The following is a 403,929-nucleotide window of genomic DNA, read 5'->3' on the forward strand; positions in this document are numbered from 1 at the left end:
TGGTGAGTTCCTGATCACCAAAATCCCACTCAACGTAATCTGCAGTACCTGTGCTGGTACAGGTAGCATTAAAAGTACCTCCCGGTACAAAGCCAGCGGCATCGTAAGGGGAGGCACTTAAATCGATGGTCTCCCCTTCGATACAGCGCATACCTGCCGGCAATTCATCACGAATCACAAAATCTCGCAGTTTCGCTGCCGGAATCTGTGCTGTCAGTTCGTAACGTACCTCTTCACCGACAACCGCTGTGTCACTGCTGGTTCCACTGGCCGTGCCGTTGGAGAACTCAAGGGCTTCTTTCGGCTCTGCCTGTACTTCAATAATCCTCATCTGCGCTTCGGCATCATCGGACTGGTAGTGGCGTGCCCGACCGGCTGCAGGAGTGCCATCACCGACACCATCATTGTCCGTGTCACTATCAATTTGCGGGGAAGTCTGATTACCAAAATCGCCTTCCAAGCTGTCATAGCGAGCAAAGAAAGTATTGGTAAATAGCTGTAGTGGTGCCACTGACTGGTGTGGTTTCACACGGTAATACAGGGTTACGGAGTCACCCGGGTTAATTCGCTCAAGGGCAGTGGAATGCTCATAGGAAAAAGTAATAATAGCCGGAGTACCACCATCACTACAGTGGGTAGCTTCTGAATAGTTATTTGCACCGGAGGTAATTCCCACCAAGCCATCATCACCACTGACAGTTTCCGAACTGCCATCAGCATCATTATCCAGGCTATCGGAATCCATTGCCTGCACACACATCTGGCCGGAAGAATCCAGGGTATCAGTTACTACAACATCGTATGCAGGAGCGCGATCAACACCGCTATCCGCAGCCCGGTTGGTCACCGTGAGACGGAAGATATAAGTCTGGTCCCGGTGCCCTTCATTAGTAAAATCAACGAATTTGCTACAGCTTGTTCCTGTGCCGTAGAGATTTTCATTACAGACTTTTTTGTCGACTTCTATCGAGGGTTCAGTAACGGTGACAGATTCCGACCACTCGGTGATATCCGGAAAACCAGGGACCGTGGTTGGAACACCATCAATATTGGTCAGGGTTCCACTGGTATTGTAGTTATCTACGATAATCGTTTCAGTATCAAAAACCGCAGTAAACTGGGCGCGAGCGTAATCGATACTGTCATTTGCGTGTTGATTCGGATCAGTGTTTTCTGTATCCACTGGGTCATTCAACAAGCGGGTTGTCATATCCGCAAGGAACCAGCGATCTTTCGCTGTAATATTGGTAGTAATATCCCACTGTAAATCTGTCTCACTCAGAGAGTTATTCAGACCACCGCCCTCGACAATATCACTGCTCGAAATAACCACACAATTTGCCTGAGAGGTGGGATCAGGAAGGCTCACGTCTGAACAATTTAGCGGTGAATCCGCAATATAACCCTGGCCGTCGGGAAGATCATCGATAACATCAATGTCCTTCACTTCTATCAAAGTAAATCCCGGTGTATCGAATCCAAACCAACCACCGGCTTGAATTTCAAAACTACACTCTTCACCAATCAATACACTGCTATTTGGGAAAGCAGTTTCACTGGTCAGCTCGGTACATTCATCGGAACGGTCCTTGACCAGGTTAAAACCCATTACCCGCGCGCGCATACCATCAAGGGTGTAATTATTAGCCAGTTGCTGGTTTGGTGTCGTATCCGTTAGAGATGCAGGACTGGGGAAACTTAGCGCGGTACCATCATATAAGGTGATTTCACCTACGACATCTGCACGGAACGTCAGGTCGTCATCAGTGGCCGAGTGATTCTTTTCAACCACAAAAACGACTCGCTCTGTATCACCAGGTCCAATTTCACCCCCCAAATCACCACTATCACACAGGTACACCCTGGAGGAATCTGGCAAATAATCAGGCTGGTTCCAAAGTGGGTGTCCTGGCACTGTGCCCAGATTGGGATTTCCCAGGGCCGTACAGCTGCGGTCATTGGACAGGACCGTCATCGCCTCACCGAAGGTGACATACACGGAATAATCATCCGCGTCGTGGCCACCGTTATTGGTGATATCCACCGTCAATTCTGAAGTACCACTATCGCGAACAATATAAAGTGGATGAACCGTGCTGACGTCCAGATCTTCGGGGTCGGGAGTAACCGACTGGGCTTCTACCTGAGTAGCAGGAGTGCTTGAAGAACAGAAATCCTCGTAATCAATAGTAAGGACATTGTTTGCAAGGGCGATATTGCTATTTGGATCGGTACCGGTAGTGGAAGACTCTTCCTCTATATCCAGGTCAGCATCCAAGTCATAGAAGTCCGGCTCGATCGTAACGATGCGGAAACGAATTTGAATTTCATCCCCATACCGCATCATATGCTCTTGGTCTGAGTATACTGAGTGAACTGTACTACTCAGCAAGCGGAATTCCGGTTGGTTATTATTAAGTGGATTTGTATCCCATTGATTCCAGTTAGAACCCACACGCCATTCCAGCGTATCGACTTTGCCATCGTAGGTTGAGCTATAGTTAGCGCCGTGGCTATCAATACCGCGACGCTCGCGGGTAATTTCCGGTGTAAAGGTGGTATCAACCACATATTCGTCGGGCAGATCGCTGACAAACTGGATATCTCTTACCGAGCCACCTGTCCGGTTATTTACCGTTATAGTAACGTAACCGGAAGCACCGAGCGGTTGATTCAAGTTGGTACCGGTAATCTCCTGGGTAATAGTGAGATCAGTTAAAACCTCAACACGCATTTCCGAAGTATCAGAGCCTGGATCTGAGGCTTCTGCAGGGCTTGAAATACCGCCCACACCCGTATCACCATCAATCTCACAACCCCACTGTAAATCTGACACTGTATTAGTGCCATTGCTACAGGAAGTATTTACTTTACCTACTAAATAAATATCCAGGTTGCCACCAGACGGAACGTCAGTGCGCCCTGAGCCACTGGAAAAGTTACCATCCAGCTCAAAGTTATTAATAGAATTACTTGCGGAAACACAGCTACTGCCACCGGGCGCAACACCATTATTATTGGCAACAGCTTCAGCGGCACTTTCACTCGGACAAGCGTAATTGATATCCATGTTGGGGTTGGACATCAAATCATCAAAACGCGCATCCTGCATATCCGCGTCACCATCATTTGAGATACGAATACGCCAGATCACATCATCTTCAATATTGCCATAGACATTATTGGTGTAGTTCGTTTGCGCCGCATCAATATTACGGCCCCGCTTGTCCATGGAGGGTTCCGGCTCACGGATCGCCAACTCCATGCTGTGAGTATCTGTAGTGGTGGGGTAACTGCAGTAATCAAAAGTTGCGGTAGCATTTAAGGTGCGATTCTTAAGAACCAGCTCTTCCTCTTCGTCATCCTGACTGCGCACATTAAAGGTAATCGTCAAGGTAGTATTTTCGTCGCGCTCAGCGAGTGCCGACAGGTCATTTTGATCCCAAGTTATTGTGGTACCACTAATAGTGGGTTCACCCAGAACAAACCCAGAACTCACTGAAGTAGAGCCAGTCACATACTCGAGACCGGAGGACCCGAGGTTCTCCCTAATAACGATATTCTGAATGGACTGAGTACCTGATAGGCCACTGAAAATACTGGGCACATCAACTTCGATGGTTACCTGTCCATCACCACATAAAACGCACCAACTTTGGCCGGAGCGGTGACTGAGAATATTGAACCCTGCAGGATCATCGGTAATAGAAGGACAGCTAGATTGAGCAAATGCCTGCGGTGCAGCTAATAGGATCGCCGCACAGACCAATAAAAATCCAACAATCACAGACTTGCAGGATTTTTGCTCAACAAATTCCGACTTTATTATCACTTAACGACCGCCACTTTCTAATACAGATATTTGGAGATAAATCTGGCATTTACACCAGACACTCCACGGTGGGCGAACTTTAATTACAACCCACTTAGGTAGCCGTGAAACAAGTCATAATTAGCCAGCTAGCAAGTGGAACTTTTGTAGGGATTGCCAAGTGGTTCTCAGGCGGGCCCTCTGTGAGGGAAAATTTAGTTCAGAACAGACAAATAATAACTGAATAGGTATGACGAAAATTTCATCAGTTTGAAACGACCGGAACCCACTATTCAGTGGGCTCCGGCCAATTATCAGCCTAGGTTGGTGGGAAGAAGTCAATCGGATAAAGAATGGTAATGGTCGGCACTCCGGCCTTTTCACCAAAGTTAAATCGTTTGACCCTAGCCACAATTTTTGCATTGAGCGACGGCGAATCCACATCACTAGAATCTACACTCACGGCAGAAACCGATCCGCTGGGTTCAATAGTAATCTTCAACACCATCTTACCTTGCAGCGCGGGATTATTACGAAGCTCACGATTGTAGATACGATACAAGGTGGCTTTGTAGCGATCGAAAACAATCTGGATTTCCTCATCTGTCCGCGACGGTCCAGCACCATCACTGAGAGGACGGTCCTCGCCGGCAAAGTCACCTTCAGTACCGATAGAACTTTCCACTCGAGCAAAGGCAACGCCACCCAAGTCCGAACCAGATCCACCCACATTGCGACTCAACTCTGCCGTATTGATACCACCACTTCCCGCGGTAGATGCTGCGATGATCAGTGAGCGCTGACTGCGGTTCTCTTTTTTACCGGCTGTGCTCAGCTGGGTTTGCTGGCCGAGGCGGTTATCCAGATCATCTTGTATCAGGTCCTGGAAGTTATCCTTAAAGGCGAGAACACCGGATCGCTCAGCTTTTTTACGCGCCTGCTTTTTCTCCGCCTTGGAGGGTTTCGGGTCCTGCTTGGCTACCTTCTGCTCAGGCTTCTTCTCCGGTTTTTTCTCCTCTTTCTTAGGCTTGGCTTTTTCTGGCTCCGGCGGTGGCTTGGGCTTGGTTTTCTTCTCAATAACCAGCTTGGCCAGGCGCTCGGGAATTTCCACTATTTGAGACTCGGGCTGGGGCACCGTATACAGAGGAATCAGGTAGCCCAGCAAGGCGGCGATAAACAGTGAGGCAAAAACACAGCGGCGAAAACGCTTTTCGTCCTCGCCTTGCTTGTGCCATGGCATCACCATAGGGCGGAACTTGGGCTGCTCGAATTCCCGTGTTATCTCGAACTCGAACTTTGACTCTTCCTCCTCGCGGCGCAGCTCATCCGCGCGCTCATCCAGCGTAAATACCTCTTCCTGGCACTCGCTTATGCTGTTCTGCAAAGCACTGCGCTCATCGCGCAGCTGCTCCAGGCTCTGATTGAAACTGCGCGTCGACTGCCCGATCCGCTCGATAACCTGCGCAGAAGCATTCTCCCGATAATCTTCCGCCCAGAACATTTCTCCCGCGCCCGCTTCTTCAAGCTTGCGCAGGCGTTCGGAAATTTCGTCGAGCAACTGGTACTTGGACCCCTGGTCCTGTAATTCAGCCAGCTTCTCTTCGATCTGGTGCCGCTCATCCTCGAGCAGCTGCATGCGATGGTGAACCGCCTCAAGCGCCTCACCTACCGCCCGCTGTTGTTGAAGAAAATTACTCACAAACTTCCATTAACCCTGAGATGCTTTCTGAATAACCGCCAGTGAAACTTTGGTATAGCCAGCGTCTGTACAGCTGGACATCACCTTTTTCAGCAAACTGAACGGAATGCCTCTGTCCGCGAGAATATTGACCTCCGGTGGTTCTGGATCCTGCCCCCCCTCGACATCACCCTCACCTGAATCTTCCGAGGCCTGGGCAACACCAATTGCCTTGGCCAGCTCCGCAACCATCGCTTCCTTAATGGCCGCAATAATGGTTTCCTCACTTTCCAACACTTCGGAGGTGGCAATTACCGAGTTGGACTCCACCAGGATTTCATCATTGGTCACCATCAGGGTCACCGTCTCCCGGGGCTTGGTCTCCACCACTGAGTCCGGCAAGGTAATCACCTTGGGGGGCTCAAGCGCTTCATTGCTGGAGGTATTAGTCAGCAGGAAAAATACCAGGATCGTAAAAACATCCATCAGGGAAGTCAGGTTCATGCCTGAAGTTTTCTTGCGCTTATGGCTTCGCGCCATACGCTTCATGCGTCGGCTTTCATTTCTCACGGCGCATCTCCTATGGAAATATCAGGAAATAAAACCACCTTTTCCACCGCTTCCAGGTCACTGGGATCACTCCCCTCAACCCGCACTTCAGCTCCTCGCACAGTATCCATAATGCCCACTAAATGCTCATAGGCGATTGTGGGCTCCATCAGGATGATGGAATCGGTTTTATCCGGATAACTGGCCTTAACTTCCAACAAAAACTGAGTAAGCTTTTTAAGGTCATACACCTCTGCTGTGGGCAGCACAGCGAGAGCCTCAGCCTGCTCGGTATCTGCCCCAACGGGGGCTTCAACCGGAGCATTTTCACCCTCACCATCGATGTTCAAGTTGGGGAAGCGAGCGATAACCTTTTCACCATCACTGATTTCCACGGCCTGCTCTCGCACAACTACCTCCACCGTAACCGTGGGATCATCCGGTGCCCCACCACCGGCACCACTCGGCATATTCAGTTCGAGAATTGTCACCCGCGAAAATACCGCCGATACCAATAGAAAAGGCACCAATACCACCATCAAATTCAAGAAAGCGGTGATATCCAGCTCAGGAGCTTCTTTATCCCGCCCGTGGCGCCGCCTTCTCATTACGCAGTTTCCGCTTGCTGTGCTACTGGACTGGTTTTAGCTGGAGCAGTTTTTTCACTAGACGGCTTGGATTTTGTGGGCTCCACTTCAAAGCGACGACGGGTTGCACCATCAATCAGGTTGGATGCTTTTACAGAGACCATTTCCAGGCTGTCGATAATTTCACCGGTGAGTGAGTTCAGCAGTGCGTGAACGATCAACAATGGAATACCAGTCATCAGACCAAAGGCGGTGGTGTTCATCGCCACGGAGATACTGGCGGAGAGCAGGTCCGCTTTTTCTGCCGGGTTGGCATTGGCTACCGCGGTAAAGGCCTCGATCAGACCCATAATGGTTCCCAGAAGCCCCAGTAAAGTTGCGATATTGGAAAACAAAGCTACGTAAGGGGTGCGCTTTTCCAGCTGTGGAGTGATCTCCATCATGCTCTCTTCCATCGCGATTTCGATATCTTCACGACGGCGAACAGCCCCCTGCCGGGCCAGCCCCATAGACAGTAATTTGCTCACACTGGACTCATCCTGTTTTACCAGGTTGCGAGCGCGATCGAAGTCTCCTGAAGCTAATACCGGCTGCAGCTTATCCCACATATTGCGGTTGCTGCGGCGCTCCAAATGCAGGCGGATAAAACGCTCGATAGCCACAGCACCACCCAGTGCGGCAACCACGAGAATCGGGTACATGAAAGTACCGCCCGTCTGGAAAAACTCGATGACGTTATTGAAAAAGTCCATTACAAACCCTCTTGAGAAATACAGCTAAAACTTGGTGCTAATCCGGCGACAGCCAGAATCAATATGGCGTTAATCGCCGGACAGGCTGAGTTGATAGAACTCCAACTCACGCATGAAAACTTCCTTGTCGAGCGGTTTGAGTTTGTCGTCCATCAAACTGGAGACAAGGTCGCTTTCGACACCCACTTCGGAACTTTTCCAGGGGACAATATAGAGAGACTTAGGGGCTTCCTTGTTACCGATAATAGAAATACCCGATAACTCCTTAATTTTTGAATCCACCTTTTTATCGGTGGATTCTTTTTTCTCCTCTCCCTCAGACTGAGCCAAGGCATAAGGAAAAACCATAAAGCTGACCACGAATGGCAAAGCCCAACGAAGTTTAATCATTTACCAGCCCTCCGTTGAATATCAGCTAACCAGATAGTGACATCCCGGTCCTCTGGCTCCAATTGAACATATTGTTCGAATTGTGCCAGAGCACACTGGAGATCTTGCAGATACAGATCACACAATATGCCCAGATTTTTTATCAAAGGTAGATATTCTGGATTTTCTGCCAAAGCATTCACATATATTTTTCGCGCCTCGGCAAAGCGCCCTTGCTTTCGGTAGAGAACGGCCAGTTCATTAGTTGCCACCGGATGCTTTTCGTCCAGCGCCAATGCCTTTAAAAAAGCCTCTTCCGCTTTTGCCTCATTGCCACTTTTGTAGTGGGCAATACCCAGATTGATATAGGGTGCCGGAAGGCGCTGCTCGCGCTCCACCACTGACTGCAGAAGTTCAATAGCACTCGCATAATCCTGCTCGGCAAGATATTCCAGGGATCGCTCAAAGTCCCGACTCACACTGCCCGATACCCGCACCGAAGAATAATCAGAGATTTTTCCAGACTTGGTTTGGGTGCTGGCGCAAGCTGCTAACAACAAGGCTAAGCCCACCAGAAAAAACAAACCCATTTGTTTTTGCATAACTTTCCACTCCAAAAGGCAAATGCCTGTTATTACTGACCCGAAACTGCTGATCCCGCTGAGGGCAATTCCGGCTCTGGCGGCAGGGGTACAATAGTCTGGAGATACTCACCAGCCTCTTCCGCCCGTGCATAGCGAGCGGGCATTAAATTGGCAAGCTTGCCAATACTTTTATCAATCCAGGGGTTATAAATACCGACGCCCAGCAACTCGACATTCTTCTGGTGAACAGAAATGGCTTTTTCCTCGAAGGGATAAATCTGCTCCTCCAATGCCAACTCATACTCTTCCAGCTCCAGGGCATTCAGGTTGGTTGGACGTTCAGAGTCCTTCAGGGCCACGCTAAAGTGGAGATAAATTTCAGCCAGGTAAAAGGTTGCCGCAGCGGTCACATCAGCCACCTGATAATCAATCAGGTCAGTAAATGCACGGGTGGCTGCTTTCATACGCTTGCGCTTGAGGTTGAGGCTTTTCTCGATAGGCGTAACCAAATCCACCTGGGTGAAAGCCTCAAAATTGGGTTCAGCCAATAGCAGGGCCGCATTACCTGCGAGATAACGGGTGCGGTCGCTGCGCTGGGAACCACCGCGGGACTCAACTTTCACCAGTTCACGAAGCTCTGCCATATAAAGCTTTTGACTCCCGGACACTTTGTAGATATCGGCAATTTTCTGGCGGGTCTCCAGCGCCGGCTCCATGGGTTCGGGGAAATAATCGACGTAGCGACGCAAAACAGACAGCGCTTTAGCGCTATCTTCTGCCGCTGCATAAAGATCTGCCGCCTGGGTTAAGGCCTCACGGCGTATTTCATCGTCCTCGGATTCCCGCTCAATACGCTCAAATTCCGCAGCTGCCAACAACAGCTCACCGCTCTCCTGGTAAACCACTGCCAACTTCTTGGTGACATCTTTTGCCAGCTCATGCTCCGGGAAGTGACTGCGGAAGTTATTTAATACCGTTGCCGCTTGTACCCAATCCTTAAGCACGATCAATGATGCGGCAGCATCGTACTCCGCCGTAGCCAAAATGGTCGCACCGGGTGCAGCGCCTCGAATACGCAGGAAATGGCTCGCTGCGGTTGCATGATCCTCCTGCTTACGGGCCATATCACCCTGCTGGTAGATAGAAGCAGCCAGGTTATCTACCAGTCCCGCCCTATCCTTTGCATCCTGGGCAGTCAGCATCAAAGTTTCACCGTAAGCGATTTCTGCATCCGCAAAGGCCGCAGTATCGAAAGAAGCGTGAGCCACCAGCAGCCAGGCAGAACGTCTAATCTCCTGCTCCGCAGTGGGGAACTGCTCCAACAGTGAACGGCCATTGGCGATCGTCGGGGCATAGTCTTTTAACCCGTAAAGATCCTCCACCGCGCCGAGCATGATCTGAGGGGCTTTGGCATGCTCAGGGAATGTGGCTGCAAATGTCAGCGATGAACGGATAATTTCCCGCAATAGTGGTGCACGCTGCTCATCCGTTGCATCTTTTAAGTTATTGGCCAGATGTTCGCGATAAGCGTAAACCGCTGCGTAGCCTGCTTCGCTGGAATCCTTGTGCGCAGGATATTCATAGGCCGTGCGCTCATACTCCAGAGCTGCACCATGAAAATCCCGGTTTTCCAACATCAATCCGGCAAGCTGATAATTGATTTCCGGTGCGCGCTCAGTTTCCCGGAAGGAATCGAGATAGCTTCGATACCAGTGAATCGCCTCGCGATAATTCTCGGCCTTCTTGTCTTTTAACTTCTTATTCTGGTAAGCCGCATGGTAGTGCCCGGCGAGGTCGACCAGGTTGGTCTGCAGGAAGGCAACCACCTCTCCGTATTCATTAATATCGAAGACAGTCCAGTAATCGGCATTAAGTGCATAAGTAGTGGCGAAATCCTTCTTCGCTTCCAGCACCAGTTTGGGGAAGCCGCCTTTACTGTAGATCTCAATAACACGAATTGAGAAATCCGCAGATACTCTGTGTAACTGGTTTCGATCAACAAACGCAATATAGGATTTTGCCGCATCCTGATAGCGACGCTTCTCCAAATAATATTCACCCAGCTGGCTGTATACCCGGAATTCGTAATCTCTATTACCCTTGCGGGAGAAGTAATCGACAACCGAATCAGGGCCTTCCAGGTAAGAAAAGCTCAAGCTGACCACACGGAAAGTATCGTCAATATGCTTGCGCTCGCCCTTATTGTTTTGCTGGTCGAAGTCATATCCCTGGGAGACTTTGTAATCCAGCATGGCGATATAGTCATCCAGAGCCATTTCATACATATCCTGCTTAAACAGCGCCCAACCGCGTTTATACAGGGCAAGCTCGTAAAAACTGGATATCACACCAATATCGATAACTTTTCCGTAGGACTCTTCCCCATCGAGAAACTTCTTGCGGGTAAAATAGTATTCGCCCAACCGGAACCAGGATTCATCGATATGTCGCGAGTCCGGATAGTTGGCCACCAGCTGGCGCAATACATCCACCGCTGCATCAATCTCTCCCGCCTCTTCATAAGCCCGGGATAACTGATACATCACCTGGTCGTTGCGGTGATACAGGGGGTACTTTTGCAGCAATTTAATATAGAGATCGATGGCCTCGCGGGCATTGGCTGACATCACCTCTTCAGAATCAACGCCCGGCGCTTCAAGCGGGGTTTCATCTGCAGCTATTTCTATGCTGCCACTAGCCCGGGTTTCAAACTCCTCGTCGGACTCGACAACCCCAGGGGCCTGCGCCTCAGTCACTACCGGCTCTACCTTCGCCACCGGCGCTGACGTCTCTGGAGCATCCAGGGTATTTTCAGCCATAGCTTCTGACGCATCGACAGAGATCACCGCCCCGCCTCCAGCAGCTACTCCAGCAAGGTTATCGAATTCTGCATCTTCAGCGCGGTGTGCCTGCTTGATTTTCAGGTCGGCAATCCTGCGCATCGCCTCGGGAGTCAGCTTGGATTCAGGGGTTTCCTGCAAGTACTTCTGGTAGCTGGCCAGTGCCTTCTCCAGGCTCCCATCAATATGTTCTTCCTTAATTTCTACTTCGACATTTTGAAGACTGCCGATGGTCTTGCCGCTATTTCCCGCACAACCCCCTAGCACTATAAGTGCAGAGAGAAGACCGACGGCACGATTGGGAGATATACCAGCTCGAGATTTAGATTTGAGCAACTTACTCACGAATCACCTCCCTCTGCTGATTCTTCCTCCACCGGCTCCATCTCCGCTGGATTCTCCTCAGGGATTTGCTCTTCCAACAGCGCCTTGTGCTGCTCTACCTTGAATTCATCTTCACGCTGCTCCTGCAGCTCATTAGCGCGGTCGTAGCTGTCTGCCAGGGCGAAGCGGGCTTTAATTTGATAACTTTCCAGCTGCGCGCGACGGCGTTCCAACTCCGCAATTGCCAAGGCCTCAAGCATGGTGCCCTGGCGGGCCATCAGGGTTTTCAGTCGCCGTTGGGTTTGCTGGATACGCGCGCGCAAACGAGTAATATCGCGGTCGTAACCGGTATAGCTGTGAGTTGCCGCCTGGCGACTACGCACAAAGGAATCGTACACAGACTGGAGACTTTCGATCTCCTGGTTTAATTCCGCCAGGTGTTTGTAGGCTTCGGTCAGTCGCTGGTCGTACTCAAAGGAAAGACGCAGGTCCAATACACCTTTGAGCCGCTGAACCCGGTCCAAAGTAGTATCAGTAAAGCCTTGGGGATGCTCAGCAATTTTTCCGCTAAGTTCCAGGAGCTTCAATCGCGCTTCCTGCTCTTCGGCCGTTGCCAGGTATTCTGGGCGGCGGGAGATCAGCATCTGCTCTATACGACTGGCAAACTGATCGCGCTGCTCCATCCGCAGTTGGATACGGGCGTCGAGTTCCCGGAATTGCCTGTCCAGCTCCGGCAACAGGGGCTCGTAATAGTTAAGGCGAATACGAATAATATCTTCGTAGGCTGTCAGGCTTTTTAGCCACTCTTCATTGCGCTCATATAAATCGTTGAGGTCGCGATAGTTACGCAGAAATTCCTGATAGTCATTGGACGCCATCAGGTCGAGTAAGTAATGGGTCTCGGGGGCTTCCGGTAAATTGCGCAAGGCCACTACCCAATTCTGTACCTGGGTGGCCTCTTTGCGACGCAACGCCTCAAGGAACTTACCTTTGCGAATACTATGAATAGACTGAGTGAGGGTATCGATCTCACGCCCGAAAGCGTCTAACGCGCGGCCGTAATTAATTGCAGCAGTACTGTGGACATCCAGTTTGCCGTAGGCATAGGGCACCGCCAACATGACCTCTTGCACTGGCTCATTGGTGCCTTTGCGGTCTTGCAACAGCTTCCAGGGCACCAGTGCCCGATCATAGCGACCCGCGCGGGCCTCTACCCAGCCAGCACCCAGCAGCGCCCTGTTTGAAAAAGGGCCATCGAGGTTTACACGATCAAAATAGGGGCGCGCCAGTTCCAGCTTGCCCAGTTCCATTAAATGGGAGCCCAATAAGAGGTTGGTTTTATCGTAAAGGGCCTGCAGGGCCGCCTCTGAACTACGCTTTCTTCCCAGTGCAGTCAACTCCAGAACACCGCGTTCCTCTTCTCCCGCCTTCAGTTGGGCAATACCCAAATTGAAAGAAACAAAGCCCTCTAGCGATTCTTCACCCTTCAGGTCTTGCAGTAGTTCTACGGCCTCCTCGAATCGACCGAGCTGCATATAGACTCGAGCACGCAAAAACTGCTCATCTGCACGGACCCTCTCGGGAACCCGCCCGTCAATCATTTCCAGGGCGTGTAAGGCATTGCGCGGCTGTTGTTTGTGATAGTGAATTTTTGCCAGCCGATACGCGGCTTCATTGCGCACCGGCTGGGATACATTTCCCTGCAGTACAGCCTCAATAGCCCGCCCGGCCTCCCTGTGCATTCGATAGGACAATTCCAAGTCACCCACCGAAAACTCAGCTTGCCCCAAGTGCGCACTGAAAGGATCGAGTTCGGGCTGATCTAAGCGGTGATACTGAGCAAGTTCTGTGTCCAGTGCCACAATCGCATCAAAATAACTTTCCTGATGGGCATGAAACATTGCCGCACCGAAAAACAAGTCTTTAAGTTCTTCCTGTGGTTCAGTCGCCGCTGCAGCGGGGAGAGCAGCCAAAGAACAAAGGGATAGAGCACCAAGTGCCATCCTGGTTTGACAGGACAACACATTTACCAGGGACCTGAGCATGATTACCAGTCCTTGAAGTTTATCGTGGACTCGGTTCCCAGAACCTTAATCTCGACAAATTTAGGACCCACTGCTTTCTCCACGGTGTAGGAAGCTGTAGCCCGATACTCTTTTCCTGATGGGGTTTTACCGAGAAAACTAACCTCTAATGGATGCCCACCCACTTGCACATTGCCAGTGTATATTTTTTGTACCCCACCTTTTTGCAGGGACTCAATTTCCCGATAGGTATAGAGATGATGGGCAACTAATTTGCCATTCAATGTGACCTCAACCGACTCCAGCTCGAAGGGCTTTTCATCAGCCACCGAGACAAAAAGAGCTACCTGCGTATTAGAGGGGAATAAGAGCTTTTCCTCCAGCTGTGACAACTCAGCAGTGAGATCAATTACATCTTTCTTAACATCCTGGATCTGCTCATCCAGGCCACGGATATCATCTCTATCAATAGTCTGAGCATGCCCAGTACTGGCCAACAGAAAGAAAAGTACAATCTGAAGAATTCTGAACATGTGGCCTACCTCCGACCCAACCCTAAACTATCAATTCCTGCCAGAGAACCTGGAACAGGACCACAATAAACCCAGGCACAACAGGGCCTTGAGCTGCGGCATTGTATTGAATAGAGGGCTAATCAGATGTGAGGAAATTCAAATCTCACAAAAACTCAAAGAATGGATAAATTTTGAAAAAAACACTTCAATTAGGTAAAAGAGACCTACGACACAAAAGAGGTGAGACGTACTTCACTTGTGATCAAGAAAGCTCTCCGCTTTGGCTCTCTGGCCTGCCGATCACAAAGAACATGCAAACAATCAGGCCTACCAAGGCTAGGTAAGCATTTACTGTAAAAGCTCTATCTATACCCGTAGGTATATCTGGAGCGAAGGCGATGATTGTAGCATTCATACCCAAACCAACCGCACCCCCACCAATTTTAAACATATAGAGGATTGCGCCTGCCAAGCTGGCACGGTGAGGTTCCACCACCGTAATACCCGCAGTCGTACTGGATGGATTAAACAGCCCAATACCCACTCCCAACACGACCAAGCCCGGACACATATCCAGAAAACCCGTGTCCGAAGTCAGGTTCGAAAGCATGAACATTCCAACACTCATCCCCAAAATACCTAATGAGACCAGTAATTTTGGTCCAGCTAGCTCATAGAGGCGGCCGGAGATAATAGCAACCAGCCCAGATACAACCATTAAAGGGACCAAAGATAAACCGGCCTGAAATGCTGAGTAACCACGAAAATTCGCCAAAAATTGGGGGACATAGAGAATTGCCGATAGGAATACTACCGAGATTAGGAGTGTCGTAACACCTACCGCTAGGAACTTCCGGTTCTTTGCAATATCAGGGGGAATCAGGGCATCTTTACCAACTCGATACTCCACGATGGTAAACAGGCAGAGCAACACCAGGAATACAACGATCAGGCTGATAACCACAGGATGCTTGAAACCAATTTCCGCGGAGACATCTAGTGCAAAAAGCAAACAAAATAGCGAGGTGCATAGTAGTAGCACACCGAAGAAGTCTATTTTTTCCTCGGTGTCGCGAGGTTTATCGGGGGGCACTGCCCACCAGCAAGCAAGCATTGTTGCCAGAGTGAGGAGAATATTAACGAAGAAAATCCATCGCCAACTGAAAAAATCTGCGAGCACCCCACCCAAAACTGGTCCAGCTGCATTCGCTAACCCACAGGTGGCCATCAGGATACCACCCGCCAACCCTGACCTTTCATAGGTCAACAAGTTAAAAGTCATTGCCAAAGTGGACGGCCACATCAATGCCGCACCCACTCCCATCAATGCGCGGGATATCAATAACATCCACATATCCATTGCCAAGCCACCCAGCACGGCAAAGAAAACGAATATTCCCGCTCCAATCATAAATACTCTGCGGCGGCCATAGATATCTGCCAAGCGGCCACCGGTTATGATGAAAACACCAAAAACCAAGGCGTAGCCGTTAATGATCCACTGGGAGCTAGTTATGTCTGCATTGAATTCTCTTTCGATGGCAGGTAGTGCGGGGGCAAAAGCGGTATAGTCATTACTAATAAGGAAGGCCGCGAGAACTAATGCAGCCAACCCCAAGTACTGATCTCGTGTAATTTTGCTGCTCTGTTTAGCCATACTGCGTAATTCACTCGACACCCGAGCCGCTCAGGTAATCCTTCAGAACCTAATTAGCTTGCGATATATTTTTGTTACTCCCGCCTAGAGCCTAGACCACTCGCTAATTTACACGCCTTTTGACTAGTCAGTTTTCACTGTCGATACCAATCATCATCTGCCTTGTAACTGGCAGCTCATATCTTATGCTTAAAGGACATCCAAGCGCCGGAAAATTGAATTAGTGATTGGATAGCCTACTGAGCCCCCTAAGATCACGCTAATAGATGAGATTAGTAAATGCATAAGTTCATTGTGCTTGTCTTGGTTCTGTTGACTTCTTCTACATTCGCCCAGGGATCTACGGTGAACGACCTAAAAGATTTCCAGTGGAAAAACCGCATTCTATTACTGAATATCCCGGAAGATCCCAATAGCACAATCAATGAATTACTCAAGTTAGCGCCGCAGTTTGCAGAGAGAAACTTAATATGGTTCCTATTCTCTAAAGGCACCCTTGAGACTAACTTCCCCGGTAAAGTCACAGACAATTTTGCTAAAAATGTACGGGAAAAATATCTGCAAGGACCAGCAATGCAAGTACTTCTTATAGGAAAGGATGGGGAAGTAAAGTATAAAGCCAATAAATTCTCAGCCGTCGAAATTTTCCAACGTATCGACAGTATGCCCATGCGACGCAATGAGATGCAGCAAGGATCTGCACAGTGAACAATTATTGAACATCCACAATCTGATAGAGAATTTTTGTATCCTCCAGAATTACTGAGGAATCCCAGAGTTAGATTTCCCTCAGTTAATTACGCTTCGGCCTTTTTTGCTCACCAGACACCCTCTCCAGCTGGCAACTTTTAACAAACATAGACATCTTTGCGCTAAAGTACGCTATTAGCCTTGCGAACTTATAATCAATGGAAATCGACCTCCAATGACCAAAAGAGCCATTATCCTCGGAGCTACGGGCCTTATCGGTGGCCATCTCACAGAGCAACTGGCTGGTGAAGAAGTCTTTGATGAAGTACTTACCCTCACTCGACGCCCCAAAGCCACTGCAAGTCAAAGAATACATAATCATATTGTCGATTTTGATCGGTTGGAGGAGGCTGCTCCTCTTTTTCAGGGAAATACTCTATTTTCCTGCCTGGGAACCACTCGCAAGCAAGCCGGCAGCCTAGCCGCCCAGCACAAGGTTGACGTTGAATATCAATACAAAGCGGCCAAATTGGCAGCGGAGGCAGGAGTCAGCCATTACTTACTGGTTTCATCCAGCGGAGCCAATGCCAATAGCGCCAGTGCTTACTTACGTATGAAGGGTGAGCTGGAAGAGAAAATCAAGAAACTTCCATTTAAGCGCATCAGTATACTGCAACCCTCCCTACTCCTCGGAGATCGTGCAAATGCCCGACCCGGTGAGAAAATCGGAGGCATCCTCCTACCAGTAATTTGTATGCTGCCGGGGCTGAGACGTTATAGGCCCATTGAGGGGCGTGAAGTAGCCAAAAAAATGGTTTATTTAAGTCGACAAGAACGAACAGGGGTTGAGACCCTGCGTTTGGATGAGCTATTCAATTCTTAAGGAGCCTCTGAATAATTCCGTAATGTCTCGGCGAATCTGGGAGGCTCCTTAAACCCCAAAGGTTAAATTCGGGAGCTTAAAACAAGTAAATCGCTCCCGAATACTACGGTTATTCTTTTACTTTAATCCCTAGCCAATGCGGATATTGAGTCAAAACAATAAGGACAATTGCATCGTAGACTGCGTGCCAGATTATCACTCCCAATAAGCTTCCGGACACTTGGTAAACCACTCCTAGAACCACACCAATTCCCAAAGTCAGAAAGAAATTGGTCCACGATGAGAAATGAAGTAGCGCAAATGCAATTGCGGAAATTAATAACCCCAAAAATGACGAGCTAAGTTCTGACAACCAGGACTGCAAAAACCCCCGAAACAAAAGCTCTTCGCAAATTCCGACTACAACAGAAATCAACAGCAGCTGAAAGAAAGACAATCGTGAAAATAGCGGAATCAAGGCGATCGATTGACGCCGCATTGACTTGCCAAGGGTCGTTTCTGAGCGAGTTAACGACAACATCACACCATAGGTAGCCATTGCACCAATGATGCCAATTGTTACTTGCAACCCTACACTATCACCAATGATCACTACCTTGGGTGAAGCCAGATAAAAGCCCAGAAGGGCCAACAACAAGCAAACAACCTGAGTGCCAATTAATAAAAGAAAAACTGGTGGATTCCCTTTTGTTTGGTCAACAGCATCCATTTGTGACCGTCCTTTTTATTAGTCGTTTATCGAGGTAATCGAGTGGCTCAGTACCTAAATAGACTGCCTTAGGATTACGTACCAACTAGAAACCACATCGAAATTTAATTAGCAGAAATAGGCACAACCGCCATCGACAATAATCTAACAGAAAATGATGACAGGCATAATCCTCCGCCAACGGCCCACCTCTATCCGTTTAGTTTGACGTCAGACAGCTTATCTCCTGTGAAAAACTGCCTGACTTTATCCGAAAAGCCGGTCACAGTGCTATGCTCGACAATATCAACGGAACCGGATAACTCCGAGAGACTACCCGGTTTCCAGCCCTCTTATCAGTAGATTGTCTTGCAAAGAAACTACACAGCAACTAATTCCAACCATGACACAAGAAATCATAGGACTGGGCCAGCTGCTGAAGGATATTGAGGAGAAAAGTCAGGGGCAGGAAAAAATCTCCATCCAGCATGTTATTGAGGCTGTGGGGCTTCGATCCTTTGCCCCGTTCCTTATCCTTATCGGGTTGATCCTGTTTTCCCCTCTGAGCGGTATTCCCGGAATGTCTACCGCGATGGGCGTATTGCTACTACTGTTTGCCCTACAACTGCTGATGAAGCGCAACTATATCTGGCTTCCACAGTGGTTAATCAACCGCTCCATATCCAGCGAGAAGCTGATGGATGCCCTGCACTGGATGGAAAAGCCCGCCCGGTTTGCCGACCGCTGGATTCAGCCACGGATGGATTTTATCGTGCGCCGATATGGCACCTACGCTATTGCTGGAACCTGCATTTTTATTGCTTTGACCCTGCCAATAATGGAAGTAATCCCCTTCTCTGCCTCAACTGCTGGTCTCGCTCTCACCATTTTTGGGCTATCGCTGGCAGCTCGAGACGGACTCTTAGCGCTTATTGCTTTTATCCTAACGGCCTCCCTGGTACTAGTGGTGATCGTTGCCGTGATCTAGGGAGCCTCTGAATAACTCCGTGATACCTCTGGCTTGCAGAGCGGTTCACAATCAAGGCGCGGCTTCGCAGGAATGTCTAGACCTTTCAAGAAGTCGCAACGCGGAGTGTGAATCGCTCTGCAAGCCCCGAAGGGCGGGCCTTGAAGGCCACAGCTGCTGCGTTGCAGCTCTTGCAAAGGACCGAGCCATTCGCGGCGAGCTGCGCCTAACATCTGTAGCCTTCAAGGCCCGCAGAGGCATTATGGAGTTATTCAGAGGCTCCCTAGGAGCCCGCGAGTAACTCCGTAATATCTCTGTGGGTCTCCAGACCAAAGCTAGCTACTTACCCTCGCTTTAAAACTTGATTTTTTAATCCGAGCAAATGGGGAAAGTGCACTATGGCGAAAATTGCCAAAAGGTCGTATACCGCATGCCAAACAATCGCCCCCACCAAGCCCCCGGACATTTGGTAGAAAATGCCTAAAATAAGCCCAATCATAAAGGTAAGGAAGAAGTACACCCAGGAAACACAGTGCAGTAATGCGAATATCAGTGATGCACCCAATAAGCCGAGGAATGGCGTACTGAGCTGGGAGAGCCAAGACTGTAGAAAACCACGAAACAACAGCTCCTCACAAACACCTGCAGCCAGGGCAACCCATACCATTTGTGATGGGGACAACTTGGAAAATAGCGGAATCAATTGAGTACAGTGGAGCCGCAGCATTTTCCCAAATAGCGTCTCAGAGCGAGCTAATGTCAGTACTACCGCAAATGTGACAATAGCGCCTAACAATCCCAACAGCAGTTGCAGCCATACCGCATCACCAATAAATGAAACTTCCATTGGCACAAGGTAGAGCCCCAGAGCCGCAAGCAATAGACAGCCCAGTTGAATATCCATTAAAAAAAAGAAAACCGGCAGGCTGCGCCGTGCCGGACCAATCGCTTCCATTCCTGATTTTTCCCTTTGCCTATTGATTTCCTGAGCCTCTGACAACCTTCAAGCTCGCTCGCCCATCCGCAGAAATCATCAATTCGGCCACGCCACCCTCCCGCAGTTGTTTTTCCAGATCCAGGGCTTTTTCCTTCGGAGCAAAGTAGGCTTCAATACCGTAGCGAATCCGATAGCTATCTGATGAATTCCAAAAATTCTGGCCTGCTACCCGCCCTCGAATAAAGACTCCGCCCTGTGGTTTTTCAAGGCTGACAGAGGCGCGTTCATACAATCCGGAAGCCCCTTTCTCTAAGCCCACATAAACCACCTCTCCCTGACGCAGTCGTCCCTGCCCTTTAAACAAGGATTTATCTAAAGTGGAAAAGGCGTAATTTAATTGGGCATAGTTACCGCGAAACAATGAGCGCGGGTCTACAGGAACAGTTTTCACTGTGACAGGCTGGCCCGTCCACAGAGGCATTTGAGCCTTAATATACATTCCTAACAGTATAAAAAACTGCACGCCAATGGCGGCAACCAGGCCAATCACAACTCTACGTTTCATCGCAAACTTCCCCCCGCCTGGTGATATTTCCAATACTTGGCTGCGGCCAGCAATAAAACTGCGAAGAGAATAAACAGGAGAGCAGCACCTATATAGTCGCCAATCAAGTCAATATAGCGCAGCAGAGCCGTCAATAGGACCGCCATAACTCCGAGGAAGAAGTAGTGCGAGATACCATCGTGAATACCCCTGAAGATCAACCAGATTCCACAGGCAATCAGGACAAAGTTTGTAAAAATTTGTAACCAAACTGCGTAATCACTGGAGCCGGCATTCGTTACAAACACAAGTACTGCCGCAAAAACACCGCACACTCCCAGTCCGAATAGCAACCTCTGAGACAGCAGCGCCAACACTATCGCTAGGGCAGACATAGTCCCCACTACCGCCCACATAGAGGGTAGGTGACTCCAGGGGGCTTCTATCATCTCCTCCCAGGGATATTCAAAGCTAAAAATCAGTAAGCCAATTAAAGTAAACCGAAGGCACCAAATAGAGATTACTGCTGCGTAGTCCTTGGCTACCGCCGACGGGCGAGTTGCCAACCAATGGGCAAAGCAATACATCAGGATAAAGAGCGAGACTGCAAGAGCAAGGTTCTCTGGATAAATATCCGCACTAAATTTCCCATCCTGCAGCCGCCAAAATTCTGATAGGGAAAATTCCAGCCAAAAACCTAAGCCAAAGATAAAGGTCAGCAAGAGAATCACGCTCGCACGACCACTTAACAGAATATAGAGGGCCCCCAGCAAGAAAACTGGGAACAGGGCGGGGTAAAAACCTAAACTCGACTCCAGGAAGAACCAAAGCAAAGCCAAGAGCAAGGACTGCTCCGCAATCCATGGGCTGCGGGTAATTAAAGCAAATGGCAAACTACCCAGTGCCCACCAGAAGATACCATCTGGCATATGCTCGCCCAAATGGTATACCTGTGCGATCAAAATAATCGCCGCACCAAAAAACAGGTTGCCCAACAAGAACAAACCCTCTCCGGCCTTCCGGTCTCCAGACAGGTAAACCTTAAACGCCACTCCCTGGGTCACCAAGGTCAAAGCGATCAGTCCCCCCATTCGCAGCGCTCTGGGGATTTCCTCCCAATTGGCTCCAATCAGTGTAATCACCGCCAGCCCGATAAAGAGATAGGCCAACCCAATCAAAATACGATATCCAAGCGTTCTTTCTTGCGCCCGGTGGTAATCCACTTCATAGCGGGCACAGATCTGCTCAGCCTGAGCTTCACTGATCACACCGTCTTCAACCCAATCTCCGGCCTCGCGGGCCAGATCATGCTTAAGCAACCGAATCAATCGCATAGATGCGCCTTGTGAAAAATTACCCATACCCGATGGATGGGTATTAATACTTTGGTCCCGAGTATCCCCGATGTAACCAGCGACCTCAAATTGGTACGGATTGCAGACTAAATTATCGCCAGGCTGTCTAGATAGCAGAAAACTATCTCAGATATTTAAATTGTTAATTTCTATTATTGATTACCATTCAATAGTATAAACAGCATCAAAGTTAAGAGCCAGGCACCCAATAAGGAGCTAACCATGTCCCGCTATATCGAATCCCAACTCAAGCCGTTTAACGCCAAAGCCTACCAAAATGGCGAATTTCACGATGTAAGTGACTCTGACGTCAAAGGTAAATGGGCCGTATTCTTCTTTTACCCCGCAGACTTCACCTTCGTATGCCCCACTGAATTAGGCGATCTGGCAGACAACTATGAGGAGTTTAAGAAGCTGGGTGTAGAGATCTACTCAGTCTCCACAGACACTCACTTCACCCACAAGGCCTGGCACGATTCCTCTGACACCATCGGTAAGATCCAGTACCCGATGATCGGTGATCCTACCGGTACCATTACCCGCAACTTCGGTGTAATGATTGAGGAAGAAGGCATTGCCGACCGCGGTACTTTCGTAATCGACCCGGAAGGCCGTGTTCAAATTGTGGAAATTACTGCTGGCGGTATCGGCCGCGATGCCAGTGAGCTGCTGCGCAAGATCAAAGCTGCCCAGTACATCGCTGCTCACCCCGGTGAAGTTTGCCCAGCAAAATGGAAGGAAGGTGAGGAAACCCTGGCCCCCTCTCTCGATCTGGTAGGCAAAATTTAAGACTTCCCAAGCCCTCACAGGATTGGAACTGGCCTTGCCCGCCCTTTTGGCGGGCATTGTCGTTAATCAAATATTGCTAATCCGTGTTAATGGCTTCTTTGCTTCGCAATAAGTGACAAAAGCAAGCAACATACAACTCCTCCCAAGAGGAACACAGGAACTACAAAGATTGCGGTTTGTATTCCATAACTTTCGTCTAACCATCCCACCAAAGCATGAGCCAGAATCAAGAAAATTCCCCCCATGCCTAAGGAGAATGAAACTGTAAAAGGGGGATTCTTACTACAATGTATCAACCATTCCATGGCATAAGGAAACAAGTAGGATAGTGTCAATCCACATACTGGAAACCATAGTGGACTCACCCAGTAGCCCAGAGAAAATACGGCTGCTGTCGATAAAAAGGAGACTATCAGCCAGAAAAAAGCACTTCCCTTCAGCAGGATAAAAGTGAAGGCCACTCTCCCCAAGCAAAGCAATCCGAAAAAGATTGAAAGCAAAATATCCGCCTCAACGGCCCAGTGCCCTCCCCTAGCTTCAAGAAACAGCAACATCCTACTCGCCAATATATGTTCAGCGCCGTTGTAGGCAGAAACAATAAACCCACCACCAATTGCGATCCACCACTCTTTCGGTTCTTTATCTCGTTGGCTTGTCTCCTTATAGGCGCCAGGGTTAAAAGAACTCCCATTTTTCCTCAGTTTTCCTTTTCTTCTTATTAATCCAGACAAGATAAAAAATAATATGCTTGCTGCTATCCCCCCAAACAAATAGAAACCGCCCTCCCATCCAAAGTGAAATTTATATAACAACCCAGGTAACAAAGGAGACAATATGGAGGCCACCCCATAGGTACTATGTAATCCACAATAACCTTGACGAGTTAAGTTATCAGGCACAAAAAGGGGTATTGCCACATTAATCAAAACCATGCTCCCTCCGGCACCCAAACCAAAGAGGAAGCTGCCCAGAATAAGCAGGGTAAACGAGTACAAATATCCAGAAATACCTGAAAGTACCGACCCTACCCCCATAAACACTACGAATAATGCTAACCCAGAGATCACTCTGATTTTTTTCACCCAGAGAGCCCCTGACAAAGTCATAAGTAAGGCAGAAAAAGTGGACAGGAAGAAAAAGGTGGAGCCCTTTGTTGGGGAAACAGAAAAAAAATCTAAAATTTTTGGATAAATTGGAGCTTTATAGACCTCCACAAAGCCCAGTAAAAATAGAGCCCCATAGCATGACAGCAATCCAAACCAATAGATGTTGCGTTTCACGCAGCTCTTCTTTTGATATATTGATCACACTCTTCAATCATTCGGATTGCTTGTATAGAGTCGGCAAGAGGAAGATCCGGTGATTCAATTAAGTTTTTCTCAATACATAACTGAACAGCCTGTGCCTCATAATAAAGCCCTTCAGAATTTGGATAATTAAACCTGCCTCTTATTCTCGGTAATGGGAATTCGTACAACTTAGTCTCATTATCTGTCCTTCGATCACCAGTGATCCGCGTCACTGACACCCTAGTTGGACAATGTGCCGGGGCAAACACTTTTATCCGCCCTTCTGTGCCATAGATTTCCAACTCTTCCGCACCCTCAACCAGATGACTCCAGGAAACTACAGCTGTTGATCCACTATCGAAGTGCGCATAAATGAGTCCGGCACCATCCTCCTGGAAACCGTAGTTATCCAGCACCCCAGAGAACTCCAGGTCTGATATCCCCCTACCCAATACCATCAGCGCCGTGTGGACAGGATACACACCGGCATCCATACCAGCTCCCACCTTCCATTTTGGAGACTGCAACCCTTCATCCTTACGCAGGTCAAAGCTCAAATCTGCACGAAGCTGGCTTACCTTACCTATATTTCCAAGACTAATAATATCTCTACAGTATTTAATAGCAGGGAAGAATCTCATCCACATCCCTTCCATGCAAAACAGCTGTTTTTTATTGGCAAGCTCTTTAATCCTTACAGCATCCTCAACTGTTAACGCCAGAGGTTTTTCAATAAGAACAGGCTTACCTGCCATTAATGCTAATTCAGCATGTTGTCGGTGTAACTCGGGGATAGTTGCAATATAGACAATGTCAATATCAGGATCAGAAACAAGTTCCAGGTAACTGCCATAAGCCCTACTTGCTCCATGACTATTCGCAAACTCTCTCGCCCTATTAAAATCCCTGGAAGCTACAGCAAACACTTCTGAGGAATCCAGGTAATCGAGGACTAATGCAAAATCATTTGCTATTCTTCCACAGCCTATAAATCCCCAGCGCAGCCTTCTCAATGGTAGTTTTTTAGCGCTTTGATGACTGGTCAAGTCTAATTGCTTGGGTAAATACTCCTCCTCTGCTATTTCATCAGGATCCAATATGAGCTCTGGATGACGAGTAAGCCTTTCTTGCAGGTCATACCAAGCGCTTTCCAGATGGTTCGCCTCTATCTTATTGACCCAAATACAGTTTCCTAGAGGGGCTGGGAGAGGCGCTCGCAAAGTACCGGAGCGATGAATCGAGATCTGTTTTATTGCCGTCTTGTATACATCCAGGCTCAGCCCTTTGACGCTAGCTGCAAGACCCAGCTGTACGTAAATTCCAAATAGTAACTCAATGTCTGCCTTGGATATCAATCCCATTTTTTCAGCTACCAGCGAAGTAAACAGGCAATCAATGCCCACAGCTTCACCATGCATCAACCTAAAAGCCTCATCACGCTCCAACCAGCGGGATAACGTATGTCCAAAGTCCATTGGTCTGGATAAGTTCTCTTCTTTTAAGTCTCCCGCAATACTATCCAGCATGGCATCAATACAATTTATCAGCAGTTTATAGGATGCATCTCCCGGCAGGCCATCAGGTTCTAAAAAACTGTTTTCCAACAGAGTGGCACCCTGAGCTGACAAGGTATCGAGCACATCCTTGTTGAATACCACTCCAACCTTAATCATTTCACCAATCGCACTTTTTAATACCCGCTGTGGATTAGTTTTCAAGAAGGAGGGATCAATAATGGTATGCAAGGGACAATGAAAAGCACCAATCCCATTCTTAATATTGTGGTTCACACTGACTTTAATGCCGATAGAGGAGTCAATCATTCCCATTAGAGTCGTTGGAATACGTATCCAGGGTGTATTGCGTCGCCACACCGCACTGACAAACCCAATCGTATCGGTTACCGCCCCTCCGCCCATAGCTAAGATTGGCTCCCTGTAACGAAGAGGGTTTGCCTTCCATATCTCATCAATCATACTGATAAGACTATTAATATTTTTTGACTGTTCGCCACCCTTCATAACTATCGGGATGAACTCAACCCCCATGGACTCTTGCCACTCGGTAATACCCTTCCCATAGAGTTCCCATACCTTGTCATCAACACAACAAATAATTCTGTTCTGCGGCGGTCTTAGGAGTTCTATAAGGAATTTATTACCAGGATTAAAGGGTCCATGGTGGTACCAGATTCTTTGGTTTGTTGGAGCCTGACAAATAGTATCTGAAATTTGTACGATAGAATGATGGCTTTCATCTTCTCTTAATTGAGCCTTAATACTGGGCTCTATCCCTGCGGCTAATTCGAGAACACCACATGCATGAAGCAGTCGCGGCAGGCTCAAGTATTTCTCATCATCGCTATCTAGAATGGATTCAATAAACAGCCGCTTCAGATTGCGATAATCTCGCTCAAACAAGTAGCAATACCACATCCCTCCCTTTTCTTTTCTAGTAAGCTCAAGTGCCCGATCAAGCACATCTTCCATGGCCTGCCGAATAAAAACAGGGTCACCTCGAAGGCCTTTTCGCATCACTATGCAATTTTCGACGCCTTCACAACGGGTGGCCAGAAAAGAGAAGCTCACTCCAAGATTAGTTTTTAGCGTAAAAGACAGCTTTTTGAAGTCCTCGATATCACCGAAGCGCTTCTGCACGGTTTCATCTCGGTTCACCACTACATCAGTAATGTTGTGAAGAGCAAGGTTCCACTTTGCTATACAGAGTTCAAGTTCATGGCAACACTGGTTGAGCAGCATACCCTCGGAATTTTGCCTAAAAATGCTTTCCAGGTTGGCTTCCGGATGCGGGTTGTGATGAATGAATCCGACACTCCTGGACTTCAACTTCCATTGCTCGTTAAGCCTCTCGGCTCTATCCACGTAATTTGCGATATGCTTTTGATAGCCAACAACAACATTTACATTATTCCTGTCGGCAATCCTTTCCATTTCACGCAGTTTTTCCAGCGAGTCTGCACCTGGTTTTTCAAGGTATATATTCCTATATCCTTTATTAACTACCGATTTAAAAATCCCCTTCGCGAGTGGAGTCCTCACCGAGATAACAACCAAATTTTTAAAGGAGGGATGCGCATCAGGTATTTGCGCCACCGAGGAATAAGTTTTGAAATCGCCATACTGAGCTTTAAGTCTTGCCATCTCGTTTCGGAAAACCATCCCTTTTTCAGATGACTCGACATCACTGGAAAGCCAATACTCTTCAACAATCGCATCCACCACTACATTTCGCATATTCATTAGCTGAGACAAATGCAGCCATCCGATTGACTCCCCAGGCAGACCGACACCTACCACCGTGACATGCACCACATACTGATTCATAGCGGCAACATTTAACCTCACATCCGCTGGCACTACCCAGATCATCAGAACCGGGCTTGCACTTCTAACTTATTGCTAATGTGCGCTGATTTACGACTCAACTCTTTTTTGATGCCTGAGGGTATGGACCGCGATCAACACATCTATATGTCGTCTTTGCGGCTCAATAGACATCAGGATGCACCGATAAGGTTTCACCTAACGGCTGTCGCTTTGCCAAAGCCATTAAATAGCGGCTAAACACCCAATCAATCAAATAGCCAACAACGATTGCCAAAAGCTATCACACGCATTTACATTAATAATTTTTATCAAAGAGCATCGACCGATAGTATTGATCCCACTTCCAAACAACGACCGACAAGACAGTGATAAATAAGGAGCTATCCATGTCACGTTACATCGAATCCCAGCTGAAACCCTTTAACGCCAAGGCTTATCAAAACGGCGACTTCTTCGATATCAGCGACGCCGACGTTAAAGGCAAGTGGGCCGTATTCTTCTTCTACCCCGCAGACTTCACCTTCGTCTGCCCCACTGAGCTGGGCGATCTGGCGGACAACTATGAAGAGTTCAAGAAGTTGGGCGTTGAGATCTACTCCGTATCTACCGATACCCACTTCACCCACAAAGCCTGGCACGACTCTTCCGACACCATCGGCAAAATCCAATACCCGATGATCGGCGACCCCACCGGCACCATCACCCGCAACTTCGGTGTGATGATCGAGGAAGAAGGCATAGCCGATCGCGGCACCTTTGTAATCGACCCGGAAGGCCGTATCCAAATTGTCGAGATCACTGCCGGCGGAATCGGCCGCGATGCCAGCGAGCTGTTGCGCAAGATCAAAGCTGCCCAGTACATCGCCGCTCATCCCGGTGAAGTCTGCCCGGCCAAGTGGAAAGAAGGCGAAGAGACCTTAGCCCCCTCCCTAGATCTGGTAGGAAAGATTTAACCCAAATACCTCTGACCCGGCCCATCAAAAGGTGGGCCACAACCAAGCCTTAAATTGTTAGAGAAAGGACACACCGATGTTGGACGCAAACCTGAAAAAACAACTGGACACTTACCTGCAGAATATCGTCAAACCGATCGAGATTCGTGTGTCCACAGATAACAGTGAAAAATCCAAAGAGCTGGAGGCGCTGGTAGATGAAATCTCCGGACTCTCCAACAAAATTACTGCACAGCAGAGTCAAGCCAAGCGCACGCCGAGTATGGCCATCGCCCCTGCCGGAGAGGAACCCCGGGTTAGCTTTGCCGGTATTCCCCTGGGACATGAATTTACCTCACTCGTACTGGCACTATTGCAAGCGGGGGGCCATCCCTCAAAAGCAGACCCGGAGCTACTGGAGCAGGTACGAAACCTGAAGGGTGAATTCCACTTTGAAACCTATATCTCCCTCTCTTGCCAAAACTGCCCGGATGTTGTCCAAGCGCTGAACCTGATGGCAACCCTCAACCCAAACATCACCCACGAAATGATCGACGGTGGCCTGTTCCAGGAGGAAGTTGAAAAGCGCAATGTTATGGCTGTACCTGCGGTTTACCTCAATGGTGAACACTTCGGCCAAGGCAGGATGTCCCTCGAAGAGATTGTTGGAAAACTGGATACTGGCGCAGCCGAGCGTAAAGCTGAAGAACTGAATGAAAAAGCACCCTACGATCTTTTAGTGGTAGGGGGTGGCCCAGCGGGCGCAGCGGCTGCTATTTATGCCGCTCGCAAAGGCATTCGCACTGGCATAGTGGCAGAACGCTTCGGCGGCCAGGTAATGGATACCGTAGGCATCGAGAACTTTATCTCTGTACCTTATACCGAGGGCCCCAAGCTCGCAGCCAGCCTTGAGCAACACGTAAAAGAGTATGGTGTTGATATCATTACCGATCAACGCGCAGCCAACTTGCGACGCAACGAAATGGTAGATATCAAACTACAAAGCGGTGCTACCCTATCCAGCCGCTCTGTAGTATTGGCTACCGGTGCCCGCTGGAGAGAACTGGGGGTACCTGGCGAAGCGGAGTACCGCACCAAGGGCGTAGCCTACTGCCCCCATTGCGACGGCCCCTTCTTTAAAGGTAAGCGCGTAGCTGTTATCGGTGGCGGCAACTCGGGCATCGAAGCAGCGATCGACCTCGCCGGAATCGTCGAGCACGTCACCGTACTGGAGTTCGCCGATAAACTGCGTGCAGACGAGGTGCTGGTACGCAAGGCTCAGTTAATGGATAACATTGATATTATCGTCAATGCGCAAACCACCGAAGTCCTCGGCGACGGCAACAAAGTTAACGGCCTGGCCTATACCGATCGAGAGAGTGGTGAAAACAAGCAACTCGACCTGGCAGGCGTCTTCGTACAGATTGGCCTGGTACCCAATACGGAGTTCCTTAACGAAACCGATATAGAGATGAATCGCATGGGCGAAATCGTGATCGACGAGCGCGGCGCAACTTCAGTCCCCGGCGTCTACGCCGCCGGCGATGCGACCACTGTCCCCTACAAACAGATAGTGATCTCTATGGGTGCAGGTGCAACTGCTTCGCTGGGCGCATTTGACTACTTGATTAGGTCTTCGGTTGAATAACACCAAAGCGTTAAAAAGGGCCAGTCATTGACTGGCCCTTTTTATATTCACTTTAAGCATGGACAATATAGGAGAACAGATTTCAAGCTAAGACCTGAGCCCACATAAAATATCATGCGCCATTTATAAACCTATATTTATAATGGACACTAAATCCGCACCTTTAATTTATATATATTATTAACAAACCAAAAACAAACTGGTTAAACCCTATAAAATACCACTTGGCATCACCTATCAATTACTAATCGAAAGAAAACTTTAGAGTAAATAATAGACTCATTATCTTGGGAGCCCCCCATGAAGAAGCCAAGCCTAACGCTATTTTTATCCCTGCTACCAACCTTTGGATTACCTTTAGCCTCAAACAGTTTTGCTGTGAGCTGTGGCGACACGATTACTACCCAGGAATCCCTCACAGAAGATCTCTCTTGCGAAACCAATCCAGCCCTCACAATCGACGGCCCCGGTGGCGGGCTGAACTTAAATGGATTTACTGTTACCTGTATAGAACCATTACATGAGGGCATCTATCTAACAGGCCTAGCTGCAAGCCTATTTAATGGTGTAATAGACAATTGCAATGACTCAATAGCACTTACGGAAGATGGTGTTCATTTTGTCAGTGATATTGAGATTAATAACCTTGTAGGTGTGGGCGTACGTATTGAAAGTAACAGTAATTTTGTTACCGGCATCGTGATACCTTTTAATGGTACGCAATATGCAATAGGCATAGAAACAGCTAATCCCGCAAGCCTCAATCAGATCACTGGAAATTTTCTAGAGTTCCCGGGATTTTCAGGAATATATATAGAGGGGCGAAGCAATACAGTCACCGGAAATGAAATTCTTAACCCTGGTGATTTTGGCATAGCTCTTGATTCTGATGGAGGGAGCAACTTAATCCTACTTAACACTATAATCAGTGACAGTAAAGCGAGAATACTCAACACTCTCAATGGCGATGGAGATGTGGGAATATATGTAAGTTCAGATTCAAATCTCATATCCCAAAACAGTATATCGAACAGCACCACTGGAATCAGAATCAACAACAGTGACAGCAATACCGTAAGCAGCAATGAAGCTGACAATAACATTGACTATGGCATAGTGATCGAGGGAACTAGCGCAGAATTCAATAACATTTTATCTAATACAGCCAATGACAATGGTATATTCGACCTTTACTCCCCTGATGATCCGAACTGCACATCTTCGAACAACTGGATTGGCAATAGTTCTACCATTAATGACCCTAACTGCTTGGATTGAGGCTTTGCCAAACTAAATCCATAAAATTATCTAGTTAAGCAATAGCCGAGCGGTATATTGCTTACTTATAAAGTATAAAAAAGTAAAGAATCTCTTAGCAATCATTCGTAGCTAATACTCCCCGATAACGGATTGAGAGTGAAATCAATACTCACATCTTCATAGCCCCCAAATTACAACCATGCCAGCACTAATGGGATAAAGCTAAAACTGACTTCTACCAGAAAAAAAGTATTACGCAAAAGTTCCAGACACCCATAAACCTTACTGAAAGTAAGATTCAATATTTACAATGGGTTTTAAAATCAAAGCCATAATTTAAATTAAATATTATCGAAAACAAATAAAAAAGCTAATAATAGTAAAAGTAACTCTAGCCCAGCTTACGCACTCATCCAATCTAACCATAGAAAATGAATCACCCTCAATAACATAACAACCGCGAACAAGGAATGGAAAGTATGAAAAAACTAAAATTAGCCCTTGCCTATTTTCTTTTGCCCGCTGCTGGAATAGCAATTTCCTTCGAAAGCTATGCTGTTAGCTGTGGAGATACCATTACCTCCCAAGAAACACTGACTCAGGACTTAGTCTGTGCCACTAATCCCGCACTAACAATTACCGGTCCCTTGGGCGGACTTGATATGGATGGATTTACTGTTACGTGCTCTGCCTCAACAGACGACGGCATACTCCTAAATGGCCTATCTGCTAGTTTAACCTCTGGAGTTATCGATAACTGTAACAACTCTATTATGTTACAAGACGATGGGTCCCACTATGTTACAAGTGTTGATATAGATGATCCTGATGGAGTAGGAGTACTTATTTCAAGCGATAGTAACTTTGTCACCGGCATCCAGATACAATCTGATGGCGTAACCTCCGGAAATGGTATAGAAACTGAAGATCCCGCTAATTATAACCAAATCATCGGAAATACTATCGATAGCACCGGTGGAGATGGAATATATCTAGAGGGAATCTCAAACAATGTTACTAGCAATATAATCACAAATGCTGGTGGTGACGGTGTTGATTTCGATCCCGATGGTCGTTCAAATATCCTTATATTGAATGTTATTGATAACAGTACAGACGTTGGCATTGAGATAGATTCCAACTCTAATCTCATTTCTCAAAATGTAGTGACAAATAACGTGACAGGTATCAGGGTTGAGAGCGCTGATAACAACACCATTAGTGTAAATAGTGTAAGTGATAACAATGACTACGGAATATCTATTGAAAGTGGAAGCGCCGACGGTAATACCGTCTTATCTAACTCCTCCTTAAACAATGGGATCTTTGACCTTTACTCACCCAACGATCCAACTTGCACTGATAACACTTGGATAGGTAATACTTTTGTTACCCGTGACCCTTCATGTTTAGAATAAATTAAACCCTAAATAACTCAAAACTAAAGGCGATAATCAAGCTCTGTATCGCCTTCTCTCAATGACTATCATTTGAGCAATAGAATACCTTTTAAGTTAATTCATACATTGTTACCGGCAGTCCTCTATCAAGCTTTCTTCAGCAAGAATTTCACACCGACAATAAGTAAAACCTCCCATTAAACTAATGTCCCACTAAATCAGCACTTACCTCTCATAGCGCCTATCTAGGCCATCTATCAAACTCATACTTGTATCAACCCCATTCACAAGGAGTACGTGCCAGATTGTCGGCCAAATTCTGACGATCAGGCTAATGAGCGGTGATTGATACGACCTCAACCTTGAAATGCAATGGAAAACGACATTGGTCGTACAGTCTCATCACTAAAGGAGTTACTGATGAAGAATATTGCACCTCTAGCCGCCAGTATTGCCCTGGCAATCATTAGCCAGGGCGCTATCGCCGACACCAATACTGCAACGGTTTACCAAGAAGGTCTTGGGAACACTGCAACAGCTGATCAAAGTGATCCAACCGCCACAAACAATACCATCGATCAAACTCAGATCGGTGATAACAACACCAGCTATGCGGAGCAATCCGCTAACAGTGATGGTGGCACGATTATTCATAACCAAACTGGCGATATGAATACCGCCGAGTCCTATCAGGATAACTCTGTAGGCGCCTATATCGAGATCAATCAAGGAGACAACAATCAGTACGTCTTCACTCTCCAGTCATTTGTTGACGGTAGCACCATGTCCATTACCCAAGATGGGGATGGCCACAGTGCAACCTTAACTCAAACCAATAGTACCGATGATGTTATTGTGGTGACTCAAGCTGGGGTAAACCAAACTGCATTTGTTACCCAAACACTGACGTCAAATAGTGAAGTCTATGTAGATCAGCTCGGCGACTCCAACCTGGCGACCCACAATCAAGTCAATGGAGACTCCAACTACTCCTCCTCATATCAGGACGGTACTACCAATACCCTTAATGTGATTCAAACCAACGATGATCACGAGAGCAGTCTCTGGCAAATTGGCGACAACAATGTTGCCATTCATAACCAGACGGGTTCAGATCACTACGCACTGACTGAGCAGCTCGGAACTTCCAACTTTGCCAATATTACGGCAACAGGTATTGGTTCTTCCGCTCAAACTTACCAAAATGGTGTGGGTAACGCCCAGACAACAACACAAATTGGCGATGCGCAATCTGCTTTTGCCAATCAAACCGGAAACGCAAACGTAGGTGTGATTCTACAGTAAACGCTTCATCTCGCAGTGCTGCCCATAAATGGGCAGCACCCATGGACTCATTGGCACCGAAAGACCATCTTCCAAAGAGTTATTTCCGAAACAACTCTTGCCTTACATACATACCCCCAGTAATGGCCAAATTTTTTACCAACGTATATAGGCGATTCCGTGCTCGTCATAGGTACAATCCGCACTGTTAGTTAGTCTCTCCGTCCCAGCTATCAGGATAAGTCGCCTCTATCTGATGACGTAATATACCTTTGCCCCACGCCTAACTAAACAAAGGGTAGTCAAGACTTCCTCGCCTTTCAGCAGCCCTATTCGCCACTTATCCTAATTTTAATCCAGAAGAATAAGATTCCTCTAAGATGGCAAGCATTCAGCAGGTGAACACAGAGAGAATAGTTATGCGATATATTCAAACTAGATTTTCAAAGACAAACGCAAAGTTAAAGACGCTTTTCTTAGCCGCCGGCCTGTTTTCTACTACAGCAAGTGCTGGTGGCATTGATGGAGAGTGGAAGGCCACTATCCAAACAGATAACGACAAGATACTTCCGATTGTCCTCCATTTTGATCAGGATAACGATAAATGGACGGGCGTACTGGATAGCCCTTCACAAAATGCCTATGGCATAGAGATGTCATCCTTGGACATTAGCGGCAACAACATATCCTTCGAAATTGAAGACTTAGGACTCAGCTACGAGGGGGCGTACAACCCAGTAGTTGAGCTTATGTTCGGATCATTTACTCAAGGGAAGTCACAAACTCTTAACTTCAGAAAGATAAATACTACTAAACCGGATAACCGTCCACAAATACCAACAGGCCCCTATCCCTATACTGTTGAAGAGGTAAGTTTTAAAAGTACAATCACAAATAATATAATCTCTGGAACATTGACCAAACCAAGCTCAAGGATAAAAGCTACTGCGATCCTGATTAGTGGTTCGGGGCCACAAGACCGAGATGAAACCGCATTCGGCCATAAAGCATTTGCGGTAATTGCCGACTATTTAACCCGGCAAGGGTACGCCGTATTGCGTTATGATGAACGAGGAATTGGTGACTCTACCGGGAGTTTCTCCACGGCAACTACCGAAGATTTTGCCAATGATACCAGTGCAATTGTGGATTATCTGAACAGTCGTAACGATCTCCCCAAGGGTAAAACGGGCTTGATTGGGCACAGCGAGGGGGGGATGATAGCCCCCATGGTAGCCAGCAGTCGTGATGATATTGCGTTTACAATTCTTCTCGGCGGTCCAGGGGTTAAACTACAAGAGCTCTTTTTCGACCAGTGGCACAGGGATAGAAAACACAGCGGTGTAACTGAGAAAAACCTACAAGAGTTACGCAAGCTTGATAAAATTGTTTTTGAACAATTTGCTCATCTTCCCATTGGGGGAACTATCAGTGATGAGTTGCACCAATATCTCTATAAGACTGTTGAACTCGAAGGCTTGGAAGGAGGCAAACTGGAAGCTCAAGTTGAGGTACTTAAGAAACAGTATTCCACCCCTTGGTTTCGTTATGCATTGAACTTCAACCCTGAGCCCTATTTAGAGGGTACAAAATGTCCTATTTTGGCTCTTAACGGCTCACTGGATTTTCAAGTTGATGCGGAAATGAACTTGGGCAACATAGAAAAGGTGTTGAGTAAATCCAATCATAAGGATTATGAAATTATTGAACTCAATAAAATGAATCATCTCTTTCAAACAGCCGAAACCGGTAGCTATGCCGAGTATGCGGAAATAGAGGAAACCTTTTCCCCTATTGCCCTCGAGACGATGTCAACCTGGCTGAATGAGAGATTCTGATTTCAACTAAACTCTGTGGCCCCAGAACAAGGGGCCATTTTATTAACATGTATTAATTTATGAAGTTACTGAAGTCCCCTGCACCTACGACAAAATTCTTAGCGTATCATTTTGGCGGCTGGCTAATATTCGCCCTAGTGAACTCCATTTCTCGCGGGTTACTTACCGATGAAAATTTCGAGCAGCTCGCCATACACGCACTCACCCTGTTATTAACCTGCGGAGCTTTAACACTAATCATTCGGGAAATGATTTATCGCTTTGACCTCTTAGATAAAAACTGGAGGCATCAGTGGCCCTACTTCTTTCTATCCTCAATCTCACTTGCATTTACCTGTGCCTATATTTCAGTTATTTTTCTATTCTCATATTATAATTTAATGGGATATACCACTCCCGACTCAATTTGGCACAACGTGCTTGGCAACTGGCTTATCATGACTATTTTATTAGTAAGCTGGACCCTAATTTATGTTACAGCGGTTAATCAAGACCGTTTACTCAAAGCTGAACAGGAAGCCATTCAACTTAACCTACAGCTCAATGAGGTTAAAATGGCAGCGCTTATGGGGCAGCTTAACCCACACTTTCTATTCAATGGACTAAACAATATTCGGGCCTTAATTCTTGAGGATGCTACTAAATCAAGAACGATGCTGACAAACCTCTCTGATCTACTGAGATATACATTGATGGCACATAAACAGAAAACCGTGCCACTCAGAGATGAGCTGGAAATTGTTTGTCAATATATCGACCTCCTCAAAATACAATATGAAGATCGTTTGACTTTCAAGTTGATAACTGATCCAGAGTTGATGGGAGAACGAATCCCTCCTCTTATTATCCAACTGCTCACAGAAAATGCGATACGCCACGGAATTGAAAAGTCCAAGCATGGCGGTGAAGTAACCATAAGAGTATCCCATGAAGAGGAACACCTAGTCATCACGGTAGCTAACCCAGGGACGTTAGAGCTAAACGCACCTACAGAAACGAAGCTTAGCAAAAAGAAAAATGAAAATACCGGGTTGGGACTAGCAAATATACAAAAACGATTGACTCTTCAATATGGTAACAACACATCCTTCCAGATAAGGCAACAAGGGCAGCAAGTTATTGCCCAATGCCATATTCCTACTTCATCTTTACAGTTGGCGGTATAATAAGTGAAAGCCATTATTATTGAAGATTCCAGACTCGCTCGTAATGAATTGAGAGAGCTGTTAAAGCCTCACAAAAATATTAACTTAGTTGCAGAGGCAAAAGATTGTGAGCAGGCAGTTTCTCTGATTTCAAAAGAACAACCAGACTTACTTTTTTTAGACATTAATCTACCAGATGGGACAGGCTTCGATATACTAGAACAGCTTGAAACTGCACCCCAAGTTATTTTCACAACGGCTTATGACGAATACGCCATACAAGCATTCGAAGTCAACGCTTTAGACTATCTCCTCAAGCCGATCAACCCGGAAAAATTAAAGCGGGCCCTTAACAAAACACTAAGTAACTCTTCCTTACAGGATGATAATCACTCATCGAACTACCTAGACACCAACAACAAGATCTTTATCAAGGACGGAGAGCGTTGCTGGCTAATAGAAATAGGAAATATCCGTTATTTTGAAAACTGTGGAAATCATGCTCAAGTATTCTTTGATAACAACAAACCGTTCATTTATAAATCATTATCCAAAATTGAGCAGCGTTTAAATCCTGAGATTTTCTTTCGCGCCAACCGCCAGCAAATCATAAACCTGAATTTTATTCAGGATATTCAACCATGGGTCAACAGCGGACTACTAATAACAATGACCGATGGAAAAGAAATTGAGGCTGCAAGACGCCCCGCTACTCGCTTACGGGAGATGCTAAGTTTTTAGGTCAGCCGTATAACCTGCTGCCAGGTACCATGCTGGCAGCAGCATCTCTATTACTCACCTCGTATAAATACTCTGTTGCTAATCTGAAACATCAATTTTAGCGGCATACTTTTAATCCAGTAAAGTCTAAAGATGGACAGCTTGCCAAACTACCTGAATATCGATTCACCTTATGGAATATGTGTCCATAATAGGAGATGACACAATTCTTTACTCATTTTTAATGTCGTTTACAAGACGTCCTGAAACACACCCTAATTTATGTAGAAAGGAATCTATCAAATGTTCAAACGAGCTTCCTGTTTGGTTTTAACAGCCCTTTTATTCAGTATCACCAATTTGGTGGCGGCACAGCCAAATAACTTAGAAAAGAATAAAAAACTCGCAATGCAAGCTGTGGGGTTGTGGCTAAGCGGCAATAAGATAGATCCCAAGACAATTTTATCTCCTAACTATATAAACAACCTGGATTCTGCGACAACGGATAGCGCAGGCCCACAAAAGCGTAACCTCAAACAATTTGAAGAAGAGGTGGCTAAGTTTCACAAGGCTTTCAAAGACATCAAGGCGGTCAGTACCAAGCAAGTAGCTGAAGGAGATTTAGTCGCAACCCATGTTACAGTCAGCGCTAATCATGTCGGCTCGTTTATGGGGGAATCTCCAACCAAAAAAACAATCACCTGGGATGCCGTAGAATTCTCCAAGATTCAGGACGGCAAAATAGTCGAAGCTTGGGTCACTTGGGATAAATATGGATTCCTAAAGCAGCTTGGTGCACTGAAGTAGTCAATTGCGGAGTAATACTATCCTTGACAGCAACTCAGGATACATTCCCGAATGCGGCACTCATGCTGCTCTGACCCCAAATAATCAAGATCGTCGATATTTTGATCGGTGTCTTTTATGAGTTTAGAAACTCCATCTCGAGAACTTGGCCCACAAGAGGCCTTATTTATAGAGATGACAAGGCTCTCCTATGGTGGCTTACAATTTGTTTCTTTCATTAGAGTCTGCAAATCGTTAAGTGTTGACACTTTACGCACAGGATTAGAGTACCTACACAAACGCCACCCTCTTCTACGCGCTCGTATCCAAAGAGGGGAAAAACTTCGCTGGATTTGCGACGTTGACTTTAATGATATCCCATTAAATATAAGCCAAGTTAGTGACACTCTCAATTTAGAGGATGAGTTTAAAGTTCACGGCATAAACTGCCTGGACAGTGAAAAATATGTATACAGCATAAAGCTATACCTCAATAAAGAAGGTCTCGTAGAGTGGATTTCCGTCATCAATATACATGCAGCATTTGATGGCAGATCAGTAATGATCTATATTTTCAAATTTAGACAAATTCCTGCAATCTAACGAAACACTTAAACAAGCCAAGTCACTTCCACTACAAGAAAGCATTGCGAGCCAGCTAGAGTCAGCTGGATATTTTGGAGAAAAGGGAGTTGAACATAAGAACATTGACGATTTCATCTGGCTGGTAGAAAAGCAAGCCGCTCCCAATGAGCGCAAGTCCTGTGCAATTTCATATCTTATGTCGCCAGAAAGAACTAAAAAACTCGCTAATTGGGGCAAGAGTAACGGCATAAAAATTACTGCAATCTACTGTGCCATTGCATCTATTGCTGCACGAGCAGTACCTATTGACAAAAAATTAACAGAAGTAATTTTATCGATGGATGCCAGAGGGCTATGCTCCCCGAACATTCCCATAGGGCATATTGGAGCCTTTTCCGAAACCGCTAGCTTGAAGCTCCCCCCCAATATAGAGTCTGCCAATGTTATTGATGTTGCCAAAATGCTACAAAAGCAAATCTTTTCGGTACTGCTCAAGCAGAGGCCTATGACAAAAAATCTCAGCTCAGACTATACGATGAGCGATATAACTCATATGGCTTCAGAGATAACAGCCCAACAAAAGTCCTTTCCAGCAGGGATTATTGTATCCAACGCAGGCAGCATACCTCTTTTAGCCGATGAAATGGAGTATTTTGAAATTCAGATGCCGATGATCACTCTAACTAACGGTATTAACCCATTAATGGCTGCTACCTTTACCACTTACCGTAATTCGGTCTTTGTTTTTGGGTATTGTGAACCATTGATTAGCAGACATAGTATTGATTTATTTGTTAATGAATATATGCGTATATTAAATGGCCTTATTTCGGAATAGCATTCCATGCAAGCAATTACTTTAAGCAAACAACCCTAAAATGGAAACTCTGAAAGCAGCCATTAAAAAATTAACTCTTATACAAATAAGCACCTCACAAACCCGCTAAAAATCAACTTGCTCTTTGAAGTGCCAAGCAATTATTTATATTAGCAAAGCTACTTAATCTAGAACATATTGCTCATCCCATAAGCTGAATAAATTTCTTGCATCGGCTCTTCTGTGGCCTTGTTAATTTTCCCAATTATGGAATTTAATCCTGTACCATCAACAGTTGTTCTAAATGAATGTTTATCAGGCTGAACAATCAGAGACTGAATGCCAAATTGAGCCAGCTCCACGCGGTAGTTTTCTCCGATTCCCTCTATTGCGTGCTTGGTAGTATTATATGAGCCAAGAAAAGGTAATACGAATTCCCCCAAAATACTTGATATCTGGACAATAGCTCCACTACCACGCTGTTTCATTTGCTGCAAGACCGCATGAATTAGTTGTTACAATCCAAACACATTAATTTCAAAAACCAAGATACATAATCTAGCTGCATTACTTCCGCTAGATATCATTGCATATACTATATCAATAGAAAGGCGGAGCTTACCAGCGTCGGATTTCGAGACAAGTCACCACCACCTAGAACAATTACACTTTCTACTTAAGCTCCGCGTAAACTCCTTACTATATTTCTTATAGATTTTGTTTTATTACCATTCAGTCTTTGAAGATATAAAATAAAAGTTAATATACCTTTGGGAGTTTGTCTTTAAAAAGTCAAAACCCATAAGGAATAGATGGTTTTGGGTACAACATGGCAAGTAAGTTCAACGCCTCTTTCAAAAAGACTATTATTGCACTTGTGTATCTTGCTGTTGGTTATGCTTTTTTCGCCTACGTTTATAACAATTTTTTTACGCAAACAACCACATTCCCCCGAGAGTCGGTCACGTATGATCTTACTCACAATACCGATTATCTCCAGCAAAAAGACACGATTAATATCCTCGTCGTAGCAGGCGGAGGAGTCAGAGGCTTAATTCCTCTACATGTACTGCAGTATATTGAAGACAAATTAGGGAAGCCCCTTGATCAGGTGTTCGACGTTTTTTCAGGGGTTTCCACTGGAGCCATTATCGCAACAGGCCTCAATATTCCTGATGAAGCTATTCCCAGCAGAAACGGGCAAAAGCTATCCCATCTCGACTATCTGGTTGATATCTATGAGAACGAAGTAAATTACCTTTTCTCTCCCCCTTGGTATCACAAGTTCCTAACCGCAGGCGGTCTGTTTTCACCCTCTTACTTTGGCAGCCGATTACATGAGGTAATGGAAAAACATTATACTAAAGACCTTAACTTTACTGAACTTGAGAACTACGTAATCATTCCTTCTTTAAACTTAAAGGACGGACAGATACATCTTTTCAAGAACAAAGGTGAGACAGTTAATTATCTCCCCACCGATCGGCTTTATCAATTAATGACAGCTGCGGTAAGTGCTGAAACTGCTTTTCCGCCTGTCGTATTCAATTATTCAGAAGATGAAGGTATCCAGCATTGTGAGCCTGAATTTGCAGAATCGGAAAACGAATCCCAATGTGTGTTTGCAGATGCAGCTATAGCTATGAACAACCCGGCCAGTATGATTCTTCGAGATGTTATCAACGAATTTCCCGATAAAAATTATTACATCCTGGTATTAGGTGCTGGCAGCCCTCGACTCCTTAGCTCAACAACAAACTACGACACATTGAAAAACTGGGGACAAATAAACTGGTTTCGAGATGCATTAACAAATATGCAGCGCTCAATGGATACACACCAGCTCCATACACTGGAAATTGCAAAGTCTTTATCTGAAGAAGGGAGGATAGAATACGACTATCTAAATATCGAAATTCGAGAGCCTTTTATCGGCATATTTGAGCATAAGAAGCTCCCAAAGTTAAAGGACTATTCGGACCAACTAATCAAAGACAATCAGGCCCAAATCGATATAATTATCGACCATTTAAAAAGTGAGAGCATTAAAAAATAAAGCGAAAAATCTTGACAGAAAATTCCTAAATCAGCAACCACCCGCATAGCGGGTGGCATGGTGAAAGCCCCCAGAGGGGGCTTGTTACAATCCCGCCAATTGCATCTGCTCTTGCCGGCGTTCTTCAACCTCTTGATTCTTGATGTACTCTCGAATCATCTGCTCATCAAGCCCTACTGTACTCACGCAGTAGCCCCGAGCCCAAAAATGTCTTCCTGTGAAATTTCTCTGTACATGCTTGTACTTCCGAAATATCCGGATCGCAGATTTCCCTTTCAGAAACCCAACCGTATTGGAAACACTTAACCTGGGAGGAATCATTAACAACATATGAATGTGATCCCTCATTGCGTACCCCTCGACCAACTCAATGCCTTTTTGACGACACAAGTCTCGGAATATTGCTCCAATCTCACGTCTCAATGCCCCAAATAACGCTTTCTTTCGATACTTGGGCACAAATACCACATGGTACCTGCAATAATGTTTCACGTGAGCTTGGCACTGCCAATCTCGCATATGGCCTCCTTAAAGAACTTGCCGGTTCATGGAGGCCATATTTTTACTCTGCACGCCGGAACGGCAGAGCCTTGTCAAGTCTCACCGCCAGAGGCGGTGGTTTACCCATGTATTAATTATTTATTCGAGTAGATGCTTCAAATCTATCTTTTTGTATAAGTGAAAACTCTTCATCAGTTAATTCCCCCTGTGTTGCGGGGTAAACATTATTTTCTTTACTCTGCCCACTTACACCACCAGCAGAAGATACACCTGTATTCCCCCGACTAGCCAACCCCATCAAATCCGAGGTCACGCTCGCAGCTGCCGCACTTGATGCGCCTCCCAGAGCAGTCGAGCCCATCTGAACCGTATAACCATTTGAAGTCTGTGTAACTTTCGCTGTTCGGGTCAGCCGGCTGCCGGTCTGTTGATACTCAACCTCTACCGCTTGCGCCTCAATGCTTTCCTCTTCATCAACCTCATCAGCCATCTCATAACCCGAAGGATCGGTCCCTGCCAGCGGGTTATTCATAATATAACTGTAGGGATTCAAGCTCTGGCTATTGCCAGGACTCTGGATCACCGGATCAACACTCAAGAAACGTCCAAGGTTATAATCATAGGCCCGTCCATTCATATGGATCAACTCCACATCGTCCAGATGCTCGTGATCCGTAAAGCCCCGGGTGAAGCTACCCCGGGAGTACAGTATGGGCACCACAATCTTTTGGTTGCTCACCATGGAATTTGTCAAACGCCTAACCACCCTGCGTAAAGAGCGCGGTCTGACTCAGCAAGCCCTGGCCAACGCCATCGACTTGCACGTCAATCAGATTAAACGGTACGAGGCAGGGACAGCCCAGCCTACCCTGGACACCTTGGTCAGGCTCGCCAAGGAACTGCACACCACCCTTGATGACCTAGTGTTTGGTGAGGATCACCGCAGCCCGAGCGACGACCTGCGCTTACAGTTCGAGGCGCTGAGCCAGTTTGATGAAGAGGAACGGAAGATCGCCAAGGCATTATTGGAAAGCTTGATTCTCAAGCACAATGCCCGGCGCGCCTTTACGGATGATTTGAAGCCGACGGGAAGGCAGTAAAGAAGCTGGACCCCACCACCAAGCGACAGGTCATTCAGGTGATCGATACGTTTATCGAGAATGCCAAGCTGAAGAAACAGGCTTGATAGTCCATAACGATAAAGCCCCGACAGATTACTCTGCCGGGGCATTATATGACCTAAGGTTCAAGGCTAAGCATTCCCCTCACCTCGCTATCATCGACTAGTTCTATAACTCACGCTCATCAGGATATATTTCTTGTCGTCTGTTACAGATACAAACGCTGTACCTCCCTGCAAGTCAAATACTATCCCATCGCCAAAAACTTGAGCATAGCTCCCCTTCGTCGGACTCATAATTGACGAAGATAATATTTCTTCCACATATACCTTTGACCAAGACTGTGAAAGATTTGAACCACAATTAGTTTCATCTCTCAATCCAGTAAGATAGGAGTCAAGCTGCTCTCTAAACGTTTTTGTTTTAATAAACCCTCTAAATTTAACCCCATCCTTTTCAGATATGTTAGATATTTCACTCGCAATAAGATCAAAATGGGAATTATCAAGGGGAGCAATCAGAATTTCTGTCGTGCTTTCTGAAAAATAAAGCTTCACCTTGTCGAATTTGGATTTTGCTAAGTCATCAACTGAGATCAATTGATTATCAAGTACCGGAACCAAAGAGGAGCGATATTTAACAGTCTTTAGGTTAGAGTAACGGCCAAATGAACCTTCAGGCTTAAGCCAATCGCCACCACCAATTGATTCAGAACTGAGCTCTGACAAAACCTTACACATCCTATTCAACTTGGCATCATCAGATGACCAACTCAGAGAGCACAGAGAAATCAAAGCTAGAACAAGAGCGCCTAAATATCTCTTTTTCATAACTTAGTTACTCCTGTCTCAACAACATCATAAACAGCTTCATAGACCTTTATTTTCCCCTCTGAAGTGTTTGTCCTATCATAAACAATATCTCGCATCTGCTGTTTAAGCTGTTTTCCAGGGTCAAACTTCCCTCCACCAGGGAAATATTTCCACTGTAAATCACCATATTGTTTTGCAACAGTTTTAAGATGTTTCGTTGCCCAAGAAGACCTTAACCCTCTCATTGCCTCTTGGGTCATTGCTCCCAGCTCCAAATTGTTAGATGGGTTATTTTCTAATAAGAAGCGGTAAGAGTCTATATTCTTCCTGTCTATGTACCCTATCGAAACAAGCACCGCAAGGAGAGGGGCATTATCTTTATGATCCTCATTTTTACGAATCCACTTACTTAGAAGCTTTGCGTCTCGAGCAAAATCATCATCTAGTTCGTTAGCCAAATTTGCCAAGCCTGCGACCTCACCAACACCAATCGAAAAGTTGGCTTTTTGAAAACCAGACTGATCTAGTGATGCATCACCACTCTGCCCAATCCATGAACACCTTAAACTATTGCTCTTCAGGTTCTCTTTCAATCTACGAAGTTTTTGATCGACTCTATAATTTCATAACATCTAATCCCTTCAAGCTTATAAGCTTTATCTGTACAGACAACCTCGTAAATTAAATTCTGCTCAATAGACAAAAGCCAACCAGGTGAATCAACATAAATTACATTTTTATCTTTATGAATTATCGAACTAGATTTTTTCAACCATAACCCATCTAATTGCTTCTCGAGCTTCACCAAGTAAATGGAAGGCCTCAATAAAATTTCCTTATGAGAAACGCAAAATTCATCCAAAAATGCATTAATCTTCACATTTTTAAGCTGCTCTCCGCCAGCTATCACTGTAGAAAAATACACCTCTTGCCCACACAGTAATGGTGACAGTGCTTCGTTAACCCAACTAGGAATAGAGCGATCCCCCTCAAATCTAAACTGTGAAATAGAATTCACCTTAATTAATAATATTCGATCATCTGGAGATCTGGCACGCATTTCCTGCGAAAAAAACTAACTGAGACTAAGGATAAAAATGATATTAAATAAAAAATTTTCATTCTCTGCCTCGCCCTACTGATCTCTGCGCCTAACCCAAAGTTCAATATTACCTGCTTCATCACCAGTAAGTGTTCTCACAGTTATTCTCCCAGATCTTGCTTCCAATACTTTTATAATACCCGACTGGGTCCGTAAATAATTTGGCTTTTGATTGCTAATAATGTTGTGGTGATCTCCCGGACCGAAATTTTCATTCAACCTATTTTGAGTTCTATATGAACGACCTATATCTCTTCGTGAATATAAGGGATGGGTATGAGCAATTGCTATCATCGGGTCTGAGCTAGAGACATTTCCGTCGACCTGATCACCATCAGAGCTGAGCACTGTTGATATATATGGCTCTCCATCTGAATCTAGTCTATAAACCAGTAATTCCTCACCACTCCGATACGGCAAGCTGCGTAAATCATTTATAGCTTTTAAGTCAGCAATCCCATCAGAAACTACATCTTCACCAAAATATGCAACATGGTGGCCGTCTATTTCTGTCCAACCGTACCCACTCTTTTGTTTCGCCAGTGGAGTTCTTGAATTTTTCGCTCCGACAGACAAACTATCGCCACTCTGGCCAGAAGAGTTGTTCCGACGCGAACCCGTCGCTATCTCCGCTACAACCCCAATGCAATCAAAGAGTTAAAGAGCACTCGCACCAAGGCGAACACCAGATTATCAGGTCACAACCCCCAAGGCACTTCTTCGCTTGATTATCCGCGAGCTGCTGGAAGGCAGATTGTGAAGTATGAGGCCCGGCGCTAGACACGTACCGGATAATAATAAAAGCCCCGGCAGATTGCTCTACCGGGGCTTTCTTTCGGTTCAGTAAGATTACTATTTGAAGAAAGCCCAAGTCTTTCCTTTTTTCCGGTATATCTCTGTGCACCGGATATCCCGAGTGTGTTTCATATCTCCCTATCTGCGTGTATCTTGAATAGCACTCACAGAATTAATATACAAAACCGAGTTATATACATAGATATACCAATGAGTATATCTCGTTAGATAAAGCTGTTCACCACAAGAGACACTATCGGCAACTCCCTCAATAACTTCAAATTTTCCACTATTTATTAACTGCCGACTTATCGTCTCTGGCATCCCATCCGCAACTATCTCTAACTGCGGTCCACTGACAACCAAGTATTTTAGCTCACCTTTATCTATTGCATTATTCGCTTCTACAACAGGGTCTTTCAAAAGATATTTACGCAGTATCTCAGCTTCTTTACACGAAGAATTTTTGTCGTACGTCTTTGATTGAGACAAACTATACAACCTATCCATATCCTCATTTAAGTGAGAAATAAACTCTTTTTTATCAAATTGATTTACCACTTCGTCACTCTGAGCAAAAACAGAACTTAAGACCAAGATTACACTAAAAAAAATTTTATTAATCATTGTTTATTGCTTATATGCATTAGCTAGTCGCGATAAGTCACTTGCTTTAACGTGGCGACCTTCGCTGTAACTCATTATGGAATTTGTGGGGTTCGGCTGATGTCTGAACCCTAGGTAGTGCCCAAATTCATGTGCTGGGGTTATCGGGTAGCGCCAAAACTTATCCTTTGAGTACCTAACCACAAATACACCATCAGGTGCACCAGTAGCTATGCCAGGCGGCCCCTGAAATCTCATTCCTTGAGTAACATAATATACGGCACCACCTTCTTTGAAATCTAGCTTCATTGTATATTGATGACCACTCTCATCCACCCTAGTAACATTCCACCCTTTAGATATCCGCTCCAAAGTTTCAATAAAAACTGATTCAGGCTCATTTGGATTCAAAAGGCTTACTGGGTCGACATTTAATTCGATTAGGGTACGATTTTCTTTTGTCTCAACCCGTATATGTTCCGCAACTATACTGTTCCACTCTACCTCATTGGAGATTTCAGGTGGCTCGGAAAATGTATCACCTTCAGAAGATTTACCACTCTACCCATTACCGTTTTATCAATCGTTTTTGACTACCACCATTGATGAAGCTATATCTACCAGCATTTTTTGTGCTTTGTTAAGCCACTTTGGGTTAATTTCTTTACTGTTGGTAATAAAATCAGCCTGCACTTGAATATAGATATTCTCAGTTAATGGGAATACGTAATCAGTAGAATTCAGGTTACCCGTAAGCTTATATGAGATCCATTTGGCACCGTTAATGGTTTCGTAGACACATTGAGATGGAAGGTCAACCCCCGAATTACTTATCCTTTCCATCAATAACATCTCTAAGTCTGCATCATTGAAGATGCTGCCTTCAAAACTTGATGGAACCTTCCTCACTCTCACCTTTATATTCAATGCCCCCTGAACCCCTTGTAATAGTCCGCCACTAAAATCCCAATACTTCTTAATGGCAGTTATTGATTGGGCACCAACATCCAGCCTTTCATCAGTCAAGTTTACAAACTGTAGCGATTCTGTGGTAGGAAAGTCTTTACTTTCATTTGGTGGCAGCTTGATATGAAAGCTCTGCCTTCCAATTTTTACATTGGATTCATTCCAATTAGAGCTTTCGGCCATCACGGCTCCGCTAACTAAAGTTAAATACGCCATAAATAATTTTAAAATATTGGACACTCTGATGCTCCTTTCACTATTTTCATATTTATCCTTAGTGTAAGGTAACGTATGCGGGCTATTTTGTGATCCACCATAAGCTACATTATCTAGTTGCCCTAGTGAACCAAGAATCCTTATTGGATTCAGCTTGTTTAATCCACCGATACTTGGCACTGGGTCGTAAGGGCGGTCTTAATAACCTAAGTTTGTAACGCCAGTGTTTCTCAATATCCCACTGGTTGGCCACCTATTATTACCACCTGAGTGGAAAGCAACTCTCAGGTTAGAAAAGTTACCGCCGTTATATCTTACCGCTTTAGAGAAAATTATCCCGCCCTGACTGTGGGCGAACCAGCTTACCCCTAGATTGGATATTGCCTAAGACAGCTGATCTTAACTACAAACCAGTAGAAATATGATCTTTAGCCTCTTTTTGTCTACCATTCAACCTATTACTGTCCAGCATTCAACATTATTTATGGGTGAATTCGCTTTATGGATTCAAGTCTCCCACTAAAAGCACCTGAAACACCTCTCTCCCGAGCATTGAAAACTTCCTCCGCAATTACATATTTTCCATTTAAGAAGCTCATATCTTTCTCACTATCTTTTAGGTGAAGATAAACCCCGTTTTGATCGATGAGAAACTCTGCCGACCCTTTATCAAGGTAAATGGCTGCATCTTTACCCTCTGAAAAAAACGCCTTGGACTATAATTTTATTTCCGTGATAAGCGCCTTTATTTGCGATTAAGTTAACAATTGATACGAAGCATTTGTCATTTTGACAGAGATCACCTTTGGCTAGTGCTTTATTTGAAATGAAGAAAACAGTTAAAAAAGTTATTACATATAAACCAATTATGAGATTCTTGAAATTCATGGACTGCTCCAGGTGTTAATATCCGAACTAATTGTAGAAACATAAGTTTTAAACGGCCTGTTAGATCTATAGTCGTTATAATACGCTCTAAAACTAAAATGTTTAAGTCTACCGCCTGGTGTGGCGATATAAGCGTCGACTCCTCTTCGAACAGCTATCCCCAAGCCTTTCCTCCAACCTTGATACCCTTCGCTCCAGCGATTTGAGCCACCGGGAAAGGACTCTGAATCTCCACCTACCCTTGAGTGAGTATGGATATAGGCTTTTAACTCGTATTTCAAAGAAGGCGCTCTAATGGAGTCAAATGCAGCATTCTTTATAGTATTTTGCTGGTAAGTAGTAGCAAGGCCAACGAGAAAATACTTACTAGCTTCCTCAGAAAATATATATTTGAACAAACTTCAAGGTCATGCTTCATCGATATTGGGTTAATTACATTTGCCTCTGCCGCATCTGCTTGGGAGTCGAAGCCTCTCAATAACTCATTGTTATTCCACCCATTAATTAAATCCATATTAAAGGCTAATCGTTTTTCCTTAGAAAGCTCCGAGTAATTTGTTGTTGCTGTTGAAATGCTTGGATCATTGTGACTTTCAGCACTCTGCCCATCAGGGAACTGAATAGCTACAAAATAGCTTTTGATTCAAACAACTCTAGTAAGCCTCACCTAAATCAATTTTATTTCTATCTGCAATTTTCCACAAAAAATTGGCGAAATTCACCAACGGTTCTAGCTCCCTTTGACTAGATTTTGTGAAAGGGGAGTGGTAACGCCATATCTGTCCTTCATTTTCAAATTTGTAGGTCCAGGTTGAGCCATCTATCACCTCATAATTATCAGAAGTAGGGATAACAGAAAGCGCATCTAAATAGTTCAAAAAATCTGACAACTCTTCATTAGACAAAGCTACCCGGTAGCTTTTTGCATCAGAGCCCTCTTGATTTACAGCCTGATTTGGAAACACCTTTATAAGTAAGGTCCGCTTTTGTTCGCATTTCACAACTCTAAAAATGACATGTGAATCAAAGGATCGGCCAACCTCCATAATAAAACCATCGAGATCGCTCAATTCTTCACTGGCTATTACTTTGGCAGTCGAGAAATTCATGAGAGAAAAGACCATAACGTAGATCAACAAATCTATCGGTAGCACTCTTCTAAACCTGGACCATGAAAGCATATATCTATACAGGGGGATATAATATTTAGAATTCAAAGGTATCGACATATGGTCGCCCTCCATTAAGTATTACTTCACGCTTGTGTTCTACTGCCCTATCATAACTCCAGCCTTTTGTTGCATTTACAAATTTACTCGGATCAAACCTCTCCATTAAAGTTGAGGACCGGGCAATATACTGGATTTTTAATTTCGCCCCTAATGCATTCGCTATATCACCAGATAATTTACCATCAATCGCACTAATATAGCCGCTAAAGGTTGTTCCCCTAGGGTGGTTGTGCCACCCAATAGCCGCATTGGAATCTGAAACGGATTGCCTTCTAAACTCGCTTCTTAGGTTCTTGAACCCCCAGTGACTACCAGATTTAACGATATCAGCAGCAATCTCAAATTGATATTTCTTACCAATCCCAGCTAGGTGCTTTGTTAAAAACTCTGCGACCTCTTCATGAGAACTCCCAATCTCCTTTCTCTCAACACCACCAACAGCATTTAGCACCTCTCCCCATGCCTTCCTCTGATCCATTTCAGTCATATGTGACCAAAGGTTTATTTTTACTCCTTCCCGGCTGATCAAAGTACTTTGAGATGTCGCTCCACTCTGCCCACTTACACCACCAGCAGAAGATACACCTGTATTCCCCCGACTAGCCAACCCCATCAAATCCGAGGTCACGCTCGCAGCTGCCGCACTTGATGCGCCTCCCAGAGCAGTCGAGCCCATCTGAACCGTATAACCATTTGAAGTCTGTGTAACTTTCGCTGTTCGGGTCAGCCGGCTGCCGGTCTGTTGATACTCAACCTCTACCGCTTGCGCCTCAATGCTTTCCTCTTCATCAACCTCATCAGCCATCTCATAACCCGAAGGATCGGTCCCTGCCAGCGGGTTATTCATAATATAACTGTAGGGATTCAAGCTCTGGCTATTGCCAGGACTCTGGATCACCGGATCAACACTCAAGAAACATCCAAGGTTATAATCATAGGCCCGTCCATTCATATGGATCAACTCCACATCGTCCAGATGCTCGTGATCCGTAAAGCCCCGGGTACTGTAGGCGCTTTCCAGGGTCGCAGAATCTTTATCGAGAATATTGCCCTGTCGCGGCTTTCCAAAGGGATCGAAGCTATGGCTTTCTTTTAGGTTGCCGGTTTCATCGCCCACGGCAACAGCGGAGCCCAGTCGGTCGCGGTGGCTGAAGCCGATCTTGTGGGTAATCTCACTGTCTTTCTCAATGCTGGTGAGCACGGCAATATCGCCGATAAAGTGGCGGTATTGAGTTTCACCGCAGCCGGTAATCTTTTCGAACAGCTTGTCGATATACAGGGTGGTCTTGCCGCTAGTTTGGTTCACCTGCTTGTAGCGCATCTGGTCGGCACCATAGTAGAAATACAGATTGGCGCCGTTGCGGCTGATGTGGGTAGGTTTATTAAAGGCGTTGTACCAAACCTGCTGCGCGCCGTTTTCATGGGTGCGGTTGCCGTTTTGATCGTAGCCATAGGTCTTGGTACCACCGCTGATCAGACTCACGCTCTTCACTGCACTGGGGCCGTCACTACTGCCACCGGTGTAGCTGTAGCTGCTGGCGAAATCGTCTTTTTTCAGCAGGTTGCCGATAGCATCGTAGTCGTAATCGATACTGGGGCCATCGGTGCGGGTGCTGTAGTCCAGGCGATTGAGGGCTTGGAAAGCTTGATTCTCAAGCACAATGCCCGGCGCGCCTTTGCGGATGATTTGAAGCCGACGGGAAGGCAGTAAAGAAGCTGGACGCCACCACCAAGCGACAGGTGATTCAGGTGATCGATATGTTTATCGAGAATGCCAAGCTGAAGAAGCAGGCTTGATAGTCCATAACGATAAAGCCCCGGCAGGTTGCCCTGCCGGGGCCTTTTGGATTTCGTTTGATATAAGCTGTAAGGCTGGATCCCGAAAATTATTTTACCAACCCATCCTCCGCAACAAAAAGATATTGCCCTGTTTTGTTAAAAAGTGATTCTTTAAATCTAAACTTATCCAAAGCTTTTAGCGCCGCGCGGTTATAAAGCTGAATCGGACACGAGTTTATTATTCGACTATTACTCACTTGCCCTGATTCATCGACGTCAAACTCTACGAGCACCCATCCATTTTGAAACTCCCTTGAAACTGGCTGCCTTGGAATTCTAAATGTGGCCGACTCCACTAGCGCGTCCAATGTTAATGCCCGAAGCTCATTCATCTCAGGGAGCTGTTTGCAATCATTACTCATAGAGTCCCCCTGAGATTGACATGACACAGACAGAATAAGCCCCAGAACAGCAAGTAAAAATTTAATCACTAATAACATCCCCCTCTTCAAAATAGCTCTTTCGAAGAGGCATTTTGTAATTCTTCCGATATATGTTTTCAAACATTCTCGTAGCCCTTATCTCTTCCTGATCGTCATACCTCGGGCTTAAATTGAAGGCCCGAAGAGCTACTTGAGTATGCCCAATCTCATGCGCAATAAGGCTACCCATTGTTGAAGTTCCAAAATTATCTCCTGGCACCGTATATTCCCTCATTGCTGCCAAGTAGCCCTTAATGTTTTGCGTGTATTCAATTTCGTTAGATTCCGCGTAAGTTCGAAACGCCTTGTCAAACTGGTTAGGCGAGCCATCAGGAATCTCAATAAAGGTTAGCATCGTCTTATCCTTTATAAACTGGGAGAATACTTTTTGCCCTATGCCAAGATTTCCAAACGCATATAAAGCCTGCCTCAAAGAATCAGGCAGTGGAGTTTCAGTTGTGGTCGAATCGTGAAGCGTCTTTCCTGGGAACTCAGTTTTATGAATCACATTATTTTTCACAAACTGCTTGGAAATATCGTTAGGTTCATTACTCTGACCAAATTTAATTCAGTGAGGAGCATTTAGAACCATCGTATCTTTCAAATGCACCAAAACTTCTTTCTAAATCCTTAGAAATCGTCAAACCAACAGGGATACAAATAACCTTTTGTGGCACTCCCCAATAAAGCACTTTCCAAGAGTTATCATCTAACTGCTGAACAGCAACAAAAATTTCTTTTTGTCCAGTAACACTTTCTAAATGACTTGCTGAAAGCTTAACTGTAACCTCGTCAGCAATTTTTGCCTTGCCCTTTACAAGGGCTACAGATTCAAGCACCACATTATACTGATTAGAAATTAGAATCGAAGATTCTCTTAACTCTCCAGAATCCTCTGATAACAGCGAAGCTGACTTTGGCACTCCCGTAATTACAAATACTTCGGGAGTGCTCTCAGCTGACAAGCAAAAAGCCGAATCGAACAACAGCAGAAAACTGACCAACAACGTAAATCTATTTCCATATTTCACTATTTGGCCCCTCTCAAGGTTCTCCAGCGCCCAGGCTCCTCTGTATCAACTCGCCGATATTTATACTTTTGAGATATTCGCCCAACTTCCCAAATTTTACTCCCTCTCGCTCCAATTACGAAGCTAGGTTTAGCATAGGCTTTAACAGAGCTGTGATCACCAGGCCCTGGTTTTTGCTCCAAGCCTAGGTAATGTACATGTGCGATCGCTGAAGCACCAGCTGTTCGGATTACCCCTCCTTGAGCCGGTAAGATACCAATATCCGTAACAACGACTTGTCCTTTAGAGTTTTGTGTCATCATCAGGAACTTTTCTCCTGTCACATTAATATTTGCTAATGCTGTTGCCTTAGAAACATTTCGAAGGAATTCAATATAAGCATCAGGGGATACAACGTCATCAACACTAGATGCTTGACGAGCATTAACTCTTGCTGCGGCCTTTTTAACTTCAGAATTGTTTTTAAACCCCTTATCCATAACGGGAGCAGTTTCCCAAATACCATCTTCCACAGCCTGCAGATACTCTTCTTGAGTAAGATTCAAACCATAAGTATTTTTTTCGGGCTCGTTACTCTGCCCACTTACACCACCAGTAGAAGATACACCTGTATTCCCCCGACTAGCCAATCCCATCAAATCCGAGGTCACGCTCGCAGCCGCCGCACTTGAAGCACCCCCCAGTGCAGTCGAGCCCATCTGAACCGTATAACCATTTGAGGTCTGTGTAACTTTCGCTGTTCGGGTCAGCCGGCTGCCGGTCTGTTGATACTCAACCTCTACCGCTTGCGCCTCAATGCTTTCCTCTTCGTCAACCTCATCAGCCATCTCATAACCCGAAGGATCGGTCCCTGCCAGCGGGTTATTCATAATATAACTGTAGGGATTCAAGCTCTGGCTATTGCCAGGACTCTGGATCACCGGATCAACACTCAAGAAACGTCCAAGGTTATAATCATAGGCCCGTCCATTCATATGGATCAACTCCACATCGTCCAGATGCTCGTGATCGGTAAAGCCCCGGGTGCTATAAACGCTCTCTAAGATAGGAGTATCTTTATCAAGAATATTGCCCTGTCGCGGCTTACCGAAGGGGTCGAAGCTGTGGCTTTCCTTTAGGTTGCCGGCTTCATCACCCACGGCGGCGGCAGAACCCAGCCGATCTCGGTGGCTGAAGCCGATTTTGTGGGTGAGTTCACTGCCGTTATCTGTGCTGGTGAGCACGGCAATATCGCCGATAAAATGGCGGTATTGGGTTTCACCTCCGCCTGTAATCTTTTCGAACAGCTTATCGATATACAGGGTGGTCTTGCCGCTGGTTTGGTTCACCTGCTTGTAGCGCATCTGGTCGGCGCCGTAGTAGAAGTACAGGTTGGCGCCATTGCGGTTGATGCGGGTGGGTTTGTTAAAGGCGTTGTACCAGATCTGCTGCGCACCATTTTCATGGGTGCGGTTGCCGTTCTGGTCGTAGCCGTAGGTCTTGGTGCCGCCGTTGATCAGGCTCACGCTCTTCACTGCACTGGGGCCGCCATTGCTGCCGCCGGTGTAGCTGTAGCTGCTGGCAAAGTCGTCTTTTTTCAGCAGGTTGCCGATAGCATCGTAGTCGTAATCGATACTGGGGCCATCGGTGCGGGTGCTGTAGTCCAGGCGGTTTAAGGCATCGTAGTAGTGATTCTCTACATTGAGTGCCGGAGTTTTTGAGGGCAGCTGCACTACCTGCTCGGACAAGTTGCCGAAGCTGTCGTAGCGGTAGGCAATACCCTGGTGGTTTTGTACCAAGTTATCAAAAGTAGTGCCGGCCATCTGCCCGGTTTCTGCATGGAAGCTGCGGCCGATGGTGTAATTGCCGGCGGCGACATTGGCAAACTCCCATTCGCCCCAGGCATCCATCTGGGTGATTTCCCGGTAGGTATAACCACTGGCGGCATTGCTGGTGCGGAATTGGTAGCCGGCATTGTTATAGCCGTATTGGAGGGTGAGCCCGGAGGGATAGCTGAGCCCTTTTAGGCGGCCATAGTTGCTGTCGAAGTGATTGACCGTCACAAAGTCTTCACCATCGATGGCAGTAGTGACTTTGTAGGGGCGGCTCAGGGCGTCGTAGCTATAGCTGCGCGCATAGTTGGCATCGCTGCGGCTCTCCTGCGCGGGCAGGCCTTTGCCGTTGGCGGCGCTGTCGTAAGTCCAGCTGGCTTCCTCGGTGCCGTTGACACTGCGGCTGTCCATGCGGCCGAAGCGGTCGTAGGTAAAGCTGGTGATATCCAGGTTGCCGTCTATCTCGGTTTCCACTTCACCAAAGCCGGTATAGGTAAACGATTTGGAACCCATATTGGGATCGTCCACCCATTCCTTCTGGCCAAGGGCGTTGTACTTGGCAGTGATGCGATTGCCGCTGGCATCCTGCAATACGATGGGATTGCCGGCACCGTCGTAGGCATAACGGGTAGTGCCGCTTAGGGCATCAATGGTTTCAGTCAGTTGCTGCAGGCCGTTGTAGGTGCGACTCATCAGGCGGCCATTCACCTGAATACTGGTAGTAAATCCACTGGCCTGTTCGTGGGTGTAGGTCACATCCAGTTGTTGGCCGTTGGTCTGGTTTACCGTCTTGCGCAAGGCGCGTCCGAAGGTGTCGTAATCCGGGTAGCGAGTGCCATAACTTGTGCCGCTGCTGGCGTAGTGCGGTACCGATTCGAAGGTGGTCTGGCCCAGTGCGTTATAGGTAACGGTTCGTGCAATCCAGTCGCTACCGTCGAAGGCTTGAATTTCTGTACGGATTACACGGCCGAGCTGATCGTAATAGGTAATTCGTTCCGGCATACCAGCCTGCTGCTGGATGGTTTTAAACACCGCATCCGACGCACGACTACAGCCGGAATTACACCACTGTAGGGCAGTATAGAGATCCGGTGCGGCCTTAAGTCCAAGTGCAGAGGGCGCCGTCACATTAATAGCACGACCAAAGGCGTCGTAACTGTAACCAGTGGTCAAACCATTGGCATCAGTGACCGAATCCGGCTGACCGAACTTGGCGTTGGTCTCGGTAGTTACCGTATGGCCCAAAACATTTTTAACCGTTTTGGGGAAGTATCCATCGGCGCTAAAGGCGGTGGTCTCCACTACCCGGGTTTGCGCCTCCCCTTCTGCTGACGTGGTGACCTTGGTGAGCAGACCGTGACTGTTGTACACGGTATCCACCTGAGTCCATTTACCATTAGACGGTGTGGTTTTTACCTGCTTGGGTTTACGGGCGTTGCTATCCCACTGCAGGAAGTCCACCACTACGGATTGCTGCTCATCCGTATTTGCAGCGATAGAAACTCCATTGCGGCTTTGAATGGATTTTTTGGTGACTGTCTGCTTCGAAGGTTTATTGATCCACCAGCTGGTCTCATCCGCAGCTGCATATTGGGTATCTGTGGTGGATACGACAATATGAGAACTATTGGCTTCCTCATAGCGGTTTTCCGCTGATAGTACATTGCCCCAGGCATCAAAGCTGGTGGTTTGGTTCTGGGTGTACAAATGTGTACGGCTATTGCCAGATTTTTCTAGCGTGCGGTAAGTCGAACTCTGTTCTTTAGGCCCAACAAAATAGGGGTCATTGGCGGAGACGCTCCACGAATCCGTGAGGGCGTCCACCTCTACGGGGGATGAGTGGCCGCCCTTGGGCCAGAACTGCCATTCAAAACTGGACTCCTTAAAGGCATTGACGCTGCTGCTATCGGCAGTACGATCTCCCAGCTCCCATTGACGCTGCTTATGCAGTTTGCCCGACAGGGGGAATATCTGGTGGAAGTCAGACTGGGATTCTATATCCGCAGCCAGGTCTTCCTCAATAATGGTGTGGAAGCCCTGGAAACCGCGGCCCTTATTGTTAAATACAGCCCCCTTGTAACGATACTGCTTTTTATTCAAGCCACCAACACCATTGGACTGACGATGCTCTGCCACCACATACATGCTGGAGGTAAACTCGAAGTGATCTTCCTGTACTGAGGATGGCAGGTTATCCAAGTAGCCACCGCGCTCATAGAAGGGTTTTGTACTGGAATGGTAGCGGTCATCACGGGAAGACAAGGGGCGATAGTGCCATTCATCCCTAGACCCAAGTCCGTTTTCTATAGAAGCCAGCATATCCAGTGGCTCATAGCGCTCAGAGCCCGTTGCAGCGCCTTTATTCCGATTGATATACAACCCCGCAGATTTTCCAGACATCGCACCCGTAACATTACGGATAGTGCAATCGGTCATCGTAGTTCTACAACCGTAAGCAAATACTAAGTCGCTAAGTCCGTTGCCAAAACCGTCTACTACCACCGTTTCCACAGCAGATCCCACCAATGGGGTATTCAGCATTTGCACTGAGAAGTTGCCGCTCGCATCCTCCACAAACTTCATAGCTTTATATTGGAAAACACTATCATCGAAGAATTCAGTATTCAGCGATGCCCAGGAAAAAGCCCCATCTGGCTGCTGGTCGACCGGGTCATACAACTCTGTGCCACAACGCTCCTCTTGGTCACCATCATCAATAATTGTATGACAGGCCTCAGCAAGATAATTTCCTGGCACCAAGATTTCAGCGCGTCCATCCGCATCATAATCGAACTGCCTAAAACTGTGAGAATAGCGGGGATATTGCAAGAATGTGATGTCCCCCTTAAACTCTCCAAGCGGTAATTGACGAGTTTCAATATCTGCCCCTGCCACAGGCTGCCAATCTGTAAAGGTGCCATCTCCCCTGTTCACAGCAACCATAAAAAGTGAGGATTGCCAGCTGAGCCAGTCAGTAAGTCCATCACCATTTACATCCATAAAGTAATGAAAGTGACTCTGCTGGAAGGGAGCATCGCCACCATTAGATAACAGCGCTTTTTGTTCAAAGGCCAAACTTCCTACAGAGCTCGGCTTGGCTAAAAAAACTATTTTGGGAGTTGGTTGATCTGTAGCGAGTTGACTTTCAGCATCAATATAAAGATCAACCTCAATAAAGTCCTCGGAGCCGTTTCCATCGACATCACCAATAAATTGCACTTCACTGGTTCTAAATTCACCTATCGGCGCGCCAGCATTGAAAGTTTCAAAATCGTAAACTCTGACAGGCGCGGTAGAAAATGGCCTGCTGACTTCTCCAGAATGCAAGTACAATTGCAAGTATCCCGAACCATCGAGGCTACCGCGCTCTACAATAACATCTGGCCAGTTATCTCCATTAAAATCCCCAAAACTGCGGATTAACTCTACACCGGTTAAATCGAAGGAGATATCTGTGCTCAGCCAAGACCTGTTGCCATTACTATTTTCATAACTGATTTGTAGTTTTCCAGAATTTATTTGCCACATATCAGTTTTGCCATCCCGATCGAAATCTGAAATCAGGCAATACATCCTATGAGTCAGTGGGTTACTGCTACAAAAATCACCCGCATACTCTTCAGAGCTTCTAAATACACCTTCAGCATCATGTCGCCAAAGTGGCCAATCAACAACACCATCTCCATCGACATCACCTCTTGAATTTAAGGACAATACTCGATTTAAGTGCTGTAATTGTGGCGACAAACTACCGCTACTATTCAAATACCCCACTTTTTCCAGGGTAAAAGTGGGAGAATTCTCATTCCAGCCTAAAGTGCTGGCGGGAAAGCACTCTCCACTTGAATTACACTCTTCAATTTTATTTAGCAGGCTGCGAGCAGAGGCATCACTTAGATGATAAGAAAAGTGATAACTTCTAATAACACTACTGGAAATACGGGTATCAATACTTATTAGACGTTGGGTTGAACGCGTAAGTCCACCTGCGAGATACATCGAAGATATATCAGGGCGAGCTTCATATTCAAAATGAACCCTTCTATCTCCCTGTGAATCCCCCTCCCCAGAGTAATAGATATCCGTTAATAGGTGCTCACCTTGAGAAAAATTAGAATATTCATAGTGAATTGAATTAGAAATAATAGTACGGTCTTCTACCTTGGCTAAAGCCCAGCTGTAAATCTGGCTTTTACCACCGTGAGAGTGACGAGAATCTGAGGTTGAGCCGTAATAGGCTATCCGGCCATTCTTATACTCCACCTTAAAGTAAGTTGAAGCACCATTGATATCACCGGTTTGTGTAATTTTGGCAAAAGTATCTATCAACGACCGATAGGTAGCCCCAGACTGGCCATAAACTCCAGATACTGCGATTAAACGTTCACCATCCAAACACAGCTTATCACTATCTGAATCGTAATTTACAACCCCCTTTACCCCGTCAATTGCCAGAGATTCAGGGCACCTAGAAATTTTTGAGGTCGCATTAATAGACCACCCAACCCCAAGAAGGTTGTTGCCTGCTCGGCTGCTAAAGTTAACGCTCACACTTGGCCGTATTTCATTACGACCAGGTGGGAGTTGAATTGGAATATTGTATGACGCAGCTCCTCCGGAAACAGAGCCACTACCCTCCAATGTGCCAACCCCAGCATTATGAGACTTGGGGCTTGCTTCAATATAGGCGCTATCAAGTGGTGTAATACCTTCAACCAAGCCTTGAGCCCATTCTGGATCACTTGGATTAGTACTGCCATTAACCTCTACTTCATTAGAAGTAGTCCAAGCCCCCTGACTATTTTCCAATGTTGCACGTACTCGATATTGATAAGTCCCGCCAAGTGAGACGGAAATAAATTGAGTAAGGTTTGACCCTTTGTAAATTGTTGCCCAGCTGCCAGACTCAAACCGCTCCTCAAGTTCATAGCTATCAGCACCATCAACTGCACTCCAGTCAATTGAAAAGCTATTACCAGAAACCTCTGAGGGAACCAAAAGCTGCTCTACACCACGAATAACAACAACGGTGGATGTTCTAAAGCCACTCAGCAAGCCACCCTTTATACCGGCTACCCGATATGAATATTCCCCGGTAAGTAAACCGGAGAGATCACAAGCTGTCCCAACGATCCTGCAAGTCTCTACCCAAGCACCATTTCCCTTGCTTTGCTCTAGTATATATTCATCAGCTCCAGGCACTTCTCCCCAGGAAATTTTCAATTTCCCCGCAGACTTATCTACCTCTGTGATAGTGATACTTGCGGGGATAATGGAGACCACAGCACTTGCAGAGGTTCTCCAAGCTCCAACACTTCCACCTAGCTTGGCTCGAACCCGGTACTTATAGCTACCCGAAGTACTTAATGTCAGCTCTCTTGAGGTTTCTTGTAAATTCGCGAGGGTCGACCAACTACCGCCATTAACCTGCTGTTGAAGCTCATAATCACTGGCTGCAGCTACTGCCGCCCACTCCACTGCGAATTTTCCATCATTATCTTCTGACGGCACAGTAATTGATTCAGGAGTTAGAATAACGACTTTACTACCCGAGTTGCGGTATTCACTATGTATGCCTTCAATAACAGTTGCTACTCGATATGCATAAGTAGCTGTTTGCAACCCTGATACGGTATGGGAGTTATCAGAACCTGTATCCAGACTCACCCAGCTACCGCCATTTTTTTGCTGCTCGAGAATATAGTTGTTAGCTCCGGAGACATTATCCCAGCTAATCGAGAAACTACCATCGGTATCAACTCCCGAGGGAAATGTTATGGATCCCGGCCGCACACTGACATAAAAGCCCCCGGAATATCGCCAGGCACTATACTTACCTGCAAGCTTTGCCCTTACGGCATATTGGTATTTTCCGGTAACTTTTCCAGAGAGGGTGATTTCTGTAGCACTCCCCGTGTATATTGTTTTATAACTATCGTTATTGAGCTTTTCTCGCAGCTCATACTCTTCAACACCACTAACAGATTGCCAGCTGATGCTATAGACTCCATTGTTATCGCTTGCAGGTGTTGCGATTGATGATGGCCGGAAAATAACAGTAACGGTCTTTATACCTGTCCAACTACCACAAGAAATTGCACTAGAAAATGCACTGTCATTACAAGCTCTGGCCCGATACTGGTAAATACCATTATCACGCCCACTGATGTTTACTGATTTACTTGATGAGTTGCTGACACGGGCCCAACCACCATTATTCTTTTTCTCTTGTAACTCGTACCTGTCTACAGAACCAGAAGCGTTGCTCCACGAAATTTGGTAGGAACCCTCTTGTACCGAGGTAGGTGCAGTAAAACCACCGGGCACACCCGGTGAAAGTAAAACTTCTGTAGTGGTGGTCCCCAGGGTAACAATTCCCGTAGAGGAGGAATTAGGCTGGCCTGGCTCCGGTAAAGGCTGAGGAAGCCCTCCATCGCCAATAGTGCTATGCGCAGCAATCGAGTATTTCCAAATTCCATCAGATCGACCCGAAACAGTTACGGAGGTTTGGGTCGGCCCTACCGGCCCTACTGACGTTGTTCCCAGAAACACACCATTTTTGTACTCTCGTACAACTGGATCCTCATGACCAAGCGGCAAAATCCAACTGACAGTAAATTGCCCATCCTTATCAATTGATGGCGATGTAACTGCATTTGCGTTAACCGAAAAAAATGAAATGGCTAAAAGGATTCCCACTAGAAGCTTCATAACTCCGCCAAGACCCAATATAAATAAAATTATTTAATCGGCATCCTAAGGAAATGTTCACTTGAAGCAACTTAAAACAAATAACGAACCATCTAAAAACCTGCCTATTGTGTATTTCATATATAAGCTAGATTTAAACTTTTGCAAGATATAAAGATGAGCCTAACCACAGAAATCAATTAAAATACATATCATCAGAAAACATGAATAACTGGTACAGATAAAACAATTAAGGAGATCAACTTACTAGCGGGGCAGAAATAATCAGTACACTCTGGCAATATAAACTGCATGAAATACGATGCAAGAAAACTTAGTACTGAGGAGCAGCACCTCATACGTAAAATTGCTGTTCAGCGAGTATTTGATGGAGAATCTGCGGCGGAGGTTAGTCGTAGCTTAGGGTTGGGGAGCAGAACTATTTTCCCATGGTTAAGGACTGCTCGGGAGAAAGGTATTGAAGCGCTATCTCCAAAAATTAGACCTGGACGCGGTAGAAAACTGTCAGCTATTGAAGAAGAGGAAGTCAAGAGATGGATTATTGGTAGCGATCCAAGGCAATATGGCTTTGACTTCGGGTTGTGGACACGTCAGATCGTATCGGATTTGATTTTTGAGAGATTCAAGATTGAACTTAGCGTTTCTAGTGTCGGCACACTTCTATATCGACTGGGCCTGACGCCACAAAAGCCTCTACGAAGAGCTTACGAGAGAGATGAGAAGGTGGTGAATAAATGGGTAAAGGAAGTCTACCCAAAGATTAAATCTTATGCGAAAAAAACTGGGGCAGAAATATTTTGGCTGGACGAGGCTAGTATCAGATCAGACGATCCACTCCAAAGGACATGGGGAGAAAAAGGAAAAACTCCAGTGGTAAAAACGAGTGGTCAAAGACAGTCAATCAATGCGATCTCAGCTTTATCGAACAGAGGTGGCTTCTGGTATCATATTTATAGTGAAAAGTTCACGGCAGAAAAGTGCGTAGAATGCTTCAAAAATTTCCAGAGAAGTCAGAAAAGACCAGTGATTCTCATTGTTGATGGGCACCCAGTACACAAATCGAAAAAGGTATTGGAGTATGTCGATTCACAGGATGGCAAGCTTGAAATGGTATTCTTACCGCCATATGCACCAGACCTAAATCCAGATGAGTTGGTCTGGAATCGTATGAGAAATATAGGGACCTCAAAGAAGCCGCTGAAAAAAGGTGAGACACTAATGAGGCGTGCAAATGCAGACTTGCAGAGTCTCAAGAAAAATAGAAAACTTGTAAAATCATTTTTTCAAGAGTCGACTGTATTCTTTGCTGCTGCCTAGGTAGTAACCTCCATCCAAACATTTAAAACAATCCCAAAGAAGCTCGGATCAGATATTTTTTTTAAAAAATATTTAGGTCGATTCAGCACTATCATTAACAATTGAAATCGAAGAAAAAGCTTGATACTGGGTCAAAAAAACCTGACCAGACAGCACCTGCAGAAAACTACTCCTCTCCAAACGGTCCATCACCGGACCTTTAACTTCAGAAAGATGAAGTCGAACACCTCTATTAAGTAAGATACTGTTTATACTTTCCAGTACTTCCAAGGCACTCCAATCAATTTCATTAACGGCACTACACATCAGGATAATATGCCTGACCTGGGTATTACCTCCTAGACGGCTATAAATACGCTCTTCCAATGTACTTATATTAGAGAACATCAGACGGCCATCTACTCTAAAAGTAAGAATCTCAGAAGCAGTTTTAACTGGGTGTCGATCTATGTTGCGGAAATGCTCAGTGCCTTCGATTAATCCTACCTCTGCAATATGAGGCTTTGATGCGCGCCAAATGAATAATAATAGCGATGCACCCACTCCAAAGAGCACTCCCGACTCAACGCCAAATAATAGAGTAACAAAGATTGTCACCGCTACAGCAAGAAAATCCGCCTTGGAAAATTGCCAAGTTTTACGCAAGATAGAAAAATCTACCAATGAAAGTACTGCAACAATAATAGTGGCAGCGAGAGTAGCTTTCGGAAGAAAATATAGTGGTGACGTTAGAAAAAGAGCTGTGAATCCAATGCCCATTGCGGTAAATAGGCTGGCAAACTGTGTTTGTGCTCCCGCGTCAGCATTTACAACTGAGCGTGAGAAGCCACCACTTACCGGAAATCCACCAGAAAAACCTGCTCCAACATTCGCAAACCCTAAAGCCACCAGTTCTTGGTTGGAATCAATTCTTTGTCTACGTTTTGCGGCTAAAGTCTTTGCCACGGATATCGATTCTACATAGCCGATGATAGCAATCATTAGCGCAGGTAACGCAAGTGACTCAAATAGGGAAAGCGACAGCTTTGGCAAGGTAAATTGAGGCAGCCCCGAAGGAACACTGCCAACAAGGGCTACTCCCCATGCTTCAAGGTTAAAAGTATATGAGAAGTACACGGTTATCAGCACCGCTACTGCGGGGGATGACTTAGACAGAAGATTAGCGGTATCAGCTGTAATTCCTAATCTTTGCAATAGTTTTGCCGCACAAGCTCTAGATAGGTATAGAAATAGCACCACCCCCAAACCGACTAACAAGGTCAACTGATTATAGCCACCCAAGTTTTCAAACAAGCCAGGCAACAGCTCTAATATTGTATCTCCATGGACCGATAGCCCCAGCAATTGGGTAATCTGATTAAGTGCAATTAATAATGCAGAAGCAGTTATAAAGCCGGAGATTACTGGGTGTGATAAAAAGTTAGCGAGAAAACCTAACTTTAATATACCTAATACAGTGAGAATTACCCCGGACAAGAGCGCCAATATCGCTGCTGCAGTGAGGTAGTCTACCTCCCCGCTCGCTGTTACCTTTCCAAGAGCAGCGGCGCTCATTAAGGAGATTACCGCTACAGGTCCTACGGATAGTGTTCGACTGCTGCCTAACAGGCCATAGACTAGCAGCGGAACAATACTCGCATAGAGGCCCACCTCAGGTGGCAATCCGGCAAGCAAAGCGTAAGCAAGAGACTGGGGAATAAGGAGCACGGTAACAATTGAAGCCGCCAGTAGGTCCTGGGTTAGCAGCTGCCGATTATAGGAGTGAATAGTTGCCAGAATGGGAAACCATCTGGTGAGATGCTGCATCGCCATGATCTGTTTTCCGCTCTGGCCTTACGGCCTGAGTTCTATCAGCTTAAAAGAAGGGTTTGAATTGCAGCACCAAAAGTGCTGCATTTTAGAGCTAGGGTTCAATCGATATCAGCACCGCACCAATATCGAATCCTGCGGCCTGGGCCTGGGAGTTGAGCTGCTTTTTATCTGCCCCCATCAGGATCTTGGCACCGGCCCATACCTGGCTGGAACGATTTCCCGTCCGGCAAAACGCGTGCACTTTGTCTCCTTCCTGCAAAACATCACGAAATGCCTCGCAGTGATTCCGCATCATACGTCCGCGAGTAAAAGGTATAGCCACAAATTTAATGCCCACCGCCAATGCGGCCTGCTCCATTTCCACATAGGAGGGGTGAGTTTCACTCTCACCTTCCGGGCAATTGCATACTACAACTTGTACCCCACTCTGAGCCAATGGCACCATAATTTCACAGGCTATATGCTCAGAAACGCTCACTTGTTCATCTAATTGTTTAATATTCATTGTCACCTCAGTTCTATGCACTCAACTGAATAAATATATCGATCAATAATTTCGTCTAAAGCTGATTAAGCGGCACTTTCAAATAAACCGTACCATTCGATTCTGCCGGGGGCATTTGCCCCGCGCGAATATTCACCTGCACAGACGGTACTATCAGCCGCGGCACAGATAAAGTGGCATCGCGCTTGCGGCGCACCGCGACAAAATCTTCCTCGGCAACCCCATCGCGCAAATGAATATTCTCCCTGCGTTGCTCTCCCACACTGGTCTCACACTGATAGCCCCGCTTACCTTTAGGCGGGTAGTCGTGACACATAAACATGCGGGTTTGGTCGGGAAGGGACAAAATCTTGCGCACTGAACGATACAGCTCTGACGCATCGCCGCCGGGGAAGTCACATCGCGCACTGCCAACATCCGGCATAAATAAGGTATCGCCAACAAAAAGCGCATCGCCGATTAGCCAGGCCATATCTGCGGGGGTGTGACCGGGACTGTAAATCACTTTCGCTGCCAGCTTACCGACCTGGAAAGTTTCACCATCCTTAAAGAGATGATCAAACTGACTACCATCTGCCAGGAATTCCCGCTCAAGGTTAAATACATCGCGGAAGATTTTCTGCACCTGGCAAATGTGTTCACCGATCCCAATACGCCCACCCAATTGCTGGCGTAAAAACGGTGCCGCTGATAAGTGGTCAGCATGGGCATGGGTCTCGAGTATCCACTCGAGAGTCAGATCTTTCTCTTGAATAAATGACACCAGCTCCTCAGCACCTCGGCTACTGGTGCGACCTGAGGCTGAATCAAAATTCAGCACAGAGTCCACAATAGCGGCGGAACCCCCTTCCCTGTCGTACACCACATAACTCCAGGTTTCTGTATCCCGATCCAGGAACGGCTGCACCCGGGCACAGTGTTCTTCGTGAGCCATCTTCTGCTCTCCCGTATTCACTACACCAACAATATACAATGTGATATTATATAAAACAATATATTGTAATTGTGTAAATTGATTTAGTACCTATGCCTGATACTGAACACCTCGATCTCAACAAAATGCGCGATTCCGCTGGCCAGGCGGCAGCGATGCTGCGCTCCCTGGCCAATCAGGACCGCTTGCTACTTCTATGCCAGCTCAGCCAGGAAGAGTTAAATGTAGGCGAATTGGAAGAGCGCCTGGGTATTCATCAGCCAAGCCTGTCCCAACAATTGGGCGTCCTCCGCCGTGAAGGCCTGGTCGAAACACGCCGCGAAGGAAAAAACGTCTTCTACCGGGTTGCAGACCCTCGAGTACTCGCCCTGCTGCAAACCCTTTACCAGCTCTACTGTGCGGAGTAATCCCATGACCATCGATTGGACCGCTTTCACCCCGGGCACTGCACTCGCCGGGGGGCTACTGATTGGCCTCGCCAGTGCCGCTTTACTCGCCTTCAACGGTCGTATCGCAGGTATCTCCGGCATCATTGGCGGACTGCTTGACCAAATCCAGGGTTCCCTGTGGCGCCTGGCCTTTATCGGGGGGCTATTGATAAGCCCTCTTGCCTGGAAAATCTTTGCAACAGTGCCCGACATTGATATCCAGGCAGGTTATCCCACCTTAATTGCAGCGGGATTACTGGTGGGCCTGGGCACGCGGATGGCTTCCGGTTGCACCAGTGGCCATGGTGTTTGCGGCTTGTCCCGACTCTCCACTCGCTCGCTAACCGCCACCCTGACATTTATGGCTGGGGGCTTCGCAACCGTGTTTCTAATGCGACACCTCCTGATCAGCCAGCTGGGGCAATGATGATGAAAACCAATATCAGTGCACTTTTGGCCGGGCTCACTTTCGGCCTGGGGTTATTGCTCTCCGGTATGGCCAACCCAGAGAAAGTTCTGGGCTTCCTCGATTTAGCCGGCGCCTGGGACCCCTCTCTGGGACTGGTGATGTTTGGCGCTATCGCCGTGGGCCTGCCACTATTCCATTTCATCAGACGGCGGGGACAGTCTATCTGGAAGCAACCGCTTCACCTGCCGGCAAGTAACCAGGTTGATCGCCGATTGGTATTGGGCAGCCTTCTATTTGGCGCCGGCTGGGGATTGGCGGGGTTTTGCCCCGGACCGGCGATTGTCGCTACCGGGGCGGGACAACTTAAAGCGGTAATTTTTGTACTCGCCATGCTCACGGGTATGGGGATATTCCAACTCTTCGGGATCAAGCGTACTGCCGCAGTGGAGTAACTTGCGCCCAAGCACAACGGTGAGGCAGCCGCCGTCTATCTTGTTTGAGCAGTTCACTCAATTGCGGCAGGAAGAGAGCGGAAACAAGTGTAAGGATGCGGCTACTCCACCTAATCCCTCCATGGCTTCGACGCTACCAGCCCAAGTGGCTGGTGGGAGATAGTGTTGCCGCCCTCCTGGCCAGCATGATGCTGATCCCACAGGCCCTCGCCTATGCCGCACTTGCCGGCCTACCCCCATATCTAGGGCTCTACGCTGGGCTACTCCCATTAATAGGATACGCACTGTTTGGCTCCAGCTCAGTGCTGTCCGTCGGCCCGGTGGCCGTGCTCGCCCTAATGACCGCTTCAGCTCTCACCCCCATAGCCTCACCGGGCAGTCCCGAGTACATTTCCGGCGCCATATTATTAGCACTCTTGAGTGGAGTAATCCTGCTATTAATGGGGTTTCTTGGCCTCGGTAGCCTCGCTAACCTCTTGAGCCTTCCGGTTGTTGACGGTTTTGTCTCCGGCGCCGCGCTGCTGATTATTGCCGGGCAGTTTGCCCCCTTGCTGGGAATATCAAGCAATGGGGATACGGTTCTCGAGATATTGATCAGCACCTTTAACCACCTGCCCGAAACCGATCGGGAAGCAGCTCTGCTGGGGCTCATTGCACTGGCCAGCTTAATTGCCGCCCGACTAGGTTTGCCCTTCCTGCTCAGAAAAATCGGGGTCGGCCCAGCACGATCCAAGTTGCTTTCGCGGTTGGCGCCCATGCTTATCGTGGTGATTGCCATTGTGCTCACCGCTATTTTTCACTGGGAGAAGGAGTTACCCGTTGTGGGAGTTATTCCCGCTGGCCTACCGCACCTAAGTATCCCCTCTATTAACCCGGGGCTGATTTACAAACTGCTTTTGCCCGCCCTGATTATTGCCCTACTCGGCTTTGTCGAAAGCCTATCTATTGCTCACTCTATCGCCCAGCGGCGCGGCGAGAAGCTCAACACTAATGCGGAACTGCGGGGGCTGGGCGCCTCCAACCTTCTCAGCGCATTTTCAGGAGGGTTTGCGGTAACCGGCAGCTTTGCACGGACAGCCGTTAATGATGAGAGTGGAGCAAAAACCCCCCTCAGCGGCGTGATAGCCGCAGTGCTAATCGCCCTGCTACTTCTGTATGCCACCAAAGTCTTTACCGAACTGCCAATCTGCGTGCTAGCTGCCACCATCATTGTTGCAGCCGCAAACCTGATCAACTTCCAGGGTATGGCCCACCACTGGCGCTACGACCGCACCGATGGACTGGCTATGGCCGGCACATTTCTCGGGGTAGTGTTTTTTGGTGTGGAGACCGGGATTGCCCTGGGCGTGGGGCTCTCATTCGCCACATTGATCTGGCGAGCCAGCCGGCCACATATCGCTGTTGTGGGGCGTGTACCGGGTACTGAGCAATTCCGCAATGTACTTCGCCATACGGTGAAAACCGACTCTGAGATTTTGTTCCTGCGTATTGATGAGAACCTGTTTTTTAGCAACATCAATGCGATTGAGGAGCGACTTTTTGTAGAGATAAAGCGACATCGCAATACCCGCCATATGGTGCTGATCTTATCGTCTGTTAACCGGATCGACAGCACAGCGATAGAGCGTCTGTTACAAGTAAACCGGGATTTACAGAATCGAAATATCCAGCTGCATCTGGCTGAGGTAAAGGGGGCTGTACTGGATCGCCTGGGCCACTCCAAGTTACTGCAGGAATTGAGCGGCCGCGTGTTCCTCTCCCCCTACATCGCAGAGCTTGCTCTGCGCCACCATCAAATCTCCGATAGCGACAAACCATCCGAATAAGGTTGCGCGACTTGTAAGACAGCATCAAACACTGGCAAAATATCCAGTATTTGAGCAAAGAGCGCGATGGGCGGAAATAACCTTACCTCTGAACAGCAGGCAATTGCAGATCATGCCGGTGGTCACGCCAAGATCATTGCCGTTGCCGGCTCTGGCAAAACCACTGCTCTGTTGCACTACATAAAGAACCGCCTTGATGCAGGTATCGCCCCCGAACGACTGCTGGTATTAATGTACAACCGCAGTGCTCGGGAGGACTTCGACCGCCGCTTACGGCAGCTGACTGAAGGCTCGACACCAGCGGTACATACCTTTCACAGTGTTGGATATCGTTTATACCAACGCATGATCGCCAATGATCATATCGCTGCTGCCAACCTATCCCCCCTGCCCCAATCCACAATCCAATTACAAATCTGGAAGGCCATTGAAGAGTGCGCGCCCACTCACGAACTCGAAGAGATTAGAGCACGGAAGCAATCTGAGATTGAGGCCGCTGAATTTTTTATTGACTACACCAAAACGATTCTGTCGGGAGATCTCAGCGCATTTCAGGAACTGAAGCTCGGCGATGAATACATGTATTTTCTGCAGGTATTTCGCACTTTTGAAGCTTGGCGCCGCAGCCAAAATGCGGTTACCTACGCCGATCTGATTTATGACCCAGCCATACTGCTCAGCATGGATGAGGAAATGGCCGAGCAGTACGGCAGCTATTACGAAGATATCCTGGTGGACGAATACCAGGACATCAATGAGATACAGCACTTTTTATTGCGAGTTCTCTACGGAAAGTCTGGCAACGTCATCGCGATTGGCGACCCAGACCAAACAATTTACGAATGGCGAGGCTCCAAACCAGATTTCCTGCTCACATTTTTCGATGGGGATTTTCCCCCCTCGAATATTTATCACCTGAGCCGCACTTTCCGTTATGGCCACCAATTATCCCTGGCCGCCAACCACTTTATTGAGAACAATCGCGATCGCGCCGATATATTCTGTGTTTCAGCCAATGAAGATCAGCAAACAGAAATCGAGTTGGTAAAAACCGATAAGGAGGGGCGCTGGCTTGTAGAGCACCTGCGCCGATGTCAAAAGCAAGGTCAGTCATTCAGGGAGGTCGCCGTACTGGTGCGGCTGTGGTCTATCGCCGCTCCTATTGAACTGGCACTGCTGGCCAATAATATTCCCTACCGTTCAGCAAGCCGCAACACCGTCCTTTCGCGCCGGGAGCTGCGCCCCTTATTTTGGAGCTTAAATATTGCCTCCGGTCGATTCGCCGAACTTCCTCCCAAGCGTCGCCAGCAGGGACTTTACGAATGGCTGACCTCTCCCCATGTGCGTATTCCGCGCAAAGTCCTGGAGCCCATCTGTTCCTCTCTGGCAGCGCTGGACAAAGGCTGGGGCAAGAAGCTAATTGCCCTGCTACCTGAAAACCTGAGCAAGCCCCAGACCAAACGCTTGCGCCAACGGGCAGACCTGCTTACCCAGATCGAGAACTGGCGCGGTCACGCTGGAGAGCTACTGCGTCGCCATATCGGTGAACTGGAACTTCTCAGCGGAATCGCTGACGATGCCTTCACCCGCCAACAAGGGGAGGAGAGGCAGCAAACCATCCTCGCTTTCTGCAAATACCTTGACACACTGAAGCAGCCGCCCGCTGAAGCCCTGGCACATCTACAAGAGCTGCAACGTCAACACCGGGAGGGAGAACAAACCGAAGCGGATGCTATACAGATAACGACTATGCACCAGGCCAAAGGTTTGGAGTGGGAACAAGTGATTATCCCCACCCTCACCCAGCACAATATGCCCTATCAGCCCCAACGGGACTTCAGCACACCCGCGTCACTGGAGAGCGAACGCCGCTTAATGTACGTGGCGATGACCCGCGCCAAGTCAAAACTCTTCTTGTTGGCCCCTGCAGAAGACCCCAAAAAGAATGATCCCGAGGCTTCGCAGCCTTCATTATTTATTAATGAAATGCAGCTTCCTTTAAGTAAATTGATGGCAGACTCCCTTAAGGAGCGCCCGGAAAAAATCGACACTGATGTGCCAGTTTCACGCCAAGCGCTCCACTATTTAGAAGCTTGCGATTACAACCCCACTATCAGTGCACCCCGGGCACCAATGCGAAAACCCGAACCTGGAGAGGGACTGCGGCATCGAAAACTTGGCTATGGAAGGGTTTTAGGATGGGAGGACAAGCGTATCGAGGTTTTATTTAGCGATGGAAAAGCTCGACGGTTTGATTGGGAGACTTTGTCACAATATCTGATGTAGCAATATACAGGAACGTGCGTACCAAAAAAATTAATTCACTCCGCTGTTATCAGGTTACCTAATGCAAATATCTATCAAGAGCCTTCTTCATAATCATCTTTCCCAACTGCTTTCCATTACGACTAAAATTCCACAGGAAATATTTCACAAGCAGCTGGCACCTGACATGTTCAGCTTAGCCGAGAATGCAAAAATTGCAGCCAATTTTTCTCTTCGCGGATACTGCCCACTCGTTGATCAGAAAATTGCGACATTTGAAGAAGATGGGAATACAAAGGAAATTATTCTGAGAACTATCCAGAAAACACTAAATTATTTAGATTCTTTACCCGAAGTAACCGATCTGGACAGTAGTAGAAGAATCAATGATAAAGCGGGTTTCACAACAGTGGATCTCCCACAGCCACAATATATCCATCAATATATAATTCCAAACTTTCTATTCCATATAAGCATGGTTTATGCAATTGCACGCCACTGCGGTGTAACCCTTAGCAAAGGCGATTTTGATGGGCTCCACAGTTACCCGGCTGAATTTAGTTTTATATAAAAATCACCAAAACACTTCAGCGCCAAATTCTTCCAGCTCTTTATCATCAAAAATAATTCGCCAAACATATCCCCTCACGGCATTAACCAGAATATCACCATGAGCCGTAACTATTACTATGGTGCTAAAAATTCAGACTCAGAAAATTTCACCTCATTTAAAATAACTTGACCAAGTTCATAAAAAAAATATAAACGCGATACAATTCGACATCTACACCAAACTTTTCATGGAATAGAAGTAACCGGTATGAAAATCTCTAAACTATTATTAGTCCCCTTAGCCCTGACAATCTCTAATGCCTCTTTAGCAGAAGAGAACCCGTTCTATATCGGGTTTGGCCTAGGGTACCATGACCTTGATGGCCAGAAAACTCAGTCCGATCATTACCTTGATGGCCAGCGCTTCGGCGATCAAACAAATTCTTTAAATATTTATCTCGGGTATAAATTTAACCCGTATTTCTCTGTAGAAGCTGGATACAGCAATTTTGGCAGTGCCTATGACGAATATATCGCCTCGGTTAACTATTATGACGAGTTGGAAGAAGCGTACAAACATGCCTACATCGCGGATGACGAAACACTTGAAGTCAGCAGTTTTCTGTTGAGCGGTGTCGCTCACTACCCGGTTCTCGAAAAACTGACCTTGAATGCGAATCTTGGTATTTCCTACACCAGGGTCGACAGTGAGTTCCGACCTGTATCCACTTGGTGGTCACTCATATCTCCAGTTGAGAGGTACAGTGAAAAAGATGTGGATCTAACTTACGGCCTTGGTGTTACCTATGACTTTACCGATAAATTCTCTGGAAAGCTTCAGTGGAAGACAATCGATAACGACATCGTAGCTGTAAACGGGTTTGACTTATCAGTGGAAGCCCGCTTCTAATCCACCTTGCAAGTAGGAGGGGCTACAGAGAAAGCAGCTGCAGCTCCCTTCGCTTACTAAAGTTAAAAACAATCAAATGCCTCTGGGCCACCTAGAGGTAGCCGGGAGCCAATCGGCAACCAAGAAAATCTCGGCTTGCACTAAATACCCCCAAAATGCCTAATCTTTAGCCAACATAATGATTTTTAAGGGTTTTTTTCATTCTTTAGGTTGACTTGCACCAGGGGCATCTATAATATCCGCACCCGTAACGCGCTCGTAGCTCAGCTGGATAGAGTACCTGGCTACGAACCAGGCGGTCGGAGGTTCGAATCCTCCCGAGCGCGCCATACAAACAAAGGGCTTATGCTTAACGGCGTAAGCCCTTTTTTGTTATAGCGCGGTAGAACCCGCATGCATATATCACCGCCAGTACTACCTTTATGCCTGAGTCGGCCCCATCGCCATCAACTCCCCCAGAACTCCACCACTAGGCATCAGTCATCGGGCCGTAACACAAGAACTTCTGGGAAGTATTCCTCACCTTGAACCCATTGCTGAGAGCTATTGATGGAATTGGCGGCTCACTGCCAGAAACATAAATTGCCGGTGTTACAGATAAATTTATACAAGCAGGGGCTGAGCCAGTTCCTCCTTCCCAAGAAGAAAGCCAGCGATTGGGTAAGTACTAGGTTTTAACTGAGCTCCATTAGCAACAATTAAGTGGGCGAACCCCAGTCGACAAATAGCCAACGAAAAGCCATTATCAGGTGTAATAGAATTACGCATCAACACTCTCTGCTGAAGAGCAATAATCATACTCCCTCGCGTACAGACCATTTTAGATGTTAGATAAATTGAGGCGCGAGCTTCTCGATGATATAACCTATCCCCTCCACATCAACTCATGAATGCAAATGATGCTCTCAACACCACCACCCCATAAGCAATACACCTTATAGTGTCGACTCAATAATTCACAACTTAGCTAACATTACTATGCTAATAGAAACGTAAGATCAAAACAGCCACCATAATCCAGATTGACTGATTGCAAGCAGCCCTCTTTTACACTTGCTGGCGGGATCATAATTATCCCAAAAGGAATGACGCAGGCATAAATTACATCGCTTATAGTTAATGAGCACAGAACATGACACGTTTCCTATCTTTTCTGACATGGAAAAAAATACTTGTCGGTTATTTTTCAGTAATCTTCATCTTTGCTGCAATATATAGTGAATGTGACTCCTGTATAAATGAAAAGCTCGATTTCACAAAAAGTATCTACTTCAGCATTGTAACAATAACAACTTTGGGCTATGGAGAAATTTACCCTGTCAATGAGCTCGGTTACCTACTAACCTCCATTGAAACACTGACGGGAATTGCAACATTTGGGCTACTATTGAATGAATTTACAAAATACCAATCAAACCGACAAGAAAAATTAAGACAAGAAAAAAGAGTCGAACAATTAAAAAATGCATACCACTATTTTCGAGTTCATATGGCCGACTTTTGTGCCGCGGCTATCAGCACCATAACCCACAAAGAACAAGCCCCAGCATCCTATGACATGATGGGTTTTAGAGCATATTTGGAGAACAATAATAATAGAAATGCAAATATCCTTAAGGAAGCCCTTCCTCGAGACTACAAGTTCAGAGCAATGGTCATGACGGAATACAAAATATACGCCCGACAAATAGAATTGGCTTGCTCAACGATAAATCTCCACGATACAAGGCTATTGGACTTCTTCTATACCCATATAAGCCAGTCTGTCCGACTTGAAGCTGTGAGTGAAGCATCAGAGACCTTATCGGAAACTCTATTCAATCTAATCAATGACATTATGGCAGGAGTCGATGCAAATGGAGACAGGCGTGACCGAGACATATATATGGGTTATATCAATTCACTAGAATCGCACGTTAGCCAAGGCTAATAAACCGCCAAGAGGTTAAGGGCAAACTAGATCCAAGCCTTAATATTTATCTCAACCATAAGTCATCCTGTTCGGGGTATACAAGGGCCCCACCTAAATAACAGATACTGCCGTACATGCTATATCCAGCTTCCAAAGTTCCAATTCAAGTATTATTTATCAGTAGCAAGTAGCAATTTTTCGAATTGTACTACGATTTAAGTCGGGAGAGGTCTGCTTAATGGCCTTTCATCTTCGCTGACAATATCCACTACTTAAAACCTAAGATAATTTTTAATAGAAGATATTACTTGGAATTTAATGGGCACTAAAACCTGAACTTTCTTCCTAGTAATTTAACACTGAGTTCCTATGGCAACTTCAACTCAGATCATCAACACTTTCCCTGCACCGATTGACCTGATCAAGATGTCGCGAGAAGGATGGCTGCACCGGGGTTACCCAAAGGGCTTCCCGTGAGACGAGTGACAGAGCATAAATGGGGTCAAGTTGCGTGAAGTCTTTCGCCAGACGCCTCCTACAATTTGATAGCCTCCTTTGCAGTATTTGGCTACAACTGCCCTTAGCGCCACTCAAAACAGCCCCCAATTTTGACACTATCAACTTCCCCTTAGAGGGCAACATAACCAAGTATGCGCATCCTACTGATATCAATCCAACTACTATTTCCATTTACACCCTAGAGGTCGCACTATGAAAACAAATTTTTTAGTTATGGCAGTTGCACTTACTACTTTCAGTGCACATCTACAGGCAAATAATAATACTTCCATTGTACAGCAGACCGGTACCGGCAACATGGCAATGACGGATCAATCCGACTCAAGCACTCAGAACAGCACCATTCTACAAGTGCAAAATGGCAACAATAATTTCTCTGAAGCAATCCAATTTGGAGCTACCCTTGATAGCTCCATCAGCCATACACAAATAGGCAACGCAAATACCACTCTAAACTTAGAGCAGGAAAATGCTGAATTATCCAGTATGACTATCCTACAGAATGGTGATGGAAACACACTGTCAAATTTTCAGATTGATTCTATTGGAACGACATTATCCCAGACACTTTTTGGGATCAATAATGGAACAGCCGGCACGCAAATTCGCTCTTCTAATGACACTGCCATCTCCTTACAACAAGGCGATTCTAATACTACCTTGCTCACCCAAATAGATAGCACCAATAATTTCATGAATATGACTCAGGATGGCACTAACAATGTCGGAGTATCTATACAGATTGAAAGCTCACTGGGTACCGTTCAAATTTTACAAATCGGAGATCAAAATGAGAGTGGAATATCTCACAGCTTAAGCATTTCTGATTTTGCCAGCTCTACACAATTTGGCACTGGAAATATATTCAGCCTTGGTCAGAGTGCAGGCGGTAATAATTTTGCTATTGGAGATCAAGTTGGTGAGCTAAATACCGTGTCAGCCAATCAATCCAACAGTTCCTTTAGCCAATTAAATATAAGCCAACAAGGCATGCAAAATTCACAAACACTGTTTCAGACAGGCTCACAAATTAACTCATGGACCACCCAAAGTGGCATGGAGAACTCTGTAATGTCGAATCAGAGCGGAATGAACCACACTTTAACATCCCTTCAAAACGGGACCCTGAACAGCCTCACAGCTAGCCAAAGTGGAACCTCACAACTTGCCAATGTGACCCAGCTGGGAACAAGCAATAGCGGAACGATCAGTCAGTAGTCGCCGCAGAGCCTCAAAAGCCTCTTATAACCTCTAGAAAGCCCTACCCGCGGCTCCTGAGCCAAATCCCTTTGTGAGAAAGCAGAAACAGACAAACAGGCTTTGCGGTCACCAAACACCAAAAAAGCACTTCATATGAAAAAAATGCTTGACTCTACCTACACCAATCTATATTGTGCGCCTCCTCGACGCGCTCGTAGCTCAGCTGGATAGAGTACCTGGCTACGAACCAGGCGGTCGGAGGTTCGAATCCTCCCGAGCGCGCCACTTTCAAGGGGCTTACGTTTTTTGACGTAAGCCCCTTTTTTATTGCGACAACCTCAACACCAAAACACAGCTAGGCTTTGGATTATGGAAACAAGGAGAAGTTTTCAAGGGGTAGCGCCATGGATATCACGACTCTGAATGTACTTAAGCAGCTAGGTTTGTTAGCCGCAGTCTTTACCCTATCTACGGCCGCACTGGCCATTGAATGCGGCGACACTATATCTGAGCCCACCACTCTATCTCAGGACCTGAATTGCGAGTTGAGTATCGCCAATCCTGTAGCACTCACCATTGTAGGCCCATCAGGGAGCCTGAATATGGCGGGGTTTGAGCTTAGCTGCGTATCGCTGGACCCAACCCAAACAGATTTCTACGCAATAGACCTCCAGGGCACCGCAGCATATCTCAGCAACGGCCAACTAACCAACTGCACCAATGGTGTCATCACCTCCAGCTCAGGCTTCCACTCCATCTCCAATATGGAAATAAATAGCGCTGTAAGAAATGCAATTTTGCTATTCGGCAACGGCAATACCATCACCAACGTCGATATTACAGGTCCTGCTACTTCAACCATCTCTGATGGTATTGAGGTTTTTGGCGATTACAACACCATTAGTCGCAGTTCGGTACTAGGAGGCGGAGACGAAGGCATTGAAATCCTGGGAGACTATAACAATATCTCCTTTACTACCGTTTCTGGGTTTAGCGAGGACGGCTTCGAGATTGACGGCAACTTCACATTTGTATCTAACAGCATCATTGAGAATAACGGTGAAGCTGGAATCCTGATAAACGGTAATTTCAACAACATAGCAAGTAACAATGTGGCGGATAATGGGCAGGTGGGCATTAATCTAAGTGGCGGCTCAAGCAATTCGATTGCAAGCAACACGGTATCCAATAATGGGCTATCGATACTATCAAGCAATGGCGGTATTATCGTTACTGACTCGAATAGCTTAAACAACCGGATTACCGGGAATACCCTAAACGGCAACCAGCAATTTGACCTCGCAGATCCCTTTGACCCCGACTGCAATGAAAGAAATCTTTGGAGTGGAAACCAGTTCACTACTTCAGACCCCACATGCTTAGACTAACTACCCAAACTAGAGAAGTGGCTTGCGCTGCAAGACCGGACACCTCCAGTCTCACGAAGGCTATATCCGGGATTTAAACAGAAGCAAATAAGACTCAAGTACCAAAATTACTGTTCAAAGTTAAACCAAGTTGAATCAAGAGTCTCAATAGTTAAAAATGCATGAGGAGCTGTCAAAATCAGAAGTAAGGGACTACATGACTGATATCCTCAAAGATATACTTCAGTTCGTACAGAATGTGGGGCTTAAGAATGGCCTCTTTGTCATATTTTTCATCTTTGCGCATTACCTCCTCTTCTGGATGTACAGTGGGCGCCTGAAGGACCGACAAGTTGAAATTGACCGGCTTGCAGCAGATAATAAAGAATATAGGGACAGGTTTTTAAAGTTGATGGACAACGCCTTCTCTTATTCACCTCCCACTAGGAAAAACGCGCCCAAGAAGCCAATTAATGAAAAGGAGTTTGAGTAGTGCTCTATCTATTGCCGGCAATTGCTCTTGTCTTCATTTTCGCGAAAATATATCAGCTTCTGGAAGTAAAGAAGCATGATCAACACTTATTTGAGTTTTGTCAGCTACGGAGAGATACGATCGGCTATCTCTCCGATTCTTATACCGACCTATCAAGAAATGATTACATAGCCTTACGCAAGATCAATGATGCACTCAGCACCATCATTGCCGGATATAAAGAGCACAGAACGGTTGTGTTTAATCTCAGGTTATTTTCAGAGTATGTCAATCAGCTAAAAGCCTTTGAGAAAAAGGCCGAGAAGATATCAACCAGCAATCCAGATATACAAGAGTTACTAAACAGAGTTCATCAGTCTATATTTAATGCCTTTCTGGCATTTACCCCCTACCTAAAATCAGAACTCGCGTTCAATGTAGTGATGAAATTGATCTCTCTGGGAGTAAATGCCGGGGCCAATTCATTCAGGGCACATTTGCTAAGCCTTAAAGAAGCCAAAACCCTGCTCAATACATTTAAAAAGCATTCCTCCCCTTGCTGAGCCCCTCTTTTTCAGCCACCGAGAGCTTTTTGGCTATTTGCATGGCAAGCGCTATCAAGGGCAAATTTGATACCAGCCAGTACGCCAAGCGCTGATATCAATCCTGCTGGGAGTCAGCCAATAAGGCTGGACTCTGTGGACACTCAAGATTCTATGCGTGAAAAGTAACTAAAGGCGGAATTTTCAGTCAAGCAAAAAGCACTGAAAAATTAATGGGTTAATACAGAAATACACTTATTTTTTGAAATGTGTATTATCCTAAATTAGGACAGCACTCCATCCAGCATCAAACTATTGATATTTAACTAAATAGTCATCTTCAGCTCATATTAAACCATTCGGTCATCATCGATATATCGATAATTTCGAAAAAATCGATATACGAAATAATCATTACCAGAAAACTGAAAATAAGACGCACAGACCTAGAAATCGCACTTTTTTCTCACCGAAAGCCCTTACAACCGAGAAAAAACTACGGACCGTTCAACCCATAAAAAGTAATATCATACGTTTTTTCCGCCCCCCCTTCTTACCCGACAAAACCCGCTCTCTCCATTTAGTCAATATCAAAGATTCGGTGTCTATATCCTTGCGACGTAAATACCTTATAGGTGCAGAAATGGAACTCAGTTATTTCCTTATTATATGTACAGTGATCATCGTGATTTTCACTGCCTGCGCCTATCTGTACAACTACATCCTTACAGCAAGCGCAACATTTTATCGCTCACCAGTGCAAGAGGATGAGACTGCGATACGCAATCATCTCAATGATAAAGATACGATCAACATACTTGTCATTGACGGTGGTGGTATCCGTGGACTCATACCACTATATGTCATTAAACACTTGGAAAAAGCACTGGGGCAACCAGTTGACGAGCTTTTCGATGTGTTTAGTGGTGTCTCGACGGGCGCTGTCATTGTTACCGGGTTGAATGTCCGCTCATCTCACCTGGCTAAAAACTATGCCAATGTCGATTCAAAAACAGACTTGCTTATTAACTTATACAAGTCGAAAAGTAATTATCTGTTTTCAACGCCTTGGTATCATAAACTGCTTACGGCATCCGGTCTTTTTTCTCCAAAATATTTGGGTCGCCGCCTTCACAAAGTGATGGAGAAGCACTATACACCAGAGCTTAACTTCACCGATTTGAAAAATTATGTGATTATCCCCTCACTCAGTGTAAATACTGGTGAACTTCACCTCTTCAAAAACCGAGGAGGAGATACCAGTGAGCTTCCTACCAACAGCCTATACCAACTGGTCACAGCTGCAGTTAGTGGGGTTTCACTGTTTCCCCCAGTTGGCTTTATGGCTGACAGCAAAGAAGTGGGCCATAAATACTTTGCCGACGCAGGTATTTCTGCCAACAACCCTGCAAGTGTTGCGCTCCTGGATATCATCAAAGAGTTCCCTCACAAGAACTACTATGTGCTGATTCTTGGGTCCGGCACCTCCCCGCTAACCAGTTCGCAGGTGAAATATAAAGACCTGAAAAACTGGGGCATACTACAGTGGGCACGAGATGCTATCTCAAGTGTTCAAAGATCAATGGATGAGCAGCAATTGCACGCCCTGGAAATTGCTTCATTACTCTCCAACAATGTAAAGATCAAATATGACTACCTCAATGTAGAGGTAACTGAACCCCATGTCGGTCTATTTGAATACGACAATATCGATTCACTCAAGATTCACTCAGATCGACTCATTGAAAACAATAAACAGAAGATACAACAGGTAATTGACCAATTGGCCACTGCCAACGGATAAAAATCTCATCACAATATAAGGCGACAACTCAACAAAACGGTTGCCGCCTAATCTAAGGACAGTGGCATTCACTCTATCAGAAAATACACGCTTAGCACCCATCATCCGCTCACCCGCCTGCCAGCAAACCAACCAACAAATATTTTACTGATTTATCGTTAGTGACATTACTCTTCAGAAGCAAAATCAAACGGCGTTTAACCATGCCAAAGCTACGCTATCTAATCACAATTCTAATTACACTGACTTCTTGCCTCTTTGTGAATGTTAGAGCTGGAGAGCTTCATGATCGTGAGGCTCGAAACAGGTGTATAAAAACCTGTAAGAATAGCTACTATGACTGCATTAGAGATAATGAAAATCAAGACTGGTGCGTAGAGAAGAAGATCCACTGCGATAATATATGCTATGAGTACGAAGAAGATCGCTGGCACTGGTATCGGGATAAATCTTCCAACCATTAACCAATAAACAGATATATGTAAGCCGTCCTATAGGACATCAAAGCAACATAGGATAGCTGTGCATTAAGCGTATATTTTGCTAAGATCCAGGTCCTGCATAAATTATCTACCAATAAGAAAATATGAAACTCCTCTCTATAAACGTATCCAAAAAAGTAGATTGCGAATACAAGGGTAAAACTGTAACAACGGGGATCTTCAAGAAGCCAGTCCAAGGAAAAATTTTTGTTGGAAAGAATAATTTGGAAGGAGATGAGCAGGCAGACTTAAAAAATCATGGCGGCAAAGATATGGCCATATATGCGTTTTCTAATGACCACTACCCTTACTGGGAAGACCTGTTAGGCAGAAAGAGCCTTAAGTATGGCGCATTTGGTGAGAATTTAACGGTAGAAGGGCTTCGAGAACAAAATATCTTTGTTGGAGACCAATTCCGCATAGGCAGTTGTATCCTTGAGGTAAGTCAACCCAGAATACCCTGCTTTAAGCTAAGCATGGCCCTAGATAATGACGCTGCAGCCAAGATTCTCACTAGCAGCTTTAATTGCGGTGTATATTTTAGGGTTGTTAAGGAGGGGCATATTAAAGAAGGGGTTTCGATTTGTAAGATAGCTGAAGCTCCAAACTCAATCGACATACGATCTATGTTCAGAGCTTTTTTTGATAAGCAATTTCCCAATACCAAGCAAGTACTCCAGGCTGCAAGTCAGCTACAACCCTTATCCAAAGAGTGGAGAGAGAAAGCTGTAAAGCGGCTCTCTAAGCTCTGACAATTGAGTAATTTATCACATCAGCCTACTAACTACACTCCTTCCGAAAGTCAGCCTCCGGGAGGGCTGTGTAGTAAAAGTTAAAACCCGGCACTACCCCGGACTTAAATGTGTTAACCGTAGTTTTTTGGATAAAATTACTAACTTATTAAACAAACAAGGATTAATAGGCTTCCTCAAGTTGATATTACTGCGCGAGCTATGCTCGAACACCCCCTACTGCCATCTACCAATATATTTGCGGATAAAATGATAGGTATTATCAGGCATGCAAAAACTTAAACTGACCCTGTCAGAATTGGCCTAGGTAATAGAATTCCTGACTCAGCACTTAACGGTTTAGCGCTATCAAAAGGGTTCACTAATGTACTTGGATGCGCCCAACACACTGGAATCTTTTACTAAGATCACAGACACCAACCATTTAAAACCATACATCAAACTACAGCTTATTATATACCCTGCAAAATTTAACATAGGGCTTCGAAGATATTAACAAATAAAAAGCAACTGAAAAAATAATTACCGCCCAAGTATACTGAATAAAATATAAAATCCATAAATATATAATAAACGGCAGAACTAACACTGATAATTTCTTAACCCCAATACTGGCAATATGCAATGATGCATAAATACAAATAAGTACTGTCAAAGAAGCGCACACCAACAAAAGGGATGATGAAGTTATGGTAATCATGAGCACCCCCAGTACAGCAAAAACAGCAACCCCAAAGCATCTCGTACCAGGTTCAAGTGCTCCCATGCTAATGGGGGCGGCCATATATCCAACTATATGATAGCCAGATACGATCACCATAAGTGCTGCCCAACTATCAGCATGAGCAAGTACAACTGCCGCTATCAACCAATTAGTAAGCATCGAGCGCCTTGATAAATTATGTACAGGATCTAAAACAGCTAACCATCGCGGCATTTGCCCTACAGAGGCCATTGCAAATAGAATTCTTGACGAGGCCCCCAAATAAGTATATCCAGATGCCGAGGGACTTATCACACTGTCTGCAAGTAGTATCATCGCAAGAAAGTGCAAGCCAAGCAGTGTCGCCAAGTCCAAAAGCGGCGAGTCAAAATTAATCCCTTGCCAACCACCATTTTCCACCAGAAGATCGTTCGGCACTGAGGCCATAAAAGCATATTGCAATGCAAGATAAACAAGCGTCATTATTGTAATTGATAAAGTAACGGCCAGAGGAATATTACGCTTGGGATGTTTTATCTCACTGGCAAAGGCAACACTGATCTGGAAGCCATTGAACGAATATATTAGACCCGCCCCAATAACAGCGGAAAAAGCGCTTCCAAACCCAAACTCCTGATTAGAGTCAATTGAAAAATTTGACCCACTTGTATCACTACTAAATACAACTATAAGCAATACAACTATTGCAAAGGTGGGAGTAAATATCTTTAGAACAGTGACAACATTGTTAATCTTGGCAAGAAACCGTATTCCATAATAGTTAATCAGCAAATATACAAAAAGAATACTTAACGCGAGAACCTTCCCCCAAGGAGTCAAGGTGTGATTGTCAATTAACAAAGAGGAATCTATAGCAGATGAGAGGTATTGGGTTGTTGCCTGCGCCTCGGTCGCAACAACCATTAATGTGCCAAACCAGTTAGCAAACGCGAATGGCATTCCAAAAATACTATTGTGCGACAATGCACTGGATTGAGCGAGGGCTCCACGGACTGGGTAGAATGCAACGACACGGCTTAGGCACAAGCCAACCATCAAGACCAAAAGCGCCGCTAATACCCAAGCTCCAAAAGCCCAATTACCTGCATAGTTTGCCGTAAGCTGTGCACTAAACAACCAGCCCGAACCTATCATACAGGTGGCACTAAGCAGCGTAGCACTCAACAGAGAAACGCGTTTTTTTCCGCCTTTGGCACAACCCATATCGACCGTTTTCTAGAGTGTTATGCAGGCGTCTTCTCTATTTAATCTGATAGCTCCTGCTACTAGTATCTTTAGTTTAGCCAGCCCAGTTCATCTCAACCAAAAACAGTAAGTTATCTCTTTCTACTTCAGGTATAAGTCAAAATTAAAAATGGAGATATTGTATAGAAGCCTTTAAAGTCCCTATCGAAATTTGACATGAGCATCAACCCGCCTTTCCAAAAGCTCAGGGCTGCCTGCCGGGAGGCACGTTCAACATATGCAGCAATGAAAGTTAACGCAACTATACAGAGGGCTGAAGGAAATCCCAGCGGTTGCATCTTTCAACATCAAGGTATTCTTTCAAGATTGACGCCATACGCCCCCGCATCCGCCAGAATTTTTCTGGCACATAGTTAGTCGCAAAAGCTATAGAGGCCTTACATTCAGGAACAACTAAAAGGTAAGCCGTAGCCGCATCATCAGTCACGCCACCGTGATGCAGTACCAACCATGGCTTATCTTGCTCCCCTAGATTTATACCACCCACCCGCCAACCAAGGGAATATTTTTCCTTGTTGATTTCGCCATTGCGTAATTTCAATGGCATAGAAAGCGCTCGTAGGGCATCTGTAGACAAAAATCCATTTTCATAGGTAGCTTGAGCCATTCTTACCAGATCAGAGGGTGTTGATATAAATCCTCCACCTCCAAAAAGGAAACTCCTATCTCGCTTGGTCGTTGATTTAACATGCACACTCTCTTTACTGGTACTTGAATAATAGGCCGCTTCATTTTCGTGCCCTGCAAAAGAAGTGTCCAACTCTGTGGCTTTCATTCCCAGGTAATCCCAGATTTCGGAACTGAGATAATCAACGTACCCTTTTTGCGAAGCCTGCTCTACAACAGCGGATAGCAAGATATAACCATTCGATGAATAACGATATTCTGTTCCAGGTTCAAATAGCAGAGGGTGTTTATCAAATACGTAAAATGCATCAAGTGGGTGTTGATGATCTTTTACATTGGAAAACTCAGCTAAATCTCTTTCCGATGTATCATGTGGCACACCAGCGGTATGTGCGGCAAGTTCAGCAACACTGAATAGCCGAGTATAATGGGGCCTCTCTACATACTTACTTACCGGATATTGCAGATCGAGTTTACCTTTAGTAACTAGCCGAGCTACAGCTAATCCCGTCATCGGTTTAGCCAAACTACCAACTGAATACTGTGTACTTGAATCGGCTTCCAAACCCTTTTCAATATCAGCAAGACCTACCGCTTGGGCAAAAACCACACGATTATCCAACCCTATCGCAACGGATAAAGATGGTAAATTGTACTCCTTCTTTAATTCTGCAACCTCAGTCATAACTTTAGAAAAATTATTCTCGGCTGCTGAGGCTTCCATAGGAAACCCTACGAAGAGCACCATTAAACCAAATAGCAAATAACTTCTTAACATTTTTCTCACTTCAAATTCACTATAATAATTCTGGGAATCATAAATTCGTAAATAATAGCTGATCTACTACCTAGTAAAGCCTCCATCTTCAGCTATGAAAAGGGGGATCACACTTAATCAGTTACAGTTTAATTAGACGCAATCAATACTGAACTTGGATTCAATAGATCAATTATTTTTTATATCGACACGCACTTTAATTATACAGAGACATACTTGACCCATCTCTCATTGGAGCATCCATAAGGGGTACCCCATATAAGTTGCTAAAGTAGCACGGCTATCGCTATATCGAGGCTATCAAAATTTGGGTAAGTTCTTTGGGCATATCTAGCATCACATCATGACCACAGGGAAGGTTTATCGTCTCCCAACCAAGTTCTCTCTGGGCTCTCTCAAAGAACGGCCTACCAATTCCTGGTGCCCACCCCGACGCATAGATGTATCGGTGCCGAGCTACTTGCTTCCATAAGCCCTGTAGTTGAATCGGTTGCTCAAATGACCCCAGTGGATGGTCGACACAACGCCGATCCACCCACGCCTGATCTTGAATGTTAACCCCGAAATCTATTGCAGGACTTGGCGCTACGCGAAATCCATCACCCTGAGTTCTGGCAATATCCTGAAAACTCAACCCGACCTCTACAGGCAAAAGATCTAAGGCGTTTTGCCCATCCTCTGGAACTAAGGCATCAAGATAGACAAGGGATCGTATATGCTGGTGCACCTTATCAGCCACACCGGTTATTACCACTCCACCATAACTGTGGCCACACAAGACAATATCCGTTAACTCTTCACATGCGATAACACCCAGAATGTCTTGTATATGCGTATCCAGGTTGATTGTGCCATCTAAAAGGTGCGCCCTTTCTCCGAGCCCCGTCAGAGTTGGGCTATAAACCTCATGGCCGTACCGCCTAAGAAACGCTGATACCCGCTTCCAACACCAGCCTCCCTGCCAAGCACCGTGTACCAGAACAAATGTTGCCATAAAGACTTAACCCCACAACCAGGCACTCCACCTGTATGAATTATCGCCACTTTTAGCTTCCCCCCCCATCCCAAATGATAAACGGTTGACAGGTATAGGACGCCTGACCTAGCATTATTGATTCTAGGTCAGGCGTCCTAGGTCCTGTAATGCTAGTTAAAGAGGAAGTACAGCATGGCAAATCTATTTCAATCCTTCGATTTATCAGGTCTTCGACTTACAAACCGCATGGTTATGGCGCCGATGACGCGAAATCGAGCGGACAAAAATGGAGTCGTAACACCCATGATGGTTACGCACTACCAACAACGGGCAAGCGCTGGCCTAATTATCGCTGAATCATCTCCTATCTCTACGCAAGGTGTGGGATACCCTTACACCCCAGGTATATACACCGCTGATCAAGTTGATGGTTGGAGGAAGTTAACCCATGCAGTGCATCAAGCTGGTGGGAAAATTTTTATACAGCTGCAACATTGCGGGCGCATTTCCCATCCTGACCTGCAACCAGATAAAAAGGCTCCCGTGAGCGCATCTGCAATTAAACCAATTGGGCAAGCGGTTACCTACGAGGGGCATAAGGACTTTGCTCTTCCTCGTGCACTAGAAACTAGTGAGATTCCAAAAATCGTGGAGCAATTTGGCTTTGCTGCACAAATGGCTAAAGAGGCTGGCTTTGATGGAGTTGAAGTTCACGGCGCTAACGGGTATCTGATTGATCAATTTCTGCGTGACGGGACTAATCATCGCAGCGACCTCTATGGTGGAAATATAGGGAATCGCATGCGTCTTTTAAACGAAATAATTGATTCCGTGATGGAAGCTTGGCCTTCAAACCGTATAGGCGTGCGTCTAACACCAGAGAATAGTTTTAACTCAATGTCTGACTCTAACCCACAAGAAAATTTCGAGTATGTTTTAGGGCAGCTAAGTAACCGGAATATTGCCTACGTTCATATTCTGGAAGGCGATATGATGAAAAAAGAGAGAACCGTAAATTATCCAGCTTTACGCAAATGCTTTAAGGGTGTGTATATCGCGAATAATGGCTATAATCTCGAACTGGCCCAAAAATCCCTGAAAAGTAATAATGCCGATCTAATTGCATTTGGAACACCATTTTTAGCCAACCCTGATTTAGTTTACCGACTAAAACAAGGCATATCACTCAATCAAGCCGATCACTCAACTTTTTACGGTGGAGATGAAAAAGGCTACACTGACTACCCATTTGCCTCAACCCAAATAGAAATTCAGTAAAGTAATCGATATGGAAAAACTAGACACCCGCGACCGAATCATCGCAACAGCAGATGACTTATTTTATCAACAGGGTTTTGAGCATACCTCATTCAAGGATGTCGCTAATCTTTTAAATATTTCTCGCGGAAACTTCTACCACCATTTCAAGACTAAAGATCAAATTCTATCTGGTGTTATAGAGAGAAGATTGCAAAAAACCCAAGCAATGCTGGAAGAATGGGAAGCACAAGGGAATACATCTGAGCAACGGATAAAATGTTATATCCGTATTGTCATTACCAACTGGGATAAGATCAGAGATTTCGGCTGTCCCGTAGGTACTCTATCCAATGAACTTGCCAAGTTGAACCATGTAGGGCGAGAGGATGCCAATAAAATTTTCAGTCTGTTTCGGGAATGGCTAAAAACACAATTTACACAACTAAATCCCAACACTGATGCCGATAAACTAGCTCTACAGGTTCTCTCTTGGAGCCAGGGTGTTGCAACCTTAGCAAATGCTTTTCAGGACAAGGACTATGTTGAGTACGAAGTCAATAAAATGTGCTCTTGGGTTGACACATACAAGGCGAAAGCTTAGCGCTATTTACAAGGAACTATGAGTATATGTTTGTTATTTTATTAAAATTTTCAGAAAAAAAATCACAAGCAGCAAAATATATGACTGGCCACAGAGAGTGGTTACAGAAAGGTTTCGATGATGGAGTTTTTATACTGTCTGGAAGTATAAAACCTGGAATTGGTGGCGGTATCCTAGCATTTAACACCACTTATGAAGAATTGCTAATACGCGTCGAACAAGACCCTTTCGTATCTGAAAAAGTGGTTAGTGCCGATGTCATAGAAATTGATTCATCCAAAGCTAGTCCGCAGCTTGAATTCTTATTAAGACCCGAGGCAAACAGTTAGGTAATTGGTATGGCCGCGCAACTTATTCAAAGCCATGATGGTAAATACCGTTGTAACTGGTGCGCTTCTGCACCAGATTTCCTGGAGTACCATGACAAAGAATGGGGCTTTCCAGTTAGTGACGATTTTCGCCTATTTGAAAAGCTATGCCTGGAAGGTTTTCAGTCTGGTTTAAGCTGGCGTACAATTCTTGCCAAAAGAGAAAATTTTCGGGAAGCTTTTTATGGATTTAATTTTAATAAAATAGCCCGTTTTACCAATACAAATGTGGAAAAGCTGCTATTAAATGAGGGAATAGTCCGACACCGAGGTAAAATCGAAGCCGTTATTAATAATGCCAAATGTGCCAGGGAAATCGTAAAGAACGAAGGATCTCTTGCATCATTTCTCTGGAGATACGAACCTAAAAAAGAGATGCTTGGCAAGCCTCAGTCCATGTCTACCTCAAACGAATCGATCACACTATCGAAAGATTTGAAAAAGTTAGGCTGGAAATTTGTAGGTCCAACAACTGTCTATGCCTTTATGCAAGCAATGGGATTAATTAATGACCATCTAGAGGGATGTGTAACGCGATCTAAGGTAGAGAGTGCAAAAAATAGGTTTGTAAAACCCTGATGCTTGACTAGAACTAACCCGCACGATCATAGGTAATCTATAAAAGGGTAGAGCTTGATAGGGGATGCACCCAAGGTAAAAGATATTACCTCTGATACATCCCCTATCTTACTCACCAAGCTGCTCACATATAAAATTGTATAGTAATTTTAATCGATAGGAGGACATACGGTCCCCAGGCCTAAGTGAATAAAGGTTTAGCTCAGCGGTTTGGAAGCCTGTCAAAATCGGAACTAATCGCCCCTCTCTAAGGTCATCATCAATAATAAAATGGGGGATCAGTGCAATGCCCTTCCCCTCTAATAAAGCACAATGGAGTAATTTACTGTTATTAGAAGTCAACCTAGGTTCCAGATAAATATCGAGCCATTTACCTTTATCTTTAAACTGCCACACACTGGGTTTACCCGGTAAGGTATATACCAAACAGTGATGGTCACTTAACTCACGGGGGTGGCCTGGCTCCCCATATTGTTTAAGGTACTCAGGCGCAGCACAGGCAACTCGATGGTAACTGGTAATTTTTCGGCACAACAAGGCGCTATCAGCTAGTTCATTAGTTAGCCGTAGCACAAGATCAAACTTCTCTTCTAACACATTCACATAATGATCTCCCATTTGAATATCTAGAAGGATTTCCGGGTACCGATCCATAAACATATTCAAAATGGAACCGAACTTGGATAACCCCCAAGACATCGGGACGCCAATCCGTAACTTTCCTCTAGGGCTATCATTGGATTCACATAAGTCATCCTCTAAAGCATCCCACTTGCTGAGCATTTCAAGTGCCCGCATGTAACACCGTTCCCCGGAGCTAGTCACCTGCATATGCCGAGTACTGCGGCGCAAAAGCGTGGTTCCCAGGCGAGATTCCAATCGCTCTACCGACTTAGAAACCCAAGCTGCAGATACACCTAAACGATTTGCAGCAGTAGTAAAGCTTCCACACTCCACGACCGCACTGAAAACCCTCAAGCTCTCTAATTGATTAATTCCTGCCATATTCAATAAATTGTTGAAACTGTAATTACCTAATGTCTGATTTACACAACAATTCGTTAATTGTCAAAATATAAAAAATCTTAATAGGTAAGAAATATTTATGGCTACCAAATATCACAATCTATTCAACACCGTTGAAATCGGAAACTTACGTATTCCTAACAGGCTCGCAGTCGCACCGATGACAAGGGTCAGCGCCGGGCTGGATGGTCGCGTTGGTCCATTGATGGAGGAGTACTATGAGGGATTTGCCCATGGAGGGTTTGGGCTGATTATTACCGAGGGATTACATACTGACAGACTTTATAGTCAGGGTTACAAGTATCAACCTGGTATGGCCTGCCACGATCATGCACAGAGCTGGAAGCCGATTATCTCAAGAGTTCATAGACAAGGAGCCCGGATATATGCCCAATTGATGCATGCCGGCGCCCTTTCGCAATATAACCCTTATACCGATCAAAATGCTGGCCCCTCTATGGTTCGTCCCCAGGGAAGTCAAATGCCCTTCTACTATGGAGAAGGCCCCTATCCCATGCCGGAAGCCATGACACAGCGAGATATTGCAATGGTTGTTGAGGGCTTCGCTCAGGCTGCCCGCCTGGCACAACTTGCCGGCTTTGACGGTGTTGAGATACACGGTGCCAATGGCTACTTGTTAGACCAATTTTTAACCACCTATACCAACAAACGAAAAGACTGTTATGGAGGAGCACTCACTAACCGTTTACGTATTTACAAGGAAACACTTGAATCAGTAAGGACAGCGGTCGGAAAGGACTTTGTAGTGGGCGTTCGTTTCTCTCAGAAAAAAGTGAACGATACCAGCTATATTTGGCCTGAAGGCGAAGCTGGAGCTGCCGAAGTTTTCGAGCTAATGAAGCAATGTGGTGCCGACTATATTCATACCACCGAACCAAAAATAGACACTCCCGCCTTTGAAAACAGTAACTCATTAGCATGTCTGGCAAGGAAATATAGTACTCTACCGGTTATTGCCAACGGCGGAATTACAGGCCCAAAACTCGCAGCTCAGGTCCTAGAAAACAATGAAGCAGATATTATCTCGCTTGGTAAAACGGCCCTGGCCAATCAGGACTGGCCAAATACCATAAAACAAAATCAGACTCCAAAGAACTTTACTTTTGATATGCTTTCACCCCATGCGACACTGGAATGTGCTCGTGAGTATTTTCAAAGAAACAGCTAAATAGTTACCTGAGGACGGCGGAGGAATTTAATTACCCTTCCCCTCCTTGTAGACCAGACAATGGCTCTAAGCGAGTGAAGGGTAATCTTAAAATTAGCAACTTTAGCTTTCTGACACCTTAAATTAATTAATTTTTATTATGGAAAATATCTAATGTTTTCAGAGATAGCTCTATCAAGTCAGCCGTTTGATCACTATCTACATTCTTGACAACGCTTATAGAGCGGGCATGATCAGGGCAAAGCATTAGCATGGTACTTCCGCCAACTCCTTCACCGCTCATCAATTTAATGTTTGGATGCTCCTCGATAACTCTAATCAGCTCCGCATCCTCCTCCGGATCATACCAATTGCTTAAACTGATAAAGTCAACAATCCAACCAATACCGTAGCTAACTTCCTCACCACTTGTTAGAGTTCCTGGGCTAAAAAGCTCAGAAAGCGATTCATCACTCAGATAGCCACTATCAAGATGTGACATAGCAAACCTAACCAGGTCACTTGGTGTAGAGAGCATACCTCCGCCAGCATATTTATAGCTACTATTTACTTCTGGAGAGTTGATTAGACTTCCTCCCCAGTAAGAATAAGCTCTTTGCCTGTGGGAAATTATGGGAGAGTTTTCATCAAAAGTACTATTTTTGAGGTTCAAAGGATCAAATACTTCCTCTTGAACTAACTTCTTAAATTCAGTTCCTGATGCAGACTCCATTGCGGCAGCGAGCAATGTCCAAGCATAGGTCGAGTAATTAGAGTCTGTCCCGGGGTAGAAAAGTAAATCGTCATCCTTAAAAAGGTCTAACGCATCTATTGTGGAACTATATTCCACATTGTAAAGAAATTCTCCCAAAGATTGGTAGTGGCGAATGCCGGAAGTATGACTTGTTATCTGTCTTAAACTAATATCAGCGTGTGAATCAGGCCAAGCTTCTACCAGCGAAGAGACATAGGTGTCCAACTCAATAATCCCCTGTTCTTTCAACCTCATGAGAGCAGCTGCAGTGATAACTTTCGAAACACTGGCGATTCTCAATTTGGTTTTTCTAGTCATTGGAACATGAGATTCGAGGTCAGCAAAACCATAACCTCTTGCCCATCGAACATGCCCATTTTCCCCTACAGCCACACTAATTCCAGGCACAGACTCCTCAGAAACCGCATTTATAAAAAGACTATCCAAGTCATTCGTATGCGCTACTGAATTTTCAGCCAGAAATACCGAACATAAAGAAAGTACAGTACTTAAACTTATACGTTTGTACATATTATTAAATCCTTTTAACCTTCACATACTAAATAAAGACATTTACTAATTGACTTTATCACTCAAATATAACCCGGACAATTAAAAAATACCCATCAACTGCACTAGTTAGCTTTAAACACTCTACTCAATAATTGATATATAGGAGGTTTTACAAGAACACACATAAACAGACTTTTAATTTAAGGGATATCATTCTCCACCCATAAACAAGTAGTCGTTGGCGAAATTCGAAAGTACTACGTGACTGCAACCTGTGACAATATCTTTATCCGATCAAGATTAGAGAAACTTCAACATCCAGCACAACAATAATACCCAGAATTAAGCTGTCTTTTTAATTTATATCTAAATAACTTCAGCAATTACTTTTTCTTCAACTTCCGTTACTCTACACTTACTCAGACAACATTACCTAGAGTTAGGGCATTTAAATTCCGCTTCTCCAATACCCTAAAACAGACAAGTAATGACTAAAGTTATCGCTCCAAAACTGAAACCCAAAAAATACTCTTTATTTTTTGATAGTTTTCTGTAAATATTCATACTAGTCCTTATCCATATAGAGAATAATAATGAAGGATTATGTGATTATTGGTGGTGGTCATAACGGCCTGGTCTGCGCTTGTTATTTAGCAAAAGCAGGGAAAAAAGTAACGATCCTTGAACGCCGGTCTATAGTCGGGGGGGCAGCAGTAACTGAAGAGTTCTACCCAGGTTTTAGAAATTCTGTAGCAAGCTACACAGTAAGTTTGCTCAACCCGAAAATCATCGAAGATCTCAATCTCCGTGAACATGGCTTGGAAATCAAGTTACGGCCACAAGCTAACTTCTTTCCACTTTCAAATAGTCAAAGTCTCTCTTTCCATAAAAATATCTTGGATACACAAGCTGAGATTGCACATTTCTCAGAAAAGGACGCAGCCACCTTACCTGACTTTTATGCCATGTTGGAAACCGTTGCAGATATTTTGCGCGACGAATTACTCCGCTCCCCCCCTAATGTGGGCGGTGGCTTTGTGGATTTAGTTCGTGCTGGGGGCTTTGGCTTAAGAGCGAAAAAGTTGAGTATGTCATCTCGTCGCGATGCACTTGACCTGTTCACCAAGAGTGCTTCAAGTGTACTGGATGCCTGGTTTGAAAATGACCATGTCAAAGCTGCATTTGCTTTCGACTCTATAGTCGGAAATTATGCAGCTCCCAGCACTCCTGGCTCTGCCTACGTGCTGTTGCACCATGTATTTGGCGAGGCTAACGGTGATAAAGGCGCTTGGGGACATGCTATGGGCGGTATGGGCGCTATCACTCAAGCCATGCGAAAAGAAGCTGAGCGCCTTGGGGTCAATATTCGTACAGATGCTGAAGTCAAAGAAGTTCTGGTAGACCGCAGTCGTGCCAACGGCGTACGACTTAGCAGTGGAAAAACTATTACGGCCGACAAAGTAATCGCCAATGTTGGTCCCAAGCTGCTTTACTCCCGGATGATTGACGAACAACACCTAGAGCCAGAGTTCCGCCGCCGCGTACGTGGATTCAGGGTGGGTTCCGGTACTTTCCGTATGAATGTGGCGCTGTCTGAACTCCCAGACTTCATCTGTAAGCCTGGAACTCACCTACAACAGCATCATCAATCTGGGATAGTCATTGGTCCAACAATGACCTACTTGGAGCAGGCGTTTGTCGATGCAACTCAATACGGCTGGTCAACACACCCCATTGTAGAAATATTGATCCCCTCCACCATCGATCCTACTCTTGCTCCAGAAGGCAAACATGTCGCCAGCCTATTTTGCCAGCAATTCGCTCCAGAACTTCCGCAAGGAAAAAGCTGGGACGACTATCGTGACCAAGCTGCAAAAACAATTATCGATACCGTCACTAACTATGCCCCCAATTTTCGTGATGCGGTAATCGCCCAACAAATTCACTCACCGCTAGATTTAGAGCGCAAATTTGGCCTCATGGGAGGTGATATATTCCATGGTGCCCTAGGACTGGACCAACTATGGAGTAATCGCCCCTTTATGGGCTTTGCAGATTACCGCACGCCGATACAGGATCTGTATCTCTGTGGCTCGGGTAGCCACCCGGGAGGCGGAGTTACTGGAGTACCTGGGCATAATGCTGCTATGGAGATTCTCAGAGATAGATAAGAGTGGCCTGCAGTATGCGGGCCCTTTATCGCTTTACTACCAATTAGCTTTGATTCCAACTAGTAGCTCTAAAGATTCTGCTATTTTAAATAGTTGGAACACCTATTTCGAACACTTCACAGATTCCTCTGACGCTACAAAATATATGAGTGCCAAACAGTTATTTCCTTTGAGGATGATTGAATATCTAGTGCCCAGCGCCACAAAAACCTTTATTTTGATTATCGCCCTCTACCATTTATAGCCATCAAGGTTCTTCACGATTTTAACGGGTATCTGCCGCCGCAGCTGATTTAGAAAATAGCACTTCTATAACAGTTTATTTATCTTGTTGGTTCCTACACTTATGACCTCTATACCTCTTACATAAACATTCCATATTTAAATAATAACCAAGATCATATGCAACCATAAGCTGAGCAAGTGATAATCTTCAGCTGTGAGAAATATTGGATAAATGACATAGACCTCACTATGAACCAATTAATTTAATATTCGCATACTAAAAAATCTTAGCTTATTCACTCAATACTTTAACAAATATTAGCAACCACAAAACCCTCAACACCTAAAGCAATTAATATAATCTTTTAGACAAATATTTTCTGCTTTCCCTCGCATAAAAACTGGCGCCGGTTATTTTCTAATTAACTATCATCGAGTTGTAAACATGTACGACGGTACTATATTATGCGCCCGCACATAAATTAAGTGCGAAAACAAAAATGGCTGTACCACTACTTAAAACCTATTAATTTAGAGGGATCAGATATGAACAGAAGTCATATTTTTCTTTCATTGGTAGTGCTCTCAGGGGCATCCCATGCAGCCCCCCTTTACAACTTTGTTGAGATAGACCAAACCGCAAGTTTTATAAGCGGTCATAATGTTGCAAAACAACCGGTAGTCAATGATGCCGCGGTAAGAAAAGAATATACGTTAATGGAACGCACCGCTTCTTTAAGTGCTGTTTCGGTTACTCCAGACGGTAGGCAATATACTGCAGAAGTAGATCAAGAATCCTTATCGCTATTGGAGCAAGCGATCGCAATTATTGAATCTCATGGTTTGGATTCAAGGATTTTTTCATCAAAAGGACAGGCGCCCACCATGTTTCGTGGTGAGGAACAACTGCTCCCCACAGTTGTAATTGGTACTGACGATAGAGTTCAAATTACTAATACCGTGCAAAATCCTCACTGGTACAATGGCCGCATTGATGTAGGCTGTACCGGTACATTGATTACCGCAAAGCATGTGCTAACGGCAGGACATTGTGTTTCTGATGGCTCCGGCAACTGGTATAGTTCTCTTGATTTTACAGTGGCTCAATCTGGTAATTATGAGCCCTGGGGGAGTGAATCCTGGACAAATGCTGTGACTACCAGTGCTTGGCATAATAATTCAGATACGAACTATGACTATGCAATTATTGTGTTAGCGGAACCACCACACAATGGATATTCCGGATGGGGTGTCTATTCTGGCGGCACTCATAGTGTTACTGGATACCCAGGAGATAAGCCATTTGCTACTATGTGGACAGATTCCGGTAGCACGTCTTCAAGTACATACAGAGTGTGTTACACATTAGATACAGCTGGCGGTCAGAGTGGCAGTGGGATTAAAGACACGTCCAACAGTGTTCGCGGAATCCACACAACTGGATCATCCTCGCAAAACTGTGGAACGCGTATAACCAGCTCCGTCTATAACACTTTGCAGGATTGGATTGAGAATTACCCATAAAGTAAAATTACCTCACCCAAATTTAGGATATGGCGCCCTTGGGCGCCTTTTTTAAAAGTATGAGAACGCTAATTTCTTTAATATTTTTTCTAAGTGCATGTGGAATGATGGCAGATGATGAACCCGAATGGCAGCGAATAATGGTGAGAGGCAGCCTAAATACACCTGATCCAGTTTTACAGGAAGTGCAGCGTCTGGAAGAATTAGGAAAGGTAAAAGATGTAGTTATTCTTGAGTCCTATCCATTACAGATATGGTTTAGTTCCGATTTTGAGACAGCTGAGAAGCTGAAGTCCCTGTCAAATAAATATAGTTCATCTCGCTAGCTTTCTCTTTACCTACGCGCGAATGATAATTTTTTATAGGTTCGTGCTAATAGTAGAAGCCCGCCACAGCAGATTATAACTCCGAAACACCGAAATTAATCTAACGACCTTTCCTCCTTGTTATTCTAGTTCAGATTTTTTTCGACCATAGCAATGCTCCACGAATCAAGGAATAATGAGCTTTAAGCAGAAATCTACTCCTCAGCTAGTAATAGGTGCATATGCAAGCTCGAAACACTAACCCGAGATCGTCCGGTCAAATGGTAGTCCCTACCGGTTGCCATAGTTCTTCTAGGAGGGATAGTGGTGAAGCCGCGCAACTGACACAGGCCCCACCACTCTCATTTCCCTAATCTCCAAATGCCGAGATAACAACATCTTTATCTTGGTCATCACTCCAAAGCAGATAAGATCGATTTTTACGAATGTCAACGATTACGAAGATAAAATGATCGATGCCTTTCCTTTTCTTTATCTCGCCCATAGCAGATTTCAGCTCGTATCTCCTATTAATCAACGACATTTCCTTACATCTTAACCGGGTTAAGATCTACCAATGCTTATACGCTTCATGTAACTGACACCTTTCGCCAATTCTGAAATATCTTGAATAATTCATTCTGTGAGGAGCTTGGTGTTATAATTCAGGTGTCGTGATAATAACAAGGTGTAAAAATGGCAAAGTATATTTATCTCCCCGTAAACAGTGAAGAAATGCTAGAGTTTGCGGAGAATATGGCGAGCGCATGGAGTATTCCGAAGAACCATATTCTTGCCAACAAGGTGACATCCGGTATTGGTAAGTCTATGTACCGATGGATTGATAAATGTCTTAGTAGCCTAAAGTCTGGTGATACTCTTTATATTGTTTCTCATGGTACCGGCGCTGGCGATGGTGAGCAAATTGGTGCTCAACGCAATAACGGTAAGAATAAACAAACAAAAGTTTTCGAGAGGGGCGTAGAGTCGTGGCAGGGTGGAGAGTGGAAAACCTACACTCCCACGCAACTAGCAGCTACTTTGGTTAAAGAAGGTTTGCCTGGTAGTTTTGTGGACCTGCATCTCTGTGCTTGCGGGTCAGGTTATGACGGTGAGAGGCTAAGGCCCTGGGCACAGCGTTTACGTGAGGCGATGGCTACTACCCATAAAAGCCTAGAGGTTACTGGGTACCTTGGTTGGTTTGACGCTACTGGTAGCTCTGTCAAAATTAAGGTTAATACCAAGTATTATGATTTGAATGAGCGTGCAGTGACTTTTTCTTGATGGTTATCGATTTAAGAGTAGTATAAGCATCTACTAGAATACTCAAAATTCTCTGCGAGCTAGAAAGCGAATCGCCAACTGTGGTCGTGTCAGACTCTAATATTGAATCGGGCACGTCCAAGGTTCGGGGCATTAAATCTTATTATTTAAGACAAATTCTGGCATATCATTTTTTGATTCATAAATGTAATGCGGCTCACAATTACAAACTTAAATCAAATTCCCCTCAAAGAGTTATACTTTGAAGATTATTAGGTATTGCAATGATATCCCTCCCCCCCCCTTTGGCTTCCGCTTTAAGCACTTGACAGGCTGAGTTGAACTGATACAGCTGATTGAGATATAGCAATATACGGGGTATGGGCCTGTTAAGTTTTTTTACCTTCCATGACCCTACTAGCTAGCGGCCAGAGCGCAGCCTCAGCCGTCCGAAGGGAAGTAGCAACGTACCTGTGATTGTTAGCTGCCTTTGCGTAGTTACTCATTATATATTTCCTGTATCTCAGCATAGCCAATTACTCTTGAGCCTTCTCGAACCTGTAGATTGGCACCTACCTCTAGGCATTTTGGGTATGCTTATAGTGTAATGAGGACGCTATCATTCTCCAGCCTACTAATATTGACTTACTATCTAATCTTTAAAACTTCATGCATATAACAACTTAGTCAGCAGTATTTTGGTTCTATTAGAATTTTAACGTAAGGTGGCGCAGCCATGACAAAACGGAGCGTAGACCAAAACATCAGACGCGATAACTATTATGTATTTTTAGCTCTTCGCTTAATTATCTCTTTCAAGTTCCACACATTGACATATTTTACCCCGGCAGGATCACCAGCCTTAACCCAATACCGCCCACGAGGCCATTCGAACACATCTCCGCGTTTTACAACCACTGGCTCCGTATTAGAAAATGTTAATTCACAGCTACCAGATATAATAAAGCATATGCAATTTTCAGAAGAGCCTGAAAATTTGCTACCGGCATCATACTCGTACGGACTCACGCGAAACTCGCTTTTGCCTGGGTACAATGTACGAATTTCTTCAATGTTCTCCTTATAGACTTCACTTACAGGAAACTTTCGTATATTAATACTCATTGCTCATCTACCACACATAGCATCAGGTACATCGGCCATGACAAGCGAAGCTTGACGGGTCCGCTGGAAGCCGAAGTCCAAAACATTGTGCAACCTTTTGTTATATATTTTCAGCTATTTTCTTTATAAAAATTATTTTACTTTGCAGGGGGCTGCCTTTATTTTCATACCCACACACTTGATATTCGTGAGATATAAGAAGATGCAGCATTGAAGGAAGTCTATTCATCGATTTAACGCTAATAGACTTAAACCCTTTGTTCATCACCCACTGCTCTTGAAGCTCAAGCAGAGATTTTCCTATACCTCGGCCTCGGTAATCTGGGAGGACTGCACCAGACCAACTATAAAACTCTGTTTCGGATACTTTATAACCAATTTTTTAGCCTACTTTCTTATTACCAACTGAAGCTACCAGTAATAGGTAAAGGCGCCCCTCTAACCTCTTCTCTATTTTATCTTTGCTATTTTTAGCGTCGAACTCTGGAATATCAGAATTGATCTGTATGACATCTTCTATCGTGCCTTCGCTGAAGGAAATGTTTATGTCGCCACCCCGGTTGGTGCATAATGTTCGGCTCTGCGTTAACCAAAAGCGGAGGCCGCTTTTGGCTGGAACTTTTACACCTGACAGCATCCGATTGTTAGGGCTGCTGATTTCTTAGCTCAATTTCACCAAATGTCATATAAACAAGAGGTCCACCCGCATCAGCTCTGTAAGCTCCATTTGCTGCAGCCAAACGGCTGGCAACGGCTGAAAATTCCCATGTTTGATCTTCGGAAACATGGACCTTTTTTGAGGTAAAGAGCTTTACTCCGTGCTTTTCACCATACTCTTTAACTAAACGTGAATGTTGCTGAAGAGGTTTTAGCACTGAAGGGTGATCCCACCCCCATAGAAAGCTTCTATCTTGCGGATTGTAAGTACCTATTATTTGAACAGGAGCTACAGCGATCCGACCATCCTCAAGCAACCAAAATATAAGGCCTTTGTCTTAGTCGACATTCCATGTTTTAGCAGACCCCAGCCCCCATGTCTTATCGTGAGCATCAGTTTGAATTCTTAAACCTTCAATGCTCCCTTCAATAAACTTTTCGACCTCCACAGAGTTATCTCCTGCATGCGTGTTAATTGATATGAATAGTACAAATATAACTGATACTAAATTTTTCATAACTCTCTGATACTTGATTGCCTTAACGACTGGTTTTTGAGCTGAATTAGAGCAGCGAAAGGATTGTGATTGTCAAACGCAGAGCTAAGCAAGAATCCCAGAACTGAAAACCCAATAGTAAATTGGACCGCAAACAGCCCACCCTGCGACTACAAATTTGAAAAAACTATCCCGCCTTGGCGCTCCTATACTTGCAAGGCCCGTAAGATCTTTCTCTTGAATTGGTTTTATAAGTCTGTAGGTTTTTACCAGCAGCCATCCAACCAGAAGTGGAAGTAATGTCAATAGAATGATAGTGCCGATTGTAAGTAAAGCTTCAGGCGATGATTTTCTCATTTATCTTATCAACTATTTAGAGTATTGGGGATAAATATACCGAGCGCACGCCAGTGCGTCCGGTGCTTTTACTAGTTAGGCATAGTACTGAATCGCCTACCAAAAGGCGGCAGTAGCTACCATACCCACATAACACATGAAAACAGCAGGCCTATGACATGTACATAGCTGGACAAGCTTGTCCGGCCTGATTATGTGTAGCTTTGTTATCCATGGCTTCTAGTCTTCAACATAGATTCAAATAAAAGTATGAAAAAAGCGCCACTTATAACTGGTAAAATTATTCCGAAAATGAAAAAAATAGCAGCCAATGAGCGACTACCTGCCTTATAGCGTCTATAGCCCTCTATGAACGGATACAAGAGGAATCCTATCAGTACGCTATATATGATGAACTCCGGAACCCTCAGTAAAGCTCCGCCCCCTAACCTTTCCAGGCCGAGGAGGTAGATTACCGGATAAAGAAGACCGGCCAGTACAAAAATAACTAAAAGATAAAGCCACTTACTCAAAATTCATACCTCTTTATTGGAGCATATAACACTAAGCTTAGGGGCGGGCCACGCAGTGAGCCGCCCCAGCAGCCAAAGGCTGTGACAACAGTGCCTTGTTATGTATTTATACGCGTCTTTATTGATTTGTAGGTAAATATCACTGCACTGAGAGCAATACTGTAAATAAACGAGAAAACACCAAACACTATTACCCCGGTTATTAAACCACCCTCAAATTCAACGTTTAGGACAAATACGCTAATGATAGCCAAAACTAAACATATGAACGTGGCAAGATACGGATTGATAGAAAAGATATTTGGCCAGAACCTCTTGCATAAAGCCCAGATCAGCAATGACGGACCTAGAAACACTATCTGTAGGATGATGCCAATCGCTAAGAACATTAATTCTATCAACCTCTACCTAGATATTTAACAACTACAACGGGGGCTGCTGCGTAGTGTAGGCAGTCCCACGAAGGGCCAAAGCCCCTTAACAACCTGCTTGTATTTGTTAACTTTGACCATATTCCGATAACAGCTCTAGAGCTATAAAAGCAGGCTTTTTCCCAATGCCTTTAGAATGAGCAGACACTTCAGGGTGAACCCTAGACCAATCATCAATTTCCAATAACTCTTTATTGGCTCGATCTGTCATTACATCAAACTCGTAGAACTCTTTTTTCTTCGTTAGCCATGTGCCCATCCATTGAGTTCCATACTGCTCAAAAATATCGAAACAATTCAATAGAATTCCCTCATTCGCGGACATCCCCTTTTGGGATAACAGCAAGCTTAACCATGGGTACATACTTTCATCATTTATAAATTTGTCCGCGCACTCTTTCATTTCAAGGAACGAGAGTTCATTTTGTTGTTCAGTATTCTTGTTTCGAATTCGGCGAAGCTGTTCGATATTCATGATAAAGTTAACACTCTAAAACCGGCAGCCGGAGCGCAGACTCTCCGGCACGCGTCCTTCGCGCGTAAAGTTAAGGACCCTCTGATCAACGAAGCATTTTTCTAGAATTAAGCTACACTGCTTGAAAAATTCACTTTATTACGCTCAAACGCGTAATTTTCGCGTAATAGTCCCCTAATTTTTCATCTGAAATCCTCAATAGGCGGATTTCAGGCGCCCCCCCTAGGTAGCCAAGTATTTTCTCCCTATTAATAAGTTGGTAAAGCCTGCCAGTAAGCACAGCCTCTCAGTATTTTTTACCAGTCCCCGATAGCGGACCTTGTCATAACCAAATACCTGTTTGATGTAGCGGAAGGGGTGCTCGACCTTCGCTCTTATCTGCGCCTTGATCTTTTCCGCTTTACGGAGTGCATCACGCCCTGGAAGAGTTTTTAGCTTGCTCGGCTTCATTGCTATATACCAATCCGCCTCCCGCTCTTTCAACTCTTCACGTTTCTCCGCACCAATGTACCCAGAGTCTCCCCAGATTCTTTTCTCCTCCCCGTGGAGAACTCGCTCTGTGGTTGTGACATCATGCGAATTCGCTGCTGTTGTATCTATGCTATGTATTACTCCGAGCACATCATCAACCCCGATATGCATTTTCATCCCAAAATGCCATTGATTGCCTTTCTTTGTTTGATGCATTTCCGGATCACGTTCTTTCTTTTCATTCTTAGTTGAAGTTGGCGCAGAGATAATAGTGGCATCTACAATCGTGCCTTCACGCAGTACCATGCCATTCTCAGCAAGATGTTTGTTGATTTCATCAAAAAGAGCTGCACCTAGCTGATTGAGCTCCAGTAAGTGGCGAAAGTTAAGAATCGTTGTTTCATCGGGAATTGGGCTACTCAAAGTCAATCCAGCAAAACTACGCATGGATTCAATTTCATACAGTGCATCTTCCATAGCGGGATCACTGAGATTGTAAAATAGCTGCATGCAATGAATACGAAGCATGACACTCAATGGATATGGCTGTCGGCCACGTTTGCCTTGTGGGTAACAAGGAGTGATCTGAGCTTCTAGTCGCTGCCATGGGATGAGGATTTCCATTTGAGAAAGAAACTTCTCTCGCCGAGTTATACGGCGCTTTAGCTTATATTCTGCTTCGGCAAAGGTGACTTGGTGCATGATTCATCGTAGTCTTGATGGGTAGGTGAATATTACCAAATTGACTCAGAATTATTCAGAGGTTCCTTAATTAGTTTGTTATGAATTTCCCTCACGCAGCTCCCCGATAAAACTATCTACTAATGACTTGCGAACCGACATTGGCCAGCTCACTGAAAATGTAAAGGGTATTCGCCAGGTAACCAGAAAGCAGGTGACATATTCATCTTTACGCTTTATAAGTACTAATTTTCTATTCAAAGAATAGCTGGCGAAACACGATATTGGGTAGTTGGCCCATTGAATCGGATGTGAAAAAGAATGAATCTAACCTACTTTTTTTCGAAAGTTTAGTCTCTAGGACCTCAACCCACTGTTTTCCATTACTTCTGAATATAGCCATTGTGTTGTTTTTTGAAAGGACTTCAAACTCTACGTCCAAATTCAAAAAATTGAATGTATACCTCATACCATTTCTCATAACGCCCCGTTAAGTGGCCAAAGTAATCGTGGTAAAGTGAGCGAAAGCGAACCACGCTTACTTTGGCCCGCCACGACAGTTTGTTATGCTTGCGTTCATATTAATACTGGTAACACCCATAAAAATAAAATAAAACAGAAATTTACCGAACACAAAAGCCCCCTATAAGATGGCTTAAAACTCATTAGCTTCAGCTGATAAATTGAATGTAAGCTCCAAATTATAGAGTGAATAATAACCACCACAAACAGACTTGATATCGTCCAAAGTAACATTTCTACAGGATCAACTACAGCATCAGTTCTCGGCCAGTAATGACTATGATCATATAACCTCATGAGGCCATATACATAGACAAATGCAGTAACAACAAAACCTACAAAATATTTCATTAGGATTTAAAATTTTGGACTAGGGAACCTCTGAATAATTCTGAGTCAATTTGGTAATATTCACCTACCCATCAAGACTACGATGAATCATGCACCAAGTCACCTTTGCCGAAGCAGAATATAAGCTAAAGCGCCGTATAACTCGGCGAGAGAAGTTTCTTTCTCAAATGGAAATCCTCATCCCATGGCAGCGACTAGAAGCTCAGATCACTCCTTGTTACCCACAAGGCAAACGTGGCCGACAGCCATATCCATTGAGTGTCATGCTTCGTATTCATTGCATGCAGCTATTTTACAATCTCAGTGATCCCGCTATGGAAGATGCACTGTATGAAATTGAATCCATGCGTAGTTTTGCTGGATTGACTTTGAGTAGCCCAATTCCCGATGAAACAACGATTCTTAACTTTCGCCACTTACTGGAGCTCAATCAGCTAGGTGCAGCTCTTTTTGATGAAATCAACAAACATCTTGCTGAGAATGGCATGGTACTGCGTGAAGGCACGATTGTAGATGCCACTATTATCTCTGCGCCAACTTCAACTAAGAATGAAAAGAAAGAACGTGATCCGGAAATGCATCAAACAAAGAAAGGCAATCAATGGCATTTTGGGATGAAAATGCATATCGGGGTTGATGATGTGCTCGGAGTAATACATAGCATAGATACAACAGCAGCGAATTCGCATGATGTCACAACCACAGAGCGAGTTCTCCACGGGGAGGAGAAAAGAATCTGGGGAGACTCTGGGTACATTGGTGCGGAGAAACGTGAAGAGTTGAAAGAGCGGGAGGCGGATTGGTATATAGCAATGAAGCCGAGCAAGCTAAAAACTCTTCCAGGGCGTGATGCACTCCGTAAAGCGGAAAAGATCAAGGCGCAGATAAGAGCGAAGGTCGAGCACCCCTTCCGCTACATCAAACAGGTATTTGGTTATGACAAGGTCCGCTATCGGGGACTGGTAAAAAATACTGAGAGGCTGTGCTTACTGGCAGGCTTTACCAACTTATTAATAGGGAGAAAATACTTGGCTACCTAGGGGGGGCGCCTGAAATCCGCCTATTGAGGATTTCAGATGAAAAATTAGGGGACTATTACGCGAAAATTACGCGTTTGAGCGTAATAAAGTGAATTTTTCAAGCAGTGTAGCTTAATTCTAGAAAAATGCTTCGTTGATCAGAGGGTCCCTAGAAAGCATAACAGTTAATTCAAAAGAAGCTTCTTTATATCACCCTGCTTTATATTTCTACGCCCGATTTCCTTTCAAATCTCAATAAAATCAATAAGTTACCTTATTTTTGTGTAAATACGCAAGAATATATACAAAGCAGCGCCTTTATAATTCTGTATTTTCTCAGCTTTACATCACCTTTGGCACCCTTTAAGTATCAATGAGTTACTGAGTTTCAACTAGAAGTAGGTGCAGCTTCTGCTGGCTTTTGTTATTGAAAGTACAGCTGTACACTTTTCGATCAGCGCCAACTAATTTACATGGCCCAAAACTGATAATCTGAGGGTTATGGCTTGCTAGCCACTTGTGCCGTCTAAGCAACCCCATCACTGATATGTGTTTGCACACGGTATGCTCCATATCATCAGGCATAGCCTCCCATCCAAGCTGTAAGCCTAAACTTCACTGTGTTGTAAACACTGGTCGATCCCCTCTTCCTTGACCTTATTGATATCCTGATTTTTGTCACACGGCGTCAACAGGTTCTCCGTTGCTACCATTCTTATACGTGGCGGTAACGATTCTGCGGGGCTGACTATACAGGTTCGGAAGAGCGTGACGAATTGAAATCTAGCGATGTGGAGGGACACCTTGTATGTTAGGCGAGGAACAGAAAAACCAAAGCATAGATTCCGTCAAAAGTGGAACCTCATCTGCTGGAGCTGGATTAATCACTGACTCAGCACACAAGAGCTAGGGAGCATTGTTGGGAATATTCCTCCTTCATCAAAAGGCTAGGCATCTTCACTTAGCGTAAGCTCTGTCTTTAGCCCAATCCTGAAGGCTGCTTGAAGCAGCTGGTGGGCTCGGCGACATTCATCTGGAGGATCTGTGTATAGCAAGCCAAGCATTAAGTACACCTCTTGTGGCGCTGGCAAGGCTTGCTTACCCTCTCTTCCTGTCGGATAAGAAGGTCTGCTTGTTAAACATCTCCAAGACATCAGCACGGCCACTCCGAGTTCGCTAGCTAGTCACCTTTGGCATCCAAAAGGCATTCGAATCAGAGCGCGTATATCGCCTACCGAACAGAGGCGCAATGATTCTTCTTGGAATCCCTCTTTCAATTATTGGGTGCCTCAAGTTGCCCTACCTTCAAGCATATTCAGGCCTTTGCTTTCTGCTGCTTTTTGATCCGCACATAGATTTCTTCACGGTGGATGGGGAGTGATTTGGGGGCGCTTATGCCTATCTTCACTTGATAATAAGGGTATTTCTGGACACCCACCAAATAGAAAGTATAAACCGCCAGCCCTATTGACAAAAGGATGAAACCCTTCAGGATACTGTATATTCATACAATACAATACACGTGCCGCCGATGACTCTACCCCGAAGCACCCAGATATCTCTGGATGCAACACCTTATTATCACTGCGTTTCCCGCTGTGTACGCCGTGCATTTCTCTGTGGCAGAGATAGTAAGTCCGGAAAAGATTACGAATATCGGCGCGAGTGGATTGAAAACCGTATGTATAAATTGGCCGAGGTGTTTGCGTTAGATATTGCCGCCTATGCAGTAATGAGTAATCACTACCATATAGTGCTCTATATCGACAGAGAAGCTGCTAGCAAGTGGTCTCTCAAAAAGGTAATTACTCGCTGGCAAAAACTGTTCAAAGCTTCCAGCTTGGCTCAGCGCTATCTTCAGGGCGATACCCTCGATCACTGTGAGGTAACTAGGCTAAAAGAAGTCGTTTCTCTATGGCGGGAGCGTCTAATGGATATCAGCTGGTTTATGCGCTGCTTAAACGAATCTATCGCTCGCCAGGCCAACGCTGAGGACAACTGTACAGGCCGCTTTTGGGAGGGCCGTTTTAAGTCCCAAGCCTTACTGGACGAAAGAGCCCTTGCTGCCTGCATGGCCTATGTAGACCTCAACCCGATCCGTGCCAATATTGCCAAGACCCCTGAAGACTCCGATTACACATCGATTCAACAGCGTATTCGTGCGGTAGCCTCAGGCAAACAGCCCAAAAGTCTACTTCCGTTTGTCGGCGGTGAGCGTTTGAGTATGCCGAAAGGGCTACCTTTTCAGCTGGATCACTATTTGGAGCTAGTGGACTGGAGTGGCCGACATTTAGATCCCAGGAAACGAGGCTGTATTGCCGAAAACACACCTCCCATCCTGGAGCGGCTTGGTATCTCACCCAGGCACTGGCTCTATCTCAACCGAAATTTTGAAAGTCGCTTTAAAGGCTTGGTGGGATCAGTGAAGGTAGTACAGCAAGCCTGTAGCCACCTCAATAAACGCTGGGTACACGGTATTGGTGACTGCCGGCGCTTCCTCTCAGCTACCCCCCAAATCTAGCCCTACTCCAAACACTCGATAGCACGATTGCCGGTTTTATATCCAAAAATTGCACTACCTACAGACTGAACACAGACCCTCTGCATTCCCCCCTTTTTTTCCCTAAATTAGAGAGAAAAAGCTACCAGAGCTGGTGCTTGCCACGTAACTGACACTACCCTCCAATCTTTGGGTGTCCTGGATTACTCCGCTACTAAACCTAGCCTGATACCTACCTCCTGACTGCTAGCAAGCCCAGAAAAGATGAAATACACGACTTCAAAGCTATTCTTTCAAATTATGGGTGTCCTGGATTCTACAAATACTGGAAGAGCAGGATTCCGTTGTAGGGATAAATATTGAGTTCAGCGTGGAGTTACCATCTTGCAAGTCACCTCTCCACATTAGTGCTATTGCTTGGTTTTTTTGGGTTAAAAACAATCGTACGAGTAGCCGCTGGTAAGGTCATTTGAAATTCCAGGCTTAGTTCTATCCTTACCAGTATTGCCAAGACATTGAAGACTCTGATTAAACTTGTACTTAACAGCGCATTCGCACAGTCGTATCTAGTTAGCAACCCAAAGCTCTACTTTATTTATTGGTGGTGAGCGCTTGAAGGAAGCTAAAGCACTCCCCTTTCAGTTGGAACACTATTTCGAGCCAGTGACTTGAGTGGCCGGTATTTAGATCCTTAAAAACGAGGTAGTATTTTCGGAATCACCCCTCCTATCCGAGAGACTTGATATCTCACCTCTCCACTGGCTATGTAGCAACCGAATTTTGAAAACAGATTTAAAGTCTGTAGCTGACTGCCGGCAGCTTCCTCTCAGTGTTCCTTATAATCTGGCCTACCCCCAAAATCAGCCTTCCCCAAAACCTAAACGTCAATTTCTGGTACTCCACTTCCCCTGCCTCTATGTCAAGGATGAAGCCCCTCAGTAAATCTAGAGGTTTAACGCCCCAGCTAACCCATTCATGACTTTCATGCCATTAATAAACTTTGAAACGGTACAAGGGTTCAATTTTGTAATAATTAGCAGTATTTTTTACCAAAAATGGCTTCTAATATTAACCAAACGAGGTTAATATTCTTTCCGTCGCCGCTTAAAAAGATGTTCATGCGATAACAAATAGAAAAAAGGGAGATTTTGGATGCTTACTTCATTCGGGAAACTGGTAAGGAAGCACCGGATTGATCAACAACTAAGACTGGGTGAAATGGCTGCTGCAATTAACGTTAGTGCCCCATACCTATCAGCAGTTGAAACAGGCAGTAAAAAGGTTACATATGAATTAGTACAGAATATATCCAATTATTTAAGTTTGTCACCAGCAGAAGCATCCGAGCTTCAGGCTTCAGCCGATAGCTCCCAAACTGAGTATCGGTTTAACCTAAAAAAGCAAAGTGACATAACTCGACAGGCAGTAGCGGCATTCGCAAGGAATATCAACACCTCATCACTTGATGAGTCTGTTGCTAAACAAATTCTAGAGATTTTAGAAAATCAGCCGGAGAGCTAGAAAATATGGAACAAAGTCGGTATGAGCCAATGAGGAGAGGTGGTAGCAGAGTTCCTCCTTTAAGCACTCAAAAAATTCGTCAACACGCCAACTTATGGAGAAATCTTCTTGCCAAGGTGGGCTCTAAGCCAAACGGCAGAGTTGAAGTTGTTGACACATTAGAGTTTCATCTCCCAAAGCTCATACCGAACTTTACATATGAATGTGTACAGAGCGATACCTCATTGCTCAACGGGGCGGAGGCAATTACATATCCCGATCAGAATAGAATAGTTCTGGCCGAGCATGTATATAAGGGAGCTGCACAAGGTGTTGGAAAAGATCGCTTCACCATCGCGCACGAAATCGGACACCTTTTCTTGCATCGTCGCCTTTCTGCCTACCCTAGAAATATTAGCAACCACGTACAAACTCATCGAAAATATGAGGACTCAGAGTGGCAAGCAGATACTTTTGCAGCTGAATTCCTCATGCCGTACGAAGAAGTAAAAGCAAACTGCTCTAGCGCTAGAGACGTACAAGTCAGGTTTGACGTTTCAACAAAAGCAGCAGAATACAGATTTAGGAACACAAGAAAGTAAAAAGCCATCATAAGTTGGCGCTTATGATGGCTTTTTGTGTAACAAGGTGCGGGGTATCAGGAGTGACCCTTAACCGCCGGCATAACTTGAAACAATTGAACGTAGCAATTCAAGTGTATCACTGGTTAGCCGATTTTTCTATTCACTCCTTAAACTTTATAAGGAGGCCTATCATGGCTACCCATAGATTCAAATCTGTTCGTGTTCGGAGTTATAAGCGGTTCCGTAATGGTGTCTGGGAACTTGTCTGTGCACATATGCGCAGTCAACCTATCCGCTAATCCCATTGGGAGGGGGCAACCTCTCCCATCCAAATTACGACCGAGAAATATACCCTTTCTCGTAGAAAAATTTTTGGATTTATTCAGCAGGATCAGATATGAAACCCAGTGAGCTTAATAAAGAAGCTAGAATTGCTTTCGGAAAAACCCTCATAGATATTTCAATTGCAGTTTTTAAAGGAATAATTCTGCTATTCACAGTAATACCTATTACAATAATCTTAAACAATACCCTTTCTAGCTCCGAAGAAAAGCTAGACATCCTGCGGTTTTTTACATCAATGAATCAAGAAACTCACTTAGCCTTATTGGTGTTTATACTAATTTCATTTTGGGTTGGCCATTCATTTAGAAGGGCTGGCTTGAAGCATATCCATGAGGCTAACGTCGAGACTTAAGCTCACTATCAAATCATTTTGTATATGGTTTTAAAAGTGAGCAACCAAATGGATACCCTCCCCTAACTCTTAAAAGCTCTAATCAACTCATCGGACCAATGAACAATTAGGCTAGGGGCGCGTAACTAGCGCCCCATACTCCCTATCACCTTTTAGCAACCCCAAGACTTCAGTGAAGGTACATAACTGGAGCCAGGGTTTCCGGGAGGTAGAGGGTAACCAAGCGGCACTCTGGAAGGCTGGTAGAAGCGCTGCAGAGTGCGAGTTATTCGTCCAGGAGTGCCAGAATCTAGGCTGACTCTTCCTGTGAGAATTTCAGCCCATACTTCTCCACTATCGCCATGAATCGCTGCACGTAGATAGCCTGGACGGGCTCATAGGGTGGCATCCACTCATCGGGGCCTTTGTCACCCTTGCTTTGATTCCGGCCATCATCGACCAACCATAAATTCTCAGGGTCTTCTGCAAATTGACGCTTAAGCTCTACAGTCCAGTTGGCACCACCGTGCCCGTGATCCCAGGACAGCGGCACGATGTGTTCAACATCCAGGTCAGAGGCCAGATTGAAAGTACGGGTCCAGCCAGAGGCCTGTATCTACAGTACACTGCTTGTCATTAGTGAAGGTTACTGGAGCTAGAGAGAACTGAAGCAGCAACTCATGGCGGGTGCTCTGGCAATCTTTATCGGAGTCAGACCACTTCGGTAGCCACTCGTGGCAGTCATAGCTTCGCTCTTCTTTAGCTTCGACTTCAGAGCAACCTAATAAAACAGTGAATAAAGCGATAGGTAAAATTAAGCCTGTTGAGATCTTATTCATTATGTCTAACTCTGCAGATATATACCGAAAAAATTGCCCCCCCTCCAATCAATAGGAAAATTTCTCTTTAATTCTAAGGGCAAAACCTTCTACTGTTGGGGGCATATTCCAAATGAGCTTCCGGGTTTCATCACATTCAGTAACAGACATCAATTCACGTTTTACATAATGAACACAGTTGTTACCATTTCCAGCACCCAACTCACTGTCTGCTAACTGATAAACGGCCGGTATTGTCGCAGTAGTGGATCGGTCCTTAGCAAATGGGATCTTAATAAAGAACATCGAATCAGGGTGTCCATATTTATCTATATCCTCTTTCATGCTGTGACATGAACCAATTCTCGAGCTAAAAGACTGCCTTTTCCCCTCAAGCCCCGGTATGTCATATCTTGTAAAGCTACCAATAGTGGGGTACTTCATGTCTCCAGAAAATGAAACATGATTTATTGTAGTTCTATCATCCCTTTCTTCATCACTTAAGTCATGTTTGGACAAGCGAACCCCTCTAGCAAAATGCGTACAAGCTATATGAGGAATTTTTGTGAATGAGTCAGGCCCAAATACCTCTATACGGAACCTATGAATACGCCGTAATGAAGAATTTACTGTAATAGACATAGGTAACGCCCCTCCAATGAGCTACTAAAAGTAGGAAATTTCTACTGTGAAATGCACGAGGTGCGCATCCTATGAGAAGGAGAGAGATCCATCAATCTCACAATATTACAGGGGTAAATCTATATGAATCGTTGGCTAGAGAGAGCTTTGCCGGAACCCAGCCCGCACGCGAGACCATTATAAAGTGGGTTTCAACTGGTGAAGTTGCCGGGCGCTGGTTAGGCGATAGATTATATATTTACCGAAATGGGTTTCATTACCCTTACACAATTCGCACGGAAGAGCGCGCGGCAGTAGAGGCTGAACCAATCTCACCACTACTCGCACGCAGATAACACGGAAGAAAATAATGGCTAGACCAAAAAAACCTAGATATGTGGACGGTCTGGAGTTGCCAGAAAATCTTTATACCGACCCCAAAAAGCGGGCAAATTATTGGCGTTATTTACGCCCAGATGGTTCCAGTCTCACATTCCACGGCACAACAGCCGAAGCAATTCGTCAGGCAAAACAGGCCAACCGCCAGCGCGACCTCTATGAGCGTCAGCCAGCAACAACGGATACCGTTTGGATTGCGCGAGCAGGTAGCCTACTGGACCGCTACAGCGACTGGGTTGCCTGGATGGAGCTGAACCATCCCAAACAGGCCACAGCTGCACGCTGGAGTCAAAAGCGGCGCTATGTTGAGCGTATGTGTGAACAGCTTAATAACCCTATGCCGCACGAGCTGACGCTAACCATGGTTCGCGACTGGTGGGAATCGCAGGATTATCATCCCCTGCGAAATAGCCGCGCAGCCCTGCGAAGCTTTGTTAATTATTTAATGCTGGAAGGCTCAGTTCCAAAACTTACATTTAATCCATTTAACACCAGTGACGAAGTCCCTAAATTAATTCCAAGGCAACGACCGGAAAAAGTACGTCAACGGCTTACCCTGCAAGATTTCTGGCGCATACACGACGCAGCTGGCGAGCTGGGTTATACAGGTCTGCAAATTGCTATGGATTTATCACTGCTTACAACTATGCGCCGCGGTGATGTGAGCAGCTTACGACTGGACAAGCATGTAACCGATGCAGGGATTGATAAAGGGGTAGAGAAATCAATTAATCAACGCGGCGAAGAAAGAGCTACATATCTGCGCTGGTCTTACAATCATCACCCTGGATTACGCCAAGTAATTAACCACGCCCGACAGCTCTCCCTGCAAAATTATCGATGCCCTTTTGCGGTTTCATATCAACCAAAGAAAAGACAGCCCCGAGCGAAGCAAAATGAACATTGGTGCAGATTAATGCCAGCAAGGCTATCAAACCAATTTAAAGATGCACGAGACGCCGCAGAGGTTCGCCAGGACTTACCCAGCAGCGCCAGGCCTACATTTCACGAGGTGCGCGCCCTAGCCTCTCACCTGCTCAAGAAATCCGGTCACAGCCCGGAAGAGATTGCAGAAATATGCGCCCATACCGATGCAGAAATTACTGAGAAGTTTTATCTCGGAGGGCATGAGCGGGAATACAAAGAAGTGGGTATCAGCATCGACCCGAAATTACTGATGCGGAAGTGATTGAGAGTTTTTGTACGGGGTTTTTGTACGCTCAATCGGGAAAAGTGGCTGAAAGCCGCATGAGATATAAAGAAAGATGGTCGGAGCGGCCGGATTTGAACCGACGACCACCACACCCCCAGTGTGGTGCGCTACCAGGCTGCGCTACGCTCCGATTTTGAAAAATCGTTCACTTCGCTAAGTGATTGATTTTTAAAGACATCGTGTCTCGATGTGGCGTGAATCATACCTGAGTGCGGCTGGATTGCAAGCCCAGGTTTACAGTTTTTTATAAATTATTTTTCCCCTCCAGCAGGGCCACCACGTCCTTTAGTTCTGCGATCACTTCGGGCAGTATTTGCTGTAGCTGTACCACCTCTGCCCGCTCACTACCGGTTTCGATCTGCTGGCGGGCTCCACCAATGGTATAGCCCTCTTCGTACAGGAGCGCACGGATTTGGCGGATCATGATGACATCTTGGTGCTGGTAGTAACGGCGGTTGCCGCGACGTTTGACGGGTTTCAGCTGGGGGAACTCCTGCTCCCAATAACGCAGGACATGGGGTTTAACGGCGCATAGTTCGCTCACTTCACCAATGGTGAAATATCGCTTACCGGGGATTGCAGGTAGCTGAGCGTTATTGCTCGGTTCCAGCATGCTCTTCTACTCGCGTCTTGAGTTTTTGCCCAGGTTTGAAGGTAACTACTCTGCGGGCCGAGATGGGGATTTCCTCGCCGGTCTTGGGATTGCGACCGGGACGCTGGCTTTTATCGCGCAGGTCGAAATTGCCAAAGCCGGAGAGCTTGACCTGCTCGTTACTTTCCAACGCATTGCGGATCTCCTCGAAGAAATATTCGACGATCTCTTTCGCTTCGCGCTTGTTAAAGCCCAGCTCTTCGTACAGTTTCTCGGCGAGCCCGGCCTTGGTCAGTGCCTCTGTCATTGGATCCTACCAATTGATTCAGAGGCGTCGACTCCAGATCGGAAGCGGCCCAAACCGCGGCGGCTTTCAACCCGGTAGCAGACGCTCTCGGGGTGCAATTCAGCCTGCACCCGAGAGCATCATGCTCTACTAGCGCAGACTAGCGTTATATTTTTCTTCTAGTTTTCCGACCACCGCATCTACAGCGGCATTGATTTCGTCGTCATTAAGGGTGCGTGACGAATGCTGAAACGTCAACCCCAAAGCGACACTTTTTCTATTTAAATCAATACCTTTGCCCTGGTAGACATCAAATATCTTGAGGTCCGTCAAGGTTTCACCTGCAACTTCGACAGCAGTTTCCACCAGGCTGGCGGCAGGAACCTCTGCATCAATCAGCAGGGCCAGATCGCGGCGCACTTCCGGGAACTTGGACAGCGGACGGAATGCGGGGGTTTTGCCCTCGCCGATCGCTTCCAGGCTCAGTTCAAATACGAACGCGGGCTTGGACAGGTCCAACTTCTTCTGCAACTGCGGGTGCAGGGCTCCGATAACCCCCACTTCGCAGTCGCCGCGCATAATCTTGGCGGTTTGGCCGGGGTGCAACGCGGGGTGCTGGCCGGCGACAAAGCGGAACTCATCGGCAACACCAGTACGAGCCAACAGGGCTTCTACATCGGCTTTCACGTCGAAGAAATCCACGGCGTCTTTGCTGCCCGTCCAGTTTTCGGAGTAGCGGCTGCCGTAGGCGAGACCGGCAATCATCTGTTCCTGGTGCAACTCAGCACCCGGCACAAAGCGCAGGCCGGTTTCAAACAGACGCACGCGGTTTTGCTGGCGATTCAGGTTGTACTGCAACGCTTTACACAGGCCCGGCAATAAGGTGGTGCGCATAACCGCCAGCTCGGCGCTGATCGGGTTTTGCAGGGCCACCGGATCGGCTTCCGGATCAAACAGTGCGGCGCTGTCGCTATCGATAAAGCTGAAAGTAATCGCTTCGTAGTAACCTCGGCTCAGCAGGGTTTGCTCCAGGTTGTCCTGGGCAATGGTGCTCTCCGGGCGCGGGGCGATTTCCAGCTCGGCGGTAAAGCTTTCGCTGGGGATACGGTTATAGCCGTATACACGGGCCAGCTCTTCCAACAAGTCTGCTTCGATGGCGATATCGAAACGGAAGCTGGGGGCGAGGAAGGTCCAGCCTTCGTCGTTCTGGTCGATTTTTTCCAGGCCCAGGCGGGTGAGGATATCAACGATTTCGTCATCGGCCAGTTTGATGCCCAGACCCAACTCTACTTTCGCGCGGCGCAGGGTAATATGGCGCTCGGCGGGCATAATTTCAGTCAGCTCGCGCACGTGTACCGGGCCGGGTTCGCCGCCGACGATATCCAGCAGCAGCTGGGTAGCGCGCTCCACCGCTTTCTCTTGCAGGTGGTAGTCCACTCCGCGTTCGAAACGGTGGGAGGAGTCGGTGTGCAGGCCGTAGGAGCGAGCCTTACCGGCAATGGCCAGCGGGCTAAAGAAGGCGCTCTCCAGGAAGATATGCTGGGTGCCTGCGGTCACGGAGGAATCCAGGCCACCCATAATACCGGCCATTGCCAGAGGTTTTTCCTCATCGGCAATTACCAGGGTGCCCTCTTTTAGTTTGACTTCCTGGCCGTCCAGCAGGGTCAGCTCTTCACCGGCTTCTGCCATACGCACTTTGATGCCGCCGGAGAGTTTCTCCAGGTCGAAAGCGTGCATGGGCTGCCCCAGTTCCAGCAGAACGTAGTTGGTTACGTCCACTACCGGGTCGATACTGCGCAGGCCGCTGCGACGTAGGCGCTCTTGCATCCACAGAGGTGTTACCGCTTTGATATCGATATTGCGAATCACACGACCTACGTAGCGCGGGCAGGCGGCTTCGGCCAGCAAGGATACGGGCATGCTCTCGTCGATCTGCTGGGGTACCGGAGCAACTTCCGGGCCCTGAACGGCGCAGCGATTCAGTACGCCCACTTCGCGAGCGATACCGGCAACACCGAGGCAGTCGGAACGGTTCGGGGTGAGATCCACTTCAATGGTCTCGTCGTCCAGCTGCAAGTATTCACGCAGATCGGTACCGGTGGGTGCATCTTCTGGCAGTTCCCAGATACCGTCATTGTCTTCGCCCAGTTCCAGTTCGGTCTGTGCGCAGAGCATACCGAAGCTCTCTACACCACGGAGCTTGGCTTTCTTGATTTTAAAATCGCCCGGCAGCTTGGCGCCTACCAGGGCAAAAGGAATTTTGATTCCGGTGCGCGCATTGGGAGCACCACACACAACCTGCATTTCACCGTCGGGGTGGCCCGCCACTTTACACACGCGCAGCTTGTCCGCATCCGGGTGCTGTTCACAGGCGACAATCTCACCGACAACCACTCCGGAGAAATCGCCCGCAACTTTTTCTATACCGTCCACTTCCAGGCCGGCCATGGTGATTTGATCGGCCAGTTCCTGCGTGGTGAGTTCCGGGTTTACCCATTCCCGCAACCAGGAGTTGCTGATTTTCATAGTTGATCTCTTTCTGTATTCCGTCAGCGCAACTTGGTGCGCATTTCGCCTGGGGCTATTTCGCCTCCCAGGCCTCCACAATTCGACTGCTGTTGCGAAGGGCCATTGCCATTCGCGCTGTCACTTGGCTTAGAACTGTTTCAAGAAGCGCAGATCGTTATCGAAGAACAAGCGCAGGTCGTTTACGCCGTAGCGCAGCATGGCGAGGCGCTCGATACCGATACCGAAGGCAAAGCCGGAGTATTTTTCGCTGTCGATATCGCAGGCGGCGAAGACATTCGGGTGCACCATGCCGCAGCCGAGAATTTCCAGCCAGCCGGTGCCGGAACATACGCGGCAGCCTTCACCGGAACAGGCGGTACACTGGATGTCCGCTTCTGCGGAAGGCTCGGTGAACGGGAAGTAAGACGGACGGAAACGCACCGGTACTTCCGCTTCGAAGAAGGCTCGCAGGAATTGGTCGATGGTGCCTTTCAGGTGGGCGAAGCTGATGTTCTCGCCGATTACCAGGCCTTCTACCTGGTGGAACATGGGCGAGTGGGTGACATCGGAGTCGCAGCGGTATACGCGGCCCGGGCAGATAATTCGCAGCGGTGGAGACTTTTTCTCCATGGTGCGGATCTGCACTGAGGAGGTGTGGGTTCTCAGTACGGTGGTGGGGTCCACGTAGAAGGTGTCGTGCATCGCGCGCGCGGGGTGGTGCGCGGGAATATTCAACGCTTCGAAGTTGTAGTAGTCCTGTTCGACTTCCGGGCCGTTCTCAACAGAGAAGCCAATGCTCGCAAAGAATTCTTCCACGCGCTTTAAGGTGCGCGTGATGGGGTGGGCATTGCCCTGCTCTTCGCCGCGCCCCGGCAGAGTGACATCAATGGTCTCTTCGGCCAACTTCGCATTGATGGCGGCCTGCTCCAGCATATTGCGGCGCGCGTTAATTTTTTCCTGAACCTGCTGCTTGGCTTCGTTGATCTTGGCACCCGCCGCCGGACGCTCCTCAGCCGACAGCTTGCCAAGGCCTTTCAGCAGTGCCGTCAGCTGGCCCTTTTTGCCCAGGTAATCAACACGCACCTGATCCAGTGCGGCGAGGCCATCGGCCTTCTCCACCAGCTCCATAGCCTGCTCGGTGAGGGACTGCAAATCTTGCATCGAACTGTTCCCGTTTGAATCCAACTTCGATTAATTTTTTCTGCTTTGTTCGGCCGGTACTTTCTGTACCGGAGGGAATTTCCCCAGGCACCGCCACCGGTAAAAAATAGCGGAAACTCCATAAAAAAATAGGGAAGGGCCACTACAGCCCTTCCCTATTTTGAGTATTCAGTTTTACAACTGAAGTGACAGCTTACGCTGCCAGGGCTGCCTTAGCTTTTTCAACTACGGCAGCAAAAGCGACTTTATCGTAAACAGCCAGATCAGCCAGTACACGGCGATCCAGTGCGATGTCCGCTTTTTTCAGACCTGCGATCAGGCGGCTGTAGCTCAGGCCTTCAGCACGGGACTGGGCGTTAATACGAGTAATCCACAGAGCGCGGAAGTTACGCTTTTTAACGCGACGGTCACGGTATGCATACTGACCAGCTTTAATTACTGCCTGCTTGGCAACGCGGAATACGCGTGAACGCGCACCGTAGTAACCTTTAGCCTGCTTCAGAATCTTCTTGTGACGACGACGCGCCTCTACACCACGTTTTACACGGGCCATACTTCTATCCTCTTAAACCTTTGCGATTTGGGCCAATTACTTGGCGCGCAGCATACGATCGACCAGTCCAGCATCAGACTTGTTCATAGTCTGAGTGCCACGCAGCTGACGCTTGCGCTTGGTGGTCATCTTGGTGAGGATGTGGCTCTTGTTAGCGTGCTTGTGCTTGTAGCCCGCAGCCGTCTTCTTGAAGCGCTTGGCAGCGCCACTGTGAGTCTTTGCTTTCGGCATTTTGTACTCCAAAGTTAATATTCGCCTGTAAAACAGGCACCTTTAGTAACTGCCGACAACCGAAGTTACCGGCACTGCGAGAGTGGGGAGGCAGCCGTCGCCCAACCACTTCTCAAAGGAGATCCCGGGAATGACTTCCCCAAACCTCACTTTTTCTTTTTGAGCGGAGCAATCACCATCAGCATTTGACGACCTTCCATTTTCGGTCGCTGCTCTACGGTGCCCAGCTCTTCAAGGTCCTTTTCGATGCGCTGCATCATTTCCATGCCGAGCTCTTGGTGAGCCATTTCGCGGCCACGGAAACGCAGGGATACTTTGGCCTTGTCACCCGCTTCCAGGAAGCGGGCCAGGTTGCGCAGCTTGATCTGGTAGTCACCGACATCGGTGCCCGGGCGGAATTTCATTTCCTTGATCTGCTGCTGCTTCTGCTTCTTCTTGGCGGCATTCTTAGCTTTTTTAGCTTCGAATACGTGCTTGCCGTAGTCCATGATCTTACAGACTATCGGCGTGGAGTCCGAGGCAATTTCAACGAGATCCAAGCTAGCTTTCTGTGCAGCTTCCAGCGCTTCATCCAGGGAGACAATGCCTACCTGTTCGCCATCAGCGCCTATCAGGCGGAGTTCTGACGCTTCAATCTGATCGTTTATGCGGGCCTTTTTGGACCGTCCCTTAGTGTCTCGTTTAATAGCTATGGTCTCCCAGTTGCCAAGTTGTTATGCATTATCTTCTGTCAAACGACCGCGACGATTCACGTCTTGCTCGAGGATCTCGAGGAATGACTCATACGTCATTGTACCAAGATCTTCACCGCTACGGGTACGTACTGCCACGGTCTGACTTTCTACTTCCTTATCGCCAATTACCAATAGATAAGGAACACGCTGAAGCGTGTGCTCGCGGATTTTAAAGCCGATCTTCTCGTTTCTCAAGTCAGCTGTGGCGCGGTATTGCAGCTCACCCAAACGATCTTGCAAATTGCGACAATATTCGGCCTGGCGATCGGTGATATTCATGATCGCCACCTGCTGCGGCGCGAGCCAGGTGGGGAACGCACCTTCGTAGTGCTCAATCAGGATTCCGATAAAGCGCTCGAAGGAACCCAGGGCTGCGCGGTGCAGCATTACCGGGGACTGGCGCGAGCCATCTTCCGCTACAAACTGGGCATCCAGGCGGCCCGGCATGGAGAAGTCCACCTGAATGGTACCGCACTGCCATACACGGCCGAGGCAGTCTTTCAGGGAGAATTCGATCTTCGGTCCGTAGAAAGCGCCTTCACCCGGCAGCTCTTCCCACGGCAGGCCAGCGGCATCCAGTGCGTCGGCCAGGGCTTTTTCAGCCTTATCCCAGCTCTCATCGGAACCTACGCGCTTCTCCGGGCGAGTGGAGAGACGGTAGATAACGTCCTGGAAGCCGAAATCCTTATAAACGGAGTGCAGCAGATCCATAAAGTCAGAAACTTCTGACTGAATCTGGTCTTCGCTACAGAAGATATGGCCATCATCCTGTACAAAGCCGCGCACGCGCATCAGGCCGTGCAGGGAACCGGAGGGCTCGCTGCGATGACAGGAGCCAAACTCCGCCAGACGCAACGGCAGGTCGCGGTAGCTGCGCAGGCCCTGATTGAATACCTGTACGTGACAAGGGCAGTTCATCGGTTTAATGGCGAACTGACGCTCTTCACTGGTCAGGGTGAACATGTCATCGCCAAACTTATCGGCGTGACCAGACTTTCGCCACAGGCTGAAATCTACCAGCTGCGGAGTCTTGATTTCTTTGTAGCCGAATTCGCGCTGGCGGCGACGCATGTACTGCTCGATAGCGCTGTAAATGGTCCAGCCGTTCGGGTGCCAGAACACCATGCCGGGGGCCTCTTCCTGGATATGGAAAAGGTCAAATTTCTTCGCCAACTTGCGGTGATCGCGCTTCTCTGCCTCTTCGATGCGACGCAGGTAAGCTTTCAGTTCTTTTTTGTTGGCCCAGGCAGTGCCGTAAACACGGGTCAACATTTCATTGCTGGAATCGCCACGCCAGTAGGCACCGGCCACTTTGGTCAGTTTGAACGCTTTCAACCTGCCAGTGGAAGGTACGTGGGGACCGCGACACAGGTCTTCAAAGTCGCCCTGGCGGTAGAGAGAAATATCTTCATCACTGGGGATGCTGTCGATAATCTCAGCCTTGTACTCTTCGCCCATTTCGCGGAAATATTTCACCGCTTCTTTGCGCGGCATCAGGCGGCGGCTGACAGTGATGTCTTCTTTGGCCAGCACTTCCATACGCTCTTCGATCTTCTCGAGATCTTCCGGCGTAAACTGGCGCTCGTAGGCAAAATCGTAATAGAAGCCGTTTTCGATAACCGGGCCAATGGTGACCTGGGCTGTCGGGTACAGCTGCTTAACTGCTTGTGCCAGCAAGTGCGCTGTGGAGTGACGGATCACTTCCAGGCCTTCGGGCTGACGATCAGTAATAATTGCCAGATTTACGTCGGTATCAATAACGTAACTGGTATCGACTTCCTTGCCGTCTACAACGCCAGCAAGTGCGGCTTTTGCCAAACCTGGGCCGATATCAGCGGCTACATCGTGTACGGAAACCGGAGCAGAAAATTCTCGACGGGAACCATCGGGGAGAGTAACAACGGGCATTGTTTATCCTTTGTTCTCAGTGGCGATCCCTACCAAAGACCGCATGAAACTATCCATGAATTTTTTCATGGAACTCTTGATCGGGATGGGCAATCCATCCTTTTGAAAGGTGGTAGACCCGGGCGGATTTGAACCGCCGACCTCTGCCATGTCAAGGCAGCGCTCTAACCAACTGAGCTACGGGTCTAAAGCTCTACAGCGGGGGAACCCTGTGCTGTGAAGAGCGCGAACTTTAGCACCGCTTTTCAGTGTTTTCAACAACTTACTGAACTTTTGTGTAAAATTTTTTAAGAGCGACCAAGCACCAACAAGGCAGTGCGGGACTATCAAAATGTAGATCCAAGTCCCGCCCTTCAGCAAGGATTATTCCACACCTTTTAAGTGGGTAATCTCATCACGCAATTTTGCTGCTGCTTCAAATTCCAGGTTCTTCGCATGCTGGTACATTTGCTCTTCCAGCTCGGCAATTCGGGCCCAGCGCTGCTTATCGGTAAGGGCCTCAACATCCACCTTGTATTCGCCTTTACCCTCGGCAACTTTGCGGCGCCCTTTCTTGGGTACGCCGGGGGCCACCGCTCCCTCCAGAATATCCGCCACACTCTTGCGGATACCCTTGGGGGTAATGCCGTGCTCCTCATTAAAGGCCAACTGCTTCTCGCGGCGACGACGAGTCTCTTCGAGTGCTCGCTCCATAGAACCGGTGACTTTGTCCGCGTAGAGAATCGCCCTCCCCTCCAGGTTTCGCGCAGCCCGCCCAATGGTCTGAATCAGCGAGCGATCGGAACGGAGGAAGCCCTCTTTATCGGCATCGAAAATTGCCACCAGGGCAACTTCCGGCATATCCAGGCCTTCTCGCAGCAAGTTAATGCCAACTAGCACGTCAAACTCACCGATACGCAGGTCCCGGATAATCTCTACCCGCTCGACGGTATCAATATCGGAGTGTAAGTAGCGGACGCGGACACCACTTTCGGAGAGGTATTCAGTCAAGTCTTCCGCCATCCGCTTGGTCAATACGGTAATCAGCACCCGCTGATCGGCATCCACGCAACGGTGAATTTCAGACAGGGCATCATCTACCTGGGTCAATGCTGGGCGAACTTCCACTTCCGGGTCCACCAGGCCGGTCGGGCGAACCACCTGCTCGACCACTTGCCCTGCATTCTCCTGCTCGTAAGGGCCGGGAGTCGCAGAGACAAAGACCGTCTGGGGCGCCAAGCCCTCCCACTCCTCAAATTTAAGGGGGCGATTATCAAGCGCCGACGGCAGCCGGAAGCCATACTCCACCAAGGTTTCCTTTCGCGACCTGTCCCCGCGATACATGCCGCCAATTTGCGGCACCGTTACATGGCTTTCATCGATAAACAGCAGTGCATCGCTGGGCAAGTAATCGAACAGCGTGGGGGGCGGCTGGCCAGATTCGCGACCGGAGAGGTAGCGGGAATAGTTCTCCACCCCATTGCAGTAGCCAAGCTCCTGCATCATCTCCACATCGTAGCGGGTACGCTGATCTAGCCGCTGCGCTTCGACCAGCTTGTTGTTGCCACGCAGTTGCTCCAGGCGCCCTCGCAGCTCATCTTTGATTTCATCGATAGCACTGACGATGGTCTCTCGCGGCGTCACATAGTGACTCTTGGGAAAGATAGTGACCCGAGGCACCTTCTTGAGCTGCTCTCCAGTGAGCGGGTCAAATATAGTGATCTCTTCGATCTCTTCATCAAAAAGAGACAGGCGCACCGCTTCCAAATCAGAGTCTGCCGGGTAAATATCGATAATATCGCCGCGCACCCGGTAAGTGGCGCGACGGAAATCTGCATCGTTGCGGGTGTATTGCAGTTCAGCCAGACGCCTGAGGATAGTGCGTTGATCAACGAGATCACCGCGATCCAAATGCAGTACCATCTTCAAATACTTGTCGGGGTCACCCAAACCGTAAATTGCCGAAACTGTGGCGACCACAATCACATCGCGCCGCTCTATAAGTGCCTTGGTGGCCGAGAGGCGCATCTGCTCAATATGTTCGTTTACGGATGCATCCTTTTCGATAAAGGTGTCCGAAGAGGGAACGTAAGCTTCCGGCTGGTAGTAGTCGTAGTAAGAGACAAAATATTCCACCGCATTCTTCGGGAAAAACTCTTTAAACTCACCGTAGAGCTGAGCCGCCAGCGTTTTATTGTGAGCCATCACAATGGCCGGCCGCTGCAGGCGCTCAACAATATTCGCCATAGTGAAGGTCTTACCCGAACCGGTAACACCCAGTAGCGTTTGATGGCTCAAACCATCATCAATCCCTTCTGACAACTGCTCTATCGCCAGAGGCTGATCGCCCGCTGGCTGATACTTGGATTCCACCTTAAAAGGTCGCGACTCCATACACTTCCCCCAACCGCTTAATCATTCATGCAACACAGGATTGTAGGCTGTCGTCATACGACCCACAATTACAAGAGAATAGCGTCCTACCCTTCCTAACTCTGACCTGCGGCATTTTGCGCATGACCCCAAAAAATAATTTCCTGACAAATCAATTAGTTAAAGATGAAAAAAGGGGTTGACCTGTTCGGAAGTGCTCTATAATATACGCGCCATCTCAACGGCACAGCCGAAAAGATATTCCGCCTTAGCTCAGTTGGTAGAGCAAATGACTGTTAATCATTGGGTCGCTGGTTCGAGCCCAGCAGGCGGAGCCAAATTTCAAAGCGCAGCTTAATTTGCGCTCTATAAATTAGATTAAATTCCGCCTTAGCTCAGTTGGTAGAGCAAATGACTGTTAATCATTGGGTCGCTGGTTCGAGCCCAGCAGGCGGAGCCAAACAAAAGCCCGGATAGATTCCATCTATCCGGGCTTTTTCTTTTCTGTTCAAATGTTTTTTAATCTGCATAGAGCTAGCGGCCAGCCGTACTGGTTAGCCGCTCAAAATAACCAGCTAGCGGGAGCCAGCCTCCCCAACTAACGGCAACCTCTCTACCGTCGCTCCTCCACTTGGTTTTCGCACCTGCCCCTGCCTCGACCAGACAACATCGACCAGCCCCTGCTTGGGTGAATAGCCTTTTACTGCCCGACATAGAATCCTGCGGACCTGCTCGCAATCATGAGAGCCGCACGCATCCCTAAGATCCGAAACCAGGAGCTGCAAAGCCTCGCTATCGAGACGCTCCTCTTCGGCGCGCATAATCATTGGATGGTCCGTGCCCAGCACGTTATCCCCCAACAACAGCTCTTCGTACAATTTCTCCCCAGGGCGCAGTCCAGTGAGCTGAATTTCAATATCACCATCAGGGTTTTCTTCATCCCTTACCGTGTGCCCCATCAAACGAATCAAGCGCTCAGCCAGATCGTAGATGCGAACCGGTTCACCCATATCGAGAACAAATACATCCCCGTTGCGCCCCATACTCCCAGCCTGCAATACCAGCTGAGCCGCTTCGGGAATTGTCATAAAGTAACGGGTTACTTTTGAGTGGGTCACAGTTACCGGACCACCGGCATTGATCTGATCCGTGAACAAGGGAATTACCGAGCCGGAAGAGCCGATAACATTACCAAACCTGACCATACACACACGCATCTTGTTGAAGCGGCGACCAAAATCCTGGCAAATCAGCTCAGCAAATCTTTTAGTGGCCCCCATAACATTGGTTGGCCGGACAGCCTTATCAGTAGAGATAAGCACAAACTGCTCAACCCCACACTGCTCCGCAGCCTCAAGTACAGAGAGAGTGCCCAGAACATTATTGTCGGCACCAATAACAACGTTCTGCTCAACCAAGGGCACATGCTTGTATGCGGCCGCATGGTAAATTGTATGCACGGAGAAGCCCTGAATGATTTCCGCCATACGCTCAGTGTTACGCACATCGCCAAGCAGCGCAGTTACTTCAAACTGGACCCCGTCATCCTGATGCTGCTGTCGCAGCTCGCGCTCTATCTGATAGAGAGCATATTCAGAGGACTCAACAACAACCAACCTGGCAGGCTTCCATTGCGATATCTGCCTGCACAATTCTGACCCGATGGACCCACCAGCACCAGTAACCAAAACCACCTTGCCACTGATGGAGCCAGAAACTAGCTCCTTTTGCGGCTCAACAGGAGCGCGCCCCAGGATATTTTCATAGGTCTGCGAAACATCCTCTGCTCGCCCCACACCGTCGAGCAGCTCCTCCACTCCAGGAATGGCCTTTACCACCAGGCCTCGCTCTCTGAGCGCCTTGGTTATCTCCCTGCGGCGGCGCCTGGGCACTCCCGGCATAGCCAAAATAACTTCTGCTATATCTTTACCCGCAACCACTTCAAGAATGTCTGCGGGGTTATACACGAGCAGCCCATCAATAAATGTCTTTTGTTTGGAGGCGTTATCATCAAAAAAAGCAACGGGCTTATATAGCTGCCCATGAACCAACGCCTTATACATTTGCAGACCCGCAGTACCAGCACCATAAATGGCCACCCGGGTTTTATGAATTTCAAGCGCTGTCTGATAGTAAAGGCGGACCAACCAGCGGGACCCACCCACGGCAATAAATGCAAAGCACCAATAGATCACAGGGACAGAACGAGGAACCCCTGCAGTAGTCAAGTAGGAAAAGAGCGCCAGCATCACTGCAGAAAGGGTTACCCCTTGCAGAACCGCAATAATAGCTTTTTGCCCCATGTACCGGATAATTGTCCGGTACAAACCTAGCCGAAGAAAAATAAAACTAGTAGCGGCTAACGTTAAGCCCAGGCAGGCAAACATTCGCCACTCAAGAAATTGTGCGACACCATTGAGCCGGATTGCCATAGCCAGCAGAAAGGCCAAACTTAACATCAGCATATCAAATGCCAACATCAATACCGGCTTTTGGATTCTCTTTACGCCTCGCCAAACCCTTGTCACATGACTCCCCGGAATCTACCTACAAACAAAAAACCATCCTCTACAGAGGCTACTCAGACCTTCTCAAGTACGGCAACTGCTAATGCCGCTGAAGAGAAGAGCACCATCACGCCCAACTGCACAACGAGCGCTTTTTTTGCTCCAACCCGAATCGCATATCTTTGATAAAAGTGCTCGCGATGAGCCTCCCACCAACGCTGACCGCCCAACATTCGCTTTAATAACGTATAAGTAGCATCCAGCCAAAAAGGTGCAAATATTAGCACCGGCATCCAAAGCTCAAACGCTCCCCGTTGCCAGCCATACAAACTGAGAGCAACCACCGCCAAACCTATACCTGTTGAACCGGCATCACCCAAAAAAATCTTCGCCGAAGGCCAATTGAAGACCAAAAAAACAGACGCACATACAGCCAGCAATGCACAGAGCCAAGCTAACTCAGCATCTCCACTTAAAGCGCAAACCAACCCCAGAGAAGAAAAGCCGACAAGCGTCATTGACCCCGCCAAGCCATCCATCCCATCCATAAAGTTATAGAGGTTGATAGCCCAGGCTCCAGCCAAAATGAATATTGGGTAGAGCCACCAGTCCAACCTTCCCGGTAGCGCAATTAACAGCAAGGCTACCGCCAGAAGATGAGCTGAAAAGCGAAAATGTATAGCCACACTCCTCAAGTCATCCAGGGCGGACACAGCTAACAGTAACGCAAACGCCCCCAAAACCAGCGGGGACAAATCAAGTGGGCTAGCAACTACCGCGACCAAGCAGCCAAGCAGGAAAGCCCACCCACCTGTACGAGGAACCGGCACCGAGTGCATCGAGCGATTATTTGGCATGTCGAGCGCAAAATTGCGCATTCTTACAATAAATACCGATGTAGCGCCATAGCTTGTAACCACAGCAAGCAACAGTGGAATTACCCACTCCCAAGCCACACTACTCAACCAACTAACCCCTTATCACTTTCACGCAAGCCAATCCCTCCAGCCACTCTTAACACAGACAAATATTTGCACCGCAAGCAATTACAACTTTCTACACACCCCTAAAGGAAAACCCTAGAGGTCGTCCAAGCAGAGAACATTCGCTAACGATTAAAGGAAGATCAGAGCGGGGGACAGAACACAACAAATTACGAGGCTTTGTGACTAATGTAATCCAAGAATTACATCTTACCGGGGGAAGCAGTTGAACGGTACCAAGGGGGCTCATCTATCGCGACTCTCTTGTCTATCAACTCAAAACCCCGACCGGAGGCAACTATGGACCTGCCAGTCGGGACCCGTAAATCTTCAGAGCCGAATTATACCCCTGTTCTTGTCCAGGGTTGCTGCACCTACACCTTTAACATTCAACAACTGCTCTACAGATGTGAACGGGCCGTGCTCTTCTCGATACTCAACAATGAGTTGCGCTCGCGCCTCGCCAATACCATCCAATTTCTCAGCAAGCTCAATGGCTGAAGCGCTATTAACATTGACTGACAGCACAACTTCCTTGGCATCAACACTCTCCAACTCCTCCGCATATGTAGAGGGGTTTAGAAAGAGCGAAACAGCTAGTGCAAAAACAACAGAAAACAATCGGTAGGTCAATTTCATGGTCAACTCCCAGTGAATTATCAGTTTCACTTTGGGACTGCAATTACCTCCCCTAAGCAACGCCATGATATCAACAGGCGACTTTCTGTCGGCTCAGGCCTAATTACACATCATTACAAGCTGCGAAGCAAGATAACCATCCTAATCTGCCACTTCAGCCAGTACTGACTTTAGGGCCGCTAGGGGTTCAGAAGCCGCGGTGATGGGACGACCCACAACCAAATAGTCAGAACCTTGCGCCAAAGCTTCAGCAGGCGTCAAAGTGCGTCGCTGATCCCCGGCATCAGAGCCCGCGGGACGAATTCCCGGCGTCACCAGGGAGAAATCGGCTCCGCATTCACTTCGCAGCAGTTGAGCCTCCCGTGCGGAGCAGACTACACCGTCGAGACCGCAGGATTTAGCTTGAGAGGCCAGGTGCAACACCTGCTTTTCCAGCGGAGCAGCCACGCCAACTGCAGCCAGCTCCTCTGCAGTTGTGCTGGTAAGTACAGTAACCGCAATTAATAGAGGCTTATCTTCGCCAAATTCCCGCAGGGCCTCGGCGGCAGCCGACATCATCCGCTCACCACCACTTGCGTGAACATTAACCATCCATACCCCCAATTTCGCAGCAGCTTTAACGGCCTTTGCAACAGTATTGGGGATATCGTGAAATTTAAGATCCAGAAATACCTGGAAGCCCCGGTCAACCAGCGTTTTCACCAGGTCTGGACCAGCAGCAGTAAACAGTTCTTTACCAACTTTGACCCGACACAGCGACGGATCGAGCTGATCTGCCATTGCCAGTGCAGACTCAGCATTGTCGTAATCCAGAGCAACGATAACCGGAGAAGAAACTTTAGACTGCAAGAAAAACCTCATTCATTTCAAAAGCCGTCCCGACCAGGCCGTCAGCCCGATGTACAGGACCGTCATTACTTTACTCGCCCTCAATCCCCTTAACGGAGCGTACTGAATCCCAGTGCTTGCAGCTCGGGCACAACCAGTGCAACTGATTGCCCGAAAACCCGCAATTGCTACACCGGTAGTGAGGGCGGCTCGCTATAAGCTGGTCGATTAATGTCTTAAGTAGAGAGAGATTCTCTCTCGCCCTACCCTCTGTACTATCAATATGGAGGTCGAGAAAGCGTCCCAACCCCCTCAAAGACGGGCGCAGCGCCAGCTGCCTCCCCATAAATGCGGCCGCTGCAGCCTCGCTATCCTGCTGCTGAATACGCTCAGCCAGGGCAATCAATACACTATTAGAGGGGTGTTCTTTCAACAGGGATTCAAGATAGCGATCCAACCCCTTGCCATCCCCTAAATCCCCATAACAAGTAATCAACAGCTCAAGGATTTCAGGAATATAGTCCGGGCTCTGCTTGGGGATCCGCTGTAAAACCTTAATGGCCTCTCTTGGCTTACCAAGCAGATATTCGAGGCGACCCCACAGCAAATTTGCCCGCACTGAGCTGCGCTCATAACTCAGAGCAGAATCGATATGCTTCCTCGCACTTAGGTAATCCTTTGCCGCTATTGACTCCTCTGCCAATTCGCAACAAAAATGAGCCTGAACCGGGGCCCAGTCAGCCGAGAGGCGCTTGAACCGTCGGCCATGCAATAGGTTTACAGCGTGAATCGCTTTAGCCCACTCCCTTTCATCCCGGTAGACTTCAATCAGACGCTCCAGGCTAACAGCCTTTAACTCCTGAGAGGTCTCAACCAACTCCTGCAGCAGGCGCTCAGCTCTATCCAGCCAGCCAGCAGAAATATAGTCACAGGCAAGCTCAAGTTGAGCTTTGTTTTGACTAACCCTGGACAAGCTCGGGCGCCCGAGTAAATTTTGATGGACTCGAATCGCCTGATCGTACTCCCCTCTTCGGCGCAACAGACTACCAAGAGCCAGGTGGGTGTCAAAAGTAGCCTGACTTACTTCCAAAGAGTCAATAAATTTATCAATAGTATCGTCGTGGCGCTCACTCAATAAATAGTTTAAGCCCTGGGCGTAAGACCTCACCAGCGCATGCTCTTGCTCACTATAATCCGCCACTTTCTTTTTGGCGCTGCTTCGCCCCAGCACCCAGCCGATCGCGATTGCCGCAAGCAGGAAAAAGAAATAGGTAAAATCGAGCAAATCAGTCTCCAGAAGCCTTGCGGTGGACGGTGTGTAATTCCCGCTCCATTTTCTTCAATTGCTTCTCGAGCGACCGCACTTGGCGACGCTTGGCATAAACAGGCTGCAGACTAACGACAAAACCAAGCAACAACCCCAGCAACAAGAAACCAATCAACCAAAAGCCTACACTTCCCGCCGGCAGTTGATAGCCCACAATATTTGGCTTGATAGTCTCCGGATTGGCAACTGCGAAATAAATCCCCAAAGCGATGCAAAGCAGGGCGACGACCCCATAAACGATGCGTGTCAGCCAACGCAAAAATGACAAGGGAACCTCCACGTTCCACAAAAAACTTTATCGATTAACGACGAAGCTCACCCCGATTAATGGCAGTATCCACACTGCTGCCAGGGAGTCTAATCATACTTCGATACTTGCCTCATCGTGCATACTTCGATTCACTCTGTCGCGCAACTCTTTGCCAGGCTTGAAATGCGGGACATATTTCCCGGCGAGATCAACGGCGTCCCCAGTTTTGGGATTCCGGCCCGTACGCGGGGCTCGATAGTGAAGAGAAAAGCTACCAAAGCCGCGTATCTCTATACGCTCACCCTGGGACAGGGCATCTGACATGGTGTCGAGCACCACTTTTACCGCCAGCTCTACATCCTTAACTGGCAGCTGATCCAACCTCAACGCAATCCTTTCGATCAGTTCGGACTTGGTCATGCGCTCCGCAACCTTTGTAAGTCATTGATTATTCTGGGGTAGAGCACCAATCATCTAATAGAAAGCCGGACTGGGCAACCCCAGTCCGGCTTTCGGGTCGCTCCAAATGATCCATTTGGAGCTGTGAACACTCAAAGACAATTAGTCTTTGTTGTTCATTTGCGCCTTAATCAGGTCACCGATAGTAGCGGGCTGAACTTGTTCAGACTGCTTCTTGCTGTGATCCTTGATAGCTTGCTTCTCGTCGTCCTGGTCTTTGGCTTTGATAGACAGGCTGATCACGCGGTTCTTGCGATCCACGCTGGTGATCTTAGCTTCTACTTCTTCGCCTTCTTTCAGAACGTTGCGAGCATCTTCAACCTTGTCGCGGCTGATTTCAGAAGCACGCAGTACGCCTTCCACTTCGTCCGCCAGGGTGATTACTGCTTGCTTAGCGTCAACTTCCTTAACAGTACCTACAACGATGCTGCCGCGATCGCTGGTGGTAACGTAGTCTGAGAACGGATCGGACTCCAGCTGCTTGATGCCCAGGGAGATACGCTCACGCTCGGAATCGATACCCAGGATAACAGTCTCGATTTCGTCGCCTTTCTTGAACTTGCGAACAGCTTCTTCGCCAGCTTCGTTCCAGGAGATGTCGGACAGGTGAACCAGACCGTCGATACTGCCGTCGAGACCAATGAAGATACCGAAGTCAGTGATGGACTTGATCTTACCGGAGATCTTGTCGCCCTTAGCGAATTTACGCGCGAAGGCATCCCACGGATTTTCCTGGCACTGCTTGATACCCAGGGAGATACGACGACGCTCTTCGTCGATATCCAGGATCATCACCTCTACCTCGTCGCCAACCTGGACAACTTTGGACGGGTGAATGTTCTTGTTGGTCCAATCCATTTCGGAAACGTGTACCAGACCTTCCACACCTTCTTCCAGCTCGGCAAAGCAGCCGTAGTCGGTCAGGTTGGTTACAACCGCCTTCACGCGGCTGTTCTCTGGGTAACGCTGCTTGATGGATACCCAAGGATCTTCGCCCAACTGCTTCAGGCCAAGGGATACACGGCTGCGCTCGCGGTCGAACTTCAGTACTTTTACTTCGATCTCGTCGCCAACGTTCACGATCTCGCTCGGGTGCTTGATGCGCTTCCAAGCCATATCGGTGATGTGCAGCAGGCCGTCGATACCGCCCAGGTCTACGAAAGCACCGTAGTCGGTCAGGTTCTTCACGATACCCTTGACGCTCATGCCTTCCTGCAGGCTTTCCAGCAGAGCTTCACGCTCTTCGGAGGTGGCAGCTTCCATAACGGCGCGGCGGGAAACAACTACGTTGTTGCGCTTGGAGTCCAGCTTGATAACTTTGAACTCGAGCTCTTTACCTTCCAGGTGCGCGGTGTCGCGAACCGGACGAACGTCAACCAGAGAGCCGGGCAGGAACGCACGGATATTGGCAACATCAACAGTAAAGCCACCTTTAACCTTACCGCTGATAACACCTTTAACCACTTCGTCAGCTGCGTGAGCTGCGTCGAGGATTTTCCAGGCTTCAGCGCGCTTGGCTTTTTCGCGGGACAGACGGGTTTCACCGAAACCGTCTTCTACAGCTTCCAGGGCAACCTGTACTTCGTCGCCCACCTGCAGCTCAACTTCACCTTTATCGTTGGCGAATTGTGCAGCAGGGATAACGCCTTCAGACTTCAGGCCCGCGTGAACGGTAACCCAGTCTTTATCTACGTCGATTACAACACCAGTAACAATTGCGCCCGGTGCCATTTCAACGCTTTTCAGGCTCTCTTCAAATAGATCAGCAAAGCTCTCGCTCATTACATTACCTATAGTGCTGGGTCCAGCCGTTGGTAACTGTTAAGTCTAGTCAACCGCCAGCCGCGACCCCAACCGCGCTGCCAGCACGCGGGTCGGATTACGATAACGGCCGGGCGATTCTGGCTGATCCCGGCCGCTGTCGTTAGAAAACTATTTACTGCCCGAACTTCAGGGTGAAATACGGTCCTGAACCAAATCGAGCACTTTTCGGAGGACTTCATCGATACCCACCCCCGTACTATCCAGCTCAACCGCATCCTCAGCGGGAGCCAGGGGGGAGGCTTTTCTGTTCATGTCCTGTGCATCTCGGGCACGGATGTCCTCCAGCAGGTCGCGGAGGCTAACAGAAACCCCCTTCTCCTGCAACTGAGCGAAACGCCTGTTAGCGCGCTCCTCAGCGCTGGCGGTTAGGTAAACCTTGACCGGCGCGTCGGGAAACACGGTAGTGCCCATATCCCGACCATCGGCAACCAAGCCGGGGGCTTGACGGAAGTCCCGCTGGCGCTGCAGCAGCGCTGCCCGCACTCCGGGAATTGCCGCGACCTTGGAAGCGGCCATGCTTACCCGCTCCATACGGATATCTGCGGTGACGTCACTCTCTTCCAGCCACACCTGCAACTGACCGGCATTCACGGTAAAGCGCACATCGAGATCTTTCGCCAATTCGGTCAGCAACTTGTCATTGGAGAGGTCAACTTCCTTATTAAGTGCGGCCAAAGCTGCAGCCCGATAAAGGGCCCCGGAGTCCAACAGGGAAAATTTCAGGCGATCAGCCAAAAGCTTTGCAATGGTCCCCTTGCCCGAACCACTGGGACCATCAATGGTAACTACTGGTGGCAACCCGTTTGTATCACTCATATTATCTATACAACTCAACATCTCTGGCGGATGCGCTCAAACGAATCACAACCGCCCAAACCTGAATGTCCGTGTCACGCCAACTGCAACTTGAGACCCGCGCCCGTTGCCAGTTCGGCAAAGTTCGGGAATGAGGTCGCCACATTGGCGCAGTGAAGGATGCGGATTGTATCCTTTGCGCGCAGCGATGACACTGCAAACGCCATAGCAATACGGTGATCCCCCAAGCTATCGACGGTGCCTCCAGAAAATACCGCACCCTCTTTGCAGCCCTGGATCACGATACCGTCCGGTGTTGGCTCAGCTTTTACCCCAAGTGCAATCAAGCCATTTGCCATCGCCTGAATCCGGTCACTCTCTTTGACCCGTAACTCCTCCGCACCAGTCAGGACGGTCTCACCTTCTGCACAAGCTGCCGCAACAAACAGTGCGGGAAACTCATCAATCGCCAGGGGTACCTGATCCTCAGGGATACGAATTCCCTTCAAGGGCGCATAGCGAACGCGAATATCCGCCACCGGCTCACCGCCCACTTCACGCATATTCAGCAATTCGACATTGCCGCCCATTGCACGGAGGATATTGATAACCCCATCGCGGGTCGGATTGATCCCCACATGCTCCAGTACAACATCAGAACCGGGAGAGATAGCGGCAGCAACCATAAAGAATGCGGCTGAAGAAATATCGGCAGGCACATCGATGCGACAGGATTTCAGTGAGCCGCCGCCCGCCAACTTAGCCTGAGCACCATCCCGCTCCACCTTATAACCAAAGCCCTGCAGCATGCGCTCGGTATGATCTCTAGTGGGCGCCGGCTCAACGGTAGACGTTTGACCCTCACTATAGAGCCCAGCCAGCAATACCGCTGATTTCACCTGGGCACTGGCCATCGGCAGCGGGTAATCGATCCCTTTCAACGCACTACCACCTTTAATTAAAAGCGGCGGACGGCCTTCCGGGCCAGTCTCAATATTTGCACCCATCTCTCGCAGGGGGTTAGCCACGCGATTCATCGGGCGCTTTGACAGGGACTCATCGCCAGTGAGTGTTACGTCGAAATCCTGCCCAGCAAGCAATCCAGCCAACAGACGCATGGAGGTCCCGGAATTACCGAGATATAGCGGTCCAGGCGGTGCCTGCAAACCATTAAGGCCCACGCCATGAATTACAACCCGACCATTGTCCGGCCCCTCAATTACGACCCCCATATCACGGAAAGCCTGCAGGGTTGCCAGTGCATCCTCACCCTCCAGGAAGCCCTCAACTTCTGTAACTCCCTCGGCCAGGGAGCCCAGCATAATTGAGCGGTGTGACATCGATTTGTCCCCCGGCACCCTGAGCTTGCCATTTACAGCCTCGCCCGGCTGCACGATAAAAGTAATCTCTTGTTCTTGCATAGGTTCCGAATACGCTTGTTTTGCCAACATTTTGGTAAAGTGATCCCGTGCCGCTTTGGCGCGGGTAAAAACCCCCATCAGGGCAGCGCTATCACCGGAGGCAATAGCGTCGCGCAGGGAAGAAAGGTTGAGGCTGTATAGGTCAATGGCCTTTAAGATGGCGTCCCGATTGGCGAGCATAATATCTCGCCACATCACCGGGTCACTGGAAGCGATACGAGTGAAATCACGGAAGCCACCCGCCGCATAGCGGAAGATATTTTCGTTTTCCGCATCGTGGGCCAAAGTGTCCACAAGGCTAAAAGCGATGACATGGGGAAGATGGCTCGTAGCAGCCAGAACCTCGTCGTGCTCCTCCACTGACATTGTCAGGGGCTCAGCTCCCACGGCCTGCCATGCTCGCTCCACGAGCTGCAAATGAGCAGCCCCTGTATTCGCAAGCGGCGTCAGGATAATGCGGTGATCCCTATAGAGGTCATCTCTCACCGCGGTAACACCACTTTTTTCAGAACCAGCAATTGGGTGTCCTGGCACCAGAAAATCTGGAGCACTCCCCCACACTTTTTCTGCCGCTGCCACCACGCTACCTTTTACGCTGGCACCATCTGTCACGGTGACTCCCGCCGGCAGGTGTTCTTTCAGCTGCGCGAATACAGACTCAATCGCCAGTGTCGGCACAGCCACAAACACCAAATCGCCCGGCTCCAGCTGCGGCAATACCAGCTCGAGACTGGTGCTGGCCCGATCAACAATACCAAGCGCCCTGGCTTCATCGCAGACACTCTCTTCCAGAGCGACCCCGATAACCTCTCGGCAAGCCCTGGCAGCTTTCACTGCAAGGGCAAAACTCCCCCCAATTAAACCGATCCCAACAACCAGCAGTCGGCCAATTTGAGCTTGCGCCATCACAGCACTCCGCGAGGGTAGGAACCCAGCACTTTCAGATCTGAGGCACAGCCTCCAACCTCTTTTAGCGCCTCGGCAATTCCCTGGGTATCGCGGTGGCCGCTAAAATCGATAAAGAACACATAGGTCCAATTGCCAGACTGCGATGGCCGGGTCTCTACCCGAGTCAAATCGACACTGTAGCGACGAAACGGCTCCAGAAGATCGTGCAGAGCACCTGGCTCATTGCGCATTGATACCATCAATGAGGTCTTATCATCCCCACTCGCAGGTACTTGCTGGGTACCAATAATCAAGAAGCGGGTGGAATTATCCGGACGATCTTCTATTTTCTCCGACAGCACCTTCAGTCCGTAGAGTTCCGCTGCCATATCGCCAGCTATCGCCGCAGCATTCCACTCACCCTTAACGCGCTTAGCCGCATCCGCATTGCTGGCAACCGCCACACGCTCCACATTGGGATAATGGGCATCAAGCCACTTGCGGCACTGCGCCAGGCTCTGCGCATGGGAATAAATACGAGTGATTGACTCTGGGCGCGTTACATCTGAGATCATCAAGTGATGATGGATTCGCAGCTCCACCTCACCGCAGATACTCAGGTTGGAGTGCATAAAGTTGTCCAGGGTGTGGTTGATCACCCCTTCGGTAGAGTTTTCTACCGGCACAACACCGTAACTGACGGCACCTGCCTCTACTTCACGGAAAACTTCATCGATTGCCGCCAGCGGCCGGCTCTGGGCAGAGTTGCCGAAGTGCTTTAATGCCGCCTGCTGGGTAAAGGTACCCTCAGGGCCCAGGTAGGCCACTTTGACAGGCTCTTCCAAGGCCAGGCAGGCCGACATAATTTCGCGAAACAGTCGCGCCATTTCTTCATCAGTCAGCGGGCCATTATTGCGCTCCATAGCCTTGCGCAGCACTTGTGCTTCACGCTCCGGCCGATAATAGAGAGCATCCTCGCCAGTAGCTTTCTTAACCTCTGCAACCTCCAGGGCGCAGCGAGCCCGCTCACTAATTAAGCGAGCAATCTCTCCATCAATACTGTCGATCTGATTGCGCAGCTCCAGCAGTCGCTGGTCACCACTCACAGTTTCCTCTGCCATTCGTTTATCTACTTTCTCTAGAAATCATCAAGATTGAATTAACCACCTAAGCCTTGCGCGCTTCAAAATCCGCCATAAATGCTACAAGCGCTTCCACTGCCTCCATGGGAACGGCGTTATATAGCGACGCGCGCATACCACCCACAGAGCGGTGCCCCTTTAAGCTCAACAAACCCGCTCCTTCTGACTCAATCAAAAACTGCTTATCCAGGCGGTCGTCAGCCAACACAAAGGGCACATTCATGCGGGAGCGACTTCCCTCCTCAACCGGACTGGAGAAAAAGTCACTGCTGTCGAGGAAGTCGTACAGCATTTTGGATTTAGCATCGGCCTGCTTAGCCATCGCATCAACCCCCCCCTGACCTTTCAACCACTGGAAGACAAGACCAGACAAGTACCAAGCGAAAGTAGGTGGCGTGTTATCCATAGAGCCCGCTTCTGCAGCCACCTTCCAGCTCAAACTGCGAGGAATATTTTCCAGTGAGCGATCGAGTAAATCATCCCGAATCAAGGCTACAGCGATACCTGAGGGGCCAATGTTTTTCTGCGCGCCGGCATAGATAACGCCGAACTTTTCCACCTCAATCGGTTGAGACAAAATAGTTGAGGACATATCCGCCACTAGCGGGCACTCCACTTCCGGCACATAGCCAAACTCAACACCGCCAATCGTCTCGTTGGGGGTATAGTGGAAATAAGCCGCATCACCACTCGACTGCCAGCTGTCTGCCGCAGGTGCATAGCTGAAGTTGCGATCCTCACTGGATGCAACCACATTTACCTCACCGTAGCGGCGAGCTTCTTTAATCGCTTTGGCCGCCCAACTACCGGAGTGTATAAATTCAGCTTTGGATGAGCCGGCACCGAGAAGATTCCAGGGCACGGCACTGAATTGCCCAGTTGCCCCGCCCTGAAGAAACAACACTTTGTAGTTGCTCGGCACACTGAGCAGATCGCGGAGGTCCTGTTCGGCCCGCTCAGCTACCTCAACAAACTCTGGAGAGCGGTGGCTGACCTCCATTACAGAGCAACCGAGCCCTTGCCAATCGAGCAACTCCCTTTGCGCCCGCTCCAGTACGGGCTGCGGTAAAGCGGCAGGGCCTGCACAGAAATTAAACTTCCTCATGAGCTGATTTCCACAATACAAAAAAGGTTTCAAATACAACTAGATGTGTCTACGCACAAATTGCCATTCAGGGGGATAGATATCGCGCCTTTAGCGTTTTTCGTGGGAGCCAAAGGCAAGAAAGGCCGCGATAAACGCAGCCTTTCTTAGTGGTCTGGAGCGGTGGGTCACTCTTCCCCACCGTTTTCTTCACCGTCATCTTCGGTCTCTTCAATGCGACCGAGACCAACCAGCTTCTCGCCAGTCTTCAGGCGAATCACTCGCACCCCCTGCGTGTTGCGCCCAAGTACAGAGACTTCATCAACACGGGTACGCACCAGAGTGCCCTGGTCGGAGATCAACATCATCTCCTCACCTGGGTGCACCTGACAGGCCCCAACCAAGGCACCGTTACGTTCACTTTCCGCGATCGCAATAACACCCTGGGTACCGCGTCCCTTAGTGGGGAATTCGCTGATAGCTGTGCGCTTACCGTAACCATTCTCAGTAGCCATCATCACAGAGCCACCCTCTTCAGGGATAACCATAGCGATAACCTGCTGACCTTCCTGCATACGAATACCGCGAACACCACGGGAAACACGGCCCATAGAGCGCACATTGGACTCGGAGAAGCGCGCTGCCTTACCGGCGCTAGTAAACAGCGCTACATCGCGCTCACCATCGGTAATCGCAGTGGCTACCAGGCGATCGCCCTCCTCCAGTTCAATTGCACGCAAACCAACACTGCGGGGGCGGGCAAAAGCGGTGAGGGGGGTTTTCTTCACGGTGCCATTGGCAGTGGTGAAGAAGATAAAGTGATTTTCATCGTACTCAGACACCGGCATCATGCTACTGATACGCTCGCCCTCTTCCAGGGGCAGCATATTAACCATTGGGCGACCACGGGAGGCTCGGCCAGCGGTGGGCACTTCGTAGACTTTCAGCCAGTACACCTTGCCCTTATTGGAGAAGCACAGAAGGGTGTCATGGGAGTTGGCGATCAATAGATGCTCGACGAAGTCCTCGTCTTTTACCTGGGTCGCGGATTTACCCATACCGCCACGGCGCTGGGCCTGGTAATCGGTCAGAGGCTGGCTCTTGGCGTAACCACCGTGGGAGATAGTTACTACCTTGTCTTCCGGGGTAATCAGGTCTTCAACAGTCAGATCCTGGCGAGACGCAACGATATCGGTACGACGCTCATCGTTAAAGTCCTTTGACAGCTGCTCTAACTCTTCGCGGATCACTTCCATCAGACGCTCGAAACTACCGAGGATATGCAGATATTCAGCAATCTGCTCCAGTCGATCCTGGTATTCTGCCAGCAGCTTGTCGTGCTCCATGCCCGTCAGGCGGTGCAGGCGCAATTCGAGAATTGCCTGGGCCTGGGCCGGAGACAAGTAGTAAGCGTCGTCGCGCAAACCAAATTCTTGCGGCAGATCATCTGGACGGCAGGCATCGGCACCAGCCCGCTCCAGGAACTGCTGTACATTGCCCACAGGCCAGCCTTTAGCCAGCAACGCCTCGCGAGCATCTGCCGGCGTGGCGGAAGATTTGATCAGCTCGATTACCGGATCGATATTGGCAATGGCAATCGCCAGACCTTCCAGAATATGACCGCGCTCGCGGGCTTTGCGCAACAGGTAGACCGTACGGCGGGTAACGACTTCCTGACGGTGGCGAATAAAGTGCTCGAGCAGCTCTTTGAGATTCAATACCTTGGGCTGGCCATCGACCAGGGCTACCATATTGATACCGAATACGCTTTCCAGCTGGGTCTGGGAATAGAGGTTATTCAGAACCACATCACCCAGCTCTCCCCGCTTAAGCTCAATCACTACGCGCAAGCCGTCTTTGTCGGATTCGTCGCGCAGCTCAGAGATACCCTCGATCTTTTTCTCTTTCACCAGCTCAGCTATACGCTCGATCAAGCGCGCCTTATTCAGCTGGAAGGGGATCTCAGTAATGATGATGGTTTCGCGATTGGTCTTGTCATCGCGGATCACATCTGCTTTGGCACGCACATAAATGCGCCCACGGCCAGTGCGGTAGGCCAGCAGGATACCGGCACGGCCATTGATGATGGCGCCAGTGGGGAAGTCCGGCCCGGGGATGTACTCCATCAGGTCGTCGACGGTCAACTCGGAATTATTGATCAGAGCCAGACAAGCCTTGATCACCTCACCCAGGTTATGGGGAGGGATATTGGTGGCCATGCCCACCGCAATACCGGAGGAACCATTGACCAAGAGGTTCGGCACACGCGAAGGCAATACCTCCGGCATTTGCTCAGAACCATCGTAGTTATCGACAAAATTAACAGTTTCTTTATCGAGATCGGACAGTAGCTCGTGGGCCAACTTATCCATACGAATCTCGGTGTATCGCATGGCAGCTGGACTGTCACCATCGATAGAACCGAAGTTACCCTGGCCATCTACCAAGGTGTAACGCATAGAAAACGGCTGCGCCATACGCACAATAGTGTCGTAGACCGCTGTGTCTCCGTGCGGGTGATATTTACCGATTACATCACCAACGACACGCGCTGATTTCTTGTAAGGTTTATTCCAGTCGTTTTTAAGCTCGCTCATCGCGTAAAGCACGCGGCGGTGTACCGGCTTGAGGCCATCGCGTACATCCGGCAGTGCGCGCCCGACAATCACGCTCATGGCATAGTCGAGATAAGACTGCTTGAGTTCTTCTTCGATATTAATCGGAGAGATTTCTTTGGCTAATTCGCCCATGGCTTACGGCGTTCCTTTTATAGCGCGGGCGTACGTACTGTGCCCGGGATAAGCGGGCGATTCTACCATAGTTTGAGATGTTTGGAGCCGCAGGACTATGAGATATAAAACTGCAACCCAAACCACAGTTGTCGCCCCCTTTGACTGCGGCTACAGTAAAACACCCCCACAGCAGCCACCAGATAAGTCCTCATGCAACAAGCTGTCGATACCCTGATCCACGCACGCTGGATCATACCCGTCGTACCCGAGAAAAAAGTGTACGAAAATTGTTCGCTCGCAATAGAAAAGGGCAAAATCTCTGCCCTGGTACCCACAGCTGAGGCCTCAATTCGTTTTAGGGCAACAGATGAAGTCGACCTGGGGCAACACGCACTAATTCCAGGGTTAATTAATACTCACAACCATGCGCCCATGACGCTATTGCGCGGCTACGCTGATGACCGCCCCCTTAAAGAGTGGCTGGAGCAGCACATCTGGCCGACAGAGCAACGCTGGGTCGGTCCGCAATTTGTAGCTGACGGCAGCCGGCAAGCGATTGCCGAGATGCTGCGCTCTGGTACTACTACTTTTTCTGATCAGTACTTCTTCCCGGAAGCCGTCGCCATTGCTGCGCGGGAGAGCGGAATCAGGGCCCATATCGCCTTCCCCGTGCTGGATGCCCCAACCCCCTGGAGCCGCAATAGCGATGAGGCCCTGCACAAAGGATTGGCGTTACGCGATGATTACCGTGCGCACGATCGAATTGAGGTGGTATTTGCACCCCACGCCCCCTATACGGTGGGAGATAAAACACTGGAAAAAATTGCAGTCTGCTCTGCCGAAGCGCAGATCCCCATGCAAATGCACCTCCACGAGACCCGCGCTGAAGTTGAAAGCGCCCTGAACGCTAATGGAGAGCGGCCCACCGAACGGCTATTCCGCCTTGGGCTGCTGGGGCCGCAGACACTTTGTGTACATATGGTGGCCACTAATCAACGAGACATTGAGCTAGTGAGTTCAAGTGGCGCCCATGTTTCTCACTGCCCATCATCTAATCTCAAGCTCGCCTCAGGCTTCTGCCCAGCCTATGACATGCTGGAAGCCGGCATCAACGTATCCCTTGGCACCGATGGCGCTGCGAGCAATAACACCCAAGACCTGTTCTCCGAAGCCAACACAGCCGCACTACTGGCAAAAGCTGTTAGCGGGAACGCAACAGCCCTACCCGCGCATCAGACACTGAGCATGGCGACCATCAACGGAGCCAAAGCACTGGGAATTGAAGATATAACCGGAAGCCTGGAAGTAGGCAAAAGCGCAGACATTGCTGCTATCAATCTCGGCGGTCTAGAACAGCAGCCTTTGCATGACCCAGTGTCCCAGTTGATTTATGCCAACGGAGGACACAATGTCAGCGATGTCTGGGTTGCAGGGCGACAACTTTTAAAGGAGCGCCAGCTACAAACCTTAAACGAAACTGAGGTTATCCAGCGGGCGCAAATATGGCGTGATAGAATCAGCGGAAATTTACGCTAGATAACTGATTCCGGCCCAATCACTGAAAAATGCCGGTTACGAGCGACGGAGTTTGCAGAGAAGTTCATGAGCAATGTAGATCCCTCAGAAATCGCCAAATTTGAGCAACTTGCCAGCCGCTGGTGGGACAAGGAAGGCGAGTTCAAACCACTACACGAAATCAATCCACTACGCGCAAATTACATTGACGGGCATGCTCCGGTTGCCGGTAAGAAGCTCCTCGATGTGGGCTGTGGTGGTGGCATCCTGGCTGAAGCCATGGCGCAGAGGGGAGCCGATGTCACTGGTATCGATCTAGGGGAAGCCCCACTCAATGTCGCCAAACTCCACGCCCTCGAAAGTGGCGTCAGCGTCAATTATCGCAAAGTGGCAGTAGAGGACCTGGCAGAAGAAGCGCCCGAGAGCTTTGATATTGTTACCTGCCTGGAGATGCTTGAGCATGTACCAGACCCCTCTTCTGTCATTCGCGCCTGCGCAAAACTTGTAAAACCTGGCGGCAAGCTATTTTTCTCTACGATCAACCGCACCCCTAAAGGGTGGCTGTTTGCCGTAGTCGGAGCAGAATATGTCCTACGCTTACTGCCCAAGGGCACTCATGAATACAGCAAGTTTATCCGCCCCTCAGAAATGGGCGCCTGGCTGCGCGATGAGTCCCTGGAAGCGCACGATATAACCGGTATGACTTATAACCCGGTTACCCGAAGCTACAAATTGAACCCCCGGGATGTCGACGTCAATTATTTGATGTATGCCAGCAAACCAGAATAAGTGAACTGCAAAATGAAAGCCGTTTTATTTGACCTGGATGGTACCCTGCTTGATACAGCGCCAGATTTTATTGTTGTATTAAATCAACTGCGCCAACAGGAACAGTTACCTCCACTGCCTGACGAGACGATCCGGGGAACTGTATCCAATGGTTCCAGGGCGCTAGTCACATTGGGGTTTAACAAAGAAGAAGGTGACCCCGCCTTCCCAGGATTATTGCAAAGGTTGCTGGACCTCTACTTGGCACATCTTGCAGAGAAGACGACCACTTTCCCCGGTATCGACAATCTGCTCGACAACCTGGTTGAAAAAAACCTTCCCTGGGGGATTGTCACCAATAAACCGGAGGCCTACACCACTCCTCTGATGGAGGCTTTTACCCATCTACCGCCAGCCTCTGCAATTGTTTGCCCTGACCACGTCAGCAAATCCAAGCCGGACCCCGAGCCCCTATTTTTAGCCTGCAGCCAGATTGGCTGCGCTCCCGCTGAAGCAATTTATATCGGCGACCACAAGCGCGATATCATCGCCGGCCAAAAGGCTGGTATGCCAACTATCGCTTGCGGGTATGGTTATATTGACTCTACAGACAACCCCGCCAATTGGGGGGCAGACCACCTGGTAAATTCCGCCAATGAAATTTGGCCCCTTCTAGAACAACACTATTTTTGAAACTTGAAGCAATACCGGGCACCCAAGCCCGGTGACAGTATCGGGATATTTCATGTCAGACTTTGTTGGCGACTATCAAGCGCCCTCCGACCTATTAAAGAGCAAAATTATTCTTATCACCGGTGCCGGAGACGGCATAGGTAAAACTGCAGCAAAGACTTTTGCCGCTTACGGGGCGACAGTAATTTTGCTAGGCCGTACAACTCCCAAGTTAGAAGCAGTCTATGACGAAATCGAGGCTGCCGGTGGACCACAGCCGGCTATTTTCCCCATGGACCTGGGTACGGCAAAAATAGAGGATTTCGAGAGCCTCGCAGAAGCTATTCGCAACGAGTTTGGCCGCCTGGATGGACTCCTGCACAATGCCGGCCTGCTCGGGCAACGCACCCCTATCGGCAATTACAATTTCAACACTTGGCAACAGGTAATGCAGGTGAATGTTAATGCGGCATTTGGACTAACAAAGGCAATGCTGCCCCTGCTAGAGGAATCAGAAGCCGGCTCTGTTGTCTTTACAAGCTCCAGCGTTGGGGTTAAAGGGAGAGCCTATTGGGGGGCCTATTCAGTATCGAAGTTTGCCACTGAAGGGCTGATGCAGGTACTCGCCGATGAACTGGAAGGGGTTTCCAATACCCGGGTCAACTCCCTAAACCCAGGGGCAACCCGTACAACAATGCGAGCAACTGCCTACCCAGCAGAAAACCCTCAGTCGGTAACCTCTGCAGAAGATATTATGCCCACCTATCTCTATTTAATGGGCAGAGACAGTAACGGAGTTAGTGGGAAGCACTTCAGCGCCCAGAAGAAATAGAGACCCCGTCTCCTGGACAAGAATCCGGGCTTCGGTCTCGGGTACTTGTCCATGTAAGCCTTATTGGCATTGCACTTGATAGCTACTCACCGAAGCCCTTGTCATCACTGTCTTTTGAGTCTACCCCCTCTCCAATTGGAGGCATATGCTCGGGAGCATCGGCAAATACATCGCCTTCAAACTCCATCATGTTGGAGCCATCAAACAGCTCTATATCTTGAGCATCTCCCGAGTACTGGTTGTAGTCAACGGACTGATCATCCCGCTCACTAATAGCATAAGCTGCAGATCGATCAGACATCACAAGGCTTATTCCCTCGCAAGACATATACCCAACTACAACAGCAAACAGTGCTGCAGGTGTTAGCAACCCCTTCATTTTTCCGCCCCCGGATAATTAGCCTTATAGTTTTGCTTGTATCGGCAGGTTTTAGTCATTTTGCTGTCTCAGCATGGCACTTCCAATACCACGCCACCCAAGCCTACACAATTAACTCCATAAATTCTTTCATGTTACTTCCCCCAAATGTGTGAACATCTTCTCAAATTTATTTGTCCAGCCTAATCTTGTCAGGCAGAATGAACTCATAGTTAGCAAATAAGCCAGTGCCCAGAATCATGAAAACAGCACTTATTTTCAGCATGCTCGTATTCCTTTCCCCATCAATCTTCGCACAATCAATCACCAGCCAAATCAAGTCTTGCTCCGAGATTGAATCGCAGAATAAGCGCCTCTCATGCTATGACCAAATCGCCGCTTCTTTGGAGCAACATGCGGTTAGAGACTTCGGCCACGAACAGAAGCTTGCAAGCGAGGAAGCACCTGAAAAAATTGACGCCAAGATAACGGCTATTCAAATGGGTGCCTATAACAAGCGATTCATTACCCTTGATAACGGTCAAGTGTGGAAGCAAAATGACTCAAGCAGAGTATTTTGGAACGTTGGTGATTCTGTAATTGTTGAAAGGGCCTTGCTGGGCTCATTCTTTATGAAGCCAGCCGACGGCGGTCGAAAACTCCGCGTAAAGCGTATTAAATAAGCCTTACATCCCCCGCGGGTGCCACTCGCGCACCCACCTCACCTGCCCCCCCACCTCAATTATAGTGACTTATTAGCCACTTCCATCTCCAGCAGATTCTACACACTCTTCTATAGTGAGAAAGGAATAGGCGCCAAAAGCGCCTGAGAGACTAAACAGCGTGTAGTACTTACACAGCCAACAGAAGGTTTAAGCACTTGTCCCGAGAACATTTTTACTCAAGGGATGAAGAATGGCTGAAGGATACAGGCGAACCACTCTCTGACTCCTGCCAGGGTGCCAGCGAGCCCGACCCCCAGGTCGAGCGAGACCCTGACACGGAAGAGATTCACGCAGCGGGTGATACCCTCTCCGAGAGCGGCACCACCCCAATGCAGAGCTATCTCAAGCACCTTTACAGGCTTGAGCTATTAACTCCGGAGGAAGAGCACAGTACCACCTGTCTATTACGCGACCTGGAAGAGAAGCTCATTTCCAACCTTCAGGAAAGCGGCACCGAGTTGGTCCAGCTTCGGAGCGAAGGAGTGGAGCAGCGTGGAAGCACAGGCGCCTACGACCATGGGCTTATAATTGCCCACACTGAAATCCTTCTCACCAGCAAGTTCCTGGATAGGCGCGGCCGCAGCAGGTTAACCGGACTCCTACAGCGCTTTCAACAACAGCGGAAAAAATTGATCCAATGTAATCTGCGCCTGGTTATTGCCATCGCAAAACGCTTTCGCAACCCATCAGTTCCCTTTATCGATTTAATTCAAGAAGGCAATGTTGGATTAATGAAAGCCATTGAGCGATTCAAACCACAAATGGGATACCGCTTTTCGACCTATGCCTACTGGTGGATTCAGCAAGAAATTCAATTAGCTTTAAGGCGCAACGAAGATCTTGTCCGACAACCAGCCAATGTCCAGGATGATTTAAGAGCGATTTACAGAGCCATTGGTGAAGTACGCGCTCAGGGGCAACCTGCATCCGATGACAATCTGGCCCGCCACACAGGACTAGATATTGAGAGAATCCAGAGCTTATTAAAACTCCCAGGACCAACAGGGTCTCTCGATGACCCAGTCGCAGACGACCAGAGCAGTACCCGACTGGACTACGCACCTGCTGATGAACTTTACAATACCGATGAGCTTGTAACCAACCAGGAGCTAGCGCAACGCCTCCGTGAAGCTGTTGCCCGCCTCCCCGCACGACAAAGGACAGTCCTCAACTTGCGGTATGGATTAATTTCTGACAAGGATTGCTCTTTTCGAGTTATTGGCGAGCAATTGGGGCTTAGTCAGGAGCGCGCGCGACAACTTCATTCTGACGCACTTCGACAACTGAAGCGGCAGTGGCGTTAGAAAAGGAAGAAGTCGATGGCAAGCCTCTTTGGAGAGCTTGCCATCGAGGCCTTTCCCACTAGTCTTTAAAACAGCTCTATCAGTTAGTACCGCGAAGCTATGCGTAAACCAGTGGTTTTTAACGATAAGTGCAGTGTTTTTAAATACTGTGCCTATTTTTTTGCCGGCGGACTCTTCCTTACTCCGCCCACCCATGCAGAATCCGAATTCATTGCAAGTGCAGGTAAAGGACTTGGGAATGAGTTGATGCAGTATCGCTCTATCTCAGCCTCAGAAATGGCTGGATTTAGCTACTCCCATTTACTGCTTTCATTTAGTCTCGGCAATAATTCACTTCAATGGTGGGGGCAAGGCAGTTACTCCCATATGCGAATTGAGCATCAAAGTGAGAAACAGCAGCAAAATATTTTCGAAATTAAACCTATTTTGCGCTGGTACCCCCGGAGTGATTTGCAGGGTGGATTTGCTGAAGCAGGTGCAGGGGCATCCTACTTAAGCCAAAAGAACTTCGGTGATATCGGATTGAGCACCAAACTAAATTTTGCCCTGCACTTTGCTCTTGGGTACCGTTTTTCCAGAGGCCATGTCCTATCTTTAAGGTACAGTCATTTTTCGAACGCTAGAACCAATACACCCAACCCCGGTTTTGATTTCGCCTCTTTGAACGGGCACCTTAACTTTTAGAGGTGTAATCTTTCAATACTTTCCAGATTGCTAACGACTAAGATTACTATAAATTTAATTAAGCAGGCCCTGAAAAAAGTCTATGGTTTTTCCTGCTGAAGCTGCATAACTAAACTCTTGAGGGTTCGAGTTATTTGGCTTGTTCGCCAAATTCAAACTTGTTTCTATTAAAGATTTAATATCACCTCGCTCCACCAATCCTTCAGGAAAATAATTCTGTAAAACCTCACCCGTGCAGCCTCCAGAATAAGCGACTACCGGGCGCCCCATCGCCATTGCTTCCTTGGAATACTTTGCATTCTCATCCTTCTCGCTGGCGAGTTGAAAAACTAACTGGGAAGTCGCATATAACTCACGCATATCGCGGCGTTCACCGAGAAAAGTTACCTTGCCACCGAGATCCAATTCTTGCGCGAGCCCTTCCAGCTTTTTCAGATAGCGCAAATCATTTTCGACTAAAGTTCCTACAATCACTCCGTGAATATCATCTCTTTGTACCGCAGCCTGGGCCAACATATGTAGAAATTCTTCCTGCCCGCCATTTGCAGAGATTTCGCTAGGCATTAACCACCAGTTTTTCCCTTCCAGCTGGGGATAGCTATTCAAAAGCTTCAGTTGCCACTGGCTCGCTACCGGTTTTTCGCGATCAAACTCGCGAATATTGATACCGTGATAAATAACCTCTATCGAGTCTTCTGCAGTTTTGGGGGAGGACTTCTTCAGGTTCTCTGCAACCCCTCGGGAGCTTGCGATAATTCCATCTCCTGACAGCATACCTTTATTAAAATAACTGTTGGGAAAATCTTGATCTACGAGCGGCACCAGCTTAGGGCGACTTGTAGCTGACTCACTCTTTAAGGCGCGCCAAGCTAGAAAAGCCGTTGAGCGACCATGGGTATAGACAATATCCGGTTGCAACCTTGCGAGAATCTTACGTAGGCGGGATTTGTGCCGCAAAGACCAGATTGACTCACTGATTTTTGGAAAGCTGATAAAGTCACTACCGTGCAAACGAAACCGCGCCTCCAATGGTCCATCAGTAGAAATCACCAGGGACTCGTGGCCTTTTTTGACCAGTTCATTTGCAAACTCAAGCGCAAGAGTTGCTGTGATCCCAGGCTCTAGGCTGGGCAAAAACTGTACAACTTTCAATTTGACTTCCGTGAAACAGACCAAAAGGTCTATTTTGACTTCCTATAGGATAATTTCCCAGTAAATCATCACTAATTTACAAGTCAGTGACTTGATGCCTAAAAGCCCCTCTGGTACCTGAAGGTGTTAGTGATAGTATTTGCAAAGGCAAATTACTCAGGGACCCGACAATGCTTCAGCGACAAATAAGTTACTTTCTCGCCTTTACACTGCTTCTACTAACAATAGGAGCTTCAGCCGCTGAGAGTGATAAAGGCATCTTCTGGAAAGCAACTAAAGATAATAAAACCGTTTACTTATTAGGCTCGATTCACTTGGCAACTGAGGACTTCTACCCTCTAAGATCAAAAATTGAACAAGCCTACTCCAATAGTGATGCCATTGCCGTCGAGGCTGACATTCTCGCTGCAGAAGGCGACAGCCTGTTACAGCAGCGAATCATGATGGAGTCTATCTACCAAGGTGAACGAACTTTAAAAGACGAACTTCCACCCGCGCTATACAGCCAACTAAAGTCGTGGATGCACAAGCGTAGTATGCCCGAGGCTATGTTTATCCGGCAGCGCCCCGCCATAGCCATGATCTCTATGAGCATGATTGAGATGCAGGCCCACGGCCTCAACCCAGAACTAGGCATTGATAGGCACTTTTTACAAAAAGCAAAAAAGGATGGAAAATCCGTTCTGGAGCTGGAAGGTGTCTTGCAACAATTCAAGATGTTAAATGACCTGGACAACCCTGCGCTCCTCTTCCAGCAAACCCTTGAGCAAATTGGGGATATTTCAACCTTTTTACCCAAACTCACCAGCGCATGGAAGCGAGGAGATGAAGAAGCTTTGAATCGCCTTATTATCCTCGACGGCCTAACTGAAAACCCTGAATATAAGCCGCTCTATGACACACTTTTTTTTAATCGCAATGAAAGGATGGCTGAGAAAATTGCTCTTAAAGGGCCAAATTACCAGTCTCTGTTTGTCATTGTCGGCGCTGGCCACTTGGTGGGCGAACGCAGTGTTATCGAGTTTCTAGGCGACACTGGTTACAAATTAGAACGCCTTTAATCAACTATCCAGTAACCCTCGGCGCAGATTTTCTGCGCCGTCCCATCCCCCCTCCCCGTCCAAAGTCTTTTCTATTGCTAAACTCGAATAGCACTTTTCCCGTGACCAATGACAACTCTCAACTAGAGGCGTCCGATGAAATGCTGGGGAGCATACTGTGCCATATCAATTCTTTTTTTTAGCTTCCCGGCTATTGCTGATGAAGCCGAGACAAAAGGCGGGCTGAAAATTGTCTCTGACGATGGGGATTTCTCCGCACAACTCGGCGGAAGGATTCACTTCGATACATACATTTTTGACAAAGACCTAGAAGATCCGGTCAATACAACCGACTTCCGTCGGGTTAGATTGACAATGAAAGGCAATCTATGGAAGTGGGACTATAAGCTTGAAAGAGACTTTGCTGATGATGGAGCTGGAGGGTTGAGGGATGTCTACTTAGCAACAAAGTTCTATACGGGAAAACTAACCATCGGCAATTTTAAACCCAGCCGCTCAATCAATGAGCTGACAAGCTCCAATGACCTAGTGCTTATGGAGCGGGCATTTACCAGCGCTGCAGGTATTTATTCTGGACGTGGACGTCAACAGGGTATCGACTGGCATACGCATTGGTGCTGTTATACATTTGGTTTTACGTTATTCAATTTACGAGACCCCGGTGACCCCAGAAATTCTGGGTTTGGCGCAGCAACCCGACTGACCTGGGCCCCAATTAACGATGCCTTATCAACAGTTCACCTGGGTGTATACCGTAGCTACGAAAAAGCGAATCAAGACAGTCCCGATATCGTTGCTGAAGTTGCCTATGCGGGCCGACGAGGGCCGGAGCAGCTGATAGCAATCACACCTGGCGGATCAGATAATTTTTTTGGCGAGTTTGGTGACGATGAGTTCTTCCTTGGGGATGGTGGGGGCAGAGTCAACACTACCGGTTTCGAGCTAGCTGCGACTTACGGCCCTCTATTCGGCCAAGCGGAATATGCGTATGGTCATTTCACAGGGAAGATATACCTCTCTGAATTGACCTATGAGGAATTCTTCGGTCTTCCGCCAAGTTTTTTTTGCGATCCCATAAGCGGATGCTTTATTGGCGGGCAGGATGTTCATGCCTGGTACATTATGGGAAGCTGGGCAATTACCGGCCAACATAAACCCTACGACTCCAAGATCGGAGTATTTAAATCTATCAAGCCATCTCCTCCAGAGGGTGCCTGGGAAGTTGCCGCAAGATATACCGCTATAGAGAATCGGGATTTTCGCCAGCTACGAGCCAGTAATTTTACACTTGGGGTCAATTACTATTTCAACCCAAAAATCCGGGTAATGATGAACATCACCCTCGGCGATGACGATTTTACTGGAGATAAAACCAACCAATTCGCCATACGATTACAAGGGGTTTGGTAGGGGGGTATAAAGTGACTCAAGACAGTCCTCAAGCCACTTTATCAAACAGGCAATTAACCTACTTGCTGTGCCTTAGCTGGGTCAAAAACCTCAACTTCCGCTGAAAGTTTTATATCCCGAACCGGGTTTTCAAATCGATTTAATGCGATATTTCGCTGTTCTTTCGCTTTCTCAATATTGGCCTCCTTCACCGGGCCGTAGCCCCGGATGATATCCGGATATTGAAGTAGCTCAACTGCAGCAGCGTGATTCTGCGAATTTAATTGGCCCAGAACTTTCTTAACCAACTCTTCATATTCGCTAATCAGTGCCCTCTCCATTTTTCGCTCAGCTGTATAGCCAAAAATATCAAGCGCCGATCCGCGCAAGAACTTCAGCTTCGCCAAAACACCAAATGCCTTATACATCCAACCGCCAAATTTCATTTTGCGGGGACGCCCCAAGGCTTTATCGAAGCGCGCCAGTAAAGGGGGAGCCAAATTGAACTCCAGGGTAAAGTCACCACTGAAGTTCTCTTTTAGCGATTCGGTAAAGCGGCTATCGGTATATAGGCGAGCCACCTCGTACTCATCCTTATAGGCAAGCAATTTTGCATAATTGCGCGCAACCACCTCGGCCAACTGGACATTCCCGGGCACTTTTAAAATCTCAGCAGATTTCACCGTATCGACCAAACTGCGGTAACGCTCGGCGAGGTCCGTATTTTGATAACCTGTGAGGTGCTCCACCCGGTGAGCCACAATCGCTTCAAGAGTTTGTGGTACCTCTACTGCAACTTTTTCGTGGGTTAACAGTTTGTCCAGAGCGTTGCGATTTTCTGCCGCCAACCGCCCTGCAGCAAATCCCTGCAGATTTCCTTCCACAGCGACACCGTTTAAGCGGATCGCTTCCAGCAGGGAGGCTTCAGTTAGCGGAATCAACCCTTTCTGCCAGGCGTAGCCGAGCATAAAAATGTTGGCGGCGAGCGTATCACCCAGAGCTGCCTTGGTCAGGCGATGCGCTTCTACTGAGCTGAGCTCATTAACCGCGCCACTCACCGTATCCAATACCGCTTGCGGTGAGTGGACATCCTCACGCCCGAGAACCGTTGCCGCCGTTGGGCTCAAGTGGGTATTCACTACCGCGCGACTGTGAGATTTATCCAGTTTAACCAAACATGCTGCCACATTGCCGGCTGCAATCAGGTCACAGGCCATTAGGGCATCGGCACGACCGTCGGAAATACGTACCGCCTGCAAAGACTCGGGCGCAGCCGCAAAGCGAATATGGGAGTAAACCGCTCCGCCCTTCTGAGCCAATCCGGTCTGATCAAGGGTGCTGCACGCTTTGTCCTCGATATGTGCCGCCATCGCTAGCAAGGCGCCAATGGTCACTACACCCGTACCGCCAACGCCGGTAACCAGGAAATTATACGGCTGCTGTAAGCCCGGAAGCTGTGGCGAGGGCAACTTGGCCGCTTCAGTTCGCAACACGTCACCTACCCCGGCGCCCTTGGCAATATTGCCACCCTTCACAGTGACAAATGAGGGGCAGAAGCCGTTAACGCAGGACATATCCTGATTACAGCCGGTTTGGTTCACCCTGCGTTTATCGCCCAGCGCCGTTTCCACTTTCTCAACAGCGATACAGCTCGACTGCTGGACGCAGTCCCCACAGCCTTCACACACCAGCTCGTTGATGAAGGGGCGCCCCTCGGCTTTAGGCAATAGCCCGCGCTTGCGCTTGCGGCGCAGTTCGGTGGCACAGGTCTGGTCGTAAATAATAACGGTACAACCTTCAACCTCACGCAGCTCATCCATTACAACGGGCAAGTAATCCCGGTGACGAATTTCAACTTCACTGGGGAAGGACAGCGCACCCTTGTATTTATCCGGGTTATCCATCACCAGGACAACTTTCTGCACCCCTTCTGCCAAAACTTGGCGACAGATCATATCCGGAGCCAACTCACCATCGTGGGGCTGGCCGCCGGTCATGGCGACCGCATCATTAAACAGGATCTTGTAAGTGATATTGACCTTGGCAGCCACGGAAGCGCGAATCGCCAAAATACCGGAGTGGAAATAGGTACCATCACCCAGGTTTACAAAGACATGCTTTTCAGTAGTAAACGGCGCCTGCCCTACCCAGTTGACCCCTTCGGCACCCATTTGGGTGAAGGTATAAGTCTCCCGGTCGAGCCACTGGGCCATATAGTGACAACCAATACCTGCTAAGGCTCGGCTTCCTTCTGGCACCTTGGTGGAACGGTTGTGAGGGCAGCCGGCACAGAACATAGGCAAGCGAGACACACTTGAGCCAGTCTGCTGGGAAATACGTTCAGCCAGCGCATTGAGACGCATCAAGCGGTGCTTGCCGCCTTCATCCAACTTGTCCTCACCTAAAACAAAACCCAATACCTGGGCAATAATCGCTGGCGACAGCTCGCCATAAGCGGGCATCAGCGGCTGATCACAATCGTCCACTTTACCGAGAATACGCGGGAAATTCGGGTCCTTCACGTGGACGTTGTACAGTTCCTCTTTCAGCTGTACTTCCATCAAACTGCGTTTTTCCTCAAGCACCAGCAGCGTATCCAAGCCACGGGCAAACTCCTGGATACCCGGCACATCCAACGGGTAGGTCATACCCACTTTAAGGATTCGGATACCGAGCTGCTTGGCCTTCTGCTCATCGATACCCATATCTTCGAAGGCCTGCATCAAGTCCAGATGGGCCTTACCGGTAGTGACGATGCCGAGGCTCGCCTCAGGGTTTTCCAATACAACCTTGTTGAGTTTATTGGCGCGGGCAAAAGCCAGCGCAGCAGGGCGCTTGTAGCGCCACAGGCGCTCTTCCTGCTCGAGAGGGTTATCCTGCTTGCGAATATTCAGGCCGCCCTCGGGACGTTCAATATCCGGGTAGTGGAATTTAACCCGCTCAGGGTCCACTTCCACGGTCGCAGAGCTATCCATATTTTCTGCCAGGGTGATCATTGCCACCCAGCAGCCGCTAAAGCGGGACAGCTCCAGCCCGTAGTGACCATAATCCAACACTTCCTGCACGGTGGCGGGGTTAAGTACTGGAATATGCATATCCACAAAGGCAAATTCAGACTGCCCTGGATAGGAGGATGACTTACAGCCGTGGTCATCGCCGGCAACGATCAGTGCGCCACCTTTGGGAGAGGAGCCAGCGGCATTGGCATGGCGAAATGCATCGCAGGAGCGGTCGACACCCGGTGTCTTACCATACCAAATCCCACAGACGCCATCCACTTCTGCACCCTGGAACAAGCCCACCTGCTGGGAACCCCAAACTGCCGTAGCCGCCAACTCTTCATTGACGCCAGGCTGGAAACGGATGTTGTACTCTCCCAGCAGTTTTTTCGCCCTGGATAACTGCAGGTCGTAGCCACCTAAGGGCGACCCCCGATAACCGGAGATAAAAGTCGCGGTATTGAGGTCGCGATCCCGGTCCATTCGCATCTGGTCTATGGGTAAGCGCACAAGGGCCTGGATACCTGAAAGGAGCACACGGCCCTTGAGCATGGTGTAGCGGTCGTCCAATGAAACCTGTTTTTTTACTTGGGAATCCGCCGTACTTTGAGGACTGGTTACTTTTTCAGTCATACACCTACTTCCGGTTAATTATTCTTCTCGAAACCCGGTTCGAGTTATTAGTCATTATTCTTCCGAATAGTCCGTTTTCTGTGGTTAGATGCGCCTGTTTTTATATTTGCCGCAAAGTCCCAGAGCGGCTGAGGGCACACTGCACCTATCCCGAAACGGTTTAGTCAGGTCATACTAGTTCGTTAAGCGCAATAGAGCATTGCTTTATTCACGCAAATATGCGTAAATTTGTGATAGAAGTTTCGATTTAGATAATTTTTATAGGATAGGAGTCTTTATGAAGCGTTCGACAGACCTGGATGATTTTGACCGTAAGATTCTGCGAGCGCTGCAGGAGAACGCAGATTACTCCATGGCAGAGCTGGGCGATAAAGTCGGCCTTTCGCACACCCCCTGCTGGCGCAGAATCAAGCGATTGGAAGCCGAAGGCATTATCCGTGGCCGTGTTACCCTGCTGGACCCACGCAAACTGGATCTGGGTGTCACCGTATACTGCTACGTTACCATCCACAATCACGATGAGGAATCCCTGAACAACTTTGAATCAGCAGTTCAGGATGTCCAGGAGGTGGTCGAGTGCTATTCCACCAGCGGAGACAAAGACTATGTCCTGCGCGTTGTAGTGGATAGTGTGGAACACTATGAGCAATTACTGAAACGCTCCCTGGTACACCTGCCAAACGTGGCCTCAGTCAACTCCACCTTTGCCCTCAAGCAGGTGAAGTACACCACCCAGCTGCCACTTTAAGCCAAAAGTGTGAAAAGTAAAGCCCCTTGCTTTAACCCATGGGGCTTACTGAGAAAATTTCGGTTACTCTGCAATCTCCCGCAGCGCATTAAGTAAATGATCAAGCGTTTCCTGCAGTGACTTTCTGTCACAATCCACCGTTATTTCAGCATATTGCCGGTAAAGGGCCTGTCGCTCTTCAAATAAGTCCGCAAAAGACTGCCCGGGCGCCTTCGCAATGCCACGGCTTTCATAATTATGGATACGTCGGCGCAATTCCTCCGCTGAACACTGAAGAAACACTACCACACCCTGACTGCGTAGATTCGCCATGCCCTCTTCGCTATAGACTGCGCTTCCTCCAGTGGCAATAACATCACTGGGGAGGGTGGCCTCAGCTAATACCTCCCCTTCAATAGCGCGGAGATTAAGATAGTCACTTTCAGCCATAATTTGCTGCAAAGTCTTGCCCTCTCTGGACTGGATCAGAACATCAGTATCTGTAAACCCCAGTGCTAACTCCTTTGCCAACAACACCCCCAGCGTACTTTTACCGGCGCCGGGCATTCCAATCAGGACAATACTTTTTCTTTTTTTCATTTTATTAATACTTGCACATTCAATCGCTATGGCGGGGAAAGAATACCGAGCGCAACCAACCCAATAAGGTGTTCCCACCCAACATCATCTTATCCAATTCATCCAGATTATGCGCTTGGCGAAAGGCATCGGCAAATAATGCCTCGCGGGTAATCATTCGCCGCTTGGGATTAATTGATTTAATGGGTTTTGCCGGATTACCGGCGACAACCGTATTTGCGGGGACATCCTTGGTGACGATACTGCCGGCTCCCACTACAGAATTATCACCGATAGTGACACCTTTGCAGATGGTTGCACTATCTCCAATCCAAACATTGTTACCCAGGCGCACCGGGGAGGTACAACGGAAGGGCCGTGTGCGATTGTAGAGCCCATGCCAATCAGAATCGGAAATATACACATTGGCTGCGATCATACAGGCGTCGCCAATCTCAATAGATTGAGCCGCAGAAATACGTACCCCTGGAGAGATCAATACGAAATCCCCAATAGTAATAAATGCCTCTCCCCCCTTGTGCCCAAAAGTGGTAAAGCGAATACACTTCTCGTTGTTGGAGATTAAGTGAGGGTAATTTCCGAGCCGAACATTTCCGCCAAAAACATGGACAGAACCCGGGTCCATTACTTCCGGCTCAACCCCAACCGCATCGAATTGCGGCAGAAGGAAATACTCTGTTCGCCATTTGCGCCAACGGAGCTGCAGTCGCTTGAGCCAATAGGGCCTGTGATCCTTACGCATATTTTAATTTCTACTTATATTTTATGGGATTTATGGAGCCCTGAGTAAAAACCCAATTGCTTTTGTATTAGTGGCAGTTTAGTGTTTCGGCCACGAAAAATAGCAAGCGTTTACCCATGTCCCTAAATCTACCTATTGATATTCGAGCAATTAAAGGTTTCCTCGCCGCCCATGAAGGGGAAGCTCTCTACCACTTGGCAGCTGAAGCCAGCTCACTGGGTCCCTGTCTTGAAGTGGGCAGCTACTGCGGCAAATCATCAATTTACCTGGCCAGTGCCTGTAAGCTGACCGATAACGTCCTGTTCGCCGTGGACCACCATCGAGGATCTGAAGAGCACCAGCCCGGAGAGGAGTATCACGATCCCGAACTGTTTGATGGCCAGGCCAATTTAATGGACAGTTTTCGCACTTTCCGCGCGAATATTCGCGCGGCAGAATTGGATGACTGGGTTGTTCCCGTCGTCGCCCCCTCCGCAACAGCTGCACGCTGCTGGAATACCCCTTTGGGTCTCGTATTTATTGACGGCGGCCACTCCCTGGAAGCGGCCATGACCGATTATCGCAGCTGGTCCCGCCATATCGTGCCCGGTGGCTACCTGGCGATCCACGACATTTTCCCGGACCCCGCCGATGGCGGCCAAGCGCCCTACGATATTTACAAGCTAGCCCTGGCTTCCGCTCAATTCGAGCTCGTCGAAACTGTCGACACCCTGGGAATCCTGCGCCGCATTTAGGGGCAGGCGCACCGATGTAAATAGCTCGCTCGCTGGCGTTAATCCGGCGAGTGCATCGGCAGCCAGAAGCATGGCTCCTACAGTCCAGGTGGTTTTTTCCTCCGGCCAGATGGCCTCATCCCGGTAGACATAACCGGTCCAGTAGCCCCCATCTTTATCCTGCCAACGGTGTAAACCGCGATACAAAATTTCCGCCCGCGAACGCTGGCCAGCAGCGATTAGGGACATGGTGAGTTCGCAGGATTCAGCCACCGTCACCCAGGGCTCATCGCTGACGCAACGGCAACCCAAACCAGCCACGACAAACTCATCCCAGCGCTGCTGAAGACGCAACTGCGCTGCCTCACCAGAAAAGGCACCGGTTAATACGGGATAAAACCAGTCCATTGAAAAGCGCGCCTTGCTTTCCCAGGTGCGATCAAAGCGCTCCGGTTTATTGCGCAGCGCATCGCCCAAAGCTTCCCGGGCAAGTATCCATTGGGGGCGAGCAACCCCCAGCTGGTGGGCAATATTAATTGCGCATTCCAGACTTTTATAAATGGAAGAGCAACCAGTGATCAGGGCATCTTCCATAGGGGCGCCCTCTGAATCTACCGCCCAATGAATTTCGCCAAATTCCGTTTGCAAGCGTAATACAAACTCGATTGCACGCTCCACCATCGGCCAATAGCGCTGTAAAAACAGTGTGTCTCTACTGATCAGGAAGTACTGCCAAATTCCTGTTGCCACATAGGCAACAAAATTGGTTTCACGGCGCTCCCGGTTGTCAATATCGCCATCTTTATAAGCGGCCCACCAGCTGCCGTCCTCCAGCTGAATCTCAGCCAACCAGCAATAGGCATTTTCAGCAGCACTGAACTCTCCGGCAATGGCGAGCCCCATAGCGGCCTCAACATGATCCCAGGGGTCGGCATAGCCCCCTTTAAACCAGGGAATTGAACCATCGGGGAGCTGCTGGGAGAGAATATAGGCGGCGCTATCCAGGATAAATCCTTCAGGGAAAAGACCAGAAGCTTTTGCCGGCACAGAAATTTTACTCATGCTTCAACTCCCTCAGGCAGGGAGAGGGCCGCATCCACTTGTTGTGTCGACCCGGCAGGTTTCACAAAATAGAGAGCGATACTTTTTCCCAACAGCGGGTTCAATAGTTTTTCGAGAACCCGGGTAAAGGCTGGTTTCTTCATCAGATCCCACACCAACAGGCGGTGATAGGCAGAGACCAAACGGGAATCGGGCTTGTCCCAAAACAAACACTTTAACCACCAGTAAGGTGCATGTAACGCATGGGCCTTATGCCGGGCAAAATAGTGGTGTCCCAGCCTTTCAATATCCTCTCGCAGCTCGCGCTCGCGGAATATTCGGATATGACCACCCTCAACCTGATGGTATTCATCGCTGAGTTTCCAGCACACCCACTCGGGAAAAAATGCCGGTACTGTCGCGGCAAAAATACCGGAGGGTTTTAATACCCGGTTAATCTCAGCCAGGACAGACTTGTAATCGGGGATATGCTCAAGTACCTCTGAGCAGATAACCACATCAAAACTCCCATCGGCAAATGGTAGTTGCAAGCCATTGGCAACTCCGAACTGCAAGCGACCCTTTGAGTGCTCGGGAGAGCGGAAAGGTTCCGCTCGCTCACTGGCAGTGCGCACATCATCAAAACACAGGTCAATGCCGTAAACATCGACATCATCGGTGATCATCAAGTGGATGGAATGGCGCCCTTCACCGCACCCCAAGTCGAGGACTTTTTGGCCAGGGCGAAGATTTAAGTGCTGGGGATCTACAGTAATCATTAAGCCGCCTCCGCACTGCGCATATTCGGAGTTTCTATTTCATGACTACTGGGTTGTTCCGCCAATGTATGTCCGAGAATTTCCCGGTAATATTTCACCAAACTCTCTGCAGCGATTTTCCAGGAAAATTTATTTTCAATGCGCTGGCGACCTTTCTCACTGAGTTCTTTTCGCAGCGCTTCGCTGGATAAAACCTGGCGCAGGGCATTGGCCAAAGCTTCGTGATTTCCTGCAGGGACCACGATTCCGGCATCCCCAACCACCTCAGGCAAGGCACCCCCGTCACTGGATACTACCGGAGCACCACATGCCATTGCCTCCCCGGCAGGTAAACCAAACCCCTCATAGAGCGATGGGCAAACTACCGCTGTAGCCTTGCGGTAATTATCGACCAGTTCTTCGTTAGAAATACCGGAGACAAACTGAACCCTATCCTGAAGATCCAGATCGTGAAGCAAGCGTTCCGTAGCGCCACCTTCGCGTAATTTGCCAACCACCAACAACTCTATGTTTTCATATTCCTGGCGCAGTTCCGCCAACGCCTGTAATAAAAAGCGCAGACCTTTGAGGGGCTGATCTGCCGATGCGGTGGTCATAATTCGCAGAGACAAGCGCTTATTTTCTGCCCCTGGGTTAAATAATTCGGTATCAATACCGTTGTAAATCAGGTGAATCTGCTCGGGAGCTACGCCAAACTGCTCGATAATATCCCGCTCAGATTGCTTGGAAACTGTCACGATATGGCGAAGCTTCCGCGATACCTTAATCTGCATATTCAAAAAATTATGCCAGCGACGTACCAGCAAACGAAAACGCCAATCGGGGGCGGCATCTAATGCCAGTTGACGATCCCGGGTAATGGGGTGATGAATTGTCGCGACAACAGGCAATCCATTTTTCTCGATATCCAGCAAGCCGTAACACAGTGATTGGTTATCGTGAACAATGTCGTATTGTTTGCCGTGCTTGCGCAGGTATTTATTTACCCGACGGCCAAAGGTATAAGGCTCAGCAAAACCGCCGGTAAGCTTACTCCACCATTCAAAAAAATCCGCCCACGAGAGCAGGTGGCGAGGTTTCAAGGCCCGCGCTGGACGCTCAACTTCATAGAGGTTCAACCCTGGCATTTTGATGAGTTTTACGCGCTCATCGAGTTCTGGGTAGGGCTGGCCAGAAATAACATCCACGGAGTGACCAGCATCAACCAGTGCTTTACTCAGGTAGCGCAGGTAGATGCCCTGACCACCACTGTGTGGATTGCTGCGATACCCCAAAAGGCATATTTTTAGTGGCTGCGTCTCGCCAGCCGTTGGACCGTCTGCACAATTTCCCAAGGCGGTCATAGTTTCCCCATCTGCAATATTCTTATACCCCATAACATTATCCGCTCTCGCACAGACATTCTGCGAATGCCAACGTCTAAGAGCCGACCGTCTGGGGTGTCTCGCTGGTAAAGCGGAAGAATACACTGGCGGAGAAATGACTGCTAGGCGGAAGCGGTCCACCCTCTTGGTATCCTGGCCCAAGGATGTGTGCTCGCAAGCCAAAATAGCAACAAAAGCCCAGCAACCGCACACCGTGTCATTCGATACACTCAAGCCATGGCGACTTTAAAAGAAGGGATTAATACGAACAGGAAGTGGAAATAAGTCAATCGAAAATAAAAAAATGCCCGCCAAAAGGCGGGCCAGATTTCTCGAACACACTTTCAGGAGGAGAGTTTCAAGCACATTACGCACTTAAATTTAGGTATAGCAGAGGAAATACCCCCACTAACTCTCCTGTCGTGAAAGCCGTTCACTAAAACGGCAATCGGCGCTAAAGCACACCGCCAATGTTTATACCCGATGCAGATAACTCTGGTATTCAACATCGGTAACGCGGGCAGCTATCTCTGCTTGCTCCTGTCTTTTCAACAGAGAGAACAATTCCACAAAGCGCGGATCAAGATACTCGCGCCACAAGGGGCTCTGCTCAAAGCGCTCCAGTGCGCCACTCCAGGTATTGATCAACTTCTCACTCTCCACCTGATAAGCATCGCCTTCCACAGGTGCAGGCGCTTCCACCTGGTTCTCAATGCCATGACACACACCAGTGAGAATCGCAGCTAACACCAGATAGGGGTTAACATCCGCCCCGGCAATGCGGTGCTCGATACGCCGCGCCACAGGATCGCTGGCGGGCACACGCAAAGTTGTAGTGCGATTATCGTAGCCCCAGCAGAGATTCAGCGGTGCGTGAGAGCTCTCCTGGAAGCGGCGATAGGAGTTGCTGTGAGGTGCGAAAAACGCCATCGCGTCGTTGGCAGTCGCCAGCATTCCTGCTGCGGCGTAACGCAGTAAATCGGAGCCAGTGTCAGAACCATCATCAAAAACGTTCTTTCCATTGGCGTCGATCAAACTCATATGCACGTGCATTCCGTTACCCGCCTGATCCCCGAAAGGCTTGGCCATGGTACTCACGCGGAAGCCGTGACTGCGCGCCACCCCTTTTAACAAGCGCTTAAACAGTAATGTTTGGTCTGCTACTTTAACGGGATCGGCACTGTGCAACAGGTTGATTTCAAACTGTCCCGGCGCACACTCCGACAATACTGAATCTGCGGGAATACCCTGCGCCTCGCAAGCAGCTCGCACATCGGCAAAGAAGTGTCGCTGTGCATTGAGCTCGGACAGATCGTAAACGTCGGTGGAAGGCACCAGCTCGGCGTCGTTATCGCTAACCGGGCGCGGACGCGCCAGATGATCCACCTCATCGCGGAGCAGATAGAATTCCAGCTCGGTCGCACACACGGCGGTATAACCCAGTTTGCCGAGACGCTCTACCACGCGTTGCAACTGGCTGCGGGGATCGGCATAGAGAGAGGAGCCATCTGCCTCATGTAACTGCATATGCAGCTGGGCAGTGGACTCGCGATGCCAGGGCGCCAAGCTAATAGGCGAAACCGGCAGACAAACGCCATCGCTGTCTCCACTGGCAAATACCAGCGGGCTGTCTTCGATATCCCGCCCCCAAATATCGAGACTGACCGCGCTACGCGGCATTTGCAGACTGCCCTTGAGCAATTTCTCCGCAGCTTCTGCCGGCAACCACTTCCCTCGCGGCACGCCATTGATATCGAACATAAAGCCTTCGATCCACTTTAGGTCCGAGTGTTCTGCCAGGAATTTTTGCGACTGCTCCAGCAGATCGGGCTGGGCAGTGAATTCTTTTTCTTGAGACATAAGGTGCCTGGGGTGATCCAATCTAAACGCAGAGACGACCCGCCATCCCTTTTCCATTCAAATCATGGAAAACGGAGTACCTGATCGCCTCTGCAACAGAGTATCTTGCCGCTATGTTACGCCAGTGCTTTAGCAGTGTCGTCCAGGGCGCGGTGCGCTTTTTCTACCAGCTCATCGACCTGTTCAGTGGTCATAATCAGCGGTGGTGCGATAACCATGGCATCGCCAACGGCGCGCATCACCAAACCGTGCTTGATACTCAGGTCACGACATACCGCACCAGCGGTGCAGTCATCATCAAAACGAGCGCGGCTGGCCTTATCTTTTACCAGCTCCAAGGCGCCGACCATACCCAAACTGCGGGTTTCGCCAACGATCGGATGCTCCGCCAGTTCAGCCCAGCGCTTGGACAGGTAGGGGCCGGTTACATCGCGGACATTCTCGATAATCTTCTCGTTGCGCAGAATATTGATAGTTGCCAGACCGGCCATACAGGCAGCCGGATGCGCGGAGTAGGTGTAACCGTGGGTAAACTCGCCACCTTTGGTTTTGATCACTTCAGCGACACGATCACTCACCATGGTACCGCCCAGGGGGAAGTAGCCATTGGTTACTGCTTTGGCGAAAGTCATCAGGTCGGGCTTCATGCCGTAATAGTCGGCACCGAACCACTCACCGGTACGACCGAAACCAAAAATCACTTCATCCATCACCAGCAGGATGTCGTACTGGTCCAGCACCTTCTTGACTTCCGGCCAGTAGGTTTCCGGCGGGATAATTACGCCGCCAGCACCCTGAATTGGCTCAGCGATAAACGCCGCAACATTATCCGGGCCCAGCTCCTGGATTTTCTCATCCAGGCTGCGAGCCGCTTGGATACCAAACTCCTCCGGAGACATATCGCCGCCCTCACCAAACCAGTAGGGCTGCTGTACGTACTCAATGTAGTCGAGCGGCTGGAATTGCTTGTGCATACCGCTCATACCACCCAGGCTGGCACCGGCAATGGTAGAGCCGTGATAGCCATTCTTACGGGAAATAACGATGCGCTTCTCCGGCTTTTCCTGGATATCCCAGAAACGGCGGATGAGGCGCAGGTTAGTATCATTTGCCTCGGAACCGGAACCCGTGAAGAACACATTGTTCATATGCGCCGGGGTCACTTCAGCCAGGGCGTCGGCGAGTTCAATCGAGGGCACCGTAGTGCACTGGAAGAAGCTGTTATAGAAAGGCAGGGTATTCAGCTGCTCGTAGATCGCATTGCTGATTTCTTTACGGCTGTAGCCGAGGTTGCAACACCAGAGGCCTGACATGCCATCAAGCATTTTGTTGCCATCAATATCGGTGATGTAAGCGCCCTCGGCGCTGGTAATCACACGGGTCCCCTGCTGGCCCAAGTCATGGAAGTCAGTAAATGGGTGTAGCAGGTGCTCACGGTCGTGTTGCTGCAGCTCAGTCTTGTTCATATTTCTCTCCTGGCTTTCACAGGCCTTGCTCAGCGCCCACCAATCGGGCTCAAAAGGCCAAATCGTTACCACTAATTTGTGATCACATTCTAGTGGGGCCATCGACAGAAGCGCAAGGTCTATCTGCCCTTACCGAAAATATAAGGTCGAATCGCGCCAGTGCGAGGAGAAAAAAAGGGAACTAAATAGTCAACTGGGGGGGGGAAGGAGCCGCTACAGCAGCTCCTCTGCAGAGATAGAACCGAGCCCCTCTTCAATATCCTGCTGAATGGCTTTGCGCACCTTCAACTCATCTTTACTGGCAATAGCTTCGAGCAGATCTTGATGCCGGTCTGGCAGCTCCTGCACGCCAAAGCGCTGGAAAACCAAGTGCTGGAGGGGAGCTGTCTGTAGCCACAGGCTCTCGATAAGGGACAGGATGATATGGGGCTGCCCCAGGCGATAAAGGGTAAAGTGAAATTCCAGATTAGTGGTTACATAGCGCTCGATGTCTTTCTGAGCGAGAGCTTCTGTTACACGCTCATCCAGCTCCCGAAGTTGCGCTAATTCAGCATCCCCGACCAATGGCAGTGCCTGTTCAGCGGCCTGACACTCCAGGGCCACGCGAGCGGCACAAATCTCTGCCAGTTTTTCCGGGGTCATTGTCGGCACCCTGACCCGGCGGGTATCTGACAGCTCCAGGGCCCGCTCCGAAGTCAGGCGGCGCAACGCTTCGCGAACCGGCATTGGACTGCAATTAAGCTCCGAGGCCAGGCCCCGAATAGTAATCGCCCTACCCGGCAAAAACTTTCCCCGCAGAATGGCATCCCGCACCTGAAAATAAACCCTCTCCTGAGTTGTGCGGTACTCTTCCTGGGGACTGTTAAATTCCTGCACCATACCTATGCTGCCCTGACCTGCTCCAACATATGAGGGACTTCCTCCGCACCCACCTCAATTAAATGTTCAGCCGCCCGGCCACTTTGCCAAATTTCATAAAAATCATCTGCCACCCGGCGACTGAGATCAACCACCCGCCCCCAGTACTTCAAACGGTCTTCACGGTCGAGCTTGTAGAAATCATTGCGGTCTGGAATTTTTCCATAGGGCAAGGAGGCAACAAATTTGGGCGAAGGAGCCACAACCAGAGTGGATTGCATGGCATCTCCGCGAACCCGTCGCCAAGAGAGCCCTTTATCAAACCAGCCGGGCACCATATAGGGGAAAAAGTGCGGGTAGAGCACTAGGCCCCGGGGGTGGCGGAAGCGCAGATCAAAGTGGTAATCGGTGATACCGCCATCGCGATAATTTCCCTGTGGAGCTCCCTCCGGTGTCTGCACCCCTGTCATTACCAAAGGGATACAGCCACTGGCCAGTACAGCAGCACAGGTATTCTGCTCAGTCAGCGGAATATTTTCGGTGCTCAGGTTCTGGAAGTGAATGCCTGCCGACTCTTGCGAATGAAAAACCACCCGCTCCCAAAAAGCGCTCAGGCTGTTGCGAGATACAGCATTTGCCAGTGCCGAGGCGAGTAATGCCGGCGCCAACAGCGCCTTGTTTTCACTGGCCAGTGGCCCCCTGCCCCTGACCGCCACAAAGTGGCTGTGCCAAATGGGATTTTCCACTACCTCGCGCGCACCTTCAGCACCCAACACTGCCTGCAGCATCTTGCGACCGCCGGCAGTAATCTCCTCTGGTGAGGGTTTGTCTGAATAGGCTTGGTAGATGTAGTGATGCTCTAATCGTTCAAGTGCTGACAGCGGCTCTGCCATTGCGTAACACATGTTGCGAAAACTACCGATAGATGATCCCAAGGTGACAATTGGTTCGCTCCGCCCGTTGAAGAACTCCCCCATCAATACCCGATCCAACTGACTAATCACCAGCCACTTGGGACCGCCGGAAGCGCCGACCAGCGTCGAAAATTGCCTCTGGGACAATCCCTCTTCACGTATGCGCCGCGCAGCCGTCTCTCCGGCCAGTAGAATACAACTGGTATTTTTCACTCACTTTCTCTTTTTCTTGGCCGTCAGAATTTATCTCAGGTTTCAACTATCCCGGACTACCACTCACCCTGATTTTCCATAGACATCCAGGGCTCCTGGGGTGGGAGGGGCTCTCCACTTTGCAGCAACTCAATGGAAATCCCATCTGGGGAGCGAAGAAATGCCATATGGCCGTCTCTCGGAGGTCTATTGATGACCACCCCCTGATCCATCATGCGTTGGCACACCCCGTAAATATCATTTACCCGATATGCCAGGTGTCCGAAATTCCGCCCGCCAGTGTAGCTTTCCGGGTCCCAATTGTAAGTGAGTTCCAATGTCGGGGCCTTATTCTCCCTGGCCGCTTCAAGATCCTCGGGGGCTGCGAGATACACTAGGGTGAAACGCCCTTTATCATAATCATTTCGACTAACGATCTGCAGGCCCAGCTTTTCACAGTAAAACGCCAGAGATTCATCCAGATTGGTTACGCGAACCATGGTGTGTAAGTACTTCACCCTCTACTCCTTCTTGTTGCCAAGCTCTACAATCAGCCCATAACAAATAAATCGGCTTTTTAAAGCTAAACGCATATGTATAAAAAATTCTATCGCGAGTTCCTTCAGGCGCCCAGTGGCAGTCCCTCTTCCATGCTGCACATGGCTTGCCACTCCCACCACTACTGGCCCGATGTTACCCTTGATGCAGTACAGCAGTACTGGCGCGATTCAGCACTTCTGGCCGATGAAAAATGGGGGCCAATTTTTGAGGAGAAGATACCCTCATGGCAAGCGGCGATCGCAAAATCCCTCAACTTGCCCAGGGCAGACTTGATCGCTATAGCCCCAAATACCCATGAACTAGTGTATCGGCTACTGAGTTCATTCGACCCCAGTAAACCATTGCGCATTCTCACTACAGACGGAGAGTTCTACAGTTTTACTCGCCAATTACAACGTCTGGAAGAGCTTCCTCAAGTAGAGGTAACGAGAGTTGCCAAAGAACCCTACGCCACCCTGGCAGAAAGATTTGAAACCGAACTACATAAAAATGAATACCATCTGGCCTATGCCAGCCTGGTATTTTTTGACTCCGGTGTGGTGTTTCCCCGGCTGCTGGAGGTTGCGGCACAGAAACCGCATGGCACACAATTCGTTATCGATGGATATCACGGTTTTTTTGCCCGCCCGATCGATCTTTCAACCGTTGCAGACAAGGTTTTTTTTACGGCAGGATCATATAAGTACCTAGGCGCCGGTGAAGGCCTGTGTTTTATGACAATTCCTGCGAACTGTACACTGCGCCCTGTAAATACCGGCTGGTTCGCAGAAATGGCTGAGCTGGAGAATCGCTCGGGAGAAGTCGGATATAGCGACAATTGGCTGCGCTTTGCCGGGGCGACCATGGACTATTCAACACTCTACAAAGCCTTGGCTATTTTCGATTTATTCCATCGCGAAGGCATTACCATCGAGAAAATACACAGCTATGTTCTCAATGCGCAAACCCGATTCCTGAATAGCATGGATAACTCAGACCATCCCATCTTGAATCGCAACAACTTGATTTGTCATGATCTGGAAAAAGGTCAAGGCCACTTTTTCACATTTAACTGCTCACAACCAGAAATCTCACAGAGGGTTCAGGAAGAACTCAAGGCTCGAGCAGTTCTGTGTGATCGCCGACAACAGTTTCTCAGGCTGGGATTCGCCATCTATCACGATAAGGATGAAACTTACCAGCAGGTTTTTAACTCTTAAAGCTTCAGAGCTAAGAGGACAGAGTGATTTTTACTACCGCCGCTAGAGCATATTTCACACCTAAAAGGCACACGGGCTCAGCTGCGGTTCAGGATTCAATCTATAAAATAATGGCGCCATTTTCGTCACAATAATCAGCACTCAATGGATAAGGAAGCGTTATGAAAGCAGTAAAAATTTCAGTAATTTCCCTTCTCGCCCTGCTCGCCACAGCCTGTGGTAACGAGCGGGCTCCAGAAGACCGGGGGACCATGGTATCCATCGCTGCACGGGGAGAGGCAAGTCAGGTTCCTGATATCGCAAAAATTTCTGTCGGAGTGGTGACCGAGTCAGAGGACAGCAAACAGGCAATGCGCGATAACGCCAATCAGATGGAGTCTTTAATGGCCGCCATCAAGAAATCGGGTATCAACAAGAAAGATATTCAAACCACAGGCGTTAACCTGTCTCCGCGCTACCAGTACCAGCAAAACAAAAAACCCCGAATCACTGGTTACACCGCGCGAAATACCGTCAGCGTAAAGGTTCGCAAACTGGATGAACTCGGCAAGGTCTTGGACAATCTTACCGCCGCTGGAGCCAACCAGATCAACGGTCCGAGCTTCGAAATTGGTGAACCTGCTCCAGTTCAAGCCAAAGCCCGGGAGAAAGCCCTTGAAGACGCCCAGGAACGTGCAGAAATGTACGCCAAAGCGCTGGGTACAAAAGTGCGTCGCATTGTCAGTATTTCAGAAAATGGCAACGGCGGTATGCCACGCCCCATGTACCGCACTGAAATGGCGGCCATGAAAGACAGCGCTTCCACCCCCATTTCACCGGGAGAAACCACACTTACCGTCAATCTGGATCTGGTATACGAACTCGAGGACTAATACGGAGCAATAGCTACTCACATACGGAGGCAGGAAGGATACACGGTGCTTGGGGCCATTCGGAACTTGAATATATTCATAGTCCATTTCGGTTCTTCCCTGCTGCCCCGTAATAGCTAATATCTTGTCAGCAGTGAAACAGCACCAACAGCCTTGCTGTTTCACTGCCGTTCTTCCCTACCGGCTAACCGCTGATATCTTGCTCAAGAAACACATCGCTTGGCAGCTCGCTGGATTCTTTGTAAATAACGCCTTCTTTCATCACAAACAGAACCCGTTGCATTTCCGAAATATCTTCCAGGGGATTTCCTGCCACAGCGATAATATCGGCTATCTTGCCCTCGCTAATGCTGCCCAGTTCATCCTGTACTTGCAGTAGTTGGGCCGCGTTCCAAGTCGCTGAACGCAGTGCATCGGCCGGGCTCATTCCACCCTGCACCATCAATAAGAATTCACGAGCATTATTGCCGTGACGGGTAACACCGGTATCGGTTCCAAATGCAATTTTTACTCCGCGCTTGTGAGCGCGGCTAAAAGTATCCTGCATTAAAGGCCCCATAGTCGCGGCTTTCGGGCGCACCAGGTCCGGCAGGAAACCTTCAATCGCCGATTTTTCTGTCACCCACTCGCCAGCCATTAGAGTCGGCACAAACCAGGTGTTGTTACGGCGCATCAGGTCCATCACCTCATTATCCATATAGGTGCCGTGTTCAATGGAGTCCACTCCAGCACGAATTGCGCGGATCATTCCCTCCTTACCGTGGGCATGTACTGCAACTGTGAAACCATAGTCCTTAGCAGCCTCAACAATTGCCTCCAACTCATCCTGCATAAATTGAGGGTTCTGGCCGCTCTTTGCCACACTCAAGACTCCACCAGTCGCGGTGATCTTGATCAGGTCAGCGCCGTCCTTATAGCGTTGACGAATCGCTTTGCGCGCGCTGATAGGCCCATCAATAACACCATCCACCGGGCCAGGGTTCCCCATCAAGTCCTGCCTTAGCCCATTGGTGGGGTCAGCGTGCCCACCGGTAGTTGCGATTGTCTTTGCCGCCGTATAAATACGCGGACCTTCCACCAGGCCTTTGTTGATTGCATTACGTAAACTCACAGTCACATTGTCGTGATCACCAAGATTTCGAATCGTGGTAAATCCAGCCTGTAGAGTGCGATGAGCAGCATCCACGCCGCGCAAGGTAAAATCGGCAGTATTCCAGCTGAAAGACTCCATATAAGCACGCGGCCCAAACTCGTAAGTGAGATGGCTGTGCATATCCATCAAACCTGGCAATACCGTATATTCTCTCAAGTCGACCAAGCGCTCTCGATCGCGCTTGGCAAACCCCTTCTGTACTGACTCAACCCGCCCATCGACAATATGAATGGTGCGGTCTTCCAATAATTTTCCATTACTGCTATCAAATAATTTGCCAGCGTAAATTGCGATGCTCTCGGCCCCAGCCTGTAAACTAAAAAGCCCGGCAAATACCGACAAAGCCACGGCGGCTGCGCGGTTGACAAAGTAGCTTCGGTTGGTCTTTGTTGTCATTGTCGTCCCCAGTAGATCTCTTTTAGATTCTTAACGTCCTTTACCAAGATCGCACAATCTACGCAATTACCCAGGCGAGAGGAAGCCTCTATGAAAATCTATGAGTTCGCAGCAGCACCAAACTGTCGACGTGTTCGCATGTTTATGGCAGAAAAAGGTGTGGATATCGAATATGTAACAGTAGATATCGCTAAAGGGGAAAACCTTACAGCAGAGTATGGGAATAAGAATATTTTGAAAAAAGTTCCTTTACTGGAGCTTGAGGACGGCACACATATTTCCGAATCAGCCGCCATTCAACGATATATTGAAGAACTACATCCAGAGCCCCCTCTATTTGGCAGAAATGCAAAAGAAAAGGCTCAGGTTGAAATGTGGAATCGTCGTGCTGATTTCAACATGATGTATCACATTGCTATGAATTTTCAGCATGTAACTGGTTTCTTTAAAGACCGGATGAACGTTTATCCAGAGTTTGGGAAGGACTGCGGCAAGGAGGCCATGAAATTTATTGGCATCCTTAACGATCATTTATCAGATCATCAATACTTGGTTGAAGACTACTTCTCCGTAGCAGATATTGCCATGGTGACCTGCATGGACTTCGGAAAGATTCAGGACTTACGACCCAATACTGAAGAGCACCCCCACGTAGTCCGCTGGCGTGAACAACTTAAAGAGCGCCCCAGTTTTAAAGCTTAAACCTTATTTCCCCGCCCAAACAGGGCGGGGAAATAATTTCAGTCAGTCCTTTGCAGGAAGCACCTCAACGGGGCCAATATCCAAGGCTTCAACCTCGCCTTTAATCTTACTCAGATCCCCAACAATCACCCAGGTGAATTGATCTGGCGCAAGATACTCCTTCGCGGAAGCCTCTACTTTTTCCTTATTCAGTGCTGAAACCCGCTGTGGATATTCGGCAATATATTCCTCTGGAAGCCCCTTCTCCACCTGCCAATTAATACTGGAAAGCAATTGCCCTTTGGTCTGGAATCGAGCACTTTGCTTCAGGACTTCGTCATTCTGGTAGTCCTCAAGCTCTTTTGCAGTAATAGGACGCTCTCCTAAGTATTCCTCATACTCTTTTACCAATTCCTTAATGGCTGGAGCTGTTTTATCAGTTTGCACAGGAGCAAAGAGGATATAAGGACGCTGACCTTCTGTATCGAGGGAAACCGCGCGGGCACCATAGGACCAATGCTTGTTCTCACGAAGATTCATATTGACCCTGGACGTAAACTTTCCGGCAATAATATTTGTCATCGCATCAAAAGCTTCAGCTCCCTGCGGCTGCCAAGGCGGCATCAGCAGACCTGCCATGATATAACTCTGTTGTGCGCCGGGGCGGTCGAGCAAATAAACTCGAGCCTTTTCCGGGCGGGGCACCTTGGCAACTTCAATTTTGGGAAGCTCTGATTTAGGAGCAGTCCACTTTCCGAGAGTTTCATTCAGCAGAGGCTCTATTTCTTTTTCAGTAACATCGCCCACGATCGTCAGGGTTGCATTATCCGGTCGCACCCAGGTCTTTTGGAAATTAACCAGATCCTCACGGGTTATGGACTTAATACCCTCGGGAGTACCCGATCCCGTCAAGGGAGAGCCATAAGGGTGGTTTTCTCCAAATAGTAGCGGCGGCAGTTCACGCATAGCCAGGCCCTGAGGCTGGGCTTTTTCCTGGGCTATTGCATCCAGGCGATTGGACTTAACCCGCTCCAGGTCAGACTCTGGGAAACGAGGTTCAGTAACCACCTTCTCAAATAGCTCCAGCGATGGCTCCAGCTGCGTCTTAAGGGCACTCATGCTGATATTGTTATAATCAAGGCCGCTACCACCACCAATATTTACACCAAGCTCTTCTGAGCGAGAGCTAAATTCCAGGCTATCCAGATCACCCGCACCTTCGTTCAGCATTTGCGCCGCAACTGAAGCCAGACCTGGCTTATTTTTATCTGCGGAGGCACCACTGCGAAATTGCAGATTCATCAGTACAACGGGAGTATCATGACGTTCGGCCAGGACAACCTTTAATCCATTTTTGAGGGTAAATTCTTTTTGTTTTGGCAGTTCCAGCTCTACATTTTTGTCTACCTCGGGGAGCTTGCTGCGGTCAGCACCCTCCGCCGCTGCCGTATACTTCTGCTTCGGCTCCATAATTAAGGTGTAGGAGTCCTCTTTCAACCACTGCTCAGCCACTTCTTGAACTTCGAGAGCGGATACTTTTGCATAATCCTCCACGCCTTCTATCAAGGCTCCGGGATCGCCAAAATAAAACTCCGACTGGGCAAGGATGTCACTCTTACCACCAAAACCACCGGTTTTTTCCAACCCCTTTACCAGCCCGGCAAACTCACTCTGTTTAACCCGGCGCAGCTCATCCGCATTCACACCATTTTTTGCGAATTGCTTTAATTCTTTATTCAGTAAGTCTTCAACTTTTTCTACAGACTGCCCAGGTTTCACGTCGACGATAATCATCAACTGCCCTGCAAGCTGACGGCCATAATAAAAAGCGCTGACACTGGTGGCCACTTGCTCATCGCGAACTAAACGGCGGTAAAGAAGAGAGTTTTTTCTATTGGCGAGAAGGGAAGTCATTAATTCCAGCGCATCTTCCACTTCACTACCCACTGCAGGCACATTCCAAACCTTGTAGATTCGCGTTTGGGGCACCTGATCGTAAACCACCTCCCTCTTTTTCACCTGGGTAGGTAGTTCCCAATTCTTAATGCGCGGTTGCACTCCAGTGCTCGGGATATCACCAAAATACTTGCGTACCTTGGCCATCGCATCTTTGACCGTAACATCACCCGCAATCACCAAAACGGCATTAGCAGGCTGATAATGGTCTTCAAACCATTTTTTGACATCTTCAAGACTGGCGTTATTCAGGTCCTCCATCGAGCCAATCGGCGTCCACGAATAGGGGTGCCCTTTGGGGAAGGTGCTCTTGGCAATAATATCGAACGCTTTGCCATAAGGTGCATTCTCCCCCTGGCGCTTTTCATTCTTTACAACACCGCGCTGCTCATCCAAAACCTCCTGGGTAATTGCACCTTTAAAATGCCCCATTCGGTCGGACTCCATCCACAGCGCCATATCCAGGGCGCCTTTGGGCACGGTGACAAAATAATTGGTGCGGTCATTGCTAGTGGTGCCATTCATATCGGTGGCCCCAGAGCGCTGGAAGGGTTCGAAATATTCCCCTGGGAAGTTTTCGCTACCGTTAAACATCAAGTGCTCAAATAAATGAGCAAATCCGGTTTTACCTGGCGGCTCGTCCTTAGAGCCTACTTTGTACCAAAGATTGGTAGAAACAACGGGGGCTTTGTGGTCTTCATGCACAATCACCGTCAGGCCATTGGGCAATACTTCCCTATGGAAAGGAATCTCCAACTTGGGTGGCGGGACATACGCCTCTTTATCGGATGCAGCAGCCTTGCTACTGGCTGCTGCTTCCTTATCCACCGAAAGCGCATGAGGCGTATCATCGGTAGACTTTCCGCAAGCGGTAAGGCCAGTAATAGCGATGGCAACGCTGATAAGTAGCGGACGCAAGTCCATATTGTCACTCCCTTTTAAAAAACCGCAATTTCAGGATGGCAAGTTTAGGCCAGCTTTCCTCCAGAGTGTCAGCAAAACCTTTTACCAACCGCAATTTAGCAAATATTCCAGGCAAAAAAATGGGCACCGAAGTGCCCAAATCAATACATCACAGAGAGAAGCGAGATGACAATCGCCCAAGGAATCAGGTCACCAGCTCTACTCCTGCGCTGAAAACATTACGCTGCCACAGTACCAGACTTGTCTTCGGCCTCGCCTACAACCGTATGGTGACCAAAGCGCTCCTCGGCAACACGGTCCGCTACGTGAGCGGTGGTCTGGCCGGTTTCATCGGCACGCTCGAACACTTCTTTCATAGTGTTGCCAATCTCTTCGATATGAGCGCGCACTTCTGCAGCGTCGTAATCGCCTTTCTGCTGGTAGTAAACATCGATAATACCGCCAGCATTAATGACATAGTCCGGTGCGTACAAAATACCTTTCTCGCGAAGCACTTCAGCATGGCGCTCTTCCGCCAACTGGTTGTTGGCCGCGCCAGCAATCGCCTGAACCTTCAAACGGCTGATGGTGTCATCGTTGAGAATTGCACCCATCGCACAGGGGGCAAACAGATCTACGTCCAGGTCAAAGATTTCGTCGGCAGTTACGGCTATGGCACCAAGCTCTGTAACCGCACGATCGATATTGTCTTGGAAAATATCGGTGACAAACAGTTCCGCACCGGCATCCTTCAATAGTTTACCCAGGCGGAAACCGACGTTGCCCACGCCTTGAATAGAGACTTTTAAGCCGGTCAGGTCAGTCTTGCCCCAGCGGTGTTCTACCGCAGCTTTCAGGCCGACAAACACACCGTAAGCAGTCGAAGGGGAAGGATCACCACCATACTCGGAGCCCGCGAACAGGCCGGAGACAAACTCGGTTGTCTCACCGATAACACTCATATCCGCCACGCTCGTGCCAGAATCTTCAGCAGTGATATAACGGCCGCCCAAGGTATTAATAAATTCACCCATAGCGCGCAGTAACTCAGGGGTCTTTTCCTTGCGCGGGTCGCCAATAATTACGGATTTGCCGCCGCCCAGCTTGAGGCCGGCCATTGCGGACTTGTAAGTCATACCCCGGGAAAGACGGAGAACATCATTCAGGGCCTCGCCATCGTCGGCGTAGGGCCACATACGGCAGCCACCCAGTGAGGGACCCAAATTCGTATTGTGTACCGCGATAATGGCCTTCAAGCCACTCTTTGCATCTTGGTAAAACGCCACTTGTTCGTGTTTATCGTAGGCGGAATGGGAAAAAATACTCATTAACTGTTCCTCTCCGGAAGGCCGGTTCTACAGCTGGGGAACAACCACAGCCCTTATCTGTTTTTATCTGGAATAAGATTATATCCAGCTCCCACAGACAAAGTTTGCATATTTTGCACACATGAGCATTAGAATAGCTAAAACATCACACCAAAATATCATTTTTAGGATATTTGTTTGCCCCAGAATAACTTGGGCCGCCCAGTCATTAATCTAGGCGGCTAGCTCTACACTCTTATTTCTCCATTAATTGGCATTGAATACCGGGCCCTCTCCTACCGCTGGCGGCTCTCTTATAAATTTCCTATAACTGCCCCTCAAGAGAACACGATTCCTGTATAAATCTTCTGGCAAAGAACCTCCTTTTGAAGCCTTCCTTAATATGTCTACTTTTTCAAAAATTTTTGAAAACCTCACAACACTGACAACTAAGATCATTTCCACCGCCTAAGCGCGTTACATCCTCTGCGCATGGTCTGGTAGAATCCGCGCCCAAATCGACCCATAGAGATAAACTCGATGCTGAATGCCGACGCTCTAAAACAACTTTCGCAACTGAAAACAGATATTCGCTCCAGTAAGGAGTTTGCCGAAGGCCGGGTTCGCGGCAGTAACGGCAAGTTTGGCTTCGTTGAGTTGGATGACGGGAGGGAAGCCTTCCTGCCTCCCAATGAAATGGAGCGTGTATTTCCCGGTGACCGGGTTCGAGTAAGTCTCTCCGAAGAGAACAAGGGTAAACTCGCAGCAGAGCTCGATGCATTGATCGACAGCCAGCTCGACTACCTTGTTGGCCAGTATGTACAGCGCGGCCAGGGCCACTTTATCCAGCCCACGCAAAATGGCCTGTCCCGCTGGATTTTTCTCCCTCCCAAGGCTCGCGGCAAGGCCCAGCCGGGAGAGTTTATTGCCTGCAAAGTAAACCGCCATCCATTTAAAGACGGCAGAGCCCAGGCCAAGGTGGAAACCGTTATCGGCAAGCCCGATATGCCCGGTATCGAACACGCCTATGTTGTCGCCCAATTCAAGCTGCCTGAGCAATTTGGTGCCGCTGCACAAAAGCAGGCGGACACAATTGCGGAGAAACTGACAACAGTTACCGGTGAGCGCACCGAACTTTCCGAGCTGGGCTTCGCAACTATCGATGCGGAAACCACTCGCGATATGGACGACGCTCTGGCCGTAAGCAGCCGTGACGGGGGCTGGACCCTGCACATTGCTATTGCAGACCCATCGTCGCTAATTGATGAGAACAGCCCCCTGGATAAAGAGGCGTTTAATCGGGCCCACAGCCAGTATTTACCGGGCGAAACCCTACCCATGCTGCCCCGCAACCTGTGTGAGAACCTGTTCTCCCTGGTTCCCGGCGAGCTGCGCCCCGCCCTGGTTATCCATATCGATATCGATAACGATGGCACCATTGGTAATAGCCGCTATGAATTTGCCGCTATTCGCTCCCAGCACAAACTGAGCTATGAACAAGTCAGCCGCTTTATTGAGGGTGACGACTCCGCCGTGCCCCAGGAGCAACAGGACAGTCTGCGTAATTTGGCGGCGATCTACGAAGCGCGCGCCGCATACCGTGCCAGCCACTCACTGGCAATGGAAGATCGCCCGGACTATGAAATCCGCTTGAACGATCAGCGCAAGATCGAGCGTATCGAAAAGCAGGAACGCAATATCGCTCAGCGAATGGTCGAGGAAGCCATGCTCGCTACCAATATCAGCATGGGTGGCAAACTCGCCGAGATTGAGCAGGGCTGCTTCTCTGTTCACTTGGGCTTCCGCGAAGAGCGCATGGGAGAAGTTCGCAGCCTGCTGAAAGAACTGCTACCTGAGCATGCAGAGGCCGATCTGGGGCAACTGGAGCATTACCTTGCATTGGTTAAGCACCTGGAAAACCATGAAGAGCCGCAGATGAACAACCTGCTAGCCGTGCTCAAGCGTATGCTGCGCCCGGGCCAGCTCGATAACAAGGTAGGGGCTCACCTGGGACTGGGCCTCGAGGCCTACGCCACCGTCACCTCGCCAATTCGCAAGTACAACGACCTGCACAACCACCGCGTTCTGCGCGCTGCTGCGCAGGGAGAGAAAGCCTCCACACTGGCCGATGATAAAATTGAATCCCTGCAGGAAAGCCTGATTCGCGGTCGCCAGGCCAACCGAGCCCTGGAGCAATGGCTCTACGCTCAATTTATCGAGAAGAAAGTTGGCCAGGAATTTACAGGGAAAATTACCCTGGTAAACGGCGCAGGCATCGGCGTGCGACTCGACGACTTTGGTATTGACGGCTTTGTGCGCATGAATGGCGATAAGAAGAACCTGCCCACCTTCGATGGCAAGCACCTGGTTCTTACACACAATGAAAAACGCTTCCACCTAGAACAGGAAGTTTCAGTTAAAGTAGCGTCTGTCGATGTAGACAAACGACGCATCGCCTTTGAACTGAACGCTGAAAAAACTGAGGCTGCCGACGCGGCCCAGAAATAAATTCCTGCACATTTACCCAAGCCCGGCGCTCGCCGGGCTTTCCTGCCGGGGGCCAAAGCCCACCGCCTTTGATCGGCCAGCTAGCTTATAGCTCCGGCACCAATAGAATAAATCGAGGCCACTCATGAGCAATATTGCTGAATTGAACCCAACTCCACTGTGGGCACACTTTTCCAAGCTCTGTGAAATTCCACGCCCATCCAAGCATGAAGACCGCGTAGTGGAGCATATCGTTAACTTCGCTAAAGCACGCGGCCTAGGCGTTCAGCTGGATGAAATCGGCAATATTGTTATCAAGAAGCCGGCCACTCCTGGTATGGAAAACCGCAAGACACTGGCCCTGCAGAGCCATGTGGATATGGTGCCGCAGAAGAATGCCGACACTGAGCACGACTTTCTCACTGACTCAATCAAACCCTACGTGGATGGAGACTGGGTAACTGCGGAAGGCACCACACTCGGCGCAGACAATGGTATTGGCGTTGCCGCAATCCTGGCCCTGATGGAATCTACTGATATTCCCCACCCCGCTTTGGAAGCCCTGCTGACAATCGATGAAGAAGCGGGCATGACCGGCGCCAAGAATCTTAAGCCTGGCTATTTTGAAGCTGACCTGCTCCTCAACCTGGATACTGAAGATGAAGGCGAGCTGTATATCGGCTGCGCCGGCGGTGTCGACGTCAATGTCAGCCTGCCCTATACGCCAGAAGCAATCCTGCCCGGTGCAGAAGCAGTAAAACTCTCTGTTCGCGGCCTCCGTGGCGGGCATTCTGGCCTGGATATCGACAAAGGCCGAGGCAATGCCAACAAGATCGCAAACCGCATTATCCACGCCGCTCTAACCCAGGTCCCCGAGCTGCGTATTGCCAGCCTGGATGGCGGTAGCCTGCGCAATGCGATTCCCCGCGAATCCTTCACAACCCTGGTCGTGCCTTCAGTAGCGGTCGATAAAGTACAGGAAATTGTAAAAAGCGAAAGCGCTCAAATTGCCCGTGAACTGGACAATGAAGCGGCACTGGACATCACCCTGGAAGCTACCGAAACTCCAGCCAACACCCTGGACGCAGATAGCCAGTTGACCCTTATTCGCGCAATCCGCTGCTGCCCCAATGGCGTTGAGCGAATGAGCACTGCTCTCGAAGGCATTGCTGAATCATCCAACAATCTGGCCCGTGTTGTAACAATGGAGGAGAACGGTGAGCATCGAGTAAAAATCCAATGTCTTGTACGCAGCCTCTCTGACACTGCCCGCGACCAACACGGCCTCAATGTCGCCGCCACCTTCCAGCTGGCAGGTGCAGAAACAACACTGGACAACGACTACCCTGGCTGGACACCAAATCCCAATTCGCCGCTGCTGGCGATGATGAAGGATGTCTATAAAGATATGACTGGCGAGGAAGCTGAAGTAAAAGTCATTCACGCCGGCCTGGAGTGCGGATTGCTGGCCAAACCCTACCCCAACTGGGATATGGTTTCCTTTGGTCCAACCATTCGCCGCGCTCACTCTCCTGAAGAGAAGGTACATATCCAGAGTGTCGCCAATTTCTGGGATTACTTTATTAAAGTGGTCCAGGCAATTCCCACTCGCGACTAGCCGCCCAATCGGGCCTCGGCTTTCCCCGAGGCCCGACACCCAGCCTTTCCACTCCGCCCTCCAATTACTACACCCAACGCATCAACCACACTAAAAACTGCTTTCTAGCTATTGTTAGAGAGCCACTGGGCTATTTTAATATTTCTTAACTCCACAGGTGCCCCGGGAAAATGAAGGAGAGTTATTCACTTGGTGCAAAAGCCTCAGAGCAGAAACGCCTGCTGTTACAGAGGAAAATCTACGGGGATACAGAAGACATACATTTTCCTTCAAACTATCAAGTAGCAGAGTTTGGTTGTGGTGCAGGCGCCAATCTCTGGATTGCGCAAGAGGTATCCGCTGGTAGTTATATTGGCCTCGACATACAGTCTGCCCAGTTAAACAAAGCCGAGCAAACGGCCCAAATGTTGGGGCTTTGCAACACAGAATTTAAGCTCTGTAACGCAGAAAAATCAGGGTTAGCAGATTCATCGGTAGATGCAGCTTTTGTACGCTTGGTTTTGATACATCTTCCAAACCCAAAAACCATGCTGCAAGAAATGATTCGCGTTGTACGCCCCGGTGGCAGACTTATTATTCACGAGCCTTACGACGCAACCTATTACACTGGCCCCGACAAGTTCAACCCAATGAAATGCTTCCGTGCACGTAATACGCTGGCCTACGGCAATGGGCGCGGTTCTCCTGAAATAGCCGTTAATCTTTTTCCAGTACTATCCTCCCTAAAGATCAGCGAAGTTGTAGTTTCACCCCATGTGATCAATGCCAATGGAAAAAGTGACGGGATTAGGTGTAAAAACTTACTGGAAAATATCATTGGACTTATAGAGCCTGTATCCGCAGAGTTAATTGCACAGAGCAAAATCACCCCTGAAGAATGGAAATCTGCACAACAAGAGGCCGGTATAGTTACCGCATACACTTTCCACACACAAACGCTTTGGAAAGCTACCGCCCAAGTTATCTAGCGGTAGAGAAATTGGAGATCCAATGTTGCGCTACCTCGTTGCGGCGACAAATCCAAATGGGTTCAAATCGCTGGATATATTTCAAGAAACGATAAACTCCAGCAGCCCTGGCAGGGTGGCCGCTGACTCGCCCATGTAGTCCAACACTCATCAACTTAGGACTCACGCTCCCTTCCCGCCAAAGCTGATCGAAAGCGCCTTTTAGCAATAAAAAGAAATCATCGGCAGTCGTGCACCCACTGGGCAGCAGGTACTGAATATCGTTATTCACCAAGGTGTAGGGAATCACCACCAATGAATCTGATTTCTGTTCCCAGAATGGCAAATCATCACTGTAGGAATCTGACGTATACAGTAATCCATCAATTTCTCGTACCAATGATTTAGTATGGGAGCTTACCCGGCCTGTATACCACCCAAACGGAGGCCTAGCGGTTAACTGCTCGATTATCTTAACAGTGAGCTGAATATCGTGTTTTTCTCGACCCTTAGGAGTATCTTTATAATCAATCCACCGGTATCCATGGCCAGCAATCTCATGTCCCGCTTCAACCAGGGCTAGCGCTAAAATCGGATTAAGCTCTAACGCCTGACCGGTAGCAAAAACTGTTAAAGGTACGTTGTAAGTATTAAAGATATCGAGAAGCCGCCAGACACCAGCGCGAGAACCATACTCATACATACTCTCTACACTGAAATCCCGCCCTCCAACCCGTGCAGGCCTGCCAGGAAGTTCATGCAGGTAAGATTCAGATTGGGTATCGCCGTTTAACTTGGTGGATTCTGACCCCTCCTCTAAATTCAAGACAAACTGAATTGCAATGCGGGCCTGATCAGGCCAGCGGGGATGAGGCGGACGCCCAGCGTAACCCTCCAGATTTCTCTTGTGCATCAACCCAGCTCAAATGTCGTTACACCAAAAATTCGGTCCCGCGCAATATCTGGCATTGGCCCCAGGTACATCCTTGCGCAGCCAAAAACTTCCTCCATTCCATAGTGCTTGGCCAGCGACATAGCCGCAGGATTATTTTCCGGCACATCCAGAAAGATAGGCCCATCATCTGCAAATGAGACCAGTCGCTTCAGCAACGTATCTGCCACTTTATAGCTATTTGCAAACAGAGGACCTACTTTACATCCATTGCGGCAACGCCTGATTACACCATAGCCACAAAGACTCCCAAATTGGACATAGCCCAAACTCAGAGCCTCTGGCTGGGAAAGCCATCCTTTCAGAAATACCCGTCTACTTGCGGGAAAGCAGGTCCTGTCGTAAGCAATTATTTGATCCAAAGAAACTTCACTAAGCTGGATAACTTCATCAGGGCATTTAGTACTCACACCCTCAAAAGCAGAGAGCTCGACTCGATAACGGAGATTACGATGGGAGAAGTTAAAACCGCCGCGGGCATAGTAATCCTGCATCGCAAATACCCCATCCATACCGATGCTTGCATCAGGTCTCAACCGGGTTTTTAAGCGGTCCCGTCGGATATACCAAAGCCTGTTACCAAACCCATGACCTCTGAATTCAGGCCTAACGATAAAGAATCCCATGAAACCGAAATCATCACCGTACGCAGTAATTGCCCCTCCTCCGATCAAGTCGCCCCGAACTTCCGCCGCAATGTAAGCTTCTGGATCTGTTTTCCAGAAAATTTCTGCATCGTGCAACCCCGGATTCCAGCCTTCAAGTGCAGCCCAGTCAACCAGTAAATCCACTTCTTTACGTGTCATCTCCCGAACAGTAAATGATTCATGCATTGACTTAGACTCTTCTCGTTATCGTATTTATTCAGCTACCTGGAGCGAGGAACTTAAAGGGTTCTGAAGGACTCAACTTAGATGCCACTTCCCCACCAGTGTCCATTGGAGTATCTAATTTCATTGTCATTACTTTAGATCCCGGCTCAATAGAAACATTATCCATATCCAACCAAATTACTGATGGATTAATAACAGAGTCGAAATAGTAGCGGCTACTTTTTTGATCAATAACCGACCGCCACAATGTTGAAGCTATATTGGGTTTATCGGGATCATCCATTCCCAGCGGCACGCTGACAGCACGAATTTGGGAGAATGCGGATGCCAATGCATCGCGATACTTTTTATATTCTGGTGATGTTTTTAAAGCATAACTCGCCCGTACAAACCTGTCCGCCGCACTAATTGTACCCGGTAGAAAGTTTTGGCCTCCAATTGAATTCCAATAGGAATTGATTGCCAGTTGCTGATCATAAGGAGGAGAATTAGTCATTACCGTAAACTGCTTACCGTGATGGATCTTTAGCACACCATCAAGATATTCAAAAATAGCGGAATCACCACTGGGGTCTGAAATTGCAATATGTGTACTTGCCGGTCTCCCATTGGGAAGATCTGCGCCAACCACAGTGAATGGGTCACTCTTTAACCCCTTTACCGCAGCATCAACCGTTGCGTAGTTATCCAGGATGTATTGCAACCAGGCCCCAACAGAGATAGTCGGCTTATCCCTATCGGCAGCACTCCCATAATCTGCCTCAGCCAAGTATAAAAGGTTGCCAACGAGGCCCTTTTCATTGAGCCCATCAGTTGTAGCCGCATCGTAAATACTGATAACAATTGAGCCAAACTTCGATGTCCAAGTAATAGATTTTGGGCCCAAGCCACCATTGCGCTCCATCCCCTGAGGGAAAACCCAAAATGCCATAGCTGCATCGGTATCACTCCAGTCCATGCTACGGGCAGTAATATAGGTCTTATCACCAGTTTCATAGAGTATTCGGGTACAAGCAATCGAAGACCTGGGCTCGAGTAGGCACAGCACTACAACAACAAAAACCATAACGGAGTTTATAGCTTTAGAAAAACATGAAATCCTTTTCACTTTGCCAACCATCCCTCAAAATCATTAATTAATATGCTGGTCGTTTACAGTCACTGTAATCGGCTTTAAACAATAGAAAGTCCGGTTTCCATCATAGATGGCCAACAATGGTGAGACTGTCTTTCGTTCCAATACTTGGCAACCTTGGCGTAAAGGTCCAGAAACTGACACCGCTTTCAACAAGTACAGTTCAAATATCTTGTAATTTCAGTAAGCTTTTACAGCTAACCAACTTCACGCTAAAAGCATTCATTTTGGTATAGGCTACTCAAATAAAAACTATTTGAAAAACTGTACACCTATTAACCAAAAAGAAATAATCCCTCTTATCGAAGTAGCAATAAGGCCAATCACGGAGCCCCTAATGAACTCAATTGGCAGACTGGTAATCCTAGTCAACAACTATGAAGAAGCTATTGCCTTTTATCGTGACAAATTGGGGTTTGAAGTATTTATTGACTCTCAAGCAGCACCACATCGATTTGTTCATATTCGACTTCCGGCACAAAAAGATATGGGTATATGGTTACTTCAGGCAACTTCTGAAAGCCAGCAAAAGAAAGTGGGAGCACAAACTGCAGGGCAGCCTTGTGCCGTTATTTATACAGATAATTTTGACAGAGAATATAAAAAACTTGCAAAAAATGGCGTTCACTTCAGCAAGCCACCCACTTCTGAAGGGGGTGCAGAGTTTGCCCACTTTGAAGATCTCTACGGCAACGAATTTATTTTAGTTGAACTACAAAAAGAAACCGTAGAGTAAATTTTAACCTGTCGCTTCTGATTCCCCCATAGAGTGCGGTGTAAGCAGCGACAGATCTTCACCTTCGCTAGTCTACCCCCTTAACCGCGATGAAATAACTTCCGACAAGTAATTTAAGAAAAGAAGTACGAAGCGGCTTTTCCTCTCCCAATCAATAAATCTTTTTCTTTTCTATATTTACATCTCGTTTTGTATCACATATAAATCGAGTAACATTCAGTTGACATGCACCTATATCCAATGTCCTTCGGTTAGTATAGTGCTGGCCATCGCACAAAATTTCACCACTGAGATACACCGTAGCTAGCTACTGGCTAGCGTACTTATATATGGAAATACTCACTTACTGAAACGATTTTCACACAGAAAAAACAAAGGCAGGAGCAAACCTTGGCAGAAGGTTATATCTCCAGAATAGAGCCAATTGGAATAACAATGAGAAGAAGCTTAATTATGCTGGTGCCCGGACTGACACGAGTCACCAGCACCGCCCAACTGTCAGAGTTCACCGAGGGAATGATCGCAGCCAGTGAGCGTATGCCTCTCACTCAGATTTCTGATCCTACCGTCCCTGCCGGCATCAACCGCCTGAGGGTCAACGATAAGCAGGAGCTTGATCTGGTTGAAGCTTACTGGAACGACTTGGTTCCTAGCATTACCCAGCAGAGCCTGAAAGTCCGCTTAGCCCGAGGCTTCTCCCTAATCTGGTTCTGGCTGGCCAACCTCCATATTTGGAAAGGGGTGCTTAAACGAAAGTACCTGACATTTGGTCTAACCCTTTCAGCATTAGCCTTTATTGTTTGGTACATTGGTACCATCATTTTGTTTGTCGAAGCTGTTGAGCCCACCAGTGACAGCCCGTTTTATCCCGCAGTACAACAGCTCAAGCAAGGTGTTGAGTATATAGGGGGCTGGCGGATCTGGCTGATTGCTACTGCCGTTGTTGCCGTTATGCCGGTTGCCTTACTAGTAGATATTTCTGACTTTTGTAAGCGCTATCTCACCAATGAGCCGGCGGCCAAGGGCAAGCCTGCAGTCCGCTTTGAGATTATCCGACGGGTCAGAGAACAGCTCGAAAACAGTATTAAACTTTACGACTACGATTCCGTAACTATTGTCGGACATAGTTTTGGCAGTGTTGTTACTGTAGACCTTTTTGCCGATCTTCCGCCAATCGGTAAACCAATCCGTATCCTAACAATGGGGTCCCTAATCGAAGTTCTGGGTAAGCAGGCTCCTTGGCTGCAGAATGAAGTAGAGCAACTGTCACAAAGAAAAGATCTAATCGAGTGGATTGATATCAAGTCTCACTCAGACTGGTTTGCCAGTGGTTCTGCGGTCCCAGCACGCCACCACTGTTATGAGCGAATTATCGGGTCTTACGGTACTTTTCCGGACAAATTGGCAGCTCGAGTTCACTCCCGATATTTCGATAATCAGGAGGCTGTTCGCTTACTGCTGACTTACTTTGAAAAGCAAAATGATCCCAGTATTTCGCCAACCTCGCACGAGATTTTGGAACCGGTATAAAGGGGTACCCAGACGACCAAATCAGAAATAAATGTATCTATACCTCAGCCCCCTTCCGGCGACTGGAGAGGGCCGAGCAGGACTATTAAAATGAAAATTAAAGAGGGAGCGATCATGATAAGGCAGCCAATAGCAATCTTTGCAGTTTTAGCCTTTCTTACCATTCTAGTTAGCGGATGCTCACAAATGGCGCCGCGCTATGATGCCGCGCTATACTCCGATTTAACCACTGTCAATGTAGAGATAATGGAATTTTTCTCTTCAGTTTCCAGTGGAACCAACAAAGATTCTTACTCAAAAAGAGATGAGAGATACCATGCATTGATCGGCAAAGTAGATGCGCTGGCAATGCAATCGAAAACCCGCCCTGCGCCTGAAAGTAAACTACTCAAAAAGATTAACAACTATTTGGAATCCTCTGGCAGGAATATTAGCTTTGAGCGGGAACCCCCCAGTGTTGCGTCATTGGAGAAAATTTCAGAGAGTTTGAACATGATGCGCACGGTAGATGAAGATAAGGGCCTAAACGCAACCGCTGTTTCTCTATTCAAAAATGAAATTGTTGTTTCCATGGACCAAGCACTCACTTATGAGTCTTTTCTGAATCGCTGAGGAAATTACTATGTCTATTGACGTTAACCAACTCGTTGCAGATATCAAAGGGGCAGCTTCTGCGGTAATTAACAGTGATATTTCTGAACTCAGGGGATTTTCCGAGCGCCAGTTATCCGCAATGGCTCAGCAAACAAAAATGATTGCTAAAGCAATTGCATCTGATGAAATATCTGGCGATCTGCAAGATTACTTTCTCGACTCCCTGGAGGATATGGCCAAGAACTTCGCCAACACTTTACGTGGACTCCTGTTAGTCACCATTGAGAAAGTCTGGAATGCAGTTTTGGGAGTTCTCTGGGGAACAATTGAAGCTTGCACCGGCATTTCCTTGAAAGCTGCTATCTGATTTCTATTTAAATTGGGCTGGGGTAACTCAGCCCTCCCCCCTACACTCAATCAAGATTACTCACCAGATCACCCCCACTACCAAGGACACTATTCAGTCAGTCTGAAACAGCTCATGTTTCTGGCTCTCAGGATTTATTGAGCATTCACCAACGGGTAAAAAGAGTTTAACCCCCCTGTAAAGAATTATTCATCAAGACGCGTCAATGTACGCGCGCAAATAACTCAAGCCGCTTACCAGGCTGGTTAACACTTGCTGAATCACTACAAACTGGGGTATCCCGATGAATACTAAAAAGACCTACCTGGCAGCCGCCATTTCGGTGGCCACAATAATGAGTGCCAGTCCCGTGACCGCTGAAGACCTCAGCAACGCACAAATTGAAGAAGTAATGGTTCTGGGCTCCGGTAGCACTTTTAACAGCAGCGAAGTATCTGAGGCAATGCGCAAGCAACAGTCCTCTATCACCAGCGTTAATGCATTGATCGATAACCTCCCCGGTGTCTCAGTCAATGAAGGAGATACTTACGGCTTTGACGACTGGTCAACCAATATCAGTATTCGCGGATTTACTAACAGCTTAGATGAACAGCAAATTGGCACCACCATCGATGGTATTCCCAATGGCGGTTCGAATTACGGTGGAGGCTCAAAAGCAAACCGCTTTGTTGATCCGGGTAATATCGGTTCAGTAGAAGTATCACAGGGTACTTCAGATATCGCTTCACGTTCCCACGAAGCCCTGGGAGGCACTATTGATTATCGCACTGATGATCCTTTGGACACACAGCGCAGTCGAATAGAGCTGTCCACAGGCGAATTTGATGCACAGAGAGTATATTTTCGCTATGACACTGGTATTTTTGCCGGGAATAGCAAAGCCTGGATCTCATACTCTAACCAGGAAGCGACCGACTGGATTACTGAAACTGCTGAGAATGAACGAGAGCACATCGCGGCAAAACTAGTGACCAGCTTGGAAGCTGGTACCATCAAGGCCTACATATCCTACGACGATATCCACGAAGATAATTATCAACGAGTCTATTCGGACGCCCAATTTGAAGAGTACCCTGAAAACGATTTCCTTACCGGCAACTGGTCCGGTATTCCTTATATCGATCAACTTTATCGCCGTGGCTGGTCTACCTTGCGCGAGAACCTGCTGGCCTACACCCAGTTCGATTTTGACCTGACAGACTCATTCAATCTACAGGCCGGACTCTACTACCACAGCAACGAAGGCCGTGGGGACTGGGTGCCCCCTTTCCTGGTTGACATTACAGATGACAGCGAACAGGGCGAGTCCGAGTTCCTCGGCGGCTCAACTGCCTATGGCGGTAGCCAGTCGGGCATCATTTATTTTGTTGATGCCAATGGCAATGCCCTTACTTACGATGAAACATGTACAGCGTCAGTCACCAATATCTATGGCGATTCAGGACCAGCCTACAATCCAGATTGCTATGCAGAGGGCGCCATACCCGCGATGTCTTATCGGCACACTCATTATGAGAAAGAGCGTGCCGGACTGACTCTAGACTTTACATACGCTACCACCATCGCCGGGTTGGACAATGAGCTACGAGGCGGCCTCTGGTATGAAGACTCCACCCGTGACGAACACCGCGATTGGCACAAAATCACTGATGCAACTCAGGGTGCCAGTTTCAATTCAACACCCTACTGGGTGCAATACGACCGCAGTTATCCCTCAACCAGCACAAAGTGGTATTTACAGAACTCCCTGACCATCGACACTCTCACTTTGACACTGGGCGCCAAGCAGTTCTTTGTCGATGTTGAAAGGGAAGATCTGTTTCAGGAGTCTTCCGATGCAAGTGTTGACTCTGATTCAGATATCCTGCTCTCCGCCGGTTTGATTTGGGAAACACCCCTGGAAGGTGCAGAGCTGTTCGCAGGCTACGCTGAAAACTTTAAGGCGATTGGAGACAGCGTATTAGAGCGGCCCGATTCAGATCTCGACAATATCGAACCGGAAACCTCAGAGACCACAGAGCTAGGGCTTCGCTATACCGCCGATAATTTCTCGGCAACTGCCACCTATTTTCAAAATGATTTTGAAAACCGGATCATTTTCCTGGATAACAATACTTCCGCAGGTAATAACTATTTGATAGGTACCAATGGGACCTATTTTAATGCCGGCGGAATCGAATCTGATGGTCTGGAACTTTTCCTGGACTACGATTTATCAGAAACTCTAAATCTCTATACATCCTATACCCTGCTGGACACTACCTATATTGGCTCAGGAAACTCAGCAGTAGATGAAACTCAAGGAATAACACCAGGGAATGACGTAGTCGGGATAGCTGATCAACTCTATGTGATTGGCCTGGATTGGAATTCTGAAATATTTTACGGTGGCATCTCCAGTAAGTTTACCGGAGATCGCTTTGTCGACTTAGACAATAGCTGGACAGCTGACTCCTATGTAGTTGTCGATGCCTACCTGGGCATGAATCTGGGAGAATTTAGCCCGGCACTACGGGGAGCCAACCTGAATTTAGTGATAAATAATTTACTGGATGAGGATTACTTAGGAACTGTCGTTTCTGACGGTGCCTGGATAGGTGCTCCACGGACAGCCTCACTCTCTGCAACTATTGATTTCTAAGATTTTTTTGGCAGCCACACAATCGGCTGGAAATGCTAGCCGATTGTGCGTATGTTTAGTCAAGCAGTAGATTCAAAAATAAAGTGCAATAAATAATAAATATAGTCGAAAAATAATTTTGATTATTTGCGACAAATATAAATAATCCAAAAATATGCAAAGAGCTCTTTCAATGAACAGATTGACTACAGCAATCCTGACCCTGTTTCTTTCTACTCAATCCCTTGCCGCAGACAACCTCGTATTAGTTACTATCGACGGTTTGCGCTGGCAGGAAGTGTTCTCCGGTTATGACCCTGAACTTCTCAACCACACAGAGTTCACTGAAAATAAACAAGACCTTATCAATCACTTTCACGGCGATTCACTCATCGAAAAACGTCAAAAATTATTGCCTTTTATCTGGCAAACAGTGGCTAAAGAAGGGGTTTTAATTGGCAATCGCGACAAGGGGTCTGAAGCACAAGTTACCAATAGCTGGTGGTTTTCCTATCCCGGTTACAATGAGATTTTAACCGGCTCCGCCGACCCCAAAATCAATAGTAACGACCCAACTCCCAATGCCAATACTACCTTTCTCGAGTGGCTAAACAGCAAATCTGAGTACAAAGGCCAAATCGCTGCATTCGGCAGCTGGGGGGTATTCTCCTCGATACTTAATCGTGATCGCAGTGGTATTTACATTAACGCGGGGCTGGAAGCTGCCGATTGGCCAAAATTGAGCCAAAGAGCAGGGTTTCTCAATGATTTGCAGGGGCAACTGCCGGTTTTCTGGGAAAACGTGCGGCCCGATGCATTTACCTATGGATTTGCAAAAGAGTACTTAATTAGCAAAAAGCCCAAGGTAATGTACATTGCCCTGGGTGAAACTGACGATTTTGCCCACGATGAGGAATATCATCAGTATCTCCACTCCGCACATCGGAGCGACATGATACTCGCCAAACTCTGGCAGACACTGCAATCTCTTGATCAATACCGAGACAATACCAACCTACTCATTACCGTTGACCACGGGCGTGGCAACACCGCTGAATCCTGGCCCCACCACGCCAGTGGCCCTGCACTGACCCAATACTTCGGTAAAGAAGACCACCCCCACAAAGCGGGTATACCCGGCTCCAATGAAATCTGGATTGCCGCACTGGGCCCAGACATTAAGGCCTTGGGAGAAGTATCCAGGGGAGAAGCCATTTTTCAGGATCAGATAGCCGCAACCGCACTACAACTGCTCGGCCATAAGTCAGAAGAGTTCTCGCAGGATAGTGGCAAAGCAATAGACAGTATTCTCAAATAAACCTTTGTTCAGCCAGGCCTGACAAGTTCGACTGAACAAATTTTCACCGCCTTGGGCCAGTAATATTCTGGAGCTTGATAACAACTTAAAGAACCCATCAATTAAGTGTTAACAGGCTCTAGCTGCCCCGCCCCGGTTTCCGCATAATGCAGGCCGCACTCGCAACTGAAAACAGATGGCCTGATGTATGTGGTTTAAAAACCTCCGTATTTATCGTTTGACGAAAGAATTTTCCCTGGATGCTGAAAAATTGAACGAATTGCTGGAGCCCCATGCATTTGTTCCCTGTGGCAGTCAGGACAGCACTCGCTATGGGTGGGTGCCTCCACTAGGGCGCCACGGCAGCCAGTTGGTGCACGCAACGAATGGCTACCTAATGGTCTGTGCTAAGAAGCAAGAAAAAGTGATTCCTGCTGCGGTAGTCAATGAGAAAGTTGAAGAGCTGGCACAAGCTATTTCTGAAAAAGAAGCCAGGCAGGTAGGTCGCAAGGAGCGGCAAAACCTTAAAGACGAGATTCTCCTTGAAATGCGCCCCAAGGCATTCGCTCGCTCCCGTCTGCAATATGCCTATATTGCACCTCAGGATGGTTGGGTAGTGGTTGACGCCTCTTCTGCCTCCGCCGCCGAGGAACTGCTGGAGAACCTCCGCGAGGCTATCAGTAGCCTTGCCGTGGTACCACTCTCCGCTAAGAACCTACCACAGCAAACGATGACCCACTGGCTCAGTGCCCCTGAAGCACCGCATCAGTTTGATTTTGGCCACGAATGCGAGTTGCGCGATCCCAAAGACAGCGGCAGTGTTATCCGCTGTAAAAACCAGGACCTCTGTGCAGAGGAAATTCACAATCACTTGGTGGCGGGACTACAAGTGCACAAGCTGGGGCTGACCTGGCGTGGGGGCGTTGAATTCCTGGTAGATGATCAGTTGTCCCTAAAGCGTATCAAGTTCAGTGACGAGCTTCTGGAGAAGGCCGATAGTGCCGATGCAGAAAGTGCAGCCCAGCGATTTGATGCAGATTTTGCGGTGATGACTCTGGAGATCTCAGCCCTGACCAAAGACTTGCTCTCCGCCTTCGGTGGCGTCAACACCGAGTCGGCTAGCGTTGAGGAACTGGTCGCCAAAGCCAGCCGCCAAGAAGCGGAGGCCCTGGCCAAAGAGGTAGAAGAGGTCGTTCTTTAGGGAACTCACATTGTGATGCGTACCTGAAAGGCACGTATCAACTGCCCCCTACCCCACCAATCAGATCTCAACCATTGGGCGGCCAGGTTCGGTCCACTGGACGTGATACTTGCGCTGCTCAGGCTGGTCCACACGCGCAAAGGTATGGGCTCCAAAGAAATCACGCTGTCCTTGTAGCAGGTTCGCCGGCAGCGACTCGGTGCGGAAGGCATCGTAGTAATTGAGCGCCGATGACAGGGCCGGCACCGGAATACCATTCAGAGTGGCGCTCGCCACCGCTTGGCGCCAGTTGGCCTGGTGATCGGCAATCTGCTGGGTGAAGAAATCATCCAGTAGCAAGTTGGAAAGCTTGGAATCTCGATCGTAAGCATCGCTGATAGATTGCAGGAACACTGCTCGAATGATGCAACCTGCACGCCAAATTCTGGCAATTTCAGAGAAGTTCAACTGCCATCCCTGCTCCCGCGCAGCCAGCTTCATCAAATCGAAGCCCTGAGCGTAAACACAGATCTTTGCGCAGTAGAGAGCGTCGTGCAGCTGTGCAATCACTTCTTCCCGTTGCTCTGGAGCCACTGGTGTCAACTCAGGCCCTTGCAGTTTCTTCGCTGCGCGGGTACGCAATACCTTCCGGGTAGATAATGAACGGGCGTAAACCGCTTCGGCAATACTCGGGGCCGGACAGCCCACTTCCAGGCTGCTCATGGCTGTCCAGAGACCAGTACCTTTTTGCCCTGCTCGGTCGAGGATAACGTCTACCAGCGGTTGTTCTGTCACGGAGTCCAAGGTAGAGAGCACTTCCGCACTGATATTGATCAGATAGCTGTTCAGCGGGCCTCGATTCCACTCGCGGAATACCTCTGCAATTTCCTCTGGGGCCATACCCAGCGCCGTGCGCATCACATGGTAGGCCTCACAGATCATCTGCATATCGGCATATTCAATACCGTTATGCACCATCTTCACATAGTGGCCTGAGCCTATCGGGCCGATATAAGCCGCACAGGGCTCACCTTCGCGAACCGGATTGCCAGGCTCAAAGCGTTCAATCGGCTGGCCGCTGGCTTTATCCACTTTGGCGGCAATAGCATGCCAAACTGGCTCAATACGACTCCAAGCATAACGGTCGCCGCTGGGCATCAGGGATGGCCCAAAACGAGCACCCACTTCGCCACCGGATACTGCGGTGGTGAAGAAGATCAATTTGCCTTCATACCGTTTAGCCCGCTCCACAGAGTCAGTCCACAGGCTATTACCAGTATCAACAACGATATCGTCAGCCTTTAAGCCCGCATCGAGCAACTTGCTGCATACATCATCAACGGGGTCTCCAGCCGGAACCGAGAGAATAATCAAGTGCGGGGCTTTAACCTTCGCCAACAGCTCTGTGTAAGAGTTGCAGGCTTCAACACGCGCAGGCTGGTCTCCACGCTCTTTCTTGTCCTGCTCCAGCAGCGCATTCAGCCGGTTGTGATCCAAATCAAAGGCACAGACCCTATAGCCATTGTCGGCCAGGTTCAGGATCAGGTTCTTACCCATCACACCGGCGCCGATAAAGCCAATATCGCACTGTGAATCAGACATCAAGTTCTCCATATAAAGACAGGGGGCTTTCAAGGGCGCGGAGTATAGCAATATGAATCTGGAGCAGGGAGAGCAAAAACCAAACAAAATTGCCCAGAGGGCAGCAAATACAGCCTACAAGGTGTAGAAGCCGATAGCAGGTGGTCCGCTATGGGCAAATACTCCCGACCTGGCGCATCTTATCTTTTGGTGCCAACCGGCAATTCAATTGCCCCGACACCAGAGCTCCATAAGTTATTTCAAGTCTATGACGCTTTATAAGAAAAGCTGATAACGAACTGTAAGAGCAAGGACATATCCGCCCAATACGCTAATTGGGGAAATCGCTTCCGATGAGGCTGAGTTTCCTAACGATAACGCAGCCGGTTTCCCCATGTACCGTAAGTGGCACTATCATTACTAGCCCATAATCCTCCATCACAACTACTTAATCTGCCTATAAATCCATTTTATCGATTAAATTGAATTTTTAACTAAATCAAGGCATGTGAATTTTAATAAAGTAAAACCCATATTCTTTGGAAATTTGACTGAAAGGGATGACCTTGGACACCCTACTTAACTGAGCTTACTAACAAATGAAAGCCAACAATAAAATAAACCATAAAATACAATCAATCCATTATTTGGCCTTCCAGGATTTATCGCCGATACCTCGATACTGGAATTTCAACATTCGCTTCACTATAGCAAAGCGCAAAATAAAAGCTCTTAACCTTACTGAAAGCAAGAAGTAAGTGATGAAAATAAATTGATTTTTTTCAGCAAGATGGAACATCACGATTTATCCTATAAGTGCATGAGCAATACCATATTCATTAAAAATAGACTTATTAAAATGACAGCCGGTGAATATGCTGGAGACCTCATAAGATCATTGAATCAGCCAAATGGAAAAACTACCTTCAACAGCGCCAAAACTCCCAGCGCAGGTTCAGACAGCTAGAGGGAAATTAATAGTGTAATTTCAACAAGCTCTCATTTCACCTATACAGCCTCTAAGTCTATCCCGCCTTAATTAATAGCCCTAGATGCTAACAACACTAGCATTACGGAAACAGTTAATTTATATATCTACCAACAATAATCAATGACTATTTTTGCAACCCAAAACTCATATGCAGTACGAAAACTGGCAGCGCCCCTAAAGCCAAGACCGCTAGACTTCAGAAGACATCTATAAAATGCAAAAATAGGTTGGCAAGAAATCCTCTCACCAACCTACATATTCATTCAATCAAATCTAAACAATGAATCACAGATTTCACCGGATTAATCAAAACCCTTTACTAACACTTAAGCCAACAATACGAGGCTCTAATGTAAACACATTAGTAGTAAGACCTGAATCATCACTATTAGTGAACATATCAGTGATAGGCGCATCATCAAAAATATTCTTCACGTAGAGCTGCATATATAGATCAGAGTCAGGATTGCTGAGGCTAACTGAAGCATTGAGATTACTCCAAGCCTTCAAACGATCATACTCAGTATTATATACACGAGCATAACTTTCCGACTGACGGTAGTAATCTGCTCGTAGAGTTAAATCCCAATTCTCAATAGGAATCGTATGTTCCACTCCGAAATTAACGGTGAAACGTGGTGCGTTGGGTAACTCATTTCCACTTAAATCAGCAGCAAAACCACGCCCCCCATTTGGTGCATCGGTTAGCGGGTTGTAGGGATCAACTCCATAATTGATATCATGGCGCAATGCATCCGAGACTTCGATTTCTGGAGAGAATGAACCATACTGGGCGGAACCCGCACAAAGCGACCAAATAGCGAAAATATTAGGCGCTGCCATAACCGTTTCAACTAAATCCACAGGTGCAATACAGTTAGACGGCACCTGGATGCTAGGACGAACCAGTACCCAATCTTCATTGCCCTGAGTACGATCCATCACGTCAACAGATTCCTCTCCGTCTGCAATTCGGGTTTTTAGGTACCCTAAATTCATATCTATTCGTGTTGCATCTGTAAGCTGCCAAGCCAGCTCAAGCTCAAGCCCCATAGTTTCCGCATCAAAATTCTCATTGAGAGAAATTCTGTCAACAATTTGAGAGACTTGATAGTCGGTATAATCGTAGTAAAAGGCGCTAGCATTGAGCGATAAGCTACCATCAAAAAGAATGTTCTTACTGCCAAACTCAATTGCGTTGACAAACTCCGGCTCAAAAGAATCTTCCAGGGGCTGAAACTGTACTATTGCTGGATCAACCTCGGCTCGGGGAGGGTTAGTACCACCACCTTTGTAGCCGTGGGCAAAGGACATATAGAGCATGGTTTCATCCGTAAAAGGCAGATCCGTTCTCCAGTCCAAAACTGCACGCCCGGTGTACTCCTTCCAGTTCTGGGTAACCGGATCACCTTCCGGATAGCCTCGATGGACAAGCCCCCCTGAGATTTCACCGGAGGAGACTTCCCCCGTTACCGGATCATAAAAAGTACCTAACAACAGCTGACTGGGTACCGGAGTAGAGCGCTTGCGATCATTTGTATAGCGAAGGCCGGTAGTTAGCTTTACATCATCATTAATTTGCCAATAAGTTTCACCAAATAATGCCCAAGAATTAACTTCCACCAAATTTCGACTCAAGAAATAGTTATGTCCTTCCTCATCAATGTTTTCTATAGGATTAGGGTCAACATAAATACAATCCGCACCGACATTTACCTCTGGATCAGTACAGTTTTGAAATACTAAATTGAAATATTCATCGCGGTCGGCATTATGTAGATATTGCGCCACCATGCTAAATATATTATTGAATACGAAATAGTCATCTTGGGTTTTAAAATCTAAGTAGTTTGTACCAACTGAGAAATTCCAAGGGCCATCAAAAGATGTTTGCAATCGGAATTCTTGGCTCCACTGCTTATTATCTGATCGACTAATATCAACCGCCAACAGTCCTTCAGAGGGTCCCAACTGTGGATCAGTAAAAACTCCCCCCGGTGTAGGTTCTAAATTACCCCCATCATTAAAGATGGGATCTGAAACATAACGATTATAATCTTGGGATGAATAGTAATCGTCCTTAGCATAAGTCGACTGAGAGTAAAATGTGAGAGAGTCTGTCAGGCCCCATTCGAAGTTCAGTTGCACTAAGTCATTCTCTGCGCGAAATACCGGATCATAACTGGTTTCAATTTTACGAAGATCACGCGACTGTGTTGAATTCGCATAAGGGTCAGTAAACCAGTCAATAACCTGGCCATAGCTCGTGACAATTAACCCGGTAGCCAAAACGCTCGCAAAACCCTGGGCATTGGGTGCGCTGTAAGCGTCATCACTATAAATCGAGCTAGGCAGACAACCCTGACTAAAAAACACTGGCGTAAAGCCTGTTAGTTCAGTATCACCAATATGTGTTCGGCCTGGATCTTTTGTACAAAGTTGCTTGCCCGTGCGCGAGCGCCGATCATCTTCTTCAAAGTGCTGCCATATTAAGTTGGCACTAAAGGATTCACTGGGCTCCCACTCAAAGATTGCACGAGTAGAATATAGATCGCGGTCATTAACATCGTTACCGGTATAAGTGTTGTAGTCAAAACCATCACGCTTAGTCATGGCTCCAGAGAGACGCAACGCCATGGTCTCCCCCAATGGGATATTAAACATTCCGCTGGCGCGTTTGGTGTTATAACTGCCCACCTCCGCCTTGATCTCAGAGGCAAACTCATCTCCAGGCATAATTGGCAGCATATTAACTACGCCAGCTGTCGCATTGCGGCCATAAAGTGTACCTTGGGGGCCACGCAAGACTTCAACCCGTTGCACATCAAAGAATTCTTGCTCAAATAATCGATTGCGAATTAAAGGAGCATTGTTAAAGCTCACAGCAACCGCCGGGTCTGAAGCAGCAGAAACAGCTTTAGTGCCTATACCGCGAATAGAGAAGTTATAGGTGCTGAAGTTGGATTTAGAAAAATTGGCATTTGGGACAGCTCGTAGTAACTCTTCCCCCCGCTCAATTTTAAGGTCATCCATACTGTCACCACTGAGTGCAGATACTGCAATGGGCACATCTTGAATACTCTCTTCAATCTTCTGCGCAGTAACTGTGATCTCCTCAATCACCTGTCTTGGGTGTTTACCTTCTTCACTCTCCTGGGCACTGGAAATGGTAGGAACAACTGCAAATGCCAAAGAGGCAACAATGGAGCTGTACCAGGGAGTAATTTGGCATGAATGTCCAGATTGATAAATCGCTTGTGCAATCAATGTTTTCTTTTTGACAGGTTTCATCATCACACTACGTCTCTCTTTATTGTCGGTATTATTGGGTTATTGACCTGATATAAACCTATTTCAGGTTCAACAACATTTAAGACGCGAGAGCTAAAAGAAAGGGGGGATAAAAAATAAACTTGATTTTTTGGGGGGCTAAAGCAGAATTATTAACTAAATATTTAGAAGCTGCAACAGTTAGAACTAAAAAGCCAAACCTCTGGCGTAGCGCTAGCAGAATCACTCACCAAAAAATTTCTAGTTGAGCTTGTTGTCCCGTTAGACATCTACTCGAAAAAAGGTCACAACCTACAGCACAATATGACATATTTTGCGCCATCAAGGAGCTTCCTCTGCCACCTGCCTAACCTTGGTCAAAGCACGCTGTATTAACTCTTTAACCGAATCCTTAGAGATTCCCATTTGCTCCGCAATTGCTTGATAAGTCATTCCCTCAAAGCGATGATAGCGAAAAGCTGTACCAGCTCTTGGCGGCAATCCTAAAATAGCTTCCAGAACTCGGGTATAAGCCTGTATTCCCATCACCGTCCGTTCCGGACTAATCATGTAAGGAATATCGACTTTGTGATCAATAGAGTCATGTAACCCTCCACACCTAGACTTTTGACGCCTACCATGACTAATCAAAAGATTTCTTGCCATGGCATAAATGTAAATTCTTGGATTTTCGATTTGCCCTCCATACTTTTTGATACGAATATATAACTGAATAAAAACCTCCTGAACTAGATCATCAACATCAGATAGATTAACTCGGGAAGAAAAGTAACGTTTCAAATCCAATCCATACTCACCAACCCACTGCGTCACATCATCCTGATAAAAGTTTTCCATTTTTCTAGTAAACCATCTCGTGTGACCGACCGGTTTCCCTGAGCTTCTGGAAAATTTTGCAATACTTAGTACAACTTACAGAGGCTCTCTAGAGAGAATGAACAAAACAAACCATCGATCAATTATTTTTTGGTCAAATTATTTTTGTAGTACAAAACCAGCCTTCTTTTCAAAATCGAGTATCAACTAGCTAAACCGATATAAGTCTTTAGTTTTACTAAAGTTAACTTCCCCTAAAAACACAGAGAGTAGACAAAAAACATACGATAAACGACCACCTTCAGTGACTGGAAAAAAGTAACGCCTAAATTACAAGCATAGAGAGGTATTACTATGAACTTCAGCGCCTAAAGGCTAATCAAATCGTAGACTATTAACCTTCAAAAGGAGGGAAAATAAAAGAGGGGAAAATGGAACAAGTACTTGGATAATTGTAGATATGAAAAAGTTACATTACGAAATATAAAAATAGAATTACTTACTTCTTCCGTTTTTGTAGTAGTAAAGTAGATTTTTACACTTCCACAGAAACATTGAGAGCTTCATACTCTTTATCTTATTACAAAAAAAATTGCTATCTTTTGAATAAATCTTATGCGAACAGCTTTCAAGATGAATCATTTCTATATGCTAGAGTACTTTCCTGACTTTTTGTTCACGCCGGCATAGTCGCAACTGGGAAAGAAAATGACACTTTCGTTTATAGAGCCTGTCAAGCCACTATACAAAAAGTACAAGCGTTTTATCCGTGCTAAAGCCCTGAGAGGGCCCTAAGCAACCTTGTTTTGCACTCTCAGCCTTTGTTCAGCCCCTTCACTTTCAGTGAACGCAGACATCTCACCGTTCCAAATTCCTCGAAGCAGCAGCCTGGAGCTAAAGATCCTATCAGTACTAGGTCCTATTCACTTTACGTTAAGTTACCTAAGAGTTACGAAAGTACCCTCGACTAACGATATCCTTTAGTGCTTATGACAGATGCAGACTCAGCCTTTCAGGCCACTTCAGGTACAACTCAAGTGCCGATGGATTTTGGCAAACTGCAGGAAGTCATTTTAGTTGGACTATCTTACTCAAAAGGGTCAAAAATCATGCCAGCCGTATTCGGGACTTTACCCCCATCAGCGATAAAAACTGGAAATATTTAACTGGCAAGGCCTATGAGTATGCCACTTTTATTCATGACGTCATTTTGCCCCTCCTAGCAAGATCATATCGCCTATCTGACAGTGGACACACGTTTATAGGGCACTCTCTAGGCGGGCTATTTGGCACATATATGTTGCTTACCAGGCTAAGCGGCTTTGATAACTATATACTCAGCAGTCTATCGGTGTGGCACGATCGTGCAAGAATCTTTAATATGAAAGCTACTTTCAGCTCTAATCACCGAAAGGTGTTTATTGGAGTTGGTGCCATAGAAACTCCAGGAAAAAGCCAAACTCGCAACGACATGGTAAGGGGAGCAAGGCAGCCTCAAAAAAAATTAATCATTGAAGAAGGCTAGAGATAAGCCCCTGACTGCTCTTATTCCAGAAGCAAATCATGGCACTTCATTTCCAACTACTGCCATTTAGGACTTGGCTTGCTATACAGAACGAGAATGTAAGAGCAATAATAATATGAACTACTAGATGACAGTTTTATCAATACAAAGGTCTGTTATATCAACGATATACAACCACTAAAATTTATAAAAATCTCATAGGCGTGATGAACAAACCAAAGATAAAAAGGCTATCCTTATTGTTATAGCTGGCATTTTTTCATTGACACTATAGCCTCACTTTACCAAAGCTATTATCTAGGGATGATGAATTTCTAGTCGCCATACGATTCGCTCTCAGACACCCTACTTCAGGTAAAATATCTACATCAGAGGCGCCCCATGAATCTGAGCATAATGATTTTATATAACAACCCATAATACCTGAACACTTGCCACCCCAGGCGTAGAACCATTTTTTAGTTATTTTAGAGCAAGAGCTTAATTGCTATATAGTGAATTTAAGGAAAGCTAGCTTTCATAGAGTTGCAATATTGCCTGTCATTGATTATCAGCTTGCACGGACCCCATAAGCCCATTAGTACTGGGGTTTAAACATCCACCTACTATTTTTCGGACTTCTGTCTGACAGCCTAATCAGCAACCACCCGCATAGCGGGTGGTATGGTGAAAGCCCCCAGAGGGGGCTAGTTACAACCCTGCCAGTCGCATCTGCTCTTGGCGGCGCTCTTCAACCTCTTGATTTTTGATGTACTCTCGAATCACCCGCTCATCAAGCCCCTCTGTACTCACGCAGTAGCCCCGAGCCCAAAAGTGTCTTCCTGTGAAATTTCTCTGTACATGCTTGTACTTCCGAAATATCTGGATCGCAGATTTCCCTTTCAGAAACCCAATCGTATTGGAAACACTGAACTTCGGAGGAATCATTAACAACATATGGATGTGATCCTTCATTGCGTACCCCTCGACCAACTCAATGCCCTTTTGACGACATAAGTCTCGAAATATTGCTCCAATCTCCCGCCTTAATGTCCCAAATAACGCTTTCTTTCGATACTTGGGCACAAACACCACGTGGTACCTGCAATAATGTTTCACGTGAGCTTGGCACTGCCAATCTCGTATATGGCCTCCTTATAGAACTTGCCGGTTCATGGAGGCCATATTTTTACTCTGCACGCCGGAACGGCAGAGCCCTGTCAAGTCTCACCGCCAGAGGCGGTGGTTTACCTATGTGTTAATTAAACCGAAATCCCTAGTGAGAGGTTAATAGCTTATATTACCGATATTCACGGGGTATCTATATCGAGAAAAGCCCCATGATCTCTCGAATAAAATTTTTATCCACTTGAAAATAAGAGCCCAATCTAAAACAATAACATTCGCCTAAGTTCGACAATAAGGAAGTATCGAAACAATGAAAAATAATGCCAAAAAAGCACATCTTTTCGCTCCGCTAATAATAATGCTATCACTGAGCCCTGTCAGCGGATCAGCAAAGTCCATTAACAATGAAAAGCCGCACACCTTTACTACATGGAGCAAACAAACTGCAGAGGGCTATCAAGGCTTTATTGAGGTACCAGAAGATCGCACTAAGAAAGATAGCCGTAATATCACCCTCCAATATGTAAGGTTTCCTGCAACTGGAAAGAAAGTGGGCCCACCAATAATCTACCTGGCAGGCGGCCCTGGTGGCTCAGGAATTACGACCGTTAACTATCGCTTTGATATGTTTATGGCGTTGCGACAATTTGGTGATGTTATCGCATTAGATCAACGTGGTAGCGGCCGTTCCAATGACCTTCCCAATTGTGAATCCAAGCAAATTGTACCTTCCCTTGAACCAATCACCGATACCCAGTATATCAACTACCACCGCAAAGCCCTAAAAGAGTGCTTACACTTTTGGGAGCTTACTGGTGTAAACCTAAATGCCTATAATACTCTCGAAAATGCCCGAGATCTTGATGCCATGCGGAGCCATTTGGGTGCAGAGAAAATAGTATTGTGGGGAACATCTTATGGAAGCCATCTCTCTTTGGCAGCGATAAAGGAGATCGAAGGTTCTATTGATAAGCTAATTTTATCCAGTGCAGAGGGTTTGGACCAAACCATCAAGCTGCCCGCCCGAACAGATTACTATCTAAACCGTCTACAACAGGCAATCAATCAGCAACCCGCAGCAAAAAAAGCCTATCCAGATATTAAAGCACTTATAAGCCGAGTCCATAAAAAACTTGAGTCACAACCATTGAAAATTAAAATCCCTCAACGGGATGGCAGGGAAGTCGAATCCCTCCTACAGCGTAGGGATATGCAACAACTAGCCTCGGCATTCATTGCGGACCCTAAAAGTGTCAGCCATCTACTCAGGTTTTATCGCGATTTGGACCAAGGAGCTACATTAAGTTTCGACAAAGTGCCCAGACGTTACTTCCCCGATGAATTTCTGCAACCAGGCATACCCATATCCCTGCGCCCGATGCCTACGGCGATGGATATAGCCTCTGGAATTGATATGAAGCGTAAAGCAAAGGTTGTAGAGCAGGCACAAAAATCTCTACTGAAAGACTACCTAAATTTCTCTCTGCACTACGATAATTTAGCGCCAGAGTTGGATCTTGGGGATAAATTTCGGGAAAATCCAGTCAGCAATATTCCGGTATTACTATTTAGCGGGACCTTGGACGGAAGAACTTACCTGGAAGGTCAATATGAAGCCATTTCAGGGTTCAAAAACGCCACTAAAATAACAGTCGAAAATGCAGGGCATAATTTATTAATGGCTTCCCCTGAAGTCCAGGATGCGATAAACCTATTTATGGAAGGGCAGCCTATCCCGAATACCCATATCGTAGCCAAACTACCCAACTTAGCTCCATAACCAGTATCCGCCGATCGATAGCTGCGCTGTTAGGGTAAAAGACTCTTCCGCAGCTTTCTCCCTTTTTCGCATCCAACAAACCCTCACATTACCCTTGTCCTAGAAGCAACTGGAGGCTGGGGGATGACCAATATCACCGACGAAGTCCATCGTGGTGCCATCTGTGACCTCAGGGCGTTGCAGCAACCTGGCCTTGATACATTTAAACGTTACATTCGCGGCAGCTTACCCGGGCCCCCTTTCTGGCGACTAACGGGTATGACTCCCACCGAGGCCGGCCTTGGTAAGGCCACCTATTCTATGCCCATTACGCCTTGGCTAGCTGATGGGACAGGGATCTATTGGGGTGGTATCTATGCAATGTTTGCAGACGCCCCCTTGGCCTCCGCAATATGGACAACTTTGCCCGCTGGTAAAGTCTTGAGCACATCAGAATTAAATATGTGCTTTATTCGACCCATCACTAGCAGTACACAAAATATTGTTGGTAGAGCTACGACCGTTCATTCAGGTAACCAGGTGGGGCTCTCCAGTATTCAGATTAACGATCAGGAGGGGAGAACCCTCGCTTTCGGTAGCACTCGCTGCCTTATTGCCGACTTTCCAGTCAACCCAGATCAGGAGCTTCCAATTCCCGACCTGGGACCAACAGATACACCTGACCCTTATCTTCGCCCTCCTCCAAAAACGTTCTTTTGCGACATGGCACACTTACCGGAGCAAGTCCCTATCGAATTGCAGAGAACCACGATTAGTGAGGGGCGAACTCACCCTATCTGGATGCTCACAGGTTACCGCGCAATAGAGGTTGAAAATGGTCGCTGTATCTCGACTATGCCCTCCTCTCCCTGGTTCTCCAATGGGACCCTTTCTATATATGGTGGACTTTTGGCATGGGCCGCAGATTTCACCATGGGAGGCGCAGTCTACTCCACACTGCCTGCAGGATCTATATTCGCTACTCTGGACATGCATATCCGCTTTGCTCGCCCAGCCAAGCTCAACAGTGGCGACTTGATTCTGGAGGCACAGGTACTCCACCGCGGCCGGCAGCTGAGGGTATCCTCTTGCAACATTGATACTCCCAGTGGCAAGCGGGTGGCTATTGCTACTGGCTCAGCCCTGGTAATTCCAGGGGGTGCTCAAATGCTGAGTGACGGCAAGGAACCCGATGAAATCATCGCAACTGCCACCTCCGGCAAGCCTTGGACACCATAAAAATCTTTAGCGGTAGTTGGACCATCTTCGGGTAAAATATCCTCACAAACTATCAACCCATATGGTTGGTGAAAATTTGATCAGGCATGCCTGTAAAGGCTGCCAAAACTTTAGACTTTCACGGGGAAGAGACTATGGCCTCATTGCAAGACCAACTACTCCAAGCAGGACTTGTCGATAAAAAGAAAGCCAAACAAATCAGCAAAGATAAACGGAAGCAACAGAAAGTTGCGAAGAAGTCTTCACAACCCCAGATTGATGAAACAAAGCTAGCAGCACAAAAGGCTCAAGCAGAGAAAGCCGCTCGTGATCGCGCCCTCAATGCTGAGCGCGATGCGGCTGCACAGCAGAAAGCTATTGCCGCGCAAATCAAGCAATTGGTGGAAAAAAATCGCCAACCTTATTCTGGTGAAATTACTTATAACTTCACTTTTGACAAAAAAATCAAAACCATCTATGTCAGCGAAGAATTAAGGGATCACTTGATTGCGGGGCGCCTGATGATTGTTGTCCAGGGAGAACAATTTGAGCTGGTTCCACGGGTTATTGCCGAGAAAATTGCGGAGCGCAATAGCGATATCGTAATCAGGCCTGCTGAAAGTTCAGCAGTGGTAGATGAAGATGATCCCTATGCAGACTTTCAGATCCCCGATGATCTTATGTGGTAAGCAGTCAAATGGAAAAAGCTGTTACTCAGGCGGTAGAACAATGGCTTACTGATGTGGTTGTCGGTCTCAACCTCTGCCCTTTCGCACGCAAACCTCTGCGTGCAGGGCAAATTCGACTCAAGGTGAGTCCTGCCACAGGAGACGAGGCGCTACTCAGTGATCTATTGACGGAGTTACGTCGGCTCGATACCACTTCGGAATCTGAATTGCTTACCACCTTATTGATTATCCCTAATCACCTAGGGAAATTCAGCGACTACAACCAGTTCCTGGATTTAGCAGAGTGGTTACTGGAACGCAACGACTATGTAGGCACCTATCAATTAGCCAGCTTCCACCCAGATTATCAATTTGCTGGCACTGCAGCCGCCGATGCGGAAAACCTAACTAATCGCGCACCCTATCCTATCTTACACCTGCTGAGAGAAGAAAACCTGGAAAAAATGATTGATCTATATCCAGATCCAGAGAGTATTCCAGAAAATAATATCCGTCGTATGGGATCATTAAGCCATGAGGAAAAACTAAAGTTATTTCCCTACTTATTTCTTCAGGGCAACAAGAAATAATGAAGCCTCTGGCAGAATTATTACGATTAAGGAAGCAGATCCGAGTTATCGGTTTTGATGACGCCCCTTTTGAAAAACGAAGGGGCGCGCCGGTAAAAGTAAGCGGTATTGTCTGCACCAAAACTCGCTTTGAGGGAATGCTTTGGGGGCAGGTAAGCAAAGATGGGATAGAAGCTACAGAAACTCTTGCCACACTGCTGAAAGAAAGTAAATTCTACAGCCAGGTAAATGTCGTATTGACCGATGGAGTAGCAGTGGGTGGTTTCAATATTATTGATCTACCCAAGCTGGCCGATATCTTACAGCGCCCTTGTATCGCGTTAATGCGAAAACCACCAGACATTCAAGCCATTGATAAAGCGCTGCAAAATTTTCCTGACTATCTACTGCGTAAAGAGACCCTGATGAAAGCTGGGAGTATCCATAACTACAATAACTTCCATTTTCAAGTGCAGGGATGTGAACCGGGGATTGCCGCCCAGGTGTTAGAGCAAACCACTGACACTGGGTATGTCCCTGAAGCTCTACGTTTAGCCCATATGATTGGCGCGGCAGTAATGACCGGACAAAGTGGCAAACGCGCATAATTCCAATAGCATAACAGATCTATCATTTGTCGCGGGCAGCTATAGCTCTTCTTCTCCCGCGATAATTATTATAATGCCCACAAATCCTGATATACCCACCTTAAACCTATTGCCAAGCCCACAGGGAAAGTGGAATAGTGGTCCGTACCGCTCACCACCTCTCCACTAAGCTTTAATCCACGATAATTACGCGACTGTAATTTAGCAAGAAATCTCTTATGCCCATCTACCATATCATTACGCATGTGGCTCTTTTGTATTGTCTCCAAAGCGCCAGTGGCAATATAGACGTTTACAGGCAGTGTGTTGTTATAGCTTGCATATTTATCCTCCAAATCAAAGATCATTTCATCCTTAAACCAAAGAGAAGGACTTGTCAGGATATAAGTGGAGAACAACTTCGGATTGGTAAGTAATACCCAAGCACCAAAAGATCCACCCAATGAATGACCTGAAAGAATCCTACGTGTGGGATCCCCCCTAAAGCTCCCCTCAATAAAGGGCATTACTTCTTTTTCAATAAACTGTAAGTACTTACTGGCTCCACCAGTTGTATAACGCTTCCACCCACTATCGACTACGGGCGTGAGATCTCGAACTCGACTATACTGCCCGTTTTCTCCGTGAGCGAATGAAATAGCAACTACGATGGCTTTATCCATATCCTTAAAGTGTGTAACACCCGAGGCAACCTTAAATGTATGAGGCCCATCATTAAGGTAAATTATCGGGTAGGTCTTACTTTTATTGTCATCGTTCGAGTAACCTGATGGTAACTTCACGTACAAGTCGTATTTGCGTTTGAGAATATCAGAGTCAACTGTGTATATTTTAGATCCACTTAACTCAAAAGATTCAGAAACCTTGGTAATGAGGGGCTCTGCAATTAGTGAATTAGACAGCACCAGAATGGCTATCAGCAGAATAGCTCTAATCATATTTAACCTAGTTTAATTTTATACTCAATATTGCTTTAAGAAAAAATTCGCTACCAACAAAATGTAAGTCAGTTAAACCCTGAATATAATAAGGTGAGAGAGAAATAAAAAAGATAAAGAAAAGCTTAATTATGAATCAAACTGATTTGGTTGAGCGTACTTTATCAATTCATCTTGAATCTTTTGAACCTGTTGAGAAAATTGATTTAAAGAATCTCCTACCAGCCCCTTACTAATAGGGAGGTCAAGCCTTAATGGATCAACAGCCGCACCATTTTTATGAATCTCATAGTGCAAGTGACGCCCCTGCACACGACCTGTAGCGCCAAGGTAACCGATTACCTGCCCCTGTTTTACTCTTCCCCCTTTACTAATTCCTTTCGCGTACCCCTTAAGGTGCGCATAAATAGTCTTTATCCCGGAGCCATGGCGAATACGAATATAGTTGCCGAAACTACCAAAATAAGAAGCTCGCTCAATAATACCATCACCTGCAGCCAATATCGGCGTGCCCAAAGGGGCTCCAAAGTCCAAACCTTTATGTACTCGGGTATACCCTAGGACTGGGTGCTTGCGGCGCCCAAAATAAGATGACAACCTTGCATTCTCTAACGGAGTACGCATTAGAAACCCTCTAGAGCCTTGGCCATCAGGGTAAAAATAATCCACCCCCTGAGGTCCCTCAGTAGAAAACCGATATAAGCTTATCTTTTCTCCACTAAGAATAAGCTCAGCAAATAAAATTCTATTTAGTTTTTCCTTTCCAGTTTGGCTATTGAACAAGGTATCATAGAAAACAGAGAATTGATCACCTGCTCGAATCTGCCGTTGAAAATCTACGGAATAACTAAATATTTCATTTAGTTTTGTGAGCACAGAATTAGATAGGCCAGACTCTTTTCCACTTTGGTATAAACTGCCCGAAATTTCACCTTTAACGTAGTATTTCCTGGTATCGACAGGAGATTCAAATTGATTAGTTCTATAATTGTCTCCATCTCTAACCAACTCCAAACTCTCTGTAAAGCCAACAACCAAGGTAAGCTTATTAAGCTTTCCAGTGGTACCTATTGTTAAGTTAAATTCCTTACCAACTGGTAGGATACTGACATTGACATGTCCCGACAAAGCCTGAATTATTTTATACGCTTCTGCACGATCGACTCCACTATCCACCAATAGTGATAAAATCCCTTGGTTTTTAGCTAGTTGAACTTTTTTTGTGCGCTCTAGATATTCTTCCTCAACTCTATATGGAGGGGCCACCTCCCTACGCTGCATCCCTTCATCTTGATGTACCAAGGATAGATCATTGAGTAGGGGCAATGTAAAAGATAAATCATATTGTACCGATTTAACATTGGAATGGTTTTCCAATAACGGCCCTGCTATCGCCAGTGATTGAATCGATAAAAGAACCAGCAACAAAGCCATCCTCCAGATATCGATCAGAAAGAAAATAGTTAATCGCCTCACAGGTAACCCTACTTTTCTTAAGTAATAAATCACACTCCCCCCTTACTTCGCAAGCAAAGTGTCTGGGTTGATTCGCTTGCCTTCTTTGATAAGTTCAAAGTGAAGATGTGGCCCTGTTACACGCCCTGATATACCCACAGTTCCTATCGCCTGGCCGGCACGTACTGACTGCCCTGCCTCAACCTCCCGCTCATTTAAATGGGAGTACAGAGTTTTCGTATTATTACCATGATCAATAATTATGATTTTCCCATAATTTTTATGCTTATAATCATCAGTAGAGACTATTACAACACCACTTTCAGCTGAAACCACCGGAGTACCAATCGGTGCCGCAAAGTCAGTACCTTCATGGGGTTTTTTGCGAATTTTACTGAAATCACCAAAAGGGCTACTAATACGGGCACTCTCAACCGGAACTGTCAATTTGGTAATCTCCACTGAAGCCATTGTTAATCCCGGTTTTAACAGTAGCCCTCCGAGTATTAAAATGGTTGAAAAACTGCAGAACAACATAGCGCGTAAATAGACACCTAATTCGCCATTATTAGACCCCGCCCTTGAGGCTTCCATAATATTCAAAAGTCTGCGTCGGAAAAAAGGAGCCTGACTCGTACCACCAGAGAAAGAGAAAGCTACAACCCAGTCACTTGTTCTTTGTGAAGAGTTCCGTCGAAGAGTGTCAATCATTGCTTGTGCATAAACACGGTGCAATTCTCGCTTACATGACTTTAGAACTTCGCGATCGCACCCCAACTCTATCGCCCAACTGAATCGAGACTTCATCCAACCTAAGAAGGGATTGAAACATAGGATGCAAGTAAATATATGCACAATCAGAATCAACAAGGGGTCAAGCCTTTTCAAGTGCATAATTTCATGCTCAATGATTAGATGACGCTCCGTTTCATTCATTGATAAAATATAGGAGGGAAGCACCAATTTACGACTGAATAGCTGCATCACAAATGGTGTAATCGTTGAGTGTGTTATAAACACCTGTGTCTTACTTCCGATTAGAAAATCACTTTGAGATGAAGTAAAAAACTGGTCAAATTTAACAACAGAAAGCTTATTATTTGCTATTAAACGCAATTTCTTGCCATAGAAAAACTGACTCAATACCACTTTAGATAAGGTAAAAAACACCCCGGACAGATATATAAGCAACCAAAGAAAAGCCAGTAATTCAACAGAACTCAAAGAGGTCGATACATACTCATGCAGAACTATGTTAATTGGTGGTATAGAGGTAGCCTCATAAGCTGGCGGTAATTCAAAATTCAGATCCGGAGCAATACCCAACGTTAACTGGTCGCTCAATTGCGCAAGAAAAAATGGGGAACCGGCAGCAACCATTGCACACAACCAGAAACTTCGCCAATGGTATATCGCATTAAAGCTGTCTTTATTTCTAGCTGTTGCCAGCCAAATAACAATAAAAACCAACCCCGCCCACAATATTGAGAAGAAAGAAGTAGCTAGAAAATCCAGTGCAAATGGTAGAACTGTAGAGACTATCTCGGCCATAGCCTATTCACCATCCTTGCTGACCGGCTCAGAGTCAGGCCAGGAATCGAGTACTGCCTGAAGCTCCTCGATATCTTTATCACTCATTAACTTACTGCCGGCAAACATCGACACAGGAAAGGGACCATCAAGCTCTAATACTCTTTCAGCGAAATCTTTTGCATATGACGCCAGAGTTTCCACCTTCTCAATCGCAGGGCTATAAACATGGATTCCATGGATCTCAGATTGAGCCACAAACGACTTATCCCGCATCCGATCTAGTGTCTTTCGAGTAGAGGAGTATGACCAACCCAATTCAGGTCCCACCCGATCATGTAACTCTCTGGCACTCAGCGGTTCTTGCCTCCAAAGGGCTTTCAATAGCGCAAGTTCTGATGGGGACGGTTTTACCTTTTTCATTTTATCTTCCCGTGTGACAGTCAGGGCTAGTGTGCGACAAGCGTCGCATTCGGTCAACCACCCTGTAGGGAAACTTGTTAGGTTGTTTTTTATACAGCCAGGATCGTAAACAGTTTTTGCCGGCTGGCAAAAAGTTAAAAGCTATCGATAGACCAATCGATTTTGATCAGTTTAAGCACCAACCAATATAAGGTTTGAAAGCGCTTGCAACCAACTCAAAACCTCAGGGCTTGCTGCACCAGCGCCAAGCAAAGCCCCAATCCAAAGATATAAGTGCCTACGGCACCCAAGAAGCGCATTGGGTTAGGCTTTGCCATAGTGGAGGGAAATAAGATGCCTGCAACAAAAAGAAATCGACAGGCGGTCAGCAGAATAACAAACCACCAAACCCAGGTAGAAGACTGCCCTAAGCTCACTAAGTAAATAAGTACCATCAAAAGGGGAGCATATTCTGCTGTATTTGCATGGGCCCTTACCCATTTGTGTAGGGTATTATCGGGGTCGAAAGAATGCCCAACTAAAACCTCATACTTACCGCGCCCAACAGTAACCAAGGCGCCGAGCAGAAGGGATAATGTGTATTAGTTCAGACCAAATCTGACACATCCTCTTGAAAAAGAGGGGTTTACCGGTTTTGATGAAGGTGCCTAAACCTAAAAGCAAAACCAAGGATAAACCCCATGATCCATACTAATGATCGCATCATCAAACACAAGACCGGATTGCTAAATCTGGCAGAAGAACTCGGAAATATCTCCAAAGCATGTAAGATGCTGGGTGTATCGAGAGACACTTTCTATCGGTACAAGGAAGCCGTTTCAAGTGGTGGCGTGGACGCCCTTCTTGAGAAGAACCGGCGTGTACCCAACCACAAGAACCGTGTTGACACAGTCATTGAAGAGGCAGTGTTAACTTATGCCCTCCAAGAGCCTGCCCATGGGCAGGTTCGAGTTTCCAATGAACTGCGTAAACGCGGTGTATTTGTGTCCCCTAGTGGCGTTCGGAGTATCTGGTTACGGCATGACCTAGCTAACTTCAAATTGCGATTAAAGGCACTTGAGGCCAAGGTCGCTGAGGAGGGACTGATCCTCACGGAGTCACAGGTTCAGGCTTTGGAGAGAAAACGGCATGATGATGAAGCCTGTGGTGAAATTGATACTCAACACCCTGGTTATCTGGGCTCGCAGGATACCTTCTATGTAGGAACCTTTAAGGGCGTCGGACGTGTCTACCAACAAACCTATATCGATACCTATGCGAAGGTGGCTCATTGCAAGCTGTACACCACCAAAACGCCAATCACTGCGGCAGACCTCCTGAATGACCGTGTACTACCGTTTTATGCCTTACATGATCTACCGGTGCTGCGTATCCTAACTGATCGCGGTACAGAGTATTGTGGCAAATTGGAACAGCACGACTACCAGTTATATCTAAGTGTGAACGAAATAGAACACACCAAGACAAAAGCCAGACATCCACAAACTAACGGGATCTGTGAGCGCTTCCATAAAACTATTCTACAAGAGTTCTACCAACCTTCATTACGCCGCAAGATCTATGGATCAATAGAAGAGTTACAAAAGGATCTGGACGAGTGGCTCACATATTACAATAATGAGAGAACCCATCAGGGTAAGAAGTGTTGCGGTCGAACACCGTTAGCCACTCTTGAAGATGGAAAAAGCATCTGGAAGGAAAAGCTCGTAAACTGAATTTGACCTGACAGAGCACCTCCTGAAAAACCGGTAACTGTCAGATCAAGTCTGAACTACTACAGATAATGCCGCTAAGAGCCCAATACACAAATAGTAAACATTCATAGAAATCTCCATTTTCTATGTTATTTGTACAGGGAAGGCATTTTAAGCCTCCCCTCCCCGCCCTAGTTGTTCACACTATATAAGCATCGTTTTCAGCTACATTTTAAAGAATCACAGCAGTATCTCTGGAGCCTGCCGCGAACAATGCAACCAGAGAAAACTGTGAAAAACCTTGATCAGTAGATAAATACTCTTTACACCAAAATCTAAGTTCATCCGACCATTTAACCAAAGCTTCCTGCCTCTTCGGCTCAGCATCATATTGGGAGGCCAGTCCAGCAAAGTGACAGTGCACAACTACTTTAGAGTCATTGCTCCGATTATCATCAACTACAGATACAGTCATAGAAGCAGATACAGACTCCCAACTAATCAGGAAGTACAGAGAAGCATCACTTACATTTTCATCAAGCTTGGAAATTGCGAGTTGTAATACCTCGGAAAGGTCCTGATAAATATCATCAGTCGCCAAGGCAGTACTTTCCGATCGGTGTAACTCATGCTCCGTAGCAGCTTTATTTTCACCACCAAAGAGGCATGTCGACTTTTCTATCTGCCAAGCCAATCTCATAAACCCTCCAAATACATCAAGACTGAACAGAGAAATATTCTACGAGATTTATGAGTAGAGCACACTTCATCGTCTCCCAGCCGGCATACTCTTCTCCATATTCAAGCTCAAAGTAAGGCAATTCCCCTTGTAAACACTCCAATAATTGACCTCAAATGACAACTCTACTACTTCGCGCTGGGGCGCTCTGATACACGCATGGTAATATCGGCATGAAATACTTCCTCTCCATTAGTATCAATAACGCTCACAGGCATAACAACGTCGCCAGCCTCAATGGTTTTATACCCTGGATACTCACAAACGGCTCGCAGATTAGTCTTCGCCATCTTTAAGTACTTGACTTCCATCCCCACTGGTATCCAGCGAAAGCGTCGATCCAAAGACACATCCAAACAAACACCGCCAGCCAATTCAGCGGCGTTACACATAGCGATAGCGTGTACAGTACCGATATGATTTGTCACGATCCAACGCTTATTTAGTAAAACCTCCACTTTACCCGGTGATAACTCCAGGAAACGTGGCTTGATTGAACGAAAATACGGCGCCTTAAGTGCCACCAATTTAGATACCAGCCAGCGGCCCAATGCCGAGCCGCCAAATCGCCCCCACAGATTAAGTACCGGGCTTTTAGAAGATTGATAGTCCATCTTACTTCTCCATCCTATACATCGAACCGCCACTCTATATGGGCGGTTTTAAGCTATTTAGGCCACTATATATCAACTTCCGGTAGTCCAGGATAATCAGATCTATCAGTTTTATTGACATGGGCTATTCCAAGCGCACAAATGCCCAAGAGGAGCTTTGGTTCATAAGCGAGTGCAACTAATAGGGCTAGAGCTAATAATTTGTATTCCTTAAAAGCATATCCATTAATAGGTAAAGTAAGTATATCTGCAAGCTGAGAGGCATACTAAATGGCAATCGCTACTGCGCACCTTGAAAGATTGTTTTTGATGTCCAAAAAATTCTCTCAGGCATTTTTTTACAGAAAAGCTTAGACTGAGTAGCTAATTATATGTCAATTAATACTGAAGATTAGATGTCGAAAATTGTCAGACCAGAAAATCTTAAATTAAACTCTAACCATACTTCTCGCTGCGGTACCTGCTTTCCCCACTTCTAAGACATCTAACTTTCAATATATCCACCATAATTAAGGGTACAATATAAATTTTTCAGAAATTTAATATTGCGAAGGGTATGATCGCGACTCCCACAACGCACCAACAATATTAGATTCCCAGAATATCTACACCACTAAAGGGCTCCTGTTCATGAGTCTAATTTTATTTAGCCACAAATCTATCACTATTTTTTCGCCACACCTATATATATCGGGATATGATTTTATGCTATATCACTTACCAATTGTTACCAGCTTGGCCCTAATAGAGACCGAGAAGCTCGCAGTCTACCCGTAAAAATTAGAGCTTCTAGTTAACACAACAAATTAATTCCTATTCATGGGAGCGACTCAATCAGCCCTAGTAAGGTTATATAATGGAGAGAACCAAGCTGTGTGAATTATCGAGTAAGAATATAAGCCAGCTAAAAGATTTTTTCCCAGATGCAAATCTAGTGGAGATACCTGCACAAGGCAAGGCAAGGCAAGGCAAGGCAAGGCAAGGCAAGGCAAGGCAAGGCAAGGCAAGGCAAGGCAAGGCAAGAAGAACAGAAGTTTCTAATAGAAAATGTTATCTATATCTTGTAACCAAGGATAAAAATATCTTTTCTAAAAATGAGACAGCCCTACCGAATAGACTGTCCCATAAATTATCTCACGACAACTTTCGACGGTATTCCCTCGGCAACATACCCTTATTTCGGCGAAATGCCCTTCTAAGCTGCTCTTGAGACTTAAAACCACAGATAGTAGCTATACGCTCCTGAGTTAACGCTTGAGTTGCTAAAAGCTGGCAAACCTTTTCAATGCGAATTTTCTCAACGAATCGACCTGGAGTTACTCCCATATCCCGAGTAAAGCAGCGAGCAAAGTTTCTCGGGCTCATAGATGTCTTTTCCGCGAGACTATTAACGCATAAAGTTTTATCCAAATTACTATGAATCCATTGCACCAGCTCTAAAAAACGATCACTCTTTAACTGGCTCATAAGATAAGTGCTACTCTGTTTATGATCTCCATCTCTCTTGAGATATAAGACCATTAATTGAGCAACAGCTAAAGCAATACCCCGACCAAAATCATCCTCTACCATTGCCAAAGCCATATCAACCCCCGCACTAACACCTGCAGAAGTATATATATGATCATCTTTGACAAATACAGATTCTGAATCGACATCCACTTCTGGGAATCTCTTCAGCTGATCAATATATCTCCAATGGGTAGTGGCACGCCGACCATTTAGCAAACCTACTTTTGCGAGAATCAGAGCTCCATTGCCAATAGAGCCTATACGCTTAACTAAACCAGACTGAAGAGAAAGCCATCTACTCAAACATTCACTGATATTCAAATCATCAGCAGCATTAAGATTACCGCTCACAAGGAGAGTATGAATTCCTCTTGAATCAGTAAAACATCTATCTGAGCATATCCTTAAACCTGATGAGATTTCCTTGGTATCTCCATCTTCGGCTAAGAGTTCAACCTCATACTGATCATCACAACTAAAACCCCTATCCTTTAGCTGCTGATTTGCCAGCGAAAACACTTCTGCGGGCCCCATTACATCTAATGAGTGTGCCCCAGGGTAAAATACGATAGATACTTTCTTTTTACAGTTCATTTTAAATTGCAGAATAAGCGTAAAACTATATACCAAACTCAAAAATCACTGTGCGGATTACTAACTTATTAAAAGAAACTTCAGGAGTACTATCTTGGGTAGCCCAACCACCTCAGAGGAAGGTGAAAAAACGCCATAGCGGAAGCTGAATAAAACCTAAATAAAATCCAGATTAACTGGAAACACTACTAATAAGTTAATTCTTCACTTGATCTGAGTAATATACCAGGTGGCTACTACCCAATAGTGAGAATTGATCACACGATGATTCTTACCCCAATTAGAGACTACAGGCAAACACACTATCCATCAGCCATACTCTCATCATCCATATACATAAAAATGCTATTTAATAAGGCACCTTCAGAACCAATATCACAAACTGTTAATCCTGTATAATTAAGCAATCCTGACCCTAAGGTACCAGCTTTTTCTATTCTGTAAAGTAATAACGATATTTTTTTTCGGAATATATAGTCGTATATGAAACAGCCCTGCATCCTGCCAAATAAACTTTGATTGCGGCCAATAATTACAAAAAAGGAACACTACCCAGCCACATCAACAGAAGAGCCACTTCAAAGACCTAACGCCATTAAAGGAAAAAGATAATCATTCCTAATAAAAGGAGCTGTAAATATCTAAAGTCCTATTCATCTCAGCTAATATGAATTGATTCAAGGCAAGAAACAAAAGAAACTCACATTTATCGTCTAAAGCCTTCGCTCTATCGTATAACGACCTAAAAGCCCGCAAGAAGTGCACCGCCGTACCACTTACTTATTCGCTCATATGAGCATCAAAATATTGATGATCTCATAGAAATTTAAATAATTTATCGACTCAAATAACCTCAGGCTTAGTAAGCTCTCTAACATATTGTTACAGTCGGTTGGGTGCTGAGCCCCATAGCTGGGACTTTCGAGGGTTATTAAATATAAATAGGTTTCAGGCTACGCATGGTAATCTGCTACTTCCAGGGCGGATAAGCAATGACTACCGACAACCTTGGCAGGATAGCCAAGACTTCAGAAAGTGAGTTTTCATTATTTATGGAAAATAACACACTAAAGCTATTGCCCTTTATGTTGCCGAAAGCCCTATCTAGCAATTTAACCCGCATAGACTTATATAAGCTAAAAAGGACAGCAACTTGCCTTCATGTAAAGAAGCACTGAATATGATTTATCTCAAAATGCAATACTGCTGTAAAAACTTACGTAAATTAACGTATTCAAGCTTTCGAGTTAACCCCCTATATCACAGACAACTTATAAGCCTTTACGAAATAATACTTCATTTACTTTGATCATCATTCTTAAGCTGTTGAATAAGCGTATCACCAGACCAAAAGAATCTGACACAACCATCATAATTTTCCTTTCTTACACATCGCCCCAGGGGGTCGTATTGATACCGAATCACATCCTGAAATTTCTCTACACCTTTTTCTACTTTTAGATTTTCTATTTTTATCAACTTTTGCTGACAATTATAATGGTATCGAATCCTCTGTGCCCCCTCCCCTCCAACTTCTTCAACACGACCTGTAGAAGAGGTATAACCACGGGATATATTGCCATTATCAACGATTCTATTCTCAATAACTTCTTTGCCAGGAATCTGACTATCAAGCTTACTCGTCGAGTTAAGCTTACCCAGGAGACTATCAGCGGGGTCATAAATTAAGAAGGCAAGAAACTGATCTGAATCACTCTTACAAAAGTTATGAACATTAAAGATATTTTTATTAACCTTGCCGGAATGATTAACTCTGGCAAGTGAACAGCTACTATTCGGCAATAAATTCAAAATATTTGTAACTGTATCAGTTGGCCTTTCAAACTTACTGACAATAAAGCCTTGCACATAAACCTGAGGATCATAATTGTCCAGAGGTTTCAACCCTTCGGTTGTTTTTATCAACAAAGAATTGAAATTTCCATTTACTGAGGAGAAGGGTGAATTCTCAGATTCCACAGAATGATCAAAGATAAATTTAACATCTTCTTTTCTGGATAGTGAAGTTGCCGTAAGATTACCTAAAATATCATACTTATAACTGAGCTTACTATCATCTTGCCATTCCGCTACAATACGACCACTAGCATCATATTCCCACTTCAGACTACAGTAATTATTTTTAGCTTCGATCAGTTGCCCTAGGCAATTATATCTAAAGCTATTAACGCCCTCTAGCGTAGTTTCTTTTATTAACTGGCCCAGCAAATCACGTTCAAAGTAGATATCGGTACCAATGCCTGATTGAGAAGCAATTACTTCCGTAGAATTTACTAAGTGGCCAGCGGCATTATATGCATAGTGGGTAACACGACCATAGAAATCCTCCTCTTCTATTAATCGGTTATTGAGATCATATTTCAGCCGATAACACTCACCCTTTTCATTTATAAGGCAAATTAAATTGCCCTCTCCATCATAATGATATTCTAATTGACTGCCACTGGAACTAGTCTTGCTCTTTATTTGATGGAGTGCGTTATAAGAATAACGCGTATAATTCCCATCCTTATCTAATATTTCTGAAACTAATCCATGCTGGTTAAATCTGCACTGAATATCTGTATCTTTTTGAGCAACCTTAACATTGATCCGACCCTGATCCTCATTCTTGCAAGAAGCCTCTTTCGTCTCAGCAGGCGTTAACAATTCCGTGCGAATATCAACATCATATCTACAATCAATAGATCGTCCGAAGGGGCAACTTATTCTTAATAGCTTATTGCTGCTTCCCCACAGATAACTCGTAACATTACCTAATGAGTCACTAATAGAATTAATCATGCCAGCAGAGGTATAGTCATATTTCACTTGATTGCCGAGCGGATCTTCAGCTACCACCAGCTGTCTTTTTTTGTTGTAACTATACTGCCAACTGCTATCTGATGGATCAGTATACTTTGTGGCGAGACCTTCATTGTCATATTCAATTTGATAATTATTACCGGCCACATCTATCTTCTCTGTCAAGCGACCCTGATTGTCATATCGGAATAACTCCTCACGTATAGTCCCATCAGTACTGGGTAGCCGTACTTTTGTAACGTGACCTAGATCGCTGTATTCATACCACGTTTCTCCACCTTCAGTATCTTGATGGAACGTGAGTAATCCGCGATTATTGAAGTGAAAACGTTGCCGCCCACCTCTCGTGTCACACATCGTTGCTCCGTGACCACTTTCCTCCCAGATAAATTGATAACTGTAAGCAGCTTTTTCGCCAATAGGGTCCCCCCACTGCCGTATACAATGCGCTGAACTACCCTCAGCATCCCACTGAAAATAGAAACTATAACCAGTTTTTAAAGTTCTTTGTTTAATAAGGCCTTTGTGATAAACATACTTTTCATTATTGCCAACACTGTCTACAGCTTCAGTCAGATTATTTTCACTATCAAAGACATATTGAGCTACTACTTCAGAACTTCCCAAATTATTTTCTTTTGTCAAAGTATTTATAAGGTGACTTTCAGGAGATTCATCAAGCGAGCTAATGTATAAAATTTCACCGGAACTACTCTCGACCGATCTTAAATACTCCCCTGAGTAGTTGAATAAATAAAAGTTATCGTTATCATCCCGAATCTCAGCGAGCTTTAACGCACCAGTTTCACCAGTAGCTTTAAAATGTCTTTGTACTCCATTGGAAATTCCATATGTCGTAATGATCCAATGCTCATCGTTTACTCGCGTGAGAGTTAATCTCTCATAAATATTATGACTGCGCGAGCTATTTCCGGGAGTTGGCAAGCTAATTATTCTACCTTCAGAATCAAAGAAGAGTATGGGTTTGCCTGGACGCCAAACCAAGCGCTCGCTAAATGTATGAGTCCAGCCACAACCCAATCCGAAATTTCTTGAATTACTACTGCGATAGGTACGAGTTACCGATAAGGGTAGTGCCCCCTCCAATACCAAATCTTCTAAAGTAAACTGAACCTCTCCAGTTTTTAGATTTACAGACCTAGTTACTTCACCAGTAACATTATCGCTCTGACATATATCGGAGTTATAATTTTCACCTACTTCGCTAATGTGGTTATCAGTATCATATGAATAATCCCTGACACAATTTATCTTATAAAATTCAGACTTTACATCATGGGGCACTGTGAAAGCTTGTTCACTACCCCTTTTATTTTCTCGCAGCTCGTTACCCACTTTGACTTGCACTAAATTTCGACTATTTTTTCGGGGTGCAGCTATTTTGGGGGTTTTCTTTGCGGATACAGCAGTGCTTTTGCCTACTGTCGGATATCCTGAATTTTTAGCAAGTATTTTCCTTTGCTTTTTTGTCCTGGCAAAATCAAACATTAAATCGCCAATATTACGGAAAGCATTCACTAAGCGCTTATTCTTAGTTAAGGATGTTATAGCTACATATCCCTCAGTCAATGCCGCAAGTGCTATAGTCAAAATGATCTCAAAAGTACCACTTGCAGTTAAGTTTGTGTGCTGCAAGCTATGTTGTGTTTTGATGTAGTCCTGGGCAAAATGAAAAACTGCTCCCCGAAGAGTTGGGTCACTATAAATAACCTCAGCTATGTTGAAACTCAAGCGGAGCTGCTTTTTTGAAACAGAACTGGGATTAAAGCCTAGTACATCAATCACACCTCGATACAGGGAGGTTACACATTCATCAACTTCTTCTTCTGGAGTTTCTTCATATAAGACATAATTGATTGCTGCAGAGCTAAACTCAAATGATTGACGTGCTGGACTTACTATCTTCTCAACATCAACAGCACTCTTTGACCAAATCGATAAGCGCCACACAGAACTGTCAGTTTCTTTTACTTTCTTTTTTACAGTTGTTACACGCTTCACCCAACTCCAATCAGTTTGCTGGCTAATAAAAGCCTTATCTGCAACTTCCTGCGTAATAATTTGCTGCAAGCCCATACGAATCTTAGCAACCAACTCTGTTTGTAGATCCCCCAATGCCGAATATGGCAGTGGGGCCTCTTCAATAATCAGTTGATCCTGAGTCAATGCCAGATAAATGGCTTTATCCCGCTCATTAAGATAGCCAGGCACATTACTTAATCGCGATTGAGATGGGGGACGCTCTTGCTCAGGGTCTATATCTGGCGCAAAGGTTGTGTATAAGCCAAGGTACTGGTCATATACTAACTGAAGAGTGTTAGTATCGAACATCCTCAATAATTCAGCAGCATCAATCTTTCTAGAGGGACCTGTTTGGCATATCCATCCAGGCCTCACCGCATAACGAGAGCCCTGAGAGTTTTCGATATAGAGCTGTATCAAAAGTTAAATCCTGTCAACCGCTGACCGACAATTCTACGGTCATCAAAAAACGAATCCATTCGAGGCACCTAAACCAGGTGCCCATCTTCTACATAATCATTTCTACTTGAACGATTTTTCTTTCAAAAGACGAAGAAATACATTTCAGCCTTCTTACATCGGTATTAAAAAATCGCCTGAACCAAGAACAGTTTCTGTGTCCAAAATTTTGACAATGAGTGTGAATTTTAGTAGTGCGTGTTTCAAAGCCGGGAGCAATAAGCTCTCGATTCACATTCAAGCCTTCAATATCACAAGCAAAATGTTAAAAGTCAAAATAGCAACATCAAAAGCTATACCAATAGGAAAGCCATAATTCATCCACATTTAAAGACTTTTCAAATGATCTAAACGAAATAGTTATAATCCCTATCTAATAGCTACTAGGCCAATCCTCCAAGATACCTAACATACCACCATCTTTCGGAGTGGCTAGAAATTAGGTGAAAGCTAACTTAATTTGTATTGTTGAGATAGGAGAAAACGATTACAGGAGAGTACACTGCATATAGTGCAAGTAAATTTGACTAGGATCAAAGAAAGAAAATCACAGACAAGCGATATATAGCAGCATATTCTGACAAAAAAGTACCATTTAGCGACATTAAATATAGCTTGAAGTTATGGATGATAAACTAATCTCAAAGAGAACACTTGAACTCTATTAAATTTTTGCCGTAATTTATAGTATTCGCTCAAATGTATAATAAACACCTAATAATGATTCAGCGGTAGAACATATCACGTCTATTACAAGTATCGACATACAAATCGGCTAGATTATCCAGCCGATTTGTGATGAACTCTAATTGCTAACAGTAAAACTGCTCGATTTACCTGAATAGCTGGAAATCTTCCCAGTCCAACCACTCTTCCAGTTACCAAAGTGCTTTATTCGGTAAGTGCCTGATGGCGCATCATCTCCGATGATCCACTGTCCTTCAGCAAATGAACAGGCCATACAATCAATAGCCGTATCTCGTGTCCAAATAAAGCGTGTCTCCAAATCATCATCGGTAAGATAAGTTTCCCAACTACCGTTAACTTTACGCTGTACCTCAATGAACGTACTCTCAGTCTTCAGGTCATTTCGGGGATGGCCAGAACGGAAAGTGACAGATACAGTATCGCCAGCACTGTAACTGGTACCTACATCATCCCAGACTTGACCAAAAGACTCCCATAGGCGTTTATCATCATAAACAACTCCAATTACATTAATGATTTGGTCATCAGACAGATCTTTCGGAGTAGGCCCTGCAGTAATATCTACGCCATTGACCATAGCGTGTGTCATTTCGGTATAAATCTGTCTATAGGCTGCAAGGGTATTGGGGCCGTATATGGTATGTGCTCCCTCATAGTGCTGCCTATCAAACTCTTCAGGGGTAGTTATGTAACCGGAATAAGCATTTGCCAAACCGGCAATCACCACAGTGTTTACACCGCTTCCTTCAAAAGCTGACAAGACTTCAGCCTCAAGACGTCGGCCTGCCATAGTCGTCATTTCACCCGGCGCGGCGACCAAAGCAAGTGAGCCTATGCGAAACATTTGGAAAGGTAGGTAAGGGGTATAAAGTGCTTGACCTATTACCTCACGCTCTACAAATGTAGGTTTGGGGTACTGGCAGGGGTCATCCTGAGTATCCTCATATACGGCGGCTGCAGAGAAGGCACTCATCAGGCCAAATAGTGGATAACCATTAATCGCCGATTCGAATAGTCCCACATCTCTATCCCAATCCACCCCCTCATTTTCAACAGACATTCCCTCAAAAATACCATCAATATTGCTGGGACCGTCCCAACTTGATCCTGCAGTAAATGACCAGCCGACAGCACCTTCACAAATATCTATTTGCCTCTCACCGGTAAATTCACCTGCTACGGTATAGCCAGGGAAATAAATATGTTGATGTCGATAATCTAATCCACCTTCAAGTTTCACAGTAGCTGATTGGTAAAGAGACTGAGCTTTTGCAACTTGCTTTTCAGCAGATAAAAGTAAACTTTCATACTCAGAATTTCCGCATCCATCCCTAGGGCCACAAATATTCGGAGACGCATCACCTAAATTACTATTGGCAAATGCCGCAGTAAATTGACTTGCAGCACCCTGCTCGGCAGCCCAAGACTCCAGCAATTGACTCGCCGCCCCCTTATTATCCCCGCTAAGTTGCCGCTGCCCTGTCCCTAAAGAGACATTGTGTACTGCAAACCAATTAATAACTCCCAGTGCTTTGTTGTTAGCATCAACCAACTTGAGTTGGGTCATGGTTTTATTGGTATCGTATTGATAGTCGCTTGCATCAGTATTTTCTGAATAAGGGTCTGGGTTTCGATTGATACTGGTATCGAGCAAGATCCCCTGCTCAATAAAGATGTCACCTGGTGTTAGTCCACTGTCTGCTTCAACGATTGACTGAAAAATACCATCAACAATAGCGTCATAGTTATCTTCCGCATACCCAAGAGCACTCATATTCAACATGACATAATGATCATACCCCCCAGGACCTACATGGGTATGTGTAGCAGTCAGCATCACATTCTTTTCGGTGTACTTACTATTACCGTAGAGATTTTTTAATTTATCTACGACACCCTGCTTCACGCCCTGCGGAATACCTTGCAGATCTGCTGATACGAATACCAAACGCTCATTTTCAGAGCTATCAGAAATTATGAATGCGCGGGACCATAAACGGGTATGAATTCCCTTGGTTGTCTGCCCCGTTTCTCCATATCCTACCATTCCAACATCTGCTGCCGGGCCAGTTATATCATACTTACCAACACCAACACGCCAGTCAGATGCTTTAACAGTGGAAGAAGCTCCAATAAATACTATTAAAGCAATGACGTAACCATTAATTATTTTTTTCATTTTTTCTCCAGAATCTATACACGCAGGAGTACATTCGCCAGTTCACAGAAGTGAAGGCGTATCCTTTTCGTTGAAAATTGATACCTGAATAAGCCACTTCCGATCGACTCGGACGCGGCTCTCTAGATAGTTAGCCAATGTAATCTTGGCTTTTATTATCTCATCCTGAAAAGCGGCTTTATTATTCTAAAAAAACACATAGTAGCCATAACCTCCTTGCTGTCAGCACACTGGAACTGAGAGTACAGCTCTAGTACGCATGTTCAGAATACCCTAACTGGCTGTATTTGGTAGCACCCGCAGAGTAATTGCCCGCCATAAATCCGTTAATCTACAGTTGAAAGTAAAATTATTTTAAATATGCAAAGATTTTCTGAACTACGGCAAACCTAAATATTTACAATTTAAGCAAGTACAATCTAAAAATGAGTGTAAAGAAAGGATAGATTAGGAGATTTGAATTACATTTAGAGAGGAAATGTAAAAAACTTTCGCCACTCAAAATTAGCACTCAATCTGTTTCCAATTATATTCCATAGATTGACCACTGGTTCACAAAAAAATTAAATTAGCAATTGCTTATGCAAACACTTGCAGTAAACGTTCAAAGTTGCCTTGATGGGAAATAAGGTGGAAGTTGAATAACTTTGATAATTGACCCTTTTAGCATTTGACGCCCCTGGGTATAAATATGTGAACTTTACGTAGCTATCAATATCTGACTACTCTGCAGTAATCCATATAGATACATAAATAATGCGCTCTAAACTTCTCCCCCTCTCAATTTTTTTCACATTGACCTTCTTATCCCTACCATCCCTGGCCGGTCAAAAGTGCGATGTACAAATGACGATACAGAGCGAATGGGAAGATGGATATATGGCTTCAGTAGTTGTACGTAATACAGGTACCGAGCCAATAAGTGATTGGGAACTTTCATGGCAATGGCCTTCAGACCAAGAAGTCACGCATATATGGAATGCTACTTCGGCGCAGGATGAAAACCTGATCTCTGTAGTTGGAAAACAAGGCTTTATAGAAGTACCCATTGGCCAAGCCCAATCTTTTGGTTTTAATATTCGCTACTCGGGTGGTAAACAGAAGCCTGCTCATATTAACGCTAGTTGCAACAACACCATCAATAAACCAGATCCGACCCCACCTTCACGAGACCTGTTAGACCCCCTTTCACAATACAATTTAATTTTAGGCACTCAAACGATAAACCCTAGGTATACATTTACAGATAAGGGATCACTTGTTGAAAGTGCTGAAGCCATTTACTCAATGGGCTCTAACTTACTCAAGATTGCCCTTTCTCCGAGCCTATATAGCGAGCTAAGTAACTCTGGACTCGACTATCAATTCAAGCGAATACTGAAAGAAATACCAGAATTTCAGCAAGTCTTGGAAATGGATTTCTCCATCTACATGTTTTGGGTTGAGGACTCCGGTTCCTGGATGGATAACAAAGGAATGAGTGAAGAAGAGCTAAACTGGCAATATGACAAAATTTATTCGTTGGCTGAATATTTACTAACTGAATATAACGGCTCCGGTAAGACATTCATGATCGGGCATTGGGAAGGCGATTGGAACCTGGTTCAAAAAACTGATGGTACTAGAGATGACAGTCAGGAAACTATCCCTCCTAAGCGTTTACAGGGTCTAATTGACTGGATCAATATTCGACAAAAAGCCATTGACGATGCCAAATCAAATATCACCCACTTTGACGTTAACTTATATCACTATATTGAGGTCAATAGGGTTGAATCTGCAATGCAGGGCAAAGAACGGATAACCAATGCCGTACTTCCTCATACTAATGTAGATTTGGTGTCTTATTCAGCTTACGATCTCACTACCAAAGAAAAGCATTCAGATTTAGCCACTCTACATAGTGAGTTGACTTCGGCTCTAGAATTTATCAACTCAAATCTTCCAAAAAAATCTGGGCTGCCATTTGAAAAGCGGGTTTTCATTGGCGAATATGGTTACGGAGAGTCCTGGTTTAAGGATTGGGGAGCCCGCTCTGGCGAAGCCCAGGATTTGCTATCACGCAATGTAATAAAAACGGCGCTCCAGTGGGGTGCTCCATTTATTTTGTACTGGCAAATGTATGACAATGAATATGATAGCTGGATCAGTGAATTCACTGGCTACTGGCTGATTGACAAGGATGGTAATAAAAAGGAGATTTATAAGACTCACCAAGAGTACTATAAGGATGCGAGAGCATTCTTGGATAACTATTATATGGAAAACTCCTCCCTTCCGTCAGAAAGTGAATTTCGAGCCTATGCCTTAAAATGGTTTGAATCATCGAAAACCCCACCACAACAGCCCAAACCTGACACTCCCCCTACTGTACCGGAAGAACCCGGTGAACCTTCTGGCCAGTGTGATGTGGAATATACAGTTCAAAACGATTGGGGGAATGGTTTTATGGCAAATGTGGTTATTTATAATAAAGGAAAGACTTCTCTTGATAAATGGCAGCTACAGTGGAACTGGCAAGGTAACCAATCAATCACACACTTCTGGAATGCACAAATCGCAGAAAGTAACAGGACAATAACTGTTACTAGTGAATCATCTATTCCGGCAGGAGAGGCCCAGGCTTTTGGGTTTAATGCAGATTACTCTGGAGAAAACATCCCACCAATTATAATTGGCAACTGCACGGGTACACTCACAACTGAACCTTCACAACCTAGTCAGCCCCCCAATCAGCCCAATGAACATTCAGATAATAGCAGTGTTAAGCTATGGTTTATTGGTGATTCGATTACTTACGGCATGACAACACTCCCTTATAATTCAAACGGATTTCGTAGCCAGATCTGGGACTATCTTGCCAAAGCAGCCGATGGCAACTCAATCTTTCCTATAGATCAAGAATCTACCAGTGAGCAGCTAATTCTAAAATACAATGGAAAACAACTAGAAACGATTGGCACTATCACTGGACCAACAGGCCCTGATGATATGTCTCAACAGACCAAGAATTACTGGCACTCTGGGATACCTGGAACTACAACCAGCGATTTACTTTGCTATCTTGATCCGATAGGCCATCAAATCACCCCTGGCTACAATTTCACCAACTGCCTCAATTCCATCAAGAACTTCAATCAATTTCTCAGCGAAATGTGCAGGGAGGGCGAAACTAGTTCTGGCTGGCTCACTAATCAAGCCTGCAATTTAACGCGGGATATAACCTCTGAGGATAGCGTTGTCATACCTATACAGCTCGGGACTAACGACATCACCTTCCTTAGCATGAATAATGCGATTGATTGTAGCCTTCCTATAGAAGAAAATAGTGAATCCGCCCAGAAGCTAAATATGGTCGTTAGTAAGATAATATCATCACCCAATAATATTCAAGGCATATCAATAACAGATAGAATACAAAATTACTTTGAGAGCATAGATATTCCAACTGAGAAAATTGCATTCGTAATTTCAACTATCCCTCGTCGAAGTGATTTAGACGGACAAGATCCGAAAAATTACTGTACGGACTTTTATAATCAAAAAATCAAGAAGTCACTATCAGAGGCCTCCAATACCAAAAATATTTTCTTAGCAGACCAAGGAAATATTGTCCCAACTGGAGACCCGGTACACCCAACAACTGAGGGCCACAAGATTATGGCTTGCAACTTACTTTATGGTAAAAATCTTGGCCATTCAGATATTCCTTCTTGTATTCTTCCCAGTAACATCCCAGATAAAGGGCTATTGAAAGCAATAGATCATGTATCCAATTAGCTAGGATTTCGCTTAACGGGCCCTGATTAGAAATTTTCAGGGCGCTGCTTTTACTCACCAATAACTTTGGGAGCCTTTATAGACCCGACTTCTATAGTAGCCGGCCTAACTCTGAACCAGATTTAAGAACTGCTTCCTATATTCTGCCCAAATCACTTTCCCTGAGAAATTACTTAAATCAACTTTTTTTAATTTTGAACCCGATAGAATTGACAAAAACATTGATTCCAGTTTTTTGATTGCATCATTACAGTCTAAATAACAAAAGTTTTCGGAATAGAACTCTGGGTAGCACTGTTCATCTGGCACCAGTGGAGTCGCACCGAGAATAGCTGCTTCCATCACCGCCAACCCTTGGAATTCATGGTAAGCCGTAGAAAGGAATATATGGCTATGTCGCAGTACTTGACGATAGTCTTTAGCGCTTTCGAGATACCCGAGTACCAATAAATGGTCGGCAAACTCTTCTTGTATTTGAGCAAACTCAGCAGGGCTATTACGAAATGACTGCCCCATTAGATTAACGAGAAACTTAACATTTCTGGCTTTCAAGCCCCGTAGGATATCCAGCAATCGGTCCGCGCCTTTGTCATATTCCCAACGGGCCGCCCAACTGATAATCAAAGTATCTTGATCTATTTCGCCCCCATAAATGCTCTCTGTGCAGGAGTTCCAGGAAAAGGCCTCTTCAGTTTTCGCACTATCAAAAACGATGTCTTCTATTGGCACAGGAAGAACTCGCGACTTTTCCTCAATCTCCTCACAAATTCCGGGAGGAACACAATCAGGAAAGCGCTTGAGTAATTTCTTTACTCCTCCTAACAAGGTACTGCGGTTGTATTCAGAGTTGAACAAGACCAGATCACTGGACAAGGCCGTGTAAATATTCAACAACTGGGGTTCTACCGATCGAAACGCATCAGAGCTCACTGGGTAAGCAAATTGATTCTCATGAAAATATACAACTGTAGGCACCCCAACGATTTCGGGAACTAAACCGCGCAAGGCACTTAGATCGGTCATTGAGGTTGTAACAATAAGGTCCCAACGCTGCTTCAATATTTGCGCAGTTTCCCCTCGGCCCCAGGAAAGGCTATTACCGCGAATTCGCCAGCTAAAGTATCGCGGTGGTAAGGTTAGTACGGTCCATTGCCAATCAGAAAATGCCGCTACCAGCCCTTTACGCCAACGCTTGTGACTGTCCGCATCATAAGCGGAGAGTAATAAAACTTTCATTAAATAGTAACAAGAAGAAGCGGCACCGGGATCAAACTTAACCCCGGTAACTATTGATTGGAGGGATTAATCGAAAGAGCGCACATTCATTAATCGTGCAAACAAGCTGGAAGTATCCCAACGAGCACCACCAATAGCTTGTACCTCACTATAAAACTGATCTACCAGGGCAGTTACGGGCAGTAAAGCTCCGTTATGTTGTGCCTCTTGAAGGACTATAGCCAAATCCTTACGCATCCAGTCCACAGCAAAACCGTGGTCATACTCGCCAGCTAACATAGTTTTTGAGCGGTTTTCCATTTGCCAGCTCTGTGCCGCCCCCTTGGATATCACATTGACAACCTGCTCTCCATCGAGGCCAGCTGCCTTGGCAAAATGTAAACCTTCAGCAAGCCCCTGAACGACACCCGCGATACAAATTTGATTGACCATTTTACACAGCTGGCCGCTACCTACTGGCCCCATCAGGTTGCTTGCCCGCGCATAACAGTCGATAAGAGGTTGCACTTTATCAAAGTCTGCCTTATCTCCCCCAAACATAACCGTTAAAGCACCATTCTCAGCGCCGGCCTGGCCTCCAGAGACAGGTGCATCCAGAAAACCGATTCCCTTTTCGCTGGCTGCAACTGCCAATTCCCGAGCAACATTGGCAGAGGCTGTTGTATGATCTACAAACAAAGCCCCGTCACCCATACTCGTGAATGCCCCCTGCTCTCCTGTCACCACCTGGCGGAGATCGTTGTCATTGCCTACACAGGCAAAAACAACCTCCGCGCCCTTTGCGGCTTCAGCGGGCGTTGCAAAGCTCTCTCCATCATATTCTTGTAGCCATTGATCCGCACGGCTAACAGTGCGATTGTAAATTCGCACCATGTGGCCAGCATTAGAAAGATGCCCCGCCATGGGATATCCCATCACCCCCAAGCCAATAAATGCAACTGTTGCCATTTCCTCTACCCCCATACCATCCAAATAAGTATTACACCGAGAACCAAGCGATAAATCGCGAATGGAGCCATCCCAATGCGGCTAATAAATTGAAGGAAAAAATGAATACACAAATAAGCACTAATACAAGATAAAACGGTACCAAGCAGCAAGTCATTCCATGGAACACTTTCCAGCGCAAGTAATTCAATCGTTAACAAAATAGCGCTGAGGGCAATAACAGGAATAGACATCAGGAACGAAAAGCGCGCTGCAGCCTCTCTCTTCATGCCAAGCATCAAACCAGCAGTCATTGTGATACCAGAGCGGGAGGTGCCAGGGATTAGGGCCAACACCTGTGATAAGCCAATCAGAAGTGCTTTTTTCCAATTTAACTGGGCTAGAGATTCGACCCTGCGCCCCTTTGCATCAGCCCACCAGAGTAAAATACCAAAGCCAATAGTCGTAGCAGCGATAACACCGGCTGAACGCAGGTGAGTTTCTATGAACCCTTTGAATACCAGGCCTATCAGTCCCACAGGTATAGTGGCGAGAACAATTAACCAGGCCAGCCGCCCCTCATCGGTAAATTGTTTATCCGTAAATCCTCCTAGACCATCCCTAATCAGCACCCAAATATCTTTGCGGAAATAGAAAACTACTGCCAGTAAAGAGCCAAAATGAACAGCAACATCGAAGGCCAGCCCCTGGTCCTGCCAACCCAATACCTCAGAAGGTAAGATCAAGTGCGCGGAACTGGAGATGGGCAGAAACTCTGTCAGCCCCTGTATCAGGGCCAAAATTACAATCTGAAATGTTTCCATGTGTTATTAAGATCGGATTTTTTGTCTTTTCTTCCAAGTCACTTCATTGCGCAAATAAACAGGCTCAAGCTCTTCAGCGGTCACTGTATGACCCTGCTCCCATAGTGGTACTGCCAGCTGCGCTATATCCCGAGCGTGAATGAGACTGGCTTGATCAACGGCAGCCAATAACGCCCCTTCAAAAGCCTCATAATGTAATCCCGGGCCCGCCCCATAGATCGGAGTACAAATCTCCGATTTCTCTAAAGACAGCAGAACCTCCTCCGGGTTCTGTACCGCCTCCGGGATCAAGCTATCGCAGGGAGAGTCACTGGAGTAAACCCCCCAATATACTTGTTGCATACGAGCATCCAGCATTGCCACGACCGGTGACTGTCCCCAGTCCGGGTGCGATCGCCGAGCTCCAAGTGCTAGGGCTGCGAGGCTGGAAACCGGAACCACTGGTAGATCTGCAGCATAAGCCAACCCCTGCACACTACTAATTGCTATTCGGAGACCAGTAAATGACCCCGGCCCGCGGCTGACAGCAAGAGCATCCAGGCCTGCCAGCTTTATGCCGGCTTCTGCGAGAACGTCATCCACCATTGGCAAAAGGCGACGAGTGTGATCGCGCTCTGCCTGTACAAAACGCTCAATCAGCTGGCCATCAGATATGAGAGCAACAGAACAGGCGCCCGACGTTGTATCCAGGGCAAGTATTTTCACAGCGTTCTTAATCCTGGTCATAAAAAAGGGAGGGAATTGTGGCACGGGAGCGGAGGGGAGTCATGCCCAATATCGCAACCCGCAACTAAAAAACCCCGGACTAACCGGGGTTTATGAGGAGCCTGCCAAAGTTCACATCGTTGAGCCCATATATATGACCCTAGGCGGCCTTTTTCGGTGGCCGACCTCGACGGGCAGCACCAGCCTTCGGTGGACGGCCGCGACGGGCTGGAGCCTTCTTAGCAGCTGCTGTCGCAGTCGCTTTCTTGGGTCGTCCGACTCTTTTTGCTGGCTTAGCCGCTGAAGTTGCCTTCTTTGGACGGCCGGCTTTTTTCGCCGTCGCTGTAGCGGCCTTCTTGGGGCGTCCGGGCTTTTTCGCTGCTGTGGCCTTGGCTGCAGGTTTCTTCTTGGCCTTTTGAGTTTCGGCTTTTAATTTGGCTTTAGCCTTCTTCTCTAACTCTTTAACTTTAGCGGCAGCTTTCTTTGCAGCTGCTTTAACCTTAGCTTCAGCCTTCTTCTCAGCAGCCTTCAATTTCTTGGCATGAGCCTTTTCTTTGGTTTTTACCCAGCGTGTTTCAAATGCCTTGAGTGCGGCAGCTAACTCTTTATCTGCTTTGCTGGAGAGGCTCTTAGAGAGACTTTCCACCTTTTCTTTTGCAGCAGCTTCAGCCATATGTACGGCATCCATAGCCTTAGCTTTGGCAAGATCCATCTTTGCCGCTGCCAGCTTGGCGCGTAAATCCTTTGCCTTACTATTGGCACTGGCCAGCGAAGTTTTCGCTGTTGCCGCATTACTTTTCTGCGCTCGAGCCTTAGCCTTAGCAACACGGTCCATTTGCGCATCCAGCGATTTGGTCGCTGAATCTACCGCCTTCTGCGCTTTCACGACCGCTGGCGACGCTGCGGTCGCACTAGTTGCTCGTTTCGCGCGTGTACCTTTTTTTACTACTCTTGCCATCCCTTGTCTCCTCACTGAAAGAAGAAGTACATCCAAAAGTGTGCCGGCAGCATTGCCTTTTAGCTATCGAATAAAAACTGGAATCGGCCGTTTTTATTACTTATGCAGAGCGCCGCACCGCCTATTTCGATACAACTTTATCAAAGTTAATAAAAATACCCGGCATTGCAAGTAAAAAAGCGAAAAATGAGAAACTTTTTATAAAAAAAGTATATTTTTCTTATCAATTTTCACTTTTGGGTCCCGTTTTAGCACTTTGGTAGAAATTATTTTGTCCCATTGAGCTTAGTTTGCACAATTCCCGCAAGCGCCTCTATATGATCCTCACGCAAATTTAATGCAGGAATATATCGGTAGTCACTGCCCCCAGCATCAATAAAATTAGCGCGATTCTCTACCGAAATTTCTTCCAATGTTTCCAGGCAATCCGCAGAAAAAGCCGGGCAAATTACATCGACACTACTAACTCCTGTTTTACCCCATTCAATAAGGGTCTTATCGGTGTATGGCTGCAACCACTCTGCCTTACCAAAGCGCGATTGAAATGTGACTTGCCACTTATCCTCACTGATTTCTAGTTCATCCGCTAATAACCGTGCGGTTTCCATGCAATGGCGATAATAGGGGTCCCCCTTATCAACATTGGCTTTTGGGATACCGTGAAATGAAAGTAACAATTTTTCCGCTGGCCCTGCTTTTTCCCAGTGTTCTTTTACTGAATTGGCCAGGGATTTTATGTAGAGGGGATTTTGGTAATAATCTCGAATCAGAGAAATATCCGGAATATCGCGACTATTGCGAAAAATTTGCGCCACCTGATCATAAATTGCTGCAGTTGTGGTAGCCGAATATTGGGGATATAGGGGAAGCACTATAAAAGACTCAAAACCTTTCTTGCGCAGAGTTTCTATGGTGTTGTCGAGGCGGGGCTCACCATAAGTCATGGCATATTCAACAGCGACATCGCAACCTTTTACTTTTAAACGCTGCTGCAACAGCTCTGCTTGCTTCTGCGTATAGTAGAGAAGCGGCGATCCTTCCACTTTTGTTTCATCTGCACTGCTATTCCATATTTCCGCATAGGCAGGGGCAATACGTTGTGGACGAAAAGGCAGTACCAAGCAGTTCAATATGGTCAGCCAGATTGGCCGCGGTATCTCGACAACCCTCGTATCTGAAAGGAATTCCCGCAAAAAACTTCTTACTGCTGTAGGTGTAGGCTCAGCTGGAGTACCTAAATTCATCAAAATTATTGCCGTAGACATAAACCGCCCCGTTAGAAATCTTATCCTTTCAAGAAATCCTGCCAGTTATCGGGCAGGGAAGAGCGCATACTGCCAGGCCAATACCGCCGTGATCAACTCGCTCTATATCACTTCTGGAGATACAAAAAAGCCCCCAAGTGGGGGCTTTTAAAAAATGTTAGCGATGATCTCAGCTGAGAGCTTCCAACACTTTCTCGCGAATCTCATCCATACCGCCAACACCCATTACCTTGCTGTACTTGGGAGCCGCTTCAGGAGAGCGTGCTTCCAGCTCGCGATAGAAGCCTACCAGCGGTGCCGTCTGCTCGTGATAAACCGCCAAACGGTTGCGAACAGTTTCTTCAGTATCATCTGTACGCTGGATCAGTGCCTCGCCAGTCACATCATCGACACCCTCAGCCTTGGGCGGGTTGTATACGATGTGATAGACGCGACCAGAGTTTTCATGAACCCGGCGGCCCGAGAGACGCTTTACGATTTCTTCATCGTCAACAGCGATCTCCAGAACATGATCGATATGTACATCGGCTTCCAGAAGGGCTTCAGCCTGGGGAATGGTGCGAGGGAAACCATCGAACAGGAACCCTTTAGCGCAGTCTTCCTGGGCAATGCGCTCTTTAACTAACGCAATGATCAGGTCGTCAGAAACCAATTTTCCTGCGTCCATAACATCCTTGGCCTGTAGGCCAAGAGGGGTACCCGCCTTCACCGCAGCGCGAAGCATATCGCCGGTGGAGATCTGCGGAATGCCGAACTTCTCTGTTATGAATTGAGCCTGAGTGCCCTTGCCGGCTCCCGGCGCGCCCAAGAGAATAATTCGCATGTTCAGTAAGCCTCCAATACTATCGACGAACCAAAAGCCGCCGCGCTAAAAGAGCGCTACCTTACACTCACACCTCAGATTGGGCAAGATTGCTACCGATACCCCCACAATCCATACAAACCACAGAGTACTAAAAGGGGCTTAAAGCTCCGCTCTATGTAAGCCTGTTAAGATCCCTAGCTATCAGCACCGGGCTCCCGCTGAACTTTGGCCTTGTCCCAAAGTCTGTCCAGTTCCTCCAGCGTTGCCTCTGATACTTGCCGACCTTCACTGTGTAAACTGGACTCAACATAACCAAAACGCCGCTCAAATTTCCTGCTACACCCCCGCAAAGCTGCCTCAGGATCAACCTTCAGGTGGCGGGATGCATTCACACAAGAGAAAAGCAGATCCCCCAGCTCCTCCTTTGCATGCTCCGTATCCCCATTTGTCACGGCCTCCCGCAACTCTGCAACCTCTTCCTCAATCTTATCGAGGACACCATCAATATTGGGCCAGTCAAAACCGACACGGGAGGCGCGCTTCTGTAATTTGGCTGCACGCGTCAAAGCCGGAAGACCCACAGCTACTCCTGCCAGGGTTCCTGCATCCCCTTTGGCAGTGCGTTCGGCCTCTTTAATCGCCTCCCAATTCCTCTTTACTTCAGCTTCATCAAGAGCTTCGGCAGAGCGGTCGCCGTAGAGGGTTCCACTTGGAAAGACATGGGGATGCCTGCGCACTAGTTTGCGTACCAAAGTGTCAACAATCTGGGGGAAATCAAAGTGGTCTTTCTCACGCCCTAACTGGGCATAAAAAATGACTTGGAAGAGCAGATCTCCAAGCTCTTCGTGCAGGTGCTCAAAGTCTTCCTGCTCAATAGCCTCTGCTACCTCATAGGCCTCTTCAATCGTAGAGGGGACAATACTGGCAAAGTCCTGTTTCAGGTCCCAAGGGCAACCGCCCTCAGGGCTGCGAAGCTGAGCCATCAAGTGGAGGAGGTCCTCCACAGAGTAATTCTTTTCCACGTTATTCCTTACTCAACGTTCAGCGCAGAATTCGCCGCTTTGCCGCTGCCACATTGGGCAGTTGATTGATCCGATGTAAAACTTGGCTCAACTCTTCAAAGTTGTGGATCTCAGCAGTCACGATCATTTCTACCGTATGCTTGTTCTTATTAGAGCGGGTTTGCATAGCGGTAATATTAATTTTCTGACTGTCCAGCATCACCGTGACATCCCGCAACAGGCCCTGGCGATCGTAGGCTTCGATCATAATTTCAACGGCGTAAAGTTCGCGGGGTTTTTCCGCCCAACTTACCTGGAGTACCCTTTCAGACTCCTCAACCTGCATACGCAGCATATTTGCGCAGTCTTTACGATGTATAGAAACCCCGCGCCCAAGGGTGATATACCCCATAATTTCATCGCCTGGAACGGGGTTACAACAGCCGGCAATGTGGGTGAGCAAATTACCCACTCCGTCGATATAGACATCTGCCTTGCCTTCTCCCCGGGCAACTGGAGCCGTCAGCGATGGTACCCGAGGCACATTGTCGACCTTCACCATTCGCTGGGCTGCGTTGAGAACCTGACCCACGCCTATATCACCGGCACCCACTGCCGCATAGAGGTCCTCTAGGGAATGCATGTTGAGCTTGGCTGCCAACTTATCGAAATCGAAATCACTCAGCGCCAGCTGCTTAAATTCCCGGTCGAGAATACTGCGGCCATCGGCGATATTCTGATCCCGAGCCTGCTGCTTAAACCAGTGAATAATCTTGGCTCGGGCACGGGAGGTAGTGATATAGGCCATGCCCGAAGAGAGCCAATCGCGACTCGGCGCTTCGAGTTTTCCTGTGAGGATTTCAACCTGATTGGCTGTCTCCAACCGGTGGTTGAGCGGCACGATTCGGCCATCTACTTTAGCCCCGCGACAACGGTGACCAATTTCTGTATGGATCTTGTAGGCAAAATCTAATGGTGTTGCACCCCGAGGCAGGTCTACAACATGACCGCCGGGGGTAAATACATAAATACGTGAATCTGCCTCACTGGAGCGTAAATCATCTTGTAGTGGGTTACCTCCCACCTCTTCATGCCAGTCGAGCACCTGACGCAACCAGGATATTTTTTGCTCGTAGCTATCTTTACTCTCGCTCTTAAGATCAGTGCCCTTGTAACGCCAGTGAGCACAAACACCGTATTCCGCCTCTTCATGCATAGCAAAAGTTCGGATCTGAACCTCAAGCACCTTTCGCTCGGGGCCAATTACAGCCGTGTGCAGAGAGCGATAACCGTTTTCTTTGGGGGAGGCGATATAATCATCGAATTCATTCGGTATGTTGCGCCAGAGGTTGTGCACTATACCCAGAACCGCATAGCAATCCCTTACTGTTGGGACAAGAATACGCACTGCGCGAATATCATAAACCTGGGAGAAGCCGATATTTTTCCGGCGCATTTTCCGCCAGATACTATAGATATGCTTTGCCCGCCCGTAGACATCACCTTCAATATGGGCGCGCTCGAGTTCAGAGCGCAATAGCTCCAATACCTCGTCGATGTACTGCTGCCGAGCCAATCTTTTCTCATCCAGCAAGCGAGCAATCTGCTTGTAATCTTCCGGCTCAAGATAGCGAAAAGATAGGTCTTCCAATTCCCATTTGATATGACCAATTCCCAGGCGGTGGGCAAGGGGTGCATAAACATCGGCCACTTCACGAGCAACTCTTTGGCGTTTAGCCGGCTCTGAGTTTTTTGCAGCACGAATGGCACAAGTGCGCTCAGCGAGTTTGATCAAAGCGACTCGCACGTCGTCGACCAATGCCACCAGCATACGCCGGATATTCTCTGAATGTTCCTCTACCGCACCACTCGGGCTCTCTTCTCCGGTATCTGCGCTGCGACTGCGAATCGCAGCCATACGCAAAACACCACGAATCAACTTGGCAACTCGCTCACCAAATTCTTTTTCCACAGCTTGCAGTGGCAGGCGTTTTTCACGTACGGCACGGTACAGCACCGCCGCGACAAGTGCTTCTGAGTCTATTTGTAAGTCGGCGAGAATCTCAACCATCTCAAGGCCTGAGGCAAAACTGCTAGCGCCCTCAGCCCAGATATTTTCCGCCTCAATTGCGCGCTGTTCTGCTTCGGCACTCACCTCAGCTGCGCGCCGCAAAGTTACTATCGCAGAACCATCCAGGCCCGCGAGCTTCTGTACATGGCGCAACCAGGATTCAAGGTCGAGTTCACCTTCTCCACCAAAGGAATGATGCTTTCTTACTTGAACCATCTTTTAACAAGAGTCATTTGTGTTATTGGCATAATTTTGTCGTTACCTGGCTTAGCAGCACATTTACTCAGTGCTCATGCTGGATTAAGCGCTTCTCTATCATAGGTTTGAACTCACCAAAGTCCATGATTTTCTGTATACATTTCAATAAGCTGCGCGAAATTCAGCAGTTTTTCGTACCAATTTGAGTGGGAAGGTATAAGTCCTGTCCAGCTTGTTGACCTTTTAACCAACAGTAAACCTGCAAAACCAATGCCTATAGAAAACTAAAATTGTGATATTGGGGAATATCGAGAGAAGTGAACAGGTTGCATTTGTTACTTAAAAGTGAATTTCTCCACCTCTACATGAACACAAAACAAGGCTTTACCGAACTTTACAAACTATCAGTTTTTTTGTATTTACCGGCTTAGTTATTGCTTTTTTAACTGGCAATGCACATATAGCAGGAGGATTAGAGGCTCCCCCCAAAAAAAGGGGCAAGAGAGATGATTGTAGATTGATTGGCGAATCACTTTACAAAGCTGCGAATCTCACAAAGTTTTTGCTAGTAGATATCAGGCACAATGCTGGAGTTAAAGCACTTTATTTCCAGCATTGATCAATAAAATAAGATAAATTAGAGAATAAAAGTAAGAACTATTTTGGGGAGGCAAAAAGTCCTGAAGATAAATAACGATCTCCACGATCACAGACAATTGCAACAATCGTCGCATTTTCTAGCTGCGCAGACAGCCTTAAAGCACCGGCTACCGCCCCTCCAGAGGAAACGCCACAAAAAATACCCTCTTCCTTCGCTAGCCTGCGAGTCATATCCTCAGCTTCTCGCTGGTCCATATCCATGACCATATCCACTTGCTCAGGAACAAAAATCTTAGGTAAGTATGCCTCCGGCCAACGGCGAATCCCCGGAATACTGGAGCCTTCAGTTGGCTGCAATCCAACGATTTGAATATCGGGATTTTGCTCCTTCAAGTAACGCCCGCATCCCATAATGGTACCGGTTGTACCCATTGAGGAGACAAAGTGAGTCACCGTTCCAGAGGTCTGCTGCCAAATCTCCGGACCGGTTCCCTCATAGTGAGCCAGGGGATTATCGCTATTGGCAAACTGGTTCAGTACCAATCCTTTTTTATCCTCTTGCATTTGCAAAGCTAAGTCCCGCGCACCCTCCATACCTTCTTCAGCGCTAACCAATATCAACTCAGCGCCATAAGCTGTCATTGAAGCCTTGCGCTCCTCGGTAGCACTGTCGGGCATAATCAATATCATTTGATAGCCCTTAATCGCTGCAGCCATTGCCAGGGCAATTCCCGTATTACCGCTGGTCGCTTCAATCAGGGTATCTCCTGGAGAAATATATCCTGCAGCTTCCGCATGGTTGATCATTGAAAGTGCCGAGCGGTCTTTTACCGAACCCGCAGGGTTATTGCCTTCCAGCTTGAGCAAAACAGTATTACTGGTATCACCTGGCAGGCGCTGTAGTTTAATCAGCGGGGTATTGCCTACGCAGTCAGCAATTGTTGGATAATCCATAATGCAATAAATTCCAGAAAAATCTCGCGGGGTCCAAGTGTACAGCAAGCGGTACTATGCACTAAATACCGTCTACTTTGGTCTACTCCCTACCCAGGTTATTAAGGGAGATATACCTGAAGCGGTATTATTCAGATGGCTATGCCGCGCTATCTAATCTTGGCAAAGTGAATCTTTGAGCCTCTAAAACGCGCATATTGTGACAAAAAAGAAGCGTTTTCTGATAAGTGAATGAGTGCGCTCAGATGTACATAACGGTAAAATGAGGGAAAAATAATCGTACAAGGCCCCTCTTAACATGGCCCCAGGCAACCCTATTCTCTCAATCGAGGAACCAGAGCAACCTCGATCCTTACGAACCCTGGTATTTCGCCTTACTGTAGCACCCGCACTAATTCTGTCCTTGCTCCTCGCTCTCGTTTTCACCCTGCAGCAAATGCACGATCGTCGCCAATTACTATTAAGCCACGGTCGAGCCAGCGCCGAACAGCTAGCTGAACTAATTGAGATGAGCGGGGGCCATCCAGCTGAACTTAGAATGGAATGGCTGCGTAAAAGTTTGCTGGCGCTAATGCTGGAAAAAGATATGGTCAGATCTGTTCATGTCTACTCCACCGAACCCAACCCCAAGCTAGCCCTCAACCCCAGCACCGGACTCAGCTTGCTGGCCAGTGTCGGGCCGCGTCCACGCAGCCCCATTAGCAGGGACACCCTTAACAAGCGCGAACCCTTTATTTTTGAAGATGATGAGACCCTTCAGGTTTTACAGCCATTGAAAGGCGATATCACCACCTGCTGGATAAGTATTGAGCTACATCGCCCCTATTTCCTGGTGGGAACTTACCAAGTTTTACTCGTAGGTTTGGTGGGGTTGATTCTCTGTACCCTAGCCGCGCTGGCCTGGTCGGTCATCATGTCTGAGCGCTTTGCTCACAGCCTGATTAGAATGGGGCATACTCTGGAGGCGATTGGCAGAGGTGAGTTTGATCGACGCACCCATGAAACGGAGAATCGAGAACTCGCTCAACTGGGAAACCAAATTAACGAGATGGCTGAAAACCTGTCCAGTTACCAACAGGAATACAAAGCCAACTTGCTCCAGTCTATGGATGACCTGCGCCAATCCCTGGACAGTATGGAAGAACAAAATATTGAGCTGGACTTAGCACGTAAAAGGGCGCAGGAAGCAAGCAGGATTAAATCGACGTTCCTAGCCAATACCAGTCACGAGATTCGCACACCTTTAAATGGCATTATCGGTTTTACCAACCTGTTGTTAAAAACTGGAATTGATGAGCTACAGCAGGATTACCTGCAAACCATTTTACGTTCATCGGAAAACCTGTTGACTACCATCAACGACATCCTGGACTTTTCCCGCATTGAGTCCGGCAACCTGGTCCTTGACCATATCCCTATGGACCTTGGCTTACTACTTGAAGAGACCCTGCAAATACTGGCCCCAAACGCCTATGAGCACCATCTGGAACTGGTGCCCTTGATCGATTCTCAACTCCCTCCCACTTTAATCGGAGACCCGTTGCGAATTAAGCAAATACTTACAAACTTGATCGGTAACGCGGTGCGCAGCTCAGCAAATGGCAATATCCCTGTGCGCTTGTCAGTACATAGCATTAATAACTCAGAACTTGTACTCCGTATTTCGGTTACCGGCCTGGGTAACCGTCTTGACGAGGCTGGTCGCCGTGAAATTGAAAACATCCTCACCAGCAAGTCCCCACAGCTCACCCAACAAATCAGCGCAAATGGTTTAGGGATGTCTATAGCCCGCAGCCTAGTTGAGAGAATGAGCGGCTGCACAGGTATTGAAGAAACAGCCAATGGCGGCAGCACCTGTTGGGTGCAAATTTCCCTCCAGGCTGAACGCAATCGAGGCATGTATCCGCGTATTCAATTTCCTGGCTGCCGAATTTTACTTGCAGACCCCAACCCAGTTACACGGACCCAGGTAGCTCAGCTACTCAGCCAATGGCAAGTGGAGCCCGTAGAACTCGGCGATACCGATACTCTGCAACCGGCAATCGAGCAAATGTGGCGGCACGATGCTCTACCGGATGCGGTTATTATCGATACAGCTACTGCCAAAGGTGATTTTGATAATTTCAGTAGCAAAGTGCAGTCGCTGGTTGATACCTATCAGTGCCGCGTGATCGTACTGGGCCCACCCGCTGAATTGCGTCGCTGCTACGACCAACTGCGCACCCGCACTCTCACTTTCCTTAGCAAACCCGTCACCCGAGACAATTTGCTGCGATCCCTGAAACGAGCAGTACCACAGCAGGGACAACAGCGGGTTAGTGGCGGGGTACAGGCGCTACCGTGGCCTGCACCACCGCGCGTGCTGGCAGTGGATGACCACGCGGCAAACCGCCGACTGGTCGGCGAACTTCTGCGAGCACAAGATGTAGAAATCGTTATTGCAGCAAGCGGCGAAGAAGCTCTACAGCTCTGGCAGCAGGGAGCTTTCGACCTGGTGTTTATGGATATTCAAATGCCCGAAATGGATGGTATCGAAGCTACACGTCTGATTCGTGAGCAGGAGACCGGCCGCCGTACTCCAATCATTGCCCTTACCGCCCACGCCGGCGCCGAAGAAAAAGCACGCCTGCTGTCTGCGGGACTGGACGACTACTTAAGCAAGCCTGTTAGCGAGGCCCAGCTCTCCCATATGATCAAGCGCTGGCTTAAGATCATCACTCCCCAGGCCGCAGAAAAAGTGAAGATTGAAGAGATGCGCCTGGTAGACATTGGCGAATGCCTGACCCTCGCCAACGGGGATGCCAAGCTGGCCAGGGACATGCTGCGCATGTTGATTGACGGTCTCAGTTCAGATGAGAGAGAGCTGGAAAGGTTGTACAACCTTGGGGATTACAAGGGCATGTTCGAACTCACTCATCGCATGCACGGTGGCTGCTGCTATTGCGGAGTTTCACGCTTGAGAGAATCAACTTGCGTGTTACAAGAGGCATTGCGCACTATCCAAGGCTCCGATGCCCAAGCCTTTGACCAGCGCAAACTCAATGCTGTTCTCAGGGAGATCCGGGCCCTGCGCGAGTGGGCTTCTGAACAGGACTTGGATGCGCTCTTTGGCCTGGAGGTAGTTGCCTAGCAGGATTCAAATACGACAAATGCCAGGGCCGAGTCTTTTTCATCAGACAGGCTGAGGTGGATTCTGTCCACACCAAGTTTTTCGGCCCTCTCCTCAGCTGCGCCCGCCAGTACCACCTGCGGTGCAGCGCCCTTGCGGCGACGGACATCGATATCTTGCCAGGAAACCCCTTCACCAATCCCTGTGCCCAAGGCCTTGGCTACAGCCTCCTTCGCCGCAAATCGCTTGCACAGATATGCAGCACGGATGGGCTCAGCCATAGCATAAAAGTCCTTCCTCTCCGCACTGTTAAGAACACGCTCGACAAAGCGATCACCAAAGCGCTGCCACGCCACCTCAATACGGTCGTAGTTACAAATATCGGTTCCAATACTAACAATCATTTTTTTCCGTAAACCTGTCGAAAAAGCTCTCTGCTCTGCAAAGGCTTATCCCCCAATACTTTCCTCAACAATAATCGTGTTAGGCGCTTTGCAGGTGCTAAAGCCTCACCTGACCAGCCACCCCCATTCATAGCGCTGTCCATCCCCAATAGTTCGGCACCTGAAAAAAAACACTCTCCCAGGCTCTCATCATTGGAGCGGTGAACAGGAATTAAACCCCACTCATCATCCAGGCGATAAACCCCATCTTTACTTACAGGGTCTCCTTGCGGGCCGCAAATATTGAGGGACGGGCAGGTACCGAGCTCCAGGAGCAGTTGTAACTCAAAGCGACGAAGCGGACCTTCCAGTTCAGCGTTGGAGAGTCCCTCCAGCTGAGACAGAGATTCCAGCAGGCTCTGATAAGCTGCAAACAGCGTGTAATGCGCCTCGCCCTCGGGAAGGAGCCTTACCATCAGTTCATTGGCATAAAGGCCCGCATAAACCGCTCGGCTCTTGAGCCATAGTGGTACACCAACATTTTCGACTGGACCTAGCGTTTTAAGTGAACCCGCTCCCATCAATGTGACAAGCAACGGGGTGAAAGGCTGCAATGCTTGTTGGCGGCGCTGCTTGTCACGGCGGGCCCCACGGGCGACACAGCCCAACCGGCCGTAATCGGGAGTGAAAAGCTCCAGGATCAAACTGGAGTCTTTATAGGGCCGCGAATGGAGGATATATGCGGGTTGAGGCGGTTGAGGCGTTTTCATAGGTCCAGGGAAACTGCCCTGATGATTACTCGTCTCTGTAACCGAGACTGCGCAGAGCCCGCTCATCATCAGACCAGCCAGATTTCACCTTCACCCACAAATTGAGCATTATCTTGCTATCAAACAAGCGCTCCATATCTTCTCTAGCCTGGCTGCCAATCTGTTTGATTCGCTCGCCCTTATTTCCAATGATGATACGTTTTTGGCCCGCCCGCTCAACCAAAATAGCAGCGCTGATATGCAAGACCTTACCTTCTTGGGCAAACTCCTCTACCTCCACAGTAACTTGGTAGGGAACCTCGGCACCCAATTGACGCATAATCTTTTCGCGAACAATTTCTGCTGCGAGAAAGCGCGAGCTGCGGTCAGTCACTTGATCTTCGGGGAAGAAATGCTGCCCCTCAGGCAAGTGCTTCAGAATAACCTCTTCCAAAGTATCCAGATTTACGTTGCGCAAGGCTGATATGGGAACAATTTCAGCTTTTGGATGCTCCTCAGCCAGGGCTTGTAGCTGGGGCAGTAGATCAGCTTTATCCTCGAGCTGATCCACCTTGTTCACGGCGATAATTAATGGGCACTTAATACCGCGCAGCTTATCTGCCACCAACTGGTCTGCCTCACTCCAACGAGTGCGCTCTACAACAAACACCACTACATCCACATCCCGCGCAGCACTGGCGGCAGCTCGATTCATATAGCGGTTAATCGCTTTTTCTTGATCGGAGTGCAGACCCGGTGTATCGACAAAAATAATCTGGTTTGGACCTTCGGTTTTAATACCGAGCATATTGTGGCGGGTGGTCTGCGGCTTGCGCGAAGTAATCGCGAGTTTCTGCCCCAGCAGGTGGTTCAACAGTGTGGATTTTCCCACATTGGGGCGGCCGACAATCGCGACATAGCCACAGCGAGAAGGTTGTTCGCTCAAGAAATTTCTCCGAAAGAGTTGGAGGTCTCCGGGAATCCCCGGAGCCAGAAGCGCCCCCAGTGATACAGGAGGCTGTCATTACGATGCGGGAAATGGATCCGGCGCGTCGTTTCTATTGTAAGGTTAGTCCTGCCCGGTGAGGAGCTTATAAGCTTCCACCGCCGCAGTCTTTTCAGCATTACGGCGACTGCTGGCTTCGCCTTTTACAGGCTGCGTAAGGCCACTGACACGGCACTCCACTACAAAATGCTGTGCGTGTTCAGCGCCAGAAACATCTACGACTTTATATTCCGGCAGAGGTTTTTTTCGAGCCTGTAGCCACTCCTGCAAGCGAGTTTTGGGATCCTTCACGGTCTCTAATGATAGGCCCTGCAAGCGCAATGCAAACCACTCAAGTACCCGGGCGCGCGCAGCCTCCAAACCGGCATCTAAATAGATGGCCCCAATAAGAGCCTCTACGGCATCGGCCAGAATCGATGCCCGACGAAAGCCGCCACTTTTCATTTCACCTTCACCGAGGCGCAGGCAATCGCCAATTTCCAGCTCCCGCGCAAGTTTTGCCAGGGTTTCACCGCTAACCAATTGTGCCCTCAAGCGGCTCAATTGCCCCTCGCGCCCGTTGGGGAACTGCTCGTAAAGTGCCGCGCCGATAGTGAACCCGAGTATCGAGTCGCCGAGAAACTCCAGGCGCTCATTATTACGACTCCCATGGGATCGGTGAGTCAGAGCCAACTCAAGCAGCTCGGCCTGATCAAAATCATGGCCGAGGCGCTTGCAAAGGCGTTCCAATAAAAGATCAGTCACGTTTGCGGAATTGCTCCAGATCGATCAGCGCATCACAGCAAAGCTCCGGCTTCGCGGTGTCGAGCTGTTTATTAAACTTCATCACAACATCTACGTTGTATATCAGCGGCTGGCGCAGCTCGTAATTGATGCTCACCACTGAGCCTTTTGATCCACGAACCACCTTTACCGACTTGGTAGGTTCTCCGCGTACATTATTAACTAGGAAAAAACGGCTTAGATCATTCTTAATCTGACCGCTAGTCATATTTTCCAGGTTCGGGTTTTGCCCAAGGGATTTTAACCCTTCGCTAACGTAGCGAGCATCCACATAAGCCGGAGCCATTTTAGAAACACAAGTCAATACAAATCCGACCACCGCTATAACCAGTAACCATCCCCAGTAGCTCATACCGCGCTGCTGCTTCAGTGAAAGGTTGAGTTTACCACCCATAACTATGCCCTCTATCCTTTATAAATAACCGGGCTAACGCCCGGCTGGTTTCTTTATTGGATTGAGCCTACACGCTTAAAGCTGGGCAAACTGAGCAATTTGTCCCAGTGCATCCAAATGGCGAAAGCTTTGCCGACGATATCCTTCTCTGGGACAAAGCCCCACTCCCGGCTATCGAGGCTGTTATCGCGGTTATCGCCCATCATAAAATAATGCCCTTCCGGCACTACACCACTAAAGTTACTGTACTGCCGGGGGCGGACACTTTTCTGCATCTCGTGGCGATAGCCGTCGAGATCTTCCCACATGACTTCTGTTTGCGGGTTACTTGGCGGGATAGCCCGGATCAGTTCTTGGCGAGCCATCTCACCGTTGACATAGAGCACATTGTTCTTCAGCTCTATCTTGTCACCGGGTAATCCAATCACCCGCTTGATGTAGTAGGTATCGTTTTTGTGGGGCGGAAAGAACACCATGACATCGCCGCGCTTGGGCTCCCCCACATCCATTACCTTGGTTCGGGACACTGGCAAGCGCACACCGTAGGCGTACTTGTTGACCAGAATAAAATCCCCGACTTCCAATGTTGGAATCATTGAACCTGAAGGAATCTGGAAGGGCTCGACAATAAAAGAGCGCAGAACAAACACAATCGCCAGAATCGGGAAAAAAGACTTCGCGTACTCGACAACGATCGGATCTTCTTGCTGGTCCCCGACATTCTTCTTGCGTTGACGGGCGAAAAACAGACTGTCAACTAACCAGATTCCGCCACTAATCACAACCAACCACAGCAGAATCAGAGGTAAATTTATATCCATTACTTTTCTCTACTATCCCTTATTTTTCATCGTGGCGCAGGGCCGAAGCCCTACTGATCCACCTTCAGTACCGCCAGGAATGCCTCCTGCGGCACTTCAACACGGCCCAACTGCTTCATTCTGCGCTTACCCGCTTTCTGCTTCTCCAGCAGCTTCTTCTTACGAGTAACATCACCACCGTAACATTTGGCCGTCACGTTTTTGCGCAGCGCCTTCACCGTGGTTCTCGAAACCACCTGACCACCAATAGCCGCCTGGATCGCCACATCAAACATCTGACGGGGAATCAGCTCTTTCATCTTTTCCGCCATTGCGCGGCCTTTCTGCTGCGCATTATCGCGGTGGACAATCAGCGCCAGAGCATCCACTCGGTCACCATTAATCAGGATATCCAGTCGCACCAACTTGGCCGCTTCAAAACGGACAAAGCTGTAATCCAAAGAGGCAAAGCCGCGGCTTACGGATTTGAGGCGGTCGAAGAAGTCCATAACCACTTCGCTCATCGGCAGTTCATAGCGCAGGGACACTTGTGAACCTACGTATTGCATGTCCTTTTGAATACCGCGTTTTTCCACACACAGAGTGATGACATTGCCCAGATACTCCTGAGGTACAAGAATATTCACCTCGGCAATCGGCTCCCTCATCTCTTCGATGGAGCCTACATCGGGTAAGCGCGATGGATTATCTACCATCACTATCTCACCATCTGACTGCTCAACTTCATAAACCACGGTCGGCGCTGTGGTAATAAGATCCAGATCGTATTCCCGCTCCAGACGCTCCTGGATGATTTCCATATGCAGCATGCCGAGGAAGCCACAACGGAAACCAAAGCCCAGCGCATCGGATGTTTCTGGCTCGTAGAACAGGGAGGCATCGTTCAGCGACAGCTTCTCCAGCGCATCCCGGAAAGCCTCATAATCATCTGAACTAACCGGGAACAAGCCTGCATAAACCTGGGGCTTAACCTTCTGGAAGCCCGGCAGCATATCAATGTCATCGGCGCCCTTAGCATGGGTCAGCGTATCGCCCACAGGAGCGCCATGAATATCCTTGATCCCTGCCACCACAAAGCCCACTTCACCTGCGCGAAGTACACCGGTTTCGTGGCGCTTGGGTGTAAAGATTCCCACGCTGTCCACAACATGGGCACGACCGATAGATTTGGTGACAATCTTTTCTTTGGTTTTCAGGGTGCCCTGGACAACACGCACCAAGGAAACAACGCCCAGGTAGCTGTCAAACCATGAGTCGATAATCAGCGCCTGTAGAGGAGCATCGACATCGCCTTCCGGCGGTGGTACCAAGCGCACCAGATCTTCCAGTACATCCTCAACACCGAGGCCAGACTTAGCACTGCAACGAGTCGCTTCGGCGGCATCGATACCGATAATATCTTCAATTTCTTCGGCAACCTTTTCAGGGTCCGCCTGGGGCAAGTCCATCTTGTTCAAGACAGGGATAACTTCCAACCCCTGTTCAATGGCTGTATAGCAGTTGGCAACCGATTGGGCCTCAACGCCCTGGGCGGCATCTACCACCAGTAGCGCGCCTTCACAAGCTGCCAGAGAACGGGACACTTCATAGGAAAAATCCACGTGTCCGGGGGTATCAATAAAGTTCAGCTGATAGGTCTTACCATCGCGCGCTTCATAGTCGAGCGTCACACTCTGCGCCTTGATGGTAATCCCACGCTCGCGCTCGAGCTCCATGCTGTCCAGCACCTGTTCAGCCATCTCCCGATCGGAGAGGCCACCACAGTCCTGGATAAAGCGGTCAGCCAGGGTAGATTTCCCGTGGTCGATATGGGCAATAATGGAGAAATTGCGGATATGAGAGAGATCTGTGGCCACTGCGGAATAAAAACCCTTGCAAAATCAAATGATTAGCTGGCTATAGTGCCAACTGTGTGGCGCAAGTCTAACAGAACTCATGGACAGAGGTGAGAGCTAGGTGGCCCAATGGGCCACCAATCGCTGGAAAGCGGCTAGCTTTCGATCTTAATTGTACGGAAAGTGGACTGCCCGGCGCGGAAGAAGCGAATCGGCAATAGCTCATCCTCCGGCAGATCCTTGACGACAGTTTTGTAGTCACTAATGTCGCCAACTTCTTCAAAACCAAGTTGCGCGATGATATCGCCACTGCGCAAACCTGCTTTGGCACCGGGCTTGCCTGGAATCACTTGCTTCACCAGCACCCCAGTTTCCACATTCCAGCGCTGCTTCAGAATATCGGGAATTTCCTCAACCACGACTCCCAGGCGCCCACCCACTCCAGAGCTGGGATTGGCTGCCACTTGCCTCGCTTCATCTTCAGAACCCGGCAGGGTGCCGACAGTAACACTCAGGCGCTCGGGTTTACGATTGCGGATCAACTCCACCTGGGCCTGTGTACCCGGTCGAATCTGGCCTACAACGTGCGGCAGGTCACCAAAAACTCCTATCTTCTGACCATGGAAGCGCAAAATGATATCACCGGGCATAATTCCCGCTTGAGCTGCGGGCGACCCAGGGCTCACCTGATCGATCAGGGCGCCGGCGGGCTTACCAAGGCCCATGGCTTCCGCCATATTGCGGTCGACATTACTGATTCCCACTCCGAGCCATCCGCGATCCACCCGCCCTTTTTCTTTTAACTGGGCAACCACATCCTGGGCAAGGCTTGCGGGAATAGCGAAGGAGAGCCCGATAGAACCGCCACTGCGGGTATAGATCTGCGAGTTGATACCCACTACTTCGCCATCCAGGTTAAACAGCGGGCCTCCGGAATTTCCGGGGTTAATTGCAACATCTGTCTGGATAAAAGGAACGTAATTCTCGCGGCTCTCATTGGGGATACTGCGCCCCATCGCACTGACGATCCCGGCGCTTGCCGAGTAGTCCAAGCCGAAGGGAGAGCCAATAGCGACAACCCATTCTCCCACCTGCAGTTCTTCGGAATCCCCCCAGCGTACTGACGACAGGTCCTCCGCGTCGATCTTTAACAGGGCCAGGTCGGAGCGCACATCCTTGCCAATAACCTGCGCCTCGTATTCGCGACGATCAGTCAATGTAACGGTTACCTGGTCTGCACCATCGACCACGTGATTATTGGTTACGATATAACCGTCTTCAGAGATGATAAAGCCGGAACCCATACTCGCTACCGGACGCTGCTGGCGCTGGCGCGGCTCGAAAAGGTGGCGGAAGATATCGGGAATTTCCTGCTGAAGCTGCGGCTGGCTGCTGCGACTAGTGCGGTTGCGATCAACCGTGTTGATTTTGACGACTGCCGGAGAGTTATCTTCGATTAACTCCGTAAGTTCGGGTAGTCCGCGGGCACTGGCAGCCCCGGAAACCAACAGACACAGAACCAGTAGATATTGTGTACAACGTTTAACCATAGGTTTGTTACCCCTAGTGATCCCTTCTAATATGAAACCATTGGATTTTCGAGTCCTTTCAAGGGCGAGCCTTGGCTTGTCCAGCCCCTTAGGGACTCTCAGTAACGACTTAGTGGCGATCTAGTCACCAAAGTTCTACAACAGACTGTAAAACTGTGTAAAGAGTTAACGATGTCCGAAATGCGCCCGCGCCCAGAACGCGGTCAGTTTCACCTGCCCACTGAGCTCTACGGCCAAAGTGTTTTGGGTGCCCCTCTACTCTATTTTCCCGCACAAACCGGCACCCACCACGGCCTTATAATGGCCGGCACCCACGGAGATGAAGTCGCCGCAGTCGTCGCTCTATCCTGCGCGTTGCGGGCCCTCGCCGCCAATTCATTGAGACATCACGTAATCCTCGCTGTCAATCCGGATGGCTGCCAGCTGGGCACCAGGGCCAACGCACGCGGCGTAGATCTCAACCGCAACTTTGCCACTGCAAATTGGGATGGCAGTGGCAATGTCTACCGGTGGAACAGTGCTGCGAAAAAACGCGATGTTAGGTTAAGTACAGGTGATAGCGCCGCCTCTGAACCCGAGACCTCTGCACTTTGCCAGCTGTTTGCAAAGCTGGGACCGACCTGGACCGTTTCCATTCACGAGCCCCTTGCCTGTGTCGAGGATCCCAGCAACAGCCCTCTGGGCATGCAGCTTGCCAGTGATTTCAAGCTGCCTCTGGTTGGGGATGTGGGTTACCAGACCCCAGGATCATTCGGCACCTGGTGTGCCGAGCAAACACTGCCCTGTATTACCCTTGAATTCCCCCCAATATCAGCTGATGCGGCAAGTGAAGACTATCTGCAAGCGCTAATCGATCTGCTGACTTACGACCAATAAACTCTACCCGCCTTGAAACGCAGAGGGGGCTCCACATCGCTAGCCAGCCAGGTGGGCCCATCCAGGTCCAGAAAGCTAGCTCGACTTCCCAAGGGCCAGGCTGCGCGGATAGCCCGAGAGGTACACAGCATACATCCCAGCATAATTTCCAGGCCGAGATCAGTCGCTTCATCTGCCAGTGCCAGGGCCTCGGTAATCCCGCCAGTTTTGTCCAACTTGATATTGACCATCTCATAGCGTTTAAGCAACTTCGGCAGATCCTCCCGAGTATGGCAACTCTCGTCCGCACAAATCGTCAGCGGGTGTTCAAAGCTCTCCAAAAATTCATCTTCACTCGCTGGAAGTGGCTGCTCAAGCATCGCCACCCCCAACTTGCTTAAATCATGACATCTCTGCAACAAGGTCTCTTTTCGCCATGCCTCATTGGCATCAATCACCAACCTGGCATCCGGTGCTGCTGAGCGTACTGCCGACACCCTTTCTTGCACATGTTGGTCATCAAGTTTCAACTTGAGAACATCAGCTCCCGCAGTCACAGCAATTTTCGCAGCATTTGCCATTGCCTCGGGACTATCAACAACTAATGTCTGTACGGTAGGGAGAAAATCCGGAGCCGGGTGTGGACGCCCCGCTTTTTTAGCCTCCCAATCTGCCAGCGCACAATCCAGCGCATTTCGCGCCGCTCCGGCAGGCATACGCAGCTGTAATTGCTCTCGGGTCAACCCATCACTCACCTCTTTGAGCATCGGCTGCAGCTGGTGCAAAACAGAGGCAGCACTTTCTCCATAGCGAGCATAAGGCGTGCACTCACCGACGCCAGAGACTTCACCATCACTAAGCTCCACCACCACAACTTGAGCCTCAGTGCGCGCGCCACGAGAGATGACAAATGCAGTACGTAGAGGCCAGCGCTCATCAAAACAGCGAGCCCTCATTGGCAGAGCCTCCAGGCAATAAATGGAACTCTCAGTTTAGGTCAGGGAGATTAGGGTTAGCTGGCGAAGACGGAGGCGGCGGACTATTTCTTTTGGGAGGGCTCAATCTGCAGCAGTACTGGGGTGTAGGTGGGGTTTTGCGACTGGGACCTACTGTACCAGCGAACGCCCAAAGCACCGAAGACCAGACCGATCAAGGCCCCGATTACAGCACCGGGCTCAGCGAAGAGCGAATCCCCAATCAGTGCAACTAGCACCAGGGACATCAAGGGGACGAGGTAAACCAGCAAGGCACTACTGGTCAGGGCATTCTCGGTAATACCAATTACTGCCACATCATCGAGGTGGATTTTATCAGCAGAAAAACCGTTGAGAGCTACTTTAACGCGTTTAACGCGGGTCGAAGAAGAAAACAGATCGCCCAGCAATCCAGTCCCACAGCTGGACTTGGTAGAACAGCCATTACAGGCGCTACTCTGGGTGGTCTCCACCCAGATAGCATCGGACTCTATGGCCACCACCCGGCCACGCTCTTGAAGCACCTATATGCTCACTTAACTCTTTGCGGTAATTGAGCTGGCGACACGGCGCGCTGTAGTTTCGGGGATTTCACCCACCACTGTTACAGTGTAAGCAACGCCTTCAATTTCCAGACGGTCCATATAGGCTGTTGTAGCTCCGCGGATTGCGCGACCTTTAAAGCCCTCAAGTTCTGGACCGAGGCGTTGGACAAATACAGAGAACACTCCCAGCCCATCGCTAAACACCATCATATCGCCATCAGATAACGGCTTGACGGACACTACCCTGAAACCGTCGGGCAACCAGCCCACCTGCCAGCGGCTCTGTGAAGCCGTACACTCATTCCGATTATCGATGCGCCGGGCATTATTGGAGACCGCCTGTAGTGCGGCATCCTCTACAGGGGAGAGATCCAGTTGTACAAACTGGTAACGCTCCAGTACGCGGCCCTGGGTGCTAACCAGCATGGTCTTCAACGGCAGCCCAGTCTGTTTATCGAGACTCACTACCAAGCCCAGGCGATAGCGATCCCTCGGTCGCGCCTCAATCACAACAGCATCGCGATCCGCGATTCGCTCCTCACCCCGCAAGATAAATTGGTAGGCGCGCTGAGCCTGTTGTTGGCCCGCCGAGTTCCATGCTGTAGCACGATTTCTTGGCGAAGCACTGACATCGCAATTTCCGGCACTGCCGTGGCTAATCAACTCTCTAGGCTCACCACTGAGGTAGCGCACGCGCTCTACCTGCTCACCTTCTCGAACCGCGTGAACCACCTGCAAGGTCTCCAGGAGGCCCGCATGCTCAAAGGTCACCAGACCACTGTATTCAAGCTCAGTTACTGCTTTTGCCAGCTTGGCTAGCCAATGCTCAACCTCGTTGCTACTCACTACACCCGGGCTTACCAGGCCGCTCTGCGCTGCAGGGTTGAGATTCGCAGGATTGAGATTAACTACACCAGATGTCACCCCCTCTTGCGCCGGCACGGAACCAACAGCGCCTTCCGGGGCTGCAGTTGCTGGATCGGCCGGTACTGCGGCAGGACTTTCCACCTCAGCCGAGCCCCCATCTGTCATAGCAACTTCCACTACAGCTGGGGCTGCTGCGGGAGCAGTACTCATATCGAGATTGATGGTGATGGGGGCACTGGGTTCGACCCCAGTGTCAACCTGGGCAAATGACATGGGTGCCAACAGCGAGGAGGCCAACAGTAGCCCGTTGGCCTTGAGAATCCCGCTGAAAATTCGGCGCCCCCTGGTTTCGACTTTCGTCACACTACATTCCAACCTGTTCGCCGTAAGTGGCGCGAGCAAAGGGAACCATGCCCTGACTGCCCACATGAGCGGCTTGTTCTGAGTGCTGAATCATTACGCGATTCAGGTGGCGCATCAACTCGGGAGTCGGGGCCTGCTGAATTACGGCCTGCCCCACAACACCGGTGCGTTGTTCCGGCACAAAGCGGGGAGCCGCAGTACTCACGGAGCGTGTGGAAGGGGCGGGCACATAGAAACCGGAAGGCTGCGGTGCAGACTGAACGACCGGCTGAGCCTCCCGTTCTACCGAAGCTACCGGCTGGTTTGCCCCCTGAATAGCGCTCTGTGGAGAATCTGTCATTTGCTGCACACCCAAAATGGCAGCAAAGGCCACCGTCGCAGCAACAGCACCACGGGACAGCGGACGCCACCAGCGATTGTTGACCAAATTGCCAGTAACCGCAGATCCCCCATTGCCGTTTTGCGACAGAGGCTCTTCCTCATCGATGGCCGCAGAAATACTCGCTGCAAGGCCGATGTCGACCGGCGCGACCTGTTCGCGGCGCATAACACTCGCCGCAAGTTGGTAACGCGACCAGCGCTCACCGAACTCTTCAGAGGCCGCGCTGGCCTTCAGAAGCCGTTGCAGCTCCAGTTCGCTGACTTCGCCATCCATGAGCGCCGAGAGCGACTCGTTAAGACGTTCCTGATGATTCCCGTGGGACATAGGGGTTAACCCTCTTGTGCAATCATTTATTCGGTGCCCACAAGCACCATATTTGGTTACATGTTATGACCGGAGTCTGAGCAGTTGGTTTCCCCGACTGGGAAAATTTTCCGCAATTTTAACCCCTATCACCCAGTGTTTCCGGCTCGCCGGCCATCACGGCCTGGACTGTCCGGTCTATCGCCTCCCGTGCGCGAAATATTCTAGAGCGCACAGTTCCCACCGGGCATCCCATAACCTCGGCGATTTCCTCGTAGCTCAGTCCCTCAAGCTCTCTCAGCGTTACCGCTGAGCGCAGATCCTCTGGCAGTGCACGAATAGCGCGATGCACCGCCGCTTCCAGCTGGTCGCGAAACATCTGACTTTCAGGTGTCTCGTTATCACGCAGTAGGTCAGCGCCCGAGTAAAACTCAGCATCTTCCAGTTCAACATCGGAAGATGGCGGCCGACGACTGCGGGAAACCAGGTGATTCTTGGCGGTATTGATCGCAATCCGATACATCCAGGTGTAAAAAGCACTCTCGCCGCGAAAATTGGCAAGAGCACGATAAGCCTTAATAAAAGCTTCTTGGGTTACATCCTGTACTTCACTGTGGTCCTTAATGAACCGACTCACTACAGCAACAATTTTGTGCTGGTACTTGAGTACAAGAAGATCAAAAGCGCGTTTGTCCCCTTTTTGAACCCGTTCTACCAGCTCACGGTCACTCGTTGACGCCTGATGCGCTGTCATCCCCAACTCCCATATCCAGCCACACTGCGGGCGCCACAAAATTTGACTGCGGGGCCACCGGCGCAGGCGTTTCTTTTACTGTGTTGATGACAATGACAATAGGACATAAGTTCCACGTCAAATCGACGAATAATCAGGAGGCGCTATACTACGCGACCCTTAAACATAATTGAAATCTATGAATGCCCAGGCAAACTACGACGTTCTCGTAATTGGAAGCGGTGCAGCAGGCCTTACACTGGCCCTGCATCTCGCCTCCCAGTATCGCGTGGCCCTGCTCTCCAAACAGAGATTGCAAGATGGCTCCACCTGGTTCGCCCAGGGAGGCATCGCTGCAGTGCTGGATGAGATGGATTCGGTTGAGTCGCATATTGCAGACACATTAGACGCGGGTGCAGGACTCTGCCACCCCGCTTCAGTGCGCTTTACCGTAGAGGAGAGCACTGCTGCGATCAGCTGGTTAATCGATCAAGGGGTGGACTTCACCCGCGAGGAACAGGGTTACCACCTCACCAAAGAGGGGGGGCACAGCCACAGGCGCATTATTCATAGCGCCGATGCCACCGGCCAAGCGGTACACAGCACCCTGATCACCAAGGTGCTAAACAGCCCCAATATCGATTGTTTCGAACACCACGTTGCCATCGATCTAATTCGCCAGCCGGATCCAGATAAAGGCCGATTTCGCTGTGCCGGCGCCTACGTACTCAACAAGAGCAACGATGAGGTCGAGCTGATCCAGGCTAAAGCCGTCGTCCTGGCCACCGGGGGGGCCAGCAAGGCCTACCTTTATACCAGTAACCCGGACGGCGCCAGCGGCGATGGAATCGCAATGGCTTGGCGCGCCGGGTGCCGCGTGGCCAATATGGAGTTCAATCAATTTCACCCCACTTGCCTTTACCATCCCAAGGCCAAAGCCCTGCTGGTAACAGAGGCTTTACGCGGTGAAGGCGCTGTACTCAAGCTTCCCGACGGCAGCCGGTTTATGGACCGCTTCGACAAGCGAGGAGAGTTGGCGCCACGGGATATCGTCGCCCGCGCTATCGACCACGAAATGAAGCGGCTGGGGGCAGATTGCCTCTATTTGGACATTTCCCATAAAGATCCTCAGTTTGTACGCGATCACTTCCCAACGGTTTATAACAATTGCCTTCGATATGGCATTGATATCACCCGAGAGCCTATTCCAGTGGTGCCTGCAGCTCACTATACCTGTGGCGGCATTATGGTCGATCGCCATGGGCGTACAGATCTGGACCAGCTCTACGCCATTGGCGAAACGACATTTACCGGCTTACACGGCGCCAACCGCCTTGCCAGTAACTCGCTGTTAGAGTGTCTGGTTTATGCTCGTTCAGCAGCCCTGCATATCGATGAGCACCTGGGTATGGTACAGGCGCCCCGCCCATCTCCCGACTGGGATGCATCGCGAGTCACCGATTCCGATGAAGATGTAGTGATTTCCCATAACTGGGATGAGCTGCGCAGGTTTATGTGGGACTACGTAGGCATTGTGCGCACCCGCAAGCGACTCTTGCGCGCGCAACACCGAGTAACGTTGCTGCAGAAAGAAATTCGCGAGTTCTACGCCAATTACCGCATCAGCAGCGACCTGGTTGAACTGCGCAATCTCTCCCTGGTATCGGAATTGATTATTCGTTCGGCCCTGGATCGCCGCGAGAGCCGGGGGCTGCACTACTCCCTCGACTACCCCCAACTGCGTGAACTTGCTATGGACACGATTTTGGTGCCAGAGAACTTTGCCGGCCAACGCCAATTTATTTAACCGACCAATTTTTAGCCAACTGGGCCCGCCACGGCAACCCAGCTAACTAGCGGGAATAGCGCAGTGCCACTTGTAGCCTGCGCCAATCCTGCGGCGCCAGCATATCCTTGGCCAACACCAAACGGAGCCGGCGCCCAGCCCTGTCCCGACCATTAATCACCACCAACCAAGACCACAACACCAGCTCATTTACAAACTGGAATTCGCGACGATCTGCGCCATCAGGGTGCCAAAACCACCTTCGCTCGCGGGTCGATAAATGGCCTCTCACAGCTTTTACCTTGCGCCACTCTATTCCGGCGTAAACCACAACAAAAAGGCTCACCAGCCCAGATAATACTGAAGGCAGGTTACACAACCAGACGAGTAAGATCGCCAGAAGGGTGATCAGCAAAAGGAGCAAATGCAAAAGAAAGGAAGGCGCAACGACGCAACTTAAGCGGGCGCTGCGCTCATAAAGCGGGGGTGTCGAGCTATTCCTGGAGTCCGGTGTTGTCACGGATGATTTGCACTATACGCTTCAAGTCCGGGTCAGCCGGGTCTTCTCGACGCAAGAACCAGGCGAACAGATCCTGATCCTGCTCATCAAGCAGGCGGATATAGCGCTGCTGATCCTCTGGCTCCAGGGTCTCGTAAACATTATCCAGAAACGGCAGCAAAACCAGATCCAATTCCAACATGCCACGGCGACTGGCCCAAAACAGGCGGTTGCGATCCATACTTCTTTCCAACCAGATAAAAAGCGCAGTATACCCCCTGCCCCACCAAACTTGAAAAGGGCGCGAAGGACCCCCAAATTATGCCCCGAATACAAATGCAGGTGGCAGGATTATGGATCAGCAACAGTGGCAGGATTTTCTCAGCAACGAGGGCGCCATTTGGGAGGGCAGCAAAGCTCACTTCCCTCTCACTAGTCGCGAAGACCCTCAGAGTTTGCACCTGCTGGACCTGGGCCCAATCGGAGCTATTTCCATTACCGGACCCGACAGCCAGAAGTTCTTACAGGGGCAGCTCACCTGTGACTTGATCAACCTTCCCGATGAACACAGCACCCTGGGAGCTCACTGCAATCCTAAGGGGCGTATGATCAGTGCTTTTAGTGCACTGAAACTTTCGCAAAGTGAGTTCATCTTCCGGTTGCCAAAGGATTTGGCCCCCATCGCCCAGCAAGCGCTGGCCAAGTACGCCGTCTTTTTCAAAACAGAGCTGCACGACATCAGTGATGAAACCCACTGGTTAGGCCTGCAGGGGCGCGATGTGGCAGAGCGCACCTCCAAACTACTGGGCTTCGAGCAACCCTCTGTCGGCGAGGTGAAGCTATTTGACTTCGAAGGAGAGCGCTGCATTGCCCAATGTATTACCGACCTGCAACTAGCCATCCTGGTACCCACCAGCAAGGTCCAGCAACTGTGGCAAAAGCTATCACCAGAGTGTGAAGCTACCGGCTATGACTGCTGGCAAATGCGTCAAATTGAAGCCGGTATCCCCCAGGTGGACGCCGCCACGACAGAGATGTTTATCCCGCAGATGACCAACCTGCACCAGCTCGGTGGCGTGAGTTTTAAAAAAGGCTGCTATACCGGCCAGGAAGTAATTGCCCGTATGCAATTCCGCGGCGCCGCCAAACGTCGCCTTTACCGGGCCAGCTGCGCTTCGGGGGATCTCCCTGAATCGGGCATGGAGATCTTTGGAGATGGAAAACAAAGTATTGGCAATCTGGTGGAAGCCTGCCATAGCAAAGAAGGCATTCAGCTACTCGCCGTACTCACCATCGCCAAAGTGGCCGCAGGTGAAACCTTACACCTGAAAGATGGCCGCACTTTGGATATCGAGGAACTCCCCTATGATGCAGATGCCGATCCGCTGGCCTAAACAGAAAAATTACTTTTAATCAAAAAGGCGGCTTTTTAGTCGCCTTTTTTGTTTATGAGTTAACAACCAGAAAAAAACTCTGGAAAGCAAAAAGGTTTGCACCACTCAAAACGCAGCTTACTACCGCTACTATATTTATAGATATTCCCCTAGGCGTCAAAATTCCAGCTTAATAAAGCAGTAGAGGGAGGCAATATTGAAAGAGTTAGACCAACTAATTGTCGTTCTTGAATGCTGTATTATTCTGGCAGGCTTTGCTGCAATAGTTGGCACGCTCCAACCCAGAAAAGGCAGAAATCTTGGCAAAGGAAGAATTGTATCCCTCGCGATGATTATTTATATCAGTTTGATCAACGCATTACTGGCTGCCTTCACCCTGACTCTATCCAATTTTGATCTCGCTGATCGCACCCTGTGGTCAGTAAGCAGTTTTGCCATGAGTGTGGCTACGTCGTTTTCTATCGGCTACCTATGGATAAAGAAACGACTCAAATCTGTTTCAATTGTTGCCAAGCTTACCTATTTCCTTCTTTTCGGCATTGCCGGCTCAGTAGTTATTATCAATATCATGAATGCGCTAGGGATCGTTTTCAACAGGGAATATGGGCCGTATTTTTTATCCTTTGTTTGCAACCTATTTGTCGTCGGTTATGCATTTTCAAGACTGCTTATGCGCCCATTATGGGTAGCTGTTAAAGAAAATGAACTAGGCCGAATCGACAAGGAGAAAACGGCGGCGTCCGGCTGATTTTCAGCTAAAAGTGTGGCGCCAACCATTGGACACCTACACCTAACAACAATTATAAACCATATAGCAAGCGGGTTAAAATAAAGCTAATTGTGAGACGGGAAACAACTTACCAGCTCTCCATTTCACTCATATACTGTTATCAACTTTCCTATTTAACCTTTCTGCTTGGGACAATAGCGGAAGATGGAAAAACTGTCGGTACAAATCGATCAATTACTTGTCATTATTGAAATATCCATAGTGCTGGCAGGGTTTGCGGCAATGGTTGCCACTTTTCAGTCAAGGAGAATAGAGAGTATCTCTAGGGGTCATGTGGTGTCCCTGGCCATGATTGTCTATATCAGCCTATTCAGCGCACTGCTCGCCGCCTTTTCTTTGGCACTTTTGAACTTCCGTATCGATGCTGGCTATGTTTGGTCTACAAGCAGCTCCTTGATGGGAATAGCCACCACAGGCTTTATTGTCTATCTGTGGAAAAAAAGACACTTCAAATTTGTGTCTATTGTAATGAAAGTTACCTACTATGGGCTTTTCAGTATCGCTTCATCGGTAGTTATCGTCAGCACGCTCAACGCTACTGGCATATTTTTCGAAAGAGAGTTTGGCCCTTATTTTTTAGCCTATATCTGTAACTTATTTTTTGTCGGCTTCGCGTTTGCCCGGTTGTTAATGCGACCTCTTTGGAAGGCCGTTGAAACCAAGAAGAGGCACCCTGTGAAGGGTCGCCAATCTTAAATAGATAGGATTATTAGCCAAGCAATATATACCACCCAAGTGGAAACCCTTTTCGAATTACTCAATCCATATATTATTAATCAAACTTTAGCCACCAAGCTTATTAGGCCAAATCAATCTCCACCCATAAAATACTAATTTTTCTATTTACAATCCGGGAGAGCTGAAAATTCCGCCTTCTTTGACTCATACCACTTCTGCATTGATTCAGGATCTTTCATCAAATCCTGCATTTTTTTCATAGCTTGCAAGTGCTGTGCATCATTTTTTCGATACATCTCGATTCCGTGCATCTTGCTAAGCTCCGCCACCTCTTCAAAGTTATTCCCACGAAACTCCACATCGCAGGCGCCTCCCAACTCCTTGCAAGTCATCATTTTCATAGCAATTCCACCTTAGATTTCACAACTGATACTTTATCGGACAGATAAATAACTTCAAAAGAGCCAAAAATAGATAATAGCTCTGATTGGCTTTCAAGCCTCGATAGATTTCCATCGCAAAACACTGCCAAAGCAGAGAATTGACGCATATAACCACTAAAAAAATAGAAAGATTCTTTATCTGGAAGCCAAGAGAAGGATAACAGGAATAGAATTTTTGGCTCTCTGGATAAATACAAACCCGGATAGATAATACCTATCCGGGGCAAGCCACTAAATCTCCACAGCAATCCGCTTCAATTGATCCGCCTCTGGCAAAGCCCACTCAATAGGCTTTTCTCCACGCTGTTGCAACCAGTGATTTGCCAGGGAAAAAGGACGGGTTCCAAAGAAACCCCGGTGCGCAGATAGAGGAGAGGGATGTGGAGCACGCAACACTAAATGCTTATTGCGGTCGATAAAGCCTCCCTTCTTTTGGGCATAGCTCCCCCAAAGAACAAAGACTAGCCCTTCACGCTGTTCAGCTAGCTTGTGAATCGCCGCATCCGTAAATTGCTCCCAACCCTGCCCCTGGTGGGCGCCGGCCTTGCTGTCCTCAACAGTAAGGGTGGCATTTAGCAAAAGCACGCCCTGCTCTGCCCAAGGTTGCAGGCAACCGTGGTGTGCAGGGGGAATACCCATATCGGAGTGCAACTCTTTATAAATATTTTGCAGCGATGGAGGAATGCGTACTCCGGGCATCACAGAAAAGCACAGGCCATGGGCTTGGCCAACGCCATGGTATGGGTCCTGACCCAGGATAACGACTTTTACCTGATCAAAAGGTGTGGAGTTAAAGGCATTAAAGATCTGGCCACCGGCTGGGTAGATCTTCTTGCCGGCAGCCTTCTCCCCCTTTAAAAACTGACGCAATTGGGCCATATAGGGTTGGTCAAACTCCCCGCCCAAAACATCGTACCAAGAGGGGTGGATCTTTATTTTGTCCGGAACCGGCATTCTTAAACCTTCAATATCTTTTTAACATAGTGTTGTAACTCGGGCACAACTTCCTCCTCAAACCAGGGCCTGCGACGCAACCACAGGGTGTTGCGCGGGCTTGGATGCGGCAAGGGAAAGTATCCCGCTGGCAGTGCATCACGGTAATGTCGAACATTCTCGGTAATACTGCCATACCAGTGCGGGAGGTAATGGCGCTGGGCGTATTGTCCCACCAACAGCGACAGTTGCAAGTTGGGTAATTGTGCCATTAGGCGCTGATGCCAAGTGGCGGCACACTCTGGTCGCGGCGGCAAGTCACCGCCCTTGCCTCGACCGGGGTAACAGAAGCCCATGGGAATAATGGCAATCTGGGATTCGTCGTAAAAGGTGTCCCGGTCGATCGCCAGCCAATCTCGCAGGCGATCTCCTGAGGGATCATTCCAGGGAATACTGGTCGCGTGGACCTTGGTGCCTGGGGCTTGGCCGACGATCAATAGGCGTGCAGACGCTGCAGCCCTCAAGACTGGATTCGGCCCTAGAGGAAGTTGTTCTTCACAGAGGCGACAAGCCCGTATTTCCTCCAGCAGTGCCGGTAACTTCTCAACTACCACCTACTATATGTCCCTATTGTTTACCGTCGGGGAAAGCCAAATGTAACAACCGCGCGCGGCGATCCTGAGGATCACGGGCACGACTGATATTATTGTTATTGAAAACCACAAATACTCCCTGATTATTTACAGCAACTCCAGACCCCATTCCCCCCAATCGCGACACTTCATAGGCGTGCTCCGGGGATTCTTCAATCTCACGGTAAACCAAGCACCATTCAGCTTGCAAGCTCGGCAGAGCTCTTCTACATACCGCATATGCGTTGCTTTCAAGAGTAAAAAGAGCGCCGTCATGATAATCAAGTCCTCTCAGATTCTCCGGGTGATCCCCAAAATCCAGACCCACTACAGAAGGCAAGGAGAAAACTTGAAACTCTCCTTTATTTCCCACCTTTAACAATCCCCTGGGTTCCCGCTCTAAAGCTACCCACAAGTCATCGCCAACCTCAACTATCCCCTCCCCGCCATTATTGTATCTCAGCGAATAACCCAGGTGTTCTATTGCTGATGACCACTTGTTATTAATCCAGCGTGAACTCCCATCTGTGTCCACTTCTGCTATTCGATTGTGGCGTTCACTCAATAAAAATGTACCGTCGTCTCTACAACATATTCCACCAAAACGCATTGCGGTTTTAGGCCGCAATAAATCCATAACAAAGTGAGAAACATTATCGGCCACTCCCCTTTTGGGCGGAGGCAGGCCGCTAACTTTCAGGTATTTTTCTAATGTCGCACTCTGACCGTGTAAATTGATTCTATATATTTTTTCCGATTCTTTAGGAGAGATCGTTATTAATTGGCCACAAAAACTCAAACCAGATAGACCTACACCCGAGCTATTATCTATCCAGTAATCAGCAATATCTTTAGCCAAAAAAATCTCAGCAGCCATTCCCACGGATGCTAAAAATATGAAATTAATTGCTAGGAAAACTGTCTTGATCATTACATCCCCCTTTAAACACTACCTGACTATTCGAACCCCAATAATAGAAAGTCTCTATTGGTATTCAGTCAGATTGATCTGGTAGAGCTAGATGTAATAAGAGTGCTCTGCGATCCTGAGGGTCGTGAATACGGCTGATATTATCATTGTCAAACACAATAAAAACGCCCCGCTCTCCAATAGCCAAACCATCTCCCTTGCCGCCGGTCCGCGATACCTCGTAGCCGAGTTCAGAGGAGTTTTCATGTTCCCAGTAATCCAGGCACCACTCAGCTTTCAAGCTGGGTAACTCCCTGCGGCAAACTGCATAGGCATTAGGTTCCAGGGTCCACAAAGCCCCATCATAGTAATAGAGGCCTGCCATATTTTCCGACTCATCACGAAAATCCAACCCTTTTACTGGCGGCGGTGTAAAAATCTGTACACTTCCATTGGGACCGAGTTTTACCAGGGCACGGGGATCCCGCTCTATAGCCATCCAAAAGTCATCGCCCACCTTCTGTAGCCCTACACCGGAGAGATTGTACCCGTGCATATAGCCTTGGGCTTTAGCCGTGGCCGACCACATATTTTCTAACCAATGCCCCTTTCCCTCCATATTTATTTCGGCTATGCGGTTGTAACGTTCACTCAACAAATAGAATTTATCATCGGCACAGGTGATGGCTTCAAAATCCATCGCTGCAGCTGGGCGAGTAAGTTCCAGTAGAAAATACCATAAATTAGTAGGCCTATCTTTTTTCGGAACCCGGAGCCCAGCCAGCTTGATATAAGGCTCCAAGGTTGCACTCCTATCTCCCAATACTATCTGGTAGATCTCCCTGGATTGCTTATCCGACACCGTAACCATTTTTCCATCGCAAAAACTCAATCCAGATATACTTAACCCGGCACTATCATCCACCCAGTAGTGAGCTATTTTTTTGGCGGGAATAATTTCAGCTGCCAGCCCCATGGATGACAAGAGCGCACATACGATAGTTAAAAAAATACGCTTAATCACGATCCTTCCAATTTATCGCCAAAGTGATTTAAGAACCGGGAGATTCCCTGCGGCCAACAGACACTACCAAGCTGTAAGGTCCCAATAGCTATTGGTACACAGCATAGTTACCCCAATTGCTCTAAACAATTTTAGCGCTAGCGACTAGAAGATATTTTAAAAATGGAGGGAGTTGTTGAACGGGAGAGAACTAAAGGGATGGGATTAGCGCCGACTCCCGGAAAGTACGGCGCCAGACAGAGTCAATTATTGCAGCCTACTGACCTCATCTGGCATTGCCAGATGCAACAGCAGCGCGCGCTTGTCGTCAGGCGCCTGGGCACGGCCGACATTATTGTTGTCGAGGATAACGAAAATACCCTGCTCTCCGGCTGCCAGCCCCTCGCCCTTTCCATAGCGGGTTTCTTCATAAACCCGCTCGGGAGATTCTTCAAGGGCGCGATAATCCAGGCACCACTCGGCTTCCAGGCTAGGAAGTGCCCTGCGGCACACGGCGTGGGCGTTGCGCTCCAAGGTAAAGAGTGCGCCGTCGTGGTAATCCAATCCCGCCAAGTCCTCTGAACGGCCAGCAAAGTCCAGGCCATCTACTTGAGGCAGAGTCAGTGTGCTGGCCTCGCCATCTGCATTAAGCCTCAACAAACCACGGGGTTCGCGCTCCATGGCTACCCAGAAAGTATCGTCGGCTTTCACCAACCCCTCGCTGGAAGCATTGGTCTTCTGTAGAAAACCCTGGGACCTGGCTAATGCCGACCAGCTATGCTCTTGCCAGCGTGCATTTCCCTCAATATCTACGATGGCAATACGGTTGTAATGCTCACTGACCAGATAGACCTGGCCATCACTACAGGTAACACCTTCAAAGTCCAGATCTTCTGCCGGGCGGAACAACTCCTTGAAGCCTTCCCAAGCGCTGACAGGCTCATCCTGCTCCGGTATCCCAAGGCCGCTTAAGCGAAGATGTGATACCAGGTCGGCACTGCCATCGCGAAATTCAAGCGTGTAGATCTCTTCAGAATTCTTATCGGAGACTGCCAGCAGATCTCCAGAACAGAAACTTAAGCCGGAAATATCCAGGCCTGCACTACTATCAACCCAATAGCTGGCCAGCAACCTAGCCGGGGTAATTTCTGCGGCTATCGCCAGTGGCGACAACAGCACGGATAGAACACTGAAGAGAGTACGCTTGATCACTGCAAAACCAATTAATCGCGGAAGTTATTAAACTGCAATGGCTGTTCCAGCTCTTTACCACGTAACAAGGCGATCACCTGCTGCAAGTCATCGCGCTTCTTGCCAGTAACACGCACCTGCTCACCCTGAATGGCAGCCTGCACCTTGAGCTTTTCATCTTTGATCAGCTTAACAATCTTTTTTGACAGTTCTTTGTCAAGGCCATTTTTCAGGGTCACGTCCAATTTGACCTGCTTGCCGGATTGCTCTTTATCACCTACATCCATCGCCAGTGGATCGATATCGCATTTGATCAGTGCGCCGCGCAGCATATCCACCATCTGGTCTACCTGCATGTCCACTTCAGCGCGAACTACCAGGGAGAACTCACTCATCTCCACTTCCGCATCCACACCTTTAAAGTCGAAGCGGTTGGTAATAGTGCGATTCACCTGATCCACAGCGTTGGTGAGTTGGTGCTTATCCACTTCAGATACAATGTCAAAAGAAGGCATTAAGTTGTCTGCTCCTATTTCCAGGTTTCCGGAGTAATCTCCGCGTTGTTGTCACTATCAGCCAGCCAGATATGGCCATCCTGAATGGTGGCACTCAGGTCCATATTGCGCTCAGCCATAGCCGCCAATTGCTCAGTGGCATCAGCGGCTAAATGGTAGACGGTAAGGTTATCAAAGCGCTCCAATTGGCTGGCCTGTTTCTGCCACCAGATTGGTGCTGCACGGCGCCCGTAACTGTATACGATAACGCGCTTCGAGCGGTTGCAGGCTTTGCGAATTCGTTCCTCAGTGGGAAGTCCCACTTCGATCCAGAGATCGATTTCCCCGCTCAGGTTCTTTTGCCAGAGATCCGCCTCCTCATCGGAGGACAATCCCCGGGTAAACTCCAGCGTTTCCGCCGCATTGTGTGCAAAAGCCAGTAGGCGCACCATCATACGCTCATCTGTTTCCGAAGGATGTCGCGCCAAAGTGAGCGGATGTTCGGCGTAATAATCCCTGTCCATATCGGATATCTGGACTTTGGCCTTAAATATTGTTGCTTTTAACGCCATTTTGGCTCCATGGTGATGCCTTCTCCAGCGCCGGGAGTCAGGCGGACTATTCTTGATGGGTTCACGTGAGAATAAGGATATTCCGCATGACCTCTGCGCTCCCCAGCGGCTGGCCCTTTTGGCAGAGCTCACTGCTACTGCTGCTGGCAACCACCCTCAGCGGCTGTGGTGTCAACAATATCCCAACCTACGACGAGCAGGTTAAAGCCACCTGGGCCCAGGTTCAAAACCAATACCAGCGCCGTGCCGATCTGATTCCCAATCTGGTGCAAACCGTAAAAGCTTACGCATCCCACGAACGGGAAACCCTACAAGCCGTCACTGAGGCTAGGGCCAAAGTCAGCTCTCTCCAGGTTGACGGCAACCTTCTCAATGACCCAGCCAAGCTGCAACAGTTCGAAGCAGCACAAGGCCAGTTAACCAGCGCGCTATCCCGCCTTATGTTGGTGGTAGAGCGATACCCCGACCTCAAAGCCAACCAGAACTTCCTCACACTGCAATCTCAGTTAGAGGGCACCGAAAACCGCATCAGTGTCGCGCGCCGGGATTATATCCAGGCTGTAGAGCGCTACAACCGCGAGATTCGCACTTTTCCAGGAAGAATCTGGCATGCCGTGCTCTACAGGGATATGCCGCTTCGAGAAACTTTCGAAGCCACCAGTGAAGATGCCGACAAGGCACCTGAGGTCAACTTCCAATAGACAGGCGCCATCGACCCCAAAATGAACCGCCCCAGTCTTGCCATAACCACCCTGATCGCTCTGGTCTGTGCCTTAGCAGCCTGGGCCGATGTACAGTTTCCAGCGCTTTCCGGCCGGGTAGTAGATCAGGGAGAGTTGTTAAAGGCCGATGAGAGATACCAACTTACTGAGTTGATACAGCAGTATGAGCGCGACAGCGACAATCAGCTGGTTGTCGCCACCATCCCCGAGCTTCAGGGCATCACTATAGAGGAGTATGCCAACCAACTGGCACGCAAGTGGAAGCTAGGAAAAAAAGATAAGGACAATGGAGTGCTTTTCCTGATTGCGCCCAATGATAGAAAGGTCCGTATCGAAGTAGGTTACGGCCTGGAAGGAGCCCTAACCGATGCACTGGCGGCAAATATTATCCAAACCAAAGTACTGCCAGAGTTTCGCAATGGCGATTTTAGCGGCGGAATCAATGCAGGAGTTCGATCAATTATCGCCGCGACAAAAAATGAATATGTCGCTGAACCCGTAGAAACCAAAGAGGGACGCCGAATTGCTGTACTGGTCGGCGTATTCCTTCTGCTGGTCATGCTACACCTCTTCGGCAGTGCCGCACTGGGTTCACCTGTACAGAGCCGCATTTTTAAGCGGGGGCGCTACGGCGGCTACTATGGTGGAGGTGGATTTGGCGGAGGTCTATCCGGCGGCAGCTCTGGGGGCGGGTTTAGCGGGGGCGGCGGAGGTTTTGGCGGAGGGGGCGCATCGGGAGGATGGTAATGCTCACCAATACTTATCAACGCCAGGTAGCAGAGGCAATCAAGGAAGTAGAGTCCCGCACCGACGCTGAAGTCATGGCTGTGGTCGCCAAGGAAGCCGACAACTACCTTTATATCTCTACTCTATGGGCCGCATTCCTAACACTGTTAGTCTCCCCTCTGATCGAATTCCTGCCGTTCTGGATCAACCTCCAACAGGCGGTGATGCTTCAGTGGATTTTATTTATTGTCCTGGCAGTAATATTCCGCTGGCGCCCCATCACCATGCGCCTGGTACCAAAGAAAATAAAATTCTGGCGAGCTTCAAATTTAGCCCGCAGGCAATTTCTGGAGCAGGATTTACACGCAACCAAGGACCGACTCGGGCTACTGATATTTGTTTCAGAAGCCGAACACTATGTAGAAATACTGGCCGACAGAGGCATTGCCCAACACATCACCAATGACAACTGGCAGAGAGTAGTTGAAAATTTTGTGCAACAAATCAAGCGGGGAAAAGCTGGAGAGGCATTACTGGCATGTATTGAGCAATGCGGAGATCTACTTCACGAAGCGATACCCACCAGCACCATTAAAGATGAACTGCCGAATCATCTAGTCGTCATCAATTAAATCCCCGTATCCCCCAAAACTGGCAACACCAACTTATTCAAGTTTCAAAACGAAACTCCACGCCATACCAACCTACCCTCATATTGTGACTTGAATCATCAACTAAGCTGCCTAAAGGCATAAAACCCATAAGTAAACTCTGTACAAGAAGATGATTCCGACTAAAACCCTATTGCAGCTTTTCAGTATTACTCTTCTGTTACTGGCATCTGGATTCAGTGCCGCTCTCTGGTCTCAAGAACTACAAAAGAAAAATACGACTTCGACAATCGGGGACGGTAACTTCCCGGGCACTCGTATAGCCTCCCCTCGCCCAAAGCAAGCCACGACCCGCTTCCTGCCAGCATTGGGTAACAGTGATAAATTAACATTTCATGTCGAGCATCAGTGCAGCAACCACATTGGCGATCTCGACGCCCTCAGAATGGAATGGGCCATCAGTAACCGGCAAGTGAATTTTCCGACTTGGGACCCCAGCAGTACCAAGCCGGAGTCCGAAAAGTTACCAGCTGCCCCCACTGAGGTTGTATTCGTACCTACTATTTATGGCGGAAAAGTAATTTATACAAAGCTGACTGGGAAAATCTATATGGAAGTCAATATAGCCTTCGGTACTGATCTTGAAGTACCAGACTAAATTAACCCCCCTTCAAAAACGAATAATGTGCAACTGATCAACTCTGCTCAAGCAACACATGACTCCCAAAGCGAAATTTTATTTATCATTCAACAAAATACTTATCAGCCTGGCCCTGATATTATTCAACAGTACATTATCAACAACCAGCAAGGCTGATTTCATCAGTTTAAGTGGCGCTGAGACCGCCAACAATATTGCGGAGATCGATATACAAAAAAATATCCTAAACATTAGATTCGAGATATCAGCAAGCGATGCCAAACTATTTTGGCCAGGAATTGATGATACACCAGACATTTATCGACTGGCACAATCGGCAAAAACCCAACAATCTTTCGACTTTCAAGTACTCTCTGGAAATAAGAGCATTAAGCCCAAACTCATCTCAATTCGAGTAGCCCAGAGAAAACCTAGAATTTCCCCTTTTGCTGGGCAAACCGATCCCCGCACCGGCATAAAAATGCCGGATTTCCCGACAGATAAAAAGATTCTTTTAACTCAGCTGAAATATCCAATCGGTGGACTTTCAGTCCTGCAACTAACCCCCCCCATCGGTAGTGATAAGCTGGCATCCGTGACAATTGGCTTTACCAGTCGCCACGGGCAAACACCTATCAGCGGCTTTCACTACCTATCCCAAGCTGAACCACTCATTATCGACTGGAAAGACCCATGGAATACACATTTTAAGAACACCAATATTAGTCGGCATAATCGCTACCCTCTAATGTCTTTCCTCTACGTAGAGCCCCGCCAGATACGTCATGAGATACTCGTTCGCACCAAGGACTTACTGGAGTGGACTAATCACCCTTTCGATGCCTGGCAACCATTAACACCAGAAAGTAAGGCCTTCCTGCACCACACGGTACGCAGCTATCTAAATAATAAAAATCCAACTTCTATTGATCAGTCGCCCTCACAGCCGAATAGCATTGAGACTGTTTTTCTCCGCGCAAATAACAGCGGGTACTCACAGATTTCAGAGAATGACACTATTGAAATGGGCTCAGTGATGATTGGCTACCGGGAAAAATTTTCCATCGATGCACTGCCTCAGAGTGTTACCGTAGACTGGAATCTATTTACCGATACGATCAACTCCGTTCCCACCCTAATTCAGGACCCCACAGGCCCATTCCCCACCCATGTAATTCCCTCATTTCCTGATATTCAGTGGCACAACTACCTATACGATTACCGACCTCCAAATAGCGATCCACTTGTAATAGAACCCCCCAGCCTGGCGGTCCCTATGGCAATCCTATTTTCATTTCTTATTATTACGATAATTGTATTGACGCTATCCACAAAACACTCACTTATAGGCCGCAAGGGTTCAACTATTCTCTATACCGCCATAATAATCTCAGCTGTCGCTTTGTACCTCAATCTTCCAGAAGAATACCAGGTAAACCTCCCAGGAACCGCTAAAAAACGAGACTTGGGCCAAGTAACAGAACAGCTACTGTTAAAAGTTGCAGCCGCATTTAAAGAGCCTCTACCGATCAATCTTGAATTAAAGCTAAAAAACCTGATTACCAAGGAAGGATTCGAAAGTACCTATTCAAATCTGGCACAAATTTATCGCCCCCAAACAACGAGTGGTGGCTTGGGATCAATCAGTGCTATTACAAATCTTAAAGTCGAGTACTCCAGCCAAATTAACCTGAATGGCAACAAAGGGTTCCGGTTGATTACAAGTTGGCAGGCGGTAGTAGAGGATCGAAGCTGGGGACACTTTGAACAAAGACCGCAAGAGACCCGGGCCAATATCGCAATTATCCAGTCTGATAACCACTGGAAAATTGCTGGATTTACGCCCCTATCCGTACGGTAAGAAAAAAATAGAGAAATAGTTTGAGCCATGAAAAACAGCACACTCAAGTTGCCCGCAATGATCGCTCTATACCTCCTCATATCCAGCCTCAGCGGGCAAGCACAAGCGCACTTTCTTCTTAACTTCAATGTACGGATTTTCCATATAGAGCACACAGCCAGTGGTGCCAACCTATATATGAGAATGCCTATGCCCTATTTACTGGCAGATAAAACAAAAAAGGGTCGCGACCCCTATACTGGCAAACTCCCACAACCCGCGCCCTATACCAAAAACTCATTGGATCAAGGCGGCTTGGTCCATTATGTGGATTTTCAGCAGCTGGAGCTAGCGCCTCTAGGACTCGGTAATATTGCAGAGAGAGCCACTCTTCTCCGCAATACTGACAAGCAGATAAAAGGCGATGTAAAAGCCGTGCGCCTGTATCGGATAGGAAATGAACCAGGTTTTGCAACGCTGGAGGAGGCACAGCAGGCATTTTTGCACCAATACTTACCTGAAGATACCAATCAAAGGTTATATGTGGGTGACACCTTGGTTGATATTCAGATCTTCTACCCTCTGGAAGCTCCCCTTGGAGAATACCAACTATCCAGCTCTCTTAACCCCGGCCTCCCCAACCAGGAAGACACCGCCAACCTGGTACTGGATTACAACCCAGGTAAGACCCAGGTCTTTCGCTCACGCGGTCTTATGCAAGAGCCACTATTGATTACCCACTCCTCAATAGACGCTGTGAAGACTTTTCTGGCGGAGGGCATCGCCCATATCCTGAAGGGGCTGGACCACGTGTTGTTTGTACTCTGCTTAAGCCTCGGTGCACTCAGCCTACCCCTACTCTTGTGGCGCGCTACCGGCTTTACCATCGGTCACAGTATCACCCTCTCAGCCGGATTCTTTGGCTTTGTTCCCACTGCCAGCTGGTTCGTACCGGTGGTAGAAACCGGTATCGCCCTATCCATAATCTATATGGCCTGGATATCACTACACCGGGAAGACACTAAGATCACAGGGAGCGAAAGTACAATTTTTATCGGCACCTGTATGCTCGGCCTGCTCCATGGCCTGGGTTTTTCATTTGTATTACATGAAATACTCCAAGTTGATTCCCCGAATATCTGGCAAAGCCTCTTGGCCTTCAATCTGGGGGTAGAAGCCGGACAAGTAATCATAATTCTTGCCATATGGCCCCTTACCTATTTGGCCAGGCTGTGGAAAAAGGAATGGGAAATCCGGATACGCTATTCTGTTGCTGGACTCTGCAGCGCAATTGCTTTTATTTGGACATTAGATAGAGGATATGAACTTGTTTCAGCAATCTTCTGAACAGGAGAATGAGTTTTCTCTCTGGCTATTACACTCGAGAAAATACACCTAAAAATGTCTTGTATTCTCAAGCTCCAGAGGCAAAACTCACTCCAAAATTAACCTCCCTGTCACTACACACGCAATAGTGAATGAAAATACAAAGCGCAATAAATCAGGACGTTAAATAATTTAAGATCCAAACCCCTTGGGATGCTGCTTCCCGGCGTCATCTATTACTTCCCAAGAAGCCTTTGAGTCAACCCATAAATGATGAACCACTTTTAGGTTTTCGTTACCATCCACCAAGCTTCCTGCAGGAATGTAAGTATTTAAAGAATCATTCTCTCCGGGCAGAGTCGAACCGCAAGTAGCGCAAAAATTTGTATGCCAATCATGCCCAGGCTTAGACCAATACTTAAGGTTCTCCTTACCTTTAACCCAACTAAACTTCTCGGTAGGCACGATAGCTACAGTAATAGAGCCACTCCCTGTGGAGCGACGGCAGATTGAGCAGTGGCACATATATAAATCTGTGAGGGATTCTTGTATCTCATAAGCTATCTCTCCACAATTGCATTCACCTTTAGTCAAAAAGACACTCCTTTTTTAGTAATATAAAGATACAAAGCCCACATATCTGAGACATCTATATCACCTTGTATAGATTTTAACCGATCATAGAGCCCCAAAAGAACATCTACTCGCACTGAACAATCTCGCCAGCTAATTTTAACTCCGGTATTAGCTATCTGTTCTACAACAAATGTCTCAGGCTGAACTTCCGCTCCAAGTAGATAAAAGGTTACCAGAAAGAACTGGCTTTTGTGGTGCGCATATCTATTAGCACAAACCTTTATCTAACCTGATTTCTCTCATCATTGATTCAAGTTTTCGGCAGCAAGTGGCTAATAGAGGCTGAGTTGAGCAATATATAAAAGTGAGCACCCGCACACTTAGTGTGGTGCTCACTTTCTCACTTGGTGAAAGGATTCTATACAACTTAACAGGTTGCTGCGGGATCAACCGGGGCTTCATATATCGTAAAGACCGGAAATATCATTAAAGAATTTAAATTTAGCAATATGATGATAGATACAGAGAACTAGGCGTAGCTTAGTGTAAATTTTATTTAGGCCTAAGGATCTCAATAAACTTCGCATCTACCCACATTATTTCAAAATTCGGTGGAGTACAGCGCCGGCAGTAGAAAAGGTATTTCCCATCGGGCGTTACATATCCACCACCATCTTCCCCCTCTGTATTGATCTTATCACCGAAGTTAATAGCCGCACCCCATGAGCCATCTTGTTGGCGAAAGCTGATGTACATATCGCTATCACCATATCCACCGTCTCTTTCACTATCCCAGATAATATAGGACTCATCAGGGGCAATAAACGGGTGAGCAGTCCATTTACCTGTATTTATCTGCTTTCCAAAAGGTTTTGGCACTTCACGCTTACCATCTAACAGACGCGAATAGCGAAGAATACCATCTCCATTTGAACCTACTTCATCAAATACAAAGGTTCCATTTGCAGAAGCCGTAAGGCGCATGATACGAAAGTCTTCAAATAGTGGCCCCAGGCTTTTAGGTTCTGACCAACCATTGTCAGTGCGCTCTCTATATCGATTTCTAGAATACATTGTTTGACCATCAGGTGAGATAGAGCCACCCCAGGCCACTTCCGATTCATACCAACGATTACCCTCAAGCTTGAATGCAACTTTCGAAGACTTGCCACTTTGGTGATATCTTCTTGTAACGTAGTACTCTTTCATATCAGGCGTGAAGTAACCACCCCAATCCCGATACTCTTTCGAGGGACTAGGGGCGAATAACTTTGGAGTTAACCCAGGAGGTTCCTGTCCAAGATAGGGTCCTTCAAGAACTGTAAGTGTATCCTGACTATAACTGTTAACACTCAGGGTTAACAGTGAGAGTAGAACCATTGAAATACAAAGGTGCCTCATGACATATCCTTGCTTAAACATGAAGTAATAAGCAACCAATGTATCTATTCAGGCTTTATAACACCTGACGTCCATATGAATTTTGCCTGATTCTTGTGAGAAAAGGTGTGATCCGCCAACTATTTGTATGAAATATACTCAAAAGTGGCTCTGCACCGAGGGTTCGAACCTCCCTTTTGTCTTCCATTTATACTGACCTTGCGGCTCATCTCGTATTGCCAATCCGCCCCCCAATTACAGAGAGAGTTATCGGGACACGACAATCTTGAACCTACATAAATACACCTCAGATATTCACCTATTCGACGTAAGTTAATCTACAAGTTTGTCCAGAAGAAATAGATGAAGGTGGGAACTGTAGAGTAACGAATACTATTTTCTATTCTCAACCGTATGATCAATCTTCATTCTGGGGGATGAAGATTGAGCGATACTATAGCAACAATTACTACTGCACTTTCACAAGATAGATATCAATAAGGAGTGTGCAGCTCAATTAAATACTATATTTGATACACACTTCCTTATATATTTACCTGTTAAAGTTTAGATATCCTCAAGTATATTGATTGTCTTTAGGTGGCTCCAATTAAAATAGATCGATTTATTCTAAGTTATAGACAGTTAACACCAAGTTCTTTAACCGTTTTCAACCAGGAGTCCTGTTGATTCTTATCAGACATAATCATTGAACCAAATAAACTAACCTCTGCTTTCGAGAAGCCGCAATATTGAAGAGTAAATCGATCAAGCTGCTCTAATACTGGCTTTGCTTGTTCTTCTAAATATTCTGTAGGGGCATCCATTGTCAAAATTATTCTTGATGTTTTGCCTTTAAGAAGCTGTATCGGTTCTGCACTACCACTCTCAAATTTAAAGGTAATTCCGGGAAGAAAAGATCGATCAATCAAGCCTTTGAGCTTTCCAGGCAATCCGCCCCACCAAATAGGCGACACCACAACAATATGCTGTGCCCATTTAAGAGCCTCTTGAAATTCAGATAGACAATCCTCCAATACTTGATAATCATCGTACCCAAACTCTAAATTCGAATTGAAGTCCATTTCCGACAGGTTATATCGCCGAACATTAGCCTGTCTCTTTGCTTCAGACTCATAGACATCGCTCAACTGCTTAACAAAACTGTTCTTCTTTGGATTGCCATTTAAAAGTAGGATATTTTTCATCTCGTCATACTATTGCTTAAAGACATGATGAAAAGTCTACCGTCTCCCCTTAAGGGGAGGGTCAAGGCTTTTATGACAGGAATCTATAGACGCAATACATTGATCAACTTTATCAGCTTTATTAGAAAGTGATTCCAATTCAGCCTCAATTTTCCTTTTTACTTTCTTCAGAAAGATGCTGATTCGAGCCCAATCAACCTCTCCATTATTGTACCGAATAACATCCTTCAACTCAGCCAGAGTCACTCCAAGTGTTTTAGCTTCTGAAATCAAAGTAAGAATTTCAACATCTTCTGCCGTGTAGACTCTATATCTGCCCTGCCTTTTAGGGGGGGCAATGAGGCCTTTTTCCTCATAAAATCTTATCGCTTTTACAGTAAGATTCGCCCTTTTTGACACCTCTCCTATAAACATACAGACCTCCTACCTATGCTCAATTTCCCATTGAGATTACAGCCTATGAAAAATATTCATCACACGAAAGGACCCATCCATAAGTTTGGGTCTTCGCCAGCCCTTACGGGCACCTAGTAGAAACCCATAAGAGCTGGAACTCACTTCCTGCATTTTCATGCTTTTGGCACAAACATTACGTTGAAGAAAGTAAATACGCAATACCGCAAATTAAGAAGAAAAGGCCATCTGGTTTCCTGTGATCAATTCAGACGGGGAAACCTATCTACGTAAATAAACTACTATTAATGGCAGTAACACCCCCTATGCCGCCTCATACGCATCTAGCAGGTATGACTAGTTCTAGACTATCTCTTAATTGATTTTCAATGGCAGTGAGCAATGTCTATTCAAAGGAAGCTTAGAGACTGGTAGATTTTAATCGTAGGTACTCTACTGCATACCAAAAAGCCCTAGCTAAGTAAGTCTGGAGTTGTACCGCTCGCTTTAAGCATGTGGCCTATCCCCATGTCTTTCTGTTTCAGGTTAACAAATAGCTTTGAAGTAAAAACACCAAAGGGCATTTGAGCCACACCTGTCTCTGTACCGGTGGGCGTAACAATGGCATAGCTAGGTGTTTTGTAAGGCTTAGCCTTTTTACCTTTAGCTTGATTAATGATGGCGCTCGCTAAGAGGCTTCCTTGAACGTTTGCCGCATAGCCATGCTTGTTTTCATCCAAAGAAGAGCAATCACCTATCGCATAAAGGTTAGAATAACCCCTAACCCGCATGTATTCGTCTACTTTAATTAATCCCTTCTCATCTAACACACAGGCTAATTCCTTTTTTAGAAATTCGGTATTTGGCAGCATACCGGTACATTCATAAACCAAGTCTGCCTCGAAGATTTCCTGAGTATCTAATGAACGGTAGATAGCACCCTCCTTAATTAGCCGAGTATTGAGGTGTACGCTAACCCCCTTAGCCTCAAGCTGTTCTAGCGCCTTGTTCTGGGCTTTAGGCTTAAGATGGCCGAGCAGTACATCTTTAGAATGGACTAACGTCACGGATTTATTGGGATAAGCGCTGCTAATTTCCCCTGCTAGCTCCACGCCAACGGTACCCCCTCCTACAATCAAAACTGACTGAGATTTCGCCAGTATTTTTTGCTCATTCCGCATTTCTTGCTCACGCTCGGAAATTGTATAAGCTGATGTAGATTTAGCTATCGGCAAGGTTGGGTAGCGACTGCCTGTCGCGATAACTGCCTGCTTAAAGTGGATCTCTAATCCATTCGATGACTTTGCTATCCGGTCATCCATGGAAACCACATCTGCTTGAACAAAATCGCTCTGAATAAAGTCACGATAATATTTACGTGGATTAGCAGTCAGTAAGTTAGGCGCTATCGCATTACGTAATGTGGCAAAGGTCACTTCAAAATGGTCCTTTCGGTCAACCAATACCACCTGCATACCCTGCTTAGCTAACTTTTGGGCCACAGAAACACCAGCAAAGCCTCCACCAACGATTAACACGTCTGTCCGTTTGATCATAACTCGCCTCAATATCGTTCAGCTGTTTGGATAAAGCGCGACCGCTCGCAATGCCTCACGAACAGGTCACTTCTTGATAAGGAGATAAGGATAAAGTTAGACTTAAGCTAATGATATTAACTATAATCTAAGTTCTTGTTAGCTTTTACCTAACAAGTTGGTTTAGCTGATATCGGGTGATGATACTGCGCAGGCATGAAGTAAAAAGGTGCACGCAGATTCCCAGCTTCTGTTGGTAGAAGAAAAACAAATAACTGGTTTACGTAAAAGCTGCTCATTCAAAATGATCAGCGGTGTTGATGTTGTCCAGTTTGCAAGCACTGGCAAATGGTATCAAGTGCAGATTACTCATGTTGTCAGCACAACAAAAAAAGATGCTTCATAAAAGAAAGCCAGTTAATGGCTATTTTCAGTTTAAGATCCTCAAATATGCTGCATCAGAAACTTACCTATATTTTCTCTAAACTCACGCCACTATGACTTTGGAACAATTACGATATTTAAAGGCAATAGTTGAAGGGGGCTCGCTAAAAGCTGCTGCTCAGACACTTCACCGAACACAACCCACTATAAGCGCCGCCATCAAAAAATTAGAAGCAGACCTCAATCTACAACTGTTTGATCGAGACCAATACAGGAGCACACTCACAGCTGAAGGCAAGGCCCTGTATGAGCAATCCAAACACGTATTAGCTGAAGTCTATTCGTTTGAGAACTTAGCAAAACAGTTAGTCGCAGGAGAAGAACTGGCAGTGGGTATTGCATTTACTTCCGCTATACCAATTAGCCCGATTCTCAATACAATCCGCCAGTGTAAAGTTGAATATCCAAGAACACGCCTGGAGGTTTACTCCGAAAATGGCCTTGGGCCACTGGACCTATTGGAGGCTGGCCAGGTTTCCTTAGCTATTATTCCGTGGATAGAAACCCACGACCAGCTTGAGTCTATTCAACTGATGAATATGAAATTCGTTTCTGTGATCGCTGGCAACTCTCCCCTACTTACCCAATACGAGGAAATCCCAAGGCAGATTATGCTACACCATCCCCAGGTGATCATCAGTGGTAGGAAGTCATCCACTAAAACCTACGGGGTGCTTGAAGGGGGCGATCAATGGAGAGTTAACGACTTTCAGACTAAAAAAGATATTATTCTTCAAGGTATGGGTTGGGGCACGTTACCAGAACATATGATAAAAGCGGAGCTTGAACAGGGTTTATTGGCGCCCATAGCAGTTGAAGGAATACCAAAACCACAAGAACTGGAAGTGCGAGTGGTTAGGCAAGCTTCTAATCCAATGGGGCCAGTAGCAAGTTACCTTTGGCAATTGTTCCTAAACCTTCAGGGCCTTCATTAAAAAAACACTTACTATGTTTCTACTACAATTTTCCAGATTCTTTATGTTAAATGCATAGCTTCTAAGAACTCGAACCTGACCTACCAGCTGCCTGTATTTTTCGGGAGAAACTCTTTGGCTGAGTTTCCTCACACTAGCACATAGGTAAATAAAAGGCGCTTAAATTATCCTGTTGGGATCAATTAAGTTTGTTTCTATATCAAAGATGCGTAAAATCGATAGATCTCTATTAGTGTTTTGTTATTTTTGGTTGGGCTTGATTTGGCTTCTCACCTAAGGAGAAGTACCACAATTTCCTAAACGATCTATTTCTTCAAGAGGAGAACGGTAGCGAGATATAAGAATAAGTAAAAGGCGCTGACCCAAGGTGCTACCAACACCCGGGGCCAGCTAACCAAATTGATACCTTCAATATCAAAATGGCTATATGCATCATACGCTAGATACCCGCTCGTCTTCAATAAAGTGGTGTACATTCAGCAGCTTGAGACGTGTCCCCAAGCTCTGGGAGCGTTGCGCTCGCCTTTTCTTCTTCTATGCTTATCGTTCTCGTGCGCCCCCTCTTCTAGCCGCTTCTTTCAATACTCCCCCAAGAGAACGCTCTTTCTTGTAGCCTATATCAGTAGGAAATGAATATGTTGATATTGAAACGCCGAATAGGTGAAAACCTACGAATCGGCACCAAAGTTTCGGTTAAGGTATTAGAGGTTAAAGGCAATCAAGTGAAGGTGGGGATATATGCCCCCAAGTCGATACCCATTCATCGAGAAGAAATATATAGGCGCATCCAAAAGGAATAGATGGTGAACTTCCGAAGCCGTTGAGAAGCAAGTGTTCGGTCTTCCCAGCGGCTTTTCAATTAGTTTATGACCTTTGGAAAGGCCTCGATTAGCTAAATACTTGCACAAACTAACCAACAACAACTGTCTCTATGTGATATTTTTCAAACTCCAATACGAACTGCATTCAACTGAAACCTTTACAGATGGGGTCGTTGAAGGGCGTATTACATACTATCTGCTTGTATTTAGCATAAGCTTCTGCATTATAATTTCTGGATTGGGGATTCATAAAGCCATGAAGGTAAGTGGAATGATGAACCTCCACTTGCTCTTTCTGCTTCAACGTCTGCATGACCTCTGATACAGAAAAGTGAGGCTCCATCGCCGGGAATATCAAGCGCGTAGGAAATATAGGATCAATTTTGACGTAATGGCGAACTTGTGAACTATAAAATAAAATTGCCCCTGAAACATTACTCAAAGCTTGATGATCAGATAACCTCCATATGGCCGATGCGCCAATACTAAAACCCACTAAATTCACATGACCAAATGATACGCTGATTCTCTCTGATAATTTTTCAACGTATTTATCGAGCCCAACCTTTGATGTAAAGTGTGAATACGCCTCAACTTCATAATCGAAATTCATCAATTCTGAATTATACGGATCAACTATCTCTACACTACCAGGAAGATCAGCTGCAAATCGCTCTAACGCTTTTGTACGACCAAAAATATCTGAAACCAAAACCCAAGCCATAGTTTATTTTTTTATATAACAAGAAAGAAACGATACACCGACCAGTTATAGTTTAATCTATGCATATTTATCGAGTTCGATACAGTATGTCGTAAAACATCGACCCAACAGCTCAGTTTTATGTACTATTTTGGATATTCTTTTCAAAGCTCTGTATTCTGGCCTACTGTCAAGCAAATGACACACTATTTCTTTATGCCCCAACTCCTTAGCCCAACCGATCATTGTTTTGAATACTGAGAGTCCAAAACCCCAAAACTGTTGAGATATAACAACAGCCATCTCATAGCCGCTATCATCAGGTTGAATACCACACCACCCAGCTAATACTCCACCGATGTAAATTAGTCGAACACGGCACCCAGGCAGGGAGTCTACTTCTAACTTAAACTTGATCCACTCATTAATACTCTGGACATCAAAGTATTCATGTTTAATTAAGTGCTCCCTAAGTGAATCCTCATTGAGTACAGCTAACAGCTTATCTCGCTTCACTTGGGTTAGCTCCTTAAACTCGATTCTACTCATATTAAAGTAATTTTGACCTTCTCGTTTTGGGGTGGCTTTAAAGACAAAATAGTTTTTGCCTGCTTTGTAAGTTACCCAAGAGTAATTGCGACCGAAAGGTAGGCGCCTATTCAATGGGGAAAGTTTCTTTATTTATTTGAGAAAAAGAATACAGCCGCAGTGCAAAAAAACACACAAATAGGACGTCAACTTCATCACTTTATTAGTCGCTACGGTTTGCTCTCTTGTACTTTTCCTGGTACTCGCGGCGCTGCTTAGTAACTTCATATAATACAATTCCAGAAGTTGTTCCGAGGTTCAGACTTTCAATCATTCCAAACATTGGAATGGATACGCAGAAAGCGCTATTTTCGACTGCAAGATCACTTATACCTCTAGATTCGTTACCAAACCAAACAGCCAGTTTTGGCTGAGTGTAATCAGCCTCATGCAATATAAAGTTGTCTTTTCCTTTTACATGGGGAGAGGTGACAATCGAGATAAATCTATTTTTTGCCAAATGATCCAGGCATTCCTCGGTACTATCAAAACGCTTTACGAAGCTCCATTTGATCGCAGAGACAGATGGTTTTGAGAGTGACTTTCTTTCTCTCATTTCCTGCCATTCATTGGGCAATAGGTTGCGTGGATCAACAATATACGTTTTTTCAACGCCTAACGCATTGACGTTTCTTATGACTGTTCCAATGTTCTTCATATCCATTGGGCACTCGAGAACAGCTATCAGATTTTTACAGCGATAGGGCTTAATTTCATCAGCTCTTTTTCGGGCACCATTTTTATCAATTTCCATATTCTCGAAGACCTTAGATAATTTGTTCACTACTAACATCGCAGTCAGACACAGCCTGGACTGTGTAAATACTAACAACAATAAGCGCAGCAACCTCACAAAATATGTATAATGCTATGTTAATGGCTGCATTACTTAATTAACTATTAAGCTACACCGACGCCCATAAACCGCCTATATAATTAAACGATATTATACCTAGCGCCAAATAATACAGGGTAGTGCCGATGGACAGTTGTACCCAATACTTTTCTCCACCCATCGATTTGCAGTGATAAAACCATACAGCCCCTATGGCTATCAATGGGCCAACAACTCCCCAAAAAATCCATGTAATTATTCCAGGAATAAACTGAACATTGATAGACACTATGTTCAGTATCGTATATAAAATTGTAAATAGTACAGATTTAGTCAAAGGATACTTAATTATTTCCACTCTCTACCTAGACATTTAAACTTGAGCATAGAGCACGCTGTCTAGCCACAACATCAGAAACAGCATGCGCCAGTTATAGGAAGTTAACTCCAAATAACCCATCCGATAGCCACTCCTAAAACCAAGCAGGAAGCTCCTATTTTAACCAGTAAGTTATGCTCTGCTCTATCTTCCATTATGGCGCCCTGAATGTACAAGTTAAGCGCTTTCTCTGCTTCATCTGAAGATGGAAATTCTTTATAGAAATTCAGTAAAGCGTTTTGAACTTTGGGTACCCACAAGGATGGATTATCCTCCTCAGGAGGATAATCTAATACAGCCAAAACATAAGGTGCCTGGGGCTCTACTAGCTTTCCTATTTTCTTAGCTTCATCGTAATACTGAGATATATCCATCGTTGTATCTACGTATACCATTTCAATTAGATGATACCTTTGCAGTCGATTGTACTACCTTGTTAGCACTAAAACTTCCACCAAGCCTTCCTTTTTGGCTTGGCCAAGGTAACACTTTCAATTGGAGTGCCCTCTGGCAAACCCTGAACTTTTTTATGAAATTGTCCTGATATTGAGAAGTGGACTTCGATATCAGTTATCTCAAAATTTTCTACGTCAATTTCACCACCAAGAAATAGAGGTATCTTAATGCTGTAAATCATATATTTAGAAAGTGACTTACCTGATTCAATCAAGCTACGTACAAATTTTGCCCCCATAAAACCGCTAACAAATTCAGAGTCTTGTAATTTTGAGAGAAACTCTTCTCCATCTTTTGCGATGAACTCGACTTGGCAAAGTGTAGTACTCAAAAACTCCACTTCATTGGTTTTTACGTTTTGAATAAACGCATCGCCAAGAGCGGTAATAACTATAGGTAACTTACCCTTACCAATAAGCCATTCCCAATCGGATAGAAGGTCTCCCTGGTTAATATGAGAAAAATTTACTGTTAAATCATTTAATGTCATGAGAATATTTTTACTAGTTAGCGCTTGCGAACCGGAGTGGAGATCAAAACTACGAAGCAGCGGATCATGGCCTACTCTGTTAGATCACCACTCCCTCATTTTTCCATCATTTGCCATATAACTATTGACCAAGCTTTCAGAAAGGCTTGCAACTCTCATAACCTCCTCCTCTGTCAGTTCTCTACCTAAATTTAATTTAAGCTGAGAAAATGCCTTCGAGTCTTCACAAATCACGTTTGGCATAGACGATATTGCTGCCCATTCAATTTCGTGACCTGGTATATTTGTAGTAGCCTCATATGCATCAACTACCCATCCACACCCCAATCGAATTGCAATTAACCCACTTTCGACAGCTCTTTTATCATCTTCTGGAGTTAGATTTTTTGGGTGAATATACACCCATTGGCGAACATCCTCGACAGCCTTTTTCTTTATCGCTTTTAATGCAGCCTCTCCACCGACTTTATACTGAAGGTACTCAAGAAGCCCCTCTACACATGAATAGGCTTCTGGTTAAAGCTGATCATACTGATCATCAATAATAAATTCACATTCATCAATTAGCTCTTTGAGCTGCTTTTTATCAAAATAATTTAATTCCGAGTAATCCTTAATATCTAGGACCGATGGAAGCTCCATATATACCCCTCAAATCTAACATTTATATAATAGCTATCCAAACCACTATTATCTTTACTACGGTTTCAAATGTAAATTCACTCCTCACATTTACTTTTAATTATGAAGCCGATAAGGTAAACACAAATGGGACCATAGAGCTAAATAAAAAATGCGTTCTATATGGCCACTATCACAAGCACCAAATAAATATCTAACTCTTTGATTTTAAACTTATGACTCTAATGAACTTAGTTTCTTCATAAACTGAATTCGCTCAACTACCACCGCCAAGTCGCCGCAATATACGGCCCATGCTGAGTAATATCATAAGCAAAACGCCCATCAGAGAGTCGATCGGAATAATCAATACTGTAATACTGATACCCAAAACGCAGTGAGGTTGTCTTCCAGGCGCGCCAGTCGAATCCGGCTAGTAGATTCCACTGTAAGTCATCACCCCCAGCGCCAAAGCCTCCCAGTTCCGTGCGTACAGCAACGGTTAGGCATTCAGTAATTCCGATTGCGCCTCGCGCAGATAGTGTAGGTTCCCACCAACTCTGTTTGCCTCCAAGGCGATTCCTAAATTCGGGCCTGGGGCCTATGTTAATTCCCGCTCGTGCTTTCACTTCCTGCTTTAATCGGTTCCAGCGCAAACCCGCTCCCACATCAACAAAGTACTTTCGCCCACTATTAGCCAGGTTCCCTTCTAAAATCCGGTAACCGGCTAGGGCATTTATCCAGCCCTGGCGAGCATCCACCTCAACATCAATATCTACATCGATATCCAGCTGTGGGTTTCGCGGCGGGGTTATGGTTGCTCCCTTGTCCAACCTGAGGTGCACATAGTAGAGATCCGCCACTACCCCAAAGCGCCCTTTCCAAGCTTCCAGGCGCACAGAAAATGCAGCGTTGAGGAGCTCCAGGGTTTTGCTTAAATCCAGGTCTATATCGACACTGGTGTCAGCAACAGTGGAAGTCCCTTTAGTGCGAAGCGGGAGGAAAAGGTAGGGAGTGGCGAGGAAGCGCCAGTCATCGGGATCTTTGGAAGTTAGGCTGGCAGCCGGTGCAGGCTCCGAACTTTGCGCAGCGGCGGTACAGGAGATAAAGCTACAGAGCGTTAGCGCCAATATTTGCCTTGCGCTTTTCTCTTTCGCCTGTCCCTGTGTCATAGCAGCAACCGCTCCAAATCATTCGAGGCCCGATAGAGCACCAATGAATAAGGATAGATAGAGCTGAGGGAAGTTTCAGAGTGAGGAAATCTGCGGCATAGGGGGAGGAAATACTGCCGGGCAGGTAAAACTACCCGGCAGTGAGAAGCGATTAGTCGTTCGCTTCAGGGCGCATATGCGGGAACAGCAGTACGTCGCGAATCGACGAAGAGTTGGTAAACAGCATTACCAGACGGTCGATACCGATGCCCTCACCAGCGGTGGGCGGCAGGCCGTATTCCAGCGCGCGGATATAGTCGGCGTCGTAGTGCATGGCTTCGTCGTCACCGGCATCTTTCTCCGCAACCTGGGCTTTGAAGCGTTCAGCCTGATCTTCTGCGTCGTTCAACTCGGAGAAACCATTGGCTATCTCGCGGCCGCCTACGAAGAATTCAAAGCGGTCGGTGACAAACGGATTGTCATCGTTACGGCGAGCCAACGGAGACACTTCGGTTGGGTACTCAGTGATAAAGGTCGGCTGGTCGAGACGATGCTCTACAGTCTTCTCGAAAATCTCGATCTGTACCTTACCCAGGCCCCAGCTGTCTTTCAGCGGGATTTCCAGCTTCTCAGCTACCGCGCGGGCGGATTCGATATTGTCGATATCGGCCGCAGTCAGTTCCGGGTTGTAGTGCAGGATGGAGTCGAACACAGACAAACGCGCGAACGGCTTGGAGAAGTCGTAGCTGCTGTCCTGGTATTCCACAGTGGTGGAGCCCAGTACATCTTCACAGATACCGCGCAGCATCTTCTCGGTGAGGTCCATCAGGTCATTGTAGTCCGCGTACGCCTGGTAGAACTCAAGCATGGTGAATTCGGGGTTGTGGCGCGTGGATAGGCCCTCGTTGCGGAAGTTGCGGTTGATCTCGTAAACCCGCTCAAAACCACCCACGACCAGACGCTTCAGGTACAGCTCCGGGGCAATACGCAGGTACATATCGATATCCAGCGCATTGTGGTGGGTAACGAACGGACGCGCGCTGGCACCGCCGGGAATAACTTGCAGCATGGGCGTTTCCACTTCCATAAACTGCTGGCCGTTGAGGAAGTCGCGGATGTACTCGATCACTTTGGAGCGCACGCGGAACACTTCACGGGCTTCCGGCGTGGCGATCAGGTCCACGTAGCGCTGGCGATAACGCATTTCCTGATCGGCGATGCCGTGGAATTTTTCCGGCAGCGGGCGCAGTGCTTTGGTTAGCAGGCTGTACTCTTCACAGTTGACGTAGAGGTCGCCCTTGCCGGATTTGTGCAGCGTGCCTTTTACGCCGACAATATCACCGATATCCCAGGCACCGAAGCGCTCTTTAATATCTTTCTGTGCCGCTTTATCGGCGTATAGCTGGATGCGGTCAGACACATCCTGGATCACCATAAAGGGTCCGCGTTTAGCCAGGATTCGCCCTGCTACGCACGCCCGTTTACCCAGTTCTTCCAGCTCCTCTTTCTGTTTATCGCCAAACTCAGCTTGCAGGTCGGCAGCGAGGTTCTCGCGGCGAAAACTGTTGGGGAAAGCATTGCCCTTCTCGCGCAGAGCGGAAAGCTTGGTGCGGCGCTCGGCGATCAGTTTGTTTTCGTCTTGCTGGATATCAGTCATGGTGATCTATCAGTTTTGTGATTGATATTGCCCCTCATCGACGAGGGGCGCGGTGAGAGTGGAGACTTTAAATCAGAGGCCGGCTTTTAGGCTGGCTTCGATAAATTGGTCCAGGTCTCCGTCCAGTACTGCCTGGCAGTTGCTGGTCTGGACATTGGTGCGCAGGTCCTTGATACGCTGGTCGTCCAACACGTAAGAGCGGATCTGGCTGCCCCAACCGATGTCGGCCTTGCTGTCTTCCATGGCCTGCTTCTCTGCGTTGCGCTTGAGCATTTCCTGCTCGTACATTTTTGCGCGCAGCATTTTCCAGGCTTTATCGCGGTTCTGGTGCTGGGAGCGCTCGCTCTGGCACTGCACGACGATACCGGATTCTGTGTGGGTCAAACGCACCGCAGAATCGGTTTTGTTCACGTGCTGACCACCGGCGCCGGACGCGCGGTAGGTGTCTTCACGCACCTGGGACTTGTCGATTTCAATCTCGATATTGTCATCGATTTCCGGTGACACAAATACCGAGCTAAAAGAAGTGTGACGGCGGTTGCCGGAATCAAACGGCGATTTGCGCACCAGGCGGTGTACACCGGTTTCTGTGCGCAGCCATCCGAACGCGTGGTCGCCGGCGAAATGCACAGTGGCACTTTTGATACCGGCCACTTCCCCCGCGGAGACCTCTTCCAGGGTGGTCTTGAAGCCGTGGGCCTCACCCCAGCGCAGGTACATACGCAGGATCATTTCCGCCCAGTCCTGGGCCTCGGTACCGCCGGAGCCGGCCTGGATATCCAGATAGGCGTTGTTCTCGTCGTTCTCGCCGGAGAACATACGGCGGAATTCCAGAATCCCCAGCTGCTGCTGGAGACCTTCGATCTCAGTGGAGACCTCCCCTACGGAGTCCTCATCATTTTCCTCGACGGCCATTTCCAACAGTTCGCGGCAATCGGCGATGCCGGAGTCGAGGTTTTCGATGGTGTTGACCACCGTTTCCAGGGAGGAGCGCTCGCGCCCCAGTTCCTGTGCGCGGCTGGGGTCGTCCCAGACGCTCGGCTCAGCCAGCTCCAGCTCTACTTCGGTAAGGCGTTCTTTCTTGCTGGCGTAGTCAAAGATACCCCCTAAGAACGTCGGTGCGCTCTTCGAGGTCTTTCAATTGATTGATGAGGGGATTGATTTCCATGAACTTTCGGTGTCCGGACAAAATAAAAAGCGGCGCGCATTCTACCGCAGCGCGCGGGGGTCCTTCCAGTCAGATAGGGGCTGATATGGCGGCAAATCCTCTACTAGGCGGTCTGTCCCGAGAGCTTTTCCAGAATTGCGCAGTCTGGGGACTCATTGCCGGCGCAGCTATCGGCAAAGGCCCGCAAGGTTGCGCGCATCCCCAGCAGGGTCTGCAACTGCTCTTCGAGCTGCCCGAGCTTGTGATTGACCAGGTCTTTGGTCTCGCGGCTGTGGCGCTCCGGGTTATCCCGCAACCCCAGCAGCGCCCGGACCTCCTCAGTGGTAAAGCCACAGGCCCGCGCGCGGCGCACGAAGCAGAGGGTTTCAACATCGGCAGTGGAGTAATCCCGATAGCCATTAGCAGAGCGGCCGGGCACCACCAGGCCAATATTTTCGTAGTGGCGCAGGGCTTTTGCACTGAGCCCCGAATTCTCTGCGGCCTGGGAAATATTCACGATTACCCCACTTAATGTTTGAACTCAGGCACTGTTGTCCCGACAGGCAGCAAACTGATACTGCACTTTCTCCGCGGGGCTATATCCCAGCTCAATTGAGGCATCAAGGGCATCCATACCGATCAGGTGCATCAGGATATCTCCTGTGGGTGCGCCACATACGGCGGGGAACATCCTGTCGGTGCGGACTCCACAGCGGGACTCCTGCACCTTCACCCCATTGTCACTCAACTTGGCCTGGCTCTGCTGAAGGGTCATACCACCCCCTTCGCACTGCTTGCTGCCACTGCCGCGGTAAATCCACACCATTTCCCCTGGCCTCATAGTCGCTGCAGGAGGCGTGGGTGCGACTTCGGGCTCCGCCGCGCCGGGTGTGTTCTCAACCTCGTTCTCCATCGCTTTCTCCTCCCTCGACTGGCCGCAAGCCGCCACCGAGATAATCAGGGCCCATACCCATAAGAATGACAACCGTTTTTTCAACACAGAACATCCTCCATAAAGCGATAAATAGCCGTGTCAGGATAACGCCAACCAGGCTCCCACCGATAGCATCAAAGTACCAGAAATCCGATTAACCAAACGCACATTTTCAGACCGCTCCAACAATCGACTCAGGGCCTGGCCGCCACTGGCATAAATCAGCAGGCACAACGCCTCCAAAAGCAGCAATATCGCCAGCAAGACTGAAAGCTGGGGTATCAGAGGTTTGGCATCGTTAATAAATGGCGGTAATAACGCAATAAAAAACGCCCAGCCCTTGGGGTTGGCCACAGCTGTAACAAAACCCTGTAGTGCCAGCGCTCTTCGCGATGGTCGGCTAGCGTCGACCGTATCACCCTGATCCATCAGAGCCAGCTGCCCCCGGGAGCGCCACATCTGCACGCCTATCCAGGCCAAATAGGCGGCCCCGCAGTATTTGAACAGCTGAAATAAAGTCGGATACTGAACCATCAATACCGCAGCACCGAGTGCAGAGGTAATCGCCACCGACGCAACACCGATCAACTCTCCCACCATCATCCATAGAGTCTGACGCACGCCCAGGGTAATTCCCAGACTGAGCGATAGCATCATGCAGAGCCCCGGTGTGACCGAGGCAAAGAAGCTTGCGGGAACAAAGAGTGCCAGTGTCGATAATTCCATTGATATTCCTAGTGGTGAGTACCGCTGTGGTTGCCGTAATGACTGACCAGCATCCCCGCCAGCATCAAACCACAGCCAATTAACTCCGTGGTATTGAGCATTTCATTGAGGAATAGCCAGCCCGCCGCCAGGGCAAAAACTGCCTCCAAACTCATAATTACGGTAGCGTGAGAAGGCGCGGCGTAGCGTTGGGCCAAGAGCTGGAAAGTAAACGCCAGTGCCGTGGAGAAAATCATCATATAGGCGATAGGCCAAGCCGCATCGATCGCCGATTGCAGTGTCGCCTCTTCGGTAAATAGCGAAGCTACGGCCGACAAAAGGCCACACACCAGGAACTGGATACAGGCGAGTCGCAAAGCGTCGTAGCGTTTTACCAATCGATCCGCCGTCAATACCTGGATGGCAAAAACAAAGGCACTGGCAAATACCATTAAGTCACCCACCAGCTGGGATTCTTCACTGAAGTCCGCCAGCCAATAGAGGCCAAACAAAGCGAGACCAATTCCCATCCAGGTCCAGCGGTTGGTTTTATACCCCAGGGACAAACCGATCACCGGCACCAGCAGTAAATAAAAACCGGTAATAAATCCGGCGCGGCCGGCAGTGGTATAAAGCAGGCTCACCTGTTGCAGTGCCGCGCCGAGAAACAGCCAAAAACCCAACAGTGCGCCACCGGGCAGGCAGGCGCGCCAGGTGTGATTCACCGATTGCCCTTTGGCTTCACCGGGCTGGGCATCACGACGGGAGGACAACCAGTAAACGATGGGGATAAGGATTAAACCGCCGAGAATAAAACGCCATGCGTTAAATGCCAGCGGCTCAATATCCGCCATGGCAATCTTTTGTGGCACAAAGGCAACGCCCCAGAAGAGAGCGGCTAATAACAGTAGAACTTCGGCCTGGACTTGTTTACGTTTCACTACTTTTTACTTCCAAACAACTTGGGAGCTGTTGCAAAAAACTCCGTGTTTTTCCCAACAGCCAAATACAAAGTGCGCCCTATACCGCTTCTAACAGGCTCACCATTAATTGCAGGGATTCCCGCCCGCGAAATTCATTAACATCGAGCTTAAAAGCCAAGCGCACTCTTTCCGTGGGCTGCGGCCACTGCTCGGTGTCCACATTAAAAGCAATAGCATCCAGCGCCAGTTGCGGCGCCTGGGGCGGCGCCACCACCATTTTTAAATGGCGCTCGCCGACGATGCGCTGTTGCAGCAACAGGAATTCACCGTCGAATACCGGCTCTGGAAACGCCTGTCCCCAGGGCGCACAAGCGCGCAACATGGCTGCCGTGTGCAAAGTGTAATCCCCAGATTCCAACTCACCGTCAGAGTCGATAACCGCGTGCAGCTGGTTTTCATTCAGGCGGTTGCGCACCACCTGCTCAAAAGCCTTGCGGAAAGCCTCCAGGTTTTCCTGGGGTAAGCTCAGCCCCGCCGCCATGGCGTGGCCACCGAACTTGCTGATCAGGTCCGGATGAGCGGCAGCTACGTCACTCAGGGCATCGCGAATATGCAGCCCGGGAATCGAACGCGCAGAGCCCTTCACCAGGCCGTTATCACCCTCTGCAAATGCGATCACCGGGCGGTGGAATTTCTCTTTGATGCGGCTGGCCAAAATACCCACCACACCTTGATGCCAGTTGGCATCGTACAGACATAAACTCCAGGGAATTTTGCCCTCCAGGCGCAACTCATCCAGGGCCGCCATTGCCTCCCGCTGCATCCCCTGCTCGATCGCTTTGCGATCCCGGTTCAGGGCGTCCAGCTCGCCGGCCAGTTCCCGCGCTTCACTGGGATCGCGGGTGAGCAGGCAGCGGATACCGGTGCCGATATCGTCGAGACGACCAGCTGCATTAATTCGCGGCCCCAAAATAAAACCAATATCTGTGGTAGAGAGCCTGCGCTGGTCGCGCCCGGCAACCTCCATCAGGGCGGCAATACCGGGCCGGCAGCGGCCGGCGCGGATACGGGCGATACCCTGGTGAACCAGAATCCGGTTGTTGTGATCCAGCGGGACCAGGTCGGCCACAGTACCCAAGGCGACCAAATCCAGGTATTCGGCCATATTGGGCGGGGCGATACCGCTCTGCTCAAACCACCCACTCTGCTGTAGGGCCGTGCGCAAACGGCTGAGCAGATAAAAGATCACCCCCACCCCAGCGAGGTTCTTGCTGGGAAAGTCACAGTCCGGCTGGTTCGGGTTTACGATGGCATCCGCCTGCGGCAGCTCACTGCCGGGCAGGTGGTGATCCGTCACAATCACTTTCATACCAGCAGCTTTTGCCGCTGCCACGCCCTCGATACTGCTAATACCGTTATCTACGGTGATCAGCAGATCGGGCTGATAATCTTTGGCTACCTCGACAATTTCTGGAGTCAGCCCGTAGCCGAAGTCAAAGCGATTCGGCACCAGGTACTCCACTCCCGGCGCGCCCATTGCACCCAGGGCCAACACCCCCAAGGTGCTACTTGTGGCTCCATCCGCATCGAAATCCCCCACGATAAGGATTTTCTTTTGCCCGTGGATAGCATCCACCAGCAAGGAAACGGCAGCCTCCAGCCCTCGCATACTCTGCGGGCTCTGTAATTGAGAGAGACTGTGATCCAGCGCTTCTTCGCTGACAATCCCCCGCCCCAACAGGACACGCTGCAATATTTTTGGTGTTTCAGAAGCAAAACGGCCAGTAGACATATCCACTGGCCGTCGCTGAATTTTTGTACTCAATGTATTTCTCAGCAAACAAATAGCTAATCGGTTGCCGCTTATTGCACGACAGTGTGCCGATTAACTGCCTTCTGACAGCATCGTCGCCATATAGTCGTGTACTTGGGACAAGTTATTGGGCAATACCTTGAAGCGCTCCTCCCGCTGCCAGAGATCCTGCATATGACTCGGCAGGGGAATCTCTTTTTCTGGCAGGGCCTGGGCCACGGCATCGGGGAATTTTGCCGGGTGTGCGGTAGATAAGCAAACCATGGGCTGCTCGGTGGAGTGACGTACCTGTCGTGCGGCTTCAACCCCGATAGCTGTATGCGGATCGAGCAGATATTCGCAGGAGCTGAAGGTCTCGCCAATCACTTCAACCGTGCGCTTGTCATCCACCCGACTGGAGGAGAAAACTTCCCTCGCTTTGCCCAGGGCCGATTCACTCAAATGCATGGGCTGACTGCGATCCGCGAGCAATTCAGCAACCGTCGCACCATCGCGACCGTAGAGATCAAACAGCAATCGCTCAAAGTTGCTCGACACCATAATATCCATACTGGGAGACAAGCTGTGCACCAGTGGTTTGGGAGTGTGGTCATTGCCGCTGATGCAGCGATGCAGAATATCGTTGGCATTGGTCGCAATTACCAATTGGTCGATAGGCAATCCCATCTGCCTCGCCAGGTATCCGGCAAAAATATCGCCAAAATTACCGGTGGGTACGGAGAAATTAACGGTTTTATCCGGCGCCCCCAGGCGCAGGGCGGCATAAAAGTAGTAGACGATCTGCGCCATAATCCGCGCCCAGTTAATGGAGTTAACCGCTACCAGGCGGCGTCCATCGGGCAGGAATGATTGATCGGCAAAACTCGCTTTCACCATATTCTGGCAATCGTCAAAATTACCTTCGAGAGCGATATTAAATACGTTGTCCGACTGCACTGTGGTCATCTGGCGTCGCTGGACTTCAGACACACGGTTATGGGGGTGCAGAATAAAAATATCGATATTGTCGCAGTGGCGGCAACCTTCGATCGCGGCCGAACCGGTATCCCCAGAAGTTGCCCCCATAACCACCACTCTCTCACCGCGCTTTTTCAGCAGGTGATCAAAGAGTTGACCGAGGAACTGTAAGGCAAAATCTTTGAATGCCAGGGTGGGCCCGTGAAACAACTCGAGCACCCACTCATTGGTGTCCGTCTGCACCAGCGGGGCAATAGCCTTGTGGCGGAAGTGCTTGTAGGAACGTCCGATAATACCGCTCAGCTCTTCATCACTGAGATCATCCCCCACAAACGGCTGGATAATGCGAAAGGCCAGCTGCTCGTAATCGAGCCCCGCCATAGAGGCAATTTCCTCGCGAGAAAACTTCGGCAAAGTCTCGGGAACATAGAGGCCTCCATCGCTGGCAAGGCCTGTTAGTACAGTATCGGCGAAGGAGAGAGACGGCGCGCTGCCGCGTGTGCTGACAAATTTCACAGTATTTCTTGGCTCTTATCGCTGGCTGGGGAGTTTATTGATTGGGGCACCGAGCCCGGGATTATGTCACTCGGCGCCCGCGGGGTTTATCCGAGGCTCTCGACACGAATCCTGACGACTTCACCTTCGACCGTTTCCAACGCCTCTATTTGTGCAACCGCTTGGCGGAGGCTGGCTTCATCAGCCCGGCTGGTCAAAATCACCACCGGGACAAGTGCTTCACCTTCAACCGGTTCGTGCTGGATCAGAGCCTCGATGCTAATGCCCTGATCACTGCAAATGGTGGCTACCTGAGACATAACACCAGGCTTGTCGTGGGCGGCGATACGCAGGTAATAACTGGTAATAACATCTTCTTCCGGCAGAACCTGGGTTCCCCCTTGATCCGCAAGGGCGACACCCGCTGCCGGCACTCTGTGCTCCGGCTTGGCCTCAAGAGTGCGGGCCACATCAACAAGATCGGCGATCACTGCCGATGCCGTGGCTTCATCGCCCGCACCAGCGCCGTAATACAGGGTTGGTCCCACAGCATCGCCGCTGACCAGCACCGCATTCATAACGCCGTTTACGTTGGCGATCAGGCGGCGCTGGGGGATTAAGGTCGGGTGCACCCGCAACTCCACGCCCTTATCGGTGCGACGCGCAATCCCCAGATGCTTGATACGGTATCCCAGCTCATCGGCGTAGCGAATATCTTCACTACAGATCCGGCTGATGCCTTCGGTGTACACCTTGTCAAAAGCGAGCGGCATAGCAAATGCCAGGGAAGCCATAATCACCAGCTTGTGGGCAGCATCGATACCTTCCACATCAAAAGTGGGGTCCGCTTCCGCATATCCTAAAGCTTGGGCTTGGGCCAGAGCTTCATCAAAGCTCCGCCCTTTTTCCCGCATCTCAGTGAGGATGTAATTGCCGGTGCCATTAATAATTCCGGCGAGCCACTGCACCTGGTTGCCCACCAATCCTTCGCGCAGGGATTTAATAATAGGAATACCGCCAGCTACCGCCGCCTCATAGGCAATGGTGACATTGTGCTTTGCGGCCAGCTCAAACAGCTCGTTGCCGTGTTCGGCAATCAACGCCTTGTTAGCGGTGACAACATGCTTGCCATTTTCAATCGCTGTGCGCACCAGCTCCTTGGCTACCGTAGTACCACCGATAAGCTCCACCAAAATATCCACGTTGGGATTATTGGCGACATCGAAAATTTCCCGGGTAACGTTTATCTGGCTGGTATCACAGTGTGCGTTATCGCGGCGCGCACCTATTTGCTCAATGACCAGGGCGCGACCGCAACGGGCTGCAATTTCCCGCCCATTGCGCGCCAATACATTCACCGTTCCACTGCCGACAGTACCCAAGCCACAGATACCGATCCGCACGGCACGGGGTGCCTTTTTTACAACCACCTGAGCCTCCGCCTCCGCAGTCTCTTCCACTGTTGCGCTCACAATGTTCCTCCGCGCAACTATAGGGGCAGCGAACCAGACCGGGATCTACCCCCGATTACATAGAAAGTGCCACCACAGGAAGCCGCGCAATAAATGCAAATAAAATTGACAAAAGATCATCAACCTTACCGAGCGGAACGTAAAAAAGTCAATATAATTGCGCCATAAAGGCACCGCTTCCGGCTAGAGTAGAGTCGAAACTTCTGTCACCCAAAATCACCTCTTGAAACCAACAGCGTCCTCAGTAGATGCTATAGAAGCATCTACTAGCATCAGGTAACAGCAACCTGCGAAATTGCATCCACCGCGCCTTTGCACAAAATAGGGGCGTACTGAATCCGGACTCAGATAGTGGTCGAGTAATGAAGAAAACCCTAATCCTTTATACAGGCGGAACCCTGGGAATGCGCCGAAGCGAATCGGGCTATGTGCCTGACGCCGACCTGGAAGGCGCTCTGGGCCGCCTCTTACAAGATGTTATCGGCCAGCTTCCACAATACGATTTCCAGGCACTCGACCCACTGCTGGATAGCGCCAATATGCGACCAAAGGACTGGTATCACATTGCCAGCCTGATACGCGACAACTATAGCCAGTACTCAGGCTTTTTGGTGTTGCACGGCACCGACACCATGGCCTACACCGCCTCAGCACTGTCCTTTGCCCTACAAGGCATAGAAAAGCCCGTGGTCGTCACCGGTTCCCAGATTCCCTTGCGGGAGATGCGTAGCGACGCCTATAACAACTTAATTGCGGCGCTATTATTAAGCGGCTCCGACGATATCAGGGAGGTCTGCCTTTACTTCAACGGCAAACTTCTACGCGGCAACCGTGCAGTGAAGGTCAGTTCTGGCTCACTGGATGCTTTTAGCAGCCCCAATTACCCCTGTCTCGGGGAAGTGGGCATCCAGGTCAATATCGACCACAACGCCCTGCTGGTTCCCACCGGTGAACCGCAGTTTCAGATTCCCGCCGATGCCAATGGCGGAGTGATTTTACTGAAACTATTCCCCGGTATATCTCCCTCACTGATTGAGAAAATTTTAGAGAGCCGCCCCAAGGGCCTGATTATTGAAACATACGGCACCGGCAATGCGCCGACTGACGACAGCGCATTTACTGAGCAGCTTGAGAAGGCTTCAAAGCTCGGCACTATTTGTGTAGCAGTGTCCCAGTGTTTGGAACACCAGGTGGATCTGGGTAAATACGCTGCGGGCTCCGCACTGCTTGATGCCGGTGTTATAGGTGGTCTGGATATGACCAGCGAAGCCTGTTTTGTAAAACTCAACCACCTGTTGGCAATGGGCTATTCCGATATGGAAATTAAAACCCTTTTACAGCGCCCGCTGTGCGGTGAGTGCAACCACCCCAACTGATAGAAACTGGAACTATTGGCGAAGCCATATGGCTTCGCCTTTAAAAAAGGACCGAGTGAGCAACAGGGATTGAAGGGATAACCTCTATCCAGAAGCAAAATACCGATGAGCAACGATTTTTCGCAAAACCTCCGCCTTCTGTGCAGCTTCTACCCATCCATAGCCGAGGTGTGCCGGCGAATTGGGGTGAATCGTGCCCAGTTCAATAAATATCTCAACGGTAACACTCAACCCTCCCAATATACCCTGGGAAAGATATGTCATTTTTTTGGCGTAGAGCCCCATGAAATCGTGATGCCCCACGAGCAATTCAGCCAAATTGTTCGCGTGCGCAACGCGCCCGTCTCCGACAGCCTCCCCGCCAGGCCCTACAATCGCGATATTGATATTCTGATGCGGGAGTCCCAGGGGCGGGCTGATAAATATTTAGGCTTCTATTTCGAGTACCACTACTCCATGACCTTCTCCGACCATATTATTCGCAGCCTGCTGCATATTGAGTCGGATGGTGATGGATATTATTTTCAGCGCTTCGAGCGAATGCGCTACCCAGACAGGGATGAGTGGTATAAATCCCGCTATAAAGGCATGCTGCTCTTTCTTGCCGATCGTATTTTTTTGGTTGGCTATGAATCACTGACTCACAATGAAATCGCACAAACTATTTTATACCCTACTTATAAAAGCCGAGTCAGCTATCTATCCGGATTAAAGCTGGGAGCATCCGCCAGTGACAGGCGTGAGCCAGTCTGCACAAAAGTAGTTCTCGAATCTCTCGGTCGCAACATCAGCATAAAAAATGCACTGAAATTATGTGGTGTTTTTGGTCCTGAGTCCGAAGAGATAAACAAAAACATCCGCGAGAATATTCGCGCAACCTCTACAGAAGGGCCGCAGAGTTTCTTTGCGACACCACTCTAAAAAATACTTCCCAATTAATTACTAAATTACCCCAACACGAGGCTTGCGGGAGGTGGAGATATTACCCCACCCCACACAGGCCCATACGATGAAGAGAAGAGAAACTGATGACCAACGATTTCCACACACTCAAACCAATGCCGGTTTTTAGTGCAGGTGCAGAAACCCGCTTGGAGAAAGACTTATTGGGTGAGCGCGAAGTACCGGCCGATGTCTATTTTGGCATTCAAACTTTACGCGCTTTGGAAAATTTCCAGATTACCGGAATTACCCTGAATCACTTCCCCAATCTGGTAAAAGCACTGGCGATGGTAAAAAAAGCTGCGGCCAGCGCCAATGGACAGCTCGGCTACCTGGAGCCCAAACTGCAAGATGCCATTGCCACTGCTTGTGACGAGATTATCGATGGCAAACTGCACGATCAATTTTTGGTAGATATGATTCAGGGCGGCGCCGGTACTTCTACCAATATGAATGCCAATGAGGTGATTGCCAACCGCGCGCTGGAATTACTCGGTCACAACAAAGCCGAGTACAAAAAAGTACACCCAAACAACCATGTAAACCTGTCGCAATCTACCAATGATGTTTATCCAACCTCGATAAACCTGGCCATTCTGCTCAGCTACAGCGACCTGGTTCAGTCCATGGAGAGCTTGTGCGTTGAGTTCGACAAGAAGGCCAAAGAGTTTGCCTCAGTAATTAAAATGGGGCGCACCCAGCTGCAAGATGCGGTACCTATGACTCTGGGCCAGGAGTTTGCCGCCTTCGCCGCTACTGTGCGCGAAGATGTCGACAGAGTTAAAGAGCTGGTCGCTCTATTCAAAGAGATCAATATGGGGGGCACCGCGATCGGAACCGGCATTAATACGGACCCGGAATATCGCCAGCTGGTTGTTAACGCGCTGTCAGAGATTTCCGCCATCGACTTTGTCTGCGCAGAAAACCTGGTGGAAGCCACTTCCGACATGGGCGCCTTCGTGATGTTCTCCGGCGTAATGAAACGCATCGCCGTTAAGATCTCGAAAATTTGCAGCGATTTACGCCTGATTTCCAGCGGCCCTCGCGCTGGCCTCAATGAAATTAACCTGCCGCCGATGCAACCCGGCTCATCCATTATGCCCGGCAAGGTCAACCCGGTTATTCCCGAAGTGGTTAACCAGGTTGCCTACCAGGTGATCGGCAACGACCTCACGATTACCCTGGCTGCTGAATCCGGCCAGTTGCAGCTCAATGTAATGGAGCCAGTAATCGCCTTTAACCTGCTACAGTCCATGCGCCTGATGACCCAAGCCATGACCACGCTTGCGGATCGTTGTGTGAGCGGCATCACTGCCAACGAAGAGCACTGCCTGCAACTGGTTGAGAACAGCATCGGCCTGATTACTGCGGTAAACCCGTTTATTGGCTATGAAAATGCCACCCGCATCGCCAAGCAGGCACTAATTACCGGTGCCAGTGTGAAGCAGTTAATCCTTGATGAGGGGTTACTGAGTGAGGAGGAACTGAACGATATCCTCGCGCCGGAGAATATGACCCAGCCGAGAAAAGTAGAAATTAAAAACCCTGCTTGAAAACAAAAACCGGCGGCCTCTCGGCTGCCGGTTTTTTAGCTATCAGCCGGGCTTAAATTCCCAGCTCTTTAAGCAGGCGATCCGGTGGTAAGTAACCGGGAACAACCCGACCATCTTCCATCACGATAGTCGGCGTACCGCGCACATCGATAGCCTCGTTGCCCAGCTTGTATTGAGCTGCCACCGGGTTTGTCTTACAGACATCCAAAGGCACATTTTCACGGTTCTTAAGTGCAGTCAGCGTCTTGTTGCTGTCTTCCGCACACCATGCAGTTGCCAGCTTGCGATACCCCAGGGAATTCAGGCCACCGCGTGGGAATGCCAGGTAGCGCACTTCGATACCGCGCTTGTTCAGCTCGGGCACATCCTGGTGCAGCTTGCGGCAGTAACCGCAGTCCACATCGGTAAATACATAAACGCTTGCCTTGGTTTCACCTTTTGGGGAGAAGACAATCATATCTTCTGTATCAAGGGCGCCCATAACAGCAGCGCGGCGCGTCGCTCTACGCTGCTCGGAAAGGTTGGCAACACCGCCAGCCTTCACCTGATAGAGATCGCCGTAAACAAAGTGATTACCATCAGCAGAGACGAACAGGGTCGTGTTGCCATCATCGACATCCACTTCGTAAAGCCCCTCAATTGGACTCTCCCGCACCTCTCCATAGGTTGCTTTGGGATTACTCGCCTCAAGGCGTGTCTTGATGGTTTTTACAACGTTGGTATCGACTTCTGCCAACGCTGCAGAGCCCACCAGACTGAGTAGCGCGCCAGCGATTGCCAGCGGCTTCTTGATAAGCGTCATTACCAATTGCTCCTTAAATTCTCATTGGGCTTCGACTTAATCATCGGCCTTCAGTTCCAGCCAGTATGGCAGCTCTTTGCCGCTGCGAACCTAATTGGCACGTTTTAACATATCCAGTCACCTTGGACTACGCAAAACACCGCAAGACGTGAGCGCTTTAGCGAAATTGACTGTATCCCCGCGCCAGGGGAAGCGCGTGTCCATTTATGTCAGTTAAGGCAAGCAGACCCAATCTGGGACACCAAATAAGCTGCTCCTAACCCACATACAAAAAAGGCCGAAGCGTACGCTTCGGCCTTTTTCTGCGATCAAGGAGAGCTTAGTTGAGCTTCTCTTTGATACGTGCAGCTTTACCAGTCAGGCTGCGGAGGTAGTACAGCTTGGCCTGACGCACGTCACCGCGACGCTTAACCTTGAGGCTGTCAACCATCGGACTGTGAGTCTGGAAAGTACGCTCAACGCCAACACCGTGGGAAATTTTACGCACGGTGAAGGAGGAGTTCAGACCACGGTTGCGCTTACCGATAACCACGCCTTCGAACGCCTGCAGACGCTCACGGTTGCCCTCTTTTACTTTTACCTGAACGATTACAGTGTCGCCCGGTGCGAAGGGAGGTACTTCGCTCTTCAGCTGTTCCTGCTCCAGCTGCTGGATAATTTTGTTAGTCATTTGGATCGCTCCCAAATACAGATTGTGTAGCTTCTCAGCTAGTTCACCGAACTACTCGCGCCTCCCGGCGAATTCGGCCTCAATTTTCTTCGAGCTTCTGTTCCCGCTGGATCTCATCCAGCAACAACTTCTGCTCATCGCTCAGCTCCAACCCTTGCAATAAGTCCGGGCGTCGCTGTTGCGTGCGCGCCAATGCCTGTTTCAGGCGCCAGCGGCGTATTCTTTCATGGTTGCCGGAAAGCAAAACTTCCGGTACCGCTACTCCCCGATATTGTTCCGGTCGGGTGTAGTGTGGGCAGTCCAGCAGGCCAGAGGAGAAAGAGTCCTCAACCGCCGATTGGTTGTGTCCAAGTGCGCCGGGAATCAAGCGGGTAATAGCATCCACCATCACCATAGCAGCCAGTTCGCCACCGCTGAGGACATAGTCACCAATGGACCACTCCTCGTCGATCATAGATTCGACGATACGCTCATCCACACCTTCATAGCGCCCCGCCAACAACACCAGGTTGCCAGCTGCAGACAGCTGCTCCACTCCACCCTGATCGAGCTGTCGACCCTGGGGAGACATGTAGATACTGCGTACAGATTCACCATCTTCACCAGCCCAAGCTCGAGCAGCCTCGAGAGCCTGGTAAAGGGGCTCAGCTAACATCACCATTCCCGGTCCGCCGCCGTAAGGGCGATCGTCCACAGTCCGGTGCCTGTCACTGGTAAAGTCCCGAGGATTCCAACAGCGAACTTCTAAAAGGCCATCTTTCACAGCCCGTCCACTGACGCCATACTCGGTCAATGCGGCAAACATCTCCGGAAAAATGCTTACCAGAGCGATTCGTTTTGTCATCGCTCCTACGCCTTAAAAAGCCGGGTCCCAGTCGACGGTTATTACACCGACTTCCAGGTCAATATTGGTAATAAACTGATCAGGTAGATAGGGAATCAAGCGCTCGCGCTTATCCGCTCCACCGCGCACCACCATTACATCGTTGGCACCAGTTTCCATCATGCGAGCAACGGTACCAAAGTCGTGATCTTCGCCATCGAAATGGCTGACAACCTTCAACCCTTCGAGCTGGTGCCAGTAATACTCACCATGCTCAAGCTCAGGCATCAGTTCACGAGCTACAGCAATATCGCGCTGGCAAAGTCGAGCCGCCAAATCGCGGTCATCAATGCCTTTCACATGTACAATCAAGCCCTTGCCGTGACGCTTACCAGCGTCAATTTCGAGAGCTTCCCAACCTTTCGGCCCCTGCAAGCGCCAATTAGGGAACTGCAGGATGTTGTCCATCGGCTCGGTATAGGAGTGAACCTTGACCCAGCCGCGCACACCATAAACGGTAGTAACGCGCCCAACCGTGACCAACTCTTCGGAAGGTTTTCCGTTATCTGTCACAGGAGCACCACTTACGCGCAAATTAAGCAGATTCTTTCAGAAGCTTGCCGACGCGGTCAGAAACCTGTGCGCCACGACCCAGCCAGAAATCAACACGCTCGCGATCAACACGCAGACGCTCTTCCTGACCACGGGCAACCGGGTTGAAGAAACCAACACGCTCAATAAAACGACCGTCGCGAGATTTGCGGCTGTCGGTAACGGTCAGATGATAAAACGGGCGCTTTTTAGCACCACCACGGGCCAAACGAATGGTTACCATGTAACTTTCCTATAGGTTCAACACTAGGCAACCGCACTAAGCAGTCACCACAACAACTTTGCACCGGCAGCAGGGCCGGCAGAAAGGCGGCGTATTCTAATGTACCACCCCAGATTTGTATAGGGTCGCCAAGCCGCCCGGAGAACTGCGGTTCCCTACTTCTTTTTGAGGCCCGGTGGCAGGCCTCCGGGCATACCGCCCATACCGCCAGGCATACCACCGCCCATACCGGGCAGGCCGCCGAGGCCGCGCATCATTTTACCCATGCCCCCGCCTTTGAGCTTCTTCATCATCTTGCCCATCTGCTTGTGCTGCTTGAGCAGGCGATTCAAGTCCTGTAGCTGGGTGCCGGAACCGGCAACGATGCGGCGCTTGCGCGAACCGTTAAGAAGGTCAGGATTGCGGCGTTCGGCCGGCGTCATGGAGGAAATCAATGCGTCCATACGCTTAAATTCTTTGCCCATATCGGCCTGTTGTGCAGCCTGCGCTACACCGCCCATGCCGGGCATTTTCTCCAACAGGGAGCCAAAGCCACCCATATTTTGCATTTGCTGCAACTGATCGCGCAGGTCTTCCAGGTCAAAGCCTTTACCCTTCTGGACCTTCTTAACCAGCTTTTCGGCTTTCTCTTTATCAATCTTCTGCTCTGCTTCTTCAATCAGAGACAGAATGTCACCCATACCCAGGATACGGGAGGCGATACGATCCGGGTGGAAGGTTTCCAGGGCGTCGGTCTTTTCACCAACACCGATAAACTTGATTGGCTTACCGGTGACGTGACGCACGGAGAGAGCGGCACCACCACGGGCGTCGCCATCGGCCTTGGTGAGAATCACACCGGTCAGCGGCAGTGCATCATTAAAGGCACTTGCGGTATTTACCGCATCCTGACCGATCATTGCGTCGATCACGAACAGGGTTTCAGCCGGGTCCAACTCGCTGTGCAGCTCACGGATTTCATCCATCAGCTCGGAGTCCACATGCAGTCGACCAGCAGTATCCACAATCAGCACATCGGCAAATTGTTTGCGGGCAGCGTCCACAGCACCCTTGGCAATATCCAGCGGTTTCTGCTCAGCTGTAGAGGGGTAAAACTGTGCCCCCACTTCACCGGCCAAGGTCTCCAGCTGCTTGATAGCGGCGGGGCGGTAGACGTCCGCACTCACCACCATGACTTTTTTCTTTTCACGCTCCTGCAGGTATTTGGCCAGCTTGGCCACACTGGTGGTTTTACCTGCGCCCTGGAGGCCCGCCATCAGGATTACCGCCGGAGGTTGCACGGCGAGGTTGAGAGGCTCTGCAGCCGCACCCATCACCTTAACCAGCTCATCCTGAACAATCTTGACGAACTGCTGCCCCGGGTTGAGAGCCTTGCTAACCTTCTGTCCTACCGCAGCAGTGCGCACTTGCTGAACAAATGCCTTAACCACTGGCAGAGCGACATCCGCCTCCAACAGCGCCTTGCGCACTTCGCGCAAAGTATCGCGGATATTGTCATCCGTAAGGCGCGCTTTACCGGTAACTTTCTTTAAGGCCGCCGATAAGCGGTCACTCAGGTTATCGAACATAAATTCGTCTCGATCTCTCCGTTTACGGACTCAACCCCAGTGCGGAGGGGCGCGAAATTAGGGGGGAGCAAACTGCAACTCCCTCTCTGAGGCGCGGCAGTATAGCCCAGGTCTCGCCACAGCCGAAATATCGCAAGTCTTCCTTGTTTCAACTGGCTATGACACACTCCTGCCCTAACGCAATAATGAAGACACGGATTTACCCATGGCGGCTTTCGCCCACTGGACAGCTATCGCTCTCTACCTGGCCACAACCATAGTTGCAGGTGCGGCTCTGGCCCGAAAACAACAGCCGAATTCCAAACTGCTTCTCAGCCTTTTGGCGGGTGCACTTGTCACCCACGGAATATCCCTGGGACATGTTCTCTTTTCACCTGAAGGCTATCGCTTTGACCTGCTGGCAATGCTCTCGCTGATCTCCTGGGTAGTTAACTTTCTATTATTGATCCTGGCCGTTGGCCGGCCACTTACTCTACTTATTCTTATTTTCGCACCAGTGGGAGCCGCCACTGAATTTGCCGCATCCCATATTTGGGGCACCGTAACGCCACATCAACAGATCTCTGCCGGCATTGCGGTACACGCTCTGCTGTCTATTTCCGCCTATTCGCTTCTAACCCTGGCTACCTTACAGGCAATCTACCTCTATTACCTTAACCAGCAGCTGCACAATCACAGGCCCGTAGGCGCCACCCGCCTTCTGCCACCATTGCAGAGCATGGAATCACTGCTGTTCGGTCTGATCACTTTCGGGCAACTACTGCTCACCGCCTCCCTGCTAACCGGTTTCGTCTTTGTTGGCAACTTGTTTGAAGAGGGGCCAATACACAAAACCACCCTCTCTATGGTCGCCTGGGTTCTCTACACCATACTCCTATGGGGACACTGGAGGTTGGGCTGGAGAGGCAATACCGCTGTGCGTTGGACCTTAAGCGCTTTCGCCGCCCTACTACTTGCCTATTTTGGTAGTAAGCTGGTTATGGAAGTCATTCTCCAGCGCGGGTAATCGAATATACGACTGCAAAGCTTGCGGAGGTCGGCAATATGTTCCAATATCCCCGCTTGGAAATAAAAAGAGTTCTCCCTTGAACGAGATGCCCACGGGCCTGCTATTCGGTTTGCTGGCCCTATTGATACTGATATCCGCCTTCTTCTCCAGCTCCGAAACCAGCATGATGGCGCTTAACCGCTATCGCCTGCGGCACCAAGCCAAAAGCGGGCACCGCGGGGCAAAGCGCGCCACAGAGCTGCTCGCACGCCCGGACAAGCTGATCGGCTCAATTCTAATCGGCAACAATCTCGTTAACGTTCTTGTATCTGTAATCGCCGGCTCGGTATTCGCGCAGATATACGGAGAAATACTCACCACCATAGTCTTAACTCTTGCCCTGCTGATTTTTGCTGAGGTCACACCAAAGACTATTGCCGCTCTACACCCGGAAAAAATTGCTTTCCCCGCCTCATTTATTTTGCGCCCACTGCAGTGGCTGCTCACTCCCCTGGTGCTGTTGATTGGTGGCATATCCAACGGCCTGGCGCGCATGTTGGGAGTCGAAACAAAAGCGAATAGCGAAGCGGAACACCTGGCCCCCGAAGAACTCCGAACCGTTGTATTCGAATCAGGCGCCCTGCTTCCCAGCAAGCACAAAGGCATGTTGCTCAACGTGTTGGACCTGGACCAGGCAACCGTTGAAGACATCATGATTCCGCGCAATGAAGTCATGGGTGTTGACCTGGAAAACAGCGCCGAAGAGATCCTGCAGCAGCTAGCGGAAAGTTCCTACACTCGCCTCCCCGTATATCGCGGTGACATCAATCGAGTAGTAGGCATACTTCACCTGCGAAAAGCGGCGCAAATACTGCGCGACGGACCGGAAAATTTAACGGCAGAGCGGCTCAACTCCTTCACCGATGAACCTTACTTCGTACCCGAGGCAACACCACTCCCTACACTGCTGATGAACTTCCAGAAAACCAAGCGCCGCATGGGGCTGGTAGTTGATGAGTACGGAGAGGTAATGGGTATCGTTACCCTGGAAGATCTGCTGGAGGAAATTGTCGGCGACTTCACCGCAAGTCCAGTACCCAGCGATGACGAGGAGATAGTCGCCATAGAAGATGGCTGGTACATGATCGAGGGCGGCACTTCTATTCGCGATATTAATCGCACCCTGGGCTGGGAACTGCCCACTGACGGGCCGAAAACCTTTAACGGCCTGGCAATGGAACACCTGGAGAGCATCCCCGACGGCAATATCAGCCTGTACATCCTCAATTACCTGGTGGAAATTGAGGAGGTCTCAGACAAGATGATTACCCGGGCCAGAATCAAGCGAATCGACAAGTAACGCTACAGCCGTTAATCACTCAACCTCTTCCATCAAGCGCCTTACCGGTGCAAAGCTGGTGCGGTGTATTGGAGTGGGACCCTGCAACTGTAAAGCTTCCATATGCGCCTTGGTGGGATACCCTTTATGACCTGCAAGGCCGTAACCGGGATATTCAAAGTCCAGCACTACCATTTCCCTATCACGGGTCACCTTAGCCAAAATAGATGCCGCCCCAATTGCAGCGACACGACCATCGCCCTTTACAACGGTATCGCAAGGGTAATCCCAGTTCGGTTTTTTATTGCCATCCACCAACACAAATTCAGGCTGCACGGATAGCTGTGCAACTGCACGATGCATCGCCAGTAAACTTGCCTGCAAAATATTTAGCTGGTCAATTTCCTCAACTGTTGCACGAGCTATGGAGTAACTGAGCGCTCGCTCACAAATCTCATCAAACAACCGCTCGCGCTTTTTTTCAGTCAGCTTTTTGGAGTCGGCAAGCCCGGCAATTGGCTTGTTGGGATCAAGAATCACAGCTGCGGCAACTACATCACCAGCTAAGGGGCCGCGCCCAACCTCATCGACACCTGCAATCAAATCACCCTTGAAAGGGCAAACATAGGGGGGCAATTCTGTTTTACTACTCATAACTTATACTACTCGGCAGATTCAGGCTTAGCTTCCAGCAGCCCCACCACGGCATCAGCAGCCCGCTCAGAAGCATTGCGTCTCAACTGTTGATGCATCTCGAAAAACTCGCGCTCTAAATGATCCCCAAGAAGCGGATCTTCAAAGTACTGCATCACCGCCGCGCCAAGATTCTCCGGAATAGCATCATTCTGCAAAATTTCCGGTACCAGTTCTTTTTGGGCAAGTAAATTTGGTAGCGAAACCCATGGGGTATGCAGCATCCGCGAGACGATCATAGACGTCAATCTGCCCAGCTTGTAGGTAACGACCATGGGCTTTTTAAGCAACATCGTTTCAAGGGTTGCTGTACCCGATGCAATAAGCACACAGTCTGCCGCTGAAACGGCCCGTCTCGATTGCCCCTCAAGTAAAGTGATAGGGAGTTCAGGGTAATCTTTTAGCTGCTCTTGAATCTCATCCATACGCTGCTTGTTGGCAGCGGGAATAACAAATTTAATATCCGAATGACGCTGATAGCACCATCGGGCCGTCTGCAGAAACAACGGCCCCAGCATGCGAACCTCACCTCCACGACTGCCAGGCAAAAGGGCAATTACCCGGTCGTCTTTCTCAAAGCCCAATGCTTTGCGCTCGCCGGCGACATCCACTTGCAGGGGAATTTCATCAGCCAAAGGGTGGCCAACAAAGGTCACCGGTACTTGGTTATCTCGGTAGAAATTCGCTTCAAATGGAAGCAGGGTCAACATATGGTCGACAGCCCGCGCAATCTTTTTAATTCGACCCTGCCGCCAGGCCCAAACCGAAGGACTGACATAATGGACGGTGGGTATACCCTCAGCCTTGAGTGCAGCCTCAAGAGTCAATGTAAAGTCCGGGGAATCTATACCAATAAATAGATCGGGAGGGTTATCAGTAAAGTGGCGACGGAGAGATCTGCGGATTTTCAACAGTTCTGGAAGGCGCTTCAAAGGCTCTACCAGCCCCATCACCGATAGCCGCTCCATAGGAAATAAACTTTTAGCACCCAGTTCCAGCATGCGCGGCCCGGCAATCCCCTCAAACTCTACATTGGGAAGCCGAGTTTTTAATGCGGCCATTAAACCAGAACCGAGGATATCTCCTGACGCCTCACCGACAACGATACCAATTCGTATCGGCTTATTTTTTTCTGACACGCCTATATCCCTCCTCTTGGGGAGCTGTTTATGTTGGAATTAAATGGGAGTTGCATAAAGTGCAATCGGAGCTGCACAAAACAGCTCCAAAGAGAAGTGAATTAGCGAACAATGCCGCGGGTGGAAGATTGCAAAGACTCTATCCACGGCTGAATAACTGGAGATTGTTCGCGCAACTCCATCAAGGCCTGCAGCGCTTCTTGCATAGTAAGACCGCGACGATAAACGGTCTTGTAAGCTTTATTGATCAGGGCAATATCTTCTCTAGAAAAGCCCCGTCTGCGCAGCCCTTCTGAGTTAATGGTCTTTGCTTCGGCAGGGTTTCCGGCAACCATAACATAAGCAGGGACGTCTTTACCGATAGCAGCGCCCATTCCCAGGAAAGCATGCTCTCCCACAGTACAGTTCTGGTGAACCAAACTATAACCACTCAGAATCGCCCAGTCCTTAACAACAACATGACCGGCCAAACCACAGTTATTCACCATAATAGTGTGATTACCAACAACACTATCGTGGCCAATATGGGCATAGGCCATGATCAGGTTTTCGTCACCAATAGTGGTCTCACCTCGGTCCTGAACGGTACCACGGTGGATCGTAACCCCCTCGCGAATCACGTTATTGTCGCCAATAACGAGTGTCGTCTCTTCACCGCGATACTTTTTGTCCGGGGTATCCTGCCCTACGGAAGCAAACTGGTAGATTCGGTTGTTTTTCCCCAGTTTGGTCGGCCCACTAAGCACCACATGAGAGGCAATATCACAGCCATCACCTATCTCTACGCCGGCTCCAACAATGGTGTAAGCACCAATACTCACCCCGGAACCAATTACTGCCGTAGAGTCGACAATAGCTGTAGGGTGGATACTTGTCTGCATTCTGGGATCTACTCCTCGGCATTAATCGTACTGGGTAACCTGTACCCTTAAAAACAAAGGCTACCCGGAAAATTCTGAATCCAACTCTCCAGCGAGCTTTACAGAATTACTGAACCTTTTTAACGGCACATAGAATATCAACAGAAGCTGCCAGCTCGCCATCAACACTGGCTTTACAGGCGAATTTCCAGATATTTCTGCGAACAGATACCGCTTCAGACTCGAGTTCAAGGCGATCACCTGGGATCACCTGACGCTTAAAGCGCGCCTTATCAACCCCACCGAACAGATACAGATATCCATCTTCCGGTTTTTTACCAAACGTTTTAAAGCCGAGGATTCCCGAGACCTGGGCCAGGGCTTCAACAATCATCACTCCCGGGAAAATAGGCATTTCCGGAAAGTGGCCATTAAAAACTTCTTCATTTCCAGAAATGTTTTTATAGCCTTTTATATACTTCCCTTCTTCGAGCTCTACTACACGATCCACCAACAAAAAAGGATAACGGTGCGGCAGGTACTCGCGAATTTCACGTACATCCATCATTCCAAATGCCCCCAGAAACCACTTCGGGGCGTAAAACGCCCCGAAAACAACAAAGCCAAATTAATTAATAACTAAAGTTCAATCGCTTGTCCCACTCTTTTGGGACAGTGCCTGAACCTGTTTTTCCAAATCTTTCAATCTGCGCGCCATTTGATCCAACTGACCAAAACGCACAGCATTACGACGCCAGGTAGAACTATCGGCAAAGGATAGCGCTCCAGAGTAGCTACCTTTATCCTTTATCGATTTAGTAACAAACGTGTTGCCCGACACCTGACTGCCATCTGCAATCGTTATGTGTCCGTTAATACGGCTACAGCCACCGAGAAGACAATGCTTCCCTATCTCAGCACTACCGGCAATTACGGCACACCCGGCTATGGCCGTGTAGTCACCAATCTTCACATTGTGCGCGATTTGGACCAGATTGTCGATCTTGACTCCTCGCCCAATTACCGTATCACCCAAAGCTCCACGGTCTATACAGGTATTGGCTCCAATTTCCACATCTTCGCCAATTTGCACTCCACCAAGCTGGTGAATTTTCACCCAGCTGCCTTTATTAGGCGCAAACCCGAAGCCATCGGCTCCAATAACCGTCTGGCTGTGAATAATACCGTGTGCACCGATAGAGCAGTTATGATGAAAAACAACGCCGGCATACAGGCGTGTTCCTGCACCGACTAAACTGCCCTCACCAACATAGCAGTTAGCACCAACAATCGCTCCAGGCTCCAATTTTGCGTAGGCCTCGACCACAGAGCCGGGCCCCACACTGACACCAGCACCAATCTCTGCCGTGGGGTGAACCACTGCAGAGGGGTGAATACCAATAGGTGCTTCAGGAGTTGTATCGAACAGGGCTGTTGCTTGAGCAAAGGCCAAGTAGGGGTCCGCAACACATAAAGCCGTTACCGGGCACTCTTCAACAAACTCTTCCGATACCAGCACTGCGGCAGCTTTGGTCGTTTTCAGAAAGCGTCGATAATTAGGGCTTGCGAGGAAAGCCAAGTGCTCTGCACCGGCATCCTGCAGTGTATTTAAACCCTGAACTTTTTGATTGGAATCTGAACCGGGCGCCAACCGCAAGTCGGCCCCCAGCTCTTGCGCCAACTGGGCAAGAGAAAAGCTATCTTTCATATAAGACTATCGACTTACTTGGCTGCGTTCATACGCTTAACAACAGCCTCTGTCAGGTCGACGCTGGGACTTACATAGTAGGCAGTATTGGAATCCAGCACTACGTCAAGCTTCTGCTCTTTAATCAGTGCGTCCAGGGCATCCCTAGCCTTTGGTCCCATAGAAGCCTGGATCTCTTGACCCACTTGAGCTTCCATTGCACGCAATTTTTTCACCGTTGTCTCAAAATCTGAGCGCTGGAAATTCATCTTGCGCTGGTACTCAGTCTTCTGCTCATCGGACCAGGTCACACTGTTTTTCTTGGCATCTTCAGCCATTTTTTGCAGCTCAGAACGAATTGACTCGGCACTGCTCTGCAGCTTCGAATATTCAGAGCTGGTCTTCAAGGAGTTAACCTTGGTTTTAGCTGCATCTGTGCTCATGATCGCAGCTTGTAGGTTAAGTACCGCAACCTTGGTTTGCGCCAGCGCTGCGCCGGACAAGGTCATACCTGCAAGTAATACTGCAACAATTTTTACATTCTTAAGCACGTCGGTCTCTCCAATAGATTTTATTTTAATTGCGCTGATATACGCCTAATTCATTTTATCTGACAAATTTAGAAGCTGTTACCCAGGGTGAACTGGAATGCTTCCACATCATCATCATCATTTTTCTTCAGCGGTTTGGCCAAGCTGAATGTCAGCGGACCAAACCCGGTAATCCAGGTCAAGCCAATTCCCGCAGAGACATTCATCTTACCAAAGTCCACATCGTAACAGTTGATCTGGGTATCTCCACAACTGGTATCGAAAACGTTACCCGCATCGATAAAGAAAGCTGTTTGCAAAGAACGCTGATCCTTGATAAACGGCAGTGGGAAGATAATTTCCGCACTACCCTCAACTAAAATATTACCACCGAAGGGGTCAGCATCATCTCTGTCAAATGTCACCAGATCCCCATTATCATCAACCAAGTAGCAAGTCTGCGTTATTGATTCCCCATCTGTTGCGCAGGGAGCGAGTGTAGTAGCAGTAACTCCATCTGGGTATACGTAAGGTCCTAACCCAATCGCTGGGGTGGAGCGTGGACCTAAAGTATTTCGCTCAAAGCCCCTCACAGAGCCAAAGCCACCCGCATAGAAGTTCTTGAAGAACGGCAGCTCATCAAGGTCCCCGAAACCGTCACCGTATCCCAAACGAGTACGTAAACGCAGAGTCAAACTCTTCGTTAATGGGCGGAAATACTGCCCAGTATAAACAAGCTTGTAATATTCAAGATCACTGCCTGGAACAGAAAACTCAGCAGAAAAGTTCTGAGATGCTCCTCTGGTTGCCAAAACGCCTCTATTTAAAGTTGATCGCGCATAAGATGCCGTGAGGCTTAAACTGTTAAAGGCATCTCCATAGCGATCAATAAAGCCATCTGGAGTGGGAAATAGATCATCAGTTAATGACATTGCCAAGTCTTCAGCAATACCCTCGTCCAAAGCCGTAAGAATATCATTAGCCTCAGCATCGGTAATAACACCGGTCACACCATCAATTGGCTGAGGTGTTGTGGAAATCTCCTGCACAGAGCTACTTGAAGCGGTTAATTCCAAGTGGTTGAAATTAATATTCAACCCGAGACGAGAAATTTCTGACATCGGGTAGCCAAAACTAACACCACCACCATAAGTCGTGGTGTTGTAGTCAGAGAGGTTAACCTCGGAGTAATCATTCTCTGTGTAGAAAACATTAAAGCCACGGCTCACACCATCCGGTGTGAAGTAAGGGTCGAGGTAGGAGAAGTTCACAGAAGTCTGGTAGGTGGAGGCATTCAACCCAATACCTACGGATTTACCCGTACCTAACCAGTTATTCTCTTGGATATTAGCACCCAACACCAAGCCACTGCTCTGGGCCCAACCTATAGTGCCACCGATAGAACCTGAAGGCTGCTCTTCAACGGTGTATTCAACATCAATCTGGTCAGAAGTACCCGGCACCTCACTGGTTTCCACCTCTACTTCCTTGAAGTAGCCCAGGCGTTCAAGGCGGACTTTAGACTGTTCTATACGGGCAGAGGAAGCAGAAGCTGATTCCATCTGACGCATCTCGCGGCGCAAAACCTCATCTGTGGTGCGAGTATTACCTCGGAAATTAATTCGACGAACGTAAGCCCGCTTGCCAGGGTTGATAAAGAAGGTAATTTTTACCGTTTTCTCTTCTTTATTGGGCTCGGGGATACCATTAACCTCAGCAAAGGTATAGCCCTCATTCCCCAGACGCTTGGTAATGTAATCCGAGGTTGTTGTCATGCGAACTTGGGAAAAGGTCTGCCCTTCCCGCACCAGTAGCAAGCGCTTAACCTCTTCCTCTGGAACTACAGGGTCACCCGCCAGATCCACTTCACTAATGGTGTAAACATCGCCCTCAAACACATTGACGGTGATAAATACACTCTCTTTATCAGGACTCAGGGAAACCTGGGTGGAGTCAATTTTAAAATCCAGGTACCCACGATCCAGGTAATAGGATTCGAGACGCTCTAGGTCGCCGGTCAATTTCTCTCGGGAATACTTGTCATCACTGCGCAGCCACGACAACCAACCGGTAGTTTGCAGCTCGAAAATCTCCCCAAGCTCTTCATCGGAAAACGCTTTGTTACCGACAATATTGATGTGCTTAATAGCGGCCACTGAGCCTTCATCGACAATTACGCGAAGCTCAACCTGGTTGCGTGGCAACTCTTTTACTTCAGTTTTAACACTGGCGTCATAGCGTCCCTGGGCAACATATTGGCGCTGTAGCTCCTGGGCCAGCCCCTCAAGGGTAGCGCGCTTGAAGATCTGCCCCTCTGAAAGGCCATTCTCCTGCATGCCTTTCAACAAGTCTTCTGTTGCAATCGCCTTGTTACCCGTAATTTCAATCTTGGAAATTGCAGGTCTCTCGCGCACAGTGATAACCAGGACACCATTCTCCTGGCCGATTTGAATATCCTCAAAGTAACCAGTGCGAAACAGTGCCCGTGTGGCACTCTGAATTTCCAGTGTCTCCACCTCATCCCCTACTCGCACAGGGAGAGCTGAGAATACGGTACCGGCAGAGACACGCTGCAGCCCTTCCACACGGATGTCATCAACTACAAATGACTGTGCTAAAGCACTGAGAGGCAGTGCCAGGCTAAGAGAAGCCGCTTTCAGGAAATGTTTCATCTACTAATTCCAGGTGTTTTTATTCGCAATCCAGGAGTTACAGCGCCAACTAGCGCCCCGCTCCCCCAGAATCAGAGGGTTGCCCCTCTACCATGTAATCAACATCGGGCCGGTCTGAGGTGCCGGACACCTTAGTTGTTTCAACTTTCACTACCTTCAAGTATCCAAGGCGTTCAAGACGCACTTTGGATTGCTCTATACGCGCAGAGGAAGCCAAAGCTGACTCCATCTGGCGCAGTTCACGCCGCAAGACTTCATCTGCGGTGCGAGTGTTCCCGCGAAAACTAATACGTCGCACATAAGTGCGCTTTCCCGGATCAACAAAGAAGGTAATTTTTACTGTACTTTCTTCTTCATTGGCCTCAGGAATGCCATTCACTTCGGCAAAAGCGTAACCTTTGTTGCCCAAGCGTTTAGCAATATAGTCTGAAGTGGTCGTCACCCTCGCTTGGGAGAACCGCTGACCTTCTCGCACCAATAGCATGCGGTTGATTTCCTCCTCCGCTACTATCGGGTTTCCAGCAATTTCCACCTCACTAACCGTGTAAACACCACCCTCAACCACGTTAATGGTAATGAATACACTCTTCTTGTCCGGCCCTAGAGATACCTGAGTCGAATCAATCTGGAAATCAAGATATCCACGATCCAGGTAATAGGACTTTAAGCGCTCCAAATCACCAGTGAGCTTCTCACTAGAATACTTATCATCACTGCGCAACCAAGAGAGCCAGCCAGTAGTTTTAAGCTCAAAAATCTCTTCCAGCTCTTTATCAGAAAAGGCACGATTTCCTACGACATTAATATGATTAATCGCAGCAACAGCCCCTTCATCGACAGCAACCCGCAGTTCAACCTGGTTGCGTGGCAGCTCCTTGAGCTCCGCTTTAACACTGGCGCCATATCGACCCTGCGCCACGTACTGGCGTTCAAACTCCTGGGTCAACCCCCTGAGGGTCGAACGCTTTAGGATCTGGCCTTCGGCGAGACCGTATTCCTTCATCGCCTTCAGTAGATCCTCAGTGGCAATCGCCTTGTTCCCTGATATATCTATCTTTGATATAGCCGGCCGTTCTCTCACGGTAATAACAAGAACGCTGTTTTCGTGGCCAATCTGAATATCTTCAAAAAAACCTGTACGGAACAATACTCGGGTTGCATCCTGAATCTCGCCAGGCTCAACTTCGTCGCCTACCCGAATAGGAAGCGCTGAAAAAACTGTACCTGCAGAAACCCGCTGTAACCCGTCTACTCGGATATCGCTGAGAACGAACGACTGTGCCAAAGCGCTGAGAGGCAGCACCAGGCCCAGAAAGATCGCTTTCAGCAAATACTTCATACCGCTTCCGAGTCGCTTTTACTCACAACAAAATCGTGCCAAGACAAAACGTCTCACACGTATAAAAATCTCACTCACATTATCAGCCTGGAAAAAAGTTAATCCAGGGCACTACAAACGTAAAATATCGTTGTACAGAGCTAGTCCCATAATGCAGAGCACCAGGGCCATGCCCACTTGTAAACCAATCACCTGCACCCTCTCTGAAACAGGGGACCCCTTGATCGCCTCAATACCGTAGTAAAGGAGGTGACCACCATCGAGTACCGGGATAGGCAACAGATTGAGTACACCAAGACTAATACTGAGTAACGCCAGCAATGACAGGAATGACTGCCATCCCGCTTCCGCGGAAGTACCCGCCACTTTAGCAATGGTAATGGGGCCACTCAAGTTTTTGGTCGAAAGTTGACCAAATAATAGTTTCTTCAAGCTATTCAGGGTAAAGACTGTTTTATCCCAGGTCTCCTGCAAGCCCTTTACTAAAGCGCCGCTCACCCCATAGTGGTAAATCCGTACTCGATCATCCGGCCAAGTCTCTGATACCGGCTGCACTCCGACCTGCCCTATGGTTTCACCACTATCCAGCTTGATCTCCGCCGGTGTTACGGACACCGTCAGCGGTTCGCCTCCACGCTCGACAGTGATATCCATTGGAACACCAGCGCGGGCTCTCACATAATCGGTCCAGCTTTGAAAAGATGAAAAGTCACGGCCATCGGTCGAGACAATCTTGTCTCCAGCCTTGAGTCCAGCTGAGGCTGCCGGACTCCCCTCCACTACATTATGAAGAGTCATACTCACCGGTGGAGTCCAGAGCTGCAGTCCAATCTCCCCGAGCGGATCGGGAACTTCACGGCCGGCAAGCCAGCGATTGATATCCGCCACCATATGGTATTCGAGGTTGGAATCCGGATAGCGCACAGAGAATTCTATGGTGCCACTATCACCCAGGCGGTTTGCCAGGCGCCAATTGAGGGCCTGCCAAGTGGGGGTAGCCTCACCATCAACAGCAACAATTTCCTGCCCGGACTCAAGGCCTGCCGACGCAGCAATACTCCCGGGCTCAACGGATTTCACAATAGGAACCGGGCCCGCTGTTCCACCGAGGAACACCGCCCAGAAAAAGACTACCGCCAAAAGAAAGTTAGCGGCAGGGCCGGCAGCGGCAATCGCCATCCTCGCCCATACGCTCTTGCGGTTAAACGCCTGATCCAGCTCTTCAGCCGCTACAGGCCCCTCGCGCTCATCGAGCATTTTTACGTAACCACCGAGGGGGATAGCGGAAATAGTGAATTCGGTACCGTGGCGATCATAGCGGGAGATCAACCGGCGGCCGAACCCCACAGAAAAGCGCAGCACCTTAACACCACACAGACGTGCTACAAGAAAGTGCCCAAACTCGTGGAAAGATACCAGTACACCGAGAGCCACCAAGGCCCAGATTACCGTCTGAATTAGATCCATACTCAGCTACAACTTCTTGTCATACGCAATTTAGCGGCCATTATACGCCGGGCAATGTGTTTAGAGGGCGGCAAGCGCCTGCTTGGCCAGTTCTCGCGCATTGAAATCAATGGCTTCGACTGCCTCGAGTCCCGACAGTTCAACAACGGGAGCCCTATTCATCACTTTTTCTATCACCAATGCAATATCAGTAAATGCTAGACGCCCCTCCAGGAAGGCTTCTACTGCAATTTCATTCGCTGCATTTAAGACTGTTGGAGCACTTTTTCCCTCATTAACAGCCTCTCGCGCCAAACGCAGACAAGGAAAACGATTAAAATCCGGGGCCTCAAAATCCAGCCTGCCTTGCGCAATCAGATCCAAAGCTGGTACCCCTGCATCAATGCGCAGGGGAAAAGCCAGGGCATGGGCGATAGGCGTGCGCATATCCGGATTACCCATCTGCGCCAGTAAAGAGCCATCCCGATACTGTACCATTGAGTGAATAATACTCTGGGGGTGCACGACTATCTCAATCTGCTCAGGGCGCGCATTAAACAAATAGCACGCTTCTATAAATTCGAGCCCTTTATTCATCATTGTGGCGGAGTCAACAGAAATCTTCCGGCCCATCGACCAATTGGGGTGTGCACAAGCTTCATCCGGCGTCACCGCCCCCAACTCATTCGCAGCCCGTGTGCGAAATGGCCCGCCCGAACCCGTAAGCAGTATTTTTTCCACGCCCGCAGCTTCGAGATCCTCACAGGGGAATGGCAAACATTGAAAGATTGCATTGTGCTCACTATCAATCGGCAACAGTTGCGCACCACTCTTATTCAAGGCCCTCTGAAATATTGGGCCCGCCATAACAAGCGCTTCTTTGTTCGCCAGTAACACTTTCTTGCCCGCGTCTACTGCCGCCAAGGTTGGGCGCAATCCCGCAGCTCCCACGATCGCCGCCATGACTGTATCGACCTGAGTATCGGAGGCAACACGACACAAGCCTTCCACCCCACTTAGGACTTCCGTATCCACTTCATCGCCAAGCAGTACTCGCAACTCTTCAGCTCGCGCCTCATCGACAACAACAGCATATTGAGGCTTAAACCGCCGACACTGCTGAGCAAGGTCGGCAACCCTTTCACGGGCGGTAAGGGCAAAAACAGAATATTTTTCCGGGTGTCGCGCCAACACATCCAGGGTGCTCACGCCGATCGAACCAGTGGAGCCGAGAACGGTAATTTGTTGCGGGGGAATTACTTGCATAGGCCCTTTTCGTACCTCTGGTAGCAATATTGCTGCCACCAAACAATTGCACGCCCAGCATTAAGCTGGGCGCTAGCGAATAAAACACAAAACTGGAGCGGAAACGCCTCTACAAGTATTTCGGCAGCTCGCTCGCTAGTGCGGCCATTGTAAACACTGGAAGAGCCGCGGAAAGGCTATCTATCCGATCGAGGATGCCACCGTGCCCCGGTAACATATGACTACTATCCTTAATCCCTCTGTGCCTCTTAAACATGCTCTCCACCAGGTCCCCAATAACTGAAGCCAGTGCAGTAACCAAGACACCAAAAGTGAACAAGACAGTATTTTTCAGTGGAAGCTCAAATAGGTAGGAAGTTACGAGGGCCAAAATCAAGCAAGCACCCAAACCACCGAAAAAGCCCTCCCAGGACTTGCCCGGACTAACTTCTCTAGCCAACTTCCGCTTACCAAACTTGCGGCCGACAAAATAAGCACCGACATCCGCCGCTGCAACGATCGCCACCACATAAAGAACCAGCCAGGCGCCGTGATCCAAGCCCCGCAAAACTACCAGTGACAACCAGGTTGGAACTAACACAACAAGGCCTATCAGGCCGCGTACCCACCGGTTGCCCCACAGAGCAGCACTGGACGGGTAGCTCTGCACCCACAAGAAAGCGAGCGCCCACCAACCACAGGCCACGGCCAGAATCTGGCGGCCGCGATCGATATCTGGATCATCAAAATTCATTGAAAAGACGTATTGAGCCGTGACCATTAGGGTTAACCCCAATGCGGCCAAAAAAACGAAGCGCAAGGCTCGATTCAAATTCGAGAGGTTGGCCCACTCCCAGCCCGCCAGCAAGATAACCGCCACAAATATCAGTGAAAACCACTGCATTGGAAGTAAAAACAATACCCCCATAAACAGTGCCAATAGCACCAAAGCAGTAATTATTCTTTGTTTTAGCACCGCAAACCCCTTTGTTAGTAACTTGACCACTCTGTCTGGATACTCTGTACAGATCAAGAGCGTGTCGGCAAAGATTTCCAACCAATTTGTATAGCAAGCCTGGCGCCGCAGACTTGCCCGGATCACGCCTGAGCGATCGCGTCATCCCCCTCCGCGCGACCGCCGAAGCGGCGATCACGTAACTCATATTCTGCGATAGCCTTATCCAGTTCGGCTTCGTCAAAGTCGGGCCAAAGCGTATCAGTAAAATAGAATTCACTGTAAGCGGCCTGCCAGAGGATAAAGTTGCTAATACGCTGCTCACCGCTGGAGCGGATCAAAAGGTCTACCGGCGGTAGACCTTGAAGTTGTACGTATTCGCCAAGTCCATCCTCAGTAATCGACTCTGGGGAGCGCGTGCCATCGGCAACCTCTTGAGCCAATCTGCGGGCCGCCTGGGCAATATCCCAGCGCCCGCCGTAATCAGCCGCAATTATCAAGTCGCCCTCAGTCCCTGCGCGGGTGATATCTTCCGCTTCGGCTATAGCGCGCTGCAAGCGAGGAGAGAATCGGTCCCGTCGACCAATAACTCTCAGGCGAACCCCCTCCTCCCGCATCCGCCGGGCCTCTTTGCGCAAATAGGAGTTAAACAGGCTCATCAGCAGCTCGACCTCCTTCGGGGGGCGCTGCCAATTCTCGCTGGAGAAGGCGAACAGAGTAAGCGCTTTTACACCGCGGGCTTTACAAGCTGAAAGCAGGTCGCGGATACGCTCGACACCGGCCTTGTGGCCGGCTGAAGGGGAAAGGCCCTTGCGGGCAGCCCAGCGCCCATTGCCATCCATAATAATGGCGATGTGACGTGGGCCGGGAGCATGTAGCTCGGTACCACCGATGCTCATTAAATTTCCATCAGATCTTTTTCTTTCGCTGCCAATGCTTTATCCACATCAGCGACAAACTGATCGGTAATTTTTTGAATGTCGTCACTTGCGCGGCGCTCATCGTCCTCAGAAATTTCCTTATCCTTGACCAGTGACTTCACGTCCGCCAGCGCATCGCGACGAATATTGCGAATGGAAACCCGCGCGGTCTCTGCCTCACTTTTTGCCTGACGAGTGAAGTTCTTACGGGTCTCTTCGGTCAGCATAGGCATTGGAATACGGATAACCGCACCAGCTGTGCTGGGGTTGAGGCCCAAATCGGACTTCATAATGGCCTTTTCGATATCCGGGACCAGGTTTTTCTCCCAGGGAGTTACGGAGAGAGTGCGCGCATCCTCAACAGTAACATTGGCAACCTGAGATAACGGAGTATCAGAACCGTAATAGGAGACGTGGATGCCATCGAGAATACTCGGGTGTGCACGGCCGGTGCGAATCTTGTTGAAATTTCCAGCCAGGGCATCAAGTGCCTTACCCATACGAGCTTTCGCGTCTGTTTTTATATCTTCAATCACGATTTCACTTCCTCTTCAATTAAGGTGCCTTCCACGCCGCCAACCACAATATTTAACAGCGCCCCGCTTTTATCCATGCGGAATACACGTACAGGCATATTGTGCTCGCGACACAGGCAGATAGCGGTCAAATCCATCACGCCGAGCTTCTTGTCGAGAACCTCATCGTAAGTCAACTGGTCATAGCGAGTTGCTGTCGGGTCGAGTTTGGGATCAGCAGAGTAGACGCCATCGACCTTGGTGGCCTTCAAAACCAATTCGGCTTCAATTTCGATACCGCGCAGACAAGCTGCAGAATCAGTGGTAAAGAAAGGGTTGCCGGTACCGGCAGCAAAAATCAGAACTTCGCCACGCTCCAGGTAGCGAATAGCCGCGCGGCGATCGTAGTGATCGACAATACCGCTCATTTGAATCGAGGACATCACTCTCGAGGAGATGTCAGATCTTTCCAGGGCATCGCGCAGTGCCAGGGCGTTCATTACCGTGGCCAGCATTCCCATGTGATCACCGGTCACACGGTCGAGGCCTGCAGCACTCAGCGCAGCCCCACGGAACAGGTTGCCGCCGCCAACAACCAGGCCCACCTGGACCCCGATACCAACCAGCTGCCCAATTTCCAGGGCCATTTTGTCCAGCACCTTGGGACTGATACCGAAACCCTGATCACCCATCAGCTCTTCGCCGCTGAGCTTTAACAAAATTCTCTTATACTTGCGGTCTTTAATACCGGGCATTCGTTAGTCCCCTTCAATGTACCTGTTAGTGGCCAGGCCTTGCCGCTGAACATTACAACAATTTCAGTCATTTACACAGAGGGGTGCTCCACTGCAGGTAAGAAACCCCAGCGGAAGCACCCCACTGCGATTGAGTGCCCGAGGGCACCCAATAATATGCGATTAAGAAGAGGACTTAACCTGGGCCGCAACTTCCGCTGCGAAATCCACCTCTTCCTTCTCGATACCTTCACCCACTTCGTAGCGAACAAAGGAAACCACATCGGCACCAGCATCTTTAACCAGTTTGCCAATGCTTACGTCCGGGTTCTTAACAAAAGGCTGCTCTACCAAGCTGTTCTCTTTCAGGAACTTCTTGATGCGGCCACCCATCATTTTCTCTACGATTTCAGCCGGCTTGCCTTCCATATCCGGCTGAGCCTTGATGATGTCCTTTTCTTTTTCCAGGACGTCAGCAGGCATATCTTCCGGCTTGTTCACCTGCGGGTTAACCGCAGTCACGTGCATGGCAACATCTTTAGCCAGCTCGGTCTCTCCACCGCTCAGAGCTACCAGGGCAGCGATGCGGTTGTTGGAGTGAACGTAAGCACCTACAACTGGGGCTTCAACCAGCTCGATACGACGCACGCCGATGTTCTCACCGATTTTCTGAACCAGTGCTTCACGAGCAGTTTCCAGCTCGCCTTCCATCAGGGCAGCTACGTCTTGCTGGCGATCGGCAAATGCCTTCTCCACAACCTTGGCAACAAACGCCTGGAAGTTTTCATCGCGAGCAACGAAGTCAGTCTCGGAGTTCACTTCAACCAGTACGCCGTAGCTGCCGTCTTCTGCAACTTTAGCGGCAACAACGCCGTCAGCAGCGGTGCGGCCAGCTTTCTTAGCGGCCTTCAGGCCGGAGGCTTTGCGCAGGTCTTCAATCGCCTTTTCGATCTCGCCATCAGCAGCCGTCAGAGCTTTCTTACACTCCATCATCGGCAGGCCGGTGCGCTCGCGCAGTTCTTTTACCATAGACGCGGTAATCGCCATGATTCAATCCTCGGGGTTCTGTCACTAAAAATTAGAAAAAAGGGGCCGTAATTCGGGCCCCTTTTTGAGTTCGCAGTGTAAAACGACTGTGTTACACCACTTAGCCCTGCAAATTACTCTGCAGCGGCTTCGTCATCGTTAGCTTCGACGTACTCGTCCTTCGCAACGGTGTTACCAGCTTCTGCAGCGCCAGCAAGTACTGCGTCGGCTACAGCTGTGGTGTACAGCTTGATTGCGCGGATAGCGTCGTCGTTACCGGGGATCACGTAATCAACACCAGCGGGATCGCTGTTGGTGTCGACAACACCGATTACGGGGATACCCAGCTTGTTAGCTTCCTGGATAGCGATGCGCTCATGCTCAACGTCGATTACGAAGATCGCGTCAGGCAGGCCACCCATATCCTTGATACCACCGATGGAGCGCTCAAGCTTATCCATGGCACGGGTACGCATCAGAGCTTCTTTCTTGGTCAGCTTCTCGAAAGTACCGTCCTGAGACTGGGCTTCCAGCTCACGGAAACGCTTGATGGAAGCGCGGATGGTTTTGTAGTTGGTGAGCATACCACCCAGCCAGCGGTTGCTGACGTAAGGCTGGCCACAACGCTCTGCCTGCTCTTTGATAGACTTCTGTGCAGCACGCTTGGTGCCAACAAACATAATCTTTTTCTTTTGAGCAGTCATGCCCTTGATGATCTGCAGGGCTTCGTTGAAAGCCGGTACAGTGTGCTCAAGGTTGATGATGTGAATCTTGTTGCGGGCACCAAAGATGAATTGACCCATCTTCGGGTTCCAGTAGCGGGTCTGGTGACCAAAGTGAACACCAGCCTGCAGCATATCGCGCATACTTACTTGCGGCATAATAAACCTCTATATATACGGGTTAGTCCTCCACGTATCCCATGCGTCAACCCCTTTCAGGGCACCCAGACACATGTGTCGATGCGTGTGCGGCTTTTACTCGCCCAGGGAGTATCCCCAGGCGGCGCGCTTTATACCACAAGTGCACCCCATAGTGAAGAATTGGCGCCGATTTCGCGCAAATGATCACGCCTCAATGCTATTGGCGGGACGCCTGAGCCATCCTTGCGCCAATAGCGGCAAAATGTGTCCTACAGCCAGCAATCCGCTACAATAGCCCGCCTCTTGGGCGCTACCCGCCCCAACCCAGAAACAAAGGATACGCATGACCTCAGCCATTAAGACCCCAGAACAAATCGCCAAGATGCGCACCGCAGGCCGCCTCGCCGCAGAGGTGCTGGAAATGATTGGCGAGTATGTCGTTCCAGGAGTCACAACCGAAGAACTGGATCGACGCTGCCACGAACACATCGTGAAGGTACAGAAAGCGATCCCGGCCTGCCTCGGTTATCGCGGCTTCCCAAAGTCTATTTGCACCTCCGTTAACGAAGTGGTCTGTCACGGCATCCCCTCCGAGAGCAAAATTCTCAAAAAGGGCGACATCATCAATATCGATGTGACTGTTATCAAAGATGGCTGGTACGGTGACACCAGCAAGATGTTCTTTGCCGGCAAGCCCGCCGCCCACGCTGAACGCCTGGTACAAATCACCCAGGAGTGCATGTACAAGGCCATCGAAATTGTCCGCCCCGGCACTACCCTCGGCGATATTGGCCACGTCATCCAACAGCACGCTGAGAAAAACTATTACTCAGTGGTACGCGACTTCTGCGGACACGGCATCGGCGACGTCTTCCATGAAGACCCACAAATTCTTCACTACGGCCAACCGGGAACTGGGGAAGTACTCAAAGAGGGCATGACCTTCACCATTGAACCCATGATTAACGCAGGCAAAGCGGCCACGCGAGTGTTGGGAGATGGCTGGACTGCGGTAACCAAGGACCGCCGCCTCTCCGCTCAATGGGAACACACCATGGCAGTGACTAGCGACGGCGTAGAAGTGCTCACAGCACGCAGCGAGGAGAACTTCTAAAGCCGTACTGACGGGCCGCGAGGAATAAGTGCATTACTCGCGGCACTACAGTAGCGGATCTCCGCAAACCGAACCCAAGCCGCTCCCCACCTGCGGCAGCCCAAGAGCCAAACGGACTTCCCATGCAGCCGGTCAGCCCTCCCTATTTTGAACGCCCCCTGTTTTTCTTTGATCAGTCCCGTTTTCGCAGGGATTTAAGCTCCGGCGACAAACCCACTCTGGAGATATTCAAAGATGCTGTCGGCGCAGCCGAACGGCAAATGGCAGAGCGTTTTCGCGAGGGAGAGGACGTTGTCACGCTGGTACACGAGCGAGCCTTGTTTATAGACTGCCTTCTGCATTACGCCTGGCACCAGTTCGAGTGGAGAGACGATATAGGGCTTCTCGCTGTGGGCGGCTACGGGCGCGGAGAGCTACACCCCCACTCCGATATCGATTTACTCATCCTCTCCAGCGATCACCCAACCCCGGATACCATCGACAACATAGAGCGCCTGGTGGCCTTTTTATGGGACCTGGGCTTGGATATCGGCCACTCTGTACGAAATATCGAGGAGTGCCTGGAGTTGGCCGCGAAGGACATCACCGTGGCCACCAACCTCACCGAATCCCGCACAGTTGTCGGCGACAGTACTGTTGGCGAGCAGCTAACTGCACAAATGGAACACAAAAGGCTCTGGCCCACCGAAGAATTCTTCAAGGCCAAGCTCGCCGAACAGAAAAAGCGGCACAGCAACCAGCAGGCTGCTGAATATATTCTTGAGCCCAATATTAAGAACTCTCCCGGGGGCCTGCGGGATATCCAGACAATTGCCTGGGTTGCCAAATATTTTTTCCAAGTGCGCACCCTGAAGCAACTGCAGGGCAAGGCATTTTTTACCGAGGAAGAGTTCGCCATATTACAGTCCGGGGAAACCTTCCTCTGGCGTGTGCGCTACGGCTTGCACCTGCTCGCCGGCCGCGCGGAAGAGCGACTGCTGTTTGACTATCAAAGAGAACTGGCGAAGCAATTCGGTTATGTGGATAGCGACACCCAGCTCGCCGTTGAGCAGTTTATGCACAACTACTACCGCATCGTGATGGCACTGCAGGAATTGAACGATGTACTTCTCCAATATCTCGGCGAAGCCATCCTTCAGCGCAAAGGCTGCCAGCTGGTCATTCCGCTAAATGAGCGATTCCAACTGCGCGACGGCAATATTGAGGTTACCCACCCCCAGGTATTTAACCAGGAGCCCTCGGCCCTGCTAGAGATCTTCGTGCTGATGGCCAACAACCCGGATATTAGCGGAGTACGGGCCTCCACCATCCGCCTGATTCGCGAACACCGACACCTGATCGACGACCAGTTCCGCGCAGATCCGAAAAATACCCAGTTGTTTATGCAGCTGCTTCGCTCGCCCCGGGGCTTGTCAACCCAGCTATCCCGAATGACCCGCTACCGCATTCTCGGGCGATACCTACCAGAATTTGGGCAGGTAACCGGGCAAATGCAGCACGACTTATTCCATATCTACACCGTGGATGCGCACACCTTGCAAGTTGTGCGCAATATGCGCAGCTTCCGGAGCCCCGAGGCGCAGGAAAAATTCCCGATTGCAGCGGAAATTCTCGAGCGCATGCGCCAACCGGAACTGCTGTATATCGCCGGTCTCTACCACGATATCGCCAAAGGGCGCGGTGGCGACCACTCCAAGCTGGGCGTTGTGGATGCAGCGGAATTCTGCCAGCGCCACCACCTGCCCGCCCGCGACCGGCGTCTGGTTTGCTGGCTTGTAGAAAAGCATCTATTGATGAGCCAGGTTTCACAGAAGCAGGACATCAGTGATCCCGAAGTCGTGCACACTTTCGCCCGTGAAATGGGTGACCGCGAACATCTGGACTACCTGTACGCCCTCACAGTCGCAGATATCAATGCCACCAACCCGGAACTCTGGAACAGCTGGCGGGCCAGCTTGATGCGCCAGCTCTACCAGGCCACCCGGTACGCCCTGCGCCGAGGCCTGGAAAACCCCATCGACCGGGAAGAAATCATTGAAGAAACCCGCTGCCAGGCAATGGAAAAACTGGACGCTATGGGACTTCCGCAAGTTTCGGTGGAAAATATCTGGGCGCAAATGGGGGATGATTATTTTGTTCGCGAGACCGCTGACAATATCACCTGGCACACTTCGGCCATCCACGATCTGCACAGCAGCCCCGACACCAGCCAAAAAGACACCCTGGTTTTAACGCGAAACTCGGGGCCCGGCGAGCACGATGGCGCTACCCAGGTTTTTGTCTACACGCCTGATAGAGCCAACGTATTTGCCGCAGCGGTTACCGGGCTGGATATGCTCAACCTGAACGTTCACGATGCGCGCCTGTACAATTCTGCCTCCGGTTATACGCTGGATACTTTTTACGTCCTGGATGAAGCGGGCCAACCGTTACTGGACGAACCCCAGCGCCTAGCGCAGATTCGCGACACGCTACAGCAGGAGTTGGCCCTGGTTGAGGACTACTCAAAGATCATTCAGCGACGTACGCCCCGCCGCCTTAAAATGTTTGAATTGAAGAGCCAGGCTCATCTCTCCACTGAGCCCGGCGATCATTACAGCACCCTGGAAATTACCAGTGCCGACAGACCCGGCTTGCTGGCCCGCATCGCGCGAATTTTTATTTCCCACGATCTGCGCCTGCACAATGCAAAAATTTCGACACTCGGCGAACGAGTCGAAGATATTTTTCACATTACTGACGCCGAGGGATTACCACTTACCGACATTGAGGCCAACGGCGCACTGGAAAAAGCCATTTGCCTGGAACTGAACAACCAAGACGCCTAACAGAAAAAAACGCCCGAGGCACGCTCACGACCATGAACCCAAATCTGGAACAGCTGCAGCCCTATCCATTCACCAAGCTGCAAGCCCTGAAAGAGGGCCTCCAAGCGGCGGACAAGCCGCATATTGCACTGTCCATCGGTGAGCCCAAGCATGCGCCACCGGAGTTTGTCAGTGCAGAGCTCGTTCGACACCTGGACAAGCTTGCCGCCTACCCACTGACCAAGGGAATAGAGCCTCTGCGGCGGGCGATCGCCGATTGGCTGAGCCAGCGTTTTCAGCTATCCAATGTGAGCGCAGATAGCCAGGTACTGCCGGTGAACGGGACCCGGGAAGCACTTTTTGCATTCGCCCAGGCGACCGTTTCCGCAGGTAGCAAAGTCCTGATGCCCAATCCCTTCTACCAGATCTATGAGGGCGCGGCCCTTCTTGCCGGGGCGCAGCCGCACTTTATTAACTGTGTGGCGGAAAACCAATTCAAACCAGATTTCGCCTCGGTGCCGGAATCGGTTTGGCAGCAATGCGAATTGCTTTACCTCTGCTCTCCCGGCAACCCCACCGGCGCTCTTCTCGAAGCTGAAGATTTTAAACAGCTGATAGAGAAGGCAGACCGCTACGATTTCACCATCGCCTCCGATGAATGTTATTCGGAGCTGTATTTTGACGAGTCATCACCGCCGGTAGGACTATTACAGGCCTGCGAGGAAATGGGGCGAACAGACTTTCGCCGCTGTGTAGTATTCCACAGCCTATCAAAGCGCTCGAACCTACCCGGGCTTCGTTCGGGCTTCGTCGCCGGTGATGCCGATCTGCTGCAAAAGTTTTTGCTCTATCGAACTTACCACGGCTGCGCCATGCCGCTGCCCAATCAATATGCCTCGATCGCAGCCTGGCAGGATGAGGAACACGTCCGCCAGAATCGCGCGCTTTACAGTGAAAAGTTTTCTTCAGTTCTCGAAATTCTCGACGGCTGCCTAGAGGTACAACAGCCACAAGCAAGCTTTTATCTATGGCCCAAGGTCGGGGATGGTGAGCGTTTTGCCAGGGAACTCTACGAGGCGCAAAATATCACGGTACTTCCCGGTGCATTTCTCGCCCGCGATAGCATCGGCTTGAACCCTGGTCGCGAGCATGTGCGTCTGGCACTGGTAGCGACACTGCAAGAGTGCATCGACGCAGCGCACCGTATAAAGGCATTTTGCAGGTAAGGCCAACTCACTTTTCAAGAACAACTGACAACTCGAGCACATACAGGAACTCCACGCCCAGGCATATCTTAACAATGGCAGTAAAAAATCTACTCAAGCAAGAGCGCGTTACTTATATTTTGCAGCGCCTGGAGGAACTCTACCCGGAAACTCCCGTTCCTCTCGATCACAAAGACTCCTACACCCTGTTGGTTGCGGTACTCCTATCCGCGCAATGCACCGATGAGCGTGTCAACCAGATAACCCCTGCGCTCTGGCAGCTGGCAGACAACCCCAGGGATATGGCGCAGGTCCCAGTAGAGGAGATCCAAAAAGTCATTCGCCCCTGTGGCCTCTCACCGCAAAAATCCAAAGCCATCAGCAAGCTCTCGCAGATCCTGATCAACGAATACCATGGCGAAGTGCCCGAGAATATGGCCGCGCTGGAGACCCTGCCCGGGGTCGGACACAAGACGGCGAGCGTGGTTATGTCACAGGCTTTTGGGCACCCGGCGTTTCCCGTCGATACCCACATTCACAGATTGGCCCAGCGCTGGGGCCTGACGAATGGCAAAAATGTCACCCAGACGGAAAAAGACTTGAAGCGACTGTTCCCAAGAGACAAGTGGAATAAATTGCACCTGCAGATTATTTTCTACGGTCGCGAGTTCTGCTCTGCGCGGGGCTGCGACGGCACCGTCTGTGAAATCTGCACAACCTGCTACCCCAACCGTAAAAACCCCAAGAAAACCCAAAAGGCGTAACCGTGATTACTCTGTACGGCATTAAAAACTGTGACACCGTAAAAAAAGCCCGCAAATGGCTGGAGAAAAATGGAGTCGATTATCGCTTTCACGATTTTCGCGTAGACGGCATGGAAGATGTTCCCCTACAAGCATGGCTGGATAAATTTGGCTGGCAGGAGGTCCTGAATCGCCGCTCAACGAGCTGGCGTGAACTGAGCGATGAACAGAAAAACGAAATGGACAATGCACTCGCCTTAGATCTGGCCAGTGCGACCCCTACCTTAATCAAACGCCCGGTCACCACCACCTCAAAGGAAACCCTTTTCGGTTTTAAAGAGGCGACCTTCGAACAACTGCAAAGCTAGTCGAATTAGGAGATAACCACCATGAGCAATATTTACAGCATCGGTTTTGGTGTCGGCACCTGTAACAGCAAAGGCGACTGGCTCGAAGTTTACTACCCCAAACCCTTGTTTAAACCCAGCGCAGAAATCGCTAACGCGGTTACTGAAACTCTCGGCGTGGCAGAGGGAAATCACAGCTTGCCTCTGGACTCCACCCAGCTACAGAAATTAGCCGATGCTCTCCACAGTGCAGGCGCCGCTGACCAGGCGGAAATCCTGCAGCAATTCGCCAATTCCCAAAGACCACTCGCAGTAGTTATTTTGGCTACTGACGAAGCCCCGCAGTCAGTGCCCGAGGCCTACCTAAAGCTACATCTTCTCTCCCACCGCCTGGTAAAACCCCACGAGACCAAACTCGACGGTATTTTTGGCAAGCTGGTTAATGTCGCTTGGACCAACCAGGGAGCCATTGATCTCGAGGAATTACCGCAGCGACAACTGGATGCAAGACTCAAAGGTGAATACCTGGATGTCTCCTGCGTGGATAAATTCCCCAAAATGACCAACTACGTAGTACCGGCTGGGGTTCGTATCGCACACACCGCTCGAGTGCGCCTGGGCGCATACCTTGGGGAAGGCACCACAATCATGCACGAGGGCTTTGTTAACTTTAATGCTGGCACCGAAGGGCCCGGCATGATTGAAGGCCGTATTTCCGCCGGGGTATTTGTCGGCGCCGGTTCCGATCTCGGTGGCAGCAGCTCCACCATGGGCACGCTTTCCGGCGGCGGGAATATCGTTATCTCGGTAGGCGATAACTGCCTGCTCGGCGCTAATGCCGGCATCGGCATTCCCCTTGGCGACCGCTGCACTGTCGAAGCTGGGCTCTACATTACAGCTGGAACTAAAGTCGCCCTGCTGGATGACAGCGGCAAGCTGGTAGAGCACATCAAGGCCAGAGACCTGGCTGGAAAATCCGATTTACTTTTCCGCCGCAACTCCACTAATGGTGCAGTGGAATGTCTCACCAACAAGAGTGCTATCGAGCTCAATGAAGCTCTACACAGCAATTAAATTTGCACGGTGCGGAACTTCAGTTCCGCACCGCTGCACCCCACCCCTCTAGCCGCTTCTTTGCGGCCCATCTCCCTATACAAGGAAAGCCCAAGTGACTCCCACCCTCCAACTCGCTTTCGACCTGATTCGCCGCCGCTCTGTCACCCCCGAAGATGCGGGGTGTATGGACCTTATGATCCAGCGCCTGGAAAAAATAGGATTCCAGGTAACAAAATTGCGCAGAGACGATACCGATAATTTTTGGGCTGTACGCGATGGCTCTAGTGAAGGCTCCCTACTCGCCTTTGCCGGGCACACCGATGTCGTACCCACAGGCCCAGAAGAAAACTGGAGCTGCCCGCCCTTCGAACCTGAAATTCGCGACGGTTTTCTATATGGCCGCGGTGCGGCGGACATGAAAGGTTCCCTGGCAGCCATGGTGGTTGCCTGTGAGGAGTTCGTTGCGGCACACCCAGACCACAGTGGTCGCATAGCATTTCTGATCACCAGCGACGAAGAGGGCCCCGCAACAAACGGTACCGTTAAGGTTGTCGAGTGGCTCGAGGAACAGGGAGAAAAGATTGACTGCTGTATCGTCGGCGAGCCATCCAGTAGTGAGCGGGTTGGCGATATCATCAAAAATGGGCGCAGGGGCTCACTCGGTCTGGAACTAAAAGTTCTCGGCACCCAGGGCCATGTAGCCTACCCTCACCTGGCCGAGAACCCGATACATACCCTGGCCCCTGCTCTCGCTGAACTCGCTGCCGAAGAGTGGGACCTGGGGAATGAATTCTTCCCCGCAACCAGCTTCCAGGTTTCCAATATCAATGGCGGCACCGGTGCAACCAATGTTATTCCCGGCGAAGTGGATTTACTCTGCAATTGGCGTTTTTCCACTGAATTAACCGCCGAAGATCTTGAGACCCGGGCCCGCGCAATCCTGGATAAGCACAACCTCAAGTATGAAGCGAACTATAAATTATCCGGATTGCCTTTTCTCACTGCCGCAGGCCCACTGGTTCAGGCAACCCAGCAGGCAATTCTCACCATCACCGGGGAAAAAACGGAGCTATCGACCGCCGGCGGCACTTCCGATGGCCGCTTTATTGCCCCTACCGGAGCCCAGGTCGTAGAACTGGGACCAGTAAATGCCACTATCCATAAAGTGGACGAAAGGGTTGAGGCCGACCACTTGGATATCCTTAAAGATATTTATCGGGAAGTCTTAAAAGAGTTACTCACTTAAATTAATCCGACTCAACCTAGAGGCTCATAAGGGCGAAAGCTCAAAGTATTCTTTTGAGAGGCCCCGGCTTTCATGGCTGGGGCAGTAAAACTCCAGTAGGTTTATCTTGCCAAAAACTGGCTACCTCTTGAATATTACTATTCAGCGTATTTGCCAACTCTGCCAATACAACATCCCATTGCTCCAGACCGTGCAGGGTGGCTCGGGCCGACACAATTTATCGAGAGCAACATCTATCGCCAAGTTGGATTAGACTACTAAATGAGTTGCGGCAGAGATACTTAGTGAATCGCGCCGACGACCACCAACCGCTCACTGATTCTCGAGTCGCGCGGCTCCTGCCACCAACTCGAGCCCTCGAGAAAGACGCCATGAAAAGCGTAATCAAGTTGGACCCGCACAACCCAAGTGGCGAAGGCCTTGAGTCCTGGGCTGTCATCCCTCCCTCTTTTCTTACCGGCCCGACACCTATCCAGCGAGGGTATAAAGCCTTTGAGCGCAACGGCCTCTGCACTGGGACCTGGGATTGCTCTGGCGGAAGCAGCACAGGGCTCAATCCCTATCCACTCTTTGAGTTCATGCTTCTGATCGAGGGCCACGTCGGCATTATCGACGAAACAGGACACAAAGAAGTTATCTCTGCTGGAGAGCCGTTTTTCCTCCCGCAAGGCCTTAATTGCGCATGGGACATGCCGGTATACTACCGCAAGTACTTTATCAATTTATTCAATGATGAGTATCCTGCAGAGACTGATCCGTCTAAGCTGAGAGTCGTGCGCCCGCTTCCAAACATTTCAGAAGACGACTGCAAAGAGACCAGTCTCAGCACTCTAGAGCCACACCAAGCCCGGCATCTGGCATACGAGTCTGGTGATGGCAGGATCCAGGTCGGCACATTAATATCCGGCCCTTGTCGTTGCGATATCACAGATTTCAGTCGGAGCGAGCTGATATGTATGCTGGAGGGGTCGGTACGGGTCACAACGTCAAACGGCGAGGAGGCCTTCCACGCCGGCGACAGCTTCTTCGCACCATTGAATGCCCCGGTAGGGTGGCACGCCGACAAACCTTTTCGCGCATTCTTTTGCGCAGTCTGGCCCTGAGCATCAATGGATCACATCGATGACTGTCCTCATCTTTGGCGGCTCAGGAAACGTCGGCCGGGCCCTCATTCCGATCTTATATGCGAGTGGAGCAAAGATCCGGGTCGCCACACGATCGACTGCCTATGCCGCAAGTCTCCCCGATGATATTGATACAGTCATTGCCGATATGGACGATCCTTCCACCCTGAGGTCCGCATTTAAGGGAGTTGAGAGTGTCTTTCTTCTCATCGCAAATAGTCCCAAGGAGACTCATCAAGGCCTCTCCACACTGGCGATCGCCGCTGAATCACCCCCCAGGCACATCGTTTATCTATCGAGCGATCTTGCAGTTCGCGCACCGATGATTCCCCATGCGGGTGGAAAATTCGCCATTGAAACAGCGCTGCGAGCAAGTGGGATCGCGCACACGATACTACGGCCCACCTACTTCGCTCAGAATGATCTTGTTCAGAAGGATGTGATCACTGCAGGAGCTTATGCAACGCCGTTGGGGGCCCACCCGGTTGCACGCATCGATACCCGTGATGTTGCGCTCGCAGCAGCGTCAGCACTCTTAGACATAAGGGCGAAGAACGAAGTATTTCTTTTGTCGAGTTTGGATGCCCCTAACGGCAATGAAACCGCTGCACTCTGGTCCATAGCACTTGGTCGCGCCGTCATCTACCCTGACCTAACGCCGGAAGACTTTGCCAACAGCATCGAAACCATGGTGCCTCCATGGCTGAATTTCGATCTTCTGATCATGCATCGCTGGTTCAAAACAAACGGCCATCCAGTCAATCAGGAAGATCTCGAGGCTCAGGCCGCACTTTTACCACAGGGTCCGCGAAGCTATCGAAGTTTCGTAGAGGAAACGGCCAACACATGGCAGAGTGAAACCTAAAGCCACCAAGTACCGTAGCTCACCTCCTTTTCAATACAGCCGCTATTATCGTAGTGGTAGGTCACCCCTTGTTCCGTTAGCCCAATACACACCCAGGTCCCATTAGAACCGTGCCCACCAGAATTGTGGTTACCGAATTAGAACCCGAAAAACTACTATTCACACAGTGTGACGAAATGGTTGGGATCGACCAGTTTGATACTCTCAAAGATATTTATCGGAAAGTATTAACATAGCTACTATTTCGATTAATCTGGCTTATTTTACAGGCTCAAAAAAGACGAAAGCACCAAGTTTAATTTTGATCTGCCCCGGCTTTCCTTTTTGAGAAAGTAAAACTCCAAAAGGTTTATCCGCCAAATAAACTGACTATCCCTTCAATACTACACTTCAGCGTATTTATCCCCTCTGTTGACACCCCTTCGGTATGCTGCATCTAATAATAAAAAGGAGCTCACGGACCATGGATAGGTTTATAAAGTTTATCGCTGCGGCAGTTATTGCAAGCCCGGCATTTTCCACCCACGCAAATACAAATGAACATTCACCCAATTTTAGCTACGAGGATATTTTCGACCTGGAGTACGCCAGCGACCCACAGTTTGGCACTAACGATAAAAATATTTATTACGTGCGCAACTCCCTGAACAAAATGGCAGATACCACAAGGGCAAACCTCTGGTATATCAGCGATGATGGCAAAGATCATCGCCCCCTAACCTCGGGAGATTTTCACGACCACTCGCCACATCTATCTCCAGATGGAAAAACCATTGCCTTTATCAGCGACAGGAGTGGAAAGCCCCAGATACATTTGTTGTGGCTGGACAATGGTAAAAGTGAGCAAATTTCCCATCTACCCAAAGCCCCATCAAATATCCAGTGGTCCCACGATGGTCAGCATATCGCCTTCACCATGTTCGTGCCCGAGAGCAAACCGCTGCCAGTGGAGCTTCCCACACCACCAGAAGGGGGCGAGTGGGAAGAAACACCTCAGTTTATCGACAAGAGCTTATATCGCATTGAGGGCCAGGGATACTTAGAGCAGGGCAATTCACAGGTTTTCATGTTTTCCCGTGAAGGAGGCACTCCCCGGCAGCTCACCAGTGGGGACTACGAGCACAACAGCCAACTCAGCTGGGGCAAAAATAATAAGGCCATTTACTTTTCAGCAAATCGCCACCCAAATCATGAAATTGAACTGCTGGATTCAGAAATTTACAAGGTAAATATCAATGATGGAAATATTGAGCAAGTAACCGAGAGATTTGGCCCCGATTTTCAACCTCAAATCTCACCCGACGGAAGAAAGCTGGCATATTTAGGCTATGAAGATCAGCGGTTTTCCTACCACCAAAACACTTTGCGAGTGATCGACCTCGCTAGTGGAAAAAACCAGCTAATAAAAACTGCCAGCGATCGTAGCGTTTCCGATTTTCAGTGGCTCGCTGACAGTAAGCGTATTGCTTACAGCTATGACGATCATGGCTCAACCAAAATTGCCATTAAGAAAATTGGCGGAAAGGAAACCTTGATAGCGGATGACGCCGGTGGACTGACACTAGGCGCGCCCTATAGTTTTTCAGATTTTGCTGTCTCCAAACGTGGAAACGTAGTTTATACACAAACTACACCTCAAATTCCCGCAGAACTTGCAATTTCTCGTGGCGGCAAGTTAAAAATTCTCACGGCGATCAACAGTGATTTGATACCTCTACGCAATATGGCCCATGTGGAAGAGATCAACTATAAATCCAGCTTCGATGGTCGCAATATCCAGGGCTGGATAGTCTACCCCCCAAATTTCGACCCCCAAAATAAATACCCCCTGTTACTTGAGATTCACGGTGGCCCACTATCTAACTACGGCCCGCGCTTTTCTGCCGAAATGCAACTATTTGCCGCCGCAGGCTATGTCGTGCTCTACACTAACCCTCGCGGCTCTACCAGCTACGACAATGAGTTTGCCAACCTGATCCATCACAACTTCCCGAGCCAGGATTACGATGACCTAATGACCGGTGTCGATACAGTTATCGCCCAAGGCTATATCGATGAGGATCAATTATTTGTCACAGGTGGAAGTGCCGGCGGCACACTAACAGCCTGGATTATTGGTAAAACTGAACGATTCAGGGCTGCGGTAGTTGTCGCACCGGTAATCAATTGGGAGAGCTTTGTTCTAACTGCCGATTACTCCAAAATATTTACTCGCTACTGGTTTTCCGGGATGCCTTGGGAGGCCCCCGAGGAGTATCGACGCCGCTCTCCACTCACATATATTGGCAATGTCACTACACCGACCATGCTATTGACTGGAGAAAACGATTATCGCACCCCGATATCTGAGACCGAACAGTTTTACCAAGCACTAAAGTTAAATGATGTAGAGGCAGCTATGGTGCGCCTTCCAAACACATCCCATAACTTTTCCGATAGACCCAGCAAGAGAATCTCTAAAGTAGCTTCGACCCTCTACTGGTTTGATCAACACAAACCCGATAGAGAAAATGAAAGCGAGGACTTGGCAACCAACTAATTCAAAATTTTACAGGTATATTCGGCCAAATAACGGAGTAGCAGGTCAGCCACCCTGTTGCTCCATCACGGATTATCCCGTCGAGCACACCAGTCAACGGATCACTCCCTTTGTCCCCCCTTCCTCAGGTATCCTCTAGGAAACAAGAAGGAGGAGCCTAAAGATCATGAACCGGCTAATAAAAATTGTCGCAGCGATGTTTATCGCCAGCCCTGCGCTCGCTGATAACCAACTACCCAATTTTAGTTACGAGGATGTATTTAACCTCGAATACGCGAGTAGCCCTCAGTTCAGCAGTGACGGGAAAAGTATTTATTACGTCCGCAACTCAATGAACAAAATGAAAGACGGCAAGCGCGCGAACCTTTGGCGTATCGGTACCGATGGCAAAGATCACCGCCCTCTGACCTCTGGAGACTACTCCGATTACTCCCCACAGCTATCCCCAGACGGGAAGACCATCGCTTTTATCAGCACCCGCAGTGGCAGCCCGCAGATCCACCTGCTGTGGTTAGATAATGGCCAGAATCTGCAGATTACTCACCTGCCAAAATCCCCCTCCAATATCCAGTGGTCACGGGATGGTAAGCAAATAGCTTTCACCATGTTCGTACCGGAAAGCAAACCTCTGCCAGTACAGCTCCCCAGTGCCCCGGAAGGCGCAGAGTGGGCTAAGCCACCACAGTTTATCGACATCAGCATTTATCGTTCAGATGGCATGGGCTATTTAAAGCAGGGGCATGTACAGGTTTTTGTGATCCCTCGAGAGGGCGGTACCCCTCGCCAGCTTACCGAAGGCGAGTACGATCATCACAGCAGTCTCGCCTGGAGTAAAAATAACGATGCAATTTACTTCTCAGCCAATCGTCATCCCGATCACGAAATCGAGCTGATGAACTCGGAAATTTACAAGGTGAGCCTACAAAACGGCAGTATCGAGCAAATTACCGAACGTTATGGTCCCGACCATCACCCGCAGATGTCTCCAGATGGTACGAAGCTGGCCTATTTAGGCTTTGAGGATCAAAAGCTCGGATACCAACAACATACTCTGCGCGTCCTGGATCTCAATAGCGGGAAGTCCCGTAAAATAAAAACTGCCAAGGATCGCAGCATCTCCAACTTCCTCTGGCTGGGCGATAGCAAGCGAATTGCCTATAGCTACGACGATCACGGCTCCACCAAAATTGCCATCAAGAAAATTGGTTCCAGCGAAACCCTAATGGCCAGCGACGCTGGAGGCCTTTCGCTGGGACGCCCATACTCCGGTGCCAATTTTGCAGTCTCCAAACGCGGGGACATCGCCTACACACAAACAACCCCTCAAAATCCCGCCGAACTGGCTCTAGCGCGCAACGGCAAAACCCAGGCACTCACCGAGCTCAATGGCGACCTGATGCCACTGCGCGAGATGGCAAATATTGAGGAAATCAACTACAAATCGAGCTTTGACGGCCGAGATGTTCAGGGCTGGGTCGCTTACCCACCCAATTTCGACCCCGAGAAGAAGTATCCCCTTCTATTGGAAATTCACGGTGGTCCCTTCTCTAATTACGGCCCCAGATTTGCCGCCGAAGTCCAGTTATTTGCCGCTGCTGGTTATGTTGTTCTATACACTAACCCCCGTGGCTCCACCAGCTACGGCCATGAATTTGCCAACTTAATTCACCATAACTACCCGAGCCAGGATTACGACGACCTGATTTCTGGCGTCGATGCAGTAATTGCTCAAGGTTACATTGATGAAGAGCAGCTTTTTGTTACAGGTGGCAGTGGTGGGGGTACACTGACAGCCTGGATTATTGGCAAAACCGATCGCTTCAGAGCTGCTGTTGTTGCCAAGCCTGTCATCAACTGGGAGAGCTTCGTTTTAACTGCTGATTATTCGAGGTTTTTTACTAGCTATTGGTTCTCAGGGATGCCCTGGGAGAAACCTGAGGAATACCGCCGTCGCTCACCGCTCACCTATGTCGGAAACGTTACCACTCCCACTATGCTCTTAACAGGGGAAGAGGATTACCGTACACCAATGTCAGAAACGGAACAGTTTTATCAAGCACTAAAACTTAATGACGTTGACGCTGCCATGGTTCGCATTCCAGGGGCATCCCACAGTATCGCTGCCAGGCCAAGTCAGTTAGTGGCAAAAGTTGCATCGATTCTATATTGGTTTGAGCAGCACAAGCCTGATAGGGAAAGTGAAGGCTTAGCAACTAATTAATATTTCAATTAATCTTTATCGTTGGCCAGCGGATCATAAAGATCCGCTTCGACTTGTTGCCATCTTTGCTCTATCGCATAATGCCTCCCAAATTACAAGGATTGAATTATGCGAATACTGTTAGCTGTACTACTCATTTGGCCAACCCTGGCCCTCTCCAAGCAAATTCCACTAGATGACTTGGTACGTCACACAGAGATTAAAGAAGTAAAAATCTCTCCTGATGGTACTCATTTAGCAGTCAGGAAATTGTATGAAGGTGAGTCAGTTTTATTCTTTATGTCCATTCACCCGATGAAAATAACCGGTACGCTTCGGTTTAATGGTAGAGAAGAGGTAGGCCACTTTGAGTGGGCAAATAATGAAAGGATTGTCGCTGAAGTTGTAACAAAAACCACTGCTTTAGAAATCCCGATAAACTATGGATCTCTCTACGCAATAAACTATGATGGCTCCAGAGGCAAACTGATTTTTGGCCATATGATTGGAGAGAGGCAGGTTGGCTCGCGTGTAAAAAAAGCAGAGGCCACCAGGGCTCATGCCTCTATTATTGACCCACTACAAAATGAAAAGAAAGAAATTCTTATTTCCACATATCCCTGGTATAACAACTGGGAAACCAGGGGTGAGGTCGCGCGGTTAAATATTTATTCTGGAGTAAAGAAGAATATCACTAAACTACCTCAAATATTAGGACGTGCTTACACAGACAAAGCTGGAAACCTACTCTACGCAGATGGTACTGACAAAGAAAACAACTATCAGTTATATTTCAAATCAAAAAAAGGTTGGGAAAGAGTAAAAGATAAAACTTTAGACTCAGGCACTCTGGTTGGGTTTGACAAGAGTACAGGTGAGGCCTACCTAACAATAAACCCAAAATCTGAAACGCAACAACTTATAAAAGTTACGCCCGGATCTGAAAATTACTCAGTAGTATTTCAACATCACAGATCTGACATAAGCAATATTGTTTATTCCCCAGGATCTTACAAACCTCTCGGGGCCTACTTAGATCCAGATTATCCGGCTGAGAAATTTTTTGATGAAGGGAATGGCTTTGCACCATTCTTTCGCGGCTTAAAGAAAGCATTTGATGGGTACCGAATCAAATTTACTAGTTTCACAACAGATGGATCTAAGGGTGTACTAGAGGTAAGTGGTGATAGACTGCCCGGAGATTACTACCTTGTAAACTTAAAAACCAAGGCTGTGGATTTCCTTTTATCTTCAGCGGAATGGATGATGCCCGAACAGCTCAACCCTATGATAGCTGACTCATTCACCACCGAAGATAATTTGCAGGTTGGCGTTTATCTTACATTCCCCAAGCACTCAGAAAAAATGAACCCAATGGTTGTACTCCCTCATGGAGGCCCTCACGCTCGCGATTACTGGGGATACGACCAGGATGCACAACTTTTATCCCAAAATGGATATCTCGTGCTTCAGGTCAACTTTCGAGGCTCCACCGGATACGGCATGAACCATTACACTTCAGGTTTCCAAGAGTGGGGCGGGAAAATCCAGAAGGATATCGCCGACGCAGCTCATTGGGCCATAGAGAAAGGCTATGCAGATCCCGAGCGAATTTGTATATATGGTATTAGCTTCGGAGGTTATTCAGCATTGATGAACCCAATTCTTTACCCGGATTTATATCAATGCGCAGCTGGCTATTCCGGCGCCTACGATTTGGAAATGCTTTACACAAAAGGGGATGTCAAGGAGAGTGAACGCGGTATCGCTTATTTAAAGCGTACTATGCGTAAGAATGAGAGCTTTCTTAAGACAAATTCTCCTATAGAAAATACCGACAAGCTCAATATACCTGTCTTTTTAATTCATGGAGGACAGGATGAGAGAACCCCTATTGAGCACGCAGAAGCACTTGTTGCATCGTTGAAAAAGGAAGAACTTCCGGTTAAAACACTATTTATTAAAAATGAGGGACACGGATTCTATTCAGAAGAGAACAATATGAGACTCTATACAGAATTACTAGAATTTTTAGATCAGCATATAGGTGTCGGAGCTGTAGAGGAACTGTCCAATGAAGGCTAAAATCTAAATGGCGAAGTAGCCCCAAATAATCAGGGGCTACTTCTTTTCGGTTTCTCAGTAACCTCAACCAGGCTACCCACTTAACCGTGATCGCGATACGCCTTCCACTTCTTCATATGACGATCCTTTTTTTCAGCCTTCAGGGTTTCCAGCTTGGCGAGTTGCTCATCTGTTAATACAGACTCAAATTGAGTACGCATCTGGTTGCGGCTCTGCATTTTAGCGACTTCCAGTTTGCCAATCTCCGCCCCCAGGCTTGCCAGTGTTTGCTGATCGGCACCGGAACGAATTGCTTCACGCAACTCTTCATACGCTTTGTGCATTTCTTCGCGCTTAGCTATTTTCCCTTCACGGTTGGACTCGCGAAGCTCCTTCAGTTGATCCCTTTGAGCTTCCGTCAGGTCCAGCTCTTTAGCAATTTTTTCTGGTCCATGGCCGCGACCTTCCATACGTCCTTTACCATCACATGCCATGCCAACGGCTGGTACTGCTACAACGCCAGCCAAAGCCAAACTACCTACTACAGTTTTCCAGTTTTTCATCGTTCAACCCTCTCGTTTACATTCAGTAAGTACATAGTAAGTGGGCGCCGTGTAAACGGGGGATAACTGTGGTAAACCTTTGTTAAGAACTCACAACAAGCGCTTTTTATAATAGACACAGCTTACAAAATGCACCGACTGTAAAAAAAATTTCAAATTAATGGTTGTGAAGGGAAATAAAAGAGAGGGGTAGAATTTAAATTAGAAATTTAATCCGGAAGTTATACAGGGCTGACCAGTATAACTTCCACAACATCGAAATGTTTTTAATGGAGAGCGGCTGAGGAGGGATTTTGTTTCGTATCCACATCTTCCAGTGAGTGAGTCAGAACAAAGTAATAAACAACCTGCTCGCGCCCCTGGACTTCTGCTACCAGGTCAAAGTTGTACTCTCCCCGCTCCCCGGGAGAAATACGCACAGCGGCTATATGTTCAGGCTCAATAAACAGCTCGGCGACGGGTCGTTTACCGCGCATTACCTGAACCAACTTGGTACGGGCATCTTCAGCGGTGAAGCGCCAGTGGTAGTCATCATCATCGTATACTACCGAATCACTACTTCCGGCCCTGACGATACAATTTGTATGCTCTGCCAGCCAGGGCCAAAACTCGCTGAACAACAGGGAGCTTTTCATAGCGAATCAGTCATCCAACTCAAGAACATCACTATCAAGCGCAAGCTCTTCAGCTATTTGCTGACACCAGCAATTCAGCCGCTCTGTGGTCAGCTCTTCCTGCTGGTCTTCATCAATAGCCAGACCGACAAACTTTGCTCCACCTTCGACTTCAGCTTTTGAGGCTTCATACTCGTAGCCTTCAGTGGACCAGTGGCCGACTATAGTGGCTCCTTTTTCCACAATAACATCGTGGAGCATGCCCATCGCATCCAAGAAATAGTCGCCGTACCCAAATTGGTCTCCCAGGCCAAATAAAGCGACGGTCTTTCCGCTAAAATCGATTTCCTGCACATCCTCCCAGAACTCTTCCCAGTCAGATTGAATCTGACCAAAGTCCCAGGTAGGGATTCCAAAGATAAGATACTGATAATTAGCAATATCCAACTGAGTGACATCGGCAATATCAAACAGGTCTACATTGTCTTCGCCAAGGCGGGCGCGGATGCGCAAAGCTACAGACTCGGTATTACCCTCATCACTGCCATAGAACAAGCCGATTTTACTCACAGTCAACCCTCTCCGCCCAATTCGGGCCGCTACATACTAAATTACAAGGCGGCGTATTCTCCCAGCAATAACCGGGCTCAGCAAGTTACCTATCTGATCAGGTTTCGGCAGGAATAAAGAAAAATGCCCCCGGGGCAGCGGGGGCTAAGGGTTATGAACCTGCTGGGCCTTGGGGAAGGGTGCACCCAGCGGATCGCACAAGGAGTCTTTGGTTGGGGGGCCTAGGACTCTGAATCCTGGCTTGCAGAGCTTTTATCGCGCCGTTTCATTTGGCGCGCTTTGCGCTCACTCTTAAGCTGCTCTAGCTTGGCCTTCTGCTCATCAGTCAGAATGGCCTTAAACTGTTCTTTCATTTCGTTGCGGTTCTGCATCTCCAGAAGCTTTAGCTTGCCTAGCTCTTCGCCCAATTGATCCAGTGTCGCCTGGTCAGCGCCCGACTCAATCGCCGCATTTAATTCCTTGCGCAGCTCGATCATTTGCTCGCGCTGTGCCATTCTCGCCTCTCGGTTACTCTCCCGGTTGGCCTTTAACTGTGCCTGCTGGCCTTCGGTCAACTCAAGCTGGCGCACCATATATTCAAATCCGCGCCCCTGACCACCTTCACCACCGCCGAAAGCAAGTGCCGCAGGGGCAACCAGAACACCTATCAAGGCCAAGCTTCCCATTGCTTGTTTCCAGTGTTTCATTCCTACTTCCTCATGTTCGCGTTCAGTGACTACATAGTAAGCCCAGCTTGTGTAAACGGGGGAAAATGCCGGTAAACATTTGTTAAGAACGGTAAAAAGCCCTATCGCCAGCGGTAACCAGCGCCAGCGCTTTGCATATAATGGCCACACAGAAACTGAGAGAACGCCATGAGCCGCATCCTTTTAATCGACGATGACACCGAACTCACCGACTTGCTAAGGGAGTACCTTACCGGAGAGGGTTTTCAAGTAACCGCAGCCAATGATGGTGGCCGGGGGCTAGAACTCGCTCAGAGCGAGAGCTTTGACGCTCTGGTTCTGGACGTCATGCTGCCCGTTCACAATGGCTTTGAAGTACTGCGCAAACTTAGGGAGGAGGCTTCAGCAGCAAGCCGCTCCCTACCGGTTTTAATGCTTACTGCAAAAGGGGACACTGTGGATCGTATCGTCGGCCTGGAAATGGGTGCCGACGACTACCTGCCCAAACCCTGCAATCCCAGGGAATTGGCGGCCCGACTGCGCGCAGTACTCCGCCGCGGACGAGTCGAAGCTGAAGAGAGCGACGACACTCTTAGCAGCGGCCAGATTCGACTACTGCCTGCAGAGCATCAGGGTTATTGGAACGACCAGGCTTTGGCTCTGACCGGCGCAGAGTTCGCCGTGCTCAAGGTACTGGTTCAGCATGCCGGCGAAGTGGTTGGCAAAGAGGTTCTCACTGAAAGTGCCCTTGGCCGTAAGCTGATGCCCTACGACCGCTCCATCGATGTCCATGTCAGTAACATTCGCAAGAAGCTCGCGGATAAAGGTGCCAGCCGCGACCTAATTATCAATATCCGAGGTGCCGGATATATGCTCACCCAGAGCAAGCAATAGGTTTTCCACGATGCGCAGTCTCTTCTGGAAAATGTTCTTTGGGGCCTGGATCACCGCCATGGTGATGGTTGTAGCCGCCATTTACATTACCCACTTCGGTGAATTCGGCGATCCCCGACAAGAGGAACGCTGGGAGGGCCCCGCCCTATTTCGCGAGGTCATGCGAAATATGCGAATCGCCCGCCGTCACGGTCCTGAACAATTCCAGCACTGGCTCGAGAAAGCCCCCAAAAAAGTCAAACGGCGGGTTTATGCGGTTGATCAACAAGGCAACGACATCCTCGGTCGCGAAGTGCCATCAAATATGGGCTCGTTGATCGACAGTCTTGATTACCGCAATCGCGAAGCTCACAAACTGGTAAATAACAAGCCCACTGTAGGCTTCTTCCTGCCGCTGCGCACCGGAGACCCCTTGCGTATCGTCGTCGTTGCTGGGGATAGCAAGGAAGGCCTATTGCTGCGCTTCCTGTGGCGCAACTTTTGGCCGATGTTGCTGCTTTCCATGATTGCCTCAGGTTTAGCCTGCTACTGGTTGGCCCGCTACCTGAGCCGCCCTCTTGAACAGTTGCGCGCCGCCACCAAACGCGTCGCTGCCGGCGAACTGGACTACCGCGTGACTCCATCCCTGAAGTCTCGGAATGATGAACTGACTGACCTGGCCCTGGACTTCGACTCCATGACCGCCCAGCTTCAGGAGTCGATGTCCGAGCAGCGCCGCCTGATCAAGGATGTCTCCCACGAACTGCGCTCGCCATTAGCGCGCCTGCAAGTGGCACTGGCCATCGCCCGCCAAAAGCAAATTAACGGGCTCGATACAGAACTGGATAAAATCGGCAAGGCAGCGGATTACCTGGAAGATATTATTGCCGACGTGCTATCACTTCCTATTAGCAGCCAGGAGCAGCGCCCCCTGGATGACGTAGTGGAAGTAAATGCCCTGATAAGCGCCCTGGCGGAAGACCTCCACAGCGAAGCTGCTGACAAAGACCTGTCCTTTGAAATTCGCTCCGAAGGGGAAGAGCTCCTTGTCGCAACCCGGGGCAGCTCCCTGACCGCTGCCCTGGAGAACATCCTGCGCAACGCAATCAAGTACAGCCCCGAGCACGGCCGGGTCAAGGTGTCGATTAAAGAATCCTCAGATTCCTGCACCATCTCAGTCATTGACTCAGGTTCCGGCGTGGCAGATGAGGAATTGGAGGCTATTTTCCGCCCCTTCTATCGCACAGATAGTGCACGCACCCGGGAAAGTGGTGGCTTTGGACTGGGACTCGCTATCGCCCAGCGCACCATCCTGCATCACCAGGGAAGCATCAGCGCCAAAAACAGCCGGGATGCGGGCCTGTGTGTTGAGATTAAGCTCCCCCTGCTACATATTGCCGACGATTAAGCATCGCAGCAGCTAATATAAGCATCTCTACCGCCAGAGTTATCTGGCGGTTGCTTCCTTGCACCCGCAAATAGCAAAGGAACCCGCTATGCGCTGGATTATTTATATTCTTATTGCCCTGGTAATTCTCGTGCTCGCGGGATATTTATTCCCACGTGAAGTCACTGTTCATCGCAGCGTATTTATCAACAAACCACCACAAGTGGTTTTTCCCTACGTTAATAACTTCCACAAATTCAACGAGTGGTCCCCATGGCGCCACATCGACCCCTCGGTACTCTATGAGTACAGCGGTCCCCAGGAAGGCGTCGGCGCCAAAATGAGTTGGCGCGGCGAAAACTCCAAAGCCGGAAGCGGTAGTCAAACTATCTTCGCCAGCAAGCGAGATTCTGTAGTCGCCACCAAGCTGGATTTTGGTGATGGCAGCCAGGCCACGGCAGAATTCCAGCTGGAACCAAAGGATGGCGGCACCCTTCTTACCTGGAACTTCCACAGCGATACCGGCGGTGGTCCCAGAGAACGCTGGATGGGCCTTGCAGTGAAAAAAATGGTGGGAGAGTCTTATGAACAAGGGTTGGAAAAACTTAAAAACCTGGTTGAAACAGCACCGGAAAATAGCACCTCCGACGGAACCTCCACCGATTCAGTTTCAGATATTCCATCCGATGTAGATGATGCAATGGGTGATGGCCCTCAGGGTGTCCCCAGTGAACTGCGAGACCAGAATGAAGAGGAAGCAGGAGAAACACAGGAAAACCAGCAGTAACACTCAGCAATTAAGAGTAGCGATTACTGAAATACAAAAAAGCCCGCAATTTGCGGGCTTTTTCTGTTTAAACCGACTTCGGTCGATTGCGCCGAGCAGCCGGTGCTGGCGACTTGCGCAACTTCCTGCGCTGGCGCTCCAGGTTTTGTTTCTCACCCTGGGTCAATGGGCGCTGGCCCAGTTTCGGCATTCCCGCCGTTACGCAGAGGTCATCGATCTCGCGGGGCTCCATCTCAATCCATTGCCCGACGCGCACATGGGAGGGAATAAAGACGCTGCCGTAGCGCACACGCTTCAAGCGGCTAACTCTAACTCCCTGGGACTCCCACAGACGACGCACCTCGCGGTTGCGGCCCTCCATCACTACACAGTAGAACCAGCGGTTTTTACCTTCACCACCACTCTCTACGATGTCGGTAAAGCGCGCCGACCCATCATCCAACAACACGCCCTTGAGCAGACGCCGCCTCATTTCCTCATCCACATCACCCTGGATTCGAACCAAGTATTCGCGGTCGATTACCGAGGAGGGATGCATTAATTTATTGGCCAGCTCTCCGCTATTGGTAAACAGCAGCAAACCACTGGTATTGAAATCCAGGCGCCCAACAGAAATCCAGCGGCCGGTTTTCAGTCTCGGCAGGCGATCGTAGACCGTCGGGCGGCCTTCCGGGTCGTGGCGGGAGCATATTTCTCCAACCGGTTTGTTGTAGAGTATTACCCGGCAGCGATTCTGCTCTGCCGAAGGCAGCCGGCTACCATCAAACTCGATATGATCCGCGTCAGTTACGCGCTCGCCAAGCTCCGCCACTTTTCCATTTACGGTTACGCGGCCCGCATCAATTGCGCGCTCCATTTCACGGCGCGAACCGAGGCCGGTGCGCGCTAATACTTTCTGTAATTTCTCGCCTGCTGGCGGGGTACCATCACTCATGGGGTGGTGCTTTCCACTTGTACTACTTCTTTGGAATCTTCATCGACATCAGCATTTGCCTCCACCGACTCCTCGGCGACCTCTTCAACTGTGTCGTCTTCGGCAAACATACTGCTGGGTGGTAACGTTGCCGTTAGAGAGTTCTCGCTCTCTTCTTCTACTTGCAGCGATTCAACGCTGCTTCCCTCATCACTGTGAAGTTCACTCTCTTCACTTAGATCAACATTTACATCCAACTCCGAATTACCTTCAGAGTCTTCCTGCTCCATTTCCCACTGGATCTCTGCTGCCGCAGTTTCCACTGGATCTTCCTCTGCATCCGTCTCGGCGGGCACTGCATCGGCATCTACTCCGGACTCAGACTCGGTCTCGGTCTCGGTCTCGGTCTCGGTCTCGGTCTCGGTCTCGGTCTCGGCACCTGATGCTTCAGCAGCAACTTCCTCAGCCAAAGCCTCTACCAGGGCATCGTCTATATCTTCGTGTTCAGCCGCAGGGGCTTTAGTAGAGGATTCTGCCTCGGTGTCTTGCTCTGACTCAGAATCTTCCAAAGCACCATTGTCCACCTCGGACTCTCCCTCCTCTGGAACCGGCTCTGGGGGCAAACCTTCCTGTTCCAGAATCTGGTTCAGACTCTCGATATCGCGGATCTCCGCCAGAGTCGGCAAATCATCCAGGGTGCTCAAATTAAAATAATCGAGAAACTCCCGGGTTGTTGCGTAGAGAGACGGCTTACCGGGCACGTCCCGCTGCCCCACAACTTTAATCCAACCGCGCTCCAGCAGGGTTTTAACAATATGCGAACTCACCGCAACGCCGCGGATATCCTCGATATCACCACGGGTTACCGGCTGTCGATAAGCGATAATGGCGAGGGTCTCCAAGGTTGCACGGGAATACCGTTGCGCCTTTTCCTCCCACAGCCGATTCACCCATGGAGCCAGGTCTTCCGGCACTTGAAAACGCCAACCACTCGCGACTTTCTTCAGTTCAAACCCTCGGTCAGCACAACTCTGGGCGATTTCTTCAAGCACATCTCTCAGGGTAGTCTTGGAGGGTTGCTCTTCCTCGTCCAGCAAAGACAACAGCTTTTCTTCACTTAGAGGCTGGCCCGCGGCCAACAGGGCGCCTTCGACGATTTTGCGCAGTAATTCGGGGGCGATTGTCATCTTCTATTTTCTAACTCGAATACATTTCCGACGCTTTATCCGAGGCCTCTACAGCGTCCTCTGGATCTTCAACCTCTTCGAGAATCTGATCCTCAGGCTCGCTGTCAGCACCGTCTTCGCTTTCACTGCTGTGGGTCGCAGCGCGAGCGCGCACGTGGATCGGGCCAAAAGCTTCATTCTGCACCAGCTCCACCAGTGACTCTTTTACCAGCTCCATCACTGCCAGGAAGGTCACTACGACACCGAGGCGACCCTCCTCAACGGTAAACAGGCTTACAAAGGGCACAAACTGGCCGTGGCGGATCTTATCCAGCACCTGGGTCATACGCTCGCGGGTGGACAACTTCTCCCGCTCAACCTGGTGGCTCTCAAACATATCCGCACGCCGCAGCACATCAGCCAGGGCGACCAGGACTTCTTTCAAGTCAATTTCAGGGTCGGGGCGTGTGATACTGCGATCGGGAGCCTCTGCATTGGCCTGATGGACATCCCGGCCAACACGGGGGATTTCATCGAGATCCTCAGCCGCAGTTTTGAAACGCTCATACTCCTGCAAACGGCGAATCAGAGCCGCCCGGGGGTCCTCGCCTTCTTCCTCCTCCGCTTCAGGCGGTCGCGGCAACAGCATCCGCGACTTTATTTCCGCCAACATAGCGGCCATTACCAGATACTCGGCGGCCAAGTCAAAGCGAATTGCCGTCATCATCTCCACATACGCCATATATTGATGGGTAATGTCGGAGACGTTGATCTCGAGAATATCCAGGTTTTGGCGGCGAATCAGGTATAGCAGGAGATCCAGAGGCCCCTCGAAAGCCTCCAGAACAACTTCCAAAGCATCTGGTGGAATAAAGAGATCCTGCGGGAGGTCGTTAAAGATTTCGCCCTGCACCAAAGCTAGGGGGGAATCCTCATCCGAGTCCTGGCCCTGCGATTCCGCATCGCCAGCCTGGGCAGGAGCTTCATCATCGCTCGCCGCAACCTCGGCCAGCACTTGCTCCTCGACCTCTGCTAGTAACTCATCACTGGACACCCTGCCCCACCCTCAATCGTGCAAACGCGCGATTATACACGGCGCCGCAGCTTTCAGCCGAGTATTTCGTCAGTTGCCCCACATCCCTGGCGAATCAGTTGGGGCTCATCACCCGTCAGGTCGATCACGGTGGTGGGCTCCAACCCGCAGAAACCGCCATCGATAACCAATTCCACCTGGTGCTCCAGGGTATCGCGGATATCGTAAGGTTCGGTTAGGGGCTGTTCTTCGCCGGGCATAATCAGGCTACAGCTCATCAACGGCTCGCCCAATTCTTCAATCAGGGCCAGGGCGATGGGATTATCCGGCACGCGAATACCGATGGTCTTGCGCTTCGGATGAATTAACCTGCGCGGCACTTCGGCGGTCGCCGGCATAATAAAGGTATAGGAACCCGGCGTATGATTCTTTAACAGCCTAAACATCTGGTTGTCGACCTTGGCATAGGTCGCCAGCTCCGATAGGTCTCGGCACATCAATGTGAAGTTGTGCTGCTTGTCCAGCTGGCGCACTCCTCGAATGCGCTCAACCGCCAGCTTCTCTCCCAGTCGACAGCCTATGGCGTAAGCTGAATCGGTGGGAAAAACAATAACGCCCCCTTGGGCGACGATCTCTGCTGCCTGAGTGATCAGGCGGCCTTGAGGATTATCCGGATGAATCTGAAAAAACTGCGCCACAAAGCCCCCCAAAAGCCTTACCGATTGAAAATACCTCACTGCCATCCACCAGGCTTAAAGCCGGACGATGGCCCCCAATTCACAAGCCGGAATCAGGGCAGCGAAACGTGACCCCGCTGTTCCCGGTGCAGAGTGTGCCACAGATTCCACACCGGCTCGACGTCTGCGGGCAACCTGACACAACCCAATTCACGCCAGGGCTGCTCCGGCTGGTGAAAATCGCTGCCAAGAGAGCAATATGGCATTGATTTGCCCGCCGCTTCCGCAGCTGAGAATAGTAGTTTCCTCAACTCCCTCGTCTGTGTCGGGTTCTGCCGACCGCACAACAATTCGACAGCATCTCCTTTTTCTTCCAGAAATGCGCCCAACAATCGTAATAACTGGGTGCGGGTCAATCCATACTTGAGGGGATGAGCCAATACCGCACAGCCACCGGCCTGGTGAATAGTGGCGATAGTCTCTCCCAGCTGGGGCCACTCGACCCGCACATCCCCCACCTTGCCGGCACCCAAGTAACGCTTAAATGCCTTACCGGTATCATCTATATGCCCAGCTTCCACCAGCCATCGTGCGAAATGGGGCCTACCCAGTACCGAGTCGCCCGCCAGGGCACGTCCACCCTCCAAGGCACCGCTAAAGCCGCGTTTTTCTAGCTTCTCCGCGATACGCTCTGCCCGCTCCTCGCGCAACTGCTCACGCAGCTGAATGGCTTCTTGCAGAGGCCCCGATTCGGGATTAATGTTCAGACCAACAATATGTACGGGTCTGCGCCCCCAAAGACTGGAGAACTCAATCCCCGCCACCACATCTACGCCCAAGCAGTCACCTTCCTGTTGAGCCTCATGCACTCCATCCACCGTATCGTGGTCGGTCAGGGCGAGCATCGTCACACCTTGGGATTTCGCTCTCGACACCAGCTGCGCAGGACTTAAAATACCGTCAGACGCGGTACTGTGGCAGTGCAGATCTACCAGGTCTGTATTCAAATCGGCTGAAAGGGTCTTCAACAACAGGCTCTCACTCAGTTCGACGATGAAAAAGATCGCCATATCCGTCTTTTCAGGAACAATCGCCCTATTGCGCTGTCTATGCGGCACTCGGCGTTTTCAGGGATAAGGCCCGAACTAGCAGTCACTCACAGGTGACTCGCCAGGGCCGAAGTCTGACAGTAGTTTTGTCAGCGGGGAAATTGAACGGGCTATCAGCCCCATCAGTTTCCAGCGGGCATTATCACCGGAATTGAGTATGACCGAAACGAATTCGACCACGACATCTCCCGAGAAACCTAAAAAGGAAGGGTTTCTCAGCAATATCGCCTTCAATGTCATTATTCCGACATTGATACTGACCAAGCTTTCTGGGGATGACTGGTTGGGCCCAACCTGGGCGTTGATAGTGGCCCTGGCCTTCCCGCTGGGATATGGCCTTCGCGACCTGCTGCGCCTGGGCAAGGTCAATTTCTTCTCAGCCCTCGGATTTATTGGCATCCTGCTCACTGGCGGCATCAGCTTGCTCAAGCTGGACCCGCAGTATATTGCGATTAAGGAAGCTGCAATCCCTGGCCTACTGGGTGTTGCCACGGCACTATCCGTTTACACCCGCTGGCCGCTGGTCAAAACCCTGCTGTACAACGATCAAATCCTGAATACGACAAAGATCGCCGAGTCATTACAGGCCAATGGTAACCAGCCAGCCTTCGACCGCACCTTGCGCCAGACTTCATGGATCGTTGCCGGGTCATTCTTTTTCTCCTCGGCGCTGAATTACATTCTCGCCAAAATGATCGTCACCAGCCCGCCGGGCACAGAGGCCTACAACACCGAGCTGGGCGAAATGACCGCCTATGGATATCTGGTTATTGCGATCCCATCAACCCTGATTCTGATGGGTGCTCTCTTTTTCCTGTTCTCCCGTATCGGCAAGCTGACCGGGTTGAAACTGGAAGAAGTGATGGTCGCGCAATAACACCTTAAAAAAACTAACAAGAGCATTCAAAACAATGTGGTACGCAATCATCAGTGAAGATGTTAGCGATAGTCTCCCTTTACGCAAAAAAGCCCGCGCCGGTCATTTGGCCCGACTCAACCTTCTCAAAGATGAAGGTCGTCTCCTGGCTGCCGGCCCAAACCCCAGCATCGATAGCGAAGAACCCGGTGAAGCCGGCTTTACCGGCAGTCTGGTAATTGCTGAATTCCCCTCTTTGGAGGAGGCCAAAGCCTGGGCTGGCAGTGACCCCTATATCGAAGCTGGCGTCTATGCATCGGTTACAGTCAAGCCCTACAAGCTTGTACTGCCCTGATAAAAACTCTAACTAAAAAGCTGCATCACAATGAAGAAATTACTGTCCGGTGTGCTCGCTGTAGCGCTGTTGAACTCAGCACCAGCGGCACTTGCAGCGGAGACCCGCTATATTACCGACCAACTTCACGTGCCCATGCGCTCTGGCAAAGGCAATGAATTCCGGATTCTACACCGCGGCCTGGCCAGTGGTACCGAGCTGGCTCTGCTCGAAGATGCCGCCTCGGACGGCTGGGCAAAAGTGCGCACGCCCAACGGCACCGAGGGCTGGATCAGACGCCAATATTTAGTCAGTGAGCCCGTGGCGAAATTAAAGCTGGCAACTGCAGAAGCCAACCTGGCCCGCTTTGAAAAAATGGAAGGTAACCTGGGGGGAGAAGTTCGTCGGCTGGAGACAGAAAACGGCGAACTGAATAGCGCCCTGACCTCTGCCCAGCAGCAGAGCCAGGAATTGGCCGCCGAACTCAAGAGCCTGAAATCCCTTTCTGCCGACGCAATTTCGCTCAACGATCGCCATCAAAAGCTCCTGCATCAGTACGAATTACTGAAACAGGAAAAAAGCATGGCGGAGGCGGAAATTCAGCGCCTGTCCGGTAGCGATGCCCGCAAGTGGCAAGTGTACGGTGCCCTATCCGTTGTATTAGGCGCTATTCTGGCGATGATTGCCCCCCATGTGCGCCCGCGCAAACGCAATTCCGAGTGGGCCAACTGATCTCCCTCGCCACATCCAAAATCGCTTACTATACGCCTGTGGGAATGCTGAAAAGCATCCCTCAGGCAGCGATATTCAAATACTTTTTCTCTACCTATAACCATTCGCTGGCACAGAGGTAAACCGATTACCCCCGGACACTCAAAGGACACGGATGATGCGTAAATTAGTTATTTTTCTTTTCTGTACTCTATTCAGCCTTCCGCTATTTGCCCAAAACCCTCAGGTGAAACTAGAAACTGATCTTGGGGTTATTCGTATCGAGCTATATGCCAAGCAAGCACCAGTCACCGTAGAGAACTTCCTCGTTTATACCGATAGCGGCTTCTACGATGGAATTATCTTTCACCGTGTTGTGCCTGGATTTGTCGTCCAAGCCGGTGGTTTCACTTTTGATTTCCAAAGAAAAGAAACTCGCGAGGCTATCGCCAACGAGTCAGCTAACGGGCTCCAAAACCTGCGTGGCACCCTTTCCATGGCGCGCACAAACGATCCCGATAGTGCCACGTCCCAGTTTTTTATTAACCTGGTAGATAACACCCGTCTGGATGCCAGCGAGGATAAGCCTGGCTACGCAGTTTTTGGCAAGGTTATCGAGGGAATGGATATCGTAGAAAAAATTGAGCGGGAACCCCGAGGCCTTTATCGCAGGCACCCAGAGGCTCCCAATACTCCGATTCGGATTCTTTCCGCAAAACGAATTACTACCAGCGACAACACAGTCGCTGAACACAGCAAGGGAGAATAAGCATTGATCGCTCTCAGCGTAAATCTCAATAAAATTGCCTTAATCCGCAACTCCCGCGAGGGCAATTTTCCCGACGTAATCGCCCACGGACGCACTTGCCTCGATGCCGGGGCCCAGGGGCTGACTGTACACCCCCGCCCAGACCAAAGACATATTCGTCCAGGGGATGTACGCGACCTGGCAAAACTCTGCGCTAGCCGAGAAGGCATTGAGTTTAATGTTGAGGGCAATCCATTCGCCGCTCCCCTGGGGGACTATCCCGGCCTAATACCACTGGTTTTGGAAACCAAACCAGACCAGTGCACTTTGGTCCCCGACACCAATGATCAGCTCACTTCTGACCACGGCTTTGACCTCAAACAGGATGGAGATCGATTAGTTCCGATAATTGATCAACTTAAAAATGCCGGGATACGTGTCAGCCTGTTTATGGACCCAGACCTGGACCAGATCAGCCTGGCCAAACAGGTCGGGGCCGACCGTATAGAACTCTATACAGGCCCCTATGCCGAAGCCGTAGCCAAACAGAGCCCAGAACTGGAAACAATTTTCTCTGCTCACTGTGCTGCCGCCGAGCACGCACATCAGCTGGGACTGGGGATTAATGCCGGCCATGACCTCAACCTGGTTAACCTGCCTCGCTACCGTACGCTGCCAGGACTACAGGAAGTCTCCATTGGCCACGCCTTTACTGTCGATGCTATCGGCATGGGCCTGGAGAATGCCGTTAACGCCTACGTCGACTGCCTCGCTGGAAGCTGATGCAAAGCCTCAATATTATTGGCGCAGGCCGCCTTGGTAAAACCCTGGGGCGGCTGTGGCAGGAGAGCGGTGTATTTGGGGTGCAGTCAATTTATAACCGCAGTCTCGAAAGTGGACAAAGTGCCTGTCGATTTATCGGTGCAGGCAATGCTGTCAGTTCCCTCTCGGCAATGCCTTCAGCAGACCTATGGCTGATTGGCTGTATCGATAGTGAAATCGCTATATTTGCGCAGAGGCTTGCCGAAAGCGGGCTGGTCGATGAGCGCACTATTATATTCCACTGCAGTGGCGCTCTCAGCTCTAAAGAACTAGCCCCCTTGGGACCCGCCCTGGTTGCCAGTGCTCACCCGGTTCACAGTTTTGCCGAACTGGAAACCTCGCTGCAAACATTTGCCAAAACCAGCGTCGCTGTCGAAGGGGATAGTCATGCAGTAGAGGTTATTTCTGCTGCTTTTGCAGCCATTGGCTGTGAAACACTGGCTATTGATCCCCTTAACAAGTCTCTGTACCACGCTGGATCAGTGATCGCCTCCAACTACCTCACCACCCTAATGGACCTGAGCTTACAAAGCTTTGCAGCCGCTGGCATAGAGCGGGACAGTGCTCTTCGCCTGTTGGCGCCGATTGTTTCACAGACCCTGCAAAACAATTTGACACTGGGACCGGAGAGGTCGCTGACAGGTCCCATTGCCAGGGGGGATGTGGAAACCGTTGGAGCCCAGGTGGAAAGCCTTGCATCAGTAGATAGCCAACTGGCACTTTGCTATCGCCATCTGGGCCTCGCCTGTGTAGAGTTGGCGCGGCGCGGCTCGCTCTCACCTGAGAGCGCAGCCAGATTGATCGAACTGCTGAGTGAGCCAACGCGGTGAAAGACTCCTCCGAATACCTGGAAAAGAAAGCCTTCTTCGATAGCCTCCTGACAATTTATGGGCGCAAGCCTGTACTCGAGGCTCTCGAGGATTTATCTGTACCCGTCCATAAATTACATCTGGCCAGCAGCAACCGGCGCGACCAGCTAATCCAGCGAATGGAAACCCTGGCGGAAAAGCGCCAGATTGAAATTGCTTACTGGGATCGCAAGGGCCTATCCCGGATTTCGAAGAATTCCCGTCAGGACCAAGGTGTAGCCCTGGACCTGGCCCTGCCCCACTACGGCAGAGCGGAGGACTTTTTACAGAAGGTTGCAGCCCCAGAGCACAAAAACACCTATGAACTTCTGGCCCTGGATGGCATAACCAACCCTCAAAACCTGGGCATGATTATTCGCTCAGCCTGTGCCGGCGGCATTGATGGAATCATCCTGCCAAAGAAAGGCTGTGCACAGATAGACCCCCTGGTTATCAAAGCCAGCACAGGCACACTGTTTAAAACCCAGATTTTGCGCTGTGACAAATTGGCAGCCACCCTGGGGGAGTTTCGCGAAGCGGGGGCTCAGGTTTGTGGGCTGTCATCCCACGCCCGGACCACCTTGAAAGAGGTCTCCAGTAACGTCTTCACAATTTTTGTGCTGGGCAATGAAACCCACGGTGTTAGCGATGCCGTCGCAGCTCAGTGCAATGAACTGGTGCGTATCCCCATGCAAAACGATGTGGAAAGCTTGAATGTAGCGGTCACGGCCGCACTAATTAGCTTCCGTCGAGAAATCTAACTCTGCCCCTATGGGAGGTGCCCGTCTCCCACTCCCTCAACTTATCCCACGAGTTCAATCCCAATCTAACCAGGATTATCCACTACCCACAGATTCTGTGGATATCTCTGTGACTAACTTAGAGTAGTAGGCCGCAAAGGCCCGCCATTTGGTCTTTGTGACAATATGAAGAAAAAATAAACAACCCGGGAAACGCTCAAAAAATCAACGAGTTAGCGAAGTCTTAGCTGAGCGTTTAGCGACAATCCGTACCAATTAAAGATCGAATAGAGAGAAGGGGCCGCTGTGGAAAATGAGACGCGAAGCCCAAAACAAAAAAAGAAAGGGGTGCTAAGCACCCCCCTCTTGATTCTGCAGTTACTCCCACTCAATTGTCGCGGGAGGCTTGCTGGAAACGTCGTAGACCACACGAGAGATGTGCTCTATCTCATTGATAATGCGGTTCGAAACCTTCTCAATCAGCTCATAGGGGAGATGCGCCCAACGCGCTGTCATAAAGTCCACAGTCTCTACCGCGCGAAGAGCAACCACGTATTCATATCGACGGCCATCACCGACAACACCCACAGATTTTACCGGAAGGAATACGGCAAAGGCCTGGCTGGTCTTGTGATACCAATCGGCGTTGTGCAGCTCCTCGATAAAGATCGCATCTGCCTCTCGCAGAATATCGGCATACTCCCGCTTTACCTCACCAAGAATCCGCACGCCCAGACCCGGTCCCGGGAAGGGGTGGCGGTAAACCATATCGTAAGGCAGGCCCAGCTCCAGGCCGATCTTACGAACCTCGTCTTTGAACAGTTCACGCAGGGGCTCTACCAGCTCAAACTGCATATCCTCCGGTAAGCCGCCCACATTGTGGTGAGACTTAATCACATGGGCCTTGCCGGTTTTTGCGGCGGCGGACTCAATAACGTCTGGGTAGATAGTGCCCTGAGCCAGGAATTTCACGTCCTGTAACTTGGAAGCTTCGCGATCAAAAATCTCAATAAAGGTATTACCAATGATTTTGCGCTTGGCCTCAGGGTCTTTTTCACCTTGGAGGCGCCCAAGGAAATCCTCTTCCGCATCAGAACGGATAACGCGAACGCCCATATTGTCGGCGAACATCTGCATTACCTGGTCGCCTTCGTTTTTACGCAGGAGACCATTATCTACAAATACGCAGGTCAGCTGATCGCCAATAGCCTTGTGCAGCAGTGCCGCCACCACAGAACTGTCGACGCCACCGGATAAACCGAGCAGCACCTTGCCCTCGCCCACCTGATCGCGGACTTTAGCAATAGAGTCTTCAATAATATTCGCGGGAGTCCAGAGTTTCTCACACCCGCAAATATCAATCACAAAGTGCTCATAAATACGCATGCCTTGCAGGGTATGAGTCACTTCCGGGTGGAACTGTACACCGAAGAAATTCTTCTCGGCGTGGTACATACCGGCAATTGGGCAGGAATCGGTGGAAGCCAGCAGCTCAAAGCCCTCTGGCATCGCCACTACCTTGTCGCCGTGACTCATCCAAACATCCAGCAGGGAACTGCCATCATCAGCGATATGATCTTTGATATCGCTCAACAGGTTGGATTGGCCTTCAACTTTTACCTGGGCATAGCCAAATTCGCGAATATCGCTGCCCTGTACGGTGCCTCCAAGCTGATGAGCCATGGTCTGCATGCCATAGCAAATGCCCAGTACCGGCACGCCCAGGTTATAAACCGCTTCCGGCGCGCGCGGGGAGCCCTCTTCCGGTACCGACTCTGGGCCACCGGCGAGAATAATGCCCTTGGGCTGATACTCACGAATTTCCTCTTCGGTCATATCGAAAGCGCGAATTTCAGAAAATACGCCCAGCTCGCGGACACGGCGGGCAATCAATTGTGTGTACTGGGACCCGAAGTCGAGAATGAGTATTCGGCTGGAATGGATATCTTGGCTCATGACTTACTCGATAACTGGATTAAATAACGGCAAACGGACCTTAAAGGTCCGTTTGCTGCTTGTTCCGTCTAAATTTTTTCACCTGGAGAAGGTCGAAGGCTTAGCGTCGGCCCACCGGGTAGTTGGGGGCTTCTTTGGTAATTTGAACGTCGTGGACATGGGACTCACCCATACCGGCTGCCGTGACCCGCACAAACTCTGGACGAGTGCGCATGGTCTCAATATCAACACTGCCGGTGTAACCCATGGCTGAACGCAAACCACCCATCATCTGATGAACAATGGCTGACAGCGGGCCTTTATAAGGCACTCGACCTTCGATGCCTTCCGGTACCAGTTTTTCAGCGCCCTTGCTCGCATCCTGGAAATAGCGATCGGAAGAACCCTGGGTGCGGGACATAGCACCGAGAGAGCCCATCCCACGATAGGACTTGTAAGTACGACCCTGATAGAGCTCAACTTCGCCCGGCGCCTCTTCGGTGCCGGCGAACATGGAACCCATCATGACTGATGAGGCGCCGGCAACAATTGCCTTGGAGATATCGCCGGAGTAACGGATACCACCGTCGGCGATCATGGGCACACCAAATTCTTTAAGGGCTGTGGCAACCTCTGCAATTGCCGTCACCTGGGGTACACCGATACCCGTTACGATACGGGTGGTACAGATAGAGCCGGGGCCAATACCCACTTTAACCGCATCCGCACCGGCCTCAACCAGTGCACGCGCTGCATCAGCCGTAGCAATGTTGCCACCGATCACGTCCACCTGGGGGTGCATTTCCTTAATGCGGCGCACGCGCTCGATCACGTTGCGGGAGTGACCGTGGGCAGTATCTACTACCAGCACATCAACGCCGGCTTCTACCAATGCAGCTACGCGATCATCGGTGTCCGGGCTGGTGCCCACAGACGCGCCCACACGCAGGCGACCGTCGGAATCCTTACAGGAGTTCGGGTACTGCTCTGCTTTGTTAAAGTCTTTAACAGTGATCAGGCCGCGCAACTCAAAGTTGTCGTTAACCACCAGTACCTTTTCGATACGGTGCTTATGCAGCAGTTCACGGACTTCGTCGGGGCTCGCATCTTCGTGGGCCGTCACCAGACGCTCTTTCGGCGTCATGATGCTGGCGACACTGACGTCGAGATCAGTTAAGAAGCGAACGTCGCGGCTGGTGACGATACCTACCAAATCGCCACGATCCATTACCGGTACACCGGAAATATTGTGGTGACTAGTCAGCGCGATCAACTCGCGCACAGTGGCATCGGACTCAATAGTAATAGGGTCTTTTACAACACCGGCTTCAAACTTCTTCACCGCGCGAACGGCAAGAGCTTGCTCTTCTATCGACATACTCTTGTGAATAATGCCGATACCCCCTTCCTGGGCCAATGCAATGGCCAGGCGAGCTTCCGTCACTGTATCCATAGCAGCGGACACAATGGGGATGTTCAGGGTAATGTTGCGGGAGAGTTGGGTTTTTAAACTCACATCCTTGGCCGTGACCTCGGAATATCCGGGCACAAGTAGGACGTCGTCAAAAGTGAGGGCTTCGCGCGCGATGCGCAGATTGGATTCAGACATTGTTGACACTCAAACCTCGAATAGGCGGGATTGGGTATCGGCGCGATTATACCTCTACGCGCCCAAAGCGCAAACATCAATTTGCAGAAAAACGGATTTGTACAGTAAAGCTCTTTACCTATAAGGGCGATACTGCAATATTGCTCCGCCCAATACGCCCGACGAGATTCACCGATGCAGACAATTCCCCCTAGTCAAAATGCCAAGCGCAGCGTGCTGTCGGTAAGTGACCTGAATCGGGAAGTTAAACATCTTCTGGAAAGCAGTGTGCCCCTTCTATGGATCAGTGGGGAGATTTCCAATTTTTCCATACCCAGTTCCGGGCACTGGTATTTTAGCCTTAAAGATGCGCGGGCCCAGGTGCGCTGCGCCATGTTTCGCGGTCGCAATCGCAGTGTCGCCTTTCGGCCGCAAAATGGTCGCGAGGTTTTAATCCGGGCCAGGGTGAGCCTGTACGAAGGGCGCGGAGAATTTCAGCTAATCGTTGAGCATATGGAGGAGGCCGGCTTTGGCGCCCTGATGCGCCAGCTGGAACAGCTCAAAGCAAAACTGCATGCCGAAGGCCTGTTCGAAACAAGCAGAAAACGCTCTCTTCCGTTTTTGCCAACCAATATCGGCATTGTCACTTCGCCGACAGGCGCGGCAATACGGGATATGATTCACGTATTGGGCAGGAGACACCCTTCTGCACAAATTGAAATCTGGCCCGTAGCCGTTCAAGGTCAGGGTGCCGCTCAGCAAATCGCGGCAGCGATTGAAAAAGCGGGCCGCAGTGGTCGCCACGATTTATTAATTGTCGGTCGCGGCGGAGGCTCCCTGGAGGACCTATGGTCTTTTAACGAAGAAATAGTCGCCCGCGCACTGGCCGCAAGCCCTATTCCCACTATTTCTGCAGTCGGCCACGAAACCGATACGACTATTGCAGATTTAGCCGCAGACCTGCGCGCACCCACCCCTTCTGCCGCGGCGGAAATAGCCAGTGCCAATGCTGCAGAAATTTTACAGCGGCTTGACCAGGTCCAGCGCAGATTGCACCGCGCCATGGACAACCAACTGAAGCATTTATCTCAACAGGTTCAATTGCGACGCAACCGTTTGCGCCACCCCAAGGAACAGCTCCTCAACCAAGCCCAACGTCTGGATCATTTGGAGATGCGCCTGATAGCAGCTTGCCAACAGCAAATCCAAAATCGCAAATCCCAATTGGATTCCGCCTCCAGAGCTTTTGCCCACAACCTACCGACACGCCGACTCGATAACAGTCGAAAGCAGTTAATCCAACTCAAGGGAAACCTGGAGCGTGCGATACAACTGATATTACAGCGCGGCAGTGACAAACTCTCCCACGGGGCCCAATTACTACAAAACATCAGTCCCCTGGCAGTATTGCAGCGAGGCTACGCTATTGTTCTGGATTCAGAAAATCGCGCAATTCGCGATAGTTCAGAACTGGATACCGACCAGCAAGTCCATATTAAGCTGGCCAAAGGGAACTTCACTGCAGAAGTTAAAACCATCGAAAACTGATTTCTTTAACAATTAAAGAGCGCAAATCAAGCGACACTATACTGGTTGAGGTAGAGTGCCTTCGGAGCAATATATGGATAGTGAATCTACTGCTATCCACCTCAACCAGTGGACCTTGATACTACTTTCAGTACTATTGCTTGCCCTTGCAGCCTGCACGGAACCAGAGCGTGATTCTGGAGTAGCTGAATCAGTCACCATGTCAGCTGCCGAAGCGCAGGATGCCAACAAGCGATCAGGGCAACTGCCTGAAGTAACCCCCGCTAAAGAACAGCAAGTCAACTACATCGAAACCGGTGACCTAAGGGACATAAGAAAACACGGCACAATTCGGTTCGTAAATTTAACCGGTGCTTCCGAGGACCTGCTACCTCGTGACGATGTGGTGAGTCTCCGTCACTTCGAACTGGCCAACAAACTGGCCAAACAGTTGAAACTGGAACCCAAGTGGATAAAAGCTGAAACACCCGATGACGCGGTGCAAATGCTGATCGATGGCCAAGCAGATGTAATCGCCTATAACCTGACTGTCACTGACGCCCGTGAAGAAATTATTGACTTCACGGTTCCTCTCCGCCATTCGCGGTTAGTACTCGTCACTGGTCCTGAGGGTCCAGATATTTCAGATGCGAGCAAATTAAAGGACCTGGAATTCATTATCCCCGCCGGCTCCTCTATTAAAGAAACTGCAGAGCAACTTGTTGCCGAAAATCCAAACTCAAACCTAACTATTCGAGAAATTGATATTAATGGTAACCGAGATACCCTGCTGGATATCATTAATGGCCAAAAGAACCGTGTTGCTATTTTGGAAGATTTTTCAGCCCAGGATTTGCGCAATTACCGCGATGACATGCGGATTGGTGCAGATGTATCTGAAGTGCAAAATATTGCCTGGGGCGTACGCAAAGACTCCAAACGCCTGCATACCACTCTCGATAATTTTTTGACCCGCAACCTGGTTAAATCCCAGGAAGAACGCATTACCGATTGGAAGGGTATTAAAAAATCGGGAGTAATCAGGCTACTCACTTATAACGGGCCGACAACCTACTTCTTATGGAAAGGGGTATTAATGGGGTTTGACTACGACCTGGCCCAGGCTTTTGCCAATAAGCACAAACTCCAACTCCAGGTTATTGTTGTCCCCTACGAAGAAGACCTTGCCGACTGGTTGAGGGCGGGTCGCGGTGACTTTGCCGGGGCCGAACTCAATATTACCAGTGCCCGTGAAGACCAGGGCATGGTATTCACCAAGCCCTATGTCGAATCCACAGATCAGATTGTCAGTGGTAAGGGCAGTCCCCCCATTACCCAGATTCAGGATTTAAATGGCCGCAAATTAACCCTGCGCGCCTATTCTTCATTTATCGAAGTAGCTGAAACGCTAAAAGATGCAGGTATTGATGTCGATATTCGTGTGGCGCCGCCTGATATTTCCCAGTCCCAAATCTTCTCACTAATTGCCGACGGGCTGGTAGATGCGACTATCGCCCACTCCGGTCGAGCCAAGATTGAGGCATCCGTTCAGCCACAACTGGTACTCGGAACCCTTATCGGTGACCCGCGTCCACAGGGCTGGATGGTATTAAGACAAAATTGGCACCTGTTACAGAACTTGAATAAGTTTTTGAAAAATTACAGAAAAACGAGCCAATATCAAAAACAATACCAGGCTTATTTTGAGCCGAACAAACGATTTACCCAGCGAGTAAGTTCCCGGGTAATACCGGGAGAAAACCTCTCTCCTTACGATGAGTTGGTGAAGGAATCCGCCTTTAAATACGATTTTGATTGGCGCATGATCGTCGCGCAGATGTGGCAGGAGAGCAATTTCAACCCTAAAGCCGTATCTCCAGTTGGCGCGCAGGGATTGATGCAGGTAATGCCTGCCACAGCCGAGGAAATGGGATTTCCTCCGCCGCTGTTCGAACCTGAAAGAGGTATTAAAGCGGGGGTAAAATATATGGATTGGGTGCGCGATCGCTTTAATCCCGCTTTGCCAACCGTAAATAAACTCTGGTTTACTCTCGCTTCCTACAATGCAGGATACGGCCACTTACTCGATGCCCAGCGGCTGGCTAAAGAACTGGGACTGGATCCCAATGTGTGGTTCGACAATGTGGAAGTCGCCATGCTGAAACTGGCCCAGCCCCAGTACTTTAAACGGGCTAGATACGGCTATGTGAGAGGCTCCGAGCCCGTGCAGTATGTACGCAATATCAGCAATCTATACAAAGCCTATGTGGAAATGATGAGCGATGATGTGACAGTCCGCCCACCTCTACAGCGCCTGCCCGGCAAAATCTATTGTGAACCCGGGGATGTGCCTGAGGGCGTTATTCAGCGGATGCCCACTTACTCCTCACCCTAGGCAGCCACAAGTCCTTACAAGGTTAAAACTATTTTCCCGGTGATAGTACCGGACTCCAGTAATTTATGGGCCTCAACCGCCTGATGCAGAGGAAACTCAGCGGCTAGTTGCGGCCGCACTTTACCCGCTTCAATCAGCGGCCAAACCTTTTCTTCCAGCGATTTCGCAATACCGGCTTTAACTTCTGGCGAGCGAGCCCTCAAGGTTGAGCCGGTCAATGTAAGTCGTTTCAACATCACCGGCATCATATTTACTTCTACTTTAGCGCCAGCCAGGTAGGCAATATTCACGATTCTGCCGTCGTTAGCGGCCACACGAATATTGCTATTGATATAGCTACCGCCCACCATATCCAAGATAACATCAGCTCCGTGATCATCTGTCATCTCGCGCACAACGGAGACAAAATCTTCATCCCGATAGTTAATCGCCTTCTCCGCTCCCAAAGCCACACAGGCTGCGCATTTATCTTCTGTTCCCGCAGTAGTGAAAACCCGGGCTCCCAATTGATGGGCCAGCTGGATCGCCGTGGTACCAATGCCAGAGGAACCACCATGGATTAAAATCACCTCGCCCGGTTTTAAACCGGCGCGGTCAAATACATTAGTCCATACGGTGAAAAAAGTTTCCGGCAATGCAGCTGCCTCAACAAGACTAAGGCCTGCGGGGACCGGGAGGCATTGTCCCTCTGGAGCTACTGCAAACTCTGCGTAACCTCCACCATTGGTCAGGGCGCAAACTTTATCTCCCACTTGCCAGCGCACAACTTTTTCCCCGATTTCAACAACCTCACCAGCCACCTCCAATCCCAATACCAGCGATGCTCCGGGAGGTGCCGGATAATGCCCTTGGCGCTGCACAAGATCAGGGCGATTAACCCCAGCTGCGGCTACACGGATAAGGACTTCGCCTGCGCCGGGAGCAGGCTTATCCATCTCCTGCAATTGCATGACTTCAGGCACACCAAATGTAGGCAGATCAATAAACCGCATATTTTTCCCCTTTATAGATTCACTTTTATTGCCACGCTATCGACACAAGAGTACCAAAAATCATCAAGCAATTTTTACTCAACACGCAACCCAATAAAAAACGGCCAGCCCAATCACAACATTTAATTGCGAAAAGGAACTGGCCGTTTCGAAGTCTGCTAACTTAAAAAATATTTTCTCTAAGCAGCAAATTCTCAGCCGAGATTAGAGTTCGTAAATAAACTCAATCCCCATAACACGACCTTTATTCAGCGGGGTAAAGCTGGCACCGATACCACCAAGGGTAACTGGTAGCTGTGTGTCATTACCCTCAGTAACTTCATCAAGCATATTTTTGCCGAATACAGAAACTGTATATTGGCCGCTATCCGCAGTATAACCAATACTAAAGTCCACCATTTCCACTTCCGACAACATGCCTCTGTTGTCATCCGTATAAGGTGCTTCATCGCGATGATTGTAGTTAATACGGGAGGTGATTGTTCCGTAGGAACCCAGAGACAAATCGTGCACTAACCCTATACCATAAGTCCATGGAGCCAGGCGTGGGATCTCGAGACCCAGATCTTCATCATCCACAAGGCCGTCACCATTCAGGTCACCGAGTACCTTATCGTAATCGCCATCTACATAGCCAACGTTGAAGGTAAGCAGCAGGTTTTCACTGAGCGCAGCCATGGTCTCCAGTTCAGCACCACGAATTGTCGCATCTGCGGTGTTTCGAATGATTTGCGCCACACCGGTCACTGCGTCAGCAAGATTCTCCTCCCGCTGCATATCATCAATAGTGTTGTGGAATACCGCCATATTGGTACGAACACGGCCATCGAGCCAGTCTACCTTAGCCCCAATTTCGAAGCTGCTTTGCTCTTCCTGGTCCGTTGCCTGCGGGGTATAAGGCATTCCTGTGGTCGGATCTATACCTGCGTTGCGGAAGTTGTACCCTCCACTGCGGAAACCCTTGGTCCAGAATGTGTAGAGCTGCGTCTCGTCTGAAACAGTCCACTGCAAACCAACTTTGGGAGTGAAGGCATTCCAGCTTTCGCTATCTTCAAAGTCGTAGGCAGCACAGCCGTCCAGTGTGCAGAGGTTCAGGGGAATCGAGGCAATCTTCGCGTCTTTCTCCTCACTCGAGTAGCGTCCACCCAGGGTCAACACCCAGGCCTCGTTCAGATCGATATCAGCCTGGGTAAAGAATCCATAAGTGCTGTGATCCTGCACACCACCACCGGTCCAATCGATAATGCCGCCCTCACCGTCGGCCAGCAAACGATTTTCCAGGTAGGTTACATCCTGAGAGAACCAATAGGCACCGGCAGTGATGGCCGTGCGACCGAAACGGCCGGCATAGCGCAGTTCATTACTCAACTGGCTCTGATCCACGCTTGAGTCCGCATGGAAACCAACAAAAGGCAGGGAATCAATATCCCCTAAGCCCCGCGCCTCATATTCACGCCAAGCCAGGATATTTGTGATAGTGCCATCACCGAACTCAACATCTTTATTGAACTCAGTAATGATCTGGGACCACTCGTCTTTTTGATAACCCTCTTCGTCCTGGGCTACCTCAAAAGAATCTTCACTGTTGTCCCAATCAGGAATACCGAAAGCCTCAGCAATCTGGGTTGCACTGGGGTAGGCAACAATACCGTTCTCAGTGGTAACTATATAAGGTTCATTACCACGGTTTTGCGCAACCACTCCATCGGAGTCCATGCGCCCGTGCTCCATCCGCACAAGCAGCTCTGCCGTTTCATTGAGTTGAACACTAAAGCTTGGGCGAATAAACCAGCTGTCAGAGGCACCGGCATTATCATTGCCGGTGGCAACATTTTCGAACCAGCCACGGTCATCGTTGTAGTAAACGGTCAGACGGCCGTTAACATCGTCAGAGATGGCACCATTAATTGAACCCGCAGTCACCACATCCAGATTATCCGTTGTGGACACCTTGACGCGAGCAGAGAATTCATCAGTTGGGCGCGCTGTTTTAACTACGACAGCACCACCGGTAACATTACGACCAAAGAGCAGGCCCTGCGGACCACGGAGAACCTCGATACCCTCCAGGTCAAACACATCGGTAACAACACCCGCATTCACACCGAGGTACATACCATCGACAAAGACCCCTACTGTGGGATCAATTGATGGAATAGAGCTATTCACTCCAAGACCGCGCACAGTGAAGTTTGCCGTATTTTTTACGGTACCCACATCCTCCAGCTGGACGTTGGGCATTTTGAAAGAAAGGCTTTGTAAATCCCTAGTTTGCAGAGCCTCCAGTTGGTCACCGGAATAGGCGGTTGCCGCTACCGGAACATCCTGAAGTAATTCTGCGTCTGCACGCTTACGGGCTGTTACCTGCACTTCTTCCATAAGGGTGCCGACTGCTCCCTCTGCGGCATAACTGGGGCTAATACCACTGGCTAACCAAAGAGTTGCTACGGAACAGGCGGAAAGCAGAGCAGAGTGCTGCTTGGGTTTTGACGGACTTCCCATGTTTTCTCTCCATTGTTTTATTTTTTTTATGTACAACAACGGACTTATCGCAATCGGTACTGCCTGGCTCCACCGCTCTACCTCTATAAAGAGGCTCCGACTAAGTGAAGCTCCGATTCAAGACCGCGCTGATAAAGAGGCACAGATTTCGTAGTGAATCTGTGACATGGACAGGTTACAGGCTCACAACCGTGTGTGGAAGTCTATTTAACGTAAATGTCTGTAAAAATAACTCAATTAGTCTGGAAAGTTCTTTCAACTTGAAGAAAAAAATTAAAGGGAATGGAAAAAATAAAATTATGCACTGTTTAAGGGCGATACCCTAAGTTGCCCTTTTACATAGAAAATTGATTATTTTCAAAAAAGCCAATGACAATATGTATCTAAACCACCCAAAAAACACAAAACTTTTTGTCTATTTTAAATTGATACGCTCTCAGCTCTTTTAGAACAGCCTGGAAGTGCCCTTCGATATTTCAGGTTACCGGCAATTCAAAACTAATAAACTCAATTAACCTGGTACATTCAAACACATTAAATTTGACCAATGGGTCCGCCTGAAAAATAAATTTCCATTAAAGCCAGGAGCTATTTCGGCGCAATAGATGTGTCATCACCACCCGCAGCCACATGGGAAAGTATTTCATTTATTTCCGCTGCATCGAGGGTTTCTTTTTCCAAAAGGGCCCCAGCCAATGCATCCAATTTCTTGCGATTTTTTGTCAGCAACTGATCTACTTTCATCTCAATACCGCTGATCAACGCAATAATTTCGTCATCAATAATCTCTGAGGTGTGTTCGCTGAAGTCCTTCTGCTGGGCCATCTCGCGCCCCAGGAATATATGCTCCTCTCCCCGGCGGAAAGCAACGGGGCCTAATTTTTCACTCATCCCCCAATGCGTCACCATGTGACGGGCCAGTCGCGTCGCCTGCTTTAAATCTGCCTCAGCACCAGTGCTCACCTCCTTGAACACCACCCGCTCAGCGACCCTCCCCCCAAGCATTACGCCGATACGATCGCGGAGATAACTAACCTGCATACTGTGATGTTCTTCCGTGGGGATCTGCTCGGTAGCGCCGAGACTGTGCCCCCTGGGGATAATAGTTGCCTTCTCCAAAGGGTCTGCATTGGGTAATAGCGTTGCTACCAACGCGTGTCCCGCTTCGTGATAGGCGATAATCCGCTTATCCTCCTCACCGATAACCATTTCGCGCTCGCCACCGAGAACCACTTTATCCCTCGCCCTCAACAAACAATCCATATCCACTGCGGACTTATCTTCTCGCCCCGCCAACAGTGCGGCCTCATTAATCAGGTTTTCCAGATCCGCTCCGGCAAAACCTGCAGTAAGAGCCGCGAGCCGCTCCAGATCCACCTTGCCGTGCAATGGGACATCGCGGGAATGAATCTCAAGAATTTCCTTGCGTGCGGCCTTGTCTGGAAGGTCCAGAGTAATTTTTCGGTCAAAGCGCCCCGGTCTTAGCAGCGCCGCATCGAGAACGTCGGGCCTGTTGGTTGCCGCAACTACCACCACCGCCTCCTGGGGGTCAAAGCCGTCCATCTCACCAAGGATCTGATTGAGCGTCTGCTCCCGCTCATCGTGTCCGCCACCAACACCCGTCCCCCTCGCCCGACCGACGGAGTCAATCTCATCGATAAAAATAATTGAAGGGGCATCTTTCTTGGCTTCGGCAAACATATCCCGCACACGGGAAGCCCCCACTCCTACAAACATCTCAATAAACTCAGAGCCACTAATACTGAAAAATGGCGCTTCACTCTCACCGGCCAGCGCTTTCGCCATCAGGGTTTTACCCGTACCGGGGGGCCCCATTAGCAAAATTCCCCGGGGGATCTTCGCTCCGAGCTTGCGATAGTGCTCCGGGTTCTTGAGGTACCCCGCCACTTCTTGCAGGTCTTTCTTCGCATTTGCCAACCCGGCCACATCATCGAAAGTCACTTGAGACTCACTGCGCTCAAACCGCTTTGCTGGTGATCGAGCAAAACCGAAGGGACTGCCGGGAGCCCCACTGGCCATCTTTTCCTGCATTCGCCGCCCCATCCAAACCAGGAGCCCAATAATCAGTATCCAGGGCAGAAGCAGAATCAACATTCGCTGCATAAAGCCCCCTCCCGGGGACTCCGCCAGGATTTCCACCTTCTCCTTTTCCAGAAGGGGCAGCAGTTCGGGGTCTTGAACGGAAGGTAAAATGGTTGTGAAGTGCTCCGGCGGTGGAGCCTTTTTTTCTTTCTCGCCAGTGTTTGACGCCGGCAGCTTGCCCGCCTCCGGCTTAAAAGTGCCGCTGACTCTATCCCCCTCGATAACCACGCTGGCAACTTTGCCTTCGGCGACTTCTTTCTTGAAGTCACTGTAAGCTAACTCAGTCCGCTTACCGGAAAGCTGCCCGTTAGTGCAGTACTGTACAGTCAGTATTAAAAGGAAAATCCACAGGAAGTACTGGAGCCAATTCAGCGGCCCTTGCGGAACCGGCTTTCCCGATGGCGGTGAAGGAGACTCCCCCTGCGGCAGCTTTCGCTCTTGGTCCTGCTCGTCCGCCATATATTCTCACTATATCTCTGGAGAAGCCTGCCGCCGGAAGATAGGCCGGACCTGGCAATGGGCAATGGAAAAGGTGCGAATCATCGGAATCCCGGTAGAGTAATGAGTATAGTTCGCCGCCAATCACACCGAGGAATTTAATGCCTCGCCCCTGGATAACTGGCGCAATCGGTACTCAAGGCAGTATTTTTCAAAGTAAGGCTTGCAAATTGAGGAGAGGCACGGCAGAATTCGCGCCCTGTCGAGACTGGTCGACCGCTCCCAGAGGGGCCCAGAAACTCGATAAGTTGCGGATTTTTAAGGATTTTTTCCAAAAAGAGGTTGACGGCAACGAATCAACTCTCTATAGTTCGCACCCATAACGACGCGCTCGTAGCTCAGCTGGATAGAGTACCTGGCTACGAACCAGGCGGTCGGAGGTTCGAATCCTCCCGAGCGCGCCATACAAAGAAAAGGGCTTACGTCTCACGACGTAAGCCCTTTTTTGTTGCAGAGTAGCTAATGCCAAACTGCTCTTTGCACAATTTATTCTTCGCGGCCTCGCCCCCCCCAGCAACTCCTATTCACTTTAAGCAATCACAAACAGCTTGAATGACCCAACAGGGTTAGAAGCAATCTCTTCATTCGTTCCATACAGCGGATAGATATACGCACATCAGTCAGCGGGAGCAATTGCACCAACTGTGCAACCTCCAGATACGTTAATCCATTTTCATCTCACTAGGGTCCTGTGCTCGACCAGAGATTTCGACACACAAAAGAAAGTTAGGAGTTAATACTCTTCACTTGGGCCCGATCGCACTTGGAAAAGGATTGAAGCCCCCTTCCACTTTTGCAGCTGCACCTACGCCAAGATAGCAATCGATAGACTGCAATTCATTGATGCCTCAGAGAAGAAAACTTCCACCCACGCAGAGCAACAGCAGGGCAAACAAACGCTTGAGCAATCGCGGAGATAACTTGTGGGCCAGTCGCGCTCCAAAACGGGCGAAAAACATGCTGGTGATGGCGATACCGACCATGGCTGGCAGGTAGATAAAACCAAAACTCCACTGGGGCAGTTCAGGTTGCTGCCAACCAATAACCATAAAGCTCAGAGCGCCGACGGCAGCAATCGGCAAACCACAGGCTGAGGAAGTTGCCACTGCTTGCTGCATCGGCACGCTGCGCCAGGTCAGAAAGGGAACCGTCAGTGTGCCACCGCCGATGCCAAAGATGGCAGAGGCCCAGCCTGTTACCCCGCCGGCCGCTGTCAGCCCCAACTTGCCGGGAACAGCGCGGCTGGCCTTGGGCTTGAGTTCCAGTCCCATTTGAATGGCAATGGTGATAGCAAATACACCAATAACCTTTTGTAGCATCGGCCCCTGGATAGCTGCCGCTGTGAAGGAGCCAAGACTTGCACCGAGAAGAATACCCAGGCTCATCCAGGCAAAAGTCGGCCATAGCACCGCGCCTTTGCGCTGATGCTCCAGAACCGAGTTAATCGAAGTAAAGACAATAGTCGCTAGCGAAGTGCCCACCGCCAAGTGGGTCAGCACATGCGGATCGATACCCTGGGCAGTAAAACTGAATACCAGCACGGGTACGATAATGATGCCACCACCAACGCCAAACAAGCCGGCCAGCACCCCAGCCACAGCTCCTAGCAGCAGGTAGAGTAGAAATTCCATAAATCCCTCGAACTAATTCATGCGGGTTTCTTCTAGAAGCAGGCGATGGGGCTGCAAGTCCGCAACCCGTTGCTCACATGTATTACCCGGCTGGGGACACCGCAGTAAGGTTGCGATATTGGCCTTTGAAATACAGAAGTGGCTGCCTTGCAGCAGCTTTTTGTAGGTTTAACGCCTTTACCTCACCAATCACGATCAGGTGATCTCCGGCGGCGTGTTCAGCATGAATTTCACAATCAAGCCAGTGTAAGCTGCCGGCGATAATGGGATTCCCCAGCGGCGATTCCTGCCATTCGACTTCGCTCCATTTGTCCGCGCCTTGACGAGCAAACTGGTTGGAAATCGTAACCTGATCATCCGACAGGATATTGACCGAAAATCGACCTGCCTGACGAATTTTGGGATAGCTATACGAACTCGACATAACGCTGAACGACACTAATGGCGGGCTCGTCGATACGCTATAAAACGACTGGCAGGTAAAGCCTATCGGCTCATCCTCACGGCGCGATGCGATCACGGTAATACCGGAAGCGTAATGCCCCAGTGCCTCGCGAAAGCGCAACGGTTCTATGGCTGTACTGGAAAGTGACATGGGAGCACCTAAATATTGTAGACAGCTAAACCGAGAGCTCTCTTCGAACAATTTCTGCACCTGCACTTAACGCATTGAGCTTACGGTTCGCAACCTTACGGGATAGAGGCGCCATACCACAGTTCGTACAGGGATAGAGATCCTTAGCATCCACATACTTGAGTGTTTTTCGCAAGGTATCGGCGACTTCCTCCGGTGTTTCAATCGTGTTGCTTGCCACATCAATAGCGCCCACCATCACTTTTTTACCACGAATAAGCTCAAGGAGATCCATTGGAACATGGGAGTTGTGGCATTCGAGCGAAATTAGATCAATATTGGATTTTTGCAGTTTTGGAAACGCTTCTTCATATTGTCTCCATTCTGACCCCAGAGTTTTCTTCCAGTCTGTATTGGCTTTGATACCGTAGCCATAGCAAATATGTACGGCAATTTGGCATTTCAGCCCCTCGATGGCTTTTTCTAAAGTGGCAATCCCCCAGTCATTCACCTCATCAAAAAAAACATTAAATGCAGGCTCATCAAATTGAATAATATCAACACCCGCAGCCTCTAACTCACGCGCTTCCTGATTGAGAATTTTGGCAAATTCCCAGGCGAGTTTTTCGCGGCTTTTATAGTGGCTATCATAGAGAGTATCAATCATTGTCATGGGGCCCGGTAATGCCCACTTGATAGCTTGACTGGTTTGCTTGCGTAAAAACTTGGCATCTTGAACAAATACTGGTTGTTGACGAGATACCTCGCCAACAACTGACGGCACGCTCGCATCATAGCGATTGCGGATTTTAACGGTTTCCCGCTTCTCGAAGTCAACGCCGTTGAGGTGCTCGATAAATGTGGTCACAAAATGCTGGCGGGTTTGCTCCCCGTCACTAACGATATCGATACCGGCTTGTTGTTGCTCTTGTAAGGTCAGGCGCAAGGCATCCTGCTTACCCTCATGTAATTGATCGCCCTGTAATTTCCAGGGAGACCAAAGTTTCTCGGACTCTGCGAGCCAGGATGGTTTGGGCAAGCTTCCAGCGCTTGAAGTTGGCAATAGGCGATTCATGAAAAATAATCTTATCTATATTTGTTAATTAAAGCGCGTAATTAGCGGCCCACTGATCAAGGATGCTTCTGTATGGCTTGATAAATTGTTCTTCAGTAAACTTCCCTTGCTTTATAGCCAGCTGGCTACGCTCTTCCCGGTCATAAACAATTTTAGTCAGTGAATAATCCTGGTGCTTCAAGCTGGGCTGATAGCAGGTCCCCGCTACAGAATTTGCATTGTATATTTCCGGCCGATATATTTTTTGGAAGGTCTCCATCGTACTGATAGTGCCGATAAGCTCAAGATTCGTATAATCACCAAGCAAATCACCTTGGAAGTAAAAAGCCAAAGGGGCAACACTATCCGGCGGCATAAAATAGCGAACCTGCAAACCCATTTTCTCGAAATACTCATCAGTTAAAGAGTATTCGTCCTGCCGATACTCAACACCCAGAACGGGGTGCTGGTTTTCAGTTCGATGATAAGTTTTACTGCTCGATACACTCAGACAAATAACAGGAGGCTTGCTGAAATTATCCCTGTAGGCATTTGAATTCAGGAACGATTGAAAAATTTTCCCGTGAAGATCGCCATAGCCTTCAGGAAGGCTAAACTTGTCTTGCTTCTTGTTATGCTCCAACAACAACACGCTAAAATCATAATCCCGCACATATGAAGAAAAGTTGTTTCCTACTATGCCCTCAATCCGTTGATTGTTTTTATGATCAACAATATTCGTCTTCAATACTTCAATGGTAGGAAAGGCTTCTCCATTGCCTTCAATATCAATATCAACGGAAATAATATCCAGCTCTACAGAGTAACGATCTGCACTAGGGTTGTCCCAATGCGCCAGGGCATTGAAACGACGATCAATCATTCTCAAGGTGTTGAGCAAGTTATCCCGACGGCTCTCCCCTCTCGCCAAGTTCGCAAAATTGGTGGTGATCCGCGTGCTATCCGCTGGACGATAGTTTTCATCAAAACGTAAGCTCTTGATGGTGAATGCAAACTCTTTATTCATTGCGGCCTGGTATCCTGATTCCTAAGGCAAAAACTGAGTTCTTTGCTTGGTGATTGACATTGCCAGGCAGGATAATCCTCTTTATAAATGAACAAAAATGGTATATTTTCAACTATCAATTAATTTTACTCATGGTTTGCCCGGGTAAAGCTATGCTAGAGCGCACGCACTTAACAATAATCCAGGCCGTAGACCATCACGGTTCGCTAACCGCTGCAGCCAAGCACCTTTGTCTAACTCAGTCGGCGCTGAGTCACACGGTACGCAAGCTGGAACAGAACCTCGGGGCCCCTATCTGGTTGCGTGAGGGCCGCAGCTTGCGCTTGACCCAGATCGGTGAGTATCTGCTTGGATTGGCCAATCGAGTCCTGCCACAACTGGAACACGCTGAGAGCAAGCTAAAGCAAATGGCTCAAGGTGAGCGCGGTACCCTTCGTATCGGTATGGAATGCCACCCCTGCTATCAGTGGTTACTGAAAGTAGTGTCGCCATTTCTGGAAGATTGGCCGGACGTGGATGTGGATGTTAAGCAGAAATTCCAGTTTGGGGGTCTCGGCGCTTTACTGGGTTACGAGATCGACCTGCTAGTTACCCCTGACCCTTTCTATAAAGCCGGACTGCGCTTCGATCCCGTATTTGACTACGAGCAGGTGCTGGTAGTCCCTCGAGATCACCCGATGGCAAAGCGAAAGTACCTGACAGCAGAAGACCTGCGGGATCAGGTGTTGTTAACTTACCCCGTGCCACCGGACCGACTGGATATCTATACCCAGTTTCTCAACCCTGCGGGCGTGGTGCCACTGCGCCACAAGACCAGTGAAACTACCGATATCATGCTACAGATGGTGGCCAGCGGCCGAGGGGTCGCGGCCCTGCCGCGCTGGCTTGCAGAGGAGTACTCTACCAAGCTGGCACTATCGGTGGTGCGCCTCGGGCGACAAGGTATTGCCAAACAGATTTTCTTAGGAACTCGTGAAGACGACAGCGAAGTTGAATACCTGAGTGCTTTTATCAAACTGGCCAGAGGTTATGAGCACTCAGAAACTGGGACCTAAGACCGATAAGATTTATCGATAGCCCCGCAAGAATTCATTAAGCAGCAAGTTTCTATTTGCCGACAACGAACTAGATGCAGTAGGTCCGACCCCGCCCCACTACACCAAACAAGAAAGGCCTAAATCACAAGATCCAGGCCCCTTCTTTCTCGATTAATTGTTCCGCAGTTTCAGGCTATCTACTTACAAATATCCTGCTTTTGCACCACATCGTATTTCTGCAATAGGGCTTTGTAGCGGCCACTGCTGCACAGCTCTGCCAGTCCGCGATTAAAGTCATCTCTCACTTTTTCATAGCGGAAACCGACTCGAAAGTCTGTCATCATCGGGAATATCTGGAATAGGTCAACCTGAGCCATGGTATGACCCATTTTATTGCTGTAGTACTTAAATAGCTCCATATCCACCACGGCGACCGCATCTGGCATTTTCCAGAATTGGGCAACCAAGTCACGAGCTGTTGGCGCCTGCATAACATTCTGTTTCTGGGTGCCATTGGGTCCAAACATTTTTTCAAATTCGGGCCCAAGATCCATAGGAGCTCCCTGCCAAGTGATCACTTTCTTGCCCGCGAGATCTGCAACACTGCCAATCTTCATTTCTGCGCTGGCTTTAGCAATGGCGTAGTTGGCAAAGCTGATCATATTGTTCGAGTAAAATAGGCCATCATTCTTCTTGAGTACATTCACCGCTGCCTGAACCATACCCTGCTCAAGTGCCGGGGCCGTCTCCGCAAACCCCATCTGTACGAACTCCAACTTATAGCCAGGGAGAGCTTGCCGAACGATATCTATTTCCAAACCACTGGTCGCACCGTCAATCACATAGGGTGGTGCATCCCCGGCGATCGCCACTTTTAACGGAGTTTCACCGGACTGGGCCAGCACCTGGGTACAGACTCCAAACATCAAGACAAGAAGGGCCAATAGCGAACGCATAAGCTTCTCCACAGTGACAGGAAAATCACCCAGACGCTCTAAGTGTTGGCAGACATCCCCCATTTATCAAGCTTCGCTTCCGGATTACTCTATCCATCCGAAACCTTGAATTCGGCAGTAAACTCCCCATTCTAAAATCAGGCAAATAGTAATTTGTCGCAACTGGGGCATACCGGGTAAAACAGTGATACATGAGATTGCCGATATTCTGATTGAGAATGAAACAAAGCTGCATCAGTTCGAGATACGCAAAGACCCTGAAGTCATTTGCAAGCTACTAAGCCCTGATTTTATAGAGGTAGGGAAATCCGGGCGGACCTTTGATTTCAAGGAAATAGTGCGATCAATGCAACAGGAGGAAAATACGGGCTGGGAAATTCACAGCCAAAACTATGAATGCATTCCTCTCTCTGACACAGTCATTATGCTGTTGTATAAATCTGCACGGCGAGGCCAGCAAGGGGAGTACAAGGGGTTTTGTAAGCGATCATCTATTTGGGTTAGAAGTAAAGGGCAGTGACAAATGAAATTTCACCAGGGGACTCCCTGCCAAGAATTTAAGCTGGAAGATAATATCTCACGCAAACAACCGGCGTTTAAGCTGTGAGTGCTTTTATCGCAATTATCCTGCTGGCCCTGGCGATATGGCTGGTTCCCCACTTCTACCGACAGTGGCGCATTTTTTACCTCCGCTCACAACCCTTAACACGGGAACAGCTACAACTCATTAGGGAAAATCTTCCTCTCTATCACTACCTTAACTCCAATCAACAGCAAGAGTTATGCAGTAATATCGCCCTATTTCTCCACGGCAAAGAGTTTGTCGGTTGCGAGGGGCTTCAGGTCAATGAACGCATGAAGGTAGCCATCGCTGCCCATGCCTGCCTACTCCTATTGGGCCGCAAGAATGAATGCTACCCCAACCTTTACAGCCTGTTGCTCTACCCGGACACCTATGTCGCTCACGAAACACGTCGGGAAGGCTATATAGAAACAGCCAGGCACAGTGCCCGTGAAGGGGAGGCACATTATCGTGGACCCGTAGTCCTCTCCTGGGGTGACCTGGAGAAAGATTTACAATCGCCTGAACGGGGCCACAATGTCGCCCTGCACGAGTTCGCCCACAAAGTCGATGAAGAGGATGGTTACTTTGATGGCCGCCCTCTATTTGAAAGCAGTGATGAAGGGGCCACCTGGGCTGAGGTTATGAGCCGGGAATTCCACCGTTTGAGACAAAGAGCTGAATTCGGTGAGTTTCCTGGTGATACACCCTCTGTGCTCGATTTATACGGCGCCCAGTCTCCCGCTGAGTTCTTTGCTGTAGCAACAGAAAGTTTCTATACGATCCCAACGGCTATGCACGCCTTACACCCGGAACTCTATAAGGAGTTAAGTCATTTCTATCGAATTAATCCCGCCGAATTAATACGCGGAAAAAGTACTGTGGCCTGACAAATACGCTACCAGTCCGGTTTCTGTCTTCCTGCTATGCTTATTTCGTGCACCAGCGGAGTTGGAATAGTGGCCAATACGCATTGTTTAAGATTCGCTCTTGTGGGACTGGTTGTTCTTTTGGTCATGACTCAACCGGCCACAGCAGATATCGCCACAAACCAACAGGATGCAAAAGCTCTGATAGAGCGCCTTGAAAAACTGTATCTCAAGGGCCCTACTCCTGTCTTTGTTCTACAGCTGGAAAAAAATACTCTACCGGACGCTAAGTTACAGGCTTTTGCAATGGAGCAACGCCTTATTAACTTATCGGACTTGAGAAGTAATGCACTATCTCTGCATCGTTTTGGAGGCTTACCGGGACATAGTACGAGAGCATTTTTTACTCGAATTACGACAGCAGAAATTCAAGCTAATACCCTATTACCTAACCTGATTCAAGCATTGGGCATCTCACCCGAGCAGATCGCCCAATACCAACCACTCGCAGGTGCCCAAGCCTATCCAGCCTATACTACCTGGCTAGCCAACTACGCTACACCCGCCGAAATTGCCGCTGCCCTGTTAATCAACTTTCAGAGTTTTGGCAAAAATGCTGAGCGCGTTGCAAAAGCTCTCAAACAAAATAAACGCTTTACCAATGAACAGCTCAGTTTCTTAATGACTTTTAGCCAACTTCCAGAAGGGTTCAGGGAACAGGCTATCGATATAATTGCAAGAGGACTAGCTTCAGGTGTTCGAGAAAATGATATTGCCATTCGCGTGCGGTTAATCCAAGCCTATGAGCGGGAGTTTTGGCGGGCATTTGAAACAAGCAACATTCGCAATTAGTACGATAACTCAAATTCTCTAACTTATCGGCATTACTTAACCGCCAAAGATATACCTAAAATTCTTGATTGACCTAGTAAAAACTACTTTTATTCTCTCAAGCCGAAAGAACTTCCCCTATTACGAAATATATTGTAGACAATGAAAAAAATGGATCTCACAATACTTATATGGAAAGTAAAGGTAGACTTAAAAATGAGTGAATATGCGGAATTCAAGGATGAAAACTTCAGGTTATTAGTCCTGGATAAGTTAATGTACCATTATAAGGTAATACAGCCTGAATTCGATATTTTTCAGTTTGCCGATAGTTACACCAAAAGAAATATAGATATAGAAGAAGAAGGGTACGAGCCTATCCCCGAAGCTCTCGACCACTTCCGGTCCATTCAAATTAAGAAAGAATGGCTAAAGGATATAACTGACCTTCATCAGGATGGGGGTGGCCATATCTGGTTACAAATCATTCCCTTCTGGTGTGGAACTACTGACGACTTTGATATCCATTCCACCGAAGACATAAACCTCCTACCAAACCTGAAAAAGCTCATACTTTTCTACAATGAAGAAAATCCAGAAATTTTAGAAGATTTCAAAAGAAAAGGCATAGAGGCCAAATGGGTATAACTCTAAAAAATTACCATCAGGTAAAAAATATTTAAATTCTAACCAATATCGTATATCAGCCTGCCCATTACTTGAAACTAATGTTCTAAGTTTGAGATACCGCTAAGCAGAGACAAAGTAAACCTCAGATGTGAAAATTTTGACTTTCTTCACTTCCAATTGAGTACAGATAATACTTATAGTACACACAAAATCTGGAACCAATTTAGAAAACGCTACTCTATAGCCCCGCAAAAGATCACATCAGCAAGGATTAGTTTGTGAAACGTATTATTTCTTTAGTATCAGCCTCTCTAGTTTGTGTCTCATGCGCCACAGTGAAGACAGTTAACCCTAAGAATAATCAGGTAGATATTACTCATAGAGGCCACAAAAGCTATTGCGAAAGTATTCCAAGAGTTTATAGCGGAACCTCTTACTCCTTTTGCTTGCTAAATAGCGAACCCAGTCAGACTGTAAATACTGGATCAACTATCAACCGTGTTCCACTGGTAGCTATAGATGCTGTTTTTTCTGTAGCCGCTGATACCGTTGTTTTGCCGTATACCGTAGTGACTCAGGCGAAGCATGGTAATATCGAAGTAAACTGATATGCTCAACCTGTAGCTTAATAATTTCAAAGTAGTTATTAATAAGCCCAACTGAAAACCTCTCTTTTAACCACAGAAAAATATATTTAATGGTAACAGGCCGCGATCACTGATTTTGCCTTACTTTCAAATCCATGATCCGGCCTTTAGCTGCCCCTAGGCTAAAAGCAAAACCAAGCAAATTAAATAATATTGATTATTGGGTGGGCAAAATTTCTTGGACTTGCCAGAACCAAAATGCCTGTACTATCGTCCCTCCACCTACATATCACACAATTAAAAAGCAATTGGTTGCTTGAAGAATATATGTACAATATGAAAGGCAGACAGCTCCCACCTGCCTCCAAACAACAACAAACAAAGACCGAGAGACATCATTTATAGCTCTCTTTAACCGCCTCTACATTCCAACCTCAAGGTAACAAGAACCCTTAGAGAGAAAACGCTATAAAACCCACTAACTTTGGAGATAACAAATTGCGATATCCAGCAATAGACATCACTAGAGGTATATTAGTAATTATTATGGCCCTCGATCATACTCGAGATTATTGGACTTCGACCCAGTTTGACCCATTGGACCTATCCCAATCCTCCATCGCTTTGTTTTTAACTCGTTGGATCACGCATATATGTGCCCCTGGATTTATATTTCTTACAGGATTGAGTGCCTACTTTCACGGTAAAAAACTTAACTCCAAGCCGGAGTTGGCAAAATTCTTAATACTTCGAGGGTTAGTACTAGTTATCCTCGAACTAACCTTGGTAAACCTCTCTTGGCAGTTTGCTTATAATTACGCTTTTGTACAGGTAATCTGGGCCCTGGGCGTATCCATGATCATACTGGCGGGCTTAATCTATTTGCCAATGATATGGACCACCATCGTTTGCCTGGCCGTAATATCCTTACATGGATACCTGAATGATGACTTCATGCGCCAGCTATTAGGTGGCTATGAATGGCTTTGGATTCTTGCGCATGTACGCACTAGTTTTAGACTTTTCGAGTTCAACACCGGGATTTTTGCTGCTTACAATATTATTCCCCTTTTTGCTCTTATGTACCTTGGCTATGTATTTGGGCCTCTTTACGAGATGGCATACAAGCAACGAGTGCGTCTACTAATAACAACAGCAACTGCGCTATCGATTATATTTATTGCAGTTAGACTAATAGGCTTTGGCGACCCCAATGATTGGAATTCACAGCAGGGGCTTCTGGGCTTTATCAACACCGCCAAATACCCAATGTCGTTCAGCTATATCCTTATGACAATGAGTATAGTTTTCTTGATCATGGCTATCGTTGAAAATCGGCAAAACCGAATACTGGATGTATTGCTCCTCTTTGGGCAGGCCTCATTGTTCTTCTATTTACTCCATGTCCCAGTGATCAATCTGTCCGCACATCTATGGAGCTACTTAGAGTTTGGAGTAGCAACCAATTTCTTCAACGGCTCCAAAGTATGGCCTGAGGGCTACACACCTAACTTACTGAGAACCTATGCTTACTGGATTGCTCTGATTGCGATACTTTACTATCCCTGCAAGAAATATCTTCAAAAGAAAAAAGAAAGTGGATCGGTGATATACTCCTACGTATAACTCTCGGCACAACTTTATTTCGCATATTAAAAATTCTACTCTGGGGTGAGCAAAGCCCCAGAGTTACCTCCCAATCAGGACGATATAGATGTTGCAAAAAATAGACCAATGGATTGATCAAACACTGATAGACTTCAAAGAAGAGAGACAATCTTGTGCAAGGTTCACAGAGAAGTTTTCAGGGTATTATACGAAAGAATTTCTTAGCAAAAGCTACTTTGTAGTGGTTGATAACATTCCAAAACCGAGGTTTCCCGAGCTCTACCAGGCTGGCCTAGGTGACTTTGTCGACATGGAAGTAGCCGGTATCACTTACAAAGATACCTACTTTGTCAAAACACCTTTTGCTGCGGACATTTCCCTCCATTTCCATGAGTTAGTCCATGTCCACCAATGGTCTCTCTTGGGAGCAGAGTCATTTATCAAACGTTATATCAGTGAAATTCAGACCTACGGCTACAACGGTGCACCTCTGGAAAAAATGGCCTACAGCCTGCAAGATAGATTTATGGACAATTGCACTCCAACAGATGTTTTAAGTTATGTTCAGAATCATTTGTAAGTACTCAATGATCATTGGACTTCATCTATAAAAAGGTTACCTTCTGGATAAGTGAAAGTGACCTTTGTGCTACCAGCCAAAATTGATCTTATTGACAGGCTAAACATTTCTACTAAAGCCTGATCATCAAGACACAAACTATAATTTATTGAGTTTTATAGTTTGCAAGCTCCACACCATGCTACAAGCAACCCGACTCATCCTGATCTTTGCTGCCCTATCCACCTTAAATCTGGCATCAGCAACAACATGTAAGCCCATATTCAATCATCAAGATGACAAAGTGGCCAAGAACAATCGCTGCACTGAAATCAGCTTTCAACCAAGCAATACGGAAGGATCCGCTGTTATTATTATGGATGACGATACCAAAGGCTCCTGCGCTTATACATCTGCGGTTCAGTGCGGGAATACCGAGATTAGAATGAAAGATATTTCTGCAATTGACTTTAAGGTTGACGTGCCCCCAGGTAAATGTGGTGCTAAAGAGTGGATTGCCGTTTATATGTTTCCCTGGTGTGGACAACCCGGTGGATGTTGGGCCGGGGGACAGCGGGAAGTCGATTTTGTAGAAACAACAGGCTCCAATGGTCCGGGAGGTTTTGCTTCCAATTGGGGAGGGCTTCCCAAACAGGCGGCGTGGACAAGCCAAACAGGTCCCTTACAGGTGAAGAGTGGTGCCCAACAGCATATAACTTTTACATCCAGGAAAATCATATCGGGTGAAGCTAGTGGAACCTATCAATGGGATATAAGAGTGTGTGGAGCATCTGCGTCCAAGTGCGATGATTCAAATCAGCTTTGGCATGCCTACCGGGAAAAGGGGCCTGCAATTTTTGATGAGTCCATGATGATCGTGATCGACAACTGGGGCGTCAACAATCCACCCCAGCCAGGTTGCACATTAAAAATAACGGATATGCTGATCACCAAATATTAGCGACGCTTCTTACAACGATAGGGGTTAGTGGCGAAAACCCTAATAATCTTTTTTCCACTGTAACTCTACACTACCGGAACCGCTGTCACCGTCATCGGCACTCTTAAACTCCAGGTTGAGGTTATCCCTAAGTTCTATTTGCATCTCCGCCTGCCATGGACTGAGAGGATCGGTACTTCTCTGTAATTCCACATAAATTCGATTGGTAATATATTTGCCCAAGCTCAATGCGTACTCATCACCTTCATCTCCCTCCTCCTGCTCAATATTGAGTGTATCCAGGTGCAACAGCTCGCGTGTCTTGGCGATAGGGTCCAATACCGCTCGACCCGACTGCAAACTGCGTACGACACTAACCAGACGAACAGCTTGTAAAGGTGAAATATCTGATAATGACTTCCCAAAAAGCAACTGCGCCAGAATTTCATCCTGAGAGGCCGAGGGGTCAGAGGTAAATGTAATATCCAAGTCCGCAGCAGTGCCTGATATCTGCGCGGTTATTTCTCCATCGCTATATTCATAGACACCTTCAACCAGGATAGCGACCTCATTATTCTCGAAGCGAATTTCTCCATCTTCCAGATCAAATTTCTTACCGAATAAATCAAAGCTGCCGCGAACAATTGTTAATTCGCCGGAGGCTTTTGGCTTATCTGCGGTGCCTCGAATATCCACCACGCCGCGCAATTGGGAATTTAAGCCAAGTCCGCGCACATAGGATTGCTGGTCCAAAACAATCTCTACATCCAATCCGATTTTGCTAAACAGGGGAGAAGATCGCTGCACCTGTGGACCATCGACCTGAACTTCCACCACCTGGATTTCTGGAACACTGCTGCCGATCCATTGCTCAATCTGTACAGCCAGCGGCTTCAAAGTGAATCGCCCGGTAATTTCTGCATCCTGGGTTGAGCCCGACAAACGGGCATCGCCGGATATTGCACCGCGTACTCCCGGTGAGTTAAGCAAGTGGGCCCGACTGAGGCTTAATACGATGTCAAAACTGGGCGAGCTATCTGGAGGTAAAAAGACCGCCCCTCCCAGGTTTATCCGCCCACCATCACCATCGGTAGCGCTTCCTCGCACAATCCGCCACTCCTCAGGAGACAGCTGCGCGTAGAAATTAATATCCGCAATGCGAGTATGGCTCGGTCGGTGCTCATAGCGACCATTACTCAATTCGATATCGCCGGTTAATAGAGGACGCTGCCAATTTCCGGTACCGTCAACATTGAAACTGAGCAAACCGCGCATACGGTGGACACGGGGATCAATATATTCCGCAATCACTGACAAATCGGCCGTACCGCGCCCCTGCAATTGAAAGGGCACATTTCGCAGGCTACCAGTTTGATTATTATCAGCAAATAATTGTTCGAAGATCGGCGCAATCAATACACTTACTTGGCTATTTACTGCGTTGCTACCGCCGTGCTGGGCAATCAGGGATGCATCCAGCTCTCCATTCTCTGTCTGCCAATCCAATACTATCGAAAGCGGTTGAACCTGGATTCCGCGCTGCCCTCGCCCCAGGGCTTCTCCAGTAGCGCGCAACTCCCCTTGGAATTCAGGCTGCTTGGGACTTCCACCAATACTGGCATAAAGGCTGACATCACCATTACCCGCCCTACCGCTGGAAAAACTATTCGCCAAATCCGATAGATCACCCTGGCCGCGCAACTCTAAATCCAGTCGCTCTGCATTCAAGCTACCCAGTATCGATAATTGATTGCGACCCGCCCAGAGCAACTCGATACCATCAGTTACCAGACTCCTGTCTGCATAGTCCAAAGTACCCTGTAAATGCCAGGGCTCCAGATGAAATTCTCCCTGGGAAATCAGGTTGGCTTTAATCTGCGGGTTTGAAATAGCCCCATCAATCCTGCCATCCAAACTCAACTCCCCTTCAAGGGAGTTAGGGAGAGAGAGACCGACGAGATCTACCAGGAACAGCGGTAGATTGCGCGCGCCCATATCAATTTGTAATCGGTCTTGTCTAGGTTCGATAGAGCCATCGGCCTGCAACAATGCCACCCCCACCCGACCCAACTGCTGGGCATCTTCAGCGAGGGCTGTCAGGCGGCTTTGGCTCTGTAGGGGCTCCGGCTCCCCTTTATCAAAACCTGAGGCAATCACGGGGGACTGAGGGCCTCTGCTCGAGGATGAACCAAACTGGTTGCCATTGCCGTTGGTAAATAACTCCAATCGCAAGTCACTGACCTCTATCAGGTCCATATCGCCAATGGCTTCCCCTTTTAAGTTAAAGGGGTAATCCTGCGCGACGCCATTGGAATCCAGTAAAATACTTACCCCGGGATTACTCCACTCCCCCTGGACCGTTACTTCGGAAGTCCCCCCTAGACTTACCCCCTCTGCCTCGGCAACTCCAAGGTCATCGCGCAAGCTAATATTTTTGCCATCGATCTGCCCGTGTAAATCCAACTGCTTCTGTTCAATATCAAGCTGACCGATCACTTCCAGATTGAGCTTCTCTCCGGTAAACACCATTTCATCAATGGTCAGTGCGTGCAGGTTTCCACTTATCGCCGCCGACAACTCACCCTGTAAGTCGTGGTAAGCACTCACTGCACTCAGAGACAAATTGAGGTTTGGGTTTTTCCATGAGCCGATGGCCTCCAGTCGCAACTGATGCAAGGTGCCGGATAAAGCAGTGGAAATTACTACCCTATCAGCCTGGGGTAGCGAAGCTGCAAGCCGGCGAATTTCTTCAACACCCAACTCATCAATCTCTCCCACCAAATCCAGTGCTTTCAAATTCGTATCTACACTACCGAGCACTTCGATCCGTGCACCGGCAAAGTGCAAAGACAAGGCCTGCAAGTCAATCACACCTGCCTGGGTATCGACCCGACCTTCCAATTGCAGGGGCTGCTGCCGGTAGCTGCTTTCCACTTTTAAGCTGCCATTAATATTCGGCTGTTGCAGGGAGCCCTGCACCGAAAAATCTGCGCTGAGCCAACCACTGTCCAGGATATCCTGCCAAGGGCGGGAAAGCGTTAGCGGGATTTGATTGAGGTTAACTGTCCCATTGACACCGTCCGCGCTAATGTTGCCTTTAATCATACTGCGCCGCTCATCCACTCGCAGCCAAATCCCCGTTGAAGATAAGCGCCAGGGGTTAATATCGGCTTCGATACTCCCTGTCAGATCCAGCTGATGTTCTGCTAGAGGAGCTGCGATCGAATTAATATCCAGCAGCAGTTTTTCACCCTGTTTGCGCAGGGATAGTTCGCCGCGAGCATCCAATACCTGATTTTCCGGCAGATGCAGCTGTCGGCTGACAAACCCCTGGCCCACCTCACTGGTAGAGAAATTGATTACAAAGCGCTCGCCCTGCATCCGGCCATTTACAGTGAGATTAAACTCGGAACCGTTCAGCTCACTCACTTCGATAAATAGCTGCGCCGGTTTATCCTGCCAGCGGTATTGGGCGTTAGCCTGAATAGCAACAGGGGGAATAGCGATCAACCGGCTGTCCACCAATTGCAGGCGAGCTATATCCAGCTGCGCCAAGCGAAACCCGGGAACTAGCAACTCCCAAGTAGTCGATGGCTGCTCCTCACTGACAACTTCAACCTCTTCTTCGCCAGAATCTGCCAGCGCAGAGAGAAGTTCATTGAGGATATTCAGGTTGAGCAGTAAATCTTTGGCCCCCACTCGCTCGATATCGATGGGATCTCGGGACAAGCTGTTGAGGTTGACCTCCAGGTCCTGGGCTTCGGCAAGCGTATTAGCTCGATAGTCAATTCTCAGTCGCTCGAAAAACCAAAATCCTGATTTTTCACTGCGAATTCCTTCTGCCTCAATTTCGAGATCGTCCACCAATTGCTCGGCAGCGTAAAAAGCCCCGCGAGTAAGGCCGACGCGCCCAGGTTCCGTGCTGAGGAAATAGATAGCGGACATCAGGAGGAACAGACAAATGCCTGTTACCAGGGAACCCCCAGCACCAAGGGAGCGCCAGAGCCCACGCAGGAAAGCACCCACCCAGTAGGCAACGCCCAGCGCAAACAGGCCCAACCAGCGCATCAGAATGCCTGCCCCAAGCTCACATACACCTGATAGCGATCATCGATGCCCTCACGGCGATCGAGGGGAAAGGCGATGTCCATGCGGATGGGGGCAAAGGAGGTGATATAGCGCACGCCAAACCCCGTTCCCCAAAACAGGTCGGAAAACTTGGGCGCTGCGTCCTCATAGGCATTGCCGCCATCGAGAAAAATCACACCTCCCCAGGTATCCGTAAAACGAAAACGGCCCTCAAAAGAAATCTCGCTAAGTCCCCGACCACCGATAGCATCGGAGAGGGTTTCCTCACCCTCATCATTAATCTCAATAAGTCGCGGACCCAACTCCTGGTAACCATAACCCCGCACGGAGCCACCGCCACCGGCATAAAAGCGCTCATCCGCAGGCAGCTCAAGATTCGACTCTCCTGTAATTGCCCCGGCTTTCAACCTTATTGCCAAGGTGGGCTTATAACGCCAGTCATCGGCTGTTTTATACGCAGTGAGCTGTAGGGTATTTTTAATAAAGGTGGTGTTGGTATTTCTAAGATCGATATAGGGTTTTACTTCCAACGCAGAAGTGGCGCCACGGCGGGCATCCAGGGGTTTGTCTGTCGTGTTTAATTTAAAGCCCAAGGGGAAAGCTAACAGCGTGTAGTTTTCATCGGGATCATCTGCTTCAACTGCCCCTTCCACCTTCTCGTCCACTTCACTGAATTTCAGCTCAGCGCCACCACTCAGCGTGCGATGCTTACTGATTTTTCTCGATACCAGTGCACTGAATGTCAGGGACTCTGAACGGTAGGAATCAACATCCTCTCCTTCCAAAGCAATACTGGCGGTCAAGCGTTGCTTGTCATGGAAGAAACGGGGAATAGTGAGCTTGCCTTCCAGGGTTTGCTTTACCTCGTTCAGCTTACTTTCGACTTCAATTTTTTCCCCACGATGGAAAACATTGCGGTGTTCCCAGGCTGCTGAAATACCGGCTCCCTCATCGGAGGTGTACCCCACCCCCAAGGTTATGGTGCGGTGATTGCGCTCCTGAATAACAAAAGTAACATCCACCAACCCATCGTAAGGTTCAGAAACTTCAGTATTTACATTGGCAATTAAGTTGGTGCGCAGCAGACGCAACTGCGCAGCATCCAGTTTACTGCGGCTGAAGCAATCCCCGGATTTAATCTTGACCTTATCCAACAGGTAGTCCTCTTCGATAGAGGTGACTCCTTCAATGCGGACTTGGCCAACATGGACTTCGGGGCTGGGGGCCACCCGATATTCCAGTCTCGCAGCAGCTTCCCGGTGAATCACCGTTGCCTGGTAGCTGACATCCACATTCAGCAGACAGGCATTTTCATTGAGGTACTTGGTAATTTTTTCTACGCCCTCAAGTACCTTGCTGGCAATCAGGGGATCTCCAATATGGATAGGTAAGCCGCTAAAGCCTGCCCGCAAACCGGCCGGCATATCAATATCCAGGCTCTTGATATGGTATTGGGGGCCGGGAGTGACACTATAGAAAATTTGGTTACCAGAAACAGACTCATACACAGTGGCATCATAATATCCCTGCGCACGCAGTAATTTTTCCAGGTTACCCCGCTCATAGTGCGCAATATCTGCCGGATCTTCGTAGTTTTCCAGCGCACTACTGTTCTTGCGCAACTCGTTGAGCTCGGAGGTCAATTTTTCCTGCAGCTGGGGATCGCCCTGCACCAGCAGGGTAAAACCCGGCAAACGATCAAAAAATGGGATTGCTGCTACCAGCTGCATTGGCAGCGCTAGAAGGGCAACAAGTAGGGAGACAAAGAGAATTCGCAAGATCTTTATCCAATGTCAGTAGCGGCTACTCCGCAAAAAATCCGGGTATCCGTTCCCTCCGTAGGCTGGAATATCCAGCTGATGACAACAGCTTGGATAATTAAATCGACTTATTGAGCAGCCAATAAGCCGATTCGGCGTTTGGGACTTCTATGGCTGAGTGCCTTGGCTGGGCATTAAGGGATTACAATCCTGGATAATCACCCGTCCTTCCAGAATATTTCCTTTGGAATACTCAGTGAAAATACACTGGTTAGTCTTGGGGTTATAATTCTCGATCCACAAATTATCTTCTTTCCAGGTGGCGCCGATATGGCGGTACCCATCGGGCACAGAGATACGCATGACCCCGCCAAAACGCTTCACGAAAACCTGCTCATAGTGAAAGTAGTAGGCAAGCCAGCCGCCAACAAAGAAAACCGCAGCCACGATTGCGCCGATCTTAAGGCTGCCCAGGCGACTGCCGATAAAAAGAGAAGCAATAACCAGGGCAATCACCGCTGCCCAGTACAAATAAGTAACCATGACTGTTTTTCTACCGTGAATTATTGGTGTTTATAAAGTGAAGGGTAGCGCAGAACCGCAGCAAACTAAATGGCGCCGGGTTACGCTCCCTTACTCCTAACTAAACTTTACTCCTCTGCCAACTCCGGCAGCTTTTCAAATAGCGATAAGGCTTCAGGGTTGGCCAGGGCCTCCTTATTTTTAACCGGTTTACCCTCCACCACATTGCGCACAGCCAGTTCCACAATCTTACCGCTGATAGTTTTAGGAATATCCGCCACCTGGATCACCTTCGCCGGTACATGGCGAGGCGTGGTATTGGCGCGAATCGTGGAGCGGATTTTCTGGGTCAGATCCTCGTCCAGTACAACACCCTCTCGCAAAACCACAAACAGCACTACCCGTACATCGTCGTGCCAAGGCTGGCCGATACAGATACTATCGAGCACCTCCTCGACTTTCTCCACCTGGCGGTAAATCTCTGCGGTTCCGATACGCACACCGCCGGGATTAAGTACTGCATCGGAGCGGCCATAGATCACAACACCACCGTGTGCCGTAATCTCGGCATAGTCCCCATGCGCCCAAACACCAGGCCAATTTTCAAAGTAAGCACCGCGGTACTTGGCTCCATCTGGATCGTTCCAGAAGCAAATCGGCATACAGGGGAAGGATTTGGAGCAAACCAGCTCCCCTTTCTCTTCAACCACTGCACTGCCTGTATCATTCCAGACTTCCACCGCCATACCCAAGCCGCGACACTGCAATTCACCGGCATAGACCGGTAGAGTTGGGTTGCCAAGGGCAAAGCAAGACACAATATCGGTGCCGCCGGAAATAGAGGATAAGCAGAGATCTGCTTTTATATCTCTGTAGACATAGCGGAAGCCTTCGTGGGCCAGCGGAGAGCCTGTGGAGAGCACCGCACGCAATTTCTCCAGTTTGTGGGTCTCCCGGGGTTTGCAGCCACTCTTCTCCAGCGCAGCAATATATTTGGCACTGGTGCCAAACACACTGATTCCCTCTTCATCTGTCATATCCCATAGACTTTGGGATGAAGGAAAGAAAGGTGATCCATCAAACAGCACCAGAGTCGCCCCACAAGCCAGGCCACTCACCAGCCAGTTCCACATCATCCAGCCACAGGTGGTGAAGTAGAAAAGTGTATCCTCACGGCGCAGATCGCCGTGCAAGCGATGCTCCTTCAGGTGCTGGAGCAAAGTGCCCCCCACTCCGTGGACGATGCACTTGGGTACACCAGTAGTACCTGAGGAGTACATGATGTACAGGGGGTGATTAAATTCTGTTTGTACAAAGGAGAGTTCGCGAGCCGGCGCCGCAGCCTCAAAAGCTTGCAGCAGTACCGCCTTACCCAGCGGCTCTGCCGCTAGTACCTGAGCAGTTTCCTCTTCTGAGCGCGCAACCGGTACCACTACCAAAGTTTCTATGGATTCGATTCGCTGCATGATCTCGCGCAGACGCGGCAATGAATCAATAACCTTGCCGTTATAGAAGTATCCTTCACAGGCAAATAGTACTTTCGGCTGCACCTGGCCAAAGCGGTCAAATACTCCATTGATACCAAAGTCTGGTGAGCAGGAGGTCCAGATAGCACCGAGGCTGGTGGTGGCCAACATGGCCACTACGGTATCGATCACATTGGGCATAAACCCCGCTACCCGATCTCCCTCAACAACGCCCTGGGCAACGAGGGCCGCTGACAGGCGCTCCACCCGATCGTACAGCTCCTTGTAGCTCAGCTCGCGGCGGCTACCGTTCTCCAGGCGCTCGACCAGGGCAGCCTTGTCATCGCGATAACGCAGCAGGTTCTCAGCAAAGTTCAGGCGTGCCTGTGGAAACCACTGCGCTCCGGGCATGGAATCGTTACTGAGTGTCTCATCACCCTTATCTGCAGCAATAACTCCGGTGTAATCCCACAACTCCCGCCAGAAAGCTTCGCGATTATCTACTGACCACTGGTACAAGGCCGCGTAATCATTGAGATCCAGCTGATATTGCTGGTTGATCCTGAGACGAAATTCATCCATCTGGGTGGCGGCAATAGCCTCTGCGCTGGGTTGCCAGAGCGGTTGGGAGTTGTCCTTCATTTCAACAGACCTTGTGGCTCATTATTGTGTTTTCAAATCGCCCTCTCGGGCACAAGGGGAGCAATCATGCCCTGCCCCACCACTTAAAACTATTTTAATCTTTTTTAGATTTGTTAAATAAAAGTTAACATAGCCAAATCCATCAATTCCCCAGGAACCTGCCGCTGTGAGTGCCACGATCAAACAACTACGCGCCTTTGTCACAGTGGCCCGCAGCCGCAGCCTGGCCCAAGCCAGCGCTCAGTTGCACACTTCCCAGCCAGCCCTGTCCATTGCCATCCGTAATCTGGAGGATGCGACTGGCGGCCCGCTTTTCAGTCGAGAAGCCCGCCAACTCACTCTCACCCCAGAGGGCGAGGAATTCCTCTCCCGCGCCGAACAACTACTGCACAACTGGGATCAATCCCTGGATGCGGTACAGCAGGCCTTTCGTCTGGAGCGTGGGCAGTTGCGCCTGGCAGTAATTCCCGCCTATGCGCTCAACCAACTCCCCCAATTATTAGCCAATTTTCACCGCCAATACCCACAAATCAATATCCTGCTGGAAGATGTGGTGATGGAACGAGTAACCCAAGCGGTGCAGGATGGCCGGGCAGAGCTGGGCATCAGTTTTCGCCCCGAGGATTTAGGTGGGCTTGAGTTTGTGCCCCTACACCGGGATCGTTTTATCGCAGTCGTACCATCCCAGCACCCCCTCAGCGAAAAAGGAAAAGTGCGCTGGAGTGACCTGGCCAGTTTTCCTTTTATTGCTATGAACCGCGGCTCAGCAGTGAGGCGCTGGACCGATGAGGCCTTCGGGCAAAGTGGCAAAGGAGTTCACTATATCTGCGAAGCTAATCAATTAAGCACAATCGGCCAGTTAGTACGTGCGGGAATGGGGATTAGTGCAGTGCCGAGCTTGTGCGAAACCCAGGTTCGGGAATATGGGCTGGAATGCCTGCCGCTATCGGCGCCAGTAGTGAGTCAGGAGGTGGGGGTGTTATTAAAGAGCCGAGGCACCTTGTCGGCACCAGCAACCGCGTTTTTATCCGCGATTACTGGTTGAGGTCTATAAAAGTGCCTCTACTTATTTGAGCGACTAGTGGCTGCTGGTTGCGCGCAGCATCCAAGCCGTTTTCTCGTGAACTCTCATACGATCAGATACCAGGGCAACTGTGGATTCATCTTCTCCCGCCTGGGCATCTTTTAAAACTTCACGACAGGTTTTGATCACCTGCTCATGCCCTTTAGTGAGAATTTTTACCATTTCTTCCGCGGGTGGTACCTCAACAACTTCTTTGATGGAGCTGAGTTGAGCAAAGGCCTGGTAGGTACCGGGAGCGGAAACCCCGAGGGTACGAATGCGCTCGGCAATATCATCCACTGCAGTGGCCAGCTCGGTGTAATGCTCTTCAAACATCAGGTGTAATTCGCGGAACAGAGGCCCAGTAACATTCCAGTGGAAGTTGTGGGTTTGCAGGTAAAGGGTGTAGCTATCTGCCAACAAATGTTTCAAACCGGCAGCAATCTTTTCCCGATCCTTTTCACTGATACCAATATCGATTTTTTTCATAATACAAATCCCTCTTCCAAAAACTGTTGTCACCAAAATGGTTATAAGGCCATTTTGGTACCTTTATTCACTTCTCACAAGCTATCGAGCCAATAGCTTATCTATATAGACAAGTAAGATTTATAAGGTACAAAAATGGCGTGAATTTTAACCCGGCTATTGAAAGAAAATTTTGCGACAAGACATTGCCACTAAGGGACTCTCCAAATAAAACTATTTATCGAGCCCCCCGTTGAAAACACAAGAAGTCAGGCACTACAAACCGGGCAATTACTATGGCTCGGCAGCTGCAAAGTTTGCAGAGCTAAGGTTTCCGTCTCGATTAAGTGCAATTTATTCAAGCTCGATACCGGCAAATCCATCAGGTACTTCATGGCCTCCAGAGCCTGCATGCTACCAACCACACCCAGCGCAGGACCGATCACACCTGCTGTAGAGCAGTTCTGGACTTCAGCCTGCTCCTGTGGCGGAAACAGGCAGGCATAACAGGGACCTTTTCCTTCAGAAAAATCAAAACTAATCAGCTGGCCGGAAAACCCCTGCACCGATGCCATTACCACCGGACACCCTACCTGATAACAAACCCGGTTGATCGTATGGCGGATTTCCAGGTTATCGGTGCAGTCCAACACCAGATCCACCTGTTTTACCTGCTCACGCAGCCAGGATTCATTCGCCATTTGGCTGTGGGGGTGAATGCGAATAGTTGGATTGGCTGCAGCCAATTGTTGTGCAGCCACCATGGCTTTGGATTTTCCCTGGTGATTGGTTTTGTACAAAACCTGGCGCTGTAAATTGGAGAGATCGATATGATCACCATCCACCAGGTGCAACTCTCCAATACCGGCTGCGGCCAGATACATCGCTGCCGGGCTGCCGAGCCCACCTAAGCCAACAATCAGAATTCGCGCAGAAGACAGTTTTTTCTGCCCCTCTTCACCCACTTGGGGCAACATTATCTGGCGACTGTAACGCTGTAATTCCTTACTACTTAACATGGCTCTACTTCCGCATGCTTACCTTTCAACAGGACATTAAAATCGGCAACCGCCTGCTTGTAATCTTCCGCTTGAGTAATAGCGCTGACCACGGCGATACTGCCAACGCCGCTAGCGATAACCTCACCGGCTCGCTGCATATTAATACCACCAATTGCCACGAGTGGATAATCGGGCAATAGTGCTGCCATTCGCGCAAGTTTCTGCACGCCCTGCAACTGATCCGACATATCCTTGGTGTTGGTCGCATAAATTGCACCAATGGCTAGGTAACTGGGGCGATAACGGTAGGCCAACAGTAATTCATAGAAGCCGTGGGTACTGATACCCAGCTTCAATCCTGCCGCTTGAATTGCCCTCAGATCAGCAGACTGCAAATCCTCCTGGCCCAAATGCACACCGTAGGCGCCGCACTCAATCGCCAACTGCCAGTAATCATTGATAAACAGGCGCAGGTTATACGTCCTGCCAATAGCCACTGCACGCTCAATCTGTACGCGCAGGTCCCCACCCGGATTCTTTATTCGCAGCTGTAAAGTACGCACCCCCAGCTCAGCCAGGCGCTGCAACCACTCCACCGTATCCACAACCGGATATAAACCCAATGCTTGAGAGTCTGTTTGGGCAAACCCTTGAACAAGAGGCTGGGCTGCACCAAAGCCATAATCCAGCGCACGCTCTTCTCCCGGCACCAAAATCTCCGGGAAGTCGATTAAATCCAGGGGCCAGCCACAGTGGCCTACAGGTCCAGCACCAGCGCCGATATGTGCATTATTTCCCCGGCGCAAGCCCCGCTGAACATAGGCTTTACCCACAACGCAGGCATCTCGCAACGGGTAGCCCAAAGCGCGGCAAGCGGCAATAGCGGAGGACAGGGTGCAGCCAGTGCCATGTGTGCCTGTACTGGATACTTCCCGGCCAATAAACCAATCGGCTTTTTCACCATCCCACAGTAAGTCGGCAACTTCTCCCGCACGCAATTGCGTATGGCCGCCGGTAACTAAAATTGCGGTACCGCCGTAGGCGTGCAACTGACGCGCAGCTTGCACAATAGATTCCGAACCCGTGACACTGGCTCCGGTAAGCCATTCCAATTCATGTAAATTGGGAGTAACCAGATCACATTGTGGCATCAACTGAGCCAACACCGTTGCGGTAATATTCCCTTCGGTGAGCCCAGCTCCGTTGGTAGCAACAGCAACCGGGTCGTAAATAACCGGAACCGGCTGCACCGCTTTCAGCTGGCGCAGGAAATCTGCCACCGCAACAACTTGTTCAGCATTCGCTAGCAGACCGATTTTAATTGCGGCAGGAAATAGATCCCGCTGTAAAGCCTGTAACTGAGAACCCAAGACCTCTAGGGAAACTGCATTAATTGCAGTAACTTCCACCGTATTCTGTGCAGTATTGGCCGAGATAGCACTGCAACCATGGCAGCCGAGGTCGGCAAAAGTCAGCAGGTCCGCCTGAATACCAGCGCCACCGCCGGAATCACTGCCGGCAATGGTCCAGACAATTGGCTTTTTCAATTGGAGTTGATCGCGCATAAAAATACTAATCCTGCAATATGCTCTCTGCCTGCTGCCAGAAAGGCATATCCAGGGTGGGGGTGCTGGGGCTGGCAGTTTGACGCCTGAGCATCAAGCCGGCATTAAAGGCGGCGCGCCCGGATTCCACAGCCAGTTTGAAAGCATTAGCCATCAGTACCGGATCCTGGGCTTTTGCAATCGCGGTATTCAATAACACCGCATCAAAGCCCATCTCCAGCGCTTCTGCCGCCTGTGATGGCGCACCGATTCCGGCGTCGATAATAAGCGGTGCATCACTCAGGCGCTCGCGCAGTGTTTGCAGGTTATATTTATTGAGCAGGCCTTGCCCGGTACCGATGGGAGCCCCCCAGGGCATTAATACCTCGCAACCCACATCCAAAAGTTTTCGACACAGCACCAGGTCATCTGTGCAATAAGGCAAAACCTTGAAGCCTAACTGAATTAATTCCCGCGCAGCTTCTACCAAACCAAAGGGGTCTGGCTGCAAATTGTAATCATCGCCAATCACTTCCAGCTTGAGCCAATCGGTCTGGAAAATTTCCTGGGACATTTTTGCCAGCTCCACCGCTTCTCGCGGCGATTTACAACCGGCGGTATTGGGCAACAACTGACAACCGGACTCGCGAATATAATCCCAAAATCGATTGTCCTGCTGCTGTGCCGGATTTTGCCGGCGAAGAGACAAAGTAATAATTTCCGAAGCTGAGGCTTGCACGGATTCGCGCATAATCGCTGGGGAGGGATACAGGGCGGTGCCCACCAAAAGCCGGCTGTTAAATGTTTTTCCGTAAAGTGTTAATAGATCGCTCACCTTTACCCCCCCACTACCGGAGCAACAATATCCAGGCTATCGCCGTTATTTATCTGTGTATTGCTATATTCCGTACGGGGAATAAATCCACCGTTGATCGCAACGGCAAACGTTTCTCCGCGATAGCCGAGCTGCTGTAAAAGCGCAGAGAGTTTTAGCGGGGATTCAAGGCTTTGTGTTTCCCCATTAATTAGTACCTGCATCAAACCACCTGTAACAGTTGTTGTGCCACTTGATTCTCCACTTGCTCCACTACTGCCGGCGCTAAAAGATAACCGTGACGGTAAAGGCCATTCACCCTAATCAGCCCGTCCTCGCTGTGGATATAAGGCATATTATCCATAGTGGCGGGGCGACAATTTACGCGGGTCTCAACAATACGAGCCTCGGCAAAAGCCGGGTTGAGGGAGTAAAGCGCGGAAGACAACTCCATGCTGGAGCGCACGGAAATGGGCGACAGGTCTTCGCTCTCAATTTCCGTAGCGCCAATTACTGTGCGTCCATCGCTGCGTGGTACAGCGTAGAGCTTATAGCGCGGGTGGAGCAGCCGCACTGGACGCTGCAAAACCACTTCCCGAGATTCCACCACCATCACCTCACCACGAACACCGCGTAAGCCTTCAATCTGCCCCTTGGCACCGAGACCACGGCAGTCGATCACGCAATCAAATTGTTCACGCTCCGAGTTCACAGAGATATGCCCAGCTTCGCAATTTACCTTGCTGTGCTCTCGCAGAGTGACTGCACCTCGGCGCAATACGCTGAGTAACGCAGGCAATAAGCGGTGATTATTGATATCCGCCTCACCCCGCAGGTAAAGCCCCTGTTCAAAGCCGTGTAAGGAGGGCTCTAATTTCGCTAAAGTATTGCAATCGAGGGGCTGCACCTGCTCCCTGGCAGACTCGCCTAACTTGCCCTGTAGCTCCCTCAGGAATTGCAGAAGCTCACTTTTATCCTTGCCATGAGCAACCAGCACTGAGCCCGCTCGGCGGTATTCTACGTCCTGCCCGCTCTGCTCCTCCAGCTGCCGGACCCACTCAGACCAAAGCTCAAGGCTTTTCAGCCCCAGGTTGTAAACCTGTTTATCGCTGTGCACCAATTCCGACAGTGGTGAGATCATTCCCGCTGCCGTCCAGCAAGCTCCCCCGACTGGCGCCGACAGATCACCCGCTTCAAACAGGGTAATATCCAGTTCCCGTTGGCAGAGCCGCCAGGCGAGCAAGCGACCTAACAGGCCTCCACCGGCAATAGCTACTTTGGCTTTGGTTTCGCTTGTCACAGACCACCTACCTTCGCAAATCCAAATCGACACCCAGCGATATGCGCTATGCACTCGCCATACTTTTGCTATCCGATTCTTGGGGGAGAGGACTCTCCCCCAAAATACTCATCAGCCCTTGTGATAAATCTCGCTACCCATGTCCTTAAATTTAATCGACATTTCCTCCATGCCCTGTGCCGCTTCCTGCTTGGCCGCATAATCGCGCACATCCTGGGTGATTTTCATGGAGCAGAATTTCGGGCCGCACATGGAGCAGAAGTGAGCTACCTTGCCGGATTCCTTTGGCAAGGTTTCATCGTGATAGGTGCGTGCCCGCTCCGGATCCAAGCCGAGGTTGAACTGATCTTCCCAACGGAATTCAAAGCGGGCTTTTGACAGGGCGTCATCGCGCTTCTGTGCCCGCGGATGCCCTTTGGCCAAGTCTGCGGCATGAGCCGCAATCTTATAGGCCATAAGGCCCTCTTTAACATCCTCTTTATTGGGTAGACCCAGGTGTTCTTTGGGGGTCACATAGCAGAGCATGGCGCAACCGTAGGTACCAATAAGTGCAGCGCCGATGCCGGAAGTAATGTGGTCGTAGCCTGGAGCAATATCCGTGGTCAATGGACCTAGAGTGTAGAAAGGTGCGCCGTGGCAGTGCTTCAGCTGCTCATCCATATTTTCTTTGATCTTATGGATAGCCACATGACCGGGGCCTTCAATCATCGTCTGAACATCGTGCTTCCAGGCAATTTCAGTCAGCTCGCCAAGCGTGTGCAGCTCGCCAAACTGGGCTTCATCGTTAGCATCCGCAATGGAGCCCGGTCGCAGGCCATCACCGAGACTAAAGCTCACATCGTAAGCCTTCATAATCTCGCAGATTTCCTCGAAGTGGGTGTAGAGGAAATTCTCTTGGTGATGGGCGAGACACCATTTGGCCATAATGGAACCACCGCGAGAGACAATCCCGGTCATACGTTTGGCAGTGAGCGGCACATAGCGCAAAAGCACGCCAGCATGAATAGTGAAGTAATCCACCCCCTGCTCCGCCTGCTCAATCAAGGTGTCGCGGAACACATCCCAGTTAAGATCTTCAGCAATTCCGTTTACTTTCTCCAGCGCCTGGTAAATCGGCACAGTACCGATGGGCACTGGCGAGTTTCGCAGAATCCACTCGCGGGTTTCGTGGATATTGGCACCGGTAGACAGATCCATCACCGTGTCCGCGCCCCACTTGGTAGACCAAACCAGTTTCTCCACTTCCTCTTCAATGGAAGAAGTCACAGCCGAGTTACCAATATTTGCATTCACCTTGCACAGGAAGTTGCGCCCGATAATCATCGGCTCCACTTCCGGGTGATTAATATTCGCCGGGATAATTGCCCGCCCCTCTGCAACTTCCCGGCGCACAAATTCCGGCGTGATTTGCTCGGGGATGTAAATACCATCACGTGCCTTCTGGTACTCACTTTCACTCATTTCCGCTGCCAACTTGGCTCGCCCCATATTTTCGCGCACTGCGATAAATTCCATCTCTGGGGTAATAATGCCGCGGCGGGCATAGTGCATCTGAGATACATTCTGTCCCGGTTTGGCTCGGCGAGGGCTGGGAAGGTTTTCAAAACGGATATGATCCAGCCCCTGGTCCGCCATACGCTTCTGGCTGTAGGCCGCTTGGCGAGAGTCCAGCAGTTCGGTATCTCTGCGGGCCTCTATCCAGCCCTGGCGCAATTTGGGCAGCCCTTCCCGTACGTCCACTTTAAAATTGGGCTCGGAATAGGGGCCCGAAGTGTCGTAAATGGTGAGGGGCTCATTGGGTTCAAACACCGGATTCTCTGCATCCCCACCTACCAAACTATCTCCCAAACAGATCTGACGAGCACCAACCTGGATGTCGGCAGTTTCACCGGGCAAATACACCTTGCTCGAGTTAGGGAAAGACTGAACCGTGAGATTCTCAAGAAATTCTTTAGCGGAATCGCGACTGGCAGCGCGGGAGGACTTTCCGGCTTTACCGGATTGTTCAATGATCTCAGACATGCGTAACCTTAAAACTTGGAAATTTAAAGGTCGCAGCATCCAGGGCACATACAAAGAGAAAAGACGCCAAACTGTAACAAAACAGGCGACTTCAGATCTTGTTCCCTACGCGGGGGTTACCCCGATCAGGTTCAACGGATCTCGCAACAGCGATCTCAGCCCACAGGCACTCCGACAAGTAGAGCGCAGTATAGTGGAAGCACCAGAAGAAGAACAGATGGCATAAAACTGTGCCAGAAAAACTAAAGCTTTGAAACGCCAATAAAGTAATCAATGCTCTTGGCGACAAAACTCTAACAGACTTCAATTTATTGATAACTGACCAAAGGGTCTCAAGCATTCACCACTCACAATATCTGAGTGCGTCCTACACTCCTTCTCGTTTACCGGAGCAGTGAATAAAACGATAACAACTTACGGCGAAAGTCGGTGTGGGAGAAAATACAATGTTGAATAAATATGGAGTTCTAGTAACGCTCTGTTTGGGCATCTTGTCGATACAGCCAGCAATGGCAGCCCCCTCCAAGTCTGTTGCTGCGGGTGACAGTATTACCATGGCATTCGGTGCAGACTGTACCCGCAATAAGTATTTCTGGGACCTGTTTTGTCTTCTCGGCGGAGACCAACCCGAGCATTCCTGGTTTGACGGCGACGACAATTCAGTGGAGAGTGTTCACGATAAATATAAAGTTAACTACCCCAATATGGCTGCCAATAAAAGCGCAGCGGAATCCGGTGCTGAGATGCGTAGTGGAGGCGACAACTTCTCCACTCAAGCCGATCGGATTCTATCCCAAAGTAATTTACCTGATCATGTCGAGGTAGTATTGGGCGGTAATGACATCTGTAACCGGGAATGCGTCGATCCAGCCAACTGTAACGATCCACTCTACACCGATAGCGAGTGGCGCTCGGCAGTTCAAGCTGGACTGGACAAATTAGTCGATGGTCTCCCTAACGGTTCAACGATAGTACTCGGCTCAGTACCACGAGTACACGATCTCCGGGCAGCTGGTCTGGATAAGCAAAGCGGTAATTCCCGCGTAGATTGCGAGAGTGTCTGGTCGACTTTCGGAATTTGCCGAATTGCAACAAATGGCGGCTCGATGAATGGAGAGAGCTTTGCTACTCGTTATAACGGAATAGCCGCAGCCCAACAACGTTATAATGAAATCCTTGTTGAGGAAGCAGAAAGTTACAACGGTATGAATGGGGTAGAAGTTGTTGCTGAATATACCGGTGAGGATGAGTTAAATGCCGGGACTTTTCAGTTTAATAAAGATGATATTGATGGTGGGGACTGTTTCCACCCAAGCATTCAAGGACAAAATATTGTTGCTGATCTACTGTGGCAAGGAAATCCGGATAAATAAGTAACTTTTACTGCTCGGTAAATTCAGGGCCCGCAATAATATACTGCGGGCCCTAATCAATTCACTTACCTAAATCCTCATCAAAGTAACCATTCTCTTCAACCACATACTGCAATCTATGCGGCAAACCTTTTCTCATAAAGGCGACATCAATTACTTTTCCACTGGTAAGAGCATTCCACAGCTCATTCTGACCACTGTGGACCCAACTGTCATTGACTCTCAACAGCACATCGTTTTCCTCGAACCCAAGTGCAGTAAAGAACTCATTGTTAGCCACACCCTCCAAGCGCATCAAATGGTGGCCCTCAACTTCCAGCTCCGCCTCAATAAATTTAGCCTCCAAGAATTCTCGTTGTTCGAGTTGCTTCGCCAACCACTCTTGCCCAAGAGTCAAGACACCAGCCGGCTCGATTAGTTTTTTACCGTTTTCTCCCTGAGGCAGTTCAATACGTTTGCGCAGCTCCTCATCGTGCTGATGGGACAAAGTTAAAGGGATAATATTACCTTCTTCACCTTGCAATAGCAGACGCTCCAGGGAGCCCTGATTATCAATAACGGCATAGTGCCCTTTCAAACGCTTCAGAAAGATATCTTTAAGAACAGACTGCCCCAGTGAAAAATTCTGTGCCTTCTGCCCATTTACTTCTATTAAAGCTTTGGACTTATTCTCTATACTCGATTCACTAACTCCTACCAGGGCAAGAGGTAGATCCGTAACAGGTAATTGATTTTTAGTATCTTTTTGTTGTTTCCATGTATATTTTTGCTGAGGATCTATATCAAGCCTGATTAGTTCCTTTTCTATCCAGTAAGAATATTGCTCAAATGATCGTGCGCCCTTTAGATACAAACCGTTTATAAAAACAACCGGCACATTTGTAAGGCCAAGCCCTAAAGCAATTTCCTGATCCCCAAGAACAACTTCTTTATAATTCATATCTCCAATACAGGTTTTAAATTGCTTGTCATCGATCAGTAAACTGCTTGCGGTCTGGGAGTAAGATTTCTCACCAAGGTTTGGAGTTTTTGCGTATAAGGCGTCGTGATATTCCCAAAAAATATTGTGCTCACCAGCGCACTTAGCCGAAATAGCAGCTTTGATACCCTCCCGATGGAACTTAAGGGGAAAATCAAAATTTACCTGGCGAACCCAACCAGAATAGTCACTCAACAAACGCCTCAAGGTTGGCTGAAAGGATTTACAGTGGGGAGATTGAAAGGAGCAGAACACAGCAATTGTTATAGGCGCTTCGGGATTTCCTCGAGCGGCGCGCCCGCCATAATCAAGATCTATCCGTGGTGGCTCTGGAACGGGAAGCATAACTTCTATTTCTTGACCATCTTTTGCTGTTTTGGCAATCATTTCATGCAGCTTGTTGAGACGTAATTTATGCTCCATTTCAGCAATATCATACAACACAAGCTGGAGCTCCTTATCCAAGGCCTCCACGCTGACCTCCTGGCCATCAATCCGTGCAGCTATATGTTGTTGATCAAGTACTTTAGTTCCTACTGTTATTTCCGCATCCTTTGAACACCCCCCCATTAGGCTCAAAATACCCAACGCCATTAACTTTGCTATAACATTCCTTAGTCGATTCACTGGTAATTCTCCTTTTACCGGTTTTGACCAATCTTACTCACCAATTCTCATTTCAGCCGCTTACAGCAAGCTTTATTCAGAACGTGTTCAAAAAATGAGAACCAGGCAAGCTTTTTGGCATCTAAGCTAACGTCTCTCCAGTAGAGGGAATATCCAACAAACTAACCCTGAGTAATTTCGCGAGCCTATTCGATCCTTAGATCACTGCCCCCCATATGAAATCGCTTTTAAAACTACATGGGAAAATCTTGAAACCAAAACAAGCAATAGATCATATCGAAGTATCCAATAAGAGCTATAGCCAAAAGTATCGATTGCAGGAAACTCCAAATCGTCTATAAGAAGACGCTTTAGCGGAAGAATAAATTCAAGTCTCCTACAGTGATGCCAGATCCGTTTATGACGGGGACAGTAAAAATAGAGAATCTACAGTCAATCTACGGCCAAATACTCAGATGTACTACAATTACTCAACGGTACTCTACTGAAAATTCATAGCTCGAGTTATTGGTACAACTTTCGCAATGGATAACATCACCATGATACGACTACCACTTATTACCATCGTTTGACTTCACAGCGAGCCTATAGACCTTGTTAAATAGATGGATAGCTTAGTTGTGTTAATCATAAGCACCCTCAAGATACACCCGACACCAGACCAAATTTTTATATTCCACAGTAAAAAAGTAAAAGTAACTCTCAAGGAGAATAATTCTTTTGGGCTAAAGAAACACACATCTAATTCACCACTATGACTGGTTCGTATGGATCAATGAAAGAAAGCCAGCATACCTTTGAAAAATTATCAGAAATACAAGACCTGAAAAGAATACAACTGGTTGTTGGTGGTCTTGGCTTTATAGGCCAGTACTTAACATGGGGATTATTACGAAAAGGTTTTAATGTAGTTTTAATTGCGCGAAATGATATTCATGATCGATTCGAGCAACTAAAACAAAGAAATAGTTTTGCCAATCCTATTTACAAACTTTCGAAAAATGATTTCGACCGACTTATAATCATTTCAGGAGACTTGAACAGGCCAAAGCTCAGCTTAAGTTCTAGGTCTTACAGACAACTACTCTCTCTACACATTGGTTCAATTTGGAATTGTGCAGCTGACATGCGCTATAGCTATAGCAACCTACAACAAAGCATTAATACAAATGTTATCGGTGTGGAACGATTAATAGAGGTTGCTGTAGCAGCAAAATGTCGGTTCAACCAAATATCAACCAGTTTTATTGCCGGTAAAGATCATGCCAGCGGAGTAACCATAAAGGAAAAACTCTATCAACCTAAAGAATTTTTTAATGCTTATGATTACACCAAAAATGCAGCAGAGAACTTAATCGCAAAGTCCAAAAACCTGGAATACACCATCTATAGGCCAACTATTGTCCTAGGAGACTCGGTGACTGGCTACACAAACTCTCAGTCCGGTTATTATGAATATGTAAAACTGCTAAATAGACTAAAAGAACAGAATGTACAGCCCCCCATTCACCTAAAATATCTTCCAAACTGCCTTATCAATGTCATTCCGGTTGACACTTGCTGTGATGCAATATTAAAGATTTCAAACAACCATGAACTCACAAAAAACCAATACTTTAATATTGCCGACTCTAACCCAATGACAATCGACGAATTCGTTAAGTTTAATCGCGATTACTTTGAGCTAGATTTAAGGCAAATTCAAGACAGCCACGTATTGTTATGTAGCCTACCAGAAAAAGAAAGGCGGATACTTAAGATTATTAATAGAATGCAAAATGGACCATTTTTAAACAGTGACTTCAGGTTTTGCAGCGCAAATAGCCAAAGAGTCTTAGGTCACCCTGTTCAGAATCAATGGCGTAATAGCAAGAGTTATCCGACCAAAGTGGTGGACTATTTTTTAAATCAAGCGTAACTAAATTCAGCCCGATCAGGTATGCCATGAACAAACCTAGTGACATATCACTTTCCCATTATGCAAACAGAATCAGTTACTCAGGGCCAAATGAAGATTCAAGATCAGAGCTTAAAGCTCTAAATATCAATGAAAATGATAGTATTTTATGTGTTACTGGCGGTGGAGATCGCGTATTAAGCCTTCTACTGGGTAATCCCAAAAAAATAACCGCCATTGACTTGAATCCCAGCCAAAACTATCTCTTGGAACTAAAAAAAATTGGCATCCAGAAATTAAATTATGAGGAATTTTTAAGGTTCTCAGGAATACTTCCATGCAAAAAGAGATTAAACATCTATGACAACATAAAATCCTCTTTATCAAAAAAGGCGGAGTTATTTTGGTCAAACAACATAAATATCATTGAAAAAGGGTTTATTTATGAAGGCGCTTTCGAAAAGCACTTCAAGTTAATCAGTATGATCATTAAAGTTATTCGACCCAGCAAAATAAAAACTCTAACTCACCTAAAAAGCATTGAAGAACAGCGTGAGTTTGTTAAAAACAAATGGAATACCCCAACCTGGAAAACATTTTTGCATTTCCTTACCAATAAATATTTCTTCAGAACTTTCCTTAAAGATCCTGGGTTCTACGAACACATCCCACAAGAAGTGTCAATCTCTGAGTATTTATTAGGCAGAATGGACCACTCTCTAATGAACCACCTGGTTCTCGACAATTTCTTTATGACATTCCTGCTAACTGGAAAATACAACCCCGAATATGGAATGCCTTTATATTTGGAAAAAAATAACTACCCAGTAATTAAGGGAGCACTAGATAAAACAGCCATAGAAATAGTAACCTCACCGATAGAACAATATTTATACAACTGTGAAAATAAAATTGATAAATTCTCCATTTCTGACGTCTCAGCTTATCTTGATGAAAAGAGCTTTGTTTCCCTACTAAACGCAATATACTCAGCAGCTAGCGAAAACAGCATCCTCTGCATGCGCCATTTTATTACCAAAAGAATAATTCCTGACTCTATAAAAAATAAATTTTCTTTTAACCCAGTTCTTGAGGAAGAGCTCAATAATAGCGATATATCGTTTGTTTATAGCTTTAATGTTGGAGTGAAAAGAGGACACTAAATTACCTCACCAATGTATAGCTGTTACAGTAATTTAAATGACAGCTACCTTTAGGAATTCCTAATAGAAGACTCGCCAGCTAAGCTAGAGTACAAGCGCAGGCACTAAAAAGGGCCGCCCTATTAGACTGCCCTTTTTCGAATTAGAAGCCTGATAAACCACTATACCGGTTTAGACCACCGGTAGGGCTGTCCCACACTACCCTATGGGCGCCTCCAGTGTTCCAAGCTGGCACGGCTCCGGGATCGCGCACGACTCACATGGCAGCGCAGGTGCTGCCCGGTAGTAAAAGTATTTCACCCTATCCAAACAACAGGGAAACTTGCAGGGGTTTTGTTTTACGCGGATTTCCACAGTCTGGA

At 48.4% G+C, this 403,929-nt stretch carries 348 protein-coding genes, 7 tRNA genes, 2 pseudogenes and 1 riboswitch (1 of these 358 only partly in view); of the genes and pseudogenes, 142 read left to right on the forward strand and 215 right to left on the reverse strand.

Going from position 1 to position 403,929, the window contains the following annotated elements:
• The 11 genes from ACJJI8_RS21355 to ACJJI8_RS21405 form a co-directional block, all read right to left on the reverse strand.
• On the reverse strand, positions 1-3,832 hold the 5' end (the start) of the coding sequence (locus tag ACJJI8_RS21355; protein ID WP_444933686.1) for an isopeptide-forming domain-containing fimbrial protein. 9,224 nt of this gene lie to the left of the window's left edge; only the first 3,832 of its 13,056 coding nucleotides appear in the window; its start codon is at positions 3,830-3,832; its stop codon lies beyond the left edge, outside the window.
• Positions 3,833-4,130: 298 nt separating this feature from the next.
• Positions 4,131-5,510, reverse strand: a complete 1,380-nt coding sequence (locus tag ACJJI8_RS21360) for an AgmX/PglI C-terminal domain-containing protein (RefSeq protein WP_444925356.1) — start codon at positions 5,508-5,510, stop codon at positions 4,131-4,133.
• A gap of 9 nt (positions 5,511-5,519) precedes the next feature.
• Positions 5,520-6,059, reverse strand: a complete 540-nt coding sequence (locus ACJJI8_RS21365) for an ExbD/TolR family protein (RefSeq protein ID WP_444925357.1) — start codon at positions 6,057-6,059, stop codon at positions 5,520-5,522.
• Positions 6,056-6,646 (reverse strand): ExbD/TolR family protein, encoded by a 591-nt coding sequence (locus ACJJI8_RS21370; RefSeq protein WP_444933687.1) that lies wholly within the window; start codon positions 6,644-6,646, stop codon positions 6,056-6,058. Before ACJJI8_RS21370 ends, ACJJI8_RS21365 begins: the two co-directional genes overlap by 4 nt.
• Entirely contained in the window at positions 6,646-7,377 is a 732-nt protein-coding gene (locus ACJJI8_RS21375; protein WP_444933688.1) for a MotA/TolQ/ExbB proton channel family protein, read from the reverse strand. Before ACJJI8_RS21375 ends, ACJJI8_RS21370 begins: the two co-directional genes overlap by 1 nt.
• 69 nt (positions 7,378-7,446) lie before the next feature.
• Complete coding sequence (locus ACJJI8_RS21380) at positions 7,447-7,767, reverse strand: hypothetical protein (RefSeq protein ID WP_444933689.1); 321 nt, start codon at positions 7,765-7,767, stop codon at positions 7,447-7,449.
• Positions 7,764-8,348, reverse strand: coding sequence for a tetratricopeptide repeat protein (locus ACJJI8_RS21385; protein ID WP_444933690.1), 585 nt, complete (start codon positions 8,346-8,348; stop codon positions 7,764-7,766). The genes ACJJI8_RS21380 and ACJJI8_RS21385 overlap by 4 nt, the downstream gene beginning before the upstream one ends.
• A gap of 32 nt (positions 8,349-8,380) precedes the next feature.
• Complete coding sequence (locus tag ACJJI8_RS21390) at positions 8,381-11,515, reverse strand: tetratricopeptide repeat protein (RefSeq protein ID WP_444933691.1); 3,135 nt, start codon at positions 11,513-11,515, stop codon at positions 8,381-8,383.
• Positions 11,512-13,539, reverse strand: coding sequence for a tetratricopeptide repeat protein (locus ACJJI8_RS21395; protein ID WP_444933692.1), 2,028 nt, complete (start codon positions 13,537-13,539; stop codon positions 11,512-11,514). The genes ACJJI8_RS21390 and ACJJI8_RS21395 overlap by 4 nt, the downstream gene beginning before the upstream one ends.
• 2 nt (positions 13,540-13,541) lie before the next feature.
• Positions 13,542-14,051, reverse strand: a complete 510-nt coding sequence (locus ACJJI8_RS21400) for a hypothetical protein (protein WP_282932151.1) — start codon at positions 14,049-14,051, stop codon at positions 13,542-13,544.
• A 244-nt stretch (positions 14,052-14,295) separates the two neighbouring features.
• Positions 14,296-15,690 carry an MFS transporter gene (locus tag ACJJI8_RS21405; RefSeq protein WP_444933693.1) on the reverse strand — a complete coding sequence of 465 codons (1,395 nt, stop codon included), beginning with the start codon at positions 15,688-15,690 and terminating at the stop codon, positions 14,296-14,298.
• A gap of 279 nt (positions 15,691-15,969) precedes the next feature.
• On the opposite strand from ACJJI8_RS21405, the gene ACJJI8_RS21410 reads away from it, so the two are divergent.
• Positions 15,970-16,398, forward strand: a complete 429-nt coding sequence (locus tag ACJJI8_RS21410) for a DUF4174 domain-containing protein (protein WP_444933694.1) — start codon at positions 15,970-15,972, stop codon at positions 16,396-16,398.
• A 217-nt stretch (positions 16,399-16,615) separates the two neighbouring features.
• Positions 16,616-17,263, forward strand: a complete 648-nt coding sequence (locus tag ACJJI8_RS21415) for an NAD(P)H-binding protein (RefSeq protein WP_444933695.1) — start codon at positions 16,616-16,618, stop codon at positions 17,261-17,263.
• A 109-nt stretch (positions 17,264-17,372) separates the two neighbouring features.
• On the opposite strand, the gene ACJJI8_RS21420 is transcribed toward ACJJI8_RS21415, so the two are convergent.
• Complete coding sequence (locus ACJJI8_RS21420) at positions 17,373-17,972, reverse strand: CPBP family intramembrane glutamic endopeptidase (protein WP_444933696.1); 600 nt, start codon at positions 17,970-17,972, stop codon at positions 17,373-17,375.
• A 382-nt stretch (positions 17,973-18,354) separates the two neighbouring features.
• On the opposite strand from ACJJI8_RS21420, the gene ACJJI8_RS21425 reads away from it, so the two are divergent.
• Positions 18,355-18,939 (forward strand): exopolysaccharide biosynthesis protein, encoded by a 585-nt coding sequence (locus tag ACJJI8_RS21425; RefSeq protein ID WP_282932146.1) that lies wholly within the window; start codon positions 18,355-18,357, stop codon positions 18,937-18,939.
• 322 nt (positions 18,940-19,261) lie between these two features.
• On the opposite strand, the gene ACJJI8_RS21430 is transcribed toward ACJJI8_RS21425, so the two are convergent.
• From ACJJI8_RS21430 to ACJJI8_RS21440, 3 genes are read right to left on the reverse strand one after another with little or no spacing between them, the layout of a single operon-like run.
• Positions 19,262-19,873: a CPBP family intramembrane glutamic endopeptidase gene (locus tag ACJJI8_RS21430; protein ID WP_444933697.1), complete on the reverse strand. Its 612-nt coding sequence runs from the start codon at positions 19,871-19,873 to the stop codon at positions 19,262-19,264.
• Between the two features lie 19 nt (positions 19,874-19,892).
• On the reverse strand, positions 19,893-20,420 hold the full coding sequence (locus ACJJI8_RS21435) for a GDYXXLXY domain-containing protein (protein ID WP_444933698.1): 528 nt from the start codon (positions 20,418-20,420) through the stop codon (positions 19,893-19,895).
• The gene (locus ACJJI8_RS21440; RefSeq protein WP_444933699.1) at positions 20,417-21,733 is read right to left on the reverse strand and encodes a DUF2157 domain-containing protein; all 1,317 of its coding nucleotides are present in this window, start codon (positions 21,731-21,733) and stop codon (positions 20,417-20,419) included. Before ACJJI8_RS21440 ends, ACJJI8_RS21435 begins: the two co-directional genes overlap by 4 nt.
• Positions 21,734-21,976: 243 nt before the next feature.
• On the opposite strand from ACJJI8_RS21440, the gene ahpC (ACJJI8_RS21445) reads away from it, so the two are divergent.
• A complete protein-coding gene (ahpC, locus tag ACJJI8_RS21445; RefSeq protein ID WP_020413219.1) occupies positions 21,977-22,543 on the forward strand; it encodes an alkyl hydroperoxide reductase subunit C in 567 nt (188 codons plus the stop codon).
• Positions 22,544-22,629: 86 nt separating this feature from the next.
• Here the strand turns inward: ahpC (ACJJI8_RS21445) and ACJJI8_RS21450 are convergent, their stop codons facing one another.
• On the reverse strand, positions 22,630-23,823 hold the full coding sequence (locus ACJJI8_RS21450) for an MFS transporter (protein ID WP_444933700.1): 1,194 nt from the start codon (positions 23,821-23,823) through the stop codon (positions 22,630-22,632).
• Positions 23,820-27,221: a Gfo/Idh/MocA family oxidoreductase gene (locus ACJJI8_RS21455; RefSeq protein WP_444933701.1), complete on the reverse strand. Its 3,402-nt coding sequence runs from the start codon at positions 27,219-27,221 to the stop codon at positions 23,820-23,822. Before ACJJI8_RS21455 ends, ACJJI8_RS21450 begins: the two co-directional genes overlap by 4 nt.
• Before the next feature lie 344 nt (positions 27,222-27,565).
• On the opposite strand from ACJJI8_RS21455, the gene ahpC (ACJJI8_RS21460) reads away from it, so the two are divergent.
• The 11 genes from ahpC (ACJJI8_RS21460) to ACJJI8_RS21510 all read left to right on the forward strand — a co-directional run bounded on the left by ahpC (ACJJI8_RS21460) (position 27,566) and on the right by ACJJI8_RS21510 (position 39,615).
• A complete protein-coding gene (gene ahpC, locus ACJJI8_RS21460) occupies positions 27,566-28,132 on the forward strand; it encodes an alkyl hydroperoxide reductase subunit C (RefSeq protein ID WP_444884410.1) in 567 nt (188 codons plus the stop codon).
• A gap of 76 nt (positions 28,133-28,208) precedes the next feature.
• On the forward strand, positions 28,209-29,759 hold the full coding sequence (gene ahpF / locus ACJJI8_RS21465) for an alkyl hydroperoxide reductase subunit F (RefSeq protein ID WP_444933702.1): 1,551 nt from the start codon (positions 28,209-28,211) through the stop codon (positions 29,757-29,759).
• 300 nt (positions 29,760-30,059) lie between these two features.
• On the forward strand, positions 30,060-31,037 hold the full coding sequence (locus ACJJI8_RS21470; RefSeq protein WP_444914218.1) for a right-handed parallel beta-helix repeat-containing protein: 978 nt from the start codon (positions 30,060-30,062) through the stop codon (positions 31,035-31,037).
• Between the two features lie 461 nt (positions 31,038-31,498).
• On the forward strand, positions 31,499-32,437 hold the full coding sequence (locus ACJJI8_RS21475; RefSeq protein ID WP_444897832.1) for a right-handed parallel beta-helix repeat-containing protein: 939 nt from the start codon (positions 31,499-31,501) through the stop codon (positions 32,435-32,437).
• A gap of 402 nt (positions 32,438-32,839) precedes the next feature.
• The gene (locus ACJJI8_RS21480) at positions 32,840-33,724 is read left to right on the forward strand and encodes a hypothetical protein (RefSeq protein ID WP_444916740.1); all 885 of its coding nucleotides are present in this window, start codon (positions 32,840-32,842) and stop codon (positions 33,722-33,724) included.
• A 398-nt stretch (positions 33,725-34,122) separates the two neighbouring features.
• Positions 34,123-35,541: an alpha/beta hydrolase family protein gene (locus ACJJI8_RS21485; protein ID WP_444933703.1), complete on the forward strand. Its 1,419-nt coding sequence runs from the start codon at positions 34,123-34,125 to the stop codon at positions 35,539-35,541.
• A 59-nt stretch (positions 35,542-35,600) separates the two neighbouring features.
• Positions 35,601-36,707: a sensor histidine kinase gene (locus tag ACJJI8_RS21490; protein ID WP_444933704.1), complete on the forward strand. Its 1,107-nt coding sequence runs from the start codon at positions 35,601-35,603 to the stop codon at positions 36,705-36,707.
• A gap of 3 nt (positions 36,708-36,710) precedes the next feature.
• On the forward strand, positions 36,711-37,427 hold the full coding sequence (locus tag ACJJI8_RS21495; RefSeq protein ID WP_444933705.1) for a LytR/AlgR family response regulator transcription factor: 717 nt from the start codon (positions 36,711-36,713) through the stop codon (positions 37,425-37,427).
• Positions 37,428-37,709: 282 nt separating this feature from the next.
• Positions 37,710-38,213 (forward strand): ester cyclase, encoded by a 504-nt coding sequence (locus ACJJI8_RS21500; RefSeq protein WP_444933706.1) that lies wholly within the window; start codon positions 37,710-37,712, stop codon positions 38,211-38,213.
• 117 nt (positions 38,214-38,330) lie between these two features.
• A complete protein-coding gene (locus ACJJI8_RS21505; RefSeq protein WP_444933707.1) occupies positions 38,331-38,795 on the forward strand; it encodes a condensation domain-containing protein in 465 nt (154 codons plus the stop codon).
• Between the two features lie 178 nt (positions 38,796-38,973).
• The gene (locus ACJJI8_RS21510) at positions 38,974-39,615 is read left to right on the forward strand and encodes a phthiocerol/phthiodiolone dimycocerosyl transferase family protein (RefSeq protein WP_444933708.1); all 642 of its coding nucleotides are present in this window, start codon (positions 38,974-38,976) and stop codon (positions 39,613-39,615) included.
• A gap of 167 nt (positions 39,616-39,782) precedes the next feature.
• Here ACJJI8_RS21510 and ACJJI8_RS21515 read toward each other — a convergent pair whose 3' ends face one another.
• On the reverse strand, positions 39,783-40,103 hold the full coding sequence (locus ACJJI8_RS21515) for an SDR family NAD(P)-dependent oxidoreductase (RefSeq protein WP_444935188.1): 321 nt from the start codon (positions 40,101-40,103) through the stop codon (positions 39,783-39,785).
• A 320-nt stretch (positions 40,104-40,423) separates the two neighbouring features.
• Between ACJJI8_RS21515 and ACJJI8_RS21520 the strand changes: the two genes are divergently transcribed.
• Entirely contained in the window at positions 40,424-41,650 is a 1,227-nt protein-coding gene (locus ACJJI8_RS21520) for a patatin-like phospholipase family protein (RefSeq protein WP_444933709.1), read from the forward strand.
• Between the two features lie 84 nt (positions 41,651-41,734).
• Here ACJJI8_RS21520 and tnpA (ACJJI8_RS21525) read toward each other — a convergent pair whose 3' ends face one another.
• Both tnpA (ACJJI8_RS21525) and ACJJI8_RS21530 read right to left on the reverse strand, forming a co-directional pair.
• Positions 41,735-42,169, reverse strand: a complete 435-nt coding sequence (gene tnpA / locus ACJJI8_RS21525) for an IS200/IS605 family transposase (RefSeq protein ID WP_444933710.1) — start codon at positions 42,167-42,169, stop codon at positions 41,735-41,737.
• Between the two features lie 112 nt (positions 42,170-42,281).
• Positions 42,282-42,872, reverse strand: a complete 591-nt coding sequence (locus ACJJI8_RS21530; RefSeq protein ID WP_444933711.1) for an RHS repeat-associated core domain-containing protein — start codon at positions 42,870-42,872, stop codon at positions 42,282-42,284.
• On the opposite strand from ACJJI8_RS21530, the gene ACJJI8_RS21535 reads away from it, so the two are divergent.
• Complete coding sequence (locus tag ACJJI8_RS21535; RefSeq protein ID WP_444911142.1) at positions 42,862-43,251, forward strand: type II toxin-antitoxin system RelB family anti-toxin; 390 nt, start codon at positions 42,862-42,864, stop codon at positions 43,249-43,251. The genes ACJJI8_RS21530 and ACJJI8_RS21535 overlap by 11 nt on opposite strands.
• A 176-nt stretch (positions 43,252-43,427) precedes the next feature.
• On the opposite strand, the gene ACJJI8_RS21540 is transcribed toward ACJJI8_RS21535, so the two are convergent.
• The 12 genes from ACJJI8_RS21540 to ACJJI8_RS21595 form a co-directional block, all read right to left on the reverse strand.
• Positions 43,428-44,102: a hypothetical protein gene (locus tag ACJJI8_RS21540; RefSeq protein WP_413662601.1), complete on the reverse strand. Its 675-nt coding sequence runs from the start codon at positions 44,100-44,102 to the stop codon at positions 43,428-43,430.
• Positions 44,099-44,677 (reverse strand): hypothetical protein, encoded by a 579-nt coding sequence (locus ACJJI8_RS21545; RefSeq protein ID WP_444911143.1) that lies wholly within the window; start codon positions 44,675-44,677, stop codon positions 44,099-44,101. Before ACJJI8_RS21545 ends, ACJJI8_RS21540 begins: the two co-directional genes overlap by 4 nt.
• On the reverse strand, positions 44,674-45,144 hold the full coding sequence (locus ACJJI8_RS21550; protein ID WP_444933712.1) for a hypothetical protein: 471 nt from the start codon (positions 45,142-45,144) through the stop codon (positions 44,674-44,676). Before ACJJI8_RS21550 ends, ACJJI8_RS21545 begins: the two co-directional genes overlap by 4 nt.
• A 75-nt stretch (positions 45,145-45,219) precedes the next feature.
• Positions 45,220-45,762, reverse strand: coding sequence for a hypothetical protein (locus ACJJI8_RS21555; protein WP_444933713.1), 543 nt, complete (start codon positions 45,760-45,762; stop codon positions 45,220-45,222).
• 357 nt (positions 45,763-46,119) lie between these two features.
• Positions 46,120-46,608: a hypothetical protein gene (locus tag ACJJI8_RS21560; protein ID WP_413662605.1), complete on the reverse strand. Its 489-nt coding sequence runs from the start codon at positions 46,606-46,608 to the stop codon at positions 46,120-46,122.
• 558 nt (positions 46,609-47,166) lie between these two features.
• On the reverse strand, positions 47,167-47,793 hold the full coding sequence (locus ACJJI8_RS21565; protein ID WP_413662606.1) for a hypothetical protein: 627 nt from the start codon (positions 47,791-47,793) through the stop codon (positions 47,167-47,169).
• A 1,517-nt stretch (positions 47,794-49,310) separates the two neighbouring features.
• Positions 49,311-49,766, reverse strand: coding sequence for a hypothetical protein (locus ACJJI8_RS21570; RefSeq protein ID WP_444933714.1), 456 nt, complete (start codon positions 49,764-49,766; stop codon positions 49,311-49,313).
• Between the two features lie 97 nt (positions 49,767-49,863).
• Positions 49,864-51,549 carry an RHS repeat domain-containing protein gene (locus ACJJI8_RS21575; protein WP_444933715.1) on the reverse strand — a complete coding sequence of 562 codons (1,686 nt, stop codon included), beginning with the start codon at positions 51,547-51,549 and terminating at the stop codon, positions 49,864-49,866.
• Positions 51,550-51,775: 226 nt separating this feature from the next.
• Positions 51,776-52,090: an energy transducer TonB gene (locus ACJJI8_RS21580; RefSeq protein WP_444933716.1), complete on the reverse strand. Its 315-nt coding sequence runs from the start codon at positions 52,088-52,090 to the stop codon at positions 51,776-51,778.
• Between the two features lie 61 nt (positions 52,091-52,151).
• A complete protein-coding gene (locus ACJJI8_RS21585) occupies positions 52,152-52,670 on the reverse strand; it encodes a hypothetical protein (protein ID WP_444933717.1) in 519 nt (172 codons plus the stop codon).
• Between the two features lie 43 nt (positions 52,671-52,713).
• Positions 52,714-53,181 (reverse strand): hypothetical protein, encoded by a 468-nt coding sequence (locus tag ACJJI8_RS21590; RefSeq protein ID WP_444933718.1) that lies wholly within the window; start codon positions 53,179-53,181, stop codon positions 52,714-52,716.
• Positions 53,181-61,703 (reverse strand): RHS repeat-associated core domain-containing protein, encoded by an 8,523-nt coding sequence (locus ACJJI8_RS21595; RefSeq protein WP_444933719.1) that lies wholly within the window; start codon positions 61,701-61,703, stop codon positions 53,181-53,183. The genes ACJJI8_RS21590 and ACJJI8_RS21595 overlap by 1 nt, the downstream gene beginning before the upstream one ends.
• Positions 61,704-61,994: 291 nt before the next feature.
• Between ACJJI8_RS21595 and ACJJI8_RS21600 the strand changes: the two genes are divergently transcribed.
• Positions 61,995-63,020, forward strand: a complete 1,026-nt coding sequence (locus ACJJI8_RS21600; protein WP_444933720.1) for an IS630 family transposase — start codon at positions 61,995-61,997, stop codon at positions 63,018-63,020.
• A 72-nt stretch (positions 63,021-63,092) separates the two neighbouring features.
• Here ACJJI8_RS21600 and ACJJI8_RS21605 read toward each other — a convergent pair whose 3' ends face one another.
• The 3 genes from ACJJI8_RS21605 to ACJJI8_RS21615 form a co-directional block, all read right to left on the reverse strand.
• On the reverse strand, positions 63,093-64,832 hold the full coding sequence (locus tag ACJJI8_RS21605; RefSeq protein ID WP_444933721.1) for a SulP family inorganic anion transporter: 1,740 nt from the start codon (positions 64,830-64,832) through the stop codon (positions 63,093-63,095).
• Between the two features lie 91 nt (positions 64,833-64,923).
• The gene (locus tag ACJJI8_RS21610) at positions 64,924-65,337 is read right to left on the reverse strand and encodes a protein tyrosine phosphatase family protein (RefSeq protein ID WP_444933722.1); all 414 of its coding nucleotides are present in this window, start codon (positions 65,335-65,337) and stop codon (positions 64,924-64,926) included.
• A gap of 55 nt (positions 65,338-65,392) precedes the next feature.
• Complete coding sequence (locus tag ACJJI8_RS21615; protein ID WP_444933723.1) at positions 65,393-66,271, reverse strand: MBL fold metallo-hydrolase; 879 nt, start codon at positions 66,269-66,271, stop codon at positions 65,393-65,395.
• 92 nt (positions 66,272-66,363) lie between these two features.
• Between ACJJI8_RS21615 and ACJJI8_RS21620 the strand changes: the two genes are divergently transcribed.
• From ACJJI8_RS21620 to ACJJI8_RS21695, 16 genes are all read left to right on the forward strand, one after another.
• The gene (locus tag ACJJI8_RS21620; protein WP_282932131.1) at positions 66,364-66,678 is read left to right on the forward strand and encodes an ArsR/SmtB family transcription factor; all 315 of its coding nucleotides are present in this window, start codon (positions 66,364-66,366) and stop codon (positions 66,676-66,678) included.
• 4 nt (positions 66,679-66,682) lie between these two features.
• Positions 66,683-67,126: a YeeE/YedE family protein gene (locus tag ACJJI8_RS21625; RefSeq protein WP_444897843.1), complete on the forward strand. Its 444-nt coding sequence runs from the start codon at positions 66,683-66,685 to the stop codon at positions 67,124-67,126.
• Complete coding sequence (locus tag ACJJI8_RS21630; RefSeq protein WP_444897844.1) at positions 67,123-67,560, forward strand: DUF6691 family protein; 438 nt, start codon at positions 67,123-67,125, stop codon at positions 67,558-67,560. Before ACJJI8_RS21625 ends, ACJJI8_RS21630 begins: the two co-directional genes overlap by 4 nt.
• Before the next feature lie 95 nt (positions 67,561-67,655).
• Positions 67,656-69,386: a SulP family inorganic anion transporter gene (locus ACJJI8_RS21635; RefSeq protein ID WP_444933724.1), complete on the forward strand. Its 1,731-nt coding sequence runs from the start codon at positions 67,656-67,658 to the stop codon at positions 69,384-69,386.
• 66 nt (positions 69,387-69,452) lie between these two features.
• A complete protein-coding gene (locus ACJJI8_RS21640; protein ID WP_444933725.1) occupies positions 69,453-71,672 on the forward strand; it encodes an ATP-dependent helicase in 2,220 nt (739 codons plus the stop codon).
• Between the two features lie 61 nt (positions 71,673-71,733).
• The gene (locus ACJJI8_RS21645; RefSeq protein ID WP_444933726.1) at positions 71,734-72,222 is read left to right on the forward strand and encodes a DUF1993 family protein; all 489 of its coding nucleotides are present in this window, start codon (positions 71,734-71,736) and stop codon (positions 72,220-72,222) included.
• Between the two features lie 249 nt (positions 72,223-72,471).
• A complete protein-coding gene (locus ACJJI8_RS21650; RefSeq protein WP_444933727.1) occupies positions 72,472-73,113 on the forward strand; it encodes an outer membrane beta-barrel protein in 642 nt (213 codons plus the stop codon).
• A gap of 252 nt (positions 73,114-73,365) precedes the next feature.
• Positions 73,366-73,442, forward strand: a tRNA-Arg gene (locus tag ACJJI8_RS21655).
• Between the two features lie 803 nt (positions 73,443-74,245).
• On the forward strand, positions 74,246-75,043 hold the full coding sequence (locus tag ACJJI8_RS21660; protein ID WP_444933728.1) for a potassium channel family protein: 798 nt from the start codon (positions 74,246-74,248) through the stop codon (positions 75,041-75,043).
• 693 nt (positions 75,044-75,736) lie between these two features.
• On the forward strand, positions 75,737-76,762 hold the full coding sequence (locus ACJJI8_RS21665) for a serine-rich family protein (protein WP_444914235.1): 1,026 nt from the start codon (positions 75,737-75,739) through the stop codon (positions 76,760-76,762).
• A 190-nt stretch (positions 76,763-76,952) separates the two neighbouring features.
• Positions 76,953-77,029, forward strand: a tRNA-Arg gene (locus ACJJI8_RS21670).
• A 119-nt stretch (positions 77,030-77,148) separates the two neighbouring features.
• Positions 77,149-78,132 carry a right-handed parallel beta-helix repeat-containing protein gene (locus tag ACJJI8_RS21675; protein ID WP_444914236.1) on the forward strand — a complete coding sequence of 328 codons (984 nt, stop codon included), beginning with the start codon at positions 77,149-77,151 and terminating at the stop codon, positions 78,130-78,132.
• Between the two features lie 157 nt (positions 78,133-78,289).
• Complete coding sequence (locus ACJJI8_RS21680) at positions 78,290-78,604, forward strand: hypothetical protein (RefSeq protein ID WP_413662626.1); 315 nt, start codon at positions 78,290-78,292, stop codon at positions 78,602-78,604.
• The gene (locus ACJJI8_RS21685) at positions 78,604-79,146 is read left to right on the forward strand and encodes a hypothetical protein (RefSeq protein ID WP_413662627.1); all 543 of its coding nucleotides are present in this window, start codon (positions 78,604-78,606) and stop codon (positions 79,144-79,146) included. The genes ACJJI8_RS21680 and ACJJI8_RS21685 overlap by 1 nt, the downstream gene beginning before the upstream one ends.
• A 622-nt stretch (positions 79,147-79,768) precedes the next feature.
• Complete coding sequence (locus tag ACJJI8_RS21690) at positions 79,769-80,929, forward strand: patatin-like phospholipase family protein (RefSeq protein ID WP_444933729.1); 1,161 nt, start codon at positions 79,769-79,771, stop codon at positions 80,927-80,929.
• A 586-nt stretch (positions 80,930-81,515) separates the two neighbouring features.
• Complete coding sequence (locus tag ACJJI8_RS21695) at positions 81,516-82,163, forward strand: MOSC domain-containing protein (RefSeq protein WP_444914238.1); 648 nt, start codon at positions 81,516-81,518, stop codon at positions 82,161-82,163.
• Between the two features lie 442 nt (positions 82,164-82,605).
• Here the strand turns inward: ACJJI8_RS21695 and ACJJI8_RS21700 are convergent, their stop codons facing one another.
• From ACJJI8_RS21700 to ACJJI8_RS21710, 3 genes are all read right to left on the reverse strand, one after another.
• Positions 82,606-84,090: an APC family permease gene (locus tag ACJJI8_RS21700; protein WP_444914239.1), complete on the reverse strand. Its 1,485-nt coding sequence runs from the start codon at positions 84,088-84,090 to the stop codon at positions 82,606-82,608.
• A 283-nt stretch (positions 84,091-84,373) separates the two neighbouring features.
• Positions 84,374-85,537: a serine hydrolase domain-containing protein gene (locus ACJJI8_RS21705; protein ID WP_444933730.1), complete on the reverse strand. Its 1,164-nt coding sequence runs from the start codon at positions 85,535-85,537 to the stop codon at positions 84,374-84,376.
• Between the two features lie 286 nt (positions 85,538-85,823).
• Positions 85,824-86,531, reverse strand: a complete 708-nt coding sequence (locus tag ACJJI8_RS21710) for an alpha/beta hydrolase (protein WP_444933731.1) — start codon at positions 86,529-86,531, stop codon at positions 85,824-85,826.
• Between the two features lie 174 nt (positions 86,532-86,705).
• Here ACJJI8_RS21710 and ACJJI8_RS21715 point away from each other — a divergent pair, with 174 nt between their 5' ends.
• The 4 genes from ACJJI8_RS21715 to ACJJI8_RS21730 are packed head-to-tail and all read left to right on the forward strand — an operon-like array spanning position 86,706 to position 89,321.
• Positions 86,706-87,791, forward strand: a complete 1,086-nt coding sequence (locus tag ACJJI8_RS21715; RefSeq protein WP_444914242.1) for an alkene reductase — start codon at positions 86,706-86,708, stop codon at positions 87,789-87,791.
• 10 nt (positions 87,792-87,801) lie between these two features.
• Positions 87,802-88,374: a TetR/AcrR family transcriptional regulator gene (locus ACJJI8_RS21720; RefSeq protein WP_444933732.1), complete on the forward strand. Its 573-nt coding sequence runs from the start codon at positions 87,802-87,804 to the stop codon at positions 88,372-88,374.
• Positions 88,375-88,400: 26 nt separating this feature from the next.
• Entirely contained in the window at positions 88,401-88,703 is a 303-nt protein-coding gene (locus ACJJI8_RS21725) for a YciI family protein (protein WP_444914244.1), read from the forward strand.
• A 9-nt stretch (positions 88,704-88,712) separates the two neighbouring features.
• Positions 88,713-89,321, forward strand: coding sequence for a DNA-3-methyladenine glycosylase I (locus ACJJI8_RS21730; RefSeq protein WP_444914245.1), 609 nt, complete (start codon positions 88,713-88,715; stop codon positions 89,319-89,321).
• Positions 89,322-89,429: 108 nt separating this feature from the next.
• Here ACJJI8_RS21730 and ACJJI8_RS21735 read toward each other — a convergent pair whose 3' ends face one another.
• Positions 89,430-90,326 (reverse strand): LysR family transcriptional regulator, encoded by an 897-nt coding sequence (locus ACJJI8_RS21735; RefSeq protein ID WP_444914246.1) that lies wholly within the window; start codon positions 90,324-90,326, stop codon positions 89,430-89,432.
• 100 nt (positions 90,327-90,426) lie between these two features.
• Here ACJJI8_RS21735 and ACJJI8_RS21740 point away from each other — a divergent pair, with 100 nt between their 5' ends.
• Positions 90,427-91,536, forward strand: coding sequence for an oxidoreductase (locus ACJJI8_RS21740; RefSeq protein WP_444933733.1), 1,110 nt, complete (start codon positions 90,427-90,429; stop codon positions 91,534-91,536).
• 127 nt (positions 91,537-91,663) lie between these two features.
• Here ACJJI8_RS21740 and ACJJI8_RS21745 read toward each other — a convergent pair whose 3' ends face one another.
• Entirely contained in the window at positions 91,664-92,800 is a 1,137-nt protein-coding gene (locus ACJJI8_RS21745) for a serine hydrolase domain-containing protein (protein WP_444914248.1), read from the reverse strand.
• 575 nt (positions 92,801-93,375) lie between these two features.
• Here ACJJI8_RS21745 and ACJJI8_RS21750 point away from each other — a divergent pair.
• The 4 genes from ACJJI8_RS21750 (at position 93,376) to ACJJI8_RS21770 (ending at position 98,291) form a co-directional block, all read left to right on the forward strand.
• Positions 93,376-94,953 (forward strand): phytoene desaturase family protein, encoded by a 1,578-nt coding sequence (locus ACJJI8_RS21750; protein WP_444907778.1) that lies wholly within the window; start codon positions 93,376-93,378, stop codon positions 94,951-94,953.
• A gap of 771 nt (positions 94,954-95,724) precedes the next feature.
• On the forward strand, positions 95,725-96,702 hold the full coding sequence (locus ACJJI8_RS21755) for a trypsin-like serine peptidase (RefSeq protein ID WP_444914250.1): 978 nt from the start codon (positions 95,725-95,727) through the stop codon (positions 96,700-96,702).
• Positions 96,703-96,806: 104 nt separating this feature from the next.
• Positions 96,807-97,028, forward strand: coding sequence for a hypothetical protein (locus ACJJI8_RS21760; RefSeq protein WP_413662641.1), 222 nt, complete (start codon positions 96,807-96,809; stop codon positions 97,026-97,028).
• Positions 97,029-97,703: 675 nt separating this feature from the next.
• The gene (locus ACJJI8_RS21770; protein ID WP_413662643.1) at positions 97,704-98,291 is read left to right on the forward strand and encodes a hypothetical protein; all 588 of its coding nucleotides are present in this window, start codon (positions 97,704-97,706) and stop codon (positions 98,289-98,291) included.
• A 759-nt stretch (positions 98,292-99,050) separates the two neighbouring features.
• Here ACJJI8_RS21770 and ACJJI8_RS21775 read toward each other — a convergent pair.
• The 5 genes from ACJJI8_RS21775 to ACJJI8_RS21795 form a co-directional block, all read right to left on the reverse strand.
• The gene (locus tag ACJJI8_RS21775; RefSeq protein WP_444933734.1) at positions 99,051-99,395 is read right to left on the reverse strand and encodes a hypothetical protein; all 345 of its coding nucleotides are present in this window, start codon (positions 99,393-99,395) and stop codon (positions 99,051-99,053) included.
• Positions 99,396-99,495: 100 nt separating this feature from the next.
• Positions 99,496-99,774, reverse strand: coding sequence for a GNAT family N-acetyltransferase (locus ACJJI8_RS21780; RefSeq protein ID WP_444935189.1), 279 nt, complete (start codon positions 99,772-99,774; stop codon positions 99,496-99,498).
• A 265-nt stretch (positions 99,775-100,039) separates the two neighbouring features.
• Entirely contained in the window at positions 100,040-100,378 is a 339-nt protein-coding gene (locus tag ACJJI8_RS21785; RefSeq protein WP_444935190.1) for a DUF6882 domain-containing protein, read from the reverse strand.
• Between the two features lie 1,538 nt (positions 100,379-101,916).
• Positions 101,917-102,324, reverse strand: coding sequence for a hypothetical protein (locus ACJJI8_RS21790; protein ID WP_444933735.1), 408 nt, complete (start codon positions 102,322-102,324; stop codon positions 101,917-101,919).
• Between the two features lie 222 nt (positions 102,325-102,546).
• A complete protein-coding gene (locus ACJJI8_RS21795; protein WP_444932661.1) occupies positions 102,547-103,497 on the reverse strand; it encodes an IS5 family transposase in 951 nt (316 codons plus the stop codon).
• Positions 103,498-104,438: 941 nt separating this feature from the next.
• Between ACJJI8_RS21795 and ACJJI8_RS21800 the strand changes: the two genes are divergently transcribed.
• Positions 104,439-105,389: an IS5 family transposase gene (locus ACJJI8_RS21800; RefSeq protein ID WP_444932661.1), complete on the forward strand. Its 951-nt coding sequence runs from the start codon at positions 104,439-104,441 to the stop codon at positions 105,387-105,389.
• A 1,294-nt stretch (positions 105,390-106,683) separates the two neighbouring features.
• Here ACJJI8_RS21800 and ACJJI8_RS21805 read toward each other — a convergent pair.
• Positions 106,684-106,779, reverse strand: a pseudogene (locus tag ACJJI8_RS21805) (carbon storage regulator); the annotation flags it as partial.
• Between the two features lie 120 nt (positions 106,780-106,899).
• On the opposite strand from ACJJI8_RS21805, the gene ACJJI8_RS21810 reads away from it, so the two are divergent.
• From ACJJI8_RS21810 to ACJJI8_RS21825, 4 genes are all read left to right on the forward strand, one after another.
• Complete coding sequence (locus ACJJI8_RS21810; protein WP_444933736.1) at positions 106,900-107,889, forward strand: transposase; 990 nt, start codon at positions 106,900-106,902, stop codon at positions 107,887-107,889.
• Between the two features lie 1,131 nt (positions 107,890-109,020).
• Positions 109,021-109,389, forward strand: coding sequence for a helix-turn-helix domain-containing protein (locus ACJJI8_RS21815; RefSeq protein ID WP_444907770.1), 369 nt, complete (start codon positions 109,021-109,023; stop codon positions 109,387-109,389).
• Positions 109,390-109,394: 5 nt separating this feature from the next.
• On the forward strand, positions 109,395-109,970 hold the full coding sequence (locus tag ACJJI8_RS21820; RefSeq protein ID WP_444907769.1) for an ImmA/IrrE family metallo-endopeptidase: 576 nt from the start codon (positions 109,395-109,397) through the stop codon (positions 109,968-109,970).
• A 379-nt stretch (positions 109,971-110,349) separates the two neighbouring features.
• A complete protein-coding gene (locus ACJJI8_RS21825) occupies positions 110,350-110,649 on the forward strand; it encodes a hypothetical protein (protein ID WP_444907768.1) in 300 nt (99 codons plus the stop codon).
• A gap of 289 nt (positions 110,650-110,938) precedes the next feature.
• Here the strand turns inward: ACJJI8_RS21825 and ACJJI8_RS21830 are convergent, their stop codons facing one another.
• From ACJJI8_RS21830 to ACJJI8_RS21840, 3 genes are read right to left on the reverse strand one after another with little or no spacing between them, the layout of a single operon-like run.
• Positions 110,939-111,181, reverse strand: coding sequence for a GmrSD restriction endonuclease domain-containing protein (locus ACJJI8_RS21830; RefSeq protein WP_444907767.1), 243 nt, complete (start codon positions 111,179-111,181; stop codon positions 110,939-110,941).
• A 19-nt stretch (positions 111,182-111,200) separates the two neighbouring features.
• Positions 111,201-111,467 carry a hypothetical protein gene (locus ACJJI8_RS21835; RefSeq protein ID WP_444907766.1) on the reverse strand — a complete coding sequence of 89 codons (267 nt, stop codon included), beginning with the start codon at positions 111,465-111,467 and terminating at the stop codon, positions 111,201-111,203.
• Between the two features lie 48 nt (positions 111,468-111,515).
• Positions 111,516-111,965, reverse strand: coding sequence for a hypothetical protein (locus ACJJI8_RS21840; RefSeq protein ID WP_444907765.1), 450 nt, complete (start codon positions 111,963-111,965; stop codon positions 111,516-111,518).
• 194 nt (positions 111,966-112,159) lie between these two features.
• Here ACJJI8_RS21840 and ACJJI8_RS21845 point away from each other — a divergent pair, with 194 nt between their 5' ends.
• Entirely contained in the window at positions 112,160-112,423 is a 264-nt protein-coding gene (locus ACJJI8_RS21845) for a hypothetical protein (protein ID WP_444907764.1), read from the forward strand.
• 14 nt (positions 112,424-112,437) lie between these two features.
• A complete protein-coding gene (locus ACJJI8_RS21850; protein WP_444907763.1) occupies positions 112,438-113,655 on the forward strand; it encodes a site-specific integrase in 1,218 nt (405 codons plus the stop codon).
• A gap of 77 nt (positions 113,656-113,732) precedes the next feature.
• Here ACJJI8_RS21850 and ACJJI8_RS21855 read toward each other — a convergent pair.
• The 11 genes from ACJJI8_RS21855 to uvrB form a co-directional block, all read right to left on the reverse strand.
• Positions 113,733-113,809: transfer RNA gene (locus ACJJI8_RS21855), tRNA-Pro, on the reverse strand.
• Between the two features lie 114 nt (positions 113,810-113,923).
• Positions 113,924-114,292, reverse strand: coding sequence for a MerR family transcriptional regulator (locus tag ACJJI8_RS21860; protein WP_444933737.1), 369 nt, complete (start codon positions 114,290-114,292; stop codon positions 113,924-113,926).
• A complete protein-coding gene (ihfA, locus tag ACJJI8_RS21865; RefSeq protein ID WP_108733837.1) occupies positions 114,273-114,578 on the reverse strand; it encodes an integration host factor subunit alpha in 306 nt (101 codons plus the stop codon). The genes ACJJI8_RS21860 and ihfA overlap by 20 nt, the downstream gene beginning before the upstream one ends.
• A gap of 129 nt (positions 114,579-114,707) precedes the next feature.
• On the reverse strand, positions 114,708-117,083 hold the full coding sequence (pheT, locus tag ACJJI8_RS21870; protein WP_444933738.1) for a phenylalanine--tRNA ligase subunit beta: 2,376 nt from the start codon (positions 117,081-117,083) through the stop codon (positions 114,708-114,710).
• A 129-nt stretch (positions 117,084-117,212) separates the two neighbouring features.
• Positions 117,213-118,226, reverse strand: a complete 1,014-nt coding sequence (gene pheS / locus ACJJI8_RS21875; RefSeq protein ID WP_108733839.1) for a phenylalanine--tRNA ligase subunit alpha — start codon at positions 118,224-118,226, stop codon at positions 117,213-117,215.
• Between the two features lie 193 nt (positions 118,227-118,419).
• Positions 118,420-118,779, reverse strand: a complete 360-nt coding sequence (rplT, locus tag ACJJI8_RS21880; RefSeq protein WP_108733840.1) for a 50S ribosomal protein L20 — start codon at positions 118,777-118,779, stop codon at positions 118,420-118,422.
• 36 nt (positions 118,780-118,815) lie between these two features.
• Positions 118,816-119,010: a 50S ribosomal protein L35 gene (gene rpmI / locus ACJJI8_RS21885; protein WP_020413351.1), complete on the reverse strand. Its 195-nt coding sequence runs from the start codon at positions 119,008-119,010 to the stop codon at positions 118,816-118,818.
• 146 nt (positions 119,011-119,156) lie between these two features.
• A complete protein-coding gene (infC, locus tag ACJJI8_RS21890; protein ID WP_444916218.1) occupies positions 119,157-119,702 on the reverse strand; it encodes a translation initiation factor IF-3 in 546 nt (181 codons plus the stop codon).
• Positions 119,703-119,723: 21 nt separating this feature from the next.
• Positions 119,724-121,652 (reverse strand): threonine--tRNA ligase, encoded by a 1,929-nt coding sequence (gene thrS / locus ACJJI8_RS21895; RefSeq protein WP_444914258.1) that lies wholly within the window; start codon positions 121,650-121,652, stop codon positions 119,724-119,726.
• Positions 121,653-121,762: 110 nt separating this feature from the next.
• A tRNA-Val gene (locus ACJJI8_RS21900) sits at positions 121,763-121,839 on the reverse strand.
• 176 nt (positions 121,840-122,015) lie between these two features.
• Positions 122,016-124,025 carry an excinuclease ABC subunit UvrB gene (uvrB, locus tag ACJJI8_RS21905; protein ID WP_444914259.1) on the reverse strand — a complete coding sequence of 670 codons (2,010 nt, stop codon included), beginning with the start codon at positions 124,023-124,025 and terminating at the stop codon, positions 122,016-122,018.
• Between the two features lie 241 nt (positions 124,026-124,266).
• On the opposite strand from uvrB, the gene ACJJI8_RS21910 reads away from it, so the two are divergent.
• Together ACJJI8_RS21910 and ACJJI8_RS21915 are read left to right on the forward strand one after the other, a co-directional pair.
• A tRNA-Asn gene (locus ACJJI8_RS21910) sits at positions 124,267-124,342 on the forward strand.
• Positions 124,343-124,388: 46 nt separating this feature from the next.
• Positions 124,389-124,464: transfer RNA gene (locus ACJJI8_RS21915), tRNA-Asn, on the forward strand.
• A gap of 115 nt (positions 124,465-124,579) precedes the next feature.
• Here ACJJI8_RS21915 and ACJJI8_RS21920 read toward each other — a convergent pair.
• The 13 genes from ACJJI8_RS21920 to gyrA form a co-directional block, all read right to left on the reverse strand.
• The gene (locus ACJJI8_RS21920) at positions 124,580-126,532 is read right to left on the reverse strand and encodes a polysaccharide biosynthesis protein (protein ID WP_444914260.1); all 1,953 of its coding nucleotides are present in this window, start codon (positions 126,530-126,532) and stop codon (positions 124,580-124,582) included.
• Positions 126,533-126,585: 53 nt separating this feature from the next.
• A complete protein-coding gene (locus tag ACJJI8_RS21925) occupies positions 126,586-127,467 on the reverse strand; it encodes an MraY family glycosyltransferase (protein WP_444935191.1) in 882 nt (293 codons plus the stop codon).
• A gap of 357 nt (positions 127,468-127,824) precedes the next feature.
• Positions 127,825-128,133, reverse strand: a complete 309-nt coding sequence (locus tag ACJJI8_RS21930; protein ID WP_444907759.1) for a ComEA family DNA-binding protein — start codon at positions 128,131-128,133, stop codon at positions 127,825-127,827.
• Between the two features lie 141 nt (positions 128,134-128,274).
• Positions 128,275-128,982 carry an orotidine-5'-phosphate decarboxylase gene (pyrF, locus tag ACJJI8_RS21935; protein WP_444933739.1) on the reverse strand — a complete coding sequence of 236 codons (708 nt, stop codon included), beginning with the start codon at positions 128,980-128,982 and terminating at the stop codon, positions 128,275-128,277.
• 70 nt (positions 128,983-129,052) lie between these two features.
• The gene (gene lapB, locus ACJJI8_RS21940) at positions 129,053-130,246 is read right to left on the reverse strand and encodes a lipopolysaccharide assembly protein LapB (RefSeq protein WP_444933740.1); all 1,194 of its coding nucleotides are present in this window, start codon (positions 130,244-130,246) and stop codon (positions 129,053-129,055) included.
• 1 nt (position 130,247) lies between these two features.
• Positions 130,248-130,556, reverse strand: a complete 309-nt coding sequence (locus ACJJI8_RS21945; RefSeq protein ID WP_444933741.1) for a lipopolysaccharide assembly protein LapA domain-containing protein — start codon at positions 130,554-130,556, stop codon at positions 130,248-130,250.
• Between the two features lie 93 nt (positions 130,557-130,649).
• Positions 130,650-130,958 carry an integration host factor subunit beta gene (gene ihfB / locus ACJJI8_RS21950; protein ID WP_282932044.1) on the reverse strand — a complete coding sequence of 103 codons (309 nt, stop codon included), beginning with the start codon at positions 130,956-130,958 and terminating at the stop codon, positions 130,650-130,652.
• A gap of 141 nt (positions 130,959-131,099) precedes the next feature.
• Positions 131,100-132,779, reverse strand: a complete 1,680-nt coding sequence (rpsA, locus tag ACJJI8_RS21955; RefSeq protein ID WP_413662670.1) for a 30S ribosomal protein S1 — start codon at positions 132,777-132,779, stop codon at positions 131,100-131,102.
• 168 nt (positions 132,780-132,947) lie between these two features.
• Complete coding sequence (gene cmk, locus ACJJI8_RS21960) at positions 132,948-133,637, reverse strand: (d)CMP kinase (RefSeq protein WP_444933742.1); 690 nt, start codon at positions 133,635-133,637, stop codon at positions 132,948-132,950.
• A 74-nt stretch (positions 133,638-133,711) separates the two neighbouring features.
• On the reverse strand, positions 133,712-135,943 hold the full coding sequence (locus ACJJI8_RS21965) for a bifunctional prephenate dehydrogenase/3-phosphoshikimate 1-carboxyvinyltransferase (protein WP_444933743.1): 2,232 nt from the start codon (positions 135,941-135,943) through the stop codon (positions 133,712-133,714).
• Entirely contained in the window at positions 135,943-137,046 is a 1,104-nt protein-coding gene (gene pheA, locus ACJJI8_RS21970; RefSeq protein WP_282932042.1) for a prephenate dehydratase, read from the reverse strand. Before pheA ends, ACJJI8_RS21965 begins: the two co-directional genes overlap by 1 nt.
• Positions 137,047-137,092: 46 nt before the next feature.
• Positions 137,093-138,172, reverse strand: coding sequence for a 3-phosphoserine/phosphohydroxythreonine transaminase (gene serC, locus ACJJI8_RS21975; protein ID WP_444897941.1), 1,080 nt, complete (start codon positions 138,170-138,172; stop codon positions 137,093-137,095).
• 167 nt (positions 138,173-138,339) lie between these two features.
• Entirely contained in the window at positions 138,340-140,901 is a 2,562-nt protein-coding gene (gyrA, locus tag ACJJI8_RS21980; protein WP_444933744.1) for a DNA gyrase subunit A, read from the reverse strand.
• A 192-nt stretch (positions 140,902-141,093) separates the two neighbouring features.
• Between gyrA and ACJJI8_RS21985 the strand changes: the two genes are divergently transcribed.
• The 4 genes from ACJJI8_RS21985 (at position 141,094) to ACJJI8_RS22000 (ending at position 144,670) form a co-directional block, all read left to right on the forward strand.
• Complete coding sequence (locus tag ACJJI8_RS21985) at positions 141,094-142,419, forward strand: TRZ/ATZ family hydrolase (RefSeq protein ID WP_444933745.1); 1,326 nt, start codon at positions 141,094-141,096, stop codon at positions 142,417-142,419.
• Positions 142,420-142,485: 66 nt separating this feature from the next.
• Positions 142,486-143,187, forward strand: coding sequence for a bifunctional 2-polyprenyl-6-hydroxyphenol methylase/3-demethylubiquinol 3-O-methyltransferase UbiG (ubiG, locus tag ACJJI8_RS21990; protein WP_444933746.1), 702 nt, complete (start codon positions 142,486-142,488; stop codon positions 143,185-143,187).
• A gap of 12 nt (positions 143,188-143,199) precedes the next feature.
• Entirely contained in the window at positions 143,200-143,859 is a 660-nt protein-coding gene (locus tag ACJJI8_RS21995; protein WP_413662676.1) for an HAD family hydrolase, read from the forward strand.
• Positions 143,860-143,911: 52 nt separating this feature from the next.
• A complete protein-coding gene (locus tag ACJJI8_RS22000; RefSeq protein ID WP_444907753.1) occupies positions 143,912-144,670 on the forward strand; it encodes a YciK family oxidoreductase in 759 nt (252 codons plus the stop codon).
• 82 nt (positions 144,671-144,752) lie between these two features.
• On the opposite strand, the gene ACJJI8_RS22005 is transcribed toward ACJJI8_RS22000, so the two are convergent.
• Positions 144,753-145,049 (reverse strand): hypothetical protein, encoded by a 297-nt coding sequence (locus ACJJI8_RS22005; RefSeq protein ID WP_444933747.1) that lies wholly within the window; start codon positions 145,047-145,049, stop codon positions 144,753-144,755.
• 239 nt (positions 145,050-145,288) lie between these two features.
• Between ACJJI8_RS22005 and ACJJI8_RS22010 the strand changes: the two genes are divergently transcribed.
• From ACJJI8_RS22010 to ACJJI8_RS22020, 3 genes are all read left to right on the forward strand, one after another.
• Positions 145,289-145,711 (forward strand): hypothetical protein, encoded by a 423-nt coding sequence (locus ACJJI8_RS22010; RefSeq protein ID WP_444933748.1) that lies wholly within the window; start codon positions 145,289-145,291, stop codon positions 145,709-145,711.
• A gap of 197 nt (positions 145,712-145,908) precedes the next feature.
• Positions 145,909-147,057, forward strand: a complete 1,149-nt coding sequence (locus tag ACJJI8_RS22015; RefSeq protein ID WP_444907750.1) for a sigma-70 family RNA polymerase sigma factor — start codon at positions 145,909-145,911, stop codon at positions 147,055-147,057.
• Positions 147,058-147,156: 99 nt separating this feature from the next.
• A complete protein-coding gene (locus ACJJI8_RS22020; protein WP_444917733.1) occupies positions 147,157-147,741 on the forward strand; it encodes an acyloxyacyl hydrolase in 585 nt (194 codons plus the stop codon).
• A 54-nt stretch (positions 147,742-147,795) separates the two neighbouring features.
• Here ACJJI8_RS22020 and ACJJI8_RS22025 read toward each other — a convergent pair whose 3' ends face one another.
• Positions 147,796-148,893, reverse strand: a complete 1,098-nt coding sequence (locus ACJJI8_RS22025; RefSeq protein ID WP_444933749.1) for a glycosyltransferase — start codon at positions 148,891-148,893, stop codon at positions 147,796-147,798.
• Positions 148,894-149,063: 170 nt separating this feature from the next.
• Here ACJJI8_RS22025 and ACJJI8_RS22030 point away from each other — a divergent pair, with 170 nt between their 5' ends.
• Both ACJJI8_RS22030 and ACJJI8_RS22035 read left to right on the forward strand, forming a co-directional pair.
• A complete protein-coding gene (locus ACJJI8_RS22030) occupies positions 149,064-149,954 on the forward strand; it encodes a TraB/GumN family protein (RefSeq protein ID WP_444933750.1) in 891 nt (296 codons plus the stop codon).
• Between the two features lie 135 nt (positions 149,955-150,089).
• On the forward strand, positions 150,090-151,364 hold the full coding sequence (locus ACJJI8_RS22035; protein ID WP_444933751.1) for an OprO/OprP family phosphate-selective porin: 1,275 nt from the start codon (positions 150,090-150,092) through the stop codon (positions 151,362-151,364).
• Positions 151,365-151,417: 53 nt separating this feature from the next.
• On the opposite strand, the gene ACJJI8_RS22040 is transcribed toward ACJJI8_RS22035, so the two are convergent.
• A complete protein-coding gene (locus ACJJI8_RS22040) occupies positions 151,418-154,975 on the reverse strand; it encodes an indolepyruvate ferredoxin oxidoreductase family protein (protein ID WP_444933752.1) in 3,558 nt (1,185 codons plus the stop codon).
• A gap of 277 nt (positions 154,976-155,252) precedes the next feature.
• Between ACJJI8_RS22040 and ACJJI8_RS22045 the strand changes: the two genes are divergently transcribed.
• On the forward strand, positions 155,253-155,723 hold the full coding sequence (locus ACJJI8_RS22045; protein WP_020413378.1) for an Lrp/AsnC family transcriptional regulator: 471 nt from the start codon (positions 155,253-155,255) through the stop codon (positions 155,721-155,723).
• A gap of 63 nt (positions 155,724-155,786) precedes the next feature.
• On the opposite strand, the gene ACJJI8_RS22050 is transcribed toward ACJJI8_RS22045, so the two are convergent.
• Both ACJJI8_RS22050 and ACJJI8_RS22055 read right to left on the reverse strand, forming a co-directional pair.
• Positions 155,787-156,302, reverse strand: a complete 516-nt coding sequence (locus tag ACJJI8_RS22050; RefSeq protein WP_444933753.1) for a shikimate kinase — start codon at positions 156,300-156,302, stop codon at positions 155,787-155,789.
• Positions 156,303-156,321: 19 nt separating this feature from the next.
• Positions 156,322-157,044, reverse strand: a complete 723-nt coding sequence (locus ACJJI8_RS22055; RefSeq protein WP_444933754.1) for an acyltransferase — start codon at positions 157,042-157,044, stop codon at positions 156,322-156,324.
• Positions 157,045-157,160: 116 nt separating this feature from the next.
• Between ACJJI8_RS22055 and ACJJI8_RS22060 the strand changes: the two genes are divergently transcribed.
• The gene (locus ACJJI8_RS22060; RefSeq protein WP_282932028.1) at positions 157,161-157,778 is read left to right on the forward strand and encodes a class I SAM-dependent methyltransferase; all 618 of its coding nucleotides are present in this window, start codon (positions 157,161-157,163) and stop codon (positions 157,776-157,778) included.
• On the opposite strand, the gene ACJJI8_RS22065 is transcribed toward ACJJI8_RS22060, so the two are convergent.
• The 8 genes from ACJJI8_RS22065 to ACJJI8_RS22100 all read right to left on the reverse strand — a co-directional run bounded on the left by ACJJI8_RS22065 (position 157,707) and on the right by ACJJI8_RS22100 (position 166,749).
• Entirely contained in the window at positions 157,707-158,819 is a 1,113-nt protein-coding gene (locus ACJJI8_RS22065) for a prenyltransferase/squalene oxidase repeat-containing protein (protein ID WP_444933755.1), read from the reverse strand. The genes ACJJI8_RS22060 and ACJJI8_RS22065 overlap by 72 nt on opposite strands.
• On the reverse strand, positions 158,816-159,577 hold the full coding sequence (locus ACJJI8_RS22070) for a class I SAM-dependent methyltransferase (protein WP_444933756.1): 762 nt from the start codon (positions 159,575-159,577) through the stop codon (positions 158,816-158,818). The genes ACJJI8_RS22065 and ACJJI8_RS22070 overlap by 4 nt, the downstream gene beginning before the upstream one ends.
• Positions 159,577-160,953 carry a glycosyltransferase family 4 protein gene (locus ACJJI8_RS22075; protein ID WP_413662689.1) on the reverse strand — a complete coding sequence of 459 codons (1,377 nt, stop codon included), beginning with the start codon at positions 160,951-160,953 and terminating at the stop codon, positions 159,577-159,579. The genes ACJJI8_RS22070 and ACJJI8_RS22075 overlap by 1 nt, the downstream gene beginning before the upstream one ends.
• Before the next feature lie 462 nt (positions 160,954-161,415).
• Positions 161,416-162,801 carry a glutamine synthetase family protein gene (locus ACJJI8_RS22080; protein WP_444911177.1) on the reverse strand — a complete coding sequence of 462 codons (1,386 nt, stop codon included), beginning with the start codon at positions 162,799-162,801 and terminating at the stop codon, positions 161,416-161,418.
• Positions 162,802-162,917: 116 nt separating this feature from the next.
• The gene (locus tag ACJJI8_RS22085; RefSeq protein ID WP_282932024.1) at positions 162,918-164,267 is read right to left on the reverse strand and encodes an aspartate aminotransferase family protein; all 1,350 of its coding nucleotides are present in this window, start codon (positions 164,265-164,267) and stop codon (positions 162,918-162,920) included.
• A gap of 213 nt (positions 164,268-164,480) precedes the next feature.
• Positions 164,481-165,146: a GntR family transcriptional regulator gene (locus ACJJI8_RS22090; protein WP_282932023.1), complete on the reverse strand. Its 666-nt coding sequence runs from the start codon at positions 165,144-165,146 to the stop codon at positions 164,481-164,483.
• 2 nt (positions 165,147-165,148) lie between these two features.
• Positions 165,149-166,252 carry a hypothetical protein gene (locus ACJJI8_RS22095; RefSeq protein ID WP_444933757.1) on the reverse strand — a complete coding sequence of 368 codons (1,104 nt, stop codon included), beginning with the start codon at positions 166,250-166,252 and terminating at the stop codon, positions 165,149-165,151.
• Between the two features lie 56 nt (positions 166,253-166,308).
• The gene (locus ACJJI8_RS22100; RefSeq protein WP_444933758.1) at positions 166,309-166,749 is read right to left on the reverse strand and encodes a VOC family protein; all 441 of its coding nucleotides are present in this window, start codon (positions 166,747-166,749) and stop codon (positions 166,309-166,311) included.
• A 75-nt stretch (positions 166,750-166,824) separates the two neighbouring features.
• On the opposite strand from ACJJI8_RS22100, the gene ACJJI8_RS22105 reads away from it, so the two are divergent.
• Together ACJJI8_RS22105 and ACJJI8_RS22110 are read left to right on the forward strand one after the other, a co-directional pair.
• Complete coding sequence (locus ACJJI8_RS22105) at positions 166,825-167,991, forward strand: aminotransferase class V-fold PLP-dependent enzyme (RefSeq protein WP_444933759.1); 1,167 nt, start codon at positions 166,825-166,827, stop codon at positions 167,989-167,991.
• A 161-nt stretch (positions 167,992-168,152) separates the two neighbouring features.
• Entirely contained in the window at positions 168,153-168,863 is a 711-nt protein-coding gene (locus tag ACJJI8_RS22110) for an SIMPL domain-containing protein (protein ID WP_444893270.1), read from the forward strand.
• A gap of 184 nt (positions 168,864-169,047) precedes the next feature.
• On the opposite strand, the gene ACJJI8_RS22115 is transcribed toward ACJJI8_RS22110, so the two are convergent.
• Complete coding sequence (locus tag ACJJI8_RS22115; protein WP_444897962.1) at positions 169,048-170,412, reverse strand: metal-dependent hydrolase family protein; 1,365 nt, start codon at positions 170,410-170,412, stop codon at positions 169,048-169,050.
• A gap of 90 nt (positions 170,413-170,502) precedes the next feature.
• Here ACJJI8_RS22115 and ACJJI8_RS22120 point away from each other — a divergent pair, with 90 nt between their 5' ends.
• The gene (locus ACJJI8_RS22120; RefSeq protein WP_282932017.1) at positions 170,503-171,114 is read left to right on the forward strand and encodes a glutathione S-transferase family protein; all 612 of its coding nucleotides are present in this window, start codon (positions 170,503-170,505) and stop codon (positions 171,112-171,114) included.
• A gap of 42 nt (positions 171,115-171,156) precedes the next feature.
• On the opposite strand, the gene ACJJI8_RS22125 is transcribed toward ACJJI8_RS22120, so the two are convergent.
• The 3 genes from ACJJI8_RS22125 to ACJJI8_RS22135 all read right to left on the reverse strand — a co-directional run bounded on the left by ACJJI8_RS22125 (position 171,157) and on the right by ACJJI8_RS22135 (position 175,718).
• On the reverse strand, positions 171,157-173,973 hold the full coding sequence (locus ACJJI8_RS22125; protein ID WP_444907732.1) for a M16 family metallopeptidase: 2,817 nt from the start codon (positions 173,971-173,973) through the stop codon (positions 171,157-171,159).
• Positions 173,974-174,191: 218 nt separating this feature from the next.
• Positions 174,192-175,280: a Glu/Leu/Phe/Val dehydrogenase dimerization domain-containing protein gene (locus tag ACJJI8_RS22130; RefSeq protein WP_413662699.1), complete on the reverse strand. Its 1,089-nt coding sequence runs from the start codon at positions 175,278-175,280 to the stop codon at positions 174,192-174,194.
• A 246-nt stretch (positions 175,281-175,526) separates the two neighbouring features.
• Positions 175,527-175,718, reverse strand: coding sequence for a hypothetical protein (locus ACJJI8_RS22135; protein ID WP_444933760.1), 192 nt, complete (start codon positions 175,716-175,718; stop codon positions 175,527-175,529).
• An 81-nt stretch (positions 175,719-175,799) separates the two neighbouring features.
• On the opposite strand from ACJJI8_RS22135, the gene ACJJI8_RS22140 reads away from it, so the two are divergent.
• The 3 genes from ACJJI8_RS22140 to ACJJI8_RS22150 all read left to right on the forward strand — a co-directional run bounded on the left by ACJJI8_RS22140 (position 175,800) and on the right by ACJJI8_RS22150 (position 180,332).
• Positions 175,800-177,767 carry a VacB/RNase II family 3'-5' exoribonuclease gene (locus tag ACJJI8_RS22140; protein ID WP_444933761.1) on the forward strand — a complete coding sequence of 656 codons (1,968 nt, stop codon included), beginning with the start codon at positions 175,800-175,802 and terminating at the stop codon, positions 177,765-177,767.
• A 124-nt stretch (positions 177,768-177,891) separates the two neighbouring features.
• Complete coding sequence (locus ACJJI8_RS22145) at positions 177,892-179,364, forward strand: aminoacyl-histidine dipeptidase (RefSeq protein WP_444933762.1); 1,473 nt, start codon at positions 177,892-177,894, stop codon at positions 179,362-179,364.
• Between the two features lie 170 nt (positions 179,365-179,534).
• Positions 179,535-180,332 carry a class I SAM-dependent methyltransferase gene (locus tag ACJJI8_RS22150; protein WP_444933763.1) on the forward strand — a complete coding sequence of 266 codons (798 nt, stop codon included), beginning with the start codon at positions 179,535-179,537 and terminating at the stop codon, positions 180,330-180,332.
• On the opposite strand, the gene ACJJI8_RS22155 is transcribed toward ACJJI8_RS22150, so the two are convergent.
• Genes ACJJI8_RS22155 through ACJJI8_RS22165 form a run of 3 tightly spaced genes read right to left on the reverse strand, consistent with a single transcriptional unit; the run spans position 180,325 to position 183,204 of the window.
• On the reverse strand, positions 180,325-181,224 hold the full coding sequence (locus tag ACJJI8_RS22155) for a polysaccharide deacetylase family protein (RefSeq protein WP_444914291.1): 900 nt from the start codon (positions 181,222-181,224) through the stop codon (positions 180,325-180,327). The two genes, ACJJI8_RS22150 and ACJJI8_RS22155, sit on opposite strands and share 8 nt — an antisense overlap.
• Positions 181,224-182,096, reverse strand: a complete 873-nt coding sequence (locus ACJJI8_RS22160) for a GNAT family N-acetyltransferase (protein ID WP_444933764.1) — start codon at positions 182,094-182,096, stop codon at positions 181,224-181,226. Before ACJJI8_RS22160 ends, ACJJI8_RS22155 begins: the two co-directional genes overlap by 1 nt.
• A 31-nt stretch (positions 182,097-182,127) precedes the next feature.
• On the reverse strand, positions 182,128-183,204 hold the full coding sequence (locus ACJJI8_RS22165; protein WP_444933765.1) for a bile salt hydrolase: 1,077 nt from the start codon (positions 183,202-183,204) through the stop codon (positions 182,128-182,130).
• A 364-nt stretch (positions 183,205-183,568) separates the two neighbouring features.
• On the opposite strand from ACJJI8_RS22165, the gene ACJJI8_RS22170 reads away from it, so the two are divergent.
• The 7 genes from ACJJI8_RS22170 (at position 183,569) to rdgC (ending at position 191,576) form a co-directional block, all read left to right on the forward strand.
• Positions 183,569-183,967 (forward strand): VOC family protein, encoded by a 399-nt coding sequence (locus ACJJI8_RS22170; protein WP_444897970.1) that lies wholly within the window; start codon positions 183,569-183,571, stop codon positions 183,965-183,967.
• 435 nt (positions 183,968-184,402) lie between these two features.
• The gene (locus ACJJI8_RS22175) at positions 184,403-185,497 is read left to right on the forward strand and encodes an alpha/beta hydrolase family protein (RefSeq protein ID WP_444917751.1); all 1,095 of its coding nucleotides are present in this window, start codon (positions 184,403-184,405) and stop codon (positions 185,495-185,497) included.
• Positions 185,498-185,587: 90 nt separating this feature from the next.
• The gene (locus tag ACJJI8_RS22180) at positions 185,588-186,109 is read left to right on the forward strand and encodes a hypothetical protein (protein WP_444917752.1); all 522 of its coding nucleotides are present in this window, start codon (positions 185,588-185,590) and stop codon (positions 186,107-186,109) included.
• A gap of 10 nt (positions 186,110-186,119) precedes the next feature.
• Positions 186,120-186,458 (forward strand): hypothetical protein, encoded by a 339-nt coding sequence (locus tag ACJJI8_RS22185; protein WP_413662708.1) that lies wholly within the window; start codon positions 186,120-186,122, stop codon positions 186,456-186,458.
• A 283-nt stretch (positions 186,459-186,741) separates the two neighbouring features.
• The gene (locus ACJJI8_RS22190) at positions 186,742-189,099 is read left to right on the forward strand and encodes a TonB-dependent receptor domain-containing protein (protein WP_444933766.1); all 2,358 of its coding nucleotides are present in this window, start codon (positions 186,742-186,744) and stop codon (positions 189,097-189,099) included.
• A gap of 172 nt (positions 189,100-189,271) precedes the next feature.
• The gene (locus tag ACJJI8_RS22195) at positions 189,272-190,396 is read left to right on the forward strand and encodes an alkaline phosphatase family protein (RefSeq protein WP_444933767.1); all 1,125 of its coding nucleotides are present in this window, start codon (positions 189,272-189,274) and stop codon (positions 190,394-190,396) included.
• A 187-nt stretch (positions 190,397-190,583) separates the two neighbouring features.
• A complete protein-coding gene (rdgC, locus tag ACJJI8_RS22200) occupies positions 190,584-191,576 on the forward strand; it encodes a recombination-associated protein RdgC (RefSeq protein WP_444907720.1) in 993 nt (330 codons plus the stop codon).
• 60 nt (positions 191,577-191,636) lie between these two features.
• On the opposite strand, the gene gnd is transcribed toward rdgC, so the two are convergent.
• The 3 genes from gnd to ACJJI8_RS22215 form a co-directional block, all read right to left on the reverse strand.
• Positions 191,637-193,157: an NADP-dependent phosphogluconate dehydrogenase gene (gene gnd, locus ACJJI8_RS22205; protein WP_444933768.1), complete on the reverse strand. Its 1,521-nt coding sequence runs from the start codon at positions 193,155-193,157 to the stop codon at positions 191,637-191,639.
• 1,276 nt (positions 193,158-194,433) lie between these two features.
• Positions 194,434-197,421: a TonB-dependent receptor gene (locus tag ACJJI8_RS22210; protein WP_444933769.1), complete on the reverse strand. Its 2,988-nt coding sequence runs from the start codon at positions 197,419-197,421 to the stop codon at positions 194,434-194,436.
• Positions 197,422-197,739: 318 nt separating this feature from the next.
• Positions 197,740-198,255, reverse strand: coding sequence for an RNA polymerase sigma factor (locus ACJJI8_RS22215; protein WP_444907717.1), 516 nt, complete (start codon positions 198,253-198,255; stop codon positions 197,740-197,742).
• A gap of 1,117 nt (positions 198,256-199,372) precedes the next feature.
• On the opposite strand from ACJJI8_RS22215, the gene ACJJI8_RS22220 reads away from it, so the two are divergent.
• Positions 199,373-199,759, forward strand: coding sequence for an alpha/beta hydrolase-fold protein (locus ACJJI8_RS22220; protein ID WP_444935192.1), 387 nt, complete (start codon positions 199,373-199,375; stop codon positions 199,757-199,759).
• Positions 199,760-200,449: 690 nt separating this feature from the next.
• Here ACJJI8_RS22220 and tnpA (ACJJI8_RS22225) read toward each other — a convergent pair.
• Entirely contained in the window at positions 200,450-200,884 is a 435-nt protein-coding gene (gene tnpA / locus ACJJI8_RS22225; RefSeq protein WP_444935136.1) for an IS200/IS605 family transposase, read from the reverse strand.
• 292 nt (positions 200,885-201,176) lie between these two features.
• Here tnpA (ACJJI8_RS22225) and ACJJI8_RS22230 point away from each other — a divergent pair, with 292 nt between their 5' ends.
• The 5 genes from ACJJI8_RS22230 (at position 201,177) to ACJJI8_RS22250 (ending at position 205,688) form a co-directional block, all read left to right on the forward strand.
• Positions 201,177-202,646: an alpha/beta hydrolase gene (locus ACJJI8_RS22230; protein WP_444933770.1), complete on the forward strand. Its 1,470-nt coding sequence runs from the start codon at positions 201,177-201,179 to the stop codon at positions 202,644-202,646.
• 123 nt (positions 202,647-202,769) lie between these two features.
• The gene (locus tag ACJJI8_RS22235) at positions 202,770-203,864 is read left to right on the forward strand and encodes a PaaI family thioesterase (RefSeq protein WP_413662716.1); all 1,095 of its coding nucleotides are present in this window, start codon (positions 202,770-202,772) and stop codon (positions 203,862-203,864) included.
• Positions 203,865-203,998: 134 nt separating this feature from the next.
• Positions 203,999-204,532: a DUF2058 domain-containing protein gene (locus tag ACJJI8_RS22240; RefSeq protein WP_413662717.1), complete on the forward strand. Its 534-nt coding sequence runs from the start codon at positions 203,999-204,001 to the stop codon at positions 204,530-204,532.
• 8 nt (positions 204,533-204,540) lie between these two features.
• On the forward strand, positions 204,541-205,101 hold the full coding sequence (locus ACJJI8_RS22245; protein WP_444933771.1) for a DUF1415 domain-containing protein: 561 nt from the start codon (positions 204,541-204,543) through the stop codon (positions 205,099-205,101).
• Positions 205,101-205,688, forward strand: a complete 588-nt coding sequence (locus tag ACJJI8_RS22250) for an endonuclease dU (RefSeq protein ID WP_444933772.1) — start codon at positions 205,101-205,103, stop codon at positions 205,686-205,688. Before ACJJI8_RS22245 ends, ACJJI8_RS22250 begins: the two co-directional genes overlap by 1 nt.
• Before the next feature lie 68 nt (positions 205,689-205,756).
• On the opposite strand, the gene ACJJI8_RS22255 is transcribed toward ACJJI8_RS22250, so the two are convergent.
• The 5 genes from ACJJI8_RS22255 to ACJJI8_RS22275 all read right to left on the reverse strand — a co-directional run bounded on the left by ACJJI8_RS22255 (position 205,757) and on the right by ACJJI8_RS22275 (position 210,600).
• Positions 205,757-206,626: an alpha/beta hydrolase gene (locus ACJJI8_RS22255; protein ID WP_444933773.1), complete on the reverse strand. Its 870-nt coding sequence runs from the start codon at positions 206,624-206,626 to the stop codon at positions 205,757-205,759.
• A gap of 129 nt (positions 206,627-206,755) precedes the next feature.
• A complete protein-coding gene (locus ACJJI8_RS22260; protein WP_444933774.1) occupies positions 206,756-208,135 on the reverse strand; it encodes a M23 family metallopeptidase in 1,380 nt (459 codons plus the stop codon).
• Positions 208,136-208,144: 9 nt separating this feature from the next.
• The gene (locus ACJJI8_RS22265) at positions 208,145-209,632 is read right to left on the reverse strand and encodes a peptidoglycan DD-metalloendopeptidase family protein (protein WP_444933775.1); all 1,488 of its coding nucleotides are present in this window, start codon (positions 209,630-209,632) and stop codon (positions 208,145-208,147) included.
• Between the two features lie 3 nt (positions 209,633-209,635).
• On the reverse strand, positions 209,636-210,034 hold the full coding sequence (locus tag ACJJI8_RS22270; RefSeq protein ID WP_413662723.1) for a BlaI/MecI/CopY family transcriptional regulator: 399 nt from the start codon (positions 210,032-210,034) through the stop codon (positions 209,636-209,638).
• A 215-nt stretch (positions 210,035-210,249) separates the two neighbouring features.
• Complete coding sequence (locus ACJJI8_RS22275) at positions 210,250-210,600, reverse strand: MAPEG family protein (RefSeq protein WP_444935193.1); 351 nt, start codon at positions 210,598-210,600, stop codon at positions 210,250-210,252.
• A gap of 114 nt (positions 210,601-210,714) precedes the next feature.
• Between ACJJI8_RS22275 and ACJJI8_RS22280 the strand changes: the two genes are divergently transcribed.
• Positions 210,715-211,749 carry an IS481 family transposase gene (locus tag ACJJI8_RS22280; protein ID WP_444932638.1) on the forward strand — a complete coding sequence of 345 codons (1,035 nt, stop codon included), beginning with the start codon at positions 210,715-210,717 and terminating at the stop codon, positions 211,747-211,749.
• Between the two features lie 211 nt (positions 211,750-211,960).
• On the opposite strand, the gene ACJJI8_RS22285 is transcribed toward ACJJI8_RS22280, so the two are convergent.
• The 5 genes from ACJJI8_RS22285 to ACJJI8_RS22305 all read right to left on the reverse strand — a co-directional run bounded on the left by ACJJI8_RS22285 (position 211,961) and on the right by ACJJI8_RS22305 (position 223,402).
• The gene (locus ACJJI8_RS22285) at positions 211,961-212,428 is read right to left on the reverse strand and encodes a hypothetical protein (RefSeq protein WP_444933776.1); all 468 of its coding nucleotides are present in this window, start codon (positions 212,426-212,428) and stop codon (positions 211,961-211,963) included.
• Between the two features lie 167 nt (positions 212,429-212,595).
• Positions 212,596-213,081 carry a hotdog fold domain-containing protein gene (locus ACJJI8_RS22290; protein ID WP_444933777.1) on the reverse strand — a complete coding sequence of 162 codons (486 nt, stop codon included), beginning with the start codon at positions 213,079-213,081 and terminating at the stop codon, positions 212,596-212,598.
• A 1,134-nt stretch (positions 213,082-214,215) separates the two neighbouring features.
• Positions 214,216-215,187 (reverse strand): GlxA family transcriptional regulator, encoded by a 972-nt coding sequence (locus tag ACJJI8_RS22295; RefSeq protein ID WP_444933778.1) that lies wholly within the window; start codon positions 215,185-215,187, stop codon positions 214,216-214,218.
• 1,296 nt (positions 215,188-216,483) lie between these two features.
• Positions 216,484-220,476, reverse strand: coding sequence for a DUF6531 domain-containing protein (locus ACJJI8_RS22300; RefSeq protein ID WP_444933779.1), 3,993 nt, complete (start codon positions 220,474-220,476; stop codon positions 216,484-216,486).
• Positions 220,477-221,320: 844 nt separating this feature from the next.
• Positions 221,321-223,402 (reverse strand): neutral/alkaline ceramidase, encoded by a 2,082-nt coding sequence (locus ACJJI8_RS22305; RefSeq protein WP_444933780.1) that lies wholly within the window; start codon positions 223,400-223,402, stop codon positions 221,321-221,323.
• Positions 223,403-224,248: 846 nt separating this feature from the next.
• Between ACJJI8_RS22305 and ACJJI8_RS22310 the strand changes: the two genes are divergently transcribed.
• The gene (locus ACJJI8_RS22310) at positions 224,249-227,182 is read left to right on the forward strand and encodes a cellulose binding domain-containing protein (protein ID WP_444933781.1); all 2,934 of its coding nucleotides are present in this window, start codon (positions 224,249-224,251) and stop codon (positions 227,180-227,182) included.
• A gap of 105 nt (positions 227,183-227,287) precedes the next feature.
• On the opposite strand, the gene ACJJI8_RS22315 is transcribed toward ACJJI8_RS22310, so the two are convergent.
• The 10 genes from ACJJI8_RS22315 to cysM form a co-directional block, all read right to left on the reverse strand.
• Complete coding sequence (locus tag ACJJI8_RS22315; RefSeq protein ID WP_444933782.1) at positions 227,288-228,418, reverse strand: tRNA-queuosine alpha-mannosyltransferase domain-containing protein; 1,131 nt, start codon at positions 228,416-228,418, stop codon at positions 227,288-227,290.
• A 66-nt stretch (positions 228,419-228,484) separates the two neighbouring features.
• Entirely contained in the window at positions 228,485-229,366 is an 882-nt protein-coding gene (locus ACJJI8_RS22320) for an NAD(P)-dependent oxidoreductase (RefSeq protein WP_444897995.1), read from the reverse strand.
• Positions 229,367-229,371: 5 nt separating this feature from the next.
• Entirely contained in the window at positions 229,372-230,169 is a 798-nt protein-coding gene (locus tag ACJJI8_RS22325; protein ID WP_282931976.1) for an undecaprenyl-diphosphate phosphatase, read from the reverse strand.
• A gap of 6 nt (positions 230,170-230,175) precedes the next feature.
• The gene (tsaB, locus tag ACJJI8_RS22330; RefSeq protein ID WP_444897996.1) at positions 230,176-230,874 is read right to left on the reverse strand and encodes a tRNA (adenosine(37)-N6)-threonylcarbamoyltransferase complex dimerization subunit type 1 TsaB; all 699 of its coding nucleotides are present in this window, start codon (positions 230,872-230,874) and stop codon (positions 230,176-230,178) included.
• Between the two features lie 160 nt (positions 230,875-231,034).
• Positions 231,035-231,832: a hypothetical protein gene (locus tag ACJJI8_RS22335; protein WP_444897997.1), complete on the reverse strand. Its 798-nt coding sequence runs from the start codon at positions 231,830-231,832 to the stop codon at positions 231,035-231,037.
• Positions 231,833-232,098: 266 nt separating this feature from the next.
• A complete protein-coding gene (gene hemH, locus ACJJI8_RS22340; RefSeq protein ID WP_444933783.1) occupies positions 232,099-233,097 on the reverse strand; it encodes a ferrochelatase in 999 nt (332 codons plus the stop codon).
• Positions 233,098-233,266: 169 nt separating this feature from the next.
• The gene (adk, locus tag ACJJI8_RS22345; protein ID WP_282931972.1) at positions 233,267-233,920 is read right to left on the reverse strand and encodes an adenylate kinase; all 654 of its coding nucleotides are present in this window, start codon (positions 233,918-233,920) and stop codon (positions 233,267-233,269) included.
• 176 nt (positions 233,921-234,096) lie between these two features.
• A complete protein-coding gene (mazG, locus tag ACJJI8_RS22350; RefSeq protein WP_444933784.1) occupies positions 234,097-234,924 on the reverse strand; it encodes a nucleoside triphosphate pyrophosphohydrolase in 828 nt (275 codons plus the stop codon).
• 19 nt (positions 234,925-234,943) lie between these two features.
• The gene (gene relA, locus ACJJI8_RS22355; RefSeq protein WP_444933785.1) at positions 234,944-237,190 is read right to left on the reverse strand and encodes a GTP diphosphokinase; all 2,247 of its coding nucleotides are present in this window, start codon (positions 237,188-237,190) and stop codon (positions 234,944-234,946) included.
• A gap of 639 nt (positions 237,191-237,829) precedes the next feature.
• Positions 237,830-238,726: a cysteine synthase CysM gene (gene cysM / locus ACJJI8_RS22360; RefSeq protein WP_444933786.1), complete on the reverse strand. Its 897-nt coding sequence runs from the start codon at positions 238,724-238,726 to the stop codon at positions 237,830-237,832.
• A 298-nt stretch (positions 238,727-239,024) separates the two neighbouring features.
• Here cysM and ACJJI8_RS22365 point away from each other — a divergent pair, with 298 nt between their 5' ends.
• On the forward strand, positions 239,025-241,856 hold the full coding sequence (locus ACJJI8_RS22365) for a response regulator (RefSeq protein ID WP_444933787.1): 2,832 nt from the start codon (positions 239,025-239,027) through the stop codon (positions 241,854-241,856).
• Here ACJJI8_RS22365 and acpS read toward each other — a convergent pair.
• The 8 genes from acpS to ACJJI8_RS22405 form a co-directional block, all read right to left on the reverse strand.
• Positions 241,853-242,239, reverse strand: a complete 387-nt coding sequence (acpS, locus tag ACJJI8_RS22370; RefSeq protein ID WP_282931967.1) for a holo-ACP synthase — start codon at positions 242,237-242,239, stop codon at positions 241,853-241,855. The two genes, ACJJI8_RS22365 and acpS, sit on opposite strands and share 4 nt — an antisense overlap.
• On the reverse strand, positions 242,236-242,988 hold the full coding sequence (gene recO, locus ACJJI8_RS22375; protein WP_444933788.1) for a DNA repair protein RecO: 753 nt from the start codon (positions 242,986-242,988) through the stop codon (positions 242,236-242,238). Before recO ends, acpS begins: the two co-directional genes overlap by 4 nt.
• A gap of 25 nt (positions 242,989-243,013) precedes the next feature.
• Positions 243,014-243,913 carry a GTPase Era gene (gene era / locus ACJJI8_RS22380; RefSeq protein ID WP_282931965.1) on the reverse strand — a complete coding sequence of 300 codons (900 nt, stop codon included), beginning with the start codon at positions 243,911-243,913 and terminating at the stop codon, positions 243,014-243,016.
• A 123-nt stretch (positions 243,914-244,036) separates the two neighbouring features.
• Entirely contained in the window at positions 244,037-244,717 is a 681-nt protein-coding gene (gene rnc, locus ACJJI8_RS22385; protein ID WP_282931964.1) for a ribonuclease III, read from the reverse strand.
• Entirely contained in the window at positions 244,710-245,150 is a 441-nt protein-coding gene (locus tag ACJJI8_RS22390; RefSeq protein WP_444933789.1) for a DUF4845 domain-containing protein, read from the reverse strand. The genes rnc and ACJJI8_RS22390 overlap by 8 nt, the downstream gene beginning before the upstream one ends.
• 53 nt (positions 245,151-245,203) lie before the next feature.
• Positions 245,204-245,971 (reverse strand): signal peptidase I, encoded by a 768-nt coding sequence (gene lepB, locus ACJJI8_RS22395; RefSeq protein ID WP_444925497.1) that lies wholly within the window; start codon positions 245,969-245,971, stop codon positions 245,204-245,206.
• Positions 245,972-246,021: 50 nt separating this feature from the next.
• Positions 246,022-247,827, reverse strand: a complete 1,806-nt coding sequence (gene lepA / locus ACJJI8_RS22400) for a translation elongation factor 4 (protein ID WP_413662746.1) — start codon at positions 247,825-247,827, stop codon at positions 246,022-246,024.
• Between the two features lie 134 nt (positions 247,828-247,961).
• Positions 247,962-249,356 (reverse strand): Do family serine endopeptidase, encoded by a 1,395-nt coding sequence (locus ACJJI8_RS22405; protein ID WP_413662747.1) that lies wholly within the window; start codon positions 249,354-249,356, stop codon positions 247,962-247,964.
• A gap of 171 nt (positions 249,357-249,527) precedes the next feature.
• Here ACJJI8_RS22405 and mpaA point away from each other — a divergent pair, with 171 nt between their 5' ends.
• On the forward strand, positions 249,528-250,232 hold the full coding sequence (gene mpaA, locus ACJJI8_RS22410) for a murein tripeptide amidase MpaA (RefSeq protein ID WP_444933790.1): 705 nt from the start codon (positions 249,528-249,530) through the stop codon (positions 250,230-250,232).
• Here the strand turns inward: mpaA and ycjG are convergent.
• The 5 genes from ycjG to rpoE all read right to left on the reverse strand — a co-directional run bounded on the left by ycjG (position 250,220) and on the right by rpoE (position 254,399).
• Positions 250,220-251,167, reverse strand: coding sequence for an L-Ala-D/L-Glu epimerase (gene ycjG, locus ACJJI8_RS22415; protein ID WP_444907696.1), 948 nt, complete (start codon positions 251,165-251,167; stop codon positions 250,220-250,222). The genes mpaA and ycjG overlap by 13 nt on opposite strands.
• An 83-nt stretch (positions 251,168-251,250) precedes the next feature.
• Complete coding sequence (locus ACJJI8_RS22420; protein ID WP_444907695.1) at positions 251,251-251,709, reverse strand: SoxR reducing system RseC family protein; 459 nt, start codon at positions 251,707-251,709, stop codon at positions 251,251-251,253.
• Between the two features lie 12 nt (positions 251,710-251,721).
• Positions 251,722-252,960 (reverse strand): MucB/RseB family sigma factor regulatory protein, encoded by a 1,239-nt coding sequence (locus tag ACJJI8_RS22425; protein WP_444907694.1) that lies wholly within the window; start codon positions 252,958-252,960, stop codon positions 251,722-251,724.
• A gap of 1 nt (position 252,961) precedes the next feature.
• On the reverse strand, positions 252,962-253,666 hold the full coding sequence (locus ACJJI8_RS22430) for a sigma-E factor negative regulatory protein (protein WP_444907693.1): 705 nt from the start codon (positions 253,664-253,666) through the stop codon (positions 252,962-252,964).
• 118 nt (positions 253,667-253,784) lie between these two features.
• On the reverse strand, positions 253,785-254,399 hold the full coding sequence (gene rpoE, locus ACJJI8_RS22435) for an RNA polymerase sigma factor RpoE (protein WP_282931954.1): 615 nt from the start codon (positions 254,397-254,399) through the stop codon (positions 253,785-253,787).
• A 178-nt stretch (positions 254,400-254,577) separates the two neighbouring features.
• Between rpoE and nadB the strand changes: the two genes are divergently transcribed.
• Positions 254,578-256,185, forward strand: coding sequence for an L-aspartate oxidase (nadB, locus tag ACJJI8_RS22440; protein ID WP_413662753.1), 1,608 nt, complete (start codon positions 254,578-254,580; stop codon positions 256,183-256,185).
• Between the two features lie 46 nt (positions 256,186-256,231).
• Here nadB and ACJJI8_RS22445 read toward each other — a convergent pair whose 3' ends face one another.
• Positions 256,232-256,684: a protein YgfX gene (locus ACJJI8_RS22445; RefSeq protein ID WP_444933791.1), complete on the reverse strand. Its 453-nt coding sequence runs from the start codon at positions 256,682-256,684 to the stop codon at positions 256,232-256,234.
• Positions 256,659-256,904 (reverse strand): FAD assembly factor SdhE, encoded by a 246-nt coding sequence (locus tag ACJJI8_RS22450; RefSeq protein WP_282931952.1) that lies wholly within the window; start codon positions 256,902-256,904, stop codon positions 256,659-256,661. Before ACJJI8_RS22450 ends, ACJJI8_RS22445 begins: the two co-directional genes overlap by 26 nt.
• Before the next feature lie 112 nt (positions 256,905-257,016).
• On the opposite strand from ACJJI8_RS22450, the gene ygfZ reads away from it, so the two are divergent.
• The 3 genes from ygfZ (at position 257,017) to ACJJI8_RS22465 (ending at position 259,543) form a co-directional block, all read left to right on the forward strand.
• Entirely contained in the window at positions 257,017-258,057 is a 1,041-nt protein-coding gene (gene ygfZ / locus ACJJI8_RS22455) for a CAF17-like 4Fe-4S cluster assembly/insertion protein YgfZ (RefSeq protein ID WP_444907691.1), read from the forward strand.
• 196 nt (positions 258,058-258,253) lie between these two features.
• Positions 258,254-258,805 (forward strand): hypothetical protein, encoded by a 552-nt coding sequence (locus tag ACJJI8_RS22460; protein ID WP_444933792.1) that lies wholly within the window; start codon positions 258,254-258,256, stop codon positions 258,803-258,805.
• A 186-nt stretch (positions 258,806-258,991) separates the two neighbouring features.
• Complete coding sequence (locus ACJJI8_RS22465) at positions 258,992-259,543, forward strand: hypothetical protein (protein ID WP_413662757.1); 552 nt, start codon at positions 258,992-258,994, stop codon at positions 259,541-259,543.
• 143 nt (positions 259,544-259,686) lie between these two features.
• Here the strand turns inward: ACJJI8_RS22465 and ACJJI8_RS22470 are convergent, their stop codons facing one another.
• The 8 genes from ACJJI8_RS22470 to ACJJI8_RS22505 all read right to left on the reverse strand — a co-directional run bounded on the left by ACJJI8_RS22470 (position 259,687) and on the right by ACJJI8_RS22505 (position 265,703).
• Positions 259,687-259,926: a DUF1059 domain-containing protein gene (locus ACJJI8_RS22470; protein ID WP_444925507.1), complete on the reverse strand. Its 240-nt coding sequence runs from the start codon at positions 259,924-259,926 to the stop codon at positions 259,687-259,689.
• Between the two features lie 273 nt (positions 259,927-260,199).
• Entirely contained in the window at positions 260,200-260,922 is a 723-nt protein-coding gene (ung, locus tag ACJJI8_RS22475; protein ID WP_444933793.1) for a uracil-DNA glycosylase, read from the reverse strand.
• Positions 260,923-260,924: 2 nt separating this feature from the next.
• Positions 260,925-261,515, reverse strand: coding sequence for a uracil-DNA glycosylase family protein (locus ACJJI8_RS22480; RefSeq protein ID WP_444914329.1), 591 nt, complete (start codon positions 261,513-261,515; stop codon positions 260,925-260,927).
• 13 nt (positions 261,516-261,528) lie between these two features.
• Positions 261,529-262,464 (reverse strand): SdiA-regulated/phytase-like domain-containing protein, encoded by a 936-nt coding sequence (locus ACJJI8_RS22485; RefSeq protein WP_444933794.1) that lies wholly within the window; start codon positions 262,462-262,464, stop codon positions 261,529-261,531.
• A 64-nt stretch (positions 262,465-262,528) separates the two neighbouring features.
• Positions 262,529-263,467 carry a YjiK family protein gene (locus tag ACJJI8_RS22490; protein WP_444933795.1) on the reverse strand — a complete coding sequence of 313 codons (939 nt, stop codon included), beginning with the start codon at positions 263,465-263,467 and terminating at the stop codon, positions 262,529-262,531.
• Between the two features lie 246 nt (positions 263,468-263,713).
• Entirely contained in the window at positions 263,714-264,658 is a 945-nt protein-coding gene (locus tag ACJJI8_RS22495) for an esterase-like activity of phytase family protein (protein WP_444933796.1), read from the reverse strand.
• An 11-nt stretch (positions 264,659-264,669) separates the two neighbouring features.
• A complete protein-coding gene (locus ACJJI8_RS22500; protein ID WP_108733959.1) occupies positions 264,670-265,152 on the reverse strand; it encodes a YajQ family cyclic di-GMP-binding protein in 483 nt (160 codons plus the stop codon).
• 14 nt (positions 265,153-265,166) lie between these two features.
• Positions 265,167-265,703 (reverse strand): YaeQ family protein, encoded by a 537-nt coding sequence (locus ACJJI8_RS22505; RefSeq protein ID WP_282931942.1) that lies wholly within the window; start codon positions 265,701-265,703, stop codon positions 265,167-265,169.
• An 86-nt stretch (positions 265,704-265,789) separates the two neighbouring features.
• Here ACJJI8_RS22505 and ACJJI8_RS22510 point away from each other — a divergent pair, with 86 nt between their 5' ends.
• From ACJJI8_RS22510 to ACJJI8_RS22535, 6 genes are all read left to right on the forward strand, one after another.
• Positions 265,790-266,404 carry a LemA family protein gene (locus tag ACJJI8_RS22510; RefSeq protein WP_444933797.1) on the forward strand — a complete coding sequence of 205 codons (615 nt, stop codon included), beginning with the start codon at positions 265,790-265,792 and terminating at the stop codon, positions 266,402-266,404.
• 21 nt (positions 266,405-266,425) lie between these two features.
• Positions 266,426-267,172: a TPM domain-containing protein gene (locus ACJJI8_RS22515; RefSeq protein WP_444933798.1), complete on the forward strand. Its 747-nt coding sequence runs from the start codon at positions 266,426-266,428 to the stop codon at positions 267,170-267,172.
• Positions 267,172-267,783, forward strand: a complete 612-nt coding sequence (locus ACJJI8_RS22520; RefSeq protein WP_444933799.1) for a TPM domain-containing protein — start codon at positions 267,172-267,174, stop codon at positions 267,781-267,783. Before ACJJI8_RS22515 ends, ACJJI8_RS22520 begins: the two co-directional genes overlap by 1 nt.
• Before the next feature lie 151 nt (positions 267,784-267,934).
• A complete protein-coding gene (locus ACJJI8_RS22525) occupies positions 267,935-268,420 on the forward strand; it encodes a hypothetical protein (RefSeq protein ID WP_444933800.1) in 486 nt (161 codons plus the stop codon).
• Positions 268,421-268,478: 58 nt separating this feature from the next.
• Complete coding sequence (locus ACJJI8_RS22530; protein ID WP_444933801.1) at positions 268,479-270,263, forward strand: hypothetical protein; 1,785 nt, start codon at positions 268,479-268,481, stop codon at positions 270,261-270,263.
• A gap of 27 nt (positions 270,264-270,290) precedes the next feature.
• A complete protein-coding gene (locus ACJJI8_RS22535) occupies positions 270,291-271,589 on the forward strand; it encodes a HupE/UreJ family protein (RefSeq protein WP_444933802.1) in 1,299 nt (432 codons plus the stop codon).
• A 171-nt stretch (positions 271,590-271,760) separates the two neighbouring features.
• Here ACJJI8_RS22535 and ACJJI8_RS22540 read toward each other — a convergent pair whose 3' ends face one another.
• The 5 genes from ACJJI8_RS22540 to ACJJI8_RS22560 form a co-directional block, all read right to left on the reverse strand.
• Complete coding sequence (locus tag ACJJI8_RS22540) at positions 271,761-272,162, reverse strand: GFA family protein (RefSeq protein ID WP_444933803.1); 402 nt, start codon at positions 272,160-272,162, stop codon at positions 271,761-271,763.
• A 534-nt stretch (positions 272,163-272,696) separates the two neighbouring features.
• Positions 272,697-273,545 (reverse strand): TolB-like translocation protein, encoded by an 849-nt coding sequence (locus tag ACJJI8_RS22545; protein ID WP_444933804.1) that lies wholly within the window; start codon positions 273,543-273,545, stop codon positions 272,697-272,699.
• Positions 273,546-274,159: 614 nt separating this feature from the next.
• Positions 274,160-274,732, reverse strand: coding sequence for an NAD(P)H-dependent oxidoreductase (locus tag ACJJI8_RS22550; RefSeq protein ID WP_444914341.1), 573 nt, complete (start codon positions 274,730-274,732; stop codon positions 274,160-274,162).
• Between the two features lie 36 nt (positions 274,733-274,768).
• Positions 274,769-275,146, reverse strand: a complete 378-nt coding sequence (locus ACJJI8_RS22555) for a MerR family transcriptional regulator (protein WP_444933805.1) — start codon at positions 275,144-275,146, stop codon at positions 274,769-274,771.
• Between the two features lie 452 nt (positions 275,147-275,598).
• Positions 275,599-276,681: an NAD(P)/FAD-dependent oxidoreductase gene (locus tag ACJJI8_RS22560; protein ID WP_444933806.1), complete on the reverse strand. Its 1,083-nt coding sequence runs from the start codon at positions 276,679-276,681 to the stop codon at positions 275,599-275,601.
• Positions 276,682-276,889: 208 nt separating this feature from the next.
• Here ACJJI8_RS22560 and ACJJI8_RS22565 point away from each other — a divergent pair, with 208 nt between their 5' ends.
• The 3 genes from ACJJI8_RS22565 to csrA all read left to right on the forward strand — a co-directional run bounded on the left by ACJJI8_RS22565 (position 276,890) and on the right by csrA (position 278,839).
• The gene (locus ACJJI8_RS22565; RefSeq protein ID WP_444933807.1) at positions 276,890-277,066 is read left to right on the forward strand and encodes a hypothetical protein; all 177 of its coding nucleotides are present in this window, start codon (positions 276,890-276,892) and stop codon (positions 277,064-277,066) included.
• Positions 277,067-277,157: 91 nt separating this feature from the next.
• On the forward strand, positions 277,158-278,039 hold the full coding sequence (locus ACJJI8_RS22570; protein WP_444933808.1) for a LysR family transcriptional regulator: 882 nt from the start codon (positions 277,158-277,160) through the stop codon (positions 278,037-278,039).
• A gap of 635 nt (positions 278,040-278,674) precedes the next feature.
• The gene (gene csrA, locus ACJJI8_RS22575) at positions 278,675-278,839 is read left to right on the forward strand and encodes a carbon storage regulator CsrA (RefSeq protein WP_444933809.1); all 165 of its coding nucleotides are present in this window, start codon (positions 278,675-278,677) and stop codon (positions 278,837-278,839) included.
• Positions 278,840-279,005: 166 nt separating this feature from the next.
• Here the strand turns inward: csrA and ACJJI8_RS22580 are convergent, their stop codons facing one another.
• The 16 genes from ACJJI8_RS22580 to ACJJI8_RS22655 all read right to left on the reverse strand — a co-directional run bounded on the left by ACJJI8_RS22580 (position 279,006) and on the right by ACJJI8_RS22655 (position 294,144).
• On the reverse strand, positions 279,006-279,584 hold the full coding sequence (locus ACJJI8_RS22580; protein ID WP_444933810.1) for a dienelactone hydrolase family protein: 579 nt from the start codon (positions 279,582-279,584) through the stop codon (positions 279,006-279,008).
• A gap of 57 nt (positions 279,585-279,641) precedes the next feature.
• Positions 279,642-280,079: an N-acetyltransferase gene (locus ACJJI8_RS22585; protein WP_444933811.1), complete on the reverse strand. Its 438-nt coding sequence runs from the start codon at positions 280,077-280,079 to the stop codon at positions 279,642-279,644.
• Positions 280,080-280,314: 235 nt separating this feature from the next.
• Positions 280,315-280,905: a TrmH family RNA methyltransferase gene (locus ACJJI8_RS22590; RefSeq protein WP_444896558.1), complete on the reverse strand. Its 591-nt coding sequence runs from the start codon at positions 280,903-280,905 to the stop codon at positions 280,315-280,317.
• Between the two features lie 522 nt (positions 280,906-281,427).
• A complete protein-coding gene (locus tag ACJJI8_RS22595; RefSeq protein ID WP_444933812.1) occupies positions 281,428-281,739 on the reverse strand; it encodes a hypothetical protein in 312 nt (103 codons plus the stop codon).
• Between the two features lie 68 nt (positions 281,740-281,807).
• Positions 281,808-282,311, reverse strand: coding sequence for a T6SS immunity protein Tdi1 domain-containing protein (locus ACJJI8_RS22600; protein ID WP_444933813.1), 504 nt, complete (start codon positions 282,309-282,311; stop codon positions 281,808-281,810).
• An 84-nt stretch (positions 282,312-282,395) separates the two neighbouring features.
• Positions 282,396-282,713 (reverse strand): hypothetical protein, encoded by a 318-nt coding sequence (locus ACJJI8_RS22605; RefSeq protein ID WP_444933814.1) that lies wholly within the window; start codon positions 282,711-282,713, stop codon positions 282,396-282,398.
• Positions 282,714-283,213: 500 nt separating this feature from the next.
• On the reverse strand, positions 283,214-284,104 hold the full coding sequence (locus tag ACJJI8_RS22610; protein ID WP_444933815.1) for a hypothetical protein: 891 nt from the start codon (positions 284,102-284,104) through the stop codon (positions 283,214-283,216).
• Positions 284,105-284,255: 151 nt separating this feature from the next.
• Positions 284,256-285,740 (reverse strand): lysine--tRNA ligase, encoded by a 1,485-nt coding sequence (lysS, locus tag ACJJI8_RS22615; protein ID WP_444933816.1) that lies wholly within the window; start codon positions 285,738-285,740, stop codon positions 284,256-284,258.
• Positions 285,741-285,812: 72 nt separating this feature from the next.
• Positions 285,813-286,908, reverse strand: a protein-coding gene (prfB, locus tag ACJJI8_RS22620) for a peptide chain release factor 2 (RefSeq protein ID WP_413662795.1) whose coding sequence is annotated in 2 segments (ribosomal slippage) — positions 285,813-286,835 and positions 286,837-286,908 — 1,095 coding nt in all. Because the reading frame shifts where the segments join, the coding sequence is not laid out codon by codon here.
• 103 nt (positions 286,909-287,011) lie between these two features.
• Positions 287,012-287,404 (reverse strand): MerR family transcriptional regulator, encoded by a 393-nt coding sequence (locus ACJJI8_RS22625; protein ID WP_444893197.1) that lies wholly within the window; start codon positions 287,402-287,404, stop codon positions 287,012-287,014.
• Positions 287,405-287,428: 24 nt separating this feature from the next.
• Positions 287,429-287,887, reverse strand: a complete 459-nt coding sequence (locus ACJJI8_RS22630) for a hypothetical protein (protein WP_444933817.1) — start codon at positions 287,885-287,887, stop codon at positions 287,429-287,431.
• A 33-nt stretch (positions 287,888-287,920) separates the two neighbouring features.
• A complete protein-coding gene (locus ACJJI8_RS22635; protein WP_444933818.1) occupies positions 287,921-288,547 on the reverse strand; it encodes a LysE family translocator in 627 nt (208 codons plus the stop codon).
• A gap of 8 nt (positions 288,548-288,555) precedes the next feature.
• On the reverse strand, positions 288,556-289,467 hold the full coding sequence (locus tag ACJJI8_RS22640; protein WP_444933819.1) for a DMT family transporter: 912 nt from the start codon (positions 289,465-289,467) through the stop codon (positions 288,556-288,558).
• A gap of 79 nt (positions 289,468-289,546) precedes the next feature.
• Complete coding sequence (recJ, locus tag ACJJI8_RS22645) at positions 289,547-291,274, reverse strand: single-stranded-DNA-specific exonuclease RecJ (RefSeq protein WP_444933820.1); 1,728 nt, start codon at positions 291,272-291,274, stop codon at positions 289,547-289,549.
• Between the two features lie 60 nt (positions 291,275-291,334).
• Entirely contained in the window at positions 291,335-292,735 is a 1,401-nt protein-coding gene (gene thrC, locus ACJJI8_RS22650) for a threonine synthase (RefSeq protein ID WP_108733990.1), read from the reverse strand.
• A gap of 86 nt (positions 292,736-292,821) precedes the next feature.
• Positions 292,822-294,144 (reverse strand): homoserine dehydrogenase, encoded by a 1,323-nt coding sequence (locus ACJJI8_RS22655; protein WP_444928233.1) that lies wholly within the window; start codon positions 294,142-294,144, stop codon positions 292,822-292,824.
• A gap of 404 nt (positions 294,145-294,548) precedes the next feature.
• Between ACJJI8_RS22655 and ACJJI8_RS22660 the strand changes: the two genes are divergently transcribed.
• The 3 genes from ACJJI8_RS22660 (at position 294,549) to aspA (ending at position 298,057) form a co-directional block, all read left to right on the forward strand.
• Complete coding sequence (locus ACJJI8_RS22660) at positions 294,549-295,562, forward strand: asparaginase (protein ID WP_444896547.1); 1,014 nt, start codon at positions 294,549-294,551, stop codon at positions 295,560-295,562.
• Positions 295,563-295,667: 105 nt separating this feature from the next.
• Positions 295,668-296,483 (forward strand): helix-turn-helix domain-containing protein, encoded by an 816-nt coding sequence (locus ACJJI8_RS22665; protein ID WP_444917807.1) that lies wholly within the window; start codon positions 295,668-295,670, stop codon positions 296,481-296,483.
• Between the two features lie 107 nt (positions 296,484-296,590).
• Entirely contained in the window at positions 296,591-298,057 is a 1,467-nt protein-coding gene (gene aspA, locus ACJJI8_RS22670) for an aspartate ammonia-lyase (protein WP_444933821.1), read from the forward strand.
• A 52-nt stretch (positions 298,058-298,109) separates the two neighbouring features.
• Here aspA and ACJJI8_RS22675 read toward each other — a convergent pair whose 3' ends face one another.
• From ACJJI8_RS22675 to ffh, 6 genes are all read right to left on the reverse strand, one after another.
• Positions 298,110-298,859 (reverse strand): DsbC family protein, encoded by a 750-nt coding sequence (locus ACJJI8_RS22675; protein WP_282933659.1) that lies wholly within the window; start codon positions 298,857-298,859, stop codon positions 298,110-298,112.
• A gap of 319 nt (positions 298,860-299,178) precedes the next feature.
• Positions 299,179-299,535, reverse strand: a complete 357-nt coding sequence (gene rplS, locus ACJJI8_RS22680; RefSeq protein WP_282934563.1) for a 50S ribosomal protein L19 — start codon at positions 299,533-299,535, stop codon at positions 299,179-299,181.
• Positions 299,536-299,608: 73 nt separating this feature from the next.
• Positions 299,609-300,373: a tRNA (guanosine(37)-N1)-methyltransferase TrmD gene (gene trmD, locus ACJJI8_RS22685; RefSeq protein WP_413662806.1), complete on the reverse strand. Its 765-nt coding sequence runs from the start codon at positions 300,371-300,373 to the stop codon at positions 299,609-299,611.
• Between the two features lie 12 nt (positions 300,374-300,385).
• Entirely contained in the window at positions 300,386-300,925 is a 540-nt protein-coding gene (gene rimM / locus ACJJI8_RS22690; protein WP_108735295.1) for a ribosome maturation factor RimM, read from the reverse strand.
• A 22-nt stretch (positions 300,926-300,947) separates the two neighbouring features.
• The gene (gene rpsP, locus ACJJI8_RS22695; RefSeq protein WP_108733998.1) at positions 300,948-301,187 is read right to left on the reverse strand and encodes a 30S ribosomal protein S16; all 240 of its coding nucleotides are present in this window, start codon (positions 301,185-301,187) and stop codon (positions 300,948-300,950) included.
• Between the two features lie 155 nt (positions 301,188-301,342).
• Positions 301,343-302,755 (reverse strand): signal recognition particle protein, encoded by a 1,413-nt coding sequence (gene ffh / locus ACJJI8_RS22700; protein ID WP_444893186.1) that lies wholly within the window; start codon positions 302,753-302,755, stop codon positions 301,343-301,345.
• A gap of 205 nt (positions 302,756-302,960) precedes the next feature.
• On the opposite strand from ffh, the gene ACJJI8_RS22705 reads away from it, so the two are divergent.
• Together ACJJI8_RS22705 and ACJJI8_RS22710 are read left to right on the forward strand one after the other, a co-directional pair.
• The gene (locus ACJJI8_RS22705) at positions 302,961-303,761 is read left to right on the forward strand and encodes a cytochrome C assembly family protein (protein ID WP_444933822.1); all 801 of its coding nucleotides are present in this window, start codon (positions 302,961-302,963) and stop codon (positions 303,759-303,761) included.
• Positions 303,762-303,840: 79 nt separating this feature from the next.
• Positions 303,841-305,103, forward strand: coding sequence for an HlyC/CorC family transporter (locus tag ACJJI8_RS22710; protein WP_413662809.1), 1,263 nt, complete (start codon positions 303,841-303,843; stop codon positions 305,101-305,103).
• Positions 305,104-305,118: 15 nt separating this feature from the next.
• Here ACJJI8_RS22710 and rnhB read toward each other — a convergent pair whose 3' ends face one another.
• The 16 genes and pseudogenes from rnhB to rpsB form a co-directional block, all read right to left on the reverse strand.
• Positions 305,119-305,736 carry a ribonuclease HII gene (rnhB, locus tag ACJJI8_RS22715; protein WP_444933823.1) on the reverse strand — a complete coding sequence of 206 codons (618 nt, stop codon included), beginning with the start codon at positions 305,734-305,736 and terminating at the stop codon, positions 305,119-305,121.
• 8 nt (positions 305,737-305,744) lie between these two features.
• Positions 305,745-306,914 carry a lipid-A-disaccharide synthase gene (gene lpxB / locus ACJJI8_RS22720; protein ID WP_444933824.1) on the reverse strand — a complete coding sequence of 390 codons (1,170 nt, stop codon included), beginning with the start codon at positions 306,912-306,914 and terminating at the stop codon, positions 305,745-305,747.
• 101 nt (positions 306,915-307,015) lie between these two features.
• Positions 307,016-307,795 carry an acyl-ACP--UDP-N-acetylglucosamine O-acyltransferase gene (lpxA, locus tag ACJJI8_RS22725; protein WP_444896539.1) on the reverse strand — a complete coding sequence of 260 codons (780 nt, stop codon included), beginning with the start codon at positions 307,793-307,795 and terminating at the stop codon, positions 307,016-307,018.
• 106 nt (positions 307,796-307,901) lie between these two features.
• On the reverse strand, positions 307,902-308,342 hold the full coding sequence (fabZ, locus tag ACJJI8_RS22730; protein ID WP_108734005.1) for a 3-hydroxyacyl-ACP dehydratase FabZ: 441 nt from the start codon (positions 308,340-308,342) through the stop codon (positions 307,902-307,904).
• Positions 308,343-308,420: 78 nt separating this feature from the next.
• Complete coding sequence (lpxD, locus tag ACJJI8_RS22735; protein ID WP_444933825.1) at positions 308,421-309,482, reverse strand: UDP-3-O-(3-hydroxymyristoyl)glucosamine N-acyltransferase; 1,062 nt, start codon at positions 309,480-309,482, stop codon at positions 308,421-308,423.
• Positions 309,483-309,496: 14 nt separating this feature from the next.
• Complete coding sequence (locus ACJJI8_RS22740) at positions 309,497-310,012, reverse strand: OmpH/Skp family outer membrane protein (RefSeq protein WP_413662813.1); 516 nt, start codon at positions 310,010-310,012, stop codon at positions 309,497-309,499.
• Positions 310,013-310,080: 68 nt separating this feature from the next.
• A complete protein-coding gene (gene bamA / locus ACJJI8_RS22745; protein WP_444933826.1) occupies positions 310,081-312,663 on the reverse strand; it encodes an outer membrane protein assembly factor BamA in 2,583 nt (860 codons plus the stop codon).
• 61 nt (positions 312,664-312,724) lie between these two features.
• Positions 312,725-314,002, reverse strand: a pseudogene (gene bamA, locus ACJJI8_RS22750) (outer membrane protein assembly factor BamA); the annotation flags it as partial.
• Between the two features lie 111 nt (positions 314,003-314,113).
• Positions 314,114-315,469 (reverse strand): RIP metalloprotease RseP, encoded by a 1,356-nt coding sequence (gene rseP, locus ACJJI8_RS22755; protein WP_444933827.1) that lies wholly within the window; start codon positions 315,467-315,469, stop codon positions 314,114-314,116.
• A 60-nt stretch (positions 315,470-315,529) separates the two neighbouring features.
• Entirely contained in the window at positions 315,530-316,714 is a 1,185-nt protein-coding gene (gene ispC, locus ACJJI8_RS22760; RefSeq protein WP_444933828.1) for a 1-deoxy-D-xylulose-5-phosphate reductoisomerase, read from the reverse strand.
• A 109-nt stretch (positions 316,715-316,823) separates the two neighbouring features.
• Positions 316,824-317,669, reverse strand: coding sequence for a phosphatidate cytidylyltransferase (locus ACJJI8_RS22765; protein WP_413662816.1), 846 nt, complete (start codon positions 317,667-317,669; stop codon positions 316,824-316,826).
• Positions 317,670-317,791: 122 nt separating this feature from the next.
• Complete coding sequence (gene uppS, locus ACJJI8_RS22770; RefSeq protein WP_444933829.1) at positions 317,792-318,547, reverse strand: polyprenyl diphosphate synthase; 756 nt, start codon at positions 318,545-318,547, stop codon at positions 317,792-317,794.
• Positions 318,547-319,104 carry a ribosome recycling factor gene (gene frr / locus ACJJI8_RS22775; RefSeq protein ID WP_282933674.1) on the reverse strand — a complete coding sequence of 186 codons (558 nt, stop codon included), beginning with the start codon at positions 319,102-319,104 and terminating at the stop codon, positions 318,547-318,549. Before frr ends, uppS begins: the two co-directional genes overlap by 1 nt.
• Positions 319,101-319,838: a UMP kinase gene (gene pyrH / locus ACJJI8_RS22780; protein ID WP_282933675.1), complete on the reverse strand. Its 738-nt coding sequence runs from the start codon at positions 319,836-319,838 to the stop codon at positions 319,101-319,103. The genes frr and pyrH overlap by 4 nt, the downstream gene beginning before the upstream one ends.
• 162 nt (positions 319,839-320,000) lie before the next feature.
• Entirely contained in the window at positions 320,001-320,864 is an 864-nt protein-coding gene (gene tsf / locus ACJJI8_RS22785; RefSeq protein WP_444933830.1) for a translation elongation factor Ts, read from the reverse strand.
• Positions 320,865-320,977: 113 nt separating this feature from the next.
• Positions 320,978-321,724 (reverse strand): 30S ribosomal protein S2, encoded by a 747-nt coding sequence (gene rpsB, locus ACJJI8_RS22790; protein WP_282933677.1) that lies wholly within the window; start codon positions 321,722-321,724, stop codon positions 320,978-320,980.
• Between the two features lie 325 nt (positions 321,725-322,049).
• Here rpsB and map point away from each other — a divergent pair, with 325 nt between their 5' ends.
• From map to dapE, 7 genes are all read left to right on the forward strand, one after another.
• Entirely contained in the window at positions 322,050-322,820 is a 771-nt protein-coding gene (map, locus tag ACJJI8_RS22795) for a type I methionyl aminopeptidase (protein WP_282933678.1), read from the forward strand.
• A 122-nt stretch (positions 322,821-322,942) separates the two neighbouring features.
• Complete coding sequence (locus ACJJI8_RS22800) at positions 322,943-325,648, forward strand: [protein-PII] uridylyltransferase (RefSeq protein WP_444933831.1); 2,706 nt, start codon at positions 322,943-322,945, stop codon at positions 325,646-325,648.
• Positions 325,649-325,680: 32 nt separating this feature from the next.
• A complete protein-coding gene (dapC, locus tag ACJJI8_RS22805; RefSeq protein ID WP_444933832.1) occupies positions 325,681-326,853 on the forward strand; it encodes a succinyldiaminopimelate transaminase in 1,173 nt (390 codons plus the stop codon).
• Positions 326,854-326,927: 74 nt separating this feature from the next.
• The gene (nth, locus tag ACJJI8_RS22810; RefSeq protein WP_444933833.1) at positions 326,928-327,596 is read left to right on the forward strand and encodes an endonuclease III; all 669 of its coding nucleotides are present in this window, start codon (positions 326,928-326,930) and stop codon (positions 327,594-327,596) included.
• A gap of 2 nt (positions 327,597-327,598) precedes the next feature.
• Entirely contained in the window at positions 327,599-327,943 is a 345-nt protein-coding gene (locus ACJJI8_RS22815; protein WP_108734022.1) for an ArsC family reductase, read from the forward strand.
• 21 nt (positions 327,944-327,964) lie between these two features.
• Positions 327,965-328,996: a 2,3,4,5-tetrahydropyridine-2,6-dicarboxylate N-succinyltransferase gene (dapD, locus tag ACJJI8_RS22820; protein ID WP_444933834.1), complete on the forward strand. Its 1,032-nt coding sequence runs from the start codon at positions 327,965-327,967 to the stop codon at positions 328,994-328,996.
• Positions 328,997-329,090: 94 nt separating this feature from the next.
• The gene (gene dapE / locus ACJJI8_RS22825) at positions 329,091-330,224 is read left to right on the forward strand and encodes a succinyl-diaminopimelate desuccinylase (protein ID WP_444933835.1); all 1,134 of its coding nucleotides are present in this window, start codon (positions 329,091-329,093) and stop codon (positions 330,222-330,224) included.
• Positions 330,225-330,294: 70 nt separating this feature from the next.
• On the opposite strand, the gene ACJJI8_RS22830 is transcribed toward dapE, so the two are convergent.
• Positions 330,295-330,438 (reverse strand): hypothetical protein, encoded by a 144-nt coding sequence (locus tag ACJJI8_RS22830; protein ID WP_413662825.1) that lies wholly within the window; start codon positions 330,436-330,438, stop codon positions 330,295-330,297.
• Positions 330,439-330,595: 157 nt separating this feature from the next.
• On the opposite strand from ACJJI8_RS22830, the gene ACJJI8_RS22835 reads away from it, so the two are divergent.
• The 5 genes from ACJJI8_RS22835 to ACJJI8_RS22855 all read left to right on the forward strand — a co-directional run bounded on the left by ACJJI8_RS22835 (position 330,596) and on the right by ACJJI8_RS22855 (position 339,037).
• On the forward strand, positions 330,596-331,327 hold the full coding sequence (locus tag ACJJI8_RS22835) for a cupin domain-containing protein (protein WP_444896528.1): 732 nt from the start codon (positions 330,596-330,598) through the stop codon (positions 331,325-331,327).
• A gap of 19 nt (positions 331,328-331,346) precedes the next feature.
• Positions 331,347-332,213: an SDR family oxidoreductase gene (locus ACJJI8_RS22840; RefSeq protein ID WP_444933836.1), complete on the forward strand. Its 867-nt coding sequence runs from the start codon at positions 331,347-331,349 to the stop codon at positions 332,211-332,213.
• Between the two features lie 463 nt (positions 332,214-332,676).
• Positions 332,677-334,752 (forward strand): S9 family peptidase, encoded by a 2,076-nt coding sequence (locus tag ACJJI8_RS22845; protein WP_444933837.1) that lies wholly within the window; start codon positions 332,677-332,679, stop codon positions 334,750-334,752.
• Positions 334,753-334,918: 166 nt separating this feature from the next.
• Complete coding sequence (locus ACJJI8_RS22850) at positions 334,919-336,973, forward strand: S9 family peptidase (protein WP_444933838.1); 2,055 nt, start codon at positions 334,919-334,921, stop codon at positions 336,971-336,973.
• A 108-nt stretch (positions 336,974-337,081) separates the two neighbouring features.
• On the forward strand, positions 337,082-339,037 hold the full coding sequence (locus ACJJI8_RS22855; protein WP_444933839.1) for an alpha/beta hydrolase family protein: 1,956 nt from the start codon (positions 337,082-337,084) through the stop codon (positions 339,035-339,037).
• Positions 339,038-339,117: 80 nt separating this feature from the next.
• Here ACJJI8_RS22855 and ACJJI8_RS22860 read toward each other — a convergent pair whose 3' ends face one another.
• The 4 genes from ACJJI8_RS22860 to ACJJI8_RS22875 all read right to left on the reverse strand — a co-directional run bounded on the left by ACJJI8_RS22860 (position 339,118) and on the right by ACJJI8_RS22875 (position 341,449).
• Complete coding sequence (locus ACJJI8_RS22860) at positions 339,118-339,579, reverse strand: Spy/CpxP family protein refolding chaperone (RefSeq protein WP_444933840.1); 462 nt, start codon at positions 339,577-339,579, stop codon at positions 339,118-339,120.
• 266 nt (positions 339,580-339,845) lie between these two features.
• Complete coding sequence (locus ACJJI8_RS22865) at positions 339,846-340,214, reverse strand: hypothetical protein (protein ID WP_444907635.1); 369 nt, start codon at positions 340,212-340,214, stop codon at positions 339,846-339,848.
• A 6-nt stretch (positions 340,215-340,220) separates the two neighbouring features.
• Complete coding sequence (locus ACJJI8_RS22870) at positions 340,221-340,763, reverse strand: flavodoxin (protein ID WP_444933841.1); 543 nt, start codon at positions 340,761-340,763, stop codon at positions 340,221-340,223.
• A 221-nt stretch (positions 340,764-340,984) separates the two neighbouring features.
• On the reverse strand, positions 340,985-341,449 hold the full coding sequence (locus ACJJI8_RS22875) for a Spy/CpxP family protein refolding chaperone (protein WP_444933842.1): 465 nt from the start codon (positions 341,447-341,449) through the stop codon (positions 340,985-340,987).
• A 168-nt stretch (positions 341,450-341,617) separates the two neighbouring features.
• Between ACJJI8_RS22875 and ACJJI8_RS22880 the strand changes: the two genes are divergently transcribed.
• The 3 genes from ACJJI8_RS22880 to ACJJI8_RS22890 all read left to right on the forward strand — a co-directional run bounded on the left by ACJJI8_RS22880 (position 341,618) and on the right by ACJJI8_RS22890 (position 344,475).
• Complete coding sequence (locus ACJJI8_RS22880; RefSeq protein ID WP_413662835.1) at positions 341,618-342,322, forward strand: response regulator; 705 nt, start codon at positions 341,618-341,620, stop codon at positions 342,320-342,322.
• A gap of 10 nt (positions 342,323-342,332) precedes the next feature.
• A complete protein-coding gene (locus ACJJI8_RS22885; protein ID WP_444933843.1) occupies positions 342,333-343,709 on the forward strand; it encodes an ATP-binding protein in 1,377 nt (458 codons plus the stop codon).
• A gap of 88 nt (positions 343,710-343,797) precedes the next feature.
• Positions 343,798-344,475, forward strand: coding sequence for an SRPBCC family protein (locus ACJJI8_RS22890; RefSeq protein ID WP_444933844.1), 678 nt, complete (start codon positions 343,798-343,800; stop codon positions 344,473-344,475).
• A 67-nt stretch (positions 344,476-344,542) separates the two neighbouring features.
• Here the strand turns inward: ACJJI8_RS22890 and rluB are convergent, their stop codons facing one another.
• The 5 genes from rluB to ACJJI8_RS22915 form a co-directional block, all read right to left on the reverse strand.
• Complete coding sequence (gene rluB / locus ACJJI8_RS22895; protein ID WP_444907630.1) at positions 344,543-345,409, reverse strand: 23S rRNA pseudouridine(2605) synthase RluB; 867 nt, start codon at positions 345,407-345,409, stop codon at positions 344,543-344,545.
• Positions 345,406-346,575, reverse strand: coding sequence for an SMC-Scp complex subunit ScpB (scpB, locus tag ACJJI8_RS22900; RefSeq protein ID WP_444933845.1), 1,170 nt, complete (start codon positions 346,573-346,575; stop codon positions 345,406-345,408). Before scpB ends, rluB begins: the two co-directional genes overlap by 4 nt.
• A 10-nt stretch (positions 346,576-346,585) precedes the next feature.
• Positions 346,586-347,608 carry a segregation and condensation protein A gene (locus ACJJI8_RS22905; protein WP_444933846.1) on the reverse strand — a complete coding sequence of 341 codons (1,023 nt, stop codon included), beginning with the start codon at positions 347,606-347,608 and terminating at the stop codon, positions 346,586-346,588.
• Between the two features lie 53 nt (positions 347,609-347,661).
• Positions 347,662-348,285: an L-threonylcarbamoyladenylate synthase gene (locus tag ACJJI8_RS22910; RefSeq protein WP_282933701.1), complete on the reverse strand. Its 624-nt coding sequence runs from the start codon at positions 348,283-348,285 to the stop codon at positions 347,662-347,664.
• A 92-nt stretch (positions 348,286-348,377) separates the two neighbouring features.
• Positions 348,378-349,334: a PHP domain-containing protein gene (locus tag ACJJI8_RS22915; RefSeq protein WP_444933847.1), complete on the reverse strand. Its 957-nt coding sequence runs from the start codon at positions 349,332-349,334 to the stop codon at positions 348,378-348,380.
• Positions 349,335-349,530: 196 nt separating this feature from the next.
• On the opposite strand from ACJJI8_RS22915, the gene ACJJI8_RS22920 reads away from it, so the two are divergent.
• The 7 genes from ACJJI8_RS22920 (at position 349,531) to rlmB (ending at position 354,453) form a co-directional block, all read left to right on the forward strand.
• Complete coding sequence (locus ACJJI8_RS22920) at positions 349,531-350,250, forward strand: VC0807 family protein (protein WP_282933704.1); 720 nt, start codon at positions 349,531-349,533, stop codon at positions 350,248-350,250.
• A 34-nt stretch (positions 350,251-350,284) separates the two neighbouring features.
• Entirely contained in the window at positions 350,285-350,584 is a 300-nt protein-coding gene (locus ACJJI8_RS22925) for a YciI family protein (protein ID WP_444933848.1), read from the forward strand.
• 30 nt (positions 350,585-350,614) lie between these two features.
• Positions 350,615-351,295 carry a TIGR04211 family SH3 domain-containing protein gene (locus ACJJI8_RS22930; protein ID WP_282933705.1) on the forward strand — a complete coding sequence of 227 codons (681 nt, stop codon included), beginning with the start codon at positions 350,615-350,617 and terminating at the stop codon, positions 351,293-351,295.
• Positions 351,296-351,449: 154 nt separating this feature from the next.
• The gene (locus tag ACJJI8_RS22935; protein ID WP_444933849.1) at positions 351,450-352,043 is read left to right on the forward strand and encodes a peptidylprolyl isomerase; all 594 of its coding nucleotides are present in this window, start codon (positions 351,450-351,452) and stop codon (positions 352,041-352,043) included.
• 3 nt (positions 352,044-352,046) lie between these two features.
• Positions 352,047-352,805, forward strand: a complete 759-nt coding sequence (locus ACJJI8_RS22940; protein ID WP_444933850.1) for a pyridoxine 5'-phosphate synthase — start codon at positions 352,047-352,049, stop codon at positions 352,803-352,805.
• Positions 352,805-353,674, forward strand: coding sequence for a Rossmann-like and DUF2520 domain-containing protein (locus ACJJI8_RS22945; protein WP_444933851.1), 870 nt, complete (start codon positions 352,805-352,807; stop codon positions 353,672-353,674). The genes ACJJI8_RS22940 and ACJJI8_RS22945 overlap by 1 nt, the downstream gene beginning before the upstream one ends.
• Positions 353,671-354,453, forward strand: a complete 783-nt coding sequence (gene rlmB / locus ACJJI8_RS22950) for a 23S rRNA (guanosine(2251)-2'-O)-methyltransferase RlmB (RefSeq protein ID WP_444933852.1) — start codon at positions 353,671-353,673, stop codon at positions 354,451-354,453. Before ACJJI8_RS22945 ends, rlmB begins: the two co-directional genes overlap by 4 nt.
• Positions 354,454-354,810: 357 nt before the next feature.
• Here rlmB and guaA read toward each other — a convergent pair whose 3' ends face one another.
• On the reverse strand, positions 354,811-356,388 hold the full coding sequence (guaA, locus tag ACJJI8_RS22955; RefSeq protein ID WP_444893162.1) for a glutamine-hydrolyzing GMP synthase: 1,578 nt from the start codon (positions 356,386-356,388) through the stop codon (positions 354,811-354,813).
• Positions 356,389-356,488: 100 nt separating this feature from the next.
• Positions 356,489-357,976, reverse strand: coding sequence for an IMP dehydrogenase (gene guaB / locus ACJJI8_RS22960; RefSeq protein ID WP_282933710.1), 1,488 nt, complete (start codon positions 357,974-357,976; stop codon positions 356,489-356,491).
• Positions 357,977-358,150: 174 nt separating this feature from the next.
• Here guaB and xseA point away from each other — a divergent pair, with 174 nt between their 5' ends.
• Both xseA and ACJJI8_RS22970 read left to right on the forward strand, forming a co-directional pair.
• Positions 358,151-359,503 carry an exodeoxyribonuclease VII large subunit gene (gene xseA, locus ACJJI8_RS22965; RefSeq protein WP_444933853.1) on the forward strand — a complete coding sequence of 451 codons (1,353 nt, stop codon included), beginning with the start codon at positions 358,151-358,153 and terminating at the stop codon, positions 359,501-359,503.
• A 73-nt stretch (positions 359,504-359,576) separates the two neighbouring features.
• The gene (locus ACJJI8_RS22970; protein WP_444933854.1) at positions 359,577-361,877 is read left to right on the forward strand and encodes a transporter substrate-binding domain-containing protein; all 2,301 of its coding nucleotides are present in this window, start codon (positions 359,577-359,579) and stop codon (positions 361,875-361,877) included.
• Positions 361,878-361,891: 14 nt separating this feature from the next.
• Here ACJJI8_RS22970 and ACJJI8_RS22975 read toward each other — a convergent pair whose 3' ends face one another.
• The 3 genes from ACJJI8_RS22975 to ftsH form a co-directional block, all read right to left on the reverse strand.
• Positions 361,892-362,869 (reverse strand): NAD(P)H-quinone oxidoreductase, encoded by a 978-nt coding sequence (locus ACJJI8_RS22975; protein WP_444933855.1) that lies wholly within the window; start codon positions 362,867-362,869, stop codon positions 361,892-361,894.
• A 204-nt stretch (positions 362,870-363,073) separates the two neighbouring features.
• Positions 363,074-365,371 carry a TonB-dependent receptor gene (locus ACJJI8_RS22980; RefSeq protein WP_444933856.1) on the reverse strand — a complete coding sequence of 766 codons (2,298 nt, stop codon included), beginning with the start codon at positions 365,369-365,371 and terminating at the stop codon, positions 363,074-363,076.
• 588 nt (positions 365,372-365,959) lie between these two features.
• The gene (gene ftsH / locus ACJJI8_RS22985; RefSeq protein ID WP_444933857.1) at positions 365,960-367,933 is read right to left on the reverse strand and encodes an ATP-dependent zinc metalloprotease FtsH; all 1,974 of its coding nucleotides are present in this window, start codon (positions 367,931-367,933) and stop codon (positions 365,960-365,962) included.
• A 366-nt stretch (positions 367,934-368,299) separates the two neighbouring features.
• On the opposite strand from ftsH, the gene ACJJI8_RS22990 reads away from it, so the two are divergent.
• Positions 368,300-368,376 (forward strand) — tRNA-Arg (locus ACJJI8_RS22990).
• A 444-nt stretch (positions 368,377-368,820) separates the two neighbouring features.
• On the opposite strand, the gene ACJJI8_RS22995 is transcribed toward ACJJI8_RS22990, so the two are convergent.
• The 4 genes from ACJJI8_RS22995 to ACJJI8_RS23010 all read right to left on the reverse strand — a co-directional run bounded on the left by ACJJI8_RS22995 (position 368,821) and on the right by ACJJI8_RS23010 (position 372,258).
• Positions 368,821-369,603 carry a sulfite exporter TauE/SafE family protein gene (locus ACJJI8_RS22995; RefSeq protein ID WP_444933858.1) on the reverse strand — a complete coding sequence of 261 codons (783 nt, stop codon included), beginning with the start codon at positions 369,601-369,603 and terminating at the stop codon, positions 368,821-368,823.
• Positions 369,604-369,685: 82 nt separating this feature from the next.
• Positions 369,686-370,198, reverse strand: a complete 513-nt coding sequence (locus ACJJI8_RS23000) for a flavin reductase family protein (protein WP_444933859.1) — start codon at positions 370,196-370,198, stop codon at positions 369,686-369,688.
• Positions 370,199-370,223: 25 nt separating this feature from the next.
• Complete coding sequence (locus tag ACJJI8_RS23005) at positions 370,224-371,252, reverse strand: methionine synthase (RefSeq protein WP_444933860.1); 1,029 nt, start codon at positions 371,250-371,252, stop codon at positions 370,224-370,226.
• Between the two features lie 28 nt (positions 371,253-371,280).
• Entirely contained in the window at positions 371,281-372,258 is a 978-nt protein-coding gene (locus tag ACJJI8_RS23010; RefSeq protein ID WP_444933861.1) for a DUF1852 domain-containing protein, read from the reverse strand.
• A gap of 152 nt (positions 372,259-372,410) precedes the next feature.
• On the opposite strand from ACJJI8_RS23010, the gene ACJJI8_RS23015 reads away from it, so the two are divergent.
• Positions 372,411-373,313 carry a LysR family transcriptional regulator gene (locus tag ACJJI8_RS23015; protein ID WP_444933862.1) on the forward strand — a complete coding sequence of 301 codons (903 nt, stop codon included), beginning with the start codon at positions 372,411-372,413 and terminating at the stop codon, positions 373,311-373,313.
• Between the two features lie 179 nt (positions 373,314-373,492).
• Here the strand turns inward: ACJJI8_RS23015 and ACJJI8_RS23020 are convergent, their stop codons facing one another.
• Complete coding sequence (locus tag ACJJI8_RS23020) at positions 373,493-374,251, reverse strand: substrate-binding periplasmic protein (protein ID WP_444933863.1); 759 nt, start codon at positions 374,249-374,251, stop codon at positions 373,493-373,495.
• Between the two features lie 184 nt (positions 374,252-374,435).
• Between ACJJI8_RS23020 and ACJJI8_RS23025 the strand changes: the two genes are divergently transcribed.
• The 8 genes from ACJJI8_RS23025 to ACJJI8_RS23060 all read left to right on the forward strand — a co-directional run bounded on the left by ACJJI8_RS23025 (position 374,436) and on the right by ACJJI8_RS23060 (position 380,858).
• Positions 374,436-374,771 (forward strand): DUF4440 domain-containing protein, encoded by a 336-nt coding sequence (locus ACJJI8_RS23025; RefSeq protein ID WP_444933864.1) that lies wholly within the window; start codon positions 374,436-374,438, stop codon positions 374,769-374,771.
• Between the two features lie 83 nt (positions 374,772-374,854).
• Entirely contained in the window at positions 374,855-375,703 is an 849-nt protein-coding gene (locus ACJJI8_RS23030) for a M90 family metallopeptidase (RefSeq protein ID WP_444933865.1), read from the forward strand.
• 102 nt (positions 375,704-375,805) lie between these two features.
• The gene (locus ACJJI8_RS23035) at positions 375,806-376,534 is read left to right on the forward strand and encodes a thiaminase II/PqqC family protein (RefSeq protein ID WP_444933866.1); all 729 of its coding nucleotides are present in this window, start codon (positions 375,806-375,808) and stop codon (positions 376,532-376,534) included.
• Between the two features lie 141 nt (positions 376,535-376,675).
• Positions 376,676-377,161 (forward strand): DUF6892 domain-containing protein, encoded by a 486-nt coding sequence (locus tag ACJJI8_RS23040; RefSeq protein WP_444933867.1) that lies wholly within the window; start codon positions 376,676-376,678, stop codon positions 377,159-377,161.
• A 260-nt stretch (positions 377,162-377,421) separates the two neighbouring features.
• A complete protein-coding gene (locus tag ACJJI8_RS23045; RefSeq protein ID WP_413662864.1) occupies positions 377,422-377,751 on the forward strand; it encodes a YceK/YidQ family lipoprotein in 330 nt (109 codons plus the stop codon).
• Between the two features lie 477 nt (positions 377,752-378,228).
• The gene (locus ACJJI8_RS23050) at positions 378,229-379,356 is read left to right on the forward strand and encodes an acetyltransferase domain-containing protein (protein WP_444933868.1); all 1,128 of its coding nucleotides are present in this window, start codon (positions 378,229-378,231) and stop codon (positions 379,354-379,356) included.
• A gap of 88 nt (positions 379,357-379,444) precedes the next feature.
• On the forward strand, positions 379,445-379,918 hold the full coding sequence (locus tag ACJJI8_RS23055; protein ID WP_444933869.1) for a hypothetical protein: 474 nt from the start codon (positions 379,445-379,447) through the stop codon (positions 379,916-379,918).
• A gap of 178 nt (positions 379,919-380,096) precedes the next feature.
• Positions 380,097-380,858 (forward strand): hypothetical protein, encoded by a 762-nt coding sequence (locus tag ACJJI8_RS23060; RefSeq protein ID WP_444933870.1) that lies wholly within the window; start codon positions 380,097-380,099, stop codon positions 380,856-380,858.
• Positions 380,859-380,897: 39 nt separating this feature from the next.
• On the opposite strand, the gene ACJJI8_RS23065 is transcribed toward ACJJI8_RS23060, so the two are convergent.
• From ACJJI8_RS23065 to ACJJI8_RS23080, 4 genes are all read right to left on the reverse strand, one after another.
• Positions 380,898-384,905 (reverse strand): translocation/assembly module TamB domain-containing protein, encoded by a 4,008-nt coding sequence (locus tag ACJJI8_RS23065; protein ID WP_444933871.1) that lies wholly within the window; start codon positions 384,903-384,905, stop codon positions 380,898-380,900.
• Positions 384,905-386,704 (reverse strand): autotransporter assembly complex protein TamA, encoded by a 1,800-nt coding sequence (locus ACJJI8_RS23070; RefSeq protein WP_444933872.1) that lies wholly within the window; start codon positions 386,702-386,704, stop codon positions 384,905-384,907. Before ACJJI8_RS23070 ends, ACJJI8_RS23065 begins: the two co-directional genes overlap by 1 nt.
• 150 nt (positions 386,705-386,854) lie before the next feature.
• Complete coding sequence (locus tag ACJJI8_RS23075) at positions 386,855-387,229, reverse strand: hypothetical protein (RefSeq protein WP_108734070.1); 375 nt, start codon at positions 387,227-387,229, stop codon at positions 386,855-386,857.
• A gap of 107 nt (positions 387,230-387,336) precedes the next feature.
• Positions 387,337-389,316, reverse strand: coding sequence for an acetoacetate--CoA ligase (locus tag ACJJI8_RS23080; protein WP_444933873.1), 1,980 nt, complete (start codon positions 389,314-389,316; stop codon positions 387,337-387,339).
• Positions 389,317-389,482: 166 nt separating this feature from the next.
• Between ACJJI8_RS23080 and ACJJI8_RS23085 the strand changes: the two genes are divergently transcribed.
• Positions 389,483-390,361, forward strand: coding sequence for a LysR family transcriptional regulator (locus ACJJI8_RS23085; protein ID WP_444933874.1), 879 nt, complete (start codon positions 389,483-389,485; stop codon positions 390,359-390,361).
• A 33-nt stretch (positions 390,362-390,394) separates the two neighbouring features.
• On the opposite strand, the gene ACJJI8_RS23090 is transcribed toward ACJJI8_RS23085, so the two are convergent.
• The 7 genes from ACJJI8_RS23090 to thiC all read right to left on the reverse strand — a co-directional run bounded on the left by ACJJI8_RS23090 (position 390,395) and on the right by thiC (position 397,528).
• A complete protein-coding gene (locus ACJJI8_RS23090) occupies positions 390,395-390,868 on the reverse strand; it encodes a Dps family protein (protein ID WP_108734073.1) in 474 nt (157 codons plus the stop codon).
• Positions 390,869-391,116: 248 nt separating this feature from the next.
• Complete coding sequence (locus ACJJI8_RS23095; RefSeq protein WP_444933875.1) at positions 391,117-391,866, reverse strand: HesA/MoeB/ThiF family protein; 750 nt, start codon at positions 391,864-391,866, stop codon at positions 391,117-391,119.
• Positions 391,860-393,413, reverse strand: coding sequence for a thiamine phosphate synthase (gene thiE, locus ACJJI8_RS23100; protein ID WP_444933876.1), 1,554 nt, complete (start codon positions 393,411-393,413; stop codon positions 391,860-391,862). The genes ACJJI8_RS23095 and thiE overlap by 7 nt, the downstream gene beginning before the upstream one ends.
• Before the next feature lie 7 nt (positions 393,414-393,420).
• Positions 393,421-394,227, reverse strand: coding sequence for a thiazole synthase (locus ACJJI8_RS23105; protein ID WP_444933877.1), 807 nt, complete (start codon positions 394,225-394,227; stop codon positions 393,421-393,423).
• A gap of 2 nt (positions 394,228-394,229) precedes the next feature.
• Positions 394,230-394,430, reverse strand: coding sequence for a sulfur carrier protein ThiS (thiS, locus tag ACJJI8_RS23110; RefSeq protein ID WP_108734077.1), 201 nt, complete (start codon positions 394,428-394,430; stop codon positions 394,230-394,232).
• Positions 394,430-395,506 carry a glycine oxidase ThiO gene (gene thiO / locus ACJJI8_RS23115; protein ID WP_444933878.1) on the reverse strand — a complete coding sequence of 359 codons (1,077 nt, stop codon included), beginning with the start codon at positions 395,504-395,506 and terminating at the stop codon, positions 394,430-394,432. The genes thiS and thiO overlap by 1 nt, the downstream gene beginning before the upstream one ends.
• A gap of 111 nt (positions 395,507-395,617) precedes the next feature.
• Positions 395,618-397,528: a phosphomethylpyrimidine synthase ThiC gene (gene thiC / locus ACJJI8_RS23120; protein ID WP_444917864.1), complete on the reverse strand. Its 1,911-nt coding sequence runs from the start codon at positions 397,526-397,528 to the stop codon at positions 395,618-395,620.
• Between the two features lie 85 nt (positions 397,529-397,613).
• Positions 397,614-397,712, reverse strand: a riboswitch (TPP riboswitch).
• Positions 397,713-397,974: 262 nt separating this feature from the next.
• Between thiC and ACJJI8_RS23125 the strand changes: the two genes are divergently transcribed.
• A complete protein-coding gene (locus ACJJI8_RS23125; RefSeq protein ID WP_444933879.1) occupies positions 397,975-398,901 on the forward strand; it encodes an SGNH/GDSL hydrolase family protein in 927 nt (308 codons plus the stop codon).
• Between the two features lie 61 nt (positions 398,902-398,962).
• Here the strand turns inward: ACJJI8_RS23125 and ACJJI8_RS23130 are convergent, their stop codons facing one another.
• A complete protein-coding gene (locus ACJJI8_RS23130) occupies positions 398,963-400,354 on the reverse strand; it encodes a thioredoxin domain-containing protein (RefSeq protein ID WP_444933880.1) in 1,392 nt (463 codons plus the stop codon).
• A gap of 928 nt (positions 400,355-401,282) precedes the next feature.
• On the opposite strand from ACJJI8_RS23130, the gene ACJJI8_RS23135 reads away from it, so the two are divergent.
• Together ACJJI8_RS23135 and ACJJI8_RS23140 are read left to right on the forward strand one after the other, a co-directional pair.
• Entirely contained in the window at positions 401,283-402,425 is a 1,143-nt protein-coding gene (locus tag ACJJI8_RS23135) for an SDR family oxidoreductase (RefSeq protein ID WP_444933881.1), read from the forward strand.
• Positions 402,426-402,451: 26 nt separating this feature from the next.
• Positions 402,452-403,567 (forward strand): DUF3419 family protein, encoded by a 1,116-nt coding sequence (locus ACJJI8_RS23140; RefSeq protein ID WP_444907597.1) that lies wholly within the window; start codon positions 402,452-402,454, stop codon positions 403,565-403,567.
• Positions 403,568-403,929 lie beyond the last annotated feature (362 nt).

This window comes from Microbulbifer maximicatervae (SeqCode), assembly GCF_052467695.1.

Bases quoted from the DNA above. Each gene is read 5' to 3' on its own strand.
- ACJJI8_RS21370 (WP_444933687.1), bottom strand. From the start codon at position 6,646: ATGAGAAGGCGGCGCCACGGGCGGGATAAAGAAGCTCCTGAGCTGGAT.
- ACJJI8_RS21375 (WP_444933688.1), bottom strand. From the start codon at position 7,377: ATGGACTTTTTCAATAACGTCATCGAGTTTTTCCAGACGGGCGGTACT.
- ACJJI8_RS21380 (WP_444933689.1), bottom strand. From the start codon at position 7,767: ATGATTAAACTTCGTTGGGCTTTGCCATTCGTGGTCAGCTTTATGGTT.
- ACJJI8_RS21385 (WP_444933690.1), bottom strand. From the start codon at position 8,348: ATGCAAAAACAAATGGGTTTGTTTTTTCTGGTGGGCTTAGCCTTGTTG.
- ACJJI8_RS21395 (WP_444933692.1), bottom strand. From the start codon at position 13,539: ATGCTCAGGTCCCTGGTAAATGTGTTGTCCTGTCAAACCAGGATGGCA.
- ACJJI8_RS21400 (WP_282932151.1), bottom strand. From the start codon at position 14,051: ATGTTCAGAATTCTTCAGATTGTACTTTTCTTTCTGTTGGCCAGTACT.
- ACJJI8_RS21405 (WP_444933693.1), bottom strand. From the start codon at position 15,690: ATGGCTAAACAGAGCAGCAAAATTACACGAGATCAGTACTTGGGGTTG.
- ACJJI8_RS21410 (WP_444933694.1), top strand. From the start codon at position 15,970: ATGCATAAGTTCATTGTGCTTGTCTTGGTTCTGTTGACTTCTTCTACA.
- ACJJI8_RS21415 (WP_444933695.1), top strand. From the start codon at position 16,616: ATGACCAAAAGAGCCATTATCCTCGGAGCTACGGGCCTTATCGGTGGC.
- ACJJI8_RS21420 (WP_444933696.1), bottom strand. From the start codon at position 17,972: ATGGATGCTGTTGACCAAACAAAAGGGAATCCACCAGTTTTTCTTTTA.
- ACJJI8_RS21425 (WP_282932146.1), top strand. From the start codon at position 18,355: ATGACACAAGAAATCATAGGACTGGGCCAGCTGCTGAAGGATATTGAG.
- ACJJI8_RS21430 (WP_444933697.1), bottom strand. From the start codon at position 19,873: ATGGAAGCGATTGGTCCGGCACGGCGCAGCCTGCCGGTTTTCTTTTTT.
- ACJJI8_RS21435 (WP_444933698.1), bottom strand. From the start codon at position 20,420: ATGAAACGTAGAGTTGTGATTGGCCTGGTTGCCGCCATTGGCGTGCAG.
- ACJJI8_RS21440 (WP_444933699.1), bottom strand. From the start codon at position 21,733: ATGCGATTGATTCGGTTGCTTAAGCATGATCTGGCCCGCGAGGCCGGA.
- ahpC (WP_020413219.1), top strand. From the start codon at position 21,977: ATGTCCCGCTATATCGAATCCCAACTCAAGCCGTTTAACGCCAAAGCC.
- ACJJI8_RS21455 (WP_444933701.1), bottom strand. From the start codon at position 27,221: ATGATCTGGGTAGTGCCAGCGGATGTGAGGTTAAATGTTGCCGCTATG.
- ahpC (WP_444884410.1), top strand. From the start codon at position 27,566: ATGTCACGTTACATCGAATCCCAGCTGAAACCCTTTAACGCCAAGGCT.
- ahpF (WP_444933702.1), top strand. From the start codon at position 28,209: ATGTTGGACGCAAACCTGAAAAAACAACTGGACACTTACCTGCAGAAT.
- ACJJI8_RS21470 (WP_444914218.1), top strand. From the start codon at position 30,060: ATGAAGAAGCCAAGCCTAACGCTATTTTTATCCCTGCTACCAACCTTT.
- ACJJI8_RS21475 (WP_444897832.1), top strand. From the start codon at position 31,499: ATGAAAAAACTAAAATTAGCCCTTGCCTATTTTCTTTTGCCCGCTGCT.
- ACJJI8_RS21480 (WP_444916740.1), top strand. From the start codon at position 32,840: ATGAAGAATATTGCACCTCTAGCCGCCAGTATTGCCCTGGCAATCATT.
- ACJJI8_RS21485 (WP_444933703.1), top strand. From the start codon at position 34,123: ATGCGATATATTCAAACTAGATTTTCAAAGACAAACGCAAAGTTAAAG.
- ACJJI8_RS21490 (WP_444933704.1), top strand. From the start codon at position 35,601: ATGAAGTTACTGAAGTCCCCTGCACCTACGACAAAATTCTTAGCGTAT.
- ACJJI8_RS21500 (WP_444933706.1), top strand. From the start codon at position 37,710: ATGTTCAAACGAGCTTCCTGTTTGGTTTTAACAGCCCTTTTATTCAGT.
- ACJJI8_RS21505 (WP_444933707.1), top strand. From the start codon at position 38,331: ATGAGTTTAGAAACTCCATCTCGAGAACTTGGCCCACAAGAGGCCTTA.
- ACJJI8_RS21510 (WP_444933708.1), top strand. From the start codon at position 38,974: ATGTCGCCAGAAAGAACTAAAAAACTCGCTAATTGGGGCAAGAGTAAC.
- ACJJI8_RS21520 (WP_444933709.1), top strand. From the start codon at position 40,424: ATGGCAAGTAAGTTCAACGCCTCTTTCAAAAAGACTATTATTGCACTT.
- tnpA (WP_444933710.1), bottom strand. From the start codon at position 42,169: ATGCGAGATTGGCAGTGCCAAGCTCACGTGAAACATTATTGCAGGTAC.
- ACJJI8_RS21535 (WP_444911142.1), top strand. From the start codon at position 42,862: ATGGGCACCACAATCTTTTGGTTGCTCACCATGGAATTTGTCAAACGC.
- ACJJI8_RS21540 (WP_413662601.1), bottom strand. From the start codon at position 44,102: ATGAAAAAGAGATATTTAGGCGCTCTTGTTCTAGCTTTGATTTCTCTG.
- ACJJI8_RS21550 (WP_444933712.1), bottom strand. From the start codon at position 45,144: ATGCGTGCCAGATCTCCAGATGATCGAATATTATTAATTAAGGTGAAT.
- ACJJI8_RS21560 (WP_413662605.1), bottom strand. From the start codon at position 46,608: ATGATTAATAAAATTTTTTTTAGTGTAATCTTGGTCTTAAGTTCTGTT.
- ACJJI8_RS21570 (WP_444933714.1), bottom strand. From the start codon at position 49,766: ATGAATTTCTCGACTGCCAAAGTAATAGCCAGTGAAGAATTGAGCGAT.
- ACJJI8_RS21580 (WP_444933716.1), bottom strand. From the start codon at position 52,090: ATGAGTAATGATTGCAAACAGCTCCCTGAGATGAATGAGCTTCGGGCA.
- ACJJI8_RS21595 (WP_444933719.1), bottom strand. From the start codon at position 61,703: ATGAAGCTTCTAGTGGGAATCCTTTTAGCCATTTCATTTTTTTCGGTT.
- ACJJI8_RS21600 (WP_444933720.1), top strand. From the start codon at position 61,995: ATGAAATACGATGCAAGAAAACTTAGTACTGAGGAGCAGCACCTCATA.
- ACJJI8_RS21605 (WP_444933721.1), bottom strand. From the start codon at position 64,832: ATGGCGATGCAGCATCTCACCAGATGGTTTCCCATTCTGGCAACTATT.
- ACJJI8_RS21610 (WP_444933722.1), bottom strand. From the start codon at position 65,337: ATGAATATTAAACAATTAGATGAACAAGTGAGCGTTTCTGAGCATATA.
- ACJJI8_RS21615 (WP_444933723.1), bottom strand. From the start codon at position 66,271: ATGGCTCACGAAGAACACTGTGCCCGGGTGCAGCCGTTCCTGGATCGG.
- ACJJI8_RS21620 (WP_282932131.1), top strand. From the start codon at position 66,364: ATGCCTGATACTGAACACCTCGATCTCAACAAAATGCGCGATTCCGCT.
- ACJJI8_RS21625 (WP_444897843.1), top strand. From the start codon at position 66,683: ATGACCATCGATTGGACCGCTTTCACCCCGGGCACTGCACTCGCCGGG.
- ACJJI8_RS21630 (WP_444897844.1), top strand. From the start codon at position 67,123: ATGATGATGAAAACCAATATCAGTGCACTTTTGGCCGGGCTCACTTTC.
- ACJJI8_RS21635 (WP_444933724.1), top strand. From the start codon at position 67,656: ATGCGGCTACTCCACCTAATCCCTCCATGGCTTCGACGCTACCAGCCC.
- ACJJI8_RS21640 (WP_444933725.1), top strand. From the start codon at position 69,453: ATGGGCGGAAATAACCTTACCTCTGAACAGCAGGCAATTGCAGATCAT.
- ACJJI8_RS21645 (WP_444933726.1), top strand. From the start codon at position 71,734: ATGCAAATATCTATCAAGAGCCTTCTTCATAATCATCTTTCCCAACTG.
- ACJJI8_RS21650 (WP_444933727.1), top strand. From the start codon at position 72,472: ATGAAAATCTCTAAACTATTATTAGTCCCCTTAGCCCTGACAATCTCT.
- ACJJI8_RS21660 (WP_444933728.1), top strand. From the start codon at position 74,246: ATGACACGTTTCCTATCTTTTCTGACATGGAAAAAAATACTTGTCGGT.
- ACJJI8_RS21665 (WP_444914235.1), top strand. From the start codon at position 75,737: ATGAAAACAAATTTTTTAGTTATGGCAGTTGCACTTACTACTTTCAGT.
- ACJJI8_RS21675 (WP_444914236.1), top strand. From the start codon at position 77,149: ATGGATATCACGACTCTGAATGTACTTAAGCAGCTAGGTTTGTTAGCC.
- ACJJI8_RS21680 (WP_413662626.1), top strand. From the start codon at position 78,290: ATGCATGAGGAGCTGTCAAAATCAGAAGTAAGGGACTACATGACTGAT.
- ACJJI8_RS21690 (WP_444933729.1), top strand. From the start codon at position 79,769: ATGGAACTCAGTTATTTCCTTATTATATGTACAGTGATCATCGTGATT.
- ACJJI8_RS21695 (WP_444914238.1), top strand. From the start codon at position 81,516: ATGAAACTCCTCTCTATAAACGTATCCAAAAAAGTAGATTGCGAATAC.
- ACJJI8_RS21700 (WP_444914239.1), bottom strand. From the start codon at position 84,090: ATGGGTTGTGCCAAAGGCGGAAAAAAACGCGTTTCTCTGTTGAGTGCT.
- ACJJI8_RS21705 (WP_444933730.1), bottom strand. From the start codon at position 85,537: ATGTTAAGAAGTTATTTGCTATTTGGTTTAATGGTGCTCTTCGTAGGG.
- ACJJI8_RS21710 (WP_444933731.1), bottom strand. From the start codon at position 86,531: ATGGCAACATTTGTTCTGGTACACGGTGCTTGGCAGGGAGGCTGGTGT.
- ACJJI8_RS21715 (WP_444914242.1), top strand. From the start codon at position 86,706: ATGGCAAATCTATTTCAATCCTTCGATTTATCAGGTCTTCGACTTACA.
- ACJJI8_RS21720 (WP_444933732.1), top strand. From the start codon at position 87,802: ATGGAAAAACTAGACACCCGCGACCGAATCATCGCAACAGCAGATGAC.
- ACJJI8_RS21725 (WP_444914244.1), top strand. From the start codon at position 88,401: ATGTTTGTTATTTTATTAAAATTTTCAGAAAAAAAATCACAAGCAGCA.
- ACJJI8_RS21730 (WP_444914245.1), top strand. From the start codon at position 88,713: ATGGCCGCGCAACTTATTCAAAGCCATGATGGTAAATACCGTTGTAAC.
- ACJJI8_RS21735 (WP_444914246.1), bottom strand. From the start codon at position 90,326: ATGGCAGGAATTAATCAATTAGAGAGCTTGAGGGTTTTCAGTGCGGTC.
- ACJJI8_RS21740 (WP_444933733.1), top strand. From the start codon at position 90,427: ATGGCTACCAAATATCACAATCTATTCAACACCGTTGAAATCGGAAAC.
- ACJJI8_RS21745 (WP_444914248.1), bottom strand. From the start codon at position 92,800: ATGTACAAACGTATAAGTTTAAGTACTGTACTTTCTTTATGTTCGGTA.
- ACJJI8_RS21750 (WP_444907778.1), top strand. From the start codon at position 93,376: ATGAAGGATTATGTGATTATTGGTGGTGGTCATAACGGCCTGGTCTGC.
- ACJJI8_RS21755 (WP_444914250.1), top strand. From the start codon at position 95,725: ATGAACAGAAGTCATATTTTTCTTTCATTGGTAGTGCTCTCAGGGGCA.
- ACJJI8_RS21760 (WP_413662641.1), top strand. From the start codon at position 96,807: ATGATGGCAGATGATGAACCCGAATGGCAGCGAATAATGGTGAGAGGC.
- ACJJI8_RS21770 (WP_413662643.1), top strand. From the start codon at position 97,704: ATGGCAAAGTATATTTATCTCCCCGTAAACAGTGAAGAAATGCTAGAG.
- ACJJI8_RS21775 (WP_444933734.1), bottom strand. From the start codon at position 99,395: ATGAGTATTAATATACGAAAGTTTCCTGTAAGTGAAGTCTATAAGGAG.
- ACJJI8_RS21790 (WP_444933735.1), bottom strand. From the start codon at position 102,324: ATGAATATCGAACAGCTTCGCCGAATTCGAAACAAGAATACTGAACAA.
- ACJJI8_RS21795 (WP_444932661.1), bottom strand. From the start codon at position 103,497: ATGCACCAAGTCACCTTTGCCGAAGCAGAATATAAGCTAAAGCGCCGT.
- ACJJI8_RS21800 (WP_444932661.1), top strand. From the start codon at position 104,439: ATGCACCAAGTCACCTTTGCCGAAGCAGAATATAAGCTAAAGCGCCGT.
- ACJJI8_RS21810 (WP_444933736.1), top strand. From the start codon at position 106,900: ATGACTCTACCCCGAAGCACCCAGATATCTCTGGATGCAACACCTTAT.
- ACJJI8_RS21815 (WP_444907770.1), top strand. From the start codon at position 109,021: ATGCTTACTTCATTCGGGAAACTGGTAAGGAAGCACCGGATTGATCAA.
- ACJJI8_RS21820 (WP_444907769.1), top strand. From the start codon at position 109,395: ATGGAACAAAGTCGGTATGAGCCAATGAGGAGAGGTGGTAGCAGAGTT.
- ACJJI8_RS21825 (WP_444907768.1), top strand. From the start codon at position 110,350: ATGAAACCCAGTGAGCTTAATAAAGAAGCTAGAATTGCTTTCGGAAAA.
- ACJJI8_RS21835 (WP_444907766.1), bottom strand. From the start codon at position 111,467: ATGAATAAGATCTCAACAGGCTTAATTTTACCTATCGCTTTATTCACT.
- ACJJI8_RS21845 (WP_444907764.1), top strand. From the start codon at position 112,160: ATGAGAAGGAGAGAGATCCATCAATCTCACAATATTACAGGGGTAAAT.
- ACJJI8_RS21850 (WP_444907763.1), top strand. From the start codon at position 112,438: ATGGCTAGACCAAAAAAACCTAGATATGTGGACGGTCTGGAGTTGCCA.
- ACJJI8_RS21860 (WP_444933737.1), bottom strand. From the start codon at position 114,292: ATGCTGGAACCGAGCAATAACGCTCAGCTACCTGCAATCCCCGGTAAG.
- ihfA (WP_108733837.1), bottom strand. From the start codon at position 114,578: ATGACAGAGGCACTGACCAAGGCCGGGCTCGCCGAGAAACTGTACGAA.
- pheT (WP_444933738.1), bottom strand. From the start codon at position 117,083: ATGAAAATCAGCAACTCCTGGTTGCGGGAATGGGTAAACCCGGAACTC.
- pheS (WP_108733839.1), bottom strand. From the start codon at position 118,226: ATGCAAGATTTGCAGTCCCTCACCGAGCAGGCTATGGAGCTGGTGGAG.
- rplT (WP_108733840.1), bottom strand. From the start codon at position 118,779: ATGGCCCGTGTAAAACGTGGTGTAGAGGCGCGTCGTCGTCACAAGAAG.
- rpmI (WP_020413351.1), bottom strand. From the start codon at position 119,010: ATGCCGAAAGCAAAGACTCACAGTGGCGCTGCCAAGCGCTTCAAGAAG.
- thrS (WP_444914258.1), bottom strand. From the start codon at position 121,652: ATGCCCGTTGTTACTCTCCCCGATGGTTCCCGTCGAGAATTTTCTGCT.
- uvrB (WP_444914259.1), bottom strand. From the start codon at position 124,025: ATGGAGTCGCGACCTTTTAAGGTGGAATCCAAGTATCAGCCAGCGGGC.
- ACJJI8_RS21930 (WP_444907759.1), bottom strand. From the start codon at position 128,133: ATGAAATTGACCTACCGATTGTTTTCTGTTGTTTTTGCACTAGCTGTT.
- ihfB (WP_282932044.1), bottom strand. From the start codon at position 130,958: ATGACCAAGTCCGAACTGATCGAAAGGATTGCGTTGAGGTTGGATCAG.
- rpsA (WP_413662670.1), bottom strand. From the start codon at position 132,779: ATGAGCGAGAGCTTTGCTGATCTATTTGAAGAGAGCCTGAAAAGCGTT.
- cmk (WP_444933742.1), bottom strand. From the start codon at position 133,637: ATGAGTGATACAAACGGGTTGCCACCAGTAGTTACCATTGATGGTCCC.
- ACJJI8_RS21965 (WP_444933743.1), bottom strand. From the start codon at position 135,943: ATGGCGCAAGCTCAAATTGGCCGACTGCTGGTTGTTGGGATCGGTTTA.
- pheA (WP_282932042.1), bottom strand. From the start codon at position 137,046: ATGGCAGAGGAAACTGTGAGTGGTGACCAGCGACTGCTGGAGCTGCGC.
- serC (WP_444897941.1), bottom strand. From the start codon at position 138,172: ATGAGGAAGTTTAATTTCTGTGCAGGCCCTGCCGCTTTACCGCAGCCC.
- gyrA (WP_444933744.1), bottom strand. From the start codon at position 140,901: ATGGGCGAATTAGCCAAAGAAATCTCTCCGATTAATATCGAAGAAGAA.
- ACJJI8_RS21985 (WP_444933745.1), top strand. From the start codon at position 141,094: ATGCAACAAGCTGTCGATACCCTGATCCACGCACGCTGGATCATACCC.
- ubiG (WP_444933746.1), top strand. From the start codon at position 142,486: ATGAGCAATGTAGATCCCTCAGAAATCGCCAAATTTGAGCAACTTGCC.
- ACJJI8_RS21995 (WP_413662676.1), top strand. From the start codon at position 143,200: ATGAAAGCCGTTTTATTTGACCTGGATGGTACCCTGCTTGATACAGCG.
- ACJJI8_RS22000 (WP_444907753.1), top strand. From the start codon at position 143,912: ATGTCAGACTTTGTTGGCGACTATCAAGCGCCCTCCGACCTATTAAAG.
- ACJJI8_RS22005 (WP_444933747.1), bottom strand. From the start codon at position 145,049: ATGAAGGGGTTGCTAACACCTGCAGCACTGTTTGCTGTTGTAGTTGGG.
- ACJJI8_RS22010 (WP_444933748.1), top strand. From the start codon at position 145,289: ATGAAAACAGCACTTATTTTCAGCATGCTCGTATTCCTTTCCCCATCA.
- ACJJI8_RS22020 (WP_444917733.1), top strand. From the start codon at position 147,157: ATGCGTAAACCAGTGGTTTTTAACGATAAGTGCAGTGTTTTTAAATAC.
- ACJJI8_RS22030 (WP_444933750.1), top strand. From the start codon at position 149,064: ATGCTTCAGCGACAAATAAGTTACTTTCTCGCCTTTACACTGCTTCTA.
- ACJJI8_RS22035 (WP_444933751.1), top strand. From the start codon at position 150,090: ATGAAATGCTGGGGAGCATACTGTGCCATATCAATTCTTTTTTTTAGC.
- ACJJI8_RS22040 (WP_444933752.1), bottom strand. From the start codon at position 154,975: ATGACTGAAAAAGTAACCAGTCCTCAAAGTACGGCGGATTCCCAAGTA.
- ACJJI8_RS22045 (WP_020413378.1), top strand. From the start codon at position 155,253: ATGAAGCGTTCGACAGACCTGGATGATTTTGACCGTAAGATTCTGCGA.
- ACJJI8_RS22050 (WP_444933753.1), bottom strand. From the start codon at position 156,302: ATGAAAAAAAGAAAAAGTATTGTCCTGATTGGAATGCCCGGCGCCGGT.
- ACJJI8_RS22055 (WP_444933754.1), bottom strand. From the start codon at position 157,044: ATGCGTAAGGATCACAGGCCCTATTGGCTCAAGCGACTGCAGCTCCGT.
- ACJJI8_RS22060 (WP_282932028.1), top strand. From the start codon at position 157,161: ATGTCCCTAAATCTACCTATTGATATTCGAGCAATTAAAGGTTTCCTC.
- ACJJI8_RS22065 (WP_444933755.1), bottom strand. From the start codon at position 158,819: ATGAGTAAAATTTCTGTGCCGGCAAAAGCTTCTGGTCTTTTCCCTGAA.
- ACJJI8_RS22070 (WP_444933756.1), bottom strand. From the start codon at position 159,577: ATGATTACTGTAGATCCCCAGCACTTAAATCTTCGCCCTGGCCAAAAA.
- ACJJI8_RS22075 (WP_413662689.1), bottom strand. From the start codon at position 160,953: ATGGGGTATAAGAATATTGCAGATGGGGAAACTATGACCGCCTTGGGA.
- ACJJI8_RS22080 (WP_444911177.1), bottom strand. From the start codon at position 162,801: ATGTCTCAAGAAAAAGAATTCACTGCCCAGCCCGATCTGCTGGAGCAG.
- ACJJI8_RS22085 (WP_282932024.1), bottom strand. From the start codon at position 164,267: ATGAACAAGACTGAGCTGCAGCAACACGACCGTGAGCACCTGCTACAC.
- ACJJI8_RS22090 (WP_282932023.1), bottom strand. From the start codon at position 165,146: ATGGTGCAGGAATTTAACAGTCCCCAGGAAGAGTACCGCACAACTCAG.
- ACJJI8_RS22105 (WP_444933759.1), top strand. From the start codon at position 166,825: ATGTATAAAAAATTCTATCGCGAGTTCCTTCAGGCGCCCAGTGGCAGT.
- ACJJI8_RS22110 (WP_444893270.1), top strand. From the start codon at position 168,153: ATGAAAGCAGTAAAAATTTCAGTAATTTCCCTTCTCGCCCTGCTCGCC.
- ACJJI8_RS22115 (WP_444897962.1), bottom strand. From the start codon at position 170,412: ATGACAACAAAGACCAACCGAAGCTACTTTGTCAACCGCGCAGCCGCC.
- ACJJI8_RS22120 (WP_282932017.1), top strand. From the start codon at position 170,503: ATGAAAATCTATGAGTTCGCAGCAGCACCAAACTGTCGACGTGTTCGC.
- ACJJI8_RS22125 (WP_444907732.1), bottom strand. From the start codon at position 173,973: ATGGACTTGCGTCCGCTACTTATCAGCGTTGCCATCGCTATTACTGGC.
- ACJJI8_RS22130 (WP_413662699.1), bottom strand. From the start codon at position 175,280: ATGAGTATTTTTTCCCATTCCGCCTACGATAAACACGAACAAGTGGCG.
- ACJJI8_RS22135 (WP_444933760.1), bottom strand. From the start codon at position 175,718: ATGATCTTAGTTGTCAGTGTTGTGAGGTTTTCAAAAATTTTTGAAAAA.
- ACJJI8_RS22140 (WP_444933761.1), top strand. From the start codon at position 175,800: ATGCTGAATGCCGACGCTCTAAAACAACTTTCGCAACTGAAAACAGAT.
- ACJJI8_RS22145 (WP_444933762.1), top strand. From the start codon at position 177,892: ATGAGCAATATTGCTGAATTGAACCCAACTCCACTGTGGGCACACTTT.
- ACJJI8_RS22150 (WP_444933763.1), top strand. From the start codon at position 179,535: ATGAAGGAGAGTTATTCACTTGGTGCAAAAGCCTCAGAGCAGAAACGC.
- ACJJI8_RS22155 (WP_444914291.1), bottom strand. From the start codon at position 181,224: ATGCACAAGAGAAATCTGGAGGGTTACGCTGGGCGTCCGCCTCATCCC.
- ACJJI8_RS22160 (WP_444933764.1), bottom strand. From the start codon at position 182,096: ATGCATGAATCATTTACTGTTCGGGAGATGACACGTAAAGAAGTGGAT.
- ACJJI8_RS22170 (WP_444897970.1), top strand. From the start codon at position 183,569: ATGAACTCAATTGGCAGACTGGTAATCCTAGTCAACAACTATGAAGAA.
- ACJJI8_RS22175 (WP_444917751.1), top strand. From the start codon at position 184,403: ATGAGAAGAAGCTTAATTATGCTGGTGCCCGGACTGACACGAGTCACC.
- ACJJI8_RS22180 (WP_444917752.1), top strand. From the start codon at position 185,588: ATGAAAATTAAAGAGGGAGCGATCATGATAAGGCAGCCAATAGCAATC.
- ACJJI8_RS22185 (WP_413662708.1), top strand. From the start codon at position 186,120: ATGTCTATTGACGTTAACCAACTCGTTGCAGATATCAAAGGGGCAGCT.
- ACJJI8_RS22190 (WP_444933766.1), top strand. From the start codon at position 186,742: ATGAATACTAAAAAGACCTACCTGGCAGCCGCCATTTCGGTGGCCACA.
- ACJJI8_RS22195 (WP_444933767.1), top strand. From the start codon at position 189,272: ATGAACAGATTGACTACAGCAATCCTGACCCTGTTTCTTTCTACTCAA.
- rdgC (WP_444907720.1), top strand. From the start codon at position 190,584: ATGTGGTTTAAAAACCTCCGTATTTATCGTTTGACGAAAGAATTTTCC.
- gnd (WP_444933768.1), bottom strand. From the start codon at position 193,157: ATGTCTGATTCACAGTGCGATATTGGCTTTATCGGCGCCGGTGTGATG.
- ACJJI8_RS22210 (WP_444933769.1), bottom strand. From the start codon at position 197,421: ATGATGAAACCTGTCAAAAAGAAAACATTGATTGCACAAGCGATTTAT.
- ACJJI8_RS22215 (WP_444907717.1), bottom strand. From the start codon at position 198,255: ATGGAAAACTTTTATCAGGATGATGTGACGCAGTGGGTTGGTGAGTAT.
- ACJJI8_RS22230 (WP_444933770.1), top strand. From the start codon at position 201,177: ATGAAAAATAATGCCAAAAAAGCACATCTTTTCGCTCCGCTAATAATA.
- ACJJI8_RS22235 (WP_413662716.1), top strand. From the start codon at position 202,770: ATGACCAATATCACCGACGAAGTCCATCGTGGTGCCATCTGTGACCTC.
- ACJJI8_RS22240 (WP_413662717.1), top strand. From the start codon at position 203,999: ATGGCCTCATTGCAAGACCAACTACTCCAAGCAGGACTTGTCGATAAA.
- ACJJI8_RS22245 (WP_444933771.1), top strand. From the start codon at position 204,541: ATGGAAAAAGCTGTTACTCAGGCGGTAGAACAATGGCTTACTGATGTG.
- ACJJI8_RS22250 (WP_444933772.1), top strand. From the start codon at position 205,101: ATGAAGCCTCTGGCAGAATTATTACGATTAAGGAAGCAGATCCGAGTT.
- ACJJI8_RS22255 (WP_444933773.1), bottom strand. From the start codon at position 206,626: ATGATTAGAGCTATTCTGCTGATAGCCATTCTGGTGCTGTCTAATTCA.
- ACJJI8_RS22265 (WP_444933775.1), bottom strand. From the start codon at position 209,632: ATGGCCGAGATAGTCTCTACAGTTCTACCATTTGCACTGGATTTTCTA.
- ACJJI8_RS22270 (WP_413662723.1), bottom strand. From the start codon at position 210,034: ATGAAAAAGGTAAAACCGTCCCCATCAGAACTTGCGCTATTGAAAGCC.
- ACJJI8_RS22280 (WP_444932638.1), top strand. From the start codon at position 210,715: ATGATCCATACTAATGATCGCATCATCAAACACAAGACCGGATTGCTA.
- ACJJI8_RS22285 (WP_444933776.1), bottom strand. From the start codon at position 212,428: ATGAGATTGGCTTGGCAGATAGAAAAGTCGACATGCCTCTTTGGTGGT.
- ACJJI8_RS22290 (WP_444933777.1), bottom strand. From the start codon at position 213,081: ATGGACTATCAATCTTCTAAAAGCCCGGTACTTAATCTGTGGGGGCGA.
- ACJJI8_RS22295 (WP_444933778.1), bottom strand. From the start codon at position 215,187: ATGAACTGTAAAAAGAAAGTATCTATCGTATTTTACCCTGGGGCACAC.
- ACJJI8_RS22305 (WP_444933780.1), bottom strand. From the start codon at position 223,402: ATGAAAAAAATAATTAATGGTTACGTCATTGCTTTAATAGTATTTATT.
- ACJJI8_RS22310 (WP_444933781.1), top strand. From the start codon at position 224,249: ATGACGATACAGAGCGAATGGGAAGATGGATATATGGCTTCAGTAGTT.
- ACJJI8_RS22315 (WP_444933782.1), bottom strand. From the start codon at position 228,418: ATGAAAGTTTTATTACTCTCCGCTTATGATGCGGACAGTCACAAGCGT.
- ACJJI8_RS22320 (WP_444897995.1), bottom strand. From the start codon at position 229,366: ATGGCAACAGTTGCATTTATTGGCTTGGGGGTGATGGGATATCCCATG.
- ACJJI8_RS22325 (WP_282931976.1), bottom strand. From the start codon at position 230,169: ATGGAAACATTTCAGATTGTAATTTTGGCCCTGATACAGGGGCTGACA.
- ACJJI8_RS22335 (WP_444897997.1), bottom strand. From the start codon at position 231,832: ATGGCAAGAGTAGTAAAAAAAGGTACACGCGCGAAACGAGCAACTAGT.
- hemH (WP_444933783.1), bottom strand. From the start codon at position 233,097: ATGTCTACGGCAATAATTTTGATGAATTTAGGTACTCCAGCTGAGCCT.
- adk (WP_282931972.1), bottom strand. From the start codon at position 233,920: ATGCGAATTATTCTCTTGGGCGCGCCGGGAGCCGGCAAGGGCACTCAG.
- relA (WP_444933785.1), bottom strand. From the start codon at position 237,190: ATGGTTCAAGTAAGAAAGCATCATTCCTTTGGTGGAGAAGGTGAACTC.
- cysM (WP_444933786.1), bottom strand. From the start codon at position 238,726: ATGGATTATCCAACAATTGCTGACTGCGTAGGCAATACCCCGCTGATT.
- ACJJI8_RS22365 (WP_444933787.1), top strand. From the start codon at position 239,025: ATGGCCCCAGGCAACCCTATTCTCTCAATCGAGGAACCAGAGCAACCT.
- acpS (WP_282931967.1), bottom strand. From the start codon at position 242,239: ATGATTGTTAGTATTGGAACCGATATTTGTAACTACGACCGTATTGAG.
- recO (WP_444933788.1), bottom strand. From the start codon at position 242,988: ATGAAAACGCCTCAACCGCCTCAACCCGCATATATCCTCCATTCGCGG.
- ACJJI8_RS22390 (WP_444933789.1), bottom strand. From the start codon at position 245,150: ATGGGTGGTAAACTCAACCTTTCACTGAAGCAGCAGCGCGGTATGAGC.
- lepB (WP_444925497.1), bottom strand. From the start codon at position 245,971: ATGGATATAAATTTACCTCTGATTCTGCTGTGGTTGGTTGTGATTAGT.
- ACJJI8_RS22405 (WP_413662747.1), bottom strand. From the start codon at position 249,356: ATGGTTAAACGTTGTACACAATATCTACTGGTTCTGTGTCTGTTGGTT.
- mpaA (WP_444933790.1), top strand. From the start codon at position 249,528: ATGTCCGAAATGCGCCCGCGCCCAGAACGCGGTCAGTTTCACCTGCCC.
- ycjG (WP_444907696.1), bottom strand. From the start codon at position 251,167: ATGAGGGCTCGCTGTTTTGATGAGCGCTGGCCTCTACGTACTGCATTT.
- ACJJI8_RS22430 (WP_444907693.1), bottom strand. From the start codon at position 253,666: ATGTCCCACGGGAATCATCAGGAACGTCTTAACGAGTCGCTCTCGGCG.
- rpoE (WP_282931954.1), bottom strand. From the start codon at position 254,399: ATGACAGCGCATCAGGCGTCAACGAGTGACCGTGAGCTGGTAGAACGG.
- nadB (WP_413662753.1), top strand. From the start codon at position 254,578: ATGAATGCCCAGGCAAACTACGACGTTCTCGTAATTGGAAGCGGTGCA.
- ACJJI8_RS22450 (WP_282931952.1), bottom strand. From the start codon at position 256,904: ATGGATCGCAACCGCCTGTTTTGGGCCAGTCGCCGTGGCATGTTGGAA.
- ygfZ (WP_444907691.1), top strand. From the start codon at position 257,017: ATGGATCAGCAACAGTGGCAGGATTTTCTCAGCAACGAGGGCGCCATT.
- ACJJI8_RS22465 (WP_413662757.1), top strand. From the start codon at position 258,992: ATGGAAAAACTGTCGGTACAAATCGATCAATTACTTGTCATTATTGAA.
- ACJJI8_RS22470 (WP_444925507.1), bottom strand. From the start codon at position 259,926: ATGAAAATGATGACTTGCAAGGAGTTGGGAGGCGCCTGCGATGTGGAG.
- ung (WP_444933793.1), bottom strand. From the start codon at position 260,922: ATGCCGGTTCCGGACAAAATAAAGATCCACCCCTCTTGGTACGATGTT.
- ACJJI8_RS22485 (WP_444933794.1), bottom strand. From the start codon at position 262,464: ATGATCAAGACAGTTTTCCTAGCAATTAATTTCATATTTTTAGCATCC.
- ACJJI8_RS22500 (WP_108733959.1), bottom strand. From the start codon at position 265,152: ATGCCTTCTTTTGACATTGTATCTGAAGTGGATAAGCACCAACTCACC.
- ACJJI8_RS22505 (WP_282931942.1), bottom strand. From the start codon at position 265,703: ATGGCGTTAAAAGCAACAATATTTAAGGCCAAAGTCCAGATATCCGAT.
- ACJJI8_RS22510 (WP_444933797.1), top strand. From the start codon at position 265,790: ATGACCTCTGCGCTCCCCAGCGGCTGGCCCTTTTGGCAGAGCTCACTG.
- ACJJI8_RS22515 (WP_444933798.1), top strand. From the start codon at position 266,426: ATGAACCGCCCCAGTCTTGCCATAACCACCCTGATCGCTCTGGTCTGT.
- ACJJI8_RS22520 (WP_444933799.1), top strand. From the start codon at position 267,172: ATGCTCACCAATACTTATCAACGCCAGGTAGCAGAGGCAATCAAGGAA.
- ACJJI8_RS22525 (WP_444933800.1), top strand. From the start codon at position 267,935: ATGATTCCGACTAAAACCCTATTGCAGCTTTTCAGTATTACTCTTCTG.
- ACJJI8_RS22530 (WP_444933801.1), top strand. From the start codon at position 268,479: ATGACTCCCAAAGCGAAATTTTATTTATCATTCAACAAAATACTTATC.
- ACJJI8_RS22535 (WP_444933802.1), top strand. From the start codon at position 270,291: ATGAAAAACAGCACACTCAAGTTGCCCGCAATGATCGCTCTATACCTC.
- ACJJI8_RS22545 (WP_444933804.1), bottom strand. From the start codon at position 273,545: ATGAGGCACCTTTGTATTTCAATGGTTCTACTCTCACTGTTAACCCTG.
- ACJJI8_RS22550 (WP_444914341.1), bottom strand. From the start codon at position 274,732: ATGAAAAATATCCTACTTTTAAATGGCAATCCAAAGAAGAACAGTTTT.
- ACJJI8_RS22555 (WP_444933805.1), bottom strand. From the start codon at position 275,146: ATGTTTATAGGAGAGGTGTCAAAAAGGGCGAATCTTACTGTAAAAGCG.
- ACJJI8_RS22560 (WP_444933806.1), bottom strand. From the start codon at position 276,681: ATGATCAAACGGACAGACGTGTTAATCGTTGGTGGAGGCTTTGCTGGT.
- ACJJI8_RS22570 (WP_444933808.1), top strand. From the start codon at position 277,158: ATGACTTTGGAACAATTACGATATTTAAAGGCAATAGTTGAAGGGGGC.
- csrA (WP_444933809.1), top strand. From the start codon at position 278,675: ATGTTGATATTGAAACGCCGAATAGGTGAAAACCTACGAATCGGCACC.
- ACJJI8_RS22580 (WP_444933810.1), bottom strand. From the start codon at position 279,584: ATGGCTTGGGTTTTGGTTTCAGATATTTTTGGTCGTACAAAAGCGTTA.
- ACJJI8_RS22590 (WP_444896558.1), bottom strand. From the start codon at position 280,905: ATGGAAATTGATAAAAATGGTGCCCGAAAAAGAGCTGATGAAATTAAG.
- ACJJI8_RS22595 (WP_444933812.1), bottom strand. From the start codon at position 281,739: ATGGATATATCTCAGTATTACGATGAAGCTAAGAAAATAGGAAAGCTA.
- ACJJI8_RS22600 (WP_444933813.1), bottom strand. From the start codon at position 282,311: ATGACATTAAATGATTTAACAGTAAATTTTTCTCATATTAACCAGGGA.
- ACJJI8_RS22610 (WP_444933815.1), bottom strand. From the start codon at position 284,104: ATGACACAGGGACAGGCGAAAGAGAAAAGCGCAAGGCAAATATTGGCG.
- lysS (WP_444933816.1), bottom strand. From the start codon at position 285,740: ATGACTGATATCCAGCAAGACGAAAACAAACTGATCGCCGAGCGCCGC.
- ACJJI8_RS22635 (WP_444933818.1), bottom strand. From the start codon at position 288,547: ATGGAATTATCGACACTGGCACTCTTTGTTCCCGCAAGCTTCTTTGCC.
- ACJJI8_RS22660 (WP_444896547.1), top strand. From the start codon at position 294,549: ATGAAGAAAACCCTAATCCTTTATACAGGCGGAACCCTGGGAATGCGC.
- ACJJI8_RS22665 (WP_444917807.1), top strand. From the start codon at position 295,668: ATGAGCAACGATTTTTCGCAAAACCTCCGCCTTCTGTGCAGCTTCTAC.
- aspA (WP_444933821.1), top strand. From the start codon at position 296,591: ATGACCAACGATTTCCACACACTCAAACCAATGCCGGTTTTTAGTGCA.
- ACJJI8_RS22675 (WP_282933659.1), bottom strand. From the start codon at position 298,859: ATGACGCTTATCAAGAAGCCGCTGGCAATCGCTGGCGCGCTACTCAGT.
- trmD (WP_413662806.1), bottom strand. From the start codon at position 300,373: ATGACAAAACGAATCGCTCTGGTAAGCATTTTTCCGGAGATGTTTGCC.
- rpsP (WP_108733998.1), bottom strand. From the start codon at position 301,187: ATGGTAACCATTCGTTTGGCCCGTGGTGGTGCTAAAAAGCGCCCGTTT.
- ffh (WP_444893186.1), bottom strand. From the start codon at position 302,755: ATGTTCGATAACCTGAGTGACCGCTTATCGGCGGCCTTAAAGAAAGTT.
- ACJJI8_RS22705 (WP_444933822.1), top strand. From the start codon at position 302,961: ATGGCGGCTTTCGCCCACTGGACAGCTATCGCTCTCTACCTGGCCACA.
- rnhB (WP_444933823.1), bottom strand. From the start codon at position 305,736: ATGAGTAGTAAAACAGAATTGCCCCCCTATGTTTGCCCTTTCAAGGGT.
- lpxA (WP_444896539.1), bottom strand. From the start codon at position 307,795: ATGCAGACAAGTATCCACCCTACAGCTATTGTCGACTCTACGGCAGTA.
- fabZ (WP_108734005.1), bottom strand. From the start codon at position 308,342: ATGATGGATGTACGTGAAATTCGCGAGTACCTGCCGCACCGTTATCCT.
- lpxD (WP_444933825.1), bottom strand. From the start codon at position 309,482: ATGAAAGATAGCTTTTCTCTTGCCCAGTTGGCGCAAGAGCTGGGGGCC.
- bamA (WP_444933826.1), bottom strand. From the start codon at position 312,663: ATGAAACATTTCCTGAAAGCGGCTTCTCTTAGCCTGGCACTGCCTCTC.
- rseP (WP_444933827.1), bottom strand. From the start codon at position 315,469: ATGGATCTAATTCAGACGGTAATCTGGGCCTTGGTGGCTCTCGGTGTA.
- ispC (WP_444933828.1), bottom strand. From the start codon at position 316,714: ATGCAAGTAATTCCCCCGCAACAAATTACCGTTCTCGGCTCCACTGGT.
- uppS (WP_444933829.1), bottom strand. From the start codon at position 318,547: ATGAGCATCGGTGGTACCGAGCTACATGCTCCCGGCCCACGTCACATC.
- pyrH (WP_282933675.1), bottom strand. From the start codon at position 319,838: ATGCCCGGTATTAAAGACCGCAAGTATAAGAGAATTTTGTTAAAGCTC.
- tsf (WP_444933830.1), bottom strand. From the start codon at position 320,864: ATGGCGATTACCGCGTCTATGGTAAAAGAACTGCGCGAGCGCACCGGC.
- rpsB (WP_282933677.1), bottom strand. From the start codon at position 321,724: ATGCCGCAAGTAAGTATGCGCGATATGCTGCAGGCTGGTGTTCACTTT.
- map (WP_282933678.1), top strand. From the start codon at position 322,050: ATGACCTCAGCCATTAAGACCCCAGAACAAATCGCCAAGATGCGCACC.
- ACJJI8_RS22800 (WP_444933831.1), top strand. From the start codon at position 322,943: ATGCAGCCGGTCAGCCCTCCCTATTTTGAACGCCCCCTGTTTTTCTTT.
- dapC (WP_444933832.1), top strand. From the start codon at position 325,681: ATGAACCCAAATCTGGAACAGCTGCAGCCCTATCCATTCACCAAGCTG.
- nth (WP_444933833.1), top strand. From the start codon at position 326,928: ATGGCAGTAAAAAATCTACTCAAGCAAGAGCGCGTTACTTATATTTTG.
- dapD (WP_444933834.1), top strand. From the start codon at position 327,965: ATGAGCAATATTTACAGCATCGGTTTTGGTGTCGGCACCTGTAACAGC.
- ACJJI8_RS22835 (WP_444896528.1), top strand. From the start codon at position 330,596: ATGAAAAGCGTAATCAAGTTGGACCCGCACAACCCAAGTGGCGAAGGC.
- ACJJI8_RS22840 (WP_444933836.1), top strand. From the start codon at position 331,347: ATGACTGTCCTCATCTTTGGCGGCTCAGGAAACGTCGGCCGGGCCCTC.
- ACJJI8_RS22845 (WP_444933837.1), top strand. From the start codon at position 332,677: ATGGATAGGTTTATAAAGTTTATCGCTGCGGCAGTTATTGCAAGCCCG.
- ACJJI8_RS22850 (WP_444933838.1), top strand. From the start codon at position 334,919: ATGAACCGGCTAATAAAAATTGTCGCAGCGATGTTTATCGCCAGCCCT.
- ACJJI8_RS22855 (WP_444933839.1), top strand. From the start codon at position 337,082: ATGCGAATACTGTTAGCTGTACTACTCATTTGGCCAACCCTGGCCCTC.
- ACJJI8_RS22860 (WP_444933840.1), bottom strand. From the start codon at position 339,579: ATGAAAAACTGGAAAACTGTAGTAGGTAGTTTGGCTTTGGCTGGCGTT.
- ACJJI8_RS22865 (WP_444907635.1), bottom strand. From the start codon at position 340,214: ATGAAAAGCTCCCTGTTGTTCAGCGAGTTTTGGCCCTGGCTGGCAGAG.
- ACJJI8_RS22875 (WP_444933842.1), bottom strand. From the start codon at position 341,449: ATGAAACACTGGAAACAAGCAATGGGAAGCTTGGCCTTGATAGGTGTT.
- ACJJI8_RS22880 (WP_413662835.1), top strand. From the start codon at position 341,618: ATGAGCCGCATCCTTTTAATCGACGATGACACCGAACTCACCGACTTG.
- ACJJI8_RS22885 (WP_444933843.1), top strand. From the start codon at position 342,333: ATGCGCAGTCTCTTCTGGAAAATGTTCTTTGGGGCCTGGATCACCGCC.
- ACJJI8_RS22890 (WP_444933844.1), top strand. From the start codon at position 343,798: ATGCGCTGGATTATTTATATTCTTATTGCCCTGGTAATTCTCGTGCTC.
- rluB (WP_444907630.1), bottom strand. From the start codon at position 345,409: ATGAGTGATGGTACCCCGCCAGCAGGCGAGAAATTACAGAAAGTATTA.
- scpB (WP_444933845.1), bottom strand. From the start codon at position 346,575: ATGACAATCGCCCCCGAATTACTGCGCAAAATCGTCGAAGGCGCCCTG.
- ACJJI8_RS22915 (WP_444933847.1), bottom strand. From the start codon at position 349,334: ATGGCGATCTTTTTCATCGTCGAACTGAGTGAGAGCCTGTTGTTGAAG.
- ACJJI8_RS22920 (WP_282933704.1), top strand. From the start codon at position 349,531: ATGACCGAAACGAATTCGACCACGACATCTCCCGAGAAACCTAAAAAG.
- ACJJI8_RS22925 (WP_444933848.1), top strand. From the start codon at position 350,285: ATGTGGTACGCAATCATCAGTGAAGATGTTAGCGATAGTCTCCCTTTA.
- ACJJI8_RS22930 (WP_282933705.1), top strand. From the start codon at position 350,615: ATGAAGAAATTACTGTCCGGTGTGCTCGCTGTAGCGCTGTTGAACTCA.
- ACJJI8_RS22935 (WP_444933849.1), top strand. From the start codon at position 351,450: ATGATGCGTAAATTAGTTATTTTTCTTTTCTGTACTCTATTCAGCCTT.
- ACJJI8_RS22945 (WP_444933851.1), top strand. From the start codon at position 352,805: ATGCAAAGCCTCAATATTATTGGCGCAGGCCGCCTTGGTAAAACCCTG.
- guaA (WP_444893162.1), bottom strand. From the start codon at position 356,388: ATGAGCCAAGATATCCATTCCAGCCGAATACTCATTCTCGACTTCGGG.
- guaB (WP_282933710.1), bottom strand. From the start codon at position 357,976: ATGTCTGAATCCAATCTGCGCATCGCGCGCGAAGCCCTCACTTTTGAC.
- xseA (WP_444933853.1), top strand. From the start codon at position 358,151: ATGCAGACAATTCCCCCTAGTCAAAATGCCAAGCGCAGCGTGCTGTCG.
- ACJJI8_RS22970 (WP_444933854.1), top strand. From the start codon at position 359,577: ATGGATAGTGAATCTACTGCTATCCACCTCAACCAGTGGACCTTGATA.
- ACJJI8_RS22975 (WP_444933855.1), bottom strand. From the start codon at position 362,869: ATGCGGTTTATTGATCTGCCTACATTTGGTGTGCCTGAAGTCATGCAA.
- ACJJI8_RS22980 (WP_444933856.1), bottom strand. From the start codon at position 365,371: ATGGGAAGTCCGTCAAAACCCAAGCAGCACTCTGCTCTGCTTTCCGCC.
- ftsH (WP_444933857.1), bottom strand. From the start codon at position 367,933: ATGGCGGACGAGCAGGACCAAGAGCGAAAGCTGCCGCAGGGGGAGTCT.
- ACJJI8_RS22995 (WP_444933858.1), bottom strand. From the start codon at position 369,603: ATGGAATTTCTACTCTACCTGCTGCTAGGAGCTGTGGCTGGGGTGCTG.
- ACJJI8_RS23000 (WP_444933859.1), bottom strand. From the start codon at position 370,198: ATGTCACTTTCCAGTACAGCCATAGAACCGTTGCGCTTTCGCGAGGCA.
- ACJJI8_RS23005 (WP_444933860.1), bottom strand. From the start codon at position 371,252: ATGAATCGCCTATTGCCAACTTCAAGCGCTGGAAGCTTGCCCAAACCA.
- ACJJI8_RS23010 (WP_444933861.1), bottom strand. From the start codon at position 372,258: ATGAATAAAGAGTTTGCATTCACCATCAAGAGCTTACGTTTTGATGAA.
- ACJJI8_RS23015 (WP_444933862.1), top strand. From the start codon at position 372,411: ATGCTAGAGCGCACGCACTTAACAATAATCCAGGCCGTAGACCATCAC.
- ACJJI8_RS23020 (WP_444933863.1), bottom strand. From the start codon at position 374,251: ATGCGTTCGCTATTGGCCCTTCTTGTCTTGATGTTTGGAGTCTGTACC.
- ACJJI8_RS23040 (WP_444933867.1), top strand. From the start codon at position 376,676: ATGAAAAAAATGGATCTCACAATACTTATATGGAAAGTAAAGGTAGAC.
- ACJJI8_RS23055 (WP_444933869.1), top strand. From the start codon at position 379,445: ATGTTGCAAAAAATAGACCAATGGATTGATCAAACACTGATAGACTTC.
- ACJJI8_RS23060 (WP_444933870.1), top strand. From the start codon at position 380,097: ATGCTACAAGCAACCCGACTCATCCTGATCTTTGCTGCCCTATCCACC.
- ACJJI8_RS23065 (WP_444933871.1), bottom strand. From the start codon at position 384,905: ATGCGCTGGTTGGGCCTGTTTGCGCTGGGCGTTGCCTACTGGGTGGGT.
- ACJJI8_RS23075 (WP_108734070.1), bottom strand. From the start codon at position 387,229: ATGGTTACTTATTTGTACTGGGCAGCGGTGATTGCCCTGGTTATTGCT.
- ACJJI8_RS23080 (WP_444933873.1), bottom strand. From the start codon at position 389,316: ATGAAGGACAACTCCCAACCGCTCTGGCAACCCAGCGCAGAGGCTATT.
- ACJJI8_RS23090 (WP_108734073.1), bottom strand. From the start codon at position 390,868: ATGAAAAAAATCGATATTGGTATCAGTGAAAAGGATCGGGAAAAGATT.
- ACJJI8_RS23095 (WP_444933875.1), bottom strand. From the start codon at position 391,866: ATGTTAAGTAGTAAGGAATTACAGCGTTACAGTCGCCAGATAATGTTG.
- thiE (WP_444933876.1), bottom strand. From the start codon at position 393,413: ATGCGCGATCAACTCCAATTGAAAAAGCCAATTGTCTGGACCATTGCC.
- thiS (WP_108734077.1), bottom strand. From the start codon at position 394,430: ATGCAGGTACTAATTAATGGGGAAACACAAAGCCTTGAATCCCCGCTA.
- thiC (WP_444917864.1), bottom strand. From the start codon at position 397,528: ATGTCTGAGATCATTGAACAATCCGGTAAAGCCGGAAAGTCCTCCCGC.
- ACJJI8_RS23125 (WP_444933879.1), top strand. From the start codon at position 397,975: ATGTTGAATAAATATGGAGTTCTAGTAACGCTCTGTTTGGGCATCTTG.
- ACJJI8_RS23135 (WP_444933881.1), top strand. From the start codon at position 401,283: ATGAAAGAAAGCCAGCATACCTTTGAAAAATTATCAGAAATACAAGAC.
- ACJJI8_RS23140 (WP_444907597.1), top strand. From the start codon at position 402,452: ATGAACAAACCTAGTGACATATCACTTTCCCATTATGCAAACAGAATC.